We start from the raw sequence: 461,373 nt of genomic DNA, 5'->3' as shown, positions 1-461,373 counted from the left end.
GACATTTTCAACATTTGAAAATTGCTTCAATAATTTAATTGCTGTTTTCTCGCCAACACCTGCAACACCTGGAATATTGTCTGAAGCATCACCCATTAAGCCTTTCATATCAATAATTTGTTCTGGAACCAAACCATCATATTTTTCGGCTATAAATTCCGGCGTGTAATGATCAACGTCTGTTACACCTTTTTTAGTATAATAGATTGTCACGTCATCTGTAGCAAGTTGTGTTAAATCTCGGTCACCAGTTACGATAATCGTTTGGAATTTTTCTTCATTTGCTTGTTTACTCAGCGTACCGATAATATCATCCGCTTCATAATTGTCTAACTCATAGCGCTTAATTTGATAAGCATCTAATAATTGTCTGATATAAGGAAATTGTTCACTTAATTCAGGTGGTGTTTTTTGACGTCCACCTTTATATTCACTATATTGTGAGTGTCTGAACGTTGTCTTTCCAGCATCGAATGCAACTAAGAAATGTGTAGGCTGTTCTTCTTTTATAATTTTTTCAAGCAACATCGCAAAACCATACACGGCATTGGTATGAATACCTGCTTTATTTTGTAACAATGGCAAAGCGTAAAAAGCTCTAAAGCTAAGACTGTTACCATCAACTAAGATTAATTTATTCAATGTTTTAACCTCCAACACATATTTACTATCCATTTTATCATAAATTATGACGCTATCCGTATTGATACGACATATCTTCTGATTTTCATAGCAATATAAAAAGTCGACCTAACAACATTAAGTTAATTAGATCGACTATCAATTTGATATTATACAACAATTGTTCATTTAAAGTATACTTACTCTGTTTCAAAAAATGTAATTCTAAATGTCGAGCCTTCATTCGGACTACTAATGACGTTAATTCTACCATTATGGGCTTCCATAATATGTTTTGTAATCGATAGTCCTAAGCCCGTACCACCTGAATCTCTACTACGTGCTTTATCTACTCTATAGAAGCGTTCAAAAATATGTTTTTGATCTTCTTCACTGATCCCCATACCAAAATCTTCTACTTCTAGTATACGTTTATTACCTTCTTTATATACACGTACAATGACCTCATCCGATTCCTTAGAATAACTAATTGCATTTGATAATAAATTGATAACAACTTGTGAAACTTTATCCTTATTTGCATCAATGACAATATCAGGCGTCACTTCATTTAAAATAGTTATATCTTTACTTTCAGCAATCGTCTGCATATTTTTTATCGTTAACTCAGCAATGTCAGACAAACTGATATATTCAGTTTCTATTTCAGATTGTTGTTCGACATGAGATAAATCTAGTAAATCAAAAACTAAAGTTTCTATGCGATCAGATTCTTTAGAAATGATTTGTAAAAAATCATTTAATGCCTGTTCATCATTTTTCGCCCCATCTAATAATGTCTCAGCAAATCCTTTTATTGAAGTAATAGGTGTTTTTAGTTCATGTGATACATTCGCTACAAATTCACGACGCAAATTTTCAAGCTTTTTAAGGTTCGTGATATCATGCATAACAATAACCATGCCATATAAATTTTTCTTTGTTTTTGACAAAATTGGCACACAAGCAGTATCAAAATATTTTTGATGCACTTGATCTATGGTTAATTCCACTTGATCATAAATAGGTTTTTCTACTTTAAAAGCATCAGCAATAAGTTTTTGAATTTTAACATCGATAAACTCAACATAACTTTTATGTTCTACTGCTTCTTCAGGCGTAAACAACTCATAATATGCTTTATTCGCTACAACAATTTCACCATATTTATCAATCATTAATATGGAACTTGGAATACTTTCTACAGTTGTTTTTAGTCTATTGGATTGTAGTTTTTGCTTATGGTTTAAACGTTGTAAACGTCTAGCTAATTCATTTGTAGTAACGAACAACTCTCTCGTCTCTTTAACGTTACTTTCAGGTACCCTCACGTGATAATACCCTTCAGCTAAAAGGTTCGTGGCATAAGTTACTTCATTAATAGGTCTAATGTATGTTCTATTGATACTTCGAACTACAAAGAAAATAATCACTAAAACAATTAAACCAATTAAAGCAGTGTATTTCCATATTTCAATTTGCAATTCTAAGATTTCATTATTTACACCACTAATCAAAACGTCTTGATCTTTGATTGAAGTTTTAAATGTATATCTTCGATCATCGGCTACTTTATCATAAATTAGTTTCGAAGGAATAGCTTCATTTCTTATATCTTCATTTATCTCAGTACCTTGTTTTGTGGACAACAAGACATCGTTACCTTTTTCAATGACTACAGTAAGTTTCTCACTTTCAGCAATATCTTTGATTTCAGCTATTTTATCATGGTTGTACAAACTAACGAAATGCTCCGAACGATGCTCTAGGTCGCCTTCTTGACCCGTAGTAACCGTGTTATAAATAACATGTGTTATGATTGCGCCTAGCATAATAAAACTAATGATAACGATGGTACATAATAAAAATAAGAGGCGGTGATGAAACTTCAGCATTAAACCTTAGGTCTCTCCAATTTATATCCTAAACCTCGTACTGTTTTGATAAGTTTAGGTTGTTTTGGGTTTTCTTCTAATTTATCTCTTAAATGACTAATATGTACATCCACAATTCTAGAGTCACCCGCAAATTCATAATTCCAAACTGAATTTAACATATGTTCACGTGTGATTACTCTACCCTGTCTTTCGATAAGATATAATAACAGTTCAAATTCTTTTGGTGTTAATTCTAATAGTTCATCTTCTCTATACACTTCAAAATATTCTGGTCTAATTCTGATTGCACCAATAAGTATGTCATCTTCATCATTTTCAATTTGAGCTGCTTCTGTAACCATGGCAGATCTTCTTAAAATAGCTTTGACTCTTGCTACGACTTCTCTTGGTGAAAATGGTTTAGTCATATAATCGTCTGCGCCAAGTTCTAGTCCAAGTACACGATCAAATTCATCATCTTTAGCTGTCAGCATTAAGATGGGTACAAGGTTTTTATCAGAACGAATCGTTTTACACACTTCTATCCCATCTTTTTTTGGAAGCATGACATCTAACACAACTAATTCGGGGTTTGTAGCATTAACCTTCTCCAGTGCTTCTTCTCCATCATAAGCTACATCCACTATATATCCAGCTTGCTCTAAATTATATTTTAATAAGGTTACGATTGATTGCTCATCATCTACTACAAGTACTTTTTGTGACATAGTATACCTCCATATTTGTGTTTACAAATTAATTATAACTTATATTTAAATAAAAATAACATACTTTAAATTCTTTTCACATAAACTTTACAATGCCTATATTATAGAAACAAATTAAGTATTCATGAATTTAATGTAATTGTACTGTTAACAATCTGTTGTGCTGTTGATTTTGTTTTACTGAATTTTCCTGAAATTATACGTTAACAAAATCTTAACATTTAATTAACAAGATGAACACTTATATCATTGAAAATATGCAGTTCCCTGAAATCCTTCGTGTTAATTCACATTAAATACTATCCTTAAATTTACAATTTACATGCAAAATCATATGAATTAAATACTCTTTGTGGTGCATTTTACTAAATCGTGAAAACAAAAAAATACCAACAAAATCCTAAGATATTGTTGGTAACTTTAAAATCAATTCATATTGAATCTTTAACGATTCAATACGAATTTATATTATTTGATGTTTTTAATCAGTTCATCTGCAAAGTCAGAAGTAGAAACTTCTTTAGCACCATCCATTAAACGGGCAAAGTCGTAAGTTACTACTTTAGAAGCAATTGTTTTTTCAATTGATTCAGTAATCTTATCTGCAGCTTCTTGCCAGCCTAGGTGTTCTAACATTAGTGTTGCACTTAAAATTTCAGATGATGGGTTAACTTTGTTTTGTCCAGCATATTTTGGAGCTGTACCATGTGTAGCTTCAAAAATAGCATGTCCAGTTTCATAGTTAATGTTTGCACCAGGTGCAATACCAATGCCACCAACTTGTGCTGCTAATGCATCAGATACATAGTCACCATTTAAGTTCATTGTAGCCACTACATCATGATCTGATGGACGTGTTAAGATTTGTTGTAAGAAAATGTCAGCAATTGAATCTTTAACGATAATTTTGCCTTCTTTTTCTGCTTTTTCTTGCGCTTCGTTTGCTTTGTCTTTACCTTCTTTTTCAACAATTTCATCATATTGCTGCCAAGTAAATACTTTATCACCAAATTCGTTATGTGCTAAATCATAACCCCATTGTTTAAATGCACCTTCAGTAAATTTCATGATATTACCTTTATGCACTAAAGTTAATGATTTACGATTATTTTCTAAAGCGTATTGTATAGAAGCACGTACTAAACGTTCTGTACCTTCTTTAGAAACTGGTTTCACACCAATACCTGATGTTTCTGGGAATCTAATATTTTTAGCGCCCATTTCATTTTGTAAGAATTCAATTAATTTCTTAACTTCAGGAGTACCTTCTTGGAATTCAATACCAGCATAAATGTCTTCAGTATTTTCACGGAAAATAACCATATCAGTGTCTTCAGGACGTTTAACTGGTGAAGGAACGCCTTGGAACCAACGTACTGGGCGTAAACATGTAAATAAATCTAATTCTTGACGTAAAGCAACGTTAAGTGAGCGGATACCGCCACCAATTGGTGTTGTTAAAGGACCTTTAATAGCAATTAAATATTCATTAATTGTATCAAGTGTTTCTTTAGGTAACCATTCGCCAGTTTCATCGTAAGCTTTTTGTCCAGCTAATACTTCTTTCCATTCGATTTTCTTTTCACCGTTATAAGCTTCTTCAACAGCTGCATCGATTACTCTGCTTGCCGCATTCCAGATATCTGGTCCAATACCATCACCGATAATAAATGGAATGATTGGATTATTTGGAACTGTTAAACCTTCTTGTGATTTTACTATTTTTTCTCCTGACATGTAAAAAAACCTCCGTGTTTTGTTTTATTGATTAAATACTTTTCAAAAATATTGTTTATACATTCATTATTACAATAAAAACTGTAATGAAAATGATTAAACTTATTATCTTTTTTCTATTGGTTCATATTTTCTATCTGTTTCACCAATATACTCAGCTCTTGGACGCATAATTCTGTTATCTCTATATTGTTCTAAGATATGTGCAATCCAACCAGAAGTTCTACTTACCGCAAAAATTGGAGTGAATAAATCATGCTCAATGTTCATACTATGATAAACTGTCGCACTAAAGAAATCCACATTGGCTATTAAACCTTTTTCTTCTTTCATCTTATCAGCAATTTTAACGGAAATATCAAATAATTGACTTTGACCTGTTTCTGCTGTGATTTTTCTACTCATTTCTTTTAAGTATTTCGCTCTTGGATCACCATCTTTATATACACGGTGTCCGAAGCCCATAATTTTTTCTTTATTTTCAATTTTTTTATCGATGTAATTATCAACTTCATCAATTGATTTCACTTCAGCTAGCATGCTCATGACACGTTCATTTGCGCCACCGTGAAGTGGGCCTTTTAATGAACCAACTGCAGCAACAATGCCTGAATACATATCTGATAATGATGAAACAGCACATCTTGCTGTAAATGTTGAGGCATTCAACTCATGGTCAGCATGTAATACAAGCGCTTTGTTAAACGCTTCAACTTCGATATCTGTAGGTAACTCCCCTCTTAACATATATAAGAAGTTTCCTGCATAATTTAAATCACTATTGGGTTTTACAACCTCTTTACCTTCTCTAACTCTTGCATATGCTGTAACAAGAGAAGCTATTTTAGCTTGAATACGTATTGCACGTTCCATTGTTTGTTCATCGCTTTCAGTTTCAGCATGTTCATCAAAATGGGCAATATAAGACACAGAAGTTCTTAACGCTGTCATTGGATGCACATTACTAGTAGCGTATTCTTTAAAGTGATTATACACTCTAGGATTTAGTGTCATGTGTTCAAAAAGCTTTTCTTTTAATTCTTTTAATTCTTCTTCATTAGGTAATCGGTAGTGCCATAATAAGAAGACAACTTCTTCAAACTCAGCATTTTGAGCTAAATCATCAATATCATAACCTGCATATGTTAATTGACTATCAATGATAGAACTTACTTTAGTTTGAGATGCAATTACCCCTTCTAAACCTTTTTGTAACTCTGCCATATATAAATTCCCCTTTTCTATTTCGTTATGAAATGGCTTTCATTAACCATTATATCCAATTTCGTCCCTTTTGTGAATATTTAAAGTTTAATCCTCTTGCCAAAACACTAAGAAATAAGTATTTGTTTATATACCCTTAAACACGTCATGATATGAAACGGTGTTATAATCTCATTTTAGTATGGAAAGCCTTACAGTTCAATTTTTATTACTTTTCATTTGGTTATCATTATTAATAACTAATTATTAATGTAGTTTTATCCTTAACTTTTTTTATGATTCAGTTAAAAAACAGTTGTAATATTTTAAAGACAGTTGCATAATAATAAAACGACAAAATGAAGGAGTAGTAGATTATGTCAAACAATGAATTACAGAGAGAACTAAGTAATCGGCACATCCAGTTGATTGCAATTGGTGGCGCAATTGGTACAGGTCTATTTTTAGGAGCTGGTCAAACTATCGCGTTAACTGGCCCTTCTATTTTACTTACATATATTATCATTGGTTTTATGCTATTTATGTTTATGCGTGGCTTAGGAGAAATGCTTGTTACAAATACTAATTTCAAGTCTTTTGCCGATGTCACGAATCAATACATTGGTTCATTTGCAGGTTTTGTAACTGGTTGGACTTATTGGTTATGTTGGATTATTACTGGTATGGCTGAGGTAACTGCAGTAGCTAAATATGTGAGTTTTTGGTTTCCTCACATTCCAAATTGGATCAGTGCTTTGTTCTGTGTACTTGTACTTATGTCACTTAATTTATTAAGTGCTAAATTATTTGGGGAATTAGAATTTTGGTTTGCAATCATAAAAATTGTAACGATTCTCGCTTTGATTGTTGTTGGTGCAATTATGATTATTATGGCCTATGACACACAATTTGGACATGCTTCATTATCTAATTTATACATTAATGGTATATTCCCTAAAGGTGTTAATGGATTTTTAATGTCATTCCAAATGGCTGTATTCTCATTTGTGGGTATCGAATTAATAGGTGTGACTGCTGGCGAAACTAAAGATCCAACTAAGACCTTACCGAAAGCAATTAATAGTGTGCCTTTACGTATATTAGTTTTTTATGTAGGCGCGTTAGCTGTGATTATGTCAATCATCCCATGGAATGCTATAAATCCTGACGATAGTCCATTTGTTAGATTGTTCGCGCTAATCGGTATTCCATTTGCAGCAGGCATTATTAATTTCGTTGTACTAACTGCAGCGGCATCTTCTTGTAACAGTGGTATTTTTTCTAACAGTCGTATGCTCTTTGGTCTTTCTAATCAAAAACAAGCACCACCTTATTTTGCATCAACGAATAAAAATGGTGTGCCGCACATTGCAATATTTGTCTCATGCGCTTTACTGATGATCGCAGCTTTATTAAATTATATTGTACCGAATGCGACACTCGTCTTCACTTATATCACAACTGTATCTACAGTGTTGTTTTTAGCCGTTTGGGCGTTAATCACCGTTGCTTATATCAATTATACTAAACGTAACCCAGAAGCTCACAAACAGGCTAATTTTAAATTAGTAGGCGGTAAATATATGGGTTATATCATCTTAATATTTTTCTTCTTAGTATTTTGTCTATTATTCGTAAATGAGGTTACAAGAACAGCAGTATTTTTAACACCGATATGGTTCGTTGCCTTAAGTTTAATGTACTTAAGATATAAAAAAGTAGCACGTACTCAAGATAAATAAAAGAGGGTATTTTCAAAATAAGCTATCTATACACATTGCTCGCGAACCAATGTGTATGGATAGTTTTTTATTATGATTAAAAATAGTAATCTTAGTGATTTTATATAAGATTGAGTGAAAATTAAAAAGAGAGTTAACTGAATTTAAAATTCAATTAACTCTCAATGTCTTCTATTATTTCAAATAGGAATTTACAACCGCCTATTTGTTTATATTCGTAAATTTATTATAGAACGTTAGCATAACCTTCGAAGATTTTACCTTGATTTGCATCAATAGTAACTAAAACATCATTTTGTATTTCTTTAGTTGCGTTTTCAACACCAACAACTGTAGGAATACCTTTTTCTAAACCAATAATCGCACTTGGTGAAGTGATGCCGTTTTCTTCTGTGATTAAACCAATTGCATTTTCAATATAAGGTACAAGCGTTTCGTCTACTGAAGACGTTACAATAATAGTTTCAGATAAATCTTTACCTTCTAACTCACTTGCATTATTAACAACAAGTGTTTGGCCAACAACTGAATTTCTACCAATACCTTGTCCTTTTGCAAGTTCATCGCCTACTAAATGTAATTTCATCATGTTAGTAGTACCTTTTTCACCTGTTGGAACGCCAGCAGTGATAATAATTAAATCACCATTTTGAACTTTTTCTGTTTCAACTGCAGTAGCTACAGCATTATTTAATAATGCATCTGTAGTTTTACGTCCTTCTTTGATTACTGGGTGAATTCCCCATACTAGCGCACATTGGCGTGCAGTTTCTGGATTAGGTGTTACTGCGATAATGTCTGATTGTGGACGATATTTAGAAATCGTACGTGCAGTAGAACCACTTTCTGTAGCAGCAACAATTGCTTTTACATTTAAGTTTAATGCTGTATGTGCAACTGAAACACCAATTGCATTAACAAGTGAAGTTTCTACTAATTTAGTACGGTCTGATAATAATTTTTTATAATCTTGTGCACCTTCAGCAGAAACTGCAATATTACGCATTGTTTTAACTGCTTCTTCAGGATAAAGTCCAGCAGCTGTTTCACCAGAAAGCATAACTGCATCAGTACCATCATAAATTGCGTTGGCAACATCACTTGCTTCGGCACGTGTAGCACGTGGGTTTCTTTGCATAGAATCAAGCATTTGAGTCGCAGTGATAACAGGTTTGCCTAATTTATTACATTGTCTAATTAAATCTTTTTGCACCATAGGTACTGATTCTGGTGGGATTTCAACACCCATATCACCACGTGCAACCATTAAACCATCTGAAACTTCAAGAATACCTTTGATATTATCGATACCTTCTTGGTTTTCAATTTTAGGTATAATACTGATTGTTGTATTTTTTTGTGCTTCTAGTAATTTACGGATATCTAGTACATCACTTGGACGACGTACGAAACTAGCTGCGATAAAATCAACGCCTTCGCTAATACCGAAATTAATATCTTCAGCATCTTTATCAGTGATACCAGGTAAACTTACTTTAACGCCAGGTAAGTTAACACCTTTTTTGTTGCTTAATTCGCCAGTGTTTAGTACATCACAAACAACTTCGCCGTTGTCTTTGTCGATACTTTTAACTTGTAATTCAATTAAGCCATCATCTAATAAAATATATGAACCTTCTTCTACATCATTGATTAAATTATCATAAGTTACTGAGAATTTTTCAGGTGTACCTTCTACTTCTTTCATGCTTACAATGACTTCAGTATCTTTTTCAAGTTCTATTTTGCCATTTTTCATACTATGTGTACGAATTTCAGGGCCTTTAGTATCAAGTAAGATTGCAACAGTTTTACCTAATTTTTTAGATACTTTGCGAATTGAATCAATTCTTGCTTTATGTTCTGCATGATCACCATGTGAAAAGTTTAAACGTGCAACGTTCATTCCAGCTTTCATTAATTTCTCAAGCATTTCTTCCGATTCTGACGCTGGTCCAATAGTACAAACAATTTTAGTTTTTCTCATTAATAATGCCTCCAAGTATTTTATATAGATAATTCATTTGTTAATTCATAAGTTTCAAAATCAAACTCATGTTGATCTGATCTGAATATTTCTTCAAACGGTGTGTCAGTTAATTCATTATTACGGATGCCTACACCGATAGCAGTTTTCCCTTGTAATAATAAATCTACTGCATGACCACCTAAACGTGACGCTAACACACGATCTGCTCCACTTGGGCTACCACCACGTTGGATATGACCTAATACAGAAACACGCGCATCAACATTAATATACTTAGTTAACTCTTGTGCGCAAGCCTCTCCAGACATACAACCTTCTGCAACCATGACGATTGAATGTTTTTTACCTCTTTTAATACCATTATCGATTTTTTCAGCTACATCTTTAATATCTGTTTCTACCTCTGGAACAATAATTGTTTCTGCACCTACAGACATACCTGCCCATAATGCTAAATCTCCACAATCACGTCCCATAACTTCTATAATAAAGGTTCTAGCATGACTCGATGCTGTATCGCGGATTTTATCAACGCAATCAATAATAGTGTTTAATGCTGTATCAAATCCAATTGTAAAATCTGAACCATTAATATCATTATCAATCGTACCAGGTATTCCAATTGTCTGGATTTCTTCACATTCTTCACTTATACGTTGCGCGCCTCTATAACTACCGTCTCCACCGATAACTACAAGGCCTTCGATGCCTCTTTTACGTAAGTTTTCTATGCCTTTCTTACGCACTTCTACTTCTTTAAATTCAGGACACCTTGCTGAATATAAAAAAGTGCCTCCGCGTTGAATTGTATCCCCTACAGAACCGAGTTCAAGCTTTTCGATATCATCGTTTAATAAACCTTGATAGCCTTGGTAAACACCATAGACTTCAATGTTATTAAAAATCGCTTTTCTAACTACAGCTCTTACAGCTGCGTTCATGCCTGGAGAATCTCCACCACTTGTCAACACTGCAATTTTTTTCATGACGACAAACCTTTCTAACATGTATTTCTTATTCTAAAAATACCATAAATAATACAATGGTGCCATTAAAATAAGGCTTTGTGCCGAATGTAAACGTTTTAAAGTAATCTAAGCTATTAAATTATAACTAGTAAGCGTTTACTATAATTTTTCGGCAAAAATGAAATGAGCACTCTTTTATATTTACCTTTAAATTATATTTCTTAAACAATATATTTATTTTTTAAATAAGTTAAGGGTTTGCATTTACTCAATTTCCTTCTCTACAACTATAAAAAATAGCTGTGCAGAAATCTATCGTCATAAATTTCTGTACAGCTAATCTTAGTATATTTATTATTATTCGTGGAATGTTCCAATATTTCTAAATTTAGCATATCGGTCATCAACAAGTTGTTGTTTATTTAGCTGATTTAATTCTGCTAAATAATATTCAAACCCTTTTTTGATATTTTGTGCTTGAATTTCAACATCATGATGCGCACCACCTAATGGTTCTTTAATTACATCATCAGCTATATTGAGTTCACGTAAATCTTCAGCAGTAATCTTCATTGTTTCTGCAGCAATTTTTGCAAGATTGCTGTCTTTCCATAACAGTGCAGAGGCACCCTCAGGGGAAATAACTGAATACGTACTATTTTCAAGCATCAATATACGATTTGTAATACCTAAACCTAAAGCTCCGCCACTACCGCCTTCACCAATCACAATAGAAATGACTGGTACTGTTAACGCAGCCATTTCGACTAAGTTTCTAGCAATAGATTCACTTTGTCCACGTTCTTCTGCTGCTTTACCTGGATAAGCACCTTTAGTATCAATAAAAGTAATAATAGGTCGATTGAATTTTTCTGCTTGTTTCATCAATCTAATTGCTTTTCTATAACCTTCTGGATGTGCCATCCCAAAATTACGATAAATATTATCTTTGGTATCTTTACCACGTTGTTGTCCAACTACAGTAACTGCTTGGCCATTCAAATAACCAATGCCACCAATCATTGCAGGATCATCTCTGTAATTTCTATCACCATGGAGTTCCATGAATGAGTCGAATATATAAGGTATGTAATCTAAAGATGTAGGTCTTTCTTGTAAACGTGCTAATTGCACACGATCCCAAGGTTTAAGGTTTGTATATACCTTTTCAGTCTCTCTCTCTAAAGAAGCTTCAAGCATATCAATTTCTTCTTGCAGATCTACATCATTTTTTTCTTGAGATTCTTTTAATGATTCAATTTTATTTTTTATTTCAAAAAGCGGCTTTTCAAAATCAAGCATTTGTTTTCACCTCTTGGTGCATTTTTAAGATACTAGATAACGTTGTTTTCATTTCTTTTCTATGTACTACTTTATCTAATTGGCCATGTTCTAATAGAAATTCTGCAGTTTGGAAATCCTCTGGTAATTTTTCATTAATTGTTTGTTCGATGACACGTCTCCCTGCAAATCCAATTAACGCTTTAGGTTCACTAAGATTGATATCACCTACAGAAGCAAAACTTGCAGAAACACCACCTGTAGTTGGATTAGTAATGTAAGAAATATACAATAACCCAGCGTCCGCATGTTTCTTCAGTGTCACACTCGTTTTACCCATTTGCATTAACGAAATAATACCTTCTTGCATTCTAGCTCCGCCACTTGCTGAAAATAAAATAAATGGCAAACGGTTTTCAATACAGTGCTCAATAATTCTACAAATTTTCTCGCCTACTACAGAACCCATACTGCCCATTCTGAATCTAGCATCCATAACAGCAACACCATAACTTATACCTTCTAAATTTGCAGTTCCAGTTACTACTGCTTCGTTTAGATCAGTTTTTTGTCGATCTTTTTGGATTTTTTCTTCGTAACTTGGGAAGTCCAATGGATTTGCCGAAGTCATGCCTCTATCAAATTCTTTAAATGTGCCTTCGTCAGAAATAGCTTCAATACGTTTATAAGCTGTAAGTGCAATATGATGATCACAGTTAAAACAAACGTTTAAGTTTTCAGCTAATTCTTTCGTATACATAATTTTTTTACATTTAGGACATTTCGTCATAATACCTGCTGGAACATCGCTTTGTTTTGAATCCGATACGGTTACATACTTTTTCTTTTTACTACTTCTATTGAAAAAATCTTTAAACATTGGTAAACCTCCACATAAATATCGCAATCTGTCTCTACAATTAACTGTAAGTTACGTATTGAGTTTAGTATTAACGAATATTATTTATCTAAATCTGTTAATTTCATTGTCTTTTCATATATTTCCTCTGGATCCATATCATTTCTAGCAACGCCAGACTCCATCGCTGCTTTTGCAACTTCTCTAGCAACTGACGGTGCTACTCGCTTATCAAACGGACCTGGAATACAATAATCAGGATTCAATTCTTCTGGATTAATTAAATTCGCAATCGCTTCAACCGCAGCCTGCTTCATTGCTTCATTAATTTGTGTTGCTTCTACATCTAAAGCACCTCTGAATATACCTGGAAATGCTAAGACATTATTAATTTGATTTGGAAAATCTGAACGACCTGTACCAATTACTTTTGCACCTGCTGCCTTTGCAACATCTGGCTGAATTTCTGGGTTAGGGTTTGCCATAGCAAAGATAATTGGATCATCGGCCATAGATTCAACCATTTCTTTTGTTAATAAATCTGCAACAGAAACACCTATAAATACGTCAGCATCTCTAATGACATCATTTAAGCTGCCCTCAATTTTTTCTCTATTAGTCCACTTAGCTACGTATGCTTTTGTATCATTCATACCAAAAGCGCGTCCTTCAAAAATAGCACCTTTAGAATCACACATAATCATATCTCGAACACCATAAGAATATAATAATTTAACGATAGCCATACCAGCTGCCCCAGCACCATTGAGAACGACCTTAATGTCTGATAAATCTTTATCCACTATTCTTAAGGCATTAGTCATACCGGCTACTGTTACAATTGCTGTACCATGTTGATCATCGTGAAATACTGGTATTTTAGTTTCTTTTTTTAAACGTTCTTCAATTTCAAAACAACGCGGTGCCGAAATATCTTCTAAGTTTATGCCACCATAATTCGGTTCTAATAATTTCACAGTGTTAACTATATCATCTGTATCTGTAGTGTTTAATGCAATAGGTACACCATCGATACCAGAAAAGCTTTTAAATAGTACTGCTTTACCTTCCATTACTGGGATACTCGCTTCTGCACCAATATTGCCTAATCCTAAAACAGCTGTGCCATCTGTTACAACAGCAACAGTATTGCCTTTCATGGTATACTCAAAAACTTTCCTAGAATCTTCATGTATCTCTTTACAAGGCTCTGCGACACCTGGTGAATAAGCTAAACTTAATTCTTCCTTATTGGTAACTTGAACCTTAGGCGTTACTTCCAATTTTCCTTGATTTCGTCTATGCATTTCTAATGCTTCGTCTCTCAATGTCATGTAAATCTACCCCTTTACATTCAACTAGTATAAAAATCAGTTCATATATATTTTTATTACAATCTAACTTAAATTACAAATGATATTGCTAACAAGATGTCGAATTCACCCGTACAGTTAATATTTGTAATAAAAATATATAGATTGATTTGACATTAAATAATTCTTATCTTTAATTTAGTTAAAATTAAAACTGACGGCAAGTTTATGCTTAACCATCAGTTTACTATACCATAGTTCATAGCGCTATTAAAGTTAAATAATTCTTATATCCCAAGGCGAAAATCGTTGTATAAATGTATTTAATACGTCGTTATCTCGTGTGATATAACCTATGATTTTAAACTTATTTTGCGCTTCTTGAAAATACTTAACTGGAATATAATTGCTGTGCTCTGTTTGTGTTAAAAATTGCTTTACTTCTGTTTCATCGCTAAGGTTTCTAATCACAATTTGTTTCGCATGTTCAAATGTACTCACTTCGAATGCATCAATCGTCTCTATTTGATTAATAATAAGTTGCTTCTTATTATTCCTATTTTCAAACTTACCTTTTAGGATAAATGTCTCATCCGTTTTCAAATCTGTTTCATATTTTTTGAATGCATCTGGAAAAACAACGCCATCCAAACTATTAATTCCGTCATTTAATGTTACAAAAGCCATATTCTGACCGTTTTTTGTACGTATACGTTTAATATTATCAATTTGAACAAAAATCGGTTGATTATCTCGTGCATTAGTGAGTTTATATATACCAAGATATTGCTTTTGTTCAAAGGCTTTTTCGACAGGATGTGTTGAAACATAAAAGCCTAAATATTCTTTTTCATAATCACTTAATACTTTATCTGGCAATTCCTCTTTGTCTTCATATGTCGCTTTAGGCGTTAATACATCAAATATAAAACCGTCTTGTTCAATATCAGATGAACTATCCAGTACTTGATCAATTGACTGTAGTAGCGTAGCACGATTTTTGCCAAAGGTGTCGAAAGCGCCTACTAATATGAGCGCTTCAAGTAATTTTCTAGATTTAATCCTTTTAGGAATGCGTCTTGTGAAATCAAAAAAGTCTTTGAAATGACCATGCGTTATGCGTTCATCAACAATTAACTTAACGCTTTGATAACCTACACCTTTAATCGCACCGATTGACAAGTATATACCCTGTTTAGTTGCTTTATAGAACCAATGACTTTGATTTATATTCGGCGTTAAAATATTGATTGATTGATGCTTTGCTTCATCAATAATTTGTGCTGTCTTTTTCTCACTTCCAATAGTATTGCTCAAAATATTAGCATAAAAATAGTTAGGATAATGTACTTTTAAATAGCTCATAATATAAGCGATTTTAGAATAGCTTACAGCATGGGCACGTGCAAAGCCATAGTCTGCAAATTTTAGAATCAAATCAAATATTTGCTTACTTAAATTTTCATCATAGCCATTATTTAAAGCACCGTCCACAAAGTGTTGACGCTCACTTTCTAATACAGCACGGTTCTTTTTACTCATCGCACGTCTTAAAATATCCGCTTCTCCATAACTAAAGTTTGCGAACTTACTGGCAATTTGCATGATTTGTTCTTGATAAATGATAACGCCATAAGTGTTACTTAATATCGGCTGTAAATCACTATGCAAATATTGCACCTTCGATGGATTATGCCTTCTCGTAATATAGGTAGGTATTTCTTCCATAGGACCTGGTCTGTATAAAGACGTTACGGCTACAATATCTTCAAAATGTTCAGGTTGTAATTTTTTCAATACATTTCTAATACCATCTGATTCTAGTTGAAAAATACCTGTAGTATCACCCTGTGACAATAATTGAAAGACTTTGCTATCATCAAAAGGTATTTGCTCTATATCAATATGTGTATTCATATCTTTTTTTACTTGTTTCACAATTTGATGAATAATGGATAAATTCCGTAACCCTAAGAAGTCGATCTTCAGCAAGCCTATTCTCTCTGCTTCTGTCATCGTCCACTGCGTTAATAATCCGGTATCACCTAACGTCAACGGTGCATATTCATACAATGGATGATCATTAATAATGATACCTGCAGCGTGTGTTGAAGTATGACGAGGTAAACCTTCTAATTTTTTACTAATTTCAAACCATCGTTCATGCCTATGATTTCGGTGCACAAACTGTTTAAAATCATTTTGTTCATATGCTTGATCCAAAGTTATACCTAACTTGTGTGGTATTAATTTAGAAATTTCATTTAAAGTAATCTCATCAAATCCAATAATTCTACCAACATCTCTAGCTACTGCTCTAGCTAACAAATGACCGAACGTTACTATACCTGCAACGTGATTATCACCATACTTTTCTTGAACATATTGAATTACTTTATCTCTATGCGTATCTTCAAAATCAATATCAATATCCGGCATTGTTACACGTTCCGGATTAAGAAAACGCTCAAACAGTAAATTATATTGTATGGGATCAACCGTAGTAATGTTTAAAAGATAACTTACCAATGACCCTGCAGAAGAACCACGACCAGGCCCTACTAATACATCATGTGTTTTCGCATAATGTATTAAATCACTTACTATAAGAAAGTAATCTTCAAACCCCATGCGAGTAATGACTTGATACTCATGTACAAGTCTTTCTCTGTACGTTTCGAATTGGTTATGACCTAAATTGAGTTGGCTTAAGTTTTCTTGTAATATTTGCCATAAATAATCTTTTGATTGCTGATTATCTGGCGTTTTAAATTTAGGTAATAATGACTGATGATAAATCATTTCAGCCTGACATACTGTTGCAAGTTGATTTGTGTTATCCAACACTTTCTTACTTAAATGAAGTGTAGTTAAATCATTATTATCGTATAAATGTGCATTATAATCAGGTTGTTCACTTACTAAATCTAGTTTATCGTTATCTCTGATTGCAGCAAGTGCGGTCAGTGTATCAGCATCTTGTTGATTAAGATAACGTGTACTTTGTGCCCAAACCATTGGTAATTCCAATGTTACTTCACTTGTATGATTCACATAAACATGTGTATCATCGGTAAATTCAGCTACAATAGCTTCATTTGATGATGATACATCTTTAAAAATAACAACAAAATGCTGTAGATATTTTTTTAGCCACTCTATAGGTGTTTCAGTTTTTTCTTTCATTTTTATAGCAGACGACAGCTTAAACATATCTTTTAGTCCTTGTTCATTTTGCGCTAACACTATCGTTTCCACTGACTCTAATCCATCTGTCACAAAAATTGTCATACCGAATATAGGATGAATATTTGCTGCAATACACGCGTCATAAAATTGTGGATAACCGTATAAGACATTTGTGTCTGTAATCGCTAATGCGGTATACCCTTCTTTAGCGGCCTTAGCAACAACATCTATTATTCTCAAACTAGAATGTAATAAGTCGTATGTTGTATGAATATTTAAATGCGTAACCATCAGCAAACACCTCCTATATACTTATAACTTATTATTTAAAGCTTCGGCTAATGTATTAAATTCGTTCCAGTTAGCAACAGAAACACCTGATGCATTTGGATGACCTCCGCCACCAAATTCACTTGCAATATCATTAATCACAATGCCTTTTGAGCGAATGCGACATCTTATTTCAGAACCTTCATCAACAGCAAAGACCCATATCTTCAAGCCTTGAATATCCGCAATCGCATTTACAAATAATGAAGCTTCGTTAGCCGCAATATTAAACTGCTTAAGTACATCTTGTGTAATAATTATTTTACAAAATCCATTTTCATCTAACTCAAAGTTCTGTAATACATATCCTTGGAATGGTAAGAGTTTTGGGTCTTTTTCGCCCATTTTATTAAGCTCTTCATTATGATTAAATGGATATTTAAGTAACTGGCTTGCGACTTCCATCGTATGGGACGTCGTATTATTAAATAAGAAACGACCTGTATCACCAACAATTCCTAAATATAGTACACGTGCAACAGATGCATCTATCACAGTTGTGTCATTAAAATGCGCAATAAAGTCAAAGATAATTTCACTTGTAGAAGAAGCCTGTGCATTCACATAATTAATATCACCATATTGATCTACTGCAGGATGATGGTCGATTTTAATTAGGGAACGACCTTTATTAAAGCGTTCATCACTAATCCTTGGTGAATTAGCCGTATCACAGATAATCACTAATGCATCTTTGTATTGTTCATCTGTAATTTCGTCAAAAGTTCCTATAAAATCTAACGAAGGCTCTGATTCCCCAACTGCATATATGTTTTTATCTGGAAATTTTAATGTTAAGTAATGTTTCAAACCAAGCTGTGAACCATAAGCATCTGGGTCAGGTCTGACATGTCTATGTATAATAACTGTTTCAGCTTCGTTAATTTCACTCATAATTTGATTGAATTCTTTAGTCATTTATATCTTCCTTTTCATTAGTTATATAAAATTCATTTAATCTATCATCTGGCAGATAATCATTGCTTTCGCGACATGATGCTCATCAGTAGACATTGTCACTTCTAGTTTAGCAAAGTTTCTCCCTACATCTAACATATCATAGTGCACATCGATTTCTGATTCGATTTGTACTGTCTTAATATATATAATGTTCAAACTTTCTATCATGACTTCAAGTTTTTTTAACTTTCTCATTTCATAGCGTACTGTTTCTTCAATTATAGCGACGAATACAGCTTTACTTAAAGTACCATATTGATTCGTTAATAGCGGGGTTGTTTGTACTTGAATGCCATTATTTGTAATGTTGATATGTTTTGCAATTTGATCATTAATAGTTTCACCCACTTGAGGTTGTCGGCTTAATAATTGCATCGCTGTTAATACATCTTTTCTCGTAATAACACCTATAAGTTTTTTGCTACTTGTAGTCACTGGTAACAGTTCTATACCTTCCCAAATCATCATATGCGCACAATTTGCTACTGTGGTAGTTAATTGGACATTTATAGGAGCCTTCGTCATAAACTGAGCTATCGTATCATAATCATCCATTTTAATAATTTCTTTGCTCGTAATAATACCTACTAGTTTCCACTGTTCATCAATAACTGGAAATCTTGAATGTCCAGTAGCTCTTGCTTTTTCTTTATAATCAATCAACTTCATATTTTCAAAGATTACTGTGCTCTCTTTTACTGACTTCACAATATCTTCAACGACCAATATTTCTTTACGAATCATTTGGTTATACATTGCTCTATTAATGATGTTTGCTACTAGGTATGTATCATAATTAGAAGAAAGTATTGGTAGATCATGTTCATCTGCATACTTTATAATTTCATCAGATGTTCTAAAACCACCTGTAATCAGCACCGCACTTCCTCTTTTTAAAGCTGCTAATTGTACATCTTTACGATTACCTACAATCAATAATGTATACGTACTTAAATATTTTACTACATCATCAATCTCCATCGCACCTATGGCAAACTTAGTTAGTGTTTTAATTAAACCGTTTCTGCCGCCTAACACTTGACCGTCTATAATCTTTACAATTTCACCAAATGTAAGTTGTTCAATTTGCTCGCGTGTTTTCTTCTCTATACGAACAGTACCTACGCGGTCAATTGTTGCTACCAAGCCAATTTGACCAGCATCTTTAATCGCTCGGTAAGCTGTACCTTCAGATACACTTAAATCTTTCGCCACTTTTCTAACAGAAATTTTTTGTCCTACTGCTAGAGATTCTATATATGATAAAATTTGCTCATGCTTTGTCATTTAAATAACCTCATTTATATTGAACAGTTTCTATGCCATTATAACTTCTTATATCTAAAATTGCGATGTCACAATTCAAATTATGGTAGATTCTAACTTTATAATGTTGAACTGCGCCTTTTAAATAATATAAATAATTCTTTTTAAGAAATTAATATGTAAGATTTTATATTATAATTGGATTTATCAAGAAATTTTGATTAGAATGATATCAAGGAGGGATGAACAATGTTCAAAAATATTTTACTTGGTGTAGATACAACACTTACTAATGAAAAAGCACTTAAAGAAGTATCAAAATTAGCCGGTGAAGGAACGACGGTCACTATTTTAAATTCGATTAGTGAACAAGATGCACAATCATCAATTAAATCTGGTGTTCATTTAGATCAACTAGTTGAAAAGCGTAGCAAAGGACTTGAGCCTACACGTAAAGCTTTAGATGAATATGGTATCAAATATGATGAAATTATTGTTCGTGGCAGTGCCAAAGAACAATTAGTTAAACAAGCTAATAGTGGCAAATATGAAATCGTCGTACTCAGTAACCGCAAAGCTGAGGAAAAGAAAAAATTTGTCCTAGGTAGTGTCAGCCATAAGGTGGCTAAAAGAGCAAACATCCCTGTTCTTATCGTAAAATAAGATAAAACTCAAAAAAACTTTTGTATTCATTTGAGTTACACGCCTAAACAAGCCTAACGCACAAATGCATTGGGTTTGTTTTTTAATTTATATCCTTTAAAAACATAAAAATGGCGACAAAATAATAAGATTTTGTCGCCATTTTTAATTTATTGCAAATCCTAAGCCTTTAAATAATTTAAAACTTAACTGATTCTCCAGGTTTTAAAATTTGCACTTCTCCTACTGTAACAGCAGATTTAAATTGACTTGGATCTTGTTCAATCAATTCAAATGTATCGTAATGCACAGGGACAGTGATTTTAGGTTTAATAAATGTGTTGATAGCATAACTTGCATCATCGATACCCATAGTAAAGTTATCACCAATAGGAACAAAACAAACATCAACAGGATGACGTTCTGCAATTAATTTCATATCGCTGAATAATCCTGTATCTCCAGTGTGATAAATTGTTTTGCCTTCAACTTCTAAAATAACACCCATCGGCATGCCAAGATAAACCGGTATACCATTATCATCAGTTAAACTTGAACTGTGAAAAGCTTGCACAAATTTCACTGTACCAAATTCAAATTCAGCTTTACCACCAATGTTCATTGGCCTTACATTTTCAACATTTTTATTTGTAGTTAAATAATCTCCCAGTTCTGCTGAACCAATTACAGTTGCATTATTTCTATTAGCCAACTCGACTGTATCTCCGAAATGGTCACCATGACCATGCGTCAAAATAATATAGTCTACTTCTAAAGCATTTGCATCTAAATCTGACTGACCATTGCCAGTAATAAATGGATCTACAATTACTTTTTTACCGTTCGCTTCGAAATAAATCGTTGATTGTCCATGAAATGATAAGTTCATTATATGAATTCCTCCCATAAATCTGTTTATTTACTACATACCACATTCATACCATTTTATAACATATCCGTGCATTTTATATAGCTCTTTTATGCTTATTTTAAAAACATTTAGCTAAAATAGCATCATTCTAATATTTTATTTTTGAATTCCGCCATGAACTAACATAAACTTAGAATGATAGTATTTTTAGGAGGATGATGATAAATGAAATTAGAACAGATTACCGCAGAATTAAAATCACAACAAGCTGGAGCAGCATGGATTACAACACCATTAAACATTTTTTACTTTACAGGCTATTTAAGTGATCCTCATGAACGTTTACTCGCATTATTAATCAAAGAAAATGGTGAACAAGTATTATTTTGTCCACAATTAGAAGTTGATGAAGTAAAAGCCTCTCCTTTTGAAGGTGAAGTAGTTGGATATTTAGACACAGAAAATGCATTAGATAAATATATGTTCACTGTAAATAAATTATTAGTTGAAGCTGAACATTTAACAGTAAAACGTCAACGCGAACTCGTTGAAGCATTTAATGTACAAACTTTTGGTGATATTGATCAAACAATTAAAGACTTACGTAACGTAAAAAGCGAAAATGAAATTGCTACTATTAAAAAAGCATGTGAACTTGCTGACAAATGCATTGAAATCGGTGTAGACTTTTTAAAAGAAGGTGTGACGGAACGCCAAGTTGTTAATCATATTGAGAATGCAATCAAAGATTACGGTGTAAATGAAATGAGTTTCGATACGATGGTACTCTTCGGTGATCACGCTGCTTCACCACATGGTACGCCTGGTGATCGTCAATTACAAAGAGATGAATATGTATTATTTGATCTTGGTGTTATTTATAACAATTATTGTAGTGATATGACTAGAACCGTTAAATTTGGCGAACCAAATGATAAAGCCCAAGAAATATATAATGTGGTTTTGAAAGCTGAACAAGAAGCGATTGCAGCAATCAAACCAGGCGTTACGATTAAAGATGTAGATGATATTGCACGTAATATTATCAGTGATGCAGGTTATGGTGATTATTTCCCTCATCGTTTAGGACATGGATTAGGCTTGGAAGAACATGAGTATCAAGATGTTTCTAGTTCAAATACCAACCAATTTGTTGCTGGAATGGTTATCACTGTTGAACCAGGCATATACGTTCCTGGCGTTGCAGGTGTGCGTATTGAAGACGATATTTTAGTAACTGAAGATGGTAATGAAAGTTTAACGGGTTACGAAAAATGATAAAAGAAGCGGTTGTTGAAACGATTCAACAAGTTGAACAAGCAATAAACAATGGTGCTGATCGTATAGAATTATGTGATAATTTGAGTGTCGGCGGGACGACACCTAGCATCGGGATGATTGAAATCGCGACAGAAATTTGTCATACCAACGATGTTGAAATCGCAGTAATGATTCGCCCTCGCGGCGGTGATTTCGTATATAATTTATATGACTTTGAGATCATGCAACGAGACATGAAAGCAATCAAGCAACTCAACGTAGATTACTTTGTATTTGGATGTTTAACAGAGGATAATGTCTTAAATGAATGGCAAATGAAGACTTTGAAAAACCTAGCGGCACCTGTACCGGCCGTATGCCATATGGCATTTGATAAAATTCATATACATGGTCAAATCAAAGCACTACATCAGCTGATTGATATTGGCTTTGTCAGATTACTAACACATGGCGGCCCTTCAGACACTGATATTTTCGATAATTTAAATCATCTTGGCAAACTTGTGGTTAATACAGGCGGACGTATCGAAATTATGCCTGGTGGTGGATTAAATAAAAATAATTTACAAGATTTAATATCTTCTTTCCCTTTCCAAGAAGTGCATGGTACAAGAATCGTTTAAAACACGTCATTTATAGTTTAACTGCTTGAGACACAGGATCTTATAGCATCAATAAAACAGGCTGAGACATAATTACATGTCTCAGCCTGTTTTATTATATTAGCAGTAGCTGACTGAATTAAAAATGCGCTTATAACAAGCGTTTAAAGAACTACTACTGGTCCTATAACACCACTAGACAATCATGCATAAAAAGTGCCGACAAAGTATCTGACTTTGTCGGCACTTTAGAGTGAGGTACATAAATACATGTCCTACTCTCATTTTATTTACATCAATTTAATACAATCAATTCGTTATGGTTGAGTTGTATTATAGGTATTTTTATTTTAATGCACTTTCAATATCGGTATATGATAAGTTTAATGCATCTGCAACACCTTTATTAGTTAATTCACCATTAATCGTACTTAAGCCTAAAGATAATGCTGGATTATCTTGTAGTGCTTTTAAATACCCTTTTCCAGCTACTTGTTGCGCATATGGCAACGTCGCATTGTTTAATGCGATTGTTGACGTACGCGGCACTGCACCTGGCATATTAGCTACTGCATAATGTACTACGCCATGTTTTTTATACGTTGGGTCATCGTGTGTAGTAATACGATCTGTTGTTTCGAAAATGCCACCTTGGTCGATCGCAATATCAACAATCACTGCCCCATCTTTCATTTGTTTAACCATTTCTTCAGTAACGAGTTTTGGTGCTTTTGCGCCTGGAATAAGCACTGCACCAATGACTAAGTCACTGTTTTTAACACATTGCTCTATATTTAATGGGTTTGACATGATTGTATGTACTTGGCCACTAAACAAATCTTCTAATTGTTGTAAACGTTTAGGGTTAACATCTAAAATTGTAACGTCAGCACCTAAACCTAAAGCGATTTTTGCAGCATTTGTACCAGCTTGGCCACCACCAATAATACTTACGCGTCCTTTTTCTACGCCAGGAACACCACCAAGTAGAATACCCATGCCGCCTTTATATTTCTGTAAGAACTCAGCACCAATTTGAGCAGACATTCGACCTGCCACCTCACTCATTGGTGTTAATAATGGTAAAGAACGATCTGGCAATTGCACTGTTTCATAAGCGATACTAATGACTTTGTTTTCTAATAAAGCTTTAGTCAATTTCTCTTCATTTGCTAAATGTAAATAAGTAAATAGAATTAATCCTTCCTTAAAGAATTGGAATTCTTCTTCCAATGGTTCTTTAACTTTCATAACCATATCTACGTTCCATACTGCAGCTTGTTCATTTACAATTTTTGCACCAGCTTCAGTATAGTCCACATCTTCAAAATAAGAGCCTAAACCAGCAGATTTTTCAACAATAACATTATGACCTTGCTCAACTAATGCATGCACACCACTTGGGGACAAACTCACCCTGTTTTCGTTGTTTTTAATCTCTTTAGGAATACCTATAATCATTTCATCCACCTCCAAATTTATAGTAACGTGTATTCTATGAAAGCGCAATCAAAGAATAGGGTACTTTTACAACAGTGAATTATGTTAATATTCTGTAAATGGTGGTATAATATAAATAAGAAGAATAAGGAGGTCATTGATATGCTAACTTATAAAAATATTTTAATTGCGGTAGATGGTTCACACGAGGCTGAATGGGCGTTTAATAAAGCTGTAGATGTTGCAAATCGTAACGAAGCAAAATTAACAGTTGTGAACGTCATTGATTCACGAACATATTCATCATACGAGGTTTATGATGCACAGTTCACTGAAAAATCAAAAAATTTCTCTGACGACTTGTTAAAAGGTTATAAAGAAGTTGCAACAAACGCTGGTATTAAAGATGTTGAAACTCGCTTAGAATTTGGTTCTCCAAAAGCAATTATTCCAAAAAAATTAGCAACTGAAGTAGAAGCTGATTTAATTATGTGTGGTACTTCTGGTTTAAATGCTGTAGAAAGATTTATTGTTGGTTCTGTATCTGAAGCAATCGTACGCCACTCACCTTGTGATGTACTTGTTGTACGTACTGAAGAACTGCCAGAAGATTTCCAACCACAAGTAGCAACAGACGAACTTAGATCGCAACACCAAGCTCAATAAAAATTCACTAGTTTAATTTCATAAAAATCATTTAGTTACATTTAAAATCGAAACAAAGATAATTCGCTTGTTTCGTTAGGATAGTTTGTTCATTTATTTAGAGCAATCTATCCTTTTTAATATCCAAAGAAATGAACTTGCAAGTTATATTGCGCATTCAAAGTGAGTTTTACAAACTCCTTATCAAAACTTCATATGCACATTAAACAAAAGATATATGATTGAAGTTGAAAAGCATAATGAAAGGAGTATGAACAACTTATGAAACCGATGCACAAAGCACTTATAACAAGCATGTTTACATTATTCATTTCGAGCACAACATTACATAGTGAAATAATTGCTACAGAAAAAGACAATACAACACGTACCGCAGATCATCTCAAATTAATAGACACCAAAATCTTACCGTTCGATAAAACTTACAAAGATACGACAGTTGGTGGATTATCTGGTATAACGTATGACCCTAAAAATGATAAATGGCTACTTATGAGCGATGACCGATCAGAACACAATCCAGCAAGGTTCTATGAAGCTGATATCGACTATAATAGTAATGAATTCAAAGACGTCAAATTTAATGGCGTTCACAAGTTAAAACAACCGAATGGCAAAGATTACATCAATAAAGAGCAATATAAGAACGACGATGATAATATTGTCGCTGACCCAGAATCGATACGGTTCGATCCACAAACTAATGAGATTCTATATACTAGTGAAGGAGATCGTTCCTTAGGATTGAATCCATTTATTCGTAAAGCAACTGAAGATGGTAAATACTCAGCTGAAATTCCTATTAAAGATACAATAAAAATGGACAAACAAAATAAGAAAGGTTTCCGCAATAATCAAGCTATTGAAGGTAGCACTTTTTCTCAAGATGGTAATACGTTATGGACTTCTATGGAAGGTCCACTAATACAAGATGGCCAAAAACCTACGCCTGAGTCAGGCACCTTATCACGCATCACACAATATGACCGTGAAGGCAATGTATTATCTGAATTTGCATATCCACTTGATGCGATTCCTAAAAAGCCTGGCAAAGATAAACAAGCTGATAATGGCATCACAGAAATATTAGCCCTCAATGATCATGAATTTCTTACTTTAGAGCGTGCATCTGTACAAGCAGAAGATGGCTCATTTAGTAATTATGTGCGTATATATAAAATTGATGTGAGTAAAGGAACTGATATTAAGGATATAGAGTCACTCAAAGAAACAAACTCAAAACCTTTAAACAAAACGCTGGTTGCTGATTTAAATGAACAAGACATTGGTAAAGTGGATAATATTGAAGGTATGACCTTTGGTAAAAAGCTACCCAATGGTAATGACAGTCTAGTATTGACAGCTGATAATAACTTTAATGAAACACAACAATCTCAAATTATTGCTTTTGAGGTTAAACCAGAGAAAAAATAATCCATTTGCTAAAATGGATTAACAATATAATAAAAGCACCCATTCATTATTTTTCTAATGAATGGGTGCTTTTAATTTAAGTATAAATATTTACAACTCATACTTATTTAATGAATCTGGGTTTACTTCCAGATTATTTTACGTTTCCAAAATCAACAACATCACGAGCAATCATTACTTCTTCGTTCGTAGGAATAACGATAACTTTTACAGGTGAATGTGGATAATTAATGAAACCTTCAGATCCATGAATCATTTCATTTTTCTTAGCGTCCCAATAAACACCCATAAACTCTAAACCTTCTAAGACTTTTGCTCTTACAGGGTCAGAATTTTCACCTACACCAGCTGTAAATACAATAACATCTACACCATGCATACGTGTCGCATATGAACCGATATATTTGTGAATACGAGATGCAAAGACATCAAGTGCTAATTGCGCTCTTTCTTTACCCTCTTTAGAGTCTTCAATGATATCTCTTAAGTCACTTGAAGTACCCGAAATACCTAATAATCCCGATTCTTTATTAAGTGTATTTAATACTTCTTCTGCATTTTTACCCGTTTTTTCCATAATAAATGGAATTAAAGCTGGGTCAATATTACCTGAGCGTGTGCCCATTGTAACACCTGCTAGAGGAGTGAAGCCCATAGACGTATCTACAGATTCGCCACCATCAATAGCAGCGATTGAAGCACCATTACCAATATGACACGAGATAATACGTAATTCTTCAATTGGTTTACCTAAAATTTCAGCTGCACGTTGTGAAACATATTTATGACTCGTGCCATGAAAACCATATTTACGAATTCCAAAATCTTCATAATATTGATATGGCAAACTATATAAATAAGATTTCTCTGGCATTGTTTGATGGAATGAAGTATCAAACACAGCGACATGTGGTGTCTCTGGTAAAAGTTTTCGGAATGCACGAATTCCCATTAAGTTTGCTGGGTTGTGTAACGGAGCTAATTCACTTAACGATTCAATTTGCTTTTCTACTTCATCAGTTATATAAACTGATTCTGGGAATAATTCTCCACCATGAACAACACGGTGACCCGTACCATCAATATCATTAATACTTTCAATGATACCATGTTTTTTAAAGCTTTCTAACATAATGTTTACTGCTACTTCGTGATTAGCAATATCATTGGTATCAGTAATTTTTTCTCCATCCACTTCAATAGTAAAGACAGAATTTTTTAAACCAATACGTTCAATTAGTCCTTTAGTAACAACTTTTTCTTCCGGCATTTCAATAAGTTGGAATTTCAGTGATGAACTACCAGCGTTAATGGCCAAAACTAATTTTGACATAAGCTTGTTGCCCCCATTTTCAATTAAGTTTTAATATACCTATCTATTTAATCATTAATACAGTTTATTTTCAAGAATAATACAGTTTAATTTTCAGGATGATTTTCTTCCATCCACACATTTAAATCTTGTAAAAATGCTTGGAATTGTTGAGGGCTTTTGAAGTCAGGAATGTTCGCTAATAAAACCTCTACTGGTTTAGTAACGTTTGTTTCTTTTTTCTGTAGTACAAGAATAGATTTGCGTGCTTTTTCATTTTTAAATAATGTCGAGGGTAAATTTAAAAATGCTTGCATTTCTGTCTCTGTAGCAATGAAGTTTTGTAACTGTTTCACATTTGAACCTTCGAAAATATTACTTGGAACAACTAAAAAAGCATAACCTGATTGTTTTAAGGCTACAACAGCTTGTTCAATTAATAAAAAGTGAGAGAAACTGTGACCTTCTTCAAAACCTAAAGCCATTTCCTTACTTCTCTCATCTGCCGGATAATAACCAACAGGTAAATCGCCAATAACAACATCTGTCTCCTCAAAAGGTAATGGCATAATTGCATCTTGTGGGTAAACATCAAATGGTATTTCTAAAAAGTTGGCTAAATGAACGCTAACTCTTGATAATACTGGATCAACTTCTATAAGATGATGCATTACCGTATGTTCAGTTAACACTTCATGTACAGACGCACTTAGATGACCTGCCCCACTTGCGATATCTACAACGTGTAATTCTTCTTTGTTTTTTAAGAAGCGTTGAGATAAAAAGCCTAAAATTAAGCCAATAGAGTCTGGTGTAATTTGATGATTTGCTTGGATATCTTCTTTTTGCATTAAACTTAAGTAAGCAAACTGAAATGCTTTTCTTCTATCTTGCAATGTAGCTTGTTCTAACAAGTCTCTTTTACTTGTATAAATATGTTCCATTGCTAGTCCTAAGTTTTCAATAAAACTTTGACCGTTATTTTCATTTAAAGCTTTAGCTTTTTCGTCGAGTGTTTGGAATAACTTTTCCATTACTGTTTCTTCTTGTGTCATTTAATAGTCCTTTCTAAAAAAACTGTCCATAATTTGTTTGAAATTAAGTCAGTTTATGCTAACTTATATTACCAAATAATTATGGACAGTATACTTTATAATGTCAATGATACTGTTTGATTGTTTAACTTCAAATCAAATGACAAATTTTATATTACCTATATTTAATTTAAATAGCACGATATGCTTCTAAAGCAGCGTCGAAGTCTGGGAAATCAGTGCCTTCAGAAACAACTTCAGTATATACTACTTTATTATTTTCATCTAAAACAAAAACTGAACGTGCAAGTAAACGTAATTCTTCCATAACTACGCCGTAATTTTTACCAAATGAAAGTTCTTTATGATCACTTAAAGTAACCACATTATCTAAGCCATTTGATGCACACCATCTTTTTTGTGCGAATGGTAAGTCAACAGAAATAGTTAACACGACGCCATCTTCCTGCGCTGCTTCTTCGTTGAATTTACGTGTTTGTTTATCACAGACACCTGTATCAATAGATGGTACTACACTGATCAATTTCTTTTGATCATCATAATTTGATAAAGTTACTTCATTTAAATCATTGTCTAACACTGTAAAATCTGGTGCTGTTTCACCTTTTTTTACTTGTGATCCTAATAATGTAATTGGTTCTTGTTTAAATGTAATTTGCGCCATTTGAATGCCTCCTATAAAAAGTGCTTACTCAATAATTATAACTGTTTAATCTGATGAAATAAACCTTAAACCCTTTGAAACATAACAATCTACTTCAAATAAAACAATTTTTCGAATTTGTTTTTTATTACAACAGTATCAGCAAAATAATCATGTATACCTTTGTGTTTATCTGTAAATATTGTTACTAAATAAGGTAAATTAGCAAATACGCCACTGATAATGCGACCAATCCATTCTCTAAATAATACGTCTACCCAAGTTAATGGTTGTCTATCTGCACGTTCCACTCTTATATTCAAAATCATTTTACCAATAGTTTGTTTAAAATATTTCGTTAATAACACAAAGTACAAATAAAATACGAGTGCATCTAATACGTGACCTACACTAAAATAATCAATCCATAACTTTGCATTATCTATATGTGTAAAATGATAGATTGGTTTCAATATAATACTTTGAATACCAAAAATGATGAGCAAATCAATGAGAAAACTACAAAATCTTATACCAAATCCTGCATATAGTGCTTTTGCTAATTGATTATGAGCAAGTACATCTGACTCTGTTTGTGCTTCGTTTGAATCTGCAACCGAATGTGCAGTATCATCTTGTTTCATATTATCCATTATTACACCTAACCTTCGTATAGATACATAGGTTCAGCTTCAGTATCATTTTTAATTATTGATTTGACTTCATTGAATTCATTTTTAAACTGACCAATACTCGCTTTTGCATTACTAAACGATGAGAAGAAACTACCTTCTTCACTATATTCAAACACTTCTGCATCTTTTGCTTTCATATCTTTTTTCATTGCTTTTAAAGTTTCATCTTCATAACCAATTTCGTCAATTAAACGATTATCTTCCGCTTGTTGTGCACTGTAGATGCGTCCATCAGCTAACTCTCTAACTTTACTTTCAGACATATCTCTACCATCTTTAACTATATTCACAAATCGATCAAAACTATCATCTAATACAGATTGTAAAATATCTTTTTCTTCACTTGTCATAGCTCTTGAGCTACTTAATATGTCTTTATGATCCCCTGATTTTATAACATTTTCTTTAACGCCTATTTTTTCTTGTAATTCTGAATAATCAACACTAGACATAATAACACCGATTGATCCTGTCATTGTTTGAGGACCTGCGTATATTTTGTCTGCTGGTGCTGAAATGTAGTATCCACCAGATGCTGCCATACTACCCATATGTACATAAATCTTTTTATCTTTTTGCTTAATTTCTTTTATCTTTTGATAAATTTCATCACTTGGATACGTGCCACCACCAGGAGTATTTACAGATAACAACATACCTTTGACTGTGTCATCATTTTTTACGTTTTCTAATTGTTTTAAGAACGCCTCATGGTTGTAACCACCGCCACCAAACATGCCCCCGCCTGTACCTTCAGCTATTTGGCCATCTAATGTTAAATGTGCAATTCGTTTACTTGAATTGCCCTCTTTTTCTACTTTTTCTGTAAATGGGTCCATTTTAGATGTCGCTTGTTCATCAAATAAAGATGAAAAGACCGCTGAAATTGAACTCATCACGATGCCGCCTAACACGATGACAACCGCAAGTATGATTGCGATAATCCTTTTCTTCGACATTTACACTCACTCCCATAATTTATTTTCCTTTTAACTCCATCCTCAATTTAACCATAATCAATTAAGCTATGTATACCTTATCTCAAATATAAAATAAAAGAGTTTTAAAATAATAATAATGTTTTATCGTAACTGTAGTAACAAGGTATTAAAATATGAACAGACATTATATTATATTTTCGAAAATCATATACAAAAAAGAACGGAAATACGAAGTCAAAATTTGATTTCGTATTTCCGTTCCTATAAGGCTGGACTGAAAAAAGAAGATAAGCGCTGAAGATCTTGCATGAGATTGTTATATAATTTTTAATTTAATGTATTTTTAAGTACTATATGATTTGCATTAAATAATCATACGCATTTTTCAAAATTAAAATAGCAGTAACTACAATAAACAGACCTTTGACATAACCAACACCTTTTTTAATTGCGAATAAAGCACCCAAATATGAGCCACAAATCATACTACCAGCCATGATAAAACCATAAAAATAATCGACTTGATCTAAAAATATAAATAATATTAATGCCCCTAAATTGGATGCAAAATTTAACACTTTAGCATTGCCTGCTGCACCTAGAAAATCAAATCCAAACATTAATAAAACAAAAAGCATAAATGAACCTGTGCCACCGCCTAAAAATCCATCATATAGACCAATTAAACACATTAAAGCTGCAAATAATATGGCTTTACCAGTAGTAAGTTTTGTAAAAGTACGTATACTACCCCAATCTTTTTTCATTAATGTATAAATCATGACAAGCGTCAAGATAATGATTACGACTGGCTTCAAAAGTTCAGACGGTAAAAATGTCGCAACACTCGCACCACCCATAGCCATTAGGAATACAAATGGAAATAACTTTCCAACAATTTTCAAATCGACATTGCCTGACCTTAAAAAACGAAATGCACTAGTCATCGATCCAAATGCACTGGCTAATTTATTTGTACCTAAAGCCATAGCTGGTGGCATACCCACTGCTAAAAGTGCAGGGATAGAAATTAACCCTCCACCGCCGACAACTGCATCAATAAACGCTGCTAAAAATCCAAGTAGTATGATGATAATTACAATTGAAATGTCCCACTCTAACATGCGCCAACCCCTGTCTGTTTAAATCATGTTAACTGATTATTCATTATAAATTGAACATCTAAAACTAAGTTTTCTATTTTTTAAATGATGCTTACTATAATTTAAACTTATATTTATATTTAAAATAAATCGTCTGCCAAAGCTTGTGTCTCTGAGTCTTTATCACTTTGGTAGTCATTTGAAATTTCTATTGTTTCGATTTGATCCACAGCTTGTTGTACTAATGGTTCAAAATCAAAAATATTTTCATATTTTTCCACTTTTTCAATATCAGGTTCAGTTACCGGATTTTTTGGTGTGAAAATAGTACAACAATCCTCATAAGGTTGAATAGAGACATCAAAAGTTCCAATTTCTTTAGCTCTTTTCACGATATCTTCTTTATCTAATGTGAGTAATGGACGTAACACTGGTGTTGAAGTTACGCTATTGATTGCGTACATACTTTTTAACGTTTGGCTCGCAACTTGACCAAGATTCTCACCATTTACAATGGCATGCCCGTCAATTTCATGAACAAGTTTGTCTGCCACTCTCATCATCATACGACGTGTAGATGTCATTGTATAACGTTCATGTACAACTTTATTAACTTGTTTTTGTAAATCTGTAAAAGGCACAATGTGTAATTTAATTGGACCTACATGAGAAGCTAAAATACGTGTTAATTCAATAACTTTTTCTTTAGCTTTTTCACTTGTAAATGGCGGACTATGAAAATGAATGGCTTCAATCATTGCACCTCTACGCATGACTTCCATACCTGCTACAGGAGAATCTATACCACCTGAGAGCATAAGTAATGTTTTGCCACCTGTTCCAACTGGCAAGCCACCAAGTCCAGCTATGGTTTTGTCATAAACATAAATGGCATCTAAACGGACTTCTACTTTTATATTGTGATCTGGATTGTGGACATCAACAGTTAAATCCTCTGTTGCATTTAATACCGCAGCACCAATGCCACGTTGTAATTGATAAGTGTCATAAGGAAAGTTTTTATCTGAACGTTTCACGTCTATCTTAAATGTATCTCCGTTTGCGTAGTCTTTTGCAAATTGAATGGCTTGTTCATTTGCCGCTTCTACAGTTTTATCAATTTTTAACACTGGACTAATAGAATAAATGCCGAATACTTTTTTAAGTCTATTACACATTTCATCTATATCTGCGCCTTCGTCTAATTCAATATACATTCTATCTCTATTCGCTTTTACTTTATAACCTTGCAATGGCATTAATGAACGCTTTACATTTGCGCGCAATTTATTCACGAACATTTTACGATTGGCGCCTTTTAATGTTAATTCACCATACCTAACTAATATATGATCATAAATCATACTAACAGCTCCCTTACTTCTTCATATACTTTATAAAAATTATCTTTAAATATTTGAATATCTTCTTGAGTCGTATTGGCTCCCATTGAAATTCTAATACTACCTTCAATTTGTTTTCTTGGTATATTCATCGCTAAAAGCACCTCGTTTAGGCTCGCTTTTTTAGATGAACATGCACTTGTTGTAGATAACATAATACTATGTTTTGAAAATGCATTGACCAATACTTCGCCTTTGACGCCTGGTAACCCAACATTAAGAATCTGTGGCGCCGAATTTTGAGGTGAATTCAGTTTAATGCCGTGAAAACCTGTAAGAAATTGGCATAAGTCAGCATTAAATTCACTTAAAGCATGGTTAAGTTCTGTGGTATGATTCACAGCTGCTTTCATGGCTTTAACAATTGCAATATCCATCGGTAAATTAACTGTACCACTTCTCACACCATATTCTTGTCCACCACCATGAATAATAGGTTCAAGTTGATGAATATTTCGAACAAATAATATACCTTGCCCTTTTAAACCGTGAAATTTATGCCCACTCAAACTCAACGTATCTACACCTTCAAAGCATAATGGCACTTTACCAATCGCTTGTACTGCATCTACATGAAAATGTGCTTTGGGATATTGGTGCACAATTTTTGCTGCTTCTTCTATTGGTTGGATTTGACCCATAATATTATTAACATGCATACAGGTTACTATAGCAACATCATCCGACATCAATGTTTTTAAATGGTCCAAGTCGATTTGACCCTCGTCAGTAACATCAACATATTTAATAATAAATCCTTCTGCTTCTAATGAACGTACAACTTCTAATACAGATGGATGCTCAAGTACTGAAGTGATTATTTCATTAGCAAATGCTTTTTTCTTATATGCTACGCCTTTAAGCGCCATATTATTAGATTCAGTCGCACCACTTGTAAAAACAATATCAAATTTTTCATCTAAATTAAACAAATCTTTTATTTGTTTTTTAGTTTGTTGTAACAATTGGTCTGCTTGTAAGCCGGCTTGGTGTGGACTATTAGGGTTAAAATACAATGATTGATTTACTTTCACATAAGTATCCAACACGTCTTGGTTTGGCTTTGTCGTTGCGGCATTATCAAGATATATCAATTCTTTCACTCCATTTCATTTTTATCATACACACTTATATAAGAAGTGACACTAATTTTATATTTATATTTAAGTTATTACATCAACAACAATACTTTTCTGTCATTTTAAAAATTAATTTTATACTTTCCCTTTAAGCATTATACGCGCTTTTAATAAAAAGAAAAGACACGAAATCACAATTCATTTCGTGTCTTACTCGTGTTATTTTTAATAATTAAATAATTTAACCAATAACTTGATCTTCTATTTGTTTTGTAATTCCTGGTTCCACACTTTCTAAAGCATGTTCAGATATTTCAATTGAACGTTTATATCTATTATTTTTAAATAGTCTTTCAGCTTCATTAAGGCTTTTATCTATATTCGAACTATCTTTACGGTAACGGTTACCATATTCAATAAGTTTCTCAGCATAAACTGCATTAACTAGTACATCCGTAGCTTCATCTTCAAATTTATTCATTTGTAGCACTACTTTAGATACTTTATCTTTCAATTGTTTAACATGTATCGGACGTACACTGAATTTCTTGTTTACTTCACGCACTTCATAATCAATTTCATTTTTCATTATAATGAAACGTTCCGGTACGCTAGGTAAATTAGAAGCTAATAGCTTTCTATAAACCTCTTCTTTTTTACTTTGTACACGTAAGATATTTTCTTCTGCTTCCGCTTCATCTTCGCGTAGTTGAATTAAGTGATTTTGTAATTTTTCTTGTTTTTCATTAATTACAGCTACATGCTCTTCGATATATTTCAAGTTATCTTGAACTTCACTGTAACGTACTGCAGATTTGGCCATTTCTTTTAGAATTTCATCATAAACAGCTATTAAGTTTTGAATTTCATTTTCAAACTGTCTTACATTCTGTACATCACTTTCATTTATATAGTAATTTTCACGTACATATTCAATTTCAGTTTGTAATGTATAATTCATTTCTTTTGCTCTAAACAAATTATCTGTAATAACTTCTTTTGATTCTTCCACTTCATTTTTCGCTTTAACTTCATGCTCAATTAATTCATACATTTCATCAAGACGATCATTAATATTATTTAATTTTTCATTCGCTTCATCAAGTTCCAATCTACTAATCATCGGTTCTACAAAGCTAAGTTCTGTTTTAAGCGTTTGTAAAGTACTATCAATTTTGACATGATCTAAATCATAGCCCTCTACTTTGAGATCTCTACATCCGTATTTCATATCTTGGAACTGTCCAGGTAATTCTTTTTGTGCTTCTCTGATTAACTCAGGAATTTCTGACATATCCTTTTTTAAAAAGTTCATATCTTCATTTAAAGTTTTGATATGTTCATGTGCGTAAACATAATTACCTTCTGCTTTATATGATTCATAGCTTTCCATTTCTGGTACGAATGCTTCAATTTCATGTTCTAATGGCGCTGCTGCTTCACCGAACTGATGTCTGTTCGCTAACACGTCGCGCTTCATTTCTCGGTAATCTACTTTACATGCTTCATATAAGTGATCACTTTCTTTATGTACGCCCATAATATCTTCGACATCTGTAGTTAATACATTATAATTTTCTTCGTATTTATCCATCAATTCATGTGCTTCATCAATTTCAGTTTGCGCTTGCGAAAATTTAAATTTATCAAGTAAACCTTCCGCATTGTGAATCTTTTCTTCTAATGGTAACAAATATTGATTTTTACTATCTAAAGACGTTTGTTTTAATCTATCATAAGTAGATTTTGTTTCACCTGTTAAAGTTAAATCAGATAATTGAGATAAACTTTCATCATAGGGTAATTGCTCTACTTGTAATTTTCGTTCTTCAGCCTTCTCAATCATTTGGCTTTTATTCGAACGCATATAGAATAATACACCGACAATAATCAGTATAATAACAATAATTGCTAGAATGATATACAATACCATATGTTTTCTCCTCCTATTTTATCACTATTCATTATAACGTAATTTACCCATGCATTAAAAGAGAAAATGAATTAATCAATGATAATATTTTAAATTTCATAGTAAATCTATCTCTGTTAATATTATGTATCATGTTGCTACTAAAAAAAGCCCTTACAAATCATTTGATTGATTACTATTAAAACAGTCTTTATACTAAATGAAAAGTAAAAAGTGAGGTTTTATTAATATGACAGAGGTAAAAGAAACAAATTATGATTTATTACAAAAGCAAGTCGCTAGTCTAATCGAAGATGAATCAAATTTAATTGCTATACTTAGCAATGTCTCTGCTTTACTAAATGATTCATTAGATCAAATTAATTGGGTTGGCTTCTATTTAATAGAAAATAATGAATTAATCTTAGGACCATTCCAAGGTCATCCTGCTTGTGTACATATCGCTATCGGCAAAGGCGTATGTGGCACAGCTGTAGAAACAAATGAATCACAACTCGTTGAAGACGTTAATGCTTTCCCAGGACATATTGCATGTGATGCGAATAGTAAGTCAGAAGTTGTTGTTCCTATTCATAAAGGCAATCAAGTCATTGGTGTCTTAGATATTGATGCCCCTATTATAAATCGCTTTTCAAACACAGATAAAGTTGCTTTAGAAGAAATCGTAAGCATTATTGAACAACAAATAGCTTAACATTTAACACTTGCCTTTCTATAAGTAAATCTTTGTTTACTGTTGACAGTCATTTATAACAAAGGTACACTGTACTTTGTGTGAATAAACGAAATTAGCAGTTGCGTATTAGTTGGCTCTATGTTGTTCCCAACGCGGACGTGTCGTGTAACCGTAGCTATGAGGTGAGGATACATAAAACAATATATCCAAATAAGCATGCAACACTCTTTTTTGTTTTTTCATAACAACAAAAAAGAAAAAGGAGGAGTCTATTATGGCTCGATTTAGAGGTTCGAACTGGAAAAAATCACGTCGTTTAGGTATCTCATTAAGTGGTACTGGTAAAGAATTAGAGAAGCGTCCATACGCTCCAGGCCAACATGGTCCTAACCAACGTAAAAAATTATCAGAATATGCATTACAATTACGTGAGAAACAAAAATTACGTTATTTATACGGAATGACTGAAAGACAATTCCGTAACTCATTTGAAATTGCTGGTAACCAACACGGTGTCCATGGTGAAAACTTCATGCAATTACTAGCTGCTCGTTTAGATGCAGTTGTATATTCATTAGGTTTAGCGCGTACGCGTCGCCAAGCTCGCCAACTTGTTAACCACGGTCATATTTTAGTAGATGGTAAGCGTGTTGACATTCCATCATATACTTTAAAACCTGGTCAAGAAATTTCAGTACGTGAAAAATCTTTAAAATTAGATATCATTGCTGAATCTGTTGAAATCAACAACTTCGTACCTGAGTACTTAGAATTTGATGCAGACAACTTAAAAGGTAAATATGTACGCGTTCCTGAACGTAGTGAATTACCTGCTGAAATCAACGAACAACTTATCGTTGAGTATTACTCAAGATAAACGTTTTAATTTCAAACCAAGAAGTCCTTTCAAGGATTTCTTGGTTTTTTTATTTCTATAAAAGTAATAAACTTCCCCCTATTATTAAAGTATAAATAGAAATCTTTTTAACTCCCCCACTTTAAAGCACAATATCTTTTTACTTTCTTATAATAATTACTGTATGCTATGGGTAAAGGAGTGTTAAATTTGATTATTAGAGCATTAGAGGAGACAGATTTAGATTTTGTACATCACTTAAATAATGAATATTCCATTATGTCTTATTGGTTTGAAGAACCTTATCAATCATTAAGCGAGCTTCAATCATTATATAAAAAACATTTATTAGATGAAACTGAACGTAGATTTATTATTGAAAAAGATCAAACGCGTATCGGTGTCGTTGAATTAGTTGAAATTGACTTTATACATAGTAATTGTGAAATTCAAATTATCATTGATTCCGAATATGGTGGTAAAGGATACGCTAAAAGCGCTTTTAAAATGGCTATTGATTATGCATTCCTAGTACTTAATCTCCACAAAATATATTTATTTGTTGATGTAAACAATGAAAAAGCCGTTCATATTTATAAAGCACAAAACTTCTCCATTGAAGGTACATTACAAGAACATTTTTATACTCGCGGTGAATATAGTGATTGTCATGTGATGGGATTATTAAAAAAGAATTGGGTAAATCATCACGATAATGATTTATCTCATATTAAATAATATGTCTTGAATATTTATTAAAACTATAAAAAGCTTAAATGAATCCTTACAATTCATTTAAGCTTTTTTAACTTTTCTATTTTACAAAATATCATTTGGGTTATCTGAAATCAGCCCGTCTACCCCTAATTTCTGCAATGATTTCGCTTGTTCATGTTCATTAACTGTATAGGGCATCACTGACAATCTATACTGATGTGCACTTTTTAAAAACTTCTCTGTAACTAATGCATAATTGGGATTTACATAATTGGCATAGGCCGCAATGCTTTTAAATGGAGGTAATTTATACCAATACTTCTTTTTACTAATCAATACACCTAGCTCATATCCTTCATTCATATCAAATATTGTTTTCATACTTTTTTGATTGAATGATTGTATGATGACTTTGTTTTTTGGTAAATTCCAAGCATTTAATGCATCTATTAATTCGTTTTCAATTTCAGGATAATTCTGCGGTTGTTTTAGTTCTATTAATAATTTTTGAGGATAGTCTTGGATTAATTTAATTACTTCATCCAATGTTGGTAATGTCTCTCCTTCAAATTTATTATCTTTAGTTATACCATAATCAAATTGCTGCAAAGCTGCTAAAGTCATATCCTTGATTTTTCCTGATCCATTTGAGGTACGGTCAATCGAATCATCATGGATAACTACAAGTTGATTGTCTAATGTCCTGTGTATATCTATTTCTAATATATCAATATCACTTATAAGTGCAGCTTTAAAAGCAATCATCGTATTTTCAGGAAAATATGTAGCAATACCACGATGTGCCACTAATATGAGCTTGTTGTCAGAAGTATATATTGTCATTAAAGTTGCTCTCCTCTTTCTTTATAGCTTATTTTCATCTAAACTTAAACTATCACAAATCAACTGGAGGTCAATCGTTATGGTTCAACATGAATTCAAAGTAAACACACAATGGTCTGGCGGTCGCGAAGCTGTAGGTCAACTTCATGGAGACGTATTAGATAAACAAATATCTATACCATCAGGTTTAGGTGGCAATGGAACTGGTACAAATCCAGATGAATTGTTAGTTTCAGCTGCATCTTCTTGTTATATTATCTCACTTGCAGCTGTACTCGAACGTTCTGGTTTTAATAATATAGAAATTCAACAATCATCTATAGGTACAGCTATTTTTGAAAATGCAAAATTTCGTATGGACAACATTATCCATTACCCTGTTATTGAAGTTGAAACTGCACAAAAAGATAGTTTAGTTAGAAAACTACCTAAACTCTTAAAGGTTGCGGACAATAATTGTATGATTTCAAACTCAATTAAAGGTAATGTCACTGTAAAAATAGAACCAAAAATAAAATAATTTAAAAAAATTTTATATATGACGGAATATGAATGTGATAACAATGTATGCCCTTTCATGGTATTTTATTTTGTTTATTTACATTATCTTTTAACTTTTGCACTTTTATATTTTCTGAAAATTTGCTAAACTAAGACAATCATAAGCATTGGGGGAATCACATATGAAATATTATCGTCCTATGTTACTTACACCAGGACCAACGCCAGTACCAGAAGAAATTTTACACGCAACACAGTCACCAATGGTCGGACACAGATCAAGTGACTTTGAAACAATTGCTGAAGAAGCGTTTCGTGCACTAAAACCAATATTCGGTGCGCAAAATGACGTAATGATATTAACTTCTAGCGGGACAAGTTCTTTAGAAGCAAGTATGTTAAATATTGCAAATCCTGACGACAATATTGTTATCATTGTTTCAGGTGCTTTCGGTAATCGTTTTAAACAAATTGCTGAAACATATTACGATAACGTACATATTTTTGAAGTCGAATGGGGCAAAGCTGTAAACGTGCCTGAATTTATTGACTTCTTAAAATCATTGAACACAGATATTACAGCAGTTTATAGTCAATATTGTGAAACATCTACTGCAGTTTTGCACCCTGTCCATGAATTAGGACATGCCCTTAAAGCCTACGACGAATCGATTTACTTTATCGTTGACGGTGTGAGTTGTATCGGTGCAGTTGATGTAGACTTACAACGAGATCAGATTGATGTTCTTATATCTGGTAGTCAAAAAGCCATTATGTTGCCTCCTGGTTTAGCATTTGTAGCTTATAATAATCGTGCTAAAGAACGATTTAGCCAAGTTACGACGCCGAGGTTTTATTTAGATTTAAATAAATATTTGAAATCATTAGAAGCAAATTCAACACCTTTCACACCAAACGTTTCGTTATTTAGAGGTGTGAATGCATATGCCAAATTAGTTGAAGAAGAAGGATTAGACCAAGTTATTGCACGTCATTATGCAATACGTGATGCTTTAAGACAATCACTCAAATCATTAGACTTAGAATTATTGGTACAAGACGAGTATGCCTCACCTACTGTTACAGCTTTTGTACCTAAATCAAAAGAAGAACTCAACTTCATAAAAAAAGAACTTAAAAACCGTTTTGCTATAACAATTGCAGGTGGACAAGGTCATCTAAAAGGAGAAATTTTACGTATAGGTCATATGGGTCAAATTTCACCTTTTGATATTTTACAAGTCGTATCAGCATTAGAAATTCTATTAACAGAATTCAGAAAAGAATCATATATTGGTACAGCAATTACTCAGTACATGGAGGTCGTAAAAGCATATGTATAAAATTTTAGTATCTGATCCAATCTCACCAGAAGGTTTAAAAAGTTTAATTGACCATAAAGACTTCGAAGTCGAAATCAATACAGAATTAAATGAAAGCGAACTCGTTGAAAAAATGGGTGATTACCAAGGCTTAATCGTTAGAAGCCAGACACAAGTCACTGCAGAGATGATTGAAGCAGCGCCAAATTTAAAAGTTATTGCTAGAGCTGGGGTCGGCGTTGACAACATTGATGTCGATGCAGCTACCAAAAATGGTGTTATTGTAATTAATGCACCAGATGGTAATACTATTTCTGCAACTGAACACTCTATGGCCATGATTTTATCAATGGCGCGTAATATCCCGCAAGCACATCAGTCATTAAAAAATGGAAAATGGGACCGTAAAACATATAGAGGTACAGAACTTTATAATAAAACGCTTGGCGTCATTGGTGCTGGTAGAATTGGTTTAGGTGTTGCAAAACGCGCACAAAGTTTCGGTATGCATATCTTAGCTTTTGACCCTTACTTATCTGAAGATAAAGCAAAAGAACTAAATGTAACACGTGCAACAGTTGAAGAAATTGCTGAACAAGCAGACTTCGTTACTGTACATACACCATTAACTCCAAAAACTAAAGGTATCGTCGGTAAAGCATTTTTCGAAAAAGCAAAACCGACGTTACAGATTATTAACGTAGCACGTGGTGGTATTATTGATGAAGCAGCGCTATTAGACGCTTTGAACAATGATCAAATTCAAAGTGCAGCAATAGATGTATTTGAAAGCGAACCAGCAACTGAGTCCCCTCTTGTTGAGCACGATAAAATTATTGTTACGCCACATTTAGGTGCATCCACTGTTGAAGCACAAGAAAAAGTAGCTGTTTCAGTAGCAAATGAAATCGTGGATATTTTCGAAAATGGTAACGTCTTAAATGCGATTAATGCACCAAAAATGACTTACAGTGAAATCAATGATGAATTGAAGCCTTATATTGAATTAAGTAAAATGACAGGTGAAGTGGGTATTCAATTACTTGAAAAAGCACCGCGCGAACTACAAATCAAATACGAAGGTGACATTGCATTAGATGATACAAGTTTGATTACCAGAACACTTGTATCTGGTGTCTTACGTCAAGATTTAGCAGAGCGTGTAAACTTAATCAATGCTTTAGTACTCTTAAATGAACAAGGTGTATCTTATAATATTGAAAAAAACACAAAACATCGTGGTTTTAGTAACTATATAGAATTAACATTAATCAATAAAGATACTCAAATTAAACTTGGTGCAACTGTACTCAATGGTTATGGTCCAAGAATCGTACGTATAAATGACTATCCAGTAGACTTTAAACCTGAACATCACCAACTGGTAATAAATCATAACGATAGACCAGGCATTGTAGGCCGTACAGGACAAATTCTTGGCACATATGATATCAATATCGCTTCTATGCATCTTGGTCGTACAAACCAAGGTGGTAATGCGCTAATGGTATTATCAATAGATCATCCTGTTACACCAGATGTTATTGATGCTTTATATCAAATTGAAGGATTTAATTTAATACGAAGCGTTGAACTTGATATCCAAAGTGATGCAAACTACAACATCTAAATAGTGAATCATTACAAAAGAACCCGGAACATAAATAGTTTATTTCTCAAATTAAAAACACCAATCTATTAGTTTTCTAATGGATTGGTGTTTTTTATTAGCAATAAAAAAGATACTGACGCATTATTATTTAGTCATCAAATAATAATGCGTAGTATCTTTTTTAATTACAATAATATTTCTCTGATATCTCCTACATGGTCTACGATATATTCAGCGTCATAGGACTCTAATTCTTCACGAGCATTCTGACCTTTCAAACCTGTTAATGGACCAATGAAAGTCGCCCCTATTTTTTTAGAACTTAATAAATCTGCTAATGAATCTCCTACCACAAAAACATCATCTTTATTAACACGATTTTCTTGATTTGTAGCATACTGTTCATAATTGTTTAAATGATTACCTTCTAATGTTGCTAAATAGCTAAAGGGATTAGGCTTACCTAATGGCTTTAACTCAGGATATTGTTCCTCAGCGATTAATACCTCACTTGCGGTAACAATATGTAAGTCATCAAATAAATCTTTGATACCAATTGCTTCAAATGGCACTATTGTTTCTGTTCTAGGTCTACCAGTTGCAATGGCTATATGATAGCCAGCAGCTTTCAAATCTGTTAATAACTGTTTAATTTCAGATACAGGTCTTAACACGACTTCGTTATATATGTAACCTTCTTTAAATTCTGTACGGTTAGGCTTTTGTTCTACTTCATTAAATAACTGGGAGCCTAAGTACCACTCTTGGTAAACTTCTTGCGCAAGCGTCCAAAACGGACTTTTTAGTTCAAATAGTGCTGTTTGTTTTGTATTTAACTGATCACCAGCATGCGTAACAAGTGTTTGATAAATATTGTCTTTTCCTGAACTTATACCATCTAAAAACGATAATGGTGACTCAAAGTTCAATTCTATATCAAAAATGTTTTCACCAATCTGTTGCAATGTTTCTTGATTAAAGCTTTCTGAGTTTAAAACTTCTACTAATTTTTCTTGGGGTAATGTCTTGCAAATTTCAATAAAGTGAATGGCAACCACTACAAATAACATATCCCAATTTGAATTTAATCCAAGTGACTTTAACTTAGTTAAAATTTCATCATGGTAGAATACGATATCTCTTATTTCAGTAATTTGTTGATCACTTAAATCATCAAATTGTATAGATGGATCTAATCCCATATAATCTTTACTCATAAGCATTTCGTAAACCGTCAATGCAGATACATCAAAACACCTTTCTTCACTTAAAAAAACACCATCAACATCAAATAATACCGACTTCATCTCATCTACTCTCCTTAAATCAGAAAATTCTGATACTAGTTCATCGTACTATTTACCCATGAAAAGAGCAATGTATTTTCATCATTTTATCAAACAAATCATATCGTTAAATATTTAATTTTTTCAGATAAAAAATACGCCCTACAAAGATCCACTTTTTCAGTGATAACTATGCTTAGACGTATTCTAAAATAAACTATTTAGATATTATTTTTGTTGCTCTGATTCCATTTGTACTTCAATTTCATCAGCTACTTGCTGAACTTGAGTGCCGATAATAACTTGGGCATTATGTTTACCACTCTTCGTCACACCGACAGCTCCTGCGCCCTTAATCTTAGCTTCATCAATAATGCTATTATCATGTAATTCCATGCGTAATCTAGTAGCACAGTTTGTTAATGATGCAATATTCTCTTTGCCACCTAATCCATCTAAAATTTGGCTTGCTGTATTTGTATATTTATTAGTTGTCACTGTAGATGCGCCTTCTGAATCTGCAGCATCCCCCGTTGACGCTTCATCAGAAGTTGGATCTGGTAGTAAGTTATCCCCACGACCAGGCGTATTTAATTTCAATACTTTAATCGCTATTCTAAATACAAAGTAATATATCACGAAGAATACAAGTCCTTGTAGTAATAACATGAATGGTTGACTTGAAACAGGATTAATTAATGATAGTACATAGTCTATTAAACCAGCACTAAATGAGAACCCTGCTGTCCACTCAAACAATGCTGCTATAAACATGGATAAACCAGTTAAAAATGCATGTATAACAAATAATACTGGCGCTACAAACATGAATGAGAATTCAATTGGTTCAGTAACACCAACAAAGAATGCTGAAACTGCGCCACCAAACATTAAACCATACACACGTTTTTTCTGTTTAGATTCAGCTGTATGGTACATCGCTAATGCTGCAGCAGGAATACCAAACATCATTACTGGGAAGAAACCAGCCATATAACGTCCTGTAATACCATGTACTGCACCATCACCAGTTTGGAATTTAGCAATGTCATTAATACCTGCTAAATCAAACCAAAACACTGAATTTAATGCATGATGCAACCCAGTTGGTATCAATAATCTATTAAAGAAACCATATAAGAAAGCACCGACTGGACCTAAATCTAAAATCCATGTCCCAAATGTTACAATTGCTGAATAGATAACTGGCCAAACAAATAGCATCAATACAGCCAATATAATACTAAAAAATGCTGTTAAAATAGGTACTAAACGTTTACCACTAAAGAATGATAATGCTGTAGGTAATTCAGTTTTACTAAACTTGTTATAAGTATATGCTGCGATTAAACCAATCAATAAACCAATAAAAACGTTAGAATTATTCATTTGTTCAAAAGCTTCGTTTACGCCTGTCTCCTTAACACCTAATAATGGTGCTAATTTGGCTGGGCTTAAAACCACTGTCGTTAAAAAGAAACCAACTGCTGCAGCAAGTGCTACTGCACCGTCATTTTTCTTAGCCATTCCTAATGCTACCCCAATCGCAAAAAGAATACCTAGTTGTTCAAGAATCGTCGAACCGGCAGAAGAGAAAAACGCTGCTACCGTTGGCAAGACTCCCATTGCTGTTAACGCATTACCAATACCTGTAATAATTGCGGCTGCTGGTAACACTGCAACAGGAAGCATAAGAGATCTACCAAGACGTTGAAAGAAACTAAACATAACAATTCGCCATTTCAAAATAGATATTTACACAAACAAACACCACATGCACAATATGTCCACGTGGTGTTTGTAAACGTTTTACTTGTTGTCATTGTACAGTTACATAATAACACAAGTTTAAAAAAATTCGTATATAAATTAAAATGTCTAACTTTTTAAAAAATATTGAAACTTACTATTTATCATTCACATAATCATTTAATTCATTTTGTAATTGTATCGTTCTACTTTCTAATTCTTTAGTTAGATATTCTAACTTTTCATTGCGTTTCATGTTTTTTGGTAAATGCTTTGTTTCGATAGGTTTACCAAATTTAACAATTGCTTTACCTGTAATGAGTCCCTTAATTTCTTTAGGTCCAACATATGCAGCTGGTAAAATAGGAGCTTGCGCCATCAAAGCAATAGTTACTGCGCCACGTTTCATTGGTGATCCCTCATCATATTTCATACGATGACCAGTTGGGAATATACCTACCGTTTTATTTTCTTTTAATAATTTAACCGGTTTTTTCAATGTACTTGGCCCTGGGTTTTCTCTATCTACAGGAAAGGCATTTAAAGAACTTAAAAACTTACCAAACCATTTATTGTTGAATAACTCTTTTTTAGCCATGTAATGAATTTGATTTGGGTATATTGCTGTCCCTAACATGATTACTTCATTATAGCTTTCGTGAGTACAAGTCACTACATATCTGTGAAGTTGAGGTATATTTTCTTTACCTTGCACCTCTAGTGATTTACATATTTTCATAATAATTAAATCTAACAAACCGCTAATGAATTTATACATTTCTCCACCTACTTCATTTTCCATTATATTTACCTATTGATTCTATCATTTAGTCACCTTATGAACAAGAATATTTATATTTCAGTCTAAAGTTGTATAGTGATATACTAGAAAAAGTTGTATAAACCTAGCATAATAGGTTATATAGAATAAATCGGAGGTAAAGTATGTCAGATTTTAATAACGATAATAACTCTAATGAAACTCAAAACCCTCGGCAACCGGAGCAACCGCAACAACCTCAAAATAAAAGGTCAAAACATAAAGCCAAATTCCCCTGGTTTAAAACAATAATCGTGGCCTTAGTTGCTGGTATTATAGGTGCGCTTTTGGTATTAGGCATTGGGAAAATTATGGAAAGCACAGGTTTAAATGATAACGGGTCTTCCGTTCAAGACGCTTCTAATAGTAGCAATGGCGGCAATACACTTGATGGGAAAAGTGAAAAATATGATTCTGTGAATCAAATGATTAACGATGTCTCTCCTGCTATTGTAGGCGTTATTAATATGCAAAAAGCTCAGAATTTAGATAGTTTACTGAAAGGTGAATCTTCAAAATCAGAAGAAGCTGGTGTTGGATCAGGTGTTATTTATCAAAAAAATAATGGTTCTGCATATATCGTAACGAATAATCACGTCATTGATGGTGCAAATGAAATTAAAGTACAATTGCATAATTCTAAACAAGTCGATGCTAAATTGGTTGGGAAAGATGCGTTAACAGATATAGCAGTATTAAAAATCAATGATACAAAAGGTACTAAAGCAATTGATTTTGCTAATTCTTCAAAAGTAAAAACAGGAGACAGTGTTTTTGCAATGGGTAATCCTTTAGGCTTACAATTTGCTAACTCTGTGACTTCAGGTATTATTTCTGCTAGCGAACGTACAATTGATACGAAAACATCTGCTGGTACGAATAAAGTAAATGTATTACAAACAGATGCGGCAATTAATCCTGGTAATTCAGGTGGCGCGCTCGTTGATATTAATGGTAATCTCGTAGGTATTAACTCAATGAAGATTGCAAGTGAACAAGTTGAAGGTATTGGTTTTGCAATCCCAAGTAATGAAGTTAAAGTTACCATTAAAGAGCTTGTAGAAAATGGCGAGATTGAGCGCCCTTCTATTGGAATTAGTTTACTCAATGTAAGTGAGATACCAGAACAATATAAAGAAGAACTGAATACAAAACGCAAAGATGGTGTCTACATTGCCAAAGTTCATGCTGATAATGAGCTTAAAGAAGGCGATATCATCACTGCGATAGACGATAAAAAAGTTAAAGAAGACACGGACTTACGCTCTTATTTATATGAAAATAAAAAACCTGGTGATTCAGTAGAAATGACTATTGAAAGAAATGGTAAAGAGCAAACAGTGGAAGTACCATTAAAAGAACAAAAATCAACATCTTCAGAGTCATCTGAGAAAGAAAGTGAAAATACTTCACCGTTTAATTAAAAACAATAACAGAATAGTTATTTTGAACCAACTAAGTAAATTAATCTGACTTGGTTGGTTTTTTATTACATAACAATCAGGCCTATTCCATTTTATTCATATTAATGATTATGGTAAAAATTAAACTCAGTTCTACCCTACAGAAAACACTTTTCTCATGAGACAATTTTCATTTAAAAAATAACAAAAATTTAGCCGCCTCTTGCGAAAAAAATGTACTAGCAGAAGAATGTAAGCTGAGGCAAGCTAAACAAAAACAGCCGACAAAGTCCTAAGGCATTGTCGGCTGTTTTGTCGATAATTTAAATATCGCATTATTCTTCTATCTTTATATATATATTATTTATAATTAACCATGAAATATTTTTTCTTACCACGACGAATAATTGTAAATTCGTTCTCAATTTTATCGTCAGCTGTTAATTCATATTTCACATCCTGTTGTCTTATACCATTGATATAAATTGCACCGTTATTCACATCTTCACGTGCTTGACGTTTAGACGATGAAATACCAGTTTCAACAATTACTTCAACAATATTTGTTATTTCTTTGCTCAATTCAACTTGTGGCACATCCTTGAATCCTGCTTTTAATTCTGAAGCTGACAATGATTGTAAGTCACCAGCAAATAATGCTTTTGAGATACGCATTGCATCGTCTAATGCAGCTTGACCATGGATGAAACGTGTTACATTTTCAGCTAAGGCTTTTTGTGCTTCACGTAAATGTGGTGCTTCATTTAACGATTTTTCTAATGCTTCAATTTCTTCTTTTTCTAAGAATGTAAAATATTTCAAGAATTTGATTACATCATCGTCTGTAGTGTTGATCCAAAATTGGTAAAATTCGTATGGACTCGTTTTTGTAGCGTCTAACCAAACTGCGCCACCTTCTGATTTGCCGAATTTTTTACCATCTGATTTAACGACTAATGGAATCGTCAGTCCGTAAGCTTCTGTTTGGCCGTACATACGACGCATTAATTCAATTCCACTTGTGATATTGCCCCATTGATCAGAACCACCAACTTGTACTTTACAGTTGTAAGTGTTGTTTAAATGACCAAAATCAATTGCCTGAAGGATTGTATATGTGAACTCAGTGAACGAAATACCATATTCTAAACGACTTTGAATGGAGTCTTTACCCAACATGTAATTCACACCAACATGTTTACCGTAATCTCTTAAGAAATCAATCAAAGAAATTTGGCTTAACCAATCTCTATTATTAACCAGTTTAGCACCTTTATCAGTACCAAATTCGAAAATTTTATGCATTTGTTCACTGATGCCTTGAACGTTTAATTCAACTTGTTCTTCTGTTTGTAAGACACGTTCTTCAGATTTACCTGATGGATCACCAATCATACCTGTGCCCCCACCGATTAATACGAGTGGACGATGCCCATGTTCTTGGAATCTACGTAAAGTTAAAAATGGTAATAAATGACCGATGTGTAAACTATCTGCAGTTGGATCGGCACCACAGTATAATGTAACTTGTTCTTTATTCAATACATTCTCTATACCAGCTTCGTCTGTTTGTTGATAAATTAAGCCTCTCCATTTTAAATCTTCTAATAATGCATTTGTCATTGTATATACCTCCTATATTTATTAAGATATTGTTTCGAATAGATTTTAAATACCATCCAAAGTTTAATTTACTTTTAGCAAGTGCGACCGAATAACACTAAAAAAATAAAAAAACGCCCCTACAAATTAATGTAAGGGCGCATGCGCACGGTACCACCATACTTTAAGTCAAACAACTTTATTAATGATACGTTCATTAACTTAAACGTTTGGATGAGTGAAATCATTAAGGTGTATTCACATATGAATCATCGTTAGTTCACAGCAACCACTAACTCTCTGAAGATGACACCATATGTTACTTCTCCTTTATCCAAAAACGATATCGAATTGATGTTAATTATAAGTAACTCTATTTTAAAAGTCAATATCAAATGTTATGTTATAATATTGCATACGTAAGGAGGTCAGACATGGAAAATCAAACACATGAAAATAATGTTCACAATCATTTACATAACTCTAAATTCTCTAAATTTGAAATTATCTATAAAAAATTAAAGCATCTTTTCATTGGCTTGTTTGCAATTTTCGCATGTACCTTTATTATTTTATTAGCCATATCGGTATTTTACTTCCAAAGTTTGACTGATGAATCTGTAAACATGTCAGATAACGAATTACGTACAAAATTGCTGAACATTGCTGGTAGTCAAGATATAAATTATAACAGTAAACATATTTTAACAGAATACAATGGATCAACAAATTCACTTATCGTAGGACCAAAACATGTGAATAGCAATGTGATAAAGGCGTTAACTTCTTCAGAAGACAGCTTGTTTTTCTATCATAATGGTATTTTACCAAAGGCTATTATTCGAGCTGTTGGTCAAGATATATTTAATACAGAAGCTGCAACTGGAGGCAGCACCATCACACAACAACTCGTAAAAAATCAATTACTGACAAACGAAAAAACATATCATCGCAAAGCTAATGAACTCATCCTATCTATGCGAACTGAAAAGATTTTAACCAAAGATGAAATTATCTATACTTATTTGAATATCGTGCCTTTTGGACGTGATTATAATGGCACTGATATCACAGGTATCGCTTCATCATCCTACAGTTTATTTGGAAAAGCAGCTACAAACTTAAATATTGCTGAATAAGCCTATCTGATTGGACTTTTACAAAGCCCTTATTATTACACCCCTTATGAAACAGATGGTTCACTCAAATCTGACACTCAAATACAAATTGGTTTGGATCGCCAACACTATGTGCTCAAACGGATGTTAGTTGAAGGTGAAATTACCACTTATGATTTTAAAAAAGCTGAAAAATACAATATCAAACAACATTTAATGACAAAATAAAGTGTCTAGTTCATAAACTTCTCTAACAATTAAAAAAATAGCTGTGAAGAAATCTATCGTTATAGATTTCCTTACAGCTATTTTTAATATGTTTGTATTATATAATAGTTAAAATTTAGAATAGACCAATTGCATGTCCATCATCAGTAACATCCATGTTTAATGCTGCTGGTTTTTTAGGAAGTCCAGGCATAGTCATGATTGCTCCAGTTAATGCAACAATAAATCCTGCGCCAGTTTTAGCTTCTAATTCACGAATAGTGATTTCAAAACCTTCAGGTGCGCCTAATTGTGTTGCATCATCCGAGAATGAATACTGTGTTTTAGCCATACAAACCGGATAATTATCCCAGCCGTTTTCTTTAAATTGTTTAAGTTGTTTTTGTGCTTTGCTGCTAAATGTAACTTTTGAGCCACCATAAATTTCTTTAACAATTGTTTCAATTTTTTCTTCAAGTGGTAAATCTAATTCGTATAAATGTTTGAAGTCTTGTGGTTCATCAAGTACCTCTAGCACTTCATTTGCTAAATCGATGCCGCCTTTACCACCTTTTTCCCAAACTTCAGTTAAAGCAAGTCTCACACCGTTCTCTTTTGCCCATTGTTGTACATATTGTGTTTCTTCTTCAGTATCATGTACGAACGCATTCAACGCAACTACAGGTTCTAAACCATATTTTTTAACGTTTTTAACGTGGCGTTCTAAGTTCACGATTCCTTTTTTTACCGCTTCAACATTTTCTTTTTTTAAGTTGTCTTTAGCTACACCGCCATGCATTTTAAGCGCACGAACTGTCGCAACTACTACAACTGCTGAAGGTTCAAATCCTGCTTCACGTGCTTTAATATCTATGAATTTTTCAGCACCTAAATCTGAGCCAAAGCCAGCTTCAGTTACAACAATATCTGCTAAGTCTCTTGCAGTTTCTGTTGCTAAAATTGAATTACAACCATGTGCAATATTAGCAAATGGCCCGCCATGTACAAGGGCTGGTGTGCCTTCAATTGTTTGTACTAAGTTAGGTTTAATTGCATCTTTAAGAATCATCGCTAATGCGCCTTCTACTTTTAAATCAGCTACAGTAACAGGTTTACGTGATCTAGTATAACCTACAGTAATTCTACTGATTTTCGCTTTTAAATCATTAAGGTCATTAGATAAACAAAGAATTGCCATTATTTCAGAAGCAACGGTAATATTAAAGCCATCTTCTCTTGGAACCCCTTGCGTTGGTCCACCTAAACCTACATTTACATTACGTAATGCACGGTCATTCATGTCTAAAACACGTTTCCATTCAATACGTCTTTGATCGATTTCTAATTCATTACCTTGATGCATATGATTATCAATAAATGCTGACAGTGCATTATTTGCAGTAGTGATTGCGTGGAAGTCACCATTGAAGTGTAGATTTATATCTTCCATTGGTAATACTTGTGCATAGCCACCACCAGTTGCCCCACCTTTTATTCCGAAAATAGGACCTAAAGCTGGTTCACGTAACGCTACCATGACGCTTTTTTTAAGTTCGTTGAATGCATCTGCTAACCCAACTGTAACTGTCGATTTACCTTCACCTGCTGGCGTTGGACTCATAGCAGTAACTAATACTACTTTCCCCTTACCATTTTTTTGTTGAACTTGATTAATATCAATCTTAGCTTTATAGTGCCCGTATGGTTCTAATGCATCTGCGGGTATGCCCGCCTGCTTAGCAATGTCTCCAATCGGTTTTAATGTTGATTGATTTGCTATATCTAAATCAGATAAGTGTGCCAAATTCATTCGCCCCTTCTTAAATAAATTTTAAATCAATACATATATTTCCCATATATACTACTGATAAAAATAAATCCTTACATATTAATATTAACTAACTTATGTTGTGTTGTCGATTAATAGAGATAGCGCTTTCAAAATAATAAGTGAATATATTCACCTTATGTGACCTATGTTACGCTTAAATTGTTATTTTACACCAAAAAACTCCCTGAATATCATCATAATCTTTAGTGTGTAGCATAAAGCACATACTTAAAGTTGATAATATAAAGGGAGTATAAAATAGCTTGTATTATTTTACATTGGAAATACAGGTTAAATATTTATGATTAAACTTAGTAAAATAAAACTACTTTTTGTTTAATTAGTCTTCCATTGTACTTAAATCGCCTTCAGGTAAATCAAGTTCCCAAGCTTTAAGGACACGACGCATAATTTTACCAGAACGTGTTTTAGGAAGTTTTTCTTTAAATTCTATTTCGCGTGGTGCAGCGTGTGCGGCTAAACCTTCTTTAACAAATACGCGAATTTCTTCTTTCAGTTCATCTGAAGCTTCATACTCTGGGCGTAAAGCAACAAATGCTTTAATAATTTCTCCTCTTACTGGATCTGGTTTACCAATCACACCTGCTTCTGCAACCGATTCATGTTCTACTAGTTTCGATTCTACTTCAAAAGGACCTACACGTTCGCCTGCCGTCATGATAACGTCATCTACACGACCTTGGAACCAATAATAGCCATCTTCATCTTTGTAAGCAGAGTCTCCAGAAACATACCAATCACCAATAAAGTATGAATCATATTTTTCAGGATTTTTCCAAATAGAAACCATCATAGATGGCCATCCTTTTTTAATTGCAAGGTTACCCATTCGATTTGGTGGCAACTCGTTACCTTGATCATCAACAATAGATGCTTCTATACCTGGTAACGGTTTACCCATGGATCCTAATTTAACATCCATAGATGGATAGTTAACGATCATATGGCCCCCTGTTTCAGTCATCCACCACGTATCTAAGACACGTTTACCAAAAACATCTTTTGACCATTTAATTACTTCAGGATTTAGTGGTTCGCCTACGGATAAGATACTTTTTAGTGATGATAAATCGTATTTGTCGATAATATCATCGCCGGCACTCATCAACATTCTTAATGCAGTTGGCGCCGTATACCATATTGTAACTTTATATTCTTCAATCATGCCGTACCAAGCTTCAGGTGAGAATCTACCTCCAACGATACAATTTGTCACACCATTTAACCAAGGACTGAAAATACCATATGAAGTACCTGTCACCCAGCCCGGATCAGCTGTACACCAATATACATCGTCTTCTTTAAAATCTAGTACATATTTACCAGAAATATAATGAACGAGCATTGCTTTTTGAGCATGTAATACACCTTTAGGTTGGCCTGTTGAACCTGAAGTATAATGCAATATCAAACCGTCATCTAAGTTTAACCATTCTGTTTCAAATTGGTCACTCGCATTTTTAAATTCACTATTAAAGTCAACATATTCACTGTCTACTTCCTCATCTACGACTACAATCGTTTCTAAATGTGGTAATTTATCTTTAGGAATACGTGGCAATAATGCATTCGTTGTCACAATCACTTTCGCTTCACTATTTTCTAAACGATCTGCAACAGCTTTTTCCATAAATGCTTCAAATAACGGTCCTACAATTGCACCTATTTTTAATATTCCAAATAAAGCAAAATAAAGTTCTGGTGTTCTAGGCATAAATACAAAAACACGATCACCTTTCTCAATGTTTGCTTTATCTTTTAATACATTTGCAGCTTTATTAGAATTTGATTTCATTTCTTCAAAAGTATAACTTTCTTTACGCTTATCATCTTTATAATGTAATGCGATTTTTTCACCATTACCTTCATCCACATGGCGGTCAATACATTCATGTGCCATATTGATCTTACCAGTTTCTGACCATGAAAATGCTTTTTCTATTTCTTTCCAGTCAAAATTTGCGTATTCTTTTTCATAGTCTTGTAGGTTAAAATTTCCATTTTCCCCTTTATATACTTCTACTTTCATTTTGAATCCCCCTCTTAATGAAATCGCTTGCTTAAAAATTATTATAACTAACATTGTCAAAATTTTCAAAATAATAGTGTGTAAACGAATACATTATTGTGTTATTTTAAACTTTTTTAACTTATAATAGAGTTATATTAGATTGTTTACTGTATGCGTATGCGGTAGTTTGGAGTGAAAAAATGGAACATATAAAAACATATCAATCTCAAACTTATCATTTGGAGCAAGGAACATTTGTGATAGAAGGTCCTGTTTCAAGAAATAACCTTGAATCTATGACATTTGATGATGGGCTCTTTGCATTTCGCCCACCTGAGGATCAATTTGAAGCCATAAAAGAAATTAGTGAATTAGAAGAAGGCAGAATTTTTGTACTACGTACTTCACAGCATATTATTGGCTATGTCACTTATCATTATCCAGACCCATTAGAACGTTGGTCTAGTGGTAATTTGGAATACTTAATAGAATTAGGCGCTATAGAGTTAAGCCTAGCTTATCGTGATTTACATTTAGGCAGTGAACTTATCAAAGTCAGTTTAGCAGCTGATGAATATGAAGATTACATTGTGTTAACTACTGAATATTATTGGCATTGGGATTTGAAAAATTCTGGACTTGATGTATATGAATATAAAAAATTAATGCAGAAATTGATGGGTTATGGGGGCCTTGAAGTATTTGCAACAGATGATCCAGAAATTACAAGTCATCCTGCTAATTGTCTTATGGCAAGAATTGGTTCAAGAATTTCTATAGAACAATTACAAGCATTTGATGACATTCGATTCATGAATCGCTTTTTCTTTTAAAGGGGAGAAACATATGAGTAATACGCAACAATCAACGGGCTTTGTCTATTCTAATGAAATACTGCAATATCGTTTTAGTGATAGCCATCCATTTAATCAAATGAGATTAAAATTAACAACAGAATTATTAACAGATTTAGGATATTTAAAATCACATCATATTATTAAACCACGTATAGCTAACGATACCGAATTATCACTAATTCATTCTCATGATTATATTCAAGCGATCAGACGTGCTTCACATGGTATTTTAAGTGACAATGAAGCTAAGAAGTATGGATTAGATGGCGATGATACCCTACAATTTAGAATGATGCATAAGCACAGTGCACGCATTGTGGGTGGCGCATTGAATTTAGCTGATCACATCATGGATGATACAATCACCAATGGTTGCCATTTAGGTGGCGGTTTACATCATAGCCTACCAGGCCGTGCAAATGGTTTTTGTATTTATAATGATGTTGCAGTTACAATCGCCTATCTCATACAGAAATATGGGCAACGCGTGCTATGTATTGATACAGATGCACATCATGGTGATGGGACCCAATGGAGTTTTTATACAAATGATCAAGCCTTAATTTATTCGATACATGAAACTGGAAAATTTCTTTTCCCTGGTTCTGGACGTTACACAGAACGTGGTAGCGAACAAGGTTTTGGCTATACAGTAAATATTCCACTTGAACCTTATACAGAAGATGATTCATTTCTGGAAATATTTAAAGAAACGATAGAGCCTATAGTAGCTTCATTTAAACCAGATATCATTGTGAGTGTGCATGGTGTTGATATTCACTACTTAGATCCACTCACGCATTTATACTGTACGCTTGAATCACTATATCAAATTCCATATATCATTAAAGATTTAGCAGATAAATACACAAATGGTAAAGTATTAATGTTTGGTGGTGGTGGCTATAATATTTGGAAAGTTGTCCCACGTGCTTGGAGCCACGTTTTTTTAGCTTTAATCGGAGAAAAACCACAAACTGGTCGTTTGCCTGATAAATGGTTAACAAAATGGCAACAATACGCACCTTGCGAACTACCACAAACTTGGACCGATGAAAAAACTGACTATCACATCATACCTAGACAAAAAGAAATTACGGAAACCAATTTAAAATATGCTAAACAAGTGCTGAGTTGGTTTTAAATAAATCTACATCACATATACTGAGTTAAATCTTTAATTTAAATAAAAAACGAAATTCTTAATTAATAAGAATTTCGTTTTTTGTATTTCATTATAGTTTAATAACATTGATTGTTAATTATACTTTGTTATATCTACAAAAATTTTATTTTGTAGTACCTCTATACTCAACTCTATGAGGTAAAATCACATTAGGTTCGTCGATTTCTTCATCATTCATATATTTAGTAAGAAGTCTCATACCCACTGCCCCAATATCGTATAACGGTTGGATTACACTAGATAATTGAGGTCTTACCATTTCAACAAGTCTAGTATTGTTAAAACTTACAATTTGTAATGACTCTGGAACATTAATCCCTGCATCTTGAGCAGCATGAACTAGGCCAATTGCTTGTTCATCACTGATTGACAGAATTGCATCTGGCTTAGCAGATTTCAAAGCATCAAATGCACGTAGACCATCTTTATACGTTTCATTACCATTAAAAATCAATCCTTCATTTAATGAAAGTTTATGCTCTGCTAAGACGTCCTTTAATCCTACTAGCACATCTTCTTGTGCTTTTTTAGAATAATCGCCACCCACAAAAGCAAATGTTTTTGCACCGTTTTCGATTAATTGATTTGTAATTTGTTTAGCTGCTGATTTGAAATCAATATTTACAGATGAAATACCTTCATCTTTACCATTTGTACCTGAAACTACTACAGGAACTGATGTTTTATTAATCAATTCTTTGATTTCTTCTGAAATTGTTCCACCTAAGAAAATAATACCATCTACTTGTTTACTTAATAGGTTGTTAAATATTTCTTTTTCTTTACTTGGATCATTATCAGAATTTGAAATAATTGAATGGTATTTATACATTGTTGCTATATCTTCTAACCCTCGAGCAAGTTGAGAATAATAGACATTTGAAATATCTGGAATAATAACGCCTACTGTTGTTGTTCGTTTACTAGCTAATCCTCTTGCTACTGCGTTTGGACGGTAGTTCAATTTATTAATAACATCGTTTACTTTGTCACGTGTTTCGGGTTTAACATTTTGATTACCATTAACAACACGTGAGACAGTTGCCATAGATACTCTTGCTTCTCTAGCTACATCATATATAGTTACAGTCATAATTTCCTCCTTGAAAGCGATTTCTTTATTATTATACTCTGTTTTCATAATATTTTCAAAGTTTACCATATTTTCACTAAATGTAAAATAGTTTTGTTTTGAATGTCATAATTATGTCATTTTATAAAATTATAAACCTACTAAATGTATTATATTTATTATTTTCAGTGAAAACAAACCTTTTTTGTTTAAATTTTTATGTTTTTCATTAAAATCAAGTGTAATTTGATGATTCATCATTTATTTTATATTTTATATTTAAATATGCTATTCAGTTAGCACGTCACTCCAAAGCATGAGCATTTTATAAATTACCACAATATGCTTCATTCATTTCAAAAATAGTATAAAGACACAAAAAACCCCTATTACAATTACTAATCAAGTAGTAACGTAACAAGGGCTATATATATATATCTTATTTTAATTGTTTGTTATTGTACATATCAGCTAATGGTCTAATTTCATTATAGAAATTCTCGAATTCATCGAAATCCATTTGTTGACCACTATCGCTTAATGCAACTGATGGATCAGGGTGGACTTCAGCCATGATGCCATCTGCGCCTACTGCTAAGCCAGCTTTAGCTGTTGGTAACATGATATCTTTACGTCCTGTACTGTGTGTAACGTCAACCATTACTGGTAAGTGTGTACCTTGTTTTAAAATAGGTACTGCAGAAATATCTAATGTGTTTCTTGTTGCTTTTTCGTAAGTACGGATACCGCGTTCACATAGAATAATGTTTTCATTACCTTGAGAAGCAATGTATTCTGCTGCAAAGATAAATTCTTCAATTGTTGCAGATAAACCACGTTTTAATAATACTGGTTTATTTGAACGACCTGCTTCTTTTAATAATTCAAAGTTTTGCATATTACGTGCACCAATTTGGAATACATCTAAATAATCATCTGCTACTTCAAAATCTGCAGGATTTACAATTTCACTAACTACATTCAGGCCGTATTTGTCTTTAGTATTTTTAAGAATCTTAAGACCTTCAACACCTAATCCTTGGAAATCATATGGAGATGTACGCGGTTTGAAAGCACCACCTCTAATGAATTTTTCGCCTCTAGCTTGTAAATTAGCTGCAACTGCATCAACTTGTTCTTGAGATTCAACTGAACATGGTCCAAATACGAATGATTTATTACCACTTCCAATAATGCCCCCATTATCGAATTGTACTATTGTATCTTCTGGTTTTAATTTTCTTGATACATATAAATGTTTTTCATTTTCAGATTTTTGTAAATCAGTAGAGGCTTTAAAAATTTCCTTGAATAATTGTTTAATCACATTATCGTTAAATGGACCTTCATTTTTATCTAATAGTTTGTTAATCATTTCTTTTTCACGTTGAGGATCGTACACTGCTGTACCCTGCTTACGTTTTTCCTCACCAATGTTTTGTGCTATTTTTCCTCTTTTAGATAAAAGATTTAAAATTTCTTCATTAATATCAACAATCTCGCTTCTGAATTCTTGTAATTTGTCTGTCATTTTATTCACCTCTATGAAAAATTTAAAATCGATATTTTATTCTGCTTTAAAGCGATAAAATATTTGTTAAACGTAATTCTAACAATAACTACTTATAAGTTCAAGTAATGATTGTTAAAATTTCACTTTCTGTAAGTGAATATCCCTAATGGTAACTGAATTTTCAGTCATTTACCAGTAATTTTTTACACTATTCTTTCATTTTCTATAATTTATTAACTTAAGTTTCATTTAATTCAATTTATTGTCATATAAATGCTGAATTGTACTTTCTAAATGATGATTTACTCAAACATTTATTAAATAAATACATTGTTTATCTCATAATTATTTTTGCTTTAAAAAGCACTAAAAAAGGGTTGTCATTAATTTTAAGCGTCCATTATAAATTTTTAAAGCACATTGTACGTTGAGGCATCAAAATGTAGCTATATCGTCTAATCAATCAAATATATGCAATAAAGTATTTGTAGGCATTCTAGATGACTTAAATAACGTTCTAGATGCATCATAGTTATTTGTGTAAGTATAATACTTCAAAATAGCAACATAATCGTTTTAAGCGGCACAATGAGTATAATAAATTCTAATTCGTATTACACTTAACATGACCTAGCTAATAAAAAGTATAAATTAAAAAGGAATCGAACAAAACATGTTCGATTCCTTTTATTAGATTTCAGTTTTAGTAATGATTAATCATTAAAAGTTCTTTTGTCTATTTTACTTTGAGATTTTTCTGATTTTTTCAACTGCGATCTGTTTTTAGAGTAAGTTGGCTCATTATGTCCATCTTTACTTTGTCGTGCCTCACTATCGTCTGTTGTTTTATCAGTCTCTACTTCATCATGCACAAGGATGCCATCTTTAAATGATGATGTCTTATCTGTTGCATTAGTAGTGGCTGCGTTCTGTTGCCCTTCACTTGCACTTTGGTTGCTAACATCAGTTTCTGCTTCATCATGCACAAGGATACCATCTTTAAATGATGATGTTTTATCTGTTGCATTTGTAGTAGCTTCGCTCTGTTGTGCTTTGTTTGCAGTTTGATTACTAAGATCAGTTTCTGCTTCATTATGAACAATAATACCATCTTTGAAACTTACAGTTTTATGTGTCTGTTTTACACGTTGTTCTGCTTTTTCTGGTTTTGCAATCGTATTACTTTTATTTTTGTCTGCAGAGTTTTCTACTTTATCAGTTGATTCTACCGCATGACCAACTTTAGGTGTTACTAAATTAGGCACATCTTTTTTTGTGCTTTGTTTAGGTGTTTCTGATTTTAATAAACTTGCTGTGTTTTCTGCAACTTTATTATTGTCATTTAAAGCTTTGTTTTTATTTTTAGCTGCTAACGCTAATCCAGATGCTGTGACAGTACCTGCTAAAGCGCCTGCTTTCAAATGATTATTATTTTTACTTTCATCTTCTTTTGAGTCTTTAGTAACTAAGTTAGGCGCATCTTTTTGATTATCACCTTTCGTTGTTTCTTCAGATTTCAAAAGATTATCAGTGTTTTCTGCAACTTGTGAATCATTATTTAATGATTGCTTTTTATCCTGTGCAACTTTAGCTAAACTACCTGCTGCTATTGCACCACCTGTTGCTGCAGCTGCAGTTTTTGTACCTTTATTATTTGAAGGTGTAGTAGTGGAATCAGCTAAGTTATTATCTGCTGCTTCTTCTTTAATAGCATTCTGTTGCGCACTGACCTCGTCCTCAGTCGGTTCTGAATTAGGATCAATATGTGTTGTTGTATCGTCACTCTGATCCAAATTATTATCATCTTGTAGATCTTGCGCTTGTGGTGACGTATCTGCTAAATTGTTGTCTGAAGTTTCTTGCTGAATCGCCGCTTTTTGAGCAGCTAGTTCAGAATCTGTTACTTCAGTATCTTTGTTTTGCGCATCTGCGACTGTAGATTTAATACTATCTACTTGTTGTTCAGCATCTGCTTGTTCGCTTTCAGACTGCTCAATAATACTAGATTTAAAACGTGATTCATCTTCAGAATCAACTTGAGATTTATCTTTAGTGCGTGACTTGCTTATAGAAATTAACCCTACAGCTGAACCAATAAATGCACCGATTAGAAATCCGTAAACAAACTCATTTCTGGCACCTTTAGTAAAATATTCTGGCACTTCATAACTTTCTACATTTCTTTCGTAATTATCACGGTTATAGTACTTCATAATTGAATGCCTCCTATAACAAATGCACTTAAATAAGTTTCATACCTCATTTAAGTGCATTTGTTTGTTTAAATATACGAATTATTTATTATCTACACGTGTAGTATAGCTATGATTAGAATCATCTGCTACACTGCTCGCTTTATAATTTGCACTATCTCTACGATTTCTTCTGTTTTGCCATTTGTCAGCAACTTCCATTGCTACATTTGACCATTGAACTACTTGAGAAATTTTATCTTCATTTTGAGAAATATTGTGCGTGATTGAGTTTGTAACTCTATCAACTGAACCATTTAACGTTTGAGCTGATTCACCGATGCCTTTCACTGCATCAACTACAGAATTCAAACGATCTGATTTGTCTTGGATATCTTCAGTTAAGCGATTTGCTTTATGAAGTAAGTCCGTAGATTCACGTGTAATACCTTGAATTTGTCCTTCAACACCATCAAGAGTTTTTGCAACGTGATCTAAGTTTTTCTTAACTGAAAGTAAAATTACAACGATACCAATTACTAAAATAAGAAAAGCAACCGCCGCAATAATACCAGCTATAGGTAAAATCCATTCCATTTAAAACGCCTCCTATTAATCATATGTTGTTATTTAATATAAATACCCAAATCATTTTAACATAAACATATTAAAATGAGGTAGTAACACCCATTTCTTTCATATAAGCACGTTGAATCTTTTGAATATCGCCCGCACCCATAAATAAAATAACTGCATCACTATATTGTTCTAACGCATTCACAGTAGTTTCATCAATTAATGTCGCATTATCAATTCTTTGGAGTAAATCTTGAATTGTTAAATTACCAGTATTTTCTCTTATTGAACCAAAAATTTCACATAAGAAAGTTTTATCTGCTAAATTTAAACTTTCAGCAAAATCATCTAAGAATGCTTGTGTTCGACTAAAAGTATGAGGCTGGAATACAGTTACAACTTCTTTATTCGGATATTTCTTTCTAGCTGTCTCAATTGTAGCACTAATTTCTCTAGGATGGTGTGCATAATCGTCAACTAATACTTGTTTTCCCACTTTTGTCTCATTAAATCTTCTTTTTACGCCACCAAATGTTTCTAAGGCTTCTTTTATATTATTTACATCCAAACTTTCAAGATAGCTCACTGTAATTACAGCAAGTCCATTTAATATATTATGATCACCAAATTGTGGAGATAAGAACGTATCATAATATTCATTTTTAATGTATACATCAAATTTAGTTCCATTTTCACTAATTTGTAGGTTATCCGCATATACATCATCATTTTTTGAAAACCCATAATAATATACTGGAACATCTGCTTCTATCTTACGTAAATGATCATCATCGCCCCACGCAATAATTGCTTTTTTAACGTTATGTGCCATTTCTTGGAAAGCACTAAATACATCTTCAACATCTTTAAAGTAATCGGGGTGATCAAAATCAATGTTAGTCATAATAGCATAATCTGGATGATAGCTTAGGAAATGTCGACGGTATTCACAAGCTTCGAATGCGAAATAGTCACTTGCAGGAATACCTAAACCAGTGCCATCCCCAATTAAAAATGATGTCTTTTTATCCCCATTCATCACATGTGACAATAAACCAGTTGTAGATGTTTTACCATGTGCACCTGTTACAGCTACAGATGTATACTGACTGATAACATGACCTAAAAAGTCGTGATAGCGTATGACATCTAGTTTTAATTCATTCGCTTTAACAACTTCTTCGTGTGAATTTGGAAATGCGTTACCTTGAACAATAACCATGTCTTCTTTTATATTGTTTTCATCAAAAGGTAATATTTGAATACCTTTATTTTGTAATGCTACCTCTGTAAAAACATAATTATTTATATCTGAACCTTGTACTTCATTTCCAAGATCATGCATTATTTGTGCTAATGAACTCATGCCGGCGCCTTTTATGCCGACAAAATGATAATGTGTCATTGTAACACTCCTTTATCTCTATTTAATTCTCATTCAAATCTGATTCTGTAATGTATACATCTCTTGGTTTTGAACCATTTGCTCCAGAAACATAACCTAATTGTTCTAATTGGTCTACAATTCTCGCTGCACGATTATAACCGATTTGGAAATGGCGTTGTACTAATGAAGTAGAAATATGACCTTCTTTCAACATAAAACTACATACATCATCGAATAAACTATCCTGAGGTTGTGCTTCCGTTTTTTTCAATAATTCTTTTTCTTCAAATAAATATTCTGGATCTCTTTGTTGTTTTATAAAATCAACAACATCATCTATTTCATCATCCGATACAAACGTGCCTTGAACACGTATCGGTTTATTCATACCACTGCCTAAATAAAGCATATCTCCATAACCTAACAAGCGTTCAGCGCCGCCACTATCTAAAATGGTTCTTGAATCAACGCTAGATGATACCATAAATGCAATTCTTGTAGGTATGTTTGCCTTAATTAAACCTGTAATGACATTTACTGATGGACGTTGTGTTGCTACTAACATATGAATCCCACATGCACGGGCTTTTTGAGCAATACGCGCGATAGATTGTTCTACTTCTTGTGGCGCCATCATCATTAAATCAGCTAATTCATCTATTACTATAACAATTTTTGGCATTCTATCTTCGTAAGTTGCTTTCTTATTAAAAGCAGTAATATTTCTTACGTGATATTTTGCGAACACTTTATAACGACGTTCCATTTCTTCTACAGCCCATTTTAAGCTTTGTGTCGCCGCTTTTACGTCAGTAATAACAGGCGCTACCAGATGTGGTAAATCATTATATGGTGCCAATTCTACCATTTTAGGATCAATAAGTAATAATTTTAGCTCTTCTGGATGATTTTTATATAATAATGACATTAAAATACTATTTATGCACACAGATTTACCTGAACCAGTTGCACCAGCTATAAGTGCGTGTGGGGTTTTAGATATATCCATTAGTAAAGGTTCGTTATTAATTCTAAGCCCCATAGCAACAGTTAATTTAGACTCTGCATTTTTAAATGTGGGATCTTCAATAATTGAACGTAAATTGACTGTGGTAGCGTTCTGATTAGGAACTTCTATACCTACAAGGCTAGTACCAGGGATTGGTGCTTCTATACGAATATCTTTAGCTGCAAGTGCCATTTTAATGTCGTCTTGCAATGCAGTGATTCGAGAAACTTTGACACCTTTTTCTACTGATAATTCAAAACGTGTGACACTTGGTCCTTCAGTAACGTTTTGAACTTCAGCGGGTACATTAAAATAGTAAAACGCATCATTCAATTCTTGTTTTTTATCTTCAATCCAAGCGTTATCAATTTCATGTTGTTTAGGTTCTTCTAATAAATCTAAGTTAGGCAACTTAATATTAGGCCCTCTTCTAATTGTTGGCTTACCACTGTCGTCAGTTGTCTTGTTAGCGTCTAATTGATTGTGTGCCATCTCGGGTTTTAATTTCGGCTCTTGATTTTGTGTTATTGGTGACGTCTGTTCATTATTAATTTCAGTTTTCTTATGCTCTGCATGTTGAGCGGAGTCAACTGAAGATGGATTTATTTCATCGTCATGTTTTTCTGACGTTCCATGATTGATAGATTGTTCACTATGATTTGATGCATCCATTGTAGTTGATGGATGTTCTGTTATTTCGGGCGTTGATGTCAGATTTTGCTCTTGTTGCTCTTGTTGCTCTTGTCCAACTGTTTCATCTTTAACTACACTTTCAATACCAAGATCATTGGATTCAATTTCTTTACTTTCATTTTGTGATGATTGTGATGTGTTTCTTGAATTTGTAAAATGCTGATTACTATTCTTAAGTTTTTTAGCATCCATCATACGTTTTTTGTCAGAAGGTGTCATAACAACATTAAATGGCTTGCTACCTTTTCTAATTGATGTTTGATTGCTACTTGTAGCTACTTCACTTGATTCAGTTGTTTCATTTTTAAGTGTACTTGATTGCGTACTACTAGAATTAAGCTGTGTTTCTTGACCAGACACTTCATCTTCGATTTCAAATTGATCTGTATTAGATTGCTCTGTATTGTATTGTGCTGAATCTTGTTGTACTTCATCTATTTCATTAGATACAGATTCCGATGACATCTCTGATTCTGACGGTTGTGTCATATCTTGAGCACTATTTAGTTCTGTTTCAGTCGCTGACTCCTGATCTTCACAATGTATTTCGCTCTCGCCCTCAGATATAATACTATCCGCTTCTGTTGATTCATTTTGTGGGCTTGTCACTTCTCTATATTGAGCGTCTGATATATTTTCATTATTATCTTCAACTGTATTTAAAGTATCATCGTTTGAAATGGTTGTTTCGACATCATCATTTAATGATTTGTGCTCAGTTGATGCATGATTTTCAATGTCACTATCAGGCGATTCTGATTCTAAATCTGCATCTACATTTACGTATTCATCATTAATTGTATGTACATCACGCACATGATCTAAATCAATTTCTTCATAATTAAATGGTGATGTAGCGCCTAAGCTGCTTTCATCCTCATTTTGTTGACTATCATCGGATAGTTGAGCGTCTTGAATCGATGCTTCTGTTTGATGTTCAGAAACATTTTTATTTTTGCTCTCTTCGTCTAAAGAGCTTTCTCCAATAAAATGGTGTGCTTGTTTGGCATACATTTCATCTATTGCTTTTTGTATGCTGTCTTCGTTATTATCTTGGTTTTCTTGACGTTTTTGTTGCAACGCTTTTTTGAATTGGCGTTTTTGAAGTACTTTACGTTCACGTTCTCTTCGAATTTCTTCTACGATTTGTGATGCGTAAATATTTTCAATATTAATTGTGTTGTTTACTTTAGGTTGTTCATTTGAAGATTGCTGCTTTTGTTCAGAAGGTTGTTGTGGCTGTTCATTATCTTCTTCCACTTGTGCTTCTAAATGGTCATTGTCTTCAAAGGAATATGGTTGCTTATTATCAACTTGTAAATTTTCGTCGTCTGTTGCATCATTTGATGATTCTACAAATTGGTCATTATAAATTTTAGTGTCATGTATTTCAGATGATTCCTGTGCTAGAGTTTGTGATTGTGTTTTGTTATCTTCATCATTTGAAACTTGCTCGCTATTTCCGTTTTCAGTTTCGTCTGAAGGTTTTATAACACCGTTTTCCAGCGGGTGTGGCTTTTGAGTACCAAATATTGCAGATGGCACTTCACTCGCTTTAAAATCACTCTCATGATACATAGGTATGTCTCTTTTAGTTTTCTTAGAAGCATTTGCACGTAAAACATCAGTTTGTATTCTCATTCGTTGACCTTTATGAGATTTTGGTTCTCGTTTTGGTTCTGAATATGTTTCTTTTTGTGACGGCTGATTTTCTGTTTGTGTATTAACATCATTAGAAGCTGTCTTATCATACATATGTCTACGTCTTCTCTGCTTATGATTGGCATTTATTGAGTCTGAAGCATGACGGTCACTATGTTGTTGATTACCATAATCTGAACTATCTTTTGAAATTGAATCTTCTTCTGGATGCTTGGCTTCATTCGCTTCTTCTAAAATACGCATTGGAAACCTGAATTTTCCTTTGGGTCTTTCATAAACATCATTGTTCTGAGGAAGTAATGAATCTTGTTCTTCTTGTTGTGTAGCTTTTTGACGTCGTTGGTTTCTTTTACTGAGATAATCTTCTGTAGAATCATTATCTTCTCCAAATAACTTGTCGAACCAGCTCATTCGTACATTACCTCCTTTTATTCTTCAAAAAATGCTTGGCCAACTGTATAATCATCAGATAAGACCATAATCCCTTTTTCTTGAGGTGCATTGGGTAAATCAAGTTCCTTCATAGAACAAATCATACCACTTGAAGCTACACCTCTTAGCTCAGCATCTTTAATAACCATACCACTTGGCATTACAGCGCCTACTTTAGCCACTACTACTTTTTGTCCAGCATCTATATTAGCTGCACCACAAACTATCTGTAACTTTTCAGTACTTACATCAACACTAAGCACACTTAATTTATCAGCATCTGGGTGCTTTTCTTTAGTTTCAACATAGCCTACAACAAACTTAGGAGATAAATCTGCCTTTAATTTAAATGTAAATCCAGCATCTTCAATGGCTTTTTGAAATTCATCAACTAATGTTTCAGTTAACTTAACATGTCCATTTCCACTTATAGTTGATTTTTCTGATACATTAAAAATGTTATAACCTACAACTTGTGATTCACTTTTAATTTCAACAACATCACCTTTATACTCATAGTTGAACTCACCGCTAGCTGGTTCAACTTGTAAAAATGCAACGTCTCCTACTGCTTCTTTATTATAAAATAAATTCATATCTATATACTCCTTATTTCTTATCTTTATTTTCGTATTGTTTTCTTGTTGCTTCTAATCTTTGTATCACGTTAGGATCTCTTTTTTGTTTGTTATTTTTTCCTAAGATGAAAATAGGCTCAAAATGGCCTTTGTCGTAACCTAATGATAATGATGTGATAGGCACTAAGCCTTTTGTAAAGAATTCCATAGTTAAATGTGCCATTACGTCATAACCCGTTTTATTACGGATATCTGCAATAATCAAGACATCTTGATGTGGCACTGCAACTAACATTTCTCCTTCACATTGGTCTTGTATTTCATTTAAAAATGTTGTATTTAAGATTCTACTCGCATCATAGCCATCGTTAGAGTTAATAAAGTAAAATATATTGCCTTTTACTTCATCTGTAGTATATTTATTTTCTAATTTTCGCACATTAAATAATGCCATTTCTTTTAATTGTTGCTTAGATAACTTCATTGACTCTAACATTTTTTCATCCATAAGACGATATGATTTCCCTAGATCAACTACATAGTAAATATTTGTTTCTGCAGTGTGTTCTTCTATAACAAATGCATTACCATCTTTATCTTTTTTATCAAAGCTTGGGGATCTCAGTACTGGCATGATTTGAGCACTATTAACCTCTGATAGCCCCTCCCCTTTCATTTGTTCAATTGCTTCTTCTACATAATATACAATTTCATCTACTATATTTTCTTTTTGTTCTTTATATTTAGCTACTATCGTAGCAACTTTAACAGTGACACCTTTGCCATTGTCTACTCTAGATATACGTAGCGTTTCATCTTCACGATTAAAAGTAAACTTTACTTCTGGTTTGCTTAATCGATCTTTTAATTTATCTCTCATTTGAAAGACATTCATTGTTAACACTCCTATTTACGTGCCTTATTATAGTTTACAATAAATACACCCTTAGGAACAGAAAAAATGTAAGTTCTAAGGGTATATATTTTTATATTTCAACATTAATTATTTACAAAGTAAAATTTTTTATAAAGAAGCTAAAAAGTTATCAATTTGTTCAATGGATTTTCTTTCTTTTCCAATATAACTACCGATTTGTGAGCCATTACGAAAAACTAAGAAACTTGGTATACCCATAATTCCATTTTCCACACAAATATCTATAAATTTATCTCTATCAACTGAGATGAATTTGTAATTAGTATATTTTTCCTCTAACTGTGGTAATTCAGGTTCAATCACTTTACAATCAGGACACCAATCAGCCGTAAATAAAAATACTGTTTGCTCATTTTTAAGTTGCTCAAATTGTTGTTCAGTTTCTAATTGTTGCATCCAATCACTCCTTAGTGTGTTATTTATATTGTAATTCTTCAATTTTAGAATCATCTAATTGAGTTGTAGCTTGTGTTAATAATGCTCTTGCAGCTTCGTAATCTCTTATATCAAACACTGCATTTGTACTATGGATATATCGTGCACAAACTCCAATTACTGCGGTTGGGATACCGATTTTTGCTTTGTGGATTTCTCCACCATCAGTGCCACCAGGTGAAATATAATATTGATGCTTAATTTTAAATTGATCAGCTAAATCTAATAGGTAATCTCTAAAAATTGGTTTAAGTAGCATCGTACCATCTTTAATTCTAATTAATGTGCCAGCACCTAATTCTCCAGATAAATTCTGTTTACCTTTCATATCATTAGCTGGTGAACAGTCTACTACAAAGGCCACATCAGGGTCTATCAATTCAGCAGACGCTTTAGCTCCTCTTAAACCAACTTCTTCTTGGACATTAGCACCTACATATAAGTCATAGCCAAGCTCTACTTCTTTTAATAATTCCAATAATTCAATGCCAAGCAGACAACCATAACGATTGTCCCAAGCCTTACTTGAGAAACGATGCTCTGATAATTGTGTGAACGGTGTTTCTGGAACAATTGAATCACCAATTTCAATGCCACGTTTTCTTACCTCTTTTTGATTTTCACAGCCAATATCTAAAAGTAAATCTTCTATTTTAGGTGCACCTTCATTACCTGTCCTAAAATGTTTAGGTATATTTGCCACCACGCCGATGATTTCTTCATTTTTACGCGATTTTACTTTAAGTCGTTGACCTTGCCAAATATCTGTAGCAACGCCACCCAAATTTGTAAATTGTATCATACCGTTTTCTGTAATATTTGTAATCATAAAGCCAATTTCATCCATGTGAGCAGCCACCATTACACGCTTTGGATTCTTTACTTTCGAACGTTTAACACCGTAAATGCCACCCATGCGATTATAAACAAACTCATCTACAAATGGTTCTAATTCTGATTTCAGGTATGCTTTTACATCATCTTCAAAACCAGGTGCCCCATGTAATTCTGTTAATGTTTTCATTCTAGCTAATGTTTTATTATTGTCTATATTCAATGTCTCTCACTCCTTACTATTTATTATATCATCTTCATTATGGTAAACTATAAATATGACTTTATTGGAGGTAGATTGTGTTATGTTAAATAAAAAGAATTGGCTTATCATCTTATTTATTTCACTAACAACAATTGTCGGAGCGACTTATTTTTATAAACGTCAAAAAGATCTACAATATCACGATCCAGATAAAATTATTACTGAAGTAAGAACATACTTTATGAATGTTGTAGGATCTTATATATTGAATGAACCGATTACGTATAAAAAATCCGATGATAATTTTATTGTTTTTCAAGGTGGTATTACCACACAAAACAATAAAACATTAACATATTATGACTTTTTTGCAGATGCAAAAAGTGGAGAAGTTATAGATATTATTGAATGTGAATCATAAAAGGTTAAAGTTTTGAACATGTAATGTATCAATCGCTCAAAGCACTGATAAACATTACAAGACAAGAGATAAAGGTTTACACTGTATAGACATAAGGACCACACCCATCCGTTTCTAAAACAGTGATTATCCATATCTCTTCGTTCATAACTTTAACCTTTTTAATTTCTCGAAATATAAGTTTCTATTTCATTCAATTTATTCTTATCAAATTTCACAGCAAAGTAATTAGCATCATGATAGTATAAGAACCAATAATCTTGCATAGTATAGTTTGGAATTAAACGTTCTTTCTCTCTTATGGATTGCATAGGATAGTCATCATATGCTGTTACCCACAATGGATTTCTATGAGCCAGTGTCGGGAAGATGTCTCCCATGTGCACTGCTTTTTCTCCTTCACTTTCTATTGTGACTACTGAATGTCCATAACTATGTCCTCCAGTATGACGAATTTGAATGCCAGGATATATTTCTATCTCTTTCTCAAAAAGCATTAATTTATTTTTAAAATCTCCATTATTTTTCTGCCAGTAAGTCGATTTACTACGTATATTTGGACTTTGGAACTCATGCCATTCGTCTTGTTGAATGACATGGATTGCATTACTGAAAATAGCGTGCCCATCGTTATCCGTTAGCCCAGCTGCATGGTCAAAATGAAGATGAGTCATTAATACATAATCAATATCCTCTAGTGTTAGATTTAATGCTTTTAAATCATTTTCCATATCACTCTCATAATGGACACCAAATATTTTACGTTCTTTATCAGTTAATTTTCCCACACCAACACCAGTATCAACAACAATATTTTTGTCCTCAGTTTGGATAAGTATCGGATGCGTCGGTAATGGGATTTGATTTTTTTCGTTTACTTCATATTTCTTTGTCCATAATGCTTTAGGTACAACGCCAAACATTGCGCCCCCATCAATATGAGTAATACCCCCATTTAAATAATGTACTTTATAATTACCTAATTTCATCATTTAATTCCTCCTCATCTTTCATTTAACAACGTCAATTACTTACTATAGTAATACAATACATTTACTACGTAAAATAAAGGCAATGATTTGAAATTTAAAATATCCCCAATTCTAATTCTTCATTACTTTTTATTAGATAGTGAGTTATTTTTAATACATTGATTTCTTAATAAACATCCGTTACAACTATCACTGTCATATAGTTTGAAATCTCTTCTAAAACCATATTTATCATTTCTATAATCATACCTTATAAAAGGTAATCTACAATTATTCGGACAAATAAGTTCATCGTTAATCTCATTGTATGGCCAGTTTTGTGTATTAAACTTGTCATTTTTATATTTCTTTTTTTGTTCTTTGATAAACATTCCATATGTAATTAAAGTTGTTTTACCAAAATCATCTAGAATAGATAAATAATTTGGTTCACTTCCATTGCCTGCAGCAACGATATATACAGGAATGTCACCATGGTAATTTTTAATGTGCTCTAAATAAGGTTTAATTGTACCGATTTTGTAAAGCGCTGACACCTAGGGGAATCGTATGAGTCTGTAAAACAAATAATATCTCAACTCTATTGCTATATTGGCAGTAGATGACTGAAGTGAAAACGCGCATAATATGAAGCTTGTTTCACTTCTAGTCATCTTTGCCAGGGTGGGACGACGAAATCTTATTAGAAAAATTAGATTTCTGTCCCACTCCCATACCCGAGGCAAACATTCATTTTCAAAATCGGAATATTTTAAATAGAAAAGCAGCAATCCATTAGAAACTAATAGATTGCTGCTTTTAATTTGAAAATTATTATAAATTTTTATGGAATTTTGCTTCCATTCGATAAATTCTTGAACCTCTGTCAGAGAACTTTCTTTCATACTCAGTTTCTATATTATCTTCGTCATCTTCTTGATGAAGATTTAAATTGAGTTTAGTAAAGTACATGCCGAATTGAGACATACTCTCTAAACTATAAGCAAAAAGACCTCTGTTGTCAGTTTTAAAGTGAAGTTCTCCGTCTTCTTTCAAAACTTGCTTATACAGTGCTAAAAACGTATGATACGTCAGTCTGCGTTTAGTATGTCGTTTTTTAGGCCATGGATCTGAAAAATTCAAATATATGCGATCAATTTCGCCATCTTTGAAATATTCATTGAGCTCCAGTGCATCGTTACAAATCAATTTAATGTTTGTAAGACCAAGTTCTTTAACTTTATCTACAATATTAACTACTACACTTTTTTCTCGTTCTAAAGAAATAAAATTTATGTCAGGATTTTGTCCGGCAAGTGTTGTAATAAACTGCCCCATTCCTGATCCTATTTCAATGTATATCTCTTGGTCTTTATCAAACCAGTCACTTATATGCCCTGCATGACTACCATCCATATCCACTAGTTCAGGATGTGATTTCAAATAATCTTCTGCCCAAGGCTTGTAACGCATTCTCATTCTGATAACTCCTTATATAAAAGCATTGTTATTCATTACTTCATTTAAGAATTTGAGCCACATATTCATATCTTTGTAGCGCTTTTGTTCTTCATACCATTGGACCATACCTATAGACTGAATAACTGTATACCATTTCATACGTTTTTGTAAGTCCATTGAGTCTTTGGTACCATAAACATCTAACCAGTGAGGCCATTTCTTTTCAGGAACGTAATTGTATAGCAGCATGCCTAAATCAATTGCAGGATCAGCAATCATCGCGCCTTCCCAATCAACTAAGTAAAGCTCATCACGATCTGATAATAGCCAATTATTATGGTTAACATCGCCGTGTACAACGGTAAAGAAACGTGGATCTAAATTAGGCATATGGTCTTCTAAATACGTTAATGCTTTTCTTACTACATGATGCGTTAAAACTTCTCTAGATAATGAAGCGTTAATTTTATTTAACAAAATATCTGGTGTAATCGGCTCCATTTCCATTCGTTTTAACATATTCAATAGTGTTCTAGAACTATGAATTTTTTTCAATAAATTAGCTACTCTTTGTTCATGCATTTCATTGAAAGTAAGTTCTCTACCATTTTTCCAATGTTGCGCCGTTACAACTTCTCCAGTTTCGATTCGTTTCGTCCAAACTAGTTTTGGCACAATACCTTCAGCAGATAAGGCTGCGATAAAGGGGTTTGAATTTCTTTTTAAAAATAATTTCTGCCCATCCTGTTCAGCCATATAAGCTTCACCAGATGCACCACCTGCTGAATCAAGCGTCCATCCTAATTGATAAAACTGCTCCAACACGTTCACCTCACTTTCAACTAGAAAATGGCTCCTGAAAAGAATTTTCGAGAGCCATATATAATAATTTTTTAATTCAAAATTATAAACTCCAACCAAAATTGTGCAGCCTCAAGTTTTATGACTGACACATTGTCCCATCATGGTTCAAGTTCTTTTTAATTTATTAATACTCATACTGTCTGAGCTAATTTACAATAACTTTTACATCATATCATAAATTAGCTCTTAACAGAGTATTAATTTAATATTTCTCTATCTTTTTTTGTGAAATTTTTTACTTCCAAATTTCACGACTTATAAAAGATTTTATAATCTTTAATACTTTATTTCAACTATAAATGAGAAATTAAAATTCACATTTTGATTCCATACCTTTATGGAATTCTATTAAACGGCTCAGTAAGAATTATAACATAATTTGACCTTAATATATGTTACATTTTCTATCCATTTATTGAAATTATTAACTATGCGTGTCAATATATCTATTAAATCCTTCTTGTAGCGATTTAGTGATTGGTCCTACTTTTCCATCACCTACAGCTTCACCATTTAATTTAACAACTGGCATCACTTCAATTGATGTACTTGAAACCAAAACTTCATCCGCATTTTTTAAAAATTCTAAAGTAAATGTTTCTTCTTTAAACGAAATACCTTTTTCTTCAGCAATTTCTTTTATTACCATACGCGTAATACCATTCAAAATATAGTTATTGATTGGGTGCGTATAAATCACGCCATCTTTAATTGCGTAAACATTGCTTGAAGATCCTTCTGTAACAGTTTCACCACGGTGTTGGATTGCTTCTTGTGCATTATATTTAACAGCATATTCTTTTGCTAATACATTGCCTAATAAATTCAAGCTTTTTATATCACATCTTAACCAGCGGATATCTTCAGTCGTTACGGCGTTTATGCCTTCTTCTAATAATTTGTATGGACGGTCATAAGCTTTTGTAAAAGCTGTGATATTCGCTTTTACTGATGGCGTAGGAAAGGCATGATCACGCGGCGCAGTACCACGCGTCACTTGAATATATACGCCGCCATTAACGATACCATTAGCAGCTATCAGTTCTCGTACAAGTTCTATAAGGCCATCAACTGTATAGTTTAATTCTAAGCCAATTTCTTTAGCGCTTCTTAATAATCTTTCAAAATGCGCATTGGCAGTAAAAGGATGATTGTCATAAACTCTTATATATTCATAAATACCATCACCAAATACATATCCTCTATCGTTATAAGCTACATTTGCATCTTTTTCCTCTAGTAATCTTTCATTTATTAATACTTTTGTCATATTTATTCCTCCACACACAAAGTATATAGTGATTCTAAGTAGATACTCGTCGCATCAAACAATTGCTTTTTACTGATATATTCATTTTTTTGGTGCATTAAATCTTCAGAATCACTGAACATTGCGCCAAAGGCAACACCTTTGTCTAAATTACGTGCGTATGTGCCACCACCAATTGTGTATGGTTCTGTTTCGTCACCTGTTTGATTTCTATAGGCTTGTACTAACGTTTGAACGAATGGATCATCTTTTTCTACATAATGCGGTGTTTGGTTTTTACCTAATTCAATTGAAAATCCAAGTGGTTGAACTTCACTCTTGAAGCGCGTCATTGCTTCTTCAAATTCAAATCCTTGTGGATATCTTAAATTAACACCAAATGTTCCACCTTCAACATTGTCATAAGACATGACACCTATATTCGTCGTTAAATCACCCATAACATCTGTGTGGAATTTCATACCCATTTTTTCTCCAAAATGAGAATTAAATAAATATTTTTCACTGAAATTCACGAAATTAGCTGCTGTTTTGTCTAAATCTAGACTAGATAAGAAATTCAACAAGTACAAACCAGCATTAACACCTATAGAAGGATCCATACCATGTACGGCTTTTCCTTGAACTTTTAATACAAGTACGCCACTATCAACGATGCTTTCCCCTTCAATATTGTTCTCGTGAACAAATTGTTCGAAGTTTTGAATGACATCAGTCATGTTTTCTTTTACAGATACATTCGCCACAGCTTCATCAGGTACCATATTATATCTTTGTCCTGAATTGAATGAAATTAATTCATATTCTGGCTCGTCTTGGTCTTCTGCTTTTTCGTTTTGAATCACATCAAAAGTAGTAATACCCTTTTCGCCGTGAATTGCAGGGAATTCTGCATCTGGTGCAAATCCTAAAGCAGGCATTTCTTCAGTTTCAAAATAACGCTCAGTACATTGCCAATCAGATTCTTCGTCAGTGCCTATTATAATATGTATACGTTTTTTCCAATTTACATTCATATCATTTAATATTTTAACTGCATAGTACGCTGCAATTGTTGGTCCCTTATCATCAAGCGTACCTCTTGCAATAATTTTATCATCTGTCACAACTGGATCAAATGGGTCAGAATCCCAACCTTCTCCAGCAGGCACGACATCAACATGGCATAATATACCAAAAACATCTTCTCCAGCACCCGCTTCAATTCGACCAGCAATATGGTCTACATCATGTGTGCCAAATCCGTCACGTTCAGCTATTTTGTACATGTAATCTAAGGCTTTTCGTGGACCAGGTCCAACTGGATATTCTGTTGATGCTTTATTATCTTCCCTAACACTCTCAATAGATAATAAACCTTTCAAATCTTCAATGATTAGATCTTCATATTCTTTCACTTTGTCTTTCCACATTTGTGATCCACTTCCTTCTCCAAACTTATATATTTAATATTTTACATGATGTGTGGCAGAAACTACAGTGAGATGTCATTATTTTTTAAAAATTCCAACTGTTTCGCTAACAGATAAAACAGTTCAACCTATATATATTAATATATTTCAAAAACTGTATTAACATAAAAAAGAGGTGAGATAAAATACATATCTCAGCCTCAATGATTAATTTGGCAGTGGTTGACTGAATTGAAAAAGCGCTTCAGCGCTTGTATTCCATTTTCTAGTCTGCTTTGCCGGACTGGGTTCATACGACGAAATCTTGTTAAAAATATAGATTTCTGCCACACACGTATAAAAAAACCTAGTTCATTAAAATGAACTAGGTCGCCAAATAGTAATTTACTATTTATTATCACGTTTATTACTATTATTTTTTAATTCTTCTTCAGTTACGACACGTAGATTATTAGAAGGGTCTCCGCCTTCATCATCGAATCTAGCTTCTTCAATCTCTACGTCTTCTTTTTTAACACTATTTTTGAAATTATTTTTTTGATCTTTAAGATAACCTTTAGGGTCTTGTTTTACTTTTGAAGCATAACCTTTAGGATCTTGTTTTACTTCGCTATAAGTTTCGCCTGCTTTTGAACTAATTTGACTAGCGATATCTTTCGCGTTTTGTTTATATGATTCTGGATTAGATTTGTATTTGCCATACTCATCTTTCAATCTATCTCTATTTTCTTTTTTAGAAAGAACAACTGCAGCCGCTGCTCCACCAATACCTAATACTGCTTTAAATAAATTTGACATAAAAACACCTCTTCATTATTTTAATCCTAATTGTTTAAAATCTTGTTGAGTTAAATGACGAAATTCTCCTGGCGCTAATGCTGAATCTAGCTTTAAGTCGCCAATGCTAATACGTTTCAAAGCTAAAACTTCATTATCTATAGCATGAAACATACGCTTAACCTGATGATACCTTCCTTCGTATATTGTGACAAATGATTTGTTCTTTTCATCACCTTCAACTAATTGAGCAGGTTTCGCCAATCCCTCATTTAATTCAATACCCGTTTTAAAGGATTCTATATCATTTTTTGTAATAGTTTTTTCAGAAATCACTTCATATGTCTTAGAAACATGCTTTGTTGGACTCATCAATTGGTGGTTAAACTGCCCATCATTCGTGATGAGCAATAACCCTTCAGTATCTTTATCCAAACGACCAACTGGAAATAGTTCTAAATATCTAAATTCATCTACTAAGTCTATAACAGTCTGTTGATTATTGTCTTCAGTAGCTGATAAATACCCTTTTGGTTTATTTAACATCAAATAGATTTTATCTATATACTGAATTTGCGTTTCATTGACGCTTACAATATCCGTTTCTGGATTAATTTGAATTTTTGGTGACTTCTCTTTTTTATCATTCACGGTAACATTGCCTTTTTTTAATAACTGTTTCACTTCTGTACGTGTTCCTACGCCCATATTAGCTAAGAATTTATCTATTCTCATTCTACAATACCTAACTTACGTCTAATTTTCTGTGGAATATCACCTAAAAACTGATCTGCAAGTCTTGTCTTCATTGTCATGCTAGCATAAACTAACATACCTACAATTACACTAACAATAATTATAATCAGCGATCCAAATTTAGATTGTGTTGAAATAAATAATTGTAAGATAAAGAATGTTAACTCAACTGATATCATCATAATTAAGCTATATAAGAATATTTTACCAAAGTGTAACCATGTTTCTGAAAAATCAAATTTAGCGTGTTTTTTAAGTATATACAGATTACATGATACTGCAAATAACAATGCAATTGCCGTACTTAATATCGCACCAGCAGAATGGAACGCTAAAATTAATGGCGTATTTAATACTACTTTTATTACAACTGCTGCTAATATAACAAATACTGTTAATTTTTGTTTATCAATGCCTTGTAACATAGATGCTGTTACACTCAGTAAACCAATTAGAATCGCTACTGGCGCATAGTAGAATAGCATTTGGCTACCATCAACATTATAACTATAAAAGACTGTATATAATGGTAACGCTAATGCCATAATACCTAAACTTGCAGGCACTGTGATGAACATTAAAACACCTAACGACGTTCGCATTTGTCTGTGCATCTCATGCAATTCACCCTTTGCATAAGTTTTCGTAATAAATGGAATTAAACTTACTGCAAAACCTGCTGATAATGCTGTTGGAATCATCACAATTTTGTTTGTCGTCATGTTTAAAATTGTAAAGAAATAGTCATGCATATGACTTGGAACGCCAGCTAAACCGAGTGCACTGTTATGTGTAAATTGATCGACTAAATTAAATAATGGGAAATTTAAACTCACAATGACGAACGGGATACTGTAAGAAATAATTTCCTTATACATTTTACCGTATGATACATCGATACCCGTTGTATCCGTTGCAACCATTTTTTCAATATTAGGCTTTCTTTTTCTCCAGTAATACCATAGCGTGAAAATCCCTGCAATTGCTCCTACAGCCGCTGCAAATGTAGCAATACCATTAGCTGCAAGTACACTACCGTTAAATACATTAAGCACTAAATAACTACCAACTAAAATAAATAGTATACGTGCGATTTGTTCGATAACTTCTGACACTGCCGTCGGCCCCATAGATTTGTAACCTTGGAACACACCACGCCATGTAGCAAGTAGCGGGATAAAAATAACTACCATACTAATAATTCTAATAATCCATGTAATTTCATCTACTGACCATCCGCCATTTGCACCTGCTTTATTTGCTAAAGTAATAGATGCAATTGTTGGAGCTAATAAATATAAGATGAAAAAACCTATAAATCCTGTTACAGTCATAACAAGAAAGCTTGATTTGTACAGTTTCTCACTTACCCTATATGCGCCCATTGCATTATATTTAGATACATATTTAGACGCTGCTAATGGGACGCCCGCAGTTGCAATAGCAATCGCTATATTATACGGGGTGTATGCATAGTTGAAAGGCGCCAAATTTTCCTCTCCACCAATAATCGAGTAGAATGGAATAATATATATAACACCTAAAACCTTAGTAATCAAAATACTAAGCGTAATTAAAAAGGTGCCCCTCACTAATTCTTTACTTTCACTCATTCAGATCTTCCTATCTCAAATTAATTTTTACACTCATAACTTTAATAATAACGTTATAACTACTTTTTTTCAAAAGTATATTACTATAAAATAACACTATATAGCTAAGGGAGGCAATAAAATGTATCAAACAATTATAATCGGTGGTGGGCCAAGTGGACTCATGGCTGCCGCTGCAGCAAGTCAAAATAGTGAAAATGTTTTATTAATTGAAAAGAAAAAAGGATTGGGTCGCAAGCTGAAAATTTCTGGTGGTGGCCGCTGTAATGTTACTAACCGCCTTCCTTATGATGAAATTATTAAAAACATACCGGGTAATGGAAAGTTTTTATATAGCCCTTTCTCTGTATTTGATAATGAATCCATCATTCAATTTTTCGAATCCAGAGGTGTAGGTTTAAAAGAAGAAGATCATGGTCGTATGTTTCCAGTATCTAATAAAGCACAAGACGTGGTAGATGCACTCATTCATACGTTACAACAAAATAATGTCGACGTTAAAGAAGAATCAACTGTTCAATCTATTGAATATACGCCCCAACAAACGTTTGAAGTTATGCTAAATGATCAACAACAATTTGAAAGTAAGAGTCTTATTATTGCGACTGGTGGTACTAGTGTACCCAAAACTGGTTCTACTGGAGATGGTTATAAATTCGCTAAACATTTAGGGCATACAATTACAGAATTATTTCCAACCGAAGTCCCTATAACATCTTCTGAACCATTTATTAAGAACAAACGTTTAAAAGGATTAAGTTTAAAAGATGTTGCACTATCCGTATTAAAAAAGAATGGCAAACAACGTATCACACATCAAATGGATATGATATTCACACATTTTGGTATAAGTGGCCCTGCCGCACTGAGATGTAGTCAATTTGTATATAAAGAGCAAAAAAGTCAAAAACAAAAAGAGATTCAGATGCAACTTGATGTTTTTCCAAATCTGAGTGTCGCTCAATTAGAAGCACAAATTAGAAATATATTAAAAGATACACCTGACAAATATATTAAAAATAGTTTGCACGGGTTAATCGAAGAACGTTATTTATTATTCATTATTGAACAAGCACAAATTAGTGATGACTTAACTGCTCACCATATTTCAAATGCACAAATTAATAAATTAGTTGAATTATTTAAAGGATTTACTTTTACTGTCAATGGAACGTTGCCCATCGATAAAGCTTTTGTAACTGGTGGTGGTGTGTCATTAAAAGAAATACACCCTAAATCTATGATGTCAAAACACGTACCAGGGTTATTTTTATGCGGTGAAGTATTAGATATACATGGTTACACAGGCGGATATAATATCACAAGCGCTTTAGTCACTGGTAATGTAGCCGGTTCAAACGCGGGTGAATTTCATCTTTAATGCTGAAATATAAGCTTCACAAATCAAAACAAACAAAATGCTCTTATAGCATTTTGTTTGTTTTTTTGATTTGTATTTTTCTTTGAAGTAATCTTTGTCTTCGACAAGTTCATAGCTAAAGACTATAAGATGATGTTGCGCTTATGGAATACCTGCACAAAAAATGCCAACAAAGTCAGAGACTTTGTCGACATTTTAAAATTGCAATTAACGCTCTAAAAATAAAACTTACAATATTTTCAATTCAATATTATAAGCTTTATTTTAACTTAAATACTATTGATTTCTAAACCTTCGTCGCCCCATGCATCCATGCCGCCTTCAACGTTAACTGCATGGATATCATTTTGCTCAAGGTATTGTACTACTTGTGCACTACGACCGCCCACTTTACAGATGGTGTAGTATGTTTCATCTTTATTAAAATGATTTAATTCATCCGGAACTTGATTCATCGGTATTGTTTCTGCGCCTGGTATCACACCCATAGCTGTTTCTTCATCTGTTCTAACATCAACGATATGAATTGGGTCACTATCTAAAATTTTCTCTTTTAATTCATCAATTGTTATAGATTCCATAAATAATTCCTCCTGTTATTATTGAGCTACAATGTTAACTAATTTTTTCGGTACTGCAATGACTTTCTTAATTTCTTTACCTTCAATTTCAGCTTTAACATTTTCATTACCAAGTGCTAATTGTTCCATTTCTTCTTTTGAAGTGTCTTTAGGGACATTAATCTTAGCACGTACTTTACCGTTCACTTGAACAACAATCTCGATTTCATCATCAACGAGTAATGATTCATCATATGAAGGCCATGGTTGATAAGTGATTGTTTCTTCATGTCCAAGTTGCGTCCATAATTCTTCAGATATATGTGGCGCAATTGGTGCCAACATTTTAATGAAACCTTCAATGTATGGTTTGTAAATTTCATCTGCTTTATAACAATCATTAATAAATACCATAAGTTGACTTATTGCAGTATTGAAATTCAACGTATTATAATCTTCAGTTACTTTTTTCACTGTTTGATGATAACTCTTATCTAAAGCTTTACTGTTATTGTTTACCACTTTATCAGAAATCAAACCATCATCAGTTACTAATAAGCGCCAAACTCTATCTAAGAAACGTCTAGAGCCGTCCAGACCATTTTCGCTCCATGCAATTGCTGCATCAAGTGGTCCCATAAACATTTCATACATACGTAAAGTATCAGCACCATGTGATTTCACGATATCATCTGGGTTGATTACATTACCTTTTGACTTACTCATTTTTTCATTACCTTCACCAAGTATCATGCCTTGGTTAAATAATTTTTGGAATGGTTCTTTTGTAGGAACTACACCTAAATCATATAAAACTTTATGCCAGAATCTCGCATATAATAAGTGAAGTACTGCGTGTTCTACACCACCAATATATAAATCAACCGGTAGCCAGTGTTTTAATTTTTCTGGATCTGCAAGCATTTGGTCATTATCAGGATCAATATATCTTAAATAATACCAACAGCTACCTGCCCATTGTGGCATCGTATTTGTTTCGCGACGACCTTTCATTCCAGTTTCTTCATCAACCACATTAACAAAATCTGAAATGTTAGCTAATGGAGATTCACCTGTACCTGAAGGCTTGATTTCATCCGTTTCAGGTAAAAGTAATGGTAGTTCTTCTTCTGGAACAGTGGTCATTGAACCATCTTCCCAATGAATTACAGGTATTGGTTCACCCCAATATCTTTGGCGACTAAATAACCAGTCTCGTAATTTATAATTTACTTTGCGAGTACCCGCACCTTTTTGTTCCAACAATTCAATTGCTTTTGCAATCGCTTCTTCGTTGTATAAACCATTTAACTCACCTGAATTAACATGTGGTCCATCTCCATCATAGGCTTCTTGCGATAAGTCTCCACCTTCGATAACTTCTAAAATTGGCAAATCAAATGTTTTTGCGAATTCATAGTCTCTTTGGTCTCCACTTGGTACTGCCATAACTGCACCAGTTCCATATGTGGCAAGCACATAATCAGCAATCCAAATTGGCACTTGTTGCCCCGATAAAGGATTCGTTGCATATGCGCCAGTGAACACACCTGATTTTTCTTTAGATAAACCTGTACGTTCTAAGTCTGACTTTTTAGCCGCTTCTTGTTGATAATCTTTGATAGCTGCTTCTTGATCAGCTGTTGTAATTTCATTTACTAGTTCATGTTCAGGACTTAACACTAAGAAGGTTGCGCCGTATACAGTATCTGCACGTGTTGTAAACACTTCAATTTGGGCATCACTGTCTTCTACGTCGAATGCGATAGCAGCCCCTTCTGAACGACCAATCCAGTTACGTTGCATGTCTTTTAAAGACTCAGGCCAATCTAAATCATTTAAATCTTCAAGTAAACGATCTGCATATTCAGTAATTTTCAATACCCACTGTTTCATTGGTTTTCTTACCACAGGGTGGCCGCCACGTTCAGACAAACCGTCAATAACTTCTTCATTTGAAAGTACTGTACCAAGTTCTGGACACCAGTTTACTGCAACTTCATCTACGTAAGCGAGTCCTTTATTATATAATTGAATAAAAATCCATTGCGTCCATTTATAATATTCTGGGTCTGTAGTATTCACTTCTCTATCCCAATCATAACTGAAACCTAATTCTTTAATTTGACGTTTAAACGTCTGAATATTCTTTTTAGTAAATTCACGAGGATCATTCCCAGTGTCTAAGGCATACTGTTCTGCAGGAAGACCAAATGCATCCCACCCCATTGGATGTAACACATTATATCCTTGCATACGTTTATAACGAGAAATAATATCTGTAGCTGTATAACCTTCTGGATGCCCTACATGAAGTCCTGCACCTGATGGGTATGGAAACATGTCTAGCGCATAGAATTTTTTTTGACCTAAATTATCGCTCGTTTTAAAAGTTTTATGTTCTGCCCAATAATCCTGCCATTTCTTTTCAATTTCATTATGATTGTAGTTCACTACTTTTCCTCCTATTCAATAAAAAAACACCTCAAACTATTATCGACTTCAAAAGGGACGACTTTCACCGCGGTACCACCCAGTTTCACATTAAATGTGCGCTCATTTAAATTAATAGTTAGAGATGTTATAAATTCATTTAAGTCCTGGTAAGTTCACTCAATGCTTAACACTAGGTTCCACCTTTCCTAGTTCTCTGTAGAAAAGCTTTCAAGTTACTACTCCTATACATTACTAATGATATTTGAAAAAAGGTTTTATTTCAAGTGGAAAACGTGAAATAAAGCTACACTAAAAGTTTCTGTGTGGCGATTTATTAGTTTTTATAAAAAAATCGAACAGGCGCCTTACACCTGTTCGAGAAAATGATTAAACTTTTTATTTTCCACGTATAACTTATACGTCTTTTGGTAATTTCCTATCATAAATCATTAAGAAAAACACTGCAATAACTAATAACCCTATCATACTTAAAAACATCGCTTGCATATTTAGTGTATCTACAAGGACCCCACCTATAAGTGGACCAAAAGCCTTACCAACAGTTGCTGCTGAGTTAACATACCCTTGAAACGCTCCTTCTTTCCCTTTTGGTGCTAATTGGTTTGCAATTGTTGGAACAGCTGGCCAAACAAACATTTCACCTAATGTCAGTATAATCATACCTATCATGAACACTGAAAATTGTTCAGCAAAACTCGTCACTAAAAATGACACTATGAAAATCGATATACCTACTAACATTTGATATTTCAAATTACCTTTTAGCAACCTGATCACCGGCATAATTAGTGGTTGTGCAACCAGAATCATAATACCATTAACAGTCCATAACAAACTGTATTGGCTCATTGACATATTAATTTCTTGAGTGAAAGAAGCAATCGTACTCTCCCATTGAATATATGCAATCCAACAAATACTAAACATCACGCATAAAAGTGACAACGCAGTAAATTGAACTCTATTTTGTTTAGATAATAAAGACATCGTATCATTCGATTTTACTTTCACATCAAGTTTAATATTAAATTGTGTAATTGCTACCACTGCAAATGCTACATACATTAATAAGTTAGCTATAAATATATAATTGAAACTCAACTCTGCCACAAAACCTCCGGATGCTGCCCCTATAGCGACGCCTAAATTTTGCGCTAAATAGATTGCGTTAAATGTTTGACGGCCACCTTGAGGCCATGCAGCGCCTGCGAGTGCATAAATAGCTGGAATAATCATACCCCCACCAAAACCTAATGCTACGAGCCAAACCGCATACCAAGGCCATCCGTGGAAGAAATTCAAGAGTGTTGTACTGATTAAACATATAACAGTACCTATCATAATTGTTGGATAGCCACCTAATTTATCAAATAAATTACCACCTAACAAATTGCCAATGACCATACCAAACGAATTAATCATTAGGACAAAGCCAGCCATTGTAAGACTTTTATCTAATTGTTCATTCATATAAATTGTATTTAAGGGCCATAAAAAACTTGAGCCAGTGATATTTAATGCCATCCCAATAACTAACCACCACACTGATTTAGGCATTTTCATAACAGTAAGCTCCTCTCTATTTTAAAAATTTCTAATTTTACACTAAACACTATATCATTAAAATATGTTAAAATCTTTAACTAGAATGAATTCAGAAAGGAAAATGTTTTATGGGACAATTTTTCCCTTACGCATTCGAGAATAAAAGATATCACACTTGGAATTATCACTTAAAAAATAAATTCGGACAAAAGATTTTCAAAGTAGCAATTGACGGTGGCTTTGATTGTCCTAATAGAGACGGTACTGTAGCACATGGAGGATGTACTTTCTGTTCAGCTGCAGGTAGCGGAGATTTTGCAGGTAATCGTGTGGATCCAATCGATGTACAATTTCAACAAATTAAAGATAGAATGCACGAAAAATGGAGTGACGGTCAATACATTGCTTACTTCCAAGCATTTACAAATACGCATGCACCTGTCGAAGAATTACGTGAAAAATATGAAACTGCTTTGAAGGAACCTGGTGTTGTTGGCCTTTCAATAGGTACAAGACCTGATTGTTTGCCTGATGATGTGGTTGAGTATTTGGCAGAGTTAAATGAGCGTACATATTTATGGGTAGAGCTTGGCTTACAAACGGTACACCAAGAAACATCAGATTTAATCAATCGCGCGCATGATATGCAAACATATTATGAAGGTATCGCTAAATTACGTAAGCATAACATTAATATTTGTACGCATATTATTAATGGTTTGCCAGGCGAAGACTATACGATGATGATGGAAACGGCTAAAGAAGTCGCTCAAATGGATGTCCAAGGTATTAAAATTCATTTACTTCATTTACTTAAAGGTACGCCAATGGTGAAACAGTATGATAAAGGCATGTTAGAATTTATGACACAGGATGAATATACTAAATTAGTTTGTGATCAATTAGAAATCATTCCAAAAGAAATGATTGTTCATAGAATTACTGGTGATGGTCCGATTGATTTAATGGTAGGTCCAATGTGGAGTGTTAATAAATGGGAAGTATTGAACGAAATTGATAATGAACTAGGTCGCAGAGAATCATATCAAGGAAAACATTTTGAAAGTACGATAAAATCATGAAATTAGAACGCATTTTACCATTTGCGAAAACGTTGCTTCAACAACATATGACATCAGAAAGCATTGTCATAGATGCTACTTGTGGTAATGGCAATGACACACTTTTTCTTGCGCAACAAGTGCCTCACGGTAAAGTATATGCATTTGATATCCAAACAGAAGCTATAAGTAATACAAAACAAAAAACTGAAGGTTATGACAATGTAATGTTGATTCAAGATAGTCATGCGCATGTAAAACAGCATATTCAAGAGATTGAAGCTGGTAAAGTGGATGCTGCCATTTTCAATTTAGGATATTTACCTAAAGGTGATAAATCGATTGTTACCCACCCTGAAAGTACATTATCAGCTATCAACTCAATTTTTGACATATTAGCTCCGGAAGGCGTCATTATTTTAGTGATCTACCATGGTCATGATGAAGGTAAATTAGAACGTGATGCTGTAATTGAATATTTGTCACAGTTTGATCAAACTAAAGCACATGTATTGCAATATCAATTTATCAATCAACAGAATAACCCGCCGTTCATCTGTGCACTTGAAAAAATTTAGACTGTGAATACCTCATGAGTTCAAGATATAATTTCTTAACACAATCACGATTATTAACAATTTATTCGAAAATAAAATAAAAAAGACAAACAAAAGCCTCGGTATTTGACTACCGAGGCTTTGCTTATTCCCTATAAGTTAATGATAGATTTAAGACTAGTTTGAATGCTAGTTGATTTTGATTCAATTTCTTCTTTGAAGAAATTTAAAAGGCTTTCCCGTTGCGCTTTTAAATCTTCATTGAAATGAATGATAACTGTACGTTCGTCATTTTGTGGTCTTTCTTTAATGATCCACGCTTTTTCCACTAAATCATTATAAGTTCTTGTACGCTTATAAGATTTAATGTGCACAAAATCATCCATTTCTTTTAAAGTCATCGATCCTTCTTTCCAAAGCGTTAAAAGAATCAAAATTTCTTCTTTCGACATCTTGTACTGCTTTTGAACTTTGTTAAAGATATCTTCGATGTCATTCAACACCATTTCTAATCTTAAAACGCCATCAACATTATCAGTAAATGTCTTCCCCATAGAATAATCCCCCAATCATAGTATAAAGTTAAACATGTAAAATTAATTTATCAAAAAACATCATTCTTAGTAAATAAATTCTTCACTGAATTAACATTAGAATTTTTAATAAAATTAATCTTATATACAGTTTAAATTTAAACTATGAATTATGCAATTATATGAGATATTTTATTTTGCATTTCTTTCAAAATAGTAGCTGATTTTTCGAATAATTCGCGCTCATGGCTGTCTAGAGGCATTTCAAAAACTTTTACAGCACCTTCTTTATTTACTTGTGTTGGTACACCAATATAGACTTCTTCTTGGTTGTATTCACCTTCTAAATAACTCGAAACTGTTAGTACAACATTTTGGTTATTTAAAATTGCTTTTGTAATGTGTAATAGCCCCATTGCAATCCCATAATACGTTGCGCCCTTTGCTTGTATTATGTCGTAGGCTGCATCACGCGTATTTGTAAAAATCTCTTCTACCCTGTGTTGTTTTTCAGGGTCATCTTTTAAAAATTGATATAAAGATTGACCGGCTATATTAGCTTGAGACCATACCGCTAATTCTGAATCGCCATGTTCACCGATGATTTGACCATGCACACTACCTGGTGAAACGCCAAATTCTTCAGCTAATTCATATTTAAAACGTGCTGTATCTAAAATTGTCCCAGAGCCTATCACTTTTTCTTTCGGTAAACCAGACACTTTGTATGTCACATATGTTAAGACATCTACCGGATTGGTTGCAATTAAGAAAATACCATCGAATCCAGATTTCATAACTTCAGAAACAATTCCTTTAAAAATTTGGGTGTTTTTTTCGATAAGATCTAAGCGTGTTTCACCTGGTTTTTGAGCTGCTCCAGCAGTAATAACTACTAAATCTGCATTTGTACATTCATTATATGCGCCTGCTTTGATTTTCACTGGTGAATCACCATATGGCGCACCGTGATTTAAATCCATGACGTCGCCCTTAACTTTTTCTTCGTCTAAATCAATAATTACTAATTCATCAGCAACACCTTGAGCTACTAACGCAAAAGCATAACTTGAACCTACTGCCCCATCACCTATTAAAACTACTTTATTATTTTTAATTTGTTTCATTATATGACGCTCCTCACGTATTCAATCATTTAGTTAATGTTTGTGATTTATTTCACAATATAAATATAACAGTATTTCATGAGTTTTTCAATGACTTTGTTATATTTTTCACAAACTTCTTTTGTTAATCTTTCTAATAGATTTACATACACCATATTTCCGATAATTTTATAAAAAAAAGCATCAGATAACATTTAAAGTTTTCCGATGCTTTTCTTACTCTATTTTAGTATAAGGGTTCTTTTAATTAAGATACTTCATGTTCATCATGAACGATAAAGCCATTATTGCTTGCACTATTATTTAAAAATGCCAAAATATATCTCATTACTTCATCTCTTTCAGGTTCATTATGTACCTCATGATAAAGGCCTTCCCATGCTTTGAAATATAATTCATCGGTTGTGACTTTGTCTTTAATTAATTCCATTGTTGATACATCTGCAACTTGATCTTCTAGACCATACATTAACAATAGTGGTAATGGTTTAATATCAGTTAAATGTGTTACCGTTTCTTTCATAATTTCTATGATTTGTTTATACCAATGATAAGTTACTTTTTGCAACATCAACTGGTCATTTTTTGTTTCTTCAATTACTTCTTCGTTTCGTGTTAAGTCTTCAACTGTAATCCCTACTTTAAACCTTGTATCTTTAGCTACTTTACCTATATTTGAAATTATTTTGTCTTTACGAGATTTATTACTCTTTTTAAATTCTAAAAGTGGAGATAAAAGCATCAAACCTTCAATTGGTACTTCTACTTTTTCAAGTAAATTAAGTGTAATTAAACCACCTAAACCGACACCTAACACGTAAGTAGGTATTTTATACTCATTCGCTATTCTAATCCACTCTAGAATATGCTCATGATATACATCAAAACTGTCAATTTGACCTTTGTTAGAACGTGACGTTTGCCCTTGTCCAGGTAAATCGCCCATAATAACATGATATCCATTTCGGCGAAGCATCGTAATTACATATGCGTATCTTCCCGTATGTTCAAGCATGTTATGTGCAATTACAACGACACCTTTAGCTTCCTTTTCGGTTTCCCATTTCCACATAATACATACTTCCCCTTCTCGTTAAATTTCATTATATTTATTGTATCAAAATACGATGTACTTTTTCCATTTTAAAGATAACCATAGACGCGAAAAACTCAATTTGTTTTAAAAATTAAAAGCATCTTATAATCAACACTTTGCCATAAGTGTATTTAATAAAATAAAGTGTAATATATTCTATTGTAAACGATTTCATTCCCTTTAGATTCATGCTACACTTATATTGAAAGATCAGCTGTAAGCAGAATGGGAGGAATTAATATGCCAATTGTGAAAAATTTTTTTATCGGGTTATCTAACAACCCTTTTTTAAATAAGACTGCTAAGGAAATCGGTCCAATGCTCGGTGCTAATAAAGTGGTTGCCGGCAATACAATCGAAGCCTTATTAAACACAATTGAACGTCTAAACAGCAAGGGAATTACAGTTACTGTAGATTGCCTTGGAGAATTTGTTGTAACTGAAGGTGAAGCAATTCAATCAAAAGATCAAATATTAGAAGTGATGTATGCTATTTATAATCATAGCTTAGATGGTCACATGTCTATTAAATTAAGCCAGTTAGGCTCTGAATTTGATTTAGATCTTGCTTATCGCAATCTACGTGAAATATTATTAAAAGCGAATGAGTTTAATAATATGCATATTAATATCGATACTGAAAAGTATGATAGTTTATTTGACATCACGCAAGTGTTAGACCGTTTAAAAGGTGAATTCAAAAATGTAGGTACCGTAATTCAAGGTTATTTATATGAAGCTGATACACTTGTAGAAAAATATCCGGAATTACGATTGCGCATGGTTAAAGGCGCATATAAAGAAATTGATACAATAGCTTATCAAACTAAAGAAGACATTGACGAAAATTACATACGTTTAATTGAAAAAAGACTATTAAACGCTAAAAATGTAACTTCAATTGCCACTCATGATGATAAAGTTATTACACATATAAAACAATTTATCAAAGATAATAATATTGAAAAAAATCAGTACGAATTTCAAATGTTATATGGTTTCCGTACTGATTTAGCGGAGAAAATAGCTGGTGAAGGTAACAATTTCTGTATTTATGTACCATATGGGGATGATTGGTTTAGTTACTTTATGAGACGACTAGCTGAACGACCTCAAAATTTAAATTTAATGTTTAAAGAGTTAATGAAACCCGAAGTAATGAAAAAAGCGGGTATCGTTACAGGTGTAGTTGCTGCCTTTGGAGCAGCTAGTGCTTTAGTATATCGTCTTTTAAAAAAATAATCTTTAACAAAAAAGAATTGGACAATAACGATTTCGTTAAGTCCAATTCTTTTTATTTTAGTAGAAACACCTATATCCCTTTATAAAAAAGTTAGTGCTTCAGTCTGATTCTATTATATTTCTTTTAATAAATTAGCCATTTCTATTGCACTAATTGCTGCATCTGCACCTTTATTTCCTGCTTTTGTGCCGGCACGTTCTATTGCTTGTTCAATATTTTCAGTTGTCACAACACCGAAGATAACTGGTGTATCAGCAATATCATTTGCCTTAGAAACACCTTTCGCCACTTCATTACAAACATAATCATAATGAGAAGTAGATCCTCTTATTACACAACCTAAAGTGATTACAGCATCATATTCACCTTTTTGAGCTAATTTTTTAGCTACTAATGGAATTTCAAATGCACCTGGTACATATGCTACATCAATGTTTTCTTTCGGTACTTCATGTCGCACTAAAGTATCTTTAGCCCCGTCCAATAAACGATTTGTAATAAAATCATTAAACCTACTTACCACAATTGCTACTTTTAAATCTGAACCTATTAATTTACCTTCAAAATTCATCTTATTGCCCTCCTATATTAAATGACCCATTTTCTCTTTTTTTGTATCCATATAATCTTGATTAAATTTATTTGTTGGAACTACTAGCTCAATTCTTTTCGCAATATTTACACCATAAGTTTCTAGACTTTCGAATTTTTTGGGATTATTGCTTAACAAATTCACGCTTTCAATACCAAAATACTTTAAAATTTTTGCGGCGTCTTTGTAATCTCTCAAATCTTCGTCGAAACCTAAAGCAATATTAGCTGTCACAGTATCATAACCTTGTTCAATAAGCTCATATGCTTTCAACTTATTAATTAAACCAATACCTCTACCTTCTTGAGGTAAATATAAAATAATGCCACCATGTTCACTTATATATTTCATAGAAGCTTCAAGTTGTTCTCCACAATCACATCTTTGACTATGAAAAATATCGCCTGTCAGACAAGAAGAATGAATACGCACATTCTCAGTTTTCTTTATGTCTCCACTTACAATCGCCACAAGTTCTTCGTCACTCGTCTGTGAAGTAAAACCATACATATCAAACTTACCATGTTTAGTAGGCATTTTTACTTTTGCTTTTGCTTCTAACTTAGATGTGAGTGATTTTCTATATGTTTCTAAATCTTCAATAGAAATCATTACAAGCTCGTGCTTTTCCTTAAAGGCTTCTAATTCTTCACCTTTAGCCATAGAGCCATCTTCATTCATAATTTCACAAATTAATGCTGCTGGCTTTGCTCCTGTTAGTTTTGCTAAATCAACAGATGCTTCTGTATGACCACGTCTTTCTAACACACCATTATCTTGTGCAATTAACGGAAATAAGTGACCTGGTTTATTAAAATCACTAGCTGTTGCATTTTCTTCTATTAACGCTTTTGCTGTCATTGTTCTTTCTCCAGCACTAATACCTGTCGTCGTATTAATATGATCGACACTCACTGTAAACTCTGTACCATAAACATCAGAGTTATGACTCACCATTGGATTGAGTTCTAATTTTCTGGCTATATCTTTGCTAATTGGTGCACAGATGAGTCCTCTACCATATTTCGCCATGAAATTAACGGTATTATCTTGCATCCATTCTGTCACAGCTACTAGGTCGCCTTCGTTCTCTCTGTTTTCATCATCAACGACCACAATACTTTTACCTTTTTTAAGCTCCGCAAGCGCTGTATCTATACTATCTAATTTCATATTACCCCTCCTAAAATCCAAATGCTCTAAGTTTTTCGGTGCTTAATCCTGATTCATTATTACTGACAATTCTCTCTACATATTTGAATAACATATCAGTTTCAATATGGACCGGATCGCCTACACGTTTTTGATTTAAAATAGTGGATCTTCGCGTTTCAGGAATGAGATGAATGTCGAATTCAGCATCTTTTAATTGAAAAATAGTTAAACTTACGCCATCTACAGTTATGGATCCTTGTGGCACCATTTGTTTAATAAGTGTAGTAGTAGGCTTTATTGTTACAATTTTAGAATTATCTGATGCTTGTATACGTGTAATCTTAGCTACTTCATCTACATGCCCGAGCACAAAGTGTCCTCCAAAACGACCTTGACCACTCATCGCTCTTTCTAAATTCACTTCTGCAGATTGGTTTAAATGATTTAGATAAGTCTTATTTTCTGTACCTTTAATTACTTGTACAGAAAACGAATGCTTATTAAAATCAACAACAGTTAAACATGCGCCATTCACACTTATAGAATCTCCTATATGCATGTCTGATAAGATGGTCTCACAATCAATCGTTAAGTTAACTACAGATTGTTGTGTCGTTATTTTTTTAATCGTGCCTATTTCTTCAACAATACCGGTAAACATGATTATTCACTTCTTTCGCAACTCTAATTTAATGTTTTGCTCAAGCATTTGGGAATTAACAATTTCGAATTGTGGTACTTCTGATAATCCAAAAATGTTTTTAGTTTGATAAAATTGATAATTACCAGAACCACCTATAATTTTCGGGGCATAATATAAGATAAGTTCATTCGTATATTGAGATTGTAGAAATGCTGAAGATACGGTTGGACCCGCTTCTACTAACAATTTCCCAATTCCCTTTTGATATAAATCTATTAAAATATTTTCAATTGAACAATCAGTTAAAATAATAATTTCTACATGTTCAATATCTGTTTTCAAGTTTTTATTTTGTGTATAAATCCAAATAGGTGTATTAGCATTTTTAAACATGTCTAATTCAAAATCAATTTGGCCTGATCGCGATAAAATCACTTTTATAGGATGCTTACCTTCCTCAATTCGTGTTGTATATTGAGGGTTATCTGCATCTAACGTGCCTCTACCTGTAAGTACAGCATCATGCGTATGACGTAAGTTGAATACATCATGCTGTACGGCTGTATTCGTAATCCATTTACTTTCACCTTCATCAGTGGCCTGTTTACCGTCTAAACTACAAGCTACTTTAACTGTCACTTCAGGAACCTCTTTACTTTTGCTTATAAAGAAGTCTTTGTACAAGTGTTCTGCTTCTGCATTATGACGAAATTCAACTTCTACTCCTGCATGTTGTAATATTTCGTCACCGTTAGACGGTAAAGTCGTATCTTTTACAGCATATATGACTTTCTTTATGCCAAAATCAATAATTTTATTTACACAAGGTGGCGTTGAACCAAAATGTGTACATGGCTCTAATGAGATAAAAATGGTACCATCTTTAGCTTCATCTTGTGCCATATCTAACGCTTGTACTTCAGCATGTTTATCGCCCTTTTTTAAGTGTGCGCCCATCCCTACGATTCGGCCGTCTTTAACAACTACCGCGCCTACAGGTGGGTTTACACCCGTTTGACCATTCACCATTTTTGCTAATTGGATTGCATAATTTAAATATTGACTCACGTTATCACCTCTAAATAATAAAAAAACACCTGAAATAAAATATTTCAGGTGTGGGATATATATTGATATAACATCATTAGCTTCAAGTTAAATACACTTATCCATTTTCAAACATAAGTGTATGCCAAATAAACACTTAAAAAGTGTCGTTTTTGTTATACTTCATTCTTTCTCCCATCCAGACTTTACTGTCGGCTCTAGAATCTCACTAGATCAGCCACATTTGAATAATCAAATGCAGGTCGCAGGCTTTGTTTACTGCCGGTTGGGAATTTCACCCTGCCCCGAAAGAATATCTATGAAATTGTAATTAATGATTGAGTCAAGTAACTCTTACTAAGTTACACCAATATCGTACTACATTTTAGGCAGAATGACAATTCATATTATCTAAGTCGGCTTTATTTTTAACGTATTCTTATTATTAAAATGCTTTAAATACTAATAAGAAAAGCTTTTTACTTAAATTAATGAAAAAATAAATTAATTTTTATTATGATTTTTATAACCTTAATAATCTAGTTATCATTTAACAGATTAACCTCTCGAAACCATACAGTTAATGTTTTTATTTTTGTAATTACTTATTCGGTAATAACTGATTTACTATGCTAACTGCTTGTTTAACTATCATTGCTACACCATTTCGAGACTGATTGATTCCATTTGTTAATTGACCTAATGCGTACATGTGTTTAAGTGTTCCATAGCGAGGGCTTATAATTTGATTTGTTTCAGCAATAATTTGAATACCACCAAGTGGATGCGCTTGTACAACCTGTCTATTTTCAAGATTCAAAACCAATTGATCATCACTATCAAGATCTGAAAGTTGGGTTTTTGAACCAGTTGCGTTGATTACGACATCAAATTTATGGTTTGCCTCTGTTTCATTTTTATATTTGAAACAAAATTGACTTGCTTCATATTGAACATCCTCTAGACCACTTTTAATTTCAATAGTCCCATTTTTGATATGATCTATAATTAATCGAGCTGTGCGTGGAGGCATTGGATTAGAATTATCCTTTAATATAGATTGGTAATCTTTTAAAAATTGTTTTTGATCTTCCCTACTGAAACTATTCCAAATCCAATTTAAATTCTCTTTTACTAATTCAAGTATACTTTGGAATGCCCCTAATTCAGTTGCGTGTTCTAAATCATATGTTAAATCCTTCACAGGGTCATTTTGTCTACGGTGCACTAATTTTTCAATTGCAATATCATAATATGCACAATCTTTCATAAATAAATTTAGTGCTTTTTCCAAAGGTACGTTTCCAAAATTTTCGTTCTTTATTGCATTAAAATTTTCAGGTGTTAAGTATTTAAATTCAATGTCAGGCATTTCGCCTCTCACGCTTGGCAATTGACCTTTGCGACTTGTTATAGTAATTGGTAATTTAGGATGATGTGCAGTAACATAACGAATTACATCTAAAGATGCTAAACCTGTGCCAATGATCGCAATTCTGTCAGTATCCTTCACATCATCTAACGTATTATAAGTTGGATATGGTGTGTGAATATATCCTTTTTTTCCTTTCAAATGGTACGGATCATGGTATGACAGTGTACCAATCGTTAAAAATACAGCATCATACTTTTGACAATTCGACATGTCTTTCGAAGTACAAACATAATATTTAACATCCGTTTGACCTACATCAGCCTCAATGAAAACTTCTGACACTTCTTTTTTAATCATCTGGACATTTTCAAATTGCTGATTATATTTTTCTAAAAAATCTTTCATATAATGACCAAATATAAACCTTGGTAAATACTCCGGATTAGAAAACTTAAATATCGATTGAGATTTGTACCATTCGTAAAATTCACCTTGATTATCTAAATTTAAAGACATTTGTTTCGCAGGCATATTGATTAATAATTGATCACTGTCATTTTGAAAAGGTACACCTTGCCCCATATTTTTAGGATTATCGTACATGTCTATATTCATTGTTGCAAAATTATCATGTTTCACTAATTCCTTTAGCAAGCTTACACCCGCTGTGCCCATTCCTATGATAGCTATTCGCATTGTACACATCCTTATTAAATTTATTTATATTCATTATAGCAATGATTAACCTTATATTACATGCTAATGTATTCAACTACCGTACAATTTAGCGTTGTTATAATATTTTGATAAATATGTTAATATTAATATATTGAAAAAATATTATTTCTGTACTTATTTTAAGGAGCTAGACAATGAAATTTTTAAAACATTTATTATTTTTAATTATAGCAAGCACAATATTATTATCCGGTTGTGGATTGCCAGGACTTGGTGGAAGTCAATCAAAGAACGAGATTAAAGTTTCAGCTTTGGCTACGAGTGAGTCTCAAATCATGGCGTATATGATCATAGATCTTATCGAACATGATACAAAAGGTAAAACTAAAGGTTCAATCATTAATAACTTAGGCTCAGCTACAATCCAGCATAATGCGCTAATGAATAACGATGCTGATATTTCGAGCACGCGATATACTGGGACAGATTTAGTGGGTGTCCTTGAGTCTGAACCCGTTACTGACCCTAAAAAAGCGATGGCTTTAACTAAAAAATTGTTTCAGCAAAAATTTAATCAGACCTTTTTTGATTCATATGGTTTTGAAAATACCTTTGCCTTTATGGTAACCAAAGAAACTGCTGAAAAATATGATTTACATACTGTTTCAGATTTAGAAAAAGTAAAAGATCAAGTAGACGTAGGCACAGATACAACTTGGATTAAACGTGGGGGCGATGGTTATGCACCTTTCCAAGCACATTATGGTTTTGCTTTTGATTCTATTAAACCGATGCAAATCGGACTCGTTTACGATGCTTTGAAAAGTAAAAAATTAGATGTTGCACTAGGCTATACGACTGATGGTAGAATTGCAGCTTATGATTTAGTAGTACTTGAAGATGATAAAAAGTTCTTCCCAACATATGATGCAAGTGCTGTAGCACCAAATAAACTTTTAAAAGAACAACCAGAAGTTAAGAAATCACTTAATAAATTGAACGATAAAATAAGTACGGAGCAAATGCAAAAATTAAATTATGAAGCAGATGGAGAAGGCAAAGAGCCCGCAGTTGTTGCAGAAGAATTTTTAAAAGAGCACAATTACTTTGAAAAAGAATAATGCTCAGTATATACACCTGTATGTAGTTATTGATGTATCTTCACACCCATTTAATGTTAATATGTTGGCATAGATTAGGATGTGATAATATGAAATTTACTATAAAAGTGTTTATATCAGCGCTCATGTTCTTCATTCTTATAAGCAAAAAAAACAAAGTAGAATAATAAAAAAGAGTTTCCAAAATTGGAGACTCTTTTTTTTATATAAATTATGAAATTAATAAACAAGGCTTACTTCAAGAGAATAATATCAATTAAAAAATAGGATTTATAGATGTTCTGCCATTATCAATTGATTGATTCAACATAATAAACACCACCACTGTTTAATTTATATATATTATAATATTGGCAGTAATTTGGTCCGACTCCTGACTCGTTAATAAATCACTAGCTGAAGACCACAGGCTAAGGCAGTGCCAGCGGAAAGCGTGCACAAAAAAACTGCCAACAAAGTCAGAGGCTTTGTTGGCAGTCTGAAACCAACTACTTTTATAGCAATTGGTTTTCTTCGTTCTATTGTATTAGAACTAATATTTCAAATACTTATCTAATTTTTGTGCTTTTCATCATCTTTATAAACAAAATATTTATAATATTTGCCTTCTGTTTTCATATCTTCATAGAAATGAGCCATTAAAGTCGCATTACTTTCAGCCCATTTAATGTCTGTAGCATATTGATGTTCTCCTGGATTTTTAGGATTCCATCTCATACTATAAAGCGTATTTTGATCTTCATTAGATAAAAAGTGATCATGAATGAAGTTAGCACCACCACTAATCGCTTTTTGTGGTGTGTCCCAGCCATGTTTTTTAGCATATTCTGAACCTGTTTTAATCGGATCTTCATCAAGTGCACCTACACCAAAGAAGTTATAATATTTTTTACCATCAATTTCTACACCACTTGCAAGCTCACTTTTAGCAGAGCCTGTTTCAAGTAACGCATGTGAAATTAAATAAACTTCATTAACGTGCTTGTCTTGTGCTGCTTTTATAAAATCATCTGAATGCTCTAACAATGTAGGGTTATCTATGAGCATGCGTTTTATTCTATTTTCATCAATACCTTGATACTTATCTAATTCTAAAAATTGGTATTTTTGCGTATCACTTTCAATAAATTCACTACTGTTCATCGCAGCTTTTATCTCAGTAGATGACGCATCTCTCCATGTTTTATTATCTTTGCTTGAAACTTGTTGGCTAGTATAATTATCAATTTGTTTTTTAGATGCTTTATCCAAAGTTACTTTAAGATTTTCTACTTTTTCTTGTTCGTCAACTTCTTTAAAAAAGATTTGATCTGAGATCATTGAAAAAACAACAACCGCAGCTACACCTAAGACTATCAATAAACCAATGATTGATAGAATTGAGCCTTTTTTATGCTTCGTCATGTTTACACCTCTTAGGTAATAATTAGGAAGGACACGCCTTCGTCATATGTATCATAGCTTTAAAGCCATCCGATAATAAAGTTTAACACTAATTACTTGAACAGACAATTTAATATGAACGTTGTTACATATTCATAAAAAAAGTAATGAAATTTTAATTTCATTACTCTTGACTTTTATAATAATCCATTATAATAAAGCTTGCAGCTTGTGATCTATTTTTATAAAAATAACGATTTAAATCAATCGTACCTTCTATTTCCCCATCTCGATACATCATTTCTTTTGCCATGTTGTTTATCATAACAAAATCTGATTTATCTTTAATCGTATCCAAATCATCATGCCTTGCAAAAAAATGTTCTAAATTTAAATATGCGTAATCCATATAAACCTCCTGATAATTGTCCGAAGATAATAATATACCTCTAAAGTGTTATATCTTTAAGTTGAATACGCGCTAATGTTATAAAACTTAAAATTTATCTATCTTATGACTACTATTTAACACCTATTATCCCTATTTGGCAAATGAAAATTACTATTTCTTATAATAAAATAATAACATCCGGAAATATATGTTGTATATACGACAATGGAGAGCATGAATGACCTTTGAAGAAGTTTATAAAAAGTACAAACATATTATTCATTATCTATTAAAAAAGTACAATATTCAGTACAATTATGATGAATATGCTCAACTCCTCTTAATTAAAATGTGGGAGCTAAGCAAAATCTACAATTCACAAAAAAGCAGCTCATTAAACACCTTCTTATATTCACGATTAAATTTCTATTTGATAGACCTTTTCCGCAAACACCAACCACTACTTCTAGTTGATCCTTTAAAACAAGAAGTTAAAGCTTCTTTAAGTAATGATGATTATGACAGTATGCTAGTTTTCCAACAATTTTTATCGTTATTGACTGATAAAGAACGACAATGGTTACGATTAAAATTTGCAGGACTTAAACAATATGAAATTGCAAAACTTCTAAATTGTTCTGTCTCAACTTTAAAAAACTATCAAAAACGAATTCAACAAAAACATTTAAAATTTTATACCTAAGATTGAGGTGAATATGATATGACGCCACTTACTCAATTACTTTATTTCAAAACAGTTCTTGGACCAGAAACATTAACAATATGCCAATATACTACACACCAATTCACTTACCCTACTACAATTAATCTCACATTAAATTATTTTTTAGAATCACGACATTTATCTTTAACACTTCAGACGAAACAAGCCAAACAATTACTAAAAATACGCAAGATCGTTCCAATATTTATTAATAGCGATATAACATTATTTCCAGTAAAACCACAGCGCTCACCAATACAATATTATATTAACGCAATCCCAATCACTGGATTAAAGTCAAAAGGAACACAAACAATTATATATTTTGAGAACGCTACCTATATTACAGTTAATGCTTCCTATATATTTATTCATAAAAAATGGCAAGAAAGTTTAACACTTTCTCACCATTTAACTTAACACGATTCAACTATAGTGCTTTATTATGCTTATATTCTAATAATTTTTTCGTAAAATAAGCAGTTACCATTTTAATCAAATATAAACTAACGATTAATAGTAATATTGAGCCAATCAAGGTCAAAATAACAGTGGTTGTAGATAATTGCACTTCAGGTTTAATAAAGTATTGCACAGATGATAGACTTGTCAAAAAACCAAATAAAAACAAACCTAAGAGCACGATATATGTGATTAAAATACCTATAAGCAATGCAAATAATTGTGTTGATGATACAACTTTCTCTTTAAAGACATATTCCTTTAAAAATTGATTTGAAAATGCAATAGGACGATTAAAATTTTGTCCATCACTAGACTTAGTAACTTTCTCTAATACTTCATTCAATTGATTTTTTTCTTTTTTATTTAAAAACCATAATTGCTTTTTAACTTTTTGTTTAAAGATATCTAGTTTCATAAATGTTTCTCCTTTAGAACTTTCACAGTACACTATACTCATTAAATAATAAATCAATTATCTAAGTTATTCAATTAAATTTTATAATATTTGTATTAACTTTAATTTTATCGATTTTTATTTCATCTAATCTACGATAACTAAGCCCATTAATGCTGCAAATTGTACAGCTTGATTTCTAGAAACTTTGCAACCTAATAAGTCTTCTTTATTAACCACAAATGACTCAAAATAAGATTGGCTCAAATCACAATCTTTTAATGGGGTTTGGTAAATTGATAAATGCTCTAAATTACTATTGTCAAAAACAACCTTTTTCAAATTTGAATTATGAAATTCAGCATTTTCAAAGTTACTTTTTTGTGTCATCAGTGCTTCTATCTTAGAGTCCACAACACTTATAAAATCAGCTTTCACTTCATCAAACACTGTATTTCCAAACCTCATATAGTTAAATAAAGTTCCGGTCATACGACAATTTTTAAATGTCACTCTATGTATGGAACCATGATCCATTTTCGTATTCGAGAAATCGCAATTTTCAAAAATAACATCTGTAAAATCAGCGCGACCTAAATCAGAGTTAGAAAAATCACAATCCTTGATATATGAACCATAAACTACAAATCTTTGTAAAACTTTATTACTTAAATTAGCATTTTGTATTTCCGCAACTTCGACTATATCATCTTCATCTTGAAAAATTTCTTCTAATTCTTTGAGTTCTAAATTTGCGCTGATTTTGGGTTGTTGTATTTTCATAAATCATCTTCCCCTCTATATCATTCATAGTTTAATCGAACAAGTATATATATTTGATATTTAAGAACTTCAATAGTATAACAGATATCTTATCATTCTATACTTATGCTCAATATAAAAGCTGAGACAACTCATTTAGAATGAATTGCCTCAGCTTATTATTTGAAATTTAAATTTCTTAATCTTCTATTAAAGAATAGATAATCCTGAACTTTGAATATCTTTAGCAAATCCTTGTACTGTATCAACTGATAATTCGTTAATATCACGGCCAAGGTTGTTATTTACTTTTTTAACAACGTCTGCAGGACATGTAATGATATCTGCGCCAACTTCATCCGCTTGGATTACATTGAATACTTCACGACAGCTTGCCCAAAGTAATTTAACGCCTTTTTTACTATGTGTTACTTCTGCTGCATCTTTCATCATTGGAATTGGATCTACACCAGTATCAGCAATACGACCAGCAAATACTGATACATATGTTGGAACACCTTCTGTTACAGCTTCTGTAATTTCTTTAACTTGATCTAAAGTATAAACAGCAGTTACATTTAAACGTACATTGTCTGCTGATAATTTTTTAATTAGAGAAATAGTTGATTCACCTTTTGTGTTTACGACTGGAATTTTAACAAATACGTTTTCACCATATTGTTTCAAAATTTCAGCTTCTTTTTCCATTGTTTCTAAATCATCTGCGAATACTTCGAATGAAATAGAAGCATCAGGAATTTCACGAACAGCTTCTTCTGCGAAAGCTTTATAATCTGTTACACCTGCTTTTGCCATTAAACTAGGGTTAGTAGTAAAACCATCTACTTGTTTATTTTTGTAAGCTGTTTTCATTTCTTCAATATCTGCACCATCTGCAAACACTTCAACATTTAATTTTGCCATTACTAATTCCTCCTGACTTAAATAAATAATTCAATAAAGAATTATTCTTATAACGGTTATTAACCATACAACTCATTTATACCACCATTAATCACTAAATTCTAATTTTTTGCTTAAATTGTCAAAATCTTTAGAGTAAAAAGAAACATTAAGCTACTTAAAGCTCTATATTGTTATGTTTTACTATAAATCTAAATATATATATATTCTAAATTTACAAATTAGTTAATTTTTTGTAAATCTATGGTATTATTATTTAATGAATTGTACTAGGAGGTAAATATGGCACGTTCAAAACTTTATTTTTATTTATCTAGTTTATTGGTTATTATTAGCTTGTATTTTAATACTAGAAATCCTCTAATTACTATGCATTTTAGTTCAATGATCAAATTAATTTTTGTTTGTAGTATTATTAACGCTATAATTTTAATAATTTCAATTATTTTAGCAGATAAATCAATTAAACACTTACATGAAAATTCTGGATGGGTTAGAAAAGCAAGTAAAATATTACCTTATGTGATATTAGTAGTGCTTATCATCCATATCGTTGCTTCACTATCAACGTTTGGTATTATTTTCTAATTAATGCTACAAAAGTTATAATACTTTTGTAGTTTTTTATTTTTTGTCGAGAGGAAGAATAAAAACAATGCAATACTTATATATTTTTATAGGCGGCGCGATTGGTGCTTTACTAAGATATCTATTAACATTCATCAATCAAACTACTGAATTTCCAGCAGGCACATTTATTGCTAATGTTGTTGGCGCTTTCTTAATGGGACTTATTGGAACGATGACTATAAAGTATTTTAGAAATAATCCATTACTTAAAAAAGGTATAACTACTGGATTTTTAGGCGCACTCACTACTTTTTCTACTTTTCAATTTGAGCTTGTTTCGTTTTTAGAACAACAAGCATATTTATTAATGATTTTATACGCTTTAAGTAGTTATATTATAGGTATACTTGTCTGTTATCTTGGTGTGAAAATGGGGGCTCGTATATCATGACACAATTACTGTTAGTTATGTTAGGTGGCGGTCTCGGAGCTGTAATCAGAGGATTTATTACTAACGTTTGTACAAGTAGATTTAATAGTAAGCTACCTATTGCAACGCCAATTGTTAATATATTAGGCAGTTTAATAATTGGTTTATTGATGGGTATGACATTAAATATAGATTGGGTCCATCCCTTTGTAGTTGTCGGCGTTCTCGGTGGATTAACTACATTTTCTACTTTATCTTCAGAGTTAGTCAAATTACTAACATCCGAAAAGAACATTTTTAACTTTTTAATTTATTCTTTACTGCAATATGGCGTTTCATTTTTATCCTGTTTATTAGGATACATCATGATTTAGCCGATTAATTGAAATTCAGATGCATATAAATACAATAGGTATTAATAACTTCAATCACCATCCTTATTATAAAAATAGTTAAACATACGGCTTAACTATAAAAAGACTTAAAAAGGACCAATCTATTTGAAAAAACAAATAGATTGGTCCTTTTCTATTTAAGAAGTGCGTATTTGTAACTCACTCTCTTCTTTTCATACTAGTGCCCACTATATTCAGATGGATCTGGTCCAATTCTTCTATCTTCGTTGAGTTTATCTAATTTCTCAATTTGGGCTGATGTTAATTGGAAATCAAATACATTTAAATTTTCTTCTATTCTAGAAGGCGTTACTGATTTAGGTATTACTACAACACCATGTTCTATGTTCCAACGAATAATCACTTGTGCTGGTGATTTCCCTACTTCAGATGCAACACTTTTTACAGTATCATCTTCTAAAATTTGCGCATTCATGAGTGGTGACCATGATTCCATGTGAATATTTTGTACTTCTAAATATCTGCTTAATGATTCTTGCAATAAATATGGATGGAATTCAACTTGGTTAAGCACAGGTTTAATAGAAACTTGGGCTAACAACGCTTCAAAATGCTCTGTTTTAAAATTACTTACACCAATGTTTTTCACTCTGTCATTTTTGTATAAATCTTCCATACCTTGCCAAGTATCTATCATTAAAGCTTCATCTGTACCTGGCCAATGCATGAGATACAAATCTAGGTAATCTAATCCAAGTTTATTTAAACTCGTTTCATAAGCATCTGCAACGTTTTCACGGCCATAATCTGCTAACCATAATTTAGATGTGATAAACAAATCACTTCTTTGCTTACCTGTAGCTACTAAACCTTCTGCGATACCTTCCCCTACTTTTTCTTCGTTATCATATACCATTGCCGTATCTATATGTGTGTAACCATTTTCTATCGCATGTTTTACTGATGCTTTACATTCGTCACTGTTTTCGACACGAAACGTACCTAAACCAACAATTGGCATTTCATTGCCATTATAAAAAGTTACATGTTCCAAATTAAAATCCCCTTTTCTATTTAGATAACTATTATATTAATCAATTTTCTTTAAATTATAAATTAAAAGGACTTTAATTTACCAAATTATCTCGAATTAATACTTAAAATGCATTGTTCAGACATTTAAAAATTCAACAAAAAAAGATAGATAACCTATATGGCTACCTATCTTTTTAAAAATTAAGTATTTCACCTTAATTAAATGTTTCTATTTCATCCATAACACGTTGTAAATCTTCAACATTGTATTGAATTCGACCGTGGAATACAAATTTATTAAAGAACTCATCAAGTTGCTCTGCACCCACTAGCACTTTAGTATTTGAACTTTGTGCATAATTTGAGATTGTTACAGCACCTTCATTTTTAGGATTGAAGTATAAAATAGTAGTTGGTGTGAATTTTAAATTGAGTTCTGTTTGAATATCACCGGCAAGTTTTTCAATTTCATTTAAGTGCGCTGTATAATTTACAAACGATAATGATTGCGTATCTTCATTCTGATCTAACACAAGTGTTTGTGGTGTATGCTTATCAAGATCTAAAGTATTAAATACCTGCTCCATCATTGGTTGTTCTTTGAATTGGGCTGCACTAACACCATTATAAACATGCCCTTTCAATAATTGAGAATCTATGATGTATAAACCAGTACGTGTCAGTACTAAATGACTGATACGTTGAACATCGCTAAATTCATTTCTAGGTAAAAATATATTAGCCATAATGTGCATATCTTCAGGACGTATTCTTTTCTCATTTACAAGACGTTCACGGATACCAATCAATCTCATGTCAGTTACATATTCACTATGGTTCTTAGAAAATAATTTTAAAGCATCAATTTCTCTATCTTTAGAACTAACTGTAGCTGCATAATCTTCCTTTTGCTTCGTTACATTTTTTTTATTTTCTATTCTTTCTTTTTCCAACTCTTCTTCATGCTCATCGCTTAATTTTTGTTCTCTAGATTTATACTGCTCTTCAGCGTTTTTTTGCGCTTTCTTTTTACTTTTTAAAGCAAGCATAAATAATATCAAACAAATGACTGCTACGATGATTGCCACGATTAAACCAATTTCTATTGGCCCTAATGAATTCATAACAAAAACGCTCCTTTATGTGTTCAGTAACTTAATTATAATAGATAATAGCTCATCATTCGATAGAAAAGTCCAGAAAATTAAATTTTAGTTTTTTATGCTTCTACAGAATCTTTTAATAGGTTTACTTTATCTAATTTTTCCCATGGTAATAAGATATCTGTACGGCCAAAATGGCCATAGGCAGCTGTTTGTTTATAGATTGGATGTTTTAAATCTAACATTTTAATAATGCCAGCAGGTCTTAAGTCAAAATGCGTGCGTACCGCTTCTACCAACTCATCTTCACTTACGCTACTTGTTCCAAATGTATCAATAGAAATTGAAACTGGTTCAGCAACACCAATTGCATATGCTAATTGTACTTCACATTTGTCTGCTAATTTAGCCGCTACAATATTTTTAGCTACATAACGTGCAGCATAAGCAGCAGAACGGTCAACTTTTGTTGGGTCCTTACCACTGAAACAACCTCCACCATGACGTGCATAACCACCATATGTGTCTACAATAATTTTACGACCAGTAAGTCCAGCATCTCCTTGAGGACCACCAATCACAAAACGACCAGTAGGATTAATATAAAACTTAGTGTCTTCATCTAATAGATGTTCAGGCACTGTTGGATAAATAACGTGCGCTTTAATGTCATCTTGTATTTGTTGCAATTCAGTATCTTCTGCATGTTGCGTAGAAACAACGATAGTATCTATACGTTGCGGCTTATCCTGTTCATCATATTCAACCGTTACTTGCACTTTCCCATCTGGGCGTAAATATTTTAATATTTCATCTTTACGCACATCAGATAATTTCTTAGCAAGTTGATGTGATAAGAAGATTGGTAAAGGCATATACGTATCCGTTTCATTTGTAGCATAACCAAACATTAAGCCTTGGTCACCAGCACCAGTTGCTTCAATTTCTTCTTCTGATGCATCTTCACGATACTCTAATGCTGTGTCAACACCTTGCGCGATGTCAGGAGATTGCTCATCAATTGCAGTTAATACGGCCATGGTTTGACTGTCATACCCATATTTTGCACGTGTGTAACCAATCTCTTTAATTGTTTCTCTTACTACTTTTGGAATATCAACGTAAGTTGTTGTAGATATTTCACCTGAAATTAACGCCATACCAGTAGTTACCGTAGTTTCACAAGCGACCCTTGCATTAGGATCGTCTTTTAAAATCTCATCTAATATTGCATCAGATACTTGATCCGCTATTTTGTCCGGGTGCCCTTCTGTTACAGATTCTGAAGTGAATAATCTTCTATTGTATGTCATAATTTGCTCCTTTAGTTTTAAATTACGAAAATTCTCTCTCTGTTGAGCTCATTAAAAAAGGCCTTCATCACTATATTAAATAGAGAGAAGGCCCTTATACGTCCATTCGCTCTTATCGTTCAGACGATATATGTCTGCAAACGGTTTGGCACCTTTCTTCGTATTAACGAAGAGGTTGCTGGGCTTCATTGGGTCCATGTCCCTCCGCCACTCAGGATAAGAGAATCCGTTAAGTCCTATAGTACCTAATCTATGATATATTGTCAATTTAACAATTATTAATATTTATTTAAAATTTCTAAAATTCCTTTTAATATGATGTGGACTATTAATTCATATGTGTTATACTCTTTAATTGTAAAGGCTTACATTAACTAAATAGCGTTGGAGGGATTAGTATGGCGGTAGATACATACACATACACAAGCAAGATTGAAAGTATATTAGAGAAACCATCATCATTATTTCAACTATCTACAACACAGTTGTATAACAAAATTTTAAATAATGATGAAGGTGCATTGACTGAACTTGGAGCAATTAACGCTAAAACAGGTAAATACACAGGTCGTTCTCCAAAAGATAAGTTTATTGTAAATGAACCATCTTATAGAGATGACATCGATTGGGGAAACATAAATCAACCTATCGAAGAAGAAACGTTCTTAAATTTGTATGATAAAGTTTTAGCCCATTTAAACAAAAAAGATGAACTTTATGTATTTAATGGTTATGCAGGTAGTGATGAAGATTCACAATTAAAACTCACTGTCATTAATGAGTTAGCTTGGCATAATTTATTCGCACAAAATATGTTCATTCGCCCAAGTACTAAAGAAGAAGCTAGCGAAATCAAATCAGATTTCACTATTGTTTCAGCACCTTCTTTTAAAGCAGTTCCTGAAGTTGATGGCACAAACTCCGAAACATTTATAATTACCTCTTTCAAACATAAAGTGATATTGATTGGTGGCACTGAATATGCTGGAGAAATGAAAAAAGGAATTTTCTCAGTAATGAACTACTTACTCCCTAAAGATAAAATCATGAGCATGCACTGTTCGGCTAACGTTGGCGATAAAGGTGATGTAGCATTGTTCTTCGGTTTATCTGGCACAGGTAAAACAACACTTTCTGCTGACCCAACACGCAAACTGATTGGTGATGATGAGCATGGTTGGAATGAAAACGGCATTTTCAATATTGAAGGTGGCTGTTATGCTAAAGCAATTAACCTTTCCTATAAAAAAGAACCGCAAATTTACGACGCAATTAAATATGGTACTATTTTAGAAAACGTAGTTGTCGATGAAGATGGTGATGTAGACTTCGATGATAACTACTACACTGAAAACACTAGAGCTGCCTATCCAATTGATCATATCGATAATATCGTGACACCATCTAAAGCAGCACATCCGAATACAATTATTTTCTTAACTGCTGATGCTTTTGGTGTATTACCACCTATTTCTAAACTATCTAAAGATCAAGCGATGTACCATTTCCTTAGTGGTTTCACAGCTAAATTAGCTGGTACAGAACGTGGTGTCACAGAGCCAGAACCATCATTTTCAACTTGTTTCGGTTCACCATTCTTACCTCTCAACGCAAAAGTATATGCAGACTTATTAGGAAATTTAATTGATAAACATGGTGTAGATGTTTATCTAGTTAATACAGGTTGGACTGGTGGCCAATACGGGCTCGGACGTCGCATTAGCCTTAACTATACAAGACAAATGGTAAACCAAGCTATTACTGGGCAATTAAGTGAAATTGAATATATGAAAGATGATATGTTTGGATTAGATATCCCAGTAGAAATTGAAGGTGTACCACAGACATTATTAAACCCTATTAATGCTTGGAGTAAGCCAGAAGCATATAGAGAGCAAGCCCAAGATTTAATTAACCGTTTTAAACATAATTTCGAAAAATTCGGTACAGAAGTAGAAGATTTAGCTAACAATGGCGGTTTCAAATAAGTTAAATAAATAAAAAAGGCATAAACTACGAAAGCATTGTAGTTCATGTCTTTTATTTTTCATTATAATTTTGTTTAATATGCTGGGCTTCAACATCTGTCATCCATTGTTTGATGGTCGACAATGTAGATTTTAATGCAAAAGGTCTAGGAATATGCCCTTCTTTCATTTGATAAAATGTGCGATAAGTCATACCTATACGATTTAATTGTTCCGCTAAATAATACGCTTGATGAATACCAACTTGATGATCTTTTCCACCGTGTACTATTAAAATTGGTGGGCTATCCTCAGTAATTTGAGAAACTGCATCTCGTTGCCTATACGCTTCAGCGTTCTTTTTAGGATGACCAATCATACGTTTAAGCATTCCTCTTAAGTCTACACGCTCTTCATACATTAAATATATATCAGAGACGCCACCCCAAATTATATAACTAGATATTGGTAAATCTTGAAATGTTAATAACCCTTGTAGACCACCTCTAGAAAATCCAACCATATGAATATGTACCTCTGGATACATATGGTTTAACATTCTAATTGCAACAGTAACGTCGTTTAAATCCTCACCGTAAAATGCATCTTTTCCTTCACTGCCATTATTCCCTCGATAATATGGACCGAAAACTAATGTATGATCGTCTGCAAATTGCATTAAACGTCCTGTACGTACCATACCTACTTGCCCTTTTCCACCTCGTAAATAAATTACAATTCTTTCAACATTAGCTTTAGGTGCCATTAAGAGGCCACGCACTTTTAACGCATCGACACGATATGTGACTTCTTCAAAAAAATGTGTTGATGATTCAACTGGCATACGTTTTCTATGAATAAAATCCAAGCTCCATCACTCTCTCTAAACATTGTAAAATTGCTGCATCTTTCAATAAATAGCTTTTACGTTCTTCTGGAATATCATAAACATTATTATAAAATAAAGGTCCATTTGTTTCTAAATAGTCGTTTTGTTGCGCTACATCCTTAACGACAACCATAAATACATCTTTAGTAAAGCTTAATCCATTTTGTCTTTCTACACGATATTGCGCAATATAATTACACTTTTTTATCGTTGCACCTGTTTCTTCAAATAATTCTCTAGCTGCTGCTACTTCACTGGATTCTCCTATTTCTTTTTTGCCACCAGGAAACTCTATACCTCTCAATTTATGATTGGTAAACAGCAACTCTCCTTGAAATATAGGTATAATCAGGACATGGTTACCATCAGCATGATTTTTGTCATTTTTATATGATAAAAACACATCATCATTTTCGCTATCTTTAAACTTCACGTTCATCCTTCTCCCTTTAATTATGTTAAACTATCTATGCTAAGTTATTTGTTGGAGGCAAAATTATAATGAAAACATTGTTCCTAGGACTTATACGTATTTATCAACGTTTCATTTCGCCAATGACACCTGCTACATGTCGCTTCTATCCTACTTGCTCTGAATATACGAGAGAAGCGATACAAGTCTATGGTGCATTTAAAGGTACGTGGTTAGGTGTTAAAAGAATTTCGAAATGCCATCCACTTCATAAAGGTGGCTTTGACCCAGTACCATTAAAGAAAAAAGAAAAGAAAAAAGATTAATAAACGCGCTTTAATTGTGCTGTATTAACAACGGGAGGTTCAAAATATATTGAATCTCCTTTTAATATGCCTGCATTATTTACTATATCATTTTTAAAATAATAACCTTCTGGTGTGATATCGCTTGGATAGTCAGCAAATTGAGCTAACAATGCGGTGAAATATCTACTCAATCCATATTCATACATACCACCGATAATAATTTTGATATCTTTTGCTTTTAATACGTTAATGATTTCTAACACTTTATCTACTCCACCCAATCTAAATGGTTTCAACACAACTACATCAATAGGATTATTAGCAATGATTTCCATAATTTGATCTTGAGATAATGCTTTTTCATCAATTGCGATTGGTGGTAGTTCAGACTTAGTAAAAGCCTCTAGTTTATCTAACGATTTAAAAGGTTCTTCGATATAGAGTAATGATTTATTAGCCAGTTGTTTTAACTTGTGCGACTCATTATCTTGAATAGATTCATTCGCATCTATTGCGATATCCGGTTGAAAATCTAATTGTTTTAACATTTCAATATTTTGTAGTATATGCTGTGACCATTTTATTTTAACACGTTGTGGTTGGGTATCTACAAGTTGCTTTAAATTCCCTTCAGTCAAACCACTGACTGTTGCGCCATAAGGAACATTAAATGAATGCATTTCATAAAACATTTGATAAAAAGCCATTACTAGCATGCTTCTTGTAGCTGGATATGCCATCAAACAACCTAATGTTGCTTGCGCCTCTCCAAAATGATTAAACGTTTCATTTTGGTATTGTTTAATCCATTTCTCAGTTTGGCAGCGTACAACTTCTATCGTTTCTGGTGAGTACCAATCCGTCTCAAAAGCATTACATTCACCAAAATAATGTTGATTCGTATCAGTAATTAATTCAATAATTAATACCTTCCGGCAACTCAATTTAATTTTCGGCGTCACAATAGCATGTTTAAAACTAGCATTATATTCGTATAATTTCACTGCTTGTAATTTCATATCCACCTCGAATTTAAAGTTTCAAACGGTTTCTCTGTAGCTTTCCTGTTGATGTATAGGGTAATGATTCAACACGTACAAATTGCTTAGGTATTTTATATTTTGCTAAATTTTGTTTGAAATGTTCTAATAATTGCGCCTCAGATATTGTTATATTCGCAACGTAATATAAATATGGGACTTCCCCCCAAGTATCATCTTCTATGCCGACACACATCGCATCTTCTATGCCAAAATAATTCTTAGCAACTGACTCAATTTGATAAGGATAGATATTTTCTCCACCACTGATTATTAAATCTTTTCTGCGATCATAAACCATGACATAACCTTCATCATCTATTTCTGCAATGTCACCAGTATTAAAATAGCCTGCTTCAAAAGTATCCTGCTTATTTTCAGGATATAGATAACCTTGCATAACGTTATCTCCTTTGATTAACAATTCACCATGACCTTGCGTATTTGGAGCTTTAATTTTTACATCAACATTTTCACTCGGTTTACCTACTGTATCATAACGATGTGCTAACATCTCTGGTGAAGCAGTTAAAAACTGCGAACACGTTTCTGTCATACCGAAGGAATTATATATTGGCAATGTACTTTGAAGTGCTTGATCAATCAAAGCACTAGAGAGTTTCGCACCACCAAGTAATATCTTTTGAACATGATAAGGTTGATTAAACCCTTCATCCATTAACCATTTTAATGTTTGTGGTACGAGTGACACATGTGTAGGTAATTCTTCTTTTATAATATTTAACATAGCTGCAGAATTAAATTTAGATGCTATACGAACTGTAAAGCCTTCAATTAATGCTCTTAATACTACGCTTAATCCTGAAATATGATAAATAGGCAATACCGATAACCATTTAGTATTCTGATCAAACCCAAGGCTTTCTTTACAACCACTTGCACTTGCATAATGATTGCTAAATGTCTGTGGCACAGCTTTTTGAGGCCCTGTTGTCCCTGATGTAAACATAATTGATGCAATACGTTCTATTGAAAATAATGCTTCAAATTGCTTATCATCCAAATTAGTCCATAAGTTTTCAAAATTAACTATATGAATACCTTCTAATTGTATTGGCTCACGTGCTATCACAGTATCAACCTCAATTGATGCCATTTGTGCAAGCATTTCCTTCTTAGTCAGCCTTGTATTTAACATAGCAATTTCAATTCCAGCTAGCCACGCTGCATTAATTAAAATGACAGATGCTATCGAATTATCGATATATAATCCAATTCTTGGCTTATCTAATTGTTTTAATTGATATGCTAATCTCGAAGCATATTGATAGGTCTTATTAAATGAAATTTGCTTTGTGCCATCATCTATAAACACCTTTTCACCATTTAGTTCTGCTTGTTTTTTCAACCAAAATTCCACGCCTACATTCCTCCATCTCATATTATATTATAACGCTTTTATTATTATTTAACATGGTCCAAATCTTCACTTTAATGTTATGACTACGCAAAGGTTTTATAAGTTAAATTTTTAGTCACACATTCTAATTTTTAAAGCTTGTTATTAATTCAAATAGCTTTTGAATTTTCATACATAGGTTTTTTTACATTTACTGTTATATTTTTCACACTTTACTAAACCTTATTCCATCTCATATTTAACTTTGCTATTTTAGTTTAAAGGAGTGATTTCTTATGAAAAAGGTTAGTGTCATTATGCCTACATATAATAATGGAAAAATGATTTCTCGTACTATCGATTCAATTCTAAATCAAACTATGAGCCATAAAGATTTTGAATTAATAATTATAGATGATCATTCAAACGATATTGAAACCATTGAAACTATTAAAGCATATTGGGTTAATTATAAGCATTTAATAAAATTTAAAAGATTAAATAAAAATACAGGAAGCGCAAGTGCTCCTAGAAACAAAGGCATAAGCATGAGTAATTCGGAGTACATTTTCTTCTTAGATTCTGATGATTACTTGCATGAAAGAGCGTTAGAGGACCTTTACATATATGGGAAAGAAAATAATAGTGATTTAATTATTGGTAAGTATGGTGTGGAAGGAAAAGGTAGAGGTGTTCCGAAAGCAGTGTTTGAAAATGGTAATGTGCCAAGGGCAGATATTATAGAAAACAGTTTATTTTATGCATTATCAGTTTTAAAAATGTTTAAAAGTAATATTATACATAAAAATAAAATTCGTTTTAAAACAAATGCTAAAACTGCAGAGGACCAACTTTTCACTATAGAATTCCTAATGAATTCAAAAAATTATTCTATTAAAACTGATTATGAATACTACGTTGTTGTGAATGATTTCTTGAAAAAAAATCATCTATCTACTAAAAAAAGCACACCGAAACAATATTTTTCTACTATAAATAATATCTATAACGCTATATATTGCAGTAAAGTATACAAAAAGCGAGTGCTCCGTGACAAACTTGCAGCGAAGTATACGACAAGGCTATTTAGACATGGACAGAATAAACATTTTTCAATTAGTAAAATGAGTTATAAAGAGAAAAAAGAATGGCTTAAATATTTATCAAAAACTATAAATGAAGTTCCTAGAACCGCAGATACATATGTAACACCTATATTTGATTTAAAATTAGAGGCTATACGACAAAATAACCTATTAGCTGTGATGACTGCAGATAAATTATTAAAAGGTGGTTAAAGATATAATTGGAAAACTTTAATTATGAAAATAGACATTACTTAGCATTGAATCAAGAAGATTTAAAACTAAACAAAGAAAAAATTGAATGGATATTCACCAATTATGAGCAAATTCCATTTTCAGTTAAATGGAACAAAAATAAAACACCAATATTAATGATGAATGGGTATAAAATAGCAAGTATTAGCAATTTAAAAAGTCATATAAACATTCATGATTTAAAAGGAGAATTTAATTTTAATAATACCCCTCTTCTCCGTGTATCTTGTAGATTTTAAATCATTATAAGATGATAAGTTAACGAGCCATTTAAGTGATTGTATTCTATTTCTAAAATTGTTTCAACAATTTAATTAACTACATAGGTGATATCATTGTTTGATATGAACATCGAAGTTTCCATTGGCAGCATTAACTGAGTCACATTAAAAAAATACAGACAAACATGTGCTTTCAAAATTGGAATATTATAAATAGAAAATATGTTTAATTTATCATTTTTAGTTATTTATACTCAAAAATATAAATTTTTCCACGCTAAAATCTCTCAAAAACTATTTTTTCTTTTATTTTATAGTTTAAAAGTATTATTAATGGGTATATACTAGTTAATGAATCATTTACAAGGAGAGATAAAAATGAAATTAAAATTGGTGACTGCGGTTGCACTATCAGGTATTTTGCTTACAGCATGTGGTAATGGAGATTCAGAGAGCGATACTAAATCTGAGGATTCTAGTAATAAAGATACAGATAAACAAGTTATTGCTTTAGATAAAATCAAAACAAGCCCTGAAGATGCTATTAAAAAAGCACAAGATGAATATAGCGGACAAGACTTAAAAGGGATCTCTTATGAAAAGAGTAATGGTGAATGGGCTTATAAAATAGAGCAACAAAAAAATGGTGAAGAATCAGAAGTTATCATTTCTGATAAAAACAAAGAAGTTTTAAATAAAAATACTGAAAATGAAGATTCAGTAAATGAAAATGAAGCCTTTAAATATAGTGATGCCATCGATTATAAAGATGCTATCAAAAAAGGACAAGAAGAATTTGATGGCGACATCAAAGAATGGTCCCTATCTGAAGATGATGGCAAACTCGTTTACGATTTAGACCTAAAAGATGATAGTACTAAGCACGAAATCACAATAGATGCTAAAAGTGGCGATGTACTAAACAATGAACAAGATGATTAAAAAGCACTAAATAATAAAGGAGAATCAATATTAAATTATTGATTCTCCTTTATTATTTCTATAAATTTATGACTTACACGATATGTTTATTCCCCATAGAAATAGATAATCTATTCCACATATTAATTTGATTAATGATTAATATTAAGTCTGTGTACTCCTCTTCTGTATACACTTTACGAACTTCGTTAAATAGTTCCTCTGTAACGCCATTTACAGTAATATTTGTCACTGCTTCTGCAAGTTTAAAAGCTAGTTTATCTTTTACAGAATATATATTTGTTTCATGCCATGCGTTTAATAAATAAATTTCTTCTTCTGATACTTTCATTTTTCTAGCATCTGCAGTATGCATACCAATACAAAAAGCGCAGCCGTTTATTTGAGAAACGCGTATTTTAATCAACTCTCGTAACTTTCTATTAATAGATGTTTTCTTTAATTGTTTTTCCAAATCCATAATTAATGCCATTTCTTCCCTAGCAATTTCATAATAATCTATTCTATTTTCCAAGTATGAGCCCCCTGTAATTATGATTTTCAAGCTTTCTAATTTCTAATTCAGTATAGTTTTTAAATATAAAAATCACAATTTCTTTGTTTAGCACCCATCTTTTAATAGTTAGACGAAATAAAAAACCCCCACTACATCAACATTCTAAGGAATGATGAGTAATGAGGATAATCATAATCAAATAGCGGAGAGTGAGGGATTCGAACCCTCGAGACGCTTGTGACGTCTACACACTTTCCAGGCGTGCTCCTTCGGCCAACTCGGACAACTCTCCAATAGAATATAAAAAAACAGAAGCGATATTTCACTTCTGTTTGTATGACCCCGACGGGACTCGAACCCGTGTTACCGCCGTGAAAGGGCGGTGTCTTAACCGCTTGACCACGGGGCCATATGGCTCCACAGGTAGGACTCGAACCTACGACCGATCGGTTAACAGCCGATAGCTCTACCACTGAGCTACTGTGGAATAATTAAAATGGAGCGGGTGATGGGAATCGAACCCACAACATCAGCTTGGAAGGCTGAGGTTTTCCCATTAAACTACACCCGCTTAATTAATCATTATGGGGCGGATGATGGGGATCGAACCCACGCGTGTCGGAACCACAATCCGATGTGTTAACCACTTCACCACAACCGCCAAAGCTAATATTAAAAAATGGTTCAGGACAGAGTCGAACTGCCGACACATGGAGCTTCAATCCATTGCTCTACCAACTGAGCTACTGAACCATAATGATAATGGCGGTCTCGACGGGAATCGAACCCGCGATCTCCTGCGTGACAGGCAGGCGTGTTAACCGCTACACTACGAGACCTAAAATAAAAAATTGCGGGAGGCGGATTTGAACCACCGACCTTCGGGTTATGAGCCCGACGAGCTACCGCTGCTCCATCCCGCGGTAATATTATTAATGACGCCTACCCAATTAATATACCATGAATCTTTACTTAATGTCAACAACTTTTTAAAAGTAATTTACATTGGCTTAATCAGGAGTTAAAACTTTAATGCGATAATTGATGTTTGCACATCCCTATCAATCAATACTAACTTAGTATATAAATTTCCAACACTTTAGTCAATAACTTTTATAAACTATTTTGTGTAAAAAAGGAATATAATAATAATATTTTATCTTTAGTTCCTTATTTATACAAAATTCTATTGTTTTCATACTTAAATACTACATTTATAGTGATGTCATTACATTCAATATTGTACATTAAAGAACAATAACTAACTAAATAATGTTCTTTAATGTCAAATAGTAAATTACTTACTCATAATGCCTTGCATTTTTCCATGTAAAATTGTGAATGTAGTGAAGCCATCATCTTCTATAAAGTGGCCACCGTTCTCTGTAACTTTACATACACCATTTAATGTATCCATTAATCTTTTAGTTTCTAAATACGATACATATTCATCATTTTTAGAACATAAACCATAAAATTGATCTACTTTATTTTTAACAATCTCATAATCGATTGCTTTTGTTTCAGGATCGATGTAGGCATCTATTTCTTCCGCGTCATCCATAAAGCCTGCAACACTAAACAATCCTTCGATGTGGTTTATATTCATTTCTTCTATATACTTTAGTGATGCTAAAGTACCAAAACCATGTGTTATAAAATACGTTTCATATTTTTTTACAGTGATCTGGTCTTTCATTCTTTCCACCCACTGCTCAAGATTATCATTTTCTTCTACTGGTAAATCAAATAATGTTACATTGTAACCTTCTAAAATAAGATTATTAGCTAACCATTTATACCAATGATTTGTGGCATCTCCAATTTTTGAATGTACAATTATAATATCTGTCATAACTACTCCCCCTGTACAATAGCTCATAAACCATTGTTATATTGCTACTGCATACGTTTCTACTACACTATATATTAAGTATCTCACAATTATTATAAATATTAAATTATCCAACAATTAAAAATATAAAAATAAGCCGCTACTTCGATATAACAACTTATTATATCGAAAAACGGCTCTTTAAACTTTCTATTATAGTTCAGCTATTAATTCTTCGACAGCATTTTTGCCTTGTTGAATACAATCAGGTAACCCTACTGCTTCAAATGAGGCACCAGTAATACGTAGTCTTGGATAGCTTGTTTTAATATGTGTTTGTACTTCTTTAATACGATCTATATGGCCTACATGGTATTGCGGCATGCTTTTAGGTAATCTATTCACGATGCTGAAATCTGGTGCACCTTTAAATGTCATCATTTGACTCAAATCTTTTTTAACAATGTTTACAATTTCCTCATCTGTGTGATCGTCCACGACCGTGTCATCAGGTTTACCTACGTATGCACGAATAAGTACTTTACCTTCTGGTGTTGTAAATGGCCATTTTTTACTTGTCCATGTACATGCAGTGATACTTGTCTTACTTGTACGCGCAATGACAAATCCGGTACCGTCATATGTGTTTTCAATATTTTCTTCATCAAAAGCTAATACGACTGTTGCCACAGTCGTAGAATTCATTGTATTGAAATAGTCAAAGGAAGGATCATTGCCAAACCATTGCATAAATGTTTGGTGTGGCGTAGCAACTAGGACACCATCATATTCAGTTTTCGTTTCTGATGTGACGATTTCATAAGATTTTTGAGCAACAATAATATCTTGAATAGGCGTATTAAACTCTATTTTGACACCTAGATTTAATACATATTTTGTTAAAGCCTCTATAAATGAACTCAGACCATGTCTGAATTGCTTGAATTGCCCTTTTGGCGCACCTGGATATAGTTGACGTTGTTTTTGTCGCTGTTCTTTTTCATATCGCATACCTTTAATTAAACTGCCAAATTGTTCTTCTCTTTGTTTGAATTCTGGAAACGTACTCATCAAACTCAAGTCATCTATATTCGTACCGTAAATGCCACCCATTAGAGGTTCTATTAAGTTTTCTAACACTTCATCCCCTAGACGTTGGCGGAAAAATGATCCTACTGAAATATCATGGTTCATTTCTATCGATTTCTTAAATAAATCTAATCCAGCTGTTAATTTACCCGTAGGAGAAATTAATTTTGTCTTTAAAAATGGTTTAATGTCAGTTGGTACACCTAAAATTGATCCGCCCGGTATTGGAAATAATTTATTTTTAGCATATATAAAAGACTGTCCTGTTTGGTTTGTAATAAGGTCATTTTCTAAACCAATTTCTTTAGCAATATCTTTCATTATCTGTTTGCGTCCTAAATAGGATTCTGGCCCAAGTTCAATGGTGTAACCTTCAGTTCTATATGTTTGAATTTTACCACCAGCTCTATTAGATGCTTCATATATAGTGACATCAATATCAGGTCGTTGTTTTTTAATAAAATATGCACTTGATAAACCTGTAATACCAGCACCAATAATCGCAATACTTTTAGTCAAAACAGTTCACGCTTCCTTTAATAAACATTTTTGATTTCATCAACGATTGCCCCAATAAACAATGGGTCCGTATTAGGCATTGAGGGACGGAAATAGTTAACGCCTAATTCGTCGCAGACTACTTTACATTCATAATCATTATCGTATAACACTTCTAAATGTTCACATACAAAACCAACAGGAGTGTAAATGAAATTTTTATAGCCATATTCTTTATATAATGCCCTAGTTAAATCTTGAACATCAGGCCCTAACCACGGTGTGCCAGTGTTACCTTCTGATTGCCATCCTTCAGCTACATGGAGAATATTAGAATGTTCTTCTAATAATTGTGCCGTATGGTGTAATTCATTTGGATATGGATCATTATTTTGCTCAATAAGTCCTTTTGGCAGGCTATGCGCTGATACAACTAACACTGTTTCATTATGTTCTTCTTCTGGAATTTCCGATAATGACTCATTCACTTTTTCTGTCCAATATTGAATGAATTTAGGTTGTTGATAATAGTGTTCTACATGTTTAAATGTAATACCATATTTATCCGCTTCTTTTTGCGCTCTCGTATTATACGAACCTACTGAGAAACTAGAATAGTGTGGCGCCAATACTACTGTAACTGCTTCTTCTATACCTTCATCATGCATTGATTGAACCGCATCTTCTATAAAAGGATGTATGTGTTTCAAACCAATGTATAATTTAAATTCAACCTCACTGTAAGCTTCGTTTAGTGCATCACAAAGCGTTTCAGCTTGGCGATTGGTTGTATTAGCTAATGGTGATAGCCCACCGATATGTTTGTATCTGTCTTTTAAATCTTGTAATTCTGCTTCAGTAGGTTTTTTCCCATGTCTAATATCTGTGTAGTAAGCCTCAATATCACTTTCTTGATATGGTGTTCCATATGCCATAACTAATAAGCCTATTGTTTTTGTCATTTTTAAATCATCCTTTTGTATAATAAATTTTAGATGTATATGACATAATAAATTGTTACTCTTGATGACGTGTGTTTATGTCTACTATCTCTTAGTATAATCATGAACGAATGTTGTTATACGTTTAAGTGTTTCTGGTTTAACTTCTGGAAAAACGCCATGTCCAAGGTTGAAAATGTGCTGTCCATGTTCCATACCTTGATCTAATATTGGTTTTAATCTTTCTTCAATAACGTCCCATGGTGCTAATAACAATGATGGGTCTAAATTGCCTTGCAGTGTTTTAGTGATATTTAAATCTCCAGCTTCTTTGATAGAGAGTCTCCAATCTAGACCTAATACATCGATAGGTAATGAATTCCACTCCTGTGCTAAATGACTTGCACCTACACCAAATAATATTACAGGCACATCATGTTTCGCTTTTATACCCTTAATAAGTTTCTCCATCGCTGGCTTAATATAATAACGATAATCTTTTACATTTAACGCCCCAGCCCAAGAATCAAACACTTGTATTATCTCTGCGCCAGCCTCAACTTGAGCAGAGGTATACGTGATGGACATGTCTACTAAATGATCCATAAGTGCAAACCAAGTTGCTTCGTCACTATACATCATTGCTTTAGTAAAATTATAATTCTTTGAAGGTCCACCTTCAATCATATAACTTGCTAATGTAAATGGCGCTCCCGTAAAACCAATTAATGGCACATTTAATTTTTCTTCAGTCAATATTTTTATTGTATCTAAAACATATGGCACGTCACGCTTAGGATCAATCTTTCCTAACTTTTCAACGTCGTGTATATTTTTTATAGGGTTGTGAATTACTGGACCTATACCAGATTTAATCTCTACATCTACCCCTATCGGCTGAAGTGGTGTCATAATATCTTTATACAGCACCGCTGCATCTGTATTATAATTATCAACTGGTAAATGTGTAACATAAGCACATAACTCAGGTTGATGTGTAATTTCAAATAAAGAATACTTTTCTTTCAATTCTCTATATTCAGGCTGTGATCTACCAGCTTGACGCATAAACCATACTGGTGTGTGGTCTACCGCCTCACCATTTATCATATCTAGGATTGTATTATTTTTATTATGCACCTTGAATCCTCCTACATTATAATCATTCTTATTTATAATACCATACTGTTATATACCCCGTATTTCATTGTGTTAAAATGTCATAAAAAAGACAAACAGTCTACTTTTACCATCTTAATCATTTGACTATTGTTTTCTTTTAGAAATCTATTATAATGTTATCAAAGACTATTATTATATTTATTTGATAACATAGATATATCTATAGTACAGTATAATAGTTATATACACTTTCTTAAACAAAGCAAGGGGGAAATCTTATGAAAATTTATGCATCTTATGGTACTTTTGGTTATTTGAATCAAATCAGACTTAATAACCCTGATCATAACTTATTACAATTTTCAGCTTCTGACTCTTCAGTAATCATTGAAGAAACAGATAATCAATCCGTTTTAAAACAACCTTTAGTTTATGAAGTTCTAAAGGCTGAGGGCGATTTAGATGAGAATAACTTTTATTCAGTAATATTTATTCCGACTTCAGAAGATCATGCTTATCAATTAGAGAAAAAATTGGAAGGCTTTTCTACTGATTTCAATCAATTTGCTGGTTATAGAAGTTATCGTTTCTTAAAGCCGGAACAAGGTTTAACATATAAGATTTACTTTGGCTTCGAAAGTAGAAATGCTTATGAAGATTTTAGAGCTTCGTCTTTATTCAAAGACAACTTTGATAAGCTGGCACTAAGCCAGTTCTTCGGCTCAAGTCGTCAACATTCGAGTTATTTCGAAAGATATTTATTCCCGATTGATGATAATTAATATTGAAAATTACAATTTTTAAAATAAAAAGTCGTTTCTTATGCGCTAGATAAACTATCTAACACATCGAGAAACGACTTTTTTTAATCTCTTAACAATGTTTCTTGATATTTAAGTTTTTTAATGACATTTACAATTGTTAGCCAACCTACAAGGAAGTATAACAAACCAAAGTAACTATAGAGTGGAAATACTACAGCATAGATGATAATAAATAACGCTCCTACAATTAACATTAATCTATACAAGAATTGTTCATATCCTTTTATTACTTTCGATTCAGTAACGGGCCACACCTGGGGCCACAACCCATAGGCTTGTTGTGTATAAAATTGTGCCATTTGTAATAAGATAATGTACATAAACAAGCTACCAATAATTAACATGATAATAGGTTGTTCTAACCAAAACATTAAAACAAGTGCAAGCATTACTAACCTTAAAATAATATTAAAAGCATCTTTACCACGTACAAAACTTCTTATAAATAAATAAAGATACATATAATTTGAATTAAACTTTTTACGCTTAGGCGTAATCAACAATGGATCTAGATAACTTCTTCTTACTGCTGTTTCTTTAAGATGTTTTACATCTGTGAACATATTAACGAATTTATAATAATTCATGTGATGTTGATGTTCTGATTTAATCATTTTTTCCCAAGGATATAAATGTGTCTTATTTTGATAACGGATTAACATTGTTATACCCACGAGGACGAAAACAGAAGTAATACTTGATAATTGTTTCGGCTCTAATGCTAAGTAATATCCCGAGGTGAAAATAATAAAGAGTAATACATACAGAGACCAACCTTCTAATCGGTATTTATACCATTGCCATTTTAATAATAAACCTAGTAATGGGAAAATGAGTGCTAATACAGCAAACAAAATATAAAAACCAAACGTTTGATTATTAATCACAAAAAACAATGGGAATAACACAATTAGTATTAATACTTGAAACCCTATTCGAGAAAAGTAACTATAAATCAAACTATGTTTCATATATTCTGACATATGTTTTTCAAATGGTAATAGAAAAAGTCTATCTGCATCTTTAAGCAACGTTCTAATTGGAAACATAGATGTTAATGCTACGACGATACTAGCAATCAAAGCGTAATTAAAATCATGTGGTATAGATTGTAGCCAATCACCATAGCCTACTAGAAAGGCACCAAACATAATTACAAGAAATACGGAGAAATGGCCATTAAAGATGAATTTATTATAGTATTGCTTTTCTTTGCTTATCTCTTGTTTTCTTGTATTAAATAATTGTTTCGCATTTTGGTTCATGTTTGTTGGCCACCTTGTGTGACATGGATATATATTTCATCTAATGTTTTACCTTCTAAGCCTGTTTGTGCTCTTAGTTCATCTAAGTTTCCGAATGCTACAATTTGCCCTTCGTCCATAATTAAGAATCTATCGCAGTATCTTTCTGCAGTTGCTAAAATATGTGTACTCATTAATACAGTACGACCTTCGTCTTTTTTCTCAACCATTAAATCTAACATTGATTGAATGCCTAGAGGATCTAATCCAAGAAATGGTTCATCAATAATGTATAATTCTGGATCTACAATAAAGGCACAAATAATCATTACTTTTTGCTTCATACCTTTAGAAAAGTGGCTTGGAAATATATTTAATTTATCTTCTAAGCGAAATGTTTTTAATAAAGGTTGTGCCTTCTCCATTGCAGCTTCTTTGCTAATATTATAAGCCATGGCTGTCATGGAGATATGTTCTTGCAATGTTAATTCTTCATAAATAACTGGAGACTCTGGAATATAAGATAATTTTCTTCTATAAGTTTCAACATCTTGTTTTATATTTATATTAGAAATTGTCATCTCACCTTCCATAGGTGTCAGTAAACCAAGCATGTGCTTGATTGTCGTACTTTTACCTGCTCCATTTAATCCAATAAGCCCAACAATTTCACCTTGGGTTAATTCAAAATTTATATTTTTAATTACAGGTCGTTTACCATAACCGCCTGTTAAATGTTCTATTTTTACTGTCATATGGCACCTCCACAAATTATATTGTATCAAAAATCAGTCTATAGGCATAAATTTACTGCGAAAAATGACGGAAATAATATACTAATGCTATAATAGTCAGTAACAATCTTACAAGGAGTGAAGATTCATGTCAGAAACAGTCTTTAGTAAAATTATTGATGGTGACATACCTAGCCATAAAGTATACGAAGATGATTATGTTTACGCATTTTTAGACATTTCTCAAGTTACAAAAGGTCACACACTATTAGTTCCTAAAAAAGCATCAGCCAATATTTTCGAAACAGATACTGAGACAATGAAACATATTGGTGCAGCATTACCTAAAGTGGCAAATGCGATTAAAAAAGCATTTAACCCTGATGGATTAAATATTATACAGAATAATGGTGAATTTGCCGATCAATCTGTCTTCCATCTTCATTTCCACTTTTTACCAAGATATGAAAACGATGTGGATGGCTTTGGCTATAAATGGGAAACGCATGAAGATACGATTGATGATGACCAAAAAGCTAAACTCGCACAAGAAATAGCAGCTCAATTCGACTAAATATGCTTATCTTATCTCATACGGGGTATATAAAACATATTAAAGAATGCGATATTATTTAGAAATGAGGAGAATTTTTATGAAAACAGCTCAAATATTATTAGGTCTTGGTGCTGGCGTTGCAACTGGTCTTGGCTTTGCTTTAATGAATCGCGATAAAAGAGAGTCTAACCAATTTAATGCACAAACAAAAAGACCTGCCGGCGCTGAATCAGAAGTTGATAGAGAAATTAATACCATTAAGCAAAGTATAAATGATATTACGAATTATATCTCTCAAATTAAATCTGAAAGTACAGAATTTGGTAGTACAATTGGTGATGAAGTGAAAACAATGATTGGTGATTTCAAATCTGATATCAACCCTAACATTGAAAAATTACAGTCTCATATCGAGAATTTACAAAATCGTGGCGAAGAAATTAGCAAAACTTTTGAAAAAGATAAGTAACCTACAGTTATTCAATTGATTTTATGCTAAACATCTATCAAACCTAAACATAGAGCTGTAACCTTTAGCATTGTCCATAATGAGGTTTACAGCTCTTTTTATATACTGATATAAACTCCTATAAAAGCATTCAATTGATCGCTTATTTCTTCTTTTATATGCGCCCTATTACATATTCAAAATTATCTTGACCTTTTTACTGTTAGGATAGATAATACGAAAGTATATAAGTGCTGATATTTATTAAGTAGAGGAGCATGATTTAGTTATGTATCTATGTACACGCCAAATTGATATAAATGCACGTTTCGGCTTACCTAGAATCGCATTTCTAAGTTTAGTCACAACGATCATTACATTCTTAATTGCCTATGAAATTTTGTATTTCTTTTCCAATACGAAATTGACGGATCAATATTTTTTAGTATTTTTAGTGTTAGTGGTGATCTTATACCCTATTCATAAAGCAATTCATTTAGTATTTCTGTTTCCTTATTATAAATCTTTCAAAAAATATAAATTAGTGCGACATAAATCCGTTCCTTTTTATAATACGTATGTGAACACACCTGTAAATAAATATTACTTTTGCTTTGATTTAATTACGCCTGTAATCATTATTACGAGCATCTGTGCATATGCCAGCATACAGTTCCCACAATTTGGTCACTACTTTATGTTTATTCTTGCATTAAATATGGGTTATTCAGTAATGGATTTTCTTTATTTAAAAATAATACTATTTTCCAATGAAGGTTCATATATAGAAGAACATCAAACTGGTATTAATATTCTAAATAAAGTTGACACTAAATATGAACAATAATGCATAGTGTCTTTGACATACAAGCAGCATGCTATCTATCAGATACCTAATACGTCTTGTGGGTGGGATAGAAATCAAATTTTAAATTTTGATTTCTATCCCACTTTTTTGTTTTTTATTCAAATTAATTTTAATAATCTATTTTTTTATATATTTACTAATACTATAGTCTTAGAAATAGGGTTTCTTATTGGTGAACACAGCATAATATGTTATATTTACGTTGTTATTATTACAAAAGGAGTTTCCAACCATGAAAACATTTAAAAAAGTTATACTTCCGGTTACGGCAAGCGCGTTGCTATTAAGTGCTTGTGGTAGTAGTGCAACAGATTCAAAAGATGATACGATTATTTCATCAAAAGCTGGAGACGTTAAAGTAGAAGATGTCATGAGCAAAATGGGCGATGAACAAATTGCCAACAGTTCATTCTCAATCTTATTAAACAAATTACTAGCAGATAAATATAAAGACGAAGTTAATACGAAAGACATCGACAAAGAAGTTGAAAAAGAACAAAAACAATATGGCGGTAAAGAACAATTTGAAAGTATGTTAAAACAGCAAAAAATGTCTATAAGTGATTATAAAGAACAGAAGAAAACGCAAGCTTATCAAAAAGAATTACTTAATGACAAAGTCGATGTTTCAGATAAAGAAATCAAAGAAAACACTAAAAAAGGTTCTCATATCTTAATTAAAGTAAAAGAAAATGAAGATGATAAAGAAGGTTTATCTGATAAAGATGCAAAAGCAAAAGCAGAAAAAATCAAAAAACAAGTCGATAAAGATCCAGACAAATTTGGTGAAATCGCAAAAGAAGAATCAGGAGATAAATCATCAGCTAAAAAAGACGGTAGCTTAGGTTATGTTATGAAAGGCCAAATGGAAGATAAATTTGAAAAAGCTCTCTTTAAACTTAAAGAAGGCGAAATTTCTAAAGTAGTGAAAACAGATTATGGTTATCATATTATTAAAGCAGACAAAGAAGACGACTTTGATAAACAAAAAGATAAACTTAAATCTCAATTATTACAATCTAAAGTACAAAAAGAGCCTAAACTATTAACAGATGCATACAAAGAATTATTAGATGAATATAATGTAGACTATAAGGATAGAGATATCAAAAAAGCTATTGAAGATTCAATCTTAAACCCAGAAAAAATAAAACAACAGCAACAACAGCAACAGCAACAAGCTATGCAACAAGGTGGCGCTGGAATGTCTACAGGACAATAAAAAGCCATCACAGTGTCTCTGAAATAGCTCACACAAATTCAAAAAGGCTGATAGATTCTAAAAGAGATTCTATCAGCCTTTTTTATAATAGAAAACACCAAGCCAACAGAAAAACAAATGGCTTGGTGTATTTAATTTGAGGATGTGTTCTTGATGTTCCAAACTATCCTCTTATATAAACAATGACGTGATTAGTCTAGTGACGTTGGATTATAAAACTGTCTGCCATCTAGTCCAAAAATACGCTCAGTAAATTGACCTTTATCCGTTTTCTTATATGCTTTTTCAAACATATTCATTTTAGCATCGATATTATCAATAAAGAATAATATTTCTGCTTCTTTCATGTGCGGTAACTTAGGAGAACCATATTCCATCTTACCATGATGTGCTAAAATCATATGGCGCAATAAAAGTACTTCTTCTCCGTCAAGATTCAACTCTCTTGCCGCTTCTGCAACTTCATCACTCGCTATGGAGATGTGACCAAGTAAATTACCTTCTACTGTGTACGATGTAGCAACTGGTCCGCTTAATTCTCTTACTTTACCTAAATCATGTAAAATAATTGAGCTATATAATAAACTACGGTTAAGTAAAGGATAAATATCACATATAGATTTAGCAACACGCAACATCGTTAATACATGATAACTTAAACCACTAGAAAAGTTATGGTGATGTGTACTTGCCGCTGGGAATGTGAAAAATGCTTCTTGATGCTTACGTATCAAATGACGCGTAATACGTTGTAGCGTAGCATTTTCAATATCTAGCATATAATGTGAAACTTCTTCTTGAATTTCATCTGGTGTTAATGGCGCACCATCAACAAAATCTTGTGTTTTCATATTATCTTCTGGTTTAGCTAACTGTATTTTATTGATTTTCATCTGTTTTCTACCACGATAATTGATAACATCACCAGTAACATGGACAATTTGTTCAGGCTCTAATATTTTCATATCTTCTTTTGAAACCGTCCATAATTTAGATTCTATATCCCCACTTTTATCTTGTAAATGTAGTGTCATATAATCTTTGCCTTGAGCTGTCACACCTTGTATTGCTTTATGAATTAGAAAAAAGTGATCTACAGAATCTCCAGGCTTTAAATTTTCTACGTTTCTCATTATTTACCGCCTTCCTCGAATTTATTCAACGTAATGATTTGTTTTGAAGGCACACTTGTATCTTTCACACATGTAAAGAATAAAATTTGATAATCTTTCGGCATTTGTCTTAAATAATTCATCATAATTTCTTTGCGTTGCTTATCAAAATGTACAAATGCATCATCAATGATAATTGGAAATGGATAGTATGGTTTTAACGTTTTGATTAAACTCAATCGTAATGAAATATAAAGTATTTCTTTAGTAGACTGACTGAGTTCTACTGGTTCATACATTTGACCATTTTGTTGTTTCACCATTAATTCATCGTTAGCATAAGTCACTTGTACGTAATGACCATTTGTTAAATGCGTAAATATATCAGTTGCTTCGCTTATCACTTCTGGTAAACGTTTATCTTTAATTTGTTCAATGTGACCTTCTACTAAAGATTGTAAGTAACTCAGACTTGCCCAATCTTTTGCTTCATCATTTACTTTATTTTTAAGAATATGGAATCTATGTCTTAAATCAGCTAATGTCTTGTCTGTTTCCATATCAGTTATTTTTGCGTTTAAGTCACTAACTTCTGACTGCATTTCTAAATATTGATCATTATATTCGTCTACTTGTCGTGCTAAGACTTCATCTTCATGCGTTAATTGCGCATAAGTCTTTTCACTTAACCTTGAGCTTAAATCATAATTATAATTTTGATTCTCTAAGTATTTCGATAAATCATTAAACCTTGTCATTTGTTGTTGATAATTTTGATATTGTACATGCTGTTGATAATAACTCTCTTCATCAGAAGCATTAACATAGCCAAATAACTGTGTAATCACATTATTATTTTCGTTTAATCGATTGTGTAGTTGCGATACTTCACTCTCAATTAATTTGATTTGCTCATCGTTTCTATTCCATTTTTCAAGATTACTTGTTTCTTCTTTGAGCCACTGTCTAATGTCATGGAATAGTGATAAATCATTAAAATACGTAAATTGATTATTGGTTATTTCTTTAGCATGCGCATAAAATGCTTCTAACGATTCACGTAATTGACGCGCTTGTTCTTTAAGTTCATCGATATGTTTATCGTAGTCTTTAATCTTATTCATTGTGCCAATACTATCAATGATCAGTTCATCTGACATTTTATCAGATAAATGCAAATCTGTTTTAACTTTATGAATACTGTCTTGTGCTTCTTGATATTGTTTTTGAGCTTGGTCTAAACTCGTTGCTAAATAGTCGGCCTTTTTATCAAGTGCTTCTTTTGTCTTAACTGTACTATGCAACTGTTCTCGCACTCGGTATTGATCATCCAAGTCAAAGTCAAGATCATAATTATCTTCTAAATGCGTAATTTGTCGTTGCAAATCATCTATTTCTTTTGAGAAAGTTTCACTATGGCCTATTTCCTTAGATTTTACAAAGAAAACGCCTATGATAAATATGACTGACAATATCGTAAATACGACGCCAAAGAGTATGTTCGCAGATACGAATGAGAAAATCGTTAGTCCTATACTTATTACTGCTAATATAATTAAGCTTATGCGTAATAAATTCTGTTTTTTCTCATTTTCTCGTTGATCTTTATCAAAAGCCTCTTTCATTTTTTGGTAAAGGTTATTCTTTTCTTGAAGCTCAAATACTTGTTTATTATATTGTTTTTTCTTTTCAAAATTTTCTTCAGGTACAATATCTGCCTCTAAAGCATCTATTTCCGTAGCATTGGTCTCTTGATCAATTTTATTTTCTTCGATATTACGTTCGAGTTGTTGTACAAATGCAGTTTGTTCTTGTTTGTTTTTAATTTGATTACTTACAAAGCTTTTCATTGCTTCTGAACTGTCAACTTGATGATGCACATCATGCCAGCCAATATTAGACTTCAGACCAGTCTTTTCGCGCTCTTTATCTTGGATGTCTTTTTCAATAGCTTTAAGTTCGTATTCTTTTTGTTTAATTTCATTCTCTTGTTGGTGTAAATGATTGAAAGCATCTATATCACTTTGTTTCGGAACATTGATTTTTTCGTTTTCTGATTTAAGATGTGCTAACTTTTCTTCTCTTAAACCCAAATCTCTTTTAAGGTTTTGGGTTTGGATTTTTGCAGATTCGTAGCGATCAATACCTTGTTCTGGGAAAAGTACCGGTTCAATATTTAGTTGAGATTCTAATGTTTTCCATTCTTGTGTTTGTTCATGCAAAGTGAGTTCTTTTTGTTTTTCGTTATGCATTTTAGATAACTGTGCTAGGTTTTGCTTTATATTATCTAACCTGCGTTCTGATTTATCTTTATCATCCACAAGTCTTTTATAAGTAGTTAACTTCGACTCTTCTGCTCTAATTTGACTCTCTAAGTCTTTCAACTGATCTAATTGCCGATTAATAATTGGATTACGTCCATTTTTCTTATATAACATTTCTTTTTTCTCATTTAAAATGCCACGCATGCTAGTAAATTCTGTAGAACCTAATGCACCCGCTTGTAATAAATAATTTTGTAATTGTGTCTCATCCATATTTTTATGAATATCTTGTAACCCAAGTACATCAAAAGAAAAAATACCTTGGTATGTACGTTTAGAAATAAAATTCAATTCTTTTTTCAACCAATTTTCATCTTTAATCGTGCCATTAGGTAAATAAACTTTCACATCGCCTACTGCACTACCCTTTATACGCTCTACATCAACTAATGTGCCATCATCTTGAATTAAAGTTAATTTACCACCATATTGGTTACCTAATCGTGGTTCTAAGCGCGGCTCATTTTCTTTTTTTGTTGGAAAACCAAATAAGATGGAGTGAATAAAAGCTTGTATCGTAGACTTTCCAGTTTCGTTTTCACCATATATTTCAGTGAAGGTCTCATCAAATTCGATTGTTCTTTGTATAAATCTACCATAACCATATATCTCTAACGATTTAATTTTCATATTATTCCTCCCTCATATCTGACTTTAATAATTCTTCGGCATGTTCTATCAAACCACGTCGATCAAAATCACTATAATTTTCTAGATATTTAGAAGCTTTAGGGTTTAAATATAAATCGTTCATAGCTTTATCATAAACAGTGTTGTCATCGATTAACTCTGGTGAGAACTCTTTTACTAATGTATTTTGATCTTCATATTTATTGTTGATTGTTAAATTTTCAATAAATACAAAGTTATGTTCATTTTCTTCATAATCACTAATCATTTCATGAACTTGTATGACATCTTGTTCAGGTATCAATTGATCGGAATTAACAATAACCTTTAATTGATAAATCGATTTACCATTTTTTCTCACTTGTGTTTTAAAAGTTTGAATTGCTTCAAAAAGACCTTGCTTAGAAGTTTTATCTGTTTCAAGCGTTGCTTTTTCAAAGCGAATAAATTGTGTAGGTACAAATTTAGCCTCGAGATTTAGATCGTCGCCTTCTACGAGTAAACAACCTTTTTCACCTAATTCTTTAAAGTGTCGGCCTTGTATATTACCTGGATAGTGAATTTGAGGCATATCGCTTAATTGTTGACGTTCATGAATATGACCTAATGCCCAATAATGATACAGCTTATTGTTTAAATCTTCTAATCTAAATTCTGTATAGCGGTCTTTCGCACTAGATTTACTATATGTACCATGAAGTATGCCAATGTGGATTCCCTTTTGACCTTGACTTGATGGATAAGCATCTAATTTATTTTCGTAACTCGCATCATTTTGATAACTAAAGCCGTGAAGATAGATTTCTTCTCCATTTTTAGTGATTGTTTGATAAGTTTCAACATTTTCTGAGAACACTGAAACATTATCTGGCCATTCTGTTCCAATATTCGATGATAAAGGATCATGATTGCCATGACAAATATATACGAATATTTGTTCTTTAGATAAGCGCTCAAATTGCTCTTTCAAAAACACTTCTGCACGTAATGTCCGATTCTGTTGGTCAAATAAATCACCAGAAACAATCATAAAATCTATTTCTTCATTCAATGCTAAATCTACTATTTTTTTAAAGCTTTCGTACGCACTTTTTTGCATATCTTCAAAAATCGACTGACTTAAATAGCTTCTTGACTTAAACGGGCTATCTAAATGTAAGTCAGCACAATGAATAAATTTCACCATACAGTACAGTTCTCCTTTATCTAAAGGTTTAATTAAGATGATACATGCAAGACAATCTATAAATGAATTAGTTGTTCATTCAACTTTTAAGATGTGTGCATGCGAATACCTTGTATCTCTATATTTTACCACATTGTCTAAGATTCAGTCGATAAAACAAAAAAAACTACAATACATAAAATGTATTGTAGCTGGAAATCAAAAATCTGATTAATTGATATTAGTCAGCGTAGATTTCGTCTAAAGGTTTAACAATGATTTGGTTGATTTCTTGGAATACTTGGCTCATGTTTTGTTCAGCAGCCATTAATTCTGAAATGTTTGAATCATTTTCGATTTTTTGAGCTTGTTCTTGTGCTTTTTGTAGCTCTTCTTCACCGATTTCTTCACCTTGCATTTGTTTTTGTTGGAATTCTAATTGAGTTTCACGGAATTCGTCAAATAATTCTTTTGACTCTTTATTTTCTTTAACATTTGCATAAGCTTTTTGAATAGCTTGGTATTCATCACTTTCTCTTAAAGCTTGTTCTAATTGATTTGCATGATCGTGTAAATTTACTGCCACTATGCTTCACTCCTTTTTTGTATATGTGTGAAAACCACATCGGTATTACAATAACATAATTTAATATGTTATACAAAAATTGCAATTACGCCCTGTAATAGCCCTATTATGCCCCCTAATAAAAAACCTAAAAGCATAATTAATTTCAGTTCTTTATTTGCGACATCAATGATTAATCTTTCTATATAAGCTAAATCAAATGTATTAATTTGTTCTTCAACCATTTGTCTTAAATTAATCTTTTGCATGATTGGAGATATATGTTTAGATATATTCTCTATAATAACATCTGTTAGTTTTTGAGAAACTTTACTTTCTAAGAAATGAATAAAGCTTGGCATTAAAGTATTAAACGATTGTTTTGATACTTTATCTACATCTAAATAACCAATGGCTAATTCAGTTATAGAAGTTTTAAATGAATTGTACTGACTTTCGCTAACAAGTTCATTTAAATTTTTAGCTTTCATAGTCTCATATTCATTATCAATGACCTGTTTTGCAATTGCCTTAGCTTTAGGATGTTTAGTTAAACGAATAAGTTCATGTTGAATACGATCAGCAATACTCTCTTTAGTCATAAACATTTGTAATAAGCCAACTATTTTACCTTTTTCGTTGAAGAAAGTCTCCAACATAGATGCAATATCGGCTGCACCTTTTTCTGAACTGAGATACACGCTTGCTCTTTCAAACAATAAATCAGGAACTAAATCTATTTTACTATCAATACTAGCTTCTATTTCTTCAGGAATAATCTGTTTGATAGGTGTAGTTTGATTATCTTGGTAAAATGCATCTAATTTATTTGAAATCACTAAGTCTAATTTTTCATTTGCTAACTGCGCAACATCTAAATCTAACTTATCAGCGAAATATTGCAATGTCATATGTTCTTGTTTTAATTTTTGAATTTGTTTAAGTAATACTTCTTCAATTGCTTGTCTTGAAGATGGTGCATTTAATTTTGATTGGATTAAACTTTCTGTTAATAAGTGTTCTTCAACTACTTGACCAATCTTATCAGCGACTTCTTTTCTACGTTTTGGTATTAATCCTGGTGTAAAGGGCACACGTTTATTAAAAATATAATAGGTTTTAAATGGATGAAATAGCATTCTAACTGCTAAAATATTTGTTACCCCACCTATCAATGCTCCAATCACCATCATAAATACAATTATTAAAAAAGTATGCATAGATGATTTCTCCTTTGAATTCTATAATTTATTTCTGTTTTATTGAAAGACAATTTTAAATTACAATCATTTTTACATTGTATAATACTTACTATAAAAATGTGTAGTAAAAATACCTTGTTTTCTATATTTAGTTACTTAATTCCTCTTAAATATCACAAGTAACTAAAACAACCAAATAAAAAAAGACCTAAATCTTTGTTTAGGTCAAGTAGAGTAAAGTGACTAAATCATTCATATACAATTTAAAGTCCCATGTCACCCAATTATATAAATAATGATTCTCCTATCACAAAATGAATTAATATTATACGTGCATTAATTCTTCTTTTGATATTCTGCCGAAGTATGTTTCAGCTTCTCTTAATTTAGACGTTCCAAATATTGGTTGCGTTTCGTTATTAAGCACACGATAGATATCACTTACTTTATTACCTTGTAAGATGAAACCGTTGCGGCTATCAATCGTATTCCAGTATATGTCACTTGTTGTAGAATGGTTAGGGTATGCACAATGATTACGAGAAATCGTTTGTACCATTTCTAAAGGATCACAACCGAAAGTACTATTTAAAACATCTGAATCTCTGAATAATGCACAAATTGATACACACGTAGTCCAGTTAGGTAATACTCTCTCTTTTTCTATTTGAACTAATGTCTTTTTTGAAAGACCAATAGTTTGGGCCATCGTATCTTGCGTATAACCTGCTTCAATACGTACCATTTTAAATTTTGTTTGAATTAAATCTGTGAAATGCTGTCTATCCATTACTTTAATCTACCTTTCATAAAAGAATATTTTACCCGGACACAAGAAATTGCAATAATACACGCTTCTTGAAACACAAATTACATCTTAATACAATTTTCAAGAAAATAAAAGAGTGAAATGAAATTTTCATTGTTTTTTATCATTGGCGCAATTATCAAAATAATCAATCTTATATCTTATAAATAAGTTACAAACAAAAACATTTTGATTGTAAGCGTATTATTTTTGTGAAAAGTGTTATCCTCTTAAATTACTTATTACACTTTTAAGATAAAAACACTATTAATCATTATAGCCTACTTTACCCATTTACGCATAGAAAAAGATTAAAAAAATTTAAAAGTTATTAAATTGAGCTATAACCGTTTACTTTTTTCAGAATCTTCATTATACTCTGAGTTACTTTTCAAAATTAGAGGTGCTTAAAATGGAAGATAAATACATATTACTAGCAACATGCTCAGACAAAGTTGGAATTACATCATTAATCACAAATATCATTTCACAATATGATTCTAATATTTTACATTTAGATCATTTTACAGAATATGATCATGCACAAGATGCCGATGGAAAATTATATTTACGATTTGAATTTAATAAAGTACCTTTAGTAAAAGAAGCTTTAGAAAAAACACTAAGTGAAAATGATATTGAATTTAACTTATTCGATAATAGTCATAAAACTAAAATTGCCTTATTTGTTTCAAAAGAAGATCATGCTTTTAATGAAGTTTTACTGAGAGTGAAACGTGGAGAAATACCTGCGGAAATTGTATGTGTTGTCAGTAATCACGAAAATAATAGACATTTTGCAGAAACGTTTAATATTCCTTTTTATTATGTGCCTAGCAACGATGCCAAAGATTTAGTTGAAAAAAATATTTTAGATATTTGTGGCAAACACGAAATTGAACTCATTGTATTAGCAAAATATATGCAAATTTTAAGTGACGATTTCGTGAGCCAATATCCAAATCAAATCATCAATATTCATCATTCCTTCTTACCTTCTTTTATTGGAGCAAATCCTTATAAACAAGCTTGGGAACGTGGAGTGAAACTTGTCGGAGCTACAAGTCACTATGTAACATCTGACTTAGATGAAGGCCCTATCATTGATCAAGATGTGACACGTATTAATCATCGTTATAATGTTCAAGACTTAAGAAAAATTGGTCGTCATGTTGAATCAAGTGTATTAGCACAAGCTGTTGAATACCATGTTCAACATAAAGTAATAGTTACAAAAGGAAATAAAACAATCGTATTTAATTAATAGTTAAAACGGCGTGTACTACTCGCTGTTACCATATGCTCATGTATCATTTTTTAATAATAACTATCAATATCTTCTATTATAAGTGTGATTTTTAAAAATGAGATAATACCTAGAATCTTTAGGTATTATCTCGTTTTTTTATTTACATGCTCACTATTAATTGATGCAATTAGATTTTTTTAGATTCAATACAATCTAAATGAACAGCTTTAATTTTAACGTTAACTGTTCTATAACAGAGCTTAACCAGTTTTGTCTATATTAATATCTTTCGTAGGTTCTCAAACTTTTCACACGTTGTTTTAAAAATTTTTACATTCTTTGTGAAAATAAATCTGTATCATGAAAACGACGTGTATAGTTTTTACTAAATGTACCGAAACGAGGTACTTTATCTAAAAAGTTATAACCTAACTACCAACGGTAAGCTACGTTCGTTTCTGTTTCTTTTATCGTTTGATTTATTCAACATTACAAACTCCACCACTGTTTAATTTAAATATATTATATTATTTTTAAAAAAATAGCAGTAATTTGTGCCGACTCCTGCGGGAAAAGCACTGGTCGAAGACTACAGGATGAGGCTGTGCCCGCGGAAAGCGTGCACAAAAAAGTGTCGACAAAGTCGGAAACTTTGTCGACACTCTGAAAGAGCCTATAAAGGCTCTTTTTTAGTTTGAATGATTTAATTTATCATGATTACTGATATTCTATTCTCTTAAAAAATAATTTTTAAGAATCAATTATTTAATTTTTTAGAACAAAGAATTGTTACATTGAGTCTGCTTGTGTACGCGTTGTCTCTTTACTTAAAACTTCCATATCATATCCATCGTCAGTTTCTGTATATTTTATCTTAACTGTTTCTCCATCTTTTTCTACTTCCGTAGGTAATTCTTTAGATTCTCCATCTTCATCAGTAAGCGTAACCGCTCCATCTTCAGCTTGAGTACCCTTGATACCTTCTTTTAATTTAAGATGTACTGTACTCTCATCTTTCTTGCTCACTTCTACTGGATTATCTATACTTGCAGCACTTGCACTATTGAAGACACCTACTAACGAAATAATTAAAGCAGCAACCATTAAACTTACTAACCCCTTACTTTTCATAAAATTTAATGTATCCATATAGAAAATTCCTCCTTAAAATGTTGCAATTTATTTTGACTATCTTGCAACTTGGTTATAACACTAACAAAATATTCAGAATTTTTAAAGTTTTTATATGAATATATTCCGAAAAACTTTCTGTTTGTATTTAAGCTTTTAATTATAATTTATATTAAGTTAATCTCTTATTTGTTGCATACATTAAAAAATGATATACTAGGAAAAATTTCACTAAAATTAGAGGCTCGGCTATGACAATACAGACACACAATACAGCGTTTTCGCTATACGCTGCTATGAAAGTATCTACAGCTCAAACACTTCCGGGCACTTTAACACTTCTAAATGATGAAATTCGGTTTCAAGCAAGCGGTCCACTTAAAGGAACAGAAAATAAAGATGCTTTTCATTTTAATGAAGTCAAAAATGTTAAATTTGGTTTTTCATTTACTCCATTCCGTATTGTCATAATAGATAACGATGGTGAATCGTGGATCTTTGACCAAGTAAATCGTAAAGATGGCAAACGATTTGTAGAACTTTACAACTCCATTAATAAAATTAAAGAGGAGAATCATTCTTACTATAGAAATTAAGTATTTTTGCGTTCATCTAAACTAATAGTTATACATATTTATAATTTGACATGCAAAAAGCCTCCCATTCAAACAATTGAATGGGAGGCTTTTTTATTAAAATATCATTAATTATTTATGCTTGAGCCTTTTTAGCATCTTTTCTGTCTGCTGCGTTTGAAATAATCAACGCACAAGCTGCGTCACCAGTAATATTTACAGATGTTCTTGTCATATCTAACAATCTATCTATACCTAAAATAATACCGATTGCTGCTGGGTCTAATCCAACTGCATTTAATACCATTGCTAACATAATTAAGCCAACACCTGGCACACCTGCAGTTCCAATGGATGCTACGACTGCAATCACTACTACTGTAATAAGTTGTCCAATTGAAAGATCCACACCTGAAATTTGAGCAATAAAGATTGTTGCTACCCCTTGCATAATTGCTGTACCATCCATATTGATTGTCGCACCTAAAGGTTGGACAAAGGATGCAATTTCAGGTCTCACTCCCATTTTCTTCGTACATCTTAGTGAAACTGGTAACGTTGCTGTTGAACTCGAAGCACTAAATCCAAGCGAAATCGCTGGGATAAATGCTTTGAAGAATTTCAACGGGCTTGTTTTTCCCATGAATTTAACTGCTGAACCGTATACCACGAAGAAATGAATTGCGAGTGCTAACAGTACAATAAAGAAGTACATACCTAATTGTTTAATAGCACCAAAACCTGCTCCTGTAAAGGCATGTGCAACTAAACCAAATGTACCAATTGGTGCAAAGACACTCATAATCATTGTCACGATATACATGAGTACTTCGTTCGTTTGTTCAAAAAACTTATGTACCATTTGTGCTTTGGAACCGACCATAATAAGACCGACCCCAATAAAAATAGCAAATGTAATAATTTGAAGCATATTTTCATCAGTCATTGATTGTAATGGATTCTTTGGAAATAAATTAATTAAAGTTTGATCGAACGATTGACTGGCTGCAGCGCTTTGCGAGCCCTCTTCTTTATCTAAAGTTTTTTGATAACTAGAAACATCTTCACTATTTAATAAATCAGATTTACCTTCGCCTGGATTAAATATCAATGCCAAAGCCATAGCAATTGTAATTGCTAAAGCTGTAGTTGCTAAAAAGAATGTAATTGTTTTTAAACCTATACCACCTAGTAGTTTCGGGTCCCCAACCCCTACTACCCCTAAAACGATTGATACAAATACTACTGGTACTACTAACATAAATATTAAATTTAAGAAAATTTGTCCAATAACATTAAACACATATTTATCAACATTAACTACAAATGCAGATTGTGCAAACATATTAAAAATTGAACCAATGGCAATACCTAATATTAATGCTATGACAATCTTCATTGAAAGGTTTTTTGTCTTCATTGCATTATCCCCCTATTGTTTATTACTCTGTATTATATCGTAATATTATATAATTAAAAGTAAAATTTGAAAATAATTATAAAAAAATGAATCCGCTTCCAATACTATGCCTTCGCTATCTTAAATGAGATTGTTTTGCATCGCATATATCGCTGCTTGTGTGCGATCAGTTACTTGAAGTTTGTTGAAAATATGACTGACATGTGTTTTTATAGTTTTCTCAGAAACAAACAATGTTTCTGCAATTTCTTTATTTGTTTTACCTTTAGCCATCTCTGCTAATACTTCTGATTCACGCTTTGATAATTTATTAGTAAAATGTGGCTTTTTACTCACCGCTTCGATGACACTTTGCGCTTGAGGATGTATCGTTTTCTCACCTGAAAGTACTTTCTTAATTGTTTTTATTAATTGGTCTGGTTCTACATCTTTCATCTCGTATCCATCTGCACCCTTATCAATAGCGGAAATTACATGTTCATCGTCCACATAACTTGTAAGGACTAATATTTTCACTTCTGGATACGCCTTTTTCATTCTTTCTGTAATTTCAATACCATTCATTTCAGGCATAACTAAATCTAACAATACAATATCAGGTAATTCATTTGTTTCTAAATATTCAAAGAAAGATTTACCGTCTGAAAACCCTCCTATAACATCTATATCGTCAACAGTGGATAGTAGGAATTCTAATCCTTGTCTTACGATATGATGATCATCTACGAGTATAATTCGATGCATGTTAAACTTCCTTTCAAAAACTATAATGGAACTGCTATATAAATTGTAGTGCCTTTATTTTGAGTTGAATCTATTTCTAATTTACCATTAATCAATTTTGTACGTTGTCTCATATTACTTAAACCATGAGTGTCTGGTGGATTGGATTTATTAATATTAAAACCTTTGCCTTGATCTACTATATCAATAGTTAGATAACCATCTTTTTGAATCAACGATAAATCTATTTGTGTTGTACCACCATGTTTTTTTGTATTATTCATTGCTTCTTGTATAATACGATAAATATTTTCTTCAATTATACTTGGTAAATTGATCAGACCATCTACTTTAACAGTTAATTCAAGTTGTAAAAGCGTACTGTACTTTTTCAGTGCGTTAACTAAACCTTGTTCTAGTCCAACTGGCTTTAATTGCCAAATCAAAGCTCGCATCTCGTTAACAGCTTGTTGACTTGTTTGTTCTATCACTTGAAAAGCCTTGCGCGATACTTCTTCATTAGTAATTCCTTCAGCTGCATGGGCTGTTAATTTTACAGAAAAAAGCATTTGATTCACTGAATCATGTAAGTCCCTTGCTAAGCGATTTCGTTCACTTATACGAGCTGCTTCTTTTTCTTGATCTGTTAGCCAAATACGTTTGATTGCAGAGCCAATTTGAAACGCTACAGACTCAAGCATTTCTAAATCTTCTTCACTATAATGCGTTGTATGTGGTGTAGCAACATTTAATAGTCCGAATTGTTCATCCCCTGACCTTAGCGGTACAGTTGCATGATGCGTGACACCATCTGTTTCATCATGATATGCACGGTTTGCAAGGTTGATACGCGAACAATTAATGATATTAGATGCTTTGGTCAATTTCTTATTTTGATAAGCTTGAGCACACCAACACGTGCCTTCACACATATATTTACAATTTTGTTTGGCTAATGCGCCTGGTAAATCTATATGAGATACAAGCTCATGTTGACCTGAATCATCAATAAAGAAAATCCAGCCTGTTGTAAACTCGCTTCCTTGAATTAAAGACTTCAATGCACCTTGCATCATACTATATGTTTCTGTTTCTACATTTAAAAATTCTGCAATTTCTTTTAATAAAGCAAGTCTAGTCGGTTTTTCCATTTAACCAGTCCATTCTTTTATACAATATTACTTTACATACATTATACAGGCTCATAAACTAATTGAAAAATACAGTTTCGATTAACCTTTAAAATGATTTAATTAACAATAAAATAAATTTCATAGAATTACTATGTCTAATATTTTTAACACGTTGTTTATGGTATGATTATATATGATAATCAAGGAGGATACTATGAAATTTGAAATCCCTATTAAATATAATCAATTAACATTGAGAGAAATTTTTCAACAATTGCACTTACCTAAAAAAGACTTACATAATTTAAATATGTCTAAGTTAATTACAATTAACGATGAACCAGCAACATTAATGTCTAAAGTAAATACTGGTGACGTAGCTTATATTCCTACACCAGAAGAAGTAAGCAACTATTTACCAAGTTATCGCTATGCTCAAATTTATTACGAAGATGACGATATCGCTGTTGTGATGAAGCCAAAAGGCGTTAAAACACACCCGAATGATTTAAAAGAAAGTAATACACTAATGAATCATGTTATCTATACAGTCAAAAGTGATTACGTTGAGCCAATACATCGTTTAGACCAAGAAACGGTTGGTTTATTGATTGTTGCTAAAAATCCATTAATGAAAAAAATTCTAGATCGTATGCTAGAAGAAAATGAAATTGACCGTATTTATAAAGCAAATGTGCACAGTTTATTACCTATCAAACCACAAACGATTGATATGCCAATTGGCAAAGATAAATTCCACTCTAATAAACGTAGAGTGTCACCTACTGGACAAACTGCAATTACACATATCATTAATTCTAAAATGATTAAAGAAGATGTAAGTGAAGTAGATTTAAAATTAGATACAGGTAGAACCCATCAAATTCGCGTTCACTTAGCTGAAATTGGTCATCCAGTAATTGGTGATCCATTATATGGTAATTCAACATTAAGACAGCTTCAATTAAATAGTTATAAAATTGAATTTATCCATCCACTTACGCAAGAAACGATTTCAGTAAGTATGGACGATGAAGTTTAAATCATATTAATATAATACAAAAAAGCCAACGCGTTCTATTTAAAGAAGCGTTGGCTTTTTAATATCTTTTATTTTGGTTCAACCATATCTTCAGGTTTAATCCATTGTTCGAATTGCTCTTCAGTCACATGACCTGATTGTATTGCAGATTCTTTTAATGTAAGACCTTCACGGTGTGCTTTTTTAGCAATACTTGCAGCATTTTCATATCCAATATGTGGATTTAAAGCAGTCACTAGCATTAATGATTGGTTTAAATAATTATCTATATTTTCATGAATTGGCTCAATACCAACTGCACAATTATCATTAAATGTTTGCATGCCATCTGCTAATAAGTAAATTGATTGCAACGTGTTATGCAAGATGACAGGTTTATATACGTTAAGTTCAAAGTTACCTTGAGAACTTCCAATACCGACTGCTGTATCGTTACCCATAACTTGTACCGCTACCATTGTTAACATTTCACATTGTGTCGGATTCACTTTCCCAGGCATTATAGATGAACCAGGTTCGTTTTCAGGAATAGATAATTCAGCAAGTCCTGCGCGTGGGCCTGATGCTAGCCATCTTATATCATTAGCAATTTTCATTAAGTCAGTTGCTAATGCTTTTAAACTACCATGTAATTGAACCACTTCGTCGTGTGCTGTTAATGCATGGAATTTATTTTCAGATGAAACAAATGCATAACCTGTATTTTTCGAAATGAATTTAGCTACTTTATCGCCAAATTCAGGATGCGCATTAATACCTGTACCTACAGCTGTACCACCAATCGCTAAATTTAAGATGTGTGCTTTTGATTCACCTAATAAAGTTTCACATTTATCAAGCATGAAACGCCACCCACTAATTTCTTGTCCTAAACGAATAGGCGTTGCATCTTGTAAGTGCGTACGGCCAATTTTTATAATATCGTTAAATTGTTCTTCTTTTTCTTTAAAAGTATCACGTAACGCTTTTAAAGCTGGTTCAAGTTTTGTTTCTACTTCATTGTATAATGCCACATGCATTGCTGTTGGGAAAGTATCATTTGAACTTTGTGATTTATTAACGTCATCATTAGGATGTATCGTTTCATCACTGCCTTGTGATTTTAAATATTCATTAGCTACATAGCTCACAACTTCGTTTACGTTCATATTACTTTGTGTGCCACTACCTGTTTGCCAAACCACTAATGGGAAATGTTCATCTAGCTCTTTATTAATGACACGGTCACAAGCATAAACAATGGCATCTTTTTTAGCGTCCGATAGTTTTCCTAATTCATTGTTAGCTAATGCTGCTCCTCTTTTTAACTGAGCAAATCCGTAAACAACTTCAATTGGCATTTGTTCTTTGCCTACTGGAAAGTTACGTTTACTTCTTTCTGTTTGAGCACCCCAATATTTTTCTGCAGGTACTTCAATTTCACCGAATGTATCATGTTCAATTCTAACTGACATTTCAAATACTCCCCTTCATTATTCGTTATTCAGCTTTAGTATAGCATTAATTATTTTAAAGGGGCAATCGTATTATAGAGCGTTTACATATTATTTTATTTTAAACTGAATTTATGAGTTATTATTTTACCTTATTAATTAGAACCCTTCACTTTTCTAAAAAAAAAATACCGTCAAAATCATTAAGATTTTACGGCATTTTATATAAACTATACTTTTTTTAAAAATCATCTAGTAACTATACAATTTAGCTTTCTTTAGTAATGTTTATTTTGTTGAATTGTACTTTTGCTGTTTGTATTACACCTACAGCTGTTAATATGAGTAGAATCGCACCGATAACCATAGTAACAGGACTAATCGTAACTAATGTACCTAAAAACCCAGTTAAACTACTATAAAAATCTCCTAATGGTTTAAACAACAATACAGTTATTACAATACAACATATCACACTTATAATAATTCCAGTTTGGTTACCTTTAACGAACGTTGAAGCATTAACTTGATCAACAAGCCCACGCGATAAATTTATCTGCAATTTTATAACTTTAAATAACACGGGTAAGTAAAGTGCACCAATCGCCATAGGAAAACCCTTAATAGAAATTAAATTAACAATGACAGCACTAATCATAATGTATTTCCAATACTTACTTAACATATGTATAAGTCTCCTTAAATCCAATAATGATTTAATAATAACACATTCACTTTTAACTTGGCATTTCTTTTTAAATTGAAAATAATTTATCACAGTATTTGACTATCAAAACAAATTAATTTTAATTTTTTCAAAGTCTCATTTGCTATTAATAGACATAAAAATAGCCCTTTGTGAATAAAAAAATTCCCCAAAGAGCTATCTCAATACTAATCATTTAAATCTGAACGAACTTCTGGATCATGAGATTTATCTAACTTATCCTCATCATTTTCCTCGGAAATTTGTTCCATTTCCTTACCAAGTCCTACTACATCTTCGTAGTCACTGACCATTTCATTTTCAGGCGCATCATTTTGTAAATGTTTATTATCTTTTTTGTTTGTCATACCTACCACCTCACATTTTTATATTAAGCAAAACGTGCTGTGAAATAATGTCTTACATCTTCAGGTAATCCTTCTGCTGCCGCTTCATCTAAAACCACATTCACCATACGATGCGCTTTTAAATCAGCAGGTTCAAAGCTTGTTTTACCATTTTCTTCGTATAATTTGTGAACAACTTCTTTTTTGTCAGCGCCAGTGATAATTAAAATAACTTCACGTGCTGAAAATAGACCTTGTTTTACACTTACGTTCAATTTACCATTAGTATCAATTGATAGTACTTGTGTAATCAATTTACCTTTATTTTCTTTTGTTTTAATTTTATCACCAATAAATGATTCAGTGTCTTCATTAAATGAAACACTATAAATTTGACCTTCAGGCACACCTAAAGCTTCAAAATAAGATTTGTTATCATCATAATCTAAAATGTTAATTTGACTAAAGTCTACAGGGTGATTATCTACATTTTTCTTTAATTCATCTAATACTGGTGAATTATCATTAGAAAGGTGTACACCTGCAATAGTTGTCGGATTGTTGTTAAATTGTTTTCTTAATATATCTGCAGCATATTCAGCTACAATTTTTTCGTTTTCTAAAACTTTAAAGTTCATTGCCATAGTAATTACACTCCTCTTTTTTATTAAGACGCGTTCTAGCATTATTTTTATTAATACCCTTGATGTAATGGAGATAAACCACAACATTACTAATGTATCAATTTGATTAATTAAATGCTAAGTTATAAGACTTATCTCTATTATACAAATCTATCACATTATTTTCATTCATTTAGCGCATTTATTAATGTAATTCTGGAAAACTTTGTTGTCTTAATGCTTCGTAAATGAGCAATGATGCTGTATTAGATAAGTTTAATGATCTAATATTATCATTCATTGGGATACGTAACGCCGTTTCTTGATATGTCTCTTTCACCCAGTCAGGTAATCCAGTCGTTTCACGTCCGAAAATAAAGAAGTGATCGTGAGTAGTATCAGTAAAATCAAAATCTGAATATGTTTTCTTACCAAATTTAGTTAATAAATAATAAGTACCCTCTGTTGCTTCAAAAAAGTCTTCAATACTTTCATGATAAGTGATATTAACAGTTTCCCAATAATCTAATCCAGCACGCTTTAGCATCTTATCATCTGTACTGAAACCAAGTGGCTTAATTAAGTGTAAATGTGTATATGTGCCTGCACATGTTCTTGCAATACTGCCTGTATTACCAGGTATCTGTGGTTGAAATAGTACTATGTGGTTTGTCATTCTATTTTTCGCTCCTCGTTTCAAGTCCTTTTAACATTTCAATTTGAACCTCTTCTAGTTCATTTTCATAATGTTGTTCAATAAATGGTCTAGCAGCCTCGCCTTGAATTTGTCCTATCGCCCAATATGCTGTAGCTCTAATCATAGGTCTTGGATCATCTAACGCAACATCTTGTAATTCAGGTATTGCTGTTTCTTCTTTAAAATGTGCCAAAGCAATAATTGCATTACGTTGAATCGGTTTCTTACCTCTCCATGCCCCTGCTAAATGACCATAAGTATTTTTAAATTCTTTATTGCTCATTTTTAATAAAGGCACGAGCCTTGGTTTTAAAATTTCAGGTTCTAATTCTATATCGTCATGCTGTGTATTAATCCCTTTATTTTTCGGGCATACTTGTTGACAGGTATCACATCCATAAAGACGATTGCCAATTTTATAACGATATTCATCTTCTAGATAACCCTTCGTCTGAGTTAAAAAGCTAATACATTTCTGACTATTTAACTGTCCATCTCCAACGAGTGCTCCTGTTGGACAACGATCGACACAAATCGTACAATCGACACAGCTATCGATTAACGGATCATCAGGCGCAAAAGGTATACTAACTAGCATCTCTCCTAAATACGTCCATGTACCAAGGTCAGGATTGATGACAAAGCCATTTCTTCCTACAAACCCAAGTCCGGCACGTTCTGCTACAGCACGATCAGACAATGCGCCAGTATCTACCATTGATTTAATTTCAACGTCTTCTACTCTAGATTCTAAATACTCACCCAATTTATCTAACCGTTTCCTCATAATACTATGATAATCTTGCCCCCAAGAAGCTCTAGCAAACATGCCTCTTCTGTCTCCACGGACACTTTTAGGCGCGCCTTTTAATTTATTTGGATAGCCAACGCCTATTGCAATAATAGATCTTGCTGTTGGCAAATTTAATTTCGGTTCTGTTCTTAATTCTATATCAGATTCTTCAAAACCAGATGCATACCCTTTTGCATGATAATCCACTAACTTTTGCTTCATTTCATCGAAAGGATCAGCTGTCGTAAAACCAATACTATCAATACCAATTGAATGGGCATAGTCTATAACATCTTGTTTTAATTGGTTTAAATCCATTTTCTTACACCCCACCTTAAAAACATACATTGTACAGTTTAACACATTCGTATGGCTTTGGCGTATTAGCTATATTACTTTTATTATAATTTAAATATAAAAAAATAAAAGACCAAATCGATAACATAAGATTGATTTTAAACAATCCTATTTTACCAACTTAGTCTTATTTTTAAATAATTATAAAACTCTTGATAAAAAGTTTTTCGTTCTTTCATGTTGTTGGTGGTCAAAGACTTCTTCTGGTGTCCCAGACTCGACGATGACACCATCAGCCATAAATACTACTTTATCACTTACATCTCTAGCAAAGTGCATTTCATGGGTTACAACTACCATTGTCATACCCTCTTTAGCTAGATCTTTCATAACTTTCAATACGTCCCCTACAACCTCTGGATCTAGAGCTGATGTAGGTTCATCAAACAATAGAACTTCAGGGTTCATTGCTAATGCTCTAGCAATTGCTACCCTTTGCTTTTGACCGCCAGATAATTGTGCTGGATATGCATCAGATTTATCCTCTAGACCCACTTTTTCTAATAACAACTGGGCCTCTTTTTTCAAGTCATTTTGATTTCCTTTTTTTAATAAACTAGGAGCTAAAATAACGTTATCTATTACTTTTTTATGCGGAAATAAATTGAAATTTTGAAATACCATCCCCATTTGTTGACGCAATTTTTCTAATTCTGTATCTTTACTCGTTAAATTATTATCTTTAAATATAACTTCACCACTTGTTGGTGTCTCTAGTAGATTCATGCAACGCAGTAAGGTACTTTTCCCACTACCTGAAGGACCTATGATAGCTACAACTTCGCCTTGGTTTACAGTAAAATCAATGCCTTTTAACACTTCATTTTTACCAAATGACTTGTATAAATTTTTAATATTAATCACTAACTTTCAATCTCCCTTCAAAGAAATACATAATTCTAGATAATGTAAATGTGAGAATAAAATACAGTATAGCTGCTATGATCAATGGTGTGAACGGATCAAATGAAGCACCTTGAACAACTTGCGCATTAAACATAATTTCACTAACACCGATTACAGATACTATAGAAGATTCTTTAATCACTGTTACAAACTCATTACCTAAAGCAGGCAAAATATTTTTAATCGCTTGTGGTAATACAACTGATTTCATAGTTTGACCATAAGATAATCCTAAACTACGTGCAGCTTCAGTTTGTCCTTTGTCTACTGCATTTATACCGGCTCTAATAATTTCAGCAATATATGCAGAACAGTTAATTACAAGCGCGATCATACCACAAATTAATGCGGAGATATTTAAACCTAATACTGCAGTTGTGCCGAAATAAACTAAAAATACTTGCACGAGCAATGGCGTGCCCCTTAAGAATTCAATATAAGCCGAAGCTAACCATCTTAAAACTCTAACTTTACTTAGTTTTAATAATGCAATAAATGCGCCAAACACTGCCCCTAGCACTACTCCCACAATTGAAATGAGTATCGTATTTTTAATACCTTTTATAAAGAAGTTTCCATATTTAGTAAAGAAATTTCCTTCATCCTTTTTCATCGCTTCTGCAGCTGATGCTTTATAATCTGCTAGTAAACCTTTATCTTCAACATCTTTAATAGTAGCATTAAGTCTTTCCATTAATTCAGGGGAATTTTTAGGTACTGCAATTGCTGTTTGTTTCGTCCCTTCATTAAATTGCACGTCATCTGCAAATGCTAAATCTTCATTTTGTTTCAAGTAAGCTTCTGCAACTGGTCCTTCAATAACCATCCCGTTTATTTTGCCACTCTTCAATGACATGATTACTTCAGGCACTCTCGTTAAAGATTGTATTTGTGCATTTTCAATTTCTGTTTGTGCAATTTTTTCTTGTTGTGTTTGTTTTTGTACACCAATTTTTTGATTAGCAAAATCATCTATATTTTGAAATCTATCTGCTTCAGACTTTTTAACGATCATTTTTTGTTCAACCGTCATATATGGATTTGAGAAATCCACCTCTTTCTCACGTTCAGGTGTTGGTGTCATTCCTGAAATGATTAAATCGATTTTCCCAGTTTTAATTGCTCCTAACAAACTATCAAACTGCATATTAACAATTTTTAGCTTTACATCATTGTCCTTTGCAATTTTCTTTGCCAAATCAATATCAATACCGGCATATTCAGATTTACCATTCACATTATGTTCAAACTCATAAGGTGCATAATCTGCAGATAAACCCACTCTCAATTCTCCACGTTCTTTAATTTTATCCCATTGGTCTTCTTCTGCTGCCTGAGCATCAGGATTTATGTATGTAATTATGGCGCTAATAAATATAATAAAGACCATAAATAGTTTAATAATGTGTTTCATCTTGGTTAGCCCCTCTCTATATAATTAATTATTATACATAATAACGTAATATTATTCAATAACTTTTTATATAAAAGCTATGTATAAGAGAGGCTTTTTTCTAAAAATTACAAAATATGCATTATTTATGTATAAAAAAAGACCTAATAAATATTAGGTCTCTTAAGATTACTGCTTAGGAATTTCAAAACTGTATATTTCATCAGTATATCTACCAATGAATTTTTTACATAACTCATGAACAAAAAATGCTGCAACAAAAGGAATAATGAAATAACCAAAAATTAACAATATGATATTCATTGTTGGATCTCCAGACATACGGTTAAAGGCATTAATTGGTCCTACAAGTCCTGTATAACCAAAACCAGCTGACATCGGTGTACCTTCAATCCCAATAAAGTAAGCAATCAAGCCACCTATAATACCATTAATTGTTAAAGGTATCGCGATAATTAAATGTCTGAAATAGACAGGTATCATCATCTTAGCTGCACCAATAATTAATACTAAATTCACACCAGCACCATTAACTCTGATTGATCCAAATAAGAATGTAACACAAGCTGCAACAATTCCCATATTGGCTGCACCACTACCTAGTCCAGATAGGCTAATTGCTGTTGCAATAGCTACAACCGATATTGGCGTTACCATCAGCAACGAATAAGTCACACATATTAACACTGACATCAATAATGGATTGAGTTCAGTAAATGAATGCACTATATGGCCTAAACCTTTTGTAACATTAGATACATAGCCTAATGTATATAGACCAATAATTCCACTTACCACAGGAATAATAACTGGTAACAAGATCATTTCTAATGAACCTAATTTATTTTGTAATATTAAGTATAAAAAGCAAGCAATAATTACAACTAAAATAGTATTAATAATATCACCAATACCATTTAGTATAAATCCATCAGGAGTAATTTTAACAGCTCCACTACCTAACATAGCAGAAACACCTATCATCGTAGCGCCTGCACCATTAAATTTAAATTGATGCGCAGCTAATACACCTATAATAAAAGCCATAAATGATTGAATCATAACTACTAATTGATATATTGTTTCTAATAACTCATTACCTTCTTTAAAAAACTTTAATAGTTCACCTAATAATGCATTAGGTATTAACGCAATAACTACCCCTGCACCAACAGCTTGTAAGATATTACCAAAAAATTGCTTTCCATTTGGTTTAGTTGTTTTAGTTTTGGTTGTTTTAGTTTTAACCATTGAATTTTCCTCCAAATATAACATTAGACTAATAATATTATACTTTACCAAAAACTACAATATTTACTTTGATTATATTAATATTGCATACATGGTTTTATAAAGTGATATTGAGCAATTAAGTTTAAACATAAAAAAAGCAACCTCATCTTATGAGATTGCTTAACATGTACATCTAAGTACGTTATATATACCGGCGGTCGGGATCGAACCGACACTCCAAATCAATGGAACGGGATTTTGAGTCCCGCGCGTCTGCCAATTCCGCCACGCCGGCCCAATTAAATAAATAAAAAACTCCCTGTATGGAAGTATCGATGGAGCGGAAGATAGGACTTACACCTATACCTCATTCCGGGAAGGAACGTGTTCTAAAAGTTGAACTACTCCCGCATGCAAATAATATTAAATATGGAGCGGAAGATAGGACTTACACCTATACCTCGTTCCGGGAAGGAACGTGTTCTAAGAATTGAACTACTCCCGCATGGGATATAAATAAATATGGAGCGGAAGATAGGATTTACACCTATACCTCGTTCCGGGAAGGAACGTGTTCTAAAAGTTGAACTACTCCCGCATGCAAATAATATTAAATATGGAGCGGAAGATAGGACTTACACCTATACCTCGTTCCGGGAAGGAACGTGTTCTAAGAATTGAACTACTCCCGCATATTGATGGAGGCGGCAACCGGATTTGAACCGGTGATAGAGGTTTTGCAGACCTCTGCCTTACCACTTGGCTATGCCGCCAATAAAAACTGGGCTAGCTGGATTCGAACCAACGAGTGACGGAGTCAAAGTCCGTTGCCTTACCGCTTGGCTATAGCCCAAAAATACAAAGGGCGGATGGTGGGGATCGAACCCACGAGTGTCGGAACCACAATCCGATGTGTTAACCACTTCACCACAACCGCCATGGCAGGGGCAGTAGGAATCGAACCCACATCAAAGGTTTTGGAGACCTGTATTCTACCGTTGAAATATGCCCCTATTAAATTAAAGTTATATGGTGGAGGGGGGCAGATTCGAACTGCCGAACCCGAAGGAGCGGATTTACAGTCCGCCGCGTTTAGCCACTTCGCTACCCCTCCCGAAAGATGGTGCCGGCCAGAGGACTTGAACCCCCAACCTACTGATTACAAGTCAGTTGCTCTACCAGTTGAGCTAGGCCGGCTTGCATTAAAATGATTCAGGACAGAGTCGAACTGCCGACACATGGAGCTTCAATCCATTGCTCTACCAACTGAGCTACTGAACCATAACAATAATGGCGGTCCCGATGGGATTCGAACCCACGATCTCCTGCGTGACAGGCAGGCGTGTTAACCGCTACACTACGGGACCTAAAATAAAAAATTGCGGGAGGCGGATTTGAACCACCGACCTTCGGGTTATGAGCCCGACGAGCTACCGCTGCTCCATCCCGCGGTAATAATATTAATGGCGGAGGAAGAGGGATTCGAACCCCCGCGGGCCGTTAAGCCCCTGTCGGTTTTCAAGACCGATCCCTTCAGCCGGGCTTGGGTATTCCTCCAAAAAAATATTAGGTAAATAAATTATATTCAATTATTATAAAAATGGCGGAGGAAGAGGGATTCGAACCCCCGCGAGCCGTTAAGCTCCTGTCGGTTTTCAAGACCGATCCCTTCAGCCGAACTTGGGTATTCCTCCAAAAAATTATATGGACCTTGCAGGATTCGAACCTGCGACCGAACGGTTATGAGCCGTTAGCTCTAACCAACTGAGCTAAAGGTCCTAAATATAATTTACAACTAATAATTAGTGGCGGTGGAGGGGATCGAACCCCCGACCTCACGGGTATGAACCGTACGCTCTAGCCAGCTGAGCTACGCCGCCGTTGTAATTTAGATTGCATTTAAATATATGGTGGAGACTAGCGGGATCGAACCGCTGACCTCCTGCGTGCAAAGCAGGCGCTCTCCCATCTGAGCTAAGCCCCCATATTATTTTAAGGATATCGGGAAGACAGGATTCGAACCTGCGACCCCTTGGTCCCAAACCAAGTGCTCTACCAAGCTGAGCTACTTCCCGTAAAATAGTGCGCCCGACAGGGGTCGAACCTGTAACCTCTTGATTCGTAGTCAAGTACTCTATCCAGTTGAGCTACGGGCGCATAATTCTATTTTCATGGGATAATGCCGAGAACCGGAATCGAACCGGTACGGTGATCTCTCACCGCAGGATTTTAAGTCCTGTGCGTCTGCCAGTTCCGCCACCCCGGCAAAATAATGGAGCAGAAGACGGGATTCGAACCCGCGACCCCGACCTTGGCAAGGTCGTATTCTACCGCTGAACTACTTCTGCATATGCGGGTGAAGGGAGTCGAACCCCCACGCCGTGAGGCGCTAGATCCTAAGTCTAGTGCGTCTGCCAGTTCCGCCACACCCGCGATATTAAAATAATGGTGAGCCATAGTGGGCTCGAACCACTGACCCTCTGATTAAAAGTCAGATGCTCTACCAACTGAGCTAATGGCTCAAAACATGGTGCCGGCCAGAGGACTTGAACCCCCAACCTACTGATTACAAGTCAGTTGCTCTACCAGTTGAGCTAGGCCGGCTATTAAAAAATAAATGGTGGAGGATGACGGGTTCGAACCGCCGACCCTCTGCTTGTAAGGCAGATGCTCTCCCAGCTGAGCTAATCCTCCGTATAAAATTGCCTGGCAACGTCCTACTCTTGCGGAACGTAAGTCCGACTACCATCGGCGCTAAGGAGCTTAACTACTGTGTTCGGCATGGGAACAGGTGTGACCTCCTTGCCATTGTCACCAGACAATGAACTGTATAAAAAATTATACATTCAAAACTAGATAGTAAGTAAAATTTGATAATGCCAAACAAAACACTTTTTAAATTTGATTAAGTCTTCGATCGATTAGTATTCGTCAGCTCCACATATCGCTATGCTTCCACCTCGAACCTATTAACCTCATCATCTTTGAGGGATCTTATAACCGAAGTTGGGAAATCTCATCTTGAGGGGGGCTTCATGCTTAGATGCTTTCAGCACTTATCCCGTCCATACATAGCTACCCAGCGATGCCGTTGGCACGACAACTGGTACACCAGAGGTATGTCCATCCCGGTCCTCTCGTACTAAGGACAGCTCCTCTCAAATTTCCTGCGCCCACGACGGATAGGGACCGAACTGTCTCACGACGTTCTGAACCCAGCTCGCGTACCGCTTTAATGGGCGAACAGCCCAACCCTTGGGACCGACTACAGCCCCAGGATGCGATGAGCCGACATCGAGGTGCCAAACCTCCCCGTCGATGTGAACTCTTGGGGGAGATAAGCCTGTTATCCCCGGGGTAGCTTTTATCCGTTGAGCGATGGCCCTTCCATGCGGAACCACCGGATCACTAAGTCCGTCTTTCGACCCTGCTCGACTTGTAAGTCTCGCAGTCAAGCTTCCTTATGCCTTTACACTCTATGAATGATTTCCAACCATTCTGAGGAAACCTTTGAGCGCCTCCGTTACTCTTTAGGAGGCGACCGCCCCAGTCAAACTGTCCATCTGACACTGTCTCCCACCATGATAAATGGTGCGGGTTAGAAATCCAACACAGCAAGGGTAGTATCCCACCAACGCCTCGACGTAAGCTGGCGCTCACGTTTCAAAGGCTCCTACCTATCCTGTACAAGTTGTACCGAATTTCAATATCAGACTACAGTAAAGCTCCACGGGGTCTTTCCGTCCTGTCGCGGGTAACCTGCATCTTCACAGGTACTATGATTTCACCGAGTCTCTCGTTGAGACAGTGCCCAAATCGTTACGCCTTTCGTGCGGGTCGGAACTTACCCGACAAGGAATTTCGCTACCTTAGGACCGTTATAGTTACGGCCGCCGTTTACTGGGGCTTCGATTCGTAGCTTCGCCGAAGCTAACCACTCCTCTTAACCTTCCAGCACCGGGCAGGCGTCAGCCCCTATACATCACCTTACGGTTTAGCAGAGACCTGTGTTTTTGATAAACAGTCGCTTGGGCCTATTCACTGCGGCTCTCCTGGGCGTTAACCCTAAAGAGCACCCCTTCTCCCGAAGTTACGGGGTCATTTTGCCGAGTTCCTTAACGAGAGTTCGCTCGCTCACCTTAGAATTCTCATCTTGACTACCTGTGTCGGTTTGCGGTACGGGCACCAAAATTCTAGCTAGAGGCTTTTCTTGGCAGTGTGAAATCAACGACTCGAGGAAACAATTTCCTCTCCCCATCACAACTTGACCTTAAGAGTGCCGGATTTGCCTAACACTCAGTCTCATTGCTTGGACGTACAATCCAATAGTACGCTTCGCCTATCCTACTGCGTCCCCCCATCGCTTAAAACGAAATTTGGTGGTACAGGAATATCAACCTGTTATCCATCGCCTACGCCTATCGGCCTCAGCTTAGGACCCGACTAACCCAGAGCGGACGAGCCTTCCTCTGGAAACCTTAGTCAATCGGTGGACGGGATTCTCACCCGTCTTTCGCTACTCACACCGGCATTCTCACTTCTAAGCGCTCCACATGTCCTTGCGATCATGCTTCAACGCCCTTAGAACGCTCTCCTACCACTGTCCTTACGGACAATCCACAGCTTCGGTAATATGTTTAGCCCCGGTACATTTTCGGCGCAGTGTCACTCGACTAGTGAGCTATTACGCACTCTTTAAATGATGGCTGCTTCTAAGCCAACATACTAGTTGTCTGGGCAACGCCACATCCTTTTCCACTTAACATATATTTTGGGACCTTAGCTGGTGGTCTGGGCTGTTTCCCTTTCGAACACGGACCTTATCACCCGCGTTCTAACTCCTAAGATAAAATTGATTGGCATTCGGAGTTTGTCTGAATTCGGTAACCCGATAAGGGCCCCTCGTCCAAACAGTGCTCTACCTCCAATAATCATTACTTAAGGCTAGCCCTAAAGCTATTTCGGAGAGAACCAGCTATCTCCAGGTTCGATTGGAATTTCTCCGCTACCCACAACTCATCCGCTCACTTTTCAACGTAAGTCGGTTCGGCCCTCCATTCAGTGTTACCTGAACTTCAGCCTGGTCATGGGTAGATCACCTGGTTTCGGGTCTACGACCAAATACTCAACGCCCTATTCAGACTCGCTTTCGCTACGGCTCCACATTAACTGCTTAACCTTGCATCAAATCGTAACTCGCCGGTTCATTCTACAAAAGGCACGCCATCACCCATTAACGGGCTCTGACTACTTGTAAGCACACGGTTTCAAGTTCTATTTCACTCCCCTTCCGGGGTACTTTTCACCTTTCCCTCACGGTACTGGTTCACTATCGGTCACTAGAGAGTATTTAGCCTTGGGAGATGGTCCTCCCGGATTCCGACGGAATTTCTCGTGTTCCGTCGTACTCAGGATCCACTCAAGAGTGAACAAACTTTCGACTACAGGATTATTACCTTCTTTGATTCATCTTTCCAGATGATTCGTCTAATTTGTTCTTTTGTAACTCCGTATAGAGTGTCCTACAACCCCAACAAGCAAGCTCGTTGGTTTGGGCTCTTCCCGTTTCGCTCGCCGCTACTCAGGGAATCGATTTTTCTTTCTCTTCCTGCGGGTACTAAGATGTTTCAGTTCCCCGCGTCTGCCTTCAGATATGCTATGTATTCACATATCGATAACACGACATAACTCGTGTTGGGTTTCCCCATTCGGAAATCTCTGGATCAAAGCTTACTTACAGCTCCCCAAAGCATATCGTCGTTAGTAACGTCCTTCGTAGGCTTCTAGTGCCAAGGCATCCACCGTGCGCCCTTAATAACTTAATCTTTTCGACCTTCAACACGAAAAAAATCGGTTGAAAACCTAAAATGTTATTAATCTGTGAGTGTTCTTTCGAACACTAGCGATTATTTCTATTTTTTGAATTCAAGCTTTTTAAAACTCTAATTCACTCGGTTTTGCTTGGTAAAATCATAAATTTTACTTACATATCTAGTTTTCAATGTACAAATTAAATTCTTTATGGTGGAGACTAGCGGGATCGAACCGCTGACCTCCTGCGTGCAAAGCAGGCGCTCTCCCATCTGAGCTAAGCCCCCATAGTGCTTATAAAATTCTAAATGGTGGGCCTAAGTGGACTCGAACCACCGACCTCACGCTTATCAGGCGTGCGCTCTAACCAGCTGAGCTATAGGCCCATTTCGATGTTGAATACTCGTAATGAGCATTCAAAACTGAATGCAATATGTCAATGTCATTCCTCTTCATCTTCTCAAGGAAGATGTTCCGAATATATCCTTAGAAAGGAGGTGATCCAGCCGCACCTTCCGATACGGCTACCTTGTTACGACTTCACCCCAATCATTTGTCCCACCTTCGACGGCTAGCTCCATAAATGGTTACTCCACCGGCTTCGGGTGTTACAAACTCTCGTGGTGTGACGGGCGGTGTGTACAAGACCCGGGAACGTATTCACCGTAGCATGCTGATCTACGATTACTAGCGATTCCAGCTTCATGTAGTCGAGTTGCAGACTACAATCCGAACTGAGAACAACTTTATGGGATTTGCATGACCTCGCGGTTTAGCTGCCCTTTGTATTGTCCATTGTAGCACGTGTGTAGCCCAAATCATAAGGGGCATGATGATTTGACGTCATCCCCACCTTCCTCCGGTTTGTCACCGGCAGTCAACCTAGAGTGCCCAACTAAATGCTGGCAACTAAGTTTAAGGGTTGCGCTCGTTGCGGGACTTAACCCAACATCTCACGACACGAGCTGACGACAACCATGCACCACCTGTCACTTTGTCCCCCGAAGGGGAAGGCTCTATCTCTAGAGTTTTCAAAGGATGTCAAGATTTGGTAAGGTTCTTCGCGTTGCTTCGAATTAAACCACATGCTCCACCGCTTGTGCGGGTCCCCGTCAATTCCTTTGAGTTTCAACCTTGCGGTCGTACTCCCCAGGCGGAGTGCTTAATGCGTTAGCTGCAGCACTAAGGGGCGGAAACCCCCTAACACTTAGCACTCATCGTTTACGGCGTGGACTACCAGGGTATCTAATCCTGTTTGATCCCCACGCTTTCGCACATCAGCGTCAGTTACAGACCAGAAAGTCGCCTTCGCCACTGGTGTTCCTCCATATCTCTGCGCATTTCACCGCTACACATGGAATTCCACTTTCCTCTTCTGTACTCAAGTTTCCCAGTTTCCAATGACCCTCCACGGTTGAGCCGTGGGCTTTCACATCAGACTTAAGAAACCGCCTACGCGCGCTTTACGCCCAATAATTCCGGATAACGCTTGCCACCTACGTATTACCGCGGCTGCTGGCACGTAGTTAGCCGTGGCTTTCTGATTAGGTACCGTCAAGATGCGCACAGTTACTTACGCATTTGTTCTTCCCTAATAACAGAGTTTTACGATCCGAAAACCTTCATCACTCACGCGGCGTTGCTCCGTCAGACTTTCGTCCATTGCGGAAGATTCCCTACTGCTGCCTCCCGTAGGAGTCTGGACCGTGTCTCAGTTCCAGTGTGGCCGATCACCCTCTCAGGTCGGCTACGTATCGTTGCCTTGGTAAGCCGTTACCTTACCAACTAGCTAATACGGCGCGGGTCCATCTATAAGTGATAGCAAAACCATCTTTTACTTTAGAACCATGCGGTTCCAAATGTTATCCGGCATTAGCTCCGGTTTCCCGAAGTTATTCCAGTCTTATAGGTAGGTTACCCACGTGTTACTCACCCGTCCGCCGCTAACTTCAAAGGAGCAAGCTCCTTATCCGTTCGCTCGACTTGCATGTATTAGGCACGCCGCCAGCGTTCATCCTGAGCCAGGATCAAACTCTCCATAAATGAATTATGATGTTTGATTAGCTCATAAAATACTAATTTGTGTGTTATCTCTAACACGTTTGAACCAACAATTTAATGTTGCGTTCGGAATTAACGTTGACATATTGCAATTCAGTTTTCAATGTTCATTACTGCGTTAATGCGTTACAAGAAATAATTATAACATTAAGTTTTTGTTAAGTCAATAATAAATTTCTTTTTTTATTTATTAAGTTTGTTGCGTTTTTTAACTCAACATTTAATATTGTATATCCTTTCAACTAATTTAACAAGTGTCAAATTTACACTTTGTAAAAACTTCGTTGAATCGGTTGTTTTGCTACGTGTCTTGTTTCGACGACTTTTTTATAATATCAAGTTTATTCACAACCGTCAATAATTTCCAGCAATCTTTTTAGTTAAATTTTACCTTTGTGATGTCTATTTATTGTTTTTATGTATTAAACGTTTGTTTAGTGTAAATATATCGGCATATTTCTTAACTTAATGAGGTTGTCTTACTTTCTATTATATATAGTAGGAACTAGGATGCTTATCAATCAGAAAAGCCGCCACTATCACATATACTCAACTTTTCTACTCTAGTATCATTCAACTTATTCAATATAAAGAAGTAAGAGCAAAGAAAAAGGAAAACTCATTTGTTTTAAAAATGAGTTTTCCCTTTTCTTATATCATTAGTATTTCAAGATATTAGATAATGTTTTCTTTCTTCTATTGACTGTTTCTTTTATCTTGGCAGTCTTTGCATAACCCATATATTTCCATACGGTGATGCGTTACATTAAAGTCTGTTACGTGCTGCGCTAATTGTTCTACTTCATCAAGTTGTGGATAATGGAAATCCACTATTTTTCCACAATTATCACAGATAACGTGATAATGATTATGTGTACTGAAGTCAAAACGGCTCGAAGAATCTCCGTATGGTAATTCTTTTACTATACCAATATCTTTAAAGACACGTAAATTATTATATATTGTAGCAACACTTATATTTGGAAAATCAGGTGAAAGTGCTTGATAAATCTCATCGGCTGTAGGATGTGTCTCTGAAGCAATTAAAAATTTCAATATTGCTTGTCGTTGAGGCGTTATTCTAATACCGTTATTTCTTAAAGACGCAATTGAATGTTCTAGTTGATGTTCAACTGTTTCCATCTCTGCACTCATTTCACTCACCATCTTTCTATTTAAGAATAATTATTACTTAATATAAATATAACTGTTTGATGTGTGAAATGTCAATCTTCATTACTTAAAAGTCTTTAATAGCCTTGTTTAGGATCTACTTCATTCTCAATTAAATCTTCCTTATTGAGAAAATGGTTAAGATTTTTAATGAATATATCCGTAACCTCGCTCATATTTTCTTTGCCATTACCTGTGATATGAGCAGTAATAGTAATATTTTCTAATGAATATAGTTCATTACTTGGATTTAAAGGCTCTTTTTCGAACACGTCTATATATGCGTGTCTAATTTGCTTTTCTTTTAAAGCTTCAATTAACACACTCTCCTCAACAATTGTCCCTCTACCTACATTTATAAACAATGCTGTTTCATTCATTAACTCAAAATGCGCTTTCGTTATGAGATGTATAGTCTGCTCAGTTTCAGGTAGTGTGTTAACAATTATGTCCGCTTCGGTTAAAGCATTAGAAAGTTCATTTAATGCAAAGGTCTTACTAAACCCCTCTACTGAATGACCATTTGTATTGATACCAATAATTTTCATGTTCATTGCATTTGCAATATTAGCCGTATATTGAGCGATACTTCCTGTACCTAGAAATAGAATCGTTTCCCCACTCACTCTTGAGCCCGTAAGTTTTGAATCATAATATCTATTTTGTTGATTAATATAGGAAGTTCTCATTTTTTTATAGTCATCTAGTATATAAGCTATAATAAATTCTGACATTTGCTTTGCATGTATACCTTTACCATTTGTAAGTAATATATTTTGTTTATCAATATAATCTAAAGGTAAACTATTCACACCTGTTGAATACCATGCCATCCATTTAAGTTTAGGACAATTTTCTAAAAACGATTGATTAAGTTTACCATCATAACCGAATATTATATCTAAATCTTTTTTATCTTGTTCTTCTATTTCAGAGACACCCTTTGTAAATACAAAATCGACAGTAGGATAAGCTTCTATTAATTTAGATTCTAAATCTCCCATTCTTTTTAAACTGACAGCTTTCATCTATGTTCACCCCAAGATTCCTTTTAGTTCATCCATTTGTGTTTTAACTTTAACTTTTTCAATTACATCTATTATAATACCATCTTCATCAATAACAAATGTAGTTCTTACGATACCCATCGATTCTTTACCAAATGATTTCTTCAATTGATAGACACCCACTTTTTCTGACAGCTCATAATTCTCGTCCACTAATAAATCAAAATTTAGATCTAGTTTTTGGCTGAAATTTTCGTGTTTCTTTTTAGTATCTCCACTAATACCATACACTTTGGTATTTAAATCATTAAAGATTGCTAAATTATCTCTAAAATCACATGCTTCAGTAGTACATGTAGGTGTATTATCTCTTGGATAAAAGTAAAGTACAGCTTTACTTCCTTTTATAGATTCATTAGAAATAACCTCCCCTTTTTGATTTTCTAGTTTAAATGATGGAAATTGATCGCCTTTTCTTAACATTTAACTCACCCTATTCCTTTTTATTCTTAATTTTATGATACGATAATAGACGAAATTATTAAATTAAAAGAGGTTGATATGTATGAAATTTACTGAAAGTGAAAAACTTCAAAAATTATCTGATGAGTATATTCTAGGGGGAGTCAATTCACCTTCTCGCTCATATAAGGCAGTTGGCGGTGGCGCACCAGTTATGATGCGCTCTGGTCAGGGCGCATATTTGTTTGATGTAGATGGAAACAAGTACATTGATTATTTACAAGCTTATGGTCCTATTATTACTGGTCATGCACATCCACATATTACTAAAGCAATTCAAGAACAGGCTGCCCAAGGTGTATTATATGGTACGCCTACAGAACTAGAAATTGAATTTGCTAAAAAATTACGTGAAGCTATGCCTTCATTAGAAAAGATTAGGTTTGTTAATTCGGGTACAGAATCAGTTATGACTACAATCCGTGTCGCCCGTGCTTATACTAAAAGAACTAAAATCATCAAATTTGCTGGTCAGTATCACGGTCACTCTGATTTAGTTTTAGTTGCTGCTGGTAGTGGGCCTTCTCAATTAGGTTCACCTGATTCTGCTGGTGTTCCTGAAAGTGTCGCTCAAGAAGTCATCACAGTTCCTTTCAACGATATTGGTGCTTATAAGGAAGCTATTGACTATTGGGGAGAAGATATTGCTGCCGTATTAGTAGAACCTATTGTCGGTAATTTTGGCATGGTTAAACCTAAACCTGGTTTCTTAGAACAAGTAAACGAACTTACCCATAATAATGGAAGCTTAGTTATATATGATGAAGTCATTACAGCATTCCGTTTCCATTACGGTGGTGCACAAGATCTTTATAATGTATATCCTGATTTAACAGCCTTCGGTAAAATTGTTGGTGGTGGTTTACCTATAGGGGGATATGGAGGAAAGCAAGATATTATGGAACAAGTAGCACCTTTAGGTCCTGCATACCAAGCTGGTACTATGGCAGGCAACCCACTATCCATGAAAGCTGGCATTGCACTTCTAGAAGTATTAGAGCAAGATGGCGTTTATGAAAAATTAGATGCATTAGGTAAACGTTTAGAGGATGGTTTGCTTTCATTAATTAAAAAACATAATATTACTGCTACAGTAAATAGAGTATATGGTGCCCTAACATTATATTTTACAGATGAAACAGTAGAAAATTATGCTCAGGCTGAAAATACTGATGGAGACGCATTTGCTAAATTCTTTAAATTAATGCTAAACCAAGGTATTAATCTTGCGCCTTCTAAATTTGAAGCTTGGTTTTTAACTACTGAACATACAGACGAAGACATTGATGCAACATTAAAAGCGGTAGATTATGCATTTAGTCAAATGGTATAAACTTGAATTTTACACCCAATCGTTGTATAACAAGTATAAACATTATTTTATTAAATATATTAAGGAGCGGTACATTTGAAATTAGGAGCCCGTATTCTCAAAACAGGTATCGCAATTATACTTGCTTTGTTTATCGCTTCTCTATTACCTGATGAAGCTGGTTTAAAAGCCATTGCTGCAGTCAGTGCTGTCATTGCAATGCAACCAAGTGTTTTTCGTTCAATAAAAACAATTGGGGAACGAGCAATAGGTAACCTTGTTGGTGCTGTTTTAGCAGTAGTGATGGTTACAATATTTGGAAATAATATTGTAATCATGGGTGTTACAGTAATTTTATTAATTGCAATCCTGTTTCGTTTCAAATTGGAACATGTTGCTACGCTAGCAAGTATAACTGCTTTAATTATTATGGGACAACATACTGGTAACTTTTATGTTTCTGCCTTTTATAGATTTATACTTGTTATGGTTGGTGTGCTTAGTTCTTCAGCAGTAAACCTTTTATTTCTACCACCTAAATTTGAATCTAAAATATACTATAATTCATTAAATATCTGTTCTGATATTTTTGTATGGTTTAAATTAGTTTTAAATGACACCTCTGAGTATCATCATATTAAAGAAGATAGAGGGTTAATTGTTACCCGTATTGATAAACTCGAAGAAACTTTGGGTTATTATTCAGAAGAAAAACCATGGACTAAAAAGCAACTGTATGCACAAAATAGGAAAAAAATTCTTTTTAAAGAATTAGTCCGTAGTACTCGGCGAGCGTATGAAGTTTTGAGAAAAATGAATCGTTATCAAAATGACCTTCATAATTTAAATAACGAATTACTTTTGCAGATTAAATTAGAGATTGACACATTGATTGCATATCACGAACAAATCTTCATCAGTCTTTCAAAAAAGGCACGGTATGATGTAGATCAACTTGATAGTCAGATTTCAAACCCACAGAAAAAAGATTTGATGGATGCATTTCAAAAAGAAATCATTCAAAATCCTTATCAATCAATGTACTCATATACTAATATTATGCAAATTATTTCAGCAATCGAAGAATATCGTTATATTTTAGAACATTTAGATAGACTGCGTATTAGTTTCTTCACGTACCATCGAAATGATAATGAAATTGATATACTAGAAGAAGACTTCGATTTATAAATAAAATACCCTTTGAGCTTAATTTTCATCTGCTCAAAGGGTATTTTTAAATTTCTTATAATAGTTGTAATCAAAATAGTAACTTAATCGTTTAAGATCAAAGCGCACTCGGTATACGTTAAAATACCCAATGCGCTTTTAAATATTTACTGACTATAAATTTTGAATACTATATAGATGTTCGTATGCACCTTTTTTAGCTAATAATGCTGAATGTGAACCACTTTCAACAATTTCACCATTTTCTACAACAACAATTTTATCAGCATGTGTGATAGTAGATAATCTATGTGCAACAATAAGTGTTGTACGATTTGCACTTAATACACTCAAGGCATCTTGAATAATAGATTCACTTTCTAAATCAAGCGCGCTCGTCGCCTCATCTAATATAATAATTGGTGGATTATTTAGGAAGATGCGGGCAATAGAAACACGTTGTTTTTGTCCACCAGAGAGTTTAACCCCTCTTTCGCCCACTTCTGTATCGTAACCTTTAGATAGTTCCATTATAAAATCATGCGCATTGGCCATTTTAGCAGCGTTAATAACTTCTTCATCTGAAGCATCCGGTTTACCTAACAATATATTTTCTTTAATCGTATCCGAGAATAATATATTATCTTGTTGAACTAAGCCAATTTGTCTTCTCAAGCTACCTGTTAAATATGACTTGATATTTGTACCATCAATTTTTATTTCGCCTTCGGTAACATCATAGAACCTAGGTATTAAATTGATTAAAGTAGATTTTCCTCCACCACTCATACCAACAAATGCCACAGTCTCACCTTGATTAATTTCTAAATTAATATCTTTAAGGATATTTGCTTCATTTTGATCATATCTAAAATTAACATTATTTAATTCGATGTGTCCTTGTTTTATTTCTATTGGCAATGCACCTTTTTTGTTTTTGATGTCGTAATCTTCATCTAAAAGTTGGAATACACGGTCCATTGACGCAAAACTTTGTGTCAATGTCGTAAATGAAGAAACTAATCTACGTAGAGGTCCAAATAGTTGTTCAAGATAGCCCACGAAAGCAGCTAAAGTACCTACTGTTATCGATCCATTGATTGCTAAGAATGCACCTGTACCAATAACGATTAAAGGCCCAATATCTGTAACCGTATTAATTGCTGAGAATGAATAAGCATTCCAACGCGTATGATTAAACGCTCTTTGTAAGAAATTTTGGTTATGTTTATTAAAGTTGCCTGCTTCATTATCTTCAATTGCAAAACTTTTTATAACTGACATCCCTTGTACACGTTCATGTAAGAACCCTTGTACTTCTGCCAATGCTTGTGATCTCTTTCTTGTTAAACTTCTCAAACGACCAAAGAAGAAATATACAGTTAAAATATATACAGGGAATATAATAATTGCAGCTAAAGTTAACTTAACATCTAAGAAAAACATAATAGTCAATGCAATAATAATAGTTATACAGTCGAGCCATATATTCATTAAACCAGTTAATATAAAGTCTTTAGTTTGCTCAACATCATTAATAACCCTTGAAATAACCTGTCCTGCTTGGTTATTCGCATAAAATCTTGAACTCAAAGCTTGCAAATGATGATAAAGCTTTTTACGTATGTCATATAAAATTTTGTTACTTGTCCACTGTGCTAGATATTGTCTTAAAAACTCAATTGGTGGTCTTACTATCACAAAGATGAACGCTGCTATACCCATTGCAACTAATAATTTTGTGATCTTTTCTTCTACTGTTATAGCACCATTATTGATAATATCATCAATGACATATTTAATTAATAATGGAATCAGCATCGGAATACCAAATTTTAGAATACCTACAAGTATAGTGGCAATGATTCGCCATTTATATGGTCGAACAAATTGTAAATATCTGCGAATCATAAAACGATTCCTCCCCACACTATATTTGCAAATGAAACAGCCTATGTTGATGGTCCAACTAGGCTGCTAATTTATGCGCTATCTAAAGTTGTTTGACAATTTCATTTGCGAATACGAATATTTTATAGCAAACTTATTTTTTCTTGTTTGTATTGTTCACATTCATATCACTATAAATGATAATTAAATTAAAAACATTAAATATGCTTAATAATTTCTAACTTTTTTGTATCGTTCTCGCCAAACTTTAATGAAGTCTGGAGCAAACGGACCTTTCTTCTGTTCAATCCATTGCTGTAAAATATCTACATTTCTTCTTAAAATAACGTCGATATCAGGTGAATAATTCATTTGTCTCATATGCTGCTCGTATTCATCTTCGTCTAGTAAATGATATTTACCGTTTGGATATACTTTAATATCTAAATCATAATCGATATATTTTAAAGCTTCTTCATCACAAACAAATGGTGAAGATAAATTACAATAATAATAAACGCCATCTTCTCTAAACATACATATCACGTTAAACCAATATTCAGAATGAAAATATACAATTGCAGGCTCTCTCGTAATCCATGTACGACTATCACTTTCTGTGACGAGCGTATGATCATTCCCACCAATAACAACATCTTCCGTACCTTTTAATATAGTAGTTTCAGACCAAACACGATGAATATTACCATCATGTTTATAACTTTGAATCTTAATTGTCTGACCTTCTTTAGGTATGGATTCTTTTACCATGCTCCACACCACCTTTTCTTAATTTCACATATAGAATTATAACATAACTCAAGATACAACACCGAATCTAACAATGTTTAGTTATGAAATTATATATTTTTGTCATACTTACAGGAAAATTAAAGTCTTCTTTTTCTGTTAACTGCATCCACACCATATTCTCTGGTAAGGTGATGTCATCTTTATGCACATTTTCTTGAGACATAAATACCTCAATATCCCACGTGATATGTGTAAATTGATGTTTTAATTTAAATGCAGGCGCTTGATCAAATGTCGCTTGTGTCCCCAATACTGAGTTAATATGCTTATCTTCCTCTGCTTCATACATTGGAAATTCCCACATATTATTTAATAACTTTTGTGTACGTTTTTCAATTAAATAAGCATTATCTTCATTTTTAAGTAGATAAACATGCTGTTTTATATGTTTCTTTTTAATTTTTGTTGTTTTTACAGGTAATGATTGAACTGTACCTTTTTCAAATGCTTCACAATGATCTTGAACCGGACAGAATAAACACAACGGGGATTTCGGTGTACAAATCAATGCACCTAGTTCCATCATTGCTTGGTTAAATGTACCTGCATCTTGCTCAACGTATGGTTGTAATTCATTCTCAAATGCTTTACGTGTTGATTGCAATTTCGTATCTCTCTCATCATTGTTTAGTCGAGACCATACTCTAAAGACGTTCCCATCCACAGTTGCTAAGGGTTTGTCGAAAGCAATGCTCATAACTGCTGCTTGTGTATAAGGACCTACGCCTTTTAGTTTTCCAAATGTCACCGGTTCGTCTGGCACGACACCGTGGTGACTTTCATGTACTTCTTTTATTGCAGTGTGAAAATTACGTGCCCTACTATAATAGCCTAAACCTTCCCAATATTTGAGCACTTCATCTTCATGTGCTTGACTTAACTCAGAAATAGTTGGAAAGCGATGGATGAATCTATGATAATAATCTATAACTGTTTTAACTTGAGTTTGTTGTAACATCACTTCACTCAACCATATATAATATGGATTAGAGGTTTCTCTCCAAGGCATTTCACGTTGATGTTCATCAAACCATGTAACGAGATTATTCTTGAATTTTGACTCATTAAACATTTTACACATCTCTTTCTATTAGTAATTCTTAAAAATTTCAAAATAAATTTCAGTATGTTATTTTTATTATTTATGATATTAGATTATAATGAATATATATTATTGACATGAAACGAGTTGAATACTTATGGATACAGGCACACATATTGTCATGGGTATCGGATTAACAGCATTAGCTACTCAAGACCCGGCAATGGCAGGATCATTTGTAGCCACAGCTACCACATTAGTAGTTGGCTCTTTAATACCTGATGGCGACACTGTTTTTAAATTAAAAGATAACGCTACCTATATATCAAATCATAGAGGTATCACACATTCAATACCCTTTACGATATTATGGCCTTTATTAATTACTTTATTAATTTTTACATTTTTCAAAAACGTTGATATAACACACGTTTGGCTATGGGCACAGCTTGCAGTATTTCTACATGTATTTGTAGATATTTTCAATTCTTACGGCACACAAGCGCTAAGGCCTATTACTAACAAATGGATACAACTCAGCGTAATTAATACGTTTGATCCAATTATATTTGCCTTGTGGTGTATTGGAATACTGCTTTGGTTAGTTGGGATTCATCCATATCTTGTGTTTTTCCCAATTATCGCTATTCTTGTAATATATTATATCATTCGCTTTAGAATGCAAGCTGTGATTAAAGAACAAGCTCTAAAACAAATTCAACAAGAACATAATCCAGTAAAAGTATTTGTTGCTCCAACAATTCGCTTCATGCAATGGCGTGTTGCAATACAAACTGAAGAACATGATTATGTGGGACGTAGTTTTGGTAGAAACATTGTATTTAGTGACAAATCAAAACGTCATCCATTTCCAAGTGATGATTTAATGCAATATGTCGAGGGTGATAAAAATATTAAAACATTCCTTAACTTCTCAACAATTTATCGTTGGGAAGCTAGAAAGTTAGATGATGAAACAACCGAAATCAGATTAATTGATTTACGTTATTTAAAAAATGGACATTATTCTTTTGTAGCTATTGCCCATTTAGACGATGAAATGAATATCGACCATTCATATATCGGCTGGGTCTTTAGCGAAGATAAATTACAGAAAAAATTATTTGCAAAATAACGCGTTTTTAAAATTTAATACCTCTAAATACAATAAGAACTGGAAAGGTTCGTTATCAATCAACGAACCTTTCCAGTTCTTTTATTACGTTTAGTTTAATTAATAGTGAGTAATCTTTATTTATTTTCGCTTAAGTCATCTGCTTCATTCGTATTTTCATCTTTATCTGTATCTGAATGCGCAACGATTGTTTCATCAGGCACTGCGTATAAATATTTTCTGTGTGCCATTATTCGATATTTAGCAAAAATAACTACACAAAGTATTGCTAAAAATAATATATAATACAAATGATATGGTATATTATTTAAACTTAAAGCACCCAGCACGACAGATTGTGAAATACCTTCAATAAGGTAATATAGTGGATTTAACATTAATATATGCGATACCAGTGACGTATTACTTGTTGGTATAAAGAGTATTGGAACAATAAAAAACATTACTAATGAAATCACGTAAAACATGCCGTTAATTTTGCGACGAACAATAGCAGAAAGACCTAATATTGTCGATACGAGTATCATGAATAGCATCGCCATTACAACATAATAAAACGTAGAAGCTATAGAACTTTCAATATTAACAGGTGTTGCATATATCATAATAATTAAAGTTATAAACATTGTTATACTCGTAATGATTGCTATAACAACATTTTGAAATATTGGGTTCAAGTTAAATAACTTACTAGTAAAGTAATCAATTTTATAAGTGTTATAACTTCGATAAACAGCAATCCAAATATAAGCAAAAGTTGTTAATCCTGCCAATCTAAAATAGGCACGAGCTTGAATTAGTTCTTCGGTGCCATTTATTTTAAATATTAGCATTAATAAGAATAGCAATGCCAAGCTTGATAAAAAGGGTATAACAAGCCACACCCATTGTGATTTTAATCGATGATATGCTTGTTTGCTAAGATATGGCATGTTTTTAAAAAAACTAATTATACTATCAATCATTCTTTACACCTACAATTCAATATATATCCATTTATTATTTTTTAAATCTGCCATGAAATAGCCCTCTCCAGATTTAGTAATCCAGAAATTATTTTCAATATTAAACTTATCTTTTAATTCTTCCTTCTTCTTAATAGGGAATGTAAAGCCCTTGAGTTTATTTTCGTCATTAAAAATCATAGAGATAGGTTGTTGTACTATAGGTACTACAAAACGATTGTCCTTATTATTTTCTGGTACAAGTCCCTCTGTTACTGTACTATGTTTTTTATGCAAATGACTGTTGAAAAATTCATAAAAATTAATATAGTTATTATGCATGTATGGTGCTAATGATTTAGAACTATGTGCTTCATATAAACCTGCAGGTTCAAAGAAACGCAATTTATTTTTAGCAACCTTATAATGCCTATTGTCTACGTCAATTCTATAATACTTATTATTTTCAGCGGTAATAGTTACAAAGCCATATTGATTTATTTTTTGTTTATTACCATTGTCCATATCTTCCACAGTAATAGATTCATCTAATACGATACCGTATCCTAACATTTCTTCATAAGGATCTTTATGTTGGTTTTGTATTGAGGCTTGATCAATATTTTGTCCAATCTGTAACTTCCCGACATTATTAAACATTAAAATTGCCATAAATAATAAGCCCACTACAAATACTGAAAGCCATGTCCAAAATCTAACGAATGCAACAGGTGGTTTCACATGATTATATCTTTCTATACGTTTGAAATTATAAGTTAATTCCGGCGTTCTTGTTCTACTTTTTTTCCAATCAACATCAAAATTCGCCTTCTCTTGCTCATCTTCCAACGACAATCTATCTTTCTCATGGTCTTTAAATACTGGTAAGACTTGATTTAAAGAGCCTTCCATTCTAAGTTGGCCGTGAGAGACCCAGGCAATGTAATTACTCGTCTGAGCTATACGTTGAACATCATCATCGATTATCACAATTGTTAAATTTTGGTTTATGTATTCTTCTGTAAGTCCAATTGCTTTTTCGATAAAAGATTCATCTAAGTATTGTAAAATATGATTAAAAATTATAATGCTTGCTTTTGAAGTTCTTGCTAATGCGAATAATAATTGTGCATATTGTGAATCAGTTAATCGGCTAACTTTAACATCCGCTTTATCTTCAAGGTGCGCATATTTTATAATTTGCTCTACTTTATGATCCGAAGTCTTATATTGAAACAACATGATTGCATTAGCCACAAAATCATTTACAGAAGTATGCTGCAATAATTTATCTTCAATATCAGCAAAAAACAAGTCTCTTTTCTTAACGACTTTTCCTTTGTCGGGTTTTATTTCACCACTTAATAAACGCCCTATTAATGATTTAGAAGAACCCGCTTCACCTATTATTCCTAAAGCTTCACCTTGATAGATATGGAGGTTAAAATTATTCAATTCTATATCTTCTTCATCATAACCAAATGGTAAATACCATTTAGATGATTTTTTATTTCTATAATAATGAGTTACATTTAGTAACTTTAATATAATTGAACTACCCATCCTATCTTCATCCTTCTACAATTTTAATAATGCGAGCGGTAAACCCTCTTCAGGTTCTGAACTTTTAATTCTAAAGCCCCACGCAAAAACGCCTTTTAACCGTTCAACTTTGAAATAGCTTTCTGTGCCATCATTTAATTTATATATTTTACCCAATTCTACTTTATTTCTATCTACAAGATAGCTTTCTGCAATAATTACTTTACTTGCATATACGTCATATTCATTAAAAATGCCATTCATTTCTGCTTTACGCATTTTCTCTTTATAACCTTGTATCTCATGACGTAATTCAATTTCACTCATTTCACTCAATTTCTTCTGTTCCATCTACTATTCCACTCTCTTCTAATTTAGCTTTAATTTTATCATATTTATAACCTTTTCTCATAAGTGCTTCTATTGTTTTGTTAATTAATTTTCTACCTGAAAATTTTCTTGAATATTTATTATATGCTTTTTCTAATTCGTTTTGTAATAACTCATCTAATTCTTCTTCAGGTTGAGAAAAATCCATTTCGTCCATTACTTCTTTAATTTTCTCAAAAGAGTAACCTTTTTGCATTAATGATTGTGTCAATTTCTCTTTTCTTTTTACTAATGGCCCCTTTTTCTGTTTCAAAATTTTATTTGCAACTTTTAATATATCCTCCATAGATTGCTCCTGTTCATAAATCTGGCTATATTCATCAATAATTAATTGTTCAATGCCAGCTTCTCGTAATTTTTGTTTATATATTCCAGGACCTTTATCTGTCGTTAAAATCATGGTGTTTTTTAAACTATTCGCATAATCATTATGATCTATAAGCTTTTGCTCATGACAGTAATCTATGACTTTAGCAATGACTGACTCAGAAATTTCTTTTTTTGTAAGATGTTTAATTACTTCATGGTCAGTTCTTTTTCTATATGAAATATATTGAATAGCTGCGTTAACTGCTTGCCTGTATTGTTCATAGCTTTGAATTTCTTCCATATCTTTAGCTTCAACAATTTGATCTTTTTTTAAATTAAAATAGACAAAGGTATCAATATCGATACCCATTTCAAATTCATCATCTAAATATAGATTAAAACGTTCTTTATTCTTTTTTTGCACTTCTATCTTTGTTATTTTAGGCATATTATTCACTCCACTTATAAGAATAACTTATATTGATTATGAATGGAATTATAGTGTATAGCATATTTAAAATTGCTATTAATCCATGTATGTATATTTAAATTATAACATCAAAAAAGGAGCGAGATAGAAATCAAAATTTGATTTCGTATTCCGCTCCCACAAGGCTCCCTAGAAAAGGAATACAAGAGCTGAAACTCTTGCATAAGAACTACTCATCTTCCTAAATGACGAAGTAGTTCTTTAAAAGCTTGAAACATGTGTTTTTAAACACCTTACAGCTCGTGTACAATGTTTTATTTATGTTCTATTCTCTTAGCTTATTACACACCGAGTTCTTGGATTGCATTTTCATACTGTTCATTAGAAATAAAATCCTGTTGTTTCATTTTCTCTAAATCTATTTTTACACGATTGATATAATTATCCGACATGTTATTCACATCGTATACGCTTGGTGCATTAATCTTACTAGCTAAAATTGCACTTTGTAATACAGATATCTGAGGTAAATTAGGATTGTTTTTATCTGTTGTTACGCCAAAAAAGTGATTTGCTGCTGACTCAACAGTATATTGGTCACTTCCAAAATAAATATTGTTCACATAAAAACTTAAAATTTCATTTTTGTCATAAGTTTTTTCTGCGCGATGTGCTACAAATAATTCTTTGATTTTTCTTGTTAGTGATTGTTCATTATCATAATAATAGTTTTTCACTACTTGTTGCGTAATCGTACTCCCACCTTGCACGCTATTATCACTTATTGTTGAAAATAGTGCACGCGATGTACCTTTGAAATCAAATCCATTATGCTTATAATATCTTTCGTCTTCCATTGCTATAAATGCACCCTTAGTATAGTCGGGCATATTTGAAACAGAGACGAAGGATTCTTTATCTTCAATACTTCTCAAGTCATCCACATCTGCTCTTAAAGAAAATGCGTACATTGTAGCTATAAACGCAGCGATTAAAATGATGATAGGTATTAGTATCTTTATCAACAAACCTTTTCCTTTTTTCTTTTTTGGTGGTTTGTTTACCGGTTGGAAATAGGTATTATGCTGCGGTATATTTGAGTTTTTTTGACTAGTTTGTTTTTTAGTTTGCTTATAACGATCGCTTCTTTTCATGCGCTAGCTCCTTTATGTTGCTCTCATATCATTATAAGTGAGTTTATCAATAGTTTAAATGTTTATCTACACCAAATTGAAAATATCAGTCCAAGGGTGTATGCCACGCTACGCATAGAGTTTCATTGTAAGCATATTTCATATATGTTTAAGTTATTAAACATTATACGACCATAAGATATATACTAACGCGAAAATTATCATTATAAAATACAAAAAACTGGAAAAACCCATAGCATCAGACTATATCTCCCAGGTTGAACCTTTAATTCAACTTATAAGATATAATCATTACCATACGTTTTTCCAGTCATATATTAAGGACACTTATGTCCAAAGCGTGCGTTCATTAATGATTTGCAATTAGTCTTTTAACTGATTCGCAATTTCTCTATTAAAATCATCTAAGTCATCAGGTGTACGACTCGTAACTATATTTTTATCTACAACTACTGATTCGTCTACAACTTGTGCGCCTGCGTTAGATAAATCTTTGCGGACATTTAACACTGCAGTTAAAGTACGTCCATTTAAATCATCAGTATCTATTAAAATTTGAGGTCCGTGGCAAATTGCAAATGTCGGAACATCATTTTTTGTGAAATACTTAGCAAATGTACCATATCTGCCTTCTGAGTCACCACGTAGATGATCTGGAGAAAATCCGCCTGGAATTAATAATCCATCGTAATCCTCTGGCTTAGCATCTGCAATACTAACTTCTACTGTAGCTTTTGCACCATGTTTACCAACAACTTCACTATTCGCTGTATCGCCAATAATTACTGTTTCATGCCCTGCTTCTTCTATTGCTTCTTGTGGGCTTGTTAATTCAACATCTTCAAATTCATTTGTTACTATGATTGCTACTTTTTTAGCCATGTATAATCACCTTTCCTATTTGCGTTCTACATTATATATAGACGAAATCAAGAAAAGTTAAACATACAATAGCTCAATCTAATTTATGGACAATCTGTGCTTATTCAGATGTGTTTGATACAGTTTTGACTTTTTCTTCTAATTGATCTAATAAACCAATCCACTCATCAATATCTTCCACTTTTACTTCGTTTGGATTAACTTGGTCTATATCGTCAATAAACTTTTCTAATCTTTCTTTTATTTGATCAATTGTTTGATTTTCATTCATTTTCAATGAGACTCCCTTTTTATAAGATATTATTATCCTAACATGGAATTAACAACTTTTGGTAGTATCAGAATAATATTATAATAAAATGTTAAGTGTAGTGTCTCAGAGTGTCAATAAAGTTTATAACTTTGTCAGCATATTTTTTGTGCACCTTTTCCGCGGTCACAACCTTGTCTTGTAGTCTTTCGCTAATGCTTTATTAACTAGTTAGAAGTAAGAGCAAATCACTGACATTTTTAAAATCATCTATATAAAAAACGAAAGGTACATATCGATTGTAATTAATCCGATATGTACCTTTCATTTTTTATCCTAATTGTTGCACGTTTGATAAGAACTCAATCGTACTTTTACTTTCTTCTCTACGCTCTTTCCTTCTTTTAACTCGAGCAGGTGCTGTATCATAGAACCATTTTTCTGTCTGTGATTCTGGGTAAACTTGAGGTACTTCTATTGGCTTACCATCTTCACCGAGTGCTACAAATGTTAAAAAACTTAGCGCTGCTAAATGTCTTTCATTTTTAAGTACATCTTCTATAATAATTTGAACGCAGACTTCCATTGAAGATTTTCCAGCATATGAGACCATAGCTTCATAAGAAACGACAGCTCCTGTTTTAATTGGTTTTAAAAAGTCTACCGAATCAGTTGAAGCTGTTACTACTTGTGAATTACTATGTTTCGTTGCTGTTATAGCAGAAATTTCATCAATGTTCGCCATCAACATACCGCCAAACATTGTCTGCAGATGATTCGTTTCTTGTGGAAAAACTTGCCTCTCTTTAATACTTCGTGCTTCAGACATCGATTTACGTTTAGGTCTGTCCATAATTTAATCATTTCCTTTTCTTTTATTAGACAAAAAGTGAGTGCTCTGAAAAATAGAACACTACTTCAGAACACTTTCACAGATTTCTCTCTATTTTGACCAGTTACCATTTTCGAAGACGAGTTCTTTTTCATCCTCTTGTGTGATGCCATAAATTGTTAAATCTTTACTACCAATCATAAAGTCAACATGAATAAGTGAATCATTTAACCCTTGAGCTAACTTTTCATCTGTAGTCATTTCTGTACCACCCTCTACATTAAAACCGTAAGCTGAGCCCAATGCAATGTGACAAGATGCATTTTCATCGAACAATGTATTATAAAAGATAGTATTGCGGTTAGAAATAGGTGAATCATCAGGTACTAATGCTACTTCACCTAATCGCTTAGCACCTTCGTCTGTATTTAATAAATCACGTAAGACCTCTTCACCTTTTTCAGCTTTATAATCAATGACTTCTCCATCTTTAAAAGTTAATGTAAAACCATCTATAATATTACCGTTATGGCTTAATGGTAATTTATTCGTTACATAGCCATTTACTTTCAACCTATGAGGTGCAGTGAACACTTCTTCAGTTGGAATATTAGCTACAAAGGCTTGACCTCCACTTGCATAACTTGTTGCATCTTCCCATATATGACCTTCTGGCAAACCAATTTCTAAATCTGTACCTTCAGAAATATAGTGAAGTGCTTTATAATTTTTACTTTGTAATTTATCTGCATGTTTACTTAGATTAGCAACATGAGCCTTCCAATTAGCGACTGGATCATTACCGTCTACGCGAACGATATCTAATACTTCATCAATGAATGTGTTGTAGGCATCTTCTTCAGATAGTTCTGGATAGACACGGCTTGCCCAAGCTTTTGATGGATAGGCTGCCACACACCAAGGAAATTGGTTTTTCTGACTTGCTTCCATATATCCTTTATATGCAGTAGCATACTGTCTTTGGAAAGCAGCTAATTTATCACGGTCAATGCCATTTAATAAATCAGGATCTTGTGTTATAAGTGCTAAATTTGCAGCACCTCTATTCACATAATCCATACGCTTAGCAACTTCATAATCTTTCACTTCATTACTTTCAAAATGTTCCACGGTTTCATATTCGAATTTTAAGCGAGAAAGTCGATCGTCGCTATAGTCAACTTTAACATCAGAAGCGCCTCGTTTATATGCGGCTTCTACTATGTAATGTGTTAATTCAATAGCATCAACACTTGAGCGAATAAATACTGGCTGACCTTCTTGAACATTCATTCCTACACCAACTAAAAGTTCGGCGTATTGTTTTAATTTTTCTTGTAATTGAGTCATCTTTATACACTCCTTTTATTTGCGTATTTGCCCAAGTGCGTCTGCAATTGCAGCTGCTTCACTTGGTGTAAATGACGCTTTTGATGTTACATATTCGTGAATTTCGCTTATTTCTTGCTTATCTGCTTCTTCATATTTATCTGGATCAATCAAGCTTTGATTTACAAGATTTAAACGTTCTCTTATTTCTAAAATCATTTGTTCGTTAGTATTTGTCACTTCGTTCACCCCTTTTACCAACTTATTTTATCAAATTTACGTTTCTTGTAAAACTTTTATCATAATAATGCTTTAGAAATGATTAAAAAAGCTTTAAAATGGGAAATAGCATTATATAATTTGGAGGTAGTCACATGATTTCAGTAGCATTCGTTTGTTTAGGCAATATTTGTCGCTCGCCAATGGCAGAAGCTATAATGCGACAAAGATTACTAGATCGAAAGATAACAGGTTTAAACGTAACCTCTAGAGGCACAGGTGAATGGAACTTAGGTCAACCACCTCATGAGGGCACGCAAGATATTCTCACTAAAAATGATATACCGTTTGATAACATGATCAGTGAACTATTTAAAGCTGATGATGACTTTGATTATATCATTGCAATGGATCAAAGTAATGTAGAGAATATTAAACAGATCAATTCTAGCATTAAAGGACAATTGTATAAGCTATTAGACTTTAGTGATATGAATGAGACTGACGTACCTGATCCTTATTATACAAATAATTTCGAAGGTGTTTATAAAATGGTACAATCATCTTGTGATAACTTAATTGATTTTATAGTTAAAGATGCAAATCTAAGAGAGGGGTAAAACATCATGCAAAATAAATTAATTCCAGGAATTCTATTAGGTGCCGTAATTGGAGGCGCAGCAACATTGGCAGACAAATCAACTCGCCAATCATTAAAACAATCAATTAAAGATAGAAAAGAAGGCAATCGTTCTCAAAAACCTTCAGCTATCAACAACGTAAAAGACGAAGTATTATATTGGAAAGATGTGGTAGAAGAAATTCGCCGTAATAATCCAGAATTAGAACGTTCTTTAAAAGACGCGAAAAATACATTCGTTGAACGTAAAAATAAACGTTTAAATAATTAATTGGTTTATAGTATTGTATTTTTGATACCGCATGTTTAAATAATTAAATTAAGGCAATACCTAATATTACATGTTTAGGTATTGTCTTTTGTATATAACTTGTAATGTGCGATATTTTAAAAACTTAAAAACAATTTTAAAAAAAGAATATCAACAGTTATTTACCTTCTTTAACTTTTAAAGTATATTAAACAATATACTGAAAACATCAATACATAAGGAGATTTGATATGTCTAAAAAAGAGAAAACAACTTCAAAGTTTCTAAACTCAGCTAAAAAGAATGAAGAGAAGAAGTCTAAGAAAACAAAAGATGAACAAATCGGGCGTGATCGTACTTATATCACACCTAATGAATTCAAATCAAAATCACCTAAGAAAGACAATCAAGAATTCTTTGTATCACGTATTAATAAGCCAGCAAAATATACGAAAAACCCTAATTTTTTCTCTTATCTCATTTATAGAATAGGTAAAGATGATGCATCCGGTTTATCTGCACAATTATCTTATTACTTCATGTTGTCACTCTTCCCTATGCTCCTATTCTTACTATCAATAGTACCTGTCGTAGGTGTTGAACAGTCAACGATAAGAGATATGATTAAAGAGCACGTCCCTTCAGATTATGCAGGACAAGTATCATCAATCATTGGTGATATTATGGGGAACGCTAGTGGTAGTATATTATCTGTAGGTTTGATTTTAGCACTGTGGTCTGCATCAAACGGTATGACTGCAATTATGAACTCTTTCAATGTCGCATATGACGTTGAAGATAGCAGAAACTTTGTTGTTTCTAAATTATTCAGTGTGTTATTTACACTTGCTATGATTATCGTCTTACCTATCGCGCTGATATTACCTACATTTGGAGAACAAATCGGTTCGCTTTTATTTGGCCCACTTGGTTTAGGTGATCAAATCAAATGGATTTTTAATTTAGTACGTGTTGTATTACCATTAATCATTATTTTCATAGCGTTTATGGTTTTATATACGTTAGCGCCGAATGTTAAAATTAAAATGAAATCAGTAATACCAGGTGCAATATTCGCTACGATTGTATTTTTAGGTGGCTCATTCTTATTTGGTATATACATTTCAAACTTTGCTAACTATTCTAAAACATATGGTAGTATCGCTGGTATCATTATTTTAATGCTATGGTTATACATTACAGGCTTTATTATTATTATCGGAGCTGAAATCAATGCGATTATCCATCAACGCAAAGTAGTCGCTGGTAAAACACCAGAGGAACGTACAATGTCTGAGATTGAAGAAAATGAATCAACTCATGCTAGAAGCGAAGCTGATACTAATGCTGAAAATGAATCAACACATGCTACTGACTCTGATTCCAATCATAATATTTCAGACTCAGACAACAAAAAAGTATAATTTAATATAAACTTAGCTAAATAGCTGATAGGTATCTAAATCATGATATCTATCAGCTATTTTTACTTCCCAATTTAAAGCTATCCTATTGAATGGCTTTATAACACGTAAAAAGGCTAAAACCGAAACGTAAATGTCTATCATCTACGTTTCGGTTTTAGCCTTTTGGAAATACTTAAAATAGAATTTATCATTGTATTAAATTATGCTGGAAAGCATAAATAACTGCTTGTGTTCTATCTTGTACTTCTAATTTACTTAATATATTACTTACATGTGTTTTTACTGTTTTAATCGTTATGTGGGATGCACTCGCAATTTCTTGGTTTGAGTAACCTTTTGCGATAAGTAATAGAATTTCCATTTCTCGTTCCGTTAACATTTCATATAATTCGGCACGTTGTTTCATTCTATTTCTCATCTTCACAAGCACTTCAGCTTCAAATACAGACTCATTTTTATACGTTTTACGAATCGCCTCGGCTATATCGCTAGCACTAGTTGTTTTCAAAATATAGCTGTCTACACCAGAATCTAAAGCACGATATACTTCATTATCTTCAATGTAACTTGTTAACATCACAACTTTAATATGAGGTAAGTCTTTTTTTATTTGCTCAGTAGCATCGACACCATCCATATCGTCCATAAGCAGGTCCATTAAGATTAAATCAGGATTTAATTGATGAGCCTTTTCAATCGCATCTTTTCCTGACTGACCTTCCCCTACAATATCAATATCTGGCTGTGTAGATAAGTAACTAGAAATTCCAATTCGAACCATTTCATGATCATCAACAAATAATACTTTAATCGTCATGTGAATCCTCCTTATTTAATGGTGCCTTTACTTCAATTCTTGTACCCGAATCTGGCAAAGAAACAATATGGAACGTCGCACCAATTTCAAGCGCACGTTCTCGCATGTTTTTTAAACCATAACTTTGTTCTACCTTATCATCAACAGTGAATCCTTTACCATTGTCTTGAATGCGTAATAATAAGTAATCTGCCATATTAAACAATTCTATTGTTACTTTGGTACCTTTTGAATGTCTCAAAGTATTAGATAAGGCTTCTTGTGTAATTCTGAACAAATGATCTTCAATACCTTTAGGTACTTCAAATTCTTCAATATCATGTACAACTTTCATAGGTACTTTTTTCTTTAAATCAACGACTAAATCCTTAATACCTTCACCTAACGATTTGTCTTTTAATCCAATAGGTCTTAAATGTAATAGTAAGGCTCTCATTTCTAACTGAGAATCTTGTACCATTTTTTCTAATAATGGTATTTGTTGATCTAAAGGTGCTTCCAATTGTGTCTCTTTAATAGCTGAAAGCATCATGCTCGCTGCAAATAATTGCTGACTTACTGAATCGTGTAACTCACGTGCAAGTCTTTGTCGTTCATCTTCTATAATCTTTTTAACTTTCACATCATTTATATTATATGATTCATTTGTTAGATTTTGCGTTTTCATACGTAATTTGTGTACTTCTTGATTTAATGGAACTAACGTTTGATATAATTCAATTGTTTCATTATATAATTCAATATTTTGGTCATTAATACCTACTGTTTGACCTTCAATAGAACGTTCTATTTGGTCTTGTAACCAGTGGTTTTGCTGATTTATTTTATATGCTAATACCGATCCTACAATAATACAGAGAAAAATAACTAATAAATTTAAAAATAATAAAACTGGTATTCCAAAAATTTGTGTATAAAACATACCTTGAAAATACACTATGTTTACAAATACTTTATCGATAAAAAATAGAGCAAAAAATGTACTATAAACTAATATCAACATGGAACCTATTGCTCTTATGTAGTGATTCATTTATAAATCACCTCAATATCGCCAATTAGCGTCGAAACATAAATGTTTACAGCATAGTTTTCTTCTTTCGTCTCTTCCACGATTTTAATGTTATTATTTTCAACTTTATAAGAAGTTTCATTAACATAAGCATTCCCATACAAGGCAGTAAAGTTTAAAATAATATTATAATTTAAAGGTACGATAATTTGAACTTTTCCTATAATATGTCGTATCACTACAGTATTGTTTTCTTTAATATTAGCAGCTTTAGACATATCGATATGAATATCACCTATGCCATGTTGCACTTGTAAGTCTTCCCATTTGTATACATATACTGGTGTACGTTGCTCACCAAACCATTTTTGTTTAATGAAGTTTGGAGACTCAATTGCTTCATCAGTAGCGACTACTTTTAATGGTTTAAATCTATAAATAATATATCTTATGATTAGCATTATTAAAAAGATAAATAAAATGATAATTGTATATTTGTTAGATAATAAAGTGAATGCAATCAGCAAAGCACCAATCCAAAATGATAAGAGTCCCCGTATTTTATGGAAATACAAATAACCTACATAGGCTAGGATACAGCCAAGTAATAACACGAGTAAGAAACCAATTTTTTCAAAGAATATATAATAGAAATTGGCAATAATCAATAATGTTGTAAAAACAATTAACATCTCAGTCGATATATATTTATGAGTCATGTTTCGCCACCTTTCTTCAAGCGACTAAACTAATGCGTTCGATTAGATCACACTCAGTTTCAATATTAGCTCTCTCTGTTGCTTGTTGTGATAAATCGGATTCAATACGAGCGTAGTCTGCTTCCATTTCATTTAATTCACATTTTATTTGCTCTATATCTTTATGTTCTATTTCTTCGGCACAATCAATGTACTCGTTATCCAACATATCAATATATTTATTTTCTAATGATAATGTCAGTCTATCAATTAAACTGCCTACATTACCCTTTCTTTCAATTAAGTATTTAATATACATTTCAACACTTCTCAATTTTTTATCAAGAAAACGTTGGTACTCCACTATGCTTGTGCGAAATGTGTGTTTTGTCATCTTTTCTAAATAAGACGTAATATAATTCATAGAATCACCTCATGATCGATTAAACTCTATTATAAAAAATATCCGGAACCATTGGTATAGGCTCCGGAACCATCTTATATTAGGACTTTAGACCGAAACACTATCTAATCTATTTTAGTAGTTAACACTGGTCCATCTTTGGTAACGATGACAGTATGCTCAATTTGAGCAACAAAACTTTTATCTTTCGTTTCAAATGCCCATTCATTTTTGCCTTCTGTCACAAATGTTGCTTTTGAAGAAATAAATGGTTCAACTGCAATCACTGTACCCTCTTTAAGCAAAGTTTTATCTTTAGGGTCATAATAGTTCATCACGTGACTTGGTGCTTCATGAAGTGATTGTCCTACGCCATGACCTGTTAAGTTTTTAATAACTGTTAAATCATTTTTACGTGCAGTAGCATGAACTGCTTTACCGATTTGACTTAACTTCCCGCCGACTTTAACTCTTGTCATAGCCGCATCAAATGCTTCTAACGCTACATCACAGACTTTTTGTTTCAATGGGTTGTCCGCTTCACCAACCACAAATGAGATGCCTGTATCAGCGTAATAGCCATTCTTCAAAGCTGAAACATCGATATTAACTAAATCACCTTCGCGTATTTTACGTTTGCCTGGAATACCATGTGCTACTTCTTCATTAACACTAATACACGTTTGTCCTGGAAATTTTTCATCATGGATTGGAGCAGAAAGTGCACCATGTTTTTCAAATAATTCTTTTGCAATATCGTCTAACTCTTTTGTTGTGATACCTGGCTTTGTTTCTGCTTGCATGGTATCTCTAATTAATGCACAAATATAACCAATTTCTTTTAAAGCTGTTAATTCTTCTTCTGTTTTTACGATCATATTATCCCGTTCCTTTTTGTAAATTATATTCCTTCTTATTATAGCAGACTTTTTTTGATATAATAAATTAGAATATTTGAACACGTATAGTTTAACATTTTGATTATATGAATAACATGGCTACTTTTGTAATTCGTGTTAATTCTCTTCTGATACATAACATGACTAGGAGTTTTTTTATGAGCAACAATTGGTATAAAGGACTAATAGGTGCACGAACGATTAAAACTGGGTTAGCTACTTTTTTAACTGCATTTTTTTGTTTGGCATTAGATTTAAATCCTATTTTCGCAATTTTAACTGCTATTGTCACAATTGAACCCACTGCAAAGGCATCATTAAAAAAAGGATATCGTAGACTTCCAGCTACGGTAATTGGCGCACTCTTTGCAGTTATTTTTACATTTATTTTTGGCGACGAATCTGCTTTTGCCTATGCTTTTAGTGCTACATTTACAATAATATTTTGTACTAAGTTAAAACTTCAAGCCGGAACCACAGTTGCTACATTAACAGCAATGGCTATGATACCCGGTATACATGACGCTTATTTTTTCAACTTTTTCTCAAGACTATTAACTGCAATTATTGGTCTGGTCACGGCTGGTTTAGTCAACTTTGTTATACTCCCACCAAAATATTATGACCAACTTGAATCTTCAATAAATAAAGTAGAGTCTAAAATGTATGGTCTCTTTCATCATCGTATGCGTCAGTTACTGTTAGGCAAATTTACTAAAGGTGCGCCTTACCAACAATTAAATATATTGTTAGATTTAAATCAAAAGGTTGAGATATTGCTTTCTTATCAAAAGGATGAGCTGAGCTATCACAAACATCACGATTCAGAATGGATACGTTTAAAATCATTAACAACACGTACACATACAAATAGATTATTTATTACGCATTTATCAAACTTAGTCTATTTACCTAAAGGCACGCATATCCAATTTACGAATGAAGAAAAAATCGCCATCTTAAGTATTGCTCAAAGTATTAATGACATATACACCACTGGATCTTTTGAGCGTCAACAACAATCTGCTTCATTATTGAAAACTTCTGTTAAAGGATTAGACGAATTTGATGATAATCAATTAAAAAGTCACCTAATTTATGAAATTCTATTAATCTATCGTATATTGGACCATCGTTTTGCGTAACACTTTGTGTAGATAAGTCATACGCATTGAAATTCAAAAGATTTTCAAAAATAAAAGAAGTGGCTGTCAGATTTCCAATAGGATTTCTAACAGCCACTTTATTTTATTAAGCTTATTTCTGTTTCTGTGTTACACGATTAACGATTACTTGTTTTGCAGCTTCTTCTTCAGTATTATTTACCTGCTTAGGCGTAAATGGTATACCTTTACGTTCACATGCTTTTTCTAGTAAGTAATCAGTCACTTCATGATTCTTAGGTAAAATAGGCCCATGTAAATAAGTCCCCAATAGGTTTTTATAATGGATACCTTCTTTAGCATCTTCATCATTATTACCATAACCATGTGTCACATTACCTAAAGTGCCATATGGATGATACGTACGACCACCATGATTTTCAAAACCAACGATTGTACCGAACGTGTCACTCTCGATAACAATATCTCCAGTTAGACGCTCTTTCTGTGACTCAGTATAGAAGTCTAAAATATTAAGTCCTTCAAGTTCAGTACCATCTGGCGTAATATATTTACTTCCTAAAAATTGATAACCACCACAAATTGTCAAACCAGGCATGCCGTCTTCAATTACTTCTTTTAATGTCGTTTTGATTTTGCTTAATTCTTTAGTAGCTAGTGCTTGTTCCCTATCACTACCGCCACCGATAAAGAAAATATCACATTGATCAAAAGTAACGCCTTCTGTTTCATTTATATCTACAACATTCAATTTAATATCACGCAATTTTGCACGTTGTTTCAACGCGATAATATTCCCAATATCACTGTATAAATTTAATTTATCAGGCATAAAATGATAAACAGTCAATTCATTCATCTAGCTTTGTCCTCCTCAAAAGAGTGATTTAATTGTTCTAACATAGGTGCTAGAGAAGTATAGTTAGGAATAGCTACTGTAAAGCTTTCCTTATAGTCCATCGTTTTTGCTGTCGCTTTATATATGTCTCTTTCTAAAATGATTGGTGCTTCTACACCTGCTAATTTTAACCTTAACTGCAATTCTTCTGCACGTAGCCCTGTAACAATAATTGCTTCGATTTGTTGTTTTACTAATTTTTCAAAATCAGCATCATAAATCCAAGAAGTATCTCTTCCATCAGCTGCATTATCATTCAATCCTAAGACATAAACTTTGCTACCTTCTAGTTGTTCTCCTATAGAAAGGCTAGCATTCATTCCGGCAGGGTTTTTGGCAAGGTTAATCATTGCTTCTTTACTGTCTTTTTTAAAGTACTGCATACGTCCATTATTCGACGTATATGTCTCAAATCCACGTTTTATACCTTCATCATTGAGTCCTAATTCTTTTAGCACTGTATAAGCTGCAATCGCATTATAAGCGTTAAAGTCTCCCGCGATTTTCATATTGAAAGTAGCAGTTCCTACATTTAAATTAATGAATGGATTTAAATTAAATTCAGACACTTCGTATTTAGTATCCTCTCGTTTAAACCCACATTCACAATGATAATGCCCAATTTGATTATATTGAATATAATCATAATGTAATAAACGACCGCAATTTGGACAATAGCGACTCTCGTTCATTGTACTTTGTTCAAATTCATGTGCATGTGCTTTCATCCCATAATATACAACTGTATCACTAGCTATCTTCAATCTACTGACAAATGGATCATCTGCATTTAACAATAACTTAATCCCTTTATTATTAATCGCATTTGCAATATTATTTACCATAATATCTATTTCCCCAAAACGGTCCATCTGATCACGGAAGAAATTAGTAACCACCATCATCGTTGGTGTTACTTCATTGAGTACTCTTGGAATCGAGCCTTCATCAATTTCAATGACTGCAATTTTTGTACTTTGTTTAATTTGCAAAATAAATGCTGAAGTAATACCTGCAGCCATATTTGCGCCTTCATTATTATGTATGATGTCGACATCATTTACTTTTAATGTATGGCCAATTAAATTTGAAGTGGTTGTTTTCCCATTTGTGCCACTTATAAAGACAATTTCATCAACTTGTGATGCTAATTTTCTTAAAATATTTTCATCCACTTTTCTAGCAACTTGACCTGGCAAGTCTGTGCCCTTTTTCCCAGCAGCTTTACTTGCTTGCTTAGCCAATTTTGCTAAGTGGGTTGCAGTCCAATGTCTCATGTACTTCCTCCTTCACTCTTCACTCAAATATTATAACATGATTAAGTTGTATTCCAAACAATTCTCAATTGAAATAACCATGTCTTTTTTCTAGATTATAATTATTATTATTTACTAATGAGAATAGATTTGCTATACTGAAAAAAAACATACATGGAGGCTATTACTTATGTTAAACAAAGAATTGTTAAATGCATTAAATGAACAAATGAATCATGAATATTTTGCAGCACATGCGTATATGGCAATGGCCGCTTTTTGCGACAAAGAATCATACGAAGGTTTTGCGAATTTCTATGTTCAACAAGCTAAAGAAGAAAGATTCCATGGTAAAAAAATATATGATTATATCAATGACCGTGGAGAACACGCTTTATTTGCAACGATTCCTGCCCCAAAATCAGATTTCTCAAGTATCTTGGAAACATTTCAAGATGGCTTAGCGCAAGAACAAGATGTTACACGTAGATTTTATAATTTATCAGATTTAGCTAATCAAGCGAAAGATTATGCTACTATTTCATTCTTGAATTGGTTCTTAGACGAACAAGTAGAAGAAGAAGCGATGTTTGAAACACACCTTGATTACCTAAAACGTATCGGTGATGACAGCAATACACTTTACCTATACGAGAAAGAATTAGCTGCACGTTCATTTGACGAAGAGTAATCTTCATATTATAACTTAAGTTTATTGTCTCAATAAAAACTCATCCCAATTTAAATCTGGGATGAGTTTTTATGTTTATTATGCGCTTGTAATTTGTCTTGTTAAAGTCTGATTAACTTGACTCTAAGCACATATTTATATAAAGTCATATCATATTCACACATGAGAAAGGAATCTTGCTTAATGAATTCTGACGCATTTATTGCCCTTGATTTTGAAACTGCTAATGGTAAACGTACAAGTATCTGTTCAGTTGGTATGGTTAAAGTTGTTAATCACCAAATTACTGAATCATTTTACACATTAGTTAATCCAAACGATTACTTTTCACAACAAAATATTGCTGTACATGGTATACAACCAGATGAGGTCTATGATGCTCCCACGTTTAAAAAAGTATACCCTTTTATGATGCAATTCATTGACGACCTACCAGTTGTCGCACATAATGCTGCTTTTGATATGAGTGTCCTGCATGAAAGTATTAAAGCTATAGGTAGTGATACGCCAAATATGAAATACTTCTGTTCATTACAACTATCAAGAAGAACAATACAGAACCATCGCTACGGCTTAAATTATATGATGCAATATTACAATTTAGATTTTCATGGTCATCATGATGCATTAAATGATGCGAAAGCTTGTGCAATGATCACATTTCGCCTTTTAAAACACTATGATGATTTAAATAGTATGCTTAATATTTATGGCAAAGATTTAAAGGATAAAGATTAATGAAGTTAGCTTCAAATTTGAACTCACTTTTTTAAATATAATCATAAATTGTCATGTTTTCATAAGATGCTTTTTCTAAATTACCTACCGTTACACCTACTAGTCTAATGGGCACATCTGGATCTTTTAATTCTGTATATAAAGTATAAGCTATATTATAAATATCCGTTTCATCTCTGACAGGATCTCTTAAGCTTCGCTGTTTCGATAATGATTCAAATTTGTGCGTCTTTATTTTTACTGTAACTGTCTTACCGGATTTTTGTAACTTAGCTAAACGTTCAGCTGTTTTATGGCTTAATTCCCATATTTTTTGTAATATTTGATCGTCATCATTCATATCCGTCGCAAAAGTACGCTCTGTACCAACTGATTTCCTTATTCTTGTTGATTTAACAGGATTATAGTCTATACCCCTCGCTTTGTTATACAGCCCATGTCCTCGTTTACCAAAAAGTCTTATTAATTCTCTTTCACTTTGTTCGTATAAATCTTTACCATTGTATATTGCGTTATCATGCATTTTCTGTTTGGAAGCTTTACCTACACCAGGGAAATCGCCTATATCTAATCCCATTAATATCTCGTGTACATTATGATAATCAATTACTGTTAACCCATTTGGCTTATTCATTCCACTCGCTAATTTAGCTAAAAATTTATTATAAGATACACCAGCAGAAGAAGTCAGTTGTGTTGCTTCAAAAATATCTTTACGTATATATTGAGCAATGCTTGATGCAGGTAAATCTGCTCTAACTAAATGTGTAATGTCTAAATAAGCTTCATCTAATGACAAGGGTTCTACAACATCAGTATAACTCTTAAATATCTTCATAATCTTTTCTGAAGCTGCTTTATACGCTTCGAATCTTGGCGTAACATAAAAACCATTTGGACATAACTTATGTGCTTGTGCAGTGGGCATTGCAGAATGTACACCATATTTTCTAGCTTCGTATGAGGCTGTTGAAACTACGCCCCTACCGCTTGCTTTACCACCTACAATCACAGGCTTCCCTTTTAACTTTGGATTATCTCTCATTTCTACTTGCGCAAAAAAATAGTCCATATCGATATGGATAATACGTCTTTCTGACAATGCACTCACCTCCTTCATCGTCTGGATACAATGATTAATATTAGTTTAATCTTAACTTTTAAAATATGTATTTTCTTATAATTTGCTCAAGTAACAAAAAAAGAGCCAGTTATCTCTTATCAGAACAAACGACTGCTGAACACAATCATCAACATCTCTCTGTAAGTAAATAACTAACTCAGATTAAAATTTATAAATTCAATTATGTTTATTTCACTTCTGTCTGAGCCTGTAATTGTGTCACTGGACTCTCTGAATAAAATATTATACCTTCTTCTGTATCTTCAATATATTGCACTTTAGTATTAAATGCGCCTGTTAAGAAATACATGTCCATTACACAATATCCAATATGAAGACTCGCTATAAATATCATAGATGAATATGCAAAAAATGAGAATAATATAATCAACACTGTTGTAATAACGACTAAGGGAGCTAACATGATAGTGATGTATTGCCATTTTTTAAAATATACATTTGGCATATGGGTAGTAATTAAACCTTGGCGGATCTGGAAAGTAGGTTTATTGCCTTTTGACAACAAACGGAACATTATATTATGAATAAATTCATGTAAGAAATAAACAACTGCAAATCCTAATATACCGTATACTAAATTTAATATAATATTTTGTTCTATAATGTGTGTAAATGAATAAGCAAATTTATAAGATAATAATATACTAACCATCACTATTGTAAATTGAAAAAGTATAAAACCTTCTAGCATTTTCTTGCTAGAGAACAAATCAATCTTGAACATGTGTCAACCCTCCGTGTCATCGTCATCGCTATTACCTAGACTATACAACGATTGTAACCACTAATGATGGGCTTTTCAAGTAAGTTAGTTGCTTGTAATTGAATTTTAACAAACTTACTTGTTCTGCAATATTTTGCAATAATTAGTAAACAACTTATTAATTAAATTCACACAAATCCAATATTCACGTTAAGCTACCTAAATATAAAATATTATAATTTAGCGTCTTTCAAATTGTGCTACTGTTTCAACATGCGTGGTATGTGGAAACATATCTACTGGTGTAATTTGTGTTAATTTATATTGTTGTGCTAATTGTTGTGCATCACGTTGTTGCGTTGATGGATTGCAAGAAATATAGACAATCTTTCTTGGGTTCAATTCTAAAAGTGTTTCCAAGAAAGTTTCGTCACAGCCTTTTCTAGGTGGGTCAACCATTACTACATCTGGTTTAATGCCTTGTGCTTTCCATTTTAGAATAACCTCTTCAGCTTTACCACAGACAAAAGTAGTATTTTCGAACTGGTTTAAGGTCGCATTTTGCTTTGCGTCTGCAATCGCTTCTGGGACAATTTCAACACCATAGACATGTTGCGCTTTCGGTGCCATGTATAATCCAATTGTACCTATACCACAATAAGTATCTAGTATTGTTTCTTCACCTTTAAGTTCAGCATATTCAATTGCACGTTGATATAATTTTTCAGTTTGAATAGAATTGATTTGATAAAAAGATTGATCACTGATTTTGAATGTTACATCTGAAAGTGTATCTTGAATTTCATCTTTACCATATAGCGTATATGACGTTTCACCCATAATGACATTCGAATGTGTATCATTCACGTTATGTTTGACGCTCACGATTTCTGGAAATGCTGCTACTAATTTTTCTGTAAGCACATCACTTTGTTTAAATTTCTTGCCGTTTGTAACAAATACAACCATCAGTTCTCTAGAATGGTGTCCTGTTCTAATTACGACATGACGCATAAGTCCTTGTTTTTTACGTTCATTATATATACTGATATTTAATTCATTGAACCATAATTTGAGTTGATTCAGCACATCTTGATGCATATTGTCTTGTATTAAACATTCATCCATATCTATAATGTCATGACTTCTTTGACGATAGAATCCTGTAATCACTTTATTTTCATTGTTCTTACCAACTGGGACTTGAGATTTATTACGATAAAACCAAGGATTATCCATACCAATCGTATCGTGAATAATTGTGTCCTTAAAATCTCCTTTACGGTGGAACAAATTGACAACTTGCTCTTTTTTCATATTCAATTGCGCTTGATAAGTCATATGTTGTAGCTGACAGCCACCACATTTATGGTAATAAACACATGGTGGTTCTACACGTTCTTCACTCTCTTTTTTAATTTCAATTAGCTTACCTATTGCAAAATTTTTCTTAACTTTTATCACTTTGAATTCTATTGTTTCATTAATCAATGCATTTGGTACAAATATAGGATAGCGATCTAATTTAACAACACCATGTCCTTCATGTGTTAAATCTATAACTTTTCCTTCTACAACCTCATTTTTTTGAATTGTATCCATGACTTCACCCCACACTAAAAGAGGTTAGGATATTTGATGTCTTTACCTAACCTCTCAGTTTATTCTGTATCTTTAATTTTTTCGACTATTCATTTTAACTTGAAACACTTAAGTTCTTCAAATTGATTTTGTAATATTATACGAAACCTACTTTTATTGTTCAACTATTTCATCATTATTAATATCACTTGGCGTAAATACTTCGATATGTTGTTTTAAATTCAAGAAATTGCCTGGTAATTTACCACCATATTCACCATCTACGTTTAACTGCATATCTACAAATGATGATACGCTAATGGATTTGGCTTTCTTATAATGTATCTTAGGATGCTTAGTATGTTCTCCTCTAGAAGCTAGGGTCATTATATGTCCTAATTCAGCAAGGTTTGCTTTTTCAACGATAATCAATGTAAAATAACCATCATCTAACTTAGCATCTGGCACTAATTTTTCAAAACCAGCCATAGAATTCGTTAAACCTAATAAGAACAATAATGCTTCCCCTTGAAAAACTTCATTGTCATATTCCACACGAATATCGACAGCTTTCATTTGGGGTAACATTTCAAAACCTTTTATATAATAGGCAAACGGTCCAACGATGGATTTCAATTTACTTGGCGTCTCATAAGAAACTTGTGTTAATTGACCACCGGCAGCTAAATTTATGAAATAACGACTATTCATCTTGCCTATATCAACCCGTGTTGTATGGCCTTCTATAATCACATCAATTGCACTCATAATGTCATTTGGCAAATGTAGTGCACGTCCAAAATCATTTACTGTCCCCATAGGTATAATGCCTATATTAGGTCTGTTCGGCTGCTCTGCAATACCATTTATGACTTCATTAAGCGTACCGTCACCACCGGCAGCAATTAATACATCATAGTTTTGTTCTAAACTGCGTTCTGCTTCTGAAGTTGCGTCTCCAACTTTTTCAGTTGCATATGCACTTGTCTCAAACCCTGCTTTTTCTAATTTAATTAAAACATCTGGCAAGGTACGTTTAAACAATTCTTTTCCAGATGTTGGATTATAAATGATTCTAGCTCGTTTTCTCATATTTTATCCCTCGACTTCTTATACTCAATGTCTATATTATATGATTTAGATAAATGATAAAAGTATTTAGGCCAAATTTTACAGAATATATATAATATCGTATAAATAGTAAAAGAACCTGTAGACAAAAACGTTCTACAGGTTCTGCTATATCTATTATTGTAATGCGTTATCTAATCATCACATTACACTAAAATCCAACGCATTTTTAATTATCTTTTATCTAATTCTTGTTTTAACAATTGATTTACTAATTGAGGATTGGCTTGGCCTTTTGAAGCTTTCATAATTTGACCAACTAAGAAGCCCATAGCTTTACCTTTACCATTTTTGTAATCTTCAACTGATTGTTCATTATTGTCTAACGCTTCGTTTACAAATTTTAAAAGTGTAGCTTCATCAGAAATTTGAACTAGGCCTTTATCTTCCATAATTTGTTTCGCATCCCCACCATTTTCAGCGAGTTCTGGGAACACTTTTTTAGCGATTTTACTGCTCATTGTGCCATCTTCAATTAATTTAATCATTCCAGCTAAGTTTTCAGGTGTTAATTTTGTATCTAATAAATCAATTTGGTTTTTATTAAGATACTCATTCACGCCGCCCATTAACCAGTTAGAAGTTAATTTAGCATCTGCACCTTCAGCAATAGCACTTTCAAAGAAATCAGACATTTCTTTTGTAAGTGTTAATACATGCGCATCATAAGCAGGTAAGCCGAAGTTGTTCACATATTTTTCTTTTCTTTCATCTGGTAATTCTGGGATTGTTTGACGTACACGCTCTTTCCAATCTTCATCCACATATAAAGGTACGATGTCTGGTTCTGGGAAGTAACGGTAGTCATCAGAGCCTTCTTTAACACGCATTAAAATTGTTTTACCAGTTGACTCATCATATCTACGTGTTTCCTGTAGGATTTCTCCACCATTTAATAGTTCTTCTTCTTGACGTTTTTCTTCATATTCAAGACCTTTACGTACAAAACTAAATGAGTTTAAGTTTTTCAACTCTGCTTTTGTACCAAACTCTTCTTGGCCATATGGACGTAATGAGATGTTAGCGTCACAACGTAGTGAGCCTTCTTCCATCTTACAGTCAGAAACACCAGTATATTGAATAATAGAACGTAGTTTTTCTAAGTATGCATATGCTTCTTCTGGTGAACGAATGTCTGGTTCAGAAACAATTTCAATCAATGGTGTACCTTGTCTGTTTAAATCTACTAAAGAGTATCCATCTTTATGCGTTGATTTACCAGCATCTTCTTCCATGTGAAGACGTGTAATGCCGATACGTTTTGTCTTACCATCAACTTCAATATCAATATAACCATTTTCACCAATAGGCTGATCAAATTGTGAAATTTGATATGCTTTTGGATTATCTGGATAGAAATAGTTTTTACGGTCAAATTTAGATTCTGTTGCAATATCCATATTGATTGCCATTGAAGCTCTCATAGCCCAATCAACAGCGCGTCTATTTACAACTGGTAACACACCAGGATATGCAAGATCAATTACGCTTGTGTTTGAGTTAGGTTTTGCTCCAAAATGTGCTGGTGATGCAGAGAACATTTTAGATTCTGTTTTTAACTCAACATGGACTTCTAGTCCAATAACTGTTTCAAAATACATGATTTCCACTCCTTATAATTTTTCGTATTCATTATGAAAATTGAATTTTGTTTCATATTGGTAAGCGACACGATATAACGTCTTCTCATCAAATGGTTTTCCAATAAATTGTAAACCAATTGGACGTCCGTTTGATTTACCACAAGGAACAGAAATACCTGGTAATCCAGCTAAGTTTACTGGTGTTGTTAATAAATCATTCGCATACATTGTAAGCGGATCATCAATTTCTTCACCTATGTTAAACGCTGGTGTTGGTGTCGTTGGTCCTACAATAACATCGTAGTTTTCAAATATGCGGTCAAAATCATTTTTAATCAATGTTCTTACTTTTTGTGATTTTTTATAAAATGCATCATAATAACCAGAACTCAATGCAAAAGTACCTAAGAAGATACGACGTTTAACTTCGTCACCAAAACCTTCACTTCTAGACATTTTGTATAATTCTTCTAATGAGTTCGCTTCAGGTGAATGGTAACCATATCTAATACCATCAAAACGAGATAAGTTTGATGAAGCTTCTGATGAAGCAATAACGTAATAAGAAGGGATACCATATTTAGTGTTTGGTAATGATACTTCTTCAACTGTTGCACCTAATTCTTTTAGTGTTTCAACAGCTTGTTTAACAGAAGCTTTAACATCTTCTGATACACCTTCACCAAGGTATTCTGTTGGTAACGCAACTTTAAGACCTTGAATATCTTTACCGATATCAGTAGTGAAATCTGAATCTTCAACTGGCGCACTTGTAGAGTCATTTTCATCTAAACCAGTAATTGTTTCTAATACTAAGGCATTATCTTTAACATTACGTGTAAGTGGTCCGATTTGGTCTAATGATGATGCAAACGCAACTAATCCAAAACGTGATACGCGACCATATGTAGGTTTCATGCCTACGATACCACAGTAAGCCGCTGGTTGACGAATTGAACCACCAGTATCAGTACCTAAACTGAAAGGAACTAAACCTGCTGCTACAGCTGCTGCTGAACCACCTGATGACCCTCCAGGTACTGCAGTATGATCAAATGGGTTAACCGTCTTTTTAAAGTATGAAGTTTCAGTTGAACCACCCATAGCGAATTCATCTAAGTTGAGTTTACCAATAAGTACTGCTTGTTCATTTCGTAATTTATTCATTACTGTTGATTCATAAATAGGTACAAATCCTTCTAACATTTTACTTGCGCAAGTTGTTTCAACGCCTTCAGTAATAATGTTGTCTTTAATACCCATAGGAATACCAAAAAGTTTACCTTCCATTTGGTCTTTAGCTTGTAATTCATCTAATTCCTGAGCTTGTTTAACTGCATTTTCTTTATCTAATGCAAGAAACGATTTGATTGTTGGATCAGTTTCTTCGATTGCATCATAAATATCATTCACAATTTGTGAAGGCTTAATTTCTTTGTTTTTTATTAAGTTGATCAAATTTTCCACAGATTCATAACGGATGGTCATCTTAAGCGTCCTCCTCATTCATGATAGATGGGACTTTAAATTGTCCATCTTCCGTCTCTTTAGCATTTTTTAATGCAAGCTCTTGAGGAATACCCTCGTCTGCTTTGTCTTCACGTAATACATTTTGTAAATCTAATACGTGATATGTTGGTTCTACTTCACTTGTATCTGCTGTATCTATATGATTAGCAAAGTTTAAAATACTTTCTAATGTTTCTTGCATCTCTGCAGTTGCATCTTCAGTAATTTCAAGTCTAGCTAAATTTGCTATATGCTCTACTTCTTCACGTGTAACTTTAGCCATTAAATAAAAGCCTCCTTTTTACTCATTCATTACAAAATTGTACCAAAATTCCGCCCAAAAATCTAAGCTTTTCGATAATAACAGTAAATTATAGTGATTTATTTTTATACTTTTCCAAAAAATATATGTTTTCACAACCCTTTTATAGCTAGGTTTTCAAGATGTGGATAAGTATTCATCACTTTTATATGTATAATAATTCTATTATTTCTATGAATATAGAATATACTCCAAAAAAATGTAAGCGTTTAACACTTAGTATCTATAGAGTAAAGTCATAAAATTACTTAACATTTATCTCGACGCTATTATGAATCCTCTTGTATAACCATTCATGTTCGAAAAAACACAAGCATGCACGTTCAAAATCGAAAAATTTTAAAATAAAACAGAGCGGGATAGAAATCAAATTTTAAACATTCTTTGTTAGTGACTAGTATCACAGTTCCAATGATATTATCTATTGAGTCAGATTATAATTCTAATACATAAGCTATCGCGTTTTAAAAATATGTTAAAGTAAATTCGCTATACTAAAGTTTTTTGTATAAATTCATGTAATAAACCGATTTTGTAAAGGGCTGACGCCTAGGGGTATAGTGTGAGCGAGAGACTACAGGCTCGAGCCATACCCCAGGCAAGCATGCACTTTCAAAATCGGAAAATTTTAAAACAAAAAAGAGCGGGATAGAAATCAAATTTTAAATTTGATTTCGTATTCCCACCCTTACAAGGCTGACTAAAAATTAGTTGTTGTTTTTATAAATATGAACTTGCGGTTCTTTATCTTCTTTTGTTTTACTAATTAGTGCTTTAGGGTTATTCCCATCTTTAATGTGAATTTCATACTCATCTATATCATCGAAATATTTTCTTGCTTGTTCAGTGACATATTGTGTAATACCTATGGTTTCAGCTTTACCATAATAATCAATTGGTACATCTACAGATAATTGCTTAGCTTCTTTATTATCGAATTTAACAGTACCTACTGCTTGAGTGAAATTATTAAAATATGTTTGGAGATTATCATTAAACTGTTTGAAATCAGAGTTTAAACTTTCATCTAATTCTGCAGCTTCTCCAGATGGTAATAAAGCAGTTTTCTGTTGAATATCTTTCCATTCATTAATACGTGTTTTATCACCTTCAACTGTTGTACCAGCGATAAACTCACCAGGTATAATAGAGTTTTCTCCGGACTGTTTATAAACAGCAAAATGAATTGGAATATCTTTCAGTTCTTTATTTTCACGTAATCTAGTAAGTATTTCTTCAGACATTTTTTTACCTTGTTTTTTAATTTCTTTGTCATCTAATTTCTTACTATAGGTCTCTCCATCTTTTTCCTTTTGGTAATAATATGTACTGTTCATCGCTAAACCAATCGTCATACCTTTAATTTTTTTACCTTTTGTATCTCCACTATTATAAAAATCTTGTTCTAAAATATTAGAAAGATATGCTGGTGAATTTTCTGCAATTTTCTCAGGATCAGTTTCACCATTATGAGATGGATTTAATCCTAAATTCTCATTTGCTTTTTTCTCTTTACGTTCGTCTTCATCCATATCATCGATTTCATCTTTAGTATATTTAGGTCCTAAATATGCGTTAATTGTATCTTTATCTAGATATTGGCCATCTTGATATAAATAATCTTCAGTTGGAAAGACTTCTTTACTTAAATCTAATAGACCACTCTCGAAATCTTCACCGTTATAACTATTTGCCATGTTTTCTTGTAATACACCGCGTGCTTTACTTTCTTTAAATGGTAATATTGTTCTGTAATTGTTTCCTGATACATTTTTATCTGTTGCTATATCTTTTACAGAACCAGAATCTTGTTGCTGCTGTTGTTGTTCATTTTCATTAGATTGTTCTTTGCTTTTCTCATCATCATTGCCACATGCTGATAATAAAAAAACTGCTGAGATGAATAGTATAACCTTCCGTTTCATGCATTATCTCCTCTATCCCTCGATTTCATTTTGCTTCTGAACAAAGTCTTCTTCTGACCATATTGCTGTACCAAATTTTTCAGCTTTTGTTAATTTAGAGCCTGCATCCTCGCCAGCGATGACTAAGTCTGTACTTTTAGTTACACTGCTCGTAACTTTTGCACCTTGAAGTTCTAACCATTTTGAAGCTTCGTTTCTAGTCATTTGATACAACTTACCAGTAAGTACAATTGTCTTGCCTTTAAAGTCTGGATGGCCTTCCAAATCACTTGTCTTTATGCCTTTATATGTCATATTAACATTTTTTTCTTTTAATTTATTAATAAGTGCACGAATATCTTCATTTTCTAAATACGTAACTACAGATTGAGCTACTTTGTGTCCGATGTCATGAATACCAACAAAATCTTCTTCAGTTACTTCGAATAATTTATCCATTGTGCCATATTTTTCAGCTATAACTTGGCTTGCCTTTACGCCAAGATGTCTGATACCTAAACCAAACAATAACTGTTCTAACGAATTGTTTTTAGACACTTCAATGGCATTGATTAAATTATCTACTTTTTTCTCTCCCATGCGGTCAAGTGGTAACAAATCTTCTTTTGTTAAGTAGAAAATATCTGCAATGTCTTTTATCTTTTCATTATCATAAAGTTGTTGAATGATTTTTGTACCTAAACCGTCGATATTCATTGCTTGTCTAGAAACAAAATGAATCATGCCTTCTACAAGTTGTGCTTGGCACTTAGGATTGATACAACGTAAAGCAACTTCGCCCTCTATGCGTACTAATTCATGTTCACAACTTGGGCAATGTGTTGGCATATGATAAACTTCCGCGTTATCTGGACGTCTATCTAATACACTTTTAATGACTTCAGGTATAATATCCCCTGCTTTTTTAATTACTACACTGTCGCCAATTCTAATATCTTTGTCGTGAATCAAATCTTCGTTATGTAAAGAAGCGCGAGAAACAGTAGTCCCAGCAACTTTAACTGGTTCAAGAATAGCTGTAGGTGTGACTACACCTGTTCTACCTATACTTAATTCAATATCTAATAAATCTGTAATCACTTCTTCTGCTGGGAATTTATACGCAATCGCCCAACGTGGTGATTTTTGAGTGAAACCAAGCTCCTCTTGGTGCTCTACCATATTCACTTTAATTACAATACCATCAATATCATAAGGTAATGCTTCTCTTTTTTCAGTCCACTGTTCAATATATGCAATCACATCATCAATTGTTTGTACACGTTGACGTTCTTGGTTCGTTTTAAAGCCTAACTCATCTAATTCATCTAATGCTTCACTTTGTGTATTCGCATTAAATTGAGTAAAGTCATTAACACTATAAAGAAAAACACTTAGTTTACGTTTAGCTGCAAGCTTTGAATCTAATTGTCTAAGTGAACCTGCAGCAGCATTTCGTGGATTCGCAAACGCTTGTTCATCATTCTTAGCTTTTGCTTCATTTAAATTAAAAAATGATTGTCTAGGCATATACGCTTCGCCACGAACTTCAAATGTTCTAGCTTCCTTGATTTTCAAAGGAATCGCATGAATTGTTTTTAAATTTTCCGTAATATCCTCACCTGTAGTACCATCTCCACGTGTTAATCCTTGTACAAATCGGCCATTTACATATTTCAAAGATACTGCCAAGCCATCTATTTTCAATTCACACATGTATTCTACGTCACCGATACGTTCACGTATACGTTGATCGAATTTTCTTAAGTCTTCTTCATTAAACGCGTTGCCTAAACTGAGCATCGGGGTATTGTGTCTTACCTTCTCGAAAGTTGATTGGGCAGAACCGCCGACTCTTACTGTTGGAGAATCAGACGTTCGATATTCTGGGTGAGTCTCTTCAATGTCTATTAACTCATGCAACAACTTATCGTATTCACTGTCTGGCACTGATGGGTTATCTTGAACGTAGTACTCATAACTATAGCGATTTAAGCGTTGATGCAATTCGTCGACGCGTGATTGTAAATCAGCCACATTTTATTCCCCCTTTTTCTCAATTGGCGCAAATTGTGCAAGTAAGCGTTTCGGTCCTTCTGATTTAAAAATGATATCTAGTTCTACAGAACCATTTTTTTCTTTTACATTACTAACCATGCCTTCGCCCCATGATTTATGAACAACTTTGTCTCCAACTTTCCAATCGGAAGACACTTGTGCTTTTTTAGTAGCTGTAGCACGTTGGCTATAACCTCTTTTAGCTGGTTCTTTTGTTGCTGAACGGAAGCTATTGCCTTGTGTTTTAGCTTTTGCTTTAGATTTAGTTTCATTTTCCAATAGATCTTCAGGTATTTCTCTTAAAAATCTAGAAGCCATATTGGATTGTGGTCGTCCAAATAACATTCTTGATGTCGCATGTGTTAAATATAATGTTTCTTCAGCACGTGTGATAGCTACATAACAAATACGTCGCTCTTCTTGCATCTCATGTTCATCATCGCTCTTAATTGCTCTAATGTGTGGGAATAAAGACTCTTCCATGCCCATGATAAATACAATCGGAAATTCTAGACCTTTAGCAGAGTGCATTGTCATCAATGTGATACCATCTTCAATTTGTGCTTCATCTATGTCTGCAACTAACGATAAATCCGTTAAGAAGTTAATTAATGACTGTTCTTCTAATGGTGTATTCTCTTCATAATCTTTTGGAACAGACATAAACTCATCGATATTTTCAAGTCTACTTCTAGATTCTAACGTTTGTTCACGTTCTAACATCTCACGATAACCTGATTTAACTAGCACTTCTTCAACAATTTCAGTGATTTCAAGAAATTCTTGTTGTTTGATAAGGTTTTGCATCACATCATAAAAGTTAATACATTCTTGCGTTACTTTTTTAGATAATCCAATAAAGTCTACTTCAGCTAATGCATCAAACATACTCAAATCATTTTGTATTGCATAAGTTTGAATTTTATCTACAGAAGTTGGTCCAATACCACGTTTTGGAATATTTATTACACGACGCAAGCTAATATCATCATTACTGTTAGCAATGATACGTACATAACTTAATAAATCTTTAATTTCTTTTCTATCATAGAATTTTTGACCGCCAACCATTGTATAAGGGAGGTTTGATTTCATAAACGTTTCTTCAAGTACACGTGACTGTGCGTTCGTACGATATAAAATAGCCATATCTTTATATTTCTTTCCATTACGCTGATGTTTCATAATTTCGCGTACAACATATTCCGCTTCATCTCGTTCAGTTGTTGCTTCATAATAATGGATTTTATCGCCGTCTGTATTGCCCGTCCATAACCCTTTTGGTTTACGCTCTGAATTATTTTTAATCACTTCATTAGCCGCATTCAAAATATTTTTTGTAGAACGATAGTTTTGCTCTAGGAAAACCGTTTTTGCTTCTGGATAATCTTCTTCAAAAGAAAGGATATTTTGTATATCTGCGCCACGCCATCCGTAAATAGATTGATCTGAGTCACCTACAACGCAAAGGTTTTTAAATTTATTTGCAAGGAGTTTAACTAATGTATATTGCGCTTTATTCGTATCTTGGTACTCATCCACATGAATATACTGAAATTTATTTTGATAATAATCTAATACTTCTGGCACACGTTCAAATAGACGTATTGTAACCATAATCAAATCATCAAAATCTAGTGCTTCGTTTCTTGATAGTTGACGTTGATAACCTTTATAAACAGTAGCAACCATTTGTGCATGATAATCATTTGCTTCTTTTTGTGCATCTTCCGGCGTTTTTAATTCGTTTTTTAAATTACTAATAGCGCCTATAAACATTCTAGGTTCAAACTTTTTGCTATCAATATTTTCATTTTTCAATACATCTTTAATCACAGATTTTTGGTCAGTTGGATCAATAATTGTAAAATTGCGTTCTATGCCAATTCTATCTGCATCTCTTCGAAGGATTCTCACACACATAGAGTGGAATGTAGACATCCATAGCACTTGAGCTTGTTCCCCAACTAGGGTCTCAACACGTGCTTTCATCTCTTTAGCAGCTTTATTTGTAAATGTGATGGCTAATACGTTATATGGAGACACGTCTTTCTCATCAAGCAAGTAAGCTATACGATGTGTTAAGACACGTGTTTTGCCTGAACCTGCACCTGCCATTATAAGTAATGGCCCCTCTGTTGTACGTACTGCTTGGCTTTGTTCCTCATTCATCTTATTAACTAATGCGTTCATTTATGTGACTCCTTTATCTCAACTGTTTTTAATGCTTTTTCTATATCTTTATATATAATGTCTCCAACTATAATAGTGTCTGCGATTGAAGCCATTTGTTTTGCCTCGTTATAATCACTAATACCACCACCATAAAATAGTTGTGTATCTGTTAATTGATCTGCTGCTGTTTTTACTATTTCTACTTCTCCATATGTACCACTATATTCTATATACATAACTGGTAATTTGTACATATCATTAATCATTAATGCATAAGCTTCAATATCTTCATCCGTTAAGTTTGTATTTGCTTGCGTCACTTTCGCAACTTTACTATCAGGATTAAGTACGACATAACCTTCAAATATGACTTCATCAAAATCAATTATTTGTCCGAATGACTTGAGTGCATCTAACAACATGCCATTATGATATTTAACATCTGAACTGTTTAACACTGTAGGCACGAAATAAAAGTCAAAACCAAGCATTACGCTATCTACATTTGAAATTTCCAATGCTATCGGTAATGAATATTGCATTAAGCGTTGCTTTAAATGAAAAACATTATCTTCAGTAACATCATCTGTTCCGCCTATGATAATTGCGTCTGTGTTAGATAAACAAATTGCCTCTAATTCTTCGTCAGATATTAACTTTGCAGGGTCTAATTTAAAAATATGTTTCCACTTTTTAATGTCATGCATGATATGTTACTCCTTTTTTAAACATACATATGATTATATCATTTTTAGTCTGTGAGTTCTAAAATGATGTCGAAAAAAACCACCCCAATATTTCTGAGATGATTTTTACAATTTAGTTTCCTTTTTACGGTAATGATTTAATTCAACTGGTAATAACTTTCTAAGTTTGTATCTTGGTTGTCTATAATTTTAGCTAATTCAGATCCTACATATCGCAAATGCCATGCCTCATATGCATAGCCTGTTTGATTTGATTGCCCTTTAGGATACCTAATAATAAAACCATATTTAGAAGCGTTTTGAGCTAACCAGTGCGCTTCTTTCGTATGTTCAAAATCGTCGTGGAAATCTTCAAGTGGTCTTTGTGTACCTACATCAAATGCTAACCCTGTTTGATGTTCTGAATGGCCCGGTTTAGCAGTATATTGTTTTGCAACTTTTTCCCCATCATTTTCAACATATGATTTCACTACTTTTTGTTGATCTTCATAACTTCTATAGCCACTAATATAGTTTAAATCTAGTTCTTTTTGTTCAGCTTTATCTAGCATTTCATTTAACTTACGTCTGGCTTTCTTATTTTCGCCAGGTTTATAATGTTTCGGTAATTGGTATGTTTTGTTGACAATGACATGCCCATTCACTTTCGTCACGCCTTGACTTTCAACAATAATAGGTAATGCATTTTTAGGTTCGACGATATCTGAATGCACAGGTTGTTGATGATTAGAAGTTATTATAAAAGACATTCGTATGACAATACTGATAAATAATAAAGTCGCAATTACAATTATCCACTTCTTAAACACAATTATCTCCCCTCCAACATGTGTACATATAATAATATTTTCACAAAATACATATAACAATGATGCAGTTGATATGTCTCAATTACCATTCTATCACTTTACAAAACATAAAGAAGCTGCCGACAAAGTATCATACTCTATCGACAGCTAGGATTAACTTAATGTGTTAACCTTACTTCTTATATAAAATTATCTAATCAGCCGTTTCAATATTCATGCGGTCTAGAATCATAGTATAAGCATCATTACCCCATTGCAACGATCTTTTCACACGAGAAATTGTTGCAGTCGATGCACCAGATTCTTGTTCAATTGTCGCATAAGTGAAACCTTGTTTAATCATTTTTGCGACTTGTAATCGTTGTGACAATGACTGTATTTCATTAACAGTACATAAATCATCAAAGAATTCATAACATTCTTCTCTATTTTCAAGTGTCAAAACTGCATCGAACAATTCATCTAATGCTTTTCCTCTTAATTTTTCTATTTGCATTCAAAACAACCCCTGTATCTTTCAATTTAATCTCAGTTTAACGTACTAATACATTAAAGTGTAACGATTTCCCTTGAAAAATTCAATTATTCCTGGTTATTCTAAACCAGCTCTTTCAAAAATAGTGTCAACTTGGTTTAAATGGTGTTTTGGATCGAAACATTCATCTAAGTCTGCTTCAGATAATAATGTTGTAATTGAACTGTCTTGTTCAATTAAAGTTCTAAATGGTGTTTTAGTTTCCCACGACTCCATAGCCTTAGGTTGTACTTTATCATATGCTTCTTCACGTGCCAAACCTTTATTAATTAACGCTAACAATACACGTTGTGAGTAAATTAAACCAAATGTTTTATCAATATTTTCAAGCATATTATCTTCAAATACTGTCAGTCTATCAACAATATTTGTAAAACGACTCAAACCGTAATCTAATGCAATCGTGACATCTGGAAGCATAATACGTTCAGCTGAAGAATGAGAAATATCTCGTTCATGCCATAATGGCACATTTTCATAAGCTGTTGTTACATAACCTCTTATTACACGTGCAATACCTGTAATATTTTCAGAACCAATTGGGTTACGTTTGTGTGGCATTGCTGATGAACCTTTTTGTCCTTTAGCAAATGCTTCTTCTACTTCACGTGTCTCAGTTTTTTGTAAATTACGTATTTCCACGGCAAATTTCTCCATTGAAGTACCGATAAGCGCAAGTGTCGCAATATAATAAGCATGACGATCACGTTGTAGCGTTTGCGTTGATACCGGAGCTGCATCTAGACCTAAATTTTCACACACATGTGCTTCTATTTCAGGTGGTATGTTAGCAAAAGTACCTACTGCACCACTCATTTTTCCAACTTCAATTTCTTCTCTTACACGTTTAAAACGTTCTAAATTACGTTGCATTTCTGTATACCAAAGCGCCATTTTAACGCCAAATGTTGTTGGCTCAGCATGCACGCCATGTGTACGACCCATCATTAATGTATATTTGTAATCTTTTGCTTTTTTCGCTAATACTTCAATAAATCTTTCTAAATCTTTTTCAATAATGTCGTTTGCCTGTTTAATCACATAACTTAACGCAGTATCTACTACATCAGTTGAAGTTAAACCATAATGAACCCACTTACGTTCTTCACCAAGTGTTTCAGAAACTTGTCTTGTAAATGCGACTACATCATGACGTGTTTCTTGTTCAATTTCCTGTGCACGTTCAACATCAACCTTGGCGTTTTCACGTATTTTTTTGACGTCTGCCTCAGGTATATCACCTAGTTTACTCCAAGCTTCACAAGCAAGTATCTCTACTTCCAACCAAGCTTCATAGCGATTTTGATCAGTCCAAATATTAGACATTTCTTCTCTAGAATAGCGTTCAATCATTGAAATTAGCTCCTATCTTACATAAGTTTTAGTTCACAAACCTCAAAACATGTACATTTAAGTTCATTTCCACTTTAAAGTTCGTGTTTGTTCTTTTCAATACTAGTTTACCAGAATTACTTTGAAATGTATAAGCCTTTTAAGCCTACTATAGAAATTATTTAGAATCAAAGTATTAAAAAAGAGCCTGAAACATAAATACATGTATCAGACTCCCATACTTATCATTCTTGTAATTTGCCTACGAACTCAATTTCTTGTTTTAGCACCTCTACGCTGCCGTCTTTATTTTCTTTGTAAACGGGCTTTTCAAAACGTTTAACTGGTGTATAACCAGCTTCACGCATGCGACCCAAACAATCTTGAATTGACTCGTGTTCTTCGACTTTGAATTTTTGTTGTTTTTTCATATGCTTTCAACTTCATCCGTATCATATTGTTTAAGTTTTTTACTTTTAACACCTTTCGCCCAGAACCCACCATGAATCGTACGCGGTTCGTATGCGACCATAAATGCTTTTTCATCAATTTGTTTAATCGTCTCGATTAATTTAGCTTCAAAACGTCTCGGTGTAAGAATTTGTAAAATCAAGCGTTTGCCATCTCGGCCGTATGCAGTATTATGTGTCACGCCATACCCTAAATCTCTTAATTGTCTTGGTAAGTCTAACTCATACGCAGATGAAGTTACATTGACTACTGTATATCCAAGTGCTAGTTTTTCTTCAATCTTCATACCTACAATAATACCTATTGAAAAACCAAAGGCGTATGCAAGCACATTTTGGATTTGATCCAAACTAGACATTACCATACCTAAACCAATAACATATACAAGGACTTCCAAGAAGCTCACGATTGCAGCTACATAGCGATAACCTTTAAGGGTTAATATCGTTCTCATCGTTAGACACGTTACATAAGCAACGTTGATTATAAAAATGGCTAAAACCATTAACCATGGCGTAGATGTTATCACTGACATGTCCATTTTCCTTTCTGTTACATTAAATTCAAGTAATTCTATCAGTAAGTTTATATTTTGTCACTAAAAATCTTCTGTTGTAACAGTTAATTTTTGGGCCATGTGTGTCTTGTATAAGCTAGTTCTCTTTTATGCACACTCCTAACATAATGATGTTCAATAACTTCTTGTGCATCATCCGGTACCGATTTTCCTTCTAAATAATCATCTATGTGATCATAACTCACACCTAATGCCTCTTCATCTGGTAACTGTGGTTTGTCTTCTTCTAAATCTGCAGTAGGTACTTTTTCATATAAATGCTTAGGCGCTTGTAGATACTTTAATAATTGTCTACCTTGGCGTTTATTCAAACCAAATAGCGGTGCAATATCAGCAGCACCATCACCATATTTCGTATAAAAACCAGTTACACTTTCAGCCGAATGATCTGTACCAATCACTATACCTTGTTTGTTTGCAGCAATTGAAAATTGTGCTTTCATACGTTCACGTGCTTTTTCATTTCCCTTTTGAAAATCAGTAAGTAGAATGCCCGCATCTTTTAGTGACTGCACACTTTGATCTACAGCTGATTTAATATTGACCGTTACTACTTCATCTGGTTGTATGAACTTCAAAGCATCTTCAACTTCGACTGCATCCTTTTGTTCACCATATGGTAATTTAACAGCAATAAATTGGCAATGAATTTTTTCTTCTTTTAATTCATTAACCGCAATTTGACATAGTTTACCAGCTAAAGTGGAATCTTGGCCACCTGAAATACCTAGCACTAAAGATTGGATAAAAGAGTGAGATTGTACATAACTTTTAATAAATTGAATAATGCTACGCGCTTCTTGTTCACTGTCAATCATTGGTTGGACATTCATTTCTTTAACAATGATTTCTTGTAAATTACTCATTTTCTTCCATCTCCTTCACATGTTCTGCGACTTCAAATATACGTTTATGTTTATTTTCCCAACATGCTGTGCTTAAATCTACAGGATATTCTTGTGGGTTAAGATGACGCTTGTTTTCATCCCATAAATAGGTAAGATTTTCTTTCAAATAAGTTTGTGCTTCTTGTTCACTTGGTAAATCATAAACTAATTTACCATCTTTATAAATATCATGATGTAAATCTTTCGCTATAAATGATTTTATAAATTTCATCTTGTAGGTATGGACAGGATGGAAAAGTTTAAGCGGCGTCGTTTCATATGGATCTTCATGATCCAATGTAATGTAGTCCCCTTCAGCTTTGTTCGTTTTTTTATTAATGATACGGTATACCTTTTTCTTGCCTGGCGTCGTTACTTTTTCCGCATTATTTGAGAGTTTAATACGATCAACATATGCGCCTGTACTATCTTCTACAGCAACGAGTTTGTAAACTGCACCAAGTGCTGGTTGATCATAGCCTGTAATTAATTTAGTACCTACACCCCATGAATCAACTCTTGCACCTTGGGATTTCAAACTAGTGATTGTCTGTTCATCTAAATCATTTGAAGCAATAATTTTTGCATCTGTAAATCCAGCTTCATCTAACATGCGTCGCGCTTCTTTAGAAAGGTAAGCAATATCTCCTGAATCTAATCGAATACCTACAAAATTAATTTTGTCTCCTAATTCTTTTGCAACTTTAATTGCTGTTGGAACACCAGATTTTAGCGTATGGAATGTATCTACTAAAAACACACAGTCCTTATGTCGCTCGGCGTATTTTTTAAAAGCAATATATTCATCACCATAAGTTTGTACCATTGCATGTGCGTGTGTACCAGATACTGGAATGCCAAATAACTTTCCTGCTCTTACATTACTTGTAGAATTGAAGCCACCAATGTACGAGGCTCTAGCTCCCCATAAGGCTGCGTCCGCTTCTTGCGCACGGCGTGTACCAAATTCCATTAACATATCATCCAGAGCAACTTGTCTAATTCGACTCGCCTTTGTTGTAATCAATGTATGGAAATTAACTATATTTAATAGCATCGTTTCTATTAATTGAGCTTGTATCAACGGTGCTTCTACTCGCATTAATGGTTCATTGCCAAAACAAAGCTCACCTTCATGCATTGAGCGAATATTACCTGTAAATTTCAAGTCTTTTAAATAACTCAAGAAATCCTCTTGATAGCCAATAGATTTTAAATATTCTATATCTGATTCTGAAAAATGAAATTGATTTACATATTCAATCACACGCTTTAATCCATTAAAAACCGCATAGCCACTGTCGAATGGCATATTTCTAAAATACAAATCAAAGACTGCTAATCGTTCATGAATACCATCATTCCAATAACTTTCAGCCATATTTATTTGATATAAATCATTATGCAATACTAATGTATCGTCTTCGTATTGGTACACAAAAATCTCTCCAATCAGCTTTTCTATTAGTTTAGCATAAAAGAAACGTTGTTAGCACCTGAAATACCATCCTATTTAATAGCATTTGTGCAACATTTTCAGATTGCTAATGTTCATTATTTTAAATTTTGATAAAAGTGTGACATTACTAACGACAAAGTAGTGACATTTGTAGTTTTATAATTATAAATTAACTGTAATCACTTATAATACTAAGTGAGGTGTTTATATGTTAAATGAAGCTAAATCATTTATTAAAACAATGCATAAAGAATTAAGTTACGATGAACATGCTACATTAGATAGAATTAAAGAAATTGAAATTGCTATTCAAACAAATGGCACGTATGAACATACAGTTGAAGAACTTACTTATGGTGCTAAATTGGCTTGGAGGAATTCGAATCGTTGTATTGGTCGATTTTTCTGGAATTCATTAACTGTAGCAGACGCAAGAGATATTCAAACTGAAGATGAATTTATAGCTACAATTGAAAATCACATAACAACTGCAACAAATAATGGGAAAATCAAGCCTTATATCACTATCTTTTCACAGCACCAGCCACCCCAAATTTATAATAATCAACTCATCAGATATGCCGGTTATTCAGATCAAGGTGACCCTGCCGAACGAAGTATAACGCAACTTGCTGAACATCTTGGATGGAAAGGAGATCATACTCACTTTGATGTCTTACCTTTAATTTATAAAATGCCTGAAGGTAATTTAAAGTATCATGTTTATAACCCGGAATTAATTAAAGAAGTTCCTATAGTCCATGACCGCTATCCAAAGTTAAAACAACTCGGTTTAAAATGGTATGCCGTTCCTATCATTTCAAGTATGGATTTGAAAATTGGCGGCGTTACATATCCCACAGCACCATTCAACGGTTGGTATATGGTAAATGAGATTGCTGTTCGTAATTTTACAGATAGCTATCGTTATAATTTGCTAGAAAGTGTTGCAGATGCATTTGAATTTGATACACTTAAGAATAATTCTTTCAATAAAGATCGTGCACTTGTCGAATTGAATGATGCAGTATATCATTCCTTTAAAAATGAAGGCGTCTCTATTGTTGATCATTTGACTGCTTCTAAGCAGTTCGAACGATTTGAAAAGAATGAAACAAAAGAAGGAAGAGATGTTACTGGTAAATGGTCATGGTTAGCACCTTCGTTATCTCCAACATTGGTGTCAAATTATCATCATGGTTATAAGAATGAAATTCGAGAGCCTAATTTCTTTTATAAGCAATCAACATCTAAGGGTTGTCCATTCCATTAAAACTCTATCCTTACACATATGAACAAGGGGTAACGTCACATGAAACTTTATTATTTAGGCCCAAAAGGGACATTTTCATACTTAGCAGCAAAACAATATAAATCAGAATCTGAAATGGATTTTGAAGCCAAATCTAACCTGTACGAAGTTGTACAATCTGTTTCTAACGATGATAACAGTATCGCCGTAGTACCAATTGAGAATTCAATTGAAGGGACGATTAATATTGTCGCAGATGCATTAACGCAACAAAATATTTTTGCGCAAGGTGAACTTCATTTAGACATTCAATTCGCGTTGTATGGTTCTCAAGATGCTACAGTAAATGATATCTCAAAAGTTTATTCTATTGCACCTGCGATTAGTCAAACGAGCCAGTACATACAAAAGCAAGGCTTCACGTATGACTATGTAGACAGTACGATTAAAAGTTTGGAAAAAATAACTGATCACGTTGGTGCCATTGCACCTCTAGGTAGTGGCGAAGCATACGGCTATTCACCTATTGCGGAAAACATACAAGACTTTCCACATAATGTAACGCGTTTTTTAGTCGTGAGTAACCAACCGAGTAGTATCGAGGATGTAGAAGATGCGAGCGATACATTATTACTCATCACGCCTCAATTTGATAAGCCTGGTTTATTAGCAAGCATATTAAATACTTTTGTTTTATTTAATATTAACTTGTCTTGGATTGAATCTAGACCTTTAAAAACACAACTTGGAATGTATCACTTTTTTGTGCAAGCAGACACACCAATCAATGAAGATTTGGCCAAAGTTATTAAAATTTTAAACACATTAGACTTCCAAGTTTCAATTATTGGTTCATTCAATAAATTAAGTTAAGTTTATTTTTACGTAAATCAATTAGACAAACCAAAAACCCTCCATTCATTATTTAGAAATGGAGGGTTTTATTTATATATATATAATTATTTAAGTGGCAATGGCTTAGTTACATCTATACCTAATACTGGTGGTACTAGGAAGTAAACAACGAGTACAATAACTATAATACTCAGTATGTTTACCCAAAAGCCGACTGATGCCATTCTTTTAATACTAATACGTCCTGTACCAAATACAATCGCATTCGGTGGCGTCCCTACTGGAAGCATATATGCACAGTTTGCCGCCATAGCTGCAGGCACCATCAATAATAATGGATGAACGTTTACAGCAACAGATAACGTTGCAAGAATTGGTAAAATCATCGTTGCAGTTGCAGTATTAGATGTGATTTCAGTTAAGAATAGTACAAATACGGTAATGACTATAACGATAATTAAAGGACTTACACCTTCTATCAATTTCAATTGCTCGCCAAGCCACTCTGCTAAACCACTTGATGATATCCCTTCCGCTAACGCTAGACCCCCACCAAAGAGAACTAATACGCCCCAAGGTAAATCTTTAGCCACGTCCCAATCTATAATTCGTTTGTGTTGTGCTTTGTTTTTCGCAGGAATTAAAAATAGTAAGACTGCGATAATCATGGCTATGGTTCCATCTTCTATTTCTGAAGTGTATGTCCAATTTTTCAATAAAAACTCTCTACTTATCCACAAGAAACTGGCAAGCAAGAACACGATTAGAACTATTTTCTCTTCGTATTTCATCTTACCTAATTCATGTAATTTCCTTTTAATTAACGCTTTACCACCTGGTAATGCTTTCATATCATGTCTAAATGCGATATATCGTATGTATGCCCAAACTAATAATAATAAAACAATAACTGTTGGCACACCAATAATCATCCATTTAGCAAAACTAATTTCTTCACCAAATGCAGATTGATATTGTCCCTTTAATATAATTAAAGGTGGCGTCCCAATTAATGTTCCAAGCCCACCGATTGTACCGGCATAACCAATTGCTAAAACTATAGATTGTTCAAACTTAGTGATACTTGAATCTTTGATGTCCTTACTTTTCAATTCACTTGCTTCTTTAATAATTGCTAAGCCAATCGGAATCATAATCATAACAGCAGCTGTGTTCGACACAAACATAGATAAAAAAGCAGTCGAAATCATGAATCCTAGTAAAATCTTTCCTGTACTTGTGCCTAATGTATTGATGATAACTAAAGCAACACGGGTATGTAAATTCCATCTTTCCATGGCAATGGCTAAAATAAAGCCGCCTAAGAATAAAAAGATAATATCATTACCATATTGTGATGAAACTTCTTCTGGGCTTAATACATGTCCAATTGGCATCAATATTAATGGTAATAAACTTGTTGCTGCAATCGGAATAGCTTCAGTAATCCACCACGTTGCAATCCAAAGTGTTGTTGCTAAAACAAATATACCTTTACTTGATAAACCTTCAGGCTGTAAAAATAGTAAAGTTAAAATAAATAATAGCGGCCCCAATATTAAACCAATTAATTGACTAGTATTATAAGACTTATTTTCTTTCTTATTAGAAAAAAACATTAAATAATGTGACCTTCTCATATCCCCTTTGTTCAAATCGTTCATATTCGTCCCCCCTCTAAAGCTACTTTTCTGAATATTCATAACATTTCTTAGTTTATAACATAATATAATCCTAATGAAATATCAATGCTAAACCGCTTACATATAAAGTCTTTACGGTGTCAACGTAGCATTGTAATCATGTTTAATTAAACTTAACAATATTTTAAATTTTATCACCATAAGATAAAAATAAATTCTTAGTGTCCTTTAAATACATTTTGGGTGGCCATTCATCAAATTCATTTTGAGCAATAAGAATATTTTTATGTTTTATATTATTATAACTTTGAATCCGAACTGCATATTTCTCCATCGTTCCAATAAATTTATTTTGATAAATATTTAAATTACTCCCAGCTTGAGTTGATCTTTGTTTCCCTTTTAAATCTTTTGCATTTTTACCATCTTTAACTGCTAAAAAACGAACACCACCAGCACAGTTTTTAAAAATATTATGATGAATATACGTATCTTTATATTTTAAAGGTGTTAGTGCATATTGCTTTATCTCTTCAAACGTATTAAAACGAATATGAATATTTTGATAAAATTGATTATAACGACTTGCATGAGAACCAATCGCCCTGTTCCATGACTGCATCGTAGGCGTATCTGAATTGCCAAAATAACAATTTTCTATTATTACATTTTTTGTAATCGTTCCGTCTGTCGTCCCAAATTTAGGAAAAGCACCTGGTACTTGAATATCTAACTGAATTGCTTCTGAAAACGTTCTTGTCCCATCACTATCATTGAACCCTAAAAATTTACAATTATTTATATATAATCCATTAACTCCACATGCATCCAGTCCATGGCCACCTATAATGTCTTTAAAGGTCACATCGACGATTTGAATATCTTGGGCATGTCCCATACACATTGCTGTATTATTATATGGGAATGCATAGCCATTCATATCAAATGTTCCTCCTGCAATATAAATATGGCTATTGCCGTTATAACCATAATAAGGTTTAAACCTTCTACCATTTTTGAGTAATGCATCTTTCCCACATCTTTTAAGGACTGCGCCTTCATCTAGCAATAATGTTGTAGACTCATAAATAACCAATGACTTGCGTATATGAAATTCACCTTTAGGTACATATATCGTTGTCGAAGGATGTTTTTTTGCATAATTCAATGCACGTTGCATTGCTCGTGTATCCGCGCTTTTACTTTCACCTTTTAATCCAAATTGCTTTGCATTAATCATCATAGGACAATCCCTCTCTTTCTCAATACTTTATAATAAACTTAATTGAGTATTTTCAAACGCGCTTGTTGTAGCTTTATTGATTTATCTACTTAGTATATAATACTTATTATCTTTAATATTAGGAGTGTTCGCAAATTATGAAAAAAAGTGCACTTATTGTAGTGGATTATTCAAATGATTTTGTTGCAGATAATGGAAAAATGACTTGTGGCATTCCAGGCCAACAAATTGAACATTATATTGTGGAAAGAATTGAAGCATATAATAAAAAACAACAGAACATTTTCTTTATGATGGATTTACATTTTGAAGAAAATAGTTATCATCCTGAGAACAAGCTCTTCCCTCCTCACAATATTTTAGGAACATCTGGGAGAGAGCTTTACGGCAAAGTAAATGATATCTATCAAAATATATTATTTAATGATCACATACATTTTTTAGATAAAACACGTTATGATGCTTTTTGTGGTACTTCGTTAGATATTTTGCTACGAGAAAGAAATGTAACACATTTAGAAATTGTTGGTGTATGTACCGATATTTGTGTATTACATACAGCGATTACTGCCTATAATTTAGGTTATTCCATTAGTATTTCACATAAAGGCGTTGCTTCATTTAATCCAACGGGCCATGATTGGGCTTTAGATCATTTTAAAAATTCCTTAGGTGCTGAAGTAGAATAACTATGCAAACTCATGATAAAATAATATTAACTATATAAATAAGGAGAATTTAGATATGGCAAAAACTTATATTTTCGGACATAAAAATCCAGATACAGATGCTATTGCATCTGCCATCATCATGGCATATTTTGAACAACAAACAGGTAATTCGGAGGCTGCGTCTTACCGTTTAGGCGAAATAGGTCCTGAGACGCAATTTGCTTTAGATCATTTCAAAGTAGAAGCGCCAGAATTACTTAACGATAATCTAGCTGATCAAAATGTTATTTTAGTTGACCATAATGAATTCCAACAAAGCGCAGATTCAATTGCTGACGCTACAATTCAGCATGTCGTAGATCACCACAGAATTTCTAATTTTGAAACTGCAGCGCCTTTATATTACCGTGCTGAACCAGTCGGCTGTACAGCAACAATTTTATACAAAATGTATAAAGAACGCGGCTTTGAAATTAAACCTGAAATTGCTGGCTTAATGATTTCTGCAATTATCTCAGATAGTTTATTATTCAAATCACCTACATGTACTGAAGAAGATGTACAAGCTGCAGAAGCATTGAAAGCGATCGCCAATGTTGACTTAGAATCTTACGGTTTAGATATGTTAAAAGCAGGTGCTTCTACAACAGACAAATCAATTTCAGATATCTTATCTATGGATGCAAAATCTTTCAACATGGGAGATTATTCAACTCATATCGGACAAGTTAATACTGTGGATATTGATGAAGTCTTTGCACGTCAAGAAGAATTAACAAAAGCTATGTTAGAAGCAAGTGCAAATGAAAAATATGATTTATTTGTATTAGTCGTGACTGACATCATTAATAGTGATTCTAAAATTTTAGTAGTGGGACCTGAAACAGACAAAGTAGGTAAAGCTTTCAATGTTGAACTTGAAAACAATACTGCATTCTTACCTGGTGTAGTTTCACGTAAAAAACAAGTTGTACCACAAATTACAGAAGCTTTAAACGAAGTCGTTTAATATTATATGATAAACACTGAGTGGACAAGAAACTAAACACCTAACCGCTCAGTATTCTGGAACATAGTAAATATGTTCCAGTTTTTTATCCATTTCCATAAGCATAGCGACATCTCATACTAGGAGGAATATCATTGAATTCAATAGAGCAAACTTTCCATAATAGTAAACAATATTTTAATACTCACGAAACCAAAGATCTTAAGTTTAGAAAAAAACAACTCAAACTGTTGGGTAAAAGTATTAAAAATCATGAAAATGAATTACTCGACGCACTTCAAAAAGATTTAGGAAAAAACAAAGTGGAAGCTTATGCAACCGAGATTGGATTCACTTTAAAAAGCATTAAGTCAGCACGCAAAGAACTTAAAAATTGGGCGAAAAGAAAACAAGTGAACACGCCCCTTTACTTATTCCCTACTAAAAGTTATATCATGAAAGAGCCTTATGGTACTGTCTTAATTATCGGACCTTTTAATTATCCTTTCCAATTACTTATTGAACCATTAATTGGCGCAATAGCAGCGGGAAATACAGCTATACTTAAACCGTCAGAATTTACACCACACGTTGCAGATATAGTACAACAAATTATTGAAGATGTATTCAACACTGAATATATTAGTGTATGCCAAGGCGACGCAGAGACTACACAATCACTTATACATTTACCTTTTGATTATGTCTTTTTCACTGGCAGCGAAAAAGTAGGACGTATTGTCTATCGTGCAGCTAGCGAAAACTTAACACCCGTTACTTTAGAATTAGGAGGTAAATCTCCTGCGATTGTAGATGAGTCAGCAAATATCAAAGTAGCGAGTGAACGCATTTGTTTCGGGAAATTTACGAACGCTGGTCAAACTTGTGTGTCGCCAGACTATATTTTAGTTAACCGAAAAGTCAAAAGCCAACTCATCGCGGCACTCAAAAATACAATCACTGAATTTTACGGTAAATCTATACAAGATAGCCCAGATTTCGGTCGTATCATTAATCAAAAACATTTCGATCGTTTAGACCATTTATTAAATGTTCATAAAACAGAAATTGCATTTGGTGGTCAATCTGATGCAGACGATAAATACATCGCTCCAACCCTTTTAGATGGTATTACTTTCGATGCTAAAATAATGGAAGATGAGATTTTCGGCCCTATTTTACCAATCATTCCGTATGATGATTTTGATGAAGCGATTGATTTAATACGTACTAAACCTAAGCCACTCAGCTTATATTTATTTAGCGAAGATGAAAATGTAACAGAACGTGTACTTCATGAAATTTCATTTGGTGGCGGTGCGATTAATGATACGTTGATGCACCTCGCAAATCCAAACTTACCTTTTGGTGGTGTCGGTGCATCGGGTATTGGACAATATCATGGTAAATATAGTTTTGATACGTTTAGTCACGATAAATCTTATGTGTTTAAATCTACAAGGCTTGAATCAAGTCTCATATTCCCACCATACAAAGGGAAATTTAAATACATCAAAACATTTTTCAACAAATAGAAAATCACCTAGTATGGCAATGTATTATCCATACTAGGTGATTTTTTAATTTTTTTCAGTTGTCTTTATTTTAAAAATTGTACACAAACGCCCTCTGGTGCTGATTCGTGATGATCAACTTTTTCTAATTCTCCCGTAATTTTATCACGTTTGAAAACCGTCAATGTATAGTCACCTTCTTGGTGTGCACAAACTAAGAAATCATCTGAGTCAGTAATGTTGAAATCACGTGGGAATTCACCACCACTTGATACAATATCAACAAATGAAATCGTTGAACCATCATCGCTTACTTTAAAAATAGCAATACTATCGTGCCCTCTATTCGTGATGTATAAGAATTTTTGATCGTGTGACTGTCTTACTGCTGCTAATTTTGTATCACCTTCAAAATTTTCAGGAATTGTTGAATGTCGTTGGATTTCTGTGAATTTTCCATCCTCATATTTTACTGTACTTACGACATTTGATAACTCATGGACAACATAAGCAAACTTCCCATTTTCATGAAAAGTAATATGTCTTGATCCGTCCCCTGGTTCAAAATCACTCACCGCATGTTCACTAAAACCATGATCATTAAATTCGTATGTTACTATTTTATCTGTACCTAAATCGATTGCAACTACATATTTTTCATCTGGTGTTGTACTGATAAAATGCACATGTGGCTGATCTTGTCTTTCGTGTGGTCCAGTTGGATAATTGTGCTCTAACTCTTGAATTAAACGTATGATTTCACCTGTTTCAGGGTTCGCTTCATATAAGCGCGCTAACCCAGCACCGTAAACAGACTCAAAAACAAACTTTCCGTCTGGCGACACATCTACATAACAGCCGCTACCCTTTGTAGAAGCGAGGCATTTATTAATTAAACTGAGTTTACCATCTTCTTCTATTTTAAGACTTGCAACACCGCAATTATCTCCTTCACGTGTTACAGCATATAAAAATGAATTATGTTGATTTACATAAGTTGATGCTTCTAATTCATATCCTGTTTCAACTTCTGTTACGCTTCCAGTTTGTTCATCTAATTCAAAACGATAAACGCCTTTGCCCTCTTTTTTCGTATACGTACCAATATAACCTGTTGTCGTCATGTAAACCCCTCCATATTGTTATAGTTTCATTTTAATAAATATCTATACTAAATGACAATATAATGATTATTGCCACTTTCTATCAAAGTACAATTAAACTTTTCATACTTTATTAAGTTAAAATAAGAAAAAACTTCTTGCAATAATGCGAACATATGTTCTATTATTGTATTGAGGTGATTTTATGATTCCGGAAAAGTATCAAAATGAAAATGACTATAGAAATATACCAAGAGAATTTCTTAATGCCAATATCCCGCAAGGTCGTGGCATGGTTAAATGGGCGCCATTCATTATATGTATTTAATTAATACAAAAGCCGAATTAACAGTATTTTCAACATAGTATTTATGTATTATATGTTAAAACAATCTTAAAAAGGATACTGATTATGAAACCAGTATCCTTTTTAAGATTAACAGCATTTATTATTATCTTTTTCTTTTGCTTCCTCTTTTTCTTTTTTATTATCCGTGTTTTCTTCAATTTCTACTGAACAACATGACTGCTCTTGAGGTTTTAATTTTTTTAACGCGTCTTTGATACCCATTTACTTCACCTCCTTAAATGATTAAGTTAACAATTAGGCCTGTAGCAACTGCCACTACTAAAATTGCTATAACAAAAGATATTACAAATTTCTTTTTAAATAATTTGGACAACAATACGACTTCAGGAATACTTGCGCCTGCGCCACCTATAATTAATGCGACCACTGTACCTAAAGACATGCCTTTAGATACTAATGCTTCAGCTATAGGAAGCATCGTTTCTGGTCTAATATACATAGGTATACCAATAACAGAAGCAATAACAACAGAGATAATACCATCGCCACTCGCATATTGAGTTATAAATGTTTCTGGAATAAATCCATAAATAAATGCACCGACAAATACACCAATAATTAAATAAGGTAACATTGGATATAGGAAAGCCCAAGCATCATTTAAGGCTTGTTTAAAACGAGATCCTGATTTATTATTGAAAAATCCATCGCCTTTGACATTAACGCCTTTATAACTCTCTGCTAAATTCATTTTTGAAAAAACAAGACCAGTTAAAATGCTAAATATCGCTAATACAACAAAATAAACAACAGCAACTTTCCAACCTAATAGAATCCATAGCATAAATATCATGAGTGGATTCATGAGTGGCGAAGCGATTAGGAAACTCATAGCTGGACCAAACGGAACTTTAGAGTTTAACAAACCTGCAAGTATAGGGATAGTAGAACAAGAACAAAATGGTGTAATAGCACCAAAAATCATTCCTAATATATAGTTGGTTGCTTTATTTGGTTTGCTTAAAAGCTTTTGTATTTTATCTTCTGATACTACTTGTTGAATTAAACTTACAATAAAACTTACAACTATAAATAATGCTAACAATTCAAAAAATAACATTAAAAATGTTTTTATGAATTCTATGATTGAATCTGTCATTAGTATAACTCCTCTGAATTTATTTAATCAACTTTTTTTGATATATAAATTAAAAAAAGTTGATTAATATGATGTGTAATAAGATAAATCCTATAATATTTTACAGCAAGTATCTTCAGTTAATACAACTTGAATTTGTGCTTCATTGATTTTGTAGTAGTTCCAAGTACCATATTTTTCAGGTATTAAAATCTGTGCACTTACTAATTTTTTTAAATGATAAGAAATTTTAGATTGTTTTAAATCTAATAACGCTTCTAAATCACACACACATAATGATTTATTAGAACTCTGGCTAATTTGATTTAGTATTTTCAATCTGTTTTTGTCGGCAAGTGCATTAAACATGTTTTCATAAAAATCTAATTGTTGATCTTCATTCATATCAGTTTTTGCTTTAATAACTTCCATAAAAAGAACACCTCTTTTTTATAATATTTGATTAGAGTTTATATTATCTTTATTTCAATTCTTGTATTGCTTGTTTGTAGTTATTTTCTGTTGATTCACCATACTGATGAATATTACCTTTAAAGAACTCCTTCTCCATATATATTGTAGCTTCTTTTAAAGTGACTTCTCTTGATACCATAACAAGATTTAAATAACTTACAAAGTAACCAACAGATAAAGTACTTGCGTGGTTTACTCGCAATCAGGCACACCTCCTTATTGTCTAAATAATTTTATTCCATTTAATATATCAACTTTTTTTGATATATTAAATATAAATCAATATATACATTATTGCAAGATTAAAAAACTATAATTTTACATAAACTTAGACATGCTCCACAGCAATAGTAAAAATATTTTCTTCCTAGCTATATTATTAGAAACTCAAATTAAGTAAAATTTTAAAAATCCAAATCAATACATAGACACTAATCTATATAGATGTTAATCTATGGTAGTAAAATAATTAATGAGGTGAGTATAATGTTAAATATTGAAATATACGAAGAAGCTATGTGCTGTTCTACTGGCGTATGTGGTCCAGAACCGGATGAAACACTAATAAAGACGAACCAAATCAATGAATATTTAAAATCAAATCAAATAGAAGTTCAACGTTATAATATGAGTAATAATCCGAATGAATTTATTAAAAATAAAGAAGCTATTCGTTTAATTCAAGAAAAAGGTAATGAAGTTTTACCAATCACTTTTATAGAAGGCAATATAGCTAAAACGGGTACTTATATTACCCAAGAAGAAGCCGATGAAATTATTACGGTTAATCAGATGAGAAATGGAGGATGCTGTGGTGGAGATGGATGCTGTTAAATACTTAAATAAATTGAATTTAAATAATGTTGAGTTAACAAAATATTTGTTTTTTACTGGTAAAGGTGGCGTAGGCAAAACGACGATATCAAGTTCTATTGCTTTAAATTTAGCGAAGAATGGAAAGAAAGTAGCTTTAGTAAGTACTGATCCAGCTAGTAATTTACAAGATGTATTTCAAATGGAATTATCTAATAAATTAACTACATATCAACCTATACCTAATCTCTCTATAGCCAATTTTGACCCGATTGCTGCAGCAGACGATTATAAAGCACAAGCTATAGAACCTTATGAGGGCATTCTACCAGAAGATGTACTTTCTGAGATGAAAGAACAGTTAAGTGGTTCGTGTACAGTTGAAGTAGCAGCATTTAATGAATTCACTAATTTCTTATCCGACGAAACTTTAGAACAGGCATTTGATTTCATTATATTTGATACAGCTCCGACAGGTCACACACTGAGAATGCTTGAATTACCTTCTGCTTGGACAGATTATTTAAATACAACGAGTAATGACGCTTCTTGTTTAGGTCAATTATCGGGTTTAAATGAAAATAGAAGCAAATATAACTTAACACTTGAAAAATTACGCAACCAAGAAGATACGACAATGATATTAGTTGCTAAACCTAACCAATCATCTATATATGAAATTCAAAGAGCGCAACAAGAATTACAACAACTATCAATTTCTAAATTCTATATAGTCATTAACAACTATATAGAAGAAAGTCACGGTTTAATTTCGAGTCAAATGAAATCAGAACAAGATAAAAATATTAACCATTTTACTGAATGGTTAAATAACAATCATGCCTATTACGTTCCATATAAAAAACAGAAAGCAGAAAGTATAGAAAGTTTATCTAATCTATTAAATGATGATAACTTAATTGAAAATGATGAATTTATTGTTGAAGATCATCCGCAATTCAATAAATTAATAGATGAAATTGAAAATGGTAAAGTTCAATATTTATTTACAATGGGAAAAGGTGGCGTTGGTAAAACGGCAGTAGCAACGCAATTAGCTACAGCATTATCTAATAAAGGACATCGTATTCTTTTAGCAACGACTGACCCTACTAAAGAAATTAATGTTGAAACCACAAGTAATTTAAATACTGCTTATATTGATGAAGAACAAGCATTAGAAAAGTATAAAAAAGAAATACTAGCCACAGTGAATGATGATACACCACAAGACGATATTGATTATATTGTGGAAGATTTAAAATCACCTTGTACAGAAGAAATAGCATTTTTCAAAGCCTTTAGTGACATTATGGAGAATCAAGAAGACATGGATTACGTAATTGTAGATACAGCTCCTACAGGCCATACCTTGCTGTTACTTGATTCTAGTGAAAATCATCATAAAGAACTAAAGAAAAAATCAACTCAAACTACCAGTAATGTTGAAACATTATTACCCAAAATTCAAAATAAAAATTTAACACAGATGATAATCGTAACACTAGCAGAAAAAACACCTTATTTAGAATCTAAACGTTTAGTAGAAGATTTAAATAGAGCTAATATAGGCCATAATTGGTGGGTTGTTAATCAATCGTTAGTTACGCTAAATCAACGTGATGACCTTTTTAGTAACAAAAAAGAAGATGAATCAATTTGGATAAACAAGATTAAAAATGAAAGTCTTGATAATTATTTTGTCATACCTTATGGAGGGTTATCATAATGAAAAAAATTGTAATCATTGGTTCAGTTGCTGCCGGTACAAGTGTCGCGGCTAAAGCAAGAAGAAATAGTGAAGATGTGGAAATTACCGTTTTTGATAAAGATAGTGATATTTCGTATTCAGTATGTGGTATTCCCTACTATATAGGCGGTAATGTATCTGATATTGATGAACTCACGCCACGAAATGCTAAATGGTTTAAAGAGCGCTTTAATATAGATATTTATACAAAATATGAAGTGAATCAGATAAATGATACTGATCAAACAATAACAGTTACCAATTTAGTAAATGATGAAAAGATGATTCAAGAATATGACGAATTAGTATTAGCAACAGGTTCATCGCCTAAAGAACTTCCTCAATTAAATAGCGAAGAATATAACAATGTGTTTAAAGTTAAAAATATTAATGATGCGAAAGCAATTTATAATTATATTGAGGGCAATGATGTTCAGAATATAACAATCATTGGTGGTGGATTTATTGGTCTAGAGATGTTAGAACAATTATCTAATTACAATACTTCAATTGTTCAACGTAGTACTTTTATGCCTCATTTAGACTACGATATCAGTTTTATGATTCAAGAATATATTGAAGATAAAGCTAACGTATATACCTATAATGAAATAGATATTATTGATTATGATGAAAATCATACAATAAATAGAGTGAGCTTAAAAACTGGCGAATTAATTGATACAGATTTAATCATTATTGGGATTGGTGTCACACCAAATACTAAATTAGCTAAAGAAATTGGTATTAATATTGGAAAATCTGGAGCAATACAAACCAATAAGTATTTTGAAACAAATATTCCTCACATATATGCAATTGGTGATGTAGCAGAAAGTTATAATTTAATTACTGGTAACCCTATATATAGACCGCTAGGTTCTACAGCAAATAAAATGGGACGTATTTTAGGAGATCGATTAACTGGTGGAAATCTAGAACATAAAGGTATTTTAGGAACAGGCATTGTTCGTATATTTGATATGACAATTGCCCAAACAGGCTTAACTGAAAAAGAAGCTATTGATTTAGATATTGATATTGACGTATTACACAATGTGAAACCGAATCGTCCAGAATATATGCAAGGCCAAGAAATGGTAATTAAAGCTATATTTGATAAAAACAATTCTAAATTACTTGGTGCCCAAATTATTGGGTATGAAGGTGTAGATAAGAGAATAGATGTACTAGCTACTGCTATAACGTTTGGTGCCAATGCAGAAGATTTATTTCATTTAGATTTAGCATATGCACCTCCTTTTTCTACAACTAAAGATCCTGTTATTTATACAGGGATGATTGGACACAATATTACTCGAGGACGCAAAATTATAACGCCTGAAGAAGTTATAAAACAAAATAATGATTTATTGATTTTAGATGTACGTTCTCCAAAGCAATTTGAAGTTGATCATGTTGATGGAGCGATTAACGTCCCATTGAAAACGTTGAGAAGTTATGCAAAAACATTAGATGAAAATCAAAAGATAGTGACTTATTGTAATAAAGGTACTACTGGGAATGCTGCACAAAACGTACTTATTAATTTAGGTTTTAAACAAGTGTTTAATTTGTCAGGTGGTAATAAAAATTATCAACGTTATAAAAGGTTTCAAGTAGAAAGGAAGAAGAAAAATTGAATTATAAAGAAATATCACAATACTTAAAAGTGATTGCTGATAGTAGCCGTCTTGAAATATTAGATTTGTTATCTTGTGGTGAATTATGCGCTTGTGATTTATTAGAGCATTTTTCTTTTTCTCAACCCACATTAAGTCATCATATGAAAGTATTAAAAGACAATAATTTAATTACATCCAGAAAAGATGGTAATAAAAATTTATACAAATTGAATCATGACGTATTAGATGACGTTACATCACGACTGACTCTATTGGGTTCCAGTACAGTCCCATGTATATGTGAAACAGTAGAGAAAGGTGAGTGTTAATTATGATGATATTAGCAATCACAATATTTGTATTAACGTTAATTTTTGTTATATGGCAACCTAAAGGTCTAGATATTGGTATTACTGCATTAATTGGTGCTGTAGTGGCTATAATTACTGGTGTTGTGAGTTTTTCAGATGTACTGGAAGTTACTGGAATCGTTTGGAATGCGACTTTAACGTTTGTTGCAGTTATTCTTATTTCACTCATATTAGATGAAATTGGCTTCTTTGAATGGTCTGCTATACATATGGTGAGAGCATCAAAGGGTAATGGCTTGAAAATGTTTATCTTTATCATGCTCTTAGGTTCAGTTGTAGCAGCCTTCTTCGCAAATGATGGTGCGGCTTTAATACTGACGCCTATTGTTTTAGCAATGGTACGTAGTCTAGGTTTTGATAAAAAAGCGATATTTCCATTTATTATTGCTAGTGGTTTTATTGCAGATACCACATCATTACCACTTATTGTTAGTAATTTAGTTAATATTGTTTCTGCTGATTACTTTGATATTGGATTTGTTGAGTACTTCAGTAAAATGATTATACCTAATATATTCTCTTTAATCGCAAGTATTCTTGTCTTATGGCTTTATTTTAGAAAGTCTATCCCAAGAAAATTTGATGCAGTAAATATTAGAGAACCAAAAGAAGCGATTAAGGACAAAAAGCTTTTTAACATCTCGTGGATTGTACTCACTGTATTGCTAGTTGGTTATTTAATAAGTGAGTTTATAAATATTCCAGTATCAATTATTGCTGGTATCATTGCTTTAATATTTGTATTATTAGCACGTAAATCTAAGGCTGTTCATACGAAACAAGTAATTAAAGGTGCACCATGGAATATTGTTTTATTCTCTATTGGTATGTATCTTGTGGTATTTGGTCTAAAAAATGTGGGCATTACAACGCTTCTTGGTGATGTACTAACAAATATTTCAAGTTATGGCTTATTTAGTAGTATCATGGGCATGGGTTTTATAGCTGCATTCCTTTCATCTATTATGAACAACATGCCAACTGTTTTAATAGATGCAATAGCGATTGGTCAATCTCAAACAACAGGCATACTCAAGGAAGGTATGATTTATGCGAATGTTATCGGATCTGATTTAGGACCTAAAATAACACCCATTGGTTCGTTAGCAACACTTCTCTGGTTACATGTACTTACTCAAAAAGGTGTTAAAATTTCTTGGGGAACATACTTTAAAACCGGTATTATTATAACGATTCCGGTATTATTTATTACACTGTTAGGGTTATATCTAACACTTATTATTTTCTAAAAAGAGAGGAAACTATTTATGGATAAAAAAACAATTTACTTTATATGTACTGGTAATTCTTGTCGCAGTCAAATGGCTGAAGGTTGGGGTAAACAAATACTTGGCGATAAATGGAATGTATATTCTGCCGGTATTGAAACACATGGTGTAAATCCTAAGGCAATAGAAGCTATGAAAGAAGTGGATAATGACATATCAAACCATACTTCTGATTTAATCGATAATAAAATTTTAAAACAATCAGATCTCGTTGTTACACTTTGTAGTGACGCTGATGAAAATTGTCCAGTCATCCCACCTAATGTAAAAAAAGAACATTGGGGCTTTGATGATCCAGCTGGTAAAGCTTGGTCAGAATTTCAACGTGTAAGAGATGAAATTGGCGATACAATAAAACAATTTAATCAATAGCATAATAAAAAGACTATCCAGAATGATAGTCTTTTTTCACTTGAATTAATAGAACATATGTTCTACTATTGATATGAGGTGATCTTTATTATTCCAAATCCTAATGCTCCAGATAAATATAAATACGAAACAGATTACAGAAAAATACCAAGAGAATATTTAAATCCTAAAATCCCACAAGGTCGTGGAAAAATCAAATGGCAAGCTTTTGCCACGCTCCCCCAACAATTCGAAATTTTAAATAAGTTTATCAAAGACCAAAATAAGGATGACAAACCTTTATTAACAGAGGATACTTTGACTAATATAAACTATGTTTTCCAATATAAATTACATACTGGTGAATTAAGTTCTATTGATTATTGGAAAGATGGGTATATTTTTAATTATACTGGGAAAATTTTACAAATTGATACAATCAACAATTCTTTTACTTTACTTGATAAAAAAAATAAAGTCCATAAATTATCTAATAATAACGTTTGTCATATTATTTAAAGATATGACAAACGTTATTATTAATAGGATTATTTTAAATTTCCTCATACATCTTGGAGTATAAAGTACTAAGTTCTTCTTTTAGAGACTTTTTCTCTTTTTCTAATGAATTTACTTTCCTCTTCAACGAAGCAATTAATGCATCTTTTCCGTCACTTTTATTTTTATTCACAAATATTTCTTTGTTTTTTTCACGTAACTCTTCGATTCTTTTACGAATTTCATTATTGTTATATAAAGTGGCTTTAGAGACACTTGAATGTTTTGAAACAATATTAAAATTAATTTCTTCCTTCCTTTGAATCAAATCGTTTATTGCTGTAGTAACTTTTCTCTCAGTGTTAGCTTTCCGCTCTGCATGTAACTGTTTCAATTGTTCTTTCCTGTTAAAATTTTCCATATTAACCTCTATACTTTTAGTCTATTACTTCTACCAAATATAATACTTCCATCCTTTATACTACCTAAGATTTCTTCGTATTTATTTAATATATTAGTATGCTTTTCAACCATGTCTTTTCTATTATAATTTTTAGCTAATTCTATTGACTTAACTGTTGATTTGATATGTAATTCATATTTTTCAACGTCTAAATCAGAAAAGCCAATAGCTAAATCCTTACATGGTTTACCAGAATTACATGTTAAACATGGGGGTGCTTCCATATAAGGACAATCACCATTCAATCTAGCATGACATGTGCCATAAGGGTTGTCCATTGCGTTTAATTTATGTTCTTGCCATAAAGAATTTAATGTTTTTTCTGATAGTTCACTACTATGCTGTATATTTTTGATTTTACCATCGACATCGAAACTAAAGGCACCTTGATCAATAACTGATTCAAAAGCCTTTCTTTTTGTATCATCAAGTAATTTAGCATATCTAAGAGTCATTTCAGGTGAAGAATGTGCTAATAATTCTTGTATTGTTAATATATCTGCTCCGCCATTTAATAATTTTACTGCATAAGTATGTCTAAATTGATGAGTTTTAAAATGAAATATTTCACCTTGCTCATCAACAATATTTTTAGTTTTTGCTAAATGATTTAAATGAGCCCTAACCATATGCTGTGTGAAAGGCATCCCTTTTCTTTTTCCTTTGTAAATAGCGAAAATGTAATTATTGGGATTATTATCTTTTGTACTATTTATTTTAGAATTAGCTATTAAAACTGCTACTATATCAGCCAATTTGTCATCAATTGGTATTCTATGTCCTTTTACAAAGGTTTTAGCAATATCAGTAATTATTGAAAATTTCCCATTAACTTTTGCAAGGCAACTATTTTCTAAAGTTAATACATCAGAAATTCTCAGACCCGTTTTAAAAGCTACCCAAACCACTGGTATTAAATCTTTATGCAAATCATTTATATGCTCAAAAAGCTGTTCAAGTACAAAATCAGGAATATAATCAATTTGGCTATTGTTTTTCTTTTCATACCTAGGAAAGTCTTGTGGGTAAATTAAAAAACGAATGTCCTGTGATGGAGCTATATTATAATTTTGCATAGTGATATCATTTAGGAACCTTCTAATTGCTTTTAATTCTTCTTTTACAAAATTATTCGAACTTTTTACATTTTTGCTATTAGCATATTCAAATAAAAAATCTATATATGATTCGATATGATATCTATCTAATTTATTTAAATCAGACCATGTTTTTTCTTTTTCAGTTATACTTTGGAAAAATCTAGTTAATATTCTTATATAATATCTTGCAGTACCAAATGCTATGTCACCAGTTAGCAAACGATTTTTCAAATATTTTTTTGTTGCTTCTCGTATTTTGATTGAATCAATTTTTTCAAAGTTCAAATAGTGACCAGTAAGTGTTTTATTATAACTCAGTCCATACTTTTCTAAGTTCCTAATATCCCATTTATCTTTTTCCCATTCTTCTCTCTTATCAATAAATTTTTTCAGATTAATATACATGTTCTTTAAAAAAGAAGCTAAACCACTTTTATATTCATATTCACCAAAAACGATTGTTGATGATTGTCTTTTTATTGGAATATTATTTTTGGTTAACCATTTAAACCAGTCTTTTTCTAATATATTAATATCACAATCTAGTAAAGAATTTAAATCAGGATAAGCATCATTAAAGAACTCAGTGACTTTATTGAGTTTCACAGCTCCAGAATTAAATACACTACCTAAAGACCAATCCTCTTTAACCAAAAGTTTCAAAAAAATGTATTTAAATTCTAAATTCAAATTTTTATTATTAATCCTAAAAAATATATTTTTCCTTTTGTCTTTATAGCTTTTAAGATTATCTTGAAATTGCTTGAATTTATTAAAAGATGAAATATGCCATACATCATGTTTAAAAAAGTAATCATCATAAATTTCAGTTATTAAAATTTCTCCTTTTATATTTATCGTTCTACTTTGTATTGTGCATAATTCATCAACCAAAATGTTGTTTGTAGGTAAATTAAGTGGCATTGACATAGTTATTCCCCTTTATTAAAAACTTGAAATTGATGTTTTACTTTATCCCAATCATCACGTATATCTTCTTCGGTTGGGTGAACATATAAATTAATGGTAGTTTGTATATTACTATGACCAAGTCTTTCTTGAACTTGCTTAATATCTTTCGTTTCATTGTAAAAAATAGTTGCATGTGTATGACGGAATAAATGAGGATGGACGTTTATAGATGTTTTATATTTTAATCTTTTAAATAATGAAGATATATCATTATAATGCATAGCTTCTCCCACATTCTTACCTTTTAATTTTACAAAAAGATAATCAGAACATATGGAAAGATCATCAATTATTTCATATACATAATCATCATATAGATCAATTAAAGATTGAGATATAAAAATTTTCCTCTCTCCAGTTTTTAAATATGAATCGTTACTATTGTTTCTGTTTTTCAAAACTATTTGGTGGCCTTTCCTAAAATCAAATTTGATATCACCAATACGTAACGATAGTACTTCTCCAATGCGTAATCCAGTTTCATATAATAATTGGATTAAAAATTCATCTCTTATATTATTAGCTGCTTCTAATAATATCTTTATTTCCGCCTTAGTTAGTACTTCTAATTTTCTCTTTGGTTCTTTAACTTTCAAAATATTTTTTAACGTTCCATAATCTTTGTTTACATGATGCATAAAACTTTTATATTTTTTATGATGTTTACCTTTAGTATTTAAAAAATCATAAAAATTAACTTCTAATTTTTTACTTCTATAAAGATAGTCGTAAAAATTGGACACTACAGTAATAGTCAGATTAATTGTCTTGGCACTACTTTTTGATTCTTTTTGGTTATAAGGAAGAACATTTTCATATTCAAAAGGTGCTCTCATCCATCTTACAAAATCAACAAAATCATCAAAACTAACATCTCGATGTTTTATTTCCTTATACTCTAGATATATAAAAAATTTTTTTAGTGCGTAAGCATAAGTTTTCTTAGTATTCCGACTTTTCTTGACACTATCCAGATATTTCAAATAGCGTACTGCATCTATTATAGGTTCATTATTACTATCTAAAATCATAAAATTAATACCATTCTTAGATTTCACTTCTACTATTTTCATAATAATCTCATTTCTAATTTTATTAGAATAAGTATACACTATTATGGCACGCTTTCATATTAAACATATTGAACGTAATAAAAAAGAACTGCTTAATATTTATAATATGTTTATTTCTTCTTAAAAATACAACCATATTATACAAATTAGTCTATATTTTATAAAATACACATAACCATTTGCTACTTTGCCAGAACAATTCGAAACAATTCAACAATATTTAGTAGATCAAAATAAAATTGACCGTCCTATATTATCCGACGATCAATTAAATGAATTAAATTTACAGCTTCATCAAGCGTTACATACAGACTCCTATATTTATATTGAATACTATCAAGCAGGTTGGTTGGAAACGACTCATATAAAAATTAAAAATATAGATATGACTCATATGTTTTTAGAAGGTTACCCAATCCATACACAGGAAACAATTAAACTTTCATTATTTGATATAACTAGAATAACTCAAGACAATAGTTAACTGCTTTTCTATACTTGCGGCGCAAGTTTATTGTTCGCAGTCTTCTTGACTGCATATGCCACCGTAACAACTCCGGTGAACGGATTTACTGTTCGCAGTCTTCTCGACTGCATAAGCCACCGTAACAACTTCGTTGAACGGATTTATTGTTCGCAGTCTTCTTGACTGCATAAGCCACCGTAACAACTTCGGTGAACGGATTTACTGTTCGCAGTCTTCTCGACTGCATAAGCCACCGTAACAACTTCGTTGAACGGTGGCTAAAAAAAAATACTGCCAACGAAAGCCTAAAGGCTTTGTCGACAGTATGGGAACACTCTAAAGTGTTCTATTAATAACTTAATTATTCGTTTCAATATCTGAAACAATTTCTTTTGTTTTACTTTCAATATCTTCGAAGTCTTTTTTAAAGATATAAGCGAAAACTACTGCACCAACACCTGCTGCTAATGACACAGTAAGAATTGTACCTAATACAAATTTAAATAAACCTTTAATAAAATTACACATTCTGATTCACCTCAATAAATTATTAACATATCTATCAATAATGATAGCATACTTGAAAGCATCAATAAATATATACCCACTTTTCATTTCTTTAATCTAAATATTAAAAAGTGGATTTATGATATTATTGGAGTAATGCAAAATCAATAAATTTTAGTCAATATGTCTTATTTATTTTAACATTTTCTTCTCATCAGAATAAAGATAGATGTTATATTTATTATTAATATAAGTAAAAAAAGGGCTAATATCGTTAAATATTAGCCAATTCAATGTTAGTTATTCTCATCTTATTGACCCCACCAAGTGGAGACTGCATCTTTGAAAGCATCATAATAATTTGACATAATAATCACCTCATTGAATTTGTCTATCTGATCGTCCCTTGATGTTAACTCAAGCATAACTACTGGTCATACGTAATGCAATTAACAGAGCGTTACAATGAAGTTACATTTTTGTAAGATTACACACATAAATAGGAGTTTTAAACTATGCAATCAGTAAAATCAGACATCTTAACACATCGAGGTTCACACTTTGATTTAGGTGTACAAACAGCACAGTGGATGCAACAAACCCCCTTACTCAAAAACAGAGAGAAAGAATGGAAAAAACGTATGCCCCGCTTTGATATCCATATCAAAGAAACATATGACATTTTCCAAACGTACGCTCCGCAAATTTGGGAAGAGATTAGAGGCATGCAAGAAGTACTTAATCTGCCTACCCGCCAAATGATTCTTAACTTTGCACACTATCGATTTACACCATTGAAAAACAGTGGCTGTACGGTCTTTTTAGGCCAGGACTATATGGTGCGAAATTATGATTATCACCCTGCAACTTATGATGGTCGTTACTTATTGTTCCAACCTACTGATGGCGGATTAGCGCAAATAGGCCCTACATCACGTGTAACCGGGAGAATGGATGGTATGAATGAATCTGGTCTATCCATGGGCTACAACTTCATGCACAGAAAGCACCCAGGTGATGGTTTCGTCTGCTATATGGTCGGCAGGCTTATATTACAATATTGTAAAGATGTACCTGAGGCCATACAATTACTAAAAGAACTTCCGCATAGAAGCTCATTTAGCTACATTGTCATGGACAAACATTTGAATCATGCGATTATCGAAGTTTCTCCTCGCTCCGTTGATGTTCGTTACGATCGTACTTGTACGAATCATTTCAAATTATTAACACATGAGAATAGAAATTTTACAAAAGAATCTAAAGAACGATTAAATCGACTCCTTAAAAAAGCACCCGCATCACTAGATAAAATGAGCGCATTTAATTTATTCAATAATCCAGAATATGAAATTTATAGTAAATTATTTAAAAGCTGGTCTGGGACCATTCATACAAGTATGTATGAACCTCAATCATTAACAGCGCATATCACTTTAGGCGAAAATAAAGCACCTACCGTAATAGACTTTAGCAAATGGCTCGATGGCGAATCATTAGATATTACTTCAATTAACGGGCATCTTGACACTGATTTAACCTTTGCCACTTATTAATATTTGTCATTTTAAATCATTTATATTATAAAAAGAGCCAGAAAGTACTTAATTAAATGTACTTCCTGGCTTTCTCTATTCATGTCAACATAGAGTTAATTTATATAAATGTCCCCATGATCCGTATAGAACTCTAAAATATGCTTTCCTGCCCCTACTTTATTATCTTTAAAATTGTTGTTGATAACTTTAGAAGTCCCATCAGATGGATTCAATTTTAGCAATGTATCTTGAGGGTCATCATCATATGACATGAAAATATCACCATATTGTGTAGAGGCTCTAAAATGTGATGCAATATCCATTCGACTCAAATCAATTTTGCCGTGGTCAGCTAACAGCACCGACTTTTCAATCAATGATTTTTTACTCGTTATACTCGCCTGTTTCGTTTTAATATTCGCATTAGTAATTTGGCTGTGCTTTATATCAAGCGGTGAACTCACACCTCTATAATACAGTTTGTCTAACACTACATCACTTAAAAACACACGTGCTCCGCCAGTAGCCTTCATTGAAATATGTGCATCTTTTGCATTGATACTATCAATATTTATAATATTCGTCTTACTAGATACATCTAAATGGTTTAGTTTTTTATCTGGCACAGTCACTACCATCTCATCGTCAAACTGTCTAAACGGATTAAAATTCAATCCATAATGATCTTCTGTATTATCAGTCTCATGAACATGTAGTGTCTTGTTTTTATTCGTAATATCAATATTCTTTTTCCCTTTATAGGTCACTGAAAATTTGTCACCTTGCTTAACCTGAACCTTACTATTTTGGCTATCTAGGTTTAAATTTTCTATATCTTTATCATTAACTTCTTTATTCACAGAATTGAGTTGGTTGTTTTGTTTTTCAAATCCAAACCAAGCGACACAAGCTAAAAGAAAGCACACGATAAATAATGTTAAGCCACTAAAAAATAACTTCTTCATTCGACTGCACTTCCTTTAATTGTTTTAATATTCCAACGTAAATATTTTAAAATCACTCGATAAACAAATTGAGCAAATTTTGCAATAATGACAAATAATAAAAGACCTAATCCTGTATACGAAATGGCAAATAAATAGTTACTTATGGCAAAACTAAAATTATCATTAATTATGCCGTTGATAATCAATAATAGCGGACTAAGTGCGAAAAATAATGCAACAAGTAATAGTACAAACATGAAAATGCCAACAAATATCATAGGGATTAAAATAATGATTAATGATAATATTCCCATACCCAGAGATGCCATAATTGCTCTCACAATTGTATTTATATTAGGACGAAACTCCGCAGACACAATCGCATTTCTCGCCATAAGCTCTTTGCCTATCTTTTTAGGAGATTCAAGCGCTCCAATGATTTGATATTCATTTTTCCCTTCACTTTCTTGATCAAAAAAATATTCCTCATATTCATACATCACTTTATCGCGTTCACTTCTTGGTAATTTATCTAATTCTTGCTCTAATTCATTTAAAAAAGTGATTTTATCCAAAATATCTACCGCCATTCAAACTTAAGTTTCGAAGCAAAACGTATATGTAAAATCAAAAATGACATGCCCTATAGGAATGTCATTTTTAATTTTTATATCTTGTGTATTTCAATTTTCTTTATTTTATCATGTTTATAAATAATAAATAACTTTATTTGATTTTTCTTATCTTTATATATTATAGCATTAAAGCCTTTGCGCAACTTTTTTTGTTTATAATGTGTTCCTAGTGTCTGTATAACTTCTCCAACATTATTATTGATCGTTCCATTAAAATTAGTTTGCACTCTAGTATCGCCAGTTAAGGTTATACCTTTAAGTTGAGAATCCTTTTTATTCACTTTGAAAATTAAATTAGGATGCTCTCTTTTTGAATAAAGACGATGTCTTTTTAAAATGACTTCATCTTTTTCAACGTATTCACTAATATTAATTTCAGACCCTATTTTGACACGATCAATGGATAGTTTTGATAAATCGGTCGAGTGTTCTTGCTTTATATAATTAACTAATAATACTGTCACAGTAGCTATTGTTATACACGCAAAAAATATAAGTCGCTTATGTAGTTTATGCATTTTCAATGTTGTCACCACACTCTACTTTACTTATTAAATATAGCATAGGTATTTGTCACTTTCATCCCTGAAGAAATCTTAAAACATATTACTTTTATATGTATTAATAATTTTCTTTCATATTAAAATATTGATATAATAATATCTAATCAATTAAAGGGGGAACTATTATGACAAGTTTAGAAACTTATTTCAAAAACAGTCAACCGCTTGATCAATATATTGAAGCTATGACTGAAAACAAAGAGAATTTACTATCAATATATCATTCATTCTCAGCACCAGAGGATGATAGTCGTCTTGAAAAAATTAAAGCATCAAACTATAGCAAAGTTCTAGTTATCACTGAAGACTGGTGTGGAGATGCTATGATGAACGTGCCTATTCTTAAACATATTAGTGAAAGATTAAATATAGAAGCTCGTGTCTTTCATCGTGATGAAAACACTGACTTAATCGATCAATACTTAACAAATGGTACTGCGAGATCTATACCTATATTTGTATTTTTAAATGATGATTTTGAACAGCAAACAGTTTGGGGACCTCGTGCAAGACAAGTTCAACATTTTGTAGAGGAAACGCGTTCAAAACTTCCTGCAAAAGATGATCCTACATTTGAAGATAAATCGTCTGAATCATATGCAATTATTTCTAATCGCTTTAAAACAGACTCACAAATGTGGAAATATGTTTATGATTCAATTTTAGATAAACTAATTATAAATTAATAAAAGACGTATGAATTAAGGTGTTATAACCGTTAATTCATACGTCTCTTTTTTTATGACTCAATCTTCGGTTATCTTTATTTTAAATATCTTTTTTAGATACATAGAATATATTAACTACAAATAATACTACAATCGATGCTGAAGTAATAAACCACTGCCAATTAGAGAATGTGTAATCACCAGTTGTCGTTTTAGAAGTTAAGTAACTAAATGGAATATATTTCAAGGCATCTTGAATATTGTCACCAAATTTAGGAATCATAGGTATAAATGGTTCAGCAAAAGGAACAAGTAATATTAAGAATATACCTAGAGTAAAGATTAATGCTGTTTTTGGTACAACTAATGAAAATAAATATAATAATAATCCAAAGAATAAATGGAATAGAATGAAGAACCAAAGTAATTCAAAGATTTTATCAACTTCTATATTTTTACCATCAACAATTTGTTCTACGATTAATACAAAACCAACAAGTATTGCTGTAATAATTATGGCGATTAGTATAATTGAAATCACTTTTGCGATAACATAACCCACACGACTTGATGTTTTATTCATATATAATTGAATCGTACCTTGTGAAATATCACGGGTGATTGTCTTGATTACAAATAGTAAGCCCATGATAGAAAAGAACCAACTACCAATAGAAAGTAGCATATTGCCGTCTATTTTATCAGATTGCTGAACAAATAAAACTGTAAATCCAATTAACGGAAGTATTGTTAAGAGTAATGCTAAATACGTTAATGGACTTCTAATAATGCTATAAATGTCATATTTCACGAGTTGTAAACTATTCATTATTGGCCACCTTTCTGATTAATATTGAAGTAAGTATCACGTAAAGAACTCTTGCGTGTTTCAATAAATTCAGGGAAAATATCGATATTGGATAAACCTTTAAGCACTTTTTGATAACTTGATTGTGCTTTAATAATAATCTCTCCATTTTCTCTTTTAGATTGAATCACATCGAAATTTTCATTTAAATATTCTAAAGCATTATTGAAATTATTTTGTTCGATGATTAAAATTGTAGAATCTGTTGGTGCCCCTTCTTTCATATCAACATCTTGAACAAAATTACCATCACGTAAAAATACTGCTCTATCGCAAATTAATTCAATATCCTCAAGTTTATGACTAGAAATCAAAATTTTCATATCCAATTCTTGCACAAGTGATTGAATTGTTTTCAATACATCAATTGATCCGTCAGGGTCCATACCATTTGTTGGCTCATCTAAAATGAGGTACTTGGGCTTGTTCATTAATGAAACAGCAATGGCTAGCTTTTGTTTCATTCCCATTGAATACTTTTTAACTTTTTTCTTCACATAAGGTCTCATACCAAAGGCATCAATGATTTGGTTTGCATATTTTTTATCAAACCCCTTACCTAATACATTGGCAAATAATTTTAAATTATATAAACCTGATTTATTATCATACAATTTAGGATGTTCAATAAGGTAACCGATATTGTCTTTATTACCTATCTTTACCTCCCCTTTGTATTTGATAATATTTCCGTTCATGACTTTCATTAATGTTGTTTTACCGACACCATTTTTACCAATTAAACCTACAATTTGGCTTTGTCCAAAATCAAAATTAATATGATCTAAAACATTGTTATTGCCATACGTTTTTGTTATATCTTTTAATTCCATAAATGCGCCTCCTTTTATTATTAAATTAATTTTTTATATTGAATGATGTAGCTAGCTACAAAGCAAAAAATACTTAAAGTTAAAAATCCATAGTTAAAAATAGTTTCAAAATAATTTAATATACCCAGACTATAATTAAATAATGTACATATTCCAACTACAAGTAGCACGATTATGACAGGTATTAAAATAACCATCGTAAGTAAATAAATGATATAAGAAATGTAATCAGATTTTTGTTCTGTATATTTTTTGAAAGCTATAGGTACTGCAAAGAAATTTACTGCAATATATGAGAATGGCATTGAAATATTAAAATCAATATTACTTGTTGATACATGAGAATTCGGCATTGTATATAAAGATAATATTGCTGCCCCAACTAATGTAAATATAATAATTGTTAAATAATTAGCATTCAATAATGACTTTTTAGAAACTGGTAAACTTCCAAAAAAGTCATAAGCCATTCTGTGCCCAAGCTTACTATTAAAACGAAAAACATGTCCAGAATCTAGTATAGAAACAAAAAGTAATATCATCGCAACTGCAGAATATAACGCATTAGTAAAAATACTATTAGGTATTATGATTAATTGCAGTGGGGAAAACAATAATAAGATTGCATATATTACGATTGTCCATTTACGTAATTTTAAATTTCTAATAAGTAAATTTTTCATCTAATGCCCCCAGTTGTTAAGTCTCATAATTTTTTTGTTCAGTCTTCTGGGTTCCTTTTTCAAGGTAAACCATTAAATCTTCAATCGTTGGCTTAGTTATTGCAACCTTGTTTCCAAAAATTTCATTAAATATATTAGCATGTTCTGTAAGTGCGATATATCCAGTTTTGTTTTCTTCTATATAGTGTGTTAATTGAATTAATTCTTCATCCAATTGCTGCATGTCACCTTTAACTACTTTGAATCTATTCAAAATGTCATCCAAAAATTGATTCAGTACAATTTCACCATCTTTTAAATACACTAAGTAATCAGCGATTTTTTCTAAATCAGAAATGATATGAGTAGAAATAAATACTGTTTTCTTTTCATCAATGAGTTCTTTTTGAATTACATCCAAAACTTCGTTTCGAACGATTGGATCTAATCCTGATGTTGGCTCATCTAGAATAAATAATTCAGCATGATGGCTAAAAGCAATAGACAACTTCATCTTCATACCAGTTGAGAATGTTTTGATCTTCCGCTTATAAGGTAAATCAAATTTTTCAAGATAATATGTAAATAACTGATGGTCCCATGTACTATAAAATGGTGAAACATACTGTTCAATTTTTTGGATATTCCATTTATCATTGAGGTACAATTCGGAATAAACGAAACCAATTTTATTTTTAATAGCTTCAGGGCGTGCTTTCATTTTTTGATTAAAGATTAAAACATCTCCGCCATCAGGCTCAATTAAATCCATAATCATTCTAATAATGGTCGTTTTACCCACACCATTTGCACCAATAAATCCAGTTATAAATCCTTGAGGAACACGAAAACTAATATCATTTAACTTGAATTCTTTATACTGATAATTTACAGCATTTAATTCGATTGCGTTCATTCATCGTCCTCCTCAAAAATCATTTCTAAGATTTCTTGTAATTCTGAAAGTGGCATGCCTATAGTTTTTGCTTCTTTGCTTATTGATTTAGCCATTGTTTCAATCACCATGAACTGTTTTTCTTTTAAAATTGAACTATCTTGCTCTTTCACATATGTACCCTTACCTCTAATAGTAAAGACAAAACCATCTTTTTCTAAATCTTCATATGCGCGCTTTGTAGTTATAACGCTAACGCTCAAATCATGTGCTAATTCCCTCATCGAAGGTAAGTGTTCACCAGGAGCAACGTATCCTTTTAAAATATTTTCTTTGATTTGTTGCTTAATCTGTTCATAGATTGGCTGTTCACCACTATTTTTCAAAAGTATTTTCATGGACGTCCTCCCTTACAACTGTATATACACACTATATACAATGTATACACACTTGTAAAGTATAAATTTATTCAAACACCCATATAATTACTCATTGAAAGGGACGAGTTAACATAAAAAAGCTATAAGTAAGATTTTGCATATCGCTTCATCTCACTTATAGCTTGTTCTAACAATGTTACTTATTTTGTTTATCTTTTTTCTTACGCTTATTATTACGATCAATAAAAGCGCAAATCATAAACATAATTGCAGCAATTAATAATTTAACACCAGAATCTTCATGACCTATGGCCTGTAAATAATAGCCTACAACGAGTAATATCATTGCCATTATGACAAATATTTTGGTTAAATGTTTCACTCTCTTCACCTCAAACAATATCATTGTACCAAACTTTGGCATTAATTTCTAAAAGCAATTTATTTCAAAAAAATTCTTGATACTTATGTATCTGTTTTTTATGATTTATATTTAAATATATTGTTTGCAGTCTATTACCTATGATGATAAAATTGTAATTGTATCCACGGATTATACTACACAACCCCAAGTCTGCGTCATCAGGCTTGGGGTTTTTTGTGTAAGGCCACCTATTTGTCTTTCCATTTATTCTCTAACCAAACACGGAATACAACCAGTAAGCTACCTGTTAATAAAGTTGCAATCATTTCTTGCCACCACGCTATCATACTACACCTCCCACAGAAAAAAGTGCCATGTAGGATTTTTGATGGCCTATCCGTATTCTAACATAAAACAGAACGTATGTTCGTATAAATAGTTAAATTTTGAAATTTTCTGTCTAAAACAGTCTCAAGACTTTAATTTTAAGCAATTTCAAGATACTATAAGGTTATCATTGAAAAAGTAAAGAGAGGTTGACCAACTATGAATCCTTTAGCTTTAGATTTAAACGAACAATTATCTAAATCAAATCCAGAAGTTGCAGACATGCTTTCCGACCTAGGAAAATTAATGTATTACCCGAAAGGTATATTATCCCAATCCGCGGAAGCAAAATCCACACAATATAATGCCACGATAGGAATGGCAACATATAAAGATAGCAAGATGTACGCAAATACTTTAAATGATATCTTCGATCATTTAGAACCCGATGAAATCTTTCCTTATGCCCCGCCACAAGGTTTAGAATCTCTTCGTGATTTATGGCAACAAAAAACATTAAAAGAAAATCCAGATTTAGATGCAAAAGACATGACAAGACCTATCCTTACGAATGCTTTAACACATGGCTTATCATTAGTCGGTGATATGTTCGTCGATAGTGGTGATACACTCTTACTTCCAACGCATAATTGGGGCAACTATAAACTCGTTTATAGTACAAGACATAGTGCTGAAATTGAAACCTATGATATTTTTGACGAAGCTGGCCATTTTACAACAGAAAATTTAGTTAATACGCTAGAAAATTATAATAAAGACAAAATCATCTTAATATTAAATTATCCAAATAACCCAACTGGTTATACACCAACAAAAGATGAAGTTCATACTATTGTCTCTGCAATAAAATCATTAGCAGAACGTGGCACAAACGTCATTGCTTTAGTTGATGATGCATACTACGGACTCTTTTATGAAGATGTTTATACACAGTCATTATTCACAGCATTAACGAATTTACATTTAGACAACTTATTACCAATTCGTTTAGATGGCGCAACAAAAGAATTCTTTGCATGGGGATTACGTGTAGGTTTCATCAGTTTCGGTGTCGGAAACGATACAACAAAACAAGTATTAGAAGCTAAAATCAAAGGATTAATTCGCAGCAACATTTCAAGTGGTCCATTACCTTCGCAAAGTGCAGTTAAATACGTGCTCGAAAATCACGAAACTTTTGATAAGGAAATTCAACACAATATCGACACGTTACAAGCTAGATATGAAGTAACGAAATCTGTTGTATATGATGAAAAATACGCATCATACTGGCAGGCTTATGATTTTAACTCAGGCTATTTTATGGCATTACAAGTTAAAGATGTGGACCCAGAACAGTTACGCCAACACTTAATTACTAAATACTCTATTGGCATCATTGCCCTTAATGCAACAGACATTCGTATTGCTTTCAGTTGTGTAGAAAAAGATGACATTCCATATGTATTTGATTCTATCGCTAAAGCAATTGAAGATCTAAAAAATTAAATTAAATAATAAAAAGGATGAAATCACATGTAATGGTGATTTCATCCTTTTTATTTATATTAACGTTGCTGTTTCAATACACGTGCCATTTCTTCAATTTTACCAGCATGTAGTGGTACATGAATTGCATTTAAAATTAACAACTCATCTAACGTATTACAACCAGCAATTGTTTCAGTTAATTCAACTTCTAATTGTTGGTCTGTTAATTTTTTTGCACGCTCAGGCAACGTTTTTAAATTTTTGATAATTTCATCCACACTTGGGATTTCTTCGTCGCCCCAATCAGCTGGATTAGATCCATAACCAAATAAGCGTGTATATTTTTGAATATCTACTTCATTTTGCTCACTTAAAGATAATGCAGATTCAAAAATAGTTAACACGTGACCATATTGCCAATGTAACGTATTAGGGAAGAGTTCACTTTCATTATCTAATATACTTTCAATGTTCCATTTGTCATAGTCTGATATTAAATAATTAATACCTGTATCAATCACATCGTACACTGATTTTTTTGTCATAGTTAATCTCTCTTTCTTAAAAAAGCTTCACATAAATAATAATTATAAGTAGCGAATAATATTTATGCTTACTTTCTCTACCCTCAATAAGTTGTTTTTACTCACTTAATCCATTTATATCCATAACTTTTTTAATAATACATGTTAAATAGTGCTATAGATTGCTTTCAAATTCAATTTTTTATACTTTAGGATTTAATGATTAAATATTACTAACGTATCGTGTACTTTTAATCATCCCACTGTGAACGTAGGACACAAGAGCAAAAATTATTTTGAGGATATTCAGGCTCAAAATATTTCACAACATCAGATTTAATATTGCCAAACGTTGTTTCAGGTTTATGTTTAAAGCCTTCATAAAAAGCTGTTAATACATCTTTTTTAAAATTACCACGAGGAAATTTATTTACGATTGCTTTTCTAATTTCATCTGAATACTGGTCCCAATTGTCACTCATAACATCCATACCAACACCATGATATAATAATGCAACATTATTCTCTTTATGCTCAGCCACACCTATCGTCGTATGTAATGCAATTGAATCCCAAGCAAGTTGTAAATCTTGATCATTATAATTGTGTGTATCTAAAAATTGGCGAACTGCATTTGCGCCGTCTACTTCAAATCTCAGATCATCACTACTATATTGGTTTGTTAATCCTAAATCATGGAAGAGCGAACACATATATAAAAGTTCTTTATCATATTTCAAATGATCTTGCATGCCTTTAACTTCGCCAAATAAATATACTCTATTCGAATGGTTCCATATTAACTTATTACCATATTCATGGACTACTTCTTGTGCTTCTTGGATTATTTTACTATCTGGGACAACAATTTCATTGATATCTTTTAACATAATAAATTCCTCCTTGGTTACAATATAGTCTCTATAGATATGTATATGAAACTATAGATCATTCATCATAAAAAAGACGCCTTCCACTAAGTTAAGTAACTTAACGAAAGACGTCTTATAAATATTATTTAAATACGCTCTTTTATAAACTTTAATTTTAAAGTTTATAATCTATTACATCATACCTGGCATGCCGCCCATACCTGCTTGTGCATCATTACTGCTTTCTTCAGGGATATGCGCAACAACCGCTTCAGTTGTTAAGAACATAGCTGCTACACTTGCTGCATGTTGTAAAGCTGAACGTGTAACTTTAGTTGGATCTACGATACCAGCATCCAGCATATTCACCCATTCATTTGTAGCGGCATTGAAACCAATACCTACATCAGCATTTTTAAGTCTTTCAACAATAATCGAACCTTCTAACCCAGCGTTTTCTGCAATTTGACGAACTGGAGATTCTAATGCTTTTAACACAATATTGATGCCTGTTGCAATATCGCCTTCAGCTTCAATTTTAGAAACTTTGTCATAAATATTCATGAATGCTGTACCACCACCGGCTACAATACCTTCTTCAACAGCAGCTCTAGTAGAGTTCAAAGCATCTTCAATACGTAATTTACGTTCTTTTAATTCTGTTTCACTTGCAGCACCAACTTTAATTACAGCTACGCCTCCAGCTAATTTAGCTAAGCGTTCTTGTAATTTCTCTTTATCAAATTCAGAGTCCGTCTCTTCAATTTGAGATTTAATTTGGCTTACACGTGCATCAATATTATTTTGGTCTCCATTACCATCAACCACTGTTGTATTATCTTTAGTGATTTCTGCTTTGCTTGAAGTACCTAACATGTCAATTGTTGCATCTTTTAAATCTAAGCCTAAGTCATCAGTAATCACTTGTGCGCCTGTTAAGATAGCTAAATCTTCTAGCATCGCTTTACGACGATCTCCGAATCCAGGTGCTTTAACTGCAACTGCAGTAAATGTACCGCGCATACGGTTTAATACGATATTTGTTAATGCGTCACCTTCTACATCATCTGCTACGATTAGGATAGGTCTGTTAGATTGAACAACTTGTTCTAATAATGGCAGAATATCTTGGAAAGATGAAATCTTTTTATCTGTAATTAAAATGTATGGTTTTTCAAGTTCTGCAACCATTTTATCTGAATCAGTTACCATATATGGAGATTGGTAACCACGATCAAATTGCATACCTTCAACGACTTCAAGTTCAGTATTAAAACCACTTGATTCTTCAATTGTAATTACACCGTCGTTACCTACTTTTTCCATAGCTTCTGAAATATATTTACCAATTTCTTCATCAGCTGCTGAAATAGATCCAACTTGCGCAATTTCATTTTTATTATCAACGTTTTGAGAAATTTCTTGTAATGCGTCAATAGCTACGTCTACAGCTTTATCGATACCTTGACGTAAACCTACAGGATTTGCACCACTTGTTACGTTTTTCAAACCTTCTTGTATCATTGCTTGAGCTAATACTGTAGCTGTAGTTGTTCCGTCACCTGCGATTTCATTCGTTTTGTTGGCAACTTCTTGTACTAATTTCGCTCCCATATTTTCATATGGATCTTCTAATTCAATTTCTTTTGCAATCGTAACACCGTCATTTGTGATTAATGGTGATGTATATTCTTTATCTAATACAACATTACGCCCTTTTGGTCCAATTGTAACTTTCACGGCGTTAGCTAATTTATCTACACCTCTCAACATAGATTGACGTGCGTCTTCGGAAAATTTTAAATCTTTCGCCATATTACTTTACCTCCATGATGTTCGTATTATTTGTATATTTTTTAGTTTTAATTTTGATTATTCTTCTATTACTGCTAATATATCGTCTTCGCTAACGATTAAGTATGTGTCGTCTCCACGCTTAACTTCAGTTCCAGCAAATTGTTGGAAAACAACATTGTCGCCTTCATTCACTTCAGGAGCAACTCGAGAACCATCTTTTAAAATACGTCCTGCACCTACTGCAATTATCGTACCTTCATTTGATTTCTCTTTAGCGCTATCAGTTAAAACGATACCACTTTTAGTTGTTTGCTCTTGTTCTGTTTTTTGAATAATTACTCGGTTACCTAATGGCTTTAACATTGATTGTTCCTCCTTAAAATACTAAAATTTTTAGCACTTAATCATTGTGAGTGCTAATACACTTTCTATAATAATCAAAGTTGGTCAATATTTCAAGTTAAAACCATTACACTAAATTTTGTGTGAAAAGCTATTTTACGATAAAATAGAGTATATTCTAATTTTTGGAGGTTCATTATGTCTCGTATATGGGTGTCCATTTTGACATTAGTTATTTATGGCCTTGCACAGTTTGGTCCGATTTTCTTACAAATGGCTGGCTTATTTAACAATTTAAGTGGCAAAGAAATCCTCTTTGCTAATATTTATTCACAGGTAATTTTGTTTATTATAGCTGCTTTCCTAATCATACTAATAAACTTTTTCATTGCCAATCCTACACAACTAGAGTTACAACCTAAAGAAAAGAAAAGATATGTTATCCTTTGGGCAATCGTAGGTTATATGATTGTTATGATTTATCAAGTCATTGCAGGAATGATAAATATGTATGTATTCGGCGCACCTCAATCTAGCCCTAATACGGAAAGATTGATGAAAATAGCACAAGAAATCCCGATGTTTATCATATTAATTTCAGTTGTAGGACCTATACTAGAAGAATTCGTATTTAGAAAAGTAATATTTGGTGAGTTATACAACATATTAAAAGGTAATAAAACTTTTAAATTTCTCATTGCCGGAATTGTAAGTTCAATTATCTTTAGTGCTGCACATGCAGATCCATCATTCTTTATCATCTATTTTGGTATGGGCTTTATTTTCTCAGCATTGTATGTATATACAAAACGTATATGGGTACCTATCTTAGTACACATAATGCAAAATGGCTTTGTCGCTATTGTACAAATTTACTTTGGTCCTGAAAAAATAAAAGAACTACAAGAATCTGCATCATTTATATTTAATTTTATGTTTTAATTAAATTTTAAGTTATATAAAATAAATGGAAGAACTCAATGTTTATTACATGAGTCCTTCCATTTTTTATTTGTCTATGACACGTTAAATGTCAAAAGCTATTCATTTTCGTTTTTGTTTCTGCGATAAACGAAATATCCTACCACTACACCTATAAAAATCATCGTTATTGCAGTGATTAAAGCAAATAATGTCCGTTCGAATTTAATATCAATTGTGTCTTTCGATTTCTTGTCGTTTGTACGCGTCGATTCTTCATCACTACTTGAATGATATTCGTATTTACCAGATGCGACACTTTTGTTTTCTGGCGTTTTTAAGTCAGGCATAGAACCTATTTCTCCAGTAATCAATGCCAAAACTTGCTTATCTAAATTTTTATAGTAATCTCTTGATTTTAATGGATTAAAATATTGAAATTTAAAATAATTTGTTCCCTTTTGTAACTCATTTAAAAACGCATTATCTGAAAAACTTTGACGTCTTACAATAGAAGTAATATCTTTGTCAGATACACTATCAACATTATTATTAAGCTGTTTAACTTGGTTTAAAATAAAAGGATTGTATTTAAATGAACCTGGAGACATTTGATTAAATCTATTAACTAATCTGCTGTCACCTTGATTAGAATTTTGACTTTTTTTCTCTGTTCTCAAATCTCCATAAGTCACAACATTATTGTTACTACCTGCTATATTTTCATTTGATTGTGCATATTGCTTATTTGCATTTTGATTCTTACCATTATATAAGTTTGAAGATGTGTGTTCATTTTGAGAACTTCCCGAGTTTGAATGATTCACTGAACTGTCTGATGTATTATTTTTACTACCCTGGTTATGATGATTTGATCCAGATGGCATGTTGGGGCTCAGTGGTTTATTAGGCTTCGGGGGTTCTGTGGTATTGTTATCTCCTCCGCCTTCACTCGGTTGTTCTGGTTTAGGTGTTTCTGTTGAACTTCCCCCATCATTTTGTGGTTTATCAGGATTTGACGGTTCTGTTGAATTATCGTCTCCGTCCTCACTTGGCTGTTCTGGTTTAGGCTTTTCTTCTGAGTCATCTCCACCACCTTGTGGGTTATCAGGATTTGATGGTTCTGTTGAATTATCGTCTCCGTCCTCACTCGGCTGTTCTGGTTTAGGTTTTTCTCCTGAATCGTTGTCACTATCCCCTGTATTGTTTGAACCCGATGATTGATCATCTTCCTCTGGCTTATCTGGCTCAGTAGCATCATCTGAATCACTATTGTTAGAGTTACTATCATTTGGTTGTTCCGATGATTGATTGTCTTCCTCTGGCTTATCTGGCTCAGTAGCATCGTCTGAATCACTATTCTTAGAGTTACTATCATTTGGTTGTTCCGATGATGGTTTCTCTTCAGTTCCGTTGTCACTATCTCCTGTATTGTTTGAATCTGATGATTGATTGTCTTCCTCTGACTTATCTGGGTTAGTAGTAGTGTCTGAATCACTATTGTCTGAATCATTGCTATTTGGTTGTTCGGATGATGAAGTCGCTATAGCGTCACTACTGGTTTTATTATCAGTTTGATCAGAATTTGAAGGTGTTTCATTCTCACTTAAATTATTTACTGGCTTAGTGCTATTTTGCACATTCCCATCTATATCTGATGCATTGATACGCTTATGGTCTAAATCAGTATTATTCATAGTCGTATTCTTATTGTATTCATCTAGTTCTGTCTCTGCCCCTTGTGTCGGTTTTGATATTAATGTAGCACTTAGTGCAATTGCAAAGCTAGATACAATAAATTTATGTGAAATATAATTTTTCATAATCTCACCTCCAAATAAATTTTCTTATATTCCTTATCAGTATATTAGAAATCGTACTATTTTTCATTAAAATCAGGCTTTTGAAAGAAGAAATTAATCTATTTGAAATTAATTGTAAAAAGCTATTTACAAATCAAGGTATAATTATTATACTAGATATATAAAATAAATTGATGTGAAGGAGTTTTCCGAATGGGACTTTTTAGTAAAAAAGAAGATACACTTGATGTATTTCAAAATGCAGTAGAATCAAGACGTACAATATATAGTTTAGAAAAAGAAATTTCAATATCTGATAAAGAGGTAGAAGGTATCATTGAACATGCAATTAAACATGTTCCATCTTCATTTAATGCTCAATCAACTCGTATTGTATTGTTATTAAGCGATAACCATAATAAATTTTGGGATATAACAAAAGAAGAATTAAAAAAATCAATGGGTCCTGATCGTGAATTCCAAGCAACTTCAGACAAAATTGATAACTTCAAACATTCATATGGTACAATCCTATACTTTGAAGATCAAGAAGTTGTCGAAGGATTACAAAATCAAATGCCTAACTATGCTGAGAACTTTGCCATTTGGTCAAACCAAACAAATGCAATGCACCAATTTGCAATTTGGACTGCATTAGGTACTAAAGGTATTGGCGCATCATTACAACATTATAATCCACTTGTAGACGTAGCAGTAACTGAAGCGTTCGATATTCCTGCTACTTGGAACCTTGTAGCTCAAATGCCTTTTGGTAACGTGCGTGATGAAGCTGGAGAAAAAGAATTTCATGATGTAAGCAAACGCTTCTTAGTAAGAAAATAGTTTGTTGGATTTTTTAAACATTAACAATAATACAAGCGATTAGGGTATCAACCCTTTCCAATTTATAAAAACCAATTCGTTTAAAATGAATTGGTTTTTTTTATTTAAATATTTTGATTTTGAGTATGCACACTTCTCACGTGCGTATTTTGTAACTTCATTGAAAACTGCCCGCAATTTTGAATTTTCTGAATATATCTAGTATATTTATGCTAACAACAATTTAAGGGGCGATCGAGATGAATATAGAAATCTTTCAATTTAAAGTGGAACCAGCGAATGTTGCATTAAATGAAGAAACAATTACGAATTGGTTTGCCGAGTATGTGACAGCAGAGACAGATATCGTAGTTTTACCGGAAATGTGGAACAACGGTTATGCCCTATCTCAACTAAAAGAACTTGCTGATAATCAATTATCAAGAAGTTTTGAGTTTATATCAAAATTAGCAATCCAATATAAAGTTGATGTAATTGCAGGTTCTGTTTCAAATAGTATGAAAGATAACATCTACAATACTGCTTTTGCCGTTTCAAAAAATGGTTATTTAATAAACAGTTATGACAAGGTACATCTTGTGCCGATGTTGGATGAACCTTCATTTTTAACACCCGGTAATGCAGTTCCAGAACCCTTCACTCTATCAGATGGAGCCAAAGTTGCACATATTACTTGTTACGATTTACGCTTTCCTGAATTACTTCGCTATCCAGCGCGTAAAGATGCACAAATCGCTTTTTATGTTGCACAATGGCCAGCGGTAAGATTGAATCATTGGACTGCCCTCTTAAAAGCACGTGCTATTGAAAATGATATATTTGTAGTTGGTTGTAATGCTTGTGGAGATGATGGCAAGACTGAATATGCAGGTCATTCTATCGTGATTAACCCTAATGGTGAAGTTATAGCAGAATTAAAAGAAAAACCAGATCATTTAACTAGTGACATTGATTTAGATGAAGTAACAAATCAACGCAATACTATCCCAGTATTCAAAAATTTAAGACCACATCTATATAAATGATTTCATTATAAAAACCGTGAGCTTGGGAGGGGCTCACGGTTTTTGTAACTTATTATTAAGGGAATGTTTTTACAGTTATTTCTCTATCTATTTTTGGGGATGTTATTAATTATGAAAAAAATTAGTGAATTTACCGATTTTAATGATAAATTGAATGATGTTTACGATAGCTTACATGTTAATACTTTAAATTGTCTCTGTTATAGACAATGTTAAAATGATATTAGATTCGAGACTGGGAAGGTTCTGCAAATCTAAATTGGGAATGCTTAAATTAATAAGCGCGTTGTGTACTCAGTAAGTACTATTTTACGAAATCACTAATTGCTGCTGAGATATCTTTTGTCACTACATCAGCCTCCTCTTGTTTGTATTAAAATTGAAAAACGACAACTAATTTTTGTAACTATAACAACTATACTAAGAAAGTACAGTTACAATATCAGCGTGTCAATTAAGCTCCTGCTCAAAAGCTTAATTAACTTCATCATTCAAATCAAAATTCAAACAAAAATTGATTAAATGATTTGTAAAATGCTATCACTTCTTTGTGATACAAGTACATTTAACCATGATTTTGAGCTTATTCGTTAAAAAATCCCTAACTCGTCATATTTCATTCCTAAATGTTTACTTTTTTATGTTAAAATTAAAGAGATAAAGATTAGCAACAGTTAGGAACACAAAATATACAGTTAAGCAATAAGACGCATAAAACTTAATTAAAATTGTATAATACGTCTGAGGAGAGAAGCCCAATGTTAAAGTCTATAGATAGCAAAATTGACCGTTTTGCTAAATATCTACAACAACGTAACAACTTAGAACATATAGATTATTTAAAGATGCGTTTAGGTATGCAAGTATTTGTAGGCAATATAACTAAAACAATAATAACTTATGGCGTTTCAATCCTTTGCCATCTCTTTTTTTACACACTAACTGTCCATTTATCGTACTTTTTAATTAGGCGTTATGCACACGGCGCGCATGCAAAATCTTCTATCTTATGTCATGTGCAGAATTTATTGTTATTTGTTTTATTACCCTGGTTAATCGGGTATATGGAAGTGTCTTCATTAATTATGTATCCATTAGCAATAATTGGTTTCATTATATTAATGATATACGCACCTGCCGCTACCAAAAAGCAACCTATACCGCAACGATTAGTGAAAGGTAAGAAATTAAAGACAGTCATTGTAACTTTATTATTATTAGTAATATCAATGTTTTTCAGTGAGCCTTACCAACAATTAGTACTTTTAGGCATTATTTTGATTGCTATCGCTCAACTACCTATATTTTTCCCTAAGGAGGATGTTTAATTATGCATATCTTTGAATCTATTTTTAGTTTAATCGCGAAGTTTTTCTCAACACTTGGTGCAGTAGCTGGTTTAAGCCCTTGTGGCGGTTATTTTGACGAACCAGAAGTACCTAAAGAAATTACAGATTTATACGAATAATTGCCCTAGAGAGTGTGTAGAGTATGGCTATTTTAAACACAATAATGTTATCAATATTTCAAGCATTTTTGCTTTTCGTAATCATTAAAATTTTAACAAATGTAACTTATACTTTGAGGGATTATATTACCATTATTGGGATTATAATCCCTTCAACCATTTTATTCTTTTATTTTGACAAAAAATCGATGTTATGTTTATTATTAGTAAGTGTTATATTTATGTATTATAAGAAACGTTTCATAGGCGTTGCATCTGTACTCGTTAGCTTTTTCATCTTATATATGGCTAATTTTTTATCAATCTGGTTAGCAACATTATTACTAGATTTAATTTCAGCCCAGTACATATTTGATTTTATATATTTACTTATTTTCGCTATAATAACATTGTTTTTCTCAATACTAGGAAGGATTTTATTCAAACAATTAACCACTTCTGGTTTATCATTAAATAAAATCTATTTAATCATTGTCTGTGTTTTTCTGCTTACAATATTACTACTAATCTATTTTTATTTACCAAAACAAAATCTTTCTTTCGGGGATGCAAAGTTTTTAGTGGTTATGTATGCCGTATTAATTATTACTACTGCTGTAGTTATCGTTACGATTTCTTTTAGTATTATTCGTCAAATTCAGTACAAACGTAATATGCGTGAAATCGAGAATTACTATAAGTACACTTTACAAATAGAAAAAATTAATCATGAAATGCGTAAATTCAGACATGACTACGTCAATATATTATCAACGATGTCGGATTTTATTAGAGAAAATGATATGAAAGGTTTAGATCAATACTTCCATGAAGAGATTTTACCTATGCAAGACAGTATGCAAATGAACGCCATTAAAATTAATGGTATTGAAAATCTAAAGGTTCGTGAAATCAAAGGATTATTAACAACAAAAATTTTACAAGCTCAAGAAAAAAATATTAGAATTAGCATAGAAGTACCTGAAATAATCGAAAAAATCGAAATGCCTATTATTAATTTGAGTAGAGTTATTGGCATTTTACTTGATAATGCAATTGAAGCTTCTGAAAAAATAGTCGATGATCCGCTTATTCGAATTGCTTTTATCAAAAACGAAGATGATTCAGTGATGTTTATAGTTATGAATAAATGTGATACTGATATGCCTCGAGTACATACCCTATTCCAAGAGAATTTCTCTACAAAAGGTAAAAATCGTGGACTCGGACTTTCAACATTAAAAGAATTGACTGATACGACTTCTAATGTTTTATTAGATACAACGATTGATAACAACTATTTTATTCAAAAAGTAGAAATATTAAATACTGATTCATAAGGGTGTGAAAATATGAAAATATTCATATGTGAAGATGATGAAAGACAACGTGAGAATATGATTTCAATTATCAACAACTACATCATGATTGAAGAGAAGCCGATGGAAATTGAAATTGCAACTGCCGATCCTTATGAAGTTTTAGAACGTTCAAAAGATTTAAGTGATATAGGATGTTACTTTTTAGATATACAATTGGAAGCAGACATTAACGGTATCAAGCTTGCCAGTGAAATTCGCAAGCACGATCCTGTAGGTAATATCATTTTTGTTACAAGTCATAGCGAGCTTACATACCTTACTTTTGTTTATAAAGTAGCAGCGATGGACTTTATTTTTAAAGATGACCCAGAAGAATTAAAGTCTAGAATCATTGATTGTTTAGAAACTTCAGAATCCAGGTTAAAATTACTTTCTAAAGAACGCACTGTCGAAACAATTGAATTAAAACGTGGAAGTAATTCGGTATATGTTCAATATGATGATGTTATGTTTTTTGAGTCCTCTTCTAAATCTCATCGATTGATTGCGCACTTAGACAATAGACAAATTGAATTCTATGGTAATCTTAAAGAACTTAATCAGCTCGATGACAGATTTTTTAGATGTCATAACAGTTTCGTTGTTAACAGACATAACATTGAATCTATTGACTCAAAATCTCGCATTGTATATTTCAAAAACCAAGAACATTGCTTTGCTTCAGTAAGAAATGTTAAAAAAATATAATAAAAAGACTTAGCAAATTATGCTAAGTCTTTTTATTATTTATTTAACGCTTTATTTACTTCACTTAAATTTGGAATACTCTCTATAGCGCCGTATTTTGTAGTAACCATTGCTGCTACATAATTACTAAATTCTAAAATACTTTGACCTTCATTTTTCAATAATTGATTTATATCATTTGTATGCGAGGTTACGATTCTACTAATCAAAGCTCCAATAAAAGCATCTCCGGCACCTGTCGTATCAATCGGCTGTACTTTAAACCCTTGATGCGTAATAACTGTACCGTCCTTCAAATATATCATAGCTCCGGCAGCACCTTTAGTATAAATAACCGCTTCTACATCACCTTGAAATAACCATTGAATTGCTTGTGCTTCGTCACTCTGACCCGTAACAAACGTCAATTCTTCATCAGAAATTTTAACAATATTTGCTAACGGAATAAATGATTGTATTGCTTCTTTACACGCATCTTCACTATCCCATAACGGCAAGCGAACATTGGGATCAAATACAACTGTTCCCCCTGCTACTTTAACTTTATCAATCAATGCTTTGTGTGCATATTTCATAGGACTTTCTACTAAATCCACCGAACAAAAATGTAGCACATCGTTTTCCATTACATCAATTCCTGCTACTGCTTCAGTTTGGTACAGCATATCAGCAGAAGGTTTACGATAAAAGGAAAAGTCTCTTTCACCGTCTTTGGTTAAGCTTACAAAAGCTAATGCCGTATTAGCCTCGTCTGTACGTTTTAAATACTGTGTACCGACATCTAAATTTTCTAACGTTTCAACTATTAAATCACCAAATGCATCATTTCCTAATTGAGTAATCATTTCAGCTTTGCCACCTAATTTAGTGGTCGTACATGCAACATTACAAGGTGCGCCTCCCACTTGGCGCGAAAATCCTTCAACATCTTTTAATTTAGAGTCTGTCGTATTAGGTATAAAATCGATTAACGCTTCACCTATAGCAAGTAGTCGTTTCATACTTCCTCATCCTTTAAATCATATTTTGTGAATTTTAAATATACTTGACCAGATTCTGTTGATGTTTTAATCCCTGTAGCTTCATCATCTGTAAAAATTCTAGAAGTCATGACACGTTCACCATCGTTGCAGAATATTTCGACACTCGATGTATCTATAAATAATTGTAACTGTGTCAAAGGCGTATCCAGATAGGTTGTTCTTGTTGTACTATCAACTGGGTCTGGTAACAAACCACTTTCACTACGATCTAATGTTAACTTTTGCTCTTTCTTATTATAAGTAATGAGTGTTGTTTGTGTTTTAGACGTACGCACTTCAAAATATACTTCAGTTGAATCGTTTTCTAAAATATCGATAATCAATTCATATTGTTTTCCTTCATAAGGATACAATTGTCTCGTAAATTTATTCGCATATCCTAGTGCTGTTTCTTTATTTGTTCTTAATTGTTCAAGGGATTTTGCAGGTCGTTGTTTTAAATTACCTGCTTCAATCGATAGTACACGTGGAATAGTTAGACAATGTGCCCATCCGTCAACATCAGATGGATAATTAATTTCAGGCAACCCCATCCAGCCAATTAATACCCGCTGTCCATGTTCATCTATAAATGTTTGTGGCGCATAAAAATCAAATCCGTGGTCAAGTTCAAAAAAGTCTCCATGATTCATTGTTAAATTACCAATGTCGTATTGTCCCATAATATACCCTGATTGATAGATATTTTTAAATCGTTCACCTTCTTCATCAATACCTTGTGGACAAAATAACAACATGTCATATCCATCCAAATTAAAGTAATCCGGACATTCCCACATATAACCAAATGAATCTAGATTCGTATGAACTTCGCCTTGAAATTCCCAATTCACGATATCCGTTGAACGATATTGAATCACTCTACCTTGACCTTGTTCATTTTGAGCTCCAATGACAGCATAATAGATACCATCTTTTGAAAATACTTTAGGATCTCTGAAATGTTGAGTATAGCCAAATGGCGGTTCAGCAATGACGGCTTTAGGAAACTTTTTAACTTCACCTTGTGCATTTACTTTTGCAATATGTTGTGTAGAAATTCTATTCCAATCTTCATCGCGATGATTTGCCGTGTACATATAATACATATGGTTATTATATTCAAATGCACTACCACTATAAACACCATGACTATCATCTTTAGTATCTGGCTTTAATGATGCGCCCACATCTTCAAAATGTACTAAATCTTTACTTGTATATGTATACCAATATTTCAAACCATGAACTGGTCCTAACGGAAACCATTGATGTGATATATAATAAGTTCCATCGTAATATATCAGTCCGTTAGGATCGTTTAATAATCCTGTTTTAGGTTGTAAATGAAACGTTTGTCTATACTTAGATTGATTAACTTGAAGTGTTAAATCATCTAATGTTTGCTGATCAACGTCTTCATATCTTTGATAACGTTCATCTCTTGTCCACTCAGCCATTACTGTGTTCCTCCTAGTATCAATATTCAAACTTTATTTTACGTAATGGTACCGGTTCCATTACATTTCATTATATAATATCATGCTTCACTCAATTTTTAAATGAAAGACTCACATCAATAGTGATACGCTGCTCTATTGGTTGGTGTTGAATCAGTTGATTGAGTTTACTCATTGCTACTTCACCAGCATATTCAAAATGATAATTAACTGTATGAATTGAAGGCGAGACAATTTCCGTAACTGGATCACCACCAAAGCCTACGATAAACTTGTCCTCATTTTGCGTCGCATCTTCTGAGATGACTTTATGTGCAGCTAATGCGATAGAATCTGTGGCTCCCACAACTGCGTCATAATTAGCTTGAGCTTGCAATACTTTTAATACATCGATCATTGCTTCATTGTAATTAAATGAGGTTTGCGAAATATGTGGTTTGACATTATATTTCGCTAAGCCACTGATCAAGCCTTTTTTTCTATGTATACCAACAGCTATATCAGTTTCTGTAACTCCAAAAAATTGGATGCTTTTAAATCCCTTTAATCCGAGCGCCTCCCCTACCATATAACCTGCATGAAAATCATTATGAATGATACTGTGCAAGTCCTTATGTTCTTGACCGACAATGATAACAGGAACATCAATTTTATTAATCACTTCCATATGTCTATCTGTAATTTCTGTAGCCATTAAAATAATGCCATCGACTTTACTTCTATAAAACGTTTCTAGAGCATCAATTTCCAGTTCTGTATCGATATTTGTATAATTTAGAAATAATCTATAGTTCAAATCATCACAAACTGTCTTCACACCTTTGATTGTTTCATCTACAGCGTAAGAGTTCATTCTAGGTATGATTGCCCCTATCATATTGGTTCTATGCGCTCGTAGACTTTGTGCAAACTGATTTGGTTGGTAATCATTTTCTTGAATAATTTTATCCAACTTCTGCTTAGTTTTTAAACTTACCGAGCCATTATTAAGATATCTTGAAACTGTACTCTTCGATACGCCAGCAATTTTTGCAATATCAGATATATTTTTCATATTCTCTCACTCTCATCAATAAGCTATTCTCAATATGATTAATTCTATCATATTGCAATCGCTTTAAATACTATTTAAAATAAAAACCAACCTGATACCTTAGGTGTTTTAACCTAATAATAGCAAGTTGGTTGATCTTTCATTTATTCAGCTTTTTGAATTGTAATTGTCCAAGAAGCATCATCTAATTGTTCATAGTTTGTTATCGGATATCCTTTTTCAGCTGCCCAATTAGGTAGTGCCTCTGTTGCCTGAGTACAGTCAAAGTCTATTTTCAATTCTTCACCGTTATCCATTGTATCCATTTTCTTTTGTGCTTCTATTAATGGAAATGGACAAACCATTCCTACCGTTCCTAATTCATGTATCATAATTAAATTCCTCCCTAATATAATTAAGTCGTTTGAGTTTGTGTTGAGACCGTATTTTCACTAGCTTGTTGGCGTTGCGCTTTTTTCATAGGTTTTATAAATATAAAGTAACTCATAAACCAAGCTCCCAAAATCATAGACGCAAGTGCAATCCAACCTTTCCATGACATCGTTGCAGTTTCTACTAAACCGTTACCTATTGAACAACCGCCAGCTACAGAAGCGCCAAATCCCATACATACGCCGCCGATAACGCTATTGCGTATTGTCTTTTTATCTGGCATTCTCCATTTGAATTCTTTAGCACCTTTCGCAGCAATATAAGAACCAACGAATATACCTAGAACAAGGAATACACCCCAGTCTATCAATTTCAAGTCACCAGTCACAAAGAATTGAACTATATTTGCAGATGGTGTCGTAATACCAAGTCCATACATTCTGCCTGTTGATTCACTTACAGGCCATGCGAGTAAAGCAATTAGCCCAACAGCAATTGCTGCAACAAATGGGTGATATTTTTTCTCGAATAAATAGTGTCTTATACCTGTATATTTTTGCTTTAATTTCGGTATAGCAAATTTAGGTTTCGGTTTACGTAACGTTTTAACAACAAGAAGAATTGTGATGATTGTAAGTAACGCGACCCAAACCCATGTTGGTATACCTGTCGTTTGTGCCATACTTGAGTTTACATTTGTTGGTTTGTTTACACCATTCATTAATGGTAACAGCAAACCAAATTTTGTTGCCGCTGCAGTGAAGCCATAAGCAATAAGTGCCATCCAGCTTCCAATTAAACCTTCTCCAGCTCTATACCACGTACCTGTAGCACAACCTCCAGATAAAATAATACCAATACCAAAAATAAATGAACCTATTACTGTTCCGATAATTGGATACGTAGATTCTGGAATTTCTACTAAGCCTGTTGATGTTAAAATTAATAACCCAATACTTTGTACGGAAATTGCAATTAACAATGCATAAAACATTTTATTGCTTTTTTGAACGTACATATCTCTAAATCCACCAGCTAAACAAAATCGCGTTCTTTGCATAACAAAGCCTAAAAGCGCACCAACGATCAGTCCACTGATTACTAACCACGTCATATTATTACCTCTTTCCCGATAAAATCAATATGATTTATCATATTAAACTTTCCATTAAATATCAAGCCTGTTTGCTCATATTTTATAAAGTGTTAATTGTCAAAATAACTGTAGTTGGTAGTAATCATATAACTAAATACAAAAACTAGCTTTTTTAAACACTCACCACCTAACGTGTGTCTCGTGTAAATAAAAAAGCTAGCCTATTTTCATACGCTTTATTTGTTACTATAATTTTTCATAAAGAAGAGTAAAGATTGTAATTCAATACCTAAATCAATATGATGCACTTGAACATCCGATGGTGTCAGAACACGACTTGGTGTAAAGTTCAAAATACCTTTTACACCTGTTTTTACTAAAGTGTCAGCAACGTGCTGCGCTACTTCTTCAGGTGTAGTTAAAATCACTACATCAATATGTTCTTGTGCTAATATATCCGTAATTTTATCAAACGGACTGACTGTTACTTTCCCTATTTGCGTCCCTATAATTTCATCTCGTATATCAAAAGCTTCCGTTATTGTCATCTCATCATGTATTGAGAAATTGTATGTTAATAATGCTTTCCCTAAATTCCCAACACCTACAATTGCAATTTTTATCTCGTCATTTTCACTTATCTCATTTTTAAAAAAATGTAATAAGCTATCTATATTATAGCCATAGCCTTTCTTGCCTAATTCACCAAAATATGAAAAATCACGACGAATCGTTGCAGAATCAATGTTCAAGCCCTCACTTATAGTTTTTGAATTAACTCTATCTATGCCTTTAGATTTCAAAGTATTGACGAATCTATAATACAACGATAAACGTTTCAATGTGGCACGAGGAATCTTTTCGCTTTGATTAGCCAAGATCATGTCCCCCTATTTCATTATCTATTGCTGATTTATCTTATAATCACTACAACATTATACATTATTGAATAATAAAAATAAACAATGATAGTTTTAACCACGCGTTGAATACTGTAGAATGATAATGAATAGAGAGGTGCAAATCGGATGATATTATTACAACTCAATCACTTAACTAAATCATTCGACGGAGAAGATATTTTTAATAATGTAGATTTTGAAGTTAAAACTGGTGAACGTATTGGTATCGTAGGACGTAATGGTGCCGGGAAATCTACTTTAATGAAAATCATTGCTGGCGTCGAGACATATGATAGCGGTCAAGTTTCAAAAAGCAAAAATCTCAAGCTTGGTTATCTAACACAACAAATGACTTTAAATACGAATCAAACTGTTTTTGATGAAATGTCGAAACCATTTGAAAGTATGAAAAAATTAGAATCAGAAATGAAATTTGAGACAGATTGGTTAGCGCAACATGCTGATGAATATGATACTGAGTCATATAAGACACACATCGATCGCTATGAGTCTTTATCTAATCAATTTGAACAACAAGAAGGTTACCAATATGAAAGTAAGATTAAAACTGTACTACATGGTTTGAATTTTAGTGAAGCGGACTTTAATCGTCCTATTAATGATTTTAGTGGCGGTCAAAAGACCAGGTTATCTTTAGCCCAGATGTTACTTAGCGAACCTGATTTGCTATTACTTGATGAACCTACAAACCATTTAGATATGGAAACAACTCAATGGTTGGAAAGTTACCTTAATTATTTCAAAGGCGCTATCGTTATTATTAGTCACGATAGATATTTCTTAGATAAAATTGTCAATCAAATTTATGACGTTGCGCTCGGCGATGTACAACATTACGTAGGTAACTATGGACAATTCATAGCGCAAAGAGATAAATATTATGAAAAACGTATGCAAGAATATGAAAGTCAACAAGCTGAAATTAAAAAACTTGAAACATTCGTAGAGAAAAACATCGCTCGTGCTTCAACTACGGGCATGGCAAAAAGCCGAAGGAAAATGTTGGAAAAAATGGAAAGAGTTAACAAACCTATGATTGATGCTAAAAGCGCCAATATTCAATTCGATTTTGATAGAAATACTGGAAACGATGTATTTCATATTAAAAATCTAGAAATTGGATATGAGGAAGCCATAACAAAAGGCATTAATATCGAAGCCACGAAAGGAGACCATATTGCAATCATTGGTCCTAATGGTATTGGCAAGTCTACTTTAATCAAAACAGTCGCAGGTCTCCAACAAAAGATCAGTGGAGAAATTACTACAGGTGCAAATTTAAAAGTTGGTTATTACGACCAAAAACAAGCTGAATTTAAATCAAACAAAACAATCCTTGATTATTTATGGGACCAATATCCAACAATGAATGAAAAAGATATTCGCGCTGTCTTAGGTCGTTTCTTATTTGTACAAGATGACGTCAAAAAAATCATCAATGACTTGTCTGGTGGAGAAAAAGCGCGTCTTCAACTTGCTCTACTGATGCTAGAGCGCAATAATGTGCTTATTTTAGATGAGCCAACTAACCATCTAGACATAGACTCTAAAGAGATGCTTGAACAAGCGTTGTCAGATTTTAAAGGCACAATTTTATTTGTGTCACATGATCGCTATTTTATAAACGAACTTGCAAATAAAGTTTATGACTTGGACACTACTGGTGGGACAATGTATTTAGGTGATTATCAGTATTACATTGAAAAATTAGAAGAAAAAGCAGCAATTCAAGCGAAAAGAGAATTGGATAACCCTACAAAAACAGAAGTAAGTGCATCACAAAATCATAATTACGTTGACCAAAAACAACAAAAACGAGAGCAACGACAAGTTGAACGTAAAATAGAACAATGTGAAACAAATATTGAAATATACGAACAAGAAATAAACAATATAAACGAACAACTCACACAGCCTGATGTCTATTCTAATCCAGAAAAAGCAAATGATTTAGCAATTGAAAAAGAAATAGCCGAACAAAAATTAGAACAAGTCATGGATGAGTGGGCAGAATTACAAGAAATGTTAATATAATCGTTATAAGTGCAATTGAGCTAAAGTAAAATTTTCTACTTTAGTTCTTTTTTTATGCTCATTCTATTCACACTACCTTTGCTGTTATAATAGCTATCCACAGAGTTATCCTACTTATCCACAAGTAATAAGTAACTATTAGCTGTTTTCAATTTTCAGATATTAACCTATATCCACAAACATAACCACTACTTATCCACAAGTTATGCACTATTTGTTGATAAGTACGCACGTTCCCTATTGACATTCCATTCAAACTATAAATTACTCAAAACGAAAGGTATTTGTTTAAAATGGAATGCCATGTCATAATTATTACGGGTTTACAGCAAAATCGTGAAAGGATGTACAAAAATATGCCTACATTATTATGGTTTCTAATTGCTTTTATTCTAGGAACAACAATACTGATTATTACTACGACGATTGCTGCTAATAAAAAATTAAAGCATGATTTACAAAATCTATGGACTAACCAAAAATCACTAGAAAACTTTATTCGTCCTAACCATAACTATAGTTATGAGTTTGACACATATAAAAATAGATTTGATGAAAATTTATTGCTAGATGATAAAACCTGGTCTGATTTAGATATGGAAAGTGTATTTCATAGTATGAATTTTAATTTTACTGCAATTGGCGAGATGAGACTTTTTGCTACACTAAGAAATATGTATAAAGTAAAAGATGAAAATTTAATTCATCAATTTAAAACAAATATTTCATTTAGAAATTACGTTTCTCTGCAATTAGCAAAAATTGGTAAAGCTATTTATCCTATTTTTCCAGATCAATTATTACATATTAAACGAAATAATTTTTTTATGCTATGTACATATTTACCTCTTATTTTTATGATTCTAACTTTCTTTTCACCTAGTGAAGGTATAGCTTTAACAATCGCTTCTGTCATATTCAATATGATTCTTAGTGGCTCGTTAAAAAAGACGTATAATCAAGATTTAAATGCAATATTTTATACATCTACAGTTATTAAAAAAGCACATACCTTACAAAAACTTGAGGATACACCTAATCTTGATGTCGATTTCAGCCATTTTCGCATAGCTCGTAGATTTAGTGGTTTATTAGGTCGTGTTAATTCTAGCGATGATGCCTTTGTCATATCTTTACTAATAAAAATAATTTTTATGCTGGACTATCATATCTTCCATTTAATTCAAAACAGTTTTAAAAAATATGAAGATGAAGTAATGTCTTGTTATAAATATATTGCGAGCATAGATAATCATTATGCCGTAGCACTTTGGCAAGAGACGTTGGATCATTACTCCCTTCCACAAGTCAATAGAGAAGACTACCTTGAATTTGAAGAATTAACTCACCCTCTTATCTACGAAGCGGTATCTAATGATATGAGTATAAATAATCATATACTTTTAACGGGGTCCAATGCTTCAGGAAAATCAACGTTTATGAAAGCAATTGCTCTAAACTTAGTATTAGCTCAAGCAGTAAACACTGTTACAGCAACGAAATTCATCTATAAACCTGGCGTAGTTTATACCTCTATGGTTAATCAAGATGATATTTTGACTGGAGATAGTTATTTTATGACTGAAGTCAAATCGATACGACGCTTATTCGATATAACAACATCCAACAAAATATATTGCTTTATTGATGAAATTTTTAAAGGAACCAACACTACAGAACGTATTGCAGCTTCAGAATCTGTATTAAGCTACTTGAACCAACTACCCGGTTATAGACTTATTGCTGCTACACACGATATAGAGTTAGCTACTTTACTAGAGAAAAACTATGCAAATTATCATTTCAATGAATCTATTTTAGAAAATGAAATTGCTTTTGACTTCAAGGTAAAACCTGGTAAAGCCGATACTAGAAATGCCATAGAGTTATTACGTATTATGCAATTTCCAGAACAAATCTATAAACGCGCAAAATCTTTCACCTCAAAAACCAATTAATCAAAAAGATAAGGCTGGGACATAATTACGTGTCTCAGCCTTATCTTTTTATAATTTATTCTGCATTGATCATCCAAGTCACACCAAATGGGTCGTTAAACATACCATATAGTTCAGACCACTCTGTCTTACCTAATGGCATCGTAGCTTCACATCCACCTTCTATCGCTTTATTAAAAAATGCTTCTGCTTGCTGTTTGTCCGCTTCATTTGAATAATCAAAAGTAAAAGCCACAATCGCACCACTATTATCAATTTTTTTATTTTTCATTGTATCACTACAATAGAATGTTTCACCTAAAATTTTAAATGATGCATTCATAGTAAAGTTCTTATCAATATCATATTCCTCTGGCATATTTGCAAACATTTCATGATCACCGCCAACACGCTGTATGTCAGTGGCCCCTAAGTGCTTTTCATAAAAATTTAACGCTGCTAAACTATTTTGAAAGTTAAAATATTGAACTGATTTCATTAAAATAGCCTCCTTTAAAAATAATATTTTTAAATATCCTTAGACTCTATTATTATTAGCTAATGTTTTACTAAATTACCTATACCCTTATTTTTCAAATATAAATAAAAAAACACCAACCGATCGACAAAATGAACTGCCCCCAGTCAAGTAGATACTTAAAAAGTAAAAACTTTGGAGGGAGCATATCCTATCATTCAATGGTTGGTGTTATTATTTTTAGAAAATATATTTAGCGCATATGTTGTCATGAATTCATCTTTTTAAATATCAATTAATATTTAGCTGAAAATTGTTCAATATCCATACTATTAAAACCATTTAATGTCATATCAGCAGTTACGCCAGCCTGATATAAATAATGGCCTGCTGAACCAATCATGGCAGCATTATCTGTGCAAAGACTAGGACTCGGTATACAAAGTTTGATGTTATGTGATTCACAGGCTACTGCTAAATTTGCTCGTAATCCTTTGTTACTTGCCACACCACCTGCAACAATCAGTTGTTTAACATCATAATGCTTACAAGCCGAAATAGCTTTACCGACTAAAACTTCTACGACACTATTTTGAAAGCTTGTTGCTACATCTGCTTTGTTAATTGCTTCACCTTTTTGTTTTAAATTATGCAATTTATTAATTACTGCACTTTTCAAACCACTAAAGCTGAAGTCATAGCTATCTTTTTCAAGCCATACTCTAGGAAATTGATAATTATCTTGTCCTTCTGCTGCAAGACGGTCTACTTGGGGACCACCTGGGTAACTTAGTCCAATTGTTCTCGCTACTTTATCATAAGCTTCACCCACAGCGTCATCTCTTGTCTCTCCTATAACTTCAAAGCTTAAATGATCTTTCATATATACTAATTCTGTATGTCCACCTGAGACTATTAATGCCATTAAAGGAAACTGTAAAGGCGTTTCTAAATGGTTCGCATAAATGTGACCAGCAATATGATGAACAGGTATCAAAGGTTTATCATAAGCAAATGCCAAGGCTTTCGCCGCATTAATTCCCACTAATAATGCACCAATCAATCCTGGTCCTTGCGTTACAGCAACTGCATCTATATCATGCATTGTTACATTTGCTTTAACTAACGATTCATCAATCGTTGTTGTTATTCCTTCAACATGATGTCTACTCGCTACTTCTGGCACTACGCCACCAAAACGTTTATGACTCTCAATTTGACTCAATACGATATTACTGAGTATTTCTGTACCATTTTTAATAATACTTACACTTGTTTCATCACAACTCGATTCAATTGCTAATATTAATGTTGCTTCACTCATTAAAATTCACCCACATAACTAATGCATCCTCGCCTTCACCATAATAATTTTTTCGCTTACCACCATATTTGAAACCTAAGTTTGTATAAACGTGTTGTGCTATATCGTTATCTACGCGCACTTCTAAACTCATCATCTCACATTTTTCTCGGACAAAATTCATTACATATTTTAATAAAAGTTGGCCTAAACCGTAACCCCTATATTCATTATCAATAGCAACGGTTGTAATTTGTGCTTGATCAATTACTATCCATAAGCCAATATAACCAATTATCTTCTCATTAAATTCAATAATAAAATAATTTGCAAATTCATTTTGCTCTACCTCGTGATAAAATGCATCAATCGACCAACTACTGTCATTAAAACTATTTCTTTCTATATCAAATACCTGTGGCACATCTTTTGTGTTCATTAATCGTATATTTAACTCTTGTTCTGTTGGTTTAACCAATTTCTCTCAGCCTCTGATATTTTAATATAGTTTGGTTTAAATTGATGAATGTCTTCTGCCGTTTCAATAAGTGGTTTCATATTTTTAGCTAGTGGCACATTCGCAACACAGGTACTATCTAATAGTTCTTCTAACTTCTCAGTGTCCATCCCTACAAACATGTAAGGTTGACCCGTCTTGTGCAATAAATCCAATAGTTCTTCAATAGGTAGATACTGGTCTTGTTCAACTTGGACTAATTGATCCGCTTCATATTGGTATACACCTGTATAAACTGCTTCTCTTCTTGCATCAAACACAGGTACAATCAATCTCGTATCTTCTTTAATCGTTGCAGCAAGTGCCTTTAGTGAAGACACGCCATACAACTCAGCATTTAAAGCATATGCTAAAGTTTTTGCCACTGTTACACCTATTCTTAAACCAGTATATGAACCTGGCCCCTGTGCAACTACAATGACATCGATATTTTCTTTCAATACTTTACTTTCAGCAATAACTTGTTCGATTGCTGGCATTAACTGTACTGAATGATTTACTTTTTCATTTGAATTCAATTCACTTAACACCTTATCGTCTTGCATTATAGCAACTGATAATGGCTGATTTGACGTATCAATCAACAGATAGTTCACGTTCAACCTCCTCCTTTATTTTTGCATAATGTACACCTTGTGCTTCTAATTCTATATTTCTTTCCGATTCATTTAATGTCGTTATGTTAATAGTTAAAGAAGACGGTGGTAAAAACTCAGAAATAAATTGACTCCATTCGATTAAAATAACTGCTTCATCTTCAAAATATTCATCAAAGCCTAAATCTTCTTCAGAGTCTTCTAATCTATAACAATCCATATGATGTAACTTCAAATTTAATCCTTGATATGATTTTATAATATTGAACGTTGGTGAATTAATATTTCTTTTTACACCTAACGCTTTTCCAATAAATTGACTTAATGTTGTTTTACCAGCACCTAAATCACCATTAAGCAATACAAGGTCGCCGGCTGATAAATACTTCGCTAGCGTTGTAGCAAAAACCGCCATTCCATCTAAATCCTTTATCTTAATCATATTCCTCTCCCTTTTAAAGCAACTTCACAATTTATTGTGATTAGTTGCTTTTATGCATGAGCTTTAGCTCAGGCGTTCCTTTTAAATTCCCACAATTTATTGTGATTAGTTGCTTTTATGCATGTAAAGTGTTACTTTTCAATTTATTGAATTAGTAACTCTTATGCAAGTGCGATTAGCACTTGTATACCTTTAACACTTCTCTTATAACCCATTATAAAAACTCAGTTCTTTCTATATTAGCAATTCGCAATTTTATTTGAATTAATCACTATCTATTACTTCAATTTATCTGTTCTATATAAATAACTCTTATAGTTTAACAAATTTTTGCCTATTTTACTTCATAGTGAAACAAGTTCTTTCTTTTTTGCAATTATGTGAATTTAGAGATAATTCGAAAAAGTTATTGACATGACCTCGCCGATGTAGTAAATTTAATTTATCGAATTTTTAGACAATTCAATTAAATAAAACCATTCATTCGAGAGGAGTATAATAAAATGACCAAAAACCATATGCAATACAAACCAACAACTTCAAACAATTTAGTCATTTTATTATGCTATTAGGACTGGAACTTTAGTGAAGAATTTACTAAACGTTTAAGTCCTCTTTCTAGTTGAATGGGACTTGAAAGCGTCCCAATAATTTATTGGGACGTTTTTTTATTTTCAATTTTAAGGGGGAAACAGTATGAGAAGCGATATGATCAAAAAAGGTGATCAGCAGGCTCCAGCAAGAAGTCTTTTGCATGCTACAGGTGCATTAGAAAAACCAACAGATATGAATAAGCCTTTCGTGGCAATTTGTAATTCATATATTGACATCGTCCCAGGACATGTCCACTTAAGAGAATTAGCAGACATTGCCAAAGAAGCAATTCGTGAAGCAGGTGCTATTCCCTTTGAATTTGACACGATCGGTGTAGATGATGGTATCGCAATGGGTCATATAGGAATGAGATATTCCCTTCCCTCACGAGAGATCATTGCCGATTCTGCTGAAACAGTAATTAACGCGCATTGGTTTGATGGTGTATTCTATATTCCTAACTGTGACAAGATTACACCAGGTATGATACTGGCATCAGTCAGAACCAATGTTCCAGCCATCTTTTGTTCTGGTGGCCCTATGAAAGCAGGATTATCTTCAGAAGGTAAAGCATTAACACTTTCTTCAATGTTTGAAGCAGTTGGTGCTTTTAAAGATGGTTCGATTTCAAAAGATGCATTTTTAGATATGGAACAAAACGCTTGTCCAACATGTGGTTCTTGCTCTGGTATGTTCACTGCGAATTCAATGAACTGTTTAATGGAAGTTTTAGGCTTATCCCTTCCATATAATGGAACAGCATTAGCAGTGAGTGATCAACGTAGAGAAATGATTAGAGAAGCTGCATTCAAATTAGTAGATAATATTAAAAATGATATTAAACCAAGAGATATCGTAACACGTGAAGCGATTGATGATGCATTTGCGTTAGACATGGCAATGGGTGGTTCTACAAACACTGTACTTCACACATTAGCAATTGCAAATGAAGCAGGCATCGATTATGACTTAACAAGAATTAATGAAATTGCTAAGAAAACACCTTACCTTTCAAAAATTGCACCTAGTTCTTCTTATTCAATGCATGATGTACATGAAGCAGGCGGTGTCCCAGCAATTATTAATGAACTGTTTAAAAGAGAAGGTACCTTACATCCAGATAGAATCACAGCAACAGGCAAGACCCTTCGTGAAAATAATGAAGGTAAAGAAATTTTAAATAGCGATGTAATTAGACATCTAGATAACCCTTACGACAAACAAGGAGGTCTTTCAATTCTGTACGGTAATTTAGCTCCAAATGGTGCCGTCATTAAAGTAGGTGGTGTAGATCCTTCAATTAAAGTATTTAAAGGTAAAGCAATTTGTTTTGATTCACACGATGATGCAGTAGAAGCAATTGACAATCACGTTGTTCGAGAAGGCCATGTTGTTGTCATAAGATATGAAGGTCCTAAAGGTGGTCCAGGCATGCCTGAAATGTTAGCCCCTACTTCTTCAATTGTAGGAAGAGGATTAGGTAAAGATGTCGCATTAATTACAGATGGCCGTTTCTCAGGTGCAACTCGAGGCATTGCTGTAGGACATATCTCACCTGAAGCAGCTTCTGGTGGACCTATTGGACTAATTAAAGATGGTGATGAAATTACTATTGATTTAACTAACCAAACATTGAATGTCGAAGTATCAAATGAAACTTTAGAAAATCGAAAACAAGATGTAAAACCATTTAAAGCAAAAGTGAAAACTGGTTATCTTGCACGTTACACCGCACTCGTTACAAGTGCTAATACTGGTGGCGTAATGCAAGTTCCCGAAAATCTCATTTAAGGAGTGAGCACAATGTCTAAACATACTGAAACACTTGAAATAGAAAAATCAGAAAATTTTGAATCTTTGGAAGCAGCAGAAGCAGTTGAACCTGAAGTTGAACTAGAACAAGAGACAATTGATGAAATGAGATCTGGTTCAGAATTATTAGTCGAATCATTGGCAAATGAGTGTGTTGATTTTATATTTGGTTATCCAGGAGGCGCTGTTCTCCCTCTTTACGACACACTATACGAAGGAAAAATAAAGCATATCTTAGCTCGTCATGAACAAGGCGCAACGCACGCAGCTGAAGGTTACGCACGTGTTTCTGGTAATACAGGTGTAGTTGTTGTTACAAGTGGTCCAGGAGCTACAAATGCGATTACCGGTATTGCTGATGCTTACAGCGACTCTTTACCTTTAGTAGTTATCACAGGTCAAGTCGCAACACCTGGTATCGGTAAGGATGCATTCCAAGAAGCAGATTTACTATCTATGACAACACCAATTACTAAGCATAATTATCAAGTTAAAAATGTACAAGATATTCCTAAAACTATTCATGAGGCTTTTCATATCGCTAATACTGGAAGAAAAGGTCCAGTAGTAATCGATTTCCCTAAAGATATGGGTATCCTATCAACGAATGCACAAGTTACTGATGAATTAGAATTACCTGGTTACACAATACCTAATAAACCAAAAAAAGATGATATACAAAAATTGAGAGACCTTTTAAAGAGTGCTAAAAAACCATTAGTACTTTCAGGTGCAGGCATCAATCATGCCAAAGCCAATGAATTATTTACTGAATTTGTAAGTAGACATCAATTACCAGTAGTGAGTACGTTACTTGGTCTCGGCGCGATTCCATATGAACACCCCCTATTTTTAGGTATGGGTGGTATGCATGGATCATACGCAAGTAACATGGCCTTAACGGAATGTGATTTACTTATTAACTTCGGAAGCCGCTTTGATGACAGATTAGCTAGTAACCCTGATGAATTCGCACCAAATGCTAAAATCGTTCATGTTGATATCGATCCATCTGAAATCAACAAAATTATTAAAGTAGATTTGGGTATTGTTGCCGATTGTAAGGCGACATTAGAGTTTCTACTCGATTTCGATAGTTATTCAATTAGACATGAAGATTGGTTAGAAACATGTAACGCAAATAAAATACAACAACCATTTGCATACAGCGATGATGAAGATGGTGTATTTTCAAAACCACAACGTGCAATTGAATATATTGGAGAAATTACCAATGGTGATGCAATTGTAACTACAGACGTTGGACAACATCAAATGTGGGTTGCACAATACTATCCATTCAAAGACCATGGTCAACTTGTTACCAGTGGTGGTTTAGGAACAATGGGTTTTGGTATACCAGCAGCAATTGGAGCTAAATTAGCTAAACCAGACAAAACGGTTGTAGCTTTTGTAGGCGATGGCGGTTTCCAAATGACAAATCAAGAAATGGGTATTTTAGAAGAATATGGTATTGATATTAAAATCGTAATCGTAAATAACGGTACGCTTGGCATGGTGAAACAATGGCAAGATAAATTCTTTAATAAACGTTTTTCACATTCTGTGTTTAATGGACAGCCAGACTTTATTAAGCTATCTGAAGCATATAATGTAAAAGCCTATCTCATAGATGATCCTACACACTTAGAACAAAAATTGGATGAGGCTTTCCAACACGACGGACCAGCTTTAATTGACATTCGCATTTCACCAGTTGAAATTGTCTCTCCAATGGTACCAAGTGGTAAAGCAAACCATGAGATGGAGGGTCTATTATGAGAAGAACATTTAGAACAAAAGTAAGAGATAAAGCAGGTACATTAAATAGATTAACAAGTATTTTCGTACGAAGACAATTTAATATCGTTAACCTTTCCGCAACACCTACGCTAGAAGAAGGTATTTCTAATATTACTTTTGTAGCAGAAATACCTGATACAGATGTGCTACGCACGCTACTTCAACAACTTGAAAAGCAAATCAATATTATTGAGGTTGAAGATATAACAGATACAAATACCTACAATAGAGAGTTGGTACTTGTAAAATTACAAACACCAAACAATCATCAAGAATTACAAAATTTAATCAAACCTTATGATGCGCTAGTCTCTATATTGAAAAATGAAGAAACTTATACGTACCTTCAAGCCTCAGGTCCACAATACACGATGGATAATTTATTAGACGATCTATCATCATATAAAATCGAACAAGTCTCACGTACGGGTTCGGCAGGTATTATTTAGCTTAAGCTTTAATGTTTTAACAAAAATTTCAAAACACATGGAGGATTATATTATGACAACAGTTTATTATGATGAAACAGTAAAGAAAGATGCATTACAAGGTAAAAAAGTAGCGGTTTTAGGTTATGGATCTCAAGGTCATGCGCATGCACAAAACTTAAAAGACAACGGCTATGACGTAATCATTGGTATCAGACCTGGACGTTCTTTTGATAAAGCAAAAGATGACGGCTTCGAAGTATATCCTGTAAATGAGGCAGCAAAACAAGCTGATGTTATTATGGTACTTCTACCAGATGAAGCTCAAGGAAAAATATATGAAGAAGAAATCAAACCCAATCTAGAAGCAAATAATGCATTAGTTTTTGCTCATGGTTTTAATATTCATTTTGATGTTATCAACCCACCAGAAAACGTTGACGTATTCTTAGTAGCTCCAAAAGGACCAGGACATTTAGTTCGTCGTACTTTTGCTGAAGGTAGTGCAGTCCCTGCCCTATTCGCAGTAGAACAAGATGCAAGTGGAGAAGCTACAGACTTAGCCTTAAGCTATGCTAAAGGTATCGGTGCTACACGTGCTGGCGTATTAGAAACATCATTCAAAGAAGAAACTGAAACAGATTTATTTGGTGAACAAGCTGTCCTTTGTGGTGGTACAACTAAATTAATACAAACTGGTTTCGAAACATTAGTTGAAGCTGGATATCAACCAGAGATTGCTTATTTCGAAGTATTACATGAAATGAAGCTTATCGTAGACCTATTATACGAAGGTGGCATGGAAAACATGCGTTATTCAATTTCAAATACAGCAGAATTTGGTGACTATGTATCTGGACCACGTATCATTACACCAGACGTTAAAGATAATATGAAAGCAGTACTAGAAGATATCCAACAAGGAAAATTCAGTGATCGTTTCATTAAAGATAATGAAAATAATTTTGAAGAGTTCCACAAACTACGTGAAGAACAACATGGACATCAAATCGAAGCGGTTGGTAAAGAACTACGTGAAATGATGCCATTCATTAAATCTAAAAGCATTGAAAAATAATTAGATTCAACCTTTAAATTAATCGTAATTGAAGAATCACACTTAGTTAGGAATATGTGATTGCTTAAAAATGCAGCTACTTTTCTCATAAAAGTGTGTTTCTTCATTACTTACGGTTATATGAGTCTAAAATTCATTTATAGGAGATGTTGAAAATGAGTAGCCATATTCAAATTTTTGATACAACACTTAGAGACGGCGAACAAACACCTGGTGTAAACTTTTCATTCGATGAACGTTTGAAGATAGCAAATCAACTTGAAAAATGGGGCGTAGATATTATAGAAGCTGGGTTCCCTGCATCAAGTAATGGTAGTTTTAAATCAGTTGAAGCAATCTCAAAAGCATTAACAACAACTGCTGTATGTGGTCTTGCCCGTTGTGTGAAAAGAGATATTGATGCAGTATATGAAGCAACTAAAGAAGCAGCAAAACCAAGAATTCATGTCTTTATCGCAACAAGCCCGATACATCGTGATTCCAAACTTATGATGTCTAAGGAAGAAGTTTTAGCATCTATAACAGAACATGTAAGCTATGCTAAAAAATATTTTGATTTAGTTCAGTTCTCCCCAGAAGATGCAACAAGAACAGAACTACCATTTTTAATAGAATGTGTTCAAACAGCTGTTGATGCCGGAGCAAGCGTAATCAATGTACCTGACACTGTAGGTTTCAGTTACCCTTCTGAATATGGTCAAATTTTCAAAACACTACAAGAATCTGTCAAAACAGACCACGAAGTAATTTATAGTGCACACTGTCATGATGATCTTGGACTTGCAGTAGCAAATAGTATGGCTGCAATTGAAAATGGAGCCAAACGAATAGAAGGTACCTTAAATGGTATTGGGGAACGTGCAGGTAATGCAGCACTTGAAGAAGTAGCACTTGGCCTTTACGTTCGACAAGATCATTACGGCAATCAATCTAGAATTAACCTTGAAGAAACAAAACAAACTTCAGATTTAATTGCTAGATTTGCAGGAATTCGAGTTCCTAGAAACAAAGCCATTGTCGGCCAAAATGCTTTTAGTCATGAATCAGGTATCCATCAAGATGGCGTAATCAAAAACCCTGAAACATATGAAATTATGACACCTCAACTTGTTGGTGTTAAAACAACAGAATTACCTTTAGGTAAACTTTCAGGAAAACATGCTTTTGCTGAAAAATTAATTAATTTAGGTTACGATGTTGAGCCAGAAGAACAAAAAGCATTATTTAAACAATTTAAAACAATTGCAGATAAGAAAAAAGCAGTTACAGACCGTGATATCCACGCCTTAATACAAGGTACAGAACATGAACAAAATGCAATTTATCAAGTTGAAACTTTACAACTACAATTTGTTTCTAATGGGCTTCAAAGTGCTGTAGTCGTCATTAAAGATAAAGACGGTAATACGTACCAAGATTCTAGTATTGGCACCGGTTCTATCGTTGCCGTGTACAATGCAATCGATCGTATCTTTGACCTCAACACTGAGTTAATAGAATACCGTATTGATTCTGTTACTGAAGGCACCGATGCACAAGCTGAAGTACATGTACAAATTAAAATTGATAATCAAATCGTTACAGGTGTTGGTATTGACCATGATATCTTACTTGCTTCATGTAAATCATATGTAGAAGCACATGCTAAGTATGTTGCTAATTCTGCTACGGAAGAAGGTATTCATTCATGAGTTATAAGATTGTAGCCCTACCAGGTGATGGTATTGGTCCTGAGATTATGACAGGATCACTAGAAATATTAGAACAATTAAGCCAAGATTTTAATTTTAATTATGACTTAGAAACACATGATTTTGGTGGCATTGCTATAGATCGCCATGGTAAACCACTCCCTGAATCAACACTAAATGCATGTCAAAATGCTGATGCAATTTTATTAGGTGCTGTGGGTGGTCCAAAATGGACTGACCCTAACAATAGACCTGAACAAGGATTATTAGGCATACGTAAAGCATTAGGCTTATTCGCTAATATACGCCCTACTACAGTGACAAATGGTACAAGTCATTTATCTCCGATTAAAGAAGAACGTGTTGCAGGCACAAATTTTGTTTTAGTAAGAGAACTCACTGGCGGTATCTATTTTGGTGAACCTAAGAAATTGGGTGATGACGATGCACTCGATTCCCTTACTTATACAAGATCAGAAATAGAACGCATTGCTAGAGTTGGATTTGATTTAGCTCAAAAAAGAAATAAAAAATTAACTTCGGTGGATAAAGAAAATGTGCTTTCTTCTAGTAAATTATGGCGTAGAGTAATAAATGAAGTTTCACAAGATTATCCAGAAGTAGAAGTTAACCATTTACTTGTAGATGCTTGTGCAATGCATTTAATCACTAATCCATCACAATTTGATGTCATTGTAACTGAAAATTTATTTGGTGATATTTTAAGTGATGAAGCATCTGTAATTCCTGGTTCATTAGGTTTATCGCCTTCTGCAAGTTTTAGTGAACAAGGCCCACGACTTTACGAACCGATTCATGGTTCAGCACCAGATATTGCAAACCAAGATATCGCAAACCCTTTCGGTATGCTTTTATCAGTTGTAATGTGTCTTAGAGAAAGTTTAAATGAACCACAAGCAGCTGAAAAATTAGAATCAGTAATTTATCAACTCATTAAAGAAGGTAAAACAACCCGTGATCTCAATGGAAATTATAATACGTCAGATATTATTAATTTCGTAAAAGAAAATTTATAAAAAGGAGGAGATGTCATATGGGTAAAACACTATTTGATAAAGTTTGGAATAAACATGTCTTGACTGGTAAAGAAGGTGACCCACAGTTATTATATATAGATTTGCATCTTATACATGAAGTCACATCTCCTCAAGCATTTGAAGGTCTGAGACTCCAAAATAGACAACTGCGTAGACCAGACTTAACATATGCAACACTTGACCACAACGTGCCGACCGTAGATATTTTTAATATCAAAGATGAAATTGCAAATAAGCAAATTACTACATTGCAAAATAATGCTAAAGAATTCGGCGTCCATATATTTGATATGGGTTCTGATGAACAAGGCATTGTGCATATGGTAGGTCCTGAAACTGGTTTAACACAGCCTGGTAAAACAATTGTTTGTGGTGATTCTCATACTGCTACACATGGTGCTTTTGGAGCAATTGCTTTTGGGATTGGTACAAGTGAAGTAGAGCATGTATTTGCTACCCAATCCCTATGGCAAACTAAACCTAAAAATCTAAAAATTGATGTAACAGGCAAATTGCCGACTGGTGTGTATGCCAAAGATATTATCTTACATTTGATTAGTCAATATGGCGTTGATTTTGGTACAGGTTACGCCCTAGAATTTTCGGGAGAAGCGATTCGTAGTTTGAGTATGGAAGCTAGAATGACAATTTGTAACATGGCAATCGAAGCTGGTGCTAAATACGGCATGATGGAGCCTGATGAAACGACATTTGAATATGTTAAAGGTCGTCCATACGCAACAAATTTTGATGATTCCGTTGATGAATGGCGTGAACTCTACACAGATGACGATGCTGAATTCGATAGAGTCATTGAAATGGATGTCTCAGACTTAGAACCTCAAGTGACTTGGGGAACTAGTCCTGAAATGGGGGTAAGTTTTAGTACACCTTTCCCTGAAATAGAAAATGTTAATGACGAACGTGCATATAATTATATGGATTTAAAACCGGGTCAAAAAGCTGAGGATATCGATTTAGGTTATGTCTTTTTAGGTTCTTGTACAAATGCTCGTCTTTCAGATTTAGTTGAAGCGAGTCATATTGTTAAAGGAAATCAAGTCCACCCTAATATTACAGCAATCGTTGTTCCAGGTTCTCGTACAGTTAAGAAAGAAGCAGAAAAAATAGGACTAGACAAAATCTTTAAAGAAGCAGGTTTTGATTGGAGAGAGCCCGGTTGCTCAATGTGCTTAGGTATGAATCCAGACCAAGTACCTAATGGTGTTCACTGTGCTTCGACAAGTAATCGTAACTTTGAAGGTCGCCAAGGTAAAGGTGCAAGAACACATCTTGTTTCCCCTGCTATGGCAGCAGCCGCAGCAATTAATGGTAAATTTGTAGATGTTAGAAAGGTGGTTGTATAATATGGAAATCAAACCAATCACTACTTATACAGGTAAAGTCGTACCATTATTTCATGACAATATCGATACCGATCAAATTATACCTAAAGTCCATTTAAAACGTATTTCAAAATCAGGATTTGGACCATTTGCTTTCGATGAATGGCGTTATTTAGATGACGGTTCTGATAATCCAGATTTCAATCCAAATAAACCAGAATATAAAGATGCATCGATTTTAATTACCGGAGATAATTTCGGGTGTGGCTCAAGTCGTGAACACGCTGCTTGGGCAATTAAAGACTATGGTTTTGACATTATTATTGCTGGCAGTTACAGTGATATATTCTATATGAACTGTACTAAAAATGCGATGTTACCTATTGTATTAGATGAAGAAGCGAGAAAACATTTAGCACAAGCAGAATCGATCACAGTAGATTTACCAAATCAAACTGTTACTTCTCCAGACAAAACATTTACTTTTGATATCGATGAAACTTGGAAAAACAAACTCGTAAAAGGACTTGATGATGTTGCAGTAACATTGCAATATGAAGATGAAATCAATTCTTACGAAAGAGCAAAAACTTTTTAAAGATACTAAACTAACAAAGGTGTGAAACATATGACTGTAAAAACAACTGTTTCTTCAAAAGATATCGATGAAGCTTACTTACAAATAAAAGATACTGTTAAAGAGACGCCATTACAAAAGGATCATTATTTATCACTTAAATATGATTGTAATGTATATTTAAAAAGAGAAGACCTACAATGGGTCAGATCTTTTAAACTTAGAGGAGCTTACAATGCGATTGTAGCCTTGAATAAAGAAGACAGAGAAATGGGCATCACATGTGCAAGTGCAGGTAACCATGCACAAGGTGTGGCTTACACTGCTAATAAATTGCAATTAGATGCAGTTATCTTTATGCCTGTCACTACCCCACTTCAAAAGATTAACCAAGTTAAATTCTTTGGTGGCCAAAATGTCGAAGTCATTCTTACAGGTGATACATTTGATGATTGTTTAAAAGAAGCGCTCGTCTATACAGAAGACAACAACATGAATTTCATTGATCCTTTTAACAATATCTATACTATTGCGGGCCAAGGTACGCTTGCTAAAGAAATCATTGATCAATCTAAAGAAGAAAATATACAATTTGATTATTTATTTGCTGCAATTGGAGGCGGAGGTTTAATTTCTGGTGTTGGTACGTATTTCAAGGAAAATTCACCTCAAACATCTATTGTTGGCGTAGAGCCTGCTGGAGCAAGCAGTATGTATACATCAGTTGTTTTAGAAAATCAAATCGTAACATTACCTGAGATTGATAAGTTTGTTGATGGCGCTTCAGTTGCAAGAGTTGGTCAAATAACTTATGACATCTCTAAAAAAGTTATTGATGATTATGTTCAAGTACACGAAGGCGCTGTATGTTCAACTATTTTAGATATGTACTCTAAACAAGCCATTATAGCAGAACCTGCTGGTGCATTAAGTATTACCGCTTTAGATAATTATCAAGCAGAAATCAAAGGTAAAACAGTTGTTTGTGTTGTGAGTGGTGGTAACAATGACATTAACCGCATGAAAGAAATTGAAGAGCGTTCACTCCTTTTCGAAGAAATGAAACACTACTTCATTTTAAACTTTCCCCAACGTCCCGGCGCTTTAAGAGAATTTGTAAATGATGTACTCGGACCTAAAGACGATATTACTAAATTCGAGTATCTAAAAAAATCATCTCAAAACACCGGTACAGTTATTATAGGCATTCAATTAAATAATCATAAAGATTTGAATAACTTGAAAAAGAATGTAAATGAGTTTGACGCTTCAAATATTTACATTAATCAAAATAAAATGCTTTATTCACTCCTTATTTAAAAGCTTAGCTATTGTGCTAAGCTTTTTTTAAAGAACTACTTCCCAATCTCATTGGGACTAGTAGTTCTTATGCAAGAGCTTCAGCTTATGTGTTCATATCTTAATTCAGGTTTTCAGTTCTTCGATAAAGGGCTACTCCTCAGTTTATTGAGGCTAGTAGCCCTTATGCAAGAGCTTCGACTCTTGTAATCCTCTATAGTTAAGCTCTTTTTATCCATAAAAAAAAGACCCTTTCGGATCCCTAATTGCCTGTAAAGTGCTCCTTATTCTAATAATTAGGGTTTAGGAGCACTTATACAAAAGACTTGTCTTTTGTATCCCTCTTACCCTACTCTTGCGGAACGTAAGTCGGCTACCATTCGCCGCTAAAGAGCTTTCCTGATTTAAGCCAAGCGCTCGCATCTTTTCTCACTTGCGCTCTTTCCTTACTCACTTACCGCACTCACTTACCGCTTGTAAGCTCGTCGCGTCTTTCGCTGAGTTCGTCAGCTTCAAACGCTTTCTTAAACCAGGTTTTCAGTTCTTCGAACTGGTAGTTAAGCTCCTTTTATCCATAAAAAAAAGACCCTTTCGGGTCCTTAATTGCCTGGCAACGTCCTACTCTTGCGGAACGTAAGTCCGACTACCATCGGCGCTAAGGAGCTTAACTACTGTGTTCGGCATGGGAACAGGTGTGACCTCCTTGCCATTGTCACCAGACAATGAACTGTATATAAATTATACATTCAAAACTAGATAGTAAGTAAAATTTGATAATGCCAAACAAAACACTTTTAAATTTGATTAAGTCTTCGATCGATTAGTATTCGTCAGCTCCACATATCGCTATGCTTCCACCTCGAACCTATTAACCTCATCATCTTTGAGGGATCTTATAACCGAAGTTGGGAAATCTCATCTTGAGGGGGGCTTCATGCTTAGATGCTTTCAGCACTTATCCCGTCCATACATAGCTACCCAGCGATGCCGTTGGCACGACAACTGGTACACCAGAGGTATGTCCATCCCGGTCCTCTCGTACTAAGGACAGCTCCTCTCAAATTTCCTGCGCCCACGACGGATAGGGACCGAACTGTCTCACGACGTTCTGAACCCAGCTCGCGTACCGCTTTAATGGGCGAACAGCCCAACCCTTGGGACCGACTACAGCCCCAGGATGCGATGAGCCGACATCGAGGTGCCAAACCTCCCCGTCGATGTGAACTCTTGGGGGAGATAAGCCTGTTATCCCCGGGGTAGCTTTTATCCGTTGAGCGATGGCCCTTCCATGCGGAACCACCGGATCACTAAGTCCGTCTTTCGACCCTGCTCGACTTGTAAGTCTCGCAGTCAAGCTTCCTTATGCCTTTACACTCTATGAATGATTTCCAACCATTCTGAGGAAACCTTTGAGCGCCTCCGTTACTCTTTAGGAGGCGACCGCCCCAGTCAAACTGTCCATCTGACACTGTCTCCCACCATGATAAATGGTGCGGGTTAGAAATCCAACACAGCAAGGGTAGTATCCCACCAACGCCTCGACGTAAGCTGGCGCTCACGTTTCAAAGGCTCCTACCTATCCTGTACAAGTTGTACCGAATTTCAATATCAGACTACAGTAAAGCTCCACGGGGTCTTTCCGTCCTGTCGCGGGTAACCTGCATCTTCACAGGTACTATGATTTCACCGAGTCTCTCGTTGAGACAGTGCCCAAATCGTTACGCCTTTCGTGCGGGTCGGAACTTACCCGACAAGGAATTTCGCTACCTTAGGACCGTTATAGTTACGGCCGCCGTTTACTGGGGCTTCGATTCGTAGCTTCGCCGAAGCTAACCACTCCTCTTAACCTTCCAGCACCGGGCAGGCGTCAGCCCCTATACATCACCTTACGGTTTAGCAGAGACCTGTGTTTTTGATAAACAGTCGCTTGGGCCTATTCACTGCGGCTCTCCTGGGCGTTAACCCTAAAGAGCACCCCTTCTCCCGAAGTTACGGGGTCATTTTGCCGAGTTCCTTAACGAGAGTTCGCTCGCTCACCTTAGAATTCTCATCTTGACTACCTGTGTCGGTTTGCGGTACGGGCACCAAAATTCTAGCTAGAGGCTTTTCTTGGCAGTGTGAAATCAACGACTCGAGGAAACAATTTCCTCTCCCCATCACAACTTGACCTTAAGAGTGCCGGATTTGCCTAACACTCAGTCTCATTGCTTGGACGTACAATCCAATAGTACGCTTCGCCTATCCTACTGCGTCCCCCCATCGCTTAAAACGAAATTTGGTGGTACAGGAATATCAACCTGTTATCCATCGCCTACGCCTATCGGCCTCAGCTTAGGACCCGACTAACCCAGAGCGGACGAGCCTTCCTCTGGAAACCTTAGTCAATCGGTGGACGGGATTCTCACCCGTCTTTCGCTACTCACACCGGCATTCTCACTTCTAAGCGCTCCACATGTCCTTGCGATCATGCTTCAACGCCCTTAGAACGCTCTCCTACCACTGTCCTTACGGACAATCCACAGCTTCGGTAATATGTTTAGCCCCGGTACATTTTCGGCGCAGTGTCACTCGACTAGTGAGCTATTACGCACTCTTTAAATGATGGCTGCTTCTAAGCCAACATACTAGTTGTCTGGGCAACGCCACATCCTTTTCCACTTAACATATATTTTGGGACCTTAGCTGGTGGTCTGGGCTGTTTCCCTTTCGAACACGGACCTTATCACCCGCGTTCTAACTCCTAAGATAAAATTGATTGGCATTCGGAGTTTGTCTGAATTCGGTAACCCGATAAGGGCCCCTCGTCCAAACAGTGCTCTACCTCCAATAATCATTACTTAAGGCTAGCCCTAAAGCTATTTCGGAGAGAACCAGCTATCTCCAGGTTCGATTGGAATTTCTCCGCTACCCACAACTCATCCGCTCACTTTTCAACGTAAGTCGGTTCGGCCCTCCATTCAGTGTTACCTGAACTTCAGCCTGGTCATGGGTAGATCACCTGGTTTCGGGTCTACGACCAAATACTCAACGCCCTATTCAGACTCGCTTTCGCTACGGCTCCACATTAACTGCTTAACCTTGCATCAAATCGTAACTCGCCGGTTCATTCTACAAAAGGCACGCCATCACCCATTAACGGGCTCTGACTACTTGTAAGCACACGGTTTCAAGTTCTATTTCACTCCCCTTCCGGGGTACTTTTCACCTTTCCCTCACGGTACTGGTTCACTATCGGTCACTAGAGAGTATTTAGCCTTGGGAGATGGTCCTCCCGGATTCCGACGGAATTTCTCGTGTTCCGTCGTACTCAGGATCCACTCAAGAGTGAACAAACTTTCGACTACAGGATTATTACCTTCTTTGATTCATCTTTCCAGATGATTCGTCTAATTTGTTCTTTTGTAACTCCGTATAGAGTGTCCTACAACCCCAACAAGCAAGCTCGTTGGTTTGGGCTCTTCCCGTTTCGCTCGCCGCTACTCAGGGAATCGATTTTTCTTTCTCTTCCTGCGGGTACTAAGATGTTTCAGTTCCCCGCGTCTGCCTTCAGATATGCTATGTATTCACATATCGATAACACGACATAACTCGTGTTGGGTTTCCCCATTCGGAAATCTCTGGATCAAAGCTTACTTACAGCTCCCCAAAGCATATCGTCGTTAGTAACGTCCTTCGTAGGCTTCTAGTGCCAAGGCATCCACCGTGCGCCCTTAATAACTTAATCTTTTCGACCTTCAACACGAAAAAATCGGTTGAAAACCTAAAATGTTATTAATCTGTGAGTGTTCTTTCGAACACTAGCGATTATTTCTATTTTTTTGAATTCAAGCTTTTTAAAACTCTAATTCACTCGGTTTTGCTTGGTAAAATCATAAATTTTACTTACATATCTAGTTTTCAATGTACAAAATAACGCAATGAATACTCGTAATGAGCATTCAAAACTGAATGCAATATGTCAATGTCATTCCTCTTCATCTTCTCAAGGAAGATGTTCCGAATATATCCTTAGAAAGGAGGTGATCCAGCCGCACCTTCCGATACGGCTACCTTGTTACGACTTCACCCCAATCATTTGTCCCACCTTCGACGGCTAGCTCCATAAATGGTTACTCCACCGGCTTCGGGTGTTACAAACTCTCGTGGTGTGACGGGCGGTGTGTACAAGACCCGGGAACGTATTCACCGTAGCATGCTGATCTACGATTACTAGCGATTCCAGCTTCATGTAGTCGAGTTGCAGACTACAATCCGAACTGAGAACAACTTTATGGGATTTGCATGACCTCGCGGTTTAGCTGCCCTTTGTATTGTCCATTGTAGCACGTGTGTAGCCCAAATCATAAGGGGCATGATGATTTGACGTCATCCCCACCTTCCTCCGGTTTGTCACCGGCAGTCAACCTAGAGTGCCCAACTAAATGCTGGCAACTAAGTTTAAGGGTTGCGCTCGTTGCGGGACTTAACCCAACATCTCACGACACGAGCTGACGACAACCATGCACCACCTGTCACTTTGTCCCCCGAAGGGGAAGGCTCTATCTCTAGAGTTTTCAAAGGATGTCAAGATTTGGTAAGGTTCTTCGCGTTGCTTCGAATTAAACCACATGCTCCACCGCTTGTGCGGGTCCCCGTCAATTCCTTTGAGTTTCAACCTTGCGGTCGTACTCCCCAGGCGGAGTGCTTAATGCGTTAGCTGCAGCACTAAGGGGCGGAAACCCCCTAACACTTAGCACTCATCGTTTACGGCGTGGACTACCAGGGTATCTAATCCTGTTTGATCCCCACGCTTTCGCACATCAGCGTCAGTTACAGACCAGAAAGTCGCCTTCGCCACTGGTGTTCCTCCATATCTCTGCGCATTTCACCGCTACACATGGAATTCCACTTTCCTCTTCTGTACTCAAGTTTCCCAGTTTCCAATGACCCTCCACGGTTGAGCCGTGGGCTTTCACATCAGACTTAAGAAACCGCCTACGCGCGCTTTACGCCCAATAATTCCGGATAACGCTTGCCACCTACGTATTACCGCGGCTGCTGGCACGTAGTTAGCCGTGGCTTTCTGATTAGGTACCGTCAAGATGCGCACAGTTACTTACGCATTTGTTCTTCCCTAATAACAGAGTTTTACGATCCGAAAACCTTCATCACTCACGCGGCGTTGCTCCGTCAGACTTTCGTCCATTGCGGAAGATTCCCTACTGCTGCCTCCCGTAGGAGTCTGGACCGTGTCTCAGTTCCAGTGTGGCCGATCACCCTCTCAGGTCGGCTACGTATCGTTGCCTTGGTAAGCCGTTACCTTACCAACTAGCTAATACGGCGCGGGTCCATCTATAAGTGATAGCAAAACCATCTTTTACTTTAGAACCATGCGGTTCCAAATGTTATCCGGCATTAGCTCCGGTTTCCCGAAGTTATTCCAGTCTTATAGGTAGGTTACCCACGTGTTACTCACCCGTCCGCCGCTAACTTCAAAGGAGCAAGCTCCTTATCCGTTCGCTCGACTTGCATGTATTAGGCACGCCGCCAGCGTTCATCCTGAGCCAGGATCAAACTCTCCATAAATGAATTATGATGTTTGATTAGCTCATAAAATACTAATTTGTATGTTATCTATAACACGTTTGAACCAACAATTTAATGTTGCGTTCGGAATTAACGTTGACATATTGCAATTCAGTTTTCAATGTTCATTAATGTTTCTATTGGAGCGGGTGATGGGAATCGAACCCACAACATCAGCTTGGAAGGCTGAGGTTTTACCATTAAACTACACCCGCATATTAATAATATGTAATATGTAATATTTTTGGTGCGGCCAAGAGGATTTGAACCTCCATGGGATTTCTCCCACTAGGCCCTCAACCTAGCGCGTCTGCCGTTCCGCCACGGCCGCTCGCAAAACGGTTTGTTTATTAAGTTAACATTATATATTGTAATATACTTTTAATGTCTTGTCAACACGTTTTTAAAGTTAATTTAATAAAGTTAATACTTACTTAACTCAATTGCCTATTAATTTCGCAACGTTTATTATCTTATAATATAATCGACTCATCGTCAACAGAAAAAACAAACAAAAATGAGTAAAATGTTCTAGTTATAAGTTGAATTTAACTATTGATGGTAAAATACACATTAAAAATTACCTGAATAGGTCTTTTTTACTTAAATTCCACTTCTATTTTACTTCAAAATAAAAAAACGAGCTAAAATCTACCGTTTTAGCTCGCCCTTTTATAATAACTCCTATTATTGCACTATATCATGTTCAATCAATTTACCTTTACAATGTCCACACATCATTTTTTTCGTGTTTACTTTTCTTATTCTCGGAAATTGGGCACCGCATGTATTACATTTATACATATACTTCGCACGATCTTCATATTTTTCTACAGCTGAACAAAATCTTGGAGCGCCTGTTAACTTACTCAACGCTTTAAAGTCCTTATCCTTGTGCTGGAATCCCTTTCCTTGTAAATGTAAATGATAATGACATAATTCATGCTTAATAATATCTTCAACTGCTTTTTCACCAAATTTAGTGTACTGCTTATCATTAACTTCAATATTATGAGATTTTAATAAGTAGCGACCGCCAGTTGTTTTTAAGCGTTTATTAAAATATGCTTTATGTTTAAATGAACGCTTAAAGTATGATTCAGATATCGTCTCTGTTAATCTTTGGAGCGTTTCATTATCCATGTGGATCAATCATAGTTAATGATACCTTACCTTTTTTATCATCAATATCAAGTATCCAAACATCTACAATATCTCCAACACTAACAATATCCATTGGATTCTTCACAAACTTCTTAGATAGTTTTGAAACATGTACAAGCCCATCTTGTTTGACTCCAATGTCTACAAAGGCACCAAAGTCTACAACGTTTCTAACTGTACCGCTTAGCTTCATATTTTTTGATAAATCTTCGATTGATAAAACGTCTGATTTTAGAATAGGTGTTTCAAATTCATCACGCGGATCTCTATTTGGGGCAATCAACGATTTTATGATATCTTCTAATGTTGGTTGACCTATGTTCAATTTTTCAGCCATTTCCTCTATATTTAAGTGATTTAATGCTGATTTTAAATTTTCTGTGCCAAGATCTTCAGCTTTCATATTGATTTCATTTAATAATTGATACGTTGCTCTGTAGCTTTCAGGGTGAATTGAAGTATTATCTAATGGTTCACTACCATCGACAATTCTTAAAAAACCGATACTTTGTTCAAATGTTTTAGCACCTAAACGCTTAACTTTTGCAATATCTTTGTTATGTTTGATTGCACCGTTTTCTTCACGATAGTTGATTATGTTTTGTGCAATCGTTGGTGATAAACCAGAAACATATTGGAGTAGTGAGCGTGAAGCTGTATTAACATCCACACCTACTTGGTTCACTGCTGTTTCAACCACAAATGTTAACGCCGCTTCAAGTGCTTTTTGATTAACATCATGCTGATATTGACCTACACCTATTGATTTAGGATCGATTTTAACAAGTTCACTCAATGGATCTTGCACTCTTCTACCAATTGAAACTGCACTACGTTCTTCAACTTGGAAATCCGGGAATTCTGTTCTAGCGACTTCTGATGCAGAATATACTGATGCGCCCGCTTCATTCACAATAATAAATTGCACCTTCAAATGATGTTCTTGGATCATAGATGCTACAAATTGTTCAGTTTCACGACTAGCTGTCCCATTGCCTATTGCGATAAGTTCTACATCATAATCTTTAACAAATTTAACGAATATTTTTTCAGCATCTGCTTTTTTATTAATTGGAGGGTGCGGATACATCACGCCTTTTGCAACAAATGTACCGAACGGGTTAATAACTGCAAGTTTGCACCCTGTTCTAAATGCTGGATCCACCCCAAGTATTTGTTTACCTTTCATTGGTGGTTGTAACAATAAATTTCTTAAATTTTCACTAAAGACATCAATAGCATGGTTTTCAGCTTTTTCTGTTAAGTCCCCTCTTATTTCTCTTTCGATAGAAGGCATTATTAATCTTTTCAAGCTATCTTTAATGGCATCTTCAATTATATAATTACCTTCATGATTTGTAGTTATTTCATTTTTGCGAATGAAGTTTTCAATGCCTTGTGTATCCATTTCTAATTTTACTGATAATACTTTTTCTTTTTCTCCACGGTTCACAGCTAAGACTCTATGATTAGCAATTTTTTTCACTGGTTCGCTGTAATCATAATACATAGAAAATGTTTCTTTTTCGTCTTCAGCATTCTTTTTCCTTTGTGTAATAATATTGCCATGTTGAAATGTATCTTTAAGGATTTTAGTTCTATATTTAGGCGCATCCGAAACTAATTCTGCAATAATATCTTGCGCACCTTTTATAGCAGCTTCAATAGTTTCTACTTCTTCGTTTAAAAATTGTTGTGCTTTATTTTCGATTGTTGTGTCTAAGTTAGATTGTTTCAGCCATTTTGCAAATGGTTCTAAGCCTTTTCTCTTAGCTTCCGTAGCTCTCGTTTTCTTTTTTTGTTTGAATGGTCTATATAAATCTTCAACACGCTGGAGTTTTGTTTGTTTTAAAATATCACTTTTTAAGTCTGCTGTTAATAAACCTTGTTCTTCTACATTATGTATAACTTCTTCTTTTCTTTTTTGAAGGTTAACCATATATTGATATTCATCATCTATTTGTTTAATTTCTACTTCATCTAATCCACCTGTTTGCTCTTTTCTATAGCGAGCTATAAAAGGTACCGTGTTTTTATCCTCTAGGAGTGATAACACTGAATTAATTTGTTTTGTTGTGAAATTGTATTTCTCTCTTATAGATTGTATTAGATTACTATCCATAGAATCCTCCGCTCATTTATTTCTCTTTTTATTTTACTTTCTTTAACATTTTAACATATTTAATAGTAACCACTGTTCAAAACGTCATGCTTTATTAAAGTGATAGCAACTCGTATATAAATTAAAATAAGACAGCTCCCTAATTTATAGGAACGCTGCCTTATATTTTATTCAATCATTGATTAGCGGCTTCTTGTAATTTCTTGATGGCTGTTCTTTGTAATCTTGAAACATGCATTTGGCTTAAACCAATTCTTTCTCCAGTTTCTTTTTGGCTTAAACCTTCAATAAATGTACATTGAATAATTTGTCTTTCTCTTTCATTTAATATTGGTAAAATCCTTTCCAATATCATACGTTTTTCAGTTAAATCATAATTGTCATCTTGCTGACCCATAATATCTAATAAAGTAACTGTAGAACCATCTTTGTCTGCTTCAATCGAATGATCAACACTTAATGCGTTATAACTTTGACCCATTTCCATTGCTTCTAACACATCTTCTTCATTTACTTCAAGTCGATCCGCTATTTCTGCAATAGAAGGAGAACGTTCTAACTCATTTGTTAATTCATCAGTTACTTTTTTTATACGAGGTCCAATCTCTTTGATTCTTCTTGGTACATGGACGCTCCATGTTTTATCACGTAAATAACGCTTAATCTCACCAATGACCGTTGGTACTAAAAAGGCTTCAAACTTTCTATCAAAGGATAAGTCAAATCGGTTTATTGCACCAATCAAACCAACCATACCAACCTGAACGAGGTCTTCATGATGAGATTGACCTTTTGAATATTTATATGCCAATGATTCGATTAACTTTCTATAATGTCTTACGAGTTTATCTTGAGCATCTTTGTTTTCGTCATTTTGATGCTGCGTTATCCATTGGTTAATTTGTTCAGGTGATACATCATTAACTGATTTCGACTCTTTCGCCATTATTTCGCACCTGCTCTTTTTTAATATACTTTATCATACTGATTGTTACGCCTGATTGTTTATCGACTGTAACTTCATCCATTAAAGATTCAATTAAAAACAGACCAAGACCGCCTTCTCTTAGGAAATCTATGTTTTCGTTTTCTTTATATGGCCCTAATTGTGCTTTTGTCTCTTCATAATCAAAACTTTCACCTTGATCTGAAATTACAATCTTGATTTTATCATCGAAAATTTCAAAGCATAGATTAATCATACCCACATCTTCTGGGTTATCTTTATATGCATGTTTTACTGCATTCGTTACTGCTTCGCTCACTGCAATCTTCGCATCTTCTATGTCGTCATACGAAGCGCCTGCACGTGAAAAAACGCCTGACAGTGTTAAACGTATTAAACTCACGTATTCTGCAGATGCTGGTAAACGCATTTCTATATAATCTTGTTTAAGTTGCATGTTATTCGACCTCCGTTCCTTCATTAACATGCATCAAATCTTTTAATCCTGTTATATCAAATAGTCGACTTATTCGATCTGAAACACCTAATATATATAATTCTTTATCATGTTGGTTTAACGCTTTTAATGTACCAACAAATACACCTAATCCCGTTGAATCCATGTAACTCACGTTTTCTAAATTTACATGTAAATCATGAGTTCCTTCTTGTCTCATCGGCACTAAAACTTCTTCTAGTTCTGGAACAGTATAAACGTCTAGTTCTCCGCCAACTTTAACCTCGTAATGAGTATCATGTGTTACCGTTTCGATATTAAGATTCATAACATTACACTCCTAATTATAGTCTCATAATAACTTCCATACCCTTAAATCAAATAACTTAACCTTAACTATGATAAAACTAATTAACTCTTTTTATAATTAGAATTGTTAAATCATCTCTCTTGTCAGGGTTTTGTATTTTCAAAATCGCTTCATATAAAAGTTGAACGATATCTTGTGGATGCATGTGCTTATACTTGTGAATCATCGTTAAAAGATGGTTTTTATCTAAGAAATCGCCTGCTTCATTTCTAACTTCTGTGACGCCATCTGTAAATATAATAACTAGGTCATCTAAAAATACTGGGATTTCTTGTTGCTTATATCTCGTTTGCTCGCTGACACCTAACACTCTACCTCTAACGCTGATTTCTTCAAATTCTTCAGTTTCTGCTCTATATACATATCCTGGTTCGTGCCCAGCAGAGCTACAATATAATAAATGATTTAACTCTTCATATAGCCCATAAAACATCGTTACAAACATATTCTGATTGACGTTTTTTTCTACTACTCGGTTGAGTCGCTTTAAGCCATCACTCGGAAGTTGAGAATGACCATAAGAGTCCATGCCAAATTTTATCATACTCATTGCAAGTGCAGCTGGTATACCTTTACCTATAACGTCTGCCACTGCGAAACTCATCGTACCATCTTTATGGTCTATTAAGTTAAAATAGTCACCACTTACTTTTTGCGCTGCTACTGATATAACACCGATTTGTATGCTATCAAATTGAGGAATATCCGTTTTAAGCATTGTTTGCTGCAAACGAGAGGCTAAATCAATCTCTTTATCGTGATATTGTAGACGATTTACTAATTGTTGATAATCTCTATAACTATACCCAAACCCTCTGACTACTTCTTTAAGCACATTAAAAGTTTCTAAAATTTGAGTTTCATTTAAATTTAGCACTCTGACATAATCTCTATGAATTTCAACTATATCTTCTGGTAATAAATCTCTTTTTATCACTTCATCTGTAAAGCTTTCACACTTTTTCATAAAATCCGTAGCATCTATAGTGTGCAAACTTTCGTCAATTAGCGCTTTATATTGATTTTTGAATTCTTCCATGTAGTAATTCCTCCTAAAAATACAAATATAAACCGCATACATCGGTTATAACATGTTTAAATGTACTATGTATGTAAGTAAAAATATCTTTTATAATGAACGCGCTTATTCAAATTTTTTACGTGTTTGTATGTGTTACTCGCTATAAATGATAAACTCGCTCCAAATACCTAAAAAAGCTTTAGGATAACCTAAAGCTTTTCAACTTAAAACATCCCACTCAAAGGTATTAAACCACAAAACTAAAATCCTTAATTTTCCAATAACAATTATATTGCTAATTAAGTGGTAATTACATGTTATAGGGAATCGATATAAAATTCACTATTTTATTAACTGTTTTTTAAACCTTTGAAAATCAGGATTTACTATTTCTAACATTATGTAATCCTAAGCTTATATCAATAGCAACATTAACTTCTTTCATTTTACTTTCAGAAAGGTATGTTAATTTTTCTTTCAGCCTATTTTTATCTAAAGTTCTAATCTGCTCAAGCAGTATTACAGAATCTTTATCAAGCTTATACTTACTTTTTTCTATTTCTACATGTGTAGGTATTTTAGCTTTATTAATCCTACCAGTAATTGCAGCTACAATTACGGTAGGACTATATTTATTTCCAGTATCATTCTGTATGATAACGACAGGTCTTATTCCCCCTTGTTCAGACCCTTGAACTGGTGATAAATCAGCTAAATAAACGTCTCCTCTTCTCATCATTCATTGTTATTCTTAGAGCTGAGGTAAACTTCATTGCAATCACAAGCTTCACATTCAAATGGAAATGCTTCTGCTGCAAGGGAGAGATTTAAATCGGCCATTTGAGAATAGCCTTCTTTTAATAGTTGTTCAATACTATGGTTTCTGCTTTGATTAAAACTTGCCATGAATAAAGACCTCCATGTTACTAAAATAGAATATATTGAGATTCGTTGTTAGACTCATAATAACAAATTTTACATTAAGTGACTATACTATTTTAGTAATTCATTGCGAATTTCTAGGTCTTGCGTCCCATGATAAATTCGTGGAAGCCTTCTATTTAGTCTACATAACACTTCATAATTAATAGTCTGTTGCTGTCGCCCCATAGCTTCTGCTGATTGTGGACTGTCACTATGGTAATCCATTAAAATGACTTTATCACCTGCATTAACTTCTTCAGGAATTTTAATTATTGTTTGATCCATACACACTTTTCCAATTACTTCGCATTGATGTCCATTCACGTTTACACTAAATCCTGTCATCATTCTCGGGTAACCATCTGCATAACCTACTGGGATGATTCCGATTTTTGTAGGTTCTTTCGCTGTATATATACTTCCATAACTCACAGATTCTCCAGTTTGTAATACTTTAGTTTGAACGACTTCACTAATCCATTGTGCACTTGGTTTTAAGTGTACCTTCACTTTTGATTTAACGTACTCTGAAGGATAATAACCATATAATGATATGCCTATTCTGACTGTATTACAAAACTGACTGTCTTTCATCAATGCACCTGCAGAATTTTGAGAATGTATGTAATTAGGCTTTTCTACCTGTTCAACAATTTCTTCAAAATATGCTTGTTGTTTATTCATCGAATCACCCGGTTCATCAGCACATGCGAAATGTGTAAACACGCCTTCAAAAACTAAATGCTCATGTGATTGAATTAATTCAATGACTTCTTTGTACTCATCTACATTTTTTATTCCTAACCTGCCCATGCCAGTATCTAATTTGGCATGAAGCCATAAATCTTTTTCATTATTAGTTGGAATTTCTTCAATAGCTTCAGCGAGCCATGCTTTAGATGGCACTGTGATTGCTACACGATGCTGAATTGCTTTGTTTATGTTATATGTTGGAATAACTCCAAGTACAAGTATTTTTGCATTGATTCCATGCATACGAAGTTCAATTGCTTCATCTAATGTTGCAACTGCGAAAAACTCAGCTCCATTTTCCATTAATTGACGTGCTATTTTAATGCTACCAAGACCATAACCATTCGCCTTAACTACCGGCATAACTGTTTTATTTGGGTGTAATGTTTGAAATACTTGAAAATTTGAAACAATAGCATTTAAATCTACATTCAAGTACGTCGATCTATAATACTTATCAGACATTAAGTATGTACCTCCTATTTCAATAAATAGCTTTCGCTAGTTTTCTACAATAAATCAATTTTATAACAATGATGATAGGATAACCAAATTAAACATACTGGAATATAGAAAAAATTCAATAAATTAAACTTCTAAAATAACTTGGCTCATAGCATAATGTTCCGTATGTGTAATACTTACATGCACTTTAAAGCCTTCATAGGTAATACAAGGCTTACCATTTTCATCGTTAAAACAGTCAATATCATTAAATGCTACTGTTTTACCTAGACCCGTACCTAGTGCTTTACTAAAAGCCTCTTTACAAGCAAATCTACCTGCAAGAAATTCCATTTTACGTTGTTCATTTTTGAAACAATTAAACTTTTGTTGTTCATTGATAGTTAATATACGTTCTAGCAATTTATCTTGTCTGCTATAAAGTTTTTTTATTCTTGTTATCTCTATTAAATCTACACCTATACCGTGTATCATAAGTCTCCCCCAATCATATAAAGCCTGTGATTTATTTTAAATCACTATTATCTTTAGAATACTCAATATCTGAAGCTTCATTTTCTGTTACTTCAATTGTTTTATTAACATTCTTTATTTTGTACTTTAATGTAGCCGCTATATCTTTGTCGATAAGTTTAATCTCAGTATTTCCACCTGCTGTCGACAACGTTAAACTTGCTAAGTTATATTTGCGCATTAAAATACCTTCGTGTGTATCGACATTTTGAATTCTGAATAACGGGATTTTGATTACTGAAACAAACCACAAACCATTTCTTACAATGATTTCATTTTCATCTAGTTTATATCTAAAGATTTGATATTGGTACATTGGAATTAAAATAGCACCCAGCAGCAATTGAATTACGATAATAATCACACCAATAATTAAGACCCATATCATCGTATTGGAATTAAGCCATTCCAACCACATTGTATTAACAATATATATCGCTGCTAAAATTAATACAAATATCGTCGTCATGATAAATGCCGAGAGGCGCATGACTGTTTTCCCAGATCTATCCATATAATTATATTCATTCATGATGCTCACCTCTCAAATACCAATTTTGAAGTGTTTCAACTTCTTTGTAATTATTAAATTTCAAACCCACAGCTTCATTTCCCGCAGCTTTTGCAATGATAAAATTAAAATGACCTAAATCACTATTAATTAAAAATGGATTCCGTTTAATTTCCATACCTAGTATTTTCCCATGCTTGAAATACGTGTTTTTGAATCCAAATGTAGTTACATTACGTACTACTAGTTCATCATTTCGTACTTTTAATCCAGATGATTTAATAACTATAAGGCTATGGATAATTAGCAGTAAAATAATAACTGCTGCGATAACAAATGACCATGGTGACCAGAAATAATTAACGATAGTTGCAATCACTAGCAATATGACTGTTTCTTGCCAAAAATACCTATGGAAACCTCTCCAAGGCATACCCTGTTCCGCATTTTCAAACGCCATACTAGGAATAAGTGATTTAATGATTTCGAATGCTTTTTTACGTTTAATAAAAGGTAAGATCATAACATTTCCATCTAATGAAATATCGTCTTTATCATTACCATTCATATCGCTCGTAATCACAAAATGTATAGACGTAAAACCGAATAGTTTTCTTAAGAAAGATTGTTTTTCGACTACAGCTTGGACTCTATCAGTTGGCACTGTGATGCTCTTAACATTAAATAAACCATATCGGATATTCAATTGATTATCATTTTGTGTCACAGTGTAATTATAATTTTTTATAATTACAATCAATGTACCCAATATATAACTTGCGACAACAATAGTCGCAACCATTATTAACACAATTACAAAAATCGCTTGAGAAATCCGCGCAAATTCACCAGTGATCCATTCCCATGGTATTACTTCTGAAAAGGCACCAATTATCGGTGAAATTGCTGCAAACGCCACGCCTATCGCCCCACTCGTTAATGCCATAAACAATAATTCTTTAAAATTAAGCTTATATAAGCGTACAGGTTGCGATTGTTGCTCCGACATATCATCATTATCCTCTTGTTCAGGAATTCTAGTTAAATCCGGTTCTTCATTTTGACTAGTTAATTCTTGCTGTTTTTCTTTAATTGTAAGTTGTATTAATTCACCTTGTTTTTTAGAAACAGTGTCCAAATCAATACCATCACTCGGCGTTTTGATTTGTAATTTCACGCCACCTACGATTTGATTTATAATACCCTGTGATGTATCTAATGTTTGTATACGACGTATGTTAAGTTCTTTTCTTTCTTTAGTAAAGATACCAGTTGCTAAAACAAAATGATCATTTTCAATCCAATATGTCGTGTTATAAACTTTTAATACTTGTGCTACAAATGAAAATAAAAAGAAGGCAAAAACGATAGCTGGGAATATGTATGAAGTTATATTTGTAAAATCAAAATCCTGAATATTAAATACTAAAAAAATAATAATCAAAAAGATATTTTGCTTTATAGCTTCAATAACACCCGTTAAATAAGAAATGGGATGTAACTTTTGAGGATTATACATCAAAATCAGCTCCTCTCAAGTAGTTGAGAGTTAGTAATTCGAATGACTTCGCATCATCTGTAGACATCAGTGGAAAACTAACCCTGTGGCCAGCAGTAATTAATGTAGTTTTAGAGAGTCTCATTTTTTTCAAAATTGGGTTGTTCTGTCTTTCAATAAGCTGTGTGCGTTCTAATTTCACTATCTTTTTAGATTTAAAGAAGAAATCGTATTTTACTTCTATATAATTTTCTTTAATTCTATAAAATGTGTATTTAAACTTAATCCAGGGTCTAATCAATAAACGCACAAAGTCAAACACTATAAAAGCAACGATTAAATATATAATGAAATGCCACCAATTAAAGTGACTCCATAAAAATATTAAAATAACCGAAACGATCAAACTAACAATAAATTCCAGTCCTTCGATTATGTAGTAATACTTCATAGCTTGTTTAGGACTTCTGTTAAATAGTTGGTCGTTAGTCATATATACACTCCTTAATTAAGATTTCAATTTATTATAACATAGCTTTTATAGTCATTTCATTATCCATTTAAAACGTATAAATAACTATTCTTGTTTTAAATATATTGCGCTTAATATTTATTATTCATCATAGCTTTTATGACGCTTTTCTTAAAAAACGCAAAAAAAATCATCCCACGTAAGTGGAATGATTAAACCTAAATTTCATATATGATAAATTATTTTTTATTTTTGGTGGTCGGCGAACGTGCGACCTTTCATTGATTTCTTGTTGTTATTGTTTCTGTCAGAAGATTTTTCGTTCTTCTTATTATTGTTGAATCCGCCTTTTGAACGACGATTTTTGTTATCAAATTTGTTGCCACGTTTATTGTTGCCTTGACCGCCACGTTTTGGTCCGCGACCTTGACGACCACCTTTACCACGAGATAATGGTTTTTCAAATGTTAATTGAACATCAACTTCGTCATTTGATTCAACCAATTCTTGTAATAATGAAGCAACTAAATCAACATCACTATATTCTTCAATTAATTCTGAAGCAATACGTTGTAATCTTGGTTCATTTTCTCTAGACATCCACTTTTCAACTTTACCTTTAATATCGTTTTCACGTGCTTTAAGCACTTCTTTACGATGAGGTGGTCTCATTGCAGTCATTTGTCTCTTGTTTGCTTGTTCAATTTGACGGATATAATCCATTTCAATTGGGTTCACAAATGTGATTGCTACACCTTTTTTACCAGCACGACCAGTACGGCCGATTCTGTGTGTATAGCTTTCAGTATCTTGAGGTATATCAAAGTTATAAACATGGCTTACGTTTGAAATATCTAGTCCTCGTGCTGCAACATCTGTCGCAACTAAGATATCTAATTGATCATTTTTGAATTTCTTCAATACTTCCAAACGTTTCGCTTGAGTAATGTCACCATGTAAACCTTCAGCTTTGTAACCTTTAGAGATTAACGCACTTGTTAATTCATCTACACGACGTTTTGTACGGCCGAATACAATAGCTAATTCTGGTTGGTGTACATCTAATAGATTCGTAAATGTATCGAATTTTTCTAATTCTTTTACGATTGTATAGTACTCTTCGATTTGTGGATTAGACATTTCATTATTCATTGTTTTAACAATTACTGGTGTTTTCATGAATTGTTGAACTAATGTTTGAATAGCTTTTGGCATTGTAGCTGAAAACAGCATTGTTTGACGTTGTGACGCTGGGATTTTATCCATGATAAATTTCATATCATCGATGAAGCCCATGTTCATCATTTCATCCGCTTCATCTAATATAAGCGTATGGATGTCATTAGTTTTTAATGTACGACGGTTAAGGTGATCAATCACACGACCTGGCGTACCTACAACGATTTGAGGTCCTTTTTTAAGCGATTTGATTTGACGGTCGATCGGCATACCACCAAATACAGTAACAACTTGTACGTTTAGACCTTTAGCAAATTCTCTGATTGATTCGGCTACTTGCATAGCTAATTCTCTTGTTGGTGCAAGGATTAATGATTGTACGCCTTCTTGGCCTGTCACTTTTTCAACTAGTGGAATACCAAACGCGCCAGTTTTACCTGTACCTGTTTGCGCTTGACCAAGAACGTCTTTGCCTTCTAAGGCAAGAGGGATACTCTCTTTTTGTATAGGAGTGGCGTCATCGAACCCCATTGATGCTAGGGTTTCTGCCATCTTATCTGAGAGCCCTAATTCTTTAAATTTTTGCAATATAATTCTCCTTTATTTATCTGTATTTATATACATATATGTTCACTTAAGTTTATTCAACTTCTTAATAGTACCACCTCAAGTATATAATCGCAATAAACCAAATTTGATTAAATGCAATAACTTTACTAGTTTTAAAATCTTTTAAAACAGCAAAAATACCGAAATATATAGGTTGTAAGCGTTTAACTTTCTTTCATAAACTTACTTTATACTCTCTTAAAAAAATTTATTAATTTATTTATTCTGTTAATTGTCAGAATATTTTACTTGTAAGATATGGCTTATTCACCCCTTATTTAACTTAAATTTTAAATCTTCTTTAACTGAACAATGCATTGGTATCGTTGTTAAGCTTAACTGTAAGTTCTTTTTGAAACATCGTTTTTTCAACAAGAGTATATGCGTTACATTTATAAATACTTGTTGTCTTATATAAGTTTTCCCGTTTTAGCAAAATAAAAACGAGAAGTTAGATTTCTAATCGAATTCTAACTTCTCGTTTTTTGGTTAATATTTAAATTAAAGCTTCGACAACCTCTTCTAATTTCATTCCTCTAGAACCTTTGACTAAAATTTTATCATCAGGTTGAACATAAGCTTGTAAAGTTGTTATCAAAGCCTGCTTATCGTCGTAATGCTCTGCATACGTTACATAAGCTTTGGCCGCGTTACTAATATATTTTGAGGCTTGACCAAAAGTAAATAATGCATCGATATTTTTATCTTCTAAATATCGACCTACATTTTCATGCATTATCTGACTATCAGGCCCTAACTCTAACACATCTCCAAGTACGATGATTTTTCTCCCTTTCATAGCTGAAAGGGTATCAATCGCTGCTTTCATACTTGTAGGGCTCGCGTTATATGCATCATTAATGACTAATCTATTGTCACTGGTATAATGTTGTTCCATTCTCATACCAGTAAGTTCTACTTTACGTAAGTTGTTAAATATTGTGTCATAACTTAAGCCTAATCTTTTACCAACAGCAATTGCGATTGTTGCGTTCTTCATATTATGTTCACCTAATATTGGTAATTCGAATCTCTCTTCTCCGTTAATATTAAATGCGATACCTGCGTTTTCAATATCTTCAATCTGACAAACGAGTGTGTTGTCTTTGTCTTTACCAATACTTACTATATCTGCATCTTCTATTTTCTTAACGTGAGACTCTAATAATGGTTCATCACCATCATAAATAAAGACGCCATTCTCTCTTAATCCTATTGTAATTTCAGCTTTAGCTTGGGCAATACCCTCTCTAGAACCTAAATCTTGCATATGTGATTCACCAATGTTAGTAATTACCGCTATATTAGGTTCCGCTAATTTTGACAATAACTCAATTTCATTAAAACCTGACATCCCCATTTCTAAAATTGAAATCTCAGTATCTTGATTTAATTCTAATATTGTTAATGGTAACCCAATTTCGTTGTTATAATTGCCTTGTGTTTTTTTAACTTTAAACTGTGGCTTTAAAACACTTTCAATCATATCTTTGGTCGTGGTCTTACCATTTGATCCTGTCACTGCAATGACTTGTGGCCCAACAAATTCTAAATAAGCTTTAGCTAATTGTTGTAATGCTTTGAGTGTATGCTCTACCCATATCACTGGACCGTTTATATTTTCATCTAATGTTACGTCTTTTTGATGAAATACTGCACCTGCGCCATCCTTCAATGCTTGTGCGACGTATTTGTGTCCATCTACATTTTCACCTTTAAATGGGATGAATAAATTTTGATTGTTGATTACACGTGAATCAATAGAAACACCTTTAATCGTATGATCTAAATATTCATTATCAATGTCACATGGAATCCAGTCTTGGATTTGTTCTAAAGTTACTTCAATCATTATTCATTCGCCTCAGTCAATTTTGTATTTATTTTGTTTCTTATCTTCATGTTTTTCTTTCGCTAATTCAATTAACCTTTCAATTAATTCCGCATATGTTACGCCCATATTTTCCCAAAGTCTTGGGTACATACTATAAGCAGTAAAGCCTGGCATTGCATTTGTTTCATTAATAAAAATTTGATTGTCTTCAGTGACAAAGAAATCAGCTCGTAACAAACCAGAACAATCTGTTGCTTTAAATGCTTCGACAGCCATATTTCTTAATGTTGTTTGCACTTCTTCATCTAAATCAGCAGGAATATCTAATTTTATTTTTCCATCTTTATACTTCGCTTTATAATCATAGAATGCTACATCTTTAATCACTTCACCTGGTGCAGTCGTTTCAGGATAATCATTACCAAGTACAGCTACTTCTATTTCTCTCGCATCAATACCTTGTTCAATTACTAATTTACGATCAAATTGGAATGCTTCTTCAATACCAACTTTCAATTCTTCTTCATTATTACATTTACTAATACCAACACTAGAACCTAAGTTTGCTGGTTTTACAAATACTGGATATTCTAACTTGTCATGTACAAGTTTCAAAATGTTACTTTCATATTTATGATATTCACTTCTTAAAAAGCTCACATAAGGTAGTTGAGGCAATCCTCTATGCGCGAATAATTGTTTCATAACAAGTTTATCCATCGAGCTTGAGGCAGCTAAAACACCGTTTCCTACATATGGTATATCTAATACTTCAAATAAACCTTGAATTGTACCATCTTCACCATTCGGTCCATGTAATACTGGGAAAACTGCACTATAGGCGTTCCCTGTGCTACCAATACTAAGTAGTTGAGAGATTTCACCTGCAGCAACATCTGTTAAACGTAAAGTGTCTATTTCATTTATAGTGTCTACGATATTTTCTTTCTTTTTCCAGTCACCTTCATTTGTTATGTAAATGATGTCTATTTGATATTGATCTTTATCAATCGCGTTCAAGACATTTTGTGCTGTTAATATTGAAACATCGTGTTCCGCACTTTTTCCTCCGTATACGATACATACATTTTCTTTAGCCATACTTTAGCCTCCATATACAATTCTTAAACTACATCATATCACGATTCAATATTTTTTTGCATTTGTTTAGTAGTATAAAAACTTTTTATTTTTCAATTTAGTATATGGCACTTTACAATGGATTAAAAGTAATAACTTTAACTCATCAATATACAGTTATCTTATTATAATTTTTCAATTTAGCACCCTACTTCTAGCAATATACATAAAAGTTCGGTAAAATCTATATATATTACAAAGTTAAAGAAAACTAAGCTTTTCAAAGGAGTAAGAAATGAGTACTTCACGTCAATTAAAAAACAACCATTGGATACGGCGGGTCGACTGGACTTTAGTAGGCTTCCTCGTATTGTTAGCAATTATTAGTGTAACAATAATCAATTCAGCTATGGGTGGCGGCCAATATAGCGCCAACTTTAGCATTAGACAAATTCTGTATTATGTCTTTGGTGGATTCATAGCATTTTTAATCATGTTAATTTCACCTAAGAAACTAATGAAATATACATATTTATTGTACTTTCTTCTTTGTGCAGCCTTATTTATATTAATCATTATTCCAGAAACACCGTTCACACCTATTATAAATGGTGCGAAAAGTTGGTATAAACTAGGTCCAATCAGTGTACAGCCTTCAGAATTTATGAAAATAGTGTTGATATTGGCGCTTGCTAAACTAATTTCAAAGCATAATCAATTCACTTTCAATAAATCATTGGAGACAGATTTTAAATTACTACTGAAAATTTTTGGTATTTCTGTTATCCCTATGGGGCTAATTCTACTACAAAATGACTTAGGTACAACGCTTGTTATATGCGCCATTATTGTTGGTGTCATTATAGTAAGTGGTATCACATGGAAAATAATTGCACCATTGTTTATTGCAGTATTCGTCTTAGCTTCAAGTATCATCTTATCTATTATTTTCAAGCCCTCGCTTATTGAGAATAGTTTGGGCATTAAGACCTATCAACTCGGACGTATTAGTTCATGGCTAGATCCTTATACTTATAGCAGTGGCGACGGCTATCATTTAACAGAATCACTTAAAGCCATTGGATCTGGTCAACTATTTGGTAAGGGCTTCAATCAAGGTGAAGTATATATACCTGAGAATCATACTGATTTCATTTTCTCTGTTATTGGAGAAGAGTTTGGCTTCATTGGCTCAGTCGTTTTAATTCTAGTGTTCTTAGGATTTATGTTCCACTTAGTTAGACTTGCGACTAAAATAGAATTACCATTCAGCAAGTTATTTATTATTGGTTACACGGCACTTATTCTATTCCACGTATTACAAAATATAGGTATGACAATACAGTTATTACCTATTACTGGTATTCCATTACCATTTATAAGTTACGGTGGTAGTTCCTTATGGAGTTTAATGTGTGGTGTTGGTGTGTTATTATCCATTTCTTATCATCAACCGAAACAGTACTCACCTGATATTCAAAAAACAAAATAAAGAATAAATACATTTTAATTTCTACTTCCAACAAAAAGAACTGTTACAATCATCTCAATGATCATAACAGTTCTTTTTTTATACCAATCATTTAATAAAACAGCTTTTCTATATAACAAAAAACGACTAGAGCACACTGCTCCAATCGCTTAGTTGGGTAACTTTACTATTTCAATTCGTTAGCGGCTTTCACAGTTGTCGGCAAAGTCTGCATAACTTCTAATCTTGATTTTGTTTTCTTTATGTTTACCCCTAATGATGATAATAGTTTAACTACATTTTGAATCTTTTCGTTATCTTTACTCATATCATCACCCCTAAATTACTTGCTTCTACTATATCTTACCCTATTTAATTACTAAATACTACATTATATTCAAAATTTTTTTATTATAATCAAATATTTAGTCAATTTTATTGTATAATTACATCGTAAAAATAGTTTTTCTTTGTAAAATAAGTTTTTAAAAATAACAAACACCACTTAAAGTGAAACTATAATCTATTTTCAACATTTCAGTTTAATATAAAATTTCATATCCTAAATCATAAACTTCTTTTTCTAGATTATTTAAACTTGCAGGGGTTTCAAAATCAATGAAAATTTTGCCATTATTGCTCTTGATTTCGATATTGACTTGGTCTACACCGTGTAATTGCATAAGCCGCTGTTCGATATGTTTTTGCTGTGTTTCATTTTCTATACCAGAAATATAAATCACTTTTGTTTCCACTACGTTCACCTTGCCTAATCCTTCATTAATTTCTGAAATGTAACCAATAGTTCTTCCATAGCTTCCTCTTGTTGTCCTTGCTCTACTTTATCCATAATACAACTTTTCATATGATGGTCTAGTAATTTAGTAGCAACACCATTTAAAGCAGAACGAGTAGCTCTAATTTGTGTGAGTACGTCATCACAATAAACATCTTCATCTACCATGCGATTAATCGCTCTCACTTGGCCTTCTATACGATTTAATCTTGATTTTAAATTAGATTTAATTTGTTCTGAGTGATGCGCTTTTTGTATTTCCGCCATATATTACACGCCTCCTAATAATTTCAATTATATGTTATACCCCCATGCGGTATTAGTCAAATGATAAAACCTTATATTCATGTTACAATAATTAAGACTTTTATAGTACTTTAAATAACTGAAACGCATTTTGGAGGTTTAATATGATAGATATATTTTCTTTAACGTTTAACAATACAAACGTTATTCTTAACATCATTTTTCTTGGCGCATTTATATTAAACCTTATCTTTGCCTTCACAATTATTTTTATGGAACGACGTTCGGCTGGCGCCGTGTGGGCGTGGCTGTTAGTGTTAGTTTTCATACCTATATTAGGCTTTATCATCTATCTATTGTTTGGGCGACAAATTCAGCGCAACCGTATCTTCACTTTAGATGAAGAAGATAAAATAGGTATTGAAATGATTGTTAATGAACAATTAGAAGCCTTAAAGAATGATGAATTTTCAAAAGGTAATCATCAAATTGTTAAATTTAAAGATATGGTTCAAATGTTGTTATACAATAATGCTGCCTTTTTAACAACAGACAATGATATTGATATCTTTACAGATGGTAAAGAAAAGTTTGATGCACTTATTAAAGATATAAATGAGGCAAAAGATTATATCCATATCCAACACTATATCTTTAGAAATGATGACTTAGGTAAACGTATTTTAACAGCGCTCGAGCACAAACTTGAACAAGGATTAGAAGTGAAGATGCTTTATGATGACATGGGCTCGCGTAGTTTATCACTTAAAGATTTTAAATCATTTCGAAAAAAAGGTGGCAAAGTTGAAGCCTTTTTTCCTTCTAAATTGCCATTAATCAATTTAAGAATGAACAATCGAAATCACCGAAAGTTAGTAATCATTGATGGACATATTGGCTACATCGGCGGTTTTAATGTTGGTGATGAATATTTAGGATTAAAGAAAAAATTTGGTTACTGGAGAGATACACATTTGCGCATCGTTGGCGATGCTGTTAACGCACTTCAATTACGTTTTATGCTCGATTGGAACGTTCAATCAACACGTGATAATTTGAAATATGCTGAACGTTATTTTCCTGATGTGGATTCTGGAGGTACAATTGGTGTCCAAATCGCATCTAGTGGGCCAGATGAAGATTGGGAACAAATCAAATATGGTTATTTGAAAATGATTACTTCTGCTAAACAATCTATTCATATTCAATCTCCTTATTTTATTCCAGATCAATCATTCTTAGACGCGATAAAAATCGCAGCTTTAGGTGGCGTCGAGGTGAATATCATGATTCCTAATAAACCTGACCATCCGTTTGTATATTGGGCTACCTATAATAACGTAGCATCACTTTTAGATGCAGGTGCGAATATTTTCCATTATGATAATGGATTTTTACATTCAAAAATACTGCTTATCGATGACGAAGTTGCAAGTGTGGGTACTACAAACATGGATCACCGAAGCTTTACTTTAAACTTTGAAATTAATGCTTTTATTTATGACACTTTCATAACAAAAGAACTTAAAGCCACTTTTGAAAAAGATTTAGCCTTATCCTATCGACTAACAAAAGAGCGTTATGAGCAGAGAAGTTTGTGGATTAAATTTAAAGAAGGCATTGCAAGACTCTTATCACCTATTTTATAATAATTTAACTCTGTCCAAAGTAATCGATTAACATCAATATTACTTTGGACTTTCTTTATTATAAAGTGAATGATCATATTAAATCACTAGCTTAAATAACTTTATTTCTATGAAAAGAGGCGTTTAAATGAATCCGCAAGAGATAATCAATTCAGCGCAGATATATATGAAAACATTTCATAAAGATGATGCAACTGGCCACGATGTCGCTCACATATTGCGTGTCGTTAAAATGGCAAAATACATTGCGCAACAAGAGCATGTTGGAAATTTATTAACCATTCAACTAGCTAGTTTATTACATGATACGGTTGACGCAAAACTAACTGATGCTAGCCAAGCAAAACCTAAATTAACACAATTTTTGACTCAACTTCAGCTGCCAATACAACAGCAAGAAGCTATTCTGCATATTATTGAACATATGAGTTATAAAAATGGAGAAAATAATGATATTTCATTATCAATAGAAGGCCAAATTGTACGTGATGCTGATCGCCTCGATGCTATCGGTGCAATTGGTATTGCTCGTACTTTCCAATTTGCTGGCCATTTCGGAGAACCCATGTGGATAGAAGGAGAATACAACGATACTTTCTCTAACAAAGAAATCGATAATAATACTGTTCCAGCATCAGCTATTAAACACTTTTATGAAAAACTGTTTAAACTTAAAGCATTAATGCATACACCAACCGCTAAACAGCTTGCACAACAAAGACATGAGTATATGGAAGTATTTGTAACTCAATTTTTTAATGAATGGTATTTCAAATAATACAAAAAAGGCGTCGTAGTTATACTACGACGCCTTTTTTATTACAAATTTGTTTAAAATTTAAATGATTTATTTTTTCTTATTTTTCTTAGAAACAACTTGTGTGTTTTTACCTTTGCTCTCTGCTTCAGCTTTGTTTTTCTCCATTGCTTCAATCATTGGTGCAACTTCTTTTTTAGCAAGTTTAGAATAATGAATATTCGCTACATATGTTTGTGCAATTAAGAATGCCGCACTGACAGACCAATAAAGACCTAATGCTGACGCAGAACTTAATGAAATCCACACAATCATAATTGGTGAAATAATCATCATCATATAACCCATTTGACGTTGCTCGTTTGGCATACTCTTACTTGAAACATAAGCTTGTAAGAAGTATAAGACACCTGCAATAACCGTAATACAAATATCTGGTTTAGCTAAGTTAAACCATAAGAAATCAGGGTGTTCAGTAAAACCACCACTCGTAGGATATTTCAATACAAAGAAAAGCCCCATGATGATTGGCATTTGAAGCAAGATTGGTAAACAACCTAACATGCTCTTCATCGGATTCATATCATATTTCTTGTAAACTTCCATCATTTCTTGGTTAGCTGCCATTTTTTCTTCTTGCGTACGTGAACGCTTAACCTTTTCTTGAATTGCATCAATATCCGGTTTAGCAACTTTCATTTTTTCACGCATCATGTGACTGTTTTTATAATTCGATAACATGAATGGTAATAATATGATACGCATCGCCAATACAATGACAATAATTGCTAGTCCATAGTCGTTATTAAAACTAGTTCCTAACCAATGTATAAGACTGTCCATTGGATTTACGAACGTATTATAGAAAAACCCATCTCTATTTTCAGGTTTAGAATAGTCACAACCTGCTAAAAAGACCATTACACCTAATAATAAAGGGAGTAGCGCTTTCTTCTTCATTTTTCCACCTCTAATGATTTATTCACATAGAATTTATTTTATCATACTCATAGGGAAGTAGAAAACAAAAAAAGAAATTTTTATACATTATTCAACAGTTTGTAAAAATTGCCTCACTGATTTACTTATATTTTGACTTTTAGCAATAGCTGAAATAATTGATATACCATCTGCCCCAGCATGAATTATAGATGGTGTATTATCTATATTGATGCCACCAATCGCAACAATCGGGAAATCATTAACGTAATGTCTTAATTGTGTAATCATTTCTGGACCAACCGGCAAACTTGCATCATCTTTAGATGTCGTTGCAAACATTGGACCGACGCCTATATAATCAACATATTTTAAATCAGAATTTAAGTATTCATCTACATCACCTACACTCAGACCAATGATTTTATTTTCAAATTGTTGTGCAAATTCATTTACTTCCAAATCATTTTGCCCTACATGAATACCATCTGCCTCAATATCTTTAGCTAAACTCACATCATCATTTACTATAAAAGGTACATCGTATTGATGGCACAAAGAAAGTAATTGTTTTGCTAACTTCACTTTATCATCACCTACTAATGCGGTTTCCCCTTTCTCTCTATACTGAAATAGTGTTATACCTGCTTCTAAAGCTTCAGTTACAACATCAATAATCGATTTATCTTCTGCAACATCTTGCGTTCCACAAATAAAATAAAGTTTTAGTTTATTTTTATCAAACATTATTGCACCTCTTGACTGCGTATTAAATTCAAATAATCATCATATGTGACTTGATATAAAGCATTCGTTAATTCAACCATAAATGCGCCAGGCCCTCGATTATCCGAAATTTTTTCAGCTTGTTCAGCAGCAATATTATATACAGTAACTGCTTCTACCAATTGATTTAATTGTGGTTGCTGGTTAGATTTTAAAAAGCTAGCTATCACAGCACCTAATAAACACCCTGCGCCTGTGACTTTTGCAAGCATAGGCGAACCATTAGCCAGTTTCACAATTTTATCTTCATGCACTACAATATCTTCTTCACCTGTGATAACAATCGCTGTCCCAAATTGTTTATGAGCTTTTTTAGCAATATTTACAGCATCCAGATTCATTTCGCTATCTGTACCTTTCATCCGTGTATCATTATCAATAAGTGTTAAAATTTCTGATGCATTACCTTTGATAACTGCTACCTTCACTTCATTTAAAAATGTCTCACAAAAATCTTTGCGGTATTGTGATGCCCCTACAGCAACAGGATCAAAGACGATTGGTGTTCCAATTTGATTAGCTACCTTCGCAATTTTTAAAATATCTGACTCTTTATCTTTAGTCAGCGTGCCAATATTAATCAGTAAAGCATTCGCGTGTGTTAACATATCTGACGCTTCCTCTGGTGCTTCACTCATTGCAGGACTTGCACCTAAACTTAATAAGCCATTTGCGGTAAAATTTTTAACAACATCGTTTGTATAACAAATAACTAACGGGTTATTATTTCTGAGTGCTTCTAAATTATTCATCATCTAATCCTACCTCTTTCATATATGCAAAATGATTAACTGGTCCCCTACCTTGACCAATTTCAGGTGTGTGTTTAATACTTAAAGAAATAAACTGTTTTGCTTTTTTCACTGCTTCATATATTGTTTTGCCTTTTGCTAATTCTGCAGTAATTACTGCCGAAAAAGTACATCCGGTACCATGCGTATGTTTTGTATCAAATCGAGGCTCTTCAAAAGTATATACATTTTCTTTAGTGAATAAATAATCTTTAGCGAAGTCTAAATCCTCTGAATGCCCACCTTTAATTACAACACCTTTACTGCCGATTTCATTAATGAAAATGTCACCTGCTTTATAAATTGATGCTTCATCTTGTATCGTTAATCCTGTTATTTCCTCTGCTTCAGGCAAGTTTGGTGTTGCCACAGTAGCATAAGGCAATAAAATGTTTTGCAAGTCAGCTTTAGCATCCTCATCCATCAACGAGTCACCACTTTTAGCTAACATTACAGGATCTATCACATAAGGAATCTCTGGATATTGCTTTAAATAATATTGTATTAATTCCATCATATCTTTTGAAGCAATCATGCCTGTTTTCAACGCATGAGGCAACTCATCATCAAAGATGCTTTCTAATTGCTCAGATAACCAACTTGTTTCTATGTTATAAATATGTTGAACGCCTTTTGTGTTTTGCGCTACGATACTCGTAATCGCAGCCATACCGTATACGCCACAAGCATGAAATGATTTTAAATCTGCCATGACACCTGCGCCACCCGTTGGATCTGTGCCTGCTATAGTTAAAGCAATTTTAGGTTTATTCATTATTAACCCCTCCATAAGGCCATTCTTCTTCCGTGAATGACATATTAAAAAATTTACGCTCATGAACTGTACTCTGTAAGAAACAATCTTTTATATCATCTTTCTCTTGTTTCGTACAATTTTGTGTCAATTTATCCATTAAATTATCAAAAACATGCACAAGTTCATCCATTTCGGTACTATAAAATTCAAACCATTTTGCCAAAATAGAATTGGTATTCAAAGTATTGTCTTGTAACGCTTGTTGTCCAATAACTTGATACACATATGGACAAGGCGCCATGGCAGCAATTGTATATGCTGCATTTTCTTTAGCAAAAGCATTAAAATACATATGCTTAATATAGTGATCGCCACTCGGTGGCCAAACTTTTTCTTTTACTATTTCATTGTAAGGTTCATTTACATATTCAGCCAATATTTCGTGTGCCTCTACTTCTCCATCAACTATAAATTGTATCTGCTCAACTAAAAATTTCACATCTTCCATTTGCTCCATTTTAGGTATAAGTAATGCGTAAATATTAGCAAATTCCTTTAAATAAGATGCATCTGCTCTTAAATAAAATTTAGTAGCATCTTTCGATAAACGACCTTGTAACATTTCTTGTATAAATGGATCATTATAGATATCATCAATAATTGGCTTGGCATCTGTTTTTAATTCTTTTGAAAATAACACTTTAAGTCCTCCTAAATATAAAAAAACTACATTCCAAGTAAGAATGTAGTTAATTAATAGAAAGGCTAAGCAATTCAATTATAAATTAAACTACTTTCCTACGTTGGCATTAACCAAATCAGGTCGTAAGGGTCTGAACTAAATCATCTCAGCCATAAAGGCTCCCCTAGTAGATTTTCATATATTATTATTTCTTTAAACATAACAAATGTAGTGTGACATTGCAAAAGAACGTACTTCAATAAAAAATCTATGTTGTATATATCATAGATAATTGTACAGTAACTAACTACAAGCTGTAGTTGTCTTAGCAGAAAATATGTACAAAAAAAGTGCCAACAAAGTCAGAAACTTTGTTGGCACTGTTCTATATTATTAATAATTAATTACTGACTAAATTATGCAGTAACCCATTGTGAAGCGCCTGCAGTGTTATAAAGTTTAACTGCTGCTGCATCTTGTACTGATTCAGGTGCTTCTGTTGGAGATACACCTTGGTAAGCTGCTGGAGCTACTGAATCCCAAGTGCTTTGTAGGAATTGGTATTTACCTGCTGCACCTGATGATGGGTTAACAGCGTTAAGGTCGCCGCCTGATTCACGTTGAGCAATTGCTTGTAAATGAGAGTTTACATTTACTGATGAACCACTTGAAGCTTCACTTGATTCTTTTGAAGCAGATTCTTGTTGTGGTTGTTGAGTTGTTTCAGTTTTTGGTGCTTCTTGTTGAGCTGGCTCTGCAGCTTGTTCAGCTGGTGCTTCTTGTGGTGCTTCTTGTTGAGCTGGCTCTGCAGCTTGTTCAGCTGGTGCTTCTTGTGGTGCTTCTTGTTGAGCTGGCTCAGCTGCTTGTTCTGCTGGTGCTTCTTGCTCTGCTGGTGCTTCTTGTTGTGCAGGTGCTTCAGTTGATCCTCCACCAAAGCTCCAGCTAAAGTTTGTACCATCTGATTCAAAGCTATAGTCTGTACCATTATAATTAAAATCTATGTCATAAGCGCCTTCTTGTACAGGTGCTTCATTTAATTGTTCTGAATTTGATTGCGCTAATTGAGCTAATTCTGCTTTGTCTACGCCTTGTTCTGAAGCGTCAGCTGAATTTACTGCTCCTGTTACGCCTAATCCTAGTGCTAAAGTTGATGCGATTACTGTTTTTTTCATTGTTAAAAAGTCCTCCTATAAGGTGATTAATTTATTTTATGATTAATTTGCAAGTACAACTATACCATTCAAAAAATCTTTGTAGGTTACAGTGAAATAAAAAAAATAAGCTTTTTTTTACAACCTAATTACATCAACAATACTCATTTTTATGTATATTTAAGCATATAAGCACTATCATGATAACCTTTTGTACTATTATTGGCTCTATATCCTTGTAATATTGTCGTAATTAAACTGATTATTCTGTATTATGAAAATGCTATAACTCGCATTTTTAAGATGTTTTGTGAATTGAAATTTACAGTGCTTTTACATTCCTTTATTTTTTGTCGCATATATTTATGGATATAATATGTAAAGCTATTCCCCTAGATTGGGCATTATTAAGAGGAATAGCCTGAAAGAAGTATAATTGATAGTAGGATTTAATGTATATTAATTGGAATAGTTTAATGTGGGATAAATTTTAAGTGGGAGTTTATACAATTTCGTATATATCATTTTCTTGAATATTAATTTCGTTGAATGATTCATGTTCTTGCTCTAATGGGAATGGTTCAAAAAGTTCATCAGTTTCATTTTTAATTCGTGGAGACATGAATTTAATTGTTTCAATATAAAGTTCTGATACAAAATGTATCTGTCCTTCTTTTTCAAATTTACGTGATTGCATTTGTCCTGTAATACCTACAAGTGATCCTTGATTGATATACTTTTCAATATTGTCAGCAATTTTACCAAATGCTTTACAATACAAATAATCACAGACTGTATTTTGATCTTTATCTTTATAGTTTCTATTTACCGCTACACAAAAGGTAGCTAATTTCTTTCCCTCCTTTTCATAAATTTTGGGATCTTTTGTTAATCGTCCTACAATGACGATGTTATTTATCATAGGTCACCTCCTTTATGTTTTAATCATAATTAAATTTATAAATTGAGTCAAAAATCACTTTTTCATAAACCAAAAAGTAAATTACTACTAATTTCTACAAATTTCACCTTTCTCTTTTGAAATTACGTTATAATGATTATATAAATGCAATTATAGTAGATTTTAAATTAATCAATTGGATGTGAAGACGATGAAAACATTTAAAGCCGTTCGATTTCAAATCGTATCAGAAAATGGCGGAGTTACTGAATATGAATTAGAAGATGGAGTCATTATAAATAAAGAAAATAGTGGTACTGGCTGGTTGCTTGAAATCGTCATTTCAGACTTCCATTATGAAACTATGAAACAGCATATGAACAATGAAGATCTCTTGGATATTCGCGTTGTCATTACACGTCCAGCTAATGATCCTGCGCTATTTGACGCAACGATTAAAAACATCAGTCAATTAGATGGCACTATTTCTGTAGTTTTTGAGTGTCACATCTATACTTTGAGACAAGTTTATGCAGAAAGTTTATTAGAACAGTTGATTGACGAAGGCCTAACTGGTGAAGAATTGAAAAAATCATTTAATCGTATGATGCAATCTAAACCAAGACTTAAAGATGAAAGATTCGAAAAGTAAATACTAAACACAAAAATGCCTTAAGGATTTAGTAGAATTCACAAATCCTTAAGGCATTTTATTTATGCTTTATCTTGTATTGCAAATGTTAATTCACAACTACATGCAAGTTGACCATCAACAGTTGCTTTCGCAGTCCCTTTTCCAATTGGTCCACGCATCTTCGTTATTTCAACTTCTAACTGCAAAGTGTCACCTGGTGTGACTTGTTTTTTAAATCGACATTTATCGATACCCGCAAATAATGCAAGCTTGCCCTTATTTGCATCACTATTTAAAATAGCTACCGCACCTGTTTGTGCTAGGGCTTCTGTAATTAATACGCCTGGCATAACTGCAAATTCAGGAAAATGTCCTTGGAAAAATGGCTCATTCCCAGAAACTTGTTTAATAGCAACACAACGTTTGCCCTCTTCATATTCAATCACGCGATCAATTAATAAAAAAGGTTGTCTGTGTGGAATAATATCTTTAATTTGATTATAATCGAAAATTGTCTCCATCGTTTGCTTCCTCCAAATCTTCTCTCGTTGCGAGTTCTATATTAATACATTGAAGTATTATTTTTGTGTACGTTTGATATCGGCACCTAAAGATTTTAATTTACCATGTAAATCTACATAACCTCTATCTAAGTGTATTAACTCAGTAACTTGGGTTGTGCCATCAGCTACGAGTCCTGCTAAAATAAGTGCCGCAGCTGCACGTAAATCTGTTGCTTTTACTTGAGCGCCTTGAAGCTCACTTTTACCTTCAATTTTTGCGCTTCTACCTTCAACCTGTATCTTAGCGTTCATGCGTTTGAATTCTCCAACATGCATAAATCTATTTTCAAATACTGTTTCAGTCACTACTTTATGGCCGTCTGCTGTAAGTAACAATGCCATCATTTGTGATTGCATATCTGTTGGAAAACCTGGATGAGGAAGTGTTTTAATATCTACAGGATTTAATGGACCATCTGCTGTAACACGTATCGTATCACCTTGATAATCTAAATTTACGCCCATTTCTTCTAATTTATAAACTAAACTTGTCATGTGTTCTTTAATAGCTCCGTTTACAATTATATCACCACGTGTAATTGCACCTGCAATAAGTAACGTTCCTGCTTCAATTCTGTCAGGAATAATCGAATGTTCCACACCATGTAATGCTTCAACACCATGAATAGTTATCGTATCCGTACCGGCGCCTACTACATTACCGCCCATTTCATTGATATAGTTTGCTAAATCAACAATCTCTGGTTCACGTGCTACGTTTTCTAATACTGTTTTACCTTCAGCTAATGATGCAGCCATAATGATATTCTGAGTCGCTCCTACACTTGGAAAATCTAAGTGAATTGAAGTACCTTTCAATCCATTTTCAGTGCTGGCATAAATAAAACCACCGTCCATATGGATATCGGCACCCAACTCTTCAAAGCCTTTGATATGTTGTTCGATAGGTCTTGAACCAATTGCACAACCACCTGGCAATGCAACTTTTGCATGACCTAGACGAGCTAATAATGGACCCATTACAAGTATACTTGCTCTCATTTTACTCACATACTCATATGGTGCCTCTTCATTTAATTCCTTTGTAGCATCAACAGTGACAGATTCTTCTTCTTTATTGTATGAAACATCTGCGTTTAATGTTGAAATCACATTATTAATCGTCTCCACATCAATAAGTGCTGGTACATTCATAAGTTTACTAACACCTTTTGATGCTAATAGTGAAGCAGTTAATACTGGTAATACAGCATTTTTTGCACCTGATACTTTCACTTCACCAGTTAATCTATTTCCACCATTAATCTCTATCATATCCATCTTAAATCCTCCACTTAACTACTTTTATATTTCATTAAAATTCATCTTTTTTTATGTACTCTTAAATTATTATATCTGTAAACCAAACAAAGATACAGATATTTGAATTATTGTGCTAAATATTTTATTTGAGTTGAAAATTGTAGTAAATCTACAATAAAATTACTTACTGCTGTACCTAACAATATTGCTAAAAATATCATACATATTTGTACTTGAGCTGGATACCCTTTTTTAAAAAATTGCTCTAACCTTATTGAGTTAAGTGCCCAATAAGCAAGACAAATACAAAGCACATGTAAGATAAGATGTACAACTGAAAATTGTCCTAAATACTCCATAAGCCATACTCCTCACTTGATACTATTCAACTATTTTACACGAAATTGGCTCTAAAAGATACTTAAGAACAGCGATCAAACCCCTAATATAACTAAATGTTATATTTTGCTATTCCCTAATAGCATAAAAGATATTCATATTAAATATAAAGATAAAAATATTTTATGTATATCGCGTGATAAAATTTTCTATATAGTAATTAAGCCAATTTATTTATAGGACATCCTTCAATAAAATTTACGAACTGTGAGAATGTTGAAATTTTTTATAACAAAAAAATGAAGTCCCTGTTGTTAGGAACTTCAAATTTCAAATAATATTTATTGTAAGTTAGCGACACGAATACGGTTGTTAGCGCGTTCTAACGCACGCTTAGCTCTACTAATGTCACTATTATCTTCTTCATTATTTATATGAGATTCTGCTCTAGATTTAGCTAATTCTGCTCTAGCTACATCTATTTCGTTAGCAGGTTCTGCAGTTTGTACAATAACCGATAATTTATCTTGTCTAACCTCAACAAAACCTTCACTCACTGCAATATATTCTGAACCATTATCAAAGTTAATTTTGACATAGCCAATTTCAAGTGCTGCAACTGTTGGAATATGTCCATACATGACACCGATCTCACCTGCAGTTGTTTGGAACACTGCAAGATTAACATCTTCTCGGTTGTTAACAGAACCATTAGGAGTGACAATATTTAGGCTTAATGTGTTCATTATCCATACCTCCTAATTTTTAAACTTCAACACCCATGTCTTTAGCTTTAGCAATTACTTCTTCCATACTACCAACAAGACGGAATGCATCTTCTGGGATATGGTCATAGTCGCCATCTAAAATTGCTTTGAAACCTTCTACAGTTTTTTGAACTGGAACGTAAGAACCTTTTTGACCAGTGAATTGTTCTGCTACGTGGAAGTTTTGTGATAAGAAGAACTGAATACGACGTGCGCGTTCTACAGTTTGTTTATCTTCTTCCGATAATTCATCCATACCTAAAATAGCAATGATATCTTGTAACTCTCTATATTTCTGTAGAGTAGATTGTACATCACGTGCTATTTCATAATGATCTTGTCCAACAATTGTTGGGTCAAGTGCTCTTGAAGTAGATGCTAACGGATCAACCGCTGGATAGATACCCATTTCAGTTAATTTACGTTCTAAGTTTGTAGTTGCATCTAAGTGAGCAAATACTGCTGCTGGCGCAGGGTCAGTATAGTCATCGGCAGGTACGAATACCGCTTGGATTGAAGTAACCGAACCTTTGTTTGTTGATGTAATACGTTCTTGTAATTGTCCCATTTCTGTACCTAATGTTGGTTGGTACCCAACAGCTGAAGGCATACGACCTAACAATGCTGATACTTCTGAACCAGCTTGTGTAAATCTGAAAATGTTATCAACGAATAGTAATACATCTTGTCCTTGTTCGTCACGGAAATATTCTGCCATTGTTAAACCAGATAATGCTACACGCATACGTGCACCAGGCGGTTCATTCATTTGACCGAATACCATTGCAGTTTTCTTAATAACACCACTTTCGCTCATCTCGAAGTATAAGTCATTACCTTCACGTGTACGTTCACCAACACCCGCAAATACAGAAATACCACCATGTTCTTGAGCAATGTTATTAATTAATTCTTGAATTAATACAGTTTTACCAACACCGGCTCCACCGAATAAACCGATTTTACCACCTTTGATATATGGTGCTAATAAATCGATGACTTTAATTCCTGTTTCTAAAATTTCAACTTTAGTAGATAATTCATCGAATGCAGGTGCTTCTCTATGAATTGGATCACGTCGAACTGAATCTTCGATTTTTTCATCTAAATCAATTGTGTCGCCAAGTACATTAAATACTCGACCTAGTGTAATATCTCCAACTGGTACGCTGATACTTTCACCACTATCTCGAACTTCTGTACCACGTTTAACACCATCAGTCGAATCCATTGCAATCGTACGTACTACATTATCGCCAAGTTGTAATGCAACTTCTAATGTAAGCGTGACAGTACCTTCATCTCTTTCAACGTCGACTGTTAAAGCATTGTTAATTTCTGGAACTTCATTGTGCTCAAAGCGAACATCAATTACTGGACCCATAATTTGTGTTACACGGCCTAATCCCATGCTTTTTTGCCTCCTTTAATAATTATTCAAGCGCAACTGATCCACCAACAATTTCAGTAATTTGTTGAGTGATTTCTGCTTGTCTAGCTCTGTTATATTCAATTGATAAATCATCAATAATCTCTGTCGCATTATCAGATGCATTTTTCATAGCAGTCATACGCGTCGCATGTTCACTTGCTTTTGCATCTAAAATCGTTCCATATATTAAACTCTCTACATACTGAGGTAGAATAACGCTTAAGATTGCTTCTTTGTCTGGCTCAAATTCATAAGAAGACATTTGACCATGTCCTAAACTTGAATCTTCTGGAGACAATGGAAGTACGGTTTTCATGGAAGGTGTATTTTCTAATACACTGACGAAATGACTATAGTAGATTTTAACCTCATCTACTGCTTCATCGCTATATAAATCTACCGCTTTTTTAGCGATCGCTTGTATTTCTTTAAATGAAGGTTGATCAGGTACTTCAACAAGTGAATCATGAATTTCATAACCTTTATTTTTAAGGAAGTCCACACCAGTTTGCCCTAAGACTAAAATTGAATATTCATCTTTGCTAGCATGTTTATTCTCAATATCGTTAACTAAATGCTTTAATACATTTGCATTATACGCGCCGGCCAAGCCTTGATCACTTGTAATGACAATATAGCCACTTTTCTTCACTTCACGTTGTTGTAACATTGGGTGATTTGAATTTTTATCTGCACCAGCAACCGCAGTAATTGCATCTTGCATTTTTTCCATATAAGGTCTGAATTGATTTGTATTTCTTTCAGCACGACGCAATTTCGAACTTGAAACCATGTTCATTGCTTTCGTAATTTGTTTCATCTTTTTAGTTGATTTTATACGTGTATCAATCTCTTTAAGAGATCCCATTATCTCACCACCTTTTATTTACTATAACTATTATGCTTCTGTTTTACTGAAACTTTTTTTGAATTCAGTAATAGCTGATTCAAATGCATCTTCGTTAGGTAAAGCACCAGAAGTTTTGATTTCGTCTAATAATTCAGAGGCATTTGATTTCGCCCATTGATTTAATTCTGCTTCAAAACGAGTGATATCTTCAACTGGAATATCATCTAAATAACCTTTAGTTAGAGCATAAATAATTAATACTTGGTTCTCTACAGGTAGTGGTTGGTTTTTATCTTGTTTTAAAATTTCAACAGTACGTTTACCACGTTCTAATTTTTGTGCAGTAAATTCATCTAAATCAGAACCAAATTGAGCAAATGATTCTAATTCACGGAAAGACGCTAAGTCTAAACGTAAAGTACCCGCAACTTTTTTCATTGCTTTAATCTGTGCAGAACCACCAACACGTGATACTGACTGACCAGCATTGATTGCAGGTCTTACACCAGAGAAGAATAAGTCTGATTGTAAGAATATTTGTCCATCAGTGATTGAAATAACGTTTGTTGGTACATATGCTGCGATGTCGCCAGCTTGTGTTTCGATAATTGGTAATGCAGTAATTGAACCGCCACCTAATTCATCGTTTAATTTTGCTGCTCTTTCTAATAATCTACTATGTAAGTAGAACACGTCACCAGGGTAAGCTTCACGGCCTGGAGGTCTACGTAATAGTAATGATAATTCACGATAAGCCGCAGCTTGTTTTGTTAAATCATCATAAACAATTAATACATCCTTACCATCGAACATGAACTCTTCAGCCATAGCTACACCAGAATACGGTGCAATATAAAGCATTGGTGCTGGATCAGCTGCAGAAGCAGAAACAATAATTGTATAATCCAACGCGCCTTCTTGACGTAATTTTTCAACGTTTGTACGTACAGTTGAATCTTTTTGACCGATTGCAACATAAATACAAATCGTATTTTGATTTTTTTGGTTTAAAATCGTATCAATTGCTACTGTCGTTTTACCAGTTTGACGGTCACCTATAATTAATTCACGTTGACCACGGCCAATTGGTACTAATGCGTCAATCGCTTTAATACCTGTTTGTAATGGCTCATCAACTGATTTACGATCCATTACACCAGTTGCTTTTTTCTCAACTGGGCGTGTCTTTGTTGTGTTAGCAGGTCCTTGTCCATCTATTGGTTGTCCTAATGGATTAACAACACGGCCAAGTAATTCTTCACCAACAGGAACTTCCATAATACGTCCAGTACGTTTTACTTCGTCCCCTTCTTTAATGTCGTCGTATGGGCCTAAAATTACGACACCTACATTTGACTCTTCTAAGTTTTGTGCTAAACCTAGAACGCCGCTATTAAATTCTACTAGCTCACCAGCCATAACATCATTTAATCCGTGGATTAATGCTATACCATCACCTATTTGTAGTACTGTACCTACATCAGTAACAGCCATTTCTGACTCATAATTTTCTATTTGTGAGCGAAGTAATGCACTGATTTCTTCAGCTTTAATGGCCATCTATGTCACTCCTTAAATTTTTATTTCACTCTAATAAATTGTTTCTCTAATTGTGCAAGGTCATTTTTAATACTTGCGTCCATGACTTTCGTTCCAACTTTAACTCGGACACCACCGATAAGGTCTGGATTGATTTTATTTGTAATCATGATTTTAGAGTAATTTGTACGTGATTTAATTATCGTATCAATACGTTCTAAATCTTCATCTGACAATTCATATACTGATTCAACTACAGCATATTCTTGATTGTGATGTTGATTAAATAAAGCTTCAAATTCTATATATATTTCATGAATGTAAGAAAGATGACGGTTACTTGCAAGAATCGTTAACATGTTTTGTAAGTATTGATTGGCATGACCAAACACTACTTTTGCAAAACTACGACGCTGTTGTACATCTTTTTGTGGATCTGCATCCAATGCTTGTAATTTTTTTGTTTCAGGTTGTACTGCTTCGTTGATTGTTGAAAATTCTTCGTACATCATTTCAAGATTGTTTGTGTCTTTAGCAGTATCAAATAAAGCCTTGGCATATTTTTTTGCTATGATAGCCATTATTTATCGCCTGCCTCTTTAATGTACTTTTCAACTAATTCTTTTTGATCTTTGCCTGAAATTTCTTTTTGAAGTACTTTTGATGCAATCAGTACTGAAAGTTCAGAAACTTGATTATTAATATCAGCAATTGCACGTTCTTTTTCACTGTTGATTTCATTCTGTGCTGTTTCAATCATGCCATTTGCTCTAATGTTTGCTTCATGAATAATTTCTTCATGCTGTTTGCGGGCTTGGACTTTAGAATCTTCTAAAATCTTTTGAACCTCATCTTGTGTTTCTTTTAGCGTTTGTTTGTTTTGTTCTTCTAACTTCTGTGCATTTAATTTAGCTTGTTCAGCATCATCTATATCTTTATTAATATCATGTTCACGTTGATCCATTACACCTTTTAACGGACCCCAAGCGAATTTTTTCAATAAAGCTACTAATATAAGAAAAGTTACAAGGGTAACAAGAATTGTTCCCCACTGAACACCACTAGTGTCAGCCGCACCAAGTACGAACATATTTGTCGTAGCAGTCACTTACATAGACACTCCTTTCATTCATTATAATTATAAGACATATGGATAAAAACGAACGGCGAAAGTCAACAAGACTTCGCCATAAAACTGGTTTAATTATAGTGACATGAAAGCGATAACTACACCGATGATTGGTAGTGCTTCAACTAAGCCAACACCAATGAACATAATACCCATTAATTGACCACGTGCTTCTGGTTGACGTGCTACACCTTCTACTGTTCTTGAAACGATAAGACCATTACCAATACCTGCACCTAGTGCTGATAAGCCGATTGCGATTGCTGCTGCGATTAAATTCATTTATAAATCCTCCTAATTTTTCTTTTTAATTTTTTTTAATTAATGACTGTCCTGAACTTTATGGGACATGTATACCATTGAAAGCATTACAAAAATATAAGCCTGAATTGTACCAATAAATATTGAGAACCCTTGCCAAACAATTAAACCTGGGATACCAATCAACCATCCCCATGCTGGGAAACCGATAACTAAACCTGCTAATAAACCAAGCAGTAACTCACCTGCAAAGATATTACCGTATAGTCGTAAACCTAATGTCAATGTTGAAGTGAATTCTTCAAAGATATTAATAGGTAATAAGAATATAGGCTTAGTATAGTTCTGGAAGTATCCTTTTGGACCCTTCATTTTAACACCGTAATAGTGTGTTAAAAGGATAACTAAAGTTGACAATGTCAAAGTAACAGTTGCATCAGCTGTTGGTGATTTCCACCACAGTGTATGACCTGAAATTAATTGAAAAGGTAATCCAATCATATTACTGACAAATATGAAGAATATTAATGTAACAGCAAGGAAATGGAATTGACCACCTTTAGACCATGCCATGTTACTTTCGATAACTCCTCTTACAAAGTCAAAAACCCACTCTATAAAGTTTTGCTTACCAGATGGACGTTTCTTGAGGTTGCGTGTACAAATAATAGCTATGACAAAAACAATAAGCGCTGTAATAACCAACATCATAATTGATGATAGGTTAAACACGATGTCTAGACCGAATACATTCCAACTGACTAGAGGGTCTTTATGATCCATGCTTTCTCACCTCTTTCATATTAAGATTTTATTCCTTGTGTAAAAACGGTTTCAAAACCATTAACACATAAGAAATCATTAAACCAATAACCACACCAATTATATTTATATAGTCCTTATAAAAATACCAAATACAACATGCAAGAATCACAATCAAATATCTCCAAACGTTGCCCGTTGAAATATGTATATTATCTTTTTGTTTAGCTTTCGCTAAGTAAAACTCGAAAGTAAAAGTATTAATAAGTGATCCAATCATGCCTATGATAAGTCCTAAAATAAATGGCGAACTTGTGAAAATAAACACAAATAACAGTACAACTATACCATATAAATAAAATTGTATATACTGTTGAAAAATGATGTTGAAACGTTTCATTACTGTGCCTCACTTCATTTTTTCATTCAATGATGAAAACCATTTCAATCATACAGTTTTAATAATAATATAGGGCGGTAAAGGTGTCAATTATATTCAAAATGTAGTTTAATTTTTTATACACTTGTCACAAAAACGACACATTTACCACTATTAATATTTAAAAAAACTAGGTTTTTGAGGAATTAGATGAAAATAATACTTTATATTTTCACAAATTCTATTTGATGCATTTCCATCACCATAAGGGTTGCGTGCTTCACTCATTGATTTGTACAATTGCTTGTCTTCCAATAATGCTTGCGTAGCATCAAAAATCATTTGCGCATTTGTACCAACAATTTTTAGTGTGCCTGCTTCTACACCTTCTGGTCTTTCAGTTGCTTCTCTTAAAACTAGTACCGGTTTACCTAGAGATGGCGCTTCTTCTTGAACTCCACCTGAATCCGTTAATATCAAATAAGAATGATGCGCAAAATTATGAAAATCAACTACTTCTAATGGTTCGATCAATTCAATTCGATCATGGTTAGATAAGTATAAATCTGCAATGCTTCTTACTTTTGGATTTTTATGTACAGGGTAAACGACTACTACATCTTCATATTTATCGACAATATCTCTTACTGCTTTAAAAATGTGTTCCATTGGCGCTCCAATATTTTCACGTCTGTGCGCAGTTAGTAAAATAATACGTTTATCTTTATGTCTGTCGATAATATCAGATTGATAATGTTCATGTATAGTAGTCTTCATGGCGTCAATTGCAGTATTTCCAGTAACTACTACAGTATCTGACGGTTTATTTTCCGCAATAAGATTTTCTGCAGCATTATTAGTAGGGGCAAAGTTCAAATCTGCCATTACCCCTACCATTTGTCTATTCATTTCTTCAGGAAATGGAGCATATTTATCCCAAGTTCTTAACCCTGCTTCCACATGGCCAATAGGAATTTGATTATATAATGCTGCCAAACTTCCAGCGAAAGTTGACATGGTGTCACCATGCACAAGTATCATATCTGGTTGCTCTTCCTTAATAACGTCCTCTAATTTAGTCAAAATACGAGAAGTAATTTCAGATAATGATTGGCCTTGTTTCATAATATCCAAATCGTAATCTGGCGTAATATGAAAGCTTTCCAATACAGAATCTAACATTTCTCTATGCTGTGCAGTAACTACTACTATCGGTTCCAACTCAGCATCATCTCGCAATGCTAATACAAGCGGCGCCATTTTCACTGCCTCAGGACGTGTCCCGAACACAGTCATTATTTTCTTCATTCTACTCCACTCCTGGGTAAAACTATTTTGTTCCGAATAAACGGTCTCCAGCATCACCTAAACCAGGTGTAATATATGCATGATCATCTAATTTCTCATCTAATGCAGCTATAAAAATATCTACATCTTCATGTGCTTCTTGTAATTTTTCTACACCTTCAGGCGCAGCAACTAAACACATAAAACGAATGTTTTTCGCACCACGTTTTTTAAGAGAATTGATTGCTTCAATTGCTGAAGCACCTGTCGCTAACATTGGGTCTACGACTACAATTTCTCTTTCTTCGATATCTTGGGGTAATTTCACAAAATATTCAACTGCATCAAGTGTTTCAGGATCTCTATATAGACCCACGTGACCTATTCTCGCTGCTGGTACTAAGTTTAAAATACCTTGTGTCATACCTAACCCAGCTCTTAAAATTGGTACAAATGCTAATTTTTTACCCGTTAATCTTTTAGCTACCATTTTAGTTACCGGTGTATCTATTTCTACATCTTGTAATTCTAAATCTCTTGTTACTTCGTATGCCATTAACATACCTACTTCATCTACTAATTCTCTGAATTCTTTAGTCCCTGTATGTACGTCTCGAATGTAACTTAATTTGTGTTGAATAAGTGGGTGATCAAAAACATGTACTTTGCCCATAATTTACTTCCTCCAATTTTAATTGTATAAAGGATATTTTGTAGTTAATGCTTTAACTCTTTCTTTTCCTTCTTCTAATGCTTTTTTATCTTCTGGATTTCTTAAAACTAAACTGATGATTTTTGCAACTTCTTCAAAAGCAGCTTCGTCAAATCCGCGTGTTGTTGCAGCAGGCGTACCTAAACGAACACCACTTGTTACAAATGGTTTTTCTTGATCAAACGGAATTGTATTTTTATTACATGTAATACCTACAGCATCTAATGTTTCTTCAGCTACTTTACCAGTGATACCTACTGAACCTTTAACATCTACAGATACTAAATGATTATCTGTGCCGCCTGAAACGACTCTATAGCCTTCTTTAGTTAATGTATCTGCTAACGTTTTAGCATTATTAACTACTTGTTGCTGATATGTTTTGAAGTCGTCTTGTAGTGCTTCACCAAAAGCAACTGCTTTCCCAGCAATAACGTGTTCTAACGGTCCACCTTGAATACCAGGGAAGATTTTTTTATCAATTTGCTTTTTGTACTCTTCTTTACATAAAATCATTCCACCACGAGGGCCGCGTAATGTTTTATGTGTTGTAGTAGTTACAAAATCTGCATATTCAACAGGGTTTTGATGTAAACCAACCGCAACTAAACCTGCAATATGCGCCATATCTACCATTAATTTTGCCCCTACTTCATCTGCAATCTCTTTGAATCGTTTGAAATCAATAGTTCGAGAATAAGCAGATGCGCCTGCGACAATTAATTTAGGTTTATTTTCTTTAGCTACTCTTAACACTTCATCATAATCAATTTGTTCATTTTCTTTGTCTACGCCATACTCAACAAAGTTATAAAATTGTCCACTAAAGTTAACAGGCGAACCATGTGTTAAGTGACCACCATGACTTAAATTCATACCTAATACAGTATCACCGTGTTCTAATGCTACTAGATAAACAGCCATATTTGCTTGTGACCCAGAGTGTGGCTGTACGTTAACGTGTTCAGCACCAAAAAGTTGTTTGGCACGTTCGATAGCTAATGTTTCAGACACATCCACGTATTCACATCCACCATAGTATCTTCTGTTTGGATAGCCTTCAGCATATTTGTTCGTTAATACTGAACCTTGCGCTTCCATAACTGCTTCAGAAACAAAGTTCTCTGAAGCAATCAGCTCGATATTGTTATTTTGACGGTTAAATTCATTTTGAATCACTTCATATATTTCTTTATCTTGCTCTTGAATAAATGACATAGGTAAATCCCCCTCGTTCTGTATTAGTTATATTTTGCTCTTTCGCCACCAATTTTCTTAGGTCTTGAAGAAGCGATTGTAACAACTGCCTCACCAATCTGTTTAATACTTGTACGTTCTGGAATGGCTACATGCGCAATATGCATGCCAATTAATGTTTGACCTATATCAATACCTTTTGGCACTGTTATTTGTTCAACAACCATTGGATCTTGCATATGTTGGTAAGCATAAGTTGCTAAGCTACCACCTGCATGAACATCTGGTATAACAGACACTTCTTCCATTGTAAGGGGATTGAACTTAGACCTTTCTACCGTTATTGCCCTGTTAATATGTTCACAGCCTTGAAATACAAAAGAAACATTTGTATCATTCTCAATTTCCTTTAATGCTTCAAATATTTCTTGTGCTACATCCATAGAACCTACACTACCTATACGCTCACCAATTACTTCGGATGTAGAACAACCAATCACACATAATTCATCTGCTTTAAAGAAAGATTTAGTCTTTAACTCATTTAACAATAACTTTAGATCTTCCATTCTCCCACCCCTTTTAAAATAATGATTTAAAAAAAGTATTTAAACACCTTGATGCTATGAGACATACAAGATTAGACGATAGCAATTTCGCTATACGTATATTATTATAACGTATTTAACTACTCACTCATACTACTTTAACAAAATTATTACTTTAATATTTTATTTTTTAAAGTATCTATCAACAAATTTAATTCATTATATATTTTATTATAATCATATAACGTTCCACCATATGGATCAGTGATTTCTCCTTCTTGCTGAACATATTCCGTGATTGTATACACATTTCCTGTTTCTCCATATATTTGTTGTATCGCTTCTTTGTGCGATTGTGACATTGTTAATATTAAATCAGCATTTAAATCCTCTACAGTAAAACGTTTAGCATTATTCGGTAATGGTAAATGATGTTCATTTATAATGCTCAGTGTGTTCTGAGACGTGGGCTGACCATCTTGAGCAAAAACACCTCGTGATTCTATGATATATTCAGGCATTTTTGCTTTGGCAATACTTTCAGCCATTGGACTTCTACACGTATTACCAGTACAAACAAAAATTATTCTCATAGTTGATCTCCTTTAACAATGGTTTGACTTGCAGCTTTCATCATTCTATTCATAATCGCTACGGTATGATCAGTGATATCAAAGCCATAAATAAATGCTGTTTTAATTTGTTCATTTTGGTCGATATGATGCAATATTTTATAAAGGTTATGATTCGCACCTCTAATATCATTTTCATTTTTACACAATTCTATAAAAATGGACCCCTCAGGCACAAGGGCTCGCTTATCACTTGGAACGATAAATGCTGTTTGACTCCAATCTTTTTCTTCTGAAGGTTTTACATTGAATGCTTGAACAATTTGTAACGGTGTATCTGGCGCATAATGTTTATATTTCATTCCTGGTGCGATTGGTTTATCGTTATCAAAAGTGTTTGCTGTAGATACGCTATGAGGTAACACCGCTTCAATCATCGGTTTTGTTATTGAACCCGGTCTAGCAATTCTAAATGGAAACTGTGTGCAATCTAACACAGTACTTTCCAAACCTTCTTCACTTTGATCACCGTTTATCATGCCATCGATACGACCATTTAAGTCTGAATAAACGTGCTCAAATGTTGTAGGAGAAGGTCTACCACTTAAATTTGCGCTCGGTGCTGCTATTGGTATGTCTACAAATTGTAAAATTTGTCTGCCGATTGAATGGCATGGCATTCTAACAGCAATTGATGATAAACCACCACTTACACTTTCACATAAGTATCCTTTTTTAAGCGGTAATATAAAAGAAATTGGCCCAGGCCAAAAATGTTTCATCAATAATTTAATTTCGTCTGTTATATCTTGTGTAAAATGCTCTATTTGTTTCAAGTCATGTATATGTACAATCAACGGGTTATCTGAAGGTCTACCTTTCGCTTCATATATCTTTTTGATTGCTTCAGCATTTCTCGCGTCTGCACCAAGACCATATACTGTTTCTGTTGGTATTGCAATCAAGCCTCCTTGTTCGAAGATGTGCTTGATTTCATTTATATCTGGAAATTGATTGATTTCATTTTTATACTGTCGTAAATCCCAAATCTTCGTTTCCATTTAGCCCCGCCCTTTCTTCTCATGATTCATTTTAGAATAAAATAAAAAGTTATGCACTCTCATGATTTATCATGTTCAGTACATAACTTCTTATTACCACTCGAAAGAAATAATTCTATCGTTATTATTAATATCTTTTATAATTTGAACATCTAATGAAGGATATTTAGATTGTATTTTTTGTTTCAATGTTTGACCTTGTTTATAACCAATTTCAAAAACGACCTTTGCATTCGGCAGAAGTACTTCCGGTAATTGATTTAATATTGCATCATAGACCTTATATCCATTATCTTCTGCAAATAATGCAGAATGTGGTTCATACTTCAATACTGTGTCATCCATCAGTGCAGCTTCACTATCATCAATATAAGGCGGATTAGAAATTAAACCATTCACTTTTATACCTTGTTCTATTAAAGGTTCTAATGCATCACCCTGCAAAAAGTGAATATCTACTTGATGATTAAGCGCATTTTCTTGCGCTACAGCTAATGCCGTATCATATAAATCTGTAGCATAGACAGTTAATGAACGATTCATCTTCTTGAGTATAATTGGAATATTGCCACTACCTGTACCAATATCAACAATTGTATCATTCGAATGAATTTCGTGATAAAAGTGTAACATGACTTCCTCAGTTTCAGGTCTAGGTATTAAACAATCTTCAGTCACCTTGAATGTTTCACCATAAAATGATTGGCTTCCAACAATATACTGAATCGGTTCACCTTTTAACATTCGAACTTCAGCGTCGTCATATAATTTTAAATGTATATCCGACATTACCTCATCCTTATACATCAAATAATCTGCTTTACTCCATTGCAATAGATCTAACATTAACCATTCTGCTCGAGTAGTTTCAATGTCTAGTTCAATGCATTTCTTTTTTGCATTAGTCAGTCGTGTTTTATAATTCACCATTGTTAAGTTCTTTCAATTTATCAGTTTGTTCAGCTAATGTTAATGCATCTATCACTTCGTCCAATTTCCCTTCCATTACTTGATCTAACTTCTGAATCGTTAAACCAATACGGTGGTCAGTCACTCGACTTTGAGGATAATTATACGTTCTAATACGCTCTGAACGATCACCAGAACCTACTGCCGATTTACGTTGCGCTGCATATTTTTGTTGTTCTTCTTGTAATTTCATATCAAATAAACGTGCTTTCAAAACCTTCATAGCTTTTTCACGGTTTTGAATTTGTGATTTTTCTGAAGATGTTGCAATGATTCCAGTCGGAATATGTGTAATACGTACAGCTGAATCCGTAGTATTAACATGTTGTCCACCCGCGCCACTTGAACGATAAGTATCTACCTTAATATCTTCGTTACGCACTTCAATTTCTACATCTTCGACCTCTGGTAATACTGCGACTGTAGCAGTTGATGTATGGATACGTCCGCCAGATTCGGTTTCAGGTACGCGTTGTACACGGTGGGCGCCATTTTCATATTTCAACTTACTATATGCGCCTGATCCTGAAATTGAGAAACTGATTTCTTTATAACCACCATGGTCACTTTCAGCAGCTTCTATAATTTCTGTTTTATAGCGTTGTGCTTCAGCGTATTTAGAATACATTCTAAATAAATTCCCTGCAAAAATTGCGGCTTCATCTCCACCAGCAGCAGCACGTATTTCAACAATAACGTCTTTCTCATCGTTAGGATCTTTAGGAATAAGTAAAAATTTAAGGTTCTCTTCTAGTTCAGGAACTTGAGTGTTAAGTGATTGGTGTTCTTCTTTTAACATCTCAATTTCATCACTATCTTTTGTTTCTTTCAACATTTCTTCTATTTCAACAATGTCTTCTTTAACTTGTTTATAATTGCGATATACTTCTACAGTTTTTTGTAGATCTGATTGTTCTTTTGAATATTTTCTTAAATTATCTGGATCGCTTACTACATCTGGATCACTTAACAATTCATTTAATTGTTCGTATCTTTCTTCTACGATATCTAATTGATCAAACACTACATTTCCTCCTTCATATTATTACTTGGTGCGACAATATGATGCGCTCTGCATCTTGGTTCATAACTTTCATTTGCACCAACTAATATAACTGGATCATCTATTTTTGCTGGGTTACCATCAATCAACCTTTGCGTGCGGCTTGAAGATGCACCACAAACAGCACAAACAGCTTGTAGTTTAGTCACTTCTTCACTTACTGCTAGTAGGTGTGGAATAGGTTCAAACGGTTCCCCTCGGAAATCCATATCTAATCCCGCCGTAATGACTCTATGGCCTTTTTTAGCTAATTGTTCAACAATATTAACTACACCTTCTTCAAAAAACTGCACTTCATCGATGCCTATAACATCTGTATCTGACAAATCGTGCTTAAGTATCTCAGCCGCTGTCGAAATATTAATTGCTTCAATAGCGTTGCCATTATGAGAAACAATCTTATCTTTATGATAGCGGTCATCTATAGCTGGTTTAAATACAACTACTTTTTGCTTAGCATAAAGGCCTCGTCTTAATCGACGAATTAACTCTTCAGATTTACCACTAAACATGCTTCCAGTAATACATTCAATCCACCCGGAATGATAAGTTTCATACATTATGCGTTCCACCTTTTTCAAAACATAATCGATTCATTATAGCATATTTTTTAATTTGAAATATGCTATTTCTTCAAGATATTGAGTTATTTTATGTATAAAAATTATTAAAATTGTAATGTTCTCAATTAGGGACTTATATTTATAAAACGCTAACTAAAACAAAAAAGCATTCTCATATAATGAGAATGCCTTATAACAACGATTACTCGTCGCTTGATTTGATTCCGAATTTTTTGTTGAAACGTTCCACACGGCCATCCGCAGCAGCGAATTTTTGGCGTCCTGTGTAGAATGGATGTGAATCAGATGAAACATCTAAACGAATAACTGGGTATTCGTTGCCATCTTCCCATTCCATAGTCTCTTTTGAAGATTTTGTTGAACCACTTAGGAATTTAAAATTCGTAGTTGTATCTAAAAAGATTACATTGTGGTATTCAGGATGAATATTTTTTCTCATTATTTTCAGCTCCTTTGCCCTGAACCATCTGGAACAGAGTTGTTTGTGAGTTTTTACCCAATACTTGATAATTATAATTGCTTTAAAACCAAAACGCAACCCTAAATCATATATTAGCTTGATAACACTTCGCTAATTTCAACTTAAATAATTGGTTTGCCTGTTTTAGTGCTTTCTTTAGCAGCCTTTTGTAATTGCTCAAAAAATTCTGCATTATTTTCTGTACGTTTTAATTTACGTACAAATCTTTCTGTAAAATCAATTGAATCAGTAAACATATTACGTAATTGCCATAATGACTCTAAATCTTTTGGAGAAATAAGTAATTCTTCTTTACGCGTTGAACTACGACCGATATCAATAGCTGGAAATACACGACGTTCTGCCAATTTACGGTCTAGATGTAATTCCATGTTACCAGTACCTTTAAATTCTTCGTAAATCATATCGTCCATACGTGACCCTGTATCAACTAACGCTGTAGCTAATATCGTCATACTGCCACCAGCTTCAATATTTCTAGCAGCACCGAAAAATGCTTTTGGCTTGTGTAATGACGCAGGATCTAAACCACCGGATAATGTACGTCCGCTTGGTGGTATGACAAGGTTGTATGCACGAGCTAACCTTGTAATTGAATCCATTAATATAATGACATCTTTCCCTACTTCAACAAGTCTTTTTGCACGTTCCAATAAAAGCTCTGCAACTTTAACATGGTGTTGTGGTGGCTCATCAAATGTAGAGTGCACAACTTCAGCAGATTCAACAGAGCGTTCAATATCTGTTACTTCTTCTGGACGTTCTCCGACTAATAATACAAATAATTCTGCATCTGGTTTGTTGATAGCAATAGCGTTAGCAATCTCTTTTAATAGAGACGTTTTACCAGCTTTTGGCGGTGCAACAATAAGTCCACGTTGGCCCAAACCAATTGGCGTAATTAAATCCATAATACGAGTCGAAAAATTTTGTTTCGTTGTTTCTAATACAATTCGCTCTTCAGGATATAATGGTGTTAACGCTTGAAAGTGAGATCTTTTTTTAACTTCTTCTGCATTCTCGTCGTTTACAAAATCAACTTGTAGTAAACCATAATACTTTTCATTATCCTTTGGTTTTCTTACTTTACCAGTAACTTTATCGCCGCGTTTGATTTCAAAACGACGTATTTGGCTGGCAGAGATATAAATATCTTTTTCACCTTTTGAATAATTAACTGTTCTAAGGAAACCATAACCATCTTGTTGGATGTCATCTAATACACCCTCCATATAATAATTACCGTCTTTTTCCATTTGCGCTTCCATAATGGCAAGAACAAGTTCTTTTTTATTAAGTTTACTATAATTTGTTAGTTTTAGAGATTTTGCTTTTTGAGTGAGATCTTTAGTAGTGTAATTTTTGTATAATTCGTGGAACGATTCATACTGAGGTGATGTTCGTACTTTATCAGGCATTATCTTGCACCCATTTCATAAATAAGTTTTTAAATAACGCAGCGTGCTACGCTACTTACTTTTATAACTATAGCAAATTTCTTATTTAATTACAAAATGTATTTCAGTTTTTATAAATTATAAAAGCAAGACAGTTAAACTGCCTTGCTTCATTTAAATTATTTAATTACTGCTAAAATTTATTATTTGTAATAGCCAGCAATAGACTTAACTTCTAGGAATTCTTCGATGCCGTAGTCGCCCCATTCGCGTCCAATACCAGATTGTTTATAACCGCCAAATGGTAAGTCTGATTTGCGACCAGCTTCATTAATTTCTACTGTACCAGCTTCAATTGAACGTGCTACTTTGTGTAATGTGTCTTTGTCATTACCGTAAACATATCCAGCTAAGCCATATTTAGTATCATTTGCAATTTTAATTGCTTCATCTAAATCATTGTAAGTGATAATTGACATTACTGGGCCAAAAATTTCTTCTTGTGCGATTGTCATACTATTATCAACGTTATTAAATATTGTTGGGCGTGCAAAGTAACCTTTTTCTAAGCCTTCAGGTTTACCAGGTCCACCATAGAATAATTCTGCACCTTCTTCAATGCCTTTATCGATATATGATTGTACTTGGTCAAATTGTTTTTTACTTATGATGGGACCAACTTGAGTGCCCTCTTCGCGTGGATCACCGACTTTAACTTGGCTGAATTTTTCTTTTACAGCTGTTAAGAATTCTTCTTTTAGACTTGCTGGTACTAATGTTCTTGTACCTGCAGTACAAACTTGACCAGTGTTGCTAACAACTTTACCAGTTGCTGCACTTGCTGCGCCCTCAATATCTGAATCATCTAAAATAATATATGGTGATTTACCACCTAATTCAAGTGATACTTTTTTGAAGTCTTCAGCTGCTTTTTTCATAATGCTTGAACCAGTTGGGCCAGAGCCAGTGAATGACATCATTCTTACTTTCGGATGTTCGCTTAATGGATTACCTACGCCTTGTCCATCACCATTCACTAAGTTAAACACACCTTTTGGCACGCCTACTTTATCAAAAATCTCAGCCAAAATAATTGCGGCAAACGGCGTCTCTTCAGATGGTTTTAATACGACTGGACTACCTGCTGCAAAAGCGGCAGACAATTTCAATGAAGTTTGGTTTGTCGGGAAATTCCAAGGTGTAATTAAGCCAGAAACGCCAATTGCTTCCTTCACAACTAAATCATCGCCACGACGTTCTTCAAATTCAAAATTATCTAATGCATCACGTGCTGCTTCAAAGTGATCTAGTCCCATTTGATAATGTACTTTTTCTGATACTGATAGAGGTGCACCTAATTCGTCAGTAATTGCCTCTATAAGATCATCTTTTCTATTTTTATATTCTTGTACTATTTTATCTAACAATGTTCTTCTTTCTTCTATTGAGCTGTGTCTAAATTCTAGATACACATTTTCTGCAGCGTCTACTGCTTTATCAACATCTTCTTTATTACCTTTCGCAATTGTACCTGCTACTTCTTCTGTTGCTGGATTAATCACTTCTAGTGTTTCTCCACTAGTGCTTTCAACCCATTCTCCGTTAATATATTGTTTAGTGAAATTTCTCATCAATAATTCACTCCCTAATTTGTGTTGATAATTATATTCTAACCGAGATTCTATATTTTTAAACATTAATGCTCACGCTATATGACTACAAACGTTGTTATTAAGCGTTTTCTAATCATTTTTCATTAATGATTAGTCTCAACAATAACCTTGAACCTCACAATTTATAAGTTACAAAATATTTTTTCTTTTTTGGAAACAAAAAAAGAAGTCTATGACATGTCATAGACTTCTCTTATAACGCTTTAAATCTTCATTCATAGACTTTGATATTATTGATTTTCAAGTTCAATAAAATCTTGCGCCCACTTTTCCATTGGTACTAATGCTGCCGCTAGTGCATCACCTTTATCCGTAAGTTGGTATAATATGTTCATCGGGCTTGTAGAAACTATTTTTTTCTCTACAAGACCCCATTCACTTAGGTCTGTTAATTTTATGCTAAGTGCACGTGGTGTAATTGTTTTCAAATCACGTTTCATATCCGAAAAATGAGCAGATTTTTCTGGACACCTAGACAAATAATTAATAATAAGACCATTCCAACTTCTACCTACTATTTTAAAGGTCTCTTCAAGATAAGGGCAAACCTCCATGGTCATCACCTCATATCGTTTTTATTCTATAATCTGAGTTACTATAATATATTTCAAGTACTTAGTATATTAAGTATACCACATTTTCTAAATTTCTTCAGTCCAAATATCTGCACCTAATGATTCTAAAGTACTCACAATATTAGTGTAGCCACGATAAATATGTTTTACGTTGTAAATTGTGGTAACACCTTCTGCTAATAAACCAGCAACAATAAGAGATGCGCCTGCACGTAAGTCACTTGCATATACTTCTGCTCCTGTTAATTTAGATGGCTTAATAGTTGCTGTACCATCATCTGCATTGATATTGCCACCCATATTTTTTAATTCATCAACGTGTCTAAAACGCGCTGGGTATATAGTCTCAGTCACAAATGATACACCATCTGCCATAAATAATAGCGGCGTAATAGGTTGTTGTAAGTCTGTAGCAAATCCAGGATAGACTAAAGTTTTAATGTCAACGCTTGAATAAGGCGTACTACGTTTAATTTTAGCACTATCGTCGCCAACTTGAATATCAACGCCTAATTCTTTTAACTTTACAGTTAATGGTTCAACATGTGTTGGAATAATATTATTAATTTGAATATCCTCACCACAAGCTGCAGCGATACACATATACGTTCCAGCTTCTATTCTATCTGGGATAACCTGATGATGAGAACCGTGAAGATGATCCACACCATTAATCTTAATCGTACTTGTACCTGCGCCCTTAATATCAGCACCTAGACCAATTAAATATGTTGCTACGTCAACAACTTCTGGTTCTTTAGCTGCGTTTTCAATGACAGTATGGCCTTCAGCTCGTACAGCTGCAAGCATAATATTAATTGTGGCACCAACACTCACAATATCTAAAAAGATATTTGCACCAGTTAATTTGTCAGCTTCAATTTTCATAGAAGTCTCACTAGATTCATCAATCTTCGCTCCTAAAGCTTTAAAACCTTTGATATGTTGATCAATCGGTCTTGGTCCTAATGGACAACCTCCAGGTAAACCAATGACACATTTTTTAAATCTACCTAACATTGCACCCATCATATAATAAGAGGCACGTAAAGACTCGACTTTATTATTAGGTAATGGTGCATTTTCAATGTCAGTAGGATCGACCTTTAATGTCATACCATCTAATTCTGTTTTAATATTTAAATCCCCTAATAGACTAACCAATGTTTCTACATCAGAAATTTCTGGAAGACCTTCAATTGTTACTTTTTCTTCAGCCAGGATTGCTGCAGGTATAATTGCTACTGCACTGTTTTTAGCACCGTGGATGTCCATTTCACCTTTAAGTGTTTGTCCACCTCTAATTTTTATCACTTCTTGAGCCATTCGCTTGTTCTCCTTTGACTTGCAATCATTATTTGCATTATAAATTACTTTTTTCCAGTTTGCAAAGTACATCAGTTTACTAAAACTTTTTAAAATTAAAATTAAGTGATGCAAGTTACATATAAATTATTTACTATAGTTTTTATTTCCCATTATTTTATGTTTTAAATCATAATTATATATATTTTGTTTGAGATTTATGTAAATAGTTTGGCTTTAATAATAACCTCTTTACCAAACGATAGCAATTATAACATAAAAAAATGAGACTGGGACATAATTACATGTCTCAGCCTCATTTGTAATATAGATTAAATTATTTTGCTCGGTTAGATGTACCAAACTCTTTAATTTTACCAATAACCGTTGCTTTGATTGCTTCACGTGCTGGTCCTAAATATTTACGAGGATCATACACTTCTTTATCTTTATCTAATGCTTCACGTACTGCTTTAGCAGAAGTGATTTGATTTTCTGTGTTAACGTTAATTTTTGCTGTGCCGAAAGGAATAGCTTTTTGGATATCTTTAGTTGGGATACCAGTACCGCCGTGTAATACTAACGGTAATCCTGTAGAAGCACCAATTTCTTCCATTTCTTTAAATCCTAATTTAGGTTCACCTTTATATGGCCCGTGTACTGAACCTAATGCTGGTGCTAATGTATCAATGCCTGTTCTTTCAACAAGTTCTTGACACTCTTTAGGATCTGCATAGATAACACCTTCAGCGATAATATCGTCTTCTTGTCCGCCTACAGTACCTAATTCAGCTTCAACTGATACGCCATGTTCATGCGCATATTCAACCACTTTTGAAGTGATTTCAACGTTGTCTTCAAATGAACCATGAGAAGCATCGATCATTACTGATGTAAATCCAGCATCAATCGCTTCTTTACATTTTTCAAAGCTTGAACCATGGTCTAAGTGGATTGCTACAGGAACAGTGATTTCTTTGTCGTGCATTAACCCTTCAACCATTTTAACTACAGTGTAGAAACCACCCATATAGCGAGCAGCACCTTCAGATACACCTAAAATAACTGGAGCATTCTCTTCTTGTGAAGCTTCTAAGATAGCTTGTGTAAATTCTAAGTTATTTAAGTTGTATTGACCAACTGCATAACCATTTTCTTTTGCGTCTATTAACATTTCTTTCATTGAAACTAAAGGCATGAAAGTTCCTCCTTGGTGCTTTAAGCACATATTTTTACAATCTAATTATATCAAAATTAGAAAGCTTTTGCATTATTCTAAACAATTGTAGGCGCTTTTAATTATTTTTTCTTTTTAAAACCATAAAAATAGACGTTTTTCTGCTGACTTTTGTGAATTTGTTATAGTATACATCTTATTTTACAGTAATTATAAAAATATAATTATGAAATCATTTAAAATAAATAACATGAATTTTGAACCATTTATAAAAACTTCAATTATTAATGCATAATGCTATTCAACAATTAAGTAATATAAAAAAGACGCATTGCTAACTGTAACCTTTAATTACTTAGCTAACATGCGTCATTTTTATTTTAAGTTTTTATTTAGATTGTTTATTTTTTAAAGAAGCTTCAATAAATGCTTTGAAAATTGGTTGTGGACGGTTAGGTCTTGATAAAAATTCAGGATGGAATTGGCAAGCTACAAAGAAGTCATTTTCAGGAATTTCTACCATTTCAATTAAGCGACCATCAGGGCTTGTACCTGAGAATACCATACCGTTTGCTTCTAACTGTTCTCTGTATTCATTGTTAAACTCATAACGATGACGATGTCTTTCTTCAATATTAGTTTCATTGTAAATTGAGTGTGCTAATGTACCCTCTTTAATATGACAAGGATAAAGTCCTAAACGTAATGTACCGCCTAGATCTTCAATATCTTTTTGTTCAGGTAGTAAATCAATAATTGGATAAGGCGTGTTTGGATCTAACTCTGCTGAGTGTGCACCTTCAAGGTTAAGTACATTTCTAGCAAATTCAACTGTTGCTAATTGCATACCTAGACAGATACCAAAGTATGGTACGTTATTTTCACGTGCATATTTAATCGCAGAAATTTTTCCTTCACTTGCACGGAAGCCAAATCCGCCGGGCACTAAAATACCATCTACATCTGATAATATTTCTGAGACATTTTCGTCTGTCACTTCACTAGAATCAATCCATCTTACTTCAATATCTTTTTTAAATGGATAACCTGCATGTTTTAATGATTCAACAACTGATAAATAAGCATCTTGAAGACTAACATATTTACCTACTAAGCCAATTGTCACTTTTCCATCTAAATTATTCACTGTATCTAGTAAATATTGCCATTCATCTAACTGTGTTTCGTATTTTGGATTTAACTCTAAACGATCAATCACGATGTTTTCCATATCTTGTTTGCTTAACTGTAAAGGAATTTCATATAGTGATTCAGCATCGCGACACTCTATTACACTTGCTTTGTCGATATCACAGAATAAAGCGATCTTATCTTTTAAATCTTGTGTTAATTCATATTCTGTACGAACCACAATCAAATCAGGCTGAATGCCTAAACCGCGTAATTCTTTTACACTATGTTGTGTTGGTTTCGTTTTCATTTCTCCAGCAGCTTTAATATACGGTAATAATGTACAGTGTACATACATTACATTTTCGCGACCTAAGTCACTGCGAATTTGTCTAATAGCTTCAATAAATGGTAATGATTCTATATCCCCTGTTGTTCCACCGATTTCAGTGATAACAACATCAGCATTTGTGCTTTCTCCTGCTAAAAGTAAACGTTCTTTAATTTCATTTGTGATATGAGGGATAACTTGTACTGTTCCTCCTAAATAATCACCACGACGTTCTTTCTTCAATACGTGAGAATACACTTTACCAGCTGTAACATTAGAATATTTATTTAAGTTAATATCGATAAATCGTTCATAGTGTCCTAAGTCTAAGTCTGTCTCTGCACCATCATCAGTAACAAAAACTTCGCCATGTTGATATGGACTCATCGTTCCAGGATCTACGTTTAAATATGGGTCGAATTTTTGAATTGTTACTTTTAACCCTCTATCTTTTAATAGTCTTCCTAAAGATGCTGCTGTGATACCTTTTCCTAATGAAGAAACAACTCCACCAGTTACAAAAATAAATTTTGTCATGTTCTGCCTCCTAGTTATTAAAACAGTTTTTTTCAATCAATACCGATATTGACATCGAATTTTTAAACTCAATTGCTTAATTTTTTTGTGTAATAGCGTGTTTTACATATTATAATTATCATTTATTATTTTCATATGTATAAATTGTTGCTCTATGCAACTACCAAATTTCAAAGAATTTATAAATTTTTTATAGTCATTTAAATAAAAAAATCGCTCCCTCTCACATCGTTGTAAGGGGGAGCGTATAATATTTATACACGTCGTCCTAATTAAAGGAGCCCGAATAAAATTTTATCATTTTCACGAGAAAAGTCAATTAAATCTCTAATAATTATTTTTTAGTTTCTTCTTCGGCCTCTTCGTCTTCTTCATCTTCTTCGTCATCATCATCGAAGTCCTCATCTTCTTCATCAATAACAATGCCTTCTTCTTCAACTTCGTCCTCTTTTGGCTCTTCGGGATCATTTAAAGTTTCTTGATCATCAGTTACAGCAGGGATGTCATCATCGTCATCAGCTTCATCTTCACCAAGTAATTTTAAATTTTTATCTTCTTCTGCATCATCATCCAAAATATCGAATTTTTGAATTGTTGGCGCAATTTTTTCTTCAATATCATCTACTGAATACCAATCGCGTAATCCCCAAATATTTTCTCCAACGTTTAAAAAACGACCGTCAGTATTTAAGTCTGTATAGAATTGTACAATTCTCTGTTCTACTTCATGGTCTTCATAATGTCCAAGTGCTTTAAATTCATCGATGATATCGTATAAATTCATAGTACTGTTTTTTTCATTTAATAGCGTATAGGCCATATCGATAAATGATTTCTCATCAACCATTTCTTTTGTATAATCTTGAATTCTCATTATTTATTCTTCCTTTCAAAGGCATTTATCCAAATCCGTACTAAGTTCATCTTAAGTAATAATAACAAATGTAAATTATAAATGACAATTCGTGATTTCGCAATCTCTATTAATAATTTATATGTTTTTCAAATACCTTAAAATCATCCGCAGACTCAATTTCAACAAAATTACTATTGATACATAACGGTTTTAATTCATTATTCTCACCATATAGCGTAATTGTCAATAGACTGACATCGTCAAAATGTTTTCTAATATATGTTGAAAGTTGTCTCAAAGCACTTTCCGCAATACCATGATGTCTTTCCGCTTTATTAACCTCTACAGAAGAAATATTCATACGTTGTTCATGTTTTTCTACTGCGATAAATCCTACTTTGTTTCCATCTTTATATAAATCAATAATATGAATATTGAAAGGCACATCTTCCGTATTTGGCTTTAACTTCAATGACGATACATGGTTTGAATCTAAGTCTAAATAATATAATCTTTCTTTCCCAAGTGGCCCTTCTTCTTTAGTTGCAGTATGCATAAACCCAGCACGTTCATAAACATTCCACGCACTTTCATTTTCTGCGTCAACGACTAAATATAAGTGATTGAAATCCGGAAATAAAGATTGTACATATTGTGGCAGATACATCATCATTTTAGTGCCATAACCATAACCTTGAAAATTTTGGTTAACAGATAATGATCTAACATAAATCACTTGCTTTGGTGTATCGTAACCTTCATGTTGATAATACTGATGTAAAACGAAAAATCCTACAACTTCCCCTTTTTTATTCAATGCAATGTTTGCAATTCTATCTTTATCTTGCAATGCATCTTCCAATACTTCACTCGGTAAAGATGAATAAATTTGTTGGCGCTCGTTCAATTTAAAATTATAAAGTGCATCTTTATATTTATCTTCATACACTTGAACTGTAATTCCTTCAAATTGTTTTTTAATAAACATATCTAATCCCCTATTTAAAACTTAGTAATTATTTATTAATACCACTTTCTAACTAATTATAACCTATATTAAACAGTTTAGTTTAAAAAGCAATTCATGAGCCAATTCACGCCAAATTGATCTTTAACTTGACCATGCATGGCATTGAAGAATGTTTTTTCAAGTGGCATATGAGGGTCACCTGATTGACTCAAAGCTTCATACACTTGTTGTTGCGCTTCTAAATCGTCAAAGGTCAAAATAATATTAGTATTATCATTACGGCATTCTTTTCCGTATGTACTTGATATGTGTAATATCACTGTTGTATTCACATGCAATTCTACATGTAGTCGTCGTCCATTCGTTTCGTTTAATATTTTTTCTTCTCCACCAAACGCATTTTTATAAAATTTTACAGCTTCATCAACGTCGTCTACTTTAATAAATGGGCTTAATTGCATCATAAAATAATGCTCCTTTTAATTTCATATTTGATTTTCCCCCATTTTATTATAATATTAGTTATAATGTAAATTTATTTGGGGGGAAATAGAGATGAAGATTGGCATTGATGCTGGTGGAACTCTAATTAAAATAGTTCAAGACAATAACGGGAAACGTGTATACACAACAAAATCAACAACTGAAATTGATGATGTTATCTCATGGTTAAATCAACAAGATTGTGAAAGCATTAGTTTAACCGGTGGACAAGCTGCAGTAATACAAGAACACTTGACTTGTCCTTCGCGTATTTTTGTCGAATTTGATGCGGCTGCAAAGGGTTTAGAAATACTTTTAGTAGAACAAGAGCACTTATTAGATGATTACATCTTCACTAACGTCGGTACTGGCACTTCATTACACTTTTCAGACGGTAAGCATCAACAACGTGTAGGTGGTGTTGGCGCTGGTGGCGGAATGATTCAAGGGCTTGGTTATTTATTAACTGGTATTAAAGATTATAAGCAATTAACTGATACAGCTCAAAACGGCAATAGAGAGATTATTGATTTGAAAGTTAAACATATTTATAAAGACAGCGAACCGCCAATCTCAGGTGATCTTACAGCGGCAAACTTTGGCCATGTCCTACATAATTTGGACGCTGATTTTACAGATGCTGATAAATTAGCCTCTGTTATAGGTGTTGTCGGGGAAGTTATTACTACAATGTCTATTACTGTTGCTAGAGAAAACAATACTGAAAATGTAGCTTATATTGGCTCATCTTTTCATAATAACGATTTATTAAAAAAAGTTGTTACAGATTATACAATACTTCGTGGATTTAAACCTTATTATATTGAACATGGTGCATTCTCTGGTGCATTAGGTGCAATTCATTTATAAATTTAAACATAAAAAAGCAGTTTCCTACTTTTTCAGTAGAAACTGCTTTTATTAGTAATTCAAAATATTTAGGCTCAAATTCCTATTTATACTTTCAAAACAAACCATCATAATTACCATTATTCAAATAATATAAAAACAAAATATTAGCGTATTCAAACGCATTTAGAAATAATTAAAATGTAAGTTGATCAATCACTTTTTGAGCAGATACAACTGTGCCTACGACCCCAGATTTTAAGTCTATCGCTACAGCTTTATCATCATCTCGTAAATTATCCAACCATTCAGCGAATACTTCCCCTTCGATTTCGATAATTTCACATTCTTCAAAGTCTTCGTCCCTTACCTTTTCAGCTCTACTTTTAATGCTCCAAACAGGCATAATTTGTGGTCTTTGATGTTCATCATCACTAATCAATATAAAATGTTTTTCCTTTTGATTAGATAAACCAAATACTGCATCCTCTTTAGAGACATCTTTTACAAATTCTTTCAAACGAATATTGTCTAAATCAGACATTAACTCATTTGTAATTTCTACAATATTAATCAATTCCCCATCAGTAGTACCAGTAGCATCAATGAGTACTTCTTCGCCTTCTTCAAATAAGTTATCCATTTCGTATGTTACAAAACGGTCTATATCAATTTTCTTTATATGGCTGTAGTCAATATTAAGCTTCTTCAAAAAAGTTTCTGCTTTAGATTTTTCTGACCACGCACATACTACGTTTTTTCCCAATACTTCATGTCTAATTAATTCTTTTGATTTTGTAGCTACGTAAAAGACTTCATTGACTAAAATTTCTTGGAAAAATGAATTTTGTTTATAAGACATCATAGCACCTTCAATTCATTTATAATATTTACCTATACTTAAAATATAAATGACTCTTATACTCTAGTCAATTAACGTCTAATGCAATTCACTAGAGATATTCATTATATTTGTGAGTAGTTGTTCTAATTTGATTCTAAATCTTTTAAAAATTGCTGCTCCATTTTTTCTACACTTGCTTTATTTTCCCCATGCCATATGCAACCAAACCTTGATTTAACAACTTCATTATCAAACCAATCTCCATCATAATAAGATAACGGGAATAATACACCTTTATTAACATACTTCATAATTGTATTGAAAAATTTTGAATTATCTACATGTGACAAATAACTATAAAATTTATGATACCCTTCTTGAAGAAACGGTTCTAGCAACAACATACTTGTTGAGCCATTTTGTCTAAAATTCAAATCTATCGCAAAAATATCACCATTGCTATCTACCAAAAGGTCAAAACCAGCTATTCCAAAATATCCTTTCGACACACCGACTTCCATAATCTCTTTCCCCGCTTGAATTACAGCGTCAGGCACATCTTGTACATTTTCGTTTCCATTATAATGTCCATATTCATTGGTTAACTGTTCAGAAGTACCAATATAACGCACACCAGTATACTTTGAATATGCATATTGAACACAATAATTTGCAACTGCTTCTACTTTTTGTTCGATAATCATCGTATCAGTTTCTTTTTTAGCATTTTCAATGCGCAACTTTGCTTGTTCTAAATCAGCGTCATTATAACAAATCATCACACCATATCCACCCGCTGTTGGTAGGTCGTCTCCAGGTTTCAATACAAATGGATACTCCCATTTTGCTACAGCTTCTACAAAATTATCTATATCAACAACTTCTCTTGTAGGTAGATATTTATGGTTTGTCCATTCTGGTATACGTGCTTTATTATTTAAAGCTACAAAAATATCTTTATCTAAGGCATAATACTTTTTATTCAAAATATCTTCACCATGAATGTATTGAAAATAAACTTTTTTATAATCATGCGCCAAATCTTGTATCAATTGTTCATAGCTACTTTGATCTTCAAACTTAAGAATATTTGTTGGCATACCTTTACCAATTGCTTCAAATAGCATTTTTAATTTATCCGTTACGCTTGCTTCATGTACGATTACAGGCATCTCATTAGCAATAATCAGCTCTCTACCAGTCAAAAAATTAGATTGATGTACTTCGGGTTCCAACCAAGGATTTGATATATAAGATGGTCTAGAAGTATAAACAATATGTGAATCGTAAAGATCACTAAGTGTTAATGTAGGTCTTAGAGAGCTTTGATTTGTCATTTTTTGTGCCCCTTTGTATATTGATATTGTTCGATGATTTCTTCAAACAATGGCTTGTTTTCTATGAGTTCTTGCCCCATTAAAGCGAGGATTTTGGCACCTCTAATTAATGCTTGATCACCATGGGTACTACCTGCTGCTTCACGGAAACGATGTGTATGACCAACTAAATTTCGTGAACCAATTTTGATATGAGGATGAATCGTTGGTATACAATGACTGACATTACCAGTATCCGTGGAACCATATCCAAAATCATCATCTATAACTGCTTCACCCATTTCAGTGGCATATTTCGCAAATAAGTCATCTAATTTAGAAGTTTTAATAAATTCATTGACTCCATTTTGTATTGGCCCAAATTCAAAGTCACAATCTGTTTGTAGCGCTGCGCCTTTTGCTATCTGTCCAACACGTTCAGTCAAAACATCTAGCTCTTTTCGAGACGTAGCCCTCGTATAAAAACGTGCATGTGTAAAATCAGGTATAATATTCGCTGCTTTACCACCATCCAGTATCACACCATGCACACGTTGGCGGCTTTTGATGTGTTGTCTTAATTGCGCTACCCCATTGAAATAAGAAATCATCGCATCTAAAGCATTTCTTGCTTCATCTGCATTTTCAGACGCATGTGTACTTTTACCATAAAATTTTATATCTAAAACATCGACAGCTAATGTATCTATCGTTCGATATGTCTCATTCCCTGGATGGACCATGAGCACAATGTCCAACTCATCTATAACACCTGCTTTAACATAAGTCGCTTTAGCACTGCCGTTTTCACCGCCTTCTTCTGCTGGACAACCTAAGACGATAATTTTGCCACCAATCTTATCAATCACTTGTTTCAAAGCAGCACCCGCTAGTACACTGGCAGTGCCAATAATATTGTGACCACAAGCATGTCCTAAGCCTGGCAAAGCATCATATTCTGCTAAAAATCCAATTGTCGGCCCTTCTATACCTGAGTCGTATCGTGCAATAAATCCTGTTGCATGACCTGCTATATCGGTTTCTACTTCAAAATCATGCGCTATTAAATCTTCAATCAAAGTTCTCGAAGCAAAAATCTCTTCATTTCCTAATTCTGGTCTTTGATGTATCTGATGACTCATTTCTAAGTATTTATGATTTTCATTTTCTATATAATCTAAAATAATTTGTTTTTTCTCCATCGTTTGCACTCTACCTCCTGAATTACCAAAACACTATCAACTTCCAAACGCTATGCATTAAGTAATTTTATAGATAACACCACATATCATGCTAAATATTTATATCGTGTTTAATTATTATTTATTCTATCGGGTTTGTCGTCTTCTGTCATTCCTTTTCTGAATTTTAAAATAAATTAGTATTTACCACTTTATATTTATACCCGTTTCAGAAATTGTAAATACATTGCGGTCTTGTTACAATTAACTTACTTATAATATTAGGAGGATATGACATGCCAAAAATGAACGTTGAAAGCTTCAATTTAGATCATACGATAGTATCTGCACCATTTGTCAGACTAGCTGGTAAAATGGAAGGCGCTAACGGTGATGTTATTCATAAATATGATATCCGTTTCAAACAACCGAACAAAGAGCATATGGAGATGCCTGGTTTACACTCCCTAGAACATTTGATGGCCGAGAATATCAGAAACCATTCAGATAAAGTAGTTGATATTAGCCCAATGGGTTGTCAAACTGGCTTCTATGTTTCATTCATTAACCATGATGATTATGAAGATGTCTTAAACATCATCGAACAGACAATCAATGATGTATTAAACGCTACAGAAGTACCTGCTTGTAACGAAGTACAATGTGGCTGGGCAGCAAGTCACTCTCTTGAAGGCGCTAAAGAAATTGCACAAACTTTCTTAGATCAAAAATCAGTATGGCAAGATGTATACGGAGAAAACAAATAATCATACTATCCTATAATTAACTTAAGATAACTGCGAGTTCATTTATTCCAAACTTAATTATGTTGTATAAAAAAGTGGCTGTTAGATTTCCAATAAGGATACTAACAGCCACTTTCTTTATTTAACCTATTATAGCTTACTAATCATTTTTATCATGATAAATTGTAATGGTAAACGGCCATACAAAGCCCATTTAGGTAATTGTTTACCAGCTAGCGGTAAATTTTTACGTGCCATATAAATATTAGCTGGGAATACAGCCCATAAAAAAGCATTTATCGTTTTTTTCAAACATGTTGAAGGCTGCTTGATTAATAATAATAAACCAAACACGATTTCAAACACACCTGTGATTAAAACTGCAGCTTTTCTAAATGGTAAATATTCAGGTACAATATTTCTAAAATTTTCTTCATCTTTAAAATGAAGCACGCCAGCTACGCTAAAAGCAATGCCAAATAAAATTCTAATTATTTTCTTCATTACTCAATGCCCATTTCTTTTAAATAGCTTCTTCCGTACTCTGGTAATTTCACATTAAAATTATCAGCAATCGTTGCACCTAGCGAACTAAATGTAGTATCTACCGATAATTCATGATATTCACCAATTTTCGGACTAAACATTAAAACTGGGATATACTCTCTTGTATGATCTGTACCTTCAGCAGTTGGATCATTACCATGATCAGCAGTGATAATGACTAAATCATCTTCTTGTAAATGCTCCATAAGTTCCGGTAAACGCTCATCAAAATCTTTAATTGCTTGTGCATAACCTGCTTTATCGCGACGATGTCCGTATAAGGCATCAAAATCTACAAGATTTAAAAAGCTTAGTCCATTAAAATCACGTTGTACTGTTTCTATTAATTTGTCCATACCGTCCATATTATCTTTTGTACGAACCGCTTCAGTCACACCTTCACCATCGAAAATGTCATTTATTTTTCCTAAAGCAATAACATCATAGCCGCCATCTTGTAATTCATTCATAACTGTTCTACCAAAAGGTTTTAAAGCATAGTCGTGTCTATTAGACGTTCTTGTAAAGGAACCTGGTTCACCAAGATAAGGTCTGGCAATAATTCTACCAATTAAATATTTTGGATCTTTAGTCAATTCTCTTACTTTTTCACAGATATCATAAAGTTCTTCTAACGGAATAATATCCTCATGTGCTGCAATTTGGAGTACTGGATCAGCTGAAGTGTAGACAATTAAGTCTCCAGTCTTCATTTGATGTTCTCCCCATTCATCTATAATTTGCGTTCCAGAAGCAGGACGATTAGCCACTACTTTGCGACCTGTTATAGACTCAATTTCATCTATCAATTCTTTAGGAAAACCTTCAGTATACACTTTAAAAGGTTGCATGATATTTAAGCCCATAATCTCCCAATGTCCTGTCATGGTATCTTTACCTACTGAAGCTTCACTCATTTTAGTGTAAAATGCTTGTGGTTTTGCTTCTTTTTCAATTACAGGTAACGGTTCAATATTACCTAAACCTAACTTTTGAAGATTAGGTAATGACTGATTAAAATCTTCTAATGTGTGTTTTAATGTATGACTGCCTTCATCGTTAAAAGCTTTTGCATCAGGACCTTCCCCTATGCCTACTGAGTCCATCACAATTAAGTGTACTCGTTTAAATGGTGTAGTCATTGTCTCAACTCCTATTCAGTAATAATTTTATGGATCAATGTTGGTTCTGCACCTTGTTCACTTACTGTGATACTTTCGTTCAATTTCTCTATTACATCATCAACGTTTTCGCGATTACTGTGTATTGTTAATAGTGGTTCGCCTTCATCGACTCTGTCTCCTACTTTTTTATGCAGTACAAGACCAACACTTAAATCAATATCATCATCTTTTGTTTGTCTACCTGCGCCTAACATCATCGAGGCAACACCCATTTCATTCGCAACAATTTCAGTCACGAAACCTGATGATTTTGCTGGCAATTCTATTTGGTATTTAGCTTGTGGTAATTTTGATACGTCGTCTACTACTGAGCCATCTCCATCTTGATTCTCTAAAAATGTTCTGAAACTTTCTAAAGCAGAACCATCTTGTATTGCTGTTTCTAACAATGCACGTGCTTCTTCTAAATCTTTTGCCTTGCCGCCCACTACAACCATTTGTGAACCTAAAGTCATTACAAGTTCAGTTAAGTCTTCAGGACCTTTACCTTGGAGTGTTTCAATTGCTTCTTTTACTTCTAAGGCATTACCTATAGCGTGGCCTAAAGGTTGACCCATATCTGAAATAATAGCCATTGTATTTCTACCTACATTATTACCGATGCTTACCATAGCATGTGCTAAAGCTTCAGCATCTTCAAGCGTCTTCATAAATGCACCATTACCTGTCTTAACATCAAGTACAATTGCATCAGCACCTGCTGCAATTTTTTTACTCATAATTGATGAAGCGATAAGTGGAATAGAATTGACGGTACCAGTAACATCACGAAGACCATATAATTTTTTATCTGCTGGTGTTAAGTTACCAGTTTGTCCAATGACAGCAACTTTAGCTTCATTAACTAACTTAACGAATTTTTCTTCACTGATTTCAACATGGAAACCTTCAACTGATTCTAATTTATCAATCGTTCCGCCTGTATGGCCTAGTCCTCTTCCGCTCATTTTAGCTACAGGTACACCTACAGCTGCAACTAAAGGGGCAAGTACTAATGTAGTTGTATCTCCAACGCCACCAGTAGAATGCTTATCGACTTTAGTACCGTGAATATCTGATAAATCAATAACATCACCTGAATTAACCATTGCCATAGTTAACGCAGCTCTCTCTTCATCATTCATATCTTGAAAGAATACAGCCATCGCTAAACTAGAAGCTTGATAATCCGGTATATCACCATTTGTATAACCAGTTATAAAAAATTCAATTTCCTCTTTTGTAAGTGCTTGTCCGTCACGCTTTTTTTCAATAATATCTACCATTCTCATATGAGTTGGCCTCCCCTGTTTGTCTATCATACAAACTTAATAGTTTATCCCTTTTTTGCATACTAACTATTCTAGTAGTCAGAATCGCTTTCTAAACCTTGAATAATTTGAACGCCTGCACTCGCACCAATACGTGTTGCACCAGCTTCAAGCATCTTGTTGAAATCTTCAAGATTTCTCACGCCACCAGAAGCTTTCACTTCTAAGTCATCTCCAACAGTATCTTTCATTAATTTCACGTCTTCTGGCGTTGCACCGCCACCAGCAAAGCCTGTTGACGTTTTAACGAAGTTAGCGCCTGCTGCTTTACTTAGTTCACTTGCTTTAACTTTTTCTTCGTCTGTTAATAGACATGTTTCAATAATTACTTTAACTGTTTTACCATTCGCAGCACCTACAACGCCTTCAATGTCTTTTTGTACGTCTTCATAACGTCCATCTTTTAGGGCACCAACATTGATAACCATATCAAGTTCTGAAGCACCATTTTTCACAGCGTCTTCAACTTCAAACATTTTCGTTTCTGTAGTAGACGCCCCTAAAGGGAATCCTATTACAGTACAAACTAATACTTCTGTATCTTTAAGTTTTTCAGCTGCATATTTTACATGTGTAGGATTAAGACACACTGATTTAAAATTGAATTCTCTAGCTTCCTCGATAATTTTGTCGATTTGAGTTCTAGTCGACTCCGGTTTAAGTAATGTATGATCTATATATTTTGCATAATTCATATTAAATCCTCCTAATTTTTGTTTACAATAAACATTCATTTCACTTATTATTATAAAGCAAAATTGAATATATATCTTTATAAACACTCTCTTATTAGCTATATTACAAAAATTCGCAAAAATAATAAACAAATGTTATCTTTAAATTGATAAAAGAACATAAAGGAGAAGATGATTATGACAAAATCTACACCTCATATTCAACCCAATGGAACTAAAATTGCAAAAACAGTATTAATGCCGGGAGATCCGCTTCGAGCAAAATACATAGCTGACAACTATTTAGAAAACGTTGAACAATTCAACGAAGTTAGAAATATGTTTGGATATACTGGTACTTATAACGGGAAAGAAGTATCAGTAATGGGATCAGGCATGGGCGTACCTAGTATTGGAATTTATTCTTATGAGCTTTATAATTTCTTTGATGTTGAAACAATTATCCGTATTGGATCTTGTGGTGCATTACAAGAAAACGTTAACCTTTACGATATAATTATTGCTCAAGGCGCTTCTACAAACTCTAGTTATGTAGAGCAATATAATATTCCAGGTCATTACGCACCATTAGCTGATTTCGATTTAGTTTTAAAAGCAAAACAAAAAGCAGATGAAATTGGGGCAACTACACATGTAGGGAACATATTATCATCTGATACATTCTATAATGCTGATCCAACGTTTAATGAAAGATGGCAACGTATGGGCATCTTAGGTATAGAAATGGAATCTGCTGCATTATATTTAAATGCAACTTACGCTGGTAAAAAAGCGTTAGGTATATTTACAGTGAGTGATCATATATTACGCGATGAAGCAACTACAGCTGAAGAACGTCAAAATTCTTTCACACAAATGATGGAAGTCGCACTCGAAATGGCTGAGTAATTGATATTTCAAATCATTATTTAAATAAAACAGGTCCTCCAAAACATACGTTGTTTTGGAGGACCTGTTTTTTAATGAAAAAATTTATGGGACATAAAAAGTTCGAATAGATAATAAATAGATTCACTGTGATAGTAATTATATGCATAGCCTTTATATAAATGTACAGATTTTTTAAATAGAAAAAGAGCGAAAAAAATCAAAATTTGATTTCTTATTTCCGCTCTCATTATACTGACTGGATACAAATACAGACAGCTACTATGCAATCCACTAAAGACAACAGATTACTGCTTTTAATCTGAGTATAGGCCAGTTATACACTAGCCTATTGCTCAATCAAAATATAATATTCATATATGTGACTGAATTCTCTTATTTACCTAAATAAGATTTTAACATCCAGTTATGTTTGTCTATATTTGTTTTCATACCGATGAACATATCTTCTGTTACATCATCTTCAGCAGCTGAAGCCACTTCAATTGCTTCTTCTAATTGTTTTGTAATATTTTCAAAGTCTTTAGATAGTTCTTCTACCATTTCTTCAGCTTTATAGCCTTTACCAGCTTCATCAATGATTGCAAGGTCTAAACTTTCTTTTAATGTTGCAACTGGATTTCCACCTGCTGCTAAAATACGTTCAGCTAAGTCATCGATATATTGACTTGCTTCATCATACAATTCTTCAAATTTAGTGTGTAGTGAGAAGAAATTAGGTCCTTTTACATACCAATGAAAATTGTGTAATTTAGTAAATGCTACTGTCCAGTTTGCTACTTGTTCATTTAATACTTTTACTACGTCTTTATTACTGTTTGTCATGCTAAAACCTCTCCTTTAAGTTTAATTATCATTACAAAATGATTACTCGAGTTCTTGATTACATTTATTATTATATAATAATAATTACAATCTGTAAAGTGATTTCGCTACCTAAATTAGAATTATTTTAATCTAGGTCATCATTTCATAACCTTACTATATTATACCCAAATTAATGGGGGTTAATCTAGTTCTTTTCTGTATGGCATTGCACCTTGAGCACCTAATCCAGTTACAGAAAAACTACCTGCTAAATTAGCAAAATCAACAGCTTCTTCTAAAGGTTTATTTTCAATTAGTGCAACAGCTAAAGCACCATTGAATGTGTCACCAGCACCTGTAGTATCAACAACTTTCTTTTTATAACCTTTGACAAGCTGTTGAGAATCATTGTAAAACATAGCACCTGCTGCGCCTTTAGTTACAATAAGCTTACGCGGGTATGCTTTCAGTGCTTCATCTACTCCGTTTTCAAATAGTAGTTCACTTTCTGATTCATTTGGCGTAATCCAAGTCACTTTATCTATGATGTCTTTATCAATATTACGATATGGTGCTGGGTTTAATATTATTTTCATATCATGCTTCACAGCATAGTCTGTCACTTCTTTAATCGTTTGTTCTGGTATTTCATGTTGCATCAAAATAATATCTCCTGCACCAAAGTGTTCGAGTTTTGGCAACACTTTTTCAGGCGTTACATGATTATTAGCAGCAGGCACAACGATGATTCGATTATCATCTTCAAACAGTGTAATATGCGCTGTTCCAGAAGTTTCATTTTCAATTTTGTCCATAAAACTTGTATCTACATTGTTTTGTTCTAAGTTTTGAATAATCTGTTTACCATTATCATCATCACCTACAGCGCCTATCATGTAGACCTTATTACTCAAACGTGCTGCTGCAACAGCCTGATTAGCACCTTTGCCACCTGTAGTTGTAAAAAATGAATTACCCATAACTGTCTCACCTGCTTGCGGTAACACGTCTGTTTTCACTACTAAATCAATTGATGAACTACCTATTACAACAATGTTCTCCATATTTGCTTCCTCCGTCTATTCAATCAATAAAAAATGATTGCTCATAAGCATTAGGCTGATGCCAATGCGTTTTCCACATTTTATCTCTATTATCAGCAAACAATTGATATCCTAAATCTCTAAGTGGTTTAGGCGTCAAATGTAGCAATATACCGATCCATTTATAATTTGTCAGTGTTGTGATTAGTGTTGTGATTGCATCAGATTTATATTCGAAATGATTCCCTTCTTGCAATATAACACTGTCATATTGTTTCGTTTCAGGATAATTTTCAAATAAATTTTGTGCTGTTTCACCTTGTAATTCAGCAAATTGATAACGTCTTGATAAACCATTTTGTATTAACCAAATTGCATAATTATAGCAATATACACAATTGGCATCATAATATATTATTGGCATATACTTCACCCCTAACAGTAAAATATTTTATTGTCACTTCATAAGTGAATATGATTTCTCCACACTATTATTATATCCTAAAATTATAAAATTAAATCATTATATCACTCGTTCTCCAATTTGATTGTCATTTATACTCTAATTATAACCGATGTGGACATTTTAAACTAAATTGGACTAACACTTAAAAACTCCAAGAATTTTAAAAGAGCACCAATCCATTAATCAAACGTAATGAATTGATGCTTCTATTTTAAGCTATGGGCACGCCCATCGCTTTTGTTATATTATTTACTTTAAATACACTATGAGTTAAAGATAGATTAATCTTGATTTACTTTCACGATTCTTGTGTATTTCAAAAATTGCTCAGTATATTTTTGCTTAATTTCATTTAAGTCATCATATGTGATACCCACAATATGCCAATTTGGATTAAAATGATAAAATGAATCTTTTTTTCTAGACCATTTAACCATACTACCGTCTCTATTATAGCGTGGTAATGTTATTTCATAACCTTCTAGCACATTGATATATGTTTGGAAGATATCTGGATCAATGCGATTAAAGTTATCTATAACAAGATAGCTTTTATCTGTACGTGGCATAAGATTCGTTATGAATCCTTCTCTATAGTACAGTGCACCTGTTTCATTTGGCAAATATTTACCATACAACATATCTTCGGAAAAGTCAGGATGACCAGAAGTTATAACTGGTTTCGCGTTCGTTTTTTGTAATAAATCTTCAGCTGCCTTTAAGCCTTCTCCTTTATCAACTACGAGTAAGATAAACGGCTTTAAATCTTCAGTATGTTCATCAATCATCTGTCCACTTTTAACAGTTTCAAATTGTGATTTCATACCATCATTTTCACTTATTTCACGAAACGCATCGAATTGTGTTTTTGACATGCTAGCAATAGCTTGTTTTGCGTTTTCTTGAAGATAATATAAATTTTTTAATTTAGGATGTTTGTTTAACGTACCCAATGAGACAGGGTCAATTTCTTTTTCAAAATAGACCTCAATTGCAGTACTGTTTGTTCTTCCAGGTATAGGTGCTTTTTCATGTATATGCTTGCTGACTTCTCCTACACCAATGACGGACTGATCTCTATTTTTATTATAAAAAATAAGTTGATCACCTATTTCAAGTTGCGTGTAAAAATGATAACCATTTCGTTTAATCCCGTTATATGTGTGCGTATATATTGTATTGTATGATTCAGGTTCAAACTCTTGTTCTTCAGATATAAAAAAGTATCGAGGAATTTTGGTTTCTCCTTTACCTAAACTAACAATTAACTCAAATTCATCTTGTGTCATTTGATTAAATAAAGTTTCTTTCATATTTCTCATTCTAAATTCTAATTGTTCGCTTCTTTTCAAATAATCCGCAGTTAATGGTTTAAGCTGTTCTTGTAATTGAAAATGAACACGAATTTTATTTTGAGCACCTGTTTGTACACTTGTAATTTCACCAAAACCTAATAAACCAGTATCCATCTGTACTTGATAAAAGATAACACGGTCTCCTACTTTAGCTTGTTTAAATGATCGGAAACCTTGTGAAGGATTAAATTGTGCACCTGATTCAAATAATGTCGTTTGACCTACTAATAGTTCATTATGGTTCCAGCGATTATATCCGCAGTTTAACCAAAAATAACTTGTTTCCTCTGCCATTTAGATACTCCTTATCTCATATAAAAATTCTACCTTACCTATTATATGCAAAAAATTCTTTCTGAACAAACATTACAATAAGTTTATCAACTTCATCGTAATTAAACTTGAAATAATGACGACAATCCATGTTACTAGCCCAAGCATTACTGGTTTCATACCTGCTTGTTTAAATTGTTTAAAATCAACACTTAATCCAATGCCAGCCATTGCCATTGTAATTAAAAACAATGAAATTTGTTGGAATACATGTATCACTGTAGGTGAAAAATTAAAAATAGTACTGATTAAAGATGCTACGATAAACCATACAATAAACCATGGAAATATTTTAGCGATAGATGTATCAGTTTGTTTCGCTTTTTCTTTGCGTATCGTTCTATATGTAAAAAAGAGTACCACTGGTATAATCATCAACGTACGCGTTAACTTTACAACTGCGCCTGTTTCTAAGGCCGTATTGCCATAGTTTGAAGTTGCAGCAATCACACTTGAAGTATCATTAATAGCTGTACCTCCAAAATATCCAAATGCAGTTTGCCCCATATTTAATACGTGACCTAATGGTGGAAATATAAATACTGCTATTAAATTGAACAAAAATATCGTTGAAATAGCGAATGCTACTTCACTTTCTTTCGCTTTAATTACTGGACTTGTTGCAGCAATTGCTGACCCACCACATATAGCTGTTCCAACCCCTATTAAAATACTTAGATGTTCATTAATTTTAAATAACTTCATTAACAAGAACACAGTTATAAAAGCAGCAAGTAAAGTAATGATAATGATTGGTAAAGATTTCCATCCAATTGCTCCAATAGATTGAAAGCTCAATGTAAAACCAAGCACGATAATACTGTAATGCAAAATCTTTTTGCTACTATACTTAATACCAGCTTCATATTTTTTGGGAATTAAAATTATATTATTGATAATAATTCCTATAATAATAGCAAAAATTGCACCGCCAATGACTGGAAATTCACTTCCTAATATTGTTGCAACCATTGCAATTACCAAGGTCATCATGATACCTCGCACATTGTGCACACTTGCCACCTCCTAATTTAGTTCCATTTTAGCATATTTCTTTTGACATAAAACTGGAAAAACAAATATTATATTTTATAATGTTTATTTAAATATTTTTAGCTAAATTTTCACAGCCACAAAAACAACTAATCATAAGATGCTTCTTAAAGTATATTTCAAAATAATTTTAAAATGTTTATACTTTTCATAAAACTACACAAAAAAAGTATCTTCTACAATAATGTAAAGATACTGAACTTACTGGTTATTGCGCTACTGCAAACGCAGCCATAATCGGCATGATATTAATCATAACCCCGCCAAGCTTTAATAATCCGCTTATCTCTTTATTAGGAATCGTAATCAATGCTGAAATTATCCCAATTACCCCTATAATTACTGGAAATGTCATAGAAGGAAAAATTGGTAATTTTAAAAATATGCCTGCACCTGCTAACATTCCACAAACTAATGAGATATACAAAAATTTATACATTTCAAAACACTCCATTTTTTCTATAAGTAGCTTACTATTAGTTCGTAGTCTCCTTCAAATATCGTATCTAAGTCGTCTGAAGTTAGAATAAAGTTTTGTCCGTGATTTAAATCATAGACTTCACCATCAATAATCACTTGTCCTTCACCTTTGAGTACTGATACGAGAACAAACTCTCTTGGTTTCATATAATTTAGTGTGCCTGAAATTTGCCATTTCACAATTGTGAAAAAATCGTTAGATACGAGTTGTGTACGTTTGTGATTTTCTATGATTTCAGTATCTGTAGAAATGTTTATATTTTCATTGGCTATTTCAATGACGTCTTTAGCTTTTCCTTGGTCAAGTTCGCGTTTATTACCTGAGTCATGTTCACGATCAAAATCATACACGCGATACGTTACATCTGATGATTGCATCGTTTCATACACAAGAATACCTGCACCTATGGAATGGATTGTGCCTGCAGGAATAAAATAAAATTCTCCTGGTTTAACTTTAACTTTATTAAATAATCCATTATACGCTTCGTCATTTAATTTATCTATGGCCAGCTCTTTCGTCTCTGCAGAAAGTCCATAGATAATTTCTGAATCTTCTTTAGCGTCGATGATGTACCAACACTCAGACTTTCCATATTGACCATTCTCTTTTTCATAAGCATATGCATCATCTGGATGAACATGTACTGACAATGCTTCTTTAGCATCGACAATTTTAGTCATTAACGGGAATTCCTTACTTGGAAAATCACCAAACAATTCTCTATGGTTATTCCATACTTGGTCTAAAGTCTGACCTTGGTAGGGTCCATTTAATATCTCACATTTGCCATTTGGGTGCGCTGATATCCCCCATGCTTCTCCAATACAATCGCTTGGTAGATCATATCCTAATTCTTTTAATCTATTGCCACCCCATATTTTTTCATGGAAAATTGGTTTTAAAAATAATGGCATGAATCACACCTCCAAATTCTTAAGTTGCTTCATTTAAATTTTAAGTCTTTCTATATAAAATACTTTCAACGGAAATTTTTATGTATAGTTTTGTATTTTTTTTTGAACTATAAAGATTGTATCATATAACGATGCGCGTTATAAACGACTAATTCAGCGTTCAACGATACTAAAATCACTTGTTATTATATCAACTTTTTATAAAGCATAATAGATTATTTTGTTTGACTCAATTACATTTTCAGTCATATTAATGAAGACTTATAGTATTGTTGTAAATTTTTTACAAAAATACTTGCCATGATATACCTAAAAATATTATAATTACTATAGAGTTACGGAAACGGACTCTATCTGTTTTACATATAAGGTTATTAAAAGATTGTTATGATGTACTTGAAAAAGCTGATTACTTTTTCAAAAATATAAAATTTGCGATAAAGTCCAAACTACGGAAGTTTGGGCTTTTATTATTGCTCAACAACCTAGAGTGAAAAACATGTGCTATAAACTTAATTAATAATAAAAGCACCATTTCATTTTTTAAATTGAAATTGGCGCTTTTTCAATAAGACTGAAACATAAATACATGTCTCAGCCACATTGTTATATTGGCAATAGCTGACTAAATTGAAAATATGCATATATTAAAGCATTTAAAAAATTTCAATTCTTGTATTCTTATCTATAGTCATCTTTGCCGACCTAAACTGACACAACAAAAGCTGGTTAAAAAATTAAATTTCTGTCCCACTCTCAGATACTTATCAAATATTATTGCTCTTTAAAATTAGCTAAAATTGTTTCTTTAACTTCAAATAAGTGAGATTCCATAGCTTTGACTGCGTTGGTAGCATTTTGTTCTACGATTGCATTATAAATAATTACATGTTCTTCATGTAATTTATTCATTGTTTTTTGTTTGCTATAAATAAATATCTTCCTTGTTTCTTCCATTGAATCTTGCATTAATTCAGAAATGTTATTTAGTAGCTCAACTAGCAATGAATTTTTTGCTGCCTTTGCAATCGAAAGATGAAATTGTAAATCTGCTTTTTCACCAGATGTGCCATCCGTTACCGCTTCACCCATTTCATCCAATGCTTTTTTTAAACTTACTAAATCTGCTTCATTGCGATGTATGGCAGCTTTTTCTACCGTAGCGCTTTCTACGATTTCTCTTAACTCTAAAAGTTCTGTAATTTGATCTAACGACGTGAACTTATCACCTAATTCAAAAAAGGTAGGTTCTATTTGCTTAATAAATGTGCCATATCCTTGTTTCATTTCTATAATGCCAATCGTTCTTAAAGCATTTAACGCCTCTCTCACTGATGCAACACTTACACCATACTGTTGACCAAGTTTTTGTATAGAAGGTAGCTTATCACCCACTTGATACTCCCCTGATTTTATACTCTCTAAAATAATGTCAGCGATTTGTTCATAGATTTTCGTGTTTGAAATTTTCATAATTACCTCCAAACGATATCTATTATTGTATCAAATTTTTGCTATATATTTATATTATAAGCTATATATTTCAAATAAAAAAAGAACCAATTTACACTTTTATGTAAATTGGTCTTCTAAAACCCGTACTATTTTTGATAATTATTTATTAAAATTTGATAAAGCTTTTGAAATTTCTTCATCGCCACTAACTATTTGGAACTCAGTATTTAAGTAGTCATCTGAAGTCAAAACTTCTGTTAATACTGACGCTACATCTTCACGAGGAATTGATCCTCTACCTTCAAAGAATGCACCTACTTCAATTTTACTCGTAGCTGCATCATCTAATAAACCGCCTGGATGCACAATTGTATAACCTACATCTGCTTGTTTAAGATATTCGTCCGCATAGTGCTTCGCAATTGTATATGGTTTTAAACCTCCACTTGCTTCGAACGACTCTCTTCTAGAATCATAAGTTGAAACCATCACATATTGTTTTACGTTGTTGGCTTCACTTGCTTTAATTGATTTAATTGCACCATCTAAATCCACACTGATTGTTTTATCTGCACCTGTGTTACCACCGGATCCAACAGAAAAGACAACTTTGTCAAATCCTTTAACCTTTTCAGTCAATGTTTTGATATCATCCGTTTCTACATCTATTAAAGTTGCATCTATGCCTTTATCTTTTAACGCGTCTGCTTGTTCTTGCTTTCTCACAGCAGCTGTAAAGCTTTCACCACGTTCTTTTAATTGATTTACTAGATGTTGGCCAACGCCACCATTTGCTCCAATTACTAATATACTCATAAATTATTGCCTCCTTAAAGGTAGTTACTACTTAAAAGTTTACCACTTCTGTAGGATTTTAAAACTAAAGCGATTTATACTTTGACAATAACGCCTCCTTATATTAATATATGAATAAATGTTCATATATTAATATAAGGAGGCGTTACATAATGAATGAATCCTTAGATTCTCAAACAATTGATAACGTAACTGAAATTTTCAAAGCATTAAGTGAAGGCAATCGTTTACGTATTATGCACTTATTATCCCATGGCGAAAATAGTGTCGGTCATATTGCTCACAAATTAGAAATGAGCCAATCTAATGTTTCTCATCAATTGCGTGTACTGAAGCAAGCGCATTTAGTGAAAGCAAATCGTGATGGTCAATCTATGATATACGCCATAGATGATACGCATGTTACTACCCTATTAAAACAAGCGATACATCACGCAACACATCAATAGTAAGGAAAGGTGGCGTTTGACATGTCTGAATCTGAACACCATGGACACAATCATGCACATGGTCATGTACACACAAATAACAAAAAAATATTACTTATTAGTTTTCTAATTATTGGAATCTTTATGATTGTTGAGATTATTGGCGGCTTTGTTTCTAATAGTTTGGCATTACTCTCCGATGGTCTACACATGTTTAGTGATACGATTTCTTTAGGTGTAGCGCTTCTTGCATTTATTTATGCTGAAAGACACGCTAATCGTCATAAAACATTTGGTTATAAAAGATTTGAAATATTGGCTGCGTTATTTAATGGAGTCACATTATTCGTTATAGGAATTATTATTATTGTTGAAGCTATTGGTCGTTTCTTTAATCCACAAGAAGTTCAATCCACAGAAATGTTTATAATTAGTGTTACTGGACTAATAGTGAATCTTATAGTCGCTTATTTAATGTTTAAGGGCGGAGACACATCGCATAATATTAATATGCGTGGCGCATTTCTCCATGTACTCGGAGATTTATTAGGGTCAGTTGGTGCAATTATAGCTGCTGTACTTATATGGAGTTTCAACCTAACAATCGCAGATCCTATTGCAAGTATCATTGTATCTGTACTGATTATTAGAAGTAGCTGGGGCATCACAAAGTCTTCTCTCAATATCTTGATGGAAGGTACGCCAAGTGATGTTAATCTGAATCAAGTCTTTTCTATGATTACGGAAGAAGAACAAATTAAAAATATCCACGATTGTCATATTTGGGCAATTTCAAACGAAATGAATGCTTTAAGTTGTCATGCTGTAGTGCCAAATACGATGACTATTGAAGAAGGCGAAGTGCTCTTAAACAGATTAGAACATAAATTAGAACACTTAAATATTCAACATATGACCATACAACTAGAAACAACTGATCATCTGCATGATAATAATATTTTATGTTCTGCAATTTATTCAAAATAAACAACTGATCATTCACACTCACATTAAATTTTCATATTAAATAATATTTAAAAAAAGTGATTTTCCAAATACGATTGGAAAATCACTTTTTTATTTATGAAACCTTATATTTTTTAATAGACCGTTGATAATTTAAATGAACTTATCAAAAATTAAATCTTTTGCTGGTACTTGCTTTTCACTAAATCCTCTTATAAATTCTTCATTATCATATGGAACTTTAACACGTTCACATGAGCATTCATTTTCATCAATCGTTATAATACCATAAACTGCATAAGGGCCATTATTAAGTCCTACAGAACCAGGGTTAAAGTACACAGTAGATTTGTCGTCATAAAAATGTACTGTATGATTATGTCCAAAAACAATTAAATCAGCATCCTTGTCTTCAAATAATGCTTTAACGTTTTCTTCACTCGGCTCAACAATTGGACTATAAGGTTGCCCATCAATAGGTGTATTTAATTTCTCATTGGCGATTTCGTAATGAATAAACAACACTTTTTTATTATTAAAAGTCTTCTCAATTACGCGTGGTAATTCATCCAATTTCTCATAATAGTCTTCATCTAAATGACTTTCAATCCATTGATGATGCTCATAGAATTTATCCTTTAAGTCTTCTGGATAAGGAGTATCATTTACGATCGACATAACCGCTTCATCATGATTACCTGCAATGACTTCCATATCATCTCTATCGAAAATTTCATCAAGCACTTTATTTGTTTCATGCCCAACTCCGATATTATCGCCTAGATTAAATATTTTATTGATTCCTTCTCTTCTATCAATATCATCCAAAACGGTTTCTAATGCATCAAAATTTCCATGTACATCAGTAATAATTGCAAATTTCATGATGATATCTCCTTTCAACTTTTTCTCATTAGGATATTCTAACATTTTATAGCCAATTTGTTACCTATTAATTTTAAAATCTTCATTTTTTTGATATCGTATTGTTATCACTAAAAAGGAGTGCTTAAAATTTGTTTAAATATCATAAACTAGCTTTGCAAAATGTAAAACCCCAAAATGCTAAAACAATACTGTTTTCAATTGTAAGTTTTATCATATTATTTGCTTTAACAATTTTATCGTTTATACCCGTTCAACCCGCAATTTATAAATTCGCAATGTCGATGGCAATGCAACAACCAATTGGTGGTTCAATATTTATGTTGATACTAACAATTCTGATTCCACTGTTGATTTTTGTATTCATTGGTTACCCTTTAATAGCTGGAACTATATACACTATAGACAAAGCATTAAATAAAGACAAGGTTAAATTAAAAGATTTATTCTCTGTCTTTAAAAAAGGTAAATATCTTAAAAGTTTAAAATTAGCTTTATTCACTTTATTATTTATTCTAATTTTATTCGCGCTCAATTTACTCATATCTCAAGTGCTTAATTTAGGAATTATGCAATTATTCCAAGCACTACAAGGTCCATTAAGTAGTTCTGATCATGCACTTGGTCTTTCACTAACATTCCAAATTATTGCAGCAACAATCACTGTCTTTATTCAATCATTTATTTACTGGTTCTTTGCTATTGTAATTATTAACTTTACTGTAGCATTTGTTAAAGATCCTAGTGTTGGTGCTTGGGCAGCTGTTAAACGTGGATTCAAGGGCGTTAAAAATGGTAAGAAAACATGGTTTAAATTCTACCTTGGTATATTACTATTAAACTTAATCGTAATTATCCTTGCTAACCCTGTGAGTCAATTAATTTCAATTTCAACAGGTGGTATTTCCCAAACTATCGCAATGATTTTAATTTACATTGTATCTATTATCGTAATTATCGTAAGATTAGCCGTTTACTATATGAATATTTTAGCGATTATTCAATATTATAACCGCAATGGTGAAGGTATAGATAAAGCTGAAATTAAAAAAGATAAAAAGAACTCTAAAAAACAATCAAACAACGATTCAAAAATAGAAAACAGTGTAAATAATACTACTGAAAAAACGAAGTCTAATCTAAGTGATAAAAGTGATAATATCCAAGAAAATGCAAAAGATAACTTAAACGATAAAAGTAATAATATTCAAGATACTACAAAAGATAAAACTTCAGATTTAAAAGATCAAATTAACAAAACAGATAAATAATATATTTCACAAACACGAATTGCCAATGTAGCATTTTAAATGCCTACATTGGCAATTTTTATATTTCGATACATTCATACCGCTTATTTATCCGCAGAGTTTTAAACCCCTATTATGTGTGCTCTATCTATATCATGTATTATAAAGTTCTTGAACATATTAAAAAACTGATAGATAACCTTTTTCAGGAAAACCTATCAGTTTTATGTTAATTATTTTATGAAATGTTCTTTTAAATATGCTGCCGCACCATTTTCTTCATTTGTTAAAGATGTTACATCTTTTGCTAAAGCCTGAATTTCAGGTCTCGCATTTCTCATAGCAACAGTATAATGTCCAAATTCAAACATCGCTCTATCATTATCACTATCACCAATAACTAAAGTTTCTTCCTGATTAATACCAAAGTGTTCGATCATTTCTTTAATGCCTGTACCTTTGTCTGTATTAAACGCCATAGTCTCTGCATTAAAGCGTGATGAATTTGATACACTGATTTGTAATGCTGTTTTATCCTCGATTAATTGGTTACGGAAATTAGTAATTTTCTCATAATCAGGTGAGAATAAATAAATTTTTGAAAATGACGTATCAGGAATAGCATCTTCCCAATCTACTTTGCCTTTTAGAGACTCTCTTCTAGAAGTCCATTCACTTTCTCCTACTTTGCCTGGTGGTGTTGCTGATTTAAATAATGTCTTCGCCCATGCTTCGTCTTCTTTAAGCACGACACGGTCACTACCAAATGGGAAAATTTCATAATATATTGCTTCTTGTTTTGCACGTTTAATAACTTCACTTACTGTATTATATGAAAGACTATGTTTAAAAATAGTCTCTTTTTCCACTACACCTAACGTTCCATTCGAACTTATAATGCCATCTACTTCAAAAGTTTCGGGCACCAAATAATGAATTTCGTCATGTGCTCTACCAGTTGCTAAGAATACTTTATAACCAAGGTTTCGTAATTGTTGAATCACTTCAGTTGTTTCCGTATCTACTCGGTTATCTTTATGTAAAATCGTACCATCCATATCTAAAAATATTGCTCTCACATTATCCATTAAAATAATCCTCCATCACATGTTATCGTATTAAATTATGGCATTATATTTCCTTTTCCGCAACGCGTTATCGTTTTAAAAATAGTGAGTAGCGGTTATTTTGATACACCACACTCACATCTCTATTGAAAAAATCACTTAAAGTGTCACTATTTAATACAGACTGTAGTTCTCCTTGCTTATAACATGTACCATCCTTTAATAAAAAACCGCGTTGAATATCTTGTGTGATTTCTTCAACAAAATGCGTAACATAAATCACCGCAAGTTTTGGATTTTGTTTATATAATTTATCAAGTGAACTGAGCAAATCTTCGCGTGCTATAAAGTCTAATCCTGAAGCAGGTTCATCTAAAATCAGTAATTTAGGATCACCCATTAATGCTCTAGCAATCAATACTTTTTGTCTTTCACCCGTTGATAAATAACCATAATATTGATTTTCAAATTGACGCATACCCATTTGCTCTAAATATCGCTTAGCCATTTCAATATGAGTCGGTTTCACTTCTTTATAAACGCCTATTGATTTAAAAATACCGTTGATGACTACATCTAATACAATTTCACCATCTTGAAATCGATTCATTAAACTGCTTGAAACAAACCCTATTTGATCACGTACATTATCTGCAGAATAACCTTTGTTCCCTGGTTGCATACCAAACAATGATAGCGTCCCTGATGTATGTGGTTCATAAGCATTTAAGATGTTTAGTAATGTTGTTTTACCTGCGCCATTTAAACCGTATAACATCCATTTTTCACCTTCGTTTATTTGCCAACTCACATTTTCAATTATTTCTTTCCCTTGTTTTCTTCTTGCAACGTTTTTCAACTCAACAAGCATGAAATCACCCCTATTCTAATTACTCCAACTGATTTTTAAAACACTTATTTAAATCACTTTATGATTGAGAGTCTCTAGATATTCTTTCAATAGTTTTGCCTTTAGCAAGTTCATCAATCATTTTATCTAAGTATCTAATTTCTTTCATAACTGACGGCTCCATATTTTCAATTCTAGTACCACATATGACACCTGTAATTTTAGTTCTATTAGGATTTAACTCTGGTGCTTGTAAAATAAATGTTTCATAATCCGTATCATCAACAACAAGTTTATCTATTTGTGCTTGCGTATATCCTGTCATCCAACGAATAACTTCATCTGCTTCAGCTTTAGTTCTTGCTTTCTTTTCAACTTTTTTAATCAGATGCGGATATACAGAGCCGAAAGCCATCGTATATATTTTCGGTTTCGTCATATTAAACAACCTCTCTGAATCTCTCTTAATAAATTTTATAGTAATCTTAGCATAATAGAACGACTTATAATTTGAAAATAATATGAATACTATATACCTTTCAAAATCAAAAATAAAAGGCGGGTTTGCAAAAGCAACCCGCCTCTCTATAAAAGTAATGCGTTTACAGCAACAAACTTTTCTTTAATCGTCACTATAATATCAGTATAGAATTAAACTTATATCATTTATTTAATATTTCACTAAAACAATGAAATACTATTCACCTACGACCCCATCATTATCTCGATCGTCCATATGTGCATATAACCAATGATCACTATTTATTGGCATACTGAACCCTGCAGCTTCTGCCTCTGCAATTGTCACTTGTCCATTACCATCAGAATCAACGTCCGCAACTGCTCCTTCATCCCCCGTTGAAGTTGCTGGCTCGGACTCAGGTTCCTTATTACCAGTTAACCCAAGTGACTCATTTAATTCATCAGGGTTCACATTATCAAATGAATCTGTTACTTCGTTTCCATTTATAGTATAAGTATATTGATAACTAGAAGGGATTTGGGTTTCGGTATCGGGATAAGTTATATTAGCTTCAAAATTAGTAGCTCCACCCGCTTCTCGGATAGTCTTTTCGAGATAGGCTTGATCACCATGTCGGTTTAGCGTACTATCTTGTGGAGTAATATTATAAGCATTCGACACGCCACCAAGTGAGTCAGCAATAATGTGTCCTTCGTCTAAGTCATCACTTTCAACACCAGGTACCTTCGCCTCATCAGCATAATATCTACCAGAGGATAACACATCCTCTGTCTCATCATCTTGTATTTTAATTTCATCTGCGATAACTCGTGTCAATTGCCCGTGTTCGTTAGTGAACGCCCAATATTTTCGATCGCCATAACCGATATCTACAACGACATTCGCGTCACGATTCCCAGACAAATCACCACCATCGACTTCAATTTTTTTGTAGCCTGGAAACGTATCATCACTAGCTTCAGTTGTCGTTTCACCTTCTACTTGAGGTTCTTCTGATTTGTTTTCATTATTTACCTTGGTAGTTGTTTCTTCTTTTTCACTTTTTAAATCTGTGACTACCTTAGCATCTGTCTCTTTATCGGCAGAAGATGTATTTTCTCCATTGGCACAACCAACAATAAAAACAGACATTAAAAGTAAGACTAAATATTTTATTTTTTTCATTTTAGTTCGCTCCTATTATGTTACTTGTTAATCATTCAAAACCCTCAAAATTATAATCTCGAACATTGTAGTACTTACAACTTTTTATGTATTTTTGTATGATATTATTTATTTCCTATTATACAGGAATAACATTACTTTTGTTTTAGTTATGCTACAATTGTTTATAATTATTTTATGCCTAATTCTTTTGAAAAAGATCAATATATTTCACTAAATTTACTACATAATAAAAAGGCTGAATCACTAATAGATTCAGCCTTTTGTTATATAAACAAAGATTTATAATTTGATTTTTATTTATTCTACTGTAACTGATTTTGCTAAGTTACGTGGTTTGTCTACGTCTAAATCTCTGTGTAATGATGCGTAATAAGAAATGAGTTGCATTGTTACTACAGAAACTAATGGTGTTAACAGTTCATATACTTTTGGAATAACGTAAGTATCGCCGTCTTTGTTTAAACCATCCATTGAAATAATACATGGGTTTGCGCCACGTGCTGCAACTTCTTTCACATTACCGCGGATAGATAAGTTAACTTTTTCTTGTGTTGCTAATGCAATCACAGGTGTGCCTTCTTCAATTAACGCAATCGTACCATGTTTTAATTCTCCACCAGCAAATCCTTCTGCTTGGATATATGAAATTTCTTTAAGTTTTAAAGCACCTTCTAGACTCACATTATAGTCTACTGTACGACCGATAAAGAATGCATTACGCGTAGTTCTTAAGAAATCTGTTGCAATTTGTTCCATAACATCTGCGTCATCTACAATCGCTTCGATTGCAGTTGTTACTTTAGCTAATTCACGTAATAAACTTACATCTACTTCTTTACCACGTTCTCTTGCTACGATTTTTGCAAAAATAGAAAGTACTGCAATTTGCGCTGTGTATGCTTTTGTTGAAGCAACAGCTATTTCCGGACCTGCATGTAATAGTAATGTATGGTTAGATTCACGTGATAACGTTGATCCTGCAACATTCGTAACTGTTAACGATTTGTGACCTAATCTGTTCATTTCAACTAATACCGCACGACTGTCTGCTGTTTCACCCGATTGTGAAATATAAATAAATAATGGTTTTTCAGAAAGTAACGGCGTGTTATACACAAATTCTGAAGAAACATGAACTTCAGTAGGAACGCCAGCCCATTTTTCAATAAATTCTTTACCTACTAAACCTGCATGATAACTTGTACCTGCAGCAATAATATAAATACGATCCGCTGCTGCAACATCTTTGATGATGTCTTCATCCATTTTCAAGTTACCTTCTTCATCTTGGTATTCTTGAATAATACGACGCATTACTGCTGGTTGTTCATGAATTTCTTTTAGCATGTAGTGGTCATAAACACCTTTTTCAGTATCAGCTGCATCAATTTGTGCTGTATAAGCTTCTCTTTCTTGAATAGTGCCATCTTGATTTTTAATAATAACTTCATCACGTTTAACGATTACAATTTCATGATCGTGAATTTCTTTATATTGGTTCGTAACTTGTAACATAGCCATTGCATCAGATGCAATCACATTGAAGTCATCGCCTACGCCAATTAATAATGGTGATTTGTTTTTAGCTACATAAATTTTATCTTTATCTTCACTATCGATTAAGCCAAGTGCATAAGAACCTTCTAATAAAGAAACTACTTTTGTAAATGCGGCTTCAGTAGCAAGTCCTGTATTTGAGAAATATTCTACTAATTGCACAATCACTTCTGTATCTGTTTCTGAGATAAACGAAACATCTTTTAAGTATGCGTTTTTAAGTTCTTCATAATTTTCAATTACACCGTTATGCACAAGTGTAAATCGTTCTGATGTTGATTGATGCGGATGTGAGTTTTCATGATTCGGCACACCATGTGTCGCCCAACGTGTATGTCCGATACCTACATTACCGTCTGTATCATCACTATCTGCAACTTTTCTAAGCTCAGCAATACGTCCTTTAGATTTAAATACTGAATTACCTTTGTCATTCACTACTGCAACACCGGCAGAGTCATAACCTCTGTATTCTAATTTTTCTAAACCTTTTAATAACAATTCTTTGGCATTATCATGCCCAATATATCCAACAATTCCACACATTTAATTTTCCTCCAATGTAATGGTGATGGGCAACGAACGTTCAGCGTGTACGAACCTGTTCAATTGCGTATATGCCATCATAGACGGACTGATGCCTTTGTTTATTTAAAAGCGAATCCATGTCTAAGATAGGCATATTAGTCCCATACACCTTATAATATTATTTTTATTTTATTTTTGGCTATCTTATTAACTTTGTGCACTAGGTTGCCCTAATGTTTTCCTTAATAAGTTCACGAATGAGCCACATCCGGGATAGCATCCGCCGATGGTTCGATAACTATCCTCCTCGTCTACAAGTACTGATATCATGTCTATTAAGATTTCTGTTATAAACCTTAAATAATTAACATTTCATCACTTCACTTGCACAGGCGCTATAATTGAACTAAACGATTTAACTGTCCTCCTTTCCCTCAATAATTCTTATTGTACAATGTAAACAATACTGATTGCAAATCATTTATTAACATTATTTTTACAACCACTTAAAAAATTATTTATATGTTGTTACACTACGTATTTCACTTTGTTTTTCATATTAGATAACTGTCGTAAAGTTGTCAAAAACTCTATGACAAAATTGAAATTACTTTAAGTTGTTTATTAATGTGAACAGCCATACAATGAACTTATAAATAAAAAGAGAAAAAGAGGTGCAATTTATGTCACAAACAGAGACTAAAGAAAACAAAGGTATTGGGCGCAAAGTCCAGGCATTTGGGTCGTTTCTTAGTAGTATGATCATGCCAAACATTGGCGCATTTATCGCATGGGGTTTTATCGCTGCTATTTTCATTGATGGTGGTTGGTGGCCAAATAAAGATTTAAGTGAATTATCTGGACCAATGATTTCATACTTGATTCCATTACTTATTGCTTATAGTGGTGGACGTTTAATTCATGAAATGCGTGGCGGTATTATTGCTGCTGTAGCAACAATGGGGGTTATCGTTGCTTTACCGGATACACCAATGTTACTTGGTGCAATGATTATGGGGCCTCTCGTTGGTTGGTTAATGAAAAAAACTGACGAATTTATTCAACCGAGAACACCACAAGGCTTTGAAATGTTATTCAATAACTTCTCTGCTGGTATTTTAGGTTTTATAATGACTATCCTAGGTTTCAAACTTTTAGCACCAATTATGGAGTTCATTATGTACATCCTTTCATTAGCAGTTGAAACGTTAGTACATGCACATTTACTTCCATTAGTGAGTATTATAGTAGAACCTGCAAAAATCGTATTCTTAAATAATGCAATCAACCATGGCGTGTTTACGCCACTTGGTGCCGATCAGGCAGCTTCTGCTGGTCAATCCATTTTATATACAATTGAATCTAACCCTGGACCTGGTTTAGGTATTTTAGTTGCTTATATGATTTTTGGTACTGGAACTGCAAGAGCAACATCTTACGGTGCTGGTATTATCCACTTCTTAGGTGGTATTCATGAAATTTACTTCCCTTACGTATTAATGCGTCCGTTACTATTCGTAGCTGTAATTTTAGGTGGTATGACAGGCGTTGCTACTTATTCACTATTTGACTTTGGATTCAAGAGCCCAGCTTCACCCGGCTCCTTTATTGTCTATGTTCTGAATGCACCTAAAGGCGAATTTTTACACATGCTTATCGGTGTAGTACTCGCAGCCTTAGTTTCATTCATCGTTGCTGCCATCATCTTGAAATTCACAAAAGAACCTGATGAAGATTTAGAAGCTGCGACAGAAAAAATGGAATCTACTAAAGGTAAAAAATCAAGTGTATCTTCTAAACTAACAGGGAATAAAGATAATAATACTGTTGGAACGACTGGCTCTGGTGCTGCAGCTACATCTGCAGATACTGAAAGTAGTGAAGCACAATCTGAAGAAGACTTATTAGATAATTATGATACAGAAAATGTACATGCGCATGATTATAGTAAAGTAAACCATGCTATATTCGCTTGTGATGCTGGTATGGGTTCAAGTGCTATGGGTGCAAGTATGTTACGTAATAAATTTAAAAAAGCAGGTATCCAAGATGTGGATGTTTCAAATACCGCAATCAATCAATTACCTGAGGATGCACAACTTGTTATTACACAGAAAAAACTTACTGATAGAGCAATTAAACAAGCACCTAATGCAATTCATATTTCAGTAGACAATTTCTTAAATTCACCTAGATATGATGAATTACTTGAAAATCTTAAGCAAGACGAAAATTAATTAAAATTATATAGAATAATACTGGAGGGTATGACTATGTTTTTGAGTACACGTGAAAAAGAAATTATCGAAATGTTAATTAAGTATCACGGTCAATATGTCACCATTTATGACATTGCTCAACATCTAGCTGTATCCTCTCGTACTATTCATAGAGAGTTAAAATCAATTGAGTCATTTATAAATACTTTTAATATTAAATTAGAACGTGTAACTAAAAAAGGTATACAACTGGATGCAGATGAGCATGCAGTGACCTCGCTGAAAAATGTACTGTCACAACAAAATACAATTGATTTATCTCAAGAAGAACAAAAAGTTATTATTTTATATGCTTTGATTCAAGCTAAAGAACCTATCAAGCAATATGGCTTAGCACATGAAATTGGTGTATCTACACAGACGTTAACCAAACTTTTGGATGAATTAGACATCGAGCTTGATCAATATCAATTAAAATTACAGAAAAAACGCGGTGAAGGTATTCATTTAAATGGTGCTGAATCAAAAAAACGTGAATTATTAAGTCAACTTATGGTCAATAATTTAAATAGTACGAGTGTCTATTCAGTGATTGAAAATCATTTTGTCTACCAATCCATTAACCAATCTCAACTGGCAATGGTAGATATGGATAAGATTTTCCAAGTAGAACGTATACTTATGGATCATTTAGATCAACTCCCCTATTCATTGACTGAATCTAGTTATCTCACATTGACTGTGCATATCGTATTAAGTATCGATCGTATGCTCAATGGTGAATACGTTGCGCTAAATAATGATATCTATAATAATGTTAAAGATTCATTTGAACATAAAGTAGCTGCTGCACTCGCCTTACATTTAGAACATATTTATGGCGTGCAGTTCAATCAAGCAGAAGTAACCTTTATTACGATCCATTTACGTGGTGCGAAACGTAAGGAATCTGTAGAAGTGTTTAAAGATAATAAGGATGAAGCTCGTATAGATCAACTTATTCACTCTGTTGCTAAATATTCACAACAAGACTTTAAAGATTGGGATACACTGAGTGAAGGTTTGAAATTGCATCTTATCCCTGCAATTAATCGATTGAACGCAAACATTGAGACATATAATCCATTAACAGAAATGATTAAACATAAATACCCTAGACTTTTTGAAAGTGTACATCGAGGTTTATCACATATTTGGCCAGATTTTAATTTTCCAGATAGTGAAATTGCATTTATTGTGTTGCACTTTGGTGGCGCTATTCAAAACCAAGGAAGTCCATTTTATAGCGTCTTAGTTGTTTGTAGTAGTGGTATTGGCACAAGTCGCTTACTCGCTACACGATTACAGCAAACATTCAGTGAGATTCAAAAAACGACACAAGCTTCTGTTGGAGATTTAAATGAATTAGATCCAACACAATTTGATGCGATTATCACGACGGTAGATTTGGACATTACAACACCTTATATCACTGTAAATCCACTACTGCCTGATTCAGATATTAATCATGTTGCTGCATTTCTAAACATGCAAAAAGACGTACAACCAAGCGACACATTAGATTATACACATCAAAATATACCAGACCCTGAAGCTAAACTATCTTATATCAGAAAAGGTTTAGAACTTATTGATTCAGTATATATTGACTATATAAGCGTTTCTAATTGGACCACCTATTTAACCGAAACTTTATTATCTCATCAAATTATTACAGATGGTCAGTCATTCGCTGAACTCATTAAGCATCATATGGATACTCAAGGATTTGTCTTGGAACCATATCCGATAGCCATACCTCATTTAAAGAATGAAATAATACAACAACCTTTTATCTTAATTACGATTTTAAATGAGCCTATCATGCTAAAGAGTAATCAAAATGACGATCTATCAGTAAATTATTTATTAAATATGTTTGTACCGCATGATGATACGATGTCACAACTTGTCAGTGACATATCAGGAAAAATGGTTGAACATTTAGACAATATTGATGAATTTATGCAACATCCAGAACAATTGTTAGATATTTTAAAGCAGAGTTATCTTATACAATTACAAAATCTATTAAACTTGGAGTGAAGAAAATGAGCGAATTATTCAGTAACGAAAACATTTTTATTAACCAATCAATGAAAGACCAAAACGAAGCAATCGAAAAAGCGGGACAAGCCTTAGTTTCAAGTGGTGCCGTGACAGAAGCCTATATTCAAGCAATGAAAGACCGTGAACAAGTCGTTACGACTTTCATGGGTAATGGCTTAGCAATTCCACATGGTACTGACGAAGCTAAAGCAAGCGTCTTAAAATCAGGTTTGACATTAATTCAAATTCCTGAAGGTGTCGATTGGGATGGCGAAGAAGTTAAAGTCGTGGTCGGAATTGCAGGTAAAGATGGTGAACATTTAGACTTACTTTCTAAAATTGCCATTACGTTTAGTGAAGAAGAAAATGTGGAGCGTATTGTTAAAGCTTCATCTGCAGAAGAAATTAAACAAGTCTTTGAGGAGGCTGATGCATAATGAAAGCATTACACTTTGGTGCAGGTAACATAGGCAGAGGTTTTATCGGTTACATCTTAGCAGATAATGACGTTAAAGTAACATTTGCAGATGTGAACGCTGATATTATCAATGCTTTAGATGAAAAACAGGAGTATGATGTCATTTTAGCTGATGAAGCTCAAACAACAACACGCGTGCATAACGTTGATGCAATTGATTCAGGTTCCCTTTCCGAAAGTTTGAAAGAAGCAGTATTAGAAGCAGACTTAATTACAACTGCTGTTGGCGTTAATATCTTACCAATTATTGCTAAATCATTTGCGCCCTATTTAAAAGAAAAAGAAACGCCTGTAAATATTGTGGCCTGTGAAAATGCTATTATGGCTACGAACACTTTGAAAAAAGCGATTCTAGATATAACTGGTCCTTTAGACGACCATATCCATTTTGCTAATTCAGCAGTTGATAGAATCGTACCAATGCAAAAGAATGAAAATATTTTAGATGTCGTAGTTGAACCATTTTATGAGTGGGTTATCGAAAAAGATGCATGGTTCGGTCCAGAATTAAATCACATTAAATATGTAGATAACTTAACACCATATATTGAAAGAAAACTGCTAACTGTAAATACTGGTCATGCTTACTTAGCTTACGCAGGTCGATACTTTAATCAACCTACAGTATTAGATGCTATTAACGATGAGCATATTAAACATGATTTAGATAAAGTTCTTAAAGAAACAAGCCAGTATATTACAAGTCAATTTGATTTCACAGAAAATGAACAAGCACAGTACGTTGAAAAAATTATTGGTCGTTTTAAAAATCCTAACTTATCGGACGAAGTTACACGTGTCGGTCGTGGCACAATTCGTAAAATAGGGCCTCAAGATCGTATCATTAAGCCATTAAATTATTTATATCAAAATAATTTAGCCCATGACGGTTTAGTTAAAGCAGCTGCGTTGTTGTTAAAATATGATGACACAAACGATCCAGAAACAGTAGAGAAAAATGATTATATTAAAGCACACGGTGTTGAATCATTCTTAAAAGATTATGCTAAAATCGATAATCAATTAACTACAGAAATTGTTCAAGCATACAACGTACTGTAATATTTTGAAATTGCTGTAAAATAGTAACAAAAAAAGCTTGGAACAAGGTTTTAACCCTTGTTCCAAGCTTTTTTATTTTTATCAAAATTGGAATTTGTTTATTCGTCTAATCCCATTTTATCTTGTACAACATCTGCAATTGTTTGCGCGAAACGTTGTGCATCTTCATCAGTTGAAGCTTCAACCATTACACGAACAAGTGGTTCTGTACCTGAAGGTCTTACTAATATACGGCCTTCTCCATTCATTTCTACTTCTACTCTTGTCATTACTTCTTGAACATCAATATTTTCTTCTACACGATATTTATCTGTAACACGCACATTGACTAATGATTGAGGATATTTTTTCATTTGGCCTGCAAGTTGACTTAAACTCTTACCAGTCATTTTAATAACACTTGCCAACTGTACACCTGTTAATAAGCCGTCACCTGTCGTATTATAATCCATAAGCACGATATGACCAGACTGTTCGCCACCTAAATTATAATTGCCTCTTCTCATTTCTTCAACAACATAGCGGTCTCCAACTTTAGTTTTGTTTGATTGAATACCTTCATTTTCTAAAGCTTTATAAAAACCTAAATTACTCATCACTGTTGAAACAATCATGTTGTTGTTAAGTTCACGATTTTTAGACATCGCTTGTCCAATAATAAACATAATCTGATCACCATCAACGATTTCTCCATTTTCATCAATAGCGATAAGTCTATCTCCATCACCATCAAAAGCAAGTCCAAAGTCACATTCAGATTCTACAACTTCCTTAGCTAAAGTTTCAGGATGTGTTGAACCAACCTCTTTATTTATATTATAACCATCTGGATTACATCCAACTGTCACAGTATCTGCTTCTAAATCTCCGAATAAAAATGGTGCTAATGATGAAGTAGAGCCATTCGCTCCATCTAAGCCAATTTTCATACCATCTAGATTTACATCTACTGTTGATTTTAAATAACTGATATATTTTTGACTACCTTCAAAATAGTCAGAGTAATGAACGATATCTTCTCCAATTGGTCGAGGTAAGTCAGGATTTTCTTGATCTAAAAGTGTTTCTATTTCTTGTTCTTGGTCGTCTGACAATTTAAAACCATCTGAGCCGAAGAATTTAATACCATTATCTGGAACTGGATTATGAGAAGCAGAAATCATAATACCTAAATCAGCTTCCATTGCACGAGTTAAATAAGCAACTCCTGGCGTTGATATAACACCTAAACGCATTACCTCTGCACCAATTGAAATAAGTCCTGCAATTAAAGCAGATTCTAACATTTCTCCAGAAACACGCGTATCTCTACCAACGAGTACTTTAGGGTGCTTTTCCCCTTCATTATGTGCTAATACGTAACCACCGTAGCGTCCTAATTTAAATGCAAGTTCAGGGGTAAGTTCTTTATTAGCTACGCCCCTTACGCCGTCTGTTCCAAAATATTTTGCCATTATATATATCTCCTTTATTTTAAAAAAATCTATTTGACTGTAATTGTTGCAGTTGTATCTTTAGGACTTACTTTAGTAACCTTATCAGGCACTTCAAATGTAATATCTTTTTCAGTAGAACCTGCCACATTATCCAAATCAATATTGGCTGTAATTTCATCAATATCTTCTAGATATTCTTTATTACCATAAATTTCAACTTCCTCATTATCTACTTCGATATTATCTACTTCACGACCGTTTGATAATGAGCCTACTGCTTTAGTTTTTACTTTCACTTTTTTACTATAGTCTTCTACTTTCACACTTAGATTGACTTCATTTGGTTGAACCATCACATCAATTTTATTTAAGTTTCTATCAAATGCTGTAATTTGTGCGACATCTGTTGTGTCTTTAGAAATTTTACTTTTATTTTTATATGTTGCTTTTAAATAAGCAATTTTATCAATTTGATTTTTACCGCCAGTCACTTTAACAGTTTCTGGTGATACGCTCTGTTCATTCACTTTATATTCCGAATCCAAATCATTATTACTTACATCTGGTTCTACTTTTAATGTTTTACTTACTTTCTCTTCCAGATTTATTGTTGTTTCTTTCGGTTTCACATTATAATCAATATCTTTATTTAACCCATTCACTTGGAATTGTGTAGTATGCTTACCTGCTTTTTCTTCACTCAAGTCTAATACGGCTTTGATACTTTCACCATTTTCAGCCTTCAGTACTTGTGATTGTGGTCCAGATATTTCTACATCTACTTTATTTGGAACTTCACTAGCATACAATGATGTGTTGTCATACTTCACTTGAACAGGCACATCTTCAATTGTTTCTGAAGATTTCTGTCCTAAGTTATCAGCATTAAAAATATTACCAAACATATTATTAACTGATAAGAAAAATACTAACGCTAATACAAGTGCGATTAACCTTAATCCCCACTTACTTTCTAACATATTATTTCACACCTTTCTTGTTAAAGTGTGTGCCAAACCAATGTTCAGCCAATAATTCTTCAAAAGCTTCGTTAGAAATATCTTTTCTTAATTTACCATCAAATGTAACAGAAATTGATCCTGTTTCTTCAGACACAATAACTGTAAAAGCATCGGATACTTCAGAAATACCAACTGCCGCTCTATGTCTTGTACCTAAGCTTTTAGCAATCTTGGCACTATCTGATAATGGTAAATAACTTGCAGCACTTGCAATTTTATTTTCTTGTATAATCATCGCGCCATCATGTAAAGGTGTATTAGGCACGAACACGTTTGTTAAAAGTTCTTGTGATATTTCCGAGTTCATGGCAATACCAGTTTCGATATAATCTTGTAATCCTGTTTCATTTTCAAAAACAATCAATGCACCAATACGTCGTTTTGCCATATACTGCACTGCTTTGGATACAGAAGATATAAGTTTTCCTTCATCACTATTTAAATTAGTTGAATAGCGTTTAAATAGACTTCCACGACCAAGTTGTTCTAATGCACGTCTAATTTCTGGTTGGAATATTACGATTAAAGCTAACACACCCCATTGAATAACTACATCAAACAATTTGGCTGTGGCTGTTAAATTTAACATTTTACTCACTTGTTGACCAATAACTATTACGACAATTCCTTTTAATAGTTGAATGGCTTTGGTACCTTTAAAAACTGTAATGAGAAGATAAAGTACATACCATACTATGAGCAAATCGAGTACACTTGCAATTATTTTTACTGTACTCCAGTCATCAAAAAAGTTGGATAAATCCATAACATCTCCTCCGGTTATCTGTTCCCATGTTATATATTATACCAATCATAAAGCCAACTGTCATATTTAGTATTTAATTTTATAATAAAAATTAAAAAAACTGATATGGATATAATCCATATCAGTTTCATTACTAATTATAGAAGCGTTTCTCCAAAGAAACTACCTACTAAACCAACCGCTTGTTTAGCTGTATCATTGGTGTGATCTATTAATGGGTTAACTTCAACTATATCCATAGAAGTCACACACTTCGAGTTATGTAATAACTCTAATGCAAAATGACTTTCTCTATATGTCAAGCCACCTAAGACTCTAGTGCCTGTTCCTGGCGTTTCAACAGGATCCAACGCGTCGACATCTAATGATAAATGTATACCGTCTGTTTTAGGTTCTAGATATTCTATCGTTTCATCTATAACTTGGTTAATACCATATCTATCAACTTCCGCCATAGTATAAGTTTTAATATTATTTTCTTTTATGTAACGGCGTTCGCCATCGTCTAAATCTCTCATTCCTATAAGAACGATGTTTTCTGGTTTCACTTTAGGTGTATAATTTGAAATATTAACTAAGCGCTCATCCCCATCTCCAGCAAGTACACGTAATGGCATACCATGTATATTACCTGATGGTGATTCTTCGGGTACATTTAAATCTCCATGTGCGTCGTACCAAATAACGCCTAAGTTATCATAGTGTTTACTTACGCCAGATATTGAACCTATAGCAATTGAATGATCTCCTCCAAGAATCAATGGAAAATTATTTTTTTCAATACTATTTGATACTGCTTCACTTAAGTTGTTAGAAACAGTAATAATTTCGTCTAAATTTCGTAAGCCTTCTTGCTCTGAATTAAACTTATCTAAATCAATTGCTGGTACTTCAATATTACCAGAATCTACAACGGATAAACCTATCGCTCTAATACGATCAACAATGCCTGCATATCGTATAGCATCTGGACCAAAGTTAACCCCTAATTTCCTTTGACCATATGTTGATGGTGCTCCAATTATTTCTATTTTTTTATTCATGTTAAAAACCCCTTTGTTTTCATCTGTTACTAGAATAATCGAAAGCGCTTTATGTTTCAAGTTAATGTAATATCATAATTTTTTTATAAAATCGTCATTTTACATATAAAACCAGTATAATGATTTATAATTCATAAAAAGGTCTTATATTGCCTTTTACATACTATTCTAATCATAAAAATGTATAGGAATTTTTTTGACTTTTCTTTATTATATTACCATTTAAAGATTTTCAGAAGTTTTAATTTTCAACACAAAAAAAGCATTTCTCATAAGAGAAATGCTATATAGTGAGCCATAGTGGGCTCGAACCACTGACCCTCTGATTAAAAGTCAGATGCTCTACCAACTGAGCTAATGGCTCTAAATGGCTGGGCTAGCTGGATTCGAACCAACGAGTGACGGAGTCAAAGTCCGTTGCCTTACCGCTTGGCTATAGCCCATTAATGGTGGAGGGGGGCAGATTCGAACTGCCGAACCCGAAGGAGCGGATTTACAGTCCGCCGCGTTTAGCCACTTCGCTACCCCTCCGCTATTAAATTAAAAATGGTGGAGGATGACGGGTTCGAACCGCCGACCCTCTGCTTGTAAGGCAGATGCTCTCCCAGCTGAGCTAATCCTCCAATATGTATGACCCCGACGGGACTCGAACCCGTGTTACCGCCGTGAAAGGGCGGTGTCTTAACCGCTTGACCACGGGGCCATATGGCTCCACAGGTAGGACTCGAACCTACGACCGATCGGTTAACAGCCGATAGCTCTACCACTGAGCTACTGTGGAATAATTAAATTGCCTGGCAACGTCCTACTCTTGCGGAACGTAAGTCCGACTACCATCGGCGCTAAGGAGCTTAACTACTGTGTTCGGCATGGGAACAGGTGTGACCTCCTTGCCATTGTCACCAGACAATGAACTGTATATAAATTATACATTCAAAACTAGATAGTAAGTAAAATTTGATAATGCCAAACAAAACACTTTTTAAATTTGATTAAGTCTTCGATCGATTAGTATTCGTCAGCTCCACATATCGCTATGCTTCCACCTCGAACCTATTAACCTCATCATCTTTGAGGGATCTTATAACCGAAGTTGGGAAATCTCATCTTGAGGGGGGCTTCATGCTTAGATGCTTTCAGCACTTATCCCGTCCATACATAGCTACCCAGCGATGCCGTTGGCACGACAACTGGTACACCAGAGGTATGTCCATCCCGGTCCTCTCGTACTAAGGACAGCTCCTCTCAAATTTCCTGCGCCCACGACGGATAGGGACCGAACTGTCTCACGACGTTCTGAACCCAGCTCGCGTACCGCTTTAATGGGCGAACAGCCCAACCCTTGGGACCGACTACAGCCCCAGGATGCGATGAGCCGACATCGAGGTGCCAAACCTCCCCGTCGATGTGAACTCTTGGGGGAGATAAGCCTGTTATCCCCGGGGTAGCTTTTATCCGTTGAGCGATGGCCCTTCCATGCGGAACCACCGGATCACTAAGTCCGTCTTTCGACCCTGCTCGACTTGTAAGTCTCGCAGTCAAGCTTCCTTATGCCTTTACACTCTATGAATGATTTCCAACCATTCTGAGGAAACCTTTGAGCGCCTCCGTTACTCTTTAGGAGGCGACCGCCCCAGTCAAACTGTCCATCTGACACTGTCTCCCACCATGATAAATGGTGCGGGTTAGAAATCCAACACAGCAAGGGTAGTATCCCACCAACGCCTCGACGTAAGCTGGCGCTCACGTTTCAAAGGCTCCTACCTATCCTGTACAAGTTGTACCGAATTTCAATATCAGACTACAGTAAAGCTCCACGGGGTCTTTCCGTCCTGTCGCGGGTAACCTGCATCTTCACAGGTACTATGATTTCACCGAGTCTCTCGTTGAGACAGTGCCCAAATCGTTACGCCTTTCGTGCGGGTCGGAACTTACCCGACAAGGAATTTCGCTACCTTAGGACCGTTATAGTTACGGCCGCCGTTTACTGGGGCTTCGATTCGTAGCTTCGCCGAAGCTAACCACTCCTCTTAACCTTCCAGCACCGGGCAGGCGTCAGCCCCTATACATCACCTTACGGTTTAGCAGAGACCTGTGTTTTTGATAAACAGTCGCTTGGGCCTATTCACTGCGGCTCTCCTGGGCGTTAACCCTAAAGAGCACCCCTTCTCCCGAAGTTACGGGGTCATTTTGCCGAGTTCCTTAACGAGAGTTCGCTCGCTCACCTTAGAATTCTCATCTTGACTACCTGTGTCGGTTTGCGGTACGGGCACCAAAATTCTAGCTAGAGGCTTTTCTTGGCAGTGTGAAATCAACGACTCGAGGAAACAATTTCCTCTCCCCATCACAACTTGACCTTAAGAGTGCCGGATTTGCCTAACACTCAGTCTCATTGCTTGGACGTACAATCCAATAGTACGCTTCGCCTATCCTACTGCGTCCCCCCATCGCTTAAAACGAAATTTGGTGGTACAGGAATATCAACCTGTTATCCATCGCCTACGCCTATCGGCCTCAGCTTAGGACCCGACTAACCCAGAGCGGACGAGCCTTCCTCTGGAAACCTTAGTCAATCGGTGGACGGGATTCTCACCCGTCTTTCGCTACTCACACCGGCATTCTCACTTCTAAGCGCTCCACATGTCCTTGCGATCATGCTTCAACGCCCTTAGAACGCTCTCCTACCACTGTCCTTACGGACAATCCACAGCTTCGGTAATATGTTTAGCCCCGGTACATTTTCGGCGCAGTGTCACTCGACTAGTGAGCTATTACGCACTCTTTAAATGATGGCTGCTTCTAAGCCAACATACTAGTTGTCTGGGCAACGCCACATCCTTTTCCACTTAACATATATTTTGGGACCTTAGCTGGTGGTCTGGGCTGTTTCCCTTTCGAACACGGACCTTATCACCCGCGTTCTAACTCCTAAGATAAAATTGATTGGCATTCGGAGTTTGTCTGAATTCGGTAACCCGATAAGGGCCCCTCGTCCAAACAGTGCTCTACCTCCAATAATCATTACTTAAGGCTAGCCCTAAAGCTATTTCGGAGAGAACCAGCTATCTCCAGGTTCGATTGGAATTTCTCCGCTACCCACAACTCATCCGCTCACTTTTCAACGTAAGTCGGTTCGGCCCTCCATTCAGTGTTACCTGAACTTCAGCCTGGTCATGGGTAGATCACCTGGTTTCGGGTCTACGACCAAATACTCAACGCCCTATTCAGACTCGCTTTCGCTACGGCTCCACATTAACTGCTTAACCTTGCATCAAATCGTAACTCGCCGGTTCATTCTACAAAAGGCACGCCATCACCCATTAACGGGCTCTGACTACTTGTAAGCACACGGTTTCAAGTTCTATTTCACTCCCCTTCCGGGGTACTTTTCACCTTTCCCTCACGGTACTGGTTCACTATCGGTCACTAGAGAGTATTTAGCCTTGGGAGATGGTCCTCCCGGATTCCGACGGAATTTCTCGTGTTCCGTCGTACTCAGGATCCACTCAAGAGTGAACAAACTTTCGACTACAGGATTATTACCTTCTTTGATTCATCTTTCCAGATGATTCGTCTAATTTGTTCTTTTGTAACTCCGTATAGAGTGTCCTACAACCCCAACAAGCAAGCTCGTTGGTTTGGGCTCTTCCCGTTTCGCTCGCCGCTACTCAGGGAATCGATTTTTCTTTCTCTTCCTGCGGGTACTAAGATGTTTCAGTTCCCCGCGTCTGCCTTCAGATATGCTATGTATTCACATATCGATAACACGACATAACTCGTGTTGGGTTTCCCCATTCGGAAATCTCTGGATCAAAGCTTACTTACAGCTCCCCAAAGCATATCGTCGTTAGTAACGTCCTTCGTAGGCTTCTAGTGCCAAGGCATCCACCGTGCGCCCTTAATAACTTAATCTTTTCGACCTTCAACACGAAAAAATCGGTTGAAAACCTAAAATGTTATTAATCTGTGAGTGTTCTTTCGAACACTAGCGATTATTTCTATTTTTTTGAATTCAAGCTTTTTAAAACTCTAATTCACTCGGTTTTGCTTGGTAAAATCATAAATTTTACTTACATATCTAGTTTTCAATGTACAAAATAACGCAATGAATACTCGTAATGAGCATTCAAAACTGAATGCAATATGTCAATGTCATTCCTCTTCATCTTCTCAAGGAAGATGTTCCGAATATATCCTTAGAAAGGAGGTGATCCAGCCGCACCTTCCGATACGGCTACCTTGTTACGACTTCACCCCAATCATTTGTCCCACCTTCGACGGCTAGCTCCATAAATGGTTACTCCACCGGCTTCGGGTGTTACAAACTCTCGTGGTGTGACGGGCGGTGTGTACAAGACCCGGGAACGTATTCACCGTAGCATGCTGATCTACGATTACTAGCGATTCCAGCTTCATGTAGTCGAGTTGCAGACTACAATCCGAACTGAGAACAACTTTATGGGATTTGCATGACCTCGCGGTTTAGCTGCCCTTTGTATTGTCCATTGTAGCACGTGTGTAGCCCAAATCATAAGGGGCATGATGATTTGACGTCATCCCCACCTTCCTCCGGTTTGTCACCGGCAGTCAACCTAGAGTGCCCAACTAAATGCTGGCAACTAAGTTTAAGGGTTGCGCTCGTTGCGGGACTTAACCCAACATCTCACGACACGAGCTGACGACAACCATGCACCACCTGTCACTTTGTCCCCCGAAGGGGAAGGCTCTATCTCTAGAGTTTTCAAAGGATGTCAAGATTTGGTAAGGTTCTTCGCGTTGCTTCGAATTAAACCACATGCTCCACCGCTTGTGCGGGTCCCCGTCAATTCCTTTGAGTTTCAACCTTGCGGTCGTACTCCCCAGGCGGAGTGCTTAATGCGTTAGCTGCAGCACTAAGGGGCGGAAACCCCCTAACACTTAGCACTCATCGTTTACGGCGTGGACTACCAGGGTATCTAATCCTGTTTGATCCCCACGCTTTCGCACATCAGCGTCAGTTACAGACCAGAAAGTCGCCTTCGCCACTGGTGTTCCTCCATATCTCTGCGCATTTCACCGCTACACATGGAATTCCACTTTCCTCTTCTGTACTCAAGTTTCCCAGTTTCCAATGACCCTCCACGGTTGAGCCGTGGGCTTTCACATCAGACTTAAGAAACCGCCTACGCGCGCTTTACGCCCAATAATTCCGGATAACGCTTGCCACCTACGTATTACCGCGGCTGCTGGCACGTAGTTAGCCGTGGCTTTCTGATTAGGTACCGTCAAGATGCGCACAGTTACTTACGCATTTGTTCTTCCCTAATAACAGAGTTTTACGATCCGAAAACCTTCATCACTCACGCGGCGTTGCTCCGTCAGACTTTCGTCCATTGCGGAAGATTCCCTACTGCTGCCTCCCGTAGGAGTCTGGACCGTGTCTCAGTTCCAGTGTGGCCGATCACCCTCTCAGGTCGGCTACGTATCGTTGCCTTGGTAAGCCGTTACCTTACCAACTAGCTAATACGGCGCGGGTCCATCTATAAGTGATAGCAAAACCATCTTTTACTTTAGAACCATGCGGTTCCAAATGTTATCCGGCATTAGCTCCGGTTTCCCGAAGTTATTCCAGTCTTATAGGTAGGTTACCCACGTGTTACTCACCCGTCCGCCGCTAACTTCAAAGGAGCAAGCTCCTTATCCGTTCGCTCGACTTGCATGTATTAGGCACGCCGCCAGCGTTCATCCTGAGCCAGGATCAAACTCTCCATAAATGAATTATGATGTTTGATTAGCTCATAAAATACTAATTTGTGTGTTATCTCTAACACGTTTGAACCAACAATTTAATGTTGCGTTCGGAATTAACGTTGACATATTGCAATTCAGTTTTCAATGTTCATTTGGATAATTGCTTTATTACTATACCATTTCAATTGACGTTGTGTCAATAAAAAATTAATATTCTTTAACAATCATTTAACATTACTTTAATAATATTAAAGTATTTCTTATAAAGTTTCAAGTATATTTTTTACACTTTTTCGAAATTGAATTAAATAATGTTTTTGTCGTTTTTGACGACTTTTATATAATATCAATTCCACAAGAGAAAGTCAATACTTTATTTTGTTTATTGTGATTTGTTACGTTTACACTGTATCGTGCGTTCGTTGGTCACAAGAAATAATTCTACCACCATTCAAAAAAATTGCAAGAGAAAAGTGGATAAAAATTAAATTAATTTCTACCCACTCCTTAAATGCTACTATTTTCTAGTCTTTTCAATGATTTGTTGTGCCATTGATTGGTATATTTCTCCTAATCTATCCTCTGGTTGATAAATAGAAGGAGCGAAATCTTTTGGATTCCATGATGGTTGCTCTAATGGTAGGTGACCTAATAAGTCTGTTTGTAATTCTTCAGCAAGCTTTTCACCGCCACCTGTTCCAAATACATATTCTTTATTTCCAGTTTCTTTACTTTGGAAGTAAGACATGTTTTCTATTACACCTAAAATCGTGTGTTCAGTGTGTTTTGCCATTGCTCCAGCTCTTGCTGCAACAAATGCTGCAGTAGGATGAGGCGTTGTTACGATAATTTCCTTACTTGATGGCAACATCGTATGTACATCTAAAGCAATGTCCCCAGTACCTGGTGGTAAATCTAAAATCAAGTAGTCTAAATCTCCCCATCGTACTTCAACAAAGAAATTCGTAAGCATTTTACCTAACATTGGGCCTCTCCATATAACTGGTGCATTCTCTTCAACAAAGAAAGCCATTGAAATGACTTTCACACCATGACGTTCAACTGGTATGATTTCTTTACCTTGTACACCTGGTTTTTCATCAATTCCCATCATGTCCGGAACGCTAAAGCCATAAATATCAGCATCAACTAGACCAACTTTTTTACCTTCTCTAGCTAATGATACTGCTAAATTGACTGCTACTGTGGATTTTCCAACGCCACCTTTACCAGAAGCGATGGCTATAAACTCTACAGGATTGTCTTTAGATAATAAGCCTTCTATTGTTTGTTGCTCGTCATCGCTCGTACCTCTATATTGTTCTACTATATCAGAAGGTAATTCTTCAAATCTAATGCCAACTGTATTAGCCCCATTTTCTTTTAACACTTCAACTACGGCCATCTGTAAATCTAATTGAGGTTGTCCCCCTAATTGAGCCATAGCTATTTTGACACTTACATGCTCTATTTCTTCTTTAATAGTAACCTCTACTATTCCATCGGTTTCTTTTAAAGGTACATTTATTATTGGATCTTTTAATTCTCCAACAAGTTTTTTAACTTGCTCAGTCGTTAACACAATGCGTCCCCCTCTTTATAAAATAATCATTATTTATATTCTAACAAACAAAACTTAAGTTTGCTTTAAATAGTTTATATTCAGTATAAATATAATCAGCTTATTAAAAAAGAAGTTAGCTCACTTCACTCTCTATTAAAGAATAAATAAACTAACTTCTTATAGTAATTGCTATTTCATTGATATTATTCTTGCCTTCTTAAATGGTTACTTTAATTATCAGTGATAAGGTTACAATATTACAGTTTCTACTATATATATTAACACTATGTTCAATCTTTATGATCACTACAGTCTAAGTACTTCAATTAACCGAATTGATTTCTAAAGTACCTTGCTTATTTTCCATTTAAGTTTTCACTATCTGGATAAAATATTTCCTTACATATAAATAAGAGTCCAATGATAAATACAATCACCCAAAAATCAATATTTATATAGGCATAATGGATATGCACTATGAAGTAAAATAACAAAGTTGTTACTGTGAAAGTAATTAAGTGATAAGTTATGCCTTTAAAATATGGGTTGTCTGGTATTTTTTTTCTAAAGTAATCCATTAAATTCTCTATTATAAACAAATTAAAATAACCTAATACAATATAACTGCCATAATAAATTAAGTTATCGTAAAAGTTTTTATTATATCCAAAATACGCAAGGTGGAAATAAATAAGGATTCTACTCAAGCCATATAATCCAAATCCTAAAAATGTTAAAAATATAGCCCCAGAAATAATAAATACCGAAAGTACAATAAGCGTTGTAAATAAATATTTTATATATTTCATTGCTTACTGTCCTCCCTTTTTACTCTATTTCGATATTCCGCTTAATAATCACCTAACTTTTATTGCAATCTCGCTGGTTTTTTATTATTAAAACTATAATCGCATAAACTATATTACCATTATAACAACTCACTACCAAATACAAATTAACACGAAGCTCTACTATTCAAATTATAACGTTTATTAATGAAGTACATCATGTTTTAATTATATAGATATAGCATACTAATGCTATTCTTATTTCTGTTCTCTATAAATTACAGCCCATAAAACCGTTAGTATAATCAATATAACTAAACTAAGTAAGATAACATTGTGTATTTGTAGACTGATAAAAGTAAATGATAGAGCATAAACGTAACCCATCACAGTAGAACCTATTGAGTTACCTAAACTCTTGGTTAATGTATAGAGTGACATCATCCGCTTCATATTATCTAATGAAGTCTCTTCTTGAGTTATAACACTATCTTTTGTATAAACTGTGCCAAAGCTAACTCCTGCAAGTAATAAACTAAATGCTATAAATAATGGCGATTCGGTGCCTATAAATACTAAAATGCCACATAGCATTAATAATGTGAATGCAAAAATATATAATCCTTTTCTACTCATTTTAACCTCTAATTTATCTAATGAAAAATTAAGCGCTAACCAAGCGAATGAAATTGGAAATATTACAAAGCCACTTTGTAATGGTGAGAGGCCCATTTCCTCTTGTAAATAAATAGGCATATATAAGTTGTAACCCATCAGAATAATTGCATAAGCAAAATCGGTGAAGAATATTAAAATAATCGTCTTATTAAATTCTGCAACTGGTACAAATGGTGTTTTTACGTTTTTTTCATTTTTGTAAAGAACTACTGCCATTATACAAGCTAAGATAAGTGAAATTATGTTTAAATATAAATTTGCTTTATTCATAACTGTAAACATTAAAAAGAAGATTAATACATAGAAGTACATTAAGCCCTTCACGTCTAATTTGTTCGTTGCAGTTGTATTTTCATTTTCAAAATGGAATGTGATTATCACCAATACCATAGCAGCGATTGCAATCGGAATATTCACGAAGAACAACCAGTGCCACGTTGCAAATTCTAAAATAGTTCCTCCTAAAACTGGACCAATAATGCTAGAAATCCCCCATACACTACCAACAATTCCCATAATTTTATAACGTAATGGGATTTCAAAGGCAAGTTTAGGTACGATTTGACTCAATGCCATCATTACACCGGCGCCTAAACCTTGTATGAAACGGGACATGATAAGTATGCTGAAAGTACCACTTATCCCGGATAAGAAACTACCTATAGTAAAAAGCAATAATCCTAAAAGCGTGATATAAATAATTTTCGTTCTATCTAGTAGTTCTCCCACAATCGGATTAGCTATGACAATTGCAATAAAATAAACTGCAAAAATCAATGAAATGGATGAAGTAACGTTTAAGTCATCTCTTATAGTAGGTATTGCTAAAGAAACTATGGATGTTTCTATGGCCGACATAAACATAATTAATATTAATGCAACTACGATACCTAAAGACTTAACATTCATAATTTACCTCCTTGCATAACAAATTAAAATGCTTTCAAGTATAATCAAATCAATATGTTGTAATCAGTTTCAAATCTACTTCGTTAAATTAAAACTATTGCTTTATGATAATTTGTTTAAAAAAAGAGCGGGATAGAAATCAAAATTTAAAATTTGATTTCATATTCCCGCCCCCACAAAGCCTACTAAAAAATAATACAAGCACTGAAGTTCTTGCATAAGGACTACTCATCTTCACAAATGAAGCAGTAGTTCTTTAAAAACTAGTTATAAGTTCATTTAGATATCAGACAGCTAGCGCCAATATAACAACTGCGTCTAAAACCTGTCTTGATGTTCTAGATACTATTAAATCGCAATGCATTTTTCTTAAAAATTACATAAAATATAAAATAGCTATAAAATGAAATACGGATGCAATCACTATAAAGAAGTGCCAAATCATATGAAAGTATGGACGATTTTTTTGTGCATAGAACCATGATCCGACCGTATAAGCAATCCCACCGAATAGAATAAATAGCATAAATGTTACCGATGAATCGAAGATAATTGTCGGTAAAAATAAAACGCCAATCCATCCCATAACTAAATACATTGTTAAGCTTAATTTATGACTAACATTTTTAGCTAATGATTTGTATAGAATGCCCCAGAGTGTAATGCCCCAAAGTACTGCCATTGCAGTCCATCCTAACCAGCCACCGATTAACACTAAACATATTGGCGTATATGTTCCGGCAATTGCGATATATATCATACTGTGATCGATAATTCTGAGTATATATTTATGTGAAGAATTATTAGGCATCGCATGATAAACCGTTGAAGATATAAACATTAGAAAAATACTGATCACGTATAGTGAAACACTAAACGAACCTAATATGCCATGATCCATAAAACTTTGTATTGCTGCATACGGTAATACGCATAAAGCAATGAATGCAGCTACCCCATGTGAAACTGCATTTCCAATTTCCTCACCAAATGTTAAAGGTACAATATTTTTAAATGTTTTAGCCACTTTGCTATTATCTACATCTACTGTATGAGACATAAGTGTAACCACCCTTTTATTAAATCAAATTCATACGTTTCAAATCAGCTGTAGCTGTTTCAACACTATCTTTACCTTCTTTATTTTTTAAAGGAGAAAATTCTTCTTCTCTCGGTACTTGTAATGTAATAAAGCTATTAGCATATTGGAAAATATCAAAATAGAATAATTCAAACTTAAGTGTTGGTTGCTCAATTACGCCAAAATCATCATCTAGCTGTTTTAATTTTTTAATCGCTAAATGATATGGCAATGCATGATCAACCACATTGTTAATAAATAAAAGTTTAAATGTATGTATTCCTATATTAGCGTTATTAAATTCATTAGCAACTTCAGAGTCTAATTCTGAATATTCAAGTACAGTATCTTTTTGATTAGCTGTAACTAATCTGCCTACACTTTCACCCTCTTTAGGTTGAATTGACTTTGTAGTGATATCCATACTTTTTTGGAATGTATAACCTGCAAATAATGGGTCCAATACTTTCACAAGAACGTTATCAATATTATTCAAGAAAATATATTCCACACCATTGTCTGTCATTTCATCTAAATAGCCTGAATTTTTGAGTGATTTAAACACGCCACCATTACCGTTAGGCGTTTCTAGGATGTTACCATCTACGTCTAAAACTAACTTGCCTTCTTCAGATAAGGCAACAATGTTTTCTTGCTTGAAAAAGTGCACATGTGATTTATCATATCCAAAATAATCTTTAGCTTCGAAAAATAGTTGTGTTTCTTTGTCATTTACTTTGCTAGTCATGATATACCAATCGACAGCTACACCTGTTTGCTCTTTTAATGCTATTAATTGCTGTGCTTGAATTTCAAATAAGCTAACGCCTTCAATTTCAAACGAACCTTTAGGTCCTTTATAACCTAAACGCGTCCCTTGCCCACCTGCCATTAATAACACTGCAAATTTGCCTTTTTGAATTGCGTCTAAACCAACTTCTTCATATTTTTTGATTTCTTCTTCTGTAAAATCATTTTTAACTTCATATTTCACTTCATTAATAGAAGAAACATCATCGATTACTTTTTTATTTACATACAAATCTTCATATAAATCTTGAATATCAGATAAGTTTAAAGAGTCTACTTTATTAGCTAATTGTTCTTTTTCATTTGTACTCATTAGTTTTTCAAATTCAATTAAATGGTCTTGATTAAACTTTTCTAAACCTTTCTTATCTAGCATGTTCTCTCTCCTTAATATTCAAATATTAGATAAAAATAATATCTTATTACTGACTTGAATATATAATTTCACTATTTGTACTTTATATTATTATGATTATATGCACAACCTTAATCATAACCATTTAAAAAACAGTTGATTAATAAACGGTTGGAAAAACACATAAGTTGCGCCTATAGTTAGCGCACTCGCAAGTGATAAATCAACGAGCCCACCTGTTTTAAAAACCAAAGGGAATTTCACACTGATTGGGATAGGATATAAAAATTTAACTCCCCTAGGTGTTAACATATCTAGTATAACATGAGATAGCAATCCGAATATAATGGTAATTAAATAATAAATTGGTGTTTGAATAGCATATAATAGACAAATTATAATTGAAATAAATAATAGTGAGTGTGTAAATGTCCTGTGACCAAATAACATTCTAATAAAAAAGCTCAAAACTTTTAATCGTCTACCAATTTTACTCTGTGCATGACAAATATCAGGTAATAAACTTGATATAACTGCAAGCGTTATAACCGTAATTGATGTAAACAAATCTGTATGGAAATATTCTATAGTTAATGCGCCTACTAATAAACCGCATGATGCGTGGGTTTTACCTGTCATTTTCACTTCTCCTTATCGCAATATATTTTATCATATCTTTTATATCAATGCGAACATACTTTCGTAAAAAAGCATTGAGTATAACATATTTAAAAAAAGTATCACACAATTACTTGAAAACGGTTGCATGTTGTTGTATGATGTAGCTATAAATTAATTAAAGGATGTGTTCTAGATATGGCAATGACAGTTAAAAAAGATAACAATGAAGTAAGAATTCAATGGAGAGTTGCAGATATTAAGATTCCAACAAGTGATATTAAGAACATTTCACAAGATCAAAATATCCATGAAATTCCAAAATTAGATAGAAATAAAGTTTCGAGAATTGGTTCTACTTTCGGAAAAACGAACCGTGTTATAATCGACACTAATGACCATGAATACATTATTTATACGCAAAATGATCAAAAAGTATATAATGAAGTAACAAAATAGTATTAAACAATTAACAACAAAAAGACGAAATTCTAATCCCACGTTAGAATTTCGTCTTTTTTATATTAATTACTTCTTAAACCTATTTAACATGAATAAGGGCTATCAATTAACCTCTAATTCACAATGATGATATACTATAGCTAAATCTTAGAAAGCGGGTGCATATCATGTACGTTGTTACGAATAGAATTGATGTAAAAAAAGGGTTTGCAGAGAAAATGGCGCCTAATTTTACTAAAAAGGGCAAAATTAATGAATTAGAAGGCTTTCGTAAAGTTGAAGTTTGGCTCATTGAAGATGAAACAGACCACGATCAGATGTATGTGAATACTTGGTGGGATTCTGAAGATAATTTCAAAGCATGGCTAGAGAGTGATGCTTTTAAAGAAGCACACGCAGGTAAGTCAAAATCTAAAAGTGAAGATTCACCAGTCATAGGAAATAAAGTTGTTAAAGCTAATGTTTTATCAACACTTAATTAACCAAATATGTTTGTAAGTTTAAATACAACAAAACAATCAATATTGCAAAACACCCCAAAAGTCAGATTCTATCTAACTTTTGGGGTGTTTTTATTGTATTCATATTCTATTATTGCTTATTCATATTTCATATTGTTTTTTAACTAATTAAAATATAGATGCGCCATCAACGCTATAATTGGTAATGCAATAATTGTTCTGATTAAGAAAATAACAAACAGTTTAAAGATACTGACTGGAATTTTTGAGCCTAGTATCACCCCACCTACTTCTGATAAGTAGATTAACTGACTAATACTTAATGCACCGATGACGAATAATGTAATATCATTGCCTACACCTTCAATTAATATAGATGGTAAAAACATATCGGCAAAGCCTATTAATATTGTTTCTGATGCTTGTGCAGCTTCAGGAATTTGCAGTAATTCTAAATATGGTACAAACGGTTTACCAATAATTGCGAATATCGGTGTGTAAGTCGCAACGATTGTCGCTAGTGTACCAATACTCATAACAACTGGTAAAATAACAAACCACATATCTACAACTGTTTTAAGTCCAGATTTGAAAAATGATTTGAATCCTGGCGCTTTGATACCTGTTTCAGTCGCCATGTCAAAACCGTGACCTAATGCAGTTTTATTTTCTGGTAATTTTTCAGTTCTCATTTCTTCAGATACTTCTTTTGAATATTCATCTTTGATAGATTTTAATGGCCAAATTCTTGGCAAAATCAATGCACAAACAATACACGAAACAATAACTGAGAAGTAGAAATAGAAGAAATGGTTTTGCATATGTACTGTTTCTGCAATGACGATTGCAAATGTTATAGATACTACACTGAAAGTAGTAGCAATAACTGTCGCTTCACGTCTAGAATAAAAACCACTTTCATATTGCTTACTTGTTATTAATACCCCTACTGTGCCATCTCCGATAAACGATGCTAGGTTATCTACTGTAGAACGTCCTGGTAATGTGAATAAAGGTCTCATAATAGGTCTAAAGATTGGCCCTAAAAATTCTAACAATCCATATTCCATAAGTAATGGTAAAAATAATGCTGCAAATAAGAACACAGCAACTAATGTTGGCAATAGACTTTCAAATACAAGCCCGCCAGTATCTGCAGAATAAATTACTTCAGTACCGACTTTCAAATAAGTCATCCATACAAAAACAACTGCTAATATTCTTAATAACAACCAGACGATTTTCACATTAAATGCATTATATAAAAGTCCTTCTGGTTCTAATTTATTTTTCAATATTGTGGAACATAAAATTGATAATATGCCTGATATTGTGATAATCAAAACAATAATTAATGGCATGGCGTCCCCGAGTACATCTTGCAATAGTCCTGCTAAAAACGCGACGGGTAATGTGGTTTGTTTAACACCATCTTCAGTCACAGTAATAGGTACCAAAAACAAGATAATACCAATCAATGACATGACTATGAACTTTAACCTACCTCGCACTAATTGTGATTTACTATATTTATTCATTTCATTCACCCCTTAGGTGTTTATATTTTTATATACACTTAAAAAAGCAACAGCAATAATTATAACCTATTATGTATAAATATGTAAATCAATAAATTTAGGTTTTTATTGTCTTCTTGTATATGTATAAATAAAATAATTGACCCTAATCTTATTTAGGGTCAATTACACTTTATATGAAAACGCTTACTTTTGCAATTTATTTTTGAATTATATTTTTCTTAATAAATTAAAGCGTATCGAATGCCGACAGCAGCAACAATTACATCGACAGTAATATTATAATTTTTGCTAACACATCACTCATGGACAATAGGTGTACACTAATCAAACCTGATATAAGGAGGATATGGATATGGATGTGTTTATGGTCGACTATTTTTTGTGCCCCATGCTACGCAATCAGCTAAAAAAACGCATTCCTCCTACGACTGAAATTGAAGCAGCTGATGAAAATAATAAAATCTTTTTAATGTTTAATGCTTTTTACAATGAATTAAACACTTGATTCTTAATGTTTGTAATTGCTTGCTCAACACCTTCATCATGTATATATGCTTTTGCTAAATTAGGCACATACATACTTTGTGCTAAAGCTTTATAACCTAGACTAAATTGTATTTTGTCTCCTAATTGATAAAAATCCTGATTTAATAAATCAATCATGACATGATCACTTGTAGCGCCTAATATTTTCACTTGATGATGCATAGGTGTAATTGCTTCGACATACGTATCTAAACTACCAATATCAATGATAGCTTGTAAATATTGTTTGCCTGTATCATAGTTTATACGTGGCTTAATCTCTACTATTTCTGCTTCTAAAATAATTGTATCTTGATATAACATTGCAATTGGATGATTTGTTGTGGTCTCAATTCCTCTGAAGAGCGTTTCGCCTATTCTCAGTTCGTTAATTTTACCTAAATCACTATAAGCCATTTGCGTTAACAAACTTGAATTCCCGCCTGATATGATTTTAAATCTGATACTGGTCACTTCTTCAATAGAGTTTACAAATTGATTAATCATTTTCACATCTTCATCAGTAGGTGCATTCGACTGAAAACACATAAAGTTGAATGCTAACCCTGCAAGATTAAGATGATGCATCTGAATTATTTCTTTAATATAATCAATTACATCATAAGTTAAGATGCCTTCTCTTGCATCTTTCCAATCCACCATGAGTAAAATTTGGTGCTTCACTTCTTGTTTACCTGCAAGATCATTTAATTGTCGAATCGTCGTTATCTCTGTTTGAATACTTATATTCGTATAACGTACTACATCTTCAAGTCCATATTGATTTGTAGTGCCTATCATTGCAAAAGATATACTTGGATCTTTACTCTTCGTAATATTACCAATTCTGGCGTCTGCAAAGTGTGTAATACCGATGTCTTTTAACACTTCTATAATTTTGCTATCGCCAGCCACACACTTGGTTACAGGTGTAAAACAAATATTATTTTGACTGCACAAGGCATTTAATACATGGGCGTTATATTGAATTTTAGATAAATTAATCTGTAATTGTGCCATGTTTACACCTCTTTATATAATGGATTCTTTAATTTTATCGTTACGTACTGTTTCACTTTATTTTCCATTCTCATACGCAACAATGCTTTGACTGAAATCGTAGGTCCAAACAAAACTGCTTTCAACGCTTGAGCATGTGCTTTTTGTGGATCTATTGCTTCGTATACTATGTCACCTACTGCTTCGAATAACGCCCTCTCGTCTACTTCATCATATTTTGAAAAATGATGAATCAGTTCTGCGATTTGATTTTGAATTACTGAATGTTGAAATTTTTCGATAACCGCTTCAATATTTTCAGCAATGAGACTTGTATTCGTTATATCAATATGAGGTAATTTATACTTTAAAGTTTCTAAATCTATTCTTGAACCACCTAAATCTCTGATGATAAATTTCATTTGATTATTCGGTCCAAGATTAACAATCGTATTTTGCATATGTGCTTCCAAGGCAATACCATAATCTTGTATATATGCAATTAATGGTTTGATTAAAGTTTTCGCATAACTACACATAAATTGTTTGATGGCGATTGATGTAGGTCCTACTCCCATCCACTCCAAGTAACTGTCTACAATGACTTGGTTATCAACTGGATTTTTATTAACTAAACTAGCTGTCACCAATGTTGTCCCATTATCTGCAATATAAGGTTTGTGTCTCACTATGCAAGCCAATTGACGTGCAGCTTCGTCATCTATATTTACATGAGTACCATAAGGCTCCAAGGCGACTTGTAATTGTGGGTATAGATCTAACATATCTTGTAATTCATAACTGAGTTTAGGCCCATCTACTGTCGTCACAGCAGAAACGGTTCTAATGGCACTTGTAGCTTGAATATTTACTGGTAATTTAATATGGAATGGTTTATTGATTAATGCCATTGTTCTAAATGATAAAGTTGCTTTGGATTCTACTTCAAATGGTGTGGGTAATAATCTTCCTTCTTTTATCCACTTCGCAAATTGACGCACAATCACATTGTCATATTGCCATGGGTGTACGAGTACTACTCTATAATCCTCCAGCTCAAACTGGTATGGTTCTAAAAATGCTTTAAGTTTATAACGATATTCAGGAATAATATGATTCAAAATATATTGTTCATCATCTTCCATTGACGTTGTAATACAATCTGCTTTATGAATAAGCATTACTTTTAATCCAATAATCTTTTCAAACTCTGGCGCATATAATCTCACTTCTTCTTTGGTTAAAGGCAATTTCGTTTTAGACAAGGGATGCGTCGGATGTCCTTCTACAACTATACTCTCCGAATAAGTTAAATCATTAATTTCTTCTGAATCCTCAAAATGTTTTAACCAGGTAAAGAAATTAATAGTTTCAGGCATTCTCGAAAATTTCAATGTTGCATGAATCAATGCTTGTCTATGAGAAAAATGATCATACGTCCATACAAAGCCATCTCTACTAGAAATCAGTTCTTCTCTCAATCTGTTACTGATTGGTATATCAAATTGGTTGTCCAATACGTCGAGTAATTGTTCTACAGTTTCGATTGTCATTCTAGTGTTACCTTTGATATAACGTATCTTTCCTTTAAATACATATCTTTCCATATCACTTTTACGTACTTTATCCACTTGTAAAAGTTGTCCGTGATATTGTAATTCAATACAATCTTCAAACTCATTAACTATCATTTTATCAGGAAAAATATGTTCCTTAATAATCGCGTTATAAATACGGTACTGTACGTTTTTATCTGCAGTTTGCCGTGTTTGATCCGTCATACAAGATTGCCCCCATTTTTTCTCGGTCTATTTATAATACTGAATCATATTGTATTCACAAATGTATTCAATTCTATTATGCTAATCATATCTAAAAATTCTATTGTAAAGCGCATGATTATTGTACTTAAAGTAATGTACTTCTAATTTTCATTTTAATATTCCCTATTTTCCCTCTATTTTCCAAAATCAACACGGTACTGAAAAATAAATGATACGGTGTTCATTCACTTTGAGATGTTAAAATACATAGAAGAGTGGTAAATATAAATGATGAAACTGTTATCTTTCATATTTCATACAATTTAGCTAAATAATACTATACTAAAACCCGCACTTAATTTTATAATTGATAACAATTATCAATGCAGCTAATATAGATTCTATAAATACCTTATGCTTTTGTAAAATAATTTTAAGAGGTGCCTTATGAATTCAAACATAGACTTTAACAATTCAATTAACAAACTTACTAATGATGAACAATATGCCTTAACCTATTTAGAATCTATCAACGATGAATGGCGTGATGCTTTTGTTAAAACGTTATTAGTCAGTAGAGATAAAATATCCCAACGACTCATCACTTCTTTACATCGAGAAAACTTAATTAATAGTCGCGATTATAGTCACATTATTGCAACAAAAGATGCACCAGTAAACTTAGCAACTAATCAGGTACAAACATTAAAAATAGCTTTCCCACACACTCAAAAGACTTTATATGCACCTATTACTGGATTACATGCATTCGATAGAATTGATGTTGAAGGACCATTTTATTTTGAAAATAAGGATAATTTTGAAAGGATTTTACATCCTGAAGAGATATTAACTTGTATTTTAACCGAAGCACCAACACTTGATAATGATGCAAGTCATCAATTTAGAGAAGATATAAATAATAGCGTAGCTAATATGGCTATTTCTCTTAGCTTTCAAACAATTACCTTAGCCGATGAAACTTTACCTCTTGGTCAATTAATTATGGAAGCAGAAGATAGTTATTTAAGATCCGAACAAGCAGTCGTTGAAGGACATCCCTTACATCCTGGTGCAAAATTGCGTAAAGGCATGACACCCGAAACTACAATTAATTATTCTTCTGAGTTCAACAATGCTATAGGCTTAAAATTTATCTTAATACATAAAGATATTGCAAAAGTTGAATCATTATCCAAAAATTACAATGAAACTTTATATGGTTTATTCGAAGACTTATATTCTGAAGTTTTAAAAGAGGTTGGTTCTGAGCTTATTGATACATACTATGTCATGGTCGTACATCCATGGCAGTATAATAAAATATTAACCAATCAATATGCCAATGAGCTTAAAGAAAAACGAATCATTCCAATACGCTACCAACTTGATTATCACGCTGGTCTATCGTTTAGAACACTCATGCCAAAACTACCTATAACTTCACCCCACATTAAACTATCCACTAATGTGCACATCACAGGTGAAATTAGAACTTTATCAGAACAAACAACAATTAATGGCCCTCAAGTAACACAAATTTTAAATGATATTAAACATAGCGATACCTTATTTCATAATATTGCTGGCGATACGATTGATGAAATTGCTGGCATCCACTTTTTTAAAACAGACGATTCACGTGATATCCAAACTATTAGAAGTGAACAATTAGGTTCGTTATTTAGAACTAATATTTATGATCTTATTGATAATAAAACAACGCCTATGATTCCATCAAGTTTAGTCGCCAACTATGCTTATAATTATGAAACACCGATCAATACACTTATCAAAAAGTATGCACAAACACATGCTTGTGATTCTTATAAAGAAGCATGTATCGCTTGGATGGAACATTATAGCCAAGCACTAGTTGATATTACGCTACCTTTATACATTAAATACGGCATCGCTCTCGAGGCACATTTACAAAATACTATCGCTACATTTAATAGTGATGGCTCGTTAAACAAATTATATGTTCGTGATTTTGAAGGCTTACGTATTGATGAAGCTTATTTGAATCACCAGGGATATAACACTCAAAATTTTCATGAGAAATCCTTAATTTTAACGAATCAATCACAAACTGTTTTTAATAAAGTATTTTATTCTAGTATTCAAAACCATCTTGGAGAATTGATCTGTAGTTTAGCAAAATCGAGTGCTATTAATGATTTAGAACAAAGTATCTGGTCAACTGTAAGTGATTTATTGGCTAACAAGTTAAATGTCATTGCTGATACTATGGATGATCCAAAAAGAATCGATGCAATTCGAGCATTATTATTTGCGCCTAAAATTGACTATAAATGTGTAACAACGATGAGACTAGAAGATGAAGCAGATATTTACACTTATATACAAGTGAATAACCCCTTACATCGGAGTCATGCATCTCATTAAAACAGTATATTAAGTCTTTATTAATAATTAAAACAGGCTGAGACAAAATATCTGTCTCAGCCTGTAGTCTTCGGCCAGTGCTTTTCCCATAGGAGTCGGACCAAATTACTGCCATTTTTTAAATAATATAATGATTCATTGATTGTATTCTTATAAAAGCCAACACACTTAGAAATGAGTATAATTGAATTAGCAAAAAATATTCATTTCATATTAGCATAAACAATGAAATGAATGAACAAAGATTGTCTCAAGGGAATAATATCTATAAACACAAAATAATTACTTTTATAGTAATTGGTTTTTCGACATTTTAAAACCGCTAAAGCAAATTACTTTAGCGGTTTTTATTTAGTTTGGTACTCAATTAATTATTGTAAGCCTTTTTCCTCGTTATTTGAACTTTGGCTTTTTTCATTTTTTTGAGACCATTCTTTTTTAGTCATTACATCTTCAACGCGCATGTTAACTTCAACTACGTCAAGACCAGTAATATATTTAACTTGTTCTTTAACTAAGTCTGTTACTTTACGGAAGATTTTAGGTGCTGACTCACCATATTCTAATATTACTTTCAAATCAACAGCTGCTTGTTTTTCTCCAACCTCAACGCTTACGCCTCTTGAAACGTTCTCGTTGCTTCCGAATGAGTTAGAAATACTATCGACGAATCCGCCTTTCATTTCTAAAATACCACTTACTTCACGCGCTGCGATGCCTGCAATTTTTTCAATTACTTCATCAGAAAATGATAACTTATTTGAAAATTCCGGTTCTTGTTGTTGTTGCTTTTCTACTTCTTGTTCATTAACTCCAGTTTGATTATTATATGCTTGTTTTGCTTTGTTATTATCTACTGCCATATTAAAATCTCCTTTGTCTTTTCAATTTTTAAAAATTTAGTTTTAAGCTTTTTCAATCTTTGAAAATACTAACTCCATCGATTTAAGAAATTTAAAAAGTCTTGCTTACGGTCTTTAGTATACCCGATTGCAATTCCAATCAAACATAACACTAAGATTAATATTGTACTCCAGAAACCAAGAGTTAAGAATAATATTGCGATAATCAAGAATGCTAAGAATCCAATGATTCTCCATTTAAATACTTTTAAGAAATCAACAACTTCTTGTGTAGAATCTTGTCCATTTTGGTGATTATTATTAGTCATGATAACCCTCCCTTACAACACACGTTTGCCTGAGGTTTTTTGATCTCTAACGTTGACCTCTAGTTTTGATACTGGTAATTCAGTAAAGTGTTCTACGTTCTGCTTAATGTCATTTCTAATTTCTTCCGTTAATGATTTAACTTGAACATCACCTGGCACAAAGAAATCTGCTTTCAAAGCAATATGTGATTTCTTCTTCTTGTTATACAATTTTGCAATCACATTCGGTTGACGAATTTGTTCATATTGTACAAGTGTATCGTATGCTGATTTTTCAACTGCTTTTCTCGATACATAAATATGACCATCATTGAAATCTTTGTAAAGTCCGGGTTTTCTATACGTAGGTTTAAACAAGCTGAATAGTAGTATCAGACCAATTAAAATAAGTAACGCTGCTAAAGTTATTAAGGTCGGTTGAAACCAATTAAATTGTGTTAAGTAATCTTGATACTGAGTAATTCTAGAATCTTTGATATACATAAACAGTAAAACACCAACGATTACTACAATTAAAAGTCCTAATATGAAATTTTTAAGTCGCTTCACCTCGTATGACACCTCCTATGTTTCTAGATTATGTACTTGTCATATAAGACTAATACCCTTTTAAAAAATCTTAGAAACATTTTTATTGTATATTTTAAATAATTTCTATGGCAAAATAAGTTTGCTCTAGCTATTTCTCTTATGATCTTCAGTTGTTTCTATTTCTTTATCGTCTTGTTTTTCTTTATTGTCTTGCTTTTCTGAATCCTCTTGATTTGCTTTACGATATTGTAAAAGCTGATTATCCGTGACAAGTAGTTTATTACTAGGTCTCGGCTTTTCTATGGCTAAGGATTTAAAGAGTGACCATATCATTATTATAATGACGATGGAGAATGGTAAGGCTGCAATAATTAACAGGTTTTGAATCGATTGTGTTCCACCTGTGTAAATCATGATCATTGCAAATAGTGCTAATATAATGCCCCAACTGACTTTGACTAAACCAGAAGGATTAATACTACCTTTAGAACTCAACATACCTAATACATATGTTGCTGAGTCAGCTGATGTTACAAAGAAAATCATAATAACTATTAGCGTAACAATACTTAATACAAATCCTAATGGGAAATGTTCCAACGTGGCAAAGGTCGCCGTTTCAGTTGCCTCTTTCGCGATATTCGCAATACCATTTTGTTGTAAATAAATTGCTGATGCACCAAACACTGCGAAAAATAGGAAACATACAAGTGCCGGTACAAATAGCACCCCTAATATAAATTCTTTAATTGTTCTACCACGAGACACACGAGCGATAAAGATCCCAACAAATGGCGCCCATGAAATCCACCAAGCCCAATAGAAGATCGTCCATTGTTGTAGCCACTGGAATTTTTCGCCACCTGATTGCGGTATACGTAAACTCATATTAAAGAAATTAGCAATATAATCACCTAATGAATTGGTAAATGTATTTAATATCGTTAGTGTAGGTCCTACACAGAACAATAAGAGTAATACAATGAATGCTAATGCCATATTAATATTACTTAAGTTCTTAATACCTTTATCAATACCTGACCAAGCTGACCAAGTAAATAATAAAGTTGCTACGATAATGATAATCACTTGAGTTCCAAAATTAGAAGGAATTTCAAATAAGAAGTTCAATCCTTCATTGATTTGTAACGCACCAAAACCAAGTGTTGCAGCAACACCAGTTACAGTAGCGATAATTGCAAGAACATCTATCGCCCCACCGATAGGACCTTTCATCATTTTACTACCTAAAACAGGTATTAACGTAGCGCTGACTAATCCCGGATAACCTTTGTGGAAATTAAAGTACGCAAAAACGAGTCCCACGATACCGTATACAGCCCATGCGTGCACACCCCAATGAAAGAATGAAAATTGCATCGCATCATTAATTGCAGTTTGTGTTCCTGCTTTATGTAATGGCGTTAAAGTAAATGCATGACTGATAGGTTCAGCAGTTGTCCAAAAGACTAAACCAATACCCATACCTGCACTAAATAACATTGCGAACCATGATTTTAATGAAAATTCAGGGTCTTCGCCTTCTTCACCTAATGTAATAGATGAATATCTTGAAAATAATAGATAAATACATACAATTAATATGACTAATACTAGTAATAAATAATACCACCCAAAATTAACTGCTATAAAATTTGTAATAGTTTGAGTAACTGATTCTAATTGTTTCGGCAATATTGCGCCATAGAGCACAAATAACGTACAAATAGCTAATGCCACCCAAAATACTACCGTCATTTTTTTTAAATGCATAACAAAAATACACACTCCCTTTATTTTATGTAACATACATACCCTATCATACTTAATATAATCCATAATTGTAACCACTTTTAAGGATTATAAAAACTTATTTAAACACTGTAATTCGATTTACTAAAAATTAAATTATAATAAAATAACATATTTAAAAGCCTTCCAAACAATTATTCACCAATAAGGTAATTGTTTGGAAGGCTTATCTAGCGTATTAACTTCATAACACAGTAACATGACAGATTTTAATATTTATAACTTATGATCCTTGATTGAGTTGAATTACTAATTTACCAATCATGTTTTGATTTTCAAGTTGCTTATGTGCATCGAACAGACTATTTGCTGTTAAACCATCTATCACTTTATTTAATGTAGGTTGATATACGCCCGCTTCTATTTTTTCAGAAATATCCGTTAAATATTCACGATGTAAAGTCATATCTTCAGTTTCATGTAGTGGTCTTGAATACATATATTCATGTGTAAATGTATTACTTTTGTCTTTTAATAAATTTAAATCTTGTTTATTTTTAAAAGCGACAATAGTTGCAATGATTCCTCTTGGTTTTACGAGTTCTATCATTTTTTCATAGTATTGATCTGTATCAAACGTACAGAAAATATAATCAACTTCACTTATTTCATATTTTTCAAACTCTTTAATTAAATCATTTTTATGATTTAACACAATATCCGCGCCCATATCCTTAGACCAATTATACGTTTCTTCTCGTGAAGCGGTTGTGATGACATGGAGTCCATGGTGTTTGGCTATTTGTGTTGCAATACTTCCTACGCCACCTGCACCATTAATAATTAAAATGGACTTACCTTTATTATCTTCTGGATTATGCGAAATTTTAAATACATCAAATAATGTCTCTGATGCAGTTAGCCCTGTTAAAGGTAAACTTGCAGCTTGAGTCGCAGTTATATTCTTAGGTTTTTTAGCAACAAGACGCTCGTCAACAAGTTGGTATTCTTGATTAGAACCTTGATATGCAGGAGATCCAGAATAAAATACTTCGTCGCCAACTTTAAAATGATTAATCTCTTCACCTACTGCTTCTACCACACCAACAGCATCAAAGCCTAGAACTCTTGGCGGCTGGTCAACAGGAGACTGTCTTATTTTCGTATCTACAGGATTAATGCTAATAGCTTGTACACGTACTAAGAGCTCGTATTGCGTTGGTTCCGGTCGTTCAACTTCAAATTCATAGAATTGATTTCCTTCATCTAGATCAAAACGAGTATCTGCACCTATTGCTTTCATATTACATATCTCCTTTAATGTTTAGATATTGTCTGACACCTGTACTACTTGTTTCCCAAAGTTATCTCCTGTAAATAAATTTCTAAATGCTTCTGGTATATTTTCAAATCCGTTCATGACTGACGTTTTTGTTTTTATCTTATCTTCTTGAACCCACTGTGCAAGTTGTTTACTCGCATTTGCAAAATCATCTGCATAATTTGCCACAATAAAGCCTTTCATTAATGCTTGTGATTTTATCAGGATGGGTTGAATACGTGGACCATGTTCAATCGTTGCATCATTGTAACCAGAAATTGCGCCACAAACAGGAATTCGAGCAAATTGATTTAAGTGTTTCATTACTTCATCAGCGATTGATCCACCTACGTTTTCGTAATAGACATCTACACCATTCGGTACTGCTTTAGCAAATTGTTCTGAAAAATCATCTGATTTATAATCCACACTCGCATCAAAACCTAATGTTTCTGTTAAGTATGTTGTTTTTTCAGGGCCACCTGCAATACCTACAACATAAGCACCTTTTAATTTAGCAATTTGTCCTACCACAGACCCAACTGCGCCAGATGCTGCAGATACAACAACTGTTTCGCCTTCTTTCGGTTGTCCAATTTTTAATAGCCCATGGTATGCTGTTTGACCCGGCATGCCTAACACACTTAAATATAAATGTAGTGGAACATCTGTATTAGATACCTTGATAACATGCTTTGCTGGGACATTGCTTAGTTTTTGCCAAGGGAATTGTCCAGTAACAATGTCACCTTTTTCAAAACCATCTGCTTCTGATTCAATGACTTTACCAACAACATGGCCTGATAAAGGTTCATCAATTTGGAATGGTTTGATATAAGAATCACTATCATCCATACGTCCGCGCATATATGGATCCACTGATATATATAACGCTTCTACTTGAATTTCATCTTTTTTCGGCACATCTATTTCAACAGTTTCATATTTAAATACCTCATCTGAAGGAATGCCTTCAGGTCTCTTAGCTAATACGATTTGTTCTGTATTCATTATATTGCCTCCATTCACTATTTTCTTTCATTTTATAGTGATACAACGGTGCAATCAATCAAATCGCTTATTCAGCTCTATACGGTCATGTTATGCTTACTTTAAATTCATATACTGACCGATATAAAGTAATAAGGAGATATTTAAGTGAAACTAAGTATTTTAGATTATGTTCCAATTTTTGAAGGCCGCAACGCGACACAAGCTTTAAATCATACTGTTGAATTAGCTCAATTAGCTGAGTCATTAGGCTTTTATCGCTATTGGGTTGCAGAGCATCATCAAGTGTTCTCTGTAGCCTCTAGTGCGCCTGAAATGGTTATGATGTCACTCTTAGAACAAACATCTTCCATTCATATTGGAAGTGGCGGTATTATGCTGCCTCATTATAGTGCATATAAAATTGCAGAACAATTTAAATTAATGGAAGCACGTCACCCTGGACGCGTCGATTTAGGCACAGGACACTCGCCTAGCTTCAAAAATGTAAATCAGGCTTTAAATGAGTCTAAAACAAAAGATATAAGTTACAAAACACAAATTAATGATTTAATGTATTATTTTAATGATGACAATACTCATAATCATCGTTTTAAAGGCTTACAAGCGACGCCATTAATCGATACGAAGCCAAGTATATATATATTAGGTATGAGTAAACAAAGTGCTGCCATTGCTGCGGAAAAAGGATTACCTTTCGTAGTTGCGCTTATGGGTCAAGCTAACCACAATATTGAAAGTGTTATTAATCATTATCGTGACTTATTTAAACAATTTCATCCTGAAAGCCAATCTTATGTCATTATTTCTACGTTTGTAATTACTGCAGAACAGCAATCACAAATAACGCAATTAGAGCATGCATTTCATTTATGGTTAGTGCGCATTGGCTATTTGGATCAGCCTGAGTTTTATCCTTCAATTGAATTTGCAATGCATCGACAACTCTCAACACGTGAACAAGATAAAAAGAATTTTAACCAAAATAGAGTGATTTCAGGTTTACCTAATGATGTTATGAAAGCACTGAATGATGTTGCTCTAAGATTTAATGCTGATGAAATTATGATTCAACCACACGTTTTTGGTGAAACACAGCGGAAAACACTGCTAGAGTTAATTGCCAAGGAAAATATGACAAAATAATAAAAGCAACATATCGCACACATTTAACTGTCGGCTGATATGTTGCTTTTTTGCATGATATTTTAATTTAAAGATCTTTATCCCATAAGAATTCATTTATTTTATCTTGCACTTTTTTATTATTTGCTAGTTTTCCATGCTCTGCATTAGGGCCATGCACTTTAAATTCATCATATGATTGTACGCTATCACCTAATAAATACTTTAATGACCTTGAAGATACATTAGTCACCCTACCATCTGAATCTGTGCCATCTTCTACGTCTCCATATATATTTAGCACATTTACGTTATCAGGATATTTATGTTTCATTGCTCGTAATTCTTTATAATCATCCATCATTTTATTAGGCTTACCATTTTTATCTAATTCAACATTTAATTTTTTGCCATCTACATCTACCTCACCATTAAAGTTTCCAGCTAAATTTACTACTTTATTTAAAGTAGATAGTTGTTCATCGTCTCCATAATTCAACATATAGTAACTAAATGATTTATTGCTCATAGAATGTGCGACAAAATTAAATTTTTCAAAGTTATATTGATAGTTCGTGGCAATGATGACATTTCTTATCCATTTTGCATTTTTTTCTACATTTTCATTATTATTATCTTCTAACTTAATTTTAATAATTGGATATTTAGATTTACTTGTTAAGTTTCCATCGAATGTCACCTTTCCATCAGATGAAACATATGCTTGAATAACCTCTTTTGATGCACCTGACTTAATAGCTGAATTTACTAGAAAATTTCCTGAATCAGCTGAGCCTTTATATCCATGAAGGTAAAATGTAGGTATCGCTTCCTCGGAATCACTTCTGACAGGATATTCGTTATTTCCATAATATTTAATTACTAAAATAGCTACACTTAATAAGGCAACGAGCAAAATGATAAGTAGTACTGTGTAGAAATTACGAGAGTTCTTTTTATCTTCCATGTAATCACGCCTTATATTATAGAGTTATTTTCTTTAATTACCCAACATCTTATCATACTTAACGTTTTAAAATAAATTTTTATTTTGTAATACAAAAAAAGCACTTTCCAATATAATTGGAAAGTGCTTTTTAATATCGAACACAAACTGTCTACACTAATTTGCGTACTGTATCTGGAAGCGAATAAGTTCGCAACAGTTGCAGTAGTAATATTAACGTTTTGAGAACTGTGGTGAACGACGAGCTTTTTTAAGACCTGGTTTTTTACGTTCTTTCATACGAGGATCACGAGTAAGTAATCCAGCGCGTTTTAAAGAACCTCTGTATTCAGGATCTGCTTCTAATAATGCACGAGCAATACCGTGACGGATTGCTTGAGCTTGTCCAGTAAATCCACCGCCGTGAACGTTAACTAAAACATCATAGTTACCTTTAGTTTCTGTAACATCAAACGGTTGGTTTATATCTAAAATTAATGATTCAAATGGTAAGTAGCTACGTACATCGCTGCCGTTAACAGTAATATTACCTTCACCTGGTACTAAACGTACACGTGCTACTGAGTTTTTACGACGGCCTGTGCCTTTATATTCAACTTGTGCCAATGTAATTTCCTCCTTTTAATTAACCACGTAACTCGTAGTTTTCTGGTTGTTGTGCAGCGTGTGGATGTTCAGCGCCACCATATACAAATAATTTTTTACCTTGTTTTTCACCTAAACGCGTGCTTGGTAGCATACCTTTAATTGAATTTTCAAGTAAACGTTCTGGGTTCTTAGCTTTTAACTCACCAGCAGAAATTGATTTAATTCCGCCTGGGTGGTTTGAGTGACGATAATACATTTTATCTTGTTCTTTGTTACCTGTAAAATGTATTTTTGAAGCGTTGATGATAATTACATAATCACCTGTATCAACGTGTGGTGTATAAGTTGCTTTATTTTTACCGCGTAAAATAGTTGCTACCTCTGAAGATAAACGACCAAGTGTTTTATCTTCAGCATCAATAACATACCATTTGCGCTCAATGTTTGATTCATTAGCCATAAATGTTTGACGCATATAATTGTCCTCCTAGAATAAATAAATGTTTCTTGTTTAATAGTTATTACTTTTAAGTTTAGATGTCATTTATTTTGTTAATTTTTTGTTCTTGTTCTACGTGCTTCTATATCTTGTTACACAATAAGATTCCGGGGCTTATCGTGGGTGATATAAAACAATACCGTTAGTAATCGTATAATTTTTAAGCCGTTTTGTCAATCTTATTTAATCATTTTGTGATGATTTTTTTTGATGTATTTTTATATTACTACCAAAGTCATTGATTAACGCTGAAGGTGTCAAATAAATCCGCTCTAAATATAATCCTTCTGATGGTGCAGTATACGGTACCTGATTACGATCTTTCATCATTAATAGCTCAGGTACCTCTTCAGGATTACGCTTTCCTTTGCCAACTTCTAATAGAAACGCCATAAGCACACGTACCATATTATATAGGAATCCTGAGCCTGTGACAATATAATCTAGACCATTTTCTGTAATTTTAATTCGACTTTCATACAATGTGCGAACTTTACTCTCTACTTCTGTTTTTTGTGAACAAAAACCCGTAAAATCATGCGTTCCCACAAATAATTGGGCTGCCCTATTCATTTTTTCAATATCTAATGAATCAGTAATATATGTTTTTAAACCACATTGAAAAGGATCCTTATGCTCAGATTGATAAATTTTATAACGATAAGACTTGCCGACACAATCATATCTACAATGAAAATCATCGTCCACGAAGGTTACATCATTCACATATACATCATCAGGCAAAGCGCGATTCATTACGTACTTCCATTGCGGTGCAGCGATGTTTAATTCTGTATCAAAATGAAAATATTGCTCTAGTGCATGAACACCTTTATCTGTTCTACTACTTGGGTGAATTCGCACATGACGTTTATGCATTCTTTTAAGTATTTTCTCAAATTGTTGTTGTACCGTTCTACCATTTTGTTGTATTTGAAAACCAAGAAACTGACTTCCTTGGTATGAAATATTTACTAAAACACGCATCATGCATTACACTCCTATATATTTTAAAACAAACAATATCACTGCTATTGGTATTAGTAATGTGAGTACTAATACATCTGTCCATCGCCATTGCAACTTACGATAACTCGTACGTTGTTTTTTAGTATCGTAGCCTCTTACTTCCATGGCGATAGCTAAATCTTCTGCTCTTTGAAACGCAGAAATAAACAATGGTATTAATAATGGTATAAATGCTTTTACTCGATTAACCAATCCTCCAGCGCTTATTTCTGAGCCACGAGATTTTTGAGCTAAAATAATTTTATCTAACTCATTCATCAGTGTCGGTATAAATCGCAATGCTATCGACATCATCATGCTCAACAGATGTACAGGTATTTTAACAAGTTTCAATGGTGATAATAGCCTTTCAAATGCGTCTGTTAAGTCAATAGGACTTGTCGTTAGCGTTAATATCGTTGAAATCATAATGATGAACATAAGTCTCAAGACAATATAAATACCCTCTAAAATACCATTTGTATCGATGGAGATAAATGAAAGCTCAAATATTCTTGTGCCACCTTTGGTTAGAAACAAATGCATTAGAAAGGTAAAGATGAGAAATATCCAAATTGGTGTCAATCCTTTTACTAAAAACCATAATTTAATATGAGCTAACTTCATAAAACTTAATATTAATAGAAACAACCAAAAATAAGTAGCAAAAGAATGTGCAAAAAAGATTAATACAATAAATAAGAAGACAAATATCAATTTTGAACGGGGGTCCAAACGATGGATTGTTGTATCTAACGGAAGATAGCGACCTATGATAAATTTATCTCTCATGTTGTTGCCACTCCTTATACATTTCAATAAATTCTGCTTCAGTTAATGCGATTTTATTAAAATAATATTGATGTTTATCTTCAATATCTCTTTGCAGTTTCACAATGTTTGGTACATCTAAGTGCATTTGATTCACGTAATTCGTATCACTAAATAGTTTACGTGGTGTACATGAATCAATAAGTTTGCCATTGCTCATAATTTTAACTTCATCTACATATTTGGCTACATCATTCATTTCATGCGTTACAAGGATGATTGTTTTTTGTTGTTCTACTTGAAGTTTTTTTATTAATTCCATGATTTGTTTTCTACTCTTTGGATCAAGGCCTGCAGTAGGTTCATCTAAAATAACAATGTCTGGATCCATTGCCAATATTGATGTAATTGCAATCTTTCTCATTTGACCACCTGACATTTGAAAAGGAGACTGCTGCAATACATCCCTATTAAAACCAAATTCTAATAGTAAACGAAACGCACGTTCTTTTACTTCGTTAAGAGGCATATTAAAGTTTTGAGGACCAAAAAGAATCTCTCTTTCAACTGAATCTTCGAATAGCTGTGACTCTGGAAATTGAAATACAACCCCTACTCGTTTACGTACTTGCTTTAAAAACTTATCTTTAGTCTTATGGGTGATTGTTATATCATCTACTTCTAACGCACCATTAGTTGGCTTTAAAAGGCCATTGAAATGCTGAATCAATGTCGATTTACCAGAACCAGTTTGTCCTATCACAGCATAGTATTTCCCTTTTTCAAATGACGTGACAATGTCTTCCAACGCGAGATACTCAAACGGTGTGCCATTTTGATATACATAACTAACTTGGTTAAAATGAACCGTCATAATTTTCTTACCAACCCTTCATAAGTTATGTAATCAGTAACGCCTAATAACTGCTGATTCATCCGCATTGAAAATGGAAGGTCTAAACCAATCTTTGTGAGTTCATTACCATCACTAAAAATTTCTTGTGGTAAGCCCGATTGATATACAGCACCTTCATTTAACACCACTACATGGTCGGCCTCTACTGCTTCTGACAAATCATGTGTAATAGAAATAATCGTAACATCTTTATCGTCTTTTAAACGATGAATCAATGAAAGTAATTCATTTCTACCAGCAGGGTCTAACATAGATGTAGCTTCGTCTAATATAATGATATCTGTATTCAAAGCGAGAACCCCTGCAATTGCAACACGTTGCTTTTGGCCTCCTGAGAGAGACTGGGGTTCATATGTAGCCCGATCTAACATTTCTACGTCAGCTAATGCTTCAGGCACAATAGTCTGCATGCTTTCATATGTTACGCCATTATTTTCTAAACCAAATGCAACGTCATACTCCACTGTAGACCCTACAAATTGATTTTCAGGATTTTGGAACACAATGCCAATGTGCTGTCTTAGGTAATTCAAATTATCTTCGTGAACTAATCTATTACGCAAATAAATATCACCATCAAATGGTGATTCTATGCCTATCATGAGTTTGGCGATAGTAGATTTACCTGAGCCATTATGTCCTACAATTGATGTCCATTGTCCTTTTGGAATCTCAAAAGATACATCATTTAACGCAAATCGTTCATCACTATTATATTTAAATGAAACATGGTTAAATGTAATAATATTATCTCGCGTTTCCATATCAATTGCCTCCCAAAATTTATATTCATCATTGTTGTATACTTATCCTATTTTACATGAAACTTTCTAAAGAAGCACTAGTAAAGTCTAAAGAAACACTGCTATAAAGAAGTACTTTAAAACTTTTATAATATAGCTCTTTTGACATTTGCGCATTAGTGTAAGTGTTCATCCTTTACTAATGTGTTAACTTCAGAGGTTCATAGTTGATTTGCAATTGCATAAGGCCCCCTCAATTCCTACAGAATTGAGGGGGCCTTATAAATAAAAAAAGCGCGCACCCCATCATATTTTTGAGTTCACGCTTTAAAGTTTATTAAGTTTGATGGGGTACTCTGAGCTAGACAATATTTGTATGTGGCAAACATTATCGTTGCACTCATTTGCTTTATACATAGTAGTACGTATATTTAAATTAAACTAATTCGATAATTACTGATTCAGCTCCGTCACCGCGACGAGGGCCTACTTTAAGAATACGAGTGTAACCGCCTTGACGTTCTGTATAACGTTCAGCAACTTCACCGAATAATTTTTGTAGTGCAGTTTGAATTGATTCATCATCATTTAAGATTTCAACATTACGTAAAGTTTTAGCAGCTTGACGACGAGAAGCTAAATCTCCTTTTTTACCTAAAGTGATTAATTTTTCAACAACACTACGTAGTTCTTTTGCACGTGCTTCTGTAGTTTCAACACGTTCACTAACGATAAGTGAAGTAGCTAAATCGCGTAACATAGCTTTACGTTGATCAGAAGTACGACCTAATTTTCTGTAACCCATGAGTTAACCTCCTTTATATTAATCTTCTTTTCTTAAGCCTAAACCTAAATCTTCAAGTTTATATTTAACTTCTTCTAAAGATTTACGACCTAAATTACGGACTTTCATCATATCAGCTTCTGATTTATCAGCTAACTCTTGTACAGAGTTGATACCTGCGCGTTTTAAACAGTTGTAAGAACGTACAGATAAATCTAATTCCTCAATTGACATTTCAAGAACTTTTTCTTTTTGATCTTCTTCTTTTTCAATCATGATTTCAGCATTTTGTGCTTCATCAGTTAATCCAACAAAGATATTCAAATGTTCAGTTAAGATTTTTGCAGCTAATGAAACAGACTCTTGTGGCGTTATAGAACCATTAGTCCAAACATCTAACGTTAATTTATCAAAATCACTACTTTGACCTACGCGCGTGTTTTCTACAGTATAGTTAACACGTTCTACAGGTGAATATAATGAATCAACTGGAATTACACCAATTGGTAAATCACTAGTGTTATTTTGTTCTGCTAATGCGTAGCCTCTACCTTTATTCGCAACGAGACGGATTTTTAAATGTCCACCTTTAGAAACAGTTGCAATTTTAATCTCAGGATTCAGTATCTCTACATCACTATCATGAGTAATGTCACTTGCAGTTACTTCGCCTTCATCTTTAACATCGATTTCCAAAGTTTTTTCTTCTTCAGAATAGATTTTTAATGCTAATTTTTTGATGTTCATAATAATTGCAGAAACATCTTCAACAACATTATCTATAGCTGAGAATTCATGTAATACGCCTTCGATTTCAATGTATTTAACGGCTGCACCTGGTAATGAAGATAGTAGGATACGACGTAAGGAGTTTCCTAGTGTAGTACCGTAGCCACGTTCTAGTGGTTCAACAACGAACTTACCGAATTTAGCATCATCACTAATTTCAATTGTTTCAATTCTAGGTTTTTCGATTTCAATCATTTACAAATATCCTCCTTGATTACGTCGACTTGATTTGTACTGTAATTTCTCAGTGACCTGCGACAATAACAATAAAATTATACGCGACGACGTTTTGGTGGACGACAACCATTATGTGGAACTGGAGTAACGTCACGGATTGCAGTTACATCTAATCCAGCTGATTGTAACGCACGGATAGCTGATTCACGACCAGGACCTGGGCCTTTTACAGTGACTTCAACAGATTTCAAACCATGTTCCATAGCTGATTTAGCAGCAGTTTCTGATGCCATTTGAGCTGCGAATGGAGTTGATTTTTTTGATCCTTTGAATCCAAGTGCACCTGCTGATGACCATGATAACGCATTACCAAATTCATCAGTAATTGTTACGATTGTATTATTGAATGTTGAACGGATGTGAGCCACACCATTTTCAATATTCTTTTTCACTCTGCGTTTACGAGATACTTGTTTACGTGCCATTTAAATTTTGCCTCCTTTACCTATTATTTTTTCTTGTTAGCTACAGTTTTAACTGGGCCTTTACGAGTACGAGCATTGTTCTTAGTCTTTTGTCCGCGTACTGGTAAGCCACGACGGTGACGGATACCACGGTATGATGAGATTTCCATTAAACGTTTAATGTTTAAGTTTTGCTCACGACGTAAGTCACCTTCTACTTTATAGCTATCTACTACTTCACGGATACGACCTAATTCATCATCAGTTAATTCGTTAACGCGTGTATCTGGTGAAACGTTAGCTTCTTCAGCAATTTTATTCGCTGTAGTAGTACCGATACCATATACATAAGTTAATGAAATAACAATACGTTTTTCACGTGGAATATCTACTCCTGCAATACGTGCCATAATTATTTACACCTCTCTTTATTAGCCTTGTCTTTGTTTATGTTTTGGGTTGCTACAAATTACCATTACTTTACCTTTACGTTTAATGACTTTACATTTTTCGCAAATTGGTTTTACTGATGGTCTTACTTTCATTTTAATACCTCCCTATATTATGGAGTGACGATTATTTATAACGATACGTAATTCTTCCGCGCGTTAAATCGTACGGAGACATTTCTACAGTTACTTTGTCGCCAGGCAGAATACGAATATAATTCATTCTGATTTTACCACTTACGTGAGCTAAAATCTCATGACCATTTTCTAATTCTACTTTAAACATTGCATTTGGTAAAGTATCTAACACAGTACCTTCTAATTCAATAACATCTTGTTTAGCCATTTATTAACTTCCCCCTTTTTGCAATAGTTGGTTATCGTCAACAATCAACTCTAACCATACGAGTCTATAAGTGTTGTTAATAAGTTTAACAAAATTAAAATGAATTACTATATCGCATTGTCACTCTTATTCAATTATACTTTCGACATTCCATAGACCGTACAAGTTGATATTATTTTAAGTTTTCTAAGATATCGATAACGTCTTCAGTAACGACTTTAATATCTCTTGAACCATCAATGTTTTTTAATACTTTTTTATTATCATAGAATTCTAAGATAGGTTTAGACTGTTTAACATTGACATTTAAACGATTTGCAACTGTTTCTGGGTTGTCATCTTCACGTTGGTATAATTTACCACCATCAAGATCACAAATACCTTCAACTTTAGGAGGATTGAATACAAGATGATAAGTTGTTCCGCATTTTTCGCAAATTCTACGACCAGTTAGGCGGTTCATTAATTCTTCTTCAGCTACCTCTATATTGATAACAGCATCAATTTTTCTATCTAATTCTTGCATAATTTCATTTAATGCTTCAGCTTGTTCAATAGTACGAGGAAAGCCATCAAGTAAGAATCCTTTTTTTGCATCGTCTTCAGAAATTCTATCTTTAACGATGCCCACAGTTACTTCATCAGGGACTAATTCTCCACGATCCATGAATGATTTAGCTTCTTTGCCTAAATCTGTTCCATCTTTAATCGCTTTTCTGAACATGTCTCCAGTAGATATGTGTGGAATTGGGAATTTCTTTACAATTTCACTCGCTTGAGTTCCTTTACCTGCACCAGGTAAACCCATTAAAATGATATTCATAAGTGCCCTCCTACAATTTATCTACCACCAAAGCCTCTATAATCTTTCTGAGTCACTTGAGCTTCAAGACTCTTCATTGTTTCAATTGCTACACCAATTACAATAAGTAAGCTAGTACCACCAAGCTGAATAGATTGAGGTAAGCTCATTACTTTAGTAGCAATGATTGGCAGAATCGCAATTACAGCTAAGAATATTGACCCTACAAATGTTAAACGATAGAGAACTCCAGTAATATATTTTTTTGTTTGTTCACCAGGTCTAATACCTGGAACATAACTTCCTTGTTTCTTGAGATTATCTGACATCTTTCCAGGATTGACTTGAACAAATGCATAGAAGTATGTGAACGCAATAATAAGCACCACATAAACAATCATACCGATATTACTCGATGGATTTGCCACGTCTGAAATCTTCTGCGCCCAACTAGCGTCAGGGAAGAACAATGTTAATGTTCTAGGTAACAAGAAGAATGCCATTGCAAAGATAACCGGGATAACCCCAGCAGCGTTAACTTTCAAAGGTAAATATGTTGCTTGTGAACCTAATCGTTGTGTTGATTGCTTTTTCGCATATTGAATTGGAATTTTACGAATAGCTTGTAATACAAATATTGCACCGACTGTTAATAATACCATTCCAATAACTAATCCTAGAACTTTTAACCATGCCATTGTAGTATCATCTTGACCTACGAATGACTGTTGATAGAACTGAATTAATGATGAAGGTAGTGATGACAAAATACCACCAAAGATGATAATTGAAATACCATTACCGACACCGAATTGAGTGATTTGGTCACCCATCCAAATTAAGAATGCTGTACCAGCTGTTAATACAACAGCGATTAATAAATAACTAAGGATTGATTGATCAATAATCAATTGACCCTTTAGATAATTATTAAATTGGAACGCCATACCAATTGATTGGATAAAGGCAAGTACAATAGCAAAATAACGTGTGATGTTTGTAAGTTTCTTTCTACCTGCATCACCTTGTTTTGCCCACTCAGAAAACTTCGGAACAATATCCATTTGTAATAGTTGCATCACAATTGATGCAGTAATGTAAGGCATTATACCCATGGCAAAGATTGAGAAATTCTGCAAGGCTCCGCCACCAAATGTATTTAATAAATCAGTGACACCTTGAGATCCTTGTCTACTGTCAAAAGCAGCTGGATTTACACCAGGTGCTGGAATATAAGTACCTATCTTAAAAATAACTAACATTGCGAGAGTAAAAAAGATCTTGTTACGAACTTCTTTAGTTTTAAAGAAGCTCACAAGCGTTTGAAACATTAGATCACCTCGTGTGCTCCGCCTTTTGCATCAATAGCATCTACTGCAGACGCAGAGAATTTGTTAGCTTTCACAGTTAACTTTTTGTCTAGTGAACCTTTACCTAGTACTTTAATACCAGATTTTTCGTTCTTAACTACACCAGATTCTACTAATAAAGCAGGAGTTACTTCAGTACCATCCTCAAATTTATTAAGTTGGTCTAAGTTAACAATAGCATATTCCTTACGGTTAATGTTAGTAAAACCTCGTTTTGGTAAACGACGGAATAATGGTAATTGACCACCTTCGAAACCTGGTCTTACACTACCACCTGAACGTGATTTTTGACCTTTTTGTCCACGGCCACTAGTTTTACCGTTACCAGTTGCTGCACCACGTCCAACACGGTTACGTACTTTACGAGAACCTTCTGACGGTTTTAGCTCATGTAATTTCATTTCGGCACCTCCTTAATTATTTTTCTTCTACTGTCACTAAGTGACTTATTTTGTTGATTTGCCCACGAATAGCAGGGTTATCTTCAACAACTACTGAAGAGTTCGTTTTTTTCAAACCTAGAGCTTCAACAGTTTTACGTTGTGTTTCTGGACGACCTATAACACTACGAGTGAGGGTAATTTGTACTTTAGCCATAACTTATTTTCCCTCCTTAATTGTATAATTCTTCTACTGATTTGCCGCGTAATTTCGCAACTTCTTCAGCATTTTTAAGGTTTTTTAATCCATTAATTGTTGCACGAACCATGTTGATTGGTGTATTTGATCCTAAAGATTTACTTAAGATATCAGTGATACCAGCTAATTCTAATACCGCACGAACAGGGCCACCTGCAATAACACCAGTACCTGGTGCTGCTGGTTTCATTAAAACATTACCTGAACTGAAACGACCATTAATAATGTGAGGTGTTGTACCTTCAACACGTGGAACAACTACTAAATCTTTCTTAGCTGCTTCTACTGCTTTTTTGATTGCTTCTGGCACTTCTTGTGCTTTACCAGTACCGAATCCAACGCGACCGTTTTTATCTCCAACCACTACTAAAGCAGTGAAACGGAAACGACGACCACCTTTTACAACTTTAGCAACACGGTTAATTGTAACAACGCGTTCTTCAAATTCTTTCACTTCTTCTCTACGAGCCATGTAAATGTCCCTCCTTCAAATTAAAATTCTAATCCATTTTCACGAGCTGCATCTGCTAAGGCTTTAACACGGCCATGGTATAAATATCCTCCACGGTCAAAAACAATTGTTTTAATACCTTTATCGCTAGCTCTTTTAGCTACAGTTTCGCCGACTTTAGCTGAAAGTTCAACTTTTGAACCTGTTTCATTTGCTAAGTCTTTTTCTTGTGTTGATGCTTGTGCTAATGTTTTGCCATTAACATCATCGATAACTTGTGCGTAAATATGTTTGTTTGAACGATAGATGTTTAAACGTGGTTTTTCAGCTGTGCCTGACAATTTATTACGGACACGAGCATGTCTTTTCAAACGCACTTGGTTTTTATCTATTTTGCTGATCATTTTATTACTCCTTTCTTCTGAAAGTTATTTATTATTTACCAGTTTTACCTTCTTTACGGCGAACGAATTCTCCTTGATAGCGAATTCCTTTACCTTTATACGGTTCTGGTGGTCTTGTTGCACGAATGTTTGAAGCGATAGCGCCAACTGCTTCTTTAGAAATACCAGTTACTGTAACTTTAGTATTTTTTTCAACAGCGAAACTAACACCATTATCAGCTTTAATTTCAACTGGGTGTGAATAGCCAACATTAAGGATTAAGTTTTCACCTTGCATTTGAGCACGGTAACCTACACCTACTAGTTCTAATGTTTTTTGGTATCCTTCTTTAACACCGATGATCATATTATTAATTAAAGTACGAGTTGTACCATGTACTGTTTTATCATCTTTAGAATCAGATGGTCTCACAACTTCTAAAGTACTTTCATCTTGTTTATATGTCATTCTTTCATCCATAGTTTTAAACAATTCACCTTTAGGACCTTTAACAGTTACTGTATTGCCTTCAATAGTTACTGTTACGTCACTAGGGATGTCAATAATTTTTTTACCAACACGACTCATGTTATCGCACCTCCTTGTTATTTATTATTACCAAACGTAACCTAGGATTTCTCCGCCGATATTACGTTTTCTTGCTTCTTTATCAGTGATAACACCTTCTGAAGTAGAAACTAATGCAATGCCAAGACCGTTAAGTACTTTAGGTACTTCGTTAGCTTTAGCATAAACACGTAAACCTGGTTTAGAAATACGTTTTAATCCAGTGATAACACGTTCATTGTTTTGACCATATTTAAGGAATAAACGGATAACCCCTTGTTTATCGTCTTCAACAAATTCTACGTTTTTAATGAAACCTTCACTTTTTAAAATTTCAGCAATTTCTTTTTTAATGTTTGAAGCAGGTAATTCTAATTTATCGTGACGCACCATGTTGGCGTTTCTTACACGAGTTAGCATATCTGCAATTGGATCGTTGATTGTCATTGATTGTTGCCTCCTTTCAGACTTTTTATATTACCAGCTAGCTTTACGAACGCCAGGGATTTGGCCTTTATAAGCTAATTCACGGAAACAAATACGGCATAATTTGAATTTACGATATACGGAATGTGGACGACCACAGCGTTCACAACGAGTATATTCACGTACTTGGAACTTTTGTTTTTTTTGTTGCTTAGCAACCATTGAAGTTTTAGCCACTTAATTAGCCTCCTTTAGAGATTATTTTTGAAATGGCATACCGAATTGTGTTAACAATTCACGAGCTTCCTCGTCAGTGTTAGCAGTTGTTACGATAACGATATCCATTCCTCGTATTTTACTTACTCGGTCATAGTCGATTTCAGGGAAAATTAATTGTTCCTTAACACCTAAAGTGTAGTTACCTCTGCCATCAAATGCAGATTTAGACACACCACGGAAGTCACGTACACGAGGTAGTGATACAGAAATTAATTTATCTAAAAAGTCATACATTCTTTCGCCACGTAAAGTTGTTTTAGCACCAATTGGCATACCTTCACGTAAACGGAATGTTGCAACAGATTTTTTAGCTTTTGTGATTAATGGTTTTTGACCAGTGATAGCTTGTAATTCCTCTACAGCATCATCTAATACTTTAGTATTTTGTACAGCGTCACCGACACCCATATTTACTACGATTTTATCAATTTGCGGCACTTCCATTACTGAACTATAGTTGAAATGTTTCACTAAGTTTTGAGTAACTTCAGAGTTGAATTTTTCTTTTAAACGGTTCACAGTGGATCCTCCTTTCAATTAGTTATTAATTATTAGTTTTGATTTCTTCGCCTGATTTTTTAGCGATACGAACTTTTTTGCCATCTTCGAATTTATAACCTACGCGTGTTGGTTCATTCGTTTTAGGATCTAATAATTGTACGTTAGAAACATGGATTGCTGCCTCTGTTTCTAAGATTCCACCTTCAGGATTAAATTGAGTTGGTTTTTGGTGCTTTTTGATTGTATTGACACCTTCCACAACGACACGGTCTTTTTTAGGTTCAGTTGCAACAACTTTACCTTCTTTACCTTTGTCTTTACCTGCGATAACTTTTACGTTGTCACCTTTTTTGATATGCATGTGTGGCACCTCCTTAAATTTATATATTTATAAATGTATTATTAAAGTACTTCTGGAGCTAATGATACAATTTTCATGAAGTTGCCTTCACGTAATTCACGTGCAACAGGTCCAAAGATACGAGTACCGCGTGGGCCTTTATCGTCGCGAATAATGACACATGCATTTTCATCAAATTTGATGTATGAACCATCGTTACGACGTACGCCTGATTTAGTACGTACGATAACAGCTTTAACTACTTCACCTTTTTTGACAACGCCACCTGGTGTAGCATTTTTAACACTTACTACGATAACGTCACCAATATTCGCTGTTTTACGACCAGATCCACCTAATACTTTAATTGTAAGAACTTCACGTGCACCAGAGTTATCTGCTACTTTTAATCGTGTTTCTTGTTGGATCATGAGTTAAACCTCCTTTATCTTCACTATTTATTAAATAATAACTGATTCTTCAACAATTTCTACCAAACGGAAACGTTTAGTTGCTGATAAAGGACGTGTTTCTTGTATTTTTACTGTGTCCCCTAATTTAGCTGAGTTGTTTTCATCATGAGTTTTGTATTTTTTAGAGTATTTTACTCGTTTACCATATAATTTGTGCATTTTGTATGTTTCAACAAGTACAGTTACAGTTTTATCCATTTTATCGGAAACGACTCTACCTACATAAACTTTACGATCATTTCTTTCGCTCACTATAGTAACCTCCTCTTTAAATTAAATTATTGATTAGCTTTACCTTGTTCAATTTCTCTTTCACGAACAACAGTTTTTAGACGTGCAATCGTTTTTCTTACCGTGCGAATACGTGCAGTTTCTTCTAATTGACCTGTTGCTAACTGAAAGCGTAGGTTAAAAAGCTCTTCTTTTGAAGATTTAATTTGTTCTTCGATTTCTGAAGTGGTTAAGTCTCTAATTTCCTTAGCTTTCATTTGTTTCACCACCCAATTCTTCACGTTTTACAAACTTAGTTTTCACTGGAAGTTTGTGACTAGCTAAACGTAATGCTTCGCGCGCAACTTCTTCGTCAACGCCTGCGATTTCAAATAAAATTCTACCTGGTTTTGCTACTGCAATCCAGCCTTCAACCGCACCTTTACCAGCACCCATACGTACTTCTAAAGGTTTTTTAGTGTAAGGTGTATGTGGGAAGATTTTAATCCAAACTTTCCCGCCACGCTTCATGAAACGTGTCATTGCAATACGAGCTGATTCGATTTGACGAGATGTGATCCAAGAAGTTGTAGTTGCTTGTAAACCATACTCACCAAATGTTACATAGTTACCGCCTTTAGAACGACCAGTTGTTTTAGGACGATGTTGGCGACGATATTTTACACGTTTTGGTAGTAACATTATTATTTTCCTCCTTCACTAGTGTTCTTAGTAGTAGGAAGAACTTCTCCACGATAAATCCATACTTTGACACCTAATTTACCGTAAGTAGTGTCAGCTTCTGCATGTGCATAACTAATGTCGGCACGTAGTGTATGAAGTGGAACAGTTCCTTCTGAATATTGCTCAATACGAGCGATGTCAGCTCCGCCTAAACGACCTGAAACTTGTGTTTTGATACCTTTAGCGCCATTTTTCATAGCTCTAGTAATAGCTTGTTTTTGTACACGACGGAACGATGCACGGTTTTCTAATTGTACTGCAATATTTTCAGCAACAAGTTTAGCATCTAAATCAATTTTCTTGATTTCAATAACGTTGATGTGTACTTTTTTGCTTGTTAATGAGTTCAATTTATTACGTAATTTTTCAATTTCTGAACCGCCTTTACCGATTACCATACCTGGTTTACCAGTATGAATAGCGATGTTGATACGGTTAGCAGCACGCTCAATTTCAACTTGAGAAACTGATGCTTCTTTTAATGCGTTATCAATAAACTTACGGATTTTTAAATCTTCGTGTAATAATGATGCGAAGTCTTTTTCTGCATACCATTTAGCTTCCCAATCACGGATGATACCAACACGAAGTCCGATTGGATTAATTTTTTGACCCACAGTGTTCCCTCCTTAAAAGATTATTAAGCTTCTTTAGCTTCTTCTTTACCGTCACTTACGACGATTGTAATGTGGCTTGTACGTTTGTTGATCGCACTTGCACGGCCTTGTGCACGTGGACGGAAACGTTTTAATGTTGGTCCTTCATTAGCATAAGCTTCTTTAACTATTAATTCATCAGTGTTCATGTCATAGTTATGTTCAGCATTTGCTAAAGCGGACATTAATAATTTTTCAACTACTGGTGATGAAGCTTTGTTTTTTAATTTTAAAATCGCTATAGCTTCATCGGCGCTCTTGCCTCTAATTAGATCTAATACTAATCTAACTTTACGAGGTGCGATTCTTATTGTTTTAGCAACCGCTTTTGCTTCCATTCGAATTTCCTCCTCTACTTGTTAGAAGTTATCTTCTAGTTTTTTTGTCATCTGCTGCATGACCTTTAAAAGTACGTGTTGGTGCGAATTCTCCTAATTTATGACCAACCATATCTTCAGTTACGAATACAGGTACGTGTTTACGTCCATCATATACTGCGAATGTATGTCCGATAAAATCAGGGAAAATAGTTGAACGACGTGACCAAGTTTTGATTACTTGTTTTTTCTCGCTTCCGCTTTGAGCCTCAACTTTTTTCTTTAGATGATCGTCAGCAAAAGGTCCTTTTTTAATACTACGAGCCATAGTGGCGCCTCCCTTCTTATTGTGAGCGTGCAGCAATCATGCCGCACACGCAAATAAGTCATTTTTATTTTTTCTTCTTACGTCCACGAACGATAAGTTTGTCTGAAGATTTTTTACCACGACGAGTTTTCTTACCAAGCGTAGGTTTACCCCAAGGTGACATTGGAGATGGCATACCGATAGGTGCACGTCCTTCACCACCACCGTGTGGGTGATCGTTAGGGTTCATTACAGAACCACGAACTGTTGGGCGTTTGCCTTTCCATCTAGAACGTCCTGCTTTACCAACGTTAACAAGTTCATGTTGGATGTTACCAACTTGACCAATAGTAGCACGGCAAGTTGAAAGAATCATACGTACTTCACCAGATCTTAATCTGATTAAAACATATTTACCTTCTTTACCAAGTACTTGTGCACTAGCACCAGCTGAACGAGCGATTTGTCCACCTTTACCAGGTTTCAACTCGATGTTGTGTACTACTGTACCTACTGGGATGTTAATTAATGGTAATGCATTACCTAATTTGATATCTGCATTTTCACCGTTTTCCAATACTTGACCTACTTTAAGGTTTTTTGGAGCGATGATATAGCGTTTTTCTCCATCAGCATAAGCTAATAATGCAATGTTTGCTGAACGGTTTGGATCATATTGTATTGAATCAACTTTAGCGTTGATGCCGTCTTTATTACGTTTGAAATCAATAACACGGTATTGACGTTTATGTCCTCCACCGCGATGGCGAACTGTCAATTTACCTTGGTTATTTCGTCCCGCTCTTTTCGGTAGCGGTTGTAATAATGATTTTTCTGGAGTTGTTTCAGTGATTTCTGAGAAATCATAACCAGTCATATTACGACGACCATTAGTAATTGGCTTGTATTTTTTTAGAGCCATTGTCGTTTACCTCCTTATTGGTAATGTTTTAGTTGAATAGATCGATTGATCCTTCTTTTAATTTTACAATTGCTACGCGTCTTTTATTTGTATAGCCTTGGTAACGGCCCATACGTTTTTTCTTTGGTTTGTAGTTGATGATATTTACATTAGCAACTTTTACGTCAAAGATTTCTTCAACAGCGATTTTAACTTGTGTTTTATTAGCACGAGTATCAACGTCGAATGTGTATTTGTCTTCTGCCATAGCGACAGATGATTTTTCAGTGATTACGGGGCGCTTAAGAACGTCTCTTGCTTCCATTATCCTAGCACCTCCTCAACTTTTTTAGCAGCTGATTCTGTAATTACTACACTGTCAGCGCTTGTGATATCTAGAACATTTAAACCTTGAGCTGTAGTAACTTGTACACCAGGAATGTTACGAGCAGATAATGCTACGTTTACATCTTCTGATTCAGTAACTACTAATACTTTTTTAGGTTGTTCTAAATTTGAAAGTACAGTTTTGAACTCTTTAGTTTTTGGAGCTTCTAAGTTTAATGTATCAACAACAGTTAAACCTTTTTCTTGTACTTTATAAGATAATGCTGAGCGCAATGCTAAACGACGCATTTTCTTAGGCATTTTGTATGAGTAGCTTCTTGGTGTTGGTCCGAATACGATACCACCACCACGCCATTGTGGAGCACGAATTGTACCTTGACGCGCACGTCCTGTACCTTTTTGTCTCCATGGTTTAGCTCCGCCGCCTCGTACTGCTGAACGGTTCTTAACAGCGTGTGTACCTTGGCGTAATGAAGCACGTTGTAAATTAATTGCTTCAAAAAGAACACTGTTGTTTGGTTCGATTGCAAATACTGCATCGTTTAATTCAACTGAACCTGATTTAGTTCCATCTACTTTTAATACATCATAATTTGCCATTATGCATATCCTCCTTTCATTCTATATTATTTATTACCTTTAATTGATGAAGTGATTTCTAAGAAACCTTTTTTAGGTCCAGGTACATTACCTTTAACTAAAATTACATTGTTTTCAGTGTCAACTTGAACTACTTCTAAGTTTTGAACTGTTACTGTGTCTCCACCCATACGTCCAGGCATTTTTTGTCCTTTAAAGACTTTTGAAGCATCTGATGCCATACCTATTGAACCAGGTGATCTATGGAAATGAGAACCATGTGACATTGGACCACGTGCTTGATTATGACGTTTAATGGCACCTTGGAAACCTTTACCTTTAGATACGCCTGTTACATCAATTACGTCTCCAGCTTCAAATGTATTAACTGAGACTTCTTGACCTACTTCGTATTCATCAACATTAACGTTTTTGAATTCACGAATGAAGCGCTTAGGTGCTGTGCCTGCTTTTTTAGCATGGCCTTCAGCTGGTTTGTTAGCATATTTGCTTGTTTTACTACCTTTTTTATAAGCTCGTTTATCTTCGTAGCCTACTTGTATTGCGTTGTAACCATCAATCTCTTCAGATTTCTTTTGTAATACAACGTTTTGGCTTGCTTCTACTACTGTTACTGGGATTAAATCACCGTTTTCTCCGAAAACTTGTGTCATCCCGATTTTTCTTCCTAAGATTCCTTTGGTCATCGAAAGTCCACCTCCTAAATTTTTCTATTATAATTTGATTTCGATGTCTACGCCAGATGGTAAGTTTAAGCCCATAAGAGCATCAACTGTTTTTGGTGTAGGGTTAACAATATCGATCAAACGTTTATGTGTACGTTGTTCGAACTGTTCACGTGAATCTTTGTACTTATGCACGGCACGAATTACAGTATAAACTGATCTTTCAGTCGGTAACGGAATTGGTCCAGATACATCTGCACCAGAACGTTTTGCTGTTTCAACAATTTTTTCTGCTGATTGATCGATTACGCGGTGATCATAAGCTTTTAATCTGATTCTGATTTTTTGTTTTGCCATAATTTTCCCTCCTTATTCGTCTACATTTAAGTGATAGACTTCTCCACGAAAACTATCTCACACAGCGCCATGGCAAAGCGGCCGGGTGTGTCAGTAACCTTTCGCTTCATCGCGTGTTCTTAAAGTCCAACATTAGATATGTTACATGAAAAGCAGTGATTAATCAAGCTTTTCTGCAAAAGTTTTTATACTTTTTGTCTAACACATACTTTGTTATTGTACTTGAATACGCTAATCACTTCAACCTTTTTTGAAATCTTTTTAAAAATCTTTTTGAATCTCTAGAATTCATTATTACTTATTGTTATTGAAATCCATTGGTTTGTTTTATAATAGTAGATATTAGGTGGTGATATGATATGAAAAGCGGTATTCGTACTACGCTTATAATTTTGAGCTTTATACTCCTTATAGGAGAGTTTGTTTATGGTATTCCATTTCTTGGTGGTAGCATTATTCTTAGTTTTGGTTGGCAACCATTGCTCATTAACGCCCTATTATACCTTGTAACTATGATAATACTTATAGTAGATAAACAAAACTCAATTAAACCAATGATGGTTATTCCATTATTAGGTGTTATCGGTTCATTCATTGCATTTTTACCTTTCATCGGTATGGTTGTGCATTGGATTTTATTCTTTTTAATGCTTTTCTTTATATTCGTACTCTTTTCAACTCCTCTCTATGTAGCTAACAAAAATGCAAAAGTAGTATATACAGAATATAGAGAAACTCGAAAGTAATTAGTCTTTCTTTTTAAATTTGTTTTATAAGTTCTGTTAGTTAGGATTAACTATTTTTCATCGAGCGTATATTATATGAGTCTTTGTTTGGTTAAATCATACCAATTTGGTAAATCGATTCTTTATTAACAGCATAACTTTTATTACCTTTTCTTAAATTGCTATTATAATGAAGAAACTTGTTTTTACTTCTTGTATAATATGTATTTGATGTATAATACCTTATACGATTTCTAAATAGATCCAAGTTAATTATTTTTTAAATATAAAAGCACATTGTTGCGTCGCTTTGACGTTCAACAATGTGCTTTTGATTTATCCGTGAACAAACACGAAATAGAGAATAAATAATACCATTAAACCATACATGATAGGATGTACTTCTTTATGTCTTTTAGAGATTAACATTGTAATTGGATAGAATATAAATCCGCAAGCAATACCTGTCGCAATTGAATATGATAAAGGCATCATGATGATTGTGACAAAAGCTGGTACTGCAACTTCAAATTTCTTCCAATCTATTTCTGCAAAGTTTGAAGCCATTAAGACACCAACTACAACTAATGCAGGTGTGGTAACTGCACTCGTCACTACTTCCATAAGCGGACTAAAGAATATCGCTAATAAGAAACAAAAACCTGTTACTACACTTGCAAATCCTGTCCTTGCTCCGACAGCAACACCTGATGTTGATTCAATATATGTAGTCGTTGTTGTGGTACCAAAAATCGAACCTACGATTGTCGCTAATGAGTCTGAAAAAAGTGCACGTCCAGCTCTTGGAAGTTTGTTATCTTTCATCATACCAGCTTGACTAGCTACTGCTACTAAAGTTCCTGCTGTATCAAAGAAATCTATGAATAAGAATGTTAGGATAACAATTAGAAATTGAACAGTAAATAATTGCGATGGATCTTTAAAGGCTTCAAAAGCTGCACCGAAAGTTGGTTCAATACTTGGCACTTGACCTACAATGCCACTTGGCGTATGTATAAGACCAGTAATCATACCAAGAATAGATGTAAGCATCATACCAATAAATATTGCTCCTGGCACTCTAACTGCATAGAGTATAACAGTGATAATGATACCAAATATAGTTAAGAGTACAGGTCCGTCAGTAATTTGCCCCAATGTAACTAACGTAGAATCATTGGCAACAATAATACCTGAACTTTGTAACCCTACAAAGGTGATAAATAACCCGATTCCTGCAGACACTGCCATTTTCATCTGAAAAGGAATTGCGTTTATGATTATTTCCCGTAGCCCCGTCATTGTGAGGACTGCAAATACTAAACCAGAAAATAGTACTCCAGTTAAACCGACTTCCCAAGGAATGCCCATAGTTAATACAACAGTAAATGCAAAGAATGCATTTAAGCCCATACCAGGTGCTAAAGCAATCGGATATCGTGCAATTAGCCCCATAAATAGTGAGCCAACAAAAGCTGCAAGTGCTGTGGCAACGAAAATAGCACCTTGATCCATTTTCATATCGTCAGACACGCCTTCAACGCCTGCTAAACTAAGTACTTGAGGGTTAACAGCTAAAATGTATGCCATAGATAAGAAAGTCGTTAGCCCACCAAGTATCTCTTTCTTATAGCTTGTTCCATGTTTATCAAACTTGAAATACTTTTTCACAGTTAGTTCTCCTTTTTTTAAAATACCTACATATTTTAATATCAATTTAACTATTTTACAATAGCAAACACGAACTTTGTTAAAATATATATTTCGTTTGTTCGATTATTTTAGAATTTAAGGCCTTTTAGTGCATCTTGGAATGGGTTATTCTCTATACCTTCATCTTTATTCATATATTTTTTCATATCTTTTTTATTTATTTTATCTGACTTTTTATTTTTATGTCGTTTATCCATTTGAGTCTGACTTTCAGTATGACCACAAACACAGCGATAAACAGCGTCCTTCCCTCTTCCGAATAACGTCATTTTTTTATGACAATTAGGACAACGTGCGTTAGTTTTTCTTTGAACATTCTTTTTCGTTTTACACGTAGGATCCTGACAAACTAGCATTTGTCCATTTTTCGTTTTAACTTTAATCATAAATTTACTGCAAGTTGGACATTCAGTTGTAGTTAAATTGTCATGTTTATAGCTTTGTTCACTTTCCTTAATTTCAGATACAACGTCGTTCGTAAATTGCTTCATCTCTGATATAAACTGTTTCACATCATATTTACCTTGTTCAATGAGTGAAAGTTTTTCTTCCCATTCTGCTGTCAATAACGGAGAAGTAAGTTTTTTTGGTGCTAATTCTAAAATTTGTTTTCCTTTAGAAGTTACTTTTATTTTGCCATCACGTGCTTCAATCGCATTCATATTAAATAATTTTTCTATGATATCCGCTCTGGTTGCTACAGTACCAATACCGCCTGTTTCTTTTAATGTATCATTATGTTTTTTATCATCTAATGCAAAGAATTTCTGAGGGCTTTCCATCGCTTTGAGTAAAGTTCCTTCATTAAAATATGCTGGAGGTGTGGTCTCATGTTGCTCTATGTTCACACGAGTGATTTTAAGTGTTGCACCTTTTTGCATTTGAGCAATTTGTTCATTTGCTTTTTCTTGTGTATCATAGACTGCTTTAAAACCTAATTTTGTAGTGATTTTATCTTTAAAAGTAAAGTTATATCCACCCACACTTAATTCTATAGAAACTGCTTCGTATTCATGAGGTGGCATTAGATTTTCTAAGTATCTTTGCGCAATCATCATGTATATTTTGGATTCTCGTTGGCTTAATTGATTCATATCAGGACGTACTTCTGTTGGTATGATAGCGTGATGGTCTGATACCTTACTGTTATTTACAAATCTTTGTTTAGCAGAAAACGATTGTGACATCTGCCCTTTTGCAATGTCTTTTAAAGTTGTAGCCATAATTGCTTGTAAACGATCTTTGAGCGTATCTACCATATCATCAGTTAAATAGTTTGAATCTGTACGAGGATACGTCACAAGTTTATGTCTTTCATACAACGCCTGTAATGTATTTAAAGTCTCTTTAGGCCCTAAGTGATAGCGTTTATAAGCTTCTTGTTGCAAATCAGTTAAACTAAACAATTGCTGTGGATATGATTTTTTATGACTTTTAGTTATTGTTTCAATCGTTGCTACTTGTCCTTCAATTTCCTTCTTGATACCTTCAAAAACAGTTTTATCAGGATGTGATTGAGGTTTAGTACATTGGAAGTTAAGGCCACCTGCATTCAATTTCATTGTGAAATAAGTTTGTGGTTTGAATTGATTAATCTCATTTTGTCTCATTTGTACTAATTGTATTGTTGGTGTTTGCACACGACCAAGTGACAATTGCGCGTCATATTTGGTTGTCAATGCTCTTGTTGCATTGATACCAACGATCCAATCTGCTTCACTGCGTGCTAATGCAGCGTGATATAAATTGTCATATTTACGACCATCTTGCAATTTATTAAAACCATCTTTAATTGCTTTATTTGTTACAGAACTAATCCATAAACGTTTAATTGGTTTTTGATTATGTGCTTTATCTAATATTAATCGCGCTACAAGTTCACCCTCTCTACCAGCATCAGTTGCGATGATGATGTCTTTAACATTATTGTTCTTAATTAAAGATTGCACTGTTGAAAATTGTTTTCTTGTCTTACTTATAACAACAGTTTTCATTTTATTTGGTATAATGGGTAAAACATCAAGTTTCCATTCTTTATAATTATTATCATACTGTTCTGGCGTTGCATTCGTTACCAAATGACCCAACGCCCAAGTAACTATATATTTATTATTTTCAAAATAGCCATTGCGCTTTTCATTAACGTTCAAAGTATTTGCAATGTCTCTACCTACTGAAGGTTTTTCAGCTATAATTAGTGATTTCATAATTTCGCCCTTTCAATTTCAATATAATATTTATTGTAACATGTATATAGCACATCGAAACTTCCATTTATATCAAAATGTTCCTATAATTAACTTAATAGTTTACAGACGGAGGTATTTTATGAAAACTATCAAATTAAACGACTATGACCAGATAGAACAGTTTATAATTAACGCAGATTATCGTTCAGCTTCTTATTTATACAAATTACCACCAGCACATAAAGATATTACAACTAATATAAAGCAACTCATCGAAGACCCAGGCGTCTATGCACAGATGGATGATCAAGATCAAATCATCATGTTAATATCAGCGTTTCAATATGAGCAAAATAAATATAAAGTTCTTGGTCCTTTCGTAAATAAATCAGTTACACCATCAGTTTCAGCATTTTAAAACTTATTTGAAACATTAGCACAGAGCAAATCTGAATCTACGAGTTTCAACTTTTCTTTTGAAGAAACAGAACAAAATTATTTAGATTTTATGAAAACTATACAATCTTCTTATAGCTTTACAGATTATTATTTAGTAGCATCACAAGATATTGGTGAAATTGAGCACGCACAAAACATTACAGAATATCAGCCAGCTTACTATCGTTTATTTAGCAAATTGCATGAACACACATTTAAACATGATGTAATGACTGCTGATGAAATTGTTGAATCACTAGATGAGCATCATCGCCTATTTATGTTTATGTCTGAGGGGCTACTGAAAGGTTATCTCTACCTTCAAATATTTGAAAATAGTCATAAGGCAGAAATTAAATATTTTTCTTCGCACTCTGATTATAGACTTAAAGGCATAGCATTTGATTTACTATCACACGCCATACACATCGCGTTTACTAATCACGATATAGAAAAAGTTTTTTTCAAAATACGTAGTAAAAACACGACACTCGTTGAACGTTTTAACGAGCTAGGCTTTAATATCAATTATGAATATAAAAAATTTAAATACGTCGCTGCTCATATTTAATTCGCTATACCTTTATAAGCTTAAAATTTGGAATCTCTCCAAATTTTAAGCTTATTTTAATTATTCTGTTTTTAATGCCCAATACAGATAATGATTACATTTCACAATGATACAAAATAATTTTGCATATAATCTAATATTTTTTACTATATTAATATTTTGCTTTAAAATATCATACAAGGGCAATCTAAGATAGTTGTTTTGAAAGGAAAGTATTATTTAAATAGAGAGTGAGTGAATATAACATATGGATATATTAATTGCCCTTTTACCCGCGTTATTTTGGGGAAGTGTTGTTTTAATTAATGTGCTTGTTGGTGGTGGCCCTTATAACCAAATCAGAGGTACTACATTTGGTGCATTAATTATTGGTATTATTTTATTATTAACTGGCAATGCTGAATTTGTTGACCCCACTATTATTATTGTCGGTTTAATTTCAGGTGCTTTTTGGGCGCTTGGTCAGGGCTACCAATTGAAATCAATTAGTTTAATTGGTGTGTCTAAAACAATGCCTATCTCTACTGGTTTACAATTAGTAGGTACAACATTATTTAGTGCTGTATTTTTAGGTGAATGGAGTACTGGTACTCAAGTAACATTAGGTCTAATCGCTATGGTATTACTCGTTATTGGTATTGCTATGACGTCTATTAAAGGCAAAAATGAAGCATCAGAAAACACGAAAAACTTTGGTAAAGCAATGCCTATATTACTAATTTCTACTGTTGGTTACGTCGTGTATGTAGTTATAGCTCAAATCTTCGGTGTAGATGGAATGAATGCCCTTTTCTTCCAATCTATAGGTATGGCGATTGGTGGCTTAATACTATCAGCTAAACACGAAACATCAATAAAAAGTACTGCATGGAATTTAATTCCAGGTGTAATTTGGGGGATAGGTAATTTATTTATGTTCTATTCACAACCCAAAGTCGGTGTAGCAACGAGTTTTTCATTATCCCAATTATTAGTCATCGTATCTACACTTGGCGGTATTTTCCTATTAGGTGAGCGTAAAGACAAACGTCAAATGACTGGCATATGGGCTGGTATTGTTCTCATTGTCATTGCTGCCTTTGTACTCGGAAATATTAAAGGTTAACATTAACAATCAAACATCATTTTACAAATAGATAAACAACATTAAGTTTAAGGCAACGACAATTTTTCATTGCATATTGAATGATTAGTGACTTTCATCTCTAATCATTTAATATTTGTCTTAAACTTTTTGTTTTATACTATTACTATCAAGGAGGCGTCATACATTATGTTTAAGGACTTAGAAGGTAAAGTTGTAGTGATTACAGGTGCTGGTAGCGGTATTGGAAAAGCTATGGCAGAACAGTTTGGTGATGAAAAAGCTAATGTCGTTATAAATTATCGCTCGGAACACCATTTAGAAGTAGTGTCTCAAACTATCCAATTAATTGAAGATGCAGGCGGCAAGGCAATCAAGGTACTAGCTGATATATCAAAAGAAGATGATGTAGAACGTTTAATTCAATCTGCTGTAGATCAATTTGGTACACTCGATATCTTAATTAATAACGCTGGATTTGAAAAACCGATTCCTACACACGAAATGCCTTTAAAAGAATGGCAAAAAGTAATTGACGTCAATTTGACTGGTGCATTTATAGGTTCAAAAACAGCTATAAACCAATTTTTAAAAGAAGATAAAAAAGGTATAATTATCAACACATCTAGTGTTCATGATAAAATTCCATGGCCAAACTATGTAAACTACGCAGCAAGTAAAGGCGGATTAAAATTAATGATGGAAACAATGTCGATGGAATATGCACAATATGGTATTCGTATTAATAATATTTCACCGGGAGCTATCGTTACTGAACACACGAAAGAAAAATTCTCTGATCCAACAACACGTGAAGAAACATTAGAAATGATCCCATCTAAGATCATTGGAGAAGCTAGTCAAGTTGCTAACGTCGCAAGATTTTTAGCTTCTGACTTAGCGGATTATATTCATGGCACAACAATATATGTCGATGGTGGCATGACTAATTATCCTGCATTTATGGGTGGTAAAGGGTAAACTAACATACTAATCTAGTTATCAGTCATTAGAGACAGCAAAAAGCACTCCTGTAAAATAACAGGAGTGCTTTTATTTATACAAATAAAGCTTGGTAAATGTATAATATAATTATACTGATAACAATCGTTAAATTGGTGACCATACCGACCAGTGGTAATGTCTTATATTTAAATTGAATCGCATAAGGTATTATTGCTACACCTACTGGTAATAACCATGCAACTTGTAGTGTTGTTTTTACCATTTGATCATCGACTGGTAAAAAGAAATATACGAGTAACCCAGCGATAATACCTAAACCATAATGTAATAAAATGTACTTCATTGCGATTGGTAAAAATCGTTTATCTATACTAAAATTCAACATTAACCCTATCAAAATCATTGATAATGGCATATTTGCGCCTGATAATACAGAGAAGAAATCAATTACTGGATCCGGAAAATGAATATTGAGCATATTTAAAATAAACATGATGATATATGTCATTAACGGCACTGATTTAAGAAGATTTTTCGCTAGATATTTAAAATCAAAGCTATCACCTGAACTACTAAAATAGCTTCCTACAAAGTAAGTAACTCCAAACATAATAATCGCGCCACCAATATCTACCATACCAAAATAAATCATACCAGTATTGGGCCATATTGCTTCTACCAATGGATATGCAAATAAGCCTATATTTAGTGAAGCCATCATCATACCCGTTGTCCCTCGTATTTGATTATCATATTTCATAAAGAACCATACCATGATTATTTTTGTTATAGCACCATACAAAATCATCATTATAGGTAAGATAGATAGTGATAAATCTAAATCTGCTTCGTTTAAATTAACTATCACGAGTGAAGGTAATGTGACATTTAGAACTAATGTTGCAAAAACTTGGCTGTCGTTTGCCTTAAAGTAATTAATTCTTTTAAGTGCATAACCTAATGCAATAAGTAAAATAATTATGATAAATTGTTGAGTCACAATAAACCTTCTTTCATTACATCGTTTCGTTTTCATTCCATTTTCATACTTTAACATATAACTCGGTTATTTTAGAAGCTTTCAATTTCATGTTATAATTTAAACTAAAACAGTGTGGCCAATGCCACATACAAAAGGAGTGTGTAAAAATGGATTTAAAAGAAAAATTAGCTGAACTAAAATATGATTACGTGAGACTACAAGGTGACCTTGAAAAAAGAGAATCCGTTAATCAACAAGTTGACCCATTATTACGACAACTTGAAGACATAGAAAAAGAAATTGCATCTGTACGTTCAGAAATTAGTCAAAAAGAACGTAAATAACATCCTAGTAAATCAATTTTTTACATGCTAAGATTAAGTGCATACATAGAAAGGATGTAATTCAATGCAACTGTACCTTATCTTTTTACCAATATTATATCTTATAGTAAGCTACATCAGTATATTTAAAATGCCGACAATCATTACACGCATTTTACGTATTATTATGGCCTTGCTCTTATTATTTGTTGTAGCAATTACAACATTATCTTTCCCTGCAATAAACTGGTGGGTATTCATCGTACTATTACTTATCGTTGGCAATGTAGAAATCACAGCTTTCAAAAACGGTAAAAAAGATTCTAAAGGCGTTCAGATCTTAAATATTATTACCGTTATACTATTTGTGGTATACGCTATTTTAGCATTAGTATTATATTAATTATTTAAATATTGAGTATTGAAGTAGTTATCTATTTCAATACTCTTTTTGCATAGTGCATTATTTTCAGTTAACTAACAGGATAAGTACTAAGAAAAAATGATTTATACCGTCCCTTTTATATAAAAACAAATAAAACTGCTTACACATGTTATAAGACTGTGTAAGCAGTTTTTCTGTAGGAATTCATTCATACATCCTAATATGATTTATCTATGATTTGTTTTTCTTATTACGTTTATTAATAATTTTATCTTTCAAGCTAAATAGTATTTCGTATATAACAGGTACTACAATTAACGTTAATAGCGTAGATGAAATTAATCCACCTATAACTGTCGCTGCCATACCTTTTGAAATAATAATTGAGCTATCTTCACCAAACAACATTGGTAATAATGCGCCAATTGTAGCTATAGCTGTCATAAGAATCGGTCTAATACGCGTACCACCAGCTTCTAATAACGCTTCTTTCATTTCCAGACCTTGTTTTTCTTTATTAATAACTCTATCTACCAACACAATCGCATTTGTTACTACGATACCAATCAGCATGAGCATACCAATCATACTTGGTACGGATATCGTTTCACCCGTTAAGACAAGAGCGATTACTACACCTATAACAGTATATGGAAGAGAGAATAGAATTGTAAATGGTGCGAGTGCGCCTTTGAACGTCAGAACAAGCACTAAATAAACAATTATTATTGCTGCTATCATTGCTAATACTAATTGTGATATAGCTTTGCTTATATCTTCATTAGCCCCGCCTACTTTTGTTTCTACGTTATTAGGCTTATCTATATCGTTTACTTTAGATATTACTTTTTGAGCCATGCCACCGACATCATCGTTTGTTACTTTTGTAGAAACTGTTGCAGTGTAATCACCGGCTTCTGTTTCAATTTTATTAGGTGTAGATGATTTTTCTAAATCGGCAATCTCACTTAACTCAATAGATTGACCTGTTGGTGTTTGTACTTCTGTGCTTTCTAATTTTTCTTCTGTCCAGTTTTTATCTTTATCTTCTTTAACTTTTACATCTATGGATTTACCTTTTTCTTTAACAGTCGTAACCGTTTGTTCAGGTGTATTTTGATTTAATGTCATTGCTAATTGCGAAGCTGACAAGCCATAGCTTGAAGCTTTATTTTGATCGACTTTGATATTATATTGATCATAAGTTTGTGATAAGTCTGACTTAACATTAGCTAGTCCTTTAACATCTTTCATTTCGTCTTCAACTTTTTTTACAGTTCCTTCAATTGAATCTAATGATGGACCAGTTATTGCAATTTCTAATGCTTTGTTGTCTGTGCCGGTGCCCATATCTTGGTTACCCCAAGTACCAGGGTGTTTATATTCTTCAATATGACTAAGCACTTTATCAGGTTCTTCATCAAAATTTGGTGTGTTGGAATCATATTCCACCATTATTGCCATACTATTTGAACTTCCAGTAGGATCTGTCGGCGTTGCACCACCCACTGAATATTGAACTGTATTCACTTTATCTTTTTTATTTAAATATTTCTGTACTTCTTCTGCGTTATTTAGAACGCCTTCTTCAGTTTCACCGGGTTCAGGCGTATATGTAAGTGCCATATACTTATCTTCCCCTGTGGAAATAAAGCTTGTTCCAAGTTTAGCAGCACCCAGTCCAATACTGGCTATCAAAATGAGTGTACTAATTATAATTACAATCCATTTATGATTTAATGACCAGTTTAATACTTTTTTGTAATTACTACCTATCAAACCTAATTTCTTTTCTCTACGTTGTTTAATACCCTTTTTAAAGAATGTTGCACTTAATGCTGGAACAATTGTTACAGAAACAAGAAGCGATGCTAATAAACTAAAAGCAATTGCTAGGGCAAATGGTCTAAACATTTGACCTACTGAACCTGTTACAAAGACAAGTGGCAAGAATACAATAATTGTCACTATAGTAGATGATAAAATTGGTTTAAATACTTCACTTGTAGCACTTATAACTAATTTATCTCCGCTTAATTTCTCATCTTTATCTGACAAGCGTCTGTATATATTTTCTACTACTACGATTGAATCATCAATCACACGCCCTATGGCAACAGTTAATGCGCCTAAAGTAAGAATGTTTAATGAAACATCTGATAATTTCAATGCCACCATCGCTATTAAGATAGACATTGGTATGGATACAATTGAAATTGCAGTCGTTCTAATATTTCTTAAGAATAGTAAGATGACGATAATCGCAACCATTGTACCTAAAGCTGCTTTTTCAATCATAGTGTAAAGAGAATCTTGGATAGGTTTCGCTGTATCCATGACTTTAGTTGAATTGACATCAGGATTTTCTTCAACAAATTTATCGATTTCATTTTTGGTATCTTCAGCTACTTTTACAGTATTGGCATCTTGTGATTTAGTAACCTGTACATTCACCGCGTCTTTACCATTTGTTTTTGAAATAGATTCACGTACATCCCCTACAGAGACGTCAGCAATATCATCTAGCTTCACTGATGGTACGCTTTCACCACCTGAGCCACTACTTGCTCCGGCACCTTGCATTGCAGAACCTTGTGAAGAAGCTCCCGCACCACCTTGACTTTGTGCTGCACCTTGTTGACCTGAATCACTTGCACTTTGCCCTTGAGCGCTAGATCCAGCACCTGCAGTTAGTGGGATTTCTAAATCTTTCAATGCATCTACGGATGTAAATTGACCATCAATGACAACAGACTTTTCTGTCTTATCAAATTGGAATAACCCGAGAGGTGTTTCACTTGTAGCACTCTTTAGAAATTGTTGAACACTTTCTGCACTCAAACCACTTTCCTGTAATTTTTCTTGATCAAATTTCACAGACACTTCTCGTGACGTTTGACCGTTAAGTTGTGCAGTTTGTATACCTTCAATTGTTTCTAAACGTGGAATCAGTTCGTTGTTAATTTTACTTGTCGTATCTTTGAGGTTATCTTCCTTATTACTAAATGAATAAGCTACGATAGGAAATGCATCCATTGAACTTCTTGTTAGTTCTGGTTCCTCAACCTCTTCATCAAATTTAATCTTATCGATTTCTTTCTGTAAATCATTTTCTGCTTTATCCATATCTGCAGTTTCTTCATATTCTACAGTTACCATTGAAGCATTTTGTATAGATTGAGCGCTCACGCTCTTAACATCAGACATAGACCTAACTTGACTATCTATTTTATCACTAATGTCTTCCTTTACTGTTTCTGGAGTCGCACCCGGTAATGCTGTTTGTATTGTAATCATTGGTGGTTCAACATCGGGTAATAGTTCGAGTTTCATTTTGGAACTCGAGTATATGCCAGCTAATATAACTAACAAGACCATTAAGAATATTGCAAATTTATTTCCTAATGAAAACTGTAGTAATTTTTTTATCATGCACTTAATCTCCTCTCGTACTTTCATTTCGCTATATCCAATTTACCATAAGTCTCTAATTTACAATATCATACATGCTAATAATTTTATAAAATATTTTGAATTTTTAAATCTATTCAACAATAAAAAAATACACAGCATAAAGTTTTATAAATTTTAATTCAAAACTTTATATTGTGTATTTTTACGTTTAATTAATTTACTAGCTTTTACTTACGTTTTAATTTACGAGATATTTTAATTTTCGCTTTAGTAAGCTTTGGTTTTACATTTTCAATTATTTGATAAAGTGGTTTGTTTAATACATAGTCAAACTCACCTATTTTTTCACTTAAATATGTGCCCCAAACTTTTTTGAATGTCCACAAGCCATAGTGATCAGAGTCTTTATCAGGATCATTATCAGTACCACCAAAATCATAAGTTGTCGCACCATGTTCCCTAGCATATTGCATCATAGCAAACTGCATATGGTGGTTTGGTAAAAAATCACGATATTCATTTGAAGAAGCACCATATAGGTAGTATGATTTGTTGCCTGCGAACATTAACAACGCGCCTGACAGATACATACCTTCAGGGTGAGATAGTTCTAATTTTTCCATATCTTCAATTAATTCTTGGGTTTTAACGATTTTATTATTTACATCGTTGATTTTATTTAGTGTTTTTTTATCTTGTTTTTTTTCAGCTAATTTAACTTTTTCTTGCTCAAGTTGTAATAAGTCTTCTCTTAAATCTTTGAGTACTGGCTTAGGCTCTAATTTAACTAAGAATAATTCTGCATCGCCATCTGGATTCATAGCATCGTAGATATTTTGGAAATAACTAATATCACGCGTTAAAAAGCCATCACGTTCACCTGTAATTTGCATTAAGTTGGCAAATGTTTTTAAACCTTCTCTATTAGAACGCTCAACAGTCGTACCACGTTTTAAAGCTAATCTGACTTTTGAACGATTACGTCTTTCAAAACTTTGTATAAGTTCTTCATCTGACTTTTCAATTGGTGTAATCATTGTCATTCTTGGTTGTATATAATCTTTAGATAAACCTTCTTTAAATCCTTTGTGCTTAAATCCTAGTGATCTTAGGTTTGTTAATGCGTCAGCACCTTTATCTACTTCAACATCTGGATCAATTTTAATAGCATAGGCTTTTTCTTCTTTTGCAATTTGCATTGCGTACTCTAAAAGCGTTTCTAATGCGAGTTTATTACTGTAATCTGTAACAAAACCTCTAGAGATATAGCATAACGTATATGGTAACTTAGGTACCTTTTTGAATAACAGTTGAGCAACGCCTTTTACTTCGCCCTCTTCTCCAACTGCGATACGTTTTGAATACCATCCAGTTAGTGTTTTTGTTTCTGCCCATTTTGTTAATTGTAATAAATCACCTTGTGGGTGCGATTTAACAAATGCATCATGTGCTTGATTTGTGATATTCATCTTTTCCATACAACTGATGTCTCCTTTACCAATTCAATACTTTGATATTATACATTGCTTCGCTCATAATTTCACATATAAACAGTTCATTTGCTATACTACATTAAAAGAAAAAGCGAGGTGTTTTCATGCGTATTTTTATTATTGGATTATTACTGATTATTAATTTAATCTTTGTAGTTCAAGCTTTTATCGAACCACTGTCAATATCATACTTAAGCTTAAGAGTTATTTTAGCGGCGTTGTCTTTTGTTATATGCGTATACTTATTATTATTGCGCACACATAAAGTCGCCACGTATTTAACTATTTTAACACTTATTATTTCATTGATACACATTTTCATTATTGCACATAGCGCGTATATTTATATTTATTAATCTGCCTCAAATTGGTAACTTGTTCCTCGAATAATTAAAGTATAAGATGATGAAGTTTTATCGTCTCGTAATGTGACTGATTTATACCCTGAATGTTCACCATCATAAATGTGGTAAACGACATCATCATTTTTTAATTTTAATGCAGTATACGTTTTAGTTTCACTTATTTTTTCCATATCAAACCAATATTCCCATTTTTTTACAGTATGCTCTCGTTCTGTGCTGTGTAAATTAATTGTTTTAATCGTAAATTCTTTTTGTTGCAACGGTTCTAATTTTGCATTTCTCACTTCTTCAGCTTCATTCCACTGGATAAAAAATGGTGGTTTTACTCTATAATCTGGATCTGCAATATAAAGCAATTTCCAAGATGTTTTATCACCTTTCACATTTTCCCTATGCATATCTATAGGGCCAATGACTTCTATATTTCTCGTTTCCAAATCTTTTTTCAATTGATGAATATCTTGCGTACGAAATGCCAGCGTCTTTATACCTTGACTATAATTATCTTGCACTATTTTTGAAGGAAACGATACTCGTCCTTCATCTGTTTTTATCATTTTTAATAATACGTCAGGTTTATACACATCTAACAACTCTATATATGCATTATTTAAATAGGCTAATCTGTTATAAGTTCCCAATCTTTCATGGTTGCCACCTTGATGTAATTTAAACAAATGTCCCGGATATTTAAAGTTATCTAATTGATGAATATAATGAATCATATGGTCTAATTTTAAATACTGCATTAGGTATCTCCCTTATTTTAGCTTTGACTATATCTTAACAAATTGTATACCACTTTACTTGTCTTAACTAACGCTACGGAATAAATTTCTTATCTCCATAAACTTTTTCTTTAATTTTTAATGTTTTTACATCGCCTACTATTGATTTTTTTATTAAAAAAGAATAGAATAAGTATGCTATAAATTAAGTTAGCAAAGCTAACTATATTAGGAGGTCATTATGGAAAACAATCTTATATTTAATAACCTTATTGCAATTTATAGACCATACACCAAATTGTTTCAACCTATATTTGAAGCGTTTGACCTATATCCCGCTCAATGGTTGGTATTTAAAGATATAACTTATAATGCGCCTACTACTTTGGTACAAATATCAAAGCGCCGTGCCATTGAGAAACCGACAACACGTAAGATTTTAAAAGTACTTTCTGAAAAATCATTGCTTTCAATTGAACCTGGTATTGATAAAAGGGAGAAGTTATTAACGCTCTCAAAAGAAGGGCAGCTATTATATGACAATATGAGTGCTCGAGTTGATAAGGTACAAGATCAGCTTATTAATGAAACAGGATTATCTGAAGACGATCTTAAACAGGCAATTAAGACCATTCAATCAATACATGAAGCTATAACAAAAATGGAGGAAGCGTAATATGAACCAAGCAATAACAACAAAATCACCCATATGGACAAAAAGTTTTAATATAAACTTTATAACCAATTTTTTAATATACTTATGTATGTACTTACTTATAGTAATTATCGCCAGCTATACTAAATCTGAATATAATGTTTCAGATAGCACCGCTGGCTTAGTAACAGGGCTCTTTATCATAGGTTCTTTAATCGGACGTTTTGTAACTGGTAAATATGTAAATAAAGTTGGTCCTAAACGTATATTATTAATTGGATTAGTATTTTTACTCATTACCCAATTATTATATTTTATAGAAGGTTCTTTAGCATTACTCATGTTTACTAGATTAATCAACGGTATCGCTACAGGGATTACTACAACGGCAACAGGTACCATCGCCGCTTATGTCACACCTAATGATAGAAAAAGTGAAGGCATTAGTTTATTTTCTTTAAGTCTTGTCATGGGTGCAGCTATTGGTCCTTTCCTTGGATTACTTTTAATTAATGCTTTTCCAATTAAGATATTATTCTTAATTTGTCTCATTTGTGGTGTAGTAAGCTTATTAATTTCTTTCTTTGTAAACTTACAATTTAAACTCGATACGACTGATACAACTACTCAAAAAACAACGAGTAAAAAATTCAATATCAATAATTACATTGCAAAAGAAGCTATTCCGGTTGCAATAATTATGTTGATTTCAGGTTTAACTTATTCTTCAATACTTACATTCTTGCAATTCTTTGCTCAAGAGATAAATTTAGTAACGATTTCTAGTTACTTCTTTATATTCTATGCCATTGCATCACTGATTACTCGACCAATTGCAGGTCGTCTTATGGATCAAAAAAATGAGAATGTCATTGCATATCCTGCCTTTGTATTCTTAATCCTTACATTCGTTACTTTAAGTATTACAAATAATGGTTGGTTACTCATTCTTGCCGGCTTGTTCTTAGGCGCAGGTTATGGAAATATTTCATCCTGTATGCAAGCTATTGCCATTAAAGTATCACCACCTGCTAAATACGGTATAGCAACTTCAACCTATTTTATCGGACTAGATTTAGGCGTTGGATTTGGACCATATGTTTTAGGATTCATGACATCCTCCGTATCTTATGCACAATTATATGCTATTATGGCCGTCATCGTACTCATAGCAGCTATGATTTATTTCTTTTTACATGGCAGAAAAGTTAAAACAACTTAACTCATTACAATAAAAAGAGAACGGGAAGAAATCAAATGTTGATTTCTTCTCGTTCTCTTTTTTACGTATGTTTTATTATTGTGCTACTTTAATATTTTCTATTTCTTGAATAATGTCATCAAAAATTTTAGTTTGAATATCATTGAAATAATAATAAACTTGTCTCTCGTCTGTTTCAGAACGAACTTTAGACATAAGTTCTTTTTTATAAATTTTTCGTATAATCACATCAATCTTGCTCGTATCCCATAACATTTCGAAATGAAGTGTATCTCTCAATTCCTTTCCGCTGATTTTTTTAGATTCATAAACCTTATACAACACAACAAATTCTTCAATTGATAAATGATGAACTGTTTTCAACCAATGCTTTAATTGACTCAATGCTTTTTCAGAAGTTATAAAATAAGATACTTTAGTTTCCATAATAATGGCCTCCTCATCGTCTTTTCTTGTTGTTTTTATGGCTTTATAATGAATAAGCTTCGAAAATATTATATAACATTTTCTTCATTAAATCTATTATTTTAAAAGTAATAGATAAATATTTTTTACTATTGTCTTTCATTTATATCGTTTCTTATACATACCAAGCATTTTTTTGTTTTACTTAAATCCCTAAAGTAAATATAAACACTTTTTATTAATAGATTATATTAAAAAATGCTTTATTTTAAAATTCGAAAATGGTTAATATTAACTGCTTTTTGTTAAATAAACAGAGTGATTTTTGTTTACTTTGTGATTTAATACAAAAAACGCTGAAAGCATATTTAATTATGCTGCCTCAGCGTTTTGTGGTATTAAATGTTATATCAGTGTCAAAACTATATTAAACCTAATTGTAAGTTTTACAATTACTTAATGATTCTAACCGCCAATATAGTTCATATTAATTTTTTTGCGTTTTCTATTTGCTACGGTTTGTTCTGTACGTTCATCTGAATATCTATCATCTCTAACATTCCATAGTACTTTAAACTGTTCAAATAGCTCCTCATCCGTTGCTCCAGCACGCATAAATGATTTCACATTAAAACCATCTACTGTACTAAATAAACAACTATAAAACTTACCGTCTGATGACAATCTCCCACGTGTACATGTAGAGCAGAAAGATTGAGATACACTAGTGATAAGGCCAAACTGTGCGCCATTATCTTTATGTCGATAATATTTAGCAACTTCACCAAAATATTTTGGCTCAACAGATTCAATATCAAATTCATTTTCTATCATATTTAACATTTCATCTTTTGTTACCACTTTACTAAAATCCCATCCATTATCGTTTCCAACATCCATAAATTCTATAAATCTAATCTCAATATCTTTCTCTTTGAAATATTGAATCATAGGTAAAATTTGATTGTCATTTACACCTTTTTGTATAACCACATTTACTTTCACGTGGAATCCTATGGAAATTGCATAATCAATCTGTTGCAATATTGTAGAAGCTTTTATATTTCTATTATTAATCGCTTGAAACACTTTGTCTTCGATTGCATCTAAACTCACATTAATACGTCTTAAACCTGCATCGTATAATTTTTGACCGTGTTTTTTTAATAATAAGCCATTTGTCGTTAGACCAATATCTTCTACACCATCAATCTGATTTAATTCATAAATTAATTTATATAAATCACGTCTGAGTAATGGTTCACCGCCTGTAATACGTATTTTTTTCACGCCTAATTGTGTGTATACTTTCGAAATACGTACCATTTCATCAAATGTAAGAAGCTCGTCTTTAGGTAAGAAAACAAAATCATCGCCAAATATTTCTTTAGGCATGCAATAATCACAACGGAAGTTGCATCGATCTGTAACTGACAATCTTAAGTCACGTATCGGACGCCCGAGTTTATCAGTGATTTGTTCTACCATATCGTTAGCCCCCCTTTATCTATTTATAATTTCATGTTGTAAAGCGTCCAAATCATGCTGGAAATTAATATTTTTATACCAATATTCAGGTGATTCAATTGTGTTAACATCTAACCAGTCGCTCGCAACTTTAGTATAAACATTCTTTAAACTATAATCATCTGAATCCAGTGCCTTATCAATGTAAGTTAAAGTATGTGGACTGTAAAAAGCAAGTGTAGGTATCGGTCTACCCGCTTCTTGAAAACCTGCAATATCTAATTGGTCTTCAATAAGGTGTTCCACCATAAATTGATATAATTTACTTATCGCTTTTTGAGTAATCATAGGTGTGTCAACGGAAATAACAAAGAATAGTTCTTCCTCTAGGTATTGGCTCATGACCGATCTAATACCTGCCAAAGGCCCTTTATCTTTATTCTGGTGTTCATCTATAATTATATTAGGGTAATCAAATTGTGTCGCAAGATTCTCATTGGTGCTTATAATAATTTGATTAAACATGTTCGTTGCTTCTAACACATCTATAATTCGCTCATAAAATGCTTGCGATTCAATTTGTGCAAAAGCCTTAGGTTCACCGAATCTCTCTGACTGTCCTCCGGCAAGTATAATTGCTTTCATCTCTTCTTTACCCTCCGCTAACTGGTGGAATCAATGCGACAGTGTCATTAGGTTGGACAATGTCATCATTTTTCACAAATTCTTCATTTACCGCTATTTGAAATTTTTTATCGCTAATACTAGGATAACGTTTAAATAAATCTGTAATAAATTCATCTACAGTAATATCATAACTTAAATCGATGTCTTCTGATTGTTTTGCTAATATTTCTTTTATTTCTGCAAAATAAAGCACTCTCATGATTGTCCTCCTTCAATCGCATCCTCATAACTTCCATGTTGATGTCCTTGCCATTGTGCACCATCTTCCCATATTTCCTTTTTCCAAATAGGTACGATTTCTTTGATACGCTCAATTGCATATTCATTTGCTCTATAAGCATCTTTTCGATGTGGTGAAGAAACACTGATGAGTACTGCAATATCTGAAATAGCTAACGGGCCTATTCTATGCACGATTGCTGTTTGTGTCCCTGGCCATTGTTGTGAAATTTCATCGCCAATTTGAGCTAACTTTTTTTCTGCCATAGGTGTATAGGCTTCATACTCTAAATGCTCTGTTTTAATTCCTTTTGTCCATTCCCTTACATGACCTGTAAAAACAACAACTGCACCTTGATGTTCGTTCAGTACATAAGATCTATATTGCTCTGTCTGTATCGGCTCGCTTGTCACTTCAAATTGCTTCATTTAATTCATTCCTTTGATATTAAAAAAGATAATAACCATTGGTCATACTGACGTAAAGCCTCTGGTTTTGATATATTAATGGCATACTTAATATGTGTTAAATGATTTAGTGCGTTACGGTCATTTTCATCACGGTAGACTAACACTTTATCGTAACTTGCTTCTTTAAAACCCTCTACTAATATTACGTTACTGTCTATTGTAACAGATTCATCTATGATTTCATCAAGCGTTTTGTTTTGTGTTCTGGTGACACTTTGTTGGTAAGCATTACCTTGAACAATACTTTGATCTGCACCTGCATAAAAGTGTTTCATATGGTCAACATGATTATTTTGTAATGTGATATCATGATGGTCCTCAGAGTTATGATGTCCATGATGTTTCACCGTTGCTACTGTGAGATGATGTTCTTTTAGCAGCTGAATTGTATGTGCCATTAATGTCGTTTTCCCAGAATTTTTCAATCCAACAATTTGTAAAATCATATAAAGCATTCCATTTCATAAGCTTGTGATTCAGTTAATATTACATTTACCGTATAACCTTTTTTATATCCTCTTGTTCCACCTGGTAACATAATCATTGCATTACTATGTGCAATTGCAACAACTGCACCTGATTTGTTAAATCCTGAAGGAACTGCTGTCATTTCTTTGCCGTTAAAAGTGACCGTCGCGCGAATAAATCTCGTAAATGGGTTTGCTTTTGTAAAATCTTCCATCAATGTAGCTTGCACGACTTGAGGATAGAGTGCATTTGCATGCATCATATGTTGAACTGCTGGCTTAACGTATAATTCAAAGCCTGTAAAGCATGCTGATGGGTTTCCAGATAAACCAAATAGATACTTACCTTCTGCTACTGCTACTGTCGTCACACTTCCCGGACGCATAGCAATTTTATTAAAAAGGACTTCAGCATTTAATGCTTCGTATATTTGTGGTAAATAATCAAAATCCCCAACTGATACACCACCCGTAGTAATGACAATATCATGTTGTTGCATTGCTTCCGTAACCACTTGGATACTACTTTCTAAATCATCTTGTTGTATTTGATAACGTTTTACTTGTAAGTCTAATTTATTAGCCAATGCAGTAATCATTGGTCCATTAGAATTCCTTATTTTTCCAGGTTCTAAATCATCACTTACATCTAATAGCTCACTGCCGGTAGCAATTACGGCTACGCTTGGTTTTTTAAAAACAGGAACTTGTGCATAGCCATATGTAGCTAATACTGCAATGGCACCAGGATTAATTTGTTGTCCTTTTTGTAAAATAACATCACCTATTTGAGTTTCTTCACCTTTTAAAGAGACGTTCTCATTAGGTTTAAATGCTTTACGTAATGTGAAACTTCGTCCTTGTTCTACAGTTTGTTCTAACATGACAACTGAGTCTGCACCTTCAGGCATCGCTGCACCTGTCATAATTCGAACTGCTTCAAACGCACCAACTTTTTTATCTGAAACAGTACCGGCGCCAATATGGTCAATCACATTGAAAGTAAGACGGTGCGCACCACTTGCATTCGTTGTATCTTTACTTCTAATGGCAAAACCATCATAAGGTGATTTGTTGAAACGTGGAATTTCGTATGTAGCAACAATATCTTCAGCCAATATATGGTTTAAGCTGGCATCTAGGGGCACTGTAGTCTCATCCATATAAATATTTTGACTCACAACACGTTCAATGGCTTCACCGACTGGAATTGGATTTCTTTTCTCAACTGGCATCTAAATCTACTCCTTATATTAATTAATTTCGTGATATACTAGAAAACGATTAGGAGGGATATGTTTGTCTGAATTTACACATATTAATGAACAGGGCAATGCTAAAATGGTAGATGTTTCTGAAAAAAACATTACGAAACGTACTGCAATTGCACATTCAAGCATTACCGTAAACCCAGAAATCTATCAACAAATTGTTGATCATACAAATAAAAAAGGAAATGTGCTTAACACTGCACAAATTGCAGGTATTATGGCTGCTAAAAACACTGCTGATATTATTCCAATGTGTCATCCTTTACCATTAACAGGTATTGATGTTGAATTTCAGTGGCAGAAGCATGCGCAATCTTTCACTTTGAATATCCAAGCAACCGTGTCTACTACTGGAAAAACAGGTGTCGAAATGGAAGCATTAACTGCTGCAACTGCTGTAGCACTTACTGTATATGACATGACAAAAGCTTTAGACAAAGGTATGGTCATTGGCGAAACTTATTTACTCTCTAAATCTGGTGGTAAATCTGGTGATTTTCAACGTAAAGCATAATTTAATATTTGCGTTCAACTCGAATAAAGTCTCTAGGGCATAACTACATGTCTCAGCATCAACTATTATATTTGTAGTAGCTGTCTGACATTTAAATGTACTTGTTTCAAGCTCTTGTATTCCTTTTTCTAGTAAACCTTGTGAGGGGGACAGACTTCAAATTTCATATTTTGATTCTTGTCACCCTCTTTTATTTAGTTATTTCTTTAACCAAATGATTTAATTCTGGTTTTATTAACTTCTCCAATGCTAATTTAACAGCTCCAGTAGATCCTGGGATACTAAAAATTAACTTGTCACCTACTGTCCCCGCGATTGCTCGAGACAATAATGCTCTCGTACCTACATCCTCAGCATAACTGAGATATCTAAACAACTCTCCAAATCCTTCAATTTCTTTAGTGAAAAATGAGGATACTGCTTCTATAGTTACATCTCTTTGTGCAATACCAGTGCCTCCTGTAGTAACAATCACATCGATGTCTTCACTTAACCATTGCTCAACTTGCATTTGAATCGCTTCTTGTTCATCTTTCACTATTTTATAATGCGCCTTATCAATTGAAACATTCAATTCCGATAACAGTTCTATTACTAATTTACCGCCCTTGTCAGTCTTATAATCTCTTGTATCAGAAACTGTCAATACTGCACATCTTATATCTTGATCTAACTTAACATTTGTATGCATTTTTACACCCCTTTAGCCGAATAATCGGTTTATTAAAGTAATCGCTTGTTGAGGGTTTGTCATACCATGAATCAGTAATCTCCCGCCTTTAAAGCTAACAATGCGATAACCATTATATTCAAAGTGAATCATATAAGGATTACGTCGGTATGCAATATTTTGCTGAGTTAAAAATGATTCTAGCATTTCCTGGGAAATATTAGGGTTTTCGTATTGCACTGTGTCCCTACCACACAAACTAGCAAACTGTCGTTTCGTTTCATTTAAATGTGGATATGTAGGGTTGCAGCCACAAGTTTTGCAATCGCTCCGTTGTAGTTTACTAAACCCAAATGTAAAGTGCGTCCCTTCCCATAAGTCTCCATACGTTACTTTAGTCGGCACGTGTTGTTCTGTTAAAATTTTCAGCGCATCCCTCATCTGTAAACTTGTTGTCATCGTCACTGCAGGTTGAATTACACCTACCGTATCACATGTCATATTTATAGCTGGTAACTGTGGCACTAAGCAATTAAAACATGGTGTGTGTCCTGGAATAAAAGCAGTTTCTACATAAGTACTTTGGACTACACCGCCATAAATCCACGGTATGCCTTTTTGAAAAGCAAAATCATTAATCAACTGTCTCGTTTCAAAGTTATCTGTTGCATCTAATATCAGTTGAGCTGAACCAGCATTATCCTCTAAAAACTGACGATTTACATGTGCAATATAACTATGAATCTTCAAATCTTGTCGAATATCTAATAATTTTTCTTTAGCAGCAACAACTTTGGGCAATCCTTCTAGCGCATCGGCTTCATTAAACAACGTTTGTCTTTGAAGATTACTATATTCAATATAATCTCTGTCTACAATAGTTAGTGTACCAACCCCTGCTCTAACTAAACTTTCAGCAAGGTGTGTGCCAAGTGCCCCCATGCCTACAATGAGCACGTGTGAATTCATGATTTTATCTTGTCCTTCAGGACCTATATGTTTAAATAACGTTTGTCTTGAATAGCGGTCTTTTGTCACTACAATAACCCTCTCTATACATCATTGTATCCATTATAAATCTTGCATGCGATAGTAACAACGGTTTGCCATCAATATTACAAAAAGTAGTGAATTCCCTATGTAGTTTTTTGATTTTAAGCACTCACAATGCTCGATATAACTAGAAATGGTTAAAGATTTTATTAATACGCTTAATACGCTCTAAATCATGGCGCACGTTACTTATAAAGCATATCCTTTAAATATATGTTCGTGTTACAATAAGTTAACTATTACATGGAGGTGAATCAATGGCACGTTCAAAAGACTATGAACAACTATTGGAACAAGCAAAAGATATCGTCATCAATTCAATTGGAGAAACGATGGATCTTTATGGTGTCAATCGTAGTGTAGGTAATTTATATGGCACTATGGTTTTTGAACAAAGTAGTATGACACTAGATGAAATGCGTTATGAATTACAAATGAGTAAGCCCAGTATGAGTGCAGGTGTTAAAAGACTGCAAGAATTTGATGGCGTAAAACAAGAGTTTGTTCGAGGAAGTAGAAAACAACACTTTACTGCTGAAAAAGACTTTTTTACGTTTTTTGGAAACTTCTTTTCACAAAAATGGAAACGTGAAATCAAATTGAATTCAGAAGCAATATATAAAGCTGAATCTTTATTGAATCCCATTATTCATTCAGAAACTGCTACACCTGAAATCATTGAAGAAGCACAAGAAATTTTTGAGCAAATAGAACATTCTAAACTCTATTATGCTTGGTTATCTACTCTAACTGATGCGCTCAATTCAGGAGAAATATTTGATTATTTTCCAATTCCGGAAAATAAATCATAATCTATAGCAACACAAAAACGCCTCCCTATTTCATGACAGGAGGCGTTTTTGTGTCTATAGAATGCATGATAAGCCTAAATGTTTCAAGCTGAATTTTTTATGTTTGGATTTTTAATCCATCGTAAGCAATGGTGCATGATAATCCACTATGTAATAATCGTTGTTCTAGCACTTTAGTATCATCCATAGTGAGGCCTTCCGTGGATTCTATATGTGTAAAATAAGTGTGTGTCGCATTTATTTCTCTAGCAATTTCAACACTTTCATCAAAACTTAATTCATTTGATTCCTTTAGTACCCCGTTTTCTAGTAAACGTTCACCAGTAATTGGATTAACTTCATTACTTCCAAAAGGTAATATAGCAACATCTATGTTTTTGAATTTTTGTGAAGGTACGAAACCTTTCATTTCATCAGGTATAATCAATATGCTCTGTTCTATGGCATTGATATAAAAACCAAAAGCAATACTTTCAGGAAGTTGAATCCATTCTATTTGAATATCATCTATTGTTAATAGAGCATCATTCTCTACCACTTCTAACTCTATCACGTCAATTTGAGTTAAATAATTCAAATGATTCCAATGACCTAAATAAGTTTTGAAATCTGCTACTTCTTGCTGAGTTATATATATCTTTGTCTTTCTAGAATTTGGTTTTTTATTTTTAAAATCATAATTTAATGTCTCCCAAATCCTCAATCCCATCGTATGATCAGGATGCCAATGTGAGTATAAAGCATGTTTTATTTCAGAAATTTGAGCGCGTCGTAATTGAGTGAATATATCCTCAGAAGTATCTATTAGTAATTGGATATCATGAATATATATTCCAGGGCCGGTTCGCAAACTCGATTCTTTATGTTGAGATACTGAATTATAAAGCGTAGGAATACCCCCTGCTGTTCCTAAAAACTCGATATTCATTATCTTACCCCCTTATTTAAAAAATGACCGTTAGATTCCGATATAGAAAATAACAGCCACTTATTCAATTTGTCATTTATATTTATTTTTGTGTATAATCTCAATCAATATTAATCACTTCATGAGCCAGTGCCTCTGCTTCGTATTTAGAATGTGTTACAAAAATAATTGGTATTTGCCACTCTTCAAATATGCGCTTTACTAATTGAATACTTTCATCTTTAGTTGTATCATCTAAGCTTGAAAATGGTTCATCCAATAATATGAGGTCTGGTCTAGTGCTTAACGTTCTTGCTAATGCCACACGTTGGGATTCTCCTCCAGATAGTCTTATTGGAAACTGTGATTTTAAATGCGTAATGTTTAATTGATGCATTAAGGTCTCTATATGTTCGGAAGGTTGTGCCATAAAAGTTATATTCTGATACACATCCATATTAGGAAACAATTGATAATCTTGGAATAAGTAGCCAATATTACGCTGTTGAATTTTCACATCTATATTGTTATGCGTATCAGTTAAAATACGTTTATTTACTTCTATATGTGCCTTATCTGCACTTTTCAATCCTGCTATAATATTTAAAATTGTTGTTTTACCAATGCCTGATGGGCCTTTAACTGCATAAATTTTAGGTTTAGTATCTTGGAGACTCATATGTAATTGTGTGTTTTTGAGCGCATGCTCTAAATGTAATGCCAACAACTAATCTACCTCCCGATAACGGTCTTTATTCAACACATTGATTGTGCCAATTACTGTAATAGCAAATGCAACAAGGACAATCACCCACAACCATGCTTGATTTTCTTTACCTTGTTCTACCAAAAAGTATATTTCTAAAGGTAACGTATTGGTTTTATTAGGTATGTAACCAGCAACCATCAGTGTCGCACCAAATTCTCCTATCGCTCGGGCAAAGCTCATCATAATGCCTGATAATATCGGACGCTTTGACAACGGTAAAATTAATTTAAAAAATATCTTGTTTTCACTTGCACCCATCGTTCGTGCAGTATTGAGCATTTTATTATCTATACTTCGAAAGCCTTGGACAGTATGCTGATACATCAATGGAAAACTCACGATCACAGATGCAATAACTGCTCCAGTCAGTGTAAAAACTACTGGTAAATGCAATACATCCGTAAAAAATGCGCCAATAAAACTTCTAGGTGAAAACACAATTAATAAAATAAATCCCATAACTGTTGGTGGTAACACAATAGGTAAAATAATTATACTTTCTAAGATTCTAGCAATAAAACCATGTCGTTTATACAGCCATCTTGAAATAACGATACCAATAAAAGTAACGATGATTGTACTAATAACAGCTACTTTGAGTGATATCCAAAATGGTGTAACATCTACCATTGCTAAAACCTCCTATGCTTCAAATTGATATTTTTCTAATATTTCTTTAGCTTCGTCTGTCTTAAGAAAGTCGATCCATGCTTTAGCTAATTGCTTATCAGATGTTGTCGCTGCTTTATAAACAATGGGTTGCTTCAAATCAACTGTATTGATTTCTTTAACATGACTCTCGCCATTTTGCTGACTTTGATATAAATCAGTTTTATACACATACCCTAATTGTGCATTACCTTTTTCAACATAGTTTAGTACTTGTCGCACGTCTTTAGCAAATACTAAATTAGGTTTTACTTGTTCATATAAATTATTATCTTTTAAATATTGCTGAGCATATTTACCGGCTGGCACCGAATTCACCTCGCCAATGGCTAATTTTTCGCCTTCTTGTAGCGTTTCTACTGATTTATAATTACTATCCTTCGCGCCAATAAGTACGAGTTTATTTTTAGCATATTCATATGTATTTTGTGCTTTATCTTTATCTTGTAATGCATCAACGTCTTTCTTGTTTGCTGACATAAACACATCTACAGGTGCACCTTTTTCAATCTGTTGTCTTAATGAACCAGACCCACCATAGTTAAATGTAACATTTGCATCTTTATGATTTGCTTCAAATGCTCGCTTCAATTCTTTAGTTGTATCAGTCAGACTCGCTGCTGCTGAGATATGTAATTCTTGTTTTTTATCATTCTTCTCAGAATTGCTATCATTTTTGCGCTCACTATTTCCATTTGAACACCCTGCTAATACTAGACATAGCGTCATAAACATTACGATTAAATATTTTATTTTCATCTAAAACAACTCCTATCACTTATAATTATATTCTTATTCATAAAAAAACAAAAGACCTAAATGATAGTACTTTGGCCTTTTGTAAGCGTATGTTTTTTATAATTATGATGTGTTGTTTTATAGTTGTTCAATAAAGCGTTTAAACGCGTGATGACCTTGTTCTGTATTTTTAAATACGCCAGCATCTTCTAATACACGTTTAAATTTAAATCCTACTTCTTTATCTACAACTTCATCGACATTATTTACATTAATATCATATGATTGTTTCATTTCTTCAGCCCATTGTTGATGTATTCCTAAATCTATTTGAGTTTTATCTAGTAAATAATCTTTAACTTGTTGTAATTCTTGTTTTAGTCGTCCTGGTAATATAGCAGTCCCCATCACTTCAATTAGGCCTATATTTTCTTTCTTGATATGTTGCACGTCTTTATGTGGATGGAAGATGCCGTCAGGGAATTGTTCTGAAGTTTGATTGTCTCGTAAGACAATGTCTAATTCATATTGTTGTTGTCTATATCTTGCGATTGGCGTAATCGTATGATGACGTTCACCATCACTACTAAATGCTTTAATATCCACACTATCATCCGAATATTGATTCCATTGTGTCATGACATAAGTAGCCGCTTCAATCAGTTGCGCTCTATCGTCACCTTTCAAACGAATCACACTCATTGGCCAATTTAAAGTGCTAGCTTGAACTGATGGATAATTAGCAATAGTAAATTGATTTATTTCAGCAGCATTATCCATCGGAAATACATGTCTTCCAGTTTGATAATGATTATGCGATAAAATTGATCCCCCCACAAGTGGTATATCTGCGTTAGACCCAATGAAATAATGAGGAAATTGATCTATAAAATCTAACAAGTTAATGAAAGTATTTTTATTGATTTCCATAGGGACATGTTGTTCAGATAAAACAATACTATGTTCAGCAAAATAGGCATATGGCGAAAATTGGAAGCCCCACTGCGCACCATTTAAATTCAAGCGAATCACACGGTGATTTGTTCTTGCAGCTTGTAGCACTGATCCTTTAAAACCTTCATTTTCTATGCATAATGCACATTTCGGATAAGCGGTAGCTGGTGCTTCTTTAGCTTTTGCAATTTGCTGTGCATCTTTTTCAGGTTTTGATAGATTGATCGTGACTTCAATATCTCCGTATTCAGTAGCAACATCATAATTAATATTATTCGCAATTGCATCTTCTTTAACATAGTGATTACGTTTAGCTATGTCATAAAAATAATCTGTAGCCGCTTCTGGTGACTGTTTATATGCCTCGTTAAACTTGCTGTTAATTACCGATGGGCGTGGTGTAATTAAGTCTAGAATTTGAGCTTCAACAATTTCTTTACTATATAATGCATCTTCAATACAATTTTCACTAACAGCTTGGCGAATCCAATATTGTGTAATTTCATTTGCTGTTGCATCTTTATTTAATTCAGAGACTGCTGAATCATCAATACCTTTTGCATTTAAATTACGCAATAGTTGGTTTTGAATATAAATGCTATCTTCTTCTTCATAATCACCATACGAAATTGCTTGTGATACAAATTGTTGTACTAATTGTTGATTTAATAACATGCATTAACCCTCCACATTTTCTTGATATCCATTTGGATGTTGATGATGCCATTGCCACGCTGAATTAATAATATCGTTAATGTTATCGTGTTGCGGTTTCCAGCCAAGCACTTGTTGCGCCTTATCACTTGATGCGATTAATTTACTTGGATCGCCTGCTCTTCTTTCACCTACCACTGCTTTAATAGGTTTATTTGTTACTGTTCTTGCAGCTTCTAGAATTTCAAATACCGAATAACCTTGACTACTTCCTAAATTAAATGCACCAGATGCTCCGCCGTTTTGTAAATGTTGATACGCTAAAATATGCGCATCTATTAAATCAACGACATGAAGATAATCGCGAATACATGACCCATCTTCTGTATCATAATTATCACCGAATATTGTTAAGTGTTCTCTTTGTCCAAGTGCGACTTCTAATACAATTGGTATAAGGTGTGTCTCTGGACGGTGGTCTTCACCAATAGCACCATTTTCTTTAGCACCTGCAACATTAAAATAACGTAGCGCTGCATAATTAACGCCATATGCTTCATGACTCCAGTGCATCATTTTCTCCATCATTAACTTACTTTCACCATATGGACTTGTAGGCGTTTTAGAATCTTCCTCAGTAATAGGTACTGAATCTGGCTCACCATAAACTGCAGCTGTCGAAGAAAAAATAATATGTTCTACTTGATGGCCATACATAACTTCTAATAACACTTGTAATCCATGCACATTATTATTGAAATAGGCTAACGGTTTTTCTACAGATTCACCAACTAAAGAATAGGCGCAAAAATGGAACACACCTTCGATGCTTTCTTTATTAATGACATCATCTAAAAAGGCTTTGTCTCGAATATCTCCTTCATAAAATGTAGCTTCGCTATGCACAGCTGCTCTATGTCCTGTACCTAGATTATCTACTACAATAACGTTGTATCCTCTTGCAATTAATTGATCTACCGCATGACTTCCTATATAACCAGCGCCACCTAAAACTAAAACAGACATATACAAAATCCTTTCTCTACTCATTGATTAATAACTTATAACGATTTAACGCCATCACTTATACCCACATGATAAAACGATGGAGCGTAACCTATGTGCTCTATATATTGCTTAGAAACTTCATTTTCCAATTGTTTTACACTATCTTTATGCACTAAAGCAATTGCGCAACCTGCGAAACCAGCACCTGTCATTCTAGCTCCCAATACACCATCAACTTGCTGAGCTGTTTCTGCTAAAGTATCTAATTCTATCCCTGTAACTTCATAATCTTCTTTTAATGATGCGTGAGATTCATTTAATAACTTTCCAAATTGATTAAAGTTATTTTCTGCTAAAGCTCTATGTGCTTTTTTCGTGCGTTCGTTCTCCGAAACTGCGTGTCTTGCACGACGACGCTTCACTTCATCCTCAATAAGATCTTGATGCTGTTCAAATTGTTCTAATGACAACTCCCCTAGTGATGCAATATCAAGTGCTTGTTGCAACGAAGCTAATGCCGATTCACATTGTGCTCTACGTTCATTATATTTACTTTCTGTAAGGGAACGTCGCTTGTTTGTATTCATAATTGATATGAAATAATCTCCAAATTTGGCAGGCACATAATCAAATTCTAAAGTTGCGGTATCTAGTAATATTGCTTGTTCAGCTTTACCCATACCAATAATAAATTGATCCATAATACCTGAATTGACACCAATAAATTTATTTTCAACACGCTGTCCTATTTTTATAAGTGCTAATCGTTCTAAATCTAAAGTAAACAACTGCTTAATGAGCCAACCAGTTAATAATTCAATAGACGCTGACGATGATAAACTTGCTCCATTTGGAATATTTCCTTCTACTAAAATGTTGAAACCATGGTCTATGTCAGAGAATTGTTCTGTTAAATATTTAACTACACCTTTAGGATAATTTGCCCAATCATGTGCCGCTTCGAATTCTAATTCATCTAATGTAAATGTAATCATACCAACATCTTCAAAATTATTTGAATAAAGTTGAATAAGTTTATCATCTCGCTTTGTAGCTAGTCCATATGTACCCAACTCAATCGCAGCTGGAAAAACATACCCACCGTTGTAATCCGTATGTTCTCCTATTAAATTAATGCGTCCCGGAGCAAAAGCACTGACTTCAGCCTTAACGCCAAACAAAGTTTCAAACTTATCATACATGGCTTGTAACATAATAACCCACTCCTTCTATATAAATCACTTTATCTATAATGATATTCTCTTTAGTAAACATAATTAAAGTTTACTTGTTTACTAAATGTTTTGTCAATTAAGTTTGTCTTTTTGTTTTAAAAGTATTCCGCTCTTTAAGCTGTGCTTCTACCACGACATGGATGGCAACATGTCTCGTTTTATTAATGCGCTCTTCTGCCATTCTCACTGCAGTTCTACCAAATTCATCTACTGGTATGTGCACACTACTTATAGAAGGCACAGCATATTGTATGACTTCTAAATCATTAAAACTTATCAATTTAACATCTTTTGGAATTGCTATTTTTTCATATTGAATTTGTTGTAATATACCTATAGCAATCATGTCGTTTCCTGCTATAAAAACTTCAGGTAACTGATGCGCATTTAACAATGTTTTTACAGCTTCTTCACCATTTTCTTTTTTCCAACCGTCAATCATAGTTATTTCGTTAATTTGATGTTCAGAGCACCATTCTCTATACGCTTCATATCTAACATCTGTATGATTTGAAAACGGCGTACCGGCTAAATCTCTAATCATATGACTACCACCGATATACGCAATTTGCTTCATGCCTAATGCCTTGATTTCGTTCAATAAGTTGGTCATAGAATAGTGTAAATCTGAATAGACAGCATCTATTGATTTTGGTGTATTAGGATTGTTAATGACAACTATATTTTCATTATAATCACGTAGTGTGTTCAATGCTTCCGTAGAAAAATTACCTACTACGATAATTGCCCCTGCCTTGTCAACTTTATATAAATCTAGATTTTTATCGTTACCATCGATTCTAATTGTACGCTTCAAAGACAAATTCAAACGTTTAACTTCAGCCTCTATTGCTAAGCGTATCTCTCTATAATAAGGGTCTGACATTTCTTTAGCTCGAGATGCATAGGTAATGATTTGAATGCTTTTGTTTTTTCTAGCCGATTTTTGATATTGTAGTTCATTTGCAACACGATGAATCCTTTCTCTCGTATCTTTTGAAACTGACAATGTTGGATCATTATTTAATACGCGTGAAACAGTGCCAGGACTTACCTTTGCTTCGCGTGCAATATCTCGTATACTTGCCATATCGAAATTCACCTCTTTAATTGTTTACTATAAGTTTACTTGTATATATCCTTTTAATCAATCTGGACCATTTTAAAAATTGTTATAAATATTACAATGGTAAATTAAAAATCCTTTACTTTATTCATAAACTGAATCTTTTTTTTACATTGAAAAATGCGCTAGAATGGAGAAGTGAATATGAAACGGGGTGTACTCATGCATGAAGATATATTGACCAATCAACCCATTGTACGGTTTGAGAACGGTAAGTTAGTAGAAACAAAAGATCATTACGTTACTGAGTTCCCATTAACAATTATGGTAAATGGTGAAGAGTTTGCGACTATAATTTGTAGCCCGAACCACTTAGAAGAGCTTGTCTTAGGTTTCCTAGCATCTGAAGGAGCTATTTTAAAAAATGGTGACCTAAAATCTATCCAAATAGACGATAGTAAAGGGTTTGCTCATGTTGAATTGACCAAATCTCTCGGTGAACGTTTCGAATATTCAACAAAGCGCATGATTGCGTCCTGTTGTGGTAAAAGTCGAGAGTTTTATTTTCAAAATGACGCGGCAGTCGCAAAGACTTCGATGTCTAAAATTGTGTTAAATCCAACTCAAGTACTCAATATGATGACCCGTTTGCAAAGCGCCAGTAAAATTTTTAAACAAACTGGTGGTCTTCATAATGCTGCAATTAGTGATGGAGATACCTTCTTTGAGCATCGTCAAGATATTGGTCGTCATAATGCATTAGACAAATTGTATGGTTATTGTATACAAAGACATATACCTGTACGTAATAAAGTGTTGATATTTAGCGGTCGTATTTCATCAGAAATATTAATCAAAGCTGCAAAAATCGGTGTTGGTGTCATCTTATCGAAATCTGCACCGACGACATTGGCAGTAACACTTGCTCAAGATTTAAACATTACTGCCATAGGATTTATTAGAGATGGTAATTTCAACATTTACAGTCATCCGGAACGCATAACGCCTGTTGAATCGTCCGAGGATTAATTTATAATCTAGACCTTTGCAAAAATAAGTTTTTAAAAATAAAAAGAACTCATCCATTTGATACGGATGAGCCCTTTTTATTTTGAGCGTGAGTATTCATGTCTCAGTTTCTATAATTATATGAATTAACTGTATTTAGCATTTTCTTTTAAAATCTGATAGCAGTAACTTATATATATGTAACCTTGTCGGATATACATTTCCTTAGCACTGTCTTCACCGTCAGCTATTAATATAATCGGTTTCGTATCAGCTATTTCCGCAACAAAAGTTTGCATCATACTGCCAATACCTTGTTTCTGATAACTTTCATCTACACCGAAGCCATCAATTTCCACAGTACATTGTGAAATGATTAAATCCAAAATCCCTACAGGCACATCTGCTTTATATGCGATTACACGAGATTTACTATCTTTATTGAATTGATTGCGAATTACTTCAATACTTTCATCTGCGTACGCCTTGCCAAAGGGTTCAGCAAATTGACGATAAATTGTAATATAATCTTCTAATGTTTGTTCAGTAACAAACATGACTTTAATTTGATCATTTTCATGTTTTTTTATATTCTGTGACTCAATTGCATAAAGTTCCATTAGTCCTAGTTCAAATTCATATGTTTGAAGTTTATCTAACCATTGTTGATCTAAAAGTGTATTCTCAGGAAACGTAAATGCTAAATGATGAGATGCTTGCTTTTTATGCATATCTAATTGAGTTTTCATATCTTGTTCCCAAGATATAATAGAAGGCATCTGTTTATAATCCCATTTATTCACGTCATATACTAAGGGTTCTTCAGGTGTTAGATAGATTGT

444 protein-coding genes, 45 tRNA genes, 9 rRNA genes, 6 pseudogenes and 3 riboswitches (2 of these 507 only partly in view) are annotated in these 461,373 nt (G+C 33.5%); of the genes and pseudogenes, 114 read left to right on the top strand and 390 right to left on the bottom strand.

The window, feature by feature from the left end:
• From polA to ACP3TL_RS03335, 5 genes are all read right to left on the bottom strand, one after another.
• Positions 1-642: the 5' portion of a DNA polymerase I gene (gene polA, locus ACP3TL_RS03355; protein WP_046465540.1), read on the bottom strand. Its footprint begins 1,989 nt before the window's first position; 642 of the gene's 2,631 nt are visible here — the first part of the coding sequence; the start codon lies at positions 640-642; its stop codon lies beyond the left edge, outside the window.
• 179 nt (positions 643-821) lie between these two features.
• Complete coding sequence (gene pnpS, locus ACP3TL_RS03350) at positions 822-2,516, bottom strand: two-component system histidine kinase PnpS (protein ID WP_046465541.1); 1,695 nt, start codon at positions 2,514-2,516, stop codon at positions 822-824.
• On the bottom strand, positions 2,516-3,226 hold the full coding sequence (locus ACP3TL_RS03345) for a response regulator transcription factor (protein WP_046465542.1): 711 nt from the start codon (positions 3,224-3,226) through the stop codon (positions 2,516-2,518). Before ACP3TL_RS03345 ends, pnpS begins: the two co-directional genes overlap by 1 nt.
• Positions 3,227-3,694: 468 nt before the next feature.
• Complete coding sequence (gene icd / locus ACP3TL_RS03340; protein ID WP_046465543.1) at positions 3,695-4,963, bottom strand: NADP-dependent isocitrate dehydrogenase; 1,269 nt, start codon at positions 4,961-4,963, stop codon at positions 3,695-3,697.
• Positions 4,964-5,068: 105 nt separating this feature from the next.
• Positions 5,069-6,187: a citrate synthase gene (locus tag ACP3TL_RS03335; protein ID WP_046465544.1), complete on the bottom strand. Its 1,119-nt coding sequence runs from the start codon at positions 6,185-6,187 to the stop codon at positions 5,069-5,071.
• A gap of 356 nt (positions 6,188-6,543) precedes the next feature.
• On the opposite strand from ACP3TL_RS03335, the gene ACP3TL_RS03330 reads away from it, so the two are divergent.
• Positions 6,544-7,908 carry an amino acid permease gene (locus ACP3TL_RS03330; protein ID WP_046465545.1) on the top strand — a complete coding sequence of 455 codons (1,365 nt, stop codon included), beginning with the start codon at positions 6,544-6,546 and terminating at the stop codon, positions 7,906-7,908.
• A 226-nt stretch (positions 7,909-8,134) separates the two neighbouring features.
• On the opposite strand, the gene pyk is transcribed toward ACP3TL_RS03330, so the two are convergent.
• The 8 genes from pyk to ACP3TL_RS03290 all read right to left on the bottom strand — a co-directional run bounded on the left by pyk (position 8,135) and on the right by ACP3TL_RS03290 (position 20,085).
• Positions 8,135-9,895 carry a pyruvate kinase gene (gene pyk / locus ACP3TL_RS03325; protein WP_285325694.1) on the bottom strand — a complete coding sequence of 587 codons (1,761 nt, stop codon included), beginning with the start codon at positions 9,893-9,895 and terminating at the stop codon, positions 8,135-8,137.
• A 20-nt stretch (positions 9,896-9,915) separates the two neighbouring features.
• Complete coding sequence (gene pfkA, locus ACP3TL_RS03320) at positions 9,916-10,884, bottom strand: 6-phosphofructokinase (RefSeq protein WP_046465547.1); 969 nt, start codon at positions 10,882-10,884, stop codon at positions 9,916-9,918.
• Positions 10,885-11,223: 339 nt separating this feature from the next.
• Positions 11,224-12,168, bottom strand: a complete 945-nt coding sequence (locus ACP3TL_RS03315) for an acetyl-CoA carboxylase carboxyltransferase subunit alpha (RefSeq protein WP_046465548.1) — start codon at positions 12,166-12,168, stop codon at positions 11,224-11,226.
• A complete protein-coding gene (gene accD, locus ACP3TL_RS03310) occupies positions 12,161-13,027 on the bottom strand; it encodes an acetyl-CoA carboxylase, carboxyltransferase subunit beta (RefSeq protein WP_046465549.1) in 867 nt (288 codons plus the stop codon). The genes ACP3TL_RS03315 and accD overlap by 8 nt, the downstream gene beginning before the upstream one ends.
• Before the next feature lie 80 nt (positions 13,028-13,107).
• Positions 13,108-14,340 carry an NADP-dependent malic enzyme gene (gene ystJ / locus ACP3TL_RS03305; protein ID WP_046465550.1) on the bottom strand — a complete coding sequence of 411 codons (1,233 nt, stop codon included), beginning with the start codon at positions 14,338-14,340 and terminating at the stop codon, positions 13,108-13,110.
• A 255-nt stretch (positions 14,341-14,595) separates the two neighbouring features.
• On the bottom strand, positions 14,596-17,799 hold the full coding sequence (locus ACP3TL_RS03300; protein ID WP_285336722.1) for a DNA polymerase III subunit alpha: 3,204 nt from the start codon (positions 17,797-17,799) through the stop codon (positions 14,596-14,598).
• A 21-nt stretch (positions 17,800-17,820) separates the two neighbouring features.
• Positions 17,821-18,756 carry a DHH family phosphoesterase gene (locus ACP3TL_RS03295; protein ID WP_046465552.1) on the bottom strand — a complete coding sequence of 312 codons (936 nt, stop codon included), beginning with the start codon at positions 18,754-18,756 and terminating at the stop codon, positions 17,821-17,823.
• A 36-nt stretch (positions 18,757-18,792) separates the two neighbouring features.
• On the bottom strand, positions 18,793-20,085 hold the full coding sequence (locus tag ACP3TL_RS03290) for a DRTGG domain-containing protein (RefSeq protein WP_285325697.1): 1,293 nt from the start codon (positions 20,083-20,085) through the stop codon (positions 18,793-18,795).
• A 228-nt stretch (positions 20,086-20,313) separates the two neighbouring features.
• On the opposite strand from ACP3TL_RS03290, the gene ACP3TL_RS03285 reads away from it, so the two are divergent.
• A complete protein-coding gene (locus ACP3TL_RS03285; protein ID WP_046465553.1) occupies positions 20,314-20,727 on the top strand; it encodes a universal stress protein in 414 nt (137 codons plus the stop codon).
• Between the two features lie 178 nt (positions 20,728-20,905).
• On the opposite strand, the gene ACP3TL_RS03280 is transcribed toward ACP3TL_RS03285, so the two are convergent.
• A complete protein-coding gene (locus ACP3TL_RS03280) occupies positions 20,906-21,595 on the bottom strand; it encodes a metal-dependent hydrolase (RefSeq protein ID WP_046465554.1) in 690 nt (229 codons plus the stop codon).
• Between the two features lie 207 nt (positions 21,596-21,802).
• Here ACP3TL_RS03280 and ACP3TL_RS03275 point away from each other — a divergent pair, with 207 nt between their 5' ends.
• The gene (locus ACP3TL_RS03275) at positions 21,803-22,855 is read left to right on the top strand and encodes a M24 family metallopeptidase (protein WP_285336723.1); all 1,053 of its coding nucleotides are present in this window, start codon (positions 21,803-21,805) and stop codon (positions 22,853-22,855) included.
• Positions 22,852-23,481 (top strand): copper homeostasis protein CutC, encoded by a 630-nt coding sequence (locus tag ACP3TL_RS03270; protein ID WP_046465556.1) that lies wholly within the window; start codon positions 22,852-22,854, stop codon positions 23,479-23,481. Before ACP3TL_RS03275 ends, ACP3TL_RS03270 begins: the two co-directional genes overlap by 4 nt.
• Before the next feature lie 324 nt (positions 23,482-23,805).
• Here ACP3TL_RS03270 and ald read toward each other — a convergent pair whose 3' ends face one another.
• Positions 23,806-24,921: an alanine dehydrogenase gene (ald, locus tag ACP3TL_RS03265; RefSeq protein WP_046465557.1), complete on the bottom strand. Its 1,116-nt coding sequence runs from the start codon at positions 24,919-24,921 to the stop codon at positions 23,806-23,808.
• 141 nt (positions 24,922-25,062) lie between these two features.
• On the opposite strand from ald, the gene ACP3TL_RS03260 reads away from it, so the two are divergent.
• Positions 25,063-25,566 (top strand): universal stress protein, encoded by a 504-nt coding sequence (locus ACP3TL_RS03260; RefSeq protein WP_046465558.1) that lies wholly within the window; start codon positions 25,063-25,065, stop codon positions 25,564-25,566.
• A gap of 261 nt (positions 25,567-25,827) precedes the next feature.
• Entirely contained in the window at positions 25,828-27,000 is a 1,173-nt protein-coding gene (locus ACP3TL_RS03255; protein WP_285336724.1) for an esterase-like activity of phytase family protein, read from the top strand.
• A 133-nt stretch (positions 27,001-27,133) separates the two neighbouring features.
• Here the strand turns inward: ACP3TL_RS03255 and ACP3TL_RS03250 are convergent, their stop codons facing one another.
• From ACP3TL_RS03250 to ezrA, 9 genes are all read right to left on the bottom strand, one after another.
• Positions 27,134-28,333 (bottom strand): acetate kinase, encoded by a 1,200-nt coding sequence (locus ACP3TL_RS03250; protein ID WP_046465560.1) that lies wholly within the window; start codon positions 28,331-28,333, stop codon positions 27,134-27,136.
• An 86-nt stretch (positions 28,334-28,419) separates the two neighbouring features.
• Positions 28,420-29,367 carry a class I SAM-dependent methyltransferase gene (locus tag ACP3TL_RS03245; protein WP_046465561.1) on the bottom strand — a complete coding sequence of 316 codons (948 nt, stop codon included), beginning with the start codon at positions 29,365-29,367 and terminating at the stop codon, positions 28,420-28,422.
• Between the two features lie 169 nt (positions 29,368-29,536).
• Positions 29,537-30,031, bottom strand: a complete 495-nt coding sequence (gene tpx, locus ACP3TL_RS03240; RefSeq protein ID WP_046465562.1) for a thiol peroxidase — start codon at positions 30,029-30,031, stop codon at positions 29,537-29,539.
• Positions 30,032-30,120: 89 nt separating this feature from the next.
• Entirely contained in the window at positions 30,121-30,663 is a 543-nt protein-coding gene (locus ACP3TL_RS03235) for an RDD family protein (RefSeq protein WP_046465563.1), read from the bottom strand.
• A gap of 8 nt (positions 30,664-30,671) precedes the next feature.
• A complete protein-coding gene (gene sppA / locus ACP3TL_RS03230) occupies positions 30,672-31,664 on the bottom strand; it encodes a signal peptide peptidase SppA (protein ID WP_046465564.1) in 993 nt (330 codons plus the stop codon).
• Between the two features lie 332 nt (positions 31,665-31,996).
• On the bottom strand, positions 31,997-32,770 hold the full coding sequence (locus tag ACP3TL_RS03225; RefSeq protein ID WP_046465565.1) for a sulfite exporter TauE/SafE family protein: 774 nt from the start codon (positions 32,768-32,770) through the stop codon (positions 31,997-31,999).
• 119 nt (positions 32,771-32,889) lie between these two features.
• Positions 32,890-34,113 carry a tRNA uracil 4-sulfurtransferase ThiI gene (gene thiI / locus ACP3TL_RS03220; RefSeq protein ID WP_046465566.1) on the bottom strand — a complete coding sequence of 408 codons (1,224 nt, stop codon included), beginning with the start codon at positions 34,111-34,113 and terminating at the stop codon, positions 32,890-32,892.
• Positions 34,110-35,246, bottom strand: a complete 1,137-nt coding sequence (locus ACP3TL_RS03215) for a cysteine desulfurase family protein (RefSeq protein ID WP_285336725.1) — start codon at positions 35,244-35,246, stop codon at positions 34,110-34,112. The genes thiI and ACP3TL_RS03215 overlap by 4 nt, the downstream gene beginning before the upstream one ends.
• 226 nt (positions 35,247-35,472) lie before the next feature.
• Entirely contained in the window at positions 35,473-37,164 is a 1,692-nt protein-coding gene (gene ezrA / locus ACP3TL_RS03210) for a septation ring formation regulator EzrA (protein ID WP_046465568.1), read from the bottom strand.
• A gap of 229 nt (positions 37,165-37,393) precedes the next feature.
• Between ezrA and ACP3TL_RS03205 the strand changes: the two genes are divergently transcribed.
• The 3 genes from ACP3TL_RS03205 to ACP3TL_RS03195 all read left to right on the top strand — a co-directional run bounded on the left by ACP3TL_RS03205 (position 37,394) and on the right by ACP3TL_RS03195 (position 39,434).
• Positions 37,394-37,858 carry a GAF domain-containing protein gene (locus ACP3TL_RS03205; RefSeq protein ID WP_046465569.1) on the top strand — a complete coding sequence of 155 codons (465 nt, stop codon included), beginning with the start codon at positions 37,394-37,396 and terminating at the stop codon, positions 37,856-37,858.
• A gap of 256 nt (positions 37,859-38,114) precedes the next feature.
• Positions 38,115-38,717, top strand: coding sequence for a 30S ribosomal protein S4 (gene rpsD, locus ACP3TL_RS03200; protein WP_002507337.1), 603 nt, complete (start codon positions 38,115-38,117; stop codon positions 38,715-38,717).
• Positions 38,718-38,906: 189 nt separating this feature from the next.
• Positions 38,907-39,434 carry a GNAT family N-acetyltransferase gene (locus tag ACP3TL_RS03195; RefSeq protein ID WP_002507336.1) on the top strand — a complete coding sequence of 176 codons (528 nt, stop codon included), beginning with the start codon at positions 38,907-38,909 and terminating at the stop codon, positions 39,432-39,434.
• Positions 39,435-39,515: 81 nt separating this feature from the next.
• Here ACP3TL_RS03195 and ACP3TL_RS03190 read toward each other — a convergent pair whose 3' ends face one another.
• Positions 39,516-40,256 carry a glycerophosphodiester phosphodiesterase gene (locus ACP3TL_RS03190; protein ID WP_046465570.1) on the bottom strand — a complete coding sequence of 247 codons (741 nt, stop codon included), beginning with the start codon at positions 40,254-40,256 and terminating at the stop codon, positions 39,516-39,518.
• A gap of 79 nt (positions 40,257-40,335) precedes the next feature.
• Between ACP3TL_RS03190 and ACP3TL_RS03185 the strand changes: the two genes are divergently transcribed.
• The 3 genes from ACP3TL_RS03185 (at position 40,336) to serA (ending at position 43,709) form a co-directional block, all read left to right on the top strand.
• Complete coding sequence (locus ACP3TL_RS03185; protein ID WP_285325699.1) at positions 40,336-40,776, top strand: SACOL1771 family peroxiredoxin; 441 nt, start codon at positions 40,336-40,338, stop codon at positions 40,774-40,776.
• Positions 40,777-40,939: 163 nt separating this feature from the next.
• Positions 40,940-42,100, top strand: a complete 1,161-nt coding sequence (locus ACP3TL_RS03180; protein WP_046465572.1) for a pyridoxal-phosphate-dependent aminotransferase family protein — start codon at positions 40,940-40,942, stop codon at positions 42,098-42,100.
• The gene (serA, locus tag ACP3TL_RS03175; RefSeq protein WP_046465573.1) at positions 42,093-43,709 is read left to right on the top strand and encodes a phosphoglycerate dehydrogenase; all 1,617 of its coding nucleotides are present in this window, start codon (positions 42,093-42,095) and stop codon (positions 43,707-43,709) included. The genes ACP3TL_RS03180 and serA overlap by 8 nt, the downstream gene beginning before the upstream one ends.
• A 167-nt stretch (positions 43,710-43,876) precedes the next feature.
• Here the strand turns inward: serA and ACP3TL_RS03170 are convergent, their stop codons facing one another.
• The 3 genes from ACP3TL_RS03170 to ACP3TL_RS03160 form a co-directional block, all read right to left on the bottom strand.
• Positions 43,877-44,998 carry an HAD family hydrolase gene (locus ACP3TL_RS03170; RefSeq protein ID WP_046465574.1) on the bottom strand — a complete coding sequence of 374 codons (1,122 nt, stop codon included), beginning with the start codon at positions 44,996-44,998 and terminating at the stop codon, positions 43,877-43,879.
• 207 nt (positions 44,999-45,205) lie between these two features.
• The gene (nagE, locus tag ACP3TL_RS03165) at positions 45,206-46,705 is read right to left on the bottom strand and encodes an N-acetylglucosamine-specific PTS transporter subunit IIBC (protein ID WP_046465575.1); all 1,500 of its coding nucleotides are present in this window, start codon (positions 46,703-46,705) and stop codon (positions 45,206-45,208) included.
• 178 nt (positions 46,706-46,883) lie between these two features.
• Positions 46,884-47,504, bottom strand: a complete 621-nt coding sequence (locus ACP3TL_RS03160) for a lysophospholipid acyltransferase family protein (RefSeq protein WP_046465644.1) — start codon at positions 47,502-47,504, stop codon at positions 46,884-46,886.
• A gap of 167 nt (positions 47,505-47,671) precedes the next feature.
• Here ACP3TL_RS03160 and ACP3TL_RS03155 point away from each other — a divergent pair, with 167 nt between their 5' ends.
• A complete protein-coding gene (locus tag ACP3TL_RS03155; RefSeq protein ID WP_046465576.1) occupies positions 47,672-48,970 on the top strand; it encodes a S1C family serine protease in 1,299 nt (432 codons plus the stop codon).
• Between the two features lie 339 nt (positions 48,971-49,309).
• On the opposite strand, the gene tyrS is transcribed toward ACP3TL_RS03155, so the two are convergent.
• The gene (gene tyrS, locus ACP3TL_RS03150) at positions 49,310-50,572 is read right to left on the bottom strand and encodes a tyrosine--tRNA ligase (protein WP_046465577.1); all 1,263 of its coding nucleotides are present in this window, start codon (positions 50,570-50,572) and stop codon (positions 49,310-49,312) included.
• A gap of 413 nt (positions 50,573-50,985) precedes the next feature.
• Here tyrS and ACP3TL_RS03145 point away from each other — a divergent pair.
• Positions 50,986-51,897: pseudogene (locus tag ACP3TL_RS03145) on the top strand (transglycosylase domain-containing protein).
• A gap of 115 nt (positions 51,898-52,012) precedes the next feature.
• Here ACP3TL_RS03145 and ACP3TL_RS03140 read toward each other — a convergent pair.
• Together ACP3TL_RS03140 and acsA are read right to left on the bottom strand one after the other, a co-directional pair.
• On the bottom strand, positions 52,013-53,680 hold the full coding sequence (locus ACP3TL_RS03140) for a formate--tetrahydrofolate ligase (RefSeq protein ID WP_046465645.1): 1,668 nt from the start codon (positions 53,678-53,680) through the stop codon (positions 52,013-52,015).
• A gap of 367 nt (positions 53,681-54,047) precedes the next feature.
• Positions 54,048-55,757: an acetate--CoA ligase gene (gene acsA, locus ACP3TL_RS03135; protein ID WP_046465579.1), complete on the bottom strand. Its 1,710-nt coding sequence runs from the start codon at positions 55,755-55,757 to the stop codon at positions 54,048-54,050.
• Positions 55,758-55,939: 182 nt separating this feature from the next.
• Here acsA and ACP3TL_RS03130 point away from each other — a divergent pair, with 182 nt between their 5' ends.
• Positions 55,940-56,572: a hypothetical protein gene (locus ACP3TL_RS03130; protein WP_046465580.1), complete on the top strand. Its 633-nt coding sequence runs from the start codon at positions 55,940-55,942 to the stop codon at positions 56,570-56,572.
• 13 nt (positions 56,573-56,585) lie between these two features.
• Positions 56,586-57,740 carry an acetoin utilization protein AcuC gene (locus ACP3TL_RS03125; RefSeq protein ID WP_285325700.1) on the top strand — a complete coding sequence of 385 codons (1,155 nt, stop codon included), beginning with the start codon at positions 56,586-56,588 and terminating at the stop codon, positions 57,738-57,740.
• A gap of 145 nt (positions 57,741-57,885) precedes the next feature.
• Here ACP3TL_RS03125 and ccpA read toward each other — a convergent pair whose 3' ends face one another.
• The 10 genes from ccpA to ACP3TL_RS03075 all read right to left on the bottom strand — a co-directional run bounded on the left by ccpA (position 57,886) and on the right by ACP3TL_RS03075 (position 71,292).
• Entirely contained in the window at positions 57,886-58,875 is a 990-nt protein-coding gene (gene ccpA, locus ACP3TL_RS03120; RefSeq protein ID WP_046465582.1) for a catabolite control protein A, read from the bottom strand.
• A gap of 418 nt (positions 58,876-59,293) precedes the next feature.
• Entirely contained in the window at positions 59,294-60,385 is a 1,092-nt protein-coding gene (locus ACP3TL_RS03115) for a bifunctional 3-deoxy-7-phosphoheptulonate synthase/chorismate mutase (RefSeq protein ID WP_002507320.1), read from the bottom strand.
• Positions 60,386-61,080: 695 nt separating this feature from the next.
• Positions 61,081-62,580 carry a hypothetical protein gene (locus ACP3TL_RS03110; RefSeq protein ID WP_046465583.1) on the bottom strand — a complete coding sequence of 500 codons (1,500 nt, stop codon included), beginning with the start codon at positions 62,578-62,580 and terminating at the stop codon, positions 61,081-61,083.
• 81 nt (positions 62,581-62,661) lie between these two features.
• Complete coding sequence (locus tag ACP3TL_RS03105; RefSeq protein ID WP_046465584.1) at positions 62,662-63,156, bottom strand: DUF948 domain-containing protein; 495 nt, start codon at positions 63,154-63,156, stop codon at positions 62,662-62,664.
• 70 nt (positions 63,157-63,226) lie between these two features.
• Entirely contained in the window at positions 63,227-64,540 is a 1,314-nt protein-coding gene (gene murC / locus ACP3TL_RS03100) for a UDP-N-acetylmuramate--L-alanine ligase (RefSeq protein ID WP_046465585.1), read from the bottom strand.
• Positions 64,541-64,562: 22 nt separating this feature from the next.
• Positions 64,563-68,297 carry a DNA translocase FtsK gene (locus tag ACP3TL_RS03095; protein WP_046465586.1) on the bottom strand — a complete coding sequence of 1,245 codons (3,735 nt, stop codon included), beginning with the start codon at positions 68,295-68,297 and terminating at the stop codon, positions 64,563-64,565.
• A 17-nt stretch (positions 68,298-68,314) separates the two neighbouring features.
• Positions 68,315-68,914, bottom strand: coding sequence for a YtpR family tRNA-binding protein (gene ytpR / locus ACP3TL_RS03090; RefSeq protein ID WP_046465587.1), 600 nt, complete (start codon positions 68,912-68,914; stop codon positions 68,315-68,317).
• 13 nt (positions 68,915-68,927) lie between these two features.
• On the bottom strand, positions 68,928-69,791 hold the full coding sequence (locus ACP3TL_RS03085; protein WP_046465588.1) for a DUF1444 domain-containing protein: 864 nt from the start codon (positions 69,789-69,791) through the stop codon (positions 68,928-68,930).
• A 129-nt stretch (positions 69,792-69,920) separates the two neighbouring features.
• Positions 69,921-70,229 (bottom strand): thioredoxin family protein, encoded by a 309-nt coding sequence (locus ACP3TL_RS03080; RefSeq protein WP_046465589.1) that lies wholly within the window; start codon positions 70,227-70,229, stop codon positions 69,921-69,923.
• A gap of 19 nt (positions 70,230-70,248) precedes the next feature.
• Complete coding sequence (locus ACP3TL_RS03075; protein WP_410529801.1) at positions 70,249-71,292, bottom strand: M42 family metallopeptidase; 1,044 nt, start codon at positions 71,290-71,292, stop codon at positions 70,249-70,251.
• 115 nt (positions 71,293-71,407) lie between these two features.
• Between ACP3TL_RS03075 and ACP3TL_RS03070 the strand changes: the two genes are divergently transcribed.
• Positions 71,408-71,728 (top strand): hypothetical protein, encoded by a 321-nt coding sequence (locus ACP3TL_RS03070; protein ID WP_046465591.1) that lies wholly within the window; start codon positions 71,408-71,410, stop codon positions 71,726-71,728.
• Between the two features lie 161 nt (positions 71,729-71,889).
• Here ACP3TL_RS03070 and ACP3TL_RS03065 read toward each other — a convergent pair whose 3' ends face one another.
• The 9 genes and pseudogenes from ACP3TL_RS03065 to ACP3TL_RS03025 all read right to left on the bottom strand — a co-directional run bounded on the left by ACP3TL_RS03065 (position 71,890) and on the right by ACP3TL_RS03025 (position 80,852).
• The gene (locus ACP3TL_RS03065; RefSeq protein ID WP_046465646.1) at positions 71,890-72,717 is read right to left on the bottom strand and encodes a YtnP family quorum-quenching lactonase; all 828 of its coding nucleotides are present in this window, start codon (positions 72,715-72,717) and stop codon (positions 71,890-71,892) included.
• A gap of 117 nt (positions 72,718-72,834) precedes the next feature.
• Positions 72,835-73,232 (bottom strand): annotated as a pseudogene (locus ACP3TL_RS03060) (IS5/IS1182 family transposase); the annotation flags it as partial.
• Between the two features lie 301 nt (positions 73,233-73,533).
• On the bottom strand, positions 73,534-74,178 hold the full coding sequence (gene trmB, locus ACP3TL_RS03055; RefSeq protein ID WP_046465594.1) for a tRNA (guanosine(46)-N7)-methyltransferase TrmB: 645 nt from the start codon (positions 74,176-74,178) through the stop codon (positions 73,534-73,536).
• 12 nt (positions 74,179-74,190) lie between these two features.
• Entirely contained in the window at positions 74,191-74,982 is a 792-nt protein-coding gene (locus tag ACP3TL_RS03050) for a phosphotransferase family protein (protein ID WP_046465595.1), read from the bottom strand.
• Between the two features lie 466 nt (positions 74,983-75,448).
• On the bottom strand, positions 75,449-76,294 hold the full coding sequence (gene dat, locus ACP3TL_RS03045) for a D-amino-acid transaminase (RefSeq protein ID WP_046465596.1): 846 nt from the start codon (positions 76,292-76,294) through the stop codon (positions 75,449-75,451).
• A 2-nt stretch (positions 76,295-76,296) separates the two neighbouring features.
• On the bottom strand, positions 76,297-77,706 hold the full coding sequence (gene pepV, locus ACP3TL_RS03040; RefSeq protein WP_046465597.1) for a dipeptidase PepV: 1,410 nt from the start codon (positions 77,704-77,706) through the stop codon (positions 76,297-76,299).
• A gap of 387 nt (positions 77,707-78,093) precedes the next feature.
• Positions 78,094-78,504 (bottom strand): YtxH domain-containing protein, encoded by a 411-nt coding sequence (locus ACP3TL_RS03035; RefSeq protein WP_046465598.1) that lies wholly within the window; start codon positions 78,502-78,504, stop codon positions 78,094-78,096.
• Between the two features lie 15 nt (positions 78,505-78,519).
• Positions 78,520-79,218 (bottom strand): pseudouridine synthase, encoded by a 699-nt coding sequence (locus tag ACP3TL_RS03030; protein ID WP_046465599.1) that lies wholly within the window; start codon positions 79,216-79,218, stop codon positions 78,520-78,522.
• Complete coding sequence (locus tag ACP3TL_RS03025) at positions 79,215-80,852, bottom strand: putative polysaccharide biosynthesis protein (RefSeq protein WP_046465600.1); 1,638 nt, start codon at positions 80,850-80,852, stop codon at positions 79,215-79,217. Before ACP3TL_RS03025 ends, ACP3TL_RS03030 begins: the two co-directional genes overlap by 4 nt.
• A 121-nt stretch (positions 80,853-80,973) precedes the next feature.
• Here ACP3TL_RS03025 and ACP3TL_RS03020 point away from each other — a divergent pair, with 121 nt between their 5' ends.
• Positions 80,974-82,233, top strand: coding sequence for a BaiN/RdsA family NAD(P)/FAD-dependent oxidoreductase (locus ACP3TL_RS03020; protein WP_046465601.1), 1,260 nt, complete (start codon positions 80,974-80,976; stop codon positions 82,231-82,233).
• A gap of 269 nt (positions 82,234-82,502) precedes the next feature.
• Here the strand turns inward: ACP3TL_RS03020 and ACP3TL_RS03015 are convergent, their stop codons facing one another.
• The 3 genes from ACP3TL_RS03015 to ACP3TL_RS03005 all read right to left on the bottom strand — a co-directional run bounded on the left by ACP3TL_RS03015 (position 82,503) and on the right by ACP3TL_RS03005 (position 86,813).
• Positions 82,503-82,814 (bottom strand): rhodanese-like domain-containing protein, encoded by a 312-nt coding sequence (locus ACP3TL_RS03015; protein WP_046465602.1) that lies wholly within the window; start codon positions 82,812-82,814, stop codon positions 82,503-82,505.
• Positions 82,815-82,832: 18 nt separating this feature from the next.
• Positions 82,833-85,247, bottom strand: coding sequence for a leucine--tRNA ligase (leuS, locus tag ACP3TL_RS03010; protein ID WP_046465603.1), 2,415 nt, complete (start codon positions 85,245-85,247; stop codon positions 82,833-82,835).
• 396 nt (positions 85,248-85,643) lie between these two features.
• On the bottom strand, positions 85,644-86,813 hold the full coding sequence (locus ACP3TL_RS03005) for an MDR family MFS transporter (RefSeq protein ID WP_046465604.1): 1,170 nt from the start codon (positions 86,811-86,813) through the stop codon (positions 85,644-85,646).
• Positions 86,814-86,923: 110 nt separating this feature from the next.
• On the opposite strand from ACP3TL_RS03005, the gene mnmL reads away from it, so the two are divergent.
• Together mnmL and mnmM are read left to right on the top strand one after the other, a co-directional pair.
• Entirely contained in the window at positions 86,924-87,877 is a 954-nt protein-coding gene (mnmL, locus tag ACP3TL_RS03000) for a tRNA modification radical SAM protein MnmL/YtqA (protein WP_046465605.1), read from the top strand.
• Positions 87,874-88,434 carry a tRNA 5-(aminomethyl)-2-thiouridylate-methyltransferase MnmM gene (gene mnmM, locus ACP3TL_RS02995; protein WP_046465606.1) on the top strand — a complete coding sequence of 187 codons (561 nt, stop codon included), beginning with the start codon at positions 87,874-87,876 and terminating at the stop codon, positions 88,432-88,434. The genes mnmL and mnmM overlap by 4 nt, the downstream gene beginning before the upstream one ends.
• Positions 88,435-88,565: 131 nt before the next feature.
• Here the strand turns inward: mnmM and ACP3TL_RS02990 are convergent, their stop codons facing one another.
• The 3 genes from ACP3TL_RS02990 to ACP3TL_RS02980 all read right to left on the bottom strand — a co-directional run bounded on the left by ACP3TL_RS02990 (position 88,566) and on the right by ACP3TL_RS02980 (position 91,145).
• Positions 88,566-88,967, bottom strand: coding sequence for a transcriptional regulator, SarA/Rot family (locus ACP3TL_RS02990; protein ID WP_021339039.1), 402 nt, complete (start codon positions 88,965-88,967; stop codon positions 88,566-88,568).
• Between the two features lie 149 nt (positions 88,968-89,116).
• Positions 89,117-90,073: an L-lactate dehydrogenase gene (locus tag ACP3TL_RS02985; RefSeq protein WP_285325701.1), complete on the bottom strand. Its 957-nt coding sequence runs from the start codon at positions 90,071-90,073 to the stop codon at positions 89,117-89,119.
• Positions 90,074-90,320: 247 nt separating this feature from the next.
• Positions 90,321-91,145 (bottom strand): alpha/beta fold hydrolase, encoded by an 825-nt coding sequence (locus ACP3TL_RS02980; protein ID WP_277575899.1) that lies wholly within the window; start codon positions 91,143-91,145, stop codon positions 90,321-90,323.
• Between the two features lie 264 nt (positions 91,146-91,409).
• Here ACP3TL_RS02980 and ACP3TL_RS02975 point away from each other — a divergent pair, with 264 nt between their 5' ends.
• Complete coding sequence (locus ACP3TL_RS02975) at positions 91,410-92,411, top strand: proline dehydrogenase family protein (protein WP_069818198.1); 1,002 nt, start codon at positions 91,410-91,412, stop codon at positions 92,409-92,411.
• Between the two features lie 113 nt (positions 92,412-92,524).
• On the opposite strand, the gene ribH is transcribed toward ACP3TL_RS02975, so the two are convergent.
• From ribH to ACP3TL_RS02950, 5 genes are all read right to left on the bottom strand, one after another.
• The gene (gene ribH, locus ACP3TL_RS02970; protein ID WP_046465610.1) at positions 92,525-92,983 is read right to left on the bottom strand and encodes a 6,7-dimethyl-8-ribityllumazine synthase; all 459 of its coding nucleotides are present in this window, start codon (positions 92,981-92,983) and stop codon (positions 92,525-92,527) included.
• Between the two features lie 12 nt (positions 92,984-92,995).
• Positions 92,996-94,177, bottom strand: coding sequence for a bifunctional 3,4-dihydroxy-2-butanone-4-phosphate synthase/GTP cyclohydrolase II (locus ACP3TL_RS02965; RefSeq protein ID WP_046465611.1), 1,182 nt, complete (start codon positions 94,175-94,177; stop codon positions 92,996-92,998).
• Between the two features lie 10 nt (positions 94,178-94,187).
• Positions 94,188-94,820: a riboflavin synthase gene (gene ribE, locus ACP3TL_RS02960; RefSeq protein WP_046465612.1), complete on the bottom strand. Its 633-nt coding sequence runs from the start codon at positions 94,818-94,820 to the stop codon at positions 94,188-94,190.
• 6 nt (positions 94,821-94,826) lie between these two features.
• The gene (gene ribD, locus ACP3TL_RS02955; protein WP_285336726.1) at positions 94,827-95,870 is read right to left on the bottom strand and encodes a bifunctional diaminohydroxyphosphoribosylaminopyrimidine deaminase/5-amino-6-(5-phosphoribosylamino)uracil reductase RibD; all 1,044 of its coding nucleotides are present in this window, start codon (positions 95,868-95,870) and stop codon (positions 94,827-94,829) included.
• 162 nt (positions 95,871-96,032) lie between these two features.
• A riboswitch (FMN riboswitch) is annotated at positions 96,033-96,166 on the bottom strand.
• A gap of 284 nt (positions 96,167-96,450) precedes the next feature.
• On the bottom strand, positions 96,451-97,920 hold the full coding sequence (locus ACP3TL_RS02950) for an FAD/NAD(P)-binding protein (protein ID WP_046465614.1): 1,470 nt from the start codon (positions 97,918-97,920) through the stop codon (positions 96,451-96,453).
• Positions 97,921-98,096: 176 nt separating this feature from the next.
• On the opposite strand from ACP3TL_RS02950, the gene ACP3TL_RS02945 reads away from it, so the two are divergent.
• A complete protein-coding gene (locus ACP3TL_RS02945) occupies positions 98,097-99,023 on the top strand; it encodes an osmoprotectant ABC transporter substrate-binding protein (RefSeq protein ID WP_046465615.1) in 927 nt (308 codons plus the stop codon).
• A gap of 552 nt (positions 99,024-99,575) precedes the next feature.
• Here the strand turns inward: ACP3TL_RS02945 and sagB are convergent.
• Together sagB and ACP3TL_RS02935 are read right to left on the bottom strand one after the other, a co-directional pair.
• Positions 99,576-100,427 carry a peptidoglycan release complex glucosaminidase SagB gene (gene sagB / locus ACP3TL_RS02940; RefSeq protein WP_046465616.1) on the bottom strand — a complete coding sequence of 284 codons (852 nt, stop codon included), beginning with the start codon at positions 100,425-100,427 and terminating at the stop codon, positions 99,576-99,578.
• Between the two features lie 163 nt (positions 100,428-100,590).
• On the bottom strand, positions 100,591-100,815 hold the full coding sequence (locus ACP3TL_RS02935; protein ID WP_046465617.1) for a hypothetical protein: 225 nt from the start codon (positions 100,813-100,815) through the stop codon (positions 100,591-100,593).
• A 220-nt stretch (positions 100,816-101,035) separates the two neighbouring features.
• Between ACP3TL_RS02935 and ACP3TL_RS02930 the strand changes: the two genes are divergently transcribed.
• Both ACP3TL_RS02930 and ACP3TL_RS02925 read left to right on the top strand, forming a co-directional pair.
• Complete coding sequence (locus ACP3TL_RS02930) at positions 101,036-101,500, top strand: sigma-70 family RNA polymerase sigma factor (RefSeq protein WP_277575898.1); 465 nt, start codon at positions 101,036-101,038, stop codon at positions 101,498-101,500.
• Positions 101,501-101,518: 18 nt separating this feature from the next.
• A complete protein-coding gene (locus ACP3TL_RS02925) occupies positions 101,519-101,941 on the top strand; it encodes a competence protein ComK (protein ID WP_046465619.1) in 423 nt (140 codons plus the stop codon).
• Positions 101,942-101,951: 10 nt separating this feature from the next.
• Here the strand turns inward: ACP3TL_RS02925 and ACP3TL_RS02920 are convergent, their stop codons facing one another.
• The 3 genes from ACP3TL_RS02920 to ACP3TL_RS02910 all read right to left on the bottom strand — a co-directional run bounded on the left by ACP3TL_RS02920 (position 101,952) and on the right by ACP3TL_RS02910 (position 104,066).
• Positions 101,952-102,401, bottom strand: a complete 450-nt coding sequence (locus ACP3TL_RS02920) for a hypothetical protein (RefSeq protein ID WP_046465620.1) — start codon at positions 102,399-102,401, stop codon at positions 101,952-101,954.
• 126 nt (positions 102,402-102,527) lie between these two features.
• A complete protein-coding gene (locus ACP3TL_RS02915) occupies positions 102,528-103,163 on the bottom strand; it encodes a pentapeptide repeat-containing protein (protein ID WP_046465621.1) in 636 nt (211 codons plus the stop codon).
• Between the two features lie 189 nt (positions 103,164-103,352).
• Positions 103,353-104,066, bottom strand: a complete 714-nt coding sequence (locus ACP3TL_RS02910; protein WP_285325702.1) for a transaldolase — start codon at positions 104,064-104,066, stop codon at positions 103,353-103,355.
• A gap of 282 nt (positions 104,067-104,348) precedes the next feature.
• Here ACP3TL_RS02910 and ACP3TL_RS02905 point away from each other — a divergent pair, with 282 nt between their 5' ends.
• From ACP3TL_RS02905 to ACP3TL_RS02895, 3 genes are all read left to right on the top strand, one after another.
• Entirely contained in the window at positions 104,349-104,654 is a 306-nt protein-coding gene (locus ACP3TL_RS02905) for a hypothetical protein (RefSeq protein ID WP_002507278.1), read from the top strand.
• A gap of 67 nt (positions 104,655-104,721) precedes the next feature.
• On the top strand, positions 104,722-105,087 hold the full coding sequence (crcB, locus tag ACP3TL_RS02900) for a fluoride efflux transporter CrcB (RefSeq protein ID WP_046465623.1): 366 nt from the start codon (positions 104,722-104,724) through the stop codon (positions 105,085-105,087).
• A complete protein-coding gene (locus tag ACP3TL_RS02895) occupies positions 105,084-105,440 on the top strand; it encodes a fluoride efflux transporter FluC (RefSeq protein ID WP_046465624.1) in 357 nt (118 codons plus the stop codon). Before crcB ends, ACP3TL_RS02895 begins: the two co-directional genes overlap by 4 nt.
• Positions 105,441-105,639: 199 nt before the next feature.
• Here ACP3TL_RS02895 and ACP3TL_RS02890 read toward each other — a convergent pair whose 3' ends face one another.
• From ACP3TL_RS02890 to metK, 3 genes are all read right to left on the bottom strand, one after another.
• Positions 105,640-106,476 carry an aldo/keto reductase gene (locus tag ACP3TL_RS02890; RefSeq protein WP_046465625.1) on the bottom strand — a complete coding sequence of 279 codons (837 nt, stop codon included), beginning with the start codon at positions 106,474-106,476 and terminating at the stop codon, positions 105,640-105,642.
• 196 nt (positions 106,477-106,672) lie between these two features.
• Positions 106,673-107,581, bottom strand: coding sequence for a nuclease-related domain-containing protein (locus tag ACP3TL_RS02885; RefSeq protein ID WP_046465626.1), 909 nt, complete (start codon positions 107,579-107,581; stop codon positions 106,673-106,675).
• A 95-nt stretch (positions 107,582-107,676) separates the two neighbouring features.
• Complete coding sequence (gene metK / locus ACP3TL_RS02880; protein ID WP_046465627.1) at positions 107,677-108,873, bottom strand: methionine adenosyltransferase; 1,197 nt, start codon at positions 108,871-108,873, stop codon at positions 107,677-107,679.
• A 109-nt stretch (positions 108,874-108,982) separates the two neighbouring features.
• A riboswitch (SAM riboswitch) is annotated at positions 108,983-109,096 on the bottom strand.
• A 175-nt stretch (positions 109,097-109,271) separates the two neighbouring features.
• Between metK and pckA the strand changes: the two genes are divergently transcribed.
• Positions 109,272-110,861, top strand: a complete 1,590-nt coding sequence (pckA, locus tag ACP3TL_RS02875; protein ID WP_046465628.1) for a phosphoenolpyruvate carboxykinase (ATP) — start codon at positions 109,272-109,274, stop codon at positions 110,859-110,861.
• A 52-nt stretch (positions 110,862-110,913) separates the two neighbouring features.
• Here pckA and ACP3TL_RS02870 read toward each other — a convergent pair whose 3' ends face one another.
• Together ACP3TL_RS02870 and ytkD are read right to left on the bottom strand one after the other, a co-directional pair.
• Complete coding sequence (locus tag ACP3TL_RS02870; protein ID WP_176722990.1) at positions 110,914-111,708, bottom strand: alpha/beta hydrolase family protein; 795 nt, start codon at positions 111,706-111,708, stop codon at positions 110,914-110,916.
• On the bottom strand, positions 111,692-112,168 hold the full coding sequence (gene ytkD / locus ACP3TL_RS02865; RefSeq protein WP_046465629.1) for an RNA deprotection pyrophosphohydrolase: 477 nt from the start codon (positions 112,166-112,168) through the stop codon (positions 111,692-111,694). Before ytkD ends, ACP3TL_RS02870 begins: the two co-directional genes overlap by 17 nt.
• 62 nt (positions 112,169-112,230) lie before the next feature.
• On the opposite strand from ytkD, the gene yidD reads away from it, so the two are divergent.
• Positions 112,231-112,467 carry a membrane protein insertion efficiency factor YidD gene (gene yidD / locus ACP3TL_RS02860; RefSeq protein WP_002507269.1) on the top strand — a complete coding sequence of 79 codons (237 nt, stop codon included), beginning with the start codon at positions 112,231-112,233 and terminating at the stop codon, positions 112,465-112,467.
• On the opposite strand, the gene menC is transcribed toward yidD, so the two are convergent.
• Positions 112,464-113,468, bottom strand: a complete 1,005-nt coding sequence (gene menC / locus ACP3TL_RS02855) for an o-succinylbenzoate synthase (protein WP_046465630.1) — start codon at positions 113,466-113,468, stop codon at positions 112,464-112,466. The genes yidD and menC overlap by 4 nt on opposite strands.
• A gap of 13 nt (positions 113,469-113,481) precedes the next feature.
• Positions 113,482-114,870, bottom strand: a complete 1,389-nt coding sequence (menE, locus tag ACP3TL_RS02850; RefSeq protein ID WP_285325703.1) for an o-succinylbenzoate--CoA ligase — start codon at positions 114,868-114,870, stop codon at positions 113,482-113,484.
• 275 nt (positions 114,871-115,145) lie between these two features.
• On the opposite strand from menE, the gene ACP3TL_RS02845 reads away from it, so the two are divergent.
• The 3 genes from ACP3TL_RS02845 to ACP3TL_RS02835 all read left to right on the top strand — a co-directional run bounded on the left by ACP3TL_RS02845 (position 115,146) and on the right by ACP3TL_RS02835 (position 117,352).
• The gene (locus ACP3TL_RS02845) at positions 115,146-116,147 is read left to right on the top strand and encodes a glycosyltransferase family 2 protein (protein ID WP_285325704.1); all 1,002 of its coding nucleotides are present in this window, start codon (positions 115,146-115,148) and stop codon (positions 116,145-116,147) included.
• An 8-nt stretch (positions 116,148-116,155) separates the two neighbouring features.
• Positions 116,156-116,428 carry a hypothetical protein gene (locus tag ACP3TL_RS02840; RefSeq protein WP_046465633.1) on the top strand — a complete coding sequence of 91 codons (273 nt, stop codon included), beginning with the start codon at positions 116,156-116,158 and terminating at the stop codon, positions 116,426-116,428.
• Between the two features lie 360 nt (positions 116,429-116,788).
• Positions 116,789-117,352, top strand: coding sequence for a PepSY domain-containing protein (locus tag ACP3TL_RS02835; RefSeq protein ID WP_046465634.1), 564 nt, complete (start codon positions 116,789-116,791; stop codon positions 117,350-117,352).
• Between the two features lie 73 nt (positions 117,353-117,425).
• Here ACP3TL_RS02835 and ACP3TL_RS02830 read toward each other — a convergent pair whose 3' ends face one another.
• The 13 genes from ACP3TL_RS02830 to hemE form a co-directional block, all read right to left on the bottom strand.
• Positions 117,426-117,866 (bottom strand): carboxymuconolactone decarboxylase family protein, encoded by a 441-nt coding sequence (locus ACP3TL_RS02830; RefSeq protein ID WP_046465635.1) that lies wholly within the window; start codon positions 117,864-117,866, stop codon positions 117,426-117,428.
• Positions 117,867-118,051: 185 nt separating this feature from the next.
• Positions 118,052-118,140 (bottom strand) — tRNA-Ser (locus tag ACP3TL_RS02825).
• A gap of 45 nt (positions 118,141-118,185) precedes the next feature.
• Positions 118,186-118,257: transfer RNA gene (locus ACP3TL_RS02820), tRNA-Glu, on the bottom strand.
• 3 nt (positions 118,258-118,260) lie between these two features.
• Positions 118,261-118,335 (bottom strand) — tRNA-Asn (locus tag ACP3TL_RS02815).
• Positions 118,336-118,345: 10 nt separating this feature from the next.
• Positions 118,346-118,419, bottom strand: a tRNA-Gly gene (locus tag ACP3TL_RS02810).
• A gap of 14 nt (positions 118,420-118,433) precedes the next feature.
• A tRNA-His gene (locus ACP3TL_RS02805) sits at positions 118,434-118,509 on the bottom strand.
• 19 nt (positions 118,510-118,528) lie between these two features.
• Positions 118,529-118,601, bottom strand: a tRNA-Phe gene (locus tag ACP3TL_RS02800).
• A gap of 10 nt (positions 118,602-118,611) precedes the next feature.
• Positions 118,612-118,687 (bottom strand) — tRNA-Asp (locus tag ACP3TL_RS02795).
• A gap of 12 nt (positions 118,688-118,699) precedes the next feature.
• Positions 118,700-118,771, bottom strand: a tRNA-Met gene (locus ACP3TL_RS02790).
• Positions 118,772-119,145: 374 nt separating this feature from the next.
• Positions 119,146-119,703 carry an RBBP9/YdeN family alpha/beta hydrolase gene (locus ACP3TL_RS02785; protein ID WP_046466345.1) on the bottom strand — a complete coding sequence of 186 codons (558 nt, stop codon included), beginning with the start codon at positions 119,701-119,703 and terminating at the stop codon, positions 119,146-119,148.
• 192 nt (positions 119,704-119,895) lie between these two features.
• Entirely contained in the window at positions 119,896-121,290 is a 1,395-nt protein-coding gene (gene hemY, locus ACP3TL_RS02780) for a protoporphyrinogen oxidase (RefSeq protein ID WP_285325705.1), read from the bottom strand.
• 17 nt (positions 121,291-121,307) lie between these two features.
• The gene (gene hemH, locus ACP3TL_RS02775) at positions 121,308-122,231 is read right to left on the bottom strand and encodes a ferrochelatase (RefSeq protein WP_046466343.1); all 924 of its coding nucleotides are present in this window, start codon (positions 122,229-122,231) and stop codon (positions 121,308-121,310) included.
• An 84-nt stretch (positions 122,232-122,315) separates the two neighbouring features.
• Complete coding sequence (gene hemE, locus ACP3TL_RS02770; protein WP_046466342.1) at positions 122,316-123,350, bottom strand: uroporphyrinogen decarboxylase; 1,035 nt, start codon at positions 123,348-123,350, stop codon at positions 122,316-122,318.
• Between the two features lie 260 nt (positions 123,351-123,610).
• Between hemE and ACP3TL_RS02765 the strand changes: the two genes are divergently transcribed.
• On the top strand, positions 123,611-124,114 hold the full coding sequence (locus ACP3TL_RS02765; RefSeq protein WP_046466341.1) for a signal transduction protein TRAP: 504 nt from the start codon (positions 123,611-123,613) through the stop codon (positions 124,112-124,114).
• Positions 124,115-124,197: 83 nt separating this feature from the next.
• Here ACP3TL_RS02765 and ecsB read toward each other — a convergent pair whose 3' ends face one another.
• Complete coding sequence (ecsB, locus tag ACP3TL_RS02760; RefSeq protein WP_046466340.1) at positions 124,198-125,421, bottom strand: ABC transporter permease EcsB; 1,224 nt, start codon at positions 125,419-125,421, stop codon at positions 124,198-124,200.
• Positions 125,418-126,155, bottom strand: a complete 738-nt coding sequence (ecsA, locus tag ACP3TL_RS02755; protein WP_046466339.1) for an ABC transporter ATP-binding protein EcsA — start codon at positions 126,153-126,155, stop codon at positions 125,418-125,420. Before ecsA ends, ecsB begins: the two co-directional genes overlap by 4 nt.
• Positions 126,156-126,282: 127 nt before the next feature.
• On the opposite strand from ecsA, the gene ACP3TL_RS02750 reads away from it, so the two are divergent.
• The 4 genes from ACP3TL_RS02750 (at position 126,283) to prsA (ending at position 129,228) form a co-directional block, all read left to right on the top strand.
• Complete coding sequence (locus tag ACP3TL_RS02750; protein ID WP_046466338.1) at positions 126,283-126,708, top strand: HIT family protein; 426 nt, start codon at positions 126,283-126,285, stop codon at positions 126,706-126,708.
• Positions 126,709-126,787: 79 nt separating this feature from the next.
• Positions 126,788-127,159, top strand: a complete 372-nt coding sequence (locus ACP3TL_RS02745) for a YtxH domain-containing protein (RefSeq protein ID WP_046466337.1) — start codon at positions 126,788-126,790, stop codon at positions 127,157-127,159.
• A 268-nt stretch (positions 127,160-127,427) separates the two neighbouring features.
• The gene (locus tag ACP3TL_RS02740) at positions 127,428-127,985 is read left to right on the top strand and encodes a DUF3267 domain-containing protein (RefSeq protein WP_002507252.1); all 558 of its coding nucleotides are present in this window, start codon (positions 127,428-127,430) and stop codon (positions 127,983-127,985) included.
• A 253-nt stretch (positions 127,986-128,238) separates the two neighbouring features.
• Positions 128,239-129,228, top strand: a complete 990-nt coding sequence (gene prsA, locus ACP3TL_RS02735; RefSeq protein ID WP_285325707.1) for a peptidylprolyl isomerase PrsA — start codon at positions 128,239-128,241, stop codon at positions 129,226-129,228.
• Positions 129,229-129,419: 191 nt separating this feature from the next.
• Here prsA and yhaM read toward each other — a convergent pair whose 3' ends face one another.
• The 6 genes from yhaM to xdrA form a co-directional block, all read right to left on the bottom strand.
• Complete coding sequence (gene yhaM, locus ACP3TL_RS02730) at positions 129,420-130,361, bottom strand: 3'-5' exoribonuclease YhaM (RefSeq protein ID WP_046466335.1); 942 nt, start codon at positions 130,359-130,361, stop codon at positions 129,420-129,422.
• Complete coding sequence (locus ACP3TL_RS02725; RefSeq protein WP_046466334.1) at positions 130,361-133,294, bottom strand: AAA family ATPase; 2,934 nt, start codon at positions 133,292-133,294, stop codon at positions 130,361-130,363. Before ACP3TL_RS02725 ends, yhaM begins: the two co-directional genes overlap by 1 nt.
• 1 nt (position 133,295) lies before the next feature.
• On the bottom strand, positions 133,296-134,480 hold the full coding sequence (locus tag ACP3TL_RS02720; RefSeq protein ID WP_046466333.1) for a metallophosphoesterase family protein: 1,185 nt from the start codon (positions 134,478-134,480) through the stop codon (positions 133,296-133,298).
• Positions 134,481-134,700: 220 nt separating this feature from the next.
• Positions 134,701-135,045: a YlbF/YmcA family competence regulator gene (locus ACP3TL_RS02715; protein WP_046466332.1), complete on the bottom strand. Its 345-nt coding sequence runs from the start codon at positions 135,043-135,045 to the stop codon at positions 134,701-134,703.
• 68 nt (positions 135,046-135,113) lie between these two features.
• Positions 135,114-136,244 carry a DUF445 domain-containing protein gene (locus ACP3TL_RS02710; RefSeq protein WP_046466331.1) on the bottom strand — a complete coding sequence of 377 codons (1,131 nt, stop codon included), beginning with the start codon at positions 136,242-136,244 and terminating at the stop codon, positions 135,114-135,116.
• Positions 136,245-136,551: 307 nt separating this feature from the next.
• Positions 136,552-137,016, bottom strand: coding sequence for an XRE family transcriptional regulator XdrA (gene xdrA, locus ACP3TL_RS02705; RefSeq protein WP_046466330.1), 465 nt, complete (start codon positions 137,014-137,016; stop codon positions 136,552-136,554).
• Between the two features lie 430 nt (positions 137,017-137,446).
• On the opposite strand from xdrA, the gene purU reads away from it, so the two are divergent.
• The gene (gene purU / locus ACP3TL_RS02700; RefSeq protein ID WP_046466329.1) at positions 137,447-138,298 is read left to right on the top strand and encodes a formyltetrahydrofolate deformylase; all 852 of its coding nucleotides are present in this window, start codon (positions 137,447-137,449) and stop codon (positions 138,296-138,298) included.
• Between the two features lie 324 nt (positions 138,299-138,622).
• On the opposite strand, the pseudogene ACP3TL_RS02695 reads toward purU, so the two are convergent.
• Positions 138,623-138,766: pseudogene (locus tag ACP3TL_RS02695) on the bottom strand (transposase); the annotation flags it as partial.
• A gap of 306 nt (positions 138,767-139,072) precedes the next feature.
• The gene (locus ACP3TL_RS02690; RefSeq protein ID WP_046466328.1) at positions 139,073-139,432 is read right to left on the bottom strand and encodes a hypothetical protein; all 360 of its coding nucleotides are present in this window, start codon (positions 139,430-139,432) and stop codon (positions 139,073-139,075) included.
• A gap of 233 nt (positions 139,433-139,665) precedes the next feature.
• Between ACP3TL_RS02690 and ACP3TL_RS02685 the strand changes: the two genes are divergently transcribed.
• Positions 139,666-140,010 carry a hypothetical protein gene (locus ACP3TL_RS02685; protein WP_046466327.1) on the top strand — a complete coding sequence of 115 codons (345 nt, stop codon included), beginning with the start codon at positions 139,666-139,668 and terminating at the stop codon, positions 140,008-140,010.
• A gap of 115 nt (positions 140,011-140,125) precedes the next feature.
• Here the strand turns inward: ACP3TL_RS02685 and ACP3TL_RS02680 are convergent, their stop codons facing one another.
• The 3 genes from ACP3TL_RS02680 to ACP3TL_RS02670 all read right to left on the bottom strand — a co-directional run bounded on the left by ACP3TL_RS02680 (position 140,126) and on the right by ACP3TL_RS02670 (position 143,283).
• Positions 140,126-141,409, bottom strand: a complete 1,284-nt coding sequence (locus ACP3TL_RS02680; protein ID WP_046466326.1) for a dicarboxylate/amino acid:cation symporter — start codon at positions 141,407-141,409, stop codon at positions 140,126-140,128.
• A gap of 120 nt (positions 141,410-141,529) precedes the next feature.
• Positions 141,530-142,153, bottom strand: a complete 624-nt coding sequence (locus tag ACP3TL_RS02675; protein ID WP_046466325.1) for a response regulator — start codon at positions 142,151-142,153, stop codon at positions 141,530-141,532.
• A gap of 20 nt (positions 142,154-142,173) precedes the next feature.
• Positions 142,174-143,283: a GAF domain-containing sensor histidine kinase gene (locus tag ACP3TL_RS02670; RefSeq protein WP_285325708.1), complete on the bottom strand. Its 1,110-nt coding sequence runs from the start codon at positions 143,281-143,283 to the stop codon at positions 142,174-142,176.
• Positions 143,284-143,479: 196 nt separating this feature from the next.
• Between ACP3TL_RS02670 and ACP3TL_RS02665 the strand changes: the two genes are divergently transcribed.
• Entirely contained in the window at positions 143,480-144,307 is an 828-nt protein-coding gene (locus tag ACP3TL_RS02665) for an RluA family pseudouridine synthase (RefSeq protein WP_046466323.1), read from the top strand.
• A gap of 68 nt (positions 144,308-144,375) precedes the next feature.
• On the opposite strand, the gene fumC is transcribed toward ACP3TL_RS02665, so the two are convergent.
• The 44 genes from fumC to ACP3TL_RS02445 all read right to left on the bottom strand — a co-directional run bounded on the left by fumC (position 144,376) and on the right by ACP3TL_RS02445 (position 163,351).
• On the bottom strand, positions 144,376-145,761 hold the full coding sequence (gene fumC, locus ACP3TL_RS02660; protein ID WP_046466322.1) for a class II fumarate hydratase: 1,386 nt from the start codon (positions 145,759-145,761) through the stop codon (positions 144,376-144,378).
• Positions 145,762-146,008: 247 nt separating this feature from the next.
• Positions 146,009-146,425: a hypothetical protein gene (locus ACP3TL_RS02655; RefSeq protein ID WP_046466321.1), complete on the bottom strand. Its 417-nt coding sequence runs from the start codon at positions 146,423-146,425 to the stop codon at positions 146,009-146,011.
• Between the two features lie 209 nt (positions 146,426-146,634).
• Complete coding sequence (locus tag ACP3TL_RS02650) at positions 146,635-146,814, bottom strand: SAS053 family DNA gyrase inhibitor (RefSeq protein ID WP_046466320.1); 180 nt, start codon at positions 146,812-146,814, stop codon at positions 146,635-146,637.
• A gap of 23 nt (positions 146,815-146,837) precedes the next feature.
• Positions 146,838-147,437 carry a 6-phosphogluconolactonase gene (locus tag ACP3TL_RS02645; RefSeq protein ID WP_046466319.1) on the bottom strand — a complete coding sequence of 200 codons (600 nt, stop codon included), beginning with the start codon at positions 147,435-147,437 and terminating at the stop codon, positions 146,838-146,840.
• 184 nt (positions 147,438-147,621) lie between these two features.
• Positions 147,622-148,092 (bottom strand): tRNA (uridine(34)/cytosine(34)/5-carboxymethylaminomethyluridine(34)-2'-O)-methyltransferase TrmL, encoded by a 471-nt coding sequence (gene trmL / locus ACP3TL_RS02640; protein WP_046466318.1) that lies wholly within the window; start codon positions 148,090-148,092, stop codon positions 147,622-147,624.
• 1 nt (position 148,093) lies between these two features.
• Entirely contained in the window at positions 148,094-149,224 is a 1,131-nt protein-coding gene (gene queG, locus ACP3TL_RS02635; protein ID WP_285325709.1) for a tRNA epoxyqueuosine(34) reductase QueG, read from the bottom strand.
• Between the two features lie 180 nt (positions 149,225-149,404).
• Positions 149,405-150,127: an amino acid ABC transporter ATP-binding protein gene (locus ACP3TL_RS02630; protein ID WP_002507231.1), complete on the bottom strand. Its 723-nt coding sequence runs from the start codon at positions 150,125-150,127 to the stop codon at positions 149,405-149,407.
• Positions 150,120-151,583 carry an ABC transporter substrate-binding protein/permease gene (locus tag ACP3TL_RS02625; protein WP_046466316.1) on the bottom strand — a complete coding sequence of 488 codons (1,464 nt, stop codon included), beginning with the start codon at positions 151,581-151,583 and terminating at the stop codon, positions 150,120-150,122. The genes ACP3TL_RS02630 and ACP3TL_RS02625 overlap by 8 nt, the downstream gene beginning before the upstream one ends.
• 168 nt (positions 151,584-151,751) lie before the next feature.
• The gene (locus ACP3TL_RS02620; RefSeq protein WP_046466315.1) at positions 151,752-152,834 is read right to left on the bottom strand and encodes a PTS sugar transporter subunit IIC; all 1,083 of its coding nucleotides are present in this window, start codon (positions 152,832-152,834) and stop codon (positions 151,752-151,754) included.
• 191 nt (positions 152,835-153,025) lie between these two features.
• Positions 153,026-153,111, bottom strand: a tRNA-Leu gene (locus ACP3TL_RS02615).
• A gap of 41 nt (positions 153,112-153,152) precedes the next feature.
• A tRNA-Gly gene (locus tag ACP3TL_RS02610) sits at positions 153,153-153,227 on the bottom strand.
• Positions 153,228-153,246: 19 nt separating this feature from the next.
• Positions 153,247-153,321 (bottom strand) — tRNA-Gly (locus tag ACP3TL_RS02605).
• Positions 153,322-153,339: 18 nt separating this feature from the next.
• A tRNA-Gly gene (locus ACP3TL_RS02600) sits at positions 153,340-153,414 on the bottom strand.
• A gap of 19 nt (positions 153,415-153,433) precedes the next feature.
• Positions 153,434-153,508 (bottom strand) — tRNA-Gly (locus ACP3TL_RS02595).
• Positions 153,509-153,515: 7 nt separating this feature from the next.
• Positions 153,516-153,589, bottom strand: a tRNA-Cys gene (locus ACP3TL_RS02590).
• Between the two features lie 8 nt (positions 153,590-153,597).
• Positions 153,598-153,669 (bottom strand) — tRNA-Gln (locus ACP3TL_RS02585).
• A gap of 11 nt (positions 153,670-153,680) precedes the next feature.
• Positions 153,681-153,753 (bottom strand) — tRNA-His (locus ACP3TL_RS02580).
• A gap of 2 nt (positions 153,754-153,755) precedes the next feature.
• A tRNA-Trp gene (locus ACP3TL_RS02575) sits at positions 153,756-153,829 on the bottom strand.
• A 17-nt stretch (positions 153,830-153,846) separates the two neighbouring features.
• Positions 153,847-153,930, bottom strand: a tRNA-Tyr gene (locus ACP3TL_RS02570).
• A gap of 7 nt (positions 153,931-153,937) precedes the next feature.
• Positions 153,938-154,013 (bottom strand) — tRNA-Thr (locus ACP3TL_RS02565).
• A gap of 11 nt (positions 154,014-154,024) precedes the next feature.
• Positions 154,025-154,097 (bottom strand) — tRNA-Phe (locus tag ACP3TL_RS02560).
• 10 nt (positions 154,098-154,107) lie between these two features.
• Positions 154,108-154,183: transfer RNA gene (locus ACP3TL_RS02555), tRNA-Asp, on the bottom strand.
• A gap of 12 nt (positions 154,184-154,195) precedes the next feature.
• Positions 154,196-154,267, bottom strand: a tRNA-Met gene (locus tag ACP3TL_RS02550).
• A gap of 13 nt (positions 154,268-154,280) precedes the next feature.
• A tRNA-Ser gene (locus ACP3TL_RS02545) sits at positions 154,281-154,373 on the bottom strand.
• 44 nt (positions 154,374-154,417) lie between these two features.
• Positions 154,418-154,510: transfer RNA gene (locus ACP3TL_RS02540), tRNA-Ser, on the bottom strand.
• 11 nt (positions 154,511-154,521) lie between these two features.
• A tRNA-Ile gene (locus ACP3TL_RS02535) sits at positions 154,522-154,595 on the bottom strand.
• A 27-nt stretch (positions 154,596-154,622) separates the two neighbouring features.
• Positions 154,623-154,696, bottom strand: a tRNA-Met gene (locus ACP3TL_RS02530).
• Between the two features lie 28 nt (positions 154,697-154,724).
• Positions 154,725-154,800 (bottom strand) — tRNA-Ala (locus tag ACP3TL_RS02525).
• Positions 154,801-154,817: 17 nt separating this feature from the next.
• Positions 154,818-154,891, bottom strand: a tRNA-Pro gene (locus ACP3TL_RS02520).
• An 8-nt stretch (positions 154,892-154,899) separates the two neighbouring features.
• Positions 154,900-154,973 (bottom strand) — tRNA-Arg (locus ACP3TL_RS02515).
• Positions 154,974-154,996: 23 nt separating this feature from the next.
• Positions 154,997-155,082: transfer RNA gene (locus tag ACP3TL_RS02510), tRNA-Leu, on the bottom strand.
• A 7-nt stretch (positions 155,083-155,089) separates the two neighbouring features.
• Positions 155,090-155,164, bottom strand: a tRNA-Gly gene (locus ACP3TL_RS02505).
• Positions 155,165-155,167: 3 nt separating this feature from the next.
• Positions 155,168-155,249, bottom strand: a tRNA-Leu gene (locus tag ACP3TL_RS02500).
• A gap of 13 nt (positions 155,250-155,262) precedes the next feature.
• A tRNA-Lys gene (locus tag ACP3TL_RS02495) sits at positions 155,263-155,338 on the bottom strand.
• Between the two features lie 6 nt (positions 155,339-155,344).
• A tRNA-Thr gene (locus ACP3TL_RS02490) sits at positions 155,345-155,420 on the bottom strand.
• Positions 155,421-155,434: 14 nt separating this feature from the next.
• Positions 155,435-155,510: transfer RNA gene (locus ACP3TL_RS02485), tRNA-Val, on the bottom strand.
• Between the two features lie 10 nt (positions 155,511-155,520).
• Positions 155,521-155,635: ribosomal RNA gene (rrf, locus tag ACP3TL_RS02480) — 5S ribosomal RNA — on the bottom strand.
• 82 nt (positions 155,636-155,717) lie between these two features.
• A 23S ribosomal RNA gene (locus ACP3TL_RS02475) occupies positions 155,718-158,641 on the bottom strand.
• A 197-nt stretch (positions 158,642-158,838) separates the two neighbouring features.
• Positions 158,839-158,914: transfer RNA gene (locus ACP3TL_RS02470), tRNA-Ala, on the bottom strand.
• Between the two features lie 22 nt (positions 158,915-158,936).
• Positions 158,937-159,013 (bottom strand) — tRNA-Ile (locus ACP3TL_RS02465).
• Between the two features lie 104 nt (positions 159,014-159,117).
• Positions 159,118-160,670 (bottom strand): 16S ribosomal RNA (locus ACP3TL_RS02460).
• The 16S, 23S and 5S rRNA genes sit together here with 29 tRNA genes alongside, the layout of an rRNA operon.
• A 714-nt stretch (positions 160,671-161,384) precedes the next feature.
• Positions 161,385-161,843, bottom strand: a complete 459-nt coding sequence (gene perR, locus ACP3TL_RS02455; RefSeq protein ID WP_002512518.1) for a peroxide-responsive transcriptional repressor PerR — start codon at positions 161,841-161,843, stop codon at positions 161,385-161,387.
• A gap of 95 nt (positions 161,844-161,938) precedes the next feature.
• Positions 161,939-162,889, bottom strand: coding sequence for a phosphoglycerate dehydrogenase (locus ACP3TL_RS02450; RefSeq protein ID WP_046466220.1), 951 nt, complete (start codon positions 162,887-162,889; stop codon positions 161,939-161,941).
• 6 nt (positions 162,890-162,895) lie between these two features.
• Positions 162,896-163,351, bottom strand: a complete 456-nt coding sequence (locus ACP3TL_RS02445) for a peroxiredoxin (RefSeq protein WP_046466221.1) — start codon at positions 163,349-163,351, stop codon at positions 162,896-162,898.
• A gap of 82 nt (positions 163,352-163,433) precedes the next feature.
• Between ACP3TL_RS02445 and ACP3TL_RS02440 the strand changes: the two genes are divergently transcribed.
• Together ACP3TL_RS02440 and ACP3TL_RS02435 are read left to right on the top strand one after the other, a co-directional pair.
• Entirely contained in the window at positions 163,434-164,723 is a 1,290-nt protein-coding gene (locus tag ACP3TL_RS02440) for a glutamate-1-semialdehyde 2,1-aminomutase (RefSeq protein WP_277575911.1), read from the top strand.
• A gap of 75 nt (positions 164,724-164,798) precedes the next feature.
• Positions 164,799-165,893, top strand: a complete 1,095-nt coding sequence (locus ACP3TL_RS02435) for an FUSC family protein (protein WP_046466223.1) — start codon at positions 164,799-164,801, stop codon at positions 165,891-165,893.
• 153 nt (positions 165,894-166,046) lie between these two features.
• Here ACP3TL_RS02435 and ACP3TL_RS02430 read toward each other — a convergent pair whose 3' ends face one another.
• The 3 genes from ACP3TL_RS02430 to mutY all read right to left on the bottom strand — a co-directional run bounded on the left by ACP3TL_RS02430 (position 166,047) and on the right by mutY (position 169,647).
• Complete coding sequence (locus ACP3TL_RS02430; RefSeq protein WP_069814989.1) at positions 166,047-167,783, bottom strand: ABC transporter ATP-binding protein; 1,737 nt, start codon at positions 167,781-167,783, stop codon at positions 166,047-166,049.
• Between the two features lie 207 nt (positions 167,784-167,990).
• A complete protein-coding gene (ntdP, locus tag ACP3TL_RS02425; RefSeq protein WP_046466225.1) occupies positions 167,991-168,533 on the bottom strand; it encodes a nucleoside tri-diphosphate phosphatase in 543 nt (180 codons plus the stop codon).
• Positions 168,534-168,600: 67 nt separating this feature from the next.
• Positions 168,601-169,647, bottom strand: coding sequence for an A/G-specific adenine glycosylase (mutY, locus tag ACP3TL_RS02420; protein WP_046466226.1), 1,047 nt, complete (start codon positions 169,645-169,647; stop codon positions 168,601-168,603).
• A 127-nt stretch (positions 169,648-169,774) separates the two neighbouring features.
• On the opposite strand from mutY, the gene ACP3TL_RS02415 reads away from it, so the two are divergent.
• Entirely contained in the window at positions 169,775-170,752 is a 978-nt protein-coding gene (locus tag ACP3TL_RS02415; RefSeq protein WP_046466227.1) for a metal-dependent hydrolase, read from the top strand.
• Between the two features lie 116 nt (positions 170,753-170,868).
• Here the strand turns inward: ACP3TL_RS02415 and ACP3TL_RS02410 are convergent, their stop codons facing one another.
• The 10 genes from ACP3TL_RS02410 to ACP3TL_RS02365 all read right to left on the bottom strand — a co-directional run bounded on the left by ACP3TL_RS02410 (position 170,869) and on the right by ACP3TL_RS02365 (position 179,033).
• Entirely contained in the window at positions 170,869-171,717 is an 849-nt protein-coding gene (locus ACP3TL_RS02410) for a sugar ABC transporter permease (RefSeq protein ID WP_046466228.1), read from the bottom strand.
• A gap of 9 nt (positions 171,718-171,726) precedes the next feature.
• Positions 171,727-173,259 (bottom strand): ATP-binding cassette domain-containing protein, encoded by a 1,533-nt coding sequence (locus ACP3TL_RS02405; RefSeq protein WP_046466229.1) that lies wholly within the window; start codon positions 173,257-173,259, stop codon positions 171,727-171,729.
• 15 nt (positions 173,260-173,274) lie between these two features.
• The gene (locus tag ACP3TL_RS02400) at positions 173,275-173,589 is read right to left on the bottom strand and encodes a YfhH family protein (protein WP_002507217.1); all 315 of its coding nucleotides are present in this window, start codon (positions 173,587-173,589) and stop codon (positions 173,275-173,277) included.
• Positions 173,567-174,385 carry a recombination regulator RecX gene (gene recX, locus ACP3TL_RS02395; RefSeq protein ID WP_046466230.1) on the bottom strand — a complete coding sequence of 273 codons (819 nt, stop codon included), beginning with the start codon at positions 174,383-174,385 and terminating at the stop codon, positions 173,567-173,569. The genes ACP3TL_RS02400 and recX overlap by 23 nt, the downstream gene beginning before the upstream one ends.
• A gap of 323 nt (positions 174,386-174,708) precedes the next feature.
• Positions 174,709-175,521: a monofunctional peptidoglycan glycosyltransferase SgtB gene (gene sgtB / locus ACP3TL_RS02390; RefSeq protein WP_046466231.1), complete on the bottom strand. Its 813-nt coding sequence runs from the start codon at positions 175,519-175,521 to the stop codon at positions 174,709-174,711.
• 363 nt (positions 175,522-175,884) lie between these two features.
• Positions 175,885-176,403, bottom strand: a complete 519-nt coding sequence (locus ACP3TL_RS02385; protein ID WP_046466232.1) for a type 1 glutamine amidotransferase domain-containing protein — start codon at positions 176,401-176,403, stop codon at positions 175,885-175,887.
• A 100-nt stretch (positions 176,404-176,503) separates the two neighbouring features.
• Positions 176,504-176,674, bottom strand: a complete 171-nt coding sequence (locus ACP3TL_RS02380) for an SE1561 family protein (protein ID WP_002507213.1) — start codon at positions 176,672-176,674, stop codon at positions 176,504-176,506.
• Positions 176,675-176,984: 310 nt separating this feature from the next.
• Positions 176,985-177,506: an acyl-CoA thioesterase gene (locus tag ACP3TL_RS02375; RefSeq protein WP_046466233.1), complete on the bottom strand. Its 522-nt coding sequence runs from the start codon at positions 177,504-177,506 to the stop codon at positions 176,985-176,987.
• 90 nt (positions 177,507-177,596) lie between these two features.
• Entirely contained in the window at positions 177,597-178,835 is a 1,239-nt protein-coding gene (locus tag ACP3TL_RS02370) for an aminopeptidase (RefSeq protein WP_046466234.1), read from the bottom strand.
• Between the two features lie 15 nt (positions 178,836-178,850).
• Positions 178,851-179,033, bottom strand: coding sequence for a DUF1128 family protein (locus ACP3TL_RS02365; protein WP_226957509.1), 183 nt, complete (start codon positions 179,031-179,033; stop codon positions 178,851-178,853).
• Positions 179,034-179,188: 155 nt separating this feature from the next.
• Here ACP3TL_RS02365 and ACP3TL_RS02360 point away from each other — a divergent pair, with 155 nt between their 5' ends.
• The 3 genes from ACP3TL_RS02360 (at position 179,189) to ACP3TL_RS02350 (ending at position 181,347) form a co-directional block, all read left to right on the top strand.
• Complete coding sequence (locus ACP3TL_RS02360) at positions 179,189-179,653, top strand: low molecular weight protein-tyrosine-phosphatase (protein WP_046466236.1); 465 nt, start codon at positions 179,189-179,191, stop codon at positions 179,651-179,653.
• Positions 179,654-179,659: 6 nt separating this feature from the next.
• Positions 179,660-179,944: a hypothetical protein gene (locus ACP3TL_RS02355; protein WP_046466237.1), complete on the top strand. Its 285-nt coding sequence runs from the start codon at positions 179,660-179,662 to the stop codon at positions 179,942-179,944.
• A 230-nt stretch (positions 179,945-180,174) separates the two neighbouring features.
• Positions 180,175-181,347 carry a YihY/virulence factor BrkB family protein gene (locus ACP3TL_RS02350; protein WP_046466238.1) on the top strand — a complete coding sequence of 391 codons (1,173 nt, stop codon included), beginning with the start codon at positions 180,175-180,177 and terminating at the stop codon, positions 181,345-181,347.
• A 190-nt stretch (positions 181,348-181,537) separates the two neighbouring features.
• On the opposite strand, the gene vraR is transcribed toward ACP3TL_RS02350, so the two are convergent.
• The 5 genes from vraR to map all read right to left on the bottom strand — a co-directional run bounded on the left by vraR (position 181,538) and on the right by map (position 185,158).
• On the bottom strand, positions 181,538-182,167 hold the full coding sequence (gene vraR / locus ACP3TL_RS02345) for a response regulator transcription factor VraR (protein ID WP_002507206.1): 630 nt from the start codon (positions 182,165-182,167) through the stop codon (positions 181,538-181,540).
• On the bottom strand, positions 182,157-183,200 hold the full coding sequence (gene vraS, locus ACP3TL_RS02340; protein WP_046466239.1) for a sensor histidine kinase VraS: 1,044 nt from the start codon (positions 183,198-183,200) through the stop codon (positions 182,157-182,159). The genes vraR and vraS overlap by 11 nt, the downstream gene beginning before the upstream one ends.
• On the bottom strand, positions 183,197-183,898 hold the full coding sequence (vraT, locus tag ACP3TL_RS02335) for a cell wall-active antibiotics response protein VraT (RefSeq protein WP_046466240.1): 702 nt from the start codon (positions 183,896-183,898) through the stop codon (positions 183,197-183,199). Before vraT ends, vraS begins: the two co-directional genes overlap by 4 nt.
• A 16-nt stretch (positions 183,899-183,914) precedes the next feature.
• On the bottom strand, positions 183,915-184,301 hold the full coding sequence (locus ACP3TL_RS02330; protein WP_046466241.1) for a hypothetical protein: 387 nt from the start codon (positions 184,299-184,301) through the stop codon (positions 183,915-183,917).
• A 104-nt stretch (positions 184,302-184,405) separates the two neighbouring features.
• Entirely contained in the window at positions 184,406-185,158 is a 753-nt protein-coding gene (map, locus tag ACP3TL_RS02325; RefSeq protein WP_046466242.1) for a type I methionyl aminopeptidase, read from the bottom strand.
• Between the two features lie 179 nt (positions 185,159-185,337).
• Between map and ACP3TL_RS02320 the strand changes: the two genes are divergently transcribed.
• Positions 185,338-186,324, top strand: coding sequence for an FUSC family protein (locus ACP3TL_RS02320; RefSeq protein WP_046466243.1), 987 nt, complete (start codon positions 185,338-185,340; stop codon positions 186,322-186,324).
• A gap of 112 nt (positions 186,325-186,436) precedes the next feature.
• On the opposite strand, the gene gatD is transcribed toward ACP3TL_RS02320, so the two are convergent.
• Entirely contained in the window at positions 186,437-187,162 is a 726-nt protein-coding gene (gatD, locus tag ACP3TL_RS02315) for a lipid II isoglutaminyl synthase subunit GatD (protein WP_046466244.1), read from the bottom strand.
• Complete coding sequence (gene murT / locus ACP3TL_RS02310) at positions 187,159-188,478, bottom strand: lipid II isoglutaminyl synthase subunit MurT (RefSeq protein WP_277575910.1); 1,320 nt, start codon at positions 188,476-188,478, stop codon at positions 187,159-187,161. The genes gatD and murT overlap by 4 nt, the downstream gene beginning before the upstream one ends.
• A gap of 169 nt (positions 188,479-188,647) precedes the next feature.
• On the opposite strand from murT, the gene ftnA reads away from it, so the two are divergent.
• The gene (gene ftnA / locus ACP3TL_RS02305; protein ID WP_002507198.1) at positions 188,648-189,148 is read left to right on the top strand and encodes an H-type ferritin FtnA; all 501 of its coding nucleotides are present in this window, start codon (positions 188,648-188,650) and stop codon (positions 189,146-189,148) included.
• 183 nt (positions 189,149-189,331) lie between these two features.
• Positions 189,332-189,886, top strand: coding sequence for a 3'-5' exonuclease (locus tag ACP3TL_RS02300; protein ID WP_046466246.1), 555 nt, complete (start codon positions 189,332-189,334; stop codon positions 189,884-189,886).
• Positions 189,887-189,917: 31 nt separating this feature from the next.
• On the opposite strand, the gene dinB is transcribed toward ACP3TL_RS02300, so the two are convergent.
• From dinB to ACP3TL_RS02210, 18 genes are all read right to left on the bottom strand, one after another.
• Positions 189,918-190,988: a DNA polymerase IV gene (gene dinB / locus ACP3TL_RS02295; RefSeq protein ID WP_046466247.1), complete on the bottom strand. Its 1,071-nt coding sequence runs from the start codon at positions 190,986-190,988 to the stop codon at positions 189,918-189,920.
• 208 nt (positions 190,989-191,196) lie between these two features.
• Complete coding sequence (locus ACP3TL_RS02290) at positions 191,197-191,754, bottom strand: DUF3267 domain-containing protein (protein ID WP_046466248.1); 558 nt, start codon at positions 191,752-191,754, stop codon at positions 191,197-191,199.
• A gap of 219 nt (positions 191,755-191,973) precedes the next feature.
• The gene (gene rlmD, locus ACP3TL_RS02285) at positions 191,974-193,335 is read right to left on the bottom strand and encodes a 23S rRNA (uracil(1939)-C(5))-methyltransferase RlmD (RefSeq protein WP_046466249.1); all 1,362 of its coding nucleotides are present in this window, start codon (positions 193,333-193,335) and stop codon (positions 191,974-191,976) included.
• Positions 193,336-193,488: 153 nt separating this feature from the next.
• Positions 193,489-194,406: a diacylglycerol kinase gene (locus ACP3TL_RS02280; RefSeq protein WP_046466250.1), complete on the bottom strand. Its 918-nt coding sequence runs from the start codon at positions 194,404-194,406 to the stop codon at positions 193,489-193,491.
• Between the two features lie 212 nt (positions 194,407-194,618).
• Positions 194,619-196,046, bottom strand: coding sequence for an Asp-tRNA(Asn)/Glu-tRNA(Gln) amidotransferase subunit GatB (gene gatB, locus ACP3TL_RS02275; protein ID WP_046466251.1), 1,428 nt, complete (start codon positions 196,044-196,046; stop codon positions 194,619-194,621).
• Positions 196,047-196,058: 12 nt separating this feature from the next.
• Positions 196,059-197,516, bottom strand: coding sequence for an Asp-tRNA(Asn)/Glu-tRNA(Gln) amidotransferase subunit GatA (gatA, locus tag ACP3TL_RS02270; RefSeq protein WP_046466252.1), 1,458 nt, complete (start codon positions 197,514-197,516; stop codon positions 196,059-196,061).
• Between the two features lies 1 nt (position 197,517).
• Positions 197,518-197,820, bottom strand: a complete 303-nt coding sequence (gene gatC, locus ACP3TL_RS02265; protein WP_046466253.1) for an Asp-tRNA(Asn)/Glu-tRNA(Gln) amidotransferase subunit GatC — start codon at positions 197,818-197,820, stop codon at positions 197,518-197,520.
• Between the two features lie 746 nt (positions 197,821-198,566).
• Positions 198,567-199,784, bottom strand: a complete 1,218-nt coding sequence (locus tag ACP3TL_RS02260) for a CamS family sex pheromone protein (RefSeq protein ID WP_046466254.1) — start codon at positions 199,782-199,784, stop codon at positions 198,567-198,569.
• Between the two features lie 12 nt (positions 199,785-199,796).
• Positions 199,797-201,800, bottom strand: a complete 2,004-nt coding sequence (gene ligA, locus ACP3TL_RS02255; RefSeq protein ID WP_046466255.1) for an NAD-dependent DNA ligase LigA — start codon at positions 201,798-201,800, stop codon at positions 199,797-199,799.
• A 3-nt stretch (positions 201,801-201,803) separates the two neighbouring features.
• A complete protein-coding gene (gene pcrA, locus ACP3TL_RS02250) occupies positions 201,804-204,014 on the bottom strand; it encodes a DNA helicase PcrA (RefSeq protein WP_046466256.1) in 2,211 nt (736 codons plus the stop codon).
• Positions 204,011-204,703 carry a heptaprenylglyceryl phosphate synthase gene (pcrB, locus tag ACP3TL_RS02245; protein WP_277575909.1) on the bottom strand — a complete coding sequence of 231 codons (693 nt, stop codon included), beginning with the start codon at positions 204,701-204,703 and terminating at the stop codon, positions 204,011-204,013. Before pcrB ends, pcrA begins: the two co-directional genes overlap by 4 nt.
• Before the next feature lie 137 nt (positions 204,704-204,840).
• Complete coding sequence (locus tag ACP3TL_RS02240; RefSeq protein WP_046466258.1) at positions 204,841-205,512, bottom strand: M15 family metallopeptidase; 672 nt, start codon at positions 205,510-205,512, stop codon at positions 204,841-204,843.
• 193 nt (positions 205,513-205,705) lie between these two features.
• A complete protein-coding gene (locus ACP3TL_RS02235) occupies positions 205,706-206,008 on the bottom strand; it encodes a YerC/YecD family TrpR-related protein (RefSeq protein WP_046466259.1) in 303 nt (100 codons plus the stop codon).
• Positions 206,009-206,104: 96 nt separating this feature from the next.
• Positions 206,105-207,400, bottom strand: a complete 1,296-nt coding sequence (purB, locus tag ACP3TL_RS02230; RefSeq protein WP_046466260.1) for an adenylosuccinate lyase — start codon at positions 207,398-207,400, stop codon at positions 206,105-206,107.
• Between the two features lie 224 nt (positions 207,401-207,624).
• Complete coding sequence (locus ACP3TL_RS02225) at positions 207,625-207,810, bottom strand: NETI motif-containing protein (RefSeq protein ID WP_002507181.1); 186 nt, start codon at positions 207,808-207,810, stop codon at positions 207,625-207,627.
• On the bottom strand, positions 207,807-208,385 hold the full coding sequence (locus ACP3TL_RS02220) for a DUF2179 domain-containing protein (protein WP_046466261.1): 579 nt from the start codon (positions 208,383-208,385) through the stop codon (positions 207,807-207,809). Before ACP3TL_RS02220 ends, ACP3TL_RS02225 begins: the two co-directional genes overlap by 4 nt.
• Positions 208,386-208,471: 86 nt before the next feature.
• Positions 208,472-209,293: an NAD(+) synthase gene (gene nadE / locus ACP3TL_RS02215; RefSeq protein ID WP_046466262.1), complete on the bottom strand. Its 822-nt coding sequence runs from the start codon at positions 209,291-209,293 to the stop codon at positions 208,472-208,474.
• Positions 209,286-210,752, bottom strand: a complete 1,467-nt coding sequence (locus ACP3TL_RS02210; protein ID WP_046466263.1) for a nicotinate phosphoribosyltransferase — start codon at positions 210,750-210,752, stop codon at positions 209,286-209,288. Before ACP3TL_RS02210 ends, nadE begins: the two co-directional genes overlap by 8 nt.
• Positions 210,753-210,981: 229 nt before the next feature.
• Here ACP3TL_RS02210 and ACP3TL_RS02205 point away from each other — a divergent pair, with 229 nt between their 5' ends.
• Positions 210,982-212,046: a nitric oxide synthase oxygenase gene (locus ACP3TL_RS02205; protein ID WP_046466264.1), complete on the top strand. Its 1,065-nt coding sequence runs from the start codon at positions 210,982-210,984 to the stop codon at positions 212,044-212,046.
• A 39-nt stretch (positions 212,047-212,085) separates the two neighbouring features.
• Positions 212,086-212,898 carry a prephenate dehydratase gene (locus ACP3TL_RS02200; RefSeq protein WP_046466265.1) on the top strand — a complete coding sequence of 271 codons (813 nt, stop codon included), beginning with the start codon at positions 212,086-212,088 and terminating at the stop codon, positions 212,896-212,898.
• 86 nt (positions 212,899-212,984) lie between these two features.
• On the opposite strand, the gene ACP3TL_RS02195 is transcribed toward ACP3TL_RS02200, so the two are convergent.
• On the bottom strand, positions 212,985-214,544 hold the full coding sequence (locus tag ACP3TL_RS02195) for an SLC13 family permease (protein ID WP_046466266.1): 1,560 nt from the start codon (positions 214,542-214,544) through the stop codon (positions 212,985-212,987).
• A gap of 163 nt (positions 214,545-214,707) precedes the next feature.
• Positions 214,708-215,766: a glycosyl hydrolase family 28-related protein gene (locus ACP3TL_RS02190; RefSeq protein WP_046466267.1), complete on the bottom strand. Its 1,059-nt coding sequence runs from the start codon at positions 215,764-215,766 to the stop codon at positions 214,708-214,710.
• 137 nt (positions 215,767-215,903) lie between these two features.
• On the opposite strand from ACP3TL_RS02190, the gene ACP3TL_RS02185 reads away from it, so the two are divergent.
• The 3 genes from ACP3TL_RS02185 (at position 215,904) to ACP3TL_RS02175 (ending at position 218,960) form a co-directional block, all read left to right on the top strand.
• A complete protein-coding gene (locus ACP3TL_RS02185; protein ID WP_046466268.1) occupies positions 215,904-216,455 on the top strand; it encodes a cysteine hydrolase family protein in 552 nt (183 codons plus the stop codon).
• 55 nt (positions 216,456-216,510) lie between these two features.
• Positions 216,511-217,446 (top strand): manganese-dependent inorganic pyrophosphatase, encoded by a 936-nt coding sequence (locus ACP3TL_RS02180; protein ID WP_046466269.1) that lies wholly within the window; start codon positions 216,511-216,513, stop codon positions 217,444-217,446.
• Positions 217,447-217,580: 134 nt separating this feature from the next.
• On the top strand, positions 217,581-218,960 hold the full coding sequence (locus tag ACP3TL_RS02175; RefSeq protein WP_046466270.1) for an aldehyde dehydrogenase: 1,380 nt from the start codon (positions 217,581-217,583) through the stop codon (positions 218,958-218,960).
• Positions 218,961-219,025: 65 nt separating this feature from the next.
• Here ACP3TL_RS02175 and pglS read toward each other — a convergent pair whose 3' ends face one another.
• Entirely contained in the window at positions 219,026-220,063 is a 1,038-nt protein-coding gene (gene pglS / locus ACP3TL_RS02170) for a 6-phosphogluconolactonase (protein ID WP_285326735.1), read from the bottom strand.
• 184 nt (positions 220,064-220,247) lie between these two features.
• On the opposite strand from pglS, the pseudogene ACP3TL_RS02165 reads away from it, so the two are divergent.
• Positions 220,248-220,355, top strand: a pseudogene (locus tag ACP3TL_RS02165) (YolD-like family protein); the annotation flags it as partial.
• 123 nt (positions 220,356-220,478) lie between these two features.
• Here ACP3TL_RS02165 and ACP3TL_RS02160 read toward each other — a convergent pair.
• The 4 genes from ACP3TL_RS02160 to ACP3TL_RS02145 form a co-directional block, all read right to left on the bottom strand.
• Positions 220,479-220,613: a hypothetical protein gene (locus tag ACP3TL_RS02160; RefSeq protein WP_107517768.1), complete on the bottom strand. Its 135-nt coding sequence runs from the start codon at positions 220,611-220,613 to the stop codon at positions 220,479-220,481.
• Positions 220,614-220,626: 13 nt separating this feature from the next.
• Positions 220,627-221,511 (bottom strand): permease, encoded by an 885-nt coding sequence (locus tag ACP3TL_RS02155; RefSeq protein ID WP_285328684.1) that lies wholly within the window; start codon positions 221,509-221,511, stop codon positions 220,627-220,629.
• A 90-nt stretch (positions 221,512-221,601) separates the two neighbouring features.
• Positions 221,602-221,922: an ArsR/SmtB family transcription factor gene (locus ACP3TL_RS02150; protein WP_069821051.1), complete on the bottom strand. Its 321-nt coding sequence runs from the start codon at positions 221,920-221,922 to the stop codon at positions 221,602-221,604.
• Between the two features lie 49 nt (positions 221,923-221,971).
• Positions 221,972-222,166, bottom strand: a complete 195-nt coding sequence (locus ACP3TL_RS02145) for a hypothetical protein (protein ID WP_002509689.1) — start codon at positions 222,164-222,166, stop codon at positions 221,972-221,974.
• Positions 222,167-222,450: 284 nt separating this feature from the next.
• Here ACP3TL_RS02145 and arsD point away from each other — a divergent pair, with 284 nt between their 5' ends.
• From arsD to ACP3TL_RS02110, 7 genes are all read left to right on the top strand, one after another.
• Complete coding sequence (gene arsD / locus ACP3TL_RS02140) at positions 222,451-222,798, top strand: arsenite efflux transporter metallochaperone ArsD (protein WP_069821052.1); 348 nt, start codon at positions 222,451-222,453, stop codon at positions 222,796-222,798.
• Positions 222,779-224,506 (top strand): arsenical pump-driving ATPase, encoded by a 1,728-nt coding sequence (arsA, locus tag ACP3TL_RS02135; protein ID WP_285336871.1) that lies wholly within the window; start codon positions 222,779-222,781, stop codon positions 224,504-224,506. The genes arsD and arsA overlap by 20 nt, the downstream gene beginning before the upstream one ends.
• Positions 224,506-226,170, top strand: coding sequence for an FAD-dependent oxidoreductase (locus tag ACP3TL_RS02130; RefSeq protein WP_069821054.1), 1,665 nt, complete (start codon positions 224,506-224,508; stop codon positions 226,168-226,170). The genes arsA and ACP3TL_RS02130 overlap by 1 nt, the downstream gene beginning before the upstream one ends.
• Positions 226,167-226,481 (top strand): ArsR/SmtB family transcription factor, encoded by a 315-nt coding sequence (locus ACP3TL_RS02125; RefSeq protein ID WP_013730040.1) that lies wholly within the window; start codon positions 226,167-226,169, stop codon positions 226,479-226,481. The genes ACP3TL_RS02130 and ACP3TL_RS02125 overlap by 4 nt, the downstream gene beginning before the upstream one ends.
• Positions 226,481-227,773 (top strand): arsenite efflux transporter membrane subunit ArsB, encoded by a 1,293-nt coding sequence (gene arsB, locus ACP3TL_RS02120; RefSeq protein ID WP_176721779.1) that lies wholly within the window; start codon positions 226,481-226,483, stop codon positions 227,771-227,773. The genes ACP3TL_RS02125 and arsB overlap by 1 nt, the downstream gene beginning before the upstream one ends.
• An 18-nt stretch (positions 227,774-227,791) precedes the next feature.
• Positions 227,792-228,184 (top strand): arsenate reductase (thioredoxin), encoded by a 393-nt coding sequence (gene arsC, locus ACP3TL_RS02115; protein ID WP_069821056.1) that lies wholly within the window; start codon positions 227,792-227,794, stop codon positions 228,182-228,184.
• Between the two features lie 87 nt (positions 228,185-228,271).
• Positions 228,272-228,682: a YolD-like family protein gene (locus ACP3TL_RS02110; RefSeq protein ID WP_069821063.1), complete on the top strand. Its 411-nt coding sequence runs from the start codon at positions 228,272-228,274 to the stop codon at positions 228,680-228,682.
• A gap of 34 nt (positions 228,683-228,716) precedes the next feature.
• Here ACP3TL_RS02110 and ACP3TL_RS02105 read toward each other — a convergent pair whose 3' ends face one another.
• The 3 genes from ACP3TL_RS02105 to ACP3TL_RS02095 are packed head-to-tail and all read right to left on the bottom strand — an operon-like array spanning position 228,717 to position 232,269.
• The gene (locus tag ACP3TL_RS02105) at positions 228,717-229,082 is read right to left on the bottom strand and encodes a DUF6262 family protein (protein WP_069821057.1); all 366 of its coding nucleotides are present in this window, start codon (positions 229,080-229,082) and stop codon (positions 228,717-228,719) included.
• An 8-nt stretch (positions 229,083-229,090) separates the two neighbouring features.
• Entirely contained in the window at positions 229,091-231,154 is a 2,064-nt protein-coding gene (locus ACP3TL_RS02100; protein WP_069821058.1) for a site-specific integrase, read from the bottom strand.
• Positions 231,155-231,156: 2 nt separating this feature from the next.
• On the bottom strand, positions 231,157-232,269 hold the full coding sequence (locus ACP3TL_RS02095; RefSeq protein ID WP_069821059.1) for a tyrosine-type recombinase/integrase: 1,113 nt from the start codon (positions 232,267-232,269) through the stop codon (positions 231,157-231,159).
• Positions 232,270-232,444: 175 nt separating this feature from the next.
• Here ACP3TL_RS02095 and ACP3TL_RS02090 point away from each other — a divergent pair.
• Positions 232,445-232,753 (top strand): annotated as a pseudogene (locus ACP3TL_RS02090) (YolD-like family protein); the annotation flags it as partial.
• 339 nt (positions 232,754-233,092) lie between these two features.
• On the opposite strand, the gene ACP3TL_RS02085 reads toward ACP3TL_RS02090, so the two are convergent.
• Positions 233,093-233,263 carry a hypothetical protein gene (locus ACP3TL_RS02085; RefSeq protein ID WP_107514816.1) on the bottom strand — a complete coding sequence of 57 codons (171 nt, stop codon included), beginning with the start codon at positions 233,261-233,263 and terminating at the stop codon, positions 233,093-233,095.
• 494 nt (positions 233,264-233,757) lie between these two features.
• Between ACP3TL_RS02085 and ACP3TL_RS02080 the strand changes: the two genes are divergently transcribed.
• Positions 233,758-234,798: a C45 family autoproteolytic acyltransferase/hydrolase gene (locus tag ACP3TL_RS02080; RefSeq protein ID WP_046466273.1), complete on the top strand. Its 1,041-nt coding sequence runs from the start codon at positions 233,758-233,760 to the stop codon at positions 234,796-234,798.
• Positions 234,799-234,893: 95 nt separating this feature from the next.
• Here ACP3TL_RS02080 and ACP3TL_RS02075 read toward each other — a convergent pair whose 3' ends face one another.
• The 3 genes from ACP3TL_RS02075 to ACP3TL_RS02065 all read right to left on the bottom strand — a co-directional run bounded on the left by ACP3TL_RS02075 (position 234,894) and on the right by ACP3TL_RS02065 (position 236,880).
• A complete protein-coding gene (locus ACP3TL_RS02075) occupies positions 234,894-235,745 on the bottom strand; it encodes a DUF4097 family beta strand repeat-containing protein (RefSeq protein ID WP_046466274.1) in 852 nt (283 codons plus the stop codon).
• The gene (locus ACP3TL_RS02070) at positions 235,742-236,302 is read right to left on the bottom strand and encodes an HAAS signaling domain-containing protein (protein ID WP_046466275.1); all 561 of its coding nucleotides are present in this window, start codon (positions 236,300-236,302) and stop codon (positions 235,742-235,744) included. The genes ACP3TL_RS02075 and ACP3TL_RS02070 overlap by 4 nt, the downstream gene beginning before the upstream one ends.
• Positions 236,303-236,394: 92 nt before the next feature.
• Positions 236,395-236,880 (bottom strand): hypothetical protein, encoded by a 486-nt coding sequence (locus ACP3TL_RS02065; RefSeq protein ID WP_046466276.1) that lies wholly within the window; start codon positions 236,878-236,880, stop codon positions 236,395-236,397.
• Positions 236,881-237,050: 170 nt separating this feature from the next.
• Here ACP3TL_RS02065 and ACP3TL_RS02060 point away from each other — a divergent pair, with 170 nt between their 5' ends.
• Positions 237,051-237,611 carry a thioredoxin family protein gene (locus ACP3TL_RS02060; protein WP_046466277.1) on the top strand — a complete coding sequence of 187 codons (561 nt, stop codon included), beginning with the start codon at positions 237,051-237,053 and terminating at the stop codon, positions 237,609-237,611.
• Positions 237,612-237,693: 82 nt separating this feature from the next.
• Here ACP3TL_RS02060 and pmtD read toward each other — a convergent pair whose 3' ends face one another.
• From pmtD to ACP3TL_RS02025, 7 genes are all read right to left on the bottom strand, one after another.
• Positions 237,694-238,422 carry a phenol-soluble modulin export ABC transporter permease subunit PmtD gene (pmtD, locus tag ACP3TL_RS02055; RefSeq protein WP_046466278.1) on the bottom strand — a complete coding sequence of 243 codons (729 nt, stop codon included), beginning with the start codon at positions 238,420-238,422 and terminating at the stop codon, positions 237,694-237,696.
• Positions 238,422-239,294 (bottom strand): phenol-soluble modulin export ABC transporter ATP-binding protein PmtC, encoded by an 873-nt coding sequence (pmtC, locus tag ACP3TL_RS02050; protein WP_046466279.1) that lies wholly within the window; start codon positions 239,292-239,294, stop codon positions 238,422-238,424. The genes pmtD and pmtC overlap by 1 nt, the downstream gene beginning before the upstream one ends.
• Positions 239,295-239,314: 20 nt before the next feature.
• Positions 239,315-239,977 carry a phenol-soluble modulin export ABC transporter permease subunit PmtB gene (gene pmtB, locus ACP3TL_RS02045; RefSeq protein WP_285326728.1) on the bottom strand — a complete coding sequence of 221 codons (663 nt, stop codon included), beginning with the start codon at positions 239,975-239,977 and terminating at the stop codon, positions 239,315-239,317.
• A 16-nt stretch (positions 239,978-239,993) separates the two neighbouring features.
• Positions 239,994-240,872: a phenol-soluble modulin export ABC transporter ATP-binding protein PmtA gene (gene pmtA, locus ACP3TL_RS02040; RefSeq protein ID WP_277580079.1), complete on the bottom strand. Its 879-nt coding sequence runs from the start codon at positions 240,870-240,872 to the stop codon at positions 239,994-239,996.
• Positions 240,869-241,249: a PSM export ABC transporter transcriptional regulator PmtR gene (gene pmtR / locus ACP3TL_RS02035; RefSeq protein WP_002507153.1), complete on the bottom strand. Its 381-nt coding sequence runs from the start codon at positions 241,247-241,249 to the stop codon at positions 240,869-240,871. The genes pmtA and pmtR overlap by 4 nt, the downstream gene beginning before the upstream one ends.
• Positions 241,250-241,427: 178 nt before the next feature.
• Positions 241,428-241,613 carry an SE1626 family protein gene (locus tag ACP3TL_RS02030; protein WP_046466282.1) on the bottom strand — a complete coding sequence of 62 codons (186 nt, stop codon included), beginning with the start codon at positions 241,611-241,613 and terminating at the stop codon, positions 241,428-241,430.
• A gap of 230 nt (positions 241,614-241,843) precedes the next feature.
• Entirely contained in the window at positions 241,844-241,939 is a 96-nt protein-coding gene (locus ACP3TL_RS02025; RefSeq protein WP_230622036.1) for a Trp-rich small protein, read from the bottom strand.
• A gap of 202 nt (positions 241,940-242,141) precedes the next feature.
• Here ACP3TL_RS02025 and ACP3TL_RS02020 point away from each other — a divergent pair, with 202 nt between their 5' ends.
• Complete coding sequence (locus ACP3TL_RS02020; RefSeq protein ID WP_046466283.1) at positions 242,142-243,431, top strand: aminotransferase class I/II-fold pyridoxal phosphate-dependent enzyme; 1,290 nt, start codon at positions 242,142-242,144, stop codon at positions 243,429-243,431.
• 59 nt (positions 243,432-243,490) lie between these two features.
• Here ACP3TL_RS02020 and ACP3TL_RS02015 read toward each other — a convergent pair whose 3' ends face one another.
• From ACP3TL_RS02015 to groES, 4 genes are all read right to left on the bottom strand, one after another.
• On the bottom strand, positions 243,491-243,958 hold the full coding sequence (locus tag ACP3TL_RS02015) for a bacillithiol transferase BstA (protein ID WP_046466284.1): 468 nt from the start codon (positions 243,956-243,958) through the stop codon (positions 243,491-243,493).
• A 230-nt stretch (positions 243,959-244,188) separates the two neighbouring features.
• The gene (locus tag ACP3TL_RS02010; protein ID WP_046466285.1) at positions 244,189-244,827 is read right to left on the bottom strand and encodes an HD domain-containing protein; all 639 of its coding nucleotides are present in this window, start codon (positions 244,825-244,827) and stop codon (positions 244,189-244,191) included.
• A gap of 174 nt (positions 244,828-245,001) precedes the next feature.
• Positions 245,002-246,624 (bottom strand): chaperonin GroEL, encoded by a 1,623-nt coding sequence (gene groL / locus ACP3TL_RS02005; protein WP_046466286.1) that lies wholly within the window; start codon positions 246,622-246,624, stop codon positions 245,002-245,004.
• A 57-nt stretch (positions 246,625-246,681) separates the two neighbouring features.
• Positions 246,682-246,969, bottom strand: a complete 288-nt coding sequence (gene groES / locus ACP3TL_RS02000) for a co-chaperone GroES (RefSeq protein WP_002507147.1) — start codon at positions 246,967-246,969, stop codon at positions 246,682-246,684.
• Between the two features lie 177 nt (positions 246,970-247,146).
• Here groES and mroQ point away from each other — a divergent pair, with 177 nt between their 5' ends.
• Entirely contained in the window at positions 247,147-247,890 is a 744-nt protein-coding gene (gene mroQ / locus ACP3TL_RS01995) for an intramembrane glutamic endopeptidase MroQ (protein WP_046466287.1), read from the top strand.
• A gap of 98 nt (positions 247,891-247,988) precedes the next feature.
• On the opposite strand, the gene ACP3TL_RS01990 is transcribed toward mroQ, so the two are convergent.
• Positions 247,989-249,692, bottom strand: coding sequence for an SdrH family protein (locus ACP3TL_RS01990; RefSeq protein ID WP_285336858.1), 1,704 nt, complete (start codon positions 249,690-249,692; stop codon positions 247,989-247,991).
• Positions 249,693-249,884: 192 nt separating this feature from the next.
• Between ACP3TL_RS01990 and ACP3TL_RS01985 the strand changes: the two genes are divergently transcribed.
• The 6 genes from ACP3TL_RS01985 (at position 249,885) to agrA (ending at position 255,055) form a co-directional block, all read left to right on the top strand.
• Positions 249,885-250,514, top strand: a complete 630-nt coding sequence (locus tag ACP3TL_RS01985) for a nitroreductase family protein (RefSeq protein ID WP_046466289.1) — start codon at positions 249,885-249,887, stop codon at positions 250,512-250,514.
• A gap of 239 nt (positions 250,515-250,753) precedes the next feature.
• Positions 250,754-251,539 (top strand): carbon-nitrogen family hydrolase, encoded by a 786-nt coding sequence (locus ACP3TL_RS01980; RefSeq protein ID WP_046466290.1) that lies wholly within the window; start codon positions 250,754-250,756, stop codon positions 251,537-251,539.
• Between the two features lie 758 nt (positions 251,540-252,297).
• Complete coding sequence (locus ACP3TL_RS01975; protein ID WP_046466291.1) at positions 252,298-252,867, top strand: accessory gene regulator AgrB; 570 nt, start codon at positions 252,298-252,300, stop codon at positions 252,865-252,867.
• A 2-nt stretch (positions 252,868-252,869) separates the two neighbouring features.
• Entirely contained in the window at positions 252,870-253,007 is a 138-nt protein-coding gene (agrD, locus tag ACP3TL_RS01970) for a cyclic lactone autoinducer peptide AgrD (protein ID WP_046466292.1), read from the top strand.
• A gap of 23 nt (positions 253,008-253,030) precedes the next feature.
• Positions 253,031-254,326, top strand: coding sequence for a quorum-sensing sensor histidine kinase AgrC (agrC, locus tag ACP3TL_RS01965; protein ID WP_285326718.1), 1,296 nt, complete (start codon positions 253,031-253,033; stop codon positions 254,324-254,326).
• A 12-nt stretch (positions 254,327-254,338) separates the two neighbouring features.
• The gene (agrA, locus tag ACP3TL_RS01960; protein WP_046466294.1) at positions 254,339-255,055 is read left to right on the top strand and encodes a quorum-sensing response regulator AgrA; all 717 of its coding nucleotides are present in this window, start codon (positions 254,339-254,341) and stop codon (positions 255,053-255,055) included.
• Positions 255,056-255,090: 35 nt separating this feature from the next.
• Here the strand turns inward: agrA and ACP3TL_RS01955 are convergent, their stop codons facing one another.
• From ACP3TL_RS01955 to ACP3TL_RS01930, 6 genes are all read right to left on the bottom strand, one after another.
• Positions 255,091-256,056, bottom strand: coding sequence for a carbohydrate kinase family protein (locus ACP3TL_RS01955; RefSeq protein WP_046466295.1), 966 nt, complete (start codon positions 256,054-256,056; stop codon positions 255,091-255,093).
• Positions 256,053-257,537 (bottom strand): sucrose-6-phosphate hydrolase, encoded by a 1,485-nt coding sequence (locus ACP3TL_RS01950; RefSeq protein ID WP_046466296.1) that lies wholly within the window; start codon positions 257,535-257,537, stop codon positions 256,053-256,055. Before ACP3TL_RS01950 ends, ACP3TL_RS01955 begins: the two co-directional genes overlap by 4 nt.
• Positions 257,538-257,628: 91 nt before the next feature.
• A complete protein-coding gene (locus ACP3TL_RS01945; RefSeq protein ID WP_285336857.1) occupies positions 257,629-258,591 on the bottom strand; it encodes a LacI family DNA-binding transcriptional regulator in 963 nt (320 codons plus the stop codon).
• Positions 258,592-258,734: 143 nt separating this feature from the next.
• Positions 258,735-258,962, bottom strand: coding sequence for a sulfurtransferase TusA family protein (locus ACP3TL_RS01940; protein WP_046466298.1), 228 nt, complete (start codon positions 258,960-258,962; stop codon positions 258,735-258,737).
• 23 nt (positions 258,963-258,985) lie between these two features.
• A complete protein-coding gene (locus ACP3TL_RS01935) occupies positions 258,986-260,077 on the bottom strand; it encodes a YeeE/YedE family protein (RefSeq protein ID WP_046466299.1) in 1,092 nt (363 codons plus the stop codon).
• Between the two features lie 218 nt (positions 260,078-260,295).
• Entirely contained in the window at positions 260,296-260,943 is a 648-nt protein-coding gene (locus ACP3TL_RS01930) for a redox-sensing transcriptional repressor Rex (protein WP_176722985.1), read from the bottom strand.
• A gap of 144 nt (positions 260,944-261,087) precedes the next feature.
• Between ACP3TL_RS01930 and ACP3TL_RS01925 the strand changes: the two genes are divergently transcribed.
• Entirely contained in the window at positions 261,088-263,016 is a 1,929-nt protein-coding gene (locus ACP3TL_RS01925) for an ABC-F family ATP-binding cassette domain-containing protein (RefSeq protein ID WP_285326712.1), read from the top strand.
• 356 nt (positions 263,017-263,372) lie between these two features.
• The gene (locus tag ACP3TL_RS01920) at positions 263,373-264,974 is read left to right on the top strand and encodes a MutS-related protein (RefSeq protein WP_046466302.1); all 1,602 of its coding nucleotides are present in this window, start codon (positions 263,373-263,375) and stop codon (positions 264,972-264,974) included.
• A 55-nt stretch (positions 264,975-265,029) separates the two neighbouring features.
• On the opposite strand, the gene ACP3TL_RS01915 is transcribed toward ACP3TL_RS01920, so the two are convergent.
• The 5 genes from ACP3TL_RS01915 to tsaE form a co-directional block, all read right to left on the bottom strand.
• Positions 265,030-265,452 carry a VOC family protein gene (locus tag ACP3TL_RS01915; protein WP_046466303.1) on the bottom strand — a complete coding sequence of 141 codons (423 nt, stop codon included), beginning with the start codon at positions 265,450-265,452 and terminating at the stop codon, positions 265,030-265,032.
• Positions 265,453-265,726: 274 nt separating this feature from the next.
• Entirely contained in the window at positions 265,727-266,755 is a 1,029-nt protein-coding gene (tsaD, locus tag ACP3TL_RS01910) for a tRNA (adenosine(37)-N6)-threonylcarbamoyltransferase complex transferase subunit TsaD (protein ID WP_046466304.1), read from the bottom strand.
• Positions 266,748-267,212, bottom strand: a complete 465-nt coding sequence (rimI, locus tag ACP3TL_RS01905; RefSeq protein ID WP_002507128.1) for a ribosomal protein S18-alanine N-acetyltransferase — start codon at positions 267,210-267,212, stop codon at positions 266,748-266,750. Before rimI ends, tsaD begins: the two co-directional genes overlap by 8 nt.
• Positions 267,185-267,847 (bottom strand): tRNA (adenosine(37)-N6)-threonylcarbamoyltransferase complex dimerization subunit type 1 TsaB, encoded by a 663-nt coding sequence (gene tsaB, locus ACP3TL_RS01900; RefSeq protein ID WP_046466305.1) that lies wholly within the window; start codon positions 267,845-267,847, stop codon positions 267,185-267,187. Before tsaB ends, rimI begins: the two co-directional genes overlap by 28 nt.
• On the bottom strand, positions 267,828-268,289 hold the full coding sequence (gene tsaE / locus ACP3TL_RS01895; protein WP_046466306.1) for a tRNA (adenosine(37)-N6)-threonylcarbamoyltransferase complex ATPase subunit type 1 TsaE: 462 nt from the start codon (positions 268,287-268,289) through the stop codon (positions 267,828-267,830). The genes tsaB and tsaE overlap by 20 nt, the downstream gene beginning before the upstream one ends.
• 696 nt (positions 268,290-268,985) lie before the next feature.
• Here tsaE and ilvD point away from each other — a divergent pair.
• The 9 genes from ilvD (at position 268,986) to ilvA (ending at position 279,996) form a co-directional block, all read left to right on the top strand.
• Complete coding sequence (gene ilvD, locus ACP3TL_RS01890) at positions 268,986-270,674, top strand: dihydroxy-acid dehydratase (RefSeq protein ID WP_285326708.1); 1,689 nt, start codon at positions 268,986-268,988, stop codon at positions 270,672-270,674.
• Positions 270,675-270,686: 12 nt separating this feature from the next.
• A complete protein-coding gene (ilvB, locus tag ACP3TL_RS01885; protein WP_046466308.1) occupies positions 270,687-272,477 on the top strand; it encodes a biosynthetic-type acetolactate synthase large subunit in 1,791 nt (596 codons plus the stop codon).
• On the top strand, positions 272,474-272,947 hold the full coding sequence (gene ilvN, locus ACP3TL_RS01880; protein WP_002507123.1) for an acetolactate synthase small subunit: 474 nt from the start codon (positions 272,474-272,476) through the stop codon (positions 272,945-272,947). Before ilvB ends, ilvN begins: the two co-directional genes overlap by 4 nt.
• A 52-nt stretch (positions 272,948-272,999) precedes the next feature.
• Entirely contained in the window at positions 273,000-274,004 is a 1,005-nt protein-coding gene (gene ilvC, locus ACP3TL_RS01875) for a ketol-acid reductoisomerase (protein ID WP_046466309.1), read from the top strand.
• 155 nt (positions 274,005-274,159) lie between these two features.
• A complete protein-coding gene (locus ACP3TL_RS01870) occupies positions 274,160-275,695 on the top strand; it encodes a 2-isopropylmalate synthase (RefSeq protein WP_046466310.1) in 1,536 nt (511 codons plus the stop codon).
• Positions 275,692-276,732: a 3-isopropylmalate dehydrogenase gene (gene leuB, locus ACP3TL_RS01865; RefSeq protein ID WP_046466311.1), complete on the top strand. Its 1,041-nt coding sequence runs from the start codon at positions 275,692-275,694 to the stop codon at positions 276,730-276,732. Before ACP3TL_RS01870 ends, leuB begins: the two co-directional genes overlap by 4 nt.
• Before the next feature lie 17 nt (positions 276,733-276,749).
• Positions 276,750-278,120: a 3-isopropylmalate dehydratase large subunit gene (leuC, locus tag ACP3TL_RS01860; protein ID WP_046466312.1), complete on the top strand. Its 1,371-nt coding sequence runs from the start codon at positions 276,750-276,752 to the stop codon at positions 278,118-278,120.
• Position 278,121: 1 nt separating this feature from the next.
• Positions 278,122-278,697, top strand: coding sequence for a 3-isopropylmalate dehydratase small subunit (gene leuD / locus ACP3TL_RS01855; protein ID WP_046466313.1), 576 nt, complete (start codon positions 278,122-278,124; stop codon positions 278,695-278,697).
• 30 nt (positions 278,698-278,727) lie between these two features.
• The gene (ilvA, locus tag ACP3TL_RS01850; protein WP_046466314.1) at positions 278,728-279,996 is read left to right on the top strand and encodes a threonine ammonia-lyase IlvA; all 1,269 of its coding nucleotides are present in this window, start codon (positions 278,728-278,730) and stop codon (positions 279,994-279,996) included.
• Positions 279,997-280,580: 584 nt separating this feature from the next.
• Here the strand turns inward: ilvA and rrf (ACP3TL_RS01845) are convergent.
• The 21 genes from rrf (ACP3TL_RS01845) to ACP3TL_RS01745 all read right to left on the bottom strand — a co-directional run bounded on the left by rrf (ACP3TL_RS01845) (position 280,581) and on the right by ACP3TL_RS01745 (position 301,479).
• A 5S ribosomal RNA gene (gene rrf, locus ACP3TL_RS01845) occupies positions 280,581-280,695 on the bottom strand.
• Between the two features lie 80 nt (positions 280,696-280,775).
• A 23S ribosomal RNA gene (locus ACP3TL_RS01840) occupies positions 280,776-283,699 on the bottom strand.
• A gap of 288 nt (positions 283,700-283,987) precedes the next feature.
• Positions 283,988-285,540, bottom strand: a 16S ribosomal RNA gene (locus tag ACP3TL_RS01835).
• A 141-nt stretch (positions 285,541-285,681) separates the two neighbouring features.
• A tRNA-Gly gene (locus tag ACP3TL_RS01830) sits at positions 285,682-285,755 on the bottom strand.
• Between the two features lie 30 nt (positions 285,756-285,785).
• Positions 285,786-285,871: transfer RNA gene (locus tag ACP3TL_RS01825), tRNA-Leu, on the bottom strand.
• Positions 285,872-286,227: 356 nt separating this feature from the next.
• Positions 286,228-286,683: a SprT family protein gene (locus ACP3TL_RS01820; protein ID WP_046466106.1), complete on the bottom strand. Its 456-nt coding sequence runs from the start codon at positions 286,681-286,683 to the stop codon at positions 286,228-286,230.
• Complete coding sequence (locus tag ACP3TL_RS01815) at positions 286,676-288,826, bottom strand: Tex family protein (protein ID WP_046466107.1); 2,151 nt, start codon at positions 288,824-288,826, stop codon at positions 286,676-286,678. The genes ACP3TL_RS01820 and ACP3TL_RS01815 overlap by 8 nt, the downstream gene beginning before the upstream one ends.
• A 175-nt stretch (positions 288,827-289,001) precedes the next feature.
• Positions 289,002-289,772 (bottom strand): RNA polymerase sigma factor SigB, encoded by a 771-nt coding sequence (sigB, locus tag ACP3TL_RS01810; protein ID WP_002507114.1) that lies wholly within the window; start codon positions 289,770-289,772, stop codon positions 289,002-289,004.
• On the bottom strand, positions 289,747-290,229 hold the full coding sequence (gene rsbW / locus ACP3TL_RS01805) for an anti-sigma B factor RsbW (RefSeq protein WP_046466108.1): 483 nt from the start codon (positions 290,227-290,229) through the stop codon (positions 289,747-289,749). The genes sigB and rsbW overlap by 26 nt, the downstream gene beginning before the upstream one ends.
• A 1-nt stretch (position 290,230) precedes the next feature.
• Positions 290,231-290,557: an anti-sigma factor antagonist gene (locus tag ACP3TL_RS01800; protein WP_002511417.1), complete on the bottom strand. Its 327-nt coding sequence runs from the start codon at positions 290,555-290,557 to the stop codon at positions 290,231-290,233.
• A gap of 79 nt (positions 290,558-290,636) precedes the next feature.
• Positions 290,637-291,638, bottom strand: coding sequence for a SpoIIE family protein phosphatase (locus ACP3TL_RS01795; RefSeq protein WP_046466109.1), 1,002 nt, complete (start codon positions 291,636-291,638; stop codon positions 290,637-290,639).
• A gap of 358 nt (positions 291,639-291,996) precedes the next feature.
• Positions 291,997-292,359, bottom strand: a complete 363-nt coding sequence (locus ACP3TL_RS01790) for a type II toxin-antitoxin system PemK/MazF family toxin (RefSeq protein ID WP_002511418.1) — start codon at positions 292,357-292,359, stop codon at positions 291,997-291,999.
• The gene (gene mazE, locus ACP3TL_RS01785) at positions 292,356-292,526 is read right to left on the bottom strand and encodes a type II toxin-antitoxin system antitoxin MazE (protein ID WP_002507108.1); all 171 of its coding nucleotides are present in this window, start codon (positions 292,524-292,526) and stop codon (positions 292,356-292,358) included. Before mazE ends, ACP3TL_RS01790 begins: the two co-directional genes overlap by 4 nt.
• A gap of 87 nt (positions 292,527-292,613) precedes the next feature.
• Positions 292,614-293,762, bottom strand: a complete 1,149-nt coding sequence (alr, locus tag ACP3TL_RS01780; protein ID WP_046466110.1) for an alanine racemase — start codon at positions 293,760-293,762, stop codon at positions 292,614-292,616.
• A gap of 123 nt (positions 293,763-293,885) precedes the next feature.
• Complete coding sequence (gene acpS / locus ACP3TL_RS01775; RefSeq protein ID WP_046466111.1) at positions 293,886-294,236, bottom strand: holo-ACP synthase; 351 nt, start codon at positions 294,234-294,236, stop codon at positions 293,886-293,888.
• Between the two features lie 31 nt (positions 294,237-294,267).
• Entirely contained in the window at positions 294,268-294,807 is a 540-nt protein-coding gene (locus ACP3TL_RS01770) for a PH domain-containing protein (protein WP_046466112.1), read from the bottom strand.
• A complete protein-coding gene (locus tag ACP3TL_RS01765) occupies positions 294,800-296,305 on the bottom strand; it encodes a PH domain-containing protein (RefSeq protein WP_285326776.1) in 1,506 nt (501 codons plus the stop codon). Before ACP3TL_RS01765 ends, ACP3TL_RS01770 begins: the two co-directional genes overlap by 8 nt.
• A complete protein-coding gene (locus ACP3TL_RS01760) occupies positions 296,298-296,777 on the bottom strand; it encodes a PH domain-containing protein (protein WP_046466114.1) in 480 nt (159 codons plus the stop codon). Before ACP3TL_RS01760 ends, ACP3TL_RS01765 begins: the two co-directional genes overlap by 8 nt.
• Before the next feature lie 225 nt (positions 296,778-297,002).
• Positions 297,003-298,523, bottom strand: a complete 1,521-nt coding sequence (cshA, locus tag ACP3TL_RS01755) for a degradosome RNA helicase CshA (protein WP_069817696.1) — start codon at positions 298,521-298,523, stop codon at positions 297,003-297,005.
• 517 nt (positions 298,524-299,040) lie between these two features.
• On the bottom strand, positions 299,041-300,396 hold the full coding sequence (locus ACP3TL_RS01750; RefSeq protein ID WP_046466116.1) for a UDP-N-acetylmuramoyl-tripeptide--D-alanyl-D-alanine ligase: 1,356 nt from the start codon (positions 300,394-300,396) through the stop codon (positions 299,041-299,043).
• A 12-nt stretch (positions 300,397-300,408) separates the two neighbouring features.
• Complete coding sequence (locus tag ACP3TL_RS01745; RefSeq protein WP_046466117.1) at positions 300,409-301,479, bottom strand: D-alanine--D-alanine ligase; 1,071 nt, start codon at positions 301,477-301,479, stop codon at positions 300,409-300,411.
• A gap of 274 nt (positions 301,480-301,753) precedes the next feature.
• Between ACP3TL_RS01745 and ACP3TL_RS01740 the strand changes: the two genes are divergently transcribed.
• A complete protein-coding gene (locus ACP3TL_RS01740) occupies positions 301,754-302,950 on the top strand; it encodes an FtsW/RodA/SpoVE family cell cycle protein (RefSeq protein ID WP_046466118.1) in 1,197 nt (398 codons plus the stop codon).
• Positions 302,951-303,116: 166 nt separating this feature from the next.
• On the opposite strand, the gene ACP3TL_RS01735 is transcribed toward ACP3TL_RS01740, so the two are convergent.
• From ACP3TL_RS01735 to csoR, 3 genes are all read right to left on the bottom strand, one after another.
• Positions 303,117-303,257, bottom strand: coding sequence for an Lmo0850 family protein (locus tag ACP3TL_RS01735; RefSeq protein WP_002507098.1), 141 nt, complete (start codon positions 303,255-303,257; stop codon positions 303,117-303,119).
• A 214-nt stretch (positions 303,258-303,471) separates the two neighbouring features.
• Positions 303,472-303,693 carry a putative copper chaperone CsoZ gene (gene csoZ / locus ACP3TL_RS01730; protein WP_226957495.1) on the bottom strand — a complete coding sequence of 74 codons (222 nt, stop codon included), beginning with the start codon at positions 303,691-303,693 and terminating at the stop codon, positions 303,472-303,474.
• A 5-nt stretch (positions 303,694-303,698) separates the two neighbouring features.
• Positions 303,699-303,992, bottom strand: a complete 294-nt coding sequence (gene csoR / locus ACP3TL_RS01725; RefSeq protein WP_046466120.1) for a copper-sensing transcriptional repressor CsoR — start codon at positions 303,990-303,992, stop codon at positions 303,699-303,701.
• 143 nt (positions 303,993-304,135) lie between these two features.
• Here csoR and cls point away from each other — a divergent pair, with 143 nt between their 5' ends.
• Positions 304,136-305,620, top strand: a complete 1,485-nt coding sequence (cls, locus tag ACP3TL_RS01720) for a cardiolipin synthase (protein ID WP_285336836.1) — start codon at positions 304,136-304,138, stop codon at positions 305,618-305,620.
• A gap of 127 nt (positions 305,621-305,747) precedes the next feature.
• Positions 305,748-306,398 carry an HD domain-containing protein gene (locus ACP3TL_RS01715; protein WP_046466122.1) on the top strand — a complete coding sequence of 217 codons (651 nt, stop codon included), beginning with the start codon at positions 305,748-305,750 and terminating at the stop codon, positions 306,396-306,398.
• Positions 306,399-306,467: 69 nt separating this feature from the next.
• Here the strand turns inward: ACP3TL_RS01715 and yidC are convergent, their stop codons facing one another.
• The 7 genes from yidC to ACP3TL_RS01680 form a co-directional block, all read right to left on the bottom strand.
• On the bottom strand, positions 306,468-307,337 hold the full coding sequence (gene yidC, locus ACP3TL_RS01710) for a membrane protein insertase YidC (RefSeq protein WP_285326787.1): 870 nt from the start codon (positions 307,335-307,337) through the stop codon (positions 306,468-306,470).
• Between the two features lie 87 nt (positions 307,338-307,424).
• Positions 307,425-308,063 (bottom strand): thiamine phosphate synthase, encoded by a 639-nt coding sequence (gene thiE, locus ACP3TL_RS01705; protein WP_046466124.1) that lies wholly within the window; start codon positions 308,061-308,063, stop codon positions 307,425-307,427.
• Entirely contained in the window at positions 308,063-308,854 is a 792-nt protein-coding gene (gene thiM / locus ACP3TL_RS01700; RefSeq protein ID WP_046466188.1) for a hydroxyethylthiazole kinase, read from the bottom strand. Before thiM ends, thiE begins: the two co-directional genes overlap by 1 nt.
• Entirely contained in the window at positions 308,847-309,668 is an 822-nt protein-coding gene (gene thiD / locus ACP3TL_RS01695) for a bifunctional hydroxymethylpyrimidine kinase/phosphomethylpyrimidine kinase (RefSeq protein WP_285326790.1), read from the bottom strand. Before thiD ends, thiM begins: the two co-directional genes overlap by 8 nt.
• Positions 309,661-310,350, bottom strand: a complete 690-nt coding sequence (gene tenA / locus ACP3TL_RS01690; protein WP_046466126.1) for a thiaminase II — start codon at positions 310,348-310,350, stop codon at positions 309,661-309,663. The genes thiD and tenA overlap by 8 nt, the downstream gene beginning before the upstream one ends.
• A 78-nt stretch (positions 310,351-310,428) precedes the next feature.
• Positions 310,429-310,528: riboswitch (TPP riboswitch) on the bottom strand.
• Positions 310,529-310,748: 220 nt separating this feature from the next.
• The gene (locus ACP3TL_RS01685; RefSeq protein WP_285336838.1) at positions 310,749-311,504 is read right to left on the bottom strand and encodes a transglycosylase family protein; all 756 of its coding nucleotides are present in this window, start codon (positions 311,502-311,504) and stop codon (positions 310,749-310,751) included.
• 481 nt (positions 311,505-311,985) lie between these two features.
• The gene (locus ACP3TL_RS01680) at positions 311,986-312,405 is read right to left on the bottom strand and encodes a single-stranded DNA-binding protein (RefSeq protein ID WP_046466128.1); all 420 of its coding nucleotides are present in this window, start codon (positions 312,403-312,405) and stop codon (positions 311,986-311,988) included.
• 190 nt (positions 312,406-312,595) lie between these two features.
• On the opposite strand from ACP3TL_RS01680, the gene ACP3TL_RS01675 reads away from it, so the two are divergent.
• On the top strand, positions 312,596-313,036 hold the full coding sequence (locus ACP3TL_RS01675) for a YwpF-like family protein (protein ID WP_046466129.1): 441 nt from the start codon (positions 312,596-312,598) through the stop codon (positions 313,034-313,036).
• A gap of 62 nt (positions 313,037-313,098) precedes the next feature.
• On the opposite strand, the gene fabZ is transcribed toward ACP3TL_RS01675, so the two are convergent.
• The 31 genes from fabZ to ACP3TL_RS01520 all read right to left on the bottom strand — a co-directional run bounded on the left by fabZ (position 313,099) and on the right by ACP3TL_RS01520 (position 341,192).
• Complete coding sequence (gene fabZ / locus ACP3TL_RS01670; protein WP_046466130.1) at positions 313,099-313,539, bottom strand: 3-hydroxyacyl-ACP dehydratase FabZ; 441 nt, start codon at positions 313,537-313,539, stop codon at positions 313,099-313,101.
• Between the two features lie 57 nt (positions 313,540-313,596).
• A complete protein-coding gene (murA, locus tag ACP3TL_RS01665) occupies positions 313,597-314,862 on the bottom strand; it encodes a UDP-N-acetylglucosamine 1-carboxyvinyltransferase (RefSeq protein ID WP_285336840.1) in 1,266 nt (421 codons plus the stop codon).
• Between the two features lie 107 nt (positions 314,863-314,969).
• Complete coding sequence (locus ACP3TL_RS01660; RefSeq protein ID WP_046466132.1) at positions 314,970-315,203, bottom strand: DUF1146 family protein; 234 nt, start codon at positions 315,201-315,203, stop codon at positions 314,970-314,972.
• A gap of 321 nt (positions 315,204-315,524) precedes the next feature.
• The gene (locus ACP3TL_RS01655) at positions 315,525-315,929 is read right to left on the bottom strand and encodes a F0F1 ATP synthase subunit epsilon (protein WP_002507082.1); all 405 of its coding nucleotides are present in this window, start codon (positions 315,927-315,929) and stop codon (positions 315,525-315,527) included.
• Between the two features lie 19 nt (positions 315,930-315,948).
• On the bottom strand, positions 315,949-317,361 hold the full coding sequence (atpD, locus tag ACP3TL_RS01650; RefSeq protein ID WP_046466133.1) for a F0F1 ATP synthase subunit beta: 1,413 nt from the start codon (positions 317,359-317,361) through the stop codon (positions 315,949-315,951).
• A 22-nt stretch (positions 317,362-317,383) separates the two neighbouring features.
• Positions 317,384-318,250 carry an ATP synthase F1 subunit gamma gene (gene atpG / locus ACP3TL_RS01645; RefSeq protein ID WP_046466134.1) on the bottom strand — a complete coding sequence of 289 codons (867 nt, stop codon included), beginning with the start codon at positions 318,248-318,250 and terminating at the stop codon, positions 317,384-317,386.
• 30 nt (positions 318,251-318,280) lie between these two features.
• Positions 318,281-319,792, bottom strand: a complete 1,512-nt coding sequence (atpA, locus tag ACP3TL_RS01640) for a F0F1 ATP synthase subunit alpha (RefSeq protein ID WP_277575916.1) — start codon at positions 319,790-319,792, stop codon at positions 318,281-318,283.
• A gap of 20 nt (positions 319,793-319,812) precedes the next feature.
• Positions 319,813-320,352 carry a F0F1 ATP synthase subunit delta gene (locus ACP3TL_RS01635; protein ID WP_046466136.1) on the bottom strand — a complete coding sequence of 180 codons (540 nt, stop codon included), beginning with the start codon at positions 320,350-320,352 and terminating at the stop codon, positions 319,813-319,815.
• Positions 320,352-320,879, bottom strand: a complete 528-nt coding sequence (locus ACP3TL_RS01630) for a F0F1 ATP synthase subunit B (protein WP_021339776.1) — start codon at positions 320,877-320,879, stop codon at positions 320,352-320,354. Before ACP3TL_RS01630 ends, ACP3TL_RS01635 begins: the two co-directional genes overlap by 1 nt.
• Before the next feature lie 96 nt (positions 320,880-320,975).
• The gene (atpE, locus tag ACP3TL_RS01625) at positions 320,976-321,182 is read right to left on the bottom strand and encodes a F0F1 ATP synthase subunit C (protein WP_002507076.1); all 207 of its coding nucleotides are present in this window, start codon (positions 321,180-321,182) and stop codon (positions 320,976-320,978) included.
• 39 nt (positions 321,183-321,221) lie between these two features.
• Positions 321,222-321,944, bottom strand: a complete 723-nt coding sequence (gene atpB / locus ACP3TL_RS01620) for a F0F1 ATP synthase subunit A (RefSeq protein WP_046466137.1) — start codon at positions 321,942-321,944, stop codon at positions 321,222-321,224.
• 28 nt (positions 321,945-321,972) lie between these two features.
• Positions 321,973-322,323: an ATP synthase subunit I gene (locus ACP3TL_RS01615; RefSeq protein WP_046466138.1), complete on the bottom strand. Its 351-nt coding sequence runs from the start codon at positions 322,321-322,323 to the stop codon at positions 321,973-321,975.
• Between the two features lie 153 nt (positions 322,324-322,476).
• Positions 322,477-323,610: a non-hydrolyzing UDP-N-acetylglucosamine 2-epimerase gene (wecB, locus tag ACP3TL_RS01610; RefSeq protein WP_046466139.1), complete on the bottom strand. Its 1,134-nt coding sequence runs from the start codon at positions 323,608-323,610 to the stop codon at positions 322,477-322,479.
• 22 nt (positions 323,611-323,632) lie between these two features.
• Complete coding sequence (gene upp / locus ACP3TL_RS01605; RefSeq protein ID WP_002507072.1) at positions 323,633-324,262, bottom strand: uracil phosphoribosyltransferase; 630 nt, start codon at positions 324,260-324,262, stop codon at positions 323,633-323,635.
• 18 nt (positions 324,263-324,280) lie between these two features.
• The gene (gene glyA, locus ACP3TL_RS01600; RefSeq protein ID WP_285326808.1) at positions 324,281-325,519 is read right to left on the bottom strand and encodes a serine hydroxymethyltransferase; all 1,239 of its coding nucleotides are present in this window, start codon (positions 325,517-325,519) and stop codon (positions 324,281-324,283) included.
• A gap of 23 nt (positions 325,520-325,542) precedes the next feature.
• A complete protein-coding gene (locus ACP3TL_RS01595; protein ID WP_046466141.1) occupies positions 325,543-326,067 on the bottom strand; it encodes a TIGR01440 family protein in 525 nt (174 codons plus the stop codon).
• Between the two features lie 149 nt (positions 326,068-326,216).
• Positions 326,217-326,639 (bottom strand): low molecular weight protein arginine phosphatase, encoded by a 423-nt coding sequence (locus ACP3TL_RS01590; RefSeq protein ID WP_046466142.1) that lies wholly within the window; start codon positions 326,637-326,639, stop codon positions 326,217-326,219.
• Complete coding sequence (locus tag ACP3TL_RS01585; protein WP_046466143.1) at positions 326,636-327,679, bottom strand: L-threonylcarbamoyladenylate synthase; 1,044 nt, start codon at positions 327,677-327,679, stop codon at positions 326,636-326,638. Before ACP3TL_RS01585 ends, ACP3TL_RS01590 begins: the two co-directional genes overlap by 4 nt.
• A 93-nt stretch (positions 327,680-327,772) precedes the next feature.
• A complete protein-coding gene (gene prmC, locus ACP3TL_RS01580) occupies positions 327,773-328,609 on the bottom strand; it encodes a peptide chain release factor N(5)-glutamine methyltransferase (RefSeq protein ID WP_046466144.1) in 837 nt (278 codons plus the stop codon).
• Positions 328,596-329,672 (bottom strand): peptide chain release factor 1, encoded by a 1,077-nt coding sequence (prfA, locus tag ACP3TL_RS01575; RefSeq protein ID WP_285326817.1) that lies wholly within the window; start codon positions 329,670-329,672, stop codon positions 328,596-328,598. The genes prmC and prfA overlap by 14 nt, the downstream gene beginning before the upstream one ends.
• Positions 329,672-330,271 (bottom strand): thymidine kinase, encoded by a 600-nt coding sequence (locus ACP3TL_RS01570; RefSeq protein ID WP_002507065.1) that lies wholly within the window; start codon positions 330,269-330,271, stop codon positions 329,672-329,674. Before ACP3TL_RS01570 ends, prfA begins: the two co-directional genes overlap by 1 nt.
• A 205-nt stretch (positions 330,272-330,476) precedes the next feature.
• Entirely contained in the window at positions 330,477-330,734 is a 258-nt protein-coding gene (locus ACP3TL_RS01565; RefSeq protein ID WP_046466146.1) for a type B 50S ribosomal protein L31, read from the bottom strand.
• 143 nt (positions 330,735-330,877) lie between these two features.
• Positions 330,878-332,194, bottom strand: coding sequence for a transcription termination factor Rho (rho, locus tag ACP3TL_RS01560; RefSeq protein ID WP_285326819.1), 1,317 nt, complete (start codon positions 332,192-332,194; stop codon positions 330,878-330,880).
• A 182-nt stretch (positions 332,195-332,376) separates the two neighbouring features.
• Positions 332,377-333,804: an aldehyde dehydrogenase family protein gene (locus tag ACP3TL_RS01555; RefSeq protein WP_046466148.1), complete on the bottom strand. Its 1,428-nt coding sequence runs from the start codon at positions 333,802-333,804 to the stop codon at positions 332,377-332,379.
• A gap of 272 nt (positions 333,805-334,076) precedes the next feature.
• Positions 334,077-334,400, bottom strand: a complete 324-nt coding sequence (locus ACP3TL_RS01550) for a winged helix-turn-helix transcriptional regulator (RefSeq protein ID WP_002511426.1) — start codon at positions 334,398-334,400, stop codon at positions 334,077-334,079.
• An 87-nt stretch (positions 334,401-334,487) separates the two neighbouring features.
• Positions 334,488-335,747 (bottom strand): UDP-N-acetylglucosamine 1-carboxyvinyltransferase, encoded by a 1,260-nt coding sequence (gene murA / locus ACP3TL_RS01545; protein ID WP_285336843.1) that lies wholly within the window; start codon positions 335,745-335,747, stop codon positions 334,488-334,490.
• Positions 335,748-336,063: 316 nt separating this feature from the next.
• Positions 336,064-336,924: a class IIb fructose-bisphosphate aldolase FdaB gene (fdaB, locus tag ACP3TL_RS01540; RefSeq protein ID WP_046466150.1), complete on the bottom strand. Its 861-nt coding sequence runs from the start codon at positions 336,922-336,924 to the stop codon at positions 336,064-336,066.
• A gap of 367 nt (positions 336,925-337,291) precedes the next feature.
• Positions 337,292-338,902: a CTP synthase gene (gene pyrG / locus ACP3TL_RS01535; protein WP_046466151.1), complete on the bottom strand. Its 1,611-nt coding sequence runs from the start codon at positions 338,900-338,902 to the stop codon at positions 337,292-337,294.
• Between the two features lie 334 nt (positions 338,903-339,236).
• Positions 339,237-339,776 (bottom strand): DNA-directed RNA polymerase subunit delta, encoded by a 540-nt coding sequence (gene rpoE, locus ACP3TL_RS01530; RefSeq protein ID WP_046466152.1) that lies wholly within the window; start codon positions 339,774-339,776, stop codon positions 339,237-339,239.
• Between the two features lie 109 nt (positions 339,777-339,885).
• Entirely contained in the window at positions 339,886-340,746 is an 861-nt protein-coding gene (locus tag ACP3TL_RS01525) for a GNAT family N-acetyltransferase (protein WP_046466153.1), read from the bottom strand.
• A 77-nt stretch (positions 340,747-340,823) separates the two neighbouring features.
• Positions 340,824-341,192: a VOC family protein gene (locus ACP3TL_RS01520; RefSeq protein WP_046466154.1), complete on the bottom strand. Its 369-nt coding sequence runs from the start codon at positions 341,190-341,192 to the stop codon at positions 340,824-340,826.
• 91 nt (positions 341,193-341,283) lie between these two features.
• On the opposite strand from ACP3TL_RS01520, the gene coaW reads away from it, so the two are divergent.
• Positions 341,284-342,081 carry a type II pantothenate kinase gene (gene coaW / locus ACP3TL_RS01515; protein WP_046466155.1) on the top strand — a complete coding sequence of 266 codons (798 nt, stop codon included), beginning with the start codon at positions 341,284-341,286 and terminating at the stop codon, positions 342,079-342,081.
• 175 nt (positions 342,082-342,256) lie between these two features.
• Here coaW and ACP3TL_RS01510 read toward each other — a convergent pair whose 3' ends face one another.
• The 3 genes from ACP3TL_RS01510 to ACP3TL_RS01500 form a co-directional block, all read right to left on the bottom strand.
• Entirely contained in the window at positions 342,257-342,922 is a 666-nt protein-coding gene (locus ACP3TL_RS01510; RefSeq protein WP_046466156.1) for a DUF2750 domain-containing protein, read from the bottom strand.
• Between the two features lie 125 nt (positions 342,923-343,047).
• Positions 343,048-344,241, bottom strand: coding sequence for an L-aspartate--L-methionine ligase LdmS (gene ldmS, locus ACP3TL_RS01505; protein ID WP_046466157.1), 1,194 nt, complete (start codon positions 344,239-344,241; stop codon positions 343,048-343,050).
• A complete protein-coding gene (locus tag ACP3TL_RS01500; protein WP_285336844.1) occupies positions 344,238-345,422 on the bottom strand; it encodes a M20 family metallopeptidase in 1,185 nt (394 codons plus the stop codon). Before ACP3TL_RS01500 ends, ldmS begins: the two co-directional genes overlap by 4 nt.
• A 275-nt stretch (positions 345,423-345,697) precedes the next feature.
• Between ACP3TL_RS01500 and ACP3TL_RS01495 the strand changes: the two genes are divergently transcribed.
• Positions 345,698-346,168 (top strand): S-ribosylhomocysteine lyase, encoded by a 471-nt coding sequence (locus tag ACP3TL_RS01495; RefSeq protein WP_002507050.1) that lies wholly within the window; start codon positions 345,698-345,700, stop codon positions 346,166-346,168.
• Between the two features lie 129 nt (positions 346,169-346,297).
• Here the strand turns inward: ACP3TL_RS01495 and ACP3TL_RS01490 are convergent, their stop codons facing one another.
• From ACP3TL_RS01490 to deoC, 4 genes are all read right to left on the bottom strand, one after another.
• Positions 346,298-346,651 (bottom strand): DoxX family protein, encoded by a 354-nt coding sequence (locus ACP3TL_RS01490; protein ID WP_046466159.1) that lies wholly within the window; start codon positions 346,649-346,651, stop codon positions 346,298-346,300.
• On the bottom strand, positions 346,651-347,835 hold the full coding sequence (deoB, locus tag ACP3TL_RS01485) for a phosphopentomutase (RefSeq protein ID WP_046466160.1): 1,185 nt from the start codon (positions 347,833-347,835) through the stop codon (positions 346,651-346,653). The genes ACP3TL_RS01490 and deoB overlap by 1 nt, the downstream gene beginning before the upstream one ends.
• Positions 347,836-347,846: 11 nt before the next feature.
• Complete coding sequence (locus ACP3TL_RS01480; RefSeq protein WP_046466161.1) at positions 347,847-349,148, bottom strand: pyrimidine-nucleoside phosphorylase; 1,302 nt, start codon at positions 349,146-349,148, stop codon at positions 347,847-347,849.
• 71 nt (positions 349,149-349,219) lie between these two features.
• Positions 349,220-349,882, bottom strand: coding sequence for a deoxyribose-phosphate aldolase (gene deoC, locus ACP3TL_RS01475; RefSeq protein ID WP_046466162.1), 663 nt, complete (start codon positions 349,880-349,882; stop codon positions 349,220-349,222).
• 177 nt (positions 349,883-350,059) lie between these two features.
• Here deoC and deoD point away from each other — a divergent pair, with 177 nt between their 5' ends.
• The gene (deoD, locus tag ACP3TL_RS01470; protein WP_002507045.1) at positions 350,060-350,770 is read left to right on the top strand and encodes a purine-nucleoside phosphorylase; all 711 of its coding nucleotides are present in this window, start codon (positions 350,060-350,062) and stop codon (positions 350,768-350,770) included.
• A gap of 375 nt (positions 350,771-351,145) precedes the next feature.
• On the opposite strand, the gene ACP3TL_RS01465 is transcribed toward deoD, so the two are convergent.
• From ACP3TL_RS01465 to ACP3TL_RS01425, 9 genes are all read right to left on the bottom strand, one after another.
• Positions 351,146-351,595, bottom strand: a complete 450-nt coding sequence (locus ACP3TL_RS01465; protein ID WP_046466163.1) for a Dps family protein — start codon at positions 351,593-351,595, stop codon at positions 351,146-351,148.
• 182 nt (positions 351,596-351,777) lie between these two features.
• Positions 351,778-352,641 carry a ribokinase gene (rbsK, locus tag ACP3TL_RS01460; RefSeq protein WP_069817669.1) on the bottom strand — a complete coding sequence of 288 codons (864 nt, stop codon included), beginning with the start codon at positions 352,639-352,641 and terminating at the stop codon, positions 351,778-351,780.
• Positions 352,642-352,660: 19 nt separating this feature from the next.
• Positions 352,661-353,044 (bottom strand): thiol-disulfide oxidoreductase DCC family protein, encoded by a 384-nt coding sequence (locus ACP3TL_RS01455; protein WP_046466165.1) that lies wholly within the window; start codon positions 353,042-353,044, stop codon positions 352,661-352,663.
• Positions 353,045-353,367: 323 nt separating this feature from the next.
• Complete coding sequence (locus ACP3TL_RS01450; RefSeq protein ID WP_285326835.1) at positions 353,368-354,735, bottom strand: EVE domain-containing protein; 1,368 nt, start codon at positions 354,733-354,735, stop codon at positions 353,368-353,370.
• A gap of 72 nt (positions 354,736-354,807) precedes the next feature.
• Complete coding sequence (locus ACP3TL_RS01445; protein ID WP_141714427.1) at positions 354,808-355,788, bottom strand: YeiH family protein; 981 nt, start codon at positions 355,786-355,788, stop codon at positions 354,808-354,810.
• 247 nt (positions 355,789-356,035) lie between these two features.
• Positions 356,036-356,266: a hypothetical protein gene (locus ACP3TL_RS01440; RefSeq protein WP_046466167.1), complete on the bottom strand. Its 231-nt coding sequence runs from the start codon at positions 356,264-356,266 to the stop codon at positions 356,036-356,038.
• A gap of 20 nt (positions 356,267-356,286) precedes the next feature.
• The gene (locus ACP3TL_RS01435) at positions 356,287-357,225 is read right to left on the bottom strand and encodes a type I phosphomannose isomerase catalytic subunit (RefSeq protein WP_046466168.1); all 939 of its coding nucleotides are present in this window, start codon (positions 357,223-357,225) and stop codon (positions 356,287-356,289) included.
• A 774-nt stretch (positions 357,226-357,999) separates the two neighbouring features.
• Positions 358,000-358,698, bottom strand: a complete 699-nt coding sequence (locus ACP3TL_RS01430; protein WP_046466169.1) for a FadR/GntR family transcriptional regulator — start codon at positions 358,696-358,698, stop codon at positions 358,000-358,002.
• A gap of 141 nt (positions 358,699-358,839) precedes the next feature.
• Positions 358,840-359,496: an SDR family oxidoreductase gene (locus ACP3TL_RS01425; protein WP_046466170.1), complete on the bottom strand. Its 657-nt coding sequence runs from the start codon at positions 359,494-359,496 to the stop codon at positions 358,840-358,842.
• A 152-nt stretch (positions 359,497-359,648) separates the two neighbouring features.
• Between ACP3TL_RS01425 and ACP3TL_RS01420 the strand changes: the two genes are divergently transcribed.
• Together ACP3TL_RS01420 and czrB are read left to right on the top strand one after the other, a co-directional pair.
• Complete coding sequence (locus ACP3TL_RS01420; protein ID WP_046466171.1) at positions 359,649-359,945, top strand: ArsR/SmtB family transcription factor; 297 nt, start codon at positions 359,649-359,651, stop codon at positions 359,943-359,945.
• Positions 359,946-359,966: 21 nt separating this feature from the next.
• The gene (czrB, locus tag ACP3TL_RS01415; RefSeq protein ID WP_046466172.1) at positions 359,967-360,911 is read left to right on the top strand and encodes a CDF family zinc efflux transporter CzrB; all 945 of its coding nucleotides are present in this window, start codon (positions 359,967-359,969) and stop codon (positions 360,909-360,911) included.
• 132 nt (positions 360,912-361,043) lie between these two features.
• On the opposite strand, the gene ACP3TL_RS01410 is transcribed toward czrB, so the two are convergent.
• A complete protein-coding gene (locus tag ACP3TL_RS01410) occupies positions 361,044-361,775 on the bottom strand; it encodes a metallophosphoesterase family protein (protein WP_046466173.1) in 732 nt (243 codons plus the stop codon).
• 131 nt (positions 361,776-361,906) lie between these two features.
• On the opposite strand from ACP3TL_RS01410, the gene ACP3TL_RS01405 reads away from it, so the two are divergent.
• On the top strand, positions 361,907-363,046 hold the full coding sequence (locus ACP3TL_RS01405; protein ID WP_046466174.1) for a hypothetical protein: 1,140 nt from the start codon (positions 361,907-361,909) through the stop codon (positions 363,044-363,046).
• A gap of 212 nt (positions 363,047-363,258) precedes the next feature.
• On the opposite strand, the gene ACP3TL_RS01400 is transcribed toward ACP3TL_RS01405, so the two are convergent.
• The 5 genes from ACP3TL_RS01400 to glmS all read right to left on the bottom strand — a co-directional run bounded on the left by ACP3TL_RS01400 (position 363,259) and on the right by glmS (position 368,696).
• Positions 363,259-364,113 (bottom strand): HAD family hydrolase, encoded by an 855-nt coding sequence (locus ACP3TL_RS01400; RefSeq protein ID WP_069832524.1) that lies wholly within the window; start codon positions 364,111-364,113, stop codon positions 363,259-363,261.
• Between the two features lie 67 nt (positions 364,114-364,180).
• Positions 364,181-364,963, bottom strand: coding sequence for an ABC transporter ATP-binding protein (locus ACP3TL_RS01395; RefSeq protein ID WP_285326842.1), 783 nt, complete (start codon positions 364,961-364,963; stop codon positions 364,181-364,183).
• Positions 364,964-365,021: 58 nt separating this feature from the next.
• Complete coding sequence (locus tag ACP3TL_RS01390) at positions 365,022-365,381, bottom strand: DUF2200 domain-containing protein (RefSeq protein ID WP_069832523.1); 360 nt, start codon at positions 365,379-365,381, stop codon at positions 365,022-365,024.
• Between the two features lie 258 nt (positions 365,382-365,639).
• Complete coding sequence (locus tag ACP3TL_RS01385; RefSeq protein WP_046466178.1) at positions 365,640-366,590, bottom strand: DNA/RNA non-specific endonuclease; 951 nt, start codon at positions 366,588-366,590, stop codon at positions 365,640-365,642.
• A 300-nt stretch (positions 366,591-366,890) separates the two neighbouring features.
• Positions 366,891-368,696 carry a glutamine--fructose-6-phosphate transaminase (isomerizing) gene (gene glmS / locus ACP3TL_RS01380; protein WP_046466179.1) on the bottom strand — a complete coding sequence of 602 codons (1,806 nt, stop codon included), beginning with the start codon at positions 368,694-368,696 and terminating at the stop codon, positions 366,891-366,893.
• A gap of 665 nt (positions 368,697-369,361) precedes the next feature.
• On the opposite strand from glmS, the gene ACP3TL_RS01375 reads away from it, so the two are divergent.
• The 4 genes from ACP3TL_RS01375 to ACP3TL_RS01360 are packed head-to-tail and all read left to right on the top strand — an operon-like array spanning position 369,362 to position 374,525.
• Entirely contained in the window at positions 369,362-370,915 is a 1,554-nt protein-coding gene (locus ACP3TL_RS01375; protein ID WP_046466180.1) for a PTS mannitol transporter subunit IIBC, read from the top strand.
• Between the two features lie 36 nt (positions 370,916-370,951).
• Positions 370,952-372,982 carry a BglG family transcription antiterminator gene (locus ACP3TL_RS01370; protein ID WP_046466181.1) on the top strand — a complete coding sequence of 677 codons (2,031 nt, stop codon included), beginning with the start codon at positions 370,952-370,954 and terminating at the stop codon, positions 372,980-372,982.
• Positions 372,983-372,987: 5 nt separating this feature from the next.
• Complete coding sequence (locus ACP3TL_RS01365) at positions 372,988-373,422, top strand: PTS mannitol transporter subunit IIA (protein ID WP_046466182.1); 435 nt, start codon at positions 372,988-372,990, stop codon at positions 373,420-373,422.
• Positions 373,422-374,525, top strand: a complete 1,104-nt coding sequence (locus tag ACP3TL_RS01360; RefSeq protein ID WP_046466183.1) for a mannitol-1-phosphate 5-dehydrogenase — start codon at positions 373,422-373,424, stop codon at positions 374,523-374,525. The genes ACP3TL_RS01365 and ACP3TL_RS01360 overlap by 1 nt, the downstream gene beginning before the upstream one ends.
• A 98-nt stretch (positions 374,526-374,623) precedes the next feature.
• Here the strand turns inward: ACP3TL_RS01360 and glmM are convergent, their stop codons facing one another.
• The 19 genes from glmM to ACP3TL_RS01265 all read right to left on the bottom strand — a co-directional run bounded on the left by glmM (position 374,624) and on the right by ACP3TL_RS01265 (position 391,346).
• Positions 374,624-375,979, bottom strand: coding sequence for a phosphoglucosamine mutase (glmM, locus tag ACP3TL_RS01355; protein ID WP_046466184.1), 1,356 nt, complete (start codon positions 375,977-375,979; stop codon positions 374,624-374,626).
• 29 nt (positions 375,980-376,008) lie between these two features.
• Entirely contained in the window at positions 376,009-376,941 is a 933-nt protein-coding gene (locus ACP3TL_RS01350) for a CdaR family protein (RefSeq protein WP_285326857.1), read from the bottom strand.
• Position 376,942: 1 nt separating this feature from the next.
• Positions 376,943-377,749: a diadenylate cyclase CdaA gene (gene cdaA / locus ACP3TL_RS01345; protein WP_046466186.1), complete on the bottom strand. Its 807-nt coding sequence runs from the start codon at positions 377,747-377,749 to the stop codon at positions 376,943-376,945.
• Positions 377,750-377,886: 137 nt separating this feature from the next.
• Positions 377,887-378,792 carry an arginase gene (gene rocF, locus ACP3TL_RS01340; protein WP_046466187.1) on the bottom strand — a complete coding sequence of 302 codons (906 nt, stop codon included), beginning with the start codon at positions 378,790-378,792 and terminating at the stop codon, positions 377,887-377,889.
• A 291-nt stretch (positions 378,793-379,083) separates the two neighbouring features.
• Positions 379,084-379,156 (bottom strand) — tRNA-Lys (locus ACP3TL_RS01335).
• A 4-nt stretch (positions 379,157-379,160) separates the two neighbouring features.
• Positions 379,161-379,235: transfer RNA gene (locus tag ACP3TL_RS01330), tRNA-Gln, on the bottom strand.
• A 4-nt stretch (positions 379,236-379,239) separates the two neighbouring features.
• Positions 379,240-379,323: transfer RNA gene (locus tag ACP3TL_RS01325), tRNA-Tyr, on the bottom strand.
• 16 nt (positions 379,324-379,339) lie between these two features.
• Positions 379,340-379,415: transfer RNA gene (locus ACP3TL_RS01320), tRNA-Val, on the bottom strand.
• An 8-nt stretch (positions 379,416-379,423) separates the two neighbouring features.
• Positions 379,424-379,495: transfer RNA gene (locus tag ACP3TL_RS01315), tRNA-Glu, on the bottom strand.
• Positions 379,496-379,498: 3 nt separating this feature from the next.
• Positions 379,499-379,573, bottom strand: a tRNA-Asn gene (locus ACP3TL_RS01310).
• Between the two features lie 11 nt (positions 379,574-379,584).
• Positions 379,585-379,699 (bottom strand): 5S ribosomal RNA (gene rrf / locus ACP3TL_RS01305).
• Positions 379,700-379,780: 81 nt separating this feature from the next.
• Positions 379,781-382,704: ribosomal RNA gene (locus ACP3TL_RS01300) — 23S ribosomal RNA — on the bottom strand.
• A gap of 288 nt (positions 382,705-382,992) precedes the next feature.
• A 16S ribosomal RNA gene (locus ACP3TL_RS01295) occupies positions 382,993-384,545 on the bottom strand.
• 494 nt (positions 384,546-385,039) lie between these two features.
• Positions 385,040-386,104, bottom strand: coding sequence for an Mrp/NBP35 family ATP-binding protein (locus ACP3TL_RS01290; protein WP_046465792.1), 1,065 nt, complete (start codon positions 386,102-386,104; stop codon positions 385,040-385,042).
• Between the two features lie 338 nt (positions 386,105-386,442).
• Positions 386,443-386,895, bottom strand: a complete 453-nt coding sequence (locus tag ACP3TL_RS01285) for a SepA family multidrug efflux transporter (protein ID WP_046465793.1) — start codon at positions 386,893-386,895, stop codon at positions 386,443-386,445.
• A gap of 237 nt (positions 386,896-387,132) precedes the next feature.
• Positions 387,133-388,461: a multidrug efflux MFS transporter SdrM gene (gene sdrM, locus ACP3TL_RS01280; RefSeq protein ID WP_046465794.1), complete on the bottom strand. Its 1,329-nt coding sequence runs from the start codon at positions 388,459-388,461 to the stop codon at positions 387,133-387,135.
• Positions 388,462-388,837: 376 nt separating this feature from the next.
• Entirely contained in the window at positions 388,838-389,521 is a 684-nt protein-coding gene (gene trhA, locus ACP3TL_RS01275) for a PAQR family membrane homeostasis protein TrhA (RefSeq protein ID WP_046465795.1), read from the bottom strand.
• Between the two features lie 19 nt (positions 389,522-389,540).
• Positions 389,541-390,728 carry a UTP--glucose-1-phosphate uridylyltransferase gene (locus ACP3TL_RS01270; protein WP_046465796.1) on the bottom strand — a complete coding sequence of 396 codons (1,188 nt, stop codon included), beginning with the start codon at positions 390,726-390,728 and terminating at the stop codon, positions 389,541-389,543.
• Positions 390,729-390,842: 114 nt separating this feature from the next.
• A complete protein-coding gene (locus ACP3TL_RS01265; protein ID WP_046465797.1) occupies positions 390,843-391,346 on the bottom strand; it encodes a metal-dependent hydrolase in 504 nt (167 codons plus the stop codon).
• A 177-nt stretch (positions 391,347-391,523) separates the two neighbouring features.
• Here ACP3TL_RS01265 and ACP3TL_RS01260 point away from each other — a divergent pair, with 177 nt between their 5' ends.
• Positions 391,524-391,784, top strand: coding sequence for a SunI/YnzG family protein (locus ACP3TL_RS01260; RefSeq protein ID WP_002507009.1), 261 nt, complete (start codon positions 391,524-391,526; stop codon positions 391,782-391,784).
• Positions 391,785-391,954: 170 nt separating this feature from the next.
• Entirely contained in the window at positions 391,955-392,269 is a 315-nt protein-coding gene (locus tag ACP3TL_RS01255; protein WP_046465798.1) for a heme oxygenase, read from the top strand.
• Positions 392,270-392,412: 143 nt separating this feature from the next.
• On the opposite strand, the gene ACP3TL_RS01250 is transcribed toward ACP3TL_RS01255, so the two are convergent.
• Positions 392,413-393,786, bottom strand: coding sequence for a YjiH family protein (locus tag ACP3TL_RS01250; protein ID WP_046465799.1), 1,374 nt, complete (start codon positions 393,784-393,786; stop codon positions 392,413-392,415).
• 355 nt (positions 393,787-394,141) lie between these two features.
• Between ACP3TL_RS01250 and ACP3TL_RS01245 the strand changes: the two genes are divergently transcribed.
• Positions 394,142-394,294, top strand: coding sequence for a hypothetical protein (locus ACP3TL_RS01245; protein WP_155398018.1), 153 nt, complete (start codon positions 394,142-394,144; stop codon positions 394,292-394,294).
• Here ACP3TL_RS01245 and ACP3TL_RS01240 read toward each other — a convergent pair.
• The gene (locus ACP3TL_RS01240; protein ID WP_046465800.1) at positions 394,273-395,334 is read right to left on the bottom strand and encodes an alanine racemase; all 1,062 of its coding nucleotides are present in this window, start codon (positions 395,332-395,334) and stop codon (positions 394,273-394,275) included. The two genes, ACP3TL_RS01245 and ACP3TL_RS01240, sit on opposite strands and share 22 nt — an antisense overlap.
• Before the next feature lie 2 nt (positions 395,335-395,336).
• Entirely contained in the window at positions 395,337-397,094 is a 1,758-nt protein-coding gene (locus tag ACP3TL_RS01235) for an IucA/IucC family protein (protein ID WP_046465801.1), read from the bottom strand.
• Between the two features lie 441 nt (positions 397,095-397,535).
• Between ACP3TL_RS01235 and ACP3TL_RS01230 the strand changes: the two genes are divergently transcribed.
• Positions 397,536-399,485 carry an IucA/IucC family protein gene (locus tag ACP3TL_RS01230; protein WP_370736941.1) on the top strand — a complete coding sequence of 650 codons (1,950 nt, stop codon included), beginning with the start codon at positions 397,536-397,538 and terminating at the stop codon, positions 399,483-399,485.
• Between the two features lie 371 nt (positions 399,486-399,856).
• Here ACP3TL_RS01230 and ACP3TL_RS01225 read toward each other — a convergent pair whose 3' ends face one another.
• The 6 genes from ACP3TL_RS01225 to ACP3TL_RS01200 all read right to left on the bottom strand — a co-directional run bounded on the left by ACP3TL_RS01225 (position 399,857) and on the right by ACP3TL_RS01200 (position 405,271).
• The gene (locus ACP3TL_RS01225; protein ID WP_046465803.1) at positions 399,857-400,348 is read right to left on the bottom strand and encodes an Asp23/Gls24 family envelope stress response protein; all 492 of its coding nucleotides are present in this window, start codon (positions 400,346-400,348) and stop codon (positions 399,857-399,859) included.
• A gap of 68 nt (positions 400,349-400,416) precedes the next feature.
• Positions 400,417-400,656, bottom strand: coding sequence for a DUF2273 domain-containing protein (locus tag ACP3TL_RS01220; protein ID WP_002506999.1), 240 nt, complete (start codon positions 400,654-400,656; stop codon positions 400,417-400,419).
• A 12-nt stretch (positions 400,657-400,668) separates the two neighbouring features.
• Positions 400,669-401,205, bottom strand: a complete 537-nt coding sequence (gene amaP, locus ACP3TL_RS01215) for an alkaline shock response membrane anchor protein AmaP (protein WP_046465804.1) — start codon at positions 401,203-401,205, stop codon at positions 400,669-400,671.
• Between the two features lie 126 nt (positions 401,206-401,331).
• Positions 401,332-402,960: a BCCT family transporter gene (locus ACP3TL_RS01210; protein ID WP_046465805.1), complete on the bottom strand. Its 1,629-nt coding sequence runs from the start codon at positions 402,958-402,960 to the stop codon at positions 401,332-401,334.
• A 262-nt stretch (positions 402,961-403,222) separates the two neighbouring features.
• On the bottom strand, positions 403,223-404,242 hold the full coding sequence (locus tag ACP3TL_RS01205) for a zinc-binding alcohol dehydrogenase family protein (RefSeq protein ID WP_285326300.1): 1,020 nt from the start codon (positions 404,240-404,242) through the stop codon (positions 403,223-403,225).
• Positions 404,243-404,263: 21 nt separating this feature from the next.
• On the bottom strand, positions 404,264-405,271 hold the full coding sequence (locus ACP3TL_RS01200) for an NADP-dependent oxidoreductase (protein WP_046465807.1): 1,008 nt from the start codon (positions 405,269-405,271) through the stop codon (positions 404,264-404,266).
• Between the two features lie 147 nt (positions 405,272-405,418).
• On the opposite strand from ACP3TL_RS01200, the gene ACP3TL_RS01195 reads away from it, so the two are divergent.
• On the top strand, positions 405,419-406,417 hold the full coding sequence (locus ACP3TL_RS01195; RefSeq protein WP_046465808.1) for an LLM class flavin-dependent oxidoreductase: 999 nt from the start codon (positions 405,419-405,421) through the stop codon (positions 406,415-406,417).
• 67 nt (positions 406,418-406,484) lie between these two features.
• Here the strand turns inward: ACP3TL_RS01195 and ACP3TL_RS01190 are convergent, their stop codons facing one another.
• The 36 genes from ACP3TL_RS01190 to rpsJ form a co-directional block, all read right to left on the bottom strand.
• Complete coding sequence (locus ACP3TL_RS01190; RefSeq protein ID WP_285336823.1) at positions 406,485-407,363, bottom strand: alpha/beta hydrolase; 879 nt, start codon at positions 407,361-407,363, stop codon at positions 406,485-406,487.
• Positions 407,364-407,576: 213 nt separating this feature from the next.
• Positions 407,577-407,969 carry a 30S ribosomal protein S9 gene (gene rpsI / locus ACP3TL_RS01185; RefSeq protein ID WP_002506992.1) on the bottom strand — a complete coding sequence of 131 codons (393 nt, stop codon included), beginning with the start codon at positions 407,967-407,969 and terminating at the stop codon, positions 407,577-407,579.
• A 19-nt stretch (positions 407,970-407,988) separates the two neighbouring features.
• On the bottom strand, positions 407,989-408,426 hold the full coding sequence (gene rplM / locus ACP3TL_RS01180; protein ID WP_002506991.1) for a 50S ribosomal protein L13: 438 nt from the start codon (positions 408,424-408,426) through the stop codon (positions 407,989-407,991).
• Positions 408,427-408,633: 207 nt separating this feature from the next.
• The gene (gene truA / locus ACP3TL_RS01175; protein WP_046466036.1) at positions 408,634-409,437 is read right to left on the bottom strand and encodes a tRNA pseudouridine(38-40) synthase TruA; all 804 of its coding nucleotides are present in this window, start codon (positions 409,435-409,437) and stop codon (positions 408,634-408,636) included.
• 6 nt (positions 409,438-409,443) lie between these two features.
• On the bottom strand, positions 409,444-410,250 hold the full coding sequence (locus ACP3TL_RS01170; RefSeq protein WP_046465810.1) for an energy-coupling factor transporter transmembrane component T family protein: 807 nt from the start codon (positions 410,248-410,250) through the stop codon (positions 409,444-409,446).
• On the bottom strand, positions 410,240-411,103 hold the full coding sequence (locus ACP3TL_RS01165) for an energy-coupling factor transporter ATPase (RefSeq protein ID WP_046465811.1): 864 nt from the start codon (positions 411,101-411,103) through the stop codon (positions 410,240-410,242). Before ACP3TL_RS01165 ends, ACP3TL_RS01170 begins: the two co-directional genes overlap by 11 nt.
• Entirely contained in the window at positions 411,100-411,909 is an 810-nt protein-coding gene (locus tag ACP3TL_RS01160) for an energy-coupling factor transporter ATPase (protein ID WP_046465812.1), read from the bottom strand. The genes ACP3TL_RS01165 and ACP3TL_RS01160 overlap by 4 nt, the downstream gene beginning before the upstream one ends.
• A 415-nt stretch (positions 411,910-412,324) precedes the next feature.
• The gene (gene rplQ, locus ACP3TL_RS01155) at positions 412,325-412,693 is read right to left on the bottom strand and encodes a 50S ribosomal protein L17 (protein WP_002506986.1); all 369 of its coding nucleotides are present in this window, start codon (positions 412,691-412,693) and stop codon (positions 412,325-412,327) included.
• A gap of 18 nt (positions 412,694-412,711) precedes the next feature.
• A complete protein-coding gene (locus tag ACP3TL_RS01150; RefSeq protein WP_002506985.1) occupies positions 412,712-413,656 on the bottom strand; it encodes a DNA-directed RNA polymerase subunit alpha in 945 nt (314 codons plus the stop codon).
• Positions 413,657-413,733: 77 nt separating this feature from the next.
• Entirely contained in the window at positions 413,734-414,123 is a 390-nt protein-coding gene (gene rpsK / locus ACP3TL_RS01145; RefSeq protein WP_002506984.1) for a 30S ribosomal protein S11, read from the bottom strand.
• A gap of 23 nt (positions 414,124-414,146) precedes the next feature.
• Positions 414,147-414,512: a 30S ribosomal protein S13 gene (gene rpsM / locus ACP3TL_RS01140; protein ID WP_002506983.1), complete on the bottom strand. Its 366-nt coding sequence runs from the start codon at positions 414,510-414,512 to the stop codon at positions 414,147-414,149.
• 21 nt (positions 414,513-414,533) lie between these two features.
• A complete protein-coding gene (rpmJ, locus tag ACP3TL_RS01135) occupies positions 414,534-414,647 on the bottom strand; it encodes a 50S ribosomal protein L36 (RefSeq protein ID WP_002482634.1) in 114 nt (37 codons plus the stop codon).
• 31 nt (positions 414,648-414,678) lie between these two features.
• Positions 414,679-414,897 carry a translation initiation factor IF-1 gene (infA, locus tag ACP3TL_RS01130; RefSeq protein WP_001118443.1) on the bottom strand — a complete coding sequence of 73 codons (219 nt, stop codon included), beginning with the start codon at positions 414,895-414,897 and terminating at the stop codon, positions 414,679-414,681.
• 172 nt (positions 414,898-415,069) lie between these two features.
• Positions 415,070-415,720, bottom strand: a complete 651-nt coding sequence (locus ACP3TL_RS01125) for an adenylate kinase (RefSeq protein ID WP_002506982.1) — start codon at positions 415,718-415,720, stop codon at positions 415,070-415,072.
• Between the two features lie 17 nt (positions 415,721-415,737).
• Positions 415,738-417,030, bottom strand: a complete 1,293-nt coding sequence (secY, locus tag ACP3TL_RS01120) for a preprotein translocase subunit SecY (RefSeq protein WP_046465813.1) — start codon at positions 417,028-417,030, stop codon at positions 415,738-415,740.
• Positions 417,030-417,470, bottom strand: a complete 441-nt coding sequence (rplO, locus tag ACP3TL_RS01115) for a 50S ribosomal protein L15 (RefSeq protein WP_046465814.1) — start codon at positions 417,468-417,470, stop codon at positions 417,030-417,032. The genes secY and rplO overlap by 1 nt, the downstream gene beginning before the upstream one ends.
• A gap of 16 nt (positions 417,471-417,486) precedes the next feature.
• Positions 417,487-417,666, bottom strand: a complete 180-nt coding sequence (rpmD, locus tag ACP3TL_RS01110) for a 50S ribosomal protein L30 (RefSeq protein WP_021338399.1) — start codon at positions 417,664-417,666, stop codon at positions 417,487-417,489.
• A gap of 16 nt (positions 417,667-417,682) precedes the next feature.
• The gene (gene rpsE / locus ACP3TL_RS01105; protein WP_002506978.1) at positions 417,683-418,180 is read right to left on the bottom strand and encodes a 30S ribosomal protein S5; all 498 of its coding nucleotides are present in this window, start codon (positions 418,178-418,180) and stop codon (positions 417,683-417,685) included.
• Between the two features lie 20 nt (positions 418,181-418,200).
• A complete protein-coding gene (rplR, locus tag ACP3TL_RS01100; protein ID WP_002506977.1) occupies positions 418,201-418,563 on the bottom strand; it encodes a 50S ribosomal protein L18 in 363 nt (120 codons plus the stop codon).
• 31 nt (positions 418,564-418,594) lie between these two features.
• Positions 418,595-419,131: a 50S ribosomal protein L6 gene (gene rplF / locus ACP3TL_RS01095; protein ID WP_046465815.1), complete on the bottom strand. Its 537-nt coding sequence runs from the start codon at positions 419,129-419,131 to the stop codon at positions 418,595-418,597.
• A 27-nt stretch (positions 419,132-419,158) separates the two neighbouring features.
• Entirely contained in the window at positions 419,159-419,557 is a 399-nt protein-coding gene (rpsH, locus tag ACP3TL_RS01090) for a 30S ribosomal protein S8 (RefSeq protein ID WP_002506975.1), read from the bottom strand.
• 30 nt (positions 419,558-419,587) lie between these two features.
• A complete protein-coding gene (locus tag ACP3TL_RS01085; protein ID WP_002482625.1) occupies positions 419,588-419,773 on the bottom strand; it encodes a type Z 30S ribosomal protein S14 in 186 nt (61 codons plus the stop codon).
• A gap of 21 nt (positions 419,774-419,794) precedes the next feature.
• Positions 419,795-420,334 carry a 50S ribosomal protein L5 gene (gene rplE, locus ACP3TL_RS01080; RefSeq protein WP_046465816.1) on the bottom strand — a complete coding sequence of 180 codons (540 nt, stop codon included), beginning with the start codon at positions 420,332-420,334 and terminating at the stop codon, positions 419,795-419,797.
• 25 nt (positions 420,335-420,359) lie between these two features.
• On the bottom strand, positions 420,360-420,677 hold the full coding sequence (rplX, locus tag ACP3TL_RS01075; protein WP_002506973.1) for a 50S ribosomal protein L24: 318 nt from the start codon (positions 420,675-420,677) through the stop codon (positions 420,360-420,362).
• Between the two features lie 41 nt (positions 420,678-420,718).
• A complete protein-coding gene (gene rplN / locus ACP3TL_RS01070; protein WP_002506972.1) occupies positions 420,719-421,087 on the bottom strand; it encodes a 50S ribosomal protein L14 in 369 nt (122 codons plus the stop codon).
• Positions 421,088-421,117: 30 nt separating this feature from the next.
• A complete protein-coding gene (gene rpsQ / locus ACP3TL_RS01065; protein ID WP_002506971.1) occupies positions 421,118-421,381 on the bottom strand; it encodes a 30S ribosomal protein S17 in 264 nt (87 codons plus the stop codon).
• A gap of 26 nt (positions 421,382-421,407) precedes the next feature.
• Positions 421,408-421,617, bottom strand: coding sequence for a 50S ribosomal protein L29 (gene rpmC, locus ACP3TL_RS01060; protein WP_002506970.1), 210 nt, complete (start codon positions 421,615-421,617; stop codon positions 421,408-421,410).
• Positions 421,607-422,041 carry a 50S ribosomal protein L16 gene (rplP, locus tag ACP3TL_RS01055; RefSeq protein WP_021338400.1) on the bottom strand — a complete coding sequence of 145 codons (435 nt, stop codon included), beginning with the start codon at positions 422,039-422,041 and terminating at the stop codon, positions 421,607-421,609. The genes rpmC and rplP overlap by 11 nt, the downstream gene beginning before the upstream one ends.
• Before the next feature lie 2 nt (positions 422,042-422,043).
• The gene (gene rpsC / locus ACP3TL_RS01050; protein WP_046465817.1) at positions 422,044-422,700 is read right to left on the bottom strand and encodes a 30S ribosomal protein S3; all 657 of its coding nucleotides are present in this window, start codon (positions 422,698-422,700) and stop codon (positions 422,044-422,046) included.
• Positions 422,701-422,723: 23 nt separating this feature from the next.
• Positions 422,724-423,077 (bottom strand): 50S ribosomal protein L22, encoded by a 354-nt coding sequence (gene rplV, locus ACP3TL_RS01045; protein WP_285326318.1) that lies wholly within the window; start codon positions 423,075-423,077, stop codon positions 422,724-422,726.
• A 28-nt stretch (positions 423,078-423,105) separates the two neighbouring features.
• The gene (gene rpsS / locus ACP3TL_RS01040; RefSeq protein ID WP_002482616.1) at positions 423,106-423,384 is read right to left on the bottom strand and encodes a 30S ribosomal protein S19; all 279 of its coding nucleotides are present in this window, start codon (positions 423,382-423,384) and stop codon (positions 423,106-423,108) included.
• 64 nt (positions 423,385-423,448) lie between these two features.
• On the bottom strand, positions 423,449-424,285 hold the full coding sequence (rplB, locus tag ACP3TL_RS01035) for a 50S ribosomal protein L2 (RefSeq protein ID WP_046465818.1): 837 nt from the start codon (positions 424,283-424,285) through the stop codon (positions 423,449-423,451).
• Positions 424,286-424,313: 28 nt separating this feature from the next.
• Positions 424,314-424,589, bottom strand: coding sequence for a 50S ribosomal protein L23 (gene rplW / locus ACP3TL_RS01030; RefSeq protein ID WP_002506966.1), 276 nt, complete (start codon positions 424,587-424,589; stop codon positions 424,314-424,316).
• On the bottom strand, positions 424,589-425,212 hold the full coding sequence (gene rplD, locus ACP3TL_RS01025; protein WP_002506965.1) for a 50S ribosomal protein L4: 624 nt from the start codon (positions 425,210-425,212) through the stop codon (positions 424,589-424,591). Before rplD ends, rplW begins: the two co-directional genes overlap by 1 nt.
• 26 nt (positions 425,213-425,238) lie before the next feature.
• On the bottom strand, positions 425,239-425,898 hold the full coding sequence (gene rplC / locus ACP3TL_RS01020; RefSeq protein ID WP_021338403.1) for a 50S ribosomal protein L3: 660 nt from the start codon (positions 425,896-425,898) through the stop codon (positions 425,239-425,241).
• Positions 425,899-425,925: 27 nt separating this feature from the next.
• Complete coding sequence (gene rpsJ, locus ACP3TL_RS01015; RefSeq protein ID WP_002482611.1) at positions 425,926-426,234, bottom strand: 30S ribosomal protein S10; 309 nt, start codon at positions 426,232-426,234, stop codon at positions 425,926-425,928.
• A 359-nt stretch (positions 426,235-426,593) separates the two neighbouring features.
• Here rpsJ and ACP3TL_RS01010 point away from each other — a divergent pair, with 359 nt between their 5' ends.
• Entirely contained in the window at positions 426,594-426,980 is a 387-nt protein-coding gene (locus ACP3TL_RS01010; protein WP_046465819.1) for a hypothetical protein, read from the top strand.
• Positions 426,981-427,295: 315 nt separating this feature from the next.
• Here the strand turns inward: ACP3TL_RS01010 and ACP3TL_RS01005 are convergent, their stop codons facing one another.
• Positions 427,296-428,630, bottom strand: a complete 1,335-nt coding sequence (locus ACP3TL_RS01005) for an NCS2 family permease (RefSeq protein WP_046465820.1) — start codon at positions 428,628-428,630, stop codon at positions 427,296-427,298.
• 110 nt (positions 428,631-428,740) lie between these two features.
• A complete protein-coding gene (locus tag ACP3TL_RS01000) occupies positions 428,741-430,879 on the bottom strand; it encodes a DNA topoisomerase III (protein ID WP_046465821.1) in 2,139 nt (712 codons plus the stop codon).
• Positions 430,880-431,000: 121 nt separating this feature from the next.
• On the opposite strand from ACP3TL_RS01000, the pseudogene ACP3TL_RS00995 reads away from it, so the two are divergent.
• The 3 genes and pseudogenes from ACP3TL_RS00995 (at position 431,001) to ACP3TL_RS00985 (ending at position 433,935) form a co-directional block, all read left to right on the top strand.
• A pseudogene (locus tag ACP3TL_RS00995) lies at positions 431,001-431,870 on the top strand (GNAT family N-acetyltransferase).
• A 247-nt stretch (positions 431,871-432,117) separates the two neighbouring features.
• Entirely contained in the window at positions 432,118-432,975 is an 858-nt protein-coding gene (locus ACP3TL_RS00990; RefSeq protein ID WP_046465823.1) for a RhaT/GlcU family sugar-proton symporter, read from the top strand.
• Between the two features lie 168 nt (positions 432,976-433,143).
• Positions 433,144-433,935 (top strand): glucose 1-dehydrogenase, encoded by a 792-nt coding sequence (locus ACP3TL_RS00985; RefSeq protein ID WP_046465824.1) that lies wholly within the window; start codon positions 433,144-433,146, stop codon positions 433,933-433,935.
• A gap of 76 nt (positions 433,936-434,011) precedes the next feature.
• Here ACP3TL_RS00985 and ACP3TL_RS00980 read toward each other — a convergent pair whose 3' ends face one another.
• The gene (locus ACP3TL_RS00980) at positions 434,012-434,920 is read right to left on the bottom strand and encodes an AEC family transporter (RefSeq protein WP_046465825.1); all 909 of its coding nucleotides are present in this window, start codon (positions 434,918-434,920) and stop codon (positions 434,012-434,014) included.
• A gap of 149 nt (positions 434,921-435,069) precedes the next feature.
• Here ACP3TL_RS00980 and ACP3TL_RS00975 point away from each other — a divergent pair, with 149 nt between their 5' ends.
• Together ACP3TL_RS00975 and mspA are read left to right on the top strand one after the other, a co-directional pair.
• On the top strand, positions 435,070-435,246 hold the full coding sequence (locus ACP3TL_RS00975) for an SE1832 family protein (RefSeq protein ID WP_002511448.1): 177 nt from the start codon (positions 435,070-435,072) through the stop codon (positions 435,244-435,246).
• Between the two features lie 64 nt (positions 435,247-435,310).
• A complete protein-coding gene (mspA, locus tag ACP3TL_RS00970; protein ID WP_046465826.1) occupies positions 435,311-435,628 on the top strand; it encodes a membrane stabilizing protein MspA in 318 nt (105 codons plus the stop codon).
• 213 nt (positions 435,629-435,841) lie between these two features.
• Here mspA and ACP3TL_RS00965 read toward each other — a convergent pair whose 3' ends face one another.
• The 3 genes from ACP3TL_RS00965 to ACP3TL_RS00955 form a co-directional block, all read right to left on the bottom strand.
• The gene (locus tag ACP3TL_RS00965; RefSeq protein ID WP_285326325.1) at positions 435,842-439,042 is read right to left on the bottom strand and encodes an efflux RND transporter permease subunit; all 3,201 of its coding nucleotides are present in this window, start codon (positions 439,040-439,042) and stop codon (positions 435,842-435,844) included.
• A 209-nt stretch (positions 439,043-439,251) separates the two neighbouring features.
• The gene (locus ACP3TL_RS00960) at positions 439,252-440,502 is read right to left on the bottom strand and encodes a lipid II:glycine glycyltransferase FemX (protein ID WP_046465828.1); all 1,251 of its coding nucleotides are present in this window, start codon (positions 440,500-440,502) and stop codon (positions 439,252-439,254) included.
• A 367-nt stretch (positions 440,503-440,869) separates the two neighbouring features.
• A complete protein-coding gene (locus ACP3TL_RS00955; RefSeq protein ID WP_046465830.1) occupies positions 440,870-441,631 on the bottom strand; it encodes a VOC family protein in 762 nt (253 codons plus the stop codon).
• 220 nt (positions 441,632-441,851) lie between these two features.
• Between ACP3TL_RS00955 and ACP3TL_RS00950 the strand changes: the two genes are divergently transcribed.
• Positions 441,852-442,286 carry a MarR family winged helix-turn-helix transcriptional regulator gene (locus ACP3TL_RS00950; RefSeq protein ID WP_046465831.1) on the top strand — a complete coding sequence of 145 codons (435 nt, stop codon included), beginning with the start codon at positions 441,852-441,854 and terminating at the stop codon, positions 442,284-442,286.
• A gap of 1 nt (position 442,287) precedes the next feature.
• Complete coding sequence (locus ACP3TL_RS00945; protein ID WP_046465832.1) at positions 442,288-443,487, top strand: MFS transporter; 1,200 nt, start codon at positions 442,288-442,290, stop codon at positions 443,485-443,487.
• 75 nt (positions 443,488-443,562) lie between these two features.
• Here the strand turns inward: ACP3TL_RS00945 and ACP3TL_RS00940 are convergent, their stop codons facing one another.
• The 7 genes from ACP3TL_RS00940 to ACP3TL_RS00910 form a co-directional block, all read right to left on the bottom strand.
• Complete coding sequence (locus ACP3TL_RS00940) at positions 443,563-443,913, bottom strand: SarA family transcriptional regulator (protein WP_069817634.1); 351 nt, start codon at positions 443,911-443,913, stop codon at positions 443,563-443,565.
• A gap of 444 nt (positions 443,914-444,357) precedes the next feature.
• Positions 444,358-445,380 carry a GTP 3',8-cyclase MoaA gene (gene moaA / locus ACP3TL_RS00935; protein ID WP_046465834.1) on the bottom strand — a complete coding sequence of 341 codons (1,023 nt, stop codon included), beginning with the start codon at positions 445,378-445,380 and terminating at the stop codon, positions 444,358-444,360.
• Positions 445,381-445,395: 15 nt separating this feature from the next.
• Positions 445,396-446,004, bottom strand: coding sequence for a molybdenum cofactor guanylyltransferase MobA (gene mobA / locus ACP3TL_RS00930; RefSeq protein WP_046465835.1), 609 nt, complete (start codon positions 446,002-446,004; stop codon positions 445,396-445,398).
• Between the two features lie 7 nt (positions 446,005-446,011).
• The gene (gene moaD, locus ACP3TL_RS00925; RefSeq protein WP_046465836.1) at positions 446,012-446,245 is read right to left on the bottom strand and encodes a molybdopterin converting factor subunit 1; all 234 of its coding nucleotides are present in this window, start codon (positions 446,243-446,245) and stop codon (positions 446,012-446,014) included.
• Complete coding sequence (locus tag ACP3TL_RS00920) at positions 446,242-446,694, bottom strand: molybdenum cofactor biosynthesis protein MoaE (RefSeq protein WP_046465837.1); 453 nt, start codon at positions 446,692-446,694, stop codon at positions 446,242-446,244. The genes moaD and ACP3TL_RS00920 overlap by 4 nt, the downstream gene beginning before the upstream one ends.
• A 5-nt stretch (positions 446,695-446,699) precedes the next feature.
• Positions 446,700-447,182, bottom strand: coding sequence for a molybdopterin-guanine dinucleotide biosynthesis protein B (gene mobB, locus ACP3TL_RS00915; protein WP_046465838.1), 483 nt, complete (start codon positions 447,180-447,182; stop codon positions 446,700-446,702).
• Positions 447,179-448,438, bottom strand: a complete 1,260-nt coding sequence (locus ACP3TL_RS00910) for a molybdopterin molybdotransferase MoeA (RefSeq protein WP_277575613.1) — start codon at positions 448,436-448,438, stop codon at positions 447,179-447,181. Before ACP3TL_RS00910 ends, mobB begins: the two co-directional genes overlap by 4 nt.
• Before the next feature lie 64 nt (positions 448,439-448,502).
• On the opposite strand from ACP3TL_RS00910, the gene moaC reads away from it, so the two are divergent.
• Positions 448,503-448,988 carry a cyclic pyranopterin monophosphate synthase MoaC gene (gene moaC / locus ACP3TL_RS00905; protein ID WP_046465840.1) on the top strand — a complete coding sequence of 162 codons (486 nt, stop codon included), beginning with the start codon at positions 448,503-448,505 and terminating at the stop codon, positions 448,986-448,988.
• A 190-nt stretch (positions 448,989-449,178) separates the two neighbouring features.
• Here moaC and ACP3TL_RS00900 read toward each other — a convergent pair whose 3' ends face one another.
• Positions 449,179-449,679, bottom strand: coding sequence for a MogA/MoaB family molybdenum cofactor biosynthesis protein (locus tag ACP3TL_RS00900; protein ID WP_046465841.1), 501 nt, complete (start codon positions 449,677-449,679; stop codon positions 449,179-449,181).
• A 12-nt stretch (positions 449,680-449,691) separates the two neighbouring features.
• Positions 449,692-450,696, bottom strand: coding sequence for a ThiF family adenylyltransferase (locus ACP3TL_RS00895; protein ID WP_046465842.1), 1,005 nt, complete (start codon positions 450,694-450,696; stop codon positions 449,692-449,694).
• Between the two features lie 272 nt (positions 450,697-450,968).
• Between ACP3TL_RS00895 and cudC the strand changes: the two genes are divergently transcribed.
• Positions 450,969-451,523 (top strand): choline uptake/conversion transcriptional regulator CudC, encoded by a 555-nt coding sequence (cudC, locus tag ACP3TL_RS00890; protein ID WP_046465843.1) that lies wholly within the window; start codon positions 450,969-450,971, stop codon positions 451,521-451,523.
• A gap of 97 nt (positions 451,524-451,620) precedes the next feature.
• Here cudC and ACP3TL_RS00885 read toward each other — a convergent pair whose 3' ends face one another.
• The 8 genes from ACP3TL_RS00885 to ACP3TL_RS00850 all read right to left on the bottom strand — a co-directional run bounded on the left by ACP3TL_RS00885 (position 451,621) and on the right by ACP3TL_RS00850 (position 459,547).
• A complete protein-coding gene (locus ACP3TL_RS00885; protein WP_046465844.1) occupies positions 451,621-452,451 on the bottom strand; it encodes an MBL fold metallo-hydrolase in 831 nt (276 codons plus the stop codon).
• A gap of 100 nt (positions 452,452-452,551) precedes the next feature.
• Positions 452,552-453,157, bottom strand: coding sequence for an ATP-binding cassette domain-containing protein (locus ACP3TL_RS00880; RefSeq protein ID WP_046465845.1), 606 nt, complete (start codon positions 453,155-453,157; stop codon positions 452,552-452,554).
• Entirely contained in the window at positions 453,158-453,829 is a 672-nt protein-coding gene (modB, locus tag ACP3TL_RS00875; RefSeq protein ID WP_046465846.1) for a molybdate ABC transporter permease subunit, read from the bottom strand.
• A 12-nt stretch (positions 453,830-453,841) separates the two neighbouring features.
• Positions 453,842-454,627, bottom strand: coding sequence for a molybdate ABC transporter substrate-binding protein (gene modA, locus ACP3TL_RS00870; RefSeq protein WP_046465847.1), 786 nt, complete (start codon positions 454,625-454,627; stop codon positions 453,842-453,844).
• A 117-nt stretch (positions 454,628-454,744) separates the two neighbouring features.
• Positions 454,745-456,235: a UDP-glucose--hexose-1-phosphate uridylyltransferase gene (gene galT / locus ACP3TL_RS00865; RefSeq protein WP_046465848.1), complete on the bottom strand. Its 1,491-nt coding sequence runs from the start codon at positions 456,233-456,235 to the stop codon at positions 454,745-454,747.
• A gap of 3 nt (positions 456,236-456,238) precedes the next feature.
• Positions 456,239-457,240, bottom strand: a complete 1,002-nt coding sequence (gene galE / locus ACP3TL_RS00860) for a UDP-glucose 4-epimerase GalE (protein WP_046465849.1) — start codon at positions 457,238-457,240, stop codon at positions 456,239-456,241.
• A 35-nt stretch (positions 457,241-457,275) separates the two neighbouring features.
• Positions 457,276-458,436 carry a galactokinase gene (locus ACP3TL_RS00855; protein ID WP_285326348.1) on the bottom strand — a complete coding sequence of 387 codons (1,161 nt, stop codon included), beginning with the start codon at positions 458,434-458,436 and terminating at the stop codon, positions 457,276-457,278.
• Between the two features lie 97 nt (positions 458,437-458,533).
• Positions 458,534-459,547, bottom strand: coding sequence for a LacI family DNA-binding transcriptional regulator (locus ACP3TL_RS00850; protein ID WP_285326350.1), 1,014 nt, complete (start codon positions 459,545-459,547; stop codon positions 458,534-458,536).
• Between the two features lie 198 nt (positions 459,548-459,745).
• Here ACP3TL_RS00850 and fdhD point away from each other — a divergent pair, with 198 nt between their 5' ends.
• Positions 459,746-460,552 (top strand): formate dehydrogenase accessory sulfurtransferase FdhD, encoded by an 807-nt coding sequence (gene fdhD / locus ACP3TL_RS00845; RefSeq protein ID WP_046466037.1) that lies wholly within the window; start codon positions 459,746-459,748, stop codon positions 460,550-460,552.
• 125 nt (positions 460,553-460,677) lie between these two features.
• On the opposite strand, the gene ACP3TL_RS00840 is transcribed toward fdhD, so the two are convergent.
• Positions 460,678-461,373, bottom strand: the 3' portion of a protein-coding gene (locus ACP3TL_RS00840) for a GNAT family N-acetyltransferase (RefSeq protein ID WP_046466038.1). Its footprint extends 51 nt past the window's final position; only the last 696 of its 747 coding nucleotides appear in the window; its start codon lies off the right edge, out of view; the stop codon is at positions 460,678-460,680.

It is taken from the genome of Staphylococcus caseorum (genome assembly GCF_049943195.1).
Taxonomy (GTDB): Bacteria; Bacillota; Bacilli; order Staphylococcales; family Staphylococcaceae; genus Staphylococcus; species Staphylococcus equorum_A.
The sequence above is the reverse complement of the archived record's forward strand: the minus strand, read 5'-3'. Positions and strand labels throughout refer to the sequence as shown.

What these genes read in the sequence shown, in the direction of transcription:
- pnpS (WP_046465541.1), bottom strand. Translation starts at nt 2,516, where the DNA reads ATGCTGAAGTTTCATCACCGCCTCTTATTTTTATTATGTACCATCGTT.
- ACP3TL_RS03345 (WP_046465542.1), bottom strand. Translation starts at nt 3,226, where the DNA reads ATGTCACAAAAAGTACTTGTAGTAGATGATGAGCAATCAATCGTAACC.
- icd (WP_046465543.1), bottom strand. Translation starts at nt 4,963, where the DNA reads ATGTCAGGAGAAAAAATAGTAAAATCACAAGAAGGTTTAACAGTTCCA.
- ACP3TL_RS03335 (WP_046465544.1), bottom strand. Translation starts at nt 6,187, where the DNA reads ATGGCAGAGTTACAAAAAGGTTTAGAAGGGGTAATTGCATCTCAAACT.
- ACP3TL_RS03330 (WP_046465545.1), top strand. Translation starts at nt 6,544, where the DNA reads ATGTCAAACAATGAATTACAGAGAGAACTAAGTAATCGGCACATCCAG.
- pyk (WP_285325694.1), bottom strand. Translation starts at nt 9,895, where the DNA reads ATGAGAAAAACTAAAATTGTTTGTACTATTGGACCAGCGTCAGAATCG.
- pfkA (WP_046465547.1), bottom strand. Translation starts at nt 10,884, where the DNA reads ATGAAAAAAATTGCAGTGTTGACAAGTGGTGGAGATTCTCCAGGCATG.
- ACP3TL_RS03315 (WP_046465548.1), bottom strand. Translation starts at nt 12,168, where the DNA reads ATGCTTGATTTTGAAAAGCCGCTTTTTGAAATAAAAAATAAAATTGAA.
- accD (WP_046465549.1), bottom strand. Translation starts at nt 13,027, where the DNA reads ATGTTTAAAGATTTTTTCAATAGAAGTAGTAAAAAGAAAAAGTATGTA.
- ystJ (WP_046465550.1), bottom strand. Translation starts at nt 14,340, where the DNA reads ATGACATTGAGAGACGAAGCATTAGAAATGCATAGACGAAATCAAGGA.
- ACP3TL_RS03300 (WP_285336722.1), bottom strand. Translation starts at nt 17,799, where the DNA reads ATGGTTACGCATTTAAATATTCATACAACATACGACTTATTACATTCT.
- ACP3TL_RS03295 (WP_046465552.1), bottom strand. Translation starts at nt 18,756, where the DNA reads ATGACTAAAGAATTCAATCAAATTATGAGTGAAATTAACGAAGCTGAA.
- ACP3TL_RS03290 (WP_285325697.1), bottom strand. Translation starts at nt 20,085, where the DNA reads ATGACAAAGCATGAGCAAATTTTATCATATATAGAATCTCTAGCAGTA.
- ACP3TL_RS03285 (WP_046465553.1), top strand. Translation starts at nt 20,314, where the DNA reads ATGTTCAAAAATATTTTACTTGGTGTAGATACAACACTTACTAATGAA.
- ACP3TL_RS03280 (WP_046465554.1), bottom strand. Translation starts at nt 21,595, where the DNA reads ATGAACTTATCATTTCATGGACAATCAACGATTTATTTCGAAGCGAAC.
- ACP3TL_RS03275 (WP_285336723.1), top strand. Translation starts at nt 21,803, where the DNA reads ATGAAATTAGAACAGATTACCGCAGAATTAAAATCACAACAAGCTGGA.
- ACP3TL_RS03270 (WP_046465556.1), top strand. Translation starts at nt 22,852, where the DNA reads ATGATAAAAGAAGCGGTTGTTGAAACGATTCAACAAGTTGAACAAGCA.
- ald (WP_046465557.1), bottom strand. Translation starts at nt 24,921, where the DNA reads ATGATTATAGGTATTCCTAAAGAGATTAAAAACAACGAAAACAGGGTG.
- ACP3TL_RS03260 (WP_046465558.1), top strand. Translation starts at nt 25,063, where the DNA reads ATGCTAACTTATAAAAATATTTTAATTGCGGTAGATGGTTCACACGAG.
- ACP3TL_RS03255 (WP_285336724.1), top strand. Translation starts at nt 25,828, where the DNA reads ATGAAACCGATGCACAAAGCACTTATAACAAGCATGTTTACATTATTC.
- ACP3TL_RS03250 (WP_046465560.1), bottom strand. Translation starts at nt 28,333, where the DNA reads ATGTCAAAATTAGTTTTGGCCATTAACGCTGGTAGTTCATCACTGAAA.
- ACP3TL_RS03245 (WP_046465561.1), bottom strand. Translation starts at nt 29,367, where the DNA reads ATGACACAAGAAGAAACAGTAATGGAAAAGTTATTCCAAACACTCGAC.
- tpx (WP_046465562.1), bottom strand. Translation starts at nt 30,031, where the DNA reads ATGGCGCAAATTACATTTAAACAAGAACCAATTACATTATTAGGATCA.
- ACP3TL_RS03235 (WP_046465563.1), bottom strand. Translation starts at nt 30,663, where the DNA reads ATGGATAATATGAAACAAGATGATACTGCACATTCGGTTGCAGATTCA.
- sppA (WP_046465564.1), bottom strand. Translation starts at nt 31,664, where the DNA reads ATGTCGAAGAAAAGGATTATCGCAATCATACTTGCGGTTGTCATCGTG.
- ACP3TL_RS03225 (WP_046465565.1), bottom strand. Translation starts at nt 32,770, where the DNA reads ATGTTAGAGTGGGACATTTCAATTGTAATTATCATCATACTACTTGGA.
- thiI (WP_046465566.1), bottom strand. Translation starts at nt 34,113, where the DNA reads ATGATTTATGATCATATATTAGTTAGGTATGGTGAATTAACATTAAAA.
- ezrA (WP_046465568.1), bottom strand. Translation starts at nt 37,164, where the DNA reads ATGGTATTGTATATCATTCTAGCAATTATTGTTATTATACTGATTATT.
- ACP3TL_RS03205 (WP_046465569.1), top strand. Translation starts at nt 37,394, where the DNA reads ATGACAGAGGTAAAAGAAACAAATTATGATTTATTACAAAAGCAAGTC.
- rpsD (WP_002507337.1), top strand. Translation starts at nt 38,115, where the DNA reads ATGGCTCGATTTAGAGGTTCGAACTGGAAAAAATCACGTCGTTTAGGT.
- ACP3TL_RS03190 (WP_046465570.1), bottom strand. Translation starts at nt 40,256, where the DNA reads ATGACAATATATACTTCTGACAACAAGCTCATATTAGTGGCACATCGT.
- ACP3TL_RS03185 (WP_285325699.1), top strand. Translation starts at nt 40,336, where the DNA reads ATGGTTCAACATGAATTCAAAGTAAACACACAATGGTCTGGCGGTCGC.
- ACP3TL_RS03180 (WP_046465572.1), top strand. Translation starts at nt 40,940, where the DNA reads ATGAAATATTATCGTCCTATGTTACTTACACCAGGACCAACGCCAGTA.
- serA (WP_046465573.1), top strand. Translation starts at nt 42,093, where the DNA reads ATGTATAAAATTTTAGTATCTGATCCAATCTCACCAGAAGGTTTAAAA.
- ACP3TL_RS03170 (WP_046465574.1), bottom strand. Translation starts at nt 44,998, where the DNA reads ATGAAGTCGGTATTATTTGATGTTGATGGTGTTTTTTTAAGTGAAGAA.
- nagE (WP_046465575.1), bottom strand. Translation starts at nt 46,705, where the DNA reads ATGTTTAGTTTCTTTCAACGTCTTGGTAGATCTCTTATGCTTCCTGTT.
- ACP3TL_RS03160 (WP_046465644.1), bottom strand. Translation starts at nt 47,504, where the DNA reads ATGTATAAATTCATTAGCGGTTTGTTAGATTTAATTATTATGAAAATA.
- ACP3TL_RS03155 (WP_046465576.1), top strand. Translation starts at nt 47,672, where the DNA reads ATGTCAGATTTTAATAACGATAATAACTCTAATGAAACTCAAAACCCT.
- tyrS (WP_046465577.1), bottom strand. Translation starts at nt 50,572, where the DNA reads ATGACAAATGCATTATTAGAAGATTTAAAATGGAGAGGCTTAATTTAT.
- acsA (WP_046465579.1), bottom strand. Translation starts at nt 55,757, where the DNA reads ATGAAAGTAGAAGTATATAAAGGGGAAAATGGAAATTTTAACCTACAA.
- ACP3TL_RS03130 (WP_046465580.1), top strand. Translation starts at nt 55,940, where the DNA reads ATGGAACATATAAAAACATATCAATCTCAAACTTATCATTTGGAGCAA.
- ACP3TL_RS03125 (WP_285325700.1), top strand. Translation starts at nt 56,586, where the DNA reads ATGAGTAATACGCAACAATCAACGGGCTTTGTCTATTCTAATGAAATA.
- ccpA (WP_046465582.1), bottom strand. Translation starts at nt 58,875, where the DNA reads ATGACTGTAACTATATATGATGTAGCTAGAGAAGCAAGAGTATCTATG.
- ACP3TL_RS03115 (WP_002507320.1), bottom strand. Translation starts at nt 60,385, where the DNA reads ATGACAGACAAATTACAAGAATTCAGAAGCGAGATTGTTGATATTAAT.
- ACP3TL_RS03110 (WP_046465583.1), bottom strand. Translation starts at nt 62,580, where the DNA reads ATGAAGTACTATAACCGTGATAATTACGAAAGAAATGTAGAAAGTTAT.
- ACP3TL_RS03105 (WP_046465584.1), bottom strand. Translation starts at nt 63,156, where the DNA reads ATGGAATGGATTTTACCTATAGCTGGTATTATTGCGGCGGTTGCTTTT.
- murC (WP_046465585.1), bottom strand. Translation starts at nt 64,540, where the DNA reads ATGACACATTATCATTTTGTCGGCATAAAAGGCGCCGGCATGAGTTCA.
- ACP3TL_RS03095 (WP_046465586.1), bottom strand. Translation starts at nt 68,297, where the DNA reads ATGAGCTGGTTCGACAAGTTATTTGGAGAAGATAATGATTCTACAGAA.
- ytpR (WP_046465587.1), bottom strand. Translation starts at nt 68,914, where the DNA reads ATGAATTTATTTTATAATAAAGAAGCAGTAGGAGACGTTGCATTTTTA.
- ACP3TL_RS03085 (WP_046465588.1), bottom strand. Translation starts at nt 69,791, where the DNA reads ATGAATGTCTTTCAAATGAGAGATAAATTAAAAGATCGATTAAGCAAA.
- ACP3TL_RS03080 (WP_046465589.1), bottom strand. Translation starts at nt 70,229, where the DNA reads ATGCAACAATTAGAAACTGAACAACAATTTGAGCAACTTAAAAATGAG.
- ACP3TL_RS03075 (WP_410529801.1), bottom strand. Translation starts at nt 71,292, where the DNA reads ATGAAAACATTAACAGAATTACATGGGGCACCTGGTTTTGAAGATGAT.
- ACP3TL_RS03070 (WP_046465591.1), top strand. Translation starts at nt 71,408, where the DNA reads ATGTTAAATAAAAAGAATTGGCTTATCATCTTATTTATTTCACTAACA.
- ACP3TL_RS03065 (WP_046465646.1), bottom strand. Translation starts at nt 72,717, where the DNA reads ATGAAATTAGGTAATTATAAAGTACATTATTTAAATGGGGGTATTACT.
- trmB (WP_046465594.1), bottom strand. Translation starts at nt 74,178, where the DNA reads ATGAGAATGCGTTACAAGCCTTGGGCAGAAGATTATTTGAAATCACAT.
- dat (WP_046465596.1), bottom strand. Translation starts at nt 76,294, where the DNA reads ATGACAAAAGTATTAATAAATGAAAGATTACTAGAGGAAAAAGATGCA.
- pepV (WP_046465597.1), bottom strand. Translation starts at nt 77,706, where the DNA reads ATGTGGAAAGACAAAGTGAAAGAATATGAAGATCTAATCATTGAAGAT.
- ACP3TL_RS03035 (WP_046465598.1), bottom strand. Translation starts at nt 78,504, where the DNA reads ATGTCAAATTTATTTAAAGCAGTATTAGGTATTGGTGGAGCAGCGGCT.
- ACP3TL_RS03030 (WP_046465599.1), bottom strand. Translation starts at nt 79,218, where the DNA reads ATGAGAATAGATAAATTCTTAGCTAATATGGGCGTAGGAACACGTACA.
- ACP3TL_RS03025 (WP_046465600.1), bottom strand. Translation starts at nt 80,852, where the DNA reads ATGAGTGAAAGTAAAGAATTAGTGAGGGGCACCTTTTTAATTACGCTT.
- ACP3TL_RS03020 (WP_046465601.1), top strand. Translation starts at nt 80,974, where the DNA reads ATGTATCAAACAATTATAATCGGTGGTGGGCCAAGTGGACTCATGGCT.
- ACP3TL_RS03015 (WP_046465602.1), bottom strand. Translation starts at nt 82,814, where the DNA reads ATGGAATCTATAACAATTGATGAATTAAAAGAGAAAATTTTAGATAGT.
- ACP3TL_RS03005 (WP_046465604.1), bottom strand. Translation starts at nt 86,813, where the DNA reads ATGAAAATGCCTAAATCAGTGTGGTGGTTAGTTATTGGGATGGCATTA.
- mnmL (WP_046465605.1), top strand. Translation starts at nt 86,924, where the DNA reads ATGGGACAATTTTTCCCTTACGCATTCGAGAATAAAAGATATCACACT.
- mnmM (WP_046465606.1), top strand. Translation starts at nt 87,874, where the DNA reads ATGAAATTAGAACGCATTTTACCATTTGCGAAAACGTTGCTTCAACAA.
- ACP3TL_RS02990 (WP_021339039.1), bottom strand. Translation starts at nt 88,967, where the DNA reads ATGGGGAAGACATTTACTGATAATGTTGATGGCGTTTTAAGATTAGAA.
- ACP3TL_RS02985 (WP_285325701.1), bottom strand. Translation starts at nt 90,073, where the DNA reads ATGAAACAAATTAAAAATAATAAAGTAGTTTTAATAGGTGATGGGGCA.
- ACP3TL_RS02980 (WP_277575899.1), bottom strand. Translation starts at nt 91,145, where the DNA reads ATGTGGAAATGGGAAACCGAAAAGGAAGCTAAAGGTGTCGTTGTAATT.
- ACP3TL_RS02975 (WP_069818198.1), top strand. Translation starts at nt 91,410, where the DNA reads ATGCCAATTGTGAAAAATTTTTTTATCGGGTTATCTAACAACCCTTTT.
- ribH (WP_046465610.1), bottom strand. Translation starts at nt 92,983, where the DNA reads ATGAATTTTGAAGGTAAATTAATAGGTTCAGATTTAAAAGTAGCAATT.
- ACP3TL_RS02965 (WP_046465611.1), bottom strand. Translation starts at nt 94,177, where the DNA reads ATGAAATTAGATAGTATAGATACAGCGCTTGCGGAGCTTAAAAAAGGT.
- ribE (WP_046465612.1), bottom strand. Translation starts at nt 94,820, where the DNA reads ATGTTTACCGGTATTGTTGAAGAAATAGGCACGATTAAAAAAATAACG.
- ACP3TL_RS02950 (WP_046465614.1), bottom strand. Translation starts at nt 97,920, where the DNA reads ATGCGAATAGCTATCATAGGAATGGGCACAGCGGGTGTAAGCTTGCTA.
- ACP3TL_RS02945 (WP_046465615.1), top strand. Translation starts at nt 98,097, where the DNA reads ATGAAATTTTTAAAACATTTATTATTTTTAATTATAGCAAGCACAATA.
- sagB (WP_046465616.1), bottom strand. Translation starts at nt 100,427, where the DNA reads ATGACGAAGCATAAAAAAGGCTCAATTCTATCAATCATTGGTTTATTG.
- ACP3TL_RS02935 (WP_046465617.1), bottom strand. Translation starts at nt 100,815, where the DNA reads ATGGATTACGCATATTTAAATTTAGAACATTTTTTTGCAAGGCATGAT.
- ACP3TL_RS02930 (WP_277575898.1), top strand. Translation starts at nt 101,036, where the DNA reads ATGACCTTTGAAGAAGTTTATAAAAAGTACAAACATATTATTCATTAT.
- ACP3TL_RS02925 (WP_046465619.1), top strand. Translation starts at nt 101,519, where the DNA reads ATGACGCCACTTACTCAATTACTTTATTTCAAAACAGTTCTTGGACCA.
- ACP3TL_RS02920 (WP_046465620.1), bottom strand. Translation starts at nt 102,401, where the DNA reads ATGAAACTAGATATCTTTAAACAAAAAGTTAAAAAGCAATTATGGTTT.
- ACP3TL_RS02915 (WP_046465621.1), bottom strand. Translation starts at nt 103,163, where the DNA reads ATGAAAATACAACAACCCAAAATCAGCGCAAATTTAGAACTCAAAGAA.
- ACP3TL_RS02910 (WP_285325702.1), bottom strand. Translation starts at nt 104,066, where the DNA reads ATGGCAAAATTAAATGTTGAAGTGTTTGCAGATGGTGCAGATATTGAA.
- ACP3TL_RS02905 (WP_002507278.1), top strand. Translation starts at nt 104,349, where the DNA reads ATGGCACGTTCAAAACTTTATTTTTATTTATCTAGTTTATTGGTTATT.
- crcB (WP_046465623.1), top strand. Translation starts at nt 104,722, where the DNA reads ATGCAATACTTATATATTTTTATAGGCGGCGCGATTGGTGCTTTACTA.
- ACP3TL_RS02895 (WP_046465624.1), top strand. Translation starts at nt 105,084, where the DNA reads ATGACACAATTACTGTTAGTTATGTTAGGTGGCGGTCTCGGAGCTGTA.
- ACP3TL_RS02885 (WP_046465626.1), bottom strand. Translation starts at nt 107,581, where the DNA reads ATGAATTCATTAGGGCCAATAGAAATTGGTTTAATCGTGGCAATCATC.
- metK (WP_046465627.1), bottom strand. Translation starts at nt 108,873, where the DNA reads ATGACATACAATAGAAGATTATTCACTTCAGAATCTGTAACAGAAGGG.
- pckA (WP_046465628.1), top strand. Translation starts at nt 109,272, where the DNA reads ATGGCGGTAGATACATACACATACACAAGCAAGATTGAAAGTATATTA.
- ytkD (WP_046465629.1), bottom strand. Translation starts at nt 112,168, where the DNA reads ATGAACGTGAAGTTTAAAGATAGCGAAAATGATGATGTGTTTTTATCA.
- yidD (WP_002507269.1), top strand. Translation starts at nt 112,231, where the DNA reads ATGAAAACATTGTTCCTAGGACTTATACGTATTTATCAACGTTTCATT.
- menC (WP_046465630.1), bottom strand. Translation starts at nt 113,468, where the DNA reads ATGAAATTACAAGCAGTGAAATTATACGAATATAATGCTAGTTTTAAA.
- ACP3TL_RS02845 (WP_285325704.1), top strand. Translation starts at nt 115,146, where the DNA reads ATGAAAAAGGTTAGTGTCATTATGCCTACATATAATAATGGAAAAATG.
- ACP3TL_RS02835 (WP_046465634.1), top strand. Translation starts at nt 116,789, where the DNA reads ATGAAATTAAAATTGGTGACTGCGGTTGCACTATCAGGTATTTTGCTT.
- ACP3TL_RS02785 (WP_046466345.1), bottom strand. Translation starts at nt 119,703, where the DNA reads ATGACAGATATTATAATTGTACATTCAAAAATTGGAGATGCCACAAAT.
- hemH (WP_046466343.1), bottom strand. Translation starts at nt 122,231, where the DNA reads ATGACAAAAACAATAGGCTTATTAGTTATGGCATATGGAACACCATAT.
- ACP3TL_RS02765 (WP_046466341.1), top strand. Translation starts at nt 123,611, where the DNA reads ATGAAAATTTATGCATCTTATGGTACTTTTGGTTATTTGAATCAAATC.
- ecsB (WP_046466340.1), bottom strand. Translation starts at nt 125,421, where the DNA reads ATGAACCAAAATGCGAAACAATTATTTAATACAAGAAAACAAGAGATA.
- ecsA (WP_046466339.1), bottom strand. Translation starts at nt 126,155, where the DNA reads ATGACAGTAAAAATAGAACATTTAACAGGCGGTTATGGTAAACGACCT.
- ACP3TL_RS02750 (WP_046466338.1), top strand. Translation starts at nt 126,283, where the DNA reads ATGTCAGAAACAGTCTTTAGTAAAATTATTGATGGTGACATACCTAGC.
- ACP3TL_RS02745 (WP_046466337.1), top strand. Translation starts at nt 126,788, where the DNA reads ATGAAAACAGCTCAAATATTATTAGGTCTTGGTGCTGGCGTTGCAACT.
- ACP3TL_RS02740 (WP_002507252.1), top strand. Translation starts at nt 127,428, where the DNA reads ATGTATCTATGTACACGCCAAATTGATATAAATGCACGTTTCGGCTTA.
- prsA (WP_285325707.1), top strand. Translation starts at nt 128,239, where the DNA reads ATGAAAACATTTAAAAAAGTTATACTTCCGGTTACGGCAAGCGCGTTG.
- yhaM (WP_046466335.1), bottom strand. Translation starts at nt 130,361, where the DNA reads ATGAGAAACGTAGAAAATTTAAAGCCTGGAGATTCTGTAGATCACTTT.
- ACP3TL_RS02725 (WP_046466334.1), bottom strand. Translation starts at nt 133,294, where the DNA reads ATGAAAATTAAATCGTTAGAGATATATGGTTATGGTAGATTTATACAA.
- ACP3TL_RS02720 (WP_046466333.1), bottom strand. Translation starts at nt 134,480, where the DNA reads ATGGTGAAATTTATTCATTGTGCTGACTTACATTTAGATAGCCCGTTT.
- ACP3TL_RS02710 (WP_046466331.1), bottom strand. Translation starts at nt 136,244, where the DNA reads ATGCATACTTTTTTAATAATTGTATTTATGATGGTGATTGGAGCATTG.
- xdrA (WP_046466330.1), bottom strand. Translation starts at nt 137,016, where the DNA reads ATGGATAGACAGCATTTCACAGATTTAATTCAAACAAAATTTAAAATG.
- purU (WP_046466329.1), top strand. Translation starts at nt 137,447, where the DNA reads ATGGAAGATAAATACATATTACTAGCAACATGCTCAGACAAAGTTGGA.
- ACP3TL_RS02690 (WP_046466328.1), bottom strand. Translation starts at nt 139,432, where the DNA reads ATGGATACATTAAATTTTATGAAAAGTAAGGGGTTAGTAAGTTTAATG.
- ACP3TL_RS02685 (WP_046466327.1), top strand. Translation starts at nt 139,666, where the DNA reads ATGACAATACAGACACACAATACAGCGTTTTCGCTATACGCTGCTATG.
- ACP3TL_RS02680 (WP_046466326.1), bottom strand. Translation starts at nt 141,409, where the DNA reads ATGAAGACAAAAAACCTTTCAATGAAGATTGTCATAGCATTAATATTA.
- ACP3TL_RS02675 (WP_046466325.1), bottom strand. Translation starts at nt 142,153, where the DNA reads ATGCATCGAATTATACTCGTAGATGATCATCATATCGTAAGACAAGGA.
- ACP3TL_RS02670 (WP_285325708.1), bottom strand. Translation starts at nt 143,283, where the DNA reads ATGGAAAAACCGACTAGACTTGCTTTATTAAAAGAAATTGCAGAATTT.
- ACP3TL_RS02665 (WP_046466323.1), top strand. Translation starts at nt 143,480, where the DNA reads ATGAAATTTGAAATCCCTATTAAATATAATCAATTAACATTGAGAGAA.
- fumC (WP_046466322.1), bottom strand. Translation starts at nt 145,761, where the DNA reads ATGTCAGTTAGAATTGAACATGATACATTCGGTGAAATTGAAGTACCT.
- ACP3TL_RS02655 (WP_046466321.1), bottom strand. Translation starts at nt 146,425, where the DNA reads ATGTTAAGTAAGTATTGGAAATACATTATGATTAGTGCTGTCATTGTT.
- ACP3TL_RS02650 (WP_046466320.1), bottom strand. Translation starts at nt 146,814, where the DNA reads ATGACAAACAAAAAAGATAATAAACATTTACAAAATGATGCGCCTGAA.
- ACP3TL_RS02645 (WP_046466319.1), bottom strand. Translation starts at nt 147,437, where the DNA reads ATGGCAATGAACTTTAAAGTTTTAGAAAACGAAAAAATTGTAGCTGAA.
- trmL (WP_046466318.1), bottom strand. Translation starts at nt 148,092, where the DNA reads ATGACAAACCACATAGTACTATTTCAACCACAGATACCTGGTAATACA.
- queG (WP_285325709.1), bottom strand. Translation starts at nt 149,224, where the DNA reads ATGGATTTAAACCAATTAAAACAAGATGTTATAGACTATGCCCATTCA.
- ACP3TL_RS02625 (WP_046466316.1), bottom strand. Translation starts at nt 151,583, where the DNA reads ATGAAACACATTATTAAACTATTTATGGTCTTTATTATATTTATTAGC.
- ACP3TL_RS02620 (WP_046466315.1), bottom strand. Translation starts at nt 152,834, where the DNA reads ATGGTTAAAACTAAAACAACCAAAACTAAAACAACTAAACCAAATGGA.
- perR (WP_002512518.1), bottom strand. Translation starts at nt 161,843, where the DNA reads ATGAGTGCAGAGATGGAAACAGTTGAACATCAACTAGAACATTCAATT.
- ACP3TL_RS02450 (WP_046466220.1), bottom strand. Translation starts at nt 162,889, where the DNA reads ATGAAAGCTGTCAGTTTAAAAAGAATGGGAGATTTAGAATCTAAATTA.
- ACP3TL_RS02445 (WP_046466221.1), bottom strand. Translation starts at nt 163,351, where the DNA reads ATGTTAAGAAAAGGCGATCAATTTCCATCATTTAAACTAGAAAATCAA.
- ACP3TL_RS02440 (WP_277575911.1), top strand. Translation starts at nt 163,434, where the DNA reads ATGAAATTTACTGAAAGTGAAAAACTTCAAAAATTATCTGATGAGTAT.
- ACP3TL_RS02430 (WP_069814989.1), bottom strand. Translation starts at nt 167,783, where the DNA reads ATGATTCGCAGATATTTACAATTTGTTCGACCATATAAATGGCGAATC.
- ntdP (WP_046466225.1), bottom strand. Translation starts at nt 168,533, where the DNA reads ATGGTAAAAGAATCCATACCTAAAGAAGGTCAGACAATTAAGATTCAA.
- mutY (WP_046466226.1), bottom strand. Translation starts at nt 169,647, where the DNA reads ATGTTTAATGAGTCAAAATTCAAGAATAATCTCGTTACATGGTTTGAT.
- ACP3TL_RS02415 (WP_046466227.1), top strand. Translation starts at nt 169,775, where the DNA reads ATGGATACAGGCACACATATTGTCATGGGTATCGGATTAACAGCATTA.
- ACP3TL_RS02410 (WP_046466228.1), bottom strand. Translation starts at nt 171,717, where the DNA reads ATGATTGATAGTATAATTAGTTTTTTTAAAAACATGCCATATCTTAGC.
- ACP3TL_RS02405 (WP_046466229.1), bottom strand. Translation starts at nt 173,259, where the DNA reads ATGGGTAGTTCAATTATATTAAAGTTACTAAATGTAACTCATTATTAT.
- ACP3TL_RS02400 (WP_002507217.1), bottom strand. Translation starts at nt 173,589, where the DNA reads ATGGAACAGAAGAAATTGAGTGAAATGAGTGAAATTGAATTACGTCAT.
- recX (WP_046466230.1), bottom strand. Translation starts at nt 174,385, where the DNA reads ATGCCTAAAATAACAAAGATAGAAGTGCAAAAAAAGAATAAAGAACGT.
- sgtB (WP_046466231.1), bottom strand. Translation starts at nt 175,521, where the DNA reads ATGAAAAGAAGCGATCGTTATAAGCAAACTAAAAAACAAACTAGTCAA.
- ACP3TL_RS02385 (WP_046466232.1), bottom strand. Translation starts at nt 176,403, where the DNA reads ATGGCTAAAAAAGTAGCAATCATAGTAACAAATGAATTTGAAGATGTT.
- ACP3TL_RS02380 (WP_002507213.1), bottom strand. Translation starts at nt 176,674, where the DNA reads ATGAATGAAAATCAAACAATTGATCAAATAAAAGAAAGATTAGAAAAG.
- ACP3TL_RS02375 (WP_046466233.1), bottom strand. Translation starts at nt 177,506, where the DNA reads ATGGACAGACCTAAACGTAAATCGATGTCTGAAGCACGAAGTATTAAA.
- ACP3TL_RS02370 (WP_046466234.1), bottom strand. Translation starts at nt 178,835, where the DNA reads ATGACTCAATTACAAGAAAAATTAAAACAATACGCCGAACTTTTAGTT.
- ACP3TL_RS02365 (WP_226957509.1), bottom strand. Translation starts at nt 179,033, where the DNA reads ATGATTTTAGAAATAAGAGAACGTTTAAATCTTGTAAATCAAAGCTTG.
- ACP3TL_RS02360 (WP_046466236.1), top strand. Translation starts at nt 179,189, where the DNA reads ATGATTTCAGTAGCATTCGTTTGTTTAGGCAATATTTGTCGCTCGCCA.
- ACP3TL_RS02355 (WP_046466237.1), top strand. Translation starts at nt 179,660, where the DNA reads ATGCAAAATAAATTAATTCCAGGAATTCTATTAGGTGCCGTAATTGGA.
- ACP3TL_RS02350 (WP_046466238.1), top strand. Translation starts at nt 180,175, where the DNA reads ATGTCTAAAAAAGAGAAAACAACTTCAAAGTTTCTAAACTCAGCTAAA.
- vraR (WP_002507206.1), bottom strand. Translation starts at nt 182,167, where the DNA reads ATGACGATTAAAGTATTATTTGTTGATGATCATGAAATGGTTCGAATT.
- vraS (WP_046466239.1), bottom strand. Translation starts at nt 183,200, where the DNA reads ATGAATCACTACATAAGAGCAATAGGTTCCATGTTGATATTAGTTTAT.
- vraT (WP_046466240.1), bottom strand. Translation starts at nt 183,898, where the DNA reads ATGACTCATAAATATATATCGACTGAGATGTTAATTGTTTTTACAACA.
- ACP3TL_RS02330 (WP_046466241.1), bottom strand. Translation starts at nt 184,301, where the DNA reads ATGAATTATATTACGTCTTATTTAGAAAAGATGACAAAACACACATTT.
- map (WP_046466242.1), bottom strand. Translation starts at nt 185,158, where the DNA reads ATGATCGTAAAAACAGAAGAAGAATTAACAGCTTTAAAAGAAATTGGT.
- ACP3TL_RS02320 (WP_046466243.1), top strand. Translation starts at nt 185,338, where the DNA reads ATGAGCAACAATTGGTATAAAGGACTAATAGGTGCACGAACGATTAAA.
- gatD (WP_046466244.1), bottom strand. Translation starts at nt 187,162, where the DNA reads ATGAATGAATTGACTGTTTATCATTTTATGCCTGATAAATTAAATTTA.
- murT (WP_277575910.1), bottom strand. Translation starts at nt 188,478, where the DNA reads ATGAGACATTGGACTGCAACCCACTTAGCAAAATTGGCTAAGCAAGCA.
- ftnA (WP_002507198.1), top strand. Translation starts at nt 188,648, where the DNA reads ATGTTAAACAAAGAATTGTTAAATGCATTAAATGAACAAATGAATCAT.
- ACP3TL_RS02300 (WP_046466246.1), top strand. Translation starts at nt 189,332, where the DNA reads ATGAATTCTGACGCATTTATTGCCCTTGATTTTGAAACTGCTAATGGT.
- ACP3TL_RS02290 (WP_046466248.1), bottom strand. Translation starts at nt 191,754, where the DNA reads ATGTTCAAGATTGATTTGTTCTCTAGCAAGAAAATGCTAGAAGGTTTT.
- rlmD (WP_046466249.1), bottom strand. Translation starts at nt 193,335, where the DNA reads ATGGATACAATTCAAAAAAATGAGGTTGTAGAAGGAAAAGTTATAGAT.
- ACP3TL_RS02280 (WP_046466250.1), bottom strand. Translation starts at nt 194,406, where the DNA reads ATGAGAAAACGAGCTAGAATCATTTATAATCCAACATCTGGAAAAGAA.
- gatB (WP_046466251.1), bottom strand. Translation starts at nt 196,046, where the DNA reads ATGTATTTTGAAACAGTTATTGGACTAGAAGTCCATGTTGAGTTAAAA.
- gatA (WP_046466252.1), bottom strand. Translation starts at nt 197,516, where the DNA reads ATGACCATCCGTTATGAATCTGTGGAAAATTTGATCAACTTAATAAAA.
- gatC (WP_046466253.1), bottom strand. Translation starts at nt 197,820, where the DNA reads ATGGCTAAAGTTACACGTGAAGAAGTAGAGCATATAGCAAATTTAGCT.
- ACP3TL_RS02260 (WP_046466254.1), bottom strand. Translation starts at nt 199,784, where the DNA reads ATGAAACGGAAGGTTATACTATTCATCTCAGCAGTTTTTTTATTATCA.
- pcrA (WP_046466256.1), bottom strand. Translation starts at nt 204,014, where the DNA reads ATGAACGCATTAGTTAATAAGATGAATGAGGAACAAAGCCAAGCAGTA.
- pcrB (WP_277575909.1), bottom strand. Translation starts at nt 204,703, where the DNA reads ATGCATGACATTAAAAAGTGGAAACATATTTTTAAATTAGACCCTGCA.
- ACP3TL_RS02235 (WP_046466259.1), bottom strand. Translation starts at nt 206,008, where the DNA reads ATGCAAATAGAAAAATTAAGAGGAAAAGCATTAGATGAATTGTTCGAT.
- purB (WP_046466260.1), bottom strand. Translation starts at nt 207,400, where the DNA reads ATGATTGAACGCTATTCTAGAGAAGAAATGTCTAATATTTGGACTGAT.
- ACP3TL_RS02225 (WP_002507181.1), bottom strand. Translation starts at nt 207,810, where the DNA reads ATGAAAAAACAACAAAAATTCAAAGTCGAAGAACACGAGTCAATTCAA.
- ACP3TL_RS02220 (WP_046466261.1), bottom strand. Translation starts at nt 208,385, where the DNA reads ATGTCAGTGATAACATCTACGCCATGGTTAATGGTTTTAGCCATTTTT.
- nadE (WP_046466262.1), bottom strand. Translation starts at nt 209,293, where the DNA reads ATGAGTAATTTACAAGAAATCATTGTTAAAGAAATGAATGTCCAACCA.
- ACP3TL_RS02205 (WP_046466264.1), top strand. Translation starts at nt 210,982, where the DNA reads ATGTTAAATGAAGCTAAATCATTTATTAAAACAATGCATAAAGAATTA.
- ACP3TL_RS02200 (WP_046466265.1), top strand. Translation starts at nt 212,086, where the DNA reads ATGAAACTTTATTATTTAGGCCCAAAAGGGACATTTTCATACTTAGCA.
- ACP3TL_RS02195 (WP_046466266.1), bottom strand. Translation starts at nt 214,544, where the DNA reads ATGAACGATTTGAACAAAGGGGATATGAGAAGGTCACATTATTTAATG.
- ACP3TL_RS02190 (WP_046466267.1), bottom strand. Translation starts at nt 215,766, where the DNA reads ATGATGATTAATGCAAAGCAATTTGGATTAAAAGGTGAAAGTAAAAGC.
- ACP3TL_RS02185 (WP_046466268.1), top strand. Translation starts at nt 215,904, where the DNA reads ATGAAAAAAAGTGCACTTATTGTAGTGGATTATTCAAATGATTTTGTT.
- ACP3TL_RS02180 (WP_046466269.1), top strand. Translation starts at nt 216,511, where the DNA reads ATGGCAAAAACTTATATTTTCGGACATAAAAATCCAGATACAGATGCT.
- pglS (WP_285326735.1), bottom strand. Translation starts at nt 220,063, where the DNA reads ATGACGACAACAGGTTATATTGGTACGTATACGAAAAAAGAGGGCAAA.
- ACP3TL_RS02160 (WP_107517768.1), bottom strand. Translation starts at nt 220,613, where the DNA reads ATGGGTATCAAAGACGCGTTAAAAAAATTAAAACCTCAAGAGCAGTCA.
- ACP3TL_RS02155 (WP_285328684.1), bottom strand. Translation starts at nt 221,511, where the DNA reads ATGACAGATTCAATCATAGAATTCATAAAAACATTTTTAATGTTATTT.
- ACP3TL_RS02150 (WP_069821051.1), bottom strand. Translation starts at nt 221,922, where the DNA reads ATGGAAGTTATTAAAGCAAAAACTGATATGAATGAAGATCAACAATTA.
- arsD (WP_069821052.1), top strand. Translation starts at nt 222,451, where the DNA reads ATGTTAAATATTGAAATATACGAAGAAGCTATGTGCTGTTCTACTGGC.
- ACP3TL_RS02130 (WP_069821054.1), top strand. Translation starts at nt 224,506, where the DNA reads ATGAAAAAAATTGTAATCATTGGTTCAGTTGCTGCCGGTACAAGTGTC.
- arsC (WP_069821056.1), top strand. Translation starts at nt 227,792, where the DNA reads ATGGATAAAAAAACAATTTACTTTATATGTACTGGTAATTCTTGTCGC.
- ACP3TL_RS02105 (WP_069821057.1), bottom strand. Translation starts at nt 229,082, where the DNA reads ATGGAAAATTTTAACAGGAAAGAACAATTGAAACAGTTACATGCAGAG.
- ACP3TL_RS02100 (WP_069821058.1), bottom strand. Translation starts at nt 231,154, where the DNA reads ATGTCAATGCCACTTAATTTACCTACAAACAACATTTTGGTTGATGAA.
- ACP3TL_RS02095 (WP_069821059.1), bottom strand. Translation starts at nt 232,269, where the DNA reads ATGAAAATAGTAGAAGTGAAATCTAAGAATGGTATTAATTTTATGATT.
- ACP3TL_RS02085 (WP_107514816.1), bottom strand. Translation starts at nt 233,263, where the DNA reads ATGTGTAATTTTATTAAAGGTTTATTTAAATTTGTATTAGGTACAATT.
- ACP3TL_RS02080 (WP_046466273.1), top strand. Translation starts at nt 233,758, where the DNA reads ATGCAATCAGTAAAATCAGACATCTTAACACATCGAGGTTCACACTTT.
- ACP3TL_RS02075 (WP_046466274.1), bottom strand. Translation starts at nt 235,745, where the DNA reads ATGAAGAAGTTATTTTTTAGTGGCTTAACATTATTTATCGTGTGCTTT.
- ACP3TL_RS02065 (WP_046466276.1), bottom strand. Translation starts at nt 236,880, where the DNA reads ATGCATAAACTACATAAGCGACTTATATTTTTTGCGTGTATAACAATA.
- ACP3TL_RS02060 (WP_046466277.1), top strand. Translation starts at nt 237,051, where the DNA reads ATGACAAGTTTAGAAACTTATTTCAAAAACAGTCAACCGCTTGATCAA.
- pmtD (WP_046466278.1), bottom strand. Translation starts at nt 238,422, where the DNA reads ATGAATAGTTTACAACTCGTGAAATATGACATTTATAGCATTATTAGA.
- pmtC (WP_046466279.1), bottom strand. Translation starts at nt 239,294, where the DNA reads ATGGAATTAAAAGATATAACAAAAACGTATGGCAATAACAATGTTTTA.
- pmtB (WP_285326728.1), bottom strand. Translation starts at nt 239,977, where the DNA reads ATGAAAAATTTACTTATTAGAAATTTAAAATTACGTAAATGGACAATC.
- pmtA (WP_277580079.1), bottom strand. Translation starts at nt 240,872, where the DNA reads ATGAACGCAATCGAATTAAATGCTGTAAATTATCAGTATAAAGAATTC.
- pmtR (WP_002507153.1), bottom strand. Translation starts at nt 241,249, where the DNA reads ATGAAAATACTTTTGAAAAATAGTGGTGAACAGCCAATCTATGAACAG.
- ACP3TL_RS02020 (WP_046466283.1), top strand. Translation starts at nt 242,142, where the DNA reads ATGAATCCTTTAGCTTTAGATTTAAACGAACAATTATCTAAATCAAAT.
- ACP3TL_RS02015 (WP_046466284.1), bottom strand. Translation starts at nt 243,958, where the DNA reads ATGACAAAAAAATCAGTGTACGATGTGATTGATACAGGTATTAATTAT.
- ACP3TL_RS02010 (WP_046466285.1), bottom strand. Translation starts at nt 244,827, where the DNA reads ATGTTAAAAGATATCAATGAAATTGTTGTCCCAGATAGTAAAATAATC.
- groL (WP_046466286.1), bottom strand. Translation starts at nt 246,624, where the DNA reads ATGGCGAAAGATTTAAAATTTTCCGAAGACGCACGTCAATCTATGTTG.
- groES (WP_002507147.1), bottom strand. Translation starts at nt 246,969, where the DNA reads ATGTTAAAGCCATTAGGTAACCGAGTAATTATTCAAAAAACAGAACAA.
- mroQ (WP_046466287.1), top strand. Translation starts at nt 247,147, where the DNA reads ATGTCTCGTATATGGGTGTCCATTTTGACATTAGTTATTTATGGCCTT.
- ACP3TL_RS01990 (WP_285336858.1), bottom strand. Translation starts at nt 249,692, where the DNA reads ATGAAAAATTATATTTCACATAAATTTATTGTATCTAGCTTTGCAATT.
- ACP3TL_RS01985 (WP_046466289.1), top strand. Translation starts at nt 249,885, where the DNA reads ATGGGACTTTTTAGTAAAAAAGAAGATACACTTGATGTATTTCAAAAT.
- ACP3TL_RS01980 (WP_046466290.1), top strand. Translation starts at nt 250,754, where the DNA reads ATGAATATAGAAATCTTTCAATTTAAAGTGGAACCAGCGAATGTTGCA.
- ACP3TL_RS01975 (WP_046466291.1), top strand. Translation starts at nt 252,298, where the DNA reads ATGTTAAAGTCTATAGATAGCAAAATTGACCGTTTTGCTAAATATCTA.
- agrD (WP_046466292.1), top strand. Translation starts at nt 252,870, where the DNA reads ATGCATATCTTTGAATCTATTTTTAGTTTAATCGCGAAGTTTTTCTCA.
- agrC (WP_285326718.1), top strand. Translation starts at nt 253,031, where the DNA reads ATGGCTATTTTAAACACAATAATGTTATCAATATTTCAAGCATTTTTG.
- agrA (WP_046466294.1), top strand. Translation starts at nt 254,339, where the DNA reads ATGAAAATATTCATATGTGAAGATGATGAAAGACAACGTGAGAATATG.
- ACP3TL_RS01955 (WP_046466295.1), bottom strand. Translation starts at nt 256,056, where the DNA reads ATGAAACGACTACTTGCTATAGGTGAAGCGTTAATCGATTTTATACCT.
- ACP3TL_RS01950 (WP_046466296.1), bottom strand. Translation starts at nt 257,537, where the DNA reads ATGGCTGAGTGGACAAGAGATGAACGTTATCAAAGATATGAAGACGTT.
- ACP3TL_RS01945 (WP_285336857.1), bottom strand. Translation starts at nt 258,591, where the DNA reads ATGAAAAATATATCTGATATTGCAAAAATTGCTGGCGTATCGAAGAGT.
- ACP3TL_RS01940 (WP_046466298.1), bottom strand. Translation starts at nt 258,962, where the DNA reads ATGATACATGAATTAGGAACGGTAGGAATGGTTTGTCCATTTCCATTA.
- ACP3TL_RS01935 (WP_046466299.1), bottom strand. Translation starts at nt 260,077, where the DNA reads ATGACGTGGTTAGTAATCAGTGGACTGATCGTTGGTGCGCTTTTAGGC.
- ACP3TL_RS01930 (WP_176722985.1), bottom strand. Translation starts at nt 260,943, where the DNA reads ATGATCTTGGCTAATCAAAGCGAAAAGATTCCTCGTGCCACATTGAAA.
- ACP3TL_RS01925 (WP_285326712.1), top strand. Translation starts at nt 261,088, where the DNA reads ATGATATTATTACAACTCAATCACTTAACTAAATCATTCGACGGAGAA.
- ACP3TL_RS01920 (WP_046466302.1), top strand. Translation starts at nt 263,373, where the DNA reads ATGCCTACATTATTATGGTTTCTAATTGCTTTTATTCTAGGAACAACA.
- ACP3TL_RS01915 (WP_046466303.1), bottom strand. Translation starts at nt 265,452, where the DNA reads ATGAAATCAGTTCAATATTTTAACTTTCAAAATAGTTTAGCAGCGTTA.
- tsaD (WP_046466304.1), bottom strand. Translation starts at nt 266,755, where the DNA reads ATGAGTGAAGCAACATTAATATTAGCAATTGAATCGAGTTGTGATGAA.
- tsaE (WP_046466306.1), bottom strand. Translation starts at nt 268,289, where the DNA reads ATGATTAAGATAAAGGATTTAGATGGAATGGCGGTTTTTGCTACAACG.
- ilvD (WP_285326708.1), top strand. Translation starts at nt 268,986, where the DNA reads ATGAGAAGCGATATGATCAAAAAAGGTGATCAGCAGGCTCCAGCAAGA.
- ilvB (WP_046466308.1), top strand. Translation starts at nt 270,687, where the DNA reads ATGTCTAAACATACTGAAACACTTGAAATAGAAAAATCAGAAAATTTT.
- ilvN (WP_002507123.1), top strand. Translation starts at nt 272,474, where the DNA reads ATGAGAAGAACATTTAGAACAAAAGTAAGAGATAAAGCAGGTACATTA.
- ilvC (WP_046466309.1), top strand. Translation starts at nt 273,000, where the DNA reads ATGACAACAGTTTATTATGATGAAACAGTAAAGAAAGATGCATTACAA.
- ACP3TL_RS01870 (WP_046466310.1), top strand. Translation starts at nt 274,160, where the DNA reads ATGAGTAGCCATATTCAAATTTTTGATACAACACTTAGAGACGGCGAA.
- leuB (WP_046466311.1), top strand. Translation starts at nt 275,692, where the DNA reads ATGAGTTATAAGATTGTAGCCCTACCAGGTGATGGTATTGGTCCTGAG.
- leuC (WP_046466312.1), top strand. Translation starts at nt 276,750, where the DNA reads ATGGGTAAAACACTATTTGATAAAGTTTGGAATAAACATGTCTTGACT.
- leuD (WP_046466313.1), top strand. Translation starts at nt 278,122, where the DNA reads ATGGAAATCAAACCAATCACTACTTATACAGGTAAAGTCGTACCATTA.
- ilvA (WP_046466314.1), top strand. Translation starts at nt 278,728, where the DNA reads ATGACTGTAAAAACAACTGTTTCTTCAAAAGATATCGATGAAGCTTAC.
- ACP3TL_RS01820 (WP_046466106.1), bottom strand. Translation starts at nt 286,683, where the DNA reads ATGGATAATGAAACGCTCCAAAGATTAACAGAGACGATATCTGAATCA.
- ACP3TL_RS01815 (WP_046466107.1), bottom strand. Translation starts at nt 288,826, where the DNA reads ATGGATAGTAATCTAATACAATCTATAAGAGAGAAATACAATTTCACA.
- sigB (WP_002507114.1), bottom strand. Translation starts at nt 289,772, where the DNA reads ATGGCGAAAGAGTCGAAATCAGTTAATGATGTATCACCTGAACAAATT.
- rsbW (WP_046466108.1), bottom strand. Translation starts at nt 290,229, where the DNA reads ATGCAACTTAAACAAGATTATATAGAAATGCGTTTACCAGCATCTGCA.
- ACP3TL_RS01800 (WP_002511417.1), bottom strand. Translation starts at nt 290,557, where the DNA reads ATGAATCTTAATATCGAAACGGTAACACATGATACTCATTACGAGGTT.
- ACP3TL_RS01795 (WP_046466109.1), bottom strand. Translation starts at nt 291,638, where the DNA reads ATGGAAGAATTCAAAAATCAATATAAAGCGCTAATTGACGAAAGTTTG.
- ACP3TL_RS01790 (WP_002511418.1), bottom strand. Translation starts at nt 292,359, where the DNA reads ATGATGAGAAGAGGAGACGTTTATTTAGCTGATTTATCACCAGTTCAA.
- mazE (WP_002507108.1), bottom strand. Translation starts at nt 292,526, where the DNA reads ATGGCAAGTTTTAATCAAAGCAGAAACCATAGTATTGAACAACTATTA.
- alr (WP_046466110.1), bottom strand. Translation starts at nt 293,762, where the DNA reads ATGTCTGATAAGTATTATAGATCGACGTACTTGAATGTAGATTTAAAT.
- acpS (WP_046466111.1), bottom strand. Translation starts at nt 294,236, where the DNA reads ATGATACACGGTATAGGTGTAGATTTAATAGAGATAACAAGAATAAAA.
- ACP3TL_RS01770 (WP_046466112.1), bottom strand. Translation starts at nt 294,807, where the DNA reads ATGAATGAATATAATTATATGGATAGATCTGGGAAAACAGTCATGCGC.
- ACP3TL_RS01765 (WP_285326776.1), bottom strand. Translation starts at nt 296,305, where the DNA reads ATGTATAATCCTCAAAAGTTACATCCCATTTCTTATTTAACGGGTGTT.
- ACP3TL_RS01760 (WP_046466114.1), bottom strand. Translation starts at nt 296,777, where the DNA reads ATGACTAACGACCAACTATTTAACAGAAGTCCTAAACAAGCTATGAAG.
- ACP3TL_RS01750 (WP_046466116.1), bottom strand. Translation starts at nt 300,396, where the DNA reads ATGATTGAAGTAACTTTAGAACAAATCCAAGACTGGATTCCATGTGAC.
- ACP3TL_RS01745 (WP_046466117.1), bottom strand. Translation starts at nt 301,479, where the DNA reads ATGGCTAAAGAAAATGTATGTATCGTATACGGAGGAAAAAGTGCGGAA.
- ACP3TL_RS01740 (WP_046466118.1), top strand. Translation starts at nt 301,754, where the DNA reads ATGAGTACTTCACGTCAATTAAAAAACAACCATTGGATACGGCGGGTC.
- ACP3TL_RS01735 (WP_002507098.1), bottom strand. Translation starts at nt 303,257, where the DNA reads ATGAGTAAAGATAACGAAAAGATTCAAAATGTAGTTAAACTATTATCA.
- csoR (WP_046466120.1), bottom strand. Translation starts at nt 303,992, where the DNA reads ATGGCGGAAATACAAAAAGCGCATCACTCAGAACAAATTAAATCTAAT.
- cls (WP_285336836.1), top strand. Translation starts at nt 304,136, where the DNA reads ATGATAGATATATTTTCTTTAACGTTTAACAATACAAACGTTATTCTT.
- ACP3TL_RS01715 (WP_046466122.1), top strand. Translation starts at nt 305,748, where the DNA reads ATGAATCCGCAAGAGATAATCAATTCAGCGCAGATATATATGAAAACA.
- yidC (WP_285326787.1), bottom strand. Translation starts at nt 307,337, where the DNA reads ATGAAGAAGAAAGCGCTACTCCCTTTATTATTAGGTGTAATGGTCTTT.
- thiE (WP_046466124.1), bottom strand. Translation starts at nt 308,063, where the DNA reads ATGTTTGATAAAAATAAACTAAAACTTTATTTTATTTGTGGAACGCAA.
- thiM (WP_046466188.1), bottom strand. Translation starts at nt 308,854, where the DNA reads ATGAATAATTTAGAAGCACTCAGAAATAATAACCCGTTAGTTATTTGT.
- thiD (WP_285326790.1), bottom strand. Translation starts at nt 309,668, where the DNA reads ATGAATAAACCTAAAATTGCTTTAACTATAGCAGGCACAGATCCAACG.
- ACP3TL_RS01685 (WP_285336838.1), bottom strand. Translation starts at nt 311,504, where the DNA reads ATGAAAAAAACAGTAATCGCATCAACTTTAGCACTAGGATTAGGCGTA.
- ACP3TL_RS01680 (WP_046466128.1), bottom strand. Translation starts at nt 312,405, where the DNA reads ATGATAAATAACATCGTCATTGTAGGACGATTAACAAAAGATCCCAAA.
- ACP3TL_RS01675 (WP_046466129.1), top strand. Translation starts at nt 312,596, where the DNA reads ATGAAAACATTTAAAGCCGTTCGATTTCAAATCGTATCAGAAAATGGC.
- fabZ (WP_046466130.1), bottom strand. Translation starts at nt 313,539, where the DNA reads ATGGAGACAATTTTCGATTATAATCAAATTAAAGATATTATTCCACAC.
- murA (WP_285336840.1), bottom strand. Translation starts at nt 314,862, where the DNA reads ATGGATATGATAGAGATTAATGGTGGAAATAGATTAACTGGTGAAGTG.
- ACP3TL_RS01660 (WP_046466132.1), bottom strand. Translation starts at nt 315,203, where the DNA reads ATGGAGTATTTAGGACAATTTTCAGTTGTACATCTTATCTTACATGTG.
- ACP3TL_RS01655 (WP_002507082.1), bottom strand. Translation starts at nt 315,929, where the DNA reads ATGAACACATTAAGCCTAAATATTGTCACTCCTAATGGTTCTGTTAAC.
- atpD (WP_046466133.1), bottom strand. Translation starts at nt 317,361, where the DNA reads ATGGGATTAGGCCGTGTAACACAAATTATGGGTCCAGTAATTGATGTT.
- atpG (WP_046466134.1), bottom strand. Translation starts at nt 318,250, where the DNA reads ATGGGATCTCTTAAAGAGATTGATACACGTATAAAATCAACTAAAAAG.
- atpA (WP_277575916.1), bottom strand. Translation starts at nt 319,792, where the DNA reads ATGGCCATTAAAGCTGAAGAAATCAGTGCATTACTTCGCTCACAAATA.
- ACP3TL_RS01635 (WP_046466136.1), bottom strand. Translation starts at nt 320,352, where the DNA reads ATGGCTATCATAGCAAAAAAATATGCCAAGGCTTTATTTGATACTGCT.
- atpE (WP_002507076.1), bottom strand. Translation starts at nt 321,182, where the DNA reads ATGAATTTAATCGCAGCAGCAATCGCAATCGGCTTATCAGCACTAGGT.
- atpB (WP_046466137.1), bottom strand. Translation starts at nt 321,944, where the DNA reads ATGGATCATAAAGACCCTCTAGTCAGTTGGAATGTATTCGGTCTAGAC.
- ACP3TL_RS01615 (WP_046466138.1), bottom strand. Translation starts at nt 322,323, where the DNA reads ATGAAACGTTTCAACATCATTTTTCAACAGTATATACAATTTTATTTA.
- wecB (WP_046466139.1), bottom strand. Translation starts at nt 323,610, where the DNA reads ATGAAGAAAATAATGACTGTGTTCGGGACACGTCCTGAGGCAGTGAAA.
- upp (WP_002507072.1), bottom strand. Translation starts at nt 324,262, where the DNA reads ATGGGCAAAGTACATGTTTTTGATCACCCACTTATTCAACACAAATTA.
- glyA (WP_285326808.1), bottom strand. Translation starts at nt 325,519, where the DNA reads ATGTCATTTATTCAAGAGCAAGATAAAGAAATATATGAAGTGATTCAA.
- ACP3TL_RS01595 (WP_046466141.1), bottom strand. Translation starts at nt 326,067, where the DNA reads ATGGAAGATCTAAAGTTATTGTTAAATGAGTTAAAGACTAAATCTTTC.
- ACP3TL_RS01590 (WP_046466142.1), bottom strand. Translation starts at nt 326,639, where the DNA reads ATGAGAATAATTTTTGTTTGTACTGGTAATACGTGTAGAAGTCCAATG.
- ACP3TL_RS01585 (WP_046466143.1), bottom strand. Translation starts at nt 327,679, where the DNA reads ATGGAAACGAAGATTTGGGATTTACGACAGTATAAAAATGAAATCAAT.
- prmC (WP_046466144.1), bottom strand. Translation starts at nt 328,609, where the DNA reads ATGGTGAATTATAAAACACGACTGACTAATGCAAAAAAGAAATGCATT.
- ACP3TL_RS01570 (WP_002507065.1), bottom strand. Translation starts at nt 330,271, where the DNA reads ATGTATGAAACTTATCATTCCGGGTGGATTGAATGTATTACTGGAAGC.
- ACP3TL_RS01565 (WP_046466146.1), bottom strand. Translation starts at nt 330,734, where the DNA reads ATGAGAAAAAATATTCATCCTGAATACCACAATGTAATCTTTTTAGAT.
- rho (WP_285326819.1), bottom strand. Translation starts at nt 332,194, where the DNA reads ATGCCTGATAAAGTACGAACATCACCTCAGTATGAATCGTTCCACGAA.
- ACP3TL_RS01555 (WP_046466148.1), bottom strand. Translation starts at nt 333,804, where the DNA reads ATGAGAAATTTCACTAAACAATATATTAACGGAGAATGGGTTGAAAGC.
- ACP3TL_RS01550 (WP_002511426.1), bottom strand. Translation starts at nt 334,400, where the DNA reads ATGGAGGTTTGCCCTTATCTTGAAGAGACCTTTAAAATAGTAGGTAGA.
- murA (WP_285336843.1), bottom strand. Translation starts at nt 335,747, where the DNA reads ATGGCTCAAGAAGTGATAAAAATTAGAGGTGGACAAACACTTAAAGGT.
- fdaB (WP_046466150.1), bottom strand. Translation starts at nt 336,924, where the DNA reads ATGCCTTTAGTTTCAATGAAAGAAATGTTAATAGACGCAAAAGAAAAT.
- pyrG (WP_046466151.1), bottom strand. Translation starts at nt 338,902, where the DNA reads ATGACAAAATTTATTTTTGTAACTGGTGGAGTTGTTTCTTCATTAGGA.
- rpoE (WP_046466152.1), bottom strand. Translation starts at nt 339,776, where the DNA reads ATGAGAATTCAAGATTATACAAAAGAAATGGTTGATGAGAAATCATTT.
- ACP3TL_RS01525 (WP_046466153.1), bottom strand. Translation starts at nt 340,746, where the DNA reads ATGTTTATTAAAAAACAATTTGAAGGAATTACAGTTCAAGTGTATGAA.
- ACP3TL_RS01520 (WP_046466154.1), bottom strand. Translation starts at nt 341,192, where the DNA reads ATGATGCAATTAAGCCCATTTATTAAAGTAGACGACGTTGATGAAGCT.
- coaW (WP_046466155.1), top strand. Translation starts at nt 341,284, where the DNA reads ATGAAGATTGGCATTGATGCTGGTGGAACTCTAATTAAAATAGTTCAA.
- ACP3TL_RS01510 (WP_046466156.1), bottom strand. Translation starts at nt 342,922, where the DNA reads ATGTCTTATAAACAAAATTCATTTTTCCAAGAAATTTTAGTCAATGAA.
- ldmS (WP_046466157.1), bottom strand. Translation starts at nt 344,241, where the DNA reads ATGACAAATCAAAGCTCTCTAAGACCTACATTAACACTTAGTGATCTT.
- ACP3TL_RS01500 (WP_285336844.1), bottom strand. Translation starts at nt 345,422, where the DNA reads ATGGAGAAAAAACAAATTATTTTAGATTATATAGAAAATGAAAATCAT.
- ACP3TL_RS01495 (WP_002507050.1), top strand. Translation starts at nt 345,698, where the DNA reads ATGCCAAAAATGAACGTTGAAAGCTTCAATTTAGATCATACGATAGTA.
- ACP3TL_RS01490 (WP_046466159.1), bottom strand. Translation starts at nt 346,651, where the DNA reads ATGAAGAAAATAATTAGAATTTTATTTGGCATTGCTTTTAGCGTAGCT.
- deoB (WP_046466160.1), bottom strand. Translation starts at nt 347,835, where the DNA reads ATGACTACACCATTTAAACGAGTACACTTAATTGTGATGGACTCAGTA.
- ACP3TL_RS01480 (WP_046466161.1), bottom strand. Translation starts at nt 349,148, where the DNA reads ATGAGAATGGTAGATATTATTGAAAAAAAGCGTGACGGACAAGCACTT.
- deoC (WP_046466162.1), bottom strand. Translation starts at nt 349,882, where the DNA reads ATGAATTATGCAAAATATATAGATCATACATTACTTAAACCGGAGTCG.
- deoD (WP_002507045.1), top strand. Translation starts at nt 350,060, where the DNA reads ATGACAAAATCTACACCTCATATTCAACCCAATGGAACTAAAATTGCA.
- ACP3TL_RS01465 (WP_046466163.1), bottom strand. Translation starts at nt 351,595, where the DNA reads ATGACAAACAGTAATAAAGACGTAGTAAAAGTATTAAATGAACAAGTA.
- rbsK (WP_069817669.1), bottom strand. Translation starts at nt 352,641, where the DNA reads ATGGAGAACATTGTTGTAATAGGTAGTTCATCAATTGATTTAGTAGTG.
- ACP3TL_RS01455 (WP_046466165.1), bottom strand. Translation starts at nt 353,044, where the DNA reads ATGCCAATAATATATTATGATGCCAATTGTGTATATTGCTATAATTAT.
- ACP3TL_RS01450 (WP_285326835.1), bottom strand. Translation starts at nt 354,735, where the DNA reads ATGGCAGAGGAAACAAGTTATTTTTGGTTAAACTGCGGATATAATCGC.
- ACP3TL_RS01440 (WP_046466167.1), bottom strand. Translation starts at nt 356,266, where the DNA reads ATGTATAAATTTTTGTATATCTCATTAGTTTGTGGAATGTTAGCAGGT.
- ACP3TL_RS01435 (WP_046466168.1), bottom strand. Translation starts at nt 357,225, where the DNA reads ATGCCATTATTTTTAAAACCAATTTTCCATGAAAAAATATGGGGTGGC.
- ACP3TL_RS01430 (WP_046466169.1), bottom strand. Translation starts at nt 358,698, where the DNA reads ATGAAAATTTCAAACACGAAAATCTATGAACAAATCGCTGACATTATT.
- ACP3TL_RS01425 (WP_046466170.1), bottom strand. Translation starts at nt 359,496, where the DNA reads ATGAGTATATTAGTAATTGGAGCAAATGGTGGCGTTGGCCAACATCTA.
- ACP3TL_RS01420 (WP_046466171.1), top strand. Translation starts at nt 359,649, where the DNA reads ATGAATGAATCCTTAGATTCTCAAACAATTGATAACGTAACTGAAATT.
- czrB (WP_046466172.1), top strand. Translation starts at nt 359,967, where the DNA reads ATGTCTGAATCTGAACACCATGGACACAATCATGCACATGGTCATGTA.
- ACP3TL_RS01410 (WP_046466173.1), bottom strand. Translation starts at nt 361,775, where the DNA reads ATGAAATTTGCAATTATTACTGATGTACATGGAAATTTTGATGCATTA.
- ACP3TL_RS01400 (WP_069832524.1), bottom strand. Translation starts at nt 364,113, where the DNA reads ATGGATAATGTGAGAGCAATATTTTTAGATATGGATGGTACGATTTTA.
- ACP3TL_RS01395 (WP_285326842.1), bottom strand. Translation starts at nt 364,963, where the DNA reads ATGCTTGTTGAGTTGAAAAACGTTGCAAGAAGAAAACAAGGGAAAGAA.
- ACP3TL_RS01390 (WP_069832523.1), bottom strand. Translation starts at nt 365,381, where the DNA reads ATGACGAAACCGAAAATATATACGATGGCTTTCGGCTCTGTATATCCG.
- ACP3TL_RS01385 (WP_046466178.1), bottom strand. Translation starts at nt 366,590, where the DNA reads ATGAAAAAAATAAAATATTTAGTCTTACTTTTAATGTCTGTTTTTATT.
- glmS (WP_046466179.1), bottom strand. Translation starts at nt 368,696, where the DNA reads ATGTGTGGAATTGTTGGATATATTGGGCATGATAATGCCAAAGAATTG.
- ACP3TL_RS01375 (WP_046466180.1), top strand. Translation starts at nt 369,362, where the DNA reads ATGTCACAAACAGAGACTAAAGAAAACAAAGGTATTGGGCGCAAAGTC.
- ACP3TL_RS01370 (WP_046466181.1), top strand. Translation starts at nt 370,952, where the DNA reads ATGTTTTTGAGTACACGTGAAAAAGAAATTATCGAAATGTTAATTAAG.
- ACP3TL_RS01365 (WP_046466182.1), top strand. Translation starts at nt 372,988, where the DNA reads ATGAGCGAATTATTCAGTAACGAAAACATTTTTATTAACCAATCAATG.
- ACP3TL_RS01360 (WP_046466183.1), top strand. Translation starts at nt 373,422, where the DNA reads ATGAAAGCATTACACTTTGGTGCAGGTAACATAGGCAGAGGTTTTATC.
- glmM (WP_046466184.1), bottom strand. Translation starts at nt 375,979, where the DNA reads ATGGCAAAATATTTTGGAACAGACGGCGTAAGGGGCGTAGCTAATAAA.
- ACP3TL_RS01350 (WP_285326857.1), bottom strand. Translation starts at nt 376,941, where the DNA reads ATGTTAGAAAGTAAGTGGGGATTAAGGTTAATCGCACTTGTATTAGCG.
- cdaA (WP_046466186.1), bottom strand. Translation starts at nt 377,749, where the DNA reads ATGGATTTATCCAACTTTTTTGATGACTGGAGTACAGTAAAAATAATT.
- rocF (WP_046466187.1), bottom strand. Translation starts at nt 378,792, where the DNA reads ATGAATAAAAAAATAGAAATAATTGGAGCACCATCAACATATGGTCAA.
- ACP3TL_RS01285 (WP_046465793.1), bottom strand. Translation starts at nt 386,895, where the DNA reads ATGAAATATATAAAATATTTATTTACAACGCTTATTGTACTTTCGGTA.
- sdrM (WP_046465794.1), bottom strand. Translation starts at nt 388,461, where the DNA reads ATGAATGTTAAGTCTTTAGGTATCGTAGTTGCATTAATATTAATTATG.
- trhA (WP_046465795.1), bottom strand. Translation starts at nt 389,521, where the DNA reads ATGTCTCATACAGTAGATGTAGATAATAGCAAAGTGGCTAAAACATTT.
- ACP3TL_RS01270 (WP_046465796.1), bottom strand. Translation starts at nt 390,728, where the DNA reads ATGCTAGATAAGAAAGGTTTAGAAAAGTTTAATCAAGACCATTTAATT.
- ACP3TL_RS01265 (WP_046465797.1), bottom strand. Translation starts at nt 391,346, where the DNA reads ATGACAGGTAAAACCCACGCATCATGCGGTTTATTAGTAGGCGCATTA.
- ACP3TL_RS01260 (WP_002507009.1), top strand. Translation starts at nt 391,524, where the DNA reads ATGGCAATGACAGTTAAAAAAGATAACAATGAAGTAAGAATTCAATGG.
- ACP3TL_RS01255 (WP_046465798.1), top strand. Translation starts at nt 391,955, where the DNA reads ATGTACGTTGTTACGAATAGAATTGATGTAAAAAAAGGGTTTGCAGAG.
- ACP3TL_RS01250 (WP_046465799.1), bottom strand. Translation starts at nt 393,786, where the DNA reads ATGAATAAATATAGTAAATCACAATTAGTGCGAGGTAGGTTAAAGTTC.
- ACP3TL_RS01245 (WP_155398018.1), top strand. Translation starts at nt 394,142, where the DNA reads ATGGATGTGTTTATGGTCGACTATTTTTTGTGCCCCATGCTACGCAAT.
- ACP3TL_RS01240 (WP_046465800.1), bottom strand. Translation starts at nt 395,334, where the DNA reads ATGGCACAATTACAGATTAATTTATCTAAAATTCAATATAACGCCCAT.
- ACP3TL_RS01235 (WP_046465801.1), bottom strand. Translation starts at nt 397,094, where the DNA reads ATGACGGATCAAACACGGCAAACTGCAGATAAAAACGTACAGTACCGT.
- ACP3TL_RS01225 (WP_046465803.1), bottom strand. Translation starts at nt 400,348, where the DNA reads ATGGCAGTAGATAATAACAAAGCAAAACAAGCATATAATAATCAAACT.
- ACP3TL_RS01220 (WP_002506999.1), bottom strand. Translation starts at nt 400,656, where the DNA reads ATGACTAATAATAATCACCAAAATGGACAAGATTCTACACAAGAAGTT.
- ACP3TL_RS01210 (WP_046465805.1), bottom strand. Translation starts at nt 402,960, where the DNA reads ATGCATTTAAAAAAAATGACGGTAGTATTTTGGGTGGCATTAGCTATT.
- ACP3TL_RS01205 (WP_285326300.1), bottom strand. Translation starts at nt 404,242, where the DNA reads ATGAAAGCAATAGGTGCAGATACTCGTTTTGATCTAGATGAAGGAAAT.
- ACP3TL_RS01200 (WP_046465807.1), bottom strand. Translation starts at nt 405,271, where the DNA reads ATGAATACAGAACAAATCGTATTAGCTAAGAGACCTGAAGGCATTCCT.
- ACP3TL_RS01190 (WP_285336823.1), bottom strand. Translation starts at nt 407,363, where the DNA reads ATGGAAGATAAAAAGAACTCTCGTAATTTCTACACAGTACTACTTATC.
- rplM (WP_002506991.1), bottom strand. Translation starts at nt 408,426, where the DNA reads ATGCGTCAAACATTTATGGCTAATGAATCAAACATTGAGCGCAAATGG.
- truA (WP_046466036.1), bottom strand. Translation starts at nt 409,437, where the DNA reads ATGCGTGTTTTAGTAAATATTTCATACCAAGGAAGTCAGTTTCTTGGT.
- ACP3TL_RS01170 (WP_046465810.1), bottom strand. Translation starts at nt 410,250, where the DNA reads ATGAGAGATAAATTTATCATAGGTCGCTATCTTCCGTTAGATACAACA.
- ACP3TL_RS01165 (WP_046465811.1), bottom strand. Translation starts at nt 411,103, where the DNA reads ATGACGGTTCATTTTAACCAAGTTAGTTATGTATATCAAAATGGCACA.
- ACP3TL_RS01160 (WP_046465812.1), bottom strand. Translation starts at nt 411,909, where the DNA reads ATGGAAACGCGAGATAATATTATTACATTTAACCATGTTTCATTTAAA.
- rplQ (WP_002506986.1), bottom strand. Translation starts at nt 412,693, where the DNA reads ATGGGTTACAGAAAATTAGGTCGTACTTCTGATCAACGTAAAGCTATG.
- ACP3TL_RS01150 (WP_002506985.1), bottom strand. Translation starts at nt 413,656, where the DNA reads ATGATTGAAATCGAAAAACCTAGAATTGAAACAATTGAAATTAGTGAT.
- rpsK (WP_002506984.1), bottom strand. Translation starts at nt 414,123, where the DNA reads ATGGCACGTAAACAAGTATCTCGTAAACGCAGAGTGAAAAAGAATATT.
- rpsM (WP_002506983.1), bottom strand. Translation starts at nt 414,512, where the DNA reads ATGGCACGTATTGCAGGAGTAGATATTCCACGTGAAAAACGTATTGTT.
- rpmJ (WP_002482634.1), bottom strand. Translation starts at nt 414,647, where the DNA reads ATGAAAGTAAGACCATCAGTAAAACCAATTTGCGAAAAATGTAAAGTC.
- infA (WP_001118443.1), bottom strand. Translation starts at nt 414,897, where the DNA reads ATGGCTAAACAAGATGTTATTGAATTAGAAGGTACTGTGTTAGATACT.
- ACP3TL_RS01125 (WP_002506982.1), bottom strand. Translation starts at nt 415,720, where the DNA reads ATGAATATCATTTTAATGGGTTTACCTGGTGCAGGTAAAGGAACTCAA.
- secY (WP_046465813.1), bottom strand. Translation starts at nt 417,030, where the DNA reads ATGTTTCAAACGCTTGTGAGCTTCTTTAAAACTAAAGAAGTTCGTAAC.
- rplO (WP_046465814.1), bottom strand. Translation starts at nt 417,470, where the DNA reads ATGAAATTACATGAGCTAAAACCGTCAGAAGGTTCTCGTAAAGTACGT.
- rpmD (WP_021338399.1), bottom strand. Translation starts at nt 417,666, where the DNA reads ATGGCTAAAGTACAAATTACCCTCACTCGTAGTGTTATAGGTCGTCCA.
- rpsE (WP_002506978.1), bottom strand. Translation starts at nt 418,180, where the DNA reads ATGGCTCGTAGAGAAGAAGTGAAAGAATTTGAAGAACGCGTTGTTACA.
- rplR (WP_002506977.1), bottom strand. Translation starts at nt 418,563, where the DNA reads ATGATCAGCAAAATAGATAAAAACCAAGTGCGTTTGAAAAGACATGCT.
- rplF (WP_046465815.1), bottom strand. Translation starts at nt 419,131, where the DNA reads ATGAGTCGTGTTGGTAAAAAAATTATTGACATCCCTAGTGACGTAACA.
- rpsH (WP_002506975.1), bottom strand. Translation starts at nt 419,557, where the DNA reads ATGACAATCAACGATCCAATTGCAGATATGCTAACTCGTGTAAGAAAC.
- rplX (WP_002506973.1), bottom strand. Translation starts at nt 420,677, where the DNA reads ATGCATATCAAAAAAGGTGACAACGTAAAAGTTATCGCAGGTAAAGAC.
- rplN (WP_002506972.1), bottom strand. Translation starts at nt 421,087, where the DNA reads ATGATCCAACAAGAAACACGATTAAAAGTAGCAGATAACTCTGGTGCA.
- rpmC (WP_002506970.1), bottom strand. Translation starts at nt 421,617, where the DNA reads ATGAAAGCTAAGGAAATTAGAGACTTAACCACTTCAGAAATCGAAGAA.
- rplP (WP_021338400.1), bottom strand. Translation starts at nt 422,041, where the DNA reads ATGTTACTACCAAAACGTGTAAAATATCGTCGCCAACATCGTCCTAAA.
- rplV (WP_285326318.1), bottom strand. Translation starts at nt 423,077, where the DNA reads ATGGAAGCAAAAGCGGTTGCTAAAACAATAAGAATCGCACCTCGTAAA.
- rpsS (WP_002482616.1), bottom strand. Translation starts at nt 423,384, where the DNA reads ATGGCTCGTAGTATTAAAAAAGGACCTTTTGCTGACGATCATCTAAAG.
- rplB (WP_046465818.1), bottom strand. Translation starts at nt 424,285, where the DNA reads ATGGCTCTAAAAAAATACAAGCCAATTACTAATGGTCGTCGTAATATG.
- rplW (WP_002506966.1), bottom strand. Translation starts at nt 424,589, where the DNA reads ATGGAAGCAAGAGACGTTCTTAAGCGCCCCGTAATCACTGAAAAATCA.
- rplD (WP_002506965.1), bottom strand. Translation starts at nt 425,212, where the DNA reads ATGGCAAATTATGATGTATTAAAAGTAGATGGAACTAAATCAGGTTCA.
- rplC (WP_021338403.1), bottom strand. Translation starts at nt 425,898, where the DNA reads ATGACCAAAGGAATCTTAGGAAGAAAAATCGGGATGACACAAGTTTTC.
- rpsJ (WP_002482611.1), bottom strand. Translation starts at nt 426,234, where the DNA reads ATGGCAAAACAAAAAATCAGAATCAGATTAAAAGCTTATGATCACCGC.
- ACP3TL_RS01010 (WP_046465819.1), top strand. Translation starts at nt 426,594, where the DNA reads ATGAAAAGCGGTATTCGTACTACGCTTATAATTTTGAGCTTTATACTC.
- ACP3TL_RS01000 (WP_046465821.1), bottom strand. Translation starts at nt 430,879, where the DNA reads ATGAAATCACTAATTATAGCTGAAAAACCTTCAGTAGGTAGAGACATT.
- ACP3TL_RS00990 (WP_046465823.1), top strand. Translation starts at nt 432,118, where the DNA reads ATGGATATATTAATTGCCCTTTTACCCGCGTTATTTTGGGGAAGTGTT.
- ACP3TL_RS00985 (WP_046465824.1), top strand. Translation starts at nt 433,144, where the DNA reads ATGTTTAAGGACTTAGAAGGTAAAGTTGTAGTGATTACAGGTGCTGGT.
- ACP3TL_RS00975 (WP_002511448.1), top strand. Translation starts at nt 435,070, where the DNA reads ATGGATTTAAAAGAAAAATTAGCTGAACTAAAATATGATTACGTGAGA.
- mspA (WP_046465826.1), top strand. Translation starts at nt 435,311, where the DNA reads ATGCAACTGTACCTTATCTTTTTACCAATATTATATCTTATAGTAAGC.
- ACP3TL_RS00965 (WP_285326325.1), bottom strand. Translation starts at nt 439,042, where the DNA reads ATGATAAAAAAATTACTACAGTTTTCATTAGGAAATAAATTTGCAATA.
- ACP3TL_RS00960 (WP_046465828.1), bottom strand. Translation starts at nt 440,502, where the DNA reads ATGGAAAAGATGAATATCACAAATCAAGCACATGATGCATTTGTTAAA.
- ACP3TL_RS00955 (WP_046465830.1), bottom strand. Translation starts at nt 441,631, where the DNA reads ATGCAGTATTTAAAATTAGACCATATGATTCATTATATTCATCAATTA.
- ACP3TL_RS00950 (WP_046465831.1), top strand. Translation starts at nt 441,852, where the DNA reads ATGGAAAACAATCTTATATTTAATAACCTTATTGCAATTTATAGACCA.
- ACP3TL_RS00945 (WP_046465832.1), top strand. Translation starts at nt 442,288, where the DNA reads ATGAACCAAGCAATAACAACAAAATCACCCATATGGACAAAAAGTTTT.
- ACP3TL_RS00940 (WP_069817634.1), bottom strand. Translation starts at nt 443,913, where the DNA reads ATGGAAACTAAAGTATCTTATTTTATAACTTCTGAAAAAGCATTGAGT.
- moaA (WP_046465834.1), bottom strand. Translation starts at nt 445,380, where the DNA reads ATGGTAGAACAAATCACTGATAAACTCGGGCGTCCGATACGTGACTTA.
- mobA (WP_046465835.1), bottom strand. Translation starts at nt 446,004, where the DNA reads ATGAAAGCAATTATACTTGCCGGAGGACAGTCAGAGAGATTCGGTGAA.
- moaD (WP_046465836.1), bottom strand. Translation starts at nt 446,245, where the DNA reads ATGAGAGTGCTTTATTTTGCAGAAATAAAAGAAATATTAGCAAAACAA.
- ACP3TL_RS00920 (WP_046465837.1), bottom strand. Translation starts at nt 446,694, where the DNA reads ATGAAGCAATTTGAAGTGACAAGCGAGCCGATACAGACAGAGCAATAT.
- mobB (WP_046465838.1), bottom strand. Translation starts at nt 447,182, where the DNA reads ATGATTTTACAAATTGTTGGATTGAAAAATTCTGGGAAAACGACATTA.
- ACP3TL_RS00910 (WP_277575613.1), bottom strand. Translation starts at nt 448,438, where the DNA reads ATGCCAGTTGAGAAAAGAAATCCAATTCCAGTCGGTGAAGCCATTGAA.
- ACP3TL_RS00900 (WP_046465841.1), bottom strand. Translation starts at nt 449,679, where the DNA reads ATGCATACAAATGTTAAGTTAGATCAAGATATAAGATGTGCAGTATTG.
- cudC (WP_046465843.1), top strand. Translation starts at nt 450,969, where the DNA reads ATGGCACGTTCAAAAGACTATGAACAACTATTGGAACAAGCAAAAGAT.
- ACP3TL_RS00885 (WP_046465844.1), bottom strand. Translation starts at nt 452,451, where the DNA reads ATGAATATCGAGTTTTTAGGAACAGCAGGGGGTATTCCTACGCTTTAT.
- modB (WP_046465846.1), bottom strand. Translation starts at nt 453,829, where the DNA reads ATGGTAGATGTTACACCATTTTGGATATCACTCAAAGTAGCTGTTATT.
- modA (WP_046465847.1), bottom strand. Translation starts at nt 454,627, where the DNA reads ATGAAAATAAAATATTTAATCGTAATGTTTATGACGCTATGTCTAGTA.
- galT (WP_046465848.1), bottom strand. Translation starts at nt 456,235, where the DNA reads ATGTTATTAAATCAACAATTAGTACAACAATTTGTATCACAAGCAATT.
- galE (WP_046465849.1), bottom strand. Translation starts at nt 457,240, where the DNA reads ATGTCTGTTTTAGTTTTAGGTGGCGCTGGTTATATAGGAAGTCATGCG.
- ACP3TL_RS00855 (WP_285326348.1), bottom strand. Translation starts at nt 458,436, where the DNA reads ATGTTACAAGCCATGTATGATAAGTTTGAAACTTTGTTTGGCGTTAAG.
- ACP3TL_RS00850 (WP_285326350.1), bottom strand. Translation starts at nt 459,547, where the DNA reads ATGGCAAGTATACGAGATATTGCACGCGAAGCAAAGGTAAGTCCTGGC.
- fdhD (WP_046466037.1), top strand. Translation starts at nt 459,746, where the DNA reads ATGCATGAAGATATATTGACCAATCAACCCATTGTACGGTTTGAGAAC.